Source organism: Paracholeplasma manati, assembly GCF_025742995.1.
In the GTDB taxonomy this organism is placed as follows: Bacteria; Bacillota_I; Bacilli_A; order Acholeplasmatales; family UBA5453; genus Paracholeplasma; species Paracholeplasma manati.
The window spans coordinates 1-458,111 of the sequence record NZ_JAOVQM010000002.1 but is presented as its reverse complement, the minus strand read 5'-3'; the positions used below and the strand labels follow the sequence as shown (position 1 = coordinate 458,111).

The 458,111-nt window shown below is 38.1% G+C and carries 453 protein-coding genes, 13 tRNA genes, 1 rRNA gene, 1 other RNA gene, 2 pseudogenes, 1 riboswitch and 3 other annotated features; of the genes and pseudogenes, 76 read left to right on the top strand and 394 right to left on the bottom strand.

From position 1 onward, the window contains the following. Positions 1–308: 308 nt before the first annotated feature. The 6 genes from N7548_RS04330 to N7548_RS04305 form a co-directional block, all read right to left on the bottom strand. Positions 309–1,400, bottom strand: a complete 1,092-nt coding sequence (locus tag N7548_RS04330; protein ID WP_263608214.1) for a hypothetical protein — start codon at positions 1,398–1,400, stop codon at positions 309–311. Next, complete coding sequence (locus tag N7548_RS04325) at positions 1,400–4,402, bottom strand: EAL domain-containing protein (RefSeq protein WP_263608213.1); 3,003 nt, start codon at positions 4,400–4,402, stop codon at positions 1,400–1,402. Before N7548_RS04325 ends, N7548_RS04330 begins: the two co-directional genes overlap by 1 nt. 3 nt (positions 4,403–4,405) lie before the next feature. Continuing rightward, the gene (locus N7548_RS04320; protein WP_263608212.1) at positions 4,406–5,260 is read right to left on the bottom strand and encodes a choline kinase family protein; all 855 of its coding nucleotides are present in this window, start codon (positions 5,258–5,260) and stop codon (positions 4,406–4,408) included. Between the two features lie 6 nt (positions 5,261–5,266). After that, positions 5,267–5,710 (bottom strand): metallophosphoesterase family protein, encoded by a 444-nt coding sequence (locus tag N7548_RS04315; RefSeq protein ID WP_263608211.1) that lies wholly within the window; start codon positions 5,708–5,710, stop codon positions 5,267–5,269. After that, positions 5,707–6,276, bottom strand: coding sequence for an RdgB/HAM1 family non-canonical purine NTP pyrophosphatase (gene rdgB, locus N7548_RS04310; RefSeq protein ID WP_263608210.1), 570 nt, complete (start codon positions 6,274–6,276; stop codon positions 5,707–5,709). Before rdgB ends, N7548_RS04315 begins: the two co-directional genes overlap by 4 nt. A gap of 100 nt (positions 6,277–6,376) precedes the next feature. Further along, positions 6,377–7,030, bottom strand: coding sequence for a potassium channel family protein (locus N7548_RS04305; RefSeq protein ID WP_263608209.1), 654 nt, complete (start codon positions 7,028–7,030; stop codon positions 6,377–6,379). A gap of 114 nt (positions 7,031–7,144) precedes the next feature. On the opposite strand from N7548_RS04305, the gene N7548_RS04300 reads away from it, so the two are divergent. Continuing rightward, complete coding sequence (locus tag N7548_RS04300; RefSeq protein WP_263608208.1) at positions 7,145–8,293, top strand: CPBP family intramembrane glutamic endopeptidase; 1,149 nt, start codon at positions 7,145–7,147, stop codon at positions 8,291–8,293. Here the strand turns inward: N7548_RS04300 and N7548_RS04295 are convergent. The 18 genes from N7548_RS04295 to rny all read right to left on the bottom strand — a co-directional run bounded on the left by N7548_RS04295 (position 8,268) and on the right by rny (position 27,901). Beyond that, entirely contained in the window at positions 8,268–9,218 is a 951-nt protein-coding gene (locus N7548_RS04295) for an ankyrin repeat domain-containing protein (protein WP_263608207.1), read from the bottom strand. The genes N7548_RS04300 and N7548_RS04295 overlap by 26 nt on opposite strands. Before the next feature lie 103 nt (positions 9,219–9,321). Continuing rightward, positions 9,322–9,597 carry an HU family DNA-binding protein gene (locus N7548_RS04290; protein WP_277618209.1) on the bottom strand — a complete coding sequence of 92 codons (276 nt, stop codon included), beginning with the start codon at positions 9,595–9,597 and terminating at the stop codon, positions 9,322–9,324. 126 nt (positions 9,598–9,723) lie between these two features. Beyond that, positions 9,724–10,725, bottom strand: coding sequence for an NAD(P)H-dependent glycerol-3-phosphate dehydrogenase (locus tag N7548_RS04285; RefSeq protein ID WP_263608206.1), 1,002 nt, complete (start codon positions 10,723–10,725; stop codon positions 9,724–9,726). Beyond that, positions 10,722–12,035 carry a ribosome biogenesis GTPase Der gene (gene der / locus N7548_RS04280; protein ID WP_263608205.1) on the bottom strand — a complete coding sequence of 438 codons (1,314 nt, stop codon included), beginning with the start codon at positions 12,033–12,035 and terminating at the stop codon, positions 10,722–10,724. The genes N7548_RS04285 and der overlap by 4 nt, the downstream gene beginning before the upstream one ends. A gap of 17 nt (positions 12,036–12,052) precedes the next feature. Then, positions 12,053–13,471 (bottom strand): S1 RNA-binding domain-containing protein, encoded by a 1,419-nt coding sequence (locus N7548_RS04275; protein WP_263608204.1) that lies wholly within the window; start codon positions 13,469–13,471, stop codon positions 12,053–12,055. After that, a complete protein-coding gene (cmk, locus tag N7548_RS04270) occupies positions 13,443–14,129 on the bottom strand; it encodes a (d)CMP kinase (protein WP_263608203.1) in 687 nt (228 codons plus the stop codon). The genes N7548_RS04275 and cmk overlap by 29 nt, the downstream gene beginning before the upstream one ends. 56 nt (positions 14,130–14,185) lie before the next feature. Then, positions 14,186–14,914 carry a pseudouridine synthase gene (locus tag N7548_RS04265; RefSeq protein ID WP_263608202.1) on the bottom strand — a complete coding sequence of 243 codons (729 nt, stop codon included), beginning with the start codon at positions 14,912–14,914 and terminating at the stop codon, positions 14,186–14,188. Between the two features lie 136 nt (positions 14,915–15,050). Next, positions 15,051–15,614: an elongation factor P gene (gene efp / locus N7548_RS04260; RefSeq protein ID WP_263608201.1), complete on the bottom strand. Its 564-nt coding sequence runs from the start codon at positions 15,612–15,614 to the stop codon at positions 15,051–15,053. A gap of 47 nt (positions 15,615–15,661) precedes the next feature. After that, positions 15,662–16,087 carry a type II 3-dehydroquinate dehydratase gene (locus tag N7548_RS04255; RefSeq protein WP_263608200.1) on the bottom strand — a complete coding sequence of 142 codons (426 nt, stop codon included), beginning with the start codon at positions 16,085–16,087 and terminating at the stop codon, positions 15,662–15,664. After that, a complete protein-coding gene (locus tag N7548_RS04250; protein WP_263608199.1) occupies positions 16,084–16,575 on the bottom strand; it encodes a shikimate kinase in 492 nt (163 codons plus the stop codon). Before N7548_RS04250 ends, N7548_RS04255 begins: the two co-directional genes overlap by 4 nt. Position 16,576: 1 nt before the next feature. Continuing rightward, the gene (gene miaA / locus N7548_RS04245) at positions 16,577–17,452 is read right to left on the bottom strand and encodes a tRNA (adenosine(37)-N6)-dimethylallyltransferase MiaA (RefSeq protein ID WP_263608197.1); all 876 of its coding nucleotides are present in this window, start codon (positions 17,450–17,452) and stop codon (positions 16,577–16,579) included. After that, positions 17,449–19,161, bottom strand: coding sequence for a DNA mismatch repair endonuclease MutL (mutL, locus tag N7548_RS04240; RefSeq protein WP_263608196.1), 1,713 nt, complete (start codon positions 19,159–19,161; stop codon positions 17,449–17,451). Before mutL ends, miaA begins: the two co-directional genes overlap by 4 nt. Before the next feature lie 13 nt (positions 19,162–19,174). Beyond that, complete coding sequence (mutS, locus tag N7548_RS04235; protein ID WP_263608195.1) at positions 19,175–21,700, bottom strand: DNA mismatch repair protein MutS; 2,526 nt, start codon at positions 21,698–21,700, stop codon at positions 19,175–19,177. A gap of 32 nt (positions 21,701–21,732) precedes the next feature. After that, entirely contained in the window at positions 21,733–23,535 is a 1,803-nt protein-coding gene (locus tag N7548_RS04230; RefSeq protein WP_263608194.1) for a hypothetical protein, read from the bottom strand. Positions 23,536–23,640: 105 nt separating this feature from the next. Continuing rightward, complete coding sequence (locus tag N7548_RS04225) at positions 23,641–23,994, bottom strand: YlbF family regulator (RefSeq protein WP_263608193.1); 354 nt, start codon at positions 23,992–23,994, stop codon at positions 23,641–23,643. After that, complete coding sequence (gene miaB, locus N7548_RS04220; RefSeq protein ID WP_263608192.1) at positions 23,987–25,423, bottom strand: tRNA (N6-isopentenyl adenosine(37)-C2)-methylthiotransferase MiaB; 1,437 nt, start codon at positions 25,421–25,423, stop codon at positions 23,987–23,989. Before miaB ends, N7548_RS04225 begins: the two co-directional genes overlap by 8 nt. A 120-nt stretch (positions 25,424–25,543) precedes the next feature. Beyond that, positions 25,544–26,302: a TIGR00282 family metallophosphoesterase gene (locus N7548_RS04215; RefSeq protein ID WP_263608191.1), complete on the bottom strand. Its 759-nt coding sequence runs from the start codon at positions 26,300–26,302 to the stop codon at positions 25,544–25,546. A gap of 36 nt (positions 26,303–26,338) precedes the next feature. Beyond that, positions 26,339–27,901: a ribonuclease Y gene (gene rny / locus N7548_RS04210; protein ID WP_263608190.1), complete on the bottom strand. Its 1,563-nt coding sequence runs from the start codon at positions 27,899–27,901 to the stop codon at positions 26,339–26,341. Positions 27,902–28,124: 223 nt separating this feature from the next. On the opposite strand from rny, the gene N7548_RS04205 reads away from it, so the two are divergent. Then, positions 28,125–28,712 (top strand): hypothetical protein, encoded by a 588-nt coding sequence (locus N7548_RS04205; protein ID WP_263608189.1) that lies wholly within the window; start codon positions 28,125–28,127, stop codon positions 28,710–28,712. 33 nt (positions 28,713–28,745) lie between these two features. Here the strand turns inward: N7548_RS04205 and recA are convergent, their stop codons facing one another. Both recA and pgsA read right to left on the bottom strand, forming a co-directional pair. After that, entirely contained in the window at positions 28,746–29,735 is a 990-nt protein-coding gene (gene recA / locus N7548_RS04200; RefSeq protein ID WP_263608188.1) for a recombinase RecA, read from the bottom strand. 54 nt (positions 29,736–29,789) lie between these two features. Then, positions 29,790–30,359, bottom strand: coding sequence for a CDP-diacylglycerol--glycerol-3-phosphate 3-phosphatidyltransferase (pgsA, locus tag N7548_RS04195; protein WP_263608187.1), 570 nt, complete (start codon positions 30,357–30,359; stop codon positions 29,790–29,792). A gap of 107 nt (positions 30,360–30,466) precedes the next feature. Between pgsA and rpsT the strand changes: the two genes are divergently transcribed. Further along, positions 30,467–30,730 (top strand): 30S ribosomal protein S20, encoded by a 264-nt coding sequence (gene rpsT / locus N7548_RS04190; protein ID WP_263608186.1) that lies wholly within the window; start codon positions 30,467–30,469, stop codon positions 30,728–30,730. A gap of 23 nt (positions 30,731–30,753) precedes the next feature. On the opposite strand, the gene N7548_RS04185 is transcribed toward rpsT, so the two are convergent. From N7548_RS04185 to rnr, 22 genes are all read right to left on the bottom strand, one after another. Further along, complete coding sequence (locus N7548_RS04185) at positions 30,754–31,422, bottom strand: 3'-5' exonuclease (protein ID WP_263608184.1); 669 nt, start codon at positions 31,420–31,422, stop codon at positions 30,754–30,756. A gap of 1 nt (position 31,423) precedes the next feature. After that, complete coding sequence (gene holA, locus N7548_RS04180) at positions 31,424–32,374, bottom strand: DNA polymerase III subunit delta (RefSeq protein WP_263608183.1); 951 nt, start codon at positions 32,372–32,374, stop codon at positions 31,424–31,426. Positions 32,375–32,412: 38 nt separating this feature from the next. Further along, positions 32,413–34,503, bottom strand: a complete 2,091-nt coding sequence (locus tag N7548_RS04175) for a ComEC/Rec2 family competence protein (RefSeq protein WP_263608182.1) — start codon at positions 34,501–34,503, stop codon at positions 32,413–32,415. Next, positions 34,472–34,966, bottom strand: coding sequence for a ComEA family DNA-binding protein (locus N7548_RS04170; protein ID WP_263608181.1), 495 nt, complete (start codon positions 34,964–34,966; stop codon positions 34,472–34,474). The genes N7548_RS04175 and N7548_RS04170 overlap by 32 nt, the downstream gene beginning before the upstream one ends. Before the next feature lie 55 nt (positions 34,967–35,021). Then, on the bottom strand, positions 35,022–35,666 hold the full coding sequence (locus tag N7548_RS04165; protein WP_263608180.1) for a class I SAM-dependent methyltransferase: 645 nt from the start codon (positions 35,664–35,666) through the stop codon (positions 35,022–35,024). Positions 35,667–35,668: 2 nt separating this feature from the next. Continuing rightward, positions 35,669–35,992 (bottom strand): ribosome silencing factor, encoded by a 324-nt coding sequence (gene rsfS / locus N7548_RS04160; protein WP_263608178.1) that lies wholly within the window; start codon positions 35,990–35,992, stop codon positions 35,669–35,671. Further along, entirely contained in the window at positions 35,980–36,543 is a 564-nt protein-coding gene (yqeK, locus tag N7548_RS04155) for a bis(5'-nucleosyl)-tetraphosphatase (symmetrical) YqeK (protein ID WP_263608177.1), read from the bottom strand. The genes rsfS and yqeK overlap by 13 nt, the downstream gene beginning before the upstream one ends. Next, positions 36,540–37,586 carry a GTPase gene (locus N7548_RS04150; protein ID WP_263608176.1) on the bottom strand — a complete coding sequence of 349 codons (1,047 nt, stop codon included), beginning with the start codon at positions 37,584–37,586 and terminating at the stop codon, positions 36,540–36,542. Before N7548_RS04150 ends, yqeK begins: the two co-directional genes overlap by 4 nt. Continuing rightward, a complete protein-coding gene (locus N7548_RS04145) occupies positions 37,570–38,130 on the bottom strand; it encodes a YqeG family HAD IIIA-type phosphatase (protein ID WP_263608175.1) in 561 nt (186 codons plus the stop codon). Before N7548_RS04145 ends, N7548_RS04150 begins: the two co-directional genes overlap by 17 nt. Before the next feature lies 1 nt (position 38,131). Next, positions 38,132–38,608 (bottom strand): transcription elongation factor GreA, encoded by a 477-nt coding sequence (gene greA / locus N7548_RS04140; protein ID WP_263608174.1) that lies wholly within the window; start codon positions 38,606–38,608, stop codon positions 38,132–38,134. Between the two features lie 59 nt (positions 38,609–38,667). Then, positions 38,668–39,321: a M48 family metallopeptidase gene (locus N7548_RS04135; protein WP_263608173.1), complete on the bottom strand. Its 654-nt coding sequence runs from the start codon at positions 39,319–39,321 to the stop codon at positions 38,668–38,670. Beyond that, the gene (locus N7548_RS04130) at positions 39,311–40,507 is read right to left on the bottom strand and encodes a peptidase U32 family protein (protein WP_263608172.1); all 1,197 of its coding nucleotides are present in this window, start codon (positions 40,505–40,507) and stop codon (positions 39,311–39,313) included. The genes N7548_RS04135 and N7548_RS04130 overlap by 11 nt, the downstream gene beginning before the upstream one ends. Then, positions 40,504–41,394 (bottom strand): peptidase U32 family protein, encoded by an 891-nt coding sequence (locus N7548_RS04125; protein ID WP_263608171.1) that lies wholly within the window; start codon positions 41,392–41,394, stop codon positions 40,504–40,506. Before N7548_RS04125 ends, N7548_RS04130 begins: the two co-directional genes overlap by 4 nt. Then, complete coding sequence (locus N7548_RS04120) at positions 41,391–41,993, bottom strand: O-methyltransferase (RefSeq protein WP_263608170.1); 603 nt, start codon at positions 41,991–41,993, stop codon at positions 41,391–41,393. Before N7548_RS04120 ends, N7548_RS04125 begins: the two co-directional genes overlap by 4 nt. Continuing rightward, on the bottom strand, positions 41,956–42,249 hold the full coding sequence (locus N7548_RS04115; RefSeq protein WP_263608168.1) for a DUF1292 domain-containing protein: 294 nt from the start codon (positions 42,247–42,249) through the stop codon (positions 41,956–41,958). The genes N7548_RS04120 and N7548_RS04115 overlap by 38 nt, the downstream gene beginning before the upstream one ends. 3 nt (positions 42,250–42,252) lie before the next feature. Further along, on the bottom strand, positions 42,253–42,669 hold the full coding sequence (gene ruvX, locus N7548_RS04110) for a Holliday junction resolvase RuvX (protein ID WP_263608167.1): 417 nt from the start codon (positions 42,667–42,669) through the stop codon (positions 42,253–42,255). Next, a complete protein-coding gene (alaS, locus tag N7548_RS04105; RefSeq protein ID WP_263608165.1) occupies positions 42,666–45,269 on the bottom strand; it encodes an alanine--tRNA ligase in 2,604 nt (867 codons plus the stop codon). Before alaS ends, ruvX begins: the two co-directional genes overlap by 4 nt. A 38-nt stretch (positions 45,270–45,307) precedes the next feature. After that, positions 45,308–45,489, bottom strand: a binding site (T-box leader). Positions 45,490–45,534: 45 nt separating this feature from the next. Next, positions 45,535–46,971, bottom strand: coding sequence for a CotH kinase family protein (locus tag N7548_RS04100; protein ID WP_263608163.1), 1,437 nt, complete (start codon positions 46,969–46,971; stop codon positions 45,535–45,537). Further along, positions 46,968–47,837: a phosphatase PAP2 family protein gene (locus N7548_RS04095; RefSeq protein ID WP_263608161.1), complete on the bottom strand. Its 870-nt coding sequence runs from the start codon at positions 47,835–47,837 to the stop codon at positions 46,968–46,970. The genes N7548_RS04100 and N7548_RS04095 overlap by 4 nt, the downstream gene beginning before the upstream one ends. Continuing rightward, a complete protein-coding gene (locus N7548_RS04090) occupies positions 47,838–48,827 on the bottom strand; it encodes a patatin-like phospholipase family protein (protein WP_263608160.1) in 990 nt (329 codons plus the stop codon). Beyond that, complete coding sequence (gene smpB, locus N7548_RS04085) at positions 48,817–49,287, bottom strand: SsrA-binding protein SmpB (protein WP_263608158.1); 471 nt, start codon at positions 49,285–49,287, stop codon at positions 48,817–48,819. Before smpB ends, N7548_RS04090 begins: the two co-directional genes overlap by 11 nt. Further along, the gene (rnr, locus tag N7548_RS04080; RefSeq protein WP_263608157.1) at positions 49,238–51,301 is read right to left on the bottom strand and encodes a ribonuclease R; all 2,064 of its coding nucleotides are present in this window, start codon (positions 51,299–51,301) and stop codon (positions 49,238–49,240) included. Before rnr ends, smpB begins: the two co-directional genes overlap by 50 nt. 170 nt (positions 51,302–51,471) lie before the next feature. Here rnr and N7548_RS04075 point away from each other — a divergent pair, with 170 nt between their 5' ends. Continuing rightward, positions 51,472–52,488, top strand: a complete 1,017-nt coding sequence (locus N7548_RS04075; protein ID WP_263608156.1) for a hypothetical protein — start codon at positions 51,472–51,474, stop codon at positions 52,486–52,488. A 37-nt stretch (positions 52,489–52,525) separates the two neighbouring features. On the opposite strand, the gene eno is transcribed toward N7548_RS04075, so the two are convergent. The 5 genes from eno to N7548_RS04050 form a co-directional block, all read right to left on the bottom strand. Next, positions 52,526–53,821, bottom strand: coding sequence for a phosphopyruvate hydratase (gene eno / locus N7548_RS04070; RefSeq protein ID WP_263608155.1), 1,296 nt, complete (start codon positions 53,819–53,821; stop codon positions 52,526–52,528). Between the two features lie 100 nt (positions 53,822–53,921). Then, positions 53,922–54,416: a hypothetical protein gene (locus N7548_RS04065; RefSeq protein ID WP_263608154.1), complete on the bottom strand. Its 495-nt coding sequence runs from the start codon at positions 54,414–54,416 to the stop codon at positions 53,922–53,924. Between the two features lie 23 nt (positions 54,417–54,439). After that, a complete protein-coding gene (locus tag N7548_RS04060) occupies positions 54,440–55,138 on the bottom strand; it encodes an ECF transporter S component (RefSeq protein ID WP_263608153.1) in 699 nt (232 codons plus the stop codon). Positions 55,139–55,202: 64 nt separating this feature from the next. Next, positions 55,203–55,317, bottom strand: a riboswitch (FMN riboswitch). 38 nt (positions 55,318–55,355) lie between these two features. Then, positions 55,356–56,180 (bottom strand): DUF3137 domain-containing protein, encoded by an 825-nt coding sequence (locus N7548_RS04055; protein WP_263608152.1) that lies wholly within the window; start codon positions 56,178–56,180, stop codon positions 55,356–55,358. A 12-nt stretch (positions 56,181–56,192) separates the two neighbouring features. After that, complete coding sequence (locus tag N7548_RS04050) at positions 56,193–57,020, bottom strand: DUF3137 domain-containing protein (protein ID WP_263608151.1); 828 nt, start codon at positions 57,018–57,020, stop codon at positions 56,193–56,195. A 213-nt stretch (positions 57,021–57,233) separates the two neighbouring features. Between N7548_RS04050 and gpmI the strand changes: the two genes are divergently transcribed. The 4 genes from gpmI (at position 57,234) to N7548_RS04030 (ending at position 62,497) form a co-directional block, all read left to right on the top strand. After that, positions 57,234–58,769: a 2,3-bisphosphoglycerate-independent phosphoglycerate mutase gene (gpmI, locus tag N7548_RS04045; protein WP_263608150.1), complete on the top strand. Its 1,536-nt coding sequence runs from the start codon at positions 57,234–57,236 to the stop codon at positions 58,767–58,769. A gap of 122 nt (positions 58,770–58,891) precedes the next feature. Then, positions 58,892–60,976 carry an alpha-amylase family glycosyl hydrolase gene (locus N7548_RS04040; RefSeq protein WP_263608149.1) on the top strand — a complete coding sequence of 695 codons (2,085 nt, stop codon included), beginning with the start codon at positions 58,892–58,894 and terminating at the stop codon, positions 60,974–60,976. A 148-nt stretch (positions 60,977–61,124) separates the two neighbouring features. Continuing rightward, on the top strand, positions 61,125–61,715 hold the full coding sequence (locus tag N7548_RS04035; protein ID WP_263608148.1) for a LemA family protein: 591 nt from the start codon (positions 61,125–61,127) through the stop codon (positions 61,713–61,715). A gap of 2 nt (positions 61,716–61,717) precedes the next feature. Beyond that, positions 61,718–62,497: a TPM domain-containing protein gene (locus N7548_RS04030; RefSeq protein WP_263608147.1), complete on the top strand. Its 780-nt coding sequence runs from the start codon at positions 61,718–61,720 to the stop codon at positions 62,495–62,497. A gap of 136 nt (positions 62,498–62,633) precedes the next feature. On the opposite strand, the gene N7548_RS04025 is transcribed toward N7548_RS04030, so the two are convergent. The 27 genes from N7548_RS04025 to N7548_RS03895 all read right to left on the bottom strand — a co-directional run bounded on the left by N7548_RS04025 (position 62,634) and on the right by N7548_RS03895 (position 91,643). Next, positions 62,634–63,713, bottom strand: a complete 1,080-nt coding sequence (locus N7548_RS04025) for a GNAT family N-acetyltransferase (RefSeq protein ID WP_263608146.1) — start codon at positions 63,711–63,713, stop codon at positions 62,634–62,636. Further along, entirely contained in the window at positions 63,710–64,948 is a 1,239-nt protein-coding gene (locus tag N7548_RS04020) for a Gfo/Idh/MocA family protein (RefSeq protein ID WP_263608145.1), read from the bottom strand. Before N7548_RS04020 ends, N7548_RS04025 begins: the two co-directional genes overlap by 4 nt. A gap of 29 nt (positions 64,949–64,977) precedes the next feature. Beyond that, positions 64,978–65,802 (bottom strand): prephenate dehydratase, encoded by an 825-nt coding sequence (locus N7548_RS04015; protein ID WP_263608144.1) that lies wholly within the window; start codon positions 65,800–65,802, stop codon positions 64,978–64,980. A 76-nt stretch (positions 65,803–65,878) separates the two neighbouring features. Then, positions 65,879–66,214 (bottom strand): YolD-like family protein, encoded by a 336-nt coding sequence (locus N7548_RS04010; protein WP_263608143.1) that lies wholly within the window; start codon positions 66,212–66,214, stop codon positions 65,879–65,881. Next, the gene (locus N7548_RS04005) at positions 66,207–67,478 is read right to left on the bottom strand and encodes a Y-family DNA polymerase (RefSeq protein ID WP_263608142.1); all 1,272 of its coding nucleotides are present in this window, start codon (positions 67,476–67,478) and stop codon (positions 66,207–66,209) included. Before N7548_RS04005 ends, N7548_RS04010 begins: the two co-directional genes overlap by 8 nt. 189 nt (positions 67,479–67,667) lie before the next feature. Beyond that, entirely contained in the window at positions 67,668–68,288 is a 621-nt protein-coding gene (locus N7548_RS04000; RefSeq protein WP_263608141.1) for a DNA-3-methyladenine glycosylase family protein, read from the bottom strand. After that, the gene (locus tag N7548_RS03995) at positions 68,285–68,740 is read right to left on the bottom strand and encodes a methylated-DNA--[protein]-cysteine S-methyltransferase (protein WP_263608139.1); all 456 of its coding nucleotides are present in this window, start codon (positions 68,738–68,740) and stop codon (positions 68,285–68,287) included. The genes N7548_RS04000 and N7548_RS03995 overlap by 4 nt, the downstream gene beginning before the upstream one ends. 49 nt (positions 68,741–68,789) lie before the next feature. Next, positions 68,790–69,671: a DUF4097 family beta strand repeat-containing protein gene (locus tag N7548_RS03990; RefSeq protein ID WP_263608138.1), complete on the bottom strand. Its 882-nt coding sequence runs from the start codon at positions 69,669–69,671 to the stop codon at positions 68,790–68,792. Then, a complete protein-coding gene (locus tag N7548_RS03985) occupies positions 69,668–70,210 on the bottom strand; it encodes a DUF1700 domain-containing protein (RefSeq protein WP_263608137.1) in 543 nt (180 codons plus the stop codon). The genes N7548_RS03990 and N7548_RS03985 overlap by 4 nt, the downstream gene beginning before the upstream one ends. 3 nt (positions 70,211–70,213) lie before the next feature. Next, positions 70,214–70,516 carry a PadR family transcriptional regulator gene (locus tag N7548_RS03980; protein ID WP_263608136.1) on the bottom strand — a complete coding sequence of 101 codons (303 nt, stop codon included), beginning with the start codon at positions 70,514–70,516 and terminating at the stop codon, positions 70,214–70,216. Between the two features lie 104 nt (positions 70,517–70,620). Continuing rightward, positions 70,621–78,231: a beta strand repeat-containing protein gene (locus tag N7548_RS03975; RefSeq protein ID WP_263608134.1), complete on the bottom strand. Its 7,611-nt coding sequence runs from the start codon at positions 78,229–78,231 to the stop codon at positions 70,621–70,623. A 1-nt stretch (position 78,232) separates the two neighbouring features. Then, complete coding sequence (locus tag N7548_RS03970) at positions 78,233–78,946, bottom strand: hypothetical protein (RefSeq protein ID WP_263608133.1); 714 nt, start codon at positions 78,944–78,946, stop codon at positions 78,233–78,235. A 17-nt stretch (positions 78,947–78,963) separates the two neighbouring features. Next, positions 78,964–79,533, bottom strand: a complete 570-nt coding sequence (locus tag N7548_RS03965; protein ID WP_263608132.1) for a hypothetical protein — start codon at positions 79,531–79,533, stop codon at positions 78,964–78,966. A 24-nt stretch (positions 79,534–79,557) separates the two neighbouring features. Beyond that, positions 79,558–80,139, bottom strand: coding sequence for a hypothetical protein (locus tag N7548_RS03960; protein WP_263608131.1), 582 nt, complete (start codon positions 80,137–80,139; stop codon positions 79,558–79,560). 12 nt (positions 80,140–80,151) lie between these two features. Beyond that, on the bottom strand, positions 80,152–80,796 hold the full coding sequence (locus tag N7548_RS03955; RefSeq protein ID WP_263608130.1) for a hypothetical protein: 645 nt from the start codon (positions 80,794–80,796) through the stop codon (positions 80,152–80,154). Positions 80,797–81,024: 228 nt separating this feature from the next. Beyond that, on the bottom strand, positions 81,025–81,813 hold the full coding sequence (zupT, locus tag N7548_RS03950) for a zinc transporter ZupT (RefSeq protein ID WP_263608129.1): 789 nt from the start codon (positions 81,811–81,813) through the stop codon (positions 81,025–81,027). A gap of 121 nt (positions 81,814–81,934) precedes the next feature. Beyond that, positions 81,935–82,876, bottom strand: a complete 942-nt coding sequence (locus tag N7548_RS03945; RefSeq protein WP_263608128.1) for a GGDEF domain-containing protein — start codon at positions 82,874–82,876, stop codon at positions 81,935–81,937. A gap of 17 nt (positions 82,877–82,893) precedes the next feature. Then, positions 82,894–83,451, bottom strand: coding sequence for a hypothetical protein (locus N7548_RS03940; RefSeq protein WP_263608127.1), 558 nt, complete (start codon positions 83,449–83,451; stop codon positions 82,894–82,896). Beyond that, positions 83,448–83,960, bottom strand: a complete 513-nt coding sequence (locus N7548_RS03935) for a hypothetical protein (protein ID WP_263608126.1) — start codon at positions 83,958–83,960, stop codon at positions 83,448–83,450. Before N7548_RS03935 ends, N7548_RS03940 begins: the two co-directional genes overlap by 4 nt. Before the next feature lie 133 nt (positions 83,961–84,093). Next, positions 84,094–84,858 (bottom strand): TspO-related membrane protein, encoded by a 765-nt coding sequence (locus N7548_RS03930; protein ID WP_263608125.1) that lies wholly within the window; start codon positions 84,856–84,858, stop codon positions 84,094–84,096. 102 nt (positions 84,859–84,960) lie between these two features. Then, positions 84,961–85,404, bottom strand: coding sequence for a GNAT family N-acetyltransferase (locus N7548_RS03925; protein ID WP_263608124.1), 444 nt, complete (start codon positions 85,402–85,404; stop codon positions 84,961–84,963). A 1,238-nt stretch (positions 85,405–86,642) separates the two neighbouring features. Then, positions 86,643–87,740, bottom strand: coding sequence for a hypothetical protein (locus N7548_RS03920; protein ID WP_263608123.1), 1,098 nt, complete (start codon positions 87,738–87,740; stop codon positions 86,643–86,645). A gap of 252 nt (positions 87,741–87,992) precedes the next feature. Further along, on the bottom strand, positions 87,993–88,727 hold the full coding sequence (locus N7548_RS08920; protein WP_263608122.1) for an InlB B-repeat-containing protein: 735 nt from the start codon (positions 88,725–88,727) through the stop codon (positions 87,993–87,995). A gap of 305 nt (positions 88,728–89,032) precedes the next feature. After that, positions 89,033–89,123 (bottom strand) — tRNA-Ser (locus tag N7548_RS03910). Positions 89,124–89,183: 60 nt separating this feature from the next. Next, the gene (locus tag N7548_RS03905) at positions 89,184–90,206 is read right to left on the bottom strand and encodes a PTS sugar transporter subunit IIC (protein ID WP_263608121.1); all 1,023 of its coding nucleotides are present in this window, start codon (positions 90,204–90,206) and stop codon (positions 89,184–89,186) included. A gap of 38 nt (positions 90,207–90,244) precedes the next feature. Next, entirely contained in the window at positions 90,245–91,039 is a 795-nt protein-coding gene (locus tag N7548_RS03900; RefSeq protein WP_263608120.1) for an alpha/beta fold hydrolase, read from the bottom strand. Positions 91,040–91,112: 73 nt separating this feature from the next. Continuing rightward, positions 91,113–91,643, bottom strand: a complete 531-nt coding sequence (locus N7548_RS03895) for a putative immunity protein (RefSeq protein WP_263608119.1) — start codon at positions 91,641–91,643, stop codon at positions 91,113–91,115. 51 nt (positions 91,644–91,694) lie between these two features. Between N7548_RS03895 and N7548_RS03890 the strand changes: the two genes are divergently transcribed. Then, positions 91,695–92,243 carry a YdeI/OmpD-associated family protein gene (locus tag N7548_RS03890; RefSeq protein WP_263608118.1) on the top strand — a complete coding sequence of 183 codons (549 nt, stop codon included), beginning with the start codon at positions 91,695–91,697 and terminating at the stop codon, positions 92,241–92,243. On the opposite strand, the gene N7548_RS03885 is transcribed toward N7548_RS03890, so the two are convergent. The 9 genes from N7548_RS03885 to N7548_RS03845 form a co-directional block, all read right to left on the bottom strand. Further along, positions 92,244–92,681 (bottom strand): NUDIX hydrolase, encoded by a 438-nt coding sequence (locus N7548_RS03885; RefSeq protein ID WP_263608117.1) that lies wholly within the window; start codon positions 92,679–92,681, stop codon positions 92,244–92,246. It lies immediately after the preceding gene. Next, entirely contained in the window at positions 92,678–93,184 is a 507-nt protein-coding gene (locus N7548_RS03880) for a GNAT family N-acetyltransferase (RefSeq protein ID WP_263608116.1), read from the bottom strand. Before N7548_RS03880 ends, N7548_RS03885 begins: the two co-directional genes overlap by 4 nt. A gap of 50 nt (positions 93,185–93,234) precedes the next feature. Continuing rightward, a complete protein-coding gene (locus tag N7548_RS03875; RefSeq protein ID WP_263608115.1) occupies positions 93,235–93,693 on the bottom strand; it encodes a hypothetical protein in 459 nt (152 codons plus the stop codon). Positions 93,694–93,753: 60 nt separating this feature from the next. After that, positions 93,754–94,275: an AAA family ATPase gene (locus tag N7548_RS03870; protein ID WP_263608114.1), complete on the bottom strand. Its 522-nt coding sequence runs from the start codon at positions 94,273–94,275 to the stop codon at positions 93,754–93,756. A gap of 205 nt (positions 94,276–94,480) precedes the next feature. Then, a tRNA-Leu gene (locus N7548_RS03865) sits at positions 94,481–94,565 on the bottom strand. Positions 94,566–94,577: 12 nt separating this feature from the next. After that, entirely contained in the window at positions 94,578–95,753 is a 1,176-nt protein-coding gene (gene mgs / locus N7548_RS03860) for an alpha-monoglucosyldiacylglycerol synthase (RefSeq protein WP_263608113.1), read from the bottom strand. Between the two features lie 2 nt (positions 95,754–95,755). After that, on the bottom strand, positions 95,756–96,784 hold the full coding sequence (locus N7548_RS03855) for a lysylphosphatidylglycerol synthase transmembrane domain-containing protein (RefSeq protein WP_263608112.1): 1,029 nt from the start codon (positions 96,782–96,784) through the stop codon (positions 95,756–95,758). After that, positions 96,784–98,451, bottom strand: coding sequence for an arginine--tRNA ligase (gene argS / locus N7548_RS03850; RefSeq protein WP_263608111.1), 1,668 nt, complete (start codon positions 98,449–98,451; stop codon positions 96,784–96,786). The genes N7548_RS03855 and argS overlap by 1 nt, the downstream gene beginning before the upstream one ends. Positions 98,452–98,500: 49 nt before the next feature. After that, complete coding sequence (locus N7548_RS03845) at positions 98,501–99,052, bottom strand: thioredoxin family protein (protein ID WP_263608110.1); 552 nt, start codon at positions 99,050–99,052, stop codon at positions 98,501–98,503. A 161-nt stretch (positions 99,053–99,213) separates the two neighbouring features. Between N7548_RS03845 and N7548_RS03840 the strand changes: the two genes are divergently transcribed. Beyond that, on the top strand, positions 99,214–100,638 hold the full coding sequence (locus N7548_RS03840; RefSeq protein WP_263608109.1) for a glycogen synthase: 1,425 nt from the start codon (positions 99,214–99,216) through the stop codon (positions 100,636–100,638). A gap of 12 nt (positions 100,639–100,650) precedes the next feature. Continuing rightward, entirely contained in the window at positions 100,651–101,880 is a 1,230-nt protein-coding gene (locus N7548_RS03835) for a glucose-1-phosphate adenylyltransferase (RefSeq protein WP_263608108.1), read from the top strand. 26 nt (positions 101,881–101,906) lie between these two features. Here N7548_RS03835 and N7548_RS03830 read toward each other — a convergent pair whose 3' ends face one another. The 5 genes from N7548_RS03830 to N7548_RS03810 all read right to left on the bottom strand — a co-directional run bounded on the left by N7548_RS03830 (position 101,907) and on the right by N7548_RS03810 (position 106,654). Continuing rightward, positions 101,907–102,497, bottom strand: coding sequence for an alpha/beta hydrolase (locus N7548_RS03830; RefSeq protein ID WP_263608107.1), 591 nt, complete (start codon positions 102,495–102,497; stop codon positions 101,907–101,909). A 1-nt stretch (position 102,498) separates the two neighbouring features. Beyond that, positions 102,499–103,488, bottom strand: a complete 990-nt coding sequence (locus tag N7548_RS03825; protein WP_263608106.1) for a VOC family protein — start codon at positions 103,486–103,488, stop codon at positions 102,499–102,501. Positions 103,489–103,594: 106 nt separating this feature from the next. Further along, a complete protein-coding gene (locus N7548_RS03820; protein WP_263608105.1) occupies positions 103,595–104,467 on the bottom strand; it encodes a DegV family protein in 873 nt (290 codons plus the stop codon). A gap of 55 nt (positions 104,468–104,522) precedes the next feature. Next, positions 104,523–105,410 (bottom strand): deoxyribonuclease IV, encoded by an 888-nt coding sequence (locus N7548_RS03815; protein ID WP_263608104.1) that lies wholly within the window; start codon positions 105,408–105,410, stop codon positions 104,523–104,525. Beyond that, entirely contained in the window at positions 105,410–106,654 is a 1,245-nt protein-coding gene (locus N7548_RS03810; protein WP_263608103.1) for a DEAD/DEAH box helicase, read from the bottom strand. The genes N7548_RS03815 and N7548_RS03810 overlap by 1 nt, the downstream gene beginning before the upstream one ends. A 95-nt stretch (positions 106,655–106,749) precedes the next feature. Between N7548_RS03810 and ispH the strand changes: the two genes are divergently transcribed. Further along, positions 106,750–107,682 carry a 4-hydroxy-3-methylbut-2-enyl diphosphate reductase gene (gene ispH, locus N7548_RS03805; RefSeq protein ID WP_263608102.1) on the top strand — a complete coding sequence of 311 codons (933 nt, stop codon included), beginning with the start codon at positions 106,750–106,752 and terminating at the stop codon, positions 107,680–107,682. A gap of 23 nt (positions 107,683–107,705) precedes the next feature. On the opposite strand, the gene N7548_RS03800 is transcribed toward ispH, so the two are convergent. Genes N7548_RS03800 through dinB form a run of 3 tightly spaced genes read right to left on the bottom strand, consistent with a single transcriptional unit; the run spans position 107,706 to position 113,351 of the window. Beyond that, positions 107,706–109,919, bottom strand: a complete 2,214-nt coding sequence (locus N7548_RS03800; protein WP_263608101.1) for an ABC transporter ATP-binding protein/permease — start codon at positions 109,917–109,919, stop codon at positions 107,706–107,708. Between the two features lie 8 nt (positions 109,920–109,927). Further along, positions 109,928–112,129, bottom strand: coding sequence for an ABC transporter ATP-binding protein/permease (locus tag N7548_RS03795; RefSeq protein WP_263608100.1), 2,202 nt, complete (start codon positions 112,127–112,129; stop codon positions 109,928–109,930). A gap of 43 nt (positions 112,130–112,172) precedes the next feature. Further along, positions 112,173–113,351: a DNA polymerase IV gene (gene dinB, locus N7548_RS03790; protein ID WP_263608099.1), complete on the bottom strand. Its 1,179-nt coding sequence runs from the start codon at positions 113,349–113,351 to the stop codon at positions 112,173–112,175. A gap of 70 nt (positions 113,352–113,421) precedes the next feature. Here dinB and N7548_RS03785 point away from each other — a divergent pair, with 70 nt between their 5' ends. Beyond that, positions 113,422–113,610 carry a hypothetical protein gene (locus N7548_RS03785; protein ID WP_263608098.1) on the top strand — a complete coding sequence of 63 codons (189 nt, stop codon included), beginning with the start codon at positions 113,422–113,424 and terminating at the stop codon, positions 113,608–113,610. A 20-nt stretch (positions 113,611–113,630) separates the two neighbouring features. Here the strand turns inward: N7548_RS03785 and recN are convergent, their stop codons facing one another. From recN to potA, 10 genes are all read right to left on the bottom strand, one after another. Then, the gene (gene recN / locus N7548_RS03780) at positions 113,631–115,292 is read right to left on the bottom strand and encodes a DNA repair protein RecN (RefSeq protein ID WP_263608097.1); all 1,662 of its coding nucleotides are present in this window, start codon (positions 115,290–115,292) and stop codon (positions 113,631–113,633) included. Positions 115,293–115,301: 9 nt separating this feature from the next. Beyond that, positions 115,302–115,994 (bottom strand): TlyA family RNA methyltransferase, encoded by a 693-nt coding sequence (locus N7548_RS03775; protein WP_263608096.1) that lies wholly within the window; start codon positions 115,992–115,994, stop codon positions 115,302–115,304. Next, positions 115,991–117,826 carry a 1-deoxy-D-xylulose-5-phosphate synthase gene (gene dxs / locus N7548_RS03770; protein ID WP_263608095.1) on the bottom strand — a complete coding sequence of 612 codons (1,836 nt, stop codon included), beginning with the start codon at positions 117,824–117,826 and terminating at the stop codon, positions 115,991–115,993. The genes N7548_RS03775 and dxs overlap by 4 nt, the downstream gene beginning before the upstream one ends. 9 nt (positions 117,827–117,835) lie before the next feature. Continuing rightward, positions 117,836–118,045 carry an exodeoxyribonuclease VII small subunit gene (gene xseB / locus N7548_RS03765; RefSeq protein WP_263608094.1) on the bottom strand — a complete coding sequence of 70 codons (210 nt, stop codon included), beginning with the start codon at positions 118,043–118,045 and terminating at the stop codon, positions 117,836–117,838. Next, positions 118,036–119,385, bottom strand: coding sequence for an exodeoxyribonuclease VII large subunit (gene xseA, locus N7548_RS03760; RefSeq protein WP_263608093.1), 1,350 nt, complete (start codon positions 119,383–119,385; stop codon positions 118,036–118,038). The genes xseB and xseA overlap by 10 nt, the downstream gene beginning before the upstream one ends. Before the next feature lie 4 nt (positions 119,386–119,389). Then, on the bottom strand, positions 119,390–119,758 hold the full coding sequence (nusB, locus tag N7548_RS03755; protein ID WP_263608092.1) for a transcription antitermination factor NusB: 369 nt from the start codon (positions 119,756–119,758) through the stop codon (positions 119,390–119,392). Positions 119,759–119,861: 103 nt separating this feature from the next. Then, positions 119,862–120,938: an ABC transporter substrate-binding protein gene (locus tag N7548_RS03750; protein WP_263608091.1), complete on the bottom strand. Its 1,077-nt coding sequence runs from the start codon at positions 120,936–120,938 to the stop codon at positions 119,862–119,864. A 1-nt stretch (position 120,939) separates the two neighbouring features. After that, positions 120,940–121,725 carry an ABC transporter permease gene (locus N7548_RS03745; protein WP_263608090.1) on the bottom strand — a complete coding sequence of 262 codons (786 nt, stop codon included), beginning with the start codon at positions 121,723–121,725 and terminating at the stop codon, positions 120,940–120,942. Beyond that, positions 121,722–122,543 carry an ABC transporter permease gene (locus tag N7548_RS03740; RefSeq protein ID WP_263608089.1) on the bottom strand — a complete coding sequence of 274 codons (822 nt, stop codon included), beginning with the start codon at positions 122,541–122,543 and terminating at the stop codon, positions 121,722–121,724. The genes N7548_RS03745 and N7548_RS03740 overlap by 4 nt, the downstream gene beginning before the upstream one ends. Before the next feature lie 2 nt (positions 122,544–122,545). Continuing rightward, entirely contained in the window at positions 122,546–123,604 is a 1,059-nt protein-coding gene (gene potA, locus N7548_RS03735) for a spermidine/putrescine ABC transporter ATP-binding protein (RefSeq protein ID WP_263608088.1), read from the bottom strand. A gap of 261 nt (positions 123,605–123,865) precedes the next feature. Here potA and N7548_RS03730 point away from each other — a divergent pair, with 261 nt between their 5' ends. The 3 genes from N7548_RS03730 to N7548_RS03720 all read left to right on the top strand — a co-directional run bounded on the left by N7548_RS03730 (position 123,866) and on the right by N7548_RS03720 (position 126,247). Continuing rightward, complete coding sequence (locus N7548_RS03730) at positions 123,866–124,579, top strand: DNA alkylation repair protein (protein ID WP_263608087.1); 714 nt, start codon at positions 123,866–123,868, stop codon at positions 124,577–124,579. Between the two features lie 54 nt (positions 124,580–124,633). Further along, positions 124,634–124,981, top strand: a transfer-messenger RNA (tmRNA) gene (ssrA, locus tag N7548_RS03725). Positions 124,982–125,074: 93 nt separating this feature from the next. Continuing rightward, the gene (locus N7548_RS03720; RefSeq protein ID WP_263608086.1) at positions 125,075–126,247 is read left to right on the top strand and encodes an AbiH family protein; all 1,173 of its coding nucleotides are present in this window, start codon (positions 125,075–125,077) and stop codon (positions 126,245–126,247) included. 454 nt (positions 126,248–126,701) lie between these two features. On the opposite strand, the gene N7548_RS03715 is transcribed toward N7548_RS03720, so the two are convergent. From N7548_RS03715 to N7548_RS03695, 5 genes are all read right to left on the bottom strand, one after another. Next, on the bottom strand, positions 126,702–127,796 hold the full coding sequence (locus N7548_RS03715) for a site-specific integrase (RefSeq protein WP_263608085.1): 1,095 nt from the start codon (positions 127,794–127,796) through the stop codon (positions 126,702–126,704). Between the two features lie 307 nt (positions 127,797–128,103). Beyond that, complete coding sequence (locus N7548_RS03710; protein ID WP_263608084.1) at positions 128,104–128,523, bottom strand: hypothetical protein; 420 nt, start codon at positions 128,521–128,523, stop codon at positions 128,104–128,106. Positions 128,524–129,069: 546 nt separating this feature from the next. Next, the gene (locus tag N7548_RS03705) at positions 129,070–129,729 is read right to left on the bottom strand and encodes a hypothetical protein (protein WP_263608083.1); all 660 of its coding nucleotides are present in this window, start codon (positions 129,727–129,729) and stop codon (positions 129,070–129,072) included. A gap of 67 nt (positions 129,730–129,796) precedes the next feature. Further along, positions 129,797–130,075: a hypothetical protein gene (locus N7548_RS03700; RefSeq protein WP_263608082.1), complete on the bottom strand. Its 279-nt coding sequence runs from the start codon at positions 130,073–130,075 to the stop codon at positions 129,797–129,799. Continuing rightward, positions 130,072–130,302 (bottom strand): helix-turn-helix transcriptional regulator, encoded by a 231-nt coding sequence (locus N7548_RS03695; RefSeq protein ID WP_263608081.1) that lies wholly within the window; start codon positions 130,300–130,302, stop codon positions 130,072–130,074. Before N7548_RS03695 ends, N7548_RS03700 begins: the two co-directional genes overlap by 4 nt. 178 nt (positions 130,303–130,480) lie before the next feature. Between N7548_RS03695 and N7548_RS03690 the strand changes: the two genes are divergently transcribed. Further along, positions 130,481–131,152: a helix-turn-helix domain-containing protein gene (locus tag N7548_RS03690; protein WP_263608080.1), complete on the top strand. Its 672-nt coding sequence runs from the start codon at positions 130,481–130,483 to the stop codon at positions 131,150–131,152. A 298-nt stretch (positions 131,153–131,450) separates the two neighbouring features. Here the strand turns inward: N7548_RS03690 and N7548_RS03685 are convergent, their stop codons facing one another. From N7548_RS03685 to N7548_RS03635, 12 genes and pseudogenes are all read right to left on the bottom strand, one after another. After that, positions 131,451–132,362: a hypothetical protein gene (locus N7548_RS03685; RefSeq protein WP_263608079.1), complete on the bottom strand. Its 912-nt coding sequence runs from the start codon at positions 132,360–132,362 to the stop codon at positions 131,451–131,453. 685 nt (positions 132,363–133,047) lie between these two features. Next, a complete protein-coding gene (locus N7548_RS03680) occupies positions 133,048–133,371 on the bottom strand; it encodes a hypothetical protein (RefSeq protein WP_263608078.1) in 324 nt (107 codons plus the stop codon). Continuing rightward, positions 133,372–133,479: pseudogene (locus N7548_RS08950) on the bottom strand (RHS repeat-associated core domain-containing protein); the annotation flags it as partial. 40 nt (positions 133,480–133,519) lie between these two features. Continuing rightward, a complete protein-coding gene (locus tag N7548_RS03675) occupies positions 133,520–134,002 on the bottom strand; it encodes a hypothetical protein (RefSeq protein ID WP_263608077.1) in 483 nt (160 codons plus the stop codon). Positions 134,003–134,114: 112 nt separating this feature from the next. Then, the gene (locus N7548_RS03670) at positions 134,115–134,549 is read right to left on the bottom strand and encodes a hypothetical protein (protein WP_263608076.1); all 435 of its coding nucleotides are present in this window, start codon (positions 134,547–134,549) and stop codon (positions 134,115–134,117) included. 25 nt (positions 134,550–134,574) lie between these two features. Next, entirely contained in the window at positions 134,575–134,916 is a 342-nt protein-coding gene (locus N7548_RS03665; RefSeq protein ID WP_263608075.1) for a hypothetical protein, read from the bottom strand. 71 nt (positions 134,917–134,987) lie between these two features. Next, the gene (locus tag N7548_RS03660; RefSeq protein WP_263608074.1) at positions 134,988–135,680 is read right to left on the bottom strand and encodes a hypothetical protein; all 693 of its coding nucleotides are present in this window, start codon (positions 135,678–135,680) and stop codon (positions 134,988–134,990) included. A gap of 186 nt (positions 135,681–135,866) precedes the next feature. Continuing rightward, a complete protein-coding gene (locus N7548_RS03655) occupies positions 135,867–136,331 on the bottom strand; it encodes a hypothetical protein (RefSeq protein ID WP_263608073.1) in 465 nt (154 codons plus the stop codon). Between the two features lie 90 nt (positions 136,332–136,421). After that, positions 136,422–136,670, bottom strand: coding sequence for a hypothetical protein (locus tag N7548_RS03650; protein WP_263608072.1), 249 nt, complete (start codon positions 136,668–136,670; stop codon positions 136,422–136,424). Between the two features lie 1,125 nt (positions 136,671–137,795). Then, positions 137,796–138,140 (bottom strand): PIM8 family immunity protein, encoded by a 345-nt coding sequence (locus tag N7548_RS03645; RefSeq protein ID WP_263608071.1) that lies wholly within the window; start codon positions 138,138–138,140, stop codon positions 137,796–137,798. An 88-nt stretch (positions 138,141–138,228) separates the two neighbouring features. Continuing rightward, positions 138,229–138,651 (bottom strand): hypothetical protein, encoded by a 423-nt coding sequence (locus N7548_RS03640; RefSeq protein WP_263608070.1) that lies wholly within the window; start codon positions 138,649–138,651, stop codon positions 138,229–138,231. Between the two features lie 367 nt (positions 138,652–139,018). Beyond that, entirely contained in the window at positions 139,019–140,119 is a 1,101-nt protein-coding gene (locus N7548_RS03635) for an RNA-guided endonuclease InsQ/TnpB family protein (RefSeq protein WP_263608069.1), read from the bottom strand. 275 nt (positions 140,120–140,394) lie between these two features. Here N7548_RS03635 and rsmH (N7548_RS03630) point away from each other — a divergent pair, with 275 nt between their 5' ends. The 3 genes from rsmH (N7548_RS03630) (at position 140,395) to N7548_RS03620 (ending at position 142,193) form a co-directional block, all read left to right on the top strand. Beyond that, positions 140,395–141,432 (top strand): 16S rRNA (cytosine(1402)-N(4))-methyltransferase RsmH, encoded by a 1,038-nt coding sequence (gene rsmH, locus N7548_RS03630; protein WP_263608068.1) that lies wholly within the window; start codon positions 140,395–140,397, stop codon positions 141,430–141,432. Between the two features lie 97 nt (positions 141,433–141,529). Continuing rightward, positions 141,530–141,772 (top strand): hypothetical protein, encoded by a 243-nt coding sequence (locus N7548_RS03625; RefSeq protein WP_263608067.1) that lies wholly within the window; start codon positions 141,530–141,532, stop codon positions 141,770–141,772. Then, entirely contained in the window at positions 141,765–142,193 is a 429-nt protein-coding gene (locus tag N7548_RS03620; protein ID WP_263608066.1) for a hypothetical protein, read from the top strand. Before N7548_RS03625 ends, N7548_RS03620 begins: the two co-directional genes overlap by 8 nt. Positions 142,194–142,198: 5 nt before the next feature. Here N7548_RS03620 and N7548_RS03615 read toward each other — a convergent pair whose 3' ends face one another. Both N7548_RS03615 and N7548_RS03610 read right to left on the bottom strand, forming a co-directional pair. Then, a complete protein-coding gene (locus N7548_RS03615; protein ID WP_263608065.1) occupies positions 142,199–143,368 on the bottom strand; it encodes an MFS transporter in 1,170 nt (389 codons plus the stop codon). 112 nt (positions 143,369–143,480) lie between these two features. After that, positions 143,481–144,254 (bottom strand): phosphotransferase, encoded by a 774-nt coding sequence (locus N7548_RS03610; RefSeq protein ID WP_263608064.1) that lies wholly within the window; start codon positions 144,252–144,254, stop codon positions 143,481–143,483. Positions 144,255–144,333: 79 nt separating this feature from the next. Between N7548_RS03610 and N7548_RS03605 the strand changes: the two genes are divergently transcribed. Continuing rightward, positions 144,334–145,347 carry a threonine aldolase family protein gene (locus N7548_RS03605; protein ID WP_263608063.1) on the top strand — a complete coding sequence of 338 codons (1,014 nt, stop codon included), beginning with the start codon at positions 144,334–144,336 and terminating at the stop codon, positions 145,345–145,347. A gap of 25 nt (positions 145,348–145,372) precedes the next feature. On the opposite strand, the gene N7548_RS03600 is transcribed toward N7548_RS03605, so the two are convergent. The 8 genes from N7548_RS03600 to N7548_RS03565 form a co-directional block, all read right to left on the bottom strand. After that, positions 145,373–146,512 (bottom strand): cysteine desulfurase family protein, encoded by a 1,140-nt coding sequence (locus N7548_RS03600; RefSeq protein ID WP_263608062.1) that lies wholly within the window; start codon positions 146,510–146,512, stop codon positions 145,373–145,375. Continuing rightward, a complete protein-coding gene (locus N7548_RS03595) occupies positions 146,509–146,811 on the bottom strand; it encodes a hypothetical protein (RefSeq protein ID WP_263608061.1) in 303 nt (100 codons plus the stop codon). The genes N7548_RS03600 and N7548_RS03595 overlap by 4 nt, the downstream gene beginning before the upstream one ends. 5 nt (positions 146,812–146,816) lie before the next feature. After that, positions 146,817–147,974, bottom strand: coding sequence for a cytochrome c biogenesis CcdA family protein (locus N7548_RS03590; RefSeq protein WP_263608060.1), 1,158 nt, complete (start codon positions 147,972–147,974; stop codon positions 146,817–146,819). A gap of 171 nt (positions 147,975–148,145) precedes the next feature. Continuing rightward, complete coding sequence (locus N7548_RS03585) at positions 148,146–148,976, bottom strand: aldo/keto reductase (protein ID WP_263608059.1); 831 nt, start codon at positions 148,974–148,976, stop codon at positions 148,146–148,148. Next, positions 148,973–150,445, bottom strand: a complete 1,473-nt coding sequence (locus N7548_RS03580; protein WP_263608058.1) for a glycoside-pentoside-hexuronide (GPH):cation symporter — start codon at positions 150,443–150,445, stop codon at positions 148,973–148,975. Before N7548_RS03580 ends, N7548_RS03585 begins: the two co-directional genes overlap by 4 nt. 44 nt (positions 150,446–150,489) lie before the next feature. Beyond that, the gene (locus tag N7548_RS03575; RefSeq protein WP_263608057.1) at positions 150,490–152,856 is read right to left on the bottom strand and encodes a helicase C-terminal domain-containing protein; all 2,367 of its coding nucleotides are present in this window, start codon (positions 152,854–152,856) and stop codon (positions 150,490–150,492) included. Between the two features lie 121 nt (positions 152,857–152,977). Next, the gene (locus N7548_RS03570) at positions 152,978–154,489 is read right to left on the bottom strand and encodes a VWA domain-containing protein (RefSeq protein ID WP_263608056.1); all 1,512 of its coding nucleotides are present in this window, start codon (positions 154,487–154,489) and stop codon (positions 152,978–152,980) included. A gap of 9 nt (positions 154,490–154,498) precedes the next feature. Then, positions 154,499–155,299 carry a DUF4349 domain-containing protein gene (locus N7548_RS03565; RefSeq protein ID WP_263608055.1) on the bottom strand — a complete coding sequence of 267 codons (801 nt, stop codon included), beginning with the start codon at positions 155,297–155,299 and terminating at the stop codon, positions 154,499–154,501. Positions 155,300–155,462: 163 nt separating this feature from the next. Here N7548_RS03565 and N7548_RS03560 point away from each other — a divergent pair, with 163 nt between their 5' ends. The 3 genes from N7548_RS03560 (at position 155,463) to N7548_RS03550 (ending at position 158,303) form a co-directional block, all read left to right on the top strand. Continuing rightward, positions 155,463–156,131, top strand: a complete 669-nt coding sequence (locus N7548_RS03560; protein ID WP_263608054.1) for a response regulator transcription factor — start codon at positions 155,463–155,465, stop codon at positions 156,129–156,131. 17 nt (positions 156,132–156,148) lie between these two features. After that, the gene (locus N7548_RS03555) at positions 156,149–157,552 is read left to right on the top strand and encodes a HAMP domain-containing sensor histidine kinase (protein WP_263608053.1); all 1,404 of its coding nucleotides are present in this window, start codon (positions 156,149–156,151) and stop codon (positions 157,550–157,552) included. A 61-nt stretch (positions 157,553–157,613) separates the two neighbouring features. Further along, positions 157,614–158,303 (top strand): hypothetical protein, encoded by a 690-nt coding sequence (locus tag N7548_RS03550; protein ID WP_263608052.1) that lies wholly within the window; start codon positions 157,614–157,616, stop codon positions 158,301–158,303. Between the two features lie 31 nt (positions 158,304–158,334). Here the strand turns inward: N7548_RS03550 and N7548_RS03545 are convergent, their stop codons facing one another. The 6 genes from N7548_RS03545 to N7548_RS03520 form a co-directional block, all read right to left on the bottom strand. Further along, positions 158,335–158,667, bottom strand: a complete 333-nt coding sequence (locus N7548_RS03545) for an iron chaperone (RefSeq protein ID WP_263608051.1) — start codon at positions 158,665–158,667, stop codon at positions 158,335–158,337. Then, positions 158,664–159,827: a lysophospholipid acyltransferase family protein gene (locus N7548_RS03540; protein ID WP_263608050.1), complete on the bottom strand. Its 1,164-nt coding sequence runs from the start codon at positions 159,825–159,827 to the stop codon at positions 158,664–158,666. Before N7548_RS03540 ends, N7548_RS03545 begins: the two co-directional genes overlap by 4 nt. Next, positions 159,824–161,224 carry an MFS transporter gene (locus tag N7548_RS03535; protein WP_263608049.1) on the bottom strand — a complete coding sequence of 467 codons (1,401 nt, stop codon included), beginning with the start codon at positions 161,222–161,224 and terminating at the stop codon, positions 159,824–159,826. Before N7548_RS03535 ends, N7548_RS03540 begins: the two co-directional genes overlap by 4 nt. An 87-nt stretch (positions 161,225–161,311) precedes the next feature. Then, a complete protein-coding gene (locus N7548_RS03530; protein ID WP_263608048.1) occupies positions 161,312–162,574 on the bottom strand; it encodes an HlyC/CorC family transporter in 1,263 nt (420 codons plus the stop codon). A 121-nt stretch (positions 162,575–162,695) separates the two neighbouring features. Next, positions 162,696–163,145 (bottom strand): hypothetical protein, encoded by a 450-nt coding sequence (locus N7548_RS03525; protein ID WP_263608047.1) that lies wholly within the window; start codon positions 163,143–163,145, stop codon positions 162,696–162,698. Positions 163,146–163,222: 77 nt separating this feature from the next. Beyond that, complete coding sequence (locus N7548_RS03520) at positions 163,223–163,630, bottom strand: SRPBCC domain-containing protein (RefSeq protein ID WP_263608046.1); 408 nt, start codon at positions 163,628–163,630, stop codon at positions 163,223–163,225. A gap of 150 nt (positions 163,631–163,780) precedes the next feature. Here N7548_RS03520 and N7548_RS03515 point away from each other — a divergent pair, with 150 nt between their 5' ends. Further along, complete coding sequence (locus N7548_RS03515) at positions 163,781–164,566, top strand: pseudouridine synthase (RefSeq protein WP_263608045.1); 786 nt, start codon at positions 163,781–163,783, stop codon at positions 164,564–164,566. Between the two features lie 29 nt (positions 164,567–164,595). On the opposite strand, the gene N7548_RS03510 is transcribed toward N7548_RS03515, so the two are convergent. The 5 genes from N7548_RS03510 to N7548_RS03490 all read right to left on the bottom strand — a co-directional run bounded on the left by N7548_RS03510 (position 164,596) and on the right by N7548_RS03490 (position 169,993). Beyond that, complete coding sequence (locus N7548_RS03510; RefSeq protein ID WP_263608044.1) at positions 164,596–167,031, bottom strand: InlB B-repeat-containing protein; 2,436 nt, start codon at positions 167,029–167,031, stop codon at positions 164,596–164,598. A 142-nt stretch (positions 167,032–167,173) separates the two neighbouring features. Next, complete coding sequence (locus N7548_RS03505) at positions 167,174–167,404, bottom strand: cation transporter (RefSeq protein ID WP_263608043.1); 231 nt, start codon at positions 167,402–167,404, stop codon at positions 167,174–167,176. Next, positions 167,394–168,458 (bottom strand): GGDEF domain-containing protein, encoded by a 1,065-nt coding sequence (locus N7548_RS03500; protein ID WP_263608042.1) that lies wholly within the window; start codon positions 168,456–168,458, stop codon positions 167,394–167,396. Before N7548_RS03500 ends, N7548_RS03505 begins: the two co-directional genes overlap by 11 nt. A gap of 8 nt (positions 168,459–168,466) precedes the next feature. Further along, on the bottom strand, positions 168,467–168,787 hold the full coding sequence (locus N7548_RS03495; protein ID WP_263608041.1) for a TfoX/Sxy family protein: 321 nt from the start codon (positions 168,785–168,787) through the stop codon (positions 168,467–168,469). Between the two features lie 3 nt (positions 168,788–168,790). After that, positions 168,791–169,993 (bottom strand): BaiN/RdsA family NAD(P)/FAD-dependent oxidoreductase, encoded by a 1,203-nt coding sequence (locus N7548_RS03490; RefSeq protein WP_263608040.1) that lies wholly within the window; start codon positions 169,991–169,993, stop codon positions 168,791–168,793. Positions 169,994–170,229: 236 nt separating this feature from the next. Here N7548_RS03490 and trhO point away from each other — a divergent pair, with 236 nt between their 5' ends. Further along, positions 170,230–171,123, top strand: a complete 894-nt coding sequence (trhO, locus tag N7548_RS03485) for an oxygen-dependent tRNA uridine(34) hydroxylase TrhO (RefSeq protein ID WP_263608039.1) — start codon at positions 170,230–170,232, stop codon at positions 171,121–171,123. Positions 171,124–171,127: 4 nt separating this feature from the next. Here trhO and N7548_RS03480 read toward each other — a convergent pair whose 3' ends face one another. Together N7548_RS03480 and N7548_RS03475 are read right to left on the bottom strand one after the other, a co-directional pair. Further along, positions 171,128–172,093 (bottom strand): carbohydrate kinase family protein, encoded by a 966-nt coding sequence (locus tag N7548_RS03480; RefSeq protein WP_263608038.1) that lies wholly within the window; start codon positions 172,091–172,093, stop codon positions 171,128–171,130. Between the two features lie 42 nt (positions 172,094–172,135). Continuing rightward, positions 172,136–172,378: a hypothetical protein gene (locus N7548_RS03475; protein ID WP_263608037.1), complete on the bottom strand. Its 243-nt coding sequence runs from the start codon at positions 172,376–172,378 to the stop codon at positions 172,136–172,138. A 169-nt stretch (positions 172,379–172,547) separates the two neighbouring features. On the opposite strand from N7548_RS03475, the gene N7548_RS03470 reads away from it, so the two are divergent. Genes N7548_RS03470 through N7548_RS03460 form a run of 3 tightly spaced genes read left to right on the top strand, consistent with a single transcriptional unit; the run spans position 172,548 to position 174,771 of the window. Next, positions 172,548–173,525 carry a Gfo/Idh/MocA family protein gene (locus N7548_RS03470; RefSeq protein ID WP_263608036.1) on the top strand — a complete coding sequence of 326 codons (978 nt, stop codon included), beginning with the start codon at positions 172,548–172,550 and terminating at the stop codon, positions 173,523–173,525. Continuing rightward, positions 173,522–174,019 carry a hypothetical protein gene (locus N7548_RS03465; RefSeq protein ID WP_263608035.1) on the top strand — a complete coding sequence of 166 codons (498 nt, stop codon included), beginning with the start codon at positions 173,522–173,524 and terminating at the stop codon, positions 174,017–174,019. The genes N7548_RS03470 and N7548_RS03465 overlap by 4 nt, the downstream gene beginning before the upstream one ends. A gap of 2 nt (positions 174,020–174,021) precedes the next feature. Continuing rightward, positions 174,022–174,771, top strand: coding sequence for an alpha/beta hydrolase (locus tag N7548_RS03460; RefSeq protein WP_263608034.1), 750 nt, complete (start codon positions 174,022–174,024; stop codon positions 174,769–174,771). A 12-nt stretch (positions 174,772–174,783) separates the two neighbouring features. Here N7548_RS03460 and N7548_RS03455 read toward each other — a convergent pair whose 3' ends face one another. The 7 genes from N7548_RS03455 to N7548_RS03425 form a co-directional block, all read right to left on the bottom strand. Then, a complete protein-coding gene (locus tag N7548_RS03455; RefSeq protein WP_263608033.1) occupies positions 174,784–177,375 on the bottom strand; it encodes a carbohydrate-binding domain-containing protein in 2,592 nt (863 codons plus the stop codon). A gap of 169 nt (positions 177,376–177,544) precedes the next feature. After that, positions 177,545–178,192: an HAD family hydrolase gene (locus N7548_RS03450; protein ID WP_263608032.1), complete on the bottom strand. Its 648-nt coding sequence runs from the start codon at positions 178,190–178,192 to the stop codon at positions 177,545–177,547. A 3-nt stretch (positions 178,193–178,195) separates the two neighbouring features. Continuing rightward, positions 178,196–179,398: a GTP cyclohydrolase II gene (gene ribA / locus N7548_RS03445; RefSeq protein WP_263608031.1), complete on the bottom strand. Its 1,203-nt coding sequence runs from the start codon at positions 179,396–179,398 to the stop codon at positions 178,196–178,198. Positions 179,399–179,400: 2 nt separating this feature from the next. Further along, the gene (gene ribD, locus N7548_RS03440) at positions 179,401–180,483 is read right to left on the bottom strand and encodes a bifunctional diaminohydroxyphosphoribosylaminopyrimidine deaminase/5-amino-6-(5-phosphoribosylamino)uracil reductase RibD (RefSeq protein WP_263608030.1); all 1,083 of its coding nucleotides are present in this window, start codon (positions 180,481–180,483) and stop codon (positions 179,401–179,403) included. Further along, positions 180,480–180,914: a MarR family winged helix-turn-helix transcriptional regulator gene (locus N7548_RS03435; protein ID WP_263608029.1), complete on the bottom strand. Its 435-nt coding sequence runs from the start codon at positions 180,912–180,914 to the stop codon at positions 180,480–180,482. The genes ribD and N7548_RS03435 overlap by 4 nt, the downstream gene beginning before the upstream one ends. Further along, positions 180,915–181,427, bottom strand: coding sequence for a glutathione peroxidase (locus tag N7548_RS03430; RefSeq protein WP_263608028.1), 513 nt, complete (start codon positions 181,425–181,427; stop codon positions 180,915–180,917). A gap of 98 nt (positions 181,428–181,525) precedes the next feature. After that, positions 181,526–182,080 carry a hypothetical protein gene (locus N7548_RS03425; RefSeq protein WP_263608027.1) on the bottom strand — a complete coding sequence of 185 codons (555 nt, stop codon included), beginning with the start codon at positions 182,078–182,080 and terminating at the stop codon, positions 181,526–181,528. Positions 182,081–182,388: 308 nt separating this feature from the next. On the opposite strand from N7548_RS03425, the gene N7548_RS03420 reads away from it, so the two are divergent. From N7548_RS03420 to N7548_RS03410, 3 genes are read left to right on the top strand one after another with little or no spacing between them, the layout of a single operon-like run. Beyond that, entirely contained in the window at positions 182,389–183,360 is a 972-nt protein-coding gene (locus N7548_RS03420; RefSeq protein WP_263608026.1) for a methionine ABC transporter ATP-binding protein, read from the top strand. Continuing rightward, on the top strand, positions 183,353–184,018 hold the full coding sequence (locus N7548_RS03415) for a methionine ABC transporter permease (protein ID WP_263608025.1): 666 nt from the start codon (positions 183,353–183,355) through the stop codon (positions 184,016–184,018). Before N7548_RS03420 ends, N7548_RS03415 begins: the two co-directional genes overlap by 8 nt. A 15-nt stretch (positions 184,019–184,033) precedes the next feature. After that, positions 184,034–184,846, top strand: a complete 813-nt coding sequence (locus N7548_RS03410; RefSeq protein ID WP_263608024.1) for a MetQ/NlpA family ABC transporter substrate-binding protein — start codon at positions 184,034–184,036, stop codon at positions 184,844–184,846. Positions 184,847–184,893: 47 nt separating this feature from the next. Here the strand turns inward: N7548_RS03410 and N7548_RS03405 are convergent, their stop codons facing one another. From N7548_RS03405 to N7548_RS03385, 5 genes are all read right to left on the bottom strand, one after another. Then, entirely contained in the window at positions 184,894–185,358 is a 465-nt protein-coding gene (locus N7548_RS03405; protein ID WP_263608023.1) for a hypothetical protein, read from the bottom strand. A gap of 217 nt (positions 185,359–185,575) precedes the next feature. Then, positions 185,576–186,823, bottom strand: a complete 1,248-nt coding sequence (locus N7548_RS03400) for a ClbS/DfsB family four-helix bundle protein (protein WP_263608022.1) — start codon at positions 186,821–186,823, stop codon at positions 185,576–185,578. After that, entirely contained in the window at positions 186,820–188,340 is a 1,521-nt protein-coding gene (locus N7548_RS03395) for a GGDEF domain-containing protein (protein ID WP_263608021.1), read from the bottom strand. The genes N7548_RS03400 and N7548_RS03395 overlap by 4 nt, the downstream gene beginning before the upstream one ends. 130 nt (positions 188,341–188,470) lie before the next feature. Further along, positions 188,471–189,742 (bottom strand): RNA-guided endonuclease InsQ/TnpB family protein, encoded by a 1,272-nt coding sequence (locus N7548_RS03390; RefSeq protein WP_263608020.1) that lies wholly within the window; start codon positions 189,740–189,742, stop codon positions 188,471–188,473. Positions 189,743–189,962: 220 nt separating this feature from the next. Continuing rightward, positions 189,963–190,499, bottom strand: coding sequence for an NADPH-dependent FMN reductase (locus tag N7548_RS03385; RefSeq protein WP_263608019.1), 537 nt, complete (start codon positions 190,497–190,499; stop codon positions 189,963–189,965). Between the two features lie 149 nt (positions 190,500–190,648). Between N7548_RS03385 and N7548_RS03380 the strand changes: the two genes are divergently transcribed. Continuing rightward, positions 190,649–191,692: a mechanosensitive ion channel family protein gene (locus tag N7548_RS03380; RefSeq protein WP_263608018.1), complete on the top strand. Its 1,044-nt coding sequence runs from the start codon at positions 190,649–190,651 to the stop codon at positions 191,690–191,692. A 40-nt stretch (positions 191,693–191,732) separates the two neighbouring features. On the opposite strand, the gene N7548_RS03375 is transcribed toward N7548_RS03380, so the two are convergent. Genes N7548_RS03375 through N7548_RS03365 form a run of 3 tightly spaced genes read right to left on the bottom strand, consistent with a single transcriptional unit; the run spans position 191,733 to position 194,324 of the window. After that, entirely contained in the window at positions 191,733–192,518 is a 786-nt protein-coding gene (locus N7548_RS03375) for an ABC transporter permease (protein WP_263608017.1), read from the bottom strand. Between the two features lies 1 nt (position 192,519). Then, positions 192,520–193,275, bottom strand: a complete 756-nt coding sequence (locus N7548_RS03370; protein ID WP_263608016.1) for an ABC transporter permease — start codon at positions 193,273–193,275, stop codon at positions 192,520–192,522. 50 nt (positions 193,276–193,325) lie between these two features. Continuing rightward, positions 193,326–194,324, bottom strand: coding sequence for an ABC transporter ATP-binding protein (locus N7548_RS03365; protein WP_373425172.1), 999 nt, complete (start codon positions 194,322–194,324; stop codon positions 193,326–193,328). Between the two features lie 292 nt (positions 194,325–194,616). Between N7548_RS03365 and N7548_RS03360 the strand changes: the two genes are divergently transcribed. From N7548_RS03360 to N7548_RS03310, 11 genes are all read left to right on the top strand, one after another. Next, positions 194,617–195,357 (top strand): DUF975 family protein, encoded by a 741-nt coding sequence (locus tag N7548_RS03360; protein ID WP_263608014.1) that lies wholly within the window; start codon positions 194,617–194,619, stop codon positions 195,355–195,357. 145 nt (positions 195,358–195,502) lie between these two features. After that, entirely contained in the window at positions 195,503–196,114 is a 612-nt protein-coding gene (locus tag N7548_RS03355; RefSeq protein WP_263608013.1) for a hypothetical protein, read from the top strand. 83 nt (positions 196,115–196,197) lie between these two features. After that, entirely contained in the window at positions 196,198–196,932 is a 735-nt protein-coding gene (locus N7548_RS03350) for a sugar nucleotide-binding protein (protein ID WP_263608012.1), read from the top strand. 99 nt (positions 196,933–197,031) lie between these two features. Beyond that, the gene (locus N7548_RS03345; RefSeq protein ID WP_263608011.1) at positions 197,032–197,673 is read left to right on the top strand and encodes a hypothetical protein; all 642 of its coding nucleotides are present in this window, start codon (positions 197,032–197,034) and stop codon (positions 197,671–197,673) included. Between the two features lie 160 nt (positions 197,674–197,833). After that, positions 197,834–199,540: a helix-turn-helix domain-containing protein gene (locus N7548_RS03340; RefSeq protein WP_263608010.1), complete on the top strand. Its 1,707-nt coding sequence runs from the start codon at positions 197,834–197,836 to the stop codon at positions 199,538–199,540. 145 nt (positions 199,541–199,685) lie between these two features. Beyond that, positions 199,686–200,000 (top strand): PadR family transcriptional regulator, encoded by a 315-nt coding sequence (locus tag N7548_RS03335; protein WP_263608009.1) that lies wholly within the window; start codon positions 199,686–199,688, stop codon positions 199,998–200,000. Next, a complete protein-coding gene (locus N7548_RS03330) occupies positions 199,997–200,953 on the top strand; it encodes an HAAS signaling domain-containing protein (RefSeq protein WP_263608008.1) in 957 nt (318 codons plus the stop codon). Before N7548_RS03335 ends, N7548_RS03330 begins: the two co-directional genes overlap by 4 nt. A gap of 158 nt (positions 200,954–201,111) precedes the next feature. Further along, complete coding sequence (locus tag N7548_RS03325; protein WP_263608007.1) at positions 201,112–201,750, top strand: cobalamin B12-binding domain-containing protein; 639 nt, start codon at positions 201,112–201,114, stop codon at positions 201,748–201,750. Then, complete coding sequence (locus N7548_RS03320; protein ID WP_263608006.1) at positions 201,750–202,913, top strand: ABC transporter permease; 1,164 nt, start codon at positions 201,750–201,752, stop codon at positions 202,911–202,913. The genes N7548_RS03325 and N7548_RS03320 overlap by 1 nt, the downstream gene beginning before the upstream one ends. After that, positions 202,906–203,598 (top strand): ABC transporter ATP-binding protein, encoded by a 693-nt coding sequence (locus tag N7548_RS03315; RefSeq protein WP_263608005.1) that lies wholly within the window; start codon positions 202,906–202,908, stop codon positions 203,596–203,598. The genes N7548_RS03320 and N7548_RS03315 overlap by 8 nt, the downstream gene beginning before the upstream one ends. A gap of 128 nt (positions 203,599–203,726) precedes the next feature. Beyond that, positions 203,727–204,137: an Hsp20/alpha crystallin family protein gene (locus N7548_RS03310; RefSeq protein WP_263608004.1), complete on the top strand. Its 411-nt coding sequence runs from the start codon at positions 203,727–203,729 to the stop codon at positions 204,135–204,137. Between the two features lie 38 nt (positions 204,138–204,175). Here the strand turns inward: N7548_RS03310 and N7548_RS03305 are convergent, their stop codons facing one another. The 27 genes from N7548_RS03305 to N7548_RS03175 all read right to left on the bottom strand — a co-directional run bounded on the left by N7548_RS03305 (position 204,176) and on the right by N7548_RS03175 (position 231,930). Beyond that, positions 204,176–205,369 (bottom strand): ZmpA/ZmpB/ZmpC family metallo-endopeptidase-related protein, encoded by a 1,194-nt coding sequence (locus tag N7548_RS03305; RefSeq protein ID WP_263608003.1) that lies wholly within the window; start codon positions 205,367–205,369, stop codon positions 204,176–204,178. A 143-nt stretch (positions 205,370–205,512) separates the two neighbouring features. After that, complete coding sequence (locus N7548_RS03300; RefSeq protein ID WP_263608002.1) at positions 205,513–206,931, bottom strand: DEAD/DEAH box helicase; 1,419 nt, start codon at positions 206,929–206,931, stop codon at positions 205,513–205,515. A gap of 123 nt (positions 206,932–207,054) precedes the next feature. Then, positions 207,055–207,798 carry a hypothetical protein gene (locus tag N7548_RS03295; RefSeq protein ID WP_263608001.1) on the bottom strand — a complete coding sequence of 248 codons (744 nt, stop codon included), beginning with the start codon at positions 207,796–207,798 and terminating at the stop codon, positions 207,055–207,057. Further along, on the bottom strand, positions 207,788–208,492 hold the full coding sequence (locus tag N7548_RS03290; protein ID WP_263608000.1) for an ABC transporter ATP-binding protein: 705 nt from the start codon (positions 208,490–208,492) through the stop codon (positions 207,788–207,790). The genes N7548_RS03295 and N7548_RS03290 overlap by 11 nt, the downstream gene beginning before the upstream one ends. Before the next feature lie 186 nt (positions 208,493–208,678). Beyond that, positions 208,679–209,146, bottom strand: coding sequence for an NUDIX domain-containing protein (locus tag N7548_RS03285; protein ID WP_263607999.1), 468 nt, complete (start codon positions 209,144–209,146; stop codon positions 208,679–208,681). Beyond that, positions 209,139–210,551: a glycoside hydrolase family 30 protein gene (locus N7548_RS03280; RefSeq protein ID WP_263607998.1), complete on the bottom strand. Its 1,413-nt coding sequence runs from the start codon at positions 210,549–210,551 to the stop codon at positions 209,139–209,141. Before N7548_RS03280 ends, N7548_RS03285 begins: the two co-directional genes overlap by 8 nt. Positions 210,552–210,624: 73 nt before the next feature. Further along, positions 210,625–211,152 (bottom strand): 2-oxoacid:ferredoxin oxidoreductase subunit gamma family protein, encoded by a 528-nt coding sequence (locus N7548_RS03275; RefSeq protein ID WP_263607997.1) that lies wholly within the window; start codon positions 211,150–211,152, stop codon positions 210,625–210,627. Next, on the bottom strand, positions 211,145–211,891 hold the full coding sequence (locus N7548_RS03270; protein ID WP_263607996.1) for a thiamine pyrophosphate-dependent enzyme: 747 nt from the start codon (positions 211,889–211,891) through the stop codon (positions 211,145–211,147). Before N7548_RS03270 ends, N7548_RS03275 begins: the two co-directional genes overlap by 8 nt. Next, positions 211,888–212,955, bottom strand: a complete 1,068-nt coding sequence (locus tag N7548_RS03265) for a 3-methyl-2-oxobutanoate dehydrogenase subunit VorB (protein WP_263607995.1) — start codon at positions 212,953–212,955, stop codon at positions 211,888–211,890. Before N7548_RS03265 ends, N7548_RS03270 begins: the two co-directional genes overlap by 4 nt. Further along, positions 212,948–213,178, bottom strand: a complete 231-nt coding sequence (locus tag N7548_RS03260) for a 4Fe-4S binding protein (protein ID WP_373425170.1) — start codon at positions 213,176–213,178, stop codon at positions 212,948–212,950. Before N7548_RS03260 ends, N7548_RS03265 begins: the two co-directional genes overlap by 8 nt. Positions 213,179–213,181: 3 nt before the next feature. After that, positions 213,182–214,264, bottom strand: a complete 1,083-nt coding sequence (locus tag N7548_RS03255) for a Glu/Leu/Phe/Val family dehydrogenase (protein WP_263607993.1) — start codon at positions 214,262–214,264, stop codon at positions 213,182–213,184. Between the two features lie 154 nt (positions 214,265–214,418). Then, complete coding sequence (locus N7548_RS03250; RefSeq protein ID WP_263607992.1) at positions 214,419–215,321, bottom strand: PD-(D/E)XK motif protein; 903 nt, start codon at positions 215,319–215,321, stop codon at positions 214,419–214,421. Between the two features lie 2 nt (positions 215,322–215,323). Continuing rightward, positions 215,324–216,037 (bottom strand): DUF6339 family protein, encoded by a 714-nt coding sequence (locus N7548_RS03245; RefSeq protein ID WP_263607991.1) that lies wholly within the window; start codon positions 216,035–216,037, stop codon positions 215,324–215,326. A 1-nt stretch (position 216,038) separates the two neighbouring features. Next, positions 216,039–216,965, bottom strand: coding sequence for a hypothetical protein (locus N7548_RS03240; protein ID WP_263607990.1), 927 nt, complete (start codon positions 216,963–216,965; stop codon positions 216,039–216,041). Further along, positions 216,958–218,985, bottom strand: a complete 2,028-nt coding sequence (locus tag N7548_RS03235; protein ID WP_263607989.1) for a hypothetical protein — start codon at positions 218,983–218,985, stop codon at positions 216,958–216,960. Before N7548_RS03235 ends, N7548_RS03240 begins: the two co-directional genes overlap by 8 nt. Then, positions 218,978–221,767: a Z1 domain-containing protein gene (locus N7548_RS03230; protein WP_263607988.1), complete on the bottom strand. Its 2,790-nt coding sequence runs from the start codon at positions 221,765–221,767 to the stop codon at positions 218,978–218,980. The genes N7548_RS03235 and N7548_RS03230 overlap by 8 nt, the downstream gene beginning before the upstream one ends. A gap of 20 nt (positions 221,768–221,787) precedes the next feature. Further along, on the bottom strand, positions 221,788–222,894 hold the full coding sequence (locus tag N7548_RS03225; RefSeq protein WP_263607987.1) for a DNA cytosine methyltransferase: 1,107 nt from the start codon (positions 222,892–222,894) through the stop codon (positions 221,788–221,790). Beyond that, on the bottom strand, positions 222,894–223,979 hold the full coding sequence (locus tag N7548_RS03220) for a DNA cytosine methyltransferase (protein ID WP_263607986.1): 1,086 nt from the start codon (positions 223,977–223,979) through the stop codon (positions 222,894–222,896). The genes N7548_RS03225 and N7548_RS03220 overlap by 1 nt, the downstream gene beginning before the upstream one ends. Then, entirely contained in the window at positions 223,972–224,838 is an 867-nt protein-coding gene (locus N7548_RS03215) for a hypothetical protein (protein ID WP_263607985.1), read from the bottom strand. The genes N7548_RS03220 and N7548_RS03215 overlap by 8 nt, the downstream gene beginning before the upstream one ends. Before the next feature lie 8 nt (positions 224,839–224,846). Then, positions 224,847–225,254: a hypothetical protein gene (locus N7548_RS03210; RefSeq protein WP_263607984.1), complete on the bottom strand. Its 408-nt coding sequence runs from the start codon at positions 225,252–225,254 to the stop codon at positions 224,847–224,849. Between the two features lie 60 nt (positions 225,255–225,314). Further along, entirely contained in the window at positions 225,315–225,620 is a 306-nt protein-coding gene (locus tag N7548_RS03205; protein WP_263607983.1) for a DsrE family protein, read from the bottom strand. Between the two features lie 15 nt (positions 225,621–225,635). Continuing rightward, complete coding sequence (locus tag N7548_RS03200; protein ID WP_263607982.1) at positions 225,636–226,637, bottom strand: glycoside hydrolase family 5 protein; 1,002 nt, start codon at positions 226,635–226,637, stop codon at positions 225,636–225,638. A 21-nt stretch (positions 226,638–226,658) separates the two neighbouring features. Then, positions 226,659–227,669 (bottom strand): phosphotransferase enzyme family protein, encoded by a 1,011-nt coding sequence (locus N7548_RS03195; RefSeq protein ID WP_263607981.1) that lies wholly within the window; start codon positions 227,667–227,669, stop codon positions 226,659–226,661. A gap of 42 nt (positions 227,670–227,711) precedes the next feature. Beyond that, positions 227,712–227,891, bottom strand: a complete 180-nt coding sequence (locus tag N7548_RS03190; RefSeq protein WP_263607980.1) for a hypothetical protein — start codon at positions 227,889–227,891, stop codon at positions 227,712–227,714. 7 nt (positions 227,892–227,898) lie between these two features. Continuing rightward, positions 227,899–228,330 carry a hypothetical protein gene (locus tag N7548_RS03185; protein WP_263607979.1) on the bottom strand — a complete coding sequence of 144 codons (432 nt, stop codon included), beginning with the start codon at positions 228,328–228,330 and terminating at the stop codon, positions 227,899–227,901. A 52-nt stretch (positions 228,331–228,382) separates the two neighbouring features. Then, positions 228,383–229,747 carry a GGDEF domain-containing protein gene (locus N7548_RS03180; RefSeq protein ID WP_263607978.1) on the bottom strand — a complete coding sequence of 455 codons (1,365 nt, stop codon included), beginning with the start codon at positions 229,745–229,747 and terminating at the stop codon, positions 228,383–228,385. 11 nt (positions 229,748–229,758) lie between these two features. Beyond that, on the bottom strand, positions 229,759–231,930 hold the full coding sequence (locus N7548_RS03175; RefSeq protein WP_263607977.1) for a sensor domain-containing diguanylate cyclase/phosphohydrolase: 2,172 nt from the start codon (positions 231,928–231,930) through the stop codon (positions 229,759–229,761). Between the two features lie 150 nt (positions 231,931–232,080). Between N7548_RS03175 and N7548_RS03170 the strand changes: the two genes are divergently transcribed. The 3 genes from N7548_RS03170 to N7548_RS03160 are packed head-to-tail and all read left to right on the top strand — an operon-like array spanning position 232,081 to position 233,896. Continuing rightward, positions 232,081–232,569, top strand: coding sequence for an NUDIX domain-containing protein (locus N7548_RS03170; RefSeq protein ID WP_263607976.1), 489 nt, complete (start codon positions 232,081–232,083; stop codon positions 232,567–232,569). Further along, positions 232,569–233,273: a pseudouridine synthase gene (locus N7548_RS03165; protein ID WP_373425171.1), complete on the top strand. Its 705-nt coding sequence runs from the start codon at positions 232,569–232,571 to the stop codon at positions 233,271–233,273. Before N7548_RS03170 ends, N7548_RS03165 begins: the two co-directional genes overlap by 1 nt. Before the next feature lie 59 nt (positions 233,274–233,332). Beyond that, positions 233,333–233,896, top strand: coding sequence for a DUF2179 domain-containing protein (locus N7548_RS03160; RefSeq protein WP_263607974.1), 564 nt, complete (start codon positions 233,333–233,335; stop codon positions 233,894–233,896). A 39-nt stretch (positions 233,897–233,935) separates the two neighbouring features. Here the strand turns inward: N7548_RS03160 and N7548_RS03155 are convergent, their stop codons facing one another. After that, a complete protein-coding gene (locus N7548_RS03155) occupies positions 233,936–234,895 on the bottom strand; it encodes a GNAT family N-acetyltransferase (RefSeq protein WP_263607973.1) in 960 nt (319 codons plus the stop codon). A gap of 257 nt (positions 234,896–235,152) precedes the next feature. Here N7548_RS03155 and N7548_RS03150 point away from each other — a divergent pair, with 257 nt between their 5' ends. From N7548_RS03150 to N7548_RS03140, 3 genes are all read left to right on the top strand, one after another. Beyond that, a complete protein-coding gene (locus tag N7548_RS03150) occupies positions 235,153–235,812 on the top strand; it encodes an MIP/aquaporin family protein (protein ID WP_263607972.1) in 660 nt (219 codons plus the stop codon). 77 nt (positions 235,813–235,889) lie between these two features. Continuing rightward, the gene (locus tag N7548_RS03145; RefSeq protein WP_263607971.1) at positions 235,890–236,903 is read left to right on the top strand and encodes a permease; all 1,014 of its coding nucleotides are present in this window, start codon (positions 235,890–235,892) and stop codon (positions 236,901–236,903) included. Positions 236,904–236,915: 12 nt separating this feature from the next. After that, the gene (locus tag N7548_RS03140; RefSeq protein ID WP_263607970.1) at positions 236,916–237,176 is read left to right on the top strand and encodes a thioredoxin family protein; all 261 of its coding nucleotides are present in this window, start codon (positions 236,916–236,918) and stop codon (positions 237,174–237,176) included. A 45-nt stretch (positions 237,177–237,221) separates the two neighbouring features. Here N7548_RS03140 and N7548_RS03135 read toward each other — a convergent pair whose 3' ends face one another. The 6 genes from N7548_RS03135 to N7548_RS03110 form a co-directional block, all read right to left on the bottom strand. Next, positions 237,222–240,122, bottom strand: coding sequence for a fasciclin domain-containing protein (locus N7548_RS03135; protein ID WP_263607969.1), 2,901 nt, complete (start codon positions 240,120–240,122; stop codon positions 237,222–237,224). A 177-nt stretch (positions 240,123–240,299) separates the two neighbouring features. After that, the gene (recD2, locus tag N7548_RS03130) at positions 240,300–242,501 is read right to left on the bottom strand and encodes an SF1B family DNA helicase RecD2 (RefSeq protein ID WP_263607968.1); all 2,202 of its coding nucleotides are present in this window, start codon (positions 242,499–242,501) and stop codon (positions 240,300–240,302) included. After that, on the bottom strand, positions 242,498–243,667 hold the full coding sequence (locus N7548_RS03125) for an MFS transporter (protein WP_263607967.1): 1,170 nt from the start codon (positions 243,665–243,667) through the stop codon (positions 242,498–242,500). The genes recD2 and N7548_RS03125 overlap by 4 nt, the downstream gene beginning before the upstream one ends. After that, complete coding sequence (gene mnmA, locus N7548_RS03120) at positions 243,667–244,794, bottom strand: tRNA 2-thiouridine(34) synthase MnmA (RefSeq protein WP_263607966.1); 1,128 nt, start codon at positions 244,792–244,794, stop codon at positions 243,667–243,669. Before mnmA ends, N7548_RS03125 begins: the two co-directional genes overlap by 1 nt. After that, on the bottom strand, positions 244,791–246,653 hold the full coding sequence (locus N7548_RS03115; protein WP_263607965.1) for an NAD(+) synthase: 1,863 nt from the start codon (positions 246,651–246,653) through the stop codon (positions 244,791–244,793). The genes mnmA and N7548_RS03115 overlap by 4 nt, the downstream gene beginning before the upstream one ends. A 4-nt stretch (positions 246,654–246,657) precedes the next feature. After that, a complete protein-coding gene (locus N7548_RS03110; protein ID WP_263607964.1) occupies positions 246,658–247,221 on the bottom strand; it encodes a nicotinate-nicotinamide nucleotide adenylyltransferase in 564 nt (187 codons plus the stop codon). A gap of 109 nt (positions 247,222–247,330) precedes the next feature. Between N7548_RS03110 and N7548_RS03105 the strand changes: the two genes are divergently transcribed. Both N7548_RS03105 and N7548_RS03100 read left to right on the top strand, forming a co-directional pair. After that, positions 247,331–248,104 carry a lysophospholipid acyltransferase family protein gene (locus tag N7548_RS03105; protein WP_263607963.1) on the top strand — a complete coding sequence of 258 codons (774 nt, stop codon included), beginning with the start codon at positions 247,331–247,333 and terminating at the stop codon, positions 248,102–248,104. Continuing rightward, positions 248,105–248,530, top strand: coding sequence for a Fur family transcriptional regulator (locus N7548_RS03100; protein WP_263607962.1), 426 nt, complete (start codon positions 248,105–248,107; stop codon positions 248,528–248,530). A 42-nt stretch (positions 248,531–248,572) separates the two neighbouring features. On the opposite strand, the gene N7548_RS03095 is transcribed toward N7548_RS03100, so the two are convergent. The 18 genes from N7548_RS03095 to cysK all read right to left on the bottom strand — a co-directional run bounded on the left by N7548_RS03095 (position 248,573) and on the right by cysK (position 265,385). After that, complete coding sequence (locus tag N7548_RS03095) at positions 248,573–249,688, bottom strand: ATP-binding protein (RefSeq protein WP_263607961.1); 1,116 nt, start codon at positions 249,686–249,688, stop codon at positions 248,573–248,575. Positions 249,689–249,813: 125 nt separating this feature from the next. Beyond that, the gene (locus N7548_RS03090) at positions 249,814–250,914 is read right to left on the bottom strand and encodes an RNA-guided endonuclease InsQ/TnpB family protein (protein WP_263607960.1); all 1,101 of its coding nucleotides are present in this window, start codon (positions 250,912–250,914) and stop codon (positions 249,814–249,816) included. Between the two features lie 300 nt (positions 250,915–251,214). Then, positions 251,215–252,234 carry a DUF2804 domain-containing protein gene (locus N7548_RS03085; RefSeq protein WP_263607959.1) on the bottom strand — a complete coding sequence of 340 codons (1,020 nt, stop codon included), beginning with the start codon at positions 252,232–252,234 and terminating at the stop codon, positions 251,215–251,217. Between the two features lie 65 nt (positions 252,235–252,299). Then, on the bottom strand, positions 252,300–253,379 hold the full coding sequence (locus tag N7548_RS03080; protein ID WP_263607958.1) for a phospholipase D-like domain-containing protein: 1,080 nt from the start codon (positions 253,377–253,379) through the stop codon (positions 252,300–252,302). Further along, complete coding sequence (gene rsmH / locus N7548_RS03075; RefSeq protein WP_263607957.1) at positions 253,376–254,284, bottom strand: 16S rRNA (cytosine(1402)-N(4))-methyltransferase RsmH; 909 nt, start codon at positions 254,282–254,284, stop codon at positions 253,376–253,378. The genes N7548_RS03080 and rsmH (N7548_RS03075) overlap by 4 nt, the downstream gene beginning before the upstream one ends. 1 nt (position 254,285) lies before the next feature. Next, positions 254,286–256,259, bottom strand: a complete 1,974-nt coding sequence (locus tag N7548_RS03070) for an LTA synthase family protein (protein ID WP_263607956.1) — start codon at positions 256,257–256,259, stop codon at positions 254,286–254,288. A gap of 132 nt (positions 256,260–256,391) precedes the next feature. Continuing rightward, positions 256,392–256,577 (bottom strand): 50S ribosomal protein L32, encoded by a 186-nt coding sequence (rpmF, locus tag N7548_RS03065; protein WP_263607955.1) that lies wholly within the window; start codon positions 256,575–256,577, stop codon positions 256,392–256,394. 11 nt (positions 256,578–256,588) lie between these two features. Beyond that, positions 256,589–257,038 carry a YceD family protein gene (locus N7548_RS03060; RefSeq protein ID WP_263607954.1) on the bottom strand — a complete coding sequence of 150 codons (450 nt, stop codon included), beginning with the start codon at positions 257,036–257,038 and terminating at the stop codon, positions 256,589–256,591. A 97-nt stretch (positions 257,039–257,135) separates the two neighbouring features. Then, a complete protein-coding gene (locus N7548_RS03055) occupies positions 257,136–257,723 on the bottom strand; it encodes a hypothetical protein (RefSeq protein WP_263607953.1) in 588 nt (195 codons plus the stop codon). A gap of 107 nt (positions 257,724–257,830) precedes the next feature. Then, positions 257,831–258,163, bottom strand: coding sequence for a HepT-like ribonuclease domain-containing protein (locus N7548_RS03050; RefSeq protein ID WP_263607952.1), 333 nt, complete (start codon positions 258,161–258,163; stop codon positions 257,831–257,833). After that, the gene (locus N7548_RS03045) at positions 258,141–258,623 is read right to left on the bottom strand and encodes a nucleotidyltransferase domain-containing protein (protein WP_263607951.1); all 483 of its coding nucleotides are present in this window, start codon (positions 258,621–258,623) and stop codon (positions 258,141–258,143) included. Before N7548_RS03045 ends, N7548_RS03050 begins: the two co-directional genes overlap by 23 nt. A 194-nt stretch (positions 258,624–258,817) precedes the next feature. Continuing rightward, entirely contained in the window at positions 258,818–259,042 is a 225-nt protein-coding gene (gene secG / locus N7548_RS03040) for a preprotein translocase subunit SecG (RefSeq protein ID WP_263607950.1), read from the bottom strand. 60 nt (positions 259,043–259,102) lie between these two features. Further along, positions 259,103–260,104, bottom strand: coding sequence for a siderophore ABC transporter substrate-binding protein (locus tag N7548_RS03035; RefSeq protein WP_263607949.1), 1,002 nt, complete (start codon positions 260,102–260,104; stop codon positions 259,103–259,105). Continuing rightward, positions 260,101–260,880: an iron ABC transporter ATP-binding protein gene (locus tag N7548_RS03030; protein WP_263607948.1), complete on the bottom strand. Its 780-nt coding sequence runs from the start codon at positions 260,878–260,880 to the stop codon at positions 260,101–260,103. The genes N7548_RS03035 and N7548_RS03030 overlap by 4 nt, the downstream gene beginning before the upstream one ends. After that, positions 260,877–261,854, bottom strand: coding sequence for an iron chelate uptake ABC transporter family permease subunit (locus N7548_RS03025; protein ID WP_263607947.1), 978 nt, complete (start codon positions 261,852–261,854; stop codon positions 260,877–260,879). The genes N7548_RS03030 and N7548_RS03025 overlap by 4 nt, the downstream gene beginning before the upstream one ends. Continuing rightward, on the bottom strand, positions 261,844–262,800 hold the full coding sequence (locus N7548_RS03020; RefSeq protein WP_263607946.1) for an ABC transporter permease: 957 nt from the start codon (positions 262,798–262,800) through the stop codon (positions 261,844–261,846). Before N7548_RS03020 ends, N7548_RS03025 begins: the two co-directional genes overlap by 11 nt. 1,027 nt (positions 262,801–263,827) lie before the next feature. Beyond that, positions 263,828–264,457 carry a serine O-acetyltransferase EpsC gene (gene epsC, locus N7548_RS03015; RefSeq protein ID WP_263607945.1) on the bottom strand — a complete coding sequence of 210 codons (630 nt, stop codon included), beginning with the start codon at positions 264,455–264,457 and terminating at the stop codon, positions 263,828–263,830. A gap of 1 nt (position 264,458) precedes the next feature. Next, positions 264,459–265,385 carry a cysteine synthase A gene (gene cysK, locus N7548_RS03010; protein ID WP_263607944.1) on the bottom strand — a complete coding sequence of 309 codons (927 nt, stop codon included), beginning with the start codon at positions 265,383–265,385 and terminating at the stop codon, positions 264,459–264,461. Positions 265,386–265,498: 113 nt separating this feature from the next. Between cysK and N7548_RS03005 the strand changes: the two genes are divergently transcribed. Together N7548_RS03005 and N7548_RS03000 are read left to right on the top strand one after the other, a co-directional pair. Further along, a complete protein-coding gene (locus N7548_RS03005) occupies positions 265,499–266,119 on the top strand; it encodes an MBL fold metallo-hydrolase (RefSeq protein WP_263607943.1) in 621 nt (206 codons plus the stop codon). Between the two features lie 34 nt (positions 266,120–266,153). Then, a complete protein-coding gene (locus tag N7548_RS03000) occupies positions 266,154–267,515 on the top strand; it encodes an O-antigen ligase family protein (protein ID WP_263607942.1) in 1,362 nt (453 codons plus the stop codon). A gap of 23 nt (positions 267,516–267,538) precedes the next feature. Here the strand turns inward: N7548_RS03000 and N7548_RS02995 are convergent, their stop codons facing one another. Further along, entirely contained in the window at positions 267,539–269,848 is a 2,310-nt protein-coding gene (locus tag N7548_RS02995) for an ABC transporter ATP-binding protein/permease (RefSeq protein ID WP_263607941.1), read from the bottom strand. 256 nt (positions 269,849–270,104) lie between these two features. Here N7548_RS02995 and N7548_RS02990 point away from each other — a divergent pair, with 256 nt between their 5' ends. Further along, positions 270,105–271,436 carry a WG repeat-containing protein gene (locus N7548_RS02990; RefSeq protein ID WP_263607940.1) on the top strand — a complete coding sequence of 444 codons (1,332 nt, stop codon included), beginning with the start codon at positions 270,105–270,107 and terminating at the stop codon, positions 271,434–271,436. 49 nt (positions 271,437–271,485) lie between these two features. Here the strand turns inward: N7548_RS02990 and rlmD are convergent, their stop codons facing one another. The 13 genes from rlmD to N7548_RS02925 all read right to left on the bottom strand — a co-directional run bounded on the left by rlmD (position 271,486) and on the right by N7548_RS02925 (position 289,977). Further along, positions 271,486–272,766 carry a 23S rRNA (uracil(1939)-C(5))-methyltransferase RlmD gene (rlmD, locus tag N7548_RS02985; RefSeq protein WP_263607939.1) on the bottom strand — a complete coding sequence of 427 codons (1,281 nt, stop codon included), beginning with the start codon at positions 272,764–272,766 and terminating at the stop codon, positions 271,486–271,488. Further along, positions 272,763–273,959, bottom strand: a complete 1,197-nt coding sequence (locus N7548_RS02980) for an L-serine ammonia-lyase, iron-sulfur-dependent, subunit alpha (RefSeq protein ID WP_263607938.1) — start codon at positions 273,957–273,959, stop codon at positions 272,763–272,765. The genes rlmD and N7548_RS02980 overlap by 4 nt, the downstream gene beginning before the upstream one ends. An 8-nt stretch (positions 273,960–273,967) precedes the next feature. Beyond that, positions 273,968–275,470: a carboxypeptidase M32 gene (locus tag N7548_RS02975; protein ID WP_263607937.1), complete on the bottom strand. Its 1,503-nt coding sequence runs from the start codon at positions 275,468–275,470 to the stop codon at positions 273,968–273,970. Positions 275,471–275,483: 13 nt separating this feature from the next. Then, a complete protein-coding gene (locus tag N7548_RS02970) occupies positions 275,484–276,440 on the bottom strand; it encodes a magnesium transporter (RefSeq protein WP_263607936.1) in 957 nt (318 codons plus the stop codon). Further along, the gene (gene mgtE, locus N7548_RS02965) at positions 276,437–277,765 is read right to left on the bottom strand and encodes a magnesium transporter (protein WP_263607935.1); all 1,329 of its coding nucleotides are present in this window, start codon (positions 277,763–277,765) and stop codon (positions 276,437–276,439) included. Before mgtE ends, N7548_RS02970 begins: the two co-directional genes overlap by 4 nt. Before the next feature lie 155 nt (positions 277,766–277,920). Then, positions 277,921–278,757 (bottom strand): ankyrin repeat domain-containing protein, encoded by an 837-nt coding sequence (locus tag N7548_RS02960; protein WP_263607934.1) that lies wholly within the window; start codon positions 278,755–278,757, stop codon positions 277,921–277,923. 10 nt (positions 278,758–278,767) lie between these two features. Further along, a complete protein-coding gene (locus tag N7548_RS02955) occupies positions 278,768–284,866 on the bottom strand; it encodes an RHS repeat-associated core domain-containing protein (protein WP_263607933.1) in 6,099 nt (2,032 codons plus the stop codon). Positions 284,867–285,178: 312 nt separating this feature from the next. Beyond that, positions 285,179–286,984, bottom strand: coding sequence for an ABC transporter ATP-binding protein (locus N7548_RS02950; RefSeq protein ID WP_263607932.1), 1,806 nt, complete (start codon positions 286,982–286,984; stop codon positions 285,179–285,181). 1 nt (position 286,985) lies between these two features. After that, the gene (locus N7548_RS02945; RefSeq protein ID WP_263607931.1) at positions 286,986–288,731 is read right to left on the bottom strand and encodes an ABC transporter ATP-binding protein; all 1,746 of its coding nucleotides are present in this window, start codon (positions 288,729–288,731) and stop codon (positions 286,986–286,988) included. Positions 288,732–288,753: 22 nt separating this feature from the next. Beyond that, positions 288,754–289,140 (bottom strand): SHOCT-like domain-containing protein, encoded by a 387-nt coding sequence (locus N7548_RS02940; RefSeq protein WP_263607930.1) that lies wholly within the window; start codon positions 289,138–289,140, stop codon positions 288,754–288,756. Continuing rightward, positions 289,106–289,231: a hypothetical protein gene (locus tag N7548_RS02935; RefSeq protein ID WP_263607929.1), complete on the bottom strand. Its 126-nt coding sequence runs from the start codon at positions 289,229–289,231 to the stop codon at positions 289,106–289,108. The genes N7548_RS02940 and N7548_RS02935 overlap by 35 nt, the downstream gene beginning before the upstream one ends. A gap of 11 nt (positions 289,232–289,242) precedes the next feature. Next, complete coding sequence (locus tag N7548_RS02930) at positions 289,243–289,611, bottom strand: DUF2089 domain-containing protein (RefSeq protein ID WP_263607928.1); 369 nt, start codon at positions 289,609–289,611, stop codon at positions 289,243–289,245. A gap of 12 nt (positions 289,612–289,623) precedes the next feature. Further along, a complete protein-coding gene (locus N7548_RS02925; RefSeq protein WP_263607927.1) occupies positions 289,624–289,977 on the bottom strand; it encodes a hypothetical protein in 354 nt (117 codons plus the stop codon). Positions 289,978–290,183: 206 nt separating this feature from the next. Here N7548_RS02925 and pepT point away from each other — a divergent pair, with 206 nt between their 5' ends. Then, positions 290,184–291,395, top strand: coding sequence for a peptidase T (pepT, locus tag N7548_RS02920; protein ID WP_263607926.1), 1,212 nt, complete (start codon positions 290,184–290,186; stop codon positions 291,393–291,395). Between the two features lie 76 nt (positions 291,396–291,471). Here pepT and N7548_RS02915 read toward each other — a convergent pair whose 3' ends face one another. From N7548_RS02915 to N7548_RS02875, 9 genes are all read right to left on the bottom strand, one after another. Beyond that, entirely contained in the window at positions 291,472–291,909 is a 438-nt protein-coding gene (locus N7548_RS02915; RefSeq protein WP_263607925.1) for a hypothetical protein, read from the bottom strand. 48 nt (positions 291,910–291,957) lie between these two features. Continuing rightward, positions 291,958–292,647, bottom strand: coding sequence for a hypothetical protein (locus N7548_RS02910; protein WP_263607924.1), 690 nt, complete (start codon positions 292,645–292,647; stop codon positions 291,958–291,960). 89 nt (positions 292,648–292,736) lie between these two features. After that, entirely contained in the window at positions 292,737–293,225 is a 489-nt protein-coding gene (locus tag N7548_RS02905) for a hypothetical protein (protein ID WP_263607923.1), read from the bottom strand. 322 nt (positions 293,226–293,547) lie between these two features. Next, on the bottom strand, positions 293,548–294,240 hold the full coding sequence (locus tag N7548_RS02900) for a hypothetical protein (RefSeq protein WP_263607922.1): 693 nt from the start codon (positions 294,238–294,240) through the stop codon (positions 293,548–293,550). Positions 294,241–294,323: 83 nt separating this feature from the next. Then, positions 294,324–294,818, bottom strand: a complete 495-nt coding sequence (locus tag N7548_RS02895; RefSeq protein ID WP_263607921.1) for a hypothetical protein — start codon at positions 294,816–294,818, stop codon at positions 294,324–294,326. A 38-nt stretch (positions 294,819–294,856) separates the two neighbouring features. Further along, positions 294,857–295,312: a hypothetical protein gene (locus N7548_RS02890; protein ID WP_263607920.1), complete on the bottom strand. Its 456-nt coding sequence runs from the start codon at positions 295,310–295,312 to the stop codon at positions 294,857–294,859. Positions 295,313–295,439: 127 nt separating this feature from the next. Further along, positions 295,440–296,027 (bottom strand): RHS repeat-associated core domain-containing protein, encoded by a 588-nt coding sequence (locus N7548_RS02885; RefSeq protein ID WP_263607919.1) that lies wholly within the window; start codon positions 296,025–296,027, stop codon positions 295,440–295,442. 331 nt (positions 296,028–296,358) lie between these two features. Further along, positions 296,359–296,889 (bottom strand): hypothetical protein, encoded by a 531-nt coding sequence (locus tag N7548_RS02880; RefSeq protein WP_263607918.1) that lies wholly within the window; start codon positions 296,887–296,889, stop codon positions 296,359–296,361. Positions 296,890–296,911: 22 nt separating this feature from the next. After that, positions 296,912–297,946, bottom strand: coding sequence for an RHS repeat-associated core domain-containing protein (locus N7548_RS02875; RefSeq protein WP_263607917.1), 1,035 nt, complete (start codon positions 297,944–297,946; stop codon positions 296,912–296,914). A 1,011-nt stretch (positions 297,947–298,957) separates the two neighbouring features. Here N7548_RS02875 and N7548_RS02870 point away from each other — a divergent pair. The 4 genes from N7548_RS02870 to N7548_RS02855 all read left to right on the top strand — a co-directional run bounded on the left by N7548_RS02870 (position 298,958) and on the right by N7548_RS02855 (position 301,656). Next, positions 298,958–299,500: a hypothetical protein gene (locus tag N7548_RS02870; protein WP_263607916.1), complete on the top strand. Its 543-nt coding sequence runs from the start codon at positions 298,958–298,960 to the stop codon at positions 299,498–299,500. An 18-nt stretch (positions 299,501–299,518) separates the two neighbouring features. Next, entirely contained in the window at positions 299,519–300,397 is an 879-nt protein-coding gene (locus tag N7548_RS02865) for an RHS repeat-associated core domain-containing protein (protein WP_263607915.1), read from the top strand. Between the two features lie 16 nt (positions 300,398–300,413). Further along, a complete protein-coding gene (locus N7548_RS02860) occupies positions 300,414–300,977 on the top strand; it encodes a hypothetical protein (protein WP_263607914.1) in 564 nt (187 codons plus the stop codon). A gap of 337 nt (positions 300,978–301,314) precedes the next feature. Continuing rightward, the gene (locus N7548_RS02855; protein WP_263607913.1) at positions 301,315–301,656 is read left to right on the top strand and encodes a hypothetical protein; all 342 of its coding nucleotides are present in this window, start codon (positions 301,315–301,317) and stop codon (positions 301,654–301,656) included. A 106-nt stretch (positions 301,657–301,762) separates the two neighbouring features. Here N7548_RS02855 and N7548_RS02850 read toward each other — a convergent pair whose 3' ends face one another. From N7548_RS02850 to N7548_RS02835, 4 genes are all read right to left on the bottom strand, one after another. Beyond that, positions 301,763–302,512: an alpha/beta hydrolase gene (locus tag N7548_RS02850; protein ID WP_263607912.1), complete on the bottom strand. Its 750-nt coding sequence runs from the start codon at positions 302,510–302,512 to the stop codon at positions 301,763–301,765. After that, the gene (locus N7548_RS02845) at positions 302,509–303,780 is read right to left on the bottom strand and encodes a tetratricopeptide repeat protein (protein ID WP_263607911.1); all 1,272 of its coding nucleotides are present in this window, start codon (positions 303,778–303,780) and stop codon (positions 302,509–302,511) included. Before N7548_RS02845 ends, N7548_RS02850 begins: the two co-directional genes overlap by 4 nt. A gap of 75 nt (positions 303,781–303,855) precedes the next feature. Further along, positions 303,856–304,815 (bottom strand): SGNH/GDSL hydrolase family protein, encoded by a 960-nt coding sequence (locus tag N7548_RS02840; protein WP_263607910.1) that lies wholly within the window; start codon positions 304,813–304,815, stop codon positions 303,856–303,858. After that, positions 304,808–306,283: a glycerophosphodiester phosphodiesterase family protein gene (locus N7548_RS02835; protein WP_263607909.1), complete on the bottom strand. Its 1,476-nt coding sequence runs from the start codon at positions 306,281–306,283 to the stop codon at positions 304,808–304,810. Before N7548_RS02835 ends, N7548_RS02840 begins: the two co-directional genes overlap by 8 nt. 279 nt (positions 306,284–306,562) lie before the next feature. On the opposite strand from N7548_RS02835, the gene N7548_RS02830 reads away from it, so the two are divergent. After that, entirely contained in the window at positions 306,563–307,456 is an 894-nt protein-coding gene (locus N7548_RS02830; RefSeq protein ID WP_263607908.1) for a hypothetical protein, read from the top strand. Between the two features lie 46 nt (positions 307,457–307,502). Here N7548_RS02830 and N7548_RS02825 read toward each other — a convergent pair whose 3' ends face one another. From N7548_RS02825 to N7548_RS02815, 3 genes are all read right to left on the bottom strand, one after another. Then, complete coding sequence (locus N7548_RS02825) at positions 307,503–309,014, bottom strand: HAD-IA family hydrolase (RefSeq protein WP_263607907.1); 1,512 nt, start codon at positions 309,012–309,014, stop codon at positions 307,503–307,505. 175 nt (positions 309,015–309,189) lie between these two features. Continuing rightward, on the bottom strand, positions 309,190–310,530 hold the full coding sequence (gene gdhA, locus N7548_RS02820) for an NADP-specific glutamate dehydrogenase (protein ID WP_263607906.1): 1,341 nt from the start codon (positions 310,528–310,530) through the stop codon (positions 309,190–309,192). A 144-nt stretch (positions 310,531–310,674) separates the two neighbouring features. Beyond that, positions 310,675–311,547: a glycosyl hydrolase family 17 protein gene (locus tag N7548_RS02815; RefSeq protein WP_263607905.1), complete on the bottom strand. Its 873-nt coding sequence runs from the start codon at positions 311,545–311,547 to the stop codon at positions 310,675–310,677. A gap of 104 nt (positions 311,548–311,651) precedes the next feature. Here N7548_RS02815 and ald point away from each other — a divergent pair, with 104 nt between their 5' ends. Then, a complete protein-coding gene (ald, locus tag N7548_RS02810; RefSeq protein ID WP_263607904.1) occupies positions 311,652–312,734 on the top strand; it encodes an alanine dehydrogenase in 1,083 nt (360 codons plus the stop codon). Between the two features lie 20 nt (positions 312,735–312,754). Here the strand turns inward: ald and N7548_RS02805 are convergent, their stop codons facing one another. Beyond that, the gene (locus tag N7548_RS02805) at positions 312,755–313,480 is read right to left on the bottom strand and encodes a DNA alkylation repair protein (RefSeq protein WP_263607903.1); all 726 of its coding nucleotides are present in this window, start codon (positions 313,478–313,480) and stop codon (positions 312,755–312,757) included. Between the two features lie 137 nt (positions 313,481–313,617). Here N7548_RS02805 and N7548_RS02800 point away from each other — a divergent pair, with 137 nt between their 5' ends. Continuing rightward, positions 313,618–314,124, top strand: coding sequence for a type 1 glutamine amidotransferase domain-containing protein (locus N7548_RS02800; protein WP_263607902.1), 507 nt, complete (start codon positions 313,618–313,620; stop codon positions 314,122–314,124). Positions 314,125–314,160: 36 nt separating this feature from the next. On the opposite strand, the gene gcvPB is transcribed toward N7548_RS02800, so the two are convergent. The 16 genes from gcvPB to pfkA form a co-directional block, all read right to left on the bottom strand. After that, positions 314,161–315,618, bottom strand: a complete 1,458-nt coding sequence (gene gcvPB / locus N7548_RS02795) for an aminomethyl-transferring glycine dehydrogenase subunit GcvPB (protein WP_263607901.1) — start codon at positions 315,616–315,618, stop codon at positions 314,161–314,163. Beyond that, positions 315,615–316,928: an aminomethyl-transferring glycine dehydrogenase subunit GcvPA gene (gene gcvPA / locus N7548_RS02790; protein ID WP_263607900.1), complete on the bottom strand. Its 1,314-nt coding sequence runs from the start codon at positions 316,926–316,928 to the stop codon at positions 315,615–315,617. Before gcvPA ends, gcvPB begins: the two co-directional genes overlap by 4 nt. A gap of 8 nt (positions 316,929–316,936) precedes the next feature. Beyond that, positions 316,937–317,314: a glycine cleavage system protein GcvH gene (gene gcvH, locus N7548_RS02785; RefSeq protein WP_263607899.1), complete on the bottom strand. Its 378-nt coding sequence runs from the start codon at positions 317,312–317,314 to the stop codon at positions 316,937–316,939. Between the two features lie 2 nt (positions 317,315–317,316). Next, positions 317,317–318,408 carry a glycine cleavage system aminomethyltransferase GcvT gene (gcvT, locus tag N7548_RS02780; protein WP_263607898.1) on the bottom strand — a complete coding sequence of 364 codons (1,092 nt, stop codon included), beginning with the start codon at positions 318,406–318,408 and terminating at the stop codon, positions 317,317–317,319. Continuing rightward, on the bottom strand, positions 318,405–319,376 hold the full coding sequence (gene lplA, locus N7548_RS02775) for a lipoate--protein ligase (protein WP_263607897.1): 972 nt from the start codon (positions 319,374–319,376) through the stop codon (positions 318,405–318,407). The genes gcvT and lplA overlap by 4 nt, the downstream gene beginning before the upstream one ends. 76 nt (positions 319,377–319,452) lie before the next feature. Further along, positions 319,453–320,919, bottom strand: coding sequence for a CotH kinase family protein (locus tag N7548_RS02770; RefSeq protein WP_263607896.1), 1,467 nt, complete (start codon positions 320,917–320,919; stop codon positions 319,453–319,455). A gap of 63 nt (positions 320,920–320,982) precedes the next feature. Further along, positions 320,983–321,603: a cyclase family protein gene (locus N7548_RS02765; protein WP_263607895.1), complete on the bottom strand. Its 621-nt coding sequence runs from the start codon at positions 321,601–321,603 to the stop codon at positions 320,983–320,985. Beyond that, positions 321,604–322,983, bottom strand: coding sequence for a glucose-6-phosphate dehydrogenase (zwf, locus tag N7548_RS02760; RefSeq protein ID WP_263607894.1), 1,380 nt, complete (start codon positions 322,981–322,983; stop codon positions 321,604–321,606). It abuts the gene before it with no gap. A 140-nt stretch (positions 322,984–323,123) separates the two neighbouring features. Continuing rightward, a complete protein-coding gene (locus N7548_RS02755) occupies positions 323,124–324,350 on the bottom strand; it encodes a pyridoxal phosphate-dependent aminotransferase (protein ID WP_263607893.1) in 1,227 nt (408 codons plus the stop codon). A gap of 43 nt (positions 324,351–324,393) precedes the next feature. Next, positions 324,394–325,116 (bottom strand): CpsB/CapC family capsule biosynthesis tyrosine phosphatase, encoded by a 723-nt coding sequence (locus N7548_RS02750; protein WP_263607892.1) that lies wholly within the window; start codon positions 325,114–325,116, stop codon positions 324,394–324,396. Continuing rightward, positions 325,082–325,786 (bottom strand): CpsD/CapB family tyrosine-protein kinase, encoded by a 705-nt coding sequence (locus N7548_RS02745; protein ID WP_263607891.1) that lies wholly within the window; start codon positions 325,784–325,786, stop codon positions 325,082–325,084. Before N7548_RS02745 ends, N7548_RS02750 begins: the two co-directional genes overlap by 35 nt. 2 nt (positions 325,787–325,788) lie before the next feature. Further along, positions 325,789–326,493 carry a YveK family protein gene (locus tag N7548_RS02740; protein WP_263607890.1) on the bottom strand — a complete coding sequence of 235 codons (705 nt, stop codon included), beginning with the start codon at positions 326,491–326,493 and terminating at the stop codon, positions 325,789–325,791. Between the two features lie 99 nt (positions 326,494–326,592). Next, complete coding sequence (locus tag N7548_RS02735; RefSeq protein WP_263607889.1) at positions 326,593–328,344, bottom strand: M3 family oligoendopeptidase; 1,752 nt, start codon at positions 328,342–328,344, stop codon at positions 326,593–326,595. 1 nt (position 328,345) lies between these two features. Next, positions 328,346–330,310, bottom strand: a complete 1,965-nt coding sequence (gene uvrB, locus N7548_RS02730) for an excinuclease ABC subunit UvrB (RefSeq protein ID WP_263607888.1) — start codon at positions 330,308–330,310, stop codon at positions 328,346–328,348. Between the two features lie 64 nt (positions 330,311–330,374). Then, positions 330,375–332,066 carry a Na/Pi cotransporter family protein gene (locus tag N7548_RS02725; protein WP_263607887.1) on the bottom strand — a complete coding sequence of 564 codons (1,692 nt, stop codon included), beginning with the start codon at positions 332,064–332,066 and terminating at the stop codon, positions 330,375–330,377. A gap of 142 nt (positions 332,067–332,208) precedes the next feature. Further along, the gene (gene pfkA, locus N7548_RS02720) at positions 332,209–333,162 is read right to left on the bottom strand and encodes a 6-phosphofructokinase (RefSeq protein ID WP_263607886.1); all 954 of its coding nucleotides are present in this window, start codon (positions 333,160–333,162) and stop codon (positions 332,209–332,211) included. 155 nt (positions 333,163–333,317) lie between these two features. On the opposite strand from pfkA, the gene N7548_RS02715 reads away from it, so the two are divergent. Continuing rightward, positions 333,318–334,562, top strand: coding sequence for a 6-phosphofructokinase (locus tag N7548_RS02715; RefSeq protein WP_263607885.1), 1,245 nt, complete (start codon positions 333,318–333,320; stop codon positions 334,560–334,562). A 109-nt stretch (positions 334,563–334,671) separates the two neighbouring features. Further along, entirely contained in the window at positions 334,672–335,664 is a 993-nt protein-coding gene (locus N7548_RS02710; RefSeq protein ID WP_263607884.1) for a calcium/sodium antiporter, read from the top strand. A 26-nt stretch (positions 335,665–335,690) separates the two neighbouring features. On the opposite strand, the gene N7548_RS02705 is transcribed toward N7548_RS02710, so the two are convergent. The 24 genes and pseudogenes from N7548_RS02705 to N7548_RS02595 all read right to left on the bottom strand — a co-directional run bounded on the left by N7548_RS02705 (position 335,691) and on the right by N7548_RS02595 (position 360,730). After that, entirely contained in the window at positions 335,691–336,464 is a 774-nt protein-coding gene (locus N7548_RS02705; RefSeq protein ID WP_263607883.1) for an alpha/beta hydrolase, read from the bottom strand. Continuing rightward, positions 336,451–339,414 carry a DNA polymerase III subunit alpha gene (locus tag N7548_RS02700; RefSeq protein ID WP_263607882.1) on the bottom strand — a complete coding sequence of 988 codons (2,964 nt, stop codon included), beginning with the start codon at positions 339,412–339,414 and terminating at the stop codon, positions 336,451–336,453. The genes N7548_RS02705 and N7548_RS02700 overlap by 14 nt, the downstream gene beginning before the upstream one ends. Positions 339,415–339,445: 31 nt before the next feature. Beyond that, complete coding sequence (locus tag N7548_RS02695) at positions 339,446–340,804, bottom strand: hypothetical protein (RefSeq protein WP_263607881.1); 1,359 nt, start codon at positions 340,802–340,804, stop codon at positions 339,446–339,448. Positions 340,805–340,884: 80 nt separating this feature from the next. Continuing rightward, positions 340,885–342,714 (bottom strand): ABC transporter ATP-binding protein, encoded by a 1,830-nt coding sequence (locus N7548_RS02690; protein WP_263607880.1) that lies wholly within the window; start codon positions 342,712–342,714, stop codon positions 340,885–340,887. Continuing rightward, entirely contained in the window at positions 342,711–344,522 is a 1,812-nt protein-coding gene (locus N7548_RS02685) for an ABC transporter ATP-binding protein (protein WP_263607879.1), read from the bottom strand. Before N7548_RS02685 ends, N7548_RS02690 begins: the two co-directional genes overlap by 4 nt. Positions 344,523–344,615: 93 nt before the next feature. After that, positions 344,616–345,584: a hypothetical protein gene (locus tag N7548_RS02680; RefSeq protein WP_263607878.1), complete on the bottom strand. Its 969-nt coding sequence runs from the start codon at positions 345,582–345,584 to the stop codon at positions 344,616–344,618. A 36-nt stretch (positions 345,585–345,620) separates the two neighbouring features. Further along, a pseudogene (locus N7548_RS08945) lies at positions 345,621–345,764 on the bottom strand (helix-turn-helix domain-containing protein); the annotation flags it as partial. 190 nt (positions 345,765–345,954) lie between these two features. Next, the gene (nth, locus tag N7548_RS02675; protein WP_263607877.1) at positions 345,955–346,581 is read right to left on the bottom strand and encodes an endonuclease III; all 627 of its coding nucleotides are present in this window, start codon (positions 346,579–346,581) and stop codon (positions 345,955–345,957) included. Continuing rightward, a complete protein-coding gene (locus N7548_RS02670; RefSeq protein WP_263607875.1) occupies positions 346,578–347,198 on the bottom strand; it encodes a DnaD domain protein in 621 nt (206 codons plus the stop codon). Before N7548_RS02670 ends, nth begins: the two co-directional genes overlap by 4 nt. Before the next feature lie 3 nt (positions 347,199–347,201). Next, a complete protein-coding gene (rnc, locus tag N7548_RS02665; protein WP_263607874.1) occupies positions 347,202–347,867 on the bottom strand; it encodes a ribonuclease III in 666 nt (221 codons plus the stop codon). After that, positions 347,854–348,873: a phosphate acyltransferase PlsX gene (gene plsX / locus N7548_RS02660; RefSeq protein ID WP_263607873.1), complete on the bottom strand. Its 1,020-nt coding sequence runs from the start codon at positions 348,871–348,873 to the stop codon at positions 347,854–347,856. The genes rnc and plsX overlap by 14 nt, the downstream gene beginning before the upstream one ends. Positions 348,874–348,951: 78 nt before the next feature. Continuing rightward, positions 348,952–350,898 carry an ATP-dependent DNA helicase RecG gene (locus N7548_RS02655; RefSeq protein ID WP_263607872.1) on the bottom strand — a complete coding sequence of 649 codons (1,947 nt, stop codon included), beginning with the start codon at positions 350,896–350,898 and terminating at the stop codon, positions 348,952–348,954. Between the two features lie 65 nt (positions 350,899–350,963). Further along, positions 350,964–351,950, bottom strand: coding sequence for a chorismate synthase (locus tag N7548_RS02650; protein ID WP_263607871.1), 987 nt, complete (start codon positions 351,948–351,950; stop codon positions 350,964–350,966). Then, on the bottom strand, positions 351,947–352,738 hold the full coding sequence (locus tag N7548_RS02645; RefSeq protein ID WP_263607870.1) for a shikimate dehydrogenase family protein: 792 nt from the start codon (positions 352,736–352,738) through the stop codon (positions 351,947–351,949). The genes N7548_RS02650 and N7548_RS02645 overlap by 4 nt, the downstream gene beginning before the upstream one ends. Continuing rightward, positions 352,731–353,000, bottom strand: coding sequence for a chorismate mutase (locus tag N7548_RS02640; protein WP_263607869.1), 270 nt, complete (start codon positions 352,998–353,000; stop codon positions 352,731–352,733). Before N7548_RS02640 ends, N7548_RS02645 begins: the two co-directional genes overlap by 8 nt. After that, positions 352,993–354,255 (bottom strand): 3-phosphoshikimate 1-carboxyvinyltransferase, encoded by a 1,263-nt coding sequence (gene aroA / locus N7548_RS02635; RefSeq protein WP_263607868.1) that lies wholly within the window; start codon positions 354,253–354,255, stop codon positions 352,993–352,995. The genes N7548_RS02640 and aroA overlap by 8 nt, the downstream gene beginning before the upstream one ends. Beyond that, positions 354,224–355,267, bottom strand: coding sequence for a 3-dehydroquinate synthase (gene aroB, locus N7548_RS02630; RefSeq protein ID WP_263607867.1), 1,044 nt, complete (start codon positions 355,265–355,267; stop codon positions 354,224–354,226). Before aroB ends, aroA begins: the two co-directional genes overlap by 32 nt. Beyond that, positions 355,267–356,085: a prephenate dehydrogenase gene (locus N7548_RS02625; protein WP_263607865.1), complete on the bottom strand. Its 819-nt coding sequence runs from the start codon at positions 356,083–356,085 to the stop codon at positions 355,267–355,269. The genes aroB and N7548_RS02625 overlap by 1 nt, the downstream gene beginning before the upstream one ends. Continuing rightward, positions 356,082–357,104 carry a 3-deoxy-7-phosphoheptulonate synthase gene (gene aroF, locus N7548_RS02620; RefSeq protein WP_263607864.1) on the bottom strand — a complete coding sequence of 341 codons (1,023 nt, stop codon included), beginning with the start codon at positions 357,102–357,104 and terminating at the stop codon, positions 356,082–356,084. Before aroF ends, N7548_RS02625 begins: the two co-directional genes overlap by 4 nt. Before the next feature lie 222 nt (positions 357,105–357,326). Then, on the bottom strand, positions 357,327–358,220 hold the full coding sequence (locus tag N7548_RS02615; protein WP_263607863.1) for a prenyltransferase/squalene oxidase repeat-containing protein: 894 nt from the start codon (positions 358,218–358,220) through the stop codon (positions 357,327–357,329). A 26-nt stretch (positions 358,221–358,246) separates the two neighbouring features. Then, entirely contained in the window at positions 358,247–358,714 is a 468-nt protein-coding gene (gene mscL, locus N7548_RS02610) for a large conductance mechanosensitive channel protein MscL (protein ID WP_263607862.1), read from the bottom strand. Between the two features lie 8 nt (positions 358,715–358,722). Continuing rightward, positions 358,723–359,361: an HAD family hydrolase gene (locus N7548_RS02605; RefSeq protein ID WP_263607861.1), complete on the bottom strand. Its 639-nt coding sequence runs from the start codon at positions 359,359–359,361 to the stop codon at positions 358,723–358,725. Between the two features lie 143 nt (positions 359,362–359,504). Further along, the gene (gene rlmH / locus N7548_RS02600) at positions 359,505–359,951 is read right to left on the bottom strand and encodes a 23S rRNA (pseudouridine(1915)-N(3))-methyltransferase RlmH (RefSeq protein ID WP_263607860.1); all 447 of its coding nucleotides are present in this window, start codon (positions 359,949–359,951) and stop codon (positions 359,505–359,507) included. Continuing rightward, on the bottom strand, positions 359,948–360,730 hold the full coding sequence (locus N7548_RS02595; RefSeq protein ID WP_263607859.1) for an MBL fold metallo-hydrolase: 783 nt from the start codon (positions 360,728–360,730) through the stop codon (positions 359,948–359,950). Before N7548_RS02595 ends, rlmH begins: the two co-directional genes overlap by 4 nt. A gap of 163 nt (positions 360,731–360,893) precedes the next feature. On the opposite strand from N7548_RS02595, the gene N7548_RS02590 reads away from it, so the two are divergent. Then, on the top strand, positions 360,894–363,710 hold the full coding sequence (locus tag N7548_RS02590) for a hypothetical protein (RefSeq protein ID WP_263607858.1): 2,817 nt from the start codon (positions 360,894–360,896) through the stop codon (positions 363,708–363,710). A gap of 114 nt (positions 363,711–363,824) precedes the next feature. On the opposite strand, the gene N7548_RS02585 is transcribed toward N7548_RS02590, so the two are convergent. The 6 genes from N7548_RS02585 to N7548_RS02560 all read right to left on the bottom strand — a co-directional run bounded on the left by N7548_RS02585 (position 363,825) and on the right by N7548_RS02560 (position 372,107). After that, on the bottom strand, positions 363,825–364,724 hold the full coding sequence (locus N7548_RS02585) for an HD domain-containing protein (protein ID WP_263607856.1): 900 nt from the start codon (positions 364,722–364,724) through the stop codon (positions 363,825–363,827). 1 nt (position 364,725) lies between these two features. Beyond that, positions 364,726–366,807: a type I pullulanase gene (pulA, locus tag N7548_RS02580; protein WP_263607855.1), complete on the bottom strand. Its 2,082-nt coding sequence runs from the start codon at positions 366,805–366,807 to the stop codon at positions 364,726–364,728. Further along, on the bottom strand, positions 366,797–367,957 hold the full coding sequence (locus N7548_RS02575) for a CCA tRNA nucleotidyltransferase (protein ID WP_263607853.1): 1,161 nt from the start codon (positions 367,955–367,957) through the stop codon (positions 366,797–366,799). Before N7548_RS02575 ends, pulA begins: the two co-directional genes overlap by 11 nt. Positions 367,958–368,014: 57 nt before the next feature. Further along, positions 368,015–369,391 (bottom strand): hemolysin family protein, encoded by a 1,377-nt coding sequence (locus N7548_RS02570; RefSeq protein WP_263607851.1) that lies wholly within the window; start codon positions 369,389–369,391, stop codon positions 368,015–368,017. Positions 369,392–369,496: 105 nt separating this feature from the next. Continuing rightward, positions 369,497–370,933, bottom strand: a complete 1,437-nt coding sequence (locus N7548_RS02565; protein ID WP_263607849.1) for a sodium/glutamate symporter family protein — start codon at positions 370,931–370,933, stop codon at positions 369,497–369,499. Beyond that, entirely contained in the window at positions 370,917–372,107 is a 1,191-nt protein-coding gene (locus tag N7548_RS02560) for a lysophospholipid acyltransferase family protein (protein WP_263607847.1), read from the bottom strand. Before N7548_RS02560 ends, N7548_RS02565 begins: the two co-directional genes overlap by 17 nt. A gap of 31 nt (positions 372,108–372,138) precedes the next feature. On the opposite strand from N7548_RS02560, the gene N7548_RS02555 reads away from it, so the two are divergent. Continuing rightward, positions 372,139–372,744 (top strand): IMPACT family protein, encoded by a 606-nt coding sequence (locus tag N7548_RS02555; RefSeq protein WP_263607846.1) that lies wholly within the window; start codon positions 372,139–372,141, stop codon positions 372,742–372,744. A gap of 183 nt (positions 372,745–372,927) precedes the next feature. On the opposite strand, the gene upp is transcribed toward N7548_RS02555, so the two are convergent. The 3 genes from upp to typA all read right to left on the bottom strand — a co-directional run bounded on the left by upp (position 372,928) and on the right by typA (position 375,920). After that, positions 372,928–373,554 (bottom strand): uracil phosphoribosyltransferase, encoded by a 627-nt coding sequence (upp, locus tag N7548_RS02550; RefSeq protein ID WP_263607845.1) that lies wholly within the window; start codon positions 373,552–373,554, stop codon positions 372,928–372,930. Further along, a complete protein-coding gene (rpiB, locus tag N7548_RS02545; RefSeq protein ID WP_263607844.1) occupies positions 373,551–373,994 on the bottom strand; it encodes a ribose 5-phosphate isomerase B in 444 nt (147 codons plus the stop codon). The genes upp and rpiB overlap by 4 nt, the downstream gene beginning before the upstream one ends. A 114-nt stretch (positions 373,995–374,108) precedes the next feature. Then, positions 374,109–375,920 (bottom strand): translational GTPase TypA, encoded by a 1,812-nt coding sequence (gene typA / locus N7548_RS02540; RefSeq protein WP_263607841.1) that lies wholly within the window; start codon positions 375,918–375,920, stop codon positions 374,109–374,111. Between the two features lie 272 nt (positions 375,921–376,192). On the opposite strand from typA, the gene N7548_RS02535 reads away from it, so the two are divergent. From N7548_RS02535 to N7548_RS02520, 4 genes are all read left to right on the top strand, one after another. Then, entirely contained in the window at positions 376,193–376,681 is a 489-nt protein-coding gene (locus N7548_RS02535; protein ID WP_263607839.1) for a rhodanese-like domain-containing protein, read from the top strand. 19 nt (positions 376,682–376,700) lie between these two features. Then, the gene (locus tag N7548_RS02530; RefSeq protein ID WP_263607837.1) at positions 376,701–377,303 is read left to right on the top strand and encodes a hypothetical protein; all 603 of its coding nucleotides are present in this window, start codon (positions 376,701–376,703) and stop codon (positions 377,301–377,303) included. Between the two features lie 33 nt (positions 377,304–377,336). Further along, complete coding sequence (locus tag N7548_RS02525; protein WP_263607835.1) at positions 377,337–377,729, top strand: thioredoxin domain-containing protein; 393 nt, start codon at positions 377,337–377,339, stop codon at positions 377,727–377,729. Between the two features lie 93 nt (positions 377,730–377,822). Further along, positions 377,823–378,545, top strand: a complete 723-nt coding sequence (locus N7548_RS02520; RefSeq protein ID WP_263607834.1) for a TMEM164 family acyltransferase — start codon at positions 377,823–377,825, stop codon at positions 378,543–378,545. A gap of 4 nt (positions 378,546–378,549) precedes the next feature. Here N7548_RS02520 and N7548_RS02515 read toward each other — a convergent pair whose 3' ends face one another. From N7548_RS02515 to prfA, 4 genes are all read right to left on the bottom strand, one after another. Next, positions 378,550–379,785 carry a lysophospholipid acyltransferase family protein gene (locus N7548_RS02515; protein ID WP_263607833.1) on the bottom strand — a complete coding sequence of 412 codons (1,236 nt, stop codon included), beginning with the start codon at positions 379,783–379,785 and terminating at the stop codon, positions 378,550–378,552. Between the two features lie 74 nt (positions 379,786–379,859). Continuing rightward, entirely contained in the window at positions 379,860–380,465 is a 606-nt protein-coding gene (locus N7548_RS02510) for an L-threonylcarbamoyladenylate synthase (RefSeq protein ID WP_263607830.1), read from the bottom strand. A gap of 1 nt (position 380,466) precedes the next feature. Further along, entirely contained in the window at positions 380,467–381,306 is an 840-nt protein-coding gene (gene prmC / locus N7548_RS02505) for a peptide chain release factor N(5)-glutamine methyltransferase (RefSeq protein WP_263607829.1), read from the bottom strand. Beyond that, the gene (gene prfA / locus N7548_RS02500; protein WP_263607828.1) at positions 381,303–382,370 is read right to left on the bottom strand and encodes a peptide chain release factor 1; all 1,068 of its coding nucleotides are present in this window, start codon (positions 382,368–382,370) and stop codon (positions 381,303–381,305) included. Before prfA ends, prmC begins: the two co-directional genes overlap by 4 nt. A 135-nt stretch (positions 382,371–382,505) precedes the next feature. Here prfA and N7548_RS02495 point away from each other — a divergent pair, with 135 nt between their 5' ends. Both N7548_RS02495 and N7548_RS02490 read left to right on the top strand, forming a co-directional pair. Continuing rightward, complete coding sequence (locus N7548_RS02495) at positions 382,506–382,940, top strand: Dps family protein (RefSeq protein WP_263607827.1); 435 nt, start codon at positions 382,506–382,508, stop codon at positions 382,938–382,940. Between the two features lie 62 nt (positions 382,941–383,002). Continuing rightward, the gene (locus N7548_RS02490; protein ID WP_263607826.1) at positions 383,003–383,500 is read left to right on the top strand and encodes a hypothetical protein; all 498 of its coding nucleotides are present in this window, start codon (positions 383,003–383,005) and stop codon (positions 383,498–383,500) included. A 35-nt stretch (positions 383,501–383,535) separates the two neighbouring features. Here N7548_RS02490 and dnaB read toward each other — a convergent pair whose 3' ends face one another. The 21 genes from dnaB to N7548_RS02385 all read right to left on the bottom strand — a co-directional run bounded on the left by dnaB (position 383,536) and on the right by N7548_RS02385 (position 408,398). After that, positions 383,536–384,891, bottom strand: a complete 1,356-nt coding sequence (gene dnaB / locus N7548_RS02485) for a replicative DNA helicase (RefSeq protein ID WP_263607825.1) — start codon at positions 384,889–384,891, stop codon at positions 383,536–383,538. 9 nt (positions 384,892–384,900) lie between these two features. After that, a complete protein-coding gene (rplI, locus tag N7548_RS02480) occupies positions 384,901–387,336 on the bottom strand; it encodes a 50S ribosomal protein L9 (RefSeq protein ID WP_263607824.1) in 2,436 nt (811 codons plus the stop codon). 87 nt (positions 387,337–387,423) lie between these two features. Continuing rightward, positions 387,424–387,654: a 30S ribosomal protein S18 gene (gene rpsR, locus N7548_RS02475; protein ID WP_263607823.1), complete on the bottom strand. Its 231-nt coding sequence runs from the start codon at positions 387,652–387,654 to the stop codon at positions 387,424–387,426. Between the two features lie 13 nt (positions 387,655–387,667). Further along, complete coding sequence (locus tag N7548_RS02470) at positions 387,668–388,087, bottom strand: single-stranded DNA-binding protein (protein ID WP_263607822.1); 420 nt, start codon at positions 388,085–388,087, stop codon at positions 387,668–387,670. Between the two features lie 18 nt (positions 388,088–388,105). Next, complete coding sequence (gene rpsF / locus N7548_RS02465) at positions 388,106–388,393, bottom strand: 30S ribosomal protein S6 (protein WP_263607821.1); 288 nt, start codon at positions 388,391–388,393, stop codon at positions 388,106–388,108. Between the two features lie 116 nt (positions 388,394–388,509). Continuing rightward, complete coding sequence (locus N7548_RS02460; RefSeq protein WP_263607820.1) at positions 388,510–388,983, bottom strand: CinA family protein; 474 nt, start codon at positions 388,981–388,983, stop codon at positions 388,510–388,512. Continuing rightward, positions 388,980–389,756 (bottom strand): hypothetical protein, encoded by a 777-nt coding sequence (locus N7548_RS02455; protein WP_263607819.1) that lies wholly within the window; start codon positions 389,754–389,756, stop codon positions 388,980–388,982. The genes N7548_RS02460 and N7548_RS02455 overlap by 4 nt, the downstream gene beginning before the upstream one ends. Positions 389,757–389,765: 9 nt before the next feature. Then, a complete protein-coding gene (locus N7548_RS02450) occupies positions 389,766–390,833 on the bottom strand; it encodes a S1C family serine protease (protein WP_263607818.1) in 1,068 nt (355 codons plus the stop codon). Positions 390,834–390,844: 11 nt separating this feature from the next. After that, positions 390,845–391,594, bottom strand: coding sequence for a TatD family hydrolase (locus N7548_RS02445; RefSeq protein ID WP_263607817.1), 750 nt, complete (start codon positions 391,592–391,594; stop codon positions 390,845–390,847). A gap of 135 nt (positions 391,595–391,729) precedes the next feature. After that, the gene (tuf, locus tag N7548_RS02440; protein ID WP_263607816.1) at positions 391,730–392,914 is read right to left on the bottom strand and encodes an elongation factor Tu; all 1,185 of its coding nucleotides are present in this window, start codon (positions 392,912–392,914) and stop codon (positions 391,730–391,732) included. An 85-nt stretch (positions 392,915–392,999) separates the two neighbouring features. Then, positions 393,000–395,069: an elongation factor G gene (gene fusA, locus N7548_RS02435; RefSeq protein ID WP_263607815.1), complete on the bottom strand. Its 2,070-nt coding sequence runs from the start codon at positions 395,067–395,069 to the stop codon at positions 393,000–393,002. Positions 395,070–395,087: 18 nt separating this feature from the next. After that, the gene (rpsG, locus tag N7548_RS02430) at positions 395,088–395,558 is read right to left on the bottom strand and encodes a 30S ribosomal protein S7 (protein WP_263607814.1); all 471 of its coding nucleotides are present in this window, start codon (positions 395,556–395,558) and stop codon (positions 395,088–395,090) included. A gap of 46 nt (positions 395,559–395,604) precedes the next feature. Then, positions 395,605–396,057, bottom strand: coding sequence for a 30S ribosomal protein S12 (rpsL, locus tag N7548_RS02425; RefSeq protein WP_263607813.1), 453 nt, complete (start codon positions 396,055–396,057; stop codon positions 395,605–395,607). Positions 396,058–396,274: 217 nt separating this feature from the next. After that, positions 396,275–400,393, bottom strand: coding sequence for a DNA-directed RNA polymerase subunit beta' (gene rpoC, locus N7548_RS02420; RefSeq protein ID WP_263607812.1), 4,119 nt, complete (start codon positions 400,391–400,393; stop codon positions 396,275–396,277). Positions 400,394–400,396: 3 nt separating this feature from the next. Next, entirely contained in the window at positions 400,397–404,854 is a 4,458-nt protein-coding gene (rpoB, locus tag N7548_RS02415) for a DNA-directed RNA polymerase subunit beta (protein ID WP_263607811.1), read from the bottom strand. 111 nt (positions 404,855–404,965) lie between these two features. Further along, positions 404,966–405,565: a class I SAM-dependent methyltransferase gene (locus N7548_RS02410; RefSeq protein WP_263607810.1), complete on the bottom strand. Its 600-nt coding sequence runs from the start codon at positions 405,563–405,565 to the stop codon at positions 404,966–404,968. Positions 405,566–405,628: 63 nt separating this feature from the next. Further along, positions 405,629–406,000: a 50S ribosomal protein L7/L12 gene (gene rplL / locus N7548_RS02405; protein ID WP_262095544.1), complete on the bottom strand. Its 372-nt coding sequence runs from the start codon at positions 405,998–406,000 to the stop codon at positions 405,629–405,631. A 28-nt stretch (positions 406,001–406,028) separates the two neighbouring features. Next, positions 406,029–406,529: a 50S ribosomal protein L10 gene (gene rplJ / locus N7548_RS02400; protein ID WP_263607809.1), complete on the bottom strand. Its 501-nt coding sequence runs from the start codon at positions 406,527–406,529 to the stop codon at positions 406,029–406,031. Between the two features lie 18 nt (positions 406,530–406,547). After that, positions 406,548–406,666 (bottom strand) — a sequence feature (ribosomal protein L10 leader region). 3 nt (positions 406,667–406,669) lie between these two features. Beyond that, positions 406,670–407,362: a 50S ribosomal protein L1 gene (gene rplA, locus N7548_RS02395; RefSeq protein WP_263607808.1), complete on the bottom strand. Its 693-nt coding sequence runs from the start codon at positions 407,360–407,362 to the stop codon at positions 406,670–406,672. A gap of 87 nt (positions 407,363–407,449) precedes the next feature. After that, entirely contained in the window at positions 407,450–407,875 is a 426-nt protein-coding gene (gene rplK, locus N7548_RS02390; protein WP_263607807.1) for a 50S ribosomal protein L11, read from the bottom strand. A gap of 133 nt (positions 407,876–408,008) precedes the next feature. After that, complete coding sequence (locus tag N7548_RS02385) at positions 408,009–408,398, bottom strand: hypothetical protein (RefSeq protein WP_263607805.1); 390 nt, start codon at positions 408,396–408,398, stop codon at positions 408,009–408,011. Between the two features lie 75 nt (positions 408,399–408,473). On the opposite strand from N7548_RS02385, the gene N7548_RS02380 reads away from it, so the two are divergent. After that, positions 408,474–409,316, top strand: coding sequence for a VOC family protein (locus N7548_RS02380; protein ID WP_263607804.1), 843 nt, complete (start codon positions 408,474–408,476; stop codon positions 409,314–409,316). A 10-nt stretch (positions 409,317–409,326) separates the two neighbouring features. Here the strand turns inward: N7548_RS02380 and nusG are convergent, their stop codons facing one another. The 25 genes from nusG to N7548_RS02255 all read right to left on the bottom strand — a co-directional run bounded on the left by nusG (position 409,327) and on the right by N7548_RS02255 (position 432,540). Further along, positions 409,327–409,869: a transcription termination/antitermination protein NusG gene (gene nusG, locus N7548_RS02375; protein WP_263607803.1), complete on the bottom strand. Its 543-nt coding sequence runs from the start codon at positions 409,867–409,869 to the stop codon at positions 409,327–409,329. Then, complete coding sequence (gene secE / locus N7548_RS02370; protein ID WP_263607802.1) at positions 409,869–410,279, bottom strand: preprotein translocase subunit SecE; 411 nt, start codon at positions 410,277–410,279, stop codon at positions 409,869–409,871. Before secE ends, nusG begins: the two co-directional genes overlap by 1 nt. A 12-nt stretch (positions 410,280–410,291) precedes the next feature. Then, complete coding sequence (gene rpmG, locus N7548_RS02365) at positions 410,292–410,441, bottom strand: 50S ribosomal protein L33 (protein WP_263607801.1); 150 nt, start codon at positions 410,439–410,441, stop codon at positions 410,292–410,294. A gap of 76 nt (positions 410,442–410,517) precedes the next feature. Further along, positions 410,518–411,048, bottom strand: coding sequence for a sigma-70 family RNA polymerase sigma factor (locus N7548_RS02360; RefSeq protein ID WP_263607800.1), 531 nt, complete (start codon positions 411,046–411,048; stop codon positions 410,518–410,520). A gap of 8 nt (positions 411,049–411,056) precedes the next feature. Next, positions 411,057–411,752 carry a 23S rRNA (guanosine(2251)-2'-O)-methyltransferase RlmB gene (gene rlmB / locus N7548_RS02355; protein ID WP_263607799.1) on the bottom strand — a complete coding sequence of 232 codons (696 nt, stop codon included), beginning with the start codon at positions 411,750–411,752 and terminating at the stop codon, positions 411,057–411,059. A 36-nt stretch (positions 411,753–411,788) separates the two neighbouring features. After that, positions 411,789–414,254: an HAD-IC family P-type ATPase gene (locus N7548_RS02350; protein ID WP_263607798.1), complete on the bottom strand. Its 2,466-nt coding sequence runs from the start codon at positions 414,252–414,254 to the stop codon at positions 411,789–411,791. Positions 414,255–414,259: 5 nt separating this feature from the next. Further along, the gene (locus tag N7548_RS02345) at positions 414,260–414,643 is read right to left on the bottom strand and encodes a Mini-ribonuclease 3 (protein WP_263607797.1); all 384 of its coding nucleotides are present in this window, start codon (positions 414,641–414,643) and stop codon (positions 414,260–414,262) included. Further along, complete coding sequence (gene cysS, locus N7548_RS02340; protein ID WP_263607796.1) at positions 414,643–415,956, bottom strand: cysteine--tRNA ligase; 1,314 nt, start codon at positions 415,954–415,956, stop codon at positions 414,643–414,645. The genes N7548_RS02345 and cysS overlap by 1 nt, the downstream gene beginning before the upstream one ends. A gap of 93 nt (positions 415,957–416,049) precedes the next feature. Continuing rightward, positions 416,050–417,870, bottom strand: a complete 1,821-nt coding sequence (locus tag N7548_RS02335) for a DUF2779 domain-containing protein (RefSeq protein WP_263607795.1) — start codon at positions 417,868–417,870, stop codon at positions 416,050–416,052. Between the two features lie 142 nt (positions 417,871–418,012). Continuing rightward, positions 418,013–419,665 (bottom strand): M26 family metallopeptidase, encoded by a 1,653-nt coding sequence (locus N7548_RS02330; RefSeq protein WP_263607794.1) that lies wholly within the window; start codon positions 419,663–419,665, stop codon positions 418,013–418,015. After that, a complete protein-coding gene (gene gltX / locus N7548_RS02325; RefSeq protein ID WP_263607793.1) occupies positions 419,662–421,005 on the bottom strand; it encodes a glutamate--tRNA ligase in 1,344 nt (447 codons plus the stop codon). Before gltX ends, N7548_RS02330 begins: the two co-directional genes overlap by 4 nt. Before the next feature lie 90 nt (positions 421,006–421,095). Further along, positions 421,096–421,491, bottom strand: coding sequence for a 30S ribosomal protein S9 (gene rpsI / locus N7548_RS02320; RefSeq protein WP_263607792.1), 396 nt, complete (start codon positions 421,489–421,491; stop codon positions 421,096–421,098). 2 nt (positions 421,492–421,493) lie between these two features. Continuing rightward, positions 421,494–421,928, bottom strand: a complete 435-nt coding sequence (gene rplM / locus N7548_RS02315; protein WP_303645792.1) for a 50S ribosomal protein L13 — start codon at positions 421,926–421,928, stop codon at positions 421,494–421,496. Between the two features lie 152 nt (positions 421,929–422,080). Further along, complete coding sequence (locus tag N7548_RS02310; protein WP_263607790.1) at positions 422,081–422,980, bottom strand: YitT family protein; 900 nt, start codon at positions 422,978–422,980, stop codon at positions 422,081–422,083. 2 nt (positions 422,981–422,982) lie between these two features. After that, positions 422,983–424,539 (bottom strand): methionine--tRNA ligase, encoded by a 1,557-nt coding sequence (gene metG / locus N7548_RS02305; RefSeq protein ID WP_263607789.1) that lies wholly within the window; start codon positions 424,537–424,539, stop codon positions 422,983–422,985. 45 nt (positions 424,540–424,584) lie between these two features. Continuing rightward, positions 424,585–424,786: a binding site (T-box leader), on the bottom strand. An 81-nt stretch (positions 424,787–424,867) separates the two neighbouring features. After that, entirely contained in the window at positions 424,868–425,716 is an 849-nt protein-coding gene (gene rsmI, locus N7548_RS02300) for a 16S rRNA (cytidine(1402)-2'-O)-methyltransferase (RefSeq protein WP_263607788.1), read from the bottom strand. 1 nt (position 425,717) lies between these two features. Beyond that, positions 425,718–426,128, bottom strand: a complete 411-nt coding sequence (locus N7548_RS02295) for a hypothetical protein (protein WP_263607787.1) — start codon at positions 426,126–426,128, stop codon at positions 425,718–425,720. Beyond that, complete coding sequence (locus N7548_RS02290) at positions 426,103–426,861, bottom strand: tRNA1(Val) (adenine(37)-N6)-methyltransferase (RefSeq protein ID WP_263607786.1); 759 nt, start codon at positions 426,859–426,861, stop codon at positions 426,103–426,105. Before N7548_RS02290 ends, N7548_RS02295 begins: the two co-directional genes overlap by 26 nt. After that, entirely contained in the window at positions 426,851–427,654 is an 804-nt protein-coding gene (locus tag N7548_RS02285) for a PSP1 domain-containing protein (RefSeq protein ID WP_263607785.1), read from the bottom strand. Before N7548_RS02285 ends, N7548_RS02290 begins: the two co-directional genes overlap by 11 nt. A gap of 11 nt (positions 427,655–427,665) precedes the next feature. After that, positions 427,666–428,604, bottom strand: coding sequence for a DNA polymerase III delta subunit-related protein (locus tag N7548_RS02280; RefSeq protein WP_263607784.1), 939 nt, complete (start codon positions 428,602–428,604; stop codon positions 427,666–427,668). After that, on the bottom strand, positions 428,592–429,206 hold the full coding sequence (tmk, locus tag N7548_RS02275; RefSeq protein WP_263607783.1) for a dTMP kinase: 615 nt from the start codon (positions 429,204–429,206) through the stop codon (positions 428,592–428,594). Before tmk ends, N7548_RS02280 begins: the two co-directional genes overlap by 13 nt. A 12-nt stretch (positions 429,207–429,218) precedes the next feature. Next, positions 429,219–429,941, bottom strand: a complete 723-nt coding sequence (gene truA, locus N7548_RS02270) for a tRNA pseudouridine(38-40) synthase TruA (RefSeq protein ID WP_263607782.1) — start codon at positions 429,939–429,941, stop codon at positions 429,219–429,221. Next, the gene (locus tag N7548_RS02265) at positions 429,931–430,905 is read right to left on the bottom strand and encodes an energy-coupling factor transporter transmembrane component T family protein (protein ID WP_263607781.1); all 975 of its coding nucleotides are present in this window, start codon (positions 430,903–430,905) and stop codon (positions 429,931–429,933) included. The genes truA and N7548_RS02265 overlap by 11 nt, the downstream gene beginning before the upstream one ends. Continuing rightward, complete coding sequence (locus N7548_RS02260; RefSeq protein WP_263607779.1) at positions 430,898–431,749, bottom strand: energy-coupling factor transporter ATPase; 852 nt, start codon at positions 431,747–431,749, stop codon at positions 430,898–430,900. Before N7548_RS02260 ends, N7548_RS02265 begins: the two co-directional genes overlap by 8 nt. After that, the gene (locus N7548_RS02255; RefSeq protein WP_263607778.1) at positions 431,725–432,540 is read right to left on the bottom strand and encodes an energy-coupling factor transporter ATPase; all 816 of its coding nucleotides are present in this window, start codon (positions 432,538–432,540) and stop codon (positions 431,725–431,727) included. Before N7548_RS02255 ends, N7548_RS02260 begins: the two co-directional genes overlap by 25 nt. 119 nt (positions 432,541–432,659) lie before the next feature. Between N7548_RS02255 and trxA the strand changes: the two genes are divergently transcribed. Together trxA and N7548_RS02245 are read left to right on the top strand one after the other, a co-directional pair. Beyond that, positions 432,660–432,971, top strand: a complete 312-nt coding sequence (trxA, locus tag N7548_RS02250; RefSeq protein ID WP_263607777.1) for a thioredoxin — start codon at positions 432,660–432,662, stop codon at positions 432,969–432,971. Position 432,972: 1 nt separating this feature from the next. After that, a complete protein-coding gene (locus N7548_RS02245) occupies positions 432,973–433,821 on the top strand; it encodes an NAD(P)/FAD-dependent oxidoreductase (RefSeq protein WP_263607776.1) in 849 nt (282 codons plus the stop codon). 38 nt (positions 433,822–433,859) lie between these two features. On the opposite strand, the gene N7548_RS02240 is transcribed toward N7548_RS02245, so the two are convergent. From N7548_RS02240 to rrf, 50 genes are all read right to left on the bottom strand, one after another. Next, the gene (locus N7548_RS02240) at positions 433,860–434,039 is read right to left on the bottom strand and encodes a hypothetical protein (protein ID WP_263607775.1); all 180 of its coding nucleotides are present in this window, start codon (positions 434,037–434,039) and stop codon (positions 433,860–433,862) included. 5 nt (positions 434,040–434,044) lie between these two features. Further along, a complete protein-coding gene (locus tag N7548_RS02235) occupies positions 434,045–435,871 on the bottom strand; it encodes a beta-N-acetylhexosaminidase (RefSeq protein ID WP_263607774.1) in 1,827 nt (608 codons plus the stop codon). Positions 435,872–435,961: 90 nt separating this feature from the next. Then, positions 435,962–436,399 (bottom strand): MarR family winged helix-turn-helix transcriptional regulator, encoded by a 438-nt coding sequence (locus N7548_RS02230; RefSeq protein ID WP_263607773.1) that lies wholly within the window; start codon positions 436,397–436,399, stop codon positions 435,962–435,964. A gap of 96 nt (positions 436,400–436,495) precedes the next feature. Next, positions 436,496–438,187, bottom strand: a complete 1,692-nt coding sequence (locus N7548_RS02225; RefSeq protein WP_263607772.1) for a M3 family oligoendopeptidase — start codon at positions 438,185–438,187, stop codon at positions 436,496–436,498. A 125-nt stretch (positions 438,188–438,312) separates the two neighbouring features. Next, positions 438,313–438,675 carry a 50S ribosomal protein L17 gene (rplQ, locus tag N7548_RS02220; protein ID WP_263607771.1) on the bottom strand — a complete coding sequence of 121 codons (363 nt, stop codon included), beginning with the start codon at positions 438,673–438,675 and terminating at the stop codon, positions 438,313–438,315. Positions 438,676–438,686: 11 nt separating this feature from the next. Further along, positions 438,687–439,691, bottom strand: coding sequence for a DNA-directed RNA polymerase subunit alpha (locus N7548_RS02215; RefSeq protein WP_263607770.1), 1,005 nt, complete (start codon positions 439,689–439,691; stop codon positions 438,687–438,689). A 30-nt stretch (positions 439,692–439,721) separates the two neighbouring features. Next, positions 439,722–440,108 (bottom strand): 30S ribosomal protein S11, encoded by a 387-nt coding sequence (gene rpsK / locus N7548_RS02210; protein WP_263607769.1) that lies wholly within the window; start codon positions 440,106–440,108, stop codon positions 439,722–439,724. Positions 440,109–440,119: 11 nt separating this feature from the next. Further along, complete coding sequence (rpsM, locus tag N7548_RS02205) at positions 440,120–440,485, bottom strand: 30S ribosomal protein S13 (protein ID WP_263607768.1); 366 nt, start codon at positions 440,483–440,485, stop codon at positions 440,120–440,122. A gap of 12 nt (positions 440,486–440,497) precedes the next feature. Further along, the gene (gene rpmJ, locus N7548_RS02200) at positions 440,498–440,611 is read right to left on the bottom strand and encodes a 50S ribosomal protein L36 (RefSeq protein ID WP_052591112.1); all 114 of its coding nucleotides are present in this window, start codon (positions 440,609–440,611) and stop codon (positions 440,498–440,500) included. Between the two features lie 11 nt (positions 440,612–440,622). Continuing rightward, positions 440,623–440,841 (bottom strand): translation initiation factor IF-1, encoded by a 219-nt coding sequence (infA, locus tag N7548_RS02195; protein ID WP_262095476.1) that lies wholly within the window; start codon positions 440,839–440,841, stop codon positions 440,623–440,625. A 12-nt stretch (positions 440,842–440,853) separates the two neighbouring features. Beyond that, positions 440,854–441,603, bottom strand: coding sequence for a type I methionyl aminopeptidase (gene map / locus N7548_RS02190; protein ID WP_263607767.1), 750 nt, complete (start codon positions 441,601–441,603; stop codon positions 440,854–440,856). Further along, positions 441,600–442,250, bottom strand: coding sequence for an adenylate kinase (locus N7548_RS02185; RefSeq protein WP_263607766.1), 651 nt, complete (start codon positions 442,248–442,250; stop codon positions 441,600–441,602). The genes map and N7548_RS02185 overlap by 4 nt, the downstream gene beginning before the upstream one ends. Before the next feature lie 25 nt (positions 442,251–442,275). After that, complete coding sequence (gene secY / locus N7548_RS02180; RefSeq protein ID WP_263607765.1) at positions 442,276–443,577, bottom strand: preprotein translocase subunit SecY; 1,302 nt, start codon at positions 443,575–443,577, stop codon at positions 442,276–442,278. Position 443,578: 1 nt separating this feature from the next. Beyond that, the gene (rplO, locus tag N7548_RS02175) at positions 443,579–444,016 is read right to left on the bottom strand and encodes a 50S ribosomal protein L15 (protein ID WP_263607764.1); all 438 of its coding nucleotides are present in this window, start codon (positions 444,014–444,016) and stop codon (positions 443,579–443,581) included. A 14-nt stretch (positions 444,017–444,030) separates the two neighbouring features. After that, entirely contained in the window at positions 444,031–444,210 is a 180-nt protein-coding gene (rpmD, locus tag N7548_RS02170) for a 50S ribosomal protein L30 (RefSeq protein ID WP_262095471.1), read from the bottom strand. Positions 444,211–444,214: 4 nt separating this feature from the next. Next, positions 444,215–444,715 carry a 30S ribosomal protein S5 gene (gene rpsE, locus N7548_RS02165; RefSeq protein ID WP_263607763.1) on the bottom strand — a complete coding sequence of 167 codons (501 nt, stop codon included), beginning with the start codon at positions 444,713–444,715 and terminating at the stop codon, positions 444,215–444,217. An 11-nt stretch (positions 444,716–444,726) separates the two neighbouring features. Continuing rightward, the gene (gene rplR, locus N7548_RS02160) at positions 444,727–445,080 is read right to left on the bottom strand and encodes a 50S ribosomal protein L18 (RefSeq protein ID WP_263607762.1); all 354 of its coding nucleotides are present in this window, start codon (positions 445,078–445,080) and stop codon (positions 444,727–444,729) included. A gap of 12 nt (positions 445,081–445,092) precedes the next feature. Next, the gene (rplF, locus tag N7548_RS02155; protein ID WP_263607761.1) at positions 445,093–445,635 is read right to left on the bottom strand and encodes a 50S ribosomal protein L6; all 543 of its coding nucleotides are present in this window, start codon (positions 445,633–445,635) and stop codon (positions 445,093–445,095) included. A gap of 15 nt (positions 445,636–445,650) precedes the next feature. Beyond that, on the bottom strand, positions 445,651–446,049 hold the full coding sequence (gene rpsH / locus N7548_RS02150) for a 30S ribosomal protein S8 (RefSeq protein ID WP_263607760.1): 399 nt from the start codon (positions 446,047–446,049) through the stop codon (positions 445,651–445,653). Between the two features lie 15 nt (positions 446,050–446,064). Beyond that, entirely contained in the window at positions 446,065–446,250 is a 186-nt protein-coding gene (locus N7548_RS02145; RefSeq protein ID WP_262095466.1) for a type Z 30S ribosomal protein S14, read from the bottom strand. A gap of 11 nt (positions 446,251–446,261) precedes the next feature. Beyond that, positions 446,262–446,801 carry a 50S ribosomal protein L5 gene (rplE, locus tag N7548_RS02140; RefSeq protein ID WP_263607759.1) on the bottom strand — a complete coding sequence of 180 codons (540 nt, stop codon included), beginning with the start codon at positions 446,799–446,801 and terminating at the stop codon, positions 446,262–446,264. 14 nt (positions 446,802–446,815) lie between these two features. Continuing rightward, positions 446,816–447,157, bottom strand: a complete 342-nt coding sequence (gene rplX, locus N7548_RS02135; RefSeq protein WP_263607758.1) for a 50S ribosomal protein L24 — start codon at positions 447,155–447,157, stop codon at positions 446,816–446,818. A gap of 10 nt (positions 447,158–447,167) precedes the next feature. Next, on the bottom strand, positions 447,168–447,536 hold the full coding sequence (gene rplN, locus N7548_RS02130; RefSeq protein ID WP_262095463.1) for a 50S ribosomal protein L14: 369 nt from the start codon (positions 447,534–447,536) through the stop codon (positions 447,168–447,170). A 12-nt stretch (positions 447,537–447,548) separates the two neighbouring features. Next, a complete protein-coding gene (rpsQ, locus tag N7548_RS02125) occupies positions 447,549–447,803 on the bottom strand; it encodes a 30S ribosomal protein S17 (protein WP_262095461.1) in 255 nt (84 codons plus the stop codon). An 11-nt stretch (positions 447,804–447,814) separates the two neighbouring features. After that, entirely contained in the window at positions 447,815–448,003 is a 189-nt protein-coding gene (gene rpmC, locus N7548_RS02120; RefSeq protein ID WP_263607757.1) for a 50S ribosomal protein L29, read from the bottom strand. Position 448,004: 1 nt separating this feature from the next. Beyond that, positions 448,005–448,421: a 50S ribosomal protein L16 gene (gene rplP, locus N7548_RS02115; RefSeq protein ID WP_263607756.1), complete on the bottom strand. Its 417-nt coding sequence runs from the start codon at positions 448,419–448,421 to the stop codon at positions 448,005–448,007. 2 nt (positions 448,422–448,423) lie between these two features. After that, positions 448,424–449,125 (bottom strand): 30S ribosomal protein S3, encoded by a 702-nt coding sequence (gene rpsC / locus N7548_RS02110; protein ID WP_263607755.1) that lies wholly within the window; start codon positions 449,123–449,125, stop codon positions 448,424–448,426. An 11-nt stretch (positions 449,126–449,136) separates the two neighbouring features. Beyond that, positions 449,137–449,472 (bottom strand): 50S ribosomal protein L22, encoded by a 336-nt coding sequence (rplV, locus tag N7548_RS02105; protein WP_263607754.1) that lies wholly within the window; start codon positions 449,470–449,472, stop codon positions 449,137–449,139. Between the two features lie 14 nt (positions 449,473–449,486). Continuing rightward, the gene (gene rpsS / locus N7548_RS02100; protein WP_262095457.1) at positions 449,487–449,765 is read right to left on the bottom strand and encodes a 30S ribosomal protein S19; all 279 of its coding nucleotides are present in this window, start codon (positions 449,763–449,765) and stop codon (positions 449,487–449,489) included. Between the two features lie 10 nt (positions 449,766–449,775). After that, positions 449,776–450,606, bottom strand: coding sequence for a 50S ribosomal protein L2 (gene rplB / locus N7548_RS02095; RefSeq protein ID WP_263607753.1), 831 nt, complete (start codon positions 450,604–450,606; stop codon positions 449,776–449,778). A 30-nt stretch (positions 450,607–450,636) separates the two neighbouring features. After that, a complete protein-coding gene (rplW, locus tag N7548_RS02090; protein ID WP_263607752.1) occupies positions 450,637–450,924 on the bottom strand; it encodes a 50S ribosomal protein L23 in 288 nt (95 codons plus the stop codon). Continuing rightward, positions 450,924–451,547, bottom strand: coding sequence for a 50S ribosomal protein L4 (rplD, locus tag N7548_RS02085; protein ID WP_263607751.1), 624 nt, complete (start codon positions 451,545–451,547; stop codon positions 450,924–450,926). Before rplD ends, rplW begins: the two co-directional genes overlap by 1 nt. A 12-nt stretch (positions 451,548–451,559) precedes the next feature. Next, a complete protein-coding gene (gene rplC, locus N7548_RS02080; protein ID WP_263607750.1) occupies positions 451,560–452,198 on the bottom strand; it encodes a 50S ribosomal protein L3 in 639 nt (212 codons plus the stop codon). A 38-nt stretch (positions 452,199–452,236) separates the two neighbouring features. After that, a complete protein-coding gene (gene rpsJ, locus N7548_RS02075) occupies positions 452,237–452,545 on the bottom strand; it encodes a 30S ribosomal protein S10 (RefSeq protein WP_262095451.1) in 309 nt (102 codons plus the stop codon). A gap of 205 nt (positions 452,546–452,750) precedes the next feature. After that, positions 452,751–454,253: a putative PEP-binding protein gene (locus N7548_RS02070; RefSeq protein WP_263607749.1), complete on the bottom strand. Its 1,503-nt coding sequence runs from the start codon at positions 454,251–454,253 to the stop codon at positions 452,751–452,753. Continuing rightward, positions 454,250–455,194, bottom strand: a complete 945-nt coding sequence (locus N7548_RS02065; protein ID WP_263607748.1) for an ROK family protein — start codon at positions 455,192–455,194, stop codon at positions 454,250–454,252. The genes N7548_RS02070 and N7548_RS02065 overlap by 4 nt, the downstream gene beginning before the upstream one ends. Before the next feature lie 109 nt (positions 455,195–455,303). After that, positions 455,304–455,741, bottom strand: a complete 438-nt coding sequence (locus tag N7548_RS02060; RefSeq protein ID WP_263607747.1) for a MarR family winged helix-turn-helix transcriptional regulator — start codon at positions 455,739–455,741, stop codon at positions 455,304–455,306. 4 nt (positions 455,742–455,745) lie between these two features. Beyond that, the gene (locus tag N7548_RS02055) at positions 455,746–456,594 is read right to left on the bottom strand and encodes a DegV family protein (protein WP_263607746.1); all 849 of its coding nucleotides are present in this window, start codon (positions 456,592–456,594) and stop codon (positions 455,746–455,748) included. Positions 456,595–456,864: 270 nt separating this feature from the next. Next, positions 456,865–456,940: transfer RNA gene (locus N7548_RS02050), tRNA-Phe, on the bottom strand. A gap of 11 nt (positions 456,941–456,951) precedes the next feature. Continuing rightward, a tRNA-Asp gene (locus N7548_RS02045) sits at positions 456,952–457,027 on the bottom strand. A gap of 4 nt (positions 457,028–457,031) precedes the next feature. Continuing rightward, positions 457,032–457,108 (bottom strand) — tRNA-Met (locus tag N7548_RS02040). 11 nt (positions 457,109–457,119) lie between these two features. Further along, positions 457,120–457,210, bottom strand: a tRNA-Ser gene (locus tag N7548_RS02035). 41 nt (positions 457,211–457,251) lie between these two features. Then, positions 457,252–457,328: transfer RNA gene (locus N7548_RS02030), tRNA-Ile, on the bottom strand. 4 nt (positions 457,329–457,332) lie between these two features. Further along, positions 457,333–457,410, bottom strand: a tRNA-Met gene (locus N7548_RS02025). A 77-nt stretch (positions 457,411–457,487) separates the two neighbouring features. After that, positions 457,488–457,563: transfer RNA gene (locus N7548_RS02020), tRNA-Ala, on the bottom strand. An 18-nt stretch (positions 457,564–457,581) separates the two neighbouring features. After that, positions 457,582–457,669 (bottom strand) — tRNA-Leu (locus N7548_RS02015). Positions 457,670–457,693: 24 nt separating this feature from the next. Continuing rightward, positions 457,694–457,769 (bottom strand) — tRNA-Lys (locus N7548_RS02010). Between the two features lie 11 nt (positions 457,770–457,780). Next, positions 457,781–457,856: transfer RNA gene (locus tag N7548_RS02005), tRNA-Thr, on the bottom strand. A gap of 37 nt (positions 457,857–457,893) precedes the next feature. Next, a tRNA-Val gene (locus N7548_RS02000) sits at positions 457,894–457,969 on the bottom strand. Positions 457,970–457,986: 17 nt separating this feature from the next. Further along, positions 457,987–458,094: ribosomal RNA gene (gene rrf / locus N7548_RS01995) — 5S ribosomal RNA — on the bottom strand. Between the last annotated feature and the right edge of the window lie 17 nt (positions 458,095–458,111).

Sequence of the window (458,111 nt, the reverse complement as noted above, 5' to 3'; positions counted from 1 at the left end):
TTTGGATAGAGATCATAACGCAGCGATCAATATCAACAAAGAAGGGTTTAGAAAGTATAAGTTAGCATTTCAGTTATAAACAAATAAGAACCGTAGGGACTACGGGGATAGCCTATTGAGTCACTGGTGAAGACTGGTTTGGATAGGAAGCCCCCACTTCTAGTTAAGTGGTGGGTAGTTCACTTTATAAATCAATTATACCATATTCAATCCTTTATCGAATTAATCAGTTAATTATTTCTTATATAAAAATAAAGGCCCGACATTTTTACCATGTATTTTCATGGGTTTATCGGGTCTTATAGATTTTAGTTGGATGACATGTTTTTATATTTTTCTAACGCACTACCAATCAAAAACACACGGTGTTCTGAGGTTTGACGCTCGAGCCAAGTCAAGAGTTTGCTGACGCGTAGGTTGTTTTTCGCATCTCCCAATAACTCATCGATATCGGCTTGATGGTAAGGGTGATCGTAAGTCTTTAAGTATTTCACATACTTCTCACGGTGTTCATCGTCTTTGATAAATCGAAAGAAGCTAACCAATAACTCTGGGTGAATGATTTTGACATATTGTGGTTCAATGCCTTCTAGATCAGAGGACATCTCATAGATTTTGTAGGCTTGTTCTTCTTTCATATATTGGATGAAAGCTTGTTTTTCATGATCGGTTTCACGCCATTTTTCCAAGACATTCAACAGCTCTATACGCCACAACAAACGGTTATGAGACTCTTTAGAAATGTCACGATTCATTTGAAAACTTTCCGTAATTTTGTCGAGCAAATGACGGTCAAAGGATTCGAGTTGAATGCCATCGAAAAACTGTTTCGTGAGTATAGAAAGTTCTGGTTTAAAGGTTTGTTTTTGTAGGTGTGTGCTGATTTCTTGAATGATATTTCGAGATTCTAGATGGTAGTCTTCAATCAGCTCAGAGGTTTGAATGTGGTGTTTAAATGTCTCGTGTTGTTTTTGTTTGAAAAAGTGGGTTTCATAGGTGATGACAGACATCGAGGTTTCTGGTACTGAAAACAGCGAAAAACCAACCCCTCCTGTGGAATAAGTTCGATGCGTTGGGTGTCCAACAATATCATTTCGTATGTATTTTAATTCACGTAAGTTCTTGTTTTGGTTCACGTTGACAGAATATTTATTACTCATCGTCAACTTGGTTAAATCGTATAACGCATCGATCGAAACAAATAGATTTTGAAGCAACCCAAAAATATGTAATAAGACATCGGATTTATCCATCACTTTTTCTTGTTTCAAGAAGGATTCGATGATGCCTTCCCCTTGACGTAGCACTTGAATACAGGACTTGATTTTGAAATGAACTTGATTTTGATCGCCATTCAAAACCATCGATTCGATTTTATCTAAAGTGTCTTGAACAACCATTACTTAACCCCCTCTATGAGCGCAGTGAGTTTTTCTTCGGTATAACTGAGTTTTTGTTCTTTCACATAAATCGGTGCGTAGTCTTTGAGTTTTCGTTTATCTGCATCGTCTAAATGTTCAAAAATCAATCCCATTTGGTGGTTATGAAGGAAATCCTTAAAGCTCAGAATGAAATCAAAGGTTCGTATTTGATCGAGTTTCATCGGTTCTTTTCGATGAATGAAATGTACCGATGGCGTGGTTGCGTGAACCCATTCAGATACGCCAATATGAATGCCCAAATCAGCGAGTTCTTTGGTTTTCATCAACTCTACTGGCGATAAACCAGTCGATTTGATGGCCAGTTCGATGACCGAATAAGGTAAATCGTATTGTTTAAATAACCCGATCACATAGGCATTAAAGTCTTTTAATCTAAACGTATCTTCATCAATCGCGATGGAAATACGGATATATTTATCGGTGGATTTGGATAACTGGTTCAAATACTTAAAGGCAGTCTTTAAGACATATTTATCCAAACGGTCGATTTGCAGGCGTTTTTTCGCAATCAAATAGTAGTAATTGGCATCGACCGACAGTGCATCCATGTATGGATTCACTTGGTATAAAAAGACTTTATTGGTTAAAAGGTGAATGATTGGGGTATAGGATAATTTCAGTTGTTCGTGGGTAATGGCCTCATCCATTTGTTCGATGACAGAGACTTCGAATTGTTCTTCTTGATAGTCTTGGAAATCAAAATATTGGAAAGGGGTGATAGCGAATCTTCGTTTGGCTTTTTCCAAAGCGAGATGGATGAATCTTAAGAACTTGTCGAGTTTGGTTTCAGTCGTATTGACGGGGTATCGAATGACCCCAGCGTAAGCTAAGAATGGTTGTTTTGATAATACTTTCGACGGGGTATCTTTCAACATTTTAAAATAATGATTGAGGTTTTTTTCTACCGTTCTTACGTCATTATAAGGCAACACCAACATGGTTTGTTGACGGTCAAATACATACAGGGTTGACCCCTCCAATAAGCCTTTCGTAATCTGGATAAATTCGTTGAAGAATTCATCTACTTTCGGTTTACCATACAGCGATTCAATGGCGTCAAGACCGCTCAATTGAATCAAAACAAACGTGGCTTTTTGATTGAACCACATCGCACTATCTATATGAAAGGCGTAGGCATTCAGTTCTGAGGAAAGTCCATCGATACGGGCTTGGCTTTCTAGCTCATTTTTCTCAAATACCCGATTCGTGATGTCATGGCATTCCGATAATAAGATGGCATTGCCTTTAGAATGAATCCATAGGGCGGTTTCCTCGATGATTCGATCATGATACGTATATAGGATGGTCTGAGCGTTATTCGTTTTAGACAGGTTTTGTTTGAATTGTTGATACTTGATTTGGTCTTCACCCTTCATTTGGGTTAAAAAAGCACTTAAGGTGGTATGTGTATCTAAACCAAACCATTGGGTTGCTAGAGGGTTTAATGTGATGCCTTCTTCGGTTTCTAGTTTAATCGCAAAGAGATTGCTATTGACAATGGCTTCAAACAAATCGAGCTTGGCAGCTGTTTTATCCGATTGGTTGGCTGTCAACAGTAATTTTTCTAATAGGGTAGATAGGAGTTTTAAATAATCGTCATAAAATAGCGCATTAGCATTATCGATTTGATAATAAGCAATCGCGCCACCTTCGAGAGGATAACAATACACGCGTTTAACCTGATTGGTATCGTAAGGTGCTTTGGTCAGTAAATCATGGTTCCAACGAATGATGTCGGTTTCTTCGATGATGTCTTCTTGTTTTTGATAAGCGATGTATAAGACACTCTTAAACAAATCCTCTTTTTCAATGGACTTGTCGTATAGTCGTTCTTTTTTATATTGTTTCAGTGAATCTTGATGGTAGATTAAAGCGGTTGAAAATGGTAAGTTTGATAGCCCTTCAGCCAACAAAAGACGCATTTTCTCACGGGTATCCAATTCAGGTTTTAACGATAATCCCGAAATCAACAATCGATGAATCGCTTCAAAATCTTTCGAGCGTTCAATCAAGCGCTTTTCAACCACAGGAATGACTTTCTTTTCAATGATAACTTCGGTTTGAATCGGTGTTACTGTGGCAGGTTTTGGTTCAACGACTTTGGGTGAACTGGCTTCCTGTTTTTTCAATTGTTTGAGTTTCTTCTGATAGTTATCCATCGATAACGTATCTTTTTGAATCTCATAGAGTTCGACCAATTTCAAATAAATCTTCTTTTGAACATCGATTGGTAGCGACTCAAATGTTTTTTCGTGCTCAACTTCATAGATGGATGCTTGGTGGTACTTTTTTAGTCCAATCAATGCCGATAAATGATAATATTCAAACAGTGGAGATTCCCCTGACTGTGTGATATTTAGGATCGCATCATAGTGTTTGGATTCTAACAAAATATCGAGTTCAATGAAGCGGATGGTTTGTGATACTTCTGGCGATAATAAGCGATTTCTTAATTGACGGATCGTATCCATCGCTAAATCAAACGCACCAGTTTCAACATAACGGTCTAGTTTAATCAAATGAAATTTTTGACGGATCGCCTCAGGTAGTGCATCTTCTAGTGCTTTATCGATATAATGTTCAAAGGGTTCATCTTGTGCTTTTGCCCATTCAATCAAATCTATGTAATATAAATATTGTTTCAAAATCGGTAGTGCACGTCGTTTTTGTTCGATGTGTTCTTTAGCCGATGTAAAATCATTTAAGGCGAGGTCATTGTTAATCCATAAACTGAGGGCGTCTATATACAACGGGTCATCCGTTTTGTTTTTCAATGAATCCAACATCTCAAATAAAACTTGAATTGAGGTTTCATGTTGATGGAGTTCAAACAAAATCGATGCGTAAAACAGTTTTGCGTGAGCGATTTGTTGTTCATTTGAGGTCACGCTTAAAAACGATTCAATGGCTTGAATCGTTTCGTGGGTTTTGGGTAATTTGAGCAACGCATCGAGTGTCATAAATTACACCTCTTCGTACATTTCTTTGAGGGCTTGGGCTTTATCTAAATAAGCAATCGCCACTTTATCAAACGGGATGTGGAGTTTTTCTGATAGTCCAATCTCGTGCTTAAAGGTTGCGACCTGATGCCATTGTAAGGTTAAGAACATACGGTAGAATATCATCCGTTTTTTGTCTGCTGAGGTTGCTTGGTGGTTACAATATTCATCAAGCAATGCCAAGGCATCGGTAAAGTCGATGTTTCCAAATTGTGCAATGTCATAATATGGGTCATTGTTACCTGTAAACTCAAAATCGACGACCATGGCTTTGTTGTCAGCTGTGATGACGAAATTTGATGGTTGAGCATCGCCATGACATAACACCATTGGCAATCCTTTGTATTGTTCAAACCAATTTAACCATGTTTTCTTTAAGGCTAAATAACGGTCTGAGATGGTATGATTGATGGCTTCATAATCGGTTAAACGTTGAACATGGTTATAGTCGTTTTCCGCTTTTAATCCCGATTGATGAATGACTTTAAGGGTATCTGAAACTTGTTTAAGATACGCTTTACGGTCTAAGGTCGATAAAACCTTCCCCTCAACATATTCACAAATTTTGATACCTGAGTCTAAATCGAGATATACCATATGATTGGTAATGCCGAGTGGTTCAACCAAGCGAATATTCTTTAACTCAATCTGTCTTGAGACAAAGTTTTCAGCTTTTTCACCGGGTTTTCTAAACGTGTATTTTTTGCCATTGGCTTCGATGATATAAGTATAATTGCTCATGCCGCCCATCAAACGTTCAATGACTTTCACGTTTGTTTTGAGGATGGCTTGAGCCAGTGATATGATGTCTTGTTCCATGGGTGATTATACTCCTTGATGGAAAGTAATTTTACCATCTTGATAAATAGCGTAAGACGGGGTAATACCAGAGACTGCCCCTGGGTTGATATAAGTAATCCCGTGGTATTCTAGTAATTTACGTTCATGGGTATGACCATAAATAACGTAATCCACTTGGATGTATTCAGCGAGTTTGATGAGCTTATCTAATCCGTATTTAACCTCTTGAATATGACCATGAACCAATAAGAATTTCTTATGGTCGATGATGACGATTTGTTGAAGTGGTAAGTCTAAATACAAATCTCCATTGCCTTTAACCGCAGTTAAATGAAGGGATTCTAGTTCTGCTTGTGACAATACCAAATCCCCAGCATCGAGGTGATAATCTTTATCTGGGTGTTTCAAACTGATAGCACGTAAACGATCGTATCTGCCATGGGTATCTGAGGTAATCAACACTTTCATCGGAACGCCTCCTTTAGCGCTTGTAATGCAATCGCACGATGGGATATTTGATTCTTATGGGTAGGTGATAATTCAGCTAAGGTTTGTTTTAATTCAGGTACATAGAATATTGGATCATACCCAAAACCATGATTACCTTGGGCGGTATGGGTAATCCAACCATAAATCTTACCTTGATAGGTTTGATATACATTCGTTCTAGGGTCATATAAAACGAGCACGCACGTGAAATGGGCATCTCGATTGGTTGCATGAGCCATTTCTTTTAAGACCAAGTTTAAATTATCGAGATCCGAACCGCCTGAGTACCTTGCACTATAAATACCAGGTGCACCATTTAGGTAATCAATGGACAATCCAGAGTCATCGGCTAAGGTGAGCATGTTGTGTTTCTTAGCATAATGTTTGGCTTTCAATAGGGCATTTTCGAAGAAGGTATCGCCTGTTTCATCGATTACTTCATCATCTGATAGATCAGCGAGCGAAACGACTTCGAATGTCTTTTTTAAAACGGCTTCAATTTCTTGTTTTTTATGCTTATTTTGAGTCGCAACCAACAATTTCATGGCGGTCTCCTTTTTCTTGTATTATAACATAACTACGCCCAAAGAGGGATAGGTAGGGATAGATAAATTTGAAGAACAAAAAAATCAGTCGACACTGATTTTAATGTAAAATGCTTTGGAATTTTGAAATGCGGTCGTGTTTACCTAAGACGATGACAATGTCCTTACTGCGTAGTTCGCTGTCGGCTTTTGGTAAAATGACATTTTTACCTCTTTTAATTAAGAGAATGTTGACATCAAAACGATTACGAATATCTAAATCGACAATTTTGGTTGTCTTAAAGTCTTCGCCAATGAATATTTCATAGACGCCATAATCGTCGGTAATATTGTAATAGTCGAGTACATTATCCGAGAGTAGACGTCTGGCTAGACGACGACCCGCCGATTTTTCAGAGGAAACTACTTCGGTTGCACCGACTTTTTCAGCCACTTTTGCGTGGTAATCATTATCGACTTTAACGGTAATTTTAGGGACTTTCATGTCCGATAGAATCATGGTAGTTAAAATGCTATTTTCTACGTTTCCAGGAATCGAAACGATGACATGGTCAGCGTGTTGTGCACCGATTTCTCTCAAAACGTTGATGTCGGTAGAATCACCAATGACCGCGTTTTCGACAATCCCTGTCACACGATTGATGGCTTCTTCTTTTTTATCTAAGGCGATGACATCTGCGCCTAGTTGGGTTAATTCGTCACATAATGCAATGCCAAAGGTATCCATACCAATGACCAAATATGTTTTCTTCATGTTTTATCACATCCGATAACATATTATCACATCTTATCATTTTTTTCAAAACAAACTCGCATCCTTAGTGTATAATGAATATGAATGTTATTTATCGAAAGGATTAAATATCTTATGTCACAAGAAAACTCAAATGAAATCTTAGATTTCGAAGACTTATTTGAATCAAAACCTGAAGCACCTAAACCGAGACCTTTGTTCTCACTCAATCGTGCCATTATCAGTGTGGTAGTCTATTTTGTCATTATGTTGTTGGTTGCAGGTGTCGCTGTCCTCTTTTTTTATAGTGATGACCGTTTTACCACCGATTACACCACCATTGAATCCATGTTTTATAATGTGAGTCAAGACCCGAATGGCGTTGGTTATGCTCAGATCAGTTATTATCAGGAATATTCAGCTGACTATACTAACCTTGTTGTGATTTATGAGGGTCCTCAGTATGTCGTTTTCGCAAACCGTGCTAACCCTTATTTAAAAGATAGCTATACATTAGAAATGATTCAATCTTTTTATTTGATTGAAGACATAAAATGGAGCAATGTTCGCCCTTCTGTTTATGTTGAACTCTACTTATTTGAAGACTATCAACCATTCTTAAATCAAATCGGTGTGGGTGCTTTGGTCAATACGGAACGTGTCAAAACACCTCAAGCATTTACCGAACTTACAGACAGTGCTTCTTCTATCCTCAACTTCGCAATTTATATTGTACTCGCAATTGGCGTTATCCCACTTACCTGGAGTGCACTCAAGGTCGATTTCGATTATTTCAAACAACCACTTAAAAAAATCGGTACTGAAACTGTCATCGGTTATGGTTTGATGATCATGGCAAGCATTGGTGCGCAATTCGCTACACAGATCATTGGATATATTGCAGACTATGCGCAACCTGTGTCACTCAATCAGCAAGCCATTGAAAGGTCATTGTTATCATCAAGTGGCCTTTTCATGATTTTAGTGACCATCATCTTCGCACCTGTTATTGAAGAACTCATCTTTAGAAAAGCGATGTTCCGATTCTTCAAAAACCAATGGCTCGCGATGGTGATCAGTGCGGTACTATTTGGTTTGATTCATGTATCGAGTGAAACGAGTTTTATGGCTTTCTTCACCAATCTCATCACGTATTCAGCCAGTGGATTTGCTCTTGGATATATCTATATAAGAAATAAACACAACGTGTGGTCAGTCATCCTGGTGCATGCTGTGTCCAACGCTGTGTCGATTGCGGCTATTCTTTTTCTAGCACTTCTTTAAAAGGTTTCAAGTTCTCTTTGTGTGCATAATCATAAGCACTCATCGAATACATATCTTTATGATCTTTGATGCCTTCATATTTAAATTTTAATAATAAGTCTAAATCCTCGATGAGCACCGCGTGCCTTAGGGGATTTTTTTTCAAATGTTGTTTGAATAAACTGCCACTCAAATGGGTCTCAATGATTTGTTGGATATCGAATTGGCCTTGAACGATGGCGAAATCGATTGGGGTTTCACCAAAACGATTATGGACTTCAGGATCGGCTTCATGTTCTAATAACAACTGAACAATGGCCGTTTGTCCGCTTTTGATGGCTGGGTATATAGGGGTTTCTTTGTTGTGGTTTTTCAAGTTTGGATTATGTTTATTTTGAAGTAAGTATACGACCACATCGTACGCTCCGATTTCACATGCCATGTGCAAACAGGTGTTTTTAAAGACATCCACATCTTTAAACTTTTGATTTGAGTTTTTCAGGATATACTCTAAAAATGGGATTTGACGGCTACGAATGGCGTAATGAATGACCGAATGTCCATCTCTGGTTTTTTCATTCAATGTTCCGCCCGCTTCAAGTAGCAGTTTCACCATATCATAATCCCCTTTAGCAGCAGCTAAATGGATGGCTTGTTCGCCCTTAACATTGGTTAAGTTGACATTTGCAAACTTACGAATCAACTGTTTCGCAATCGCGAGTTTGCCTTTCTTACAACAATCAAATAAGGCGGTTTCGCCATTATGGTCTTGAACGTTGACATCGATGTCATTATCGAGCAAGTACTCAATCACTTGTTTCGCCGATGTGCGTACAGCATAATGTAAAAGAGACTGCCCACGCTCATCGATTTCGGATAGATTCACTTGTGTTTGAAAAAAATAAAGGACATCGTTAGCGGCGGCCTTTAAGAACATTTCTTTCATATTCTCACCACATCCATTATAACACAGTAATCTGGGTTCGGTTGGTGAAAAAATGATAATTTTCAATAATAAAAAAGTCCATTTCACATGGACTTTTTAATCATTATTTGACTGCGTCTTTTAATACTTTACCAGCTTTGAAGGCAGGAGTTTTTTGTGCAGGAATTTGGATAGTTGCGCCAGAACGTGGGTCGCGACCTTCTCTTTTTGCACGGTTACGAACTTCAAATGTACCAAAACCAGTTAGTACCACTTTTTCGCCATGTTTGCCAAGACTTTCAGCAACACTGTCAACAAATGCGTTTAATACTTCTTCAGCAACTTTCTTAGTTACTTGGGATTTTTCTGCTACTACAGCGATTAATTCTGTTTTGTTCATAATGAACCTCCTTTTGTCTTTCTAACGCCATTATATCACTATTTATTTTGATAAGCAATCTTTTTAACATTTTTTTATAGATAAGATTGCGTGAACTAGCGATTATGGGGGTTTTAATCGACTTTTTTAGTCGATTTTTTCACTCTTTAAGGTTCTGGTTAATAGTTTTGTTACAGCGTCATTGATTGGCATACGTTCGAAAATAACTTGGTATGCAACCTCAATAATTGGTAAGGATAGTCCTTTTTTAAGGGCCAATTGATGAAGTGCTTCGATGGCTCTAACACCTTCAATGGTTTGTTTTTCTTCTTGATAGATTTGTTCCATAGACTTACCAGAACCGATTTGTTTACCAGCTCTGAAGTTTCTTGAGTTCTCTGAGGAAGCTGTTACGATTAAGTCACCAACGCCAGTGAGACCGAATGCTGTATCACGTTTACCGCCATATGCTTCAACCACTCTAACGATTTCAACAATCCCACGCGTAATGAGAGCTGCACGGGCATTTTCACCCATGTCTAAACCGGTAGCCATACCACTAACAACAGCGATGGCATTCTTGACTGCACCACCGACTTCGCATCCAATCAAATCATCGGATGTGTACACACGCATGTACGTGTCATTAGAAAATACGGTTTGTAAGGTTTGAGCCATCTCGGTATTTGAAGAGGCGATGGTTAATAATGTGAGTTTACGTCTGATCACTTCTTCTGCGTGGCTTGGTCCGGTGAGGACAGCGAAACCTGCAAGGTTTTCTTTGGATACGACTTCTTCAACAATTTCAGAGACACGCTTGGTGGTATCTGGTTCAATCCCTTTAGAGACATTGATGAAATATTTTGGTGAATTTAGGGTTTGATTGATGGTATTCAATAAACTTCTCATCACTTTGGTCGGTACTGCAAGTACCAAGTAATCGGAAAAATTCAACGCTTCCGATAACGATACTGTTGCTACTAAAGTTTCAGGTAAGGGTAAATCAAAAAACGGGTGTACGTGTTTTTGATTGATGGTTTGGACAAATTGCTCATTGATGTCGTAAATCACGACTTCATGGCCATTATCGACTAAAAGTTGTCCGAGTGTCGCTCCCCAAGCGCCACCACCGATGATCGATAGTTTCATTCTTGTTCCTTCTTTCTTAATATCAGTTTAATCGGAGACCCTGTAAAATCAAAGGCTTTTCTAAATTGGTTCTCTAAATACCTTAAATAAGAAAAGTGAACATAGCTAGGGTCATTGACAAAGATGACAAATGTCGGCGGTTTGGTCGACACTTGGGTCATATAAGAAAACTTGGCTTTACCTTGGTTGAACTGTGCAGGAGGGTTCATCGCGACACTGTCTAACAAGACATCGTTCATCACAGAGGTTGGTATTCTACAGTTATAAGATTCATAGGCTTTGTTGATGGCTGGGAACAATGTATCGATACGCTTATTTTCCTTCGCCGAGACAAAACATACTTCGGTATAAGCTAAAAACTTGAAGGTATCGTACATTTCTTGTTTCATCAAACCCATGGTTTTTTCGTCTTTCTTAACGATATCCCATTTGTTGACAACAACTACCGATGCTTTGGCATAATCTTGGATATACCCAGCAACGTGCATATCTTGGGCAATGATATCTCTGGTACCATCAACTACAATCAGTGCCACGTCACAACGTTCAATGGCTTGTAGTGCTCTTAAAACACTGTATTTCTCAGTGTTTTCATATACTTGTCCACGTTTACGAATCCCCGCGGTATCGATGATGACATATTCAACATCGTCTTTGATGAATGGGGTATCGATGGCATCACGGGTGGTGCCAGCAATTTCCGATACGATGACACGTTCTTGTCCTAAGATGGCATTGGTCAAACTGGATTTACCCACATTTGGATACCCAATAACAGCGATTTTTACTGCGTTTTCATGTTCATCATCGGCAAAATCGTCTGGCATAGATTGAATGATTTGATCCATCAATTCACCCACACCAATCCCGTGGTTGGCAGATACGGCAATCGGATCACCAAATCCAAGGGCATAAAATTCATAAATACTTTGTTTCAATTCGACGTTATCGACTTTATTCACGACGACAATGACTTTTTTATCGGTTGGATAAAGTCTTTTCGCGATGAATAAATCGTCATCGGTTAACCCGCTTCTAGAATCCACAACAAAAATAATGAGGTCGGCTTCTTGAATCGCCACATCGGCTTGTTGTTTAATTTGTTCTAAAAAAGGGGCATCGCTAATTTCGATGCCCCCGGTATCAATTACCGCGAAACTTTTGGTTAACCACTCAGTCTTAGCGTATATGCGATCTCTCGTCACGCCGGGTGCGTCATCGGTGATCGATAATCTGGATCCAATCATACGATTGAATAGGCTCGATTTACCTACATTGGGACGGCCCACGATTGCTACTTTAAATGGCATTAACCATCACCTCGTTTTTACTTTTTCTTTGAATCCTTTAATACATTTTCAAACAAGTCACCTAAGGTAGTAGCGGTTTCTTCTTGGTTCAAGTATGGTTCATACTCGCTACGGATGGTGTCTTCTTTCACTTGTCTAATCGATAATTTCAAATGCCATTCTTTAGGGTTGACTTCAGTGACTCTCGCGACCACTTCATCGCCTACAGCATATAAATCTTCAATCTTGTTGACTCTTTCAGTCGATAATTCAGATACTGGTACAAATCCAGTGACGCCTTTAGCTTCAACGTTCATACCTTTATCAGAGACGATTTCCAATACTTTAACGGTAAGGTCTTCACCCTTCTTAAAGGATACATTACGCCAAGGGTTGTCGATCATGGCTTTCTTAGAAAGGCTGATCTTCTTTTGTTTCACATCGATGGCTAAAATAGCCACTTCTACAGCATCACCAATCTTCACGAAATTAGCGAAATTATCGTTAGGATTCCATGAATACTCAGAAGCATGTAATAATCCTCTGACGCCTTCTTCAAACTCTAAGATTAGGCCAAAGGGTAATTTTTGAACGACCACACCTGAAATGGTTGATCCCTTCTTATGGGTATCAGCGAATGCTTCAAATGGGGTTGGTAACAATGCTTTATGTGATAAGTCGAGGCGCATGCCTTCTTTTTTAATGATTTTAACTTCGATTTCTTGACCGACGGTTAATGCTTCAGCAATGTTTTCAATACGGTTATGTGAAATTTGGCTGATGCGTAGTAAACCAGCAACGTGTTGGAATCTCACGGTTGCTGCATGAGGGTCTAATCGTTCAACAACACCCTTTAAAACGTCACCCGTTTTAATGGTGTCGATTTCTTCTTTGCGTTGTTGTTGTCTTAAATCAAGTTCAGCTTGACGTTTTGCTTCGAAAATTTGTTTTCTAGAAGCGATCAAACGTGGGCGGTTGCCACCTTTAACTTCAATGAGATGAACTTCAAGGGATTGTCCCTTGAGGGTATCCTTTTGTTCAACCAATTCGCGGTCAAGTAAGCCGAATGGTAAAAATATATCGAAACCAGCGAACTTTAAATGAAGACCTTTTTCGTCAACTTTCGTAATCTTGGTGACAATCGAGCGATTTTCTTTATAAGCCGCTTCAATTTCTTCGAACGCCTCTTCCTTGATTAAAGGCAGTCTATTGAGGAGGATGTAAGTAGGGTCATCGTTGATTTTACTCACGACAGCCTTGATTCTATCCCCGACTTTGACGACACCTTCAAAAGAGGTGATGTTCTTACCAAAGTATTCAACAAACATTCTGGCTTCAGCGTGGTTTTCAAGGGTTAAATAAATGCATTTTTCTTCAACCTTAAAAACTTCGCCTTCGACTTTGTCTCTTACTCTGACTGAATCTAGATTAACGTCCTTCATTTGTAGTTCTTCCATGGTATTTCTCCTTTTTCAATATCTCTTCTGTGATACGTTTCGTAGTATCCTCAATCGAATAATGCGTCGTATCAATCACTATGGCATCAGGTGGACAAACGAGTGGGGATTCTTTTCGCGTAGAATCCTTGTGGTCGCGTTCTAGAATTTCATTTTCTAGGGCGTCCAATTCTTGTTTGATTCCCAGTACTTCCTTCTCTTTTTGACGGCGTTTAGCTCGTTCTTTCACGTTGGCGGTTAAAAATATCTTTAGATCCGCGTCCGGTAATACCACTGAACCAATGTCTCTGCCATCCATGATGACATCGATATTTTGAGCAGCCTCTTGTTGTATTTGAACTAAAATACGTCTGACGTAGGGAAATGAGGATACCTTAGAGACATTTCTTGTCACAGCATCCGAACGGATTTGATCTGTCACATCCATGTCATTGACATAAATACGGTTCTTCTCATACCTTACTTTTAAATCTTGCATAAATACATAGCTCGACTCATCGTCTAAGTTGATGTGCTTTTGTAATGCTATGTAGGTAATCGCTCGGTACATCGCACCGGTATCAATATGTGTTAAATTCAATTGTTCAGCAATGCGCTTGCTGATGGTCGATTTTCCGCTTCCTGCAGGTCCATCGATCGCAACTTTAAATCCCGGCATGATTAACCTCCACACCCCTTAATTATACCACTATAACGTGATAATTTCCATATCTATTAGATTTTTTTAATGTCTCCGTACAACTTTTTAACCTCATGGATTTTGAGTGCACGGTAAGAACCACGCTCTACTCCATCCAATGTTAAGAACGAATACCCCACACGGGTTAGGTTTTTCACAGGGAATCCTACGGTTTCCATCATCTTACGAACTTGTTGGTTTTTACCTTCCGCAATGATGATTTCAACCAAGGTCGAGTTGTTTTTGGTATCATATTCTACCGCTTTAACACGGGCTGGTTTCGTGACATAATTATCGATTTTTACCCCTGCTTTCAGCGTTTTGATGGCTGCTTTGGTGAGCATGCCTTCAACCCTTGCAAGGTACGTTTTCGGTACATCATATTCAGGTCTTGTGAGGTAATAAGCCAAATCACCATCATTGGTAAACAATAATAAACCAGCTGTATCGTAATCGAGACGTCCAACTGGGAAAATGCGTTGAGATTTATCGACTTCATCAAATAAACTCATGACCGTACGACGCTTTAAATCGTCTTTAACCGTTGTCACATAACCGGTAGGCTTATTGAGTAAGTAATAGACGTGTTCTTCTTTTTCAATCAATTTATCATCGACGGTGACTTTGTCCTCTTTGGCAACGGAAAAACCTGGTTGCTTCACAACCACACCATTGACTTTGACCCTGCCAGATTCAATGATTTCTACAGCACCACGTCTAGAAGCGACACCCGCTTCTGCCAATCTTTTTTGTAATCTCATCATATTATTTACCCTCACTTCAATCTAAATTATACCAAAAACAGAACACAAGATGTGTCTTAAAAACAAAAAACCGCTTTTGAACTGTATTTATTTTTAACCAAAGAAAAAAGGGCATTCGAAAACCCCTTTTCATTGCTTATTTTTCGCGAGAAACATAAGACCCGTCAATGGTACTAACTACAATACGTTCGCCTTCTTCAATGAACATTGGTACTTTGGTTTGTAAACCAGTTTCAAGTACAGCATCTTTCATCGCAGTGGTTTTGGTATCGCCTTTAACGCCAGGTACGGTTTCTTTCACAGTTAATGCAACTTTATCAGGCAAATTGATCCCTAAGATTTCAACTTCATTGTAAGATAAGACTTCAACCGTCATACCATCGACAATGAAACGCGCTTCATTTTTGATTTGTTCATTAGGAATTTCGATTTGTTCGTAGTTATCCAAATTCATGAATACGTGCATACCATCTGAACCATATAAGTATTGCATCGAAATTTTGTCGATTTGTGCTCTTTCAAATTTTTCTTGAGCATTGAACGCCATTTCAGTGATTGCACCTGTTCTTAAATTTCTAACTTTTGTACGAACGAACGCCATTGAGTTTGCTGATTTTACGTGCATGAACTCCATGATTGAATAGATGTTACCTTTATAACCAATGGTAAGACCCGTTTTAAAATCACTTGTTGTATACATGTCTTTACCTCCTTAAAAAATCCTTTTATATTATATCATACATCGTCTTAATGTAAATGTTTTTCGATTAATTCTTTTATCGCGAGCACATAACTTTGTGCTTTCAAACCTTTCACATACACATCTGCGAGGGGTTTTAATAGATCTATATGTCGAAAAGACTCTCTTTGTTCAATGTCACTCAAATGAACGACCGCTTTTTTACAGGTAACGAGTTCAAAGGCATCTCTTAAAGAAACAGAATAATGTGATAGTCCCCCTGCATTGATGACAAGCATATTGTATTCATCGCTACCTTGAAGCAAGTCGATCAATGCACCTTCATGGTTGGATTGGTAAAACGTAAAATCCACCTCTGGATAGGTTTCAGCCAACAGTTGATTGATGTCTTGCATGGTGAAAGACCCATACACATCTGGATTTCGTTTACCCAACATATTGAGGTTAGGACCGTGTACAACGAGACATTTCATAGGTTGAATTTCTCCTTTAGCAGTTGAATCAATTTGGTGGTTGTTTGTTCGATATTACCGTCATTCGACACGATTAAATCTGCGAAAAAGACATAGTTTAACATCCGTTCTTGATAAAGCGTGTCGAGCGATTTGTTTTTTAGTAATGGTCTTGGATAGTCATGTTCGATACGGTCTTCAATCAGCGTAATGTCGGTATCAATATAGACTTTAATGCCGTTCATTAGCGCTTTATTGGTGCGGTCTTTGACAATTCCACCACCCGTAGATATGACCAAATGATCTCCTCTAATCTCCGATAAAGCTTTCTTTTCTTGTGCTCTAAATGTTGCTTCACCATATTTTTCAAACAGTTCATCGATAAACATAAGTGAATTGCGTTCAATCTCATGATCCAAATCGATGAAGGTGTAATTGAGTTGTTTTGCTAAATGTTTACCAATGGTGGTTTTCCCTGCCCCTGGCATTCCGATTAAATAAATATTCATATTACCTCTGATAAAATGCCGTTATTTTTTCAATGGATTGGCGTAAAGCAAATTCATAGTCTGCCATATCCACCAGTTCAGCATGCATTTGGTTGCTGAACCAGGTTTGTTGTCTTTTTGCCAAATGTCTGGTTTTCTTTTTGATTTCTTCGATAGCAACTTCCAAGGCATAGATACCATCTAGGTATTGTGATAATTCACGATACCCTAAAATATCCAATTCAATTCCCTCTGCTTTCAAAGCTTTGACTTCGTCTAAAAAGCCCTCTTCCATCATTAAGTCCACACGTCGGTTGATGCGTTCATAGAGCAACGAACGTTCCATAGAAGCGTATATAATAAGTGCATCATACACTGGTACATCCTTCTTTTGGAGGGTACTGCGTTTGGTTTCTTGTGCCAAAGTGAGGGCTCTTAATACCCGTCTGCGATTGTTGGGATGCAGTGTTTTCGCTGTTTCTGGGTCAATCACCATTAATTGTTTGTGGAGGGTTTCATTATCGATATCGTCTAAGGCTTTTTCAGCATCAATATCGCGTTTTGGATTGTTGAATTCATAATCAAACAACGCAGCTTTAATGTATAAACCAGTACCACCTACCACGAATGGGGTTTCGATTTGTTCAATGTGTGTTCGAACCAAGCGTTGAAAGCTTGCGACATCAAATGCTTCCGTAGGGTCTAAGATATCGATCATGTGATGTGGTATGCCCGCTTGTTCTGCAGGTGTAATTTTCGCAGACCCAATATCGAGTCTTCGAAATACTTGAACAGAATCACCTGAGATGATTTCTGCTTTAAAATGTTTGGCCAAATCGATGGATAGTTTGGTCTTACCTACGGCTGTAGGCCCACAAATCACAACGACTTTTTTCATACAATCCTCTTAAACAATTTTTCAATTTCATACTGTGTGAATGAAATGACAATGGGTCTGCCATGAGGACAATAATATGGATTTTCACAGGCATTGAGTTGTGTCATCAAGTGTTCTATTTCAATGGTGGATAGTGGTTTGTTGGCTTTGATTGCGCCTTTACAAGCGACATCTTTAGCGAGTTGATCTCTTAGTTTTTTTAAATCAATCGATTGGTATTGTCTGAGTTGTTCAATCAAACCATAAACCATATAGTCCACATCTTTGTCTTCTAACCATATCGGTAGTTCTCTTAAAATATAGCTATCTTGGAACGGTTCAAAGTCTAGCCCATATGAAGCAATCAAGGCTTTGTTTTGTTCAATGATGTCAATTTCAACTGGTCTAAATGTATATGTCATGGGCGTCAATAACTGTTTGTGCTCCGTTTTGATGGCCCCTAATCTGTCATAAATCATTTCATAACGGATACGTTCGGCAGCCGCATGTTGGTCAACCAAGTATAGCCCAGTTGGATTTTGAAACAATAAATAAGTCCCTGCGTAAACACCTACATAACTCATCAGTGGTAATTTCTTCGTTTCACTTACCGTTACGTCCGGTGTATTAAAAGTCCTTGGTTTGGTTTCTTCTACTTGGATATCCATGCCGCTTTCCCAAAGTTCGAATCCTGTATATTTAACTGGTTTAGGGGTTTCCTTTAATACATCAGGAATGGATTCGTATTGAACTGTAAACGCATCGGATACACATTTGCGAATGAGATTTGCTACGACATATTCATTGGTAAATTTAATTTCTTTCTTTTGCGGATGGACATTGACATCGATCAATGCGACATCCATTTTGATGTCGATGAAAGCGATGGGATAGCGTCCGACCATCAAGTGCGTATGATAACCTTCAACGACGCTGTTCACCAATGTATAGTTTTGAATGGTCCGACCATTTACAGCAATCACAATGTCGTTCTTTCGGGCACGGGTGATTTGTGGAGATACCAAATACGCTTTAATCTTAATATCGTTTTGTTCGGTTTGATGTTGTTTGAGTGTTTTCGCTACATCCGCCCCGTAAAGGTGATGGAATAGTTCGACATAATCGCCAGTTCCACTGGTCTTTCTCAATGTTTTTTGGTCATGGGTGACAATGAACGCAATCTTTGGATTGGATAGAATCATTTCATCGATGACTTCTAACATGTAAGCGAGTTCTGTTTGTGGCGATTTGATGTATTTTAATCGAGCAGGGACATTATAAAACAAGTCTCTGACTTTGACTTCGGTACCTTGATTTAAAGCCACGTACCCTTCTTCGATGAATGTCCCACCTTCATAGGTGACAAAATAAGGATCGGTTTGAGGTGTTTTTGAAGAAATCACCATTTTTGAAACCGATGCAATCGCTGGGACCGCTTCACCACGAAACCCTAGACTCACAATATGGGCTAGGTCAAATTCATTTTTGATTTTTGAAGTGGCGTGTCTTAAAAACGCCAAATGTAGGTCTGTTTTATCCATCCCAATGCCATTATCGAGCACTTTAATTTCTTCTAGACCATGGTTTTTAAGATGAATTTCAATTTTCGTTGATTTCGCATCAATGGCATTTTCTATCAATTCTTTGAGTGCCGATGCCGGACGGGTGACGACTTCTCCAGCAGCGATCATGTTGGATAGTCGTTCGTCTAATTTGATGATGGTTGCCATGAGAATCCCTCCTTTATTTCAATTCGTCTTGTAATTTTTTGATCAACATGAGCGCATCTAATGGGGTCAATGTGTTGATGTCTGTTTCTTTTAAAGACTCGATGACATGCTCTTCTGTTTTGGTTACAAATGTATTTTCAATCGCATCGACTTGATCAAAATTGAATAGATTTAGTAACGCTGTTTTTTTCTTATCCGCTTCTAAATGTTTTAAAATTCCGTCGGCTCGATAAATCAATGTTTTCGGGAGTTTTGCAAGTTCTGCCACATTGATTCCATAAGACTTATCGGTCGGTCCTTCTTTGATTTTATGAAGGAAGACAATCGTATGTTTCTCTTCAACCGCTGATACATGGATATTTTTTAGTCGTTTTAAGGTTTGTTCCAAAGCGGTTAGTTCGTGGTAATGGGTTGAAAATAGTGTGATGGCTTTGATTTTTTCGTGTACATATTCGATGATGGCTTGGGCGAGTGCCATCCCATCATAGGTGGCGGTACCTCGACCGATTTCGTCGAAAATCAATAAACTTTGTTTGGTAGCGTTACGTATCGCTTCATTGGCTTCAAGCATTTCCACCATGAAGGTCGATTGACCTGCACTCAAATCATCGCTCGCCCCAATTCTGGTATAAATCGCATCAAAAATCGGTAGTTTCGCTTCTTCAGCAGGTACAAATGAACCCATTTGTGCCAAAACAACGATTTGTGCAAGCATCCTCATGTAAGTGGATTTACCACTCATATTCGGTCCTGTAATCAATAAAATACCCGATTCGTTGATGTCAATGTGGTTTTCGACAAATTTACCTTCAAGGGCTTGTTCAACTACAGGATGACGGCCGTTTCGTACATGAACAACCGGTTCTTTTTGTAAAATCGGACGTACATAGCGTGATTTTTTCGCAATAAACGCCAATGTGGACATCACATCGATGAAGGCGATATGATCAGATAATCGTTGTAAATCTTTCGTATAGGTTGCAACCTCGTCGCGAAGTTGGAGAAATAATTCGTATTCTAAAGCGAGTTCTTTTTCACCAGCGGACAACAAGAAGGCTTCTTTTTCTTTGAGTTCGGGTGTGACATAACGCTCACCTGTAGATAAGGTTTGTTTTCGTTCGTATCCGAAGTCAGGTTTTACCAAATCTAGGTTTCCCTTGGATATTTCAATGTAATAACCAAACACACGGTTATATCCAACTTTAAGGTTTTTAATGCCTGTGCGCTCTTTTTCTCTAGATTCAAAATCCATCATCCAGGTTTTACCATCACTGGAAGCATTCTTGAGTTTATCGAGTTCTGGATGATACCCTAATTTGATGAGTCCACCTTCTTTTAATGTCAACGGTGGGTCTGTTTCAATGGCACGATTTAATAGTGTATATAGCGCATCAAAATCATCGACTTGCTGATTTAAGTCTAGTAACAACGTGCTTTGATATGCATCTAAAACCGATTTGATGGCTGGTACCCTGGAGAGTGTTTGACGAAGTTGAGCCAAATCTTTACCAGAAGCATTTTTGGTTGCGATACGTGATGTGATTCTTCTAAGGTCATATACCCCTTTTAAAGACTCTCTTAAGTCATTTAAATGAATGATGTTTTTGTTCAATTCATCAATTAAGTCATAACGATACAACAATGTGGATTCATCACGACTCGGTTCATCCATGAATTTTCGCATCAATCTTGAACCCAGTGCTGTGATGGTGTGGTCAATCGTGGATAATAATGTTTCCGATTGACGCTTACCATTACTGGCTGATAGTTCTAGACTGGCACGGCTTTGATAATCTATCTTTAAGAAAGACTCTGGTTCAATGACATTCAATCGGTTGAATTGTTTGATGTCACTCTTTTGAGTATCGCTTAAATAGTATAGTAAAGAAGCCACGGTTTCGCGTGGTAAATCCGTGAGTCCTTCGAGTAATTCTGACGGTAATCGGCCATCAGTATATGAAATCAACACATAAGGTTTTAAGCGTTCTGATAATCGCTTTTGATCTCGTTGTAGTACCAATTCTTTAATATTTAAGACCAATATTTGTTTAATTAAATCCGTGTCAGACAAATCTTTTAATAACGACAAATCCCCGGTAGATAAGTCAGCAAACGCCAAATGGTATTTGAGTTTATCTTGGATCAGTGCGCCAATGTAGTTATAACTAGACGCATCTAAAATACCTTCATCCATAATCATTCCAGGGGTAATCAACTTGACGACTTCACGTTTTACCAAACCATTACCTGGTTCGGTTACTTGTTCGACAATCGCAATCTTATATCCTTTTTGAATCAATCTTTGCGCATATGGAATCACTGCGTGGTAAGGTACCCCACACATCGGTACGCGTTCTTTGACCCCTGCATCACGACCCGTTAAAGCAATCTCTAATTCTTTGGATGCGAGAATGGCATCATCAAAGAACATTTCGTAGAAGTCACCTAATCTAAAAAAGACTATCGCGTCAGCGTAGTCCTTTTTAATGTCTAAATATTGTTGCATCATTGGGGTGTATGTAATGTCTTTTTTGCCCATACAATCACCTTTCTACTTTTAATTCTATGTTATTAATTAAATAAATTGTTCCACCAGTTCATAAATGCTTCCCAATTACCCATGTATTGAAGCGTTGTTTCAAACCAAGTTTTAATCAAATTAGCAAATTCGAAACCTGGATCAAAAATGATATTTAGGATACCTTTGTTTGGATTATCTGTCCATGCTGGTAATCCAAATTGGAATATACCATAAGCTCTTAAGAATCCAATCGCAGCATACACGACAGCTAATAACAATAAGATAATAACAATCCAACGAATGGTCTTTCTGACTTTACCAACTGGCTTTTTAACCTTGGCTTGTTTGCGTTGTTTTCTGGATTTCTTTGAATTATCGACATTCGCGAGGTTATCTTCTTCTTTGATTTCTTCAATCACAGAAGTCGTTGAAGCGGTGAGTTCGGTCTTGACCGTATTCATTTCTTCAATTTGTTTTGCTTCTGCCTTTTCAACTTTATCCCATTCTTTAGCAGAAAGGGTGGTTTCATAACCCATCATGAAGGTTGGGGTTAGAATTGGTCTATGTGCTTTTTCATACGCTTTATCCAACATCGCTTGGTGATATTGATTCAAATCCATACGTAAGGCACGAAGTTCAGCGATAATGCCATCCAAAGCTTCTTTCGGAATGGATTCTACAACAACCGTTTCTTTTACGGTTTCTACTCTAGGTGGTTCACCATAATAATAGGCTTGACGTGGTTCATAAGGTCTAGGTTCTGGTTGCTTTTCAACCACTTTAGGTTCCGGTTTTGGTTCTGTTTGTTTTTCTTCAATCACAGGTTCAGCGGCCACTACTGGTTCTGGTTTAGGTTCTGGTTTGAGTGCTTCAACCTCTTCATCGACTGGTAAAATCGAAACCATTGGTTCGGATTCGACTACTTTTTCAATGACCGGTTCTGGTTCTACAGCTACTTTCACTTCAGGTTCTTCATCCACATAAACACGTGCAGATGGTTTGATTTCTTCATAAACACCTGGGGTGGATGGCACGTAATATTTTTCCTTGGTTTCAGAAGCATTGGCAAGGATATACTCAATGATTTCTTCTTTTTTGAGTTCAATGGAAGCTTTGATGTTATATTCAATGGCGAAACGTTGGAGTTGAATGACTGCCAATCCGTTTACTTTGTCTTCTAATTCTTTGGTATATTTGTCTTGGTTTTTCAATTCTCTGACAATGATGTCTACAAGTTCACTCTTTTTCAAACGACGTGGGACATCTACACCAAATTTTTTACCGATTTCTCTAAGTTCAACCAAGGTCGAACTCTTGAATAATACTGGTCTAAATACTTCAGGTGTTAAGCCATCGATTTGATTGAGTTCGTCAAAAAAGATGGAATTCAATTTATCATTATAAGCGACGAAATCTTCAAGGACGGCACCTTTTTGATGTTCTTTGGCGGCTTTAACAAACCCCATCAATTCACCTTCAGGCACTTGTTTGTCGAATAGATAAGATAACAAATTGACCCACAAGGTTTCTCTGGATTTACGGTCTAATTCGGCATCTTTAAATTGTGGTACTAAGTTCACCAATTGAGATTCGCTGAAATGGTCATACCAAGAAAGACGATAATTCACTTCGTCTGACAAGGTTTGTTGGACAATTTTCTTGCTGGTAACAAATGGATCTAATTCACGTCTAAGTGAAGCCATTCTAAGCTTACGTGGTACAGTTAACCCAATCAACTCGAAAAAGCGGACAACTTTATCTGCTGGATAAAAAATCAGTGTTCCGACCAAATCTTCGATTTTGACTTTTTTGTCCCCAATTTTAACTTCGCTAAACATCGTTAGAATTGCCATAATATTCCCCCCAATTGTGTTTGCTACTAATATCATACCTCATAATTATAATTTTTACAAGTGTGACACCCAGCCAAAAAAAAGTGGGATGGTCCGTTATTACGGCTATTTCCCACTCTCAAATTGATATTTAGTTAAGGTGCTGTTTATTTCATTTTCGATGATTTCTTTAATCTCTATTAATAAATCATTTAACTCTTGTTGGAGGTCTAAATACATCTCAATCATTGGGTCATTTTCAATCGAATTTCGAATCTCATCATACTGGGTTTGAAATTGATTTAAAGCCTTCGGTTTTTGAATTGTTTTCGCATTCACCAATTGTTTTTGAATCGCCTTCATTTCTGCAAATCGACGCTTCAATTCTTTGTCATTATTGATGATGTGTTCAAACTTTTGATAACTCTTTAAGATGTCTAAAGATTGAATCATTTCAATGAGTTCGTCTTGCTTACTCACAAGCTTCACCGATTAAAAACCACGTTCTAGGTTGGGTAATTTTGACTTTGACAATCTTACCGATGAGCGATTTGTCCCCTTTAAAGTTGACCAATTTATTGTGTTCTGAATACCCCGCTAGGGTACGTTCATCTTGTTTAGAAACCCCTTCAACGAGGACTTCGACAACTTGATTCATATATTTTTGGCTCGCTCTGAGATAACCGTCATTGACCAATTTGATCAAGCGTTTTAAGCGTTCTTTCTTCTCTGATTCTGGAATATTATCCTCGAAGCTGTACGCAGGTGTACCCGCGCGCTTGGAAAATATAAATGTATAAGCCCCTTCAAAGTCGATTTCTTTTACCAAATCTAATGTCATTTGGAAATCGGCTTCTGTTTCGGTAGGGAACGCGACAATGATATCGGTTGTCAGTGCGATGTCTGGTTTCGCTTCACGTAGTTTACGAATCACATCCACATAGAGTTCTCTTGTGTAATGGCGATTCATTTTCTTGAGTACGGCATTACTACCCGATTGTACGGGAAGATGGAGATGCGGCATCACCGATGGACAACTTCTAAATGCTTCGATGGTTTTATCATCTAAATCGTGTGGATGACTTGTGGTAAAACGAATTCTTGGAATACCTATTTTATCCAAATCCATCAATAAATCGCCAAAGGTGTAATCTTGATCTTTAAAATCCTTACCATACGCATTGACATTTTGACCCAATAATGTGACTTCTTGGTAGCCCAATGCTTTGAGTTCTTTGACTTCTTCTATAATGTCTTCTTTGGACCTGGAACGTTCTTTACCACGGGTATAAGGTACAATACAATACGTACAAAATTCATCACAACCAAACATAATATTGACCCATGCTTTGTAAGGGTTTTGTCTGGCTTTTGGTAGATTTTCAACGATATTGCCCTCTTCTGAGAAAACTTCGATGACGCGTTCTTTATTAAAGTGAGCGGTTTCGATGTATTGAGGTAATAAATGGATGTTGTGTGTACCAAAGATTAAATCCACGTGTTGGTATTTTTCTAAGACGCGGTTAACGACATTCTCTTCTTGAGCCATGCACCCACAGAGACCCAACAATAAATCCGGATTTCTGCGTTTCAAAGGTTTCATTCGTCCCAGTTCGCCCCAAATTCGGTTCTCCGCATTTTCACGAATGGCGCACGTGTTGATTAAAATAATGTCGGCTTGTGCTTCATCTTCGGTCGGTTGATAACCCATGTCACGCAAAATCCCGCCCATGGTTTCCCCATCGGCTTCATTGCCTTGACAGCCATATGTTTGTATTTTGTAAAATTTTCCAACGCCAAATTTTTGTAGGCGTTCGTCCAATTGAAAATCCTTATATTCAGTATCCGCTTGGGTACGTTTACGCGCTTGTTTTAAATTAGGTTTGAAATATTTGTCGATATCTATCACTATAATCACCTAGGATTAGTATACACGTTTACCCTGTTCATTTCAATTGAAAGGGTGTTTTAGGCATCTAAATATCACACCTATTCCAGAAAAAAAATAAAAACACACCCTAAGGTGTGCTTAATCTTCAATATGAATACGTTCGATGGTTTTCTTTTTGAGGTCCATGATAACGGCGTTCAATTGATTCTTGGTATTCGCAACCACATTGGCAGGCGAATATCCATATAAAAATCGGTTGACCACGATGTCACGATCGACCCCGATGATACCATCCAGTGGTCCAGTCATACCCACGTCGGTGATGTACAAGGTACCTTTTGGCAAAACTCGATTATCGGCGGTTGGAATATGGGTGTGTGTCCCCACAACAGCGTCCACACGGCCATCTAAATAATGACCTAAAGCCACTTTTTCAGAGGTTGCTTCTGCGTGAAAATCCACAAACGTAAAATCGGCTTTTTCGCTTTCTAATACTTTGTCAATTTCGAAAAATGGGGATTCCAAGTTGGCATTCATAAATGTTCTACCCAAAGCATTGATCACCAAAACCGTTTGTTGGTTGTATTTGATGATATCATACCCTTTACCCGGTGCTTTAGGAAAATTGAGGGGGCGAACAATGTGCGAATCGTCGATGTATTCAACGAGGTCATTTTGACCCCACACGTGGTTGCCCATGGTCACACAATGGACACCTGCAGCCATCAATTCTTTGTAAAAACGCTGGGTAATGCCACGACCATTGTTCGCGCTATTTTCAGCATTGACAATAATGATGTTGGGTTTATAATCGGACTTTAATTGGTCTAAATTGTCCATTAAAATCCTTCTACCCGGTTCACCGTAAATGTCACCAATGAATAAAATTCTCATCATACACCTTCTTTAAAAGAAAAAGGGGACAAGCCCCTTTTATTTTGCAATATCTGTAGCGCGTGTTTCTCTAACAACGGTAACTTTGATGGTACCTGGATATTGAAGGTTTGCTTCAATTTGTTCTTTGATTTCACGAGCAACTTTAAATGTGGATAAATCATCCACTTCATCGGGTTTAACGATGACTCTAATTTCACGACCGGCTTGAATCGCAAACGAACGTTCAACCCCTGCAACTTTGTTAGAAATGGATTCTAATTGTTCAAGACGCTTGATGTAGTTATCAATTGATTCACTACGTGCGCCTGGTCTTGCTGCAGAAAGTGCGTCAGCGGCTGCTACCAACACTGCGATGATGGATTGTGGTTCTTTGTCGCCATGGTGTGATGCAATCGCGTCAATAACTTCTTTTGGTTCATGGTACTTGGATACGATTTGAACACCGATTTCAACGTGTGAACCTTCGACTTCGTGGTCAACGGCTTTACCGATATCATGGAGTAGACCTGCACGTTTTGCAAGCACTTCATTTTCACCGATTTCAGCGGCTAATTTACCCGCTAAAAATGCTGTTTCAATCGAGTGTTTAAGGACGTTTTGTCCATAGGATGTTCTAAAACTCATGCGGCCCAATAGTTTCACTAAGTCCGGATGGAGTTTACCAATACCTGTTTGGAATACGGCATTTTCACCCGCTTCACGGATGAACATATCGACTTCTTGTTGTGCTCTATCCACGACTTCTTCGATGCGACCCGGGTGGATACGACCATCTTCAACTAAGGCGGTTAATGCACGTTTTGCAACTTCTCTTCTGATCGGATCAAATCCGGATAATACGACTGCTTCAGGTGTGTCGTCAATGATGAGGTCAACACCGGTTAATGCCTCAATGGTGCGAATATTACGTCCTTCGCGTCCAATGATTCTACCCTTCATTTCATCGGTTGGAAGGGATACAACTGATACCGTTCTTTCGCTTGTTGTTTCACTGGCATATTTTTGAATTGCCAGAGTCAATAGATTCTTCGCTCGTTGATCTACTTCTGATTTTGCTTTTTCTTCTTCTTCTTTAATGTAATTTGAAATTTCCTCAGACATGTTTTGTCTTACACGATCCATGATGATCGCTTGTGCCTGTTCTGTGGAAATACCTGAAATCTCCATTAATTTCGCTTCTTGTTGTTTCAAAATGTCTTCCACTTTGCCATTCAATTGTTCAAGTTCTTGTTTCTTTTCGTCCAGCTTGATTTCTTTTTGTCCAAGAAATTCTTCTCTTTTGTCCAAATTGGCTGCTCTTCTGTTTAGCATTTCATCGCGTTGTGATATTTTGGTTTCCAAATCGAGAACGACTTGTTTACGTTCCTTCATATCACGTTCGAATTCACGTTTTTGATCAAAAATATTTTGACGTGCTTCTAGAATGGCTTCCTTTTTGAGTTTTTCGGCTTCTTTAGTGCCCTCTTCAACAATTTTCTTTGCTTGTTCACGGCTATTTTGTAAGCTCTTTTCGTGTTGTTTCACACGGAAAATAAAGCCTCCAACCAAGCCTAAAGCGAGTAGCAAAATGGAGACGATTGACCATACTACATGTTCCATCGTTCATTCCTCCATTTGTTTTGATTTGTTACTTTTTCATTACATGAGCGTTAAATATATTAAACAACATTATCAAAATTGATATACTTTTATTTAAGGTTTTATTCCTGCATACTACTATTTAATTATATAGGAGAAATGACTTTTAGTCAACGCATTACATTCTGACTTTTTTTTTATAATGGCGTGTAGTATAATAAGGTTACGTGAAATGAGGGATTTTATGAGAAAAGTTAAAAAAATCAGTAAATGGGCTTGGATTTATCAACACCGTTTAGCGATTTTTGCGGTTTTATTCTTTATCGTCTTACCAATGGTATTTATACCGAGTATTTATATTCAAAAGTATGTTGACAGCAAACCTGTACTATTTGAAGACAAGCAAGCTGATGTGGTTAGTTTAAATGATTTACCCGTGTTCAGCCTTGACTATAAAATTGCTCAAGTTCGTCTTCCAAACGAGGATAACCTTGGTGGTTATTACAAGATAGAATATACACTCACACGTGAAACGGGTATTAACCCAATTAACAATATTCGCATCCAATTTCAATTAGCAACCCGCTGGGCAAAATACACTGAAGTTTCGACAGAGCAATCCGTCACTTTAAGTACAGCTCGATCTGTTCAACTGAATTTTAATTATGATATGGAACAAAATGTACTGCCATTTGTTCAAGCATCGGGTCCTTATTTATATGCGAAAATCACTTATGAAGAAACCATTATGGGTGAAGCTTTCGCAAGAACCATCTATGTCCGCCTACCAATCGATTTGATTAAAGACGGCACACAAATCATTCCAGCATAAAAAAGACGCTAGCCAACGCTAGCGTCTATTTTTTTAGGTTAATTGATAAGCTTGTCTGACTTTGACTTCAATGTCTTTCGCCATATCAGCATGGGTTTCTAAATAGTCTTTGGCATTTTCTCTACCTTGTCCGATTTTTTCACCTTCATAGGCATACCATGCGCCAGATTTCTTGATGATTTCGAGTTCAACAGCTAAATCGACGAGTTCGCCCATTTTGGATACACCTTTGCCATAAACAATATCCACGCTGGCTTGTTTAAATGGTGGCGCAACCTTATTCTTAACGACTTTAATGTTGACTTTATTCCCAACCACGTCGTTTCCTGCTTTAATTTGTTCGCTTCTCCTAACTTCAAGTCTAACCGATGCATAGAATTTGAGTGCTCTACCACCGGATGTGGTTTCAGGGTTGCCGAACATAACACCGACTTTTTCACGAATTTGGTTAATGAAAATCGCGATGGTATTGGTCTTGTTGATGATCCCAGACAATTTTCTCATCGCTTGGCTCATCAAACGCGCTTGTAAGCCCACATGGGAATCCCCCATGTCGCCATTGATTTCGGCTTCAGGAACGAGTGCCGCAACCGAGTCTACAACCACGATGCCAATCGCACCACTACGAATCAATGCTTCAGCAATTTCTAACGCTTGTTCACCCGTATCTGGTTGTGAAAGAATCAAGTTATCGACATCGACACCCAACGCTTTTGCGTATTGTGGGTCTAAGGCATGTTCCGCATCGATAAACGCAGCGAAGCCACCTTGTCTTTGTACTTCTGCAATCGCTGTTAACGCGAATGTGGTCTTACCAGATGATTCTGGTCCATAAATTTCGATGATTCTACCCTTTGGGTAACCGCCAATGCCTAAAGCAACGTCTAACGCAATCGACCCCGATGGGGATGATTCGACATGACGATCGGCTTCATCGCCCAATTTCATGACAGCGCCTTTACCGTATTGTTTTTCTATTTGCTTCATCGCATTGAGCAATGCTTCTTGTTTTTTAACGTCCATTATTTGGCCTCCTATAATCTATATATACAACGGGATGGTTGCATTTTTCTTTTTTTAAATCGATTCAAATACCAAGTGGCGGTTCTTCCAAAAATAGTCCGCACCTGATAATACTGTAAATAGGAGCGCTAACCACAACAAGACGTCTCCAATCACCGTTGGTAATCCAAAATCATTGAATAATAATACCACGAGTGCTACCACAGTTGAGACCATTTTGAGTTTACCAAATGGGCTGGCTGCGATGACTTTCCCTTTTTCAACTGCCAATAAGCGTACCCCTGTTACGATGAATTCTCTCGCAACTACAATTAAAGTCATCCACCAAAGTACACGATCACCCATCGATTGAAGGTATAAAAACGCAGTTAGGACTAGTAATTTATCCGCGATTGGATCGGTAAATTTACCAAAGGTGGTCACTTGGTTATATTTTCTCGCAAGGTACCCATCGAGGAAATCTGTAAAACTGGCTAATACAAATAAAATCGCGAAGAATAACTGTGCAAAATCCAATCCGAAAAGCACATTATCCACGCTTCTAAGCGGTTCTAAAAAACTAATAATCACCATCACCGGAATCGCTACGAAACGGCTTAAAGTGAGTTTATTTGGCAATGTCATCCATCATCTCTCTCTTTCAACTTATTTTAACATATTTTTCCTTTAATAGTTGCTTTTTAAAATGCCATTTGGTATAATTTGAGTTGCTTATCACGGGAGGTGACATTATGGCTAACATCAAACAACAAATCAAACGTATCAAGACAAACGAAAAGCGCAGATTAATCAATGCATCATTCAAATCTTCTACCAAAACCGCTATCAAAGCAGTAGAGAAAGCAGTAGCTGCTGGAGATAAGGAAAAGGCATTAGTCAATCTATCTTTTGCAAATAAGAAATTGGATAAGGGACAAGCCAAAGGTATTTTCCACAAAAACTTTGTTGCCAACCACAAATCTCAACTTGCACTATTAGTTAACAAACTACAATAAGCACATCTCGGATGTGTTTTTTTTTATTTTAGCTTCTCAATCTCTAAGCGGTTCCCATATTGTGGGACCATTCGAACATTTTTATTGAGTGGATATGTCGGTGGGTATTTTGGATTGTATCCAATCACGTTGATATATTTATCCACCGTATCGCGTTCCTTGATCATCGCTGTTAATCCTTTGAGGGTTGCTTTCACATCGTCGATCGCGCGGTGGGTATTTTTATGATCAATTTGATAGGTGATTACGACATTATCCAAACGGTGTGGGAATGGATGACGATCGCGATAGATGGCCATCACGTCTAATAAGTCTTCCTCTATTTCATAGAATGAATCTACATGTTTACGATAGAGTGCTTTTAAAAACCCATAATCAAATGCGATGTTATAGGCGACTAGGAGCGTATTTGGACGAATCATTGATTTGAGTTGATTGAAAGCATCTGCTTCTTCGATGCCATCACGCAACAACATTTCATCGGTAATGTGGGTGATTTCAATGATTTTGGCTGGCAAAGGTCGATCTTGACGAATCAAAACAGATAACTCTTGTTCGGCACGGTATTGCATTAAAATGGGGTCCCGTTTTAACAAGACCGCCCCAATTTCGATGACATTATCGGTTTTCGGAGATAAACCTGTGGTTTCAAAATCGAAGACCAGGATGTGCTCATATTTTTCTACCAACATATTAAACCTCCAATAAGAATAATTCTAAGCCTAACTTTTTGTCCATGCGACCTGACTTGATGTCAAAGTCGAGGTTGGACAATTTTTCATATAATGACTCTAAATTTTGTTTTGAAATCTGCTGTGCATTCTTCACCATGTAGTAAGCTTTGCTGGATTTGACGTTGAAATAGGATGCAATCGCTTCTTGGTTGTATCCTTTTTCTAACAACTGTTTGGTTTGAATGGTTTCTTTGAGTTTAGAAGCGATGTTGAAAATGATGCGAATAGGGTCTTCGTTTTTTTCCAACAAATCATAATAAACTTCCAAAATGCGCTTTTTATTTTTCGCTAGTACTGCATTGGTTAATTCAAAGATATTTTCTTCTAAGTTTCTCGCAACCAATTGTTTGATGTCTTTTAACGTGATACGTTTATCATCAAATGCGAATAATTTGAGTTTTGCAATCTCATTATTGAGCATTGAAATATCGAAATTCGTTCTTTCTAACAGTTCATCGACCGCCAAGTCTTCAATGGTGTACTTTAACGATTCAAACGCTTTTTTAACATAAGGTTTGAAATCTTCTTTTGCCATATCTGCGACAGTTTCAATGCGCACGTATTTTTTCGCTTCTTTTGAAGCTGCTAGGCTCGCATCCATGCCCCGTTCAAGTAAAAAGATGAGGGTAGTATCTTCATTGGGGTTGTGGAAATATTTGATGAAGTCTGGTAGATAATCATCAGCACGTTCGTCATAAAATACCCACGGATTTTTCACTTTGATGATTTTTTTATCGGCGAAAAAAGAAATGGTGTTCATTTCTTGGAGTAATTCATCGAGACCATGTTCTTCTAAATCATAGGTTAAGACGTTGAATGGATCTACATTCAATTTCTTGACCAATTGTTCCACTGCATTTTCAACTAAAAATGGGTCATTACCGATAAAAAGATACATTAAATCAGGCATGAAATCTCCCTCTTTCTTAATGAATATTATACTATATTTTACCCCTTTTTGTGCACTAAAATGATATGTCGTTTATAAAACGGTAAATCGATGAAGGTGATGGTTTGAACGACATTGGTTTGATAGACATCTATACCTCGTTGTTTCAAACGGTCAACTACGGCAGGATGGGGATGACCAAAATGATTATCCACCCCCGCTGAAATAATCGCGATTTTGGGATTCACACGGGTCAAAAACGATATGTGGGAGGATGTGATTGACCCGTGGTGTCCGACTTTTAAAATATCACTACTCAATTCTTGATTTTGATTCACCAATGTTGTTTCTCCGGATACACCCAAATCACCCATAAATAAATAGGTTGTATCTCGAATTTTGGTTTGAATAACAATTGAATTTTCATTGTCATCATTGCTTTTATGAATGGGTGATAAAATGTTTAGTTCGATGTCACCACAGGGCAGTTTATCGCCTTGTTTCACGTACAAAGGATGATACTTTCGCATCGATGCTTCAAAATCGCCTTCATCGTATTTGGATAAAACCAATTGTTTGACTTGAAATGAATTCAGAATAGGTTCAGTTTCTCTATGATGATCAAAATCCCCATGTGTGATGATTAAATAGTCGATGGTTTGGATGTGCTGTAAATACAAATAATCCATCACATCACCGAACGCATCGATCACAACCGTACATTGACGGAAAGGTCTTTCAATGATGGTGGTGTCACCTTGTCCAACGGAAAGAAAGGTCACCTTTCCGATAGGATTAAGGTACTTTAACTGCGGAATCAATACCAAAAATAGAACCACATAAGTCATTCGATACGCTTTTTTAATCTTGTAGGGACCAATAGAAGCCATCCCCCATAAAATCCAATAAAAGAGGGCGAAAATCCCACTCAAAACAGGTATTGTAAAATAAAAAGCCCCTGCTTCTAAAAACCCTATGGTGTTTAAAACCAACTCAAACACAGGGTTTAGAATCATCCCTAGTTTATCCCAAAGCGCTAACCACGATAAAGGTAATAGCACATAACTAAACACTGGTATAAACCATGGCGCAACCAAAAAGGCCAAAGGATATACTTGATTGGTTATTTTGCTGGTAATCGGTAACACCAACGTTTGGGCTGAGAATGTCGATACCATCATGCCTAAGGCGTCGGTTTTAAAGTTGCTAATGATGAATAGAAAACTGACCAAAAATGTCAGTTGAAAACTGGTATTGCTTAAATAGTAAGGGTTGATGATTAGCATCAGCACCCAGGTGAACGAAAATGCATCTAACCTTGTATAACGGATTTTGTCGTGATTTAACCACTCAAATAATAGGGTTTGAATCACAGCACGTATCAATGATATGGGGAAGAGTGTCACCCATAAATAAGTGAATAACAGAACCGTTTCTAAACCCAATTTAATCTTCTTTGGCAAAAACCATAAACATCGATTTAGAATCCCCATCAATACCGTCACATGTAAACCCGATAGGACGAATAAATGTGTAATACCAATCTTTGAGATACGCGCCTTCATATCCGATTCAAAAATACCCAAAACCAAACTACTGACAAACACTTGTGTATATGTCGGTAATTGTCCAATATGTTGTTTTAAATCTTGATGGATTTGATGGGGTATCCAGATCTGATGTTGTTGGATAATTTTGGGTTGATAAATCACATGCGTAACCCATTTAGAGCGATAATAATCTTTTGGGGAAAATGCCCCTTCAAAACGATCTGTTTCAAATGTTTTAAAATCACCTTCAACGCTGATGATGGATCCAATATTGAGCACTTCAGGTGTATATAAATGATAGCGGTAAAGCCCATATTGAACGGTGTATCGATACCCTGCTTTCACATCTTCTTGTTGGACGATGATGCCCTGAGGGTTTGGGGTTGGTATCGGTTGTTCGAAAACATACCAAGTCCACCCATAAAACAAAATCATCATCACCCAAATGCTTTTTGAAATGCGTTGTTTTCTCATCCAATAAGCGTACAGTAAAAGGGGTATCCAAGCCCACCAATGCCTGTAGGCTAACCACGCCAAACCTAGCCCTATCGCGTATAAATGGATGTGACTAGATGGTAATAAACGCTTGAATATTTTCATAGGTTTGAGCCCCAATGCCTGATACCAATTGAATGTCTTCAATCCGCATAAAAGGCCCTTCTTTCGCTCTGAAATCCAGGATGCGTTGTGCGGTTACTTTACCAATCCCTGGCAGTGTTATCAGCATTTCTAGGGTAGCTTGATTGATATTGATTTTATCTGTGGTTTCTTCTGTATTGGTTGGGATAACATACTTTACACCATCCATCAAGGGTGCCGTTAAATTGATTTGACGCAGATCTGCGGATACATCCGTGCCCATCGCGAAAGCAATGAGGGTTTCTAGGGTTGTCCCTGAAACCACTTCATATACCCCAGGCATCTTCACAGCCCCACGGATTTCTACTTTAATGAGCGTGGGTTTCGTGACCGGTTCTGCTTTTTCAACGCTTTGTATTCTAGGTACAATCAACAAGCCTGCAATGATTAAAATGATCAAGACCAATGGTATGATTTTTTTCATGATTTCACCTCATATAATATATACAAAACAACCCCTGAATAAAAGAAAAAACGAGCTACAAGCTCGCTTTCAAGTAATGTTTTCGTTCATCTGGTCCCTCAGTAATGACAACCGTTAGACCCAAAGATTCTAAGACAGTTCGATAATAATCGACTGGATATACATATTGTTTAACCTCATACGTATCTTTATAGTTTGTGATTGTGTGGGTTAAACAAACCCCTTTAACGCGTGAAGTCCATCGATAGTGAATCGGGGATGTTTCCGCTTCTTCATACCAATACATAACCGATAAATAGTCTTCTTTATAAAAATCCATCAGGATGAACCCATTTGGATTGAGCGCTTTTTTAAGCGTTTTGAAGACTGTTTTTACCCCTTTAAAGTAATTGACCACGTCATTAAACAATAATATCACATCAAACGTTTGTGAGAGTGGGGTTCTCAAGTCGTGTTCATATAATTGCACAGGTAAGGCAGCTTCAAATAAAGCTTGTTGGGCATAAGACAACATCTTAGTATCGATATCGACACCAACCACATCATACCCTGCTTTTGTGAGGGGTACTAAAATTACACCGGAACCACACCCTGCATCAAGGATGCGTTGAGATGGTTTCAAATGTGGTTTAATCCACTCGATGATGGGATCATAATCGATGTCCTCAATCAATTGGACATATAAATCTTGAAATGACATGATTACGCTTTGATATCGACTAATTTAAGTCCCATTAAGCGTTTATCGAAACCATAATAGTCGCGCATTTCTTTGGAAAATAAGTGTAGTATAACCTCACCCATATCGACCAATAGCCATCCGCCTGTTTTGCCTTCAAATCCGCGGATTTGTTCGGTACCAACCGATTCTTTCAAATATTGAATCAACGCGTTGGATTGGCGTTCATTCGCGGTTGCTAAAACGACATAATCAAAGAATGGTGAACTCTTTTCCATATCGTAAACTTTAACATCTGTGACTTTAACGATGTCGATCGTTTTAATGATTTTTTCTAATAATTCCATGGTGTCTCCTTATAGTATTTTAAAACATCTAATTGTTCGTAAAACGGGGTCAATCCACCCTCGTTTAAATATTCAATGGTGTATTCTAAACTCAATATGAAGGCTTGTTGAAGGTCCTTTTTCGAGAGTTCGTACACGGTTTTAGCCCCATGAAATGTACGGTTTTTTTCACAAAAATCCGCGACACAGATGATCATGGTTTCTAGCCTCATGCCCACCTTACCCCAAATATGATAATAAATGGCTTCAAAGACGATGGGGTCATCGATGTTGAGAACATCTTTGGCATAATAAGCCGCTGCTATCGCGTGGTAGGCTACCGGTACCGATTGGTATTTGATGACTTCATTGTCATCTTTAATCCATTGGGTTTGTTCAGTGATACTATCGTACTTGAATAAATCATGTAGGATGGCTGCCGTTTCAATTGCGGCTGCGTTGCCCCCATAAATTTTTTGTAACTCAAGGGCGCGTTCTTTCACCCCTAAAATGTGATTAAACCGGTTGGGATGGTGCTTTAATTTTTCTTGAACCAAAGCGATTAAGCTCAATAGAGTGCCTCCTCTAGCGTAACCCTCATGGTTTCTGGCAGATAAACTTCAATCGTCGCCTTGCCTTTGATGTGAATCATCGCGACATCCGAGATGGCGAGTTCATAAGCCAAATTTGGTTGTAAGCGATACGTTTGTTTGATGAAGTTCACTCCTATTATAGTGTGTTTCATCGTTGTTTGTAACTGATTAAACTTTTCATACGTTGGGTCATATTTGGTACGATGGATTTGCATGGCAGGTGATGCATAACACGCGATGCCTTTGAATCCGCCGTCTAAATAAGACACCGCGAATATCCCGCCAAAAAACAAGCTTTGTTGTTCATTGAGTTGATAGATTTTTGGTTTGACACGGGTTTCAATAATCAAGTCCTTATACGAGTCATAAGGTAAAAATGAAGCGATAGACCCTGGCAAATAAATCCCCGGGGTATCGACCAATTTATTCTGATTGAATGGAATTTCAAAATCAGCGAGTGTTAAACCAGGCTTTTTACCCGATAACACGGTTGTTTCGATGTTTAAGTGACTCGCAATGCGTTTGAATAAGAGCGATTTCCCACTATTTTGAAATCCGACCAAATAGACATTGCGTTGCTTTTGGTGGTGTTCAATCGATGCCATCAAGACATCGACATATTTATCTTGTAATGCCGATACCGGCACAACATCGACAAATTTCATTTGGAGTTTATTGGCTTCTTGACGAATACGCTCAATCATGCGGTTTAGGTTCACAGAGGGTTCTAACGTATCGATGTGATTGATGACCAAAATCACTGGTGAATTGGGAAAATGACGGTCCAATCGGTATTTTAATCTTAAGTTTAAATGATTCACTGATAATACATAAACAATCAGTGCCTCTTCTTTGATTTGTGGCATGTCACCTGTATGGATGGTTACGGAATTCACTTTAGAGTAGTGTTTTAGATTGAAACAATCCAAACACAAATCATGGTTTAAATCCTTCACATACCCAGGTTTGGTTTCGTTGGCATCCTGTAAAACCACGCCACAACCACTACAACGTTTCAACATAGGGACGTAACCTGCTTTCATAGAGTGCTTTTTGGTGTTTCTTCACTTTCTTAATGAAGAATGCTTCCATCTTACGGTTGATTCTGGTAGGTAAAATATCGGATTTTCGTTCAATGGCGCTCACCAATATGGTATAGAATCCCATACGATTGCCCCCTAAAACATCGGTCATCACTTGGTCTCCCACGTGGACCACTTTTTTCGGGTCTAATTCGTTCACCAAATGCATGCCTTTTTTAAACCCTCTTTTTAACGGTTTTCGTGCATTGAAGATATAAGGGTAATCATGGTTACCCACAAAGGTTTCTACCCTTGGTTGTTTGTTGTTTGAAATTAAGACCAATTGAAAACCGATGGCTTGAATGCCATCTAAAAAGCCTTTTAAATCATCGGTTAAATGGTGTTCTTTATAAGATACCAAAGTATTATCAATATCGATGAATAAAGTGCGAAAACCAGCGTGATATAAGTGTAAAAAATCGATGTTTTTCACCGATTTTTGATATTCGCTTGGGATAAATTTCAGATATTTCCCTTGCTTCATATTATTTAACTTCAACGATTTGAATGTGGAAAGTTTTGCCGGTTTCTAAATGAACTTCGACGGTGTCGCCTTCAGTGGTACCTTGGATGGCTTTACCCACTGGTGAATCGGTAGAAATTTTATTGAGCATTGGGTTCGCTTCAATCGTACCGACCAATTGATACTCAGCAGTCTTGTTCTTTTCGACGAAATGTAATACGACGGTTTTACCTGTGGTTACTTTGTTATCGTTGGATGCTCTAATGAGCTTGAAGTTTTCAAGAATATTTTCGATTTCTTTGATGCGTGCTTCAATTCTTGCTTGTTCGTCTCTCGCTGCATCGTAATCGGCGTTTTCGGATAAGTCGCCTTGAGCACGTGCTTCTTGTAAAGCGATGACGTTTTCTGGTCTTTTGACATCTTTTAAGTAGGATAGTTCACTTCTGAGTTGGTCTACCCCTTCTTGTGTGAGTTCAAAAACCTGTTTATTTTTTGCCATAAAATCACTCCTTGTTTTTACATTCTCTAATTATACACTAATTTTTTAAAATTAGATAGTTATATATGGTGTTTTCTGAGTGCTTTTTGAATTGCACGATGCCCTGGCATCATCAAATCTAACACATCATAAAACGGTTTTTGGTGGTTGGGCACCAACAGATGGGCATATTCGTGTAACAAAACGTATTTGGTATAGATCAAATCAAGTTTGGCGAGATAAGCATTCATCGTGATTTCTTTTTTTCGGGTATGACAACTACCAAACTTGGATTTTAAATATTTAATCTTGGTCGGTAGTGGGTGTAAATGAAATGGCTTTAATGCATCTATCAACCACGGTGTTAAGCCATCAAGGGCTTTTTTTAGTTCATACCCATAAAGCGTTTGAATGGCTTTTTCAATATCCGATTCTTTCATCAAATGTAGGGTAATCGTAGTTGAAATCTCATAAGCAAAAGGTGCACCGATGATGATTTTTAGCGGGTAACTTTTACCAAATAAAGACAATTCATCATAGGTTTTGGTTTGTTTTTGGGTCAATTCATGAAACTGATCAAAGTTATCCCATAACCGTTTTTCAATCACTTGTAGGGGGATTCTTGGCCCTTTGGTCACGACAATTTGACGGTCCTTTACCCTAAAATACGCATGCTTAATGGCTTTATGAATGACGACGTATTCGAGCGTTTTACCCGATTTCTCAATTTTCATCCACTAAAACCTTTCGAAGCATGTCATACGGTTTGACTTCAAACGGGATATGTATTTTGAGGATTTGTTTCGGGTGTCTCGCTGCGTCTAGGAGATTGCCATTAGAATCCCTAATTTCACCCATAGTAAAGGTGTGTTGATAACGTGGTCCGACCATTTCAACCAGTTCACCAGGTGTGAAATGATTGCGCTGTTCAATGGTCGCGATTTGTGTTTCATGGTCATAATCGACGACCAACCCTAGGAATTCTTTGGTCGGTTCTTCGCTTCTCAAATTATAGAGTTGTTGTTCTGCTTTTGGCATCCCACCCAGGAAGCCAAAGGACGTTAGACGATTTTCAGCTTTACGAATTTCTTTTTCATAGATCGATATATCTTTGACTTTTCCAGTGGATAAGTACTCATCCATTAACAAACGGTAACTTCTCACCACGGTCGCGATGTAATGGATCGATTTCATGCGGCCTTCAATCTTCAATGACGATACATTCGCGTCGATCAATTTTGGGATAAATGCGAGGGTTTGTAAGTCTTTTGAACTCATTGAAAACGGCATTTTTTCATCTGAAATCAAGGTTTCATCTGAATACAAATCATAGTTCCAACGACAGCTGTGGGCACACCCACCACGATTCGCGTCACGGTCAGTCATATTGTTCGATAAGGTACAACGTCCTGAATAAGATGCACACATACCACCATGGATAAATACTTCAATTTCAACCCCAGCATTTGCCGTGATGTTTGAGATTTCATCGATGTTAAGTTCTCTACCAAGGACCACACGCTCTGCGCCTAAATCTTTCCAAAATCGCACTGCGTGGCCATTCACCACCGATTGTTGAGTGGAGATATGAACGGGTATGTTGGTGTGTTTCTTCGCAGTCTCGACGATGTAAGGTGAAGCTGCGATGATGGCGTCTACCCCTGCTTGTTCTAATCCTTTAAGGTATTCAATCAACGCATCCATATTGTCATTATGAGGGATGATGTTGGTGGTCACGTAGAGCTTTTTGCCATGGGCATGACAAAAGTCAGCCCCTTCTTTGATGTTATCCAAGGTGAAGTTAGAAGCTCTGGCTCTTAAGCTGAATTCCATCCCACCGATGAATACAGCATCTGCGCCATACAGGATCGCAATCTTTAATTTTTCTAAATCCCCAGCTGGGGCGAGTAATTCGGTCATAATTCCACCTTCTTCGGTTTGTAGACAGTCTTCTTGAAGAAGAATCCTTCATCCCAAACCTCATGGTAGTGTTTTTGGATATCTTGAACCGATGGATCTGATAATGCCACACCAGATTCATATATCTTTAGCACGTCTAATGCATATTGGTCATTATGAAAAATGGTATCAAATACCAAATAATCGATGGCTTGTTCGAGTGTCTTTAAATGATTTAGACTTGAAAAAACATGGTTTCTAAACACGTGTGTGCCTGCTTCATCTTCTAAAATAGGGTATTTAAATTCAGGTCTTTTTTCCTCTACTACCGATAGATTTCGTTGATCATGGTAAGGGTTATCCATGTCTTTATTTTCAAAATAGGCTTCAATCAATTGGCGTTTTGAATAAAACATATTCAAATAACCATGGCCATAAGCGAATAATGCATACGGTCTATTTTGACCAATATTAACCATATCATCGATGGTGATTTCTTTGGCCAAATAAACCCCTTGGATGCCCAATGAATGGTAGAAATGAGCGTCAAACACGTTTGTAATTAGGGTTTCAGGGTTATAAATCATTTTGTGTGAGATATTTAGTTGCTTTCCAATGGATAGTACACCGATATCTCCCACAATGTACCCTGTGATGGCGTCGCTATCAACCGATTGGATGAATGCTTCATATCGATGGTCATCTTGATCGTGTAAGATACGGTTCATGATGATGAAACACGATTTGCCGAGTGATTTCATGATACTTGAAGCTTGAATGATTTCTTCAGTCGAAAAACTGCGAGTCAATCGTGTGGATACCCCATTTTGTCCAAGGATAAAACCATTTACATGGGGTGCTAGTTTAGGTATGGATTCAATTTCAAATAATGTCACTAACTTTTTCATGGGCGGTTCCTTTTCGAAATGCTCATACCGTCACCGATATCGAACAATTCACTGTCATATTCTGGGTGTTCTTTTAAAAACTGTTTAAATGCTTCTAGGCGTTTCACGAGATTTTTCGTCCCACGGGATACCGTTTCTATGTCAACATGGTGAAAATTCAAGTTGTCGGTAATGATGATGCCCTTATCGGATAAATACGGTTCATACTTGGTAAAAAACTTCTCATATTGGGCTTTGGCAGCGTCAATGAATATCGCATCAAATCGGCTATGAGGGTTCAATTCAACCTCCAATGCATCCCCAAGGATGAGGGTGATTTGATGTTCTAATCCAAATGATGCCACGTTTTTAACGGCAAAGGCATGTAAATCCACTTCGCGTTCGATGGTGGTCACATGTGCGCCAGTATGGGTTGCCATCGCAATGGCACTATAGCCCACAGCAGACCCAATTTCTAAAACAGATTGTACATTGTATTTTTGAAGGGTTTCTACCAAAAATAAAAGCCCATCATCAGATAGGATTGGTACTTTTAACGATTGGGCTTTTAGTTTGAGTTCATTAATCTTCGTCAGATTCGTCCTCGTCGTCTTGTGCATCTTCGTCATCCTGGTCATCACCTAAGTAGTTTTGTAATAACTCATCAAGCATTTCCCATTCTTCGTCGGTTTGCACATCCTCGAAATAGCCTTCGCCATTCTCGGTCTCAACGAATACAGCCGCGCTGACTTCATCGCGGTCGGAAAATTGAAATACTACGTAATTTTTTTCTGTTTGTTCGGAGTAATGGGTAAATAAAATATCGGCCATTACTTCTTCGCCATCATATATGATGGTGAGTTTGTTATCATCCATGGGTTAATCTCCTTTTCGATTTAAATAACTTTGGAGAATGATGAGTGCTGCTAATTCATCTTTCTTTTGTCTTTGTTTGTCTTTTTTGATGCCCATTTCGGTCATCAAACTCAATGCTTCATAGGTCGATAGTCGTTCGTCCCACAAAACCACTTTGGCTTTGGTCTTCGATTCAATCATCGCCTTGAACGATTCACTCACTTGGGCACGAATGCCAATGTCATCGTTCATGTGCTTAGGATATCCTAACACAACCACATCCACCATTTCTTCTAGGATGTACTTTGAAATGTGATTTGCTGCATCCTCATAATGGTTTTCGTAAAAACGATAGGTCCCGACTGGGGTTGAAAAAATCCCTGAATCACTTCTCGCAATCCCTAAGGTTTTCTCCCCTAAATCTAGGCCAATATAAATCACTTAAACCACTCCTTGAACGATTGGACAATTTCAGATAGTTTGGATTTGTCTGCAGTACCACCTTGAGCGAAATCGGGTTTTCCACCACCAGAACCATTCGAAACTTGTGCTGCTTTTTGAATCATGGCTTTCGCATCCATGGATCTTGTTTTACATAAGAATAGGAGTTTTTCATCGGTTTCATTGATGAGGCACACCACTTCCGCTTTTATTTTATCATAGATTGCGTCGACGAGTTGCTTCTGAATGTCTTTATCCAAATTCTTTTCGATGATGACTTGGTAAGGACTGTCATTTTCAATATATTGATCGAGGTTGGTAAGGGCTTGTTTTTGTTTGAGTTGCAACAAATTCTTTTCGAGTTGTTTGTTGTGTTCTTTTAAGTTTTCAATATACTTTCTTAAAGCGATGATGTCGTTATAAGACCCAATCAAACGGCTTCTGCTCGGGGAATCGACTCTAAATCGGCTATCGATTTGCTTCATTTCAGAAACCAATCGTTCTTCTTTTTGTTTGAGGGTATCGATTTCGGCTTCAAAGGGTCTTAAAGCATACACCATATCGTGTTCTAGTGATTTACCAGTCACGGCTTCGACACGGTAAATCCCTGAACCAATCGATTCATAGGAGGTAATCGCGAAACGCTCAATATCACTGGTGCGTTTCACATGGGTGCCCCCACAAAGTTCGATCGAATAGTTTCCGATATTGACGACTCTGACGACATCGTGATATTTCTCACCAAATAGTGCCATCGCACCCATCGCTTTGGCTTCTTCTAAAGGCATTTCGATGGTATCGACTGGATAATCTCTTAAGATGGCTTCGTTGACGATGGCTTCAATTTTGAGCAATTCTTCAACAGTTAATGCTTCGTAGTTGTTAAAGTCAAAACGCATGGTTGCTTCACTGACTTGAGACCCTTGTTGGTTCGAGTGATTACCTAAAGTGACTTTTAATGCTTTGTGGAATAAGTGCGCTGCCGAGTGGTTCTTAATGATGCGTGTGCGATAGTCTTGATCGACTTCACAAACGACCATTTCGCCTTCATCAAAGGTTTCATCCATCACATGCAAGGTTTGACCATTCGGTAATTTAACCACGTCTTTGACTGGATACCCATTGATGGTACCTCTGTCAGCAACCTGTCCCCCCATGGTCGCGTAGAATGGGGTTTTGTCTAATACGATGCCTTGTTCAAAGGATTTGATGACTTCACTACGTGAGGATAATGTATCGTATCCGATGAATACGCTTGGTGTTTTAAAGGATAAGAACGCTGCTTCTTGAGATTTCATCGAATTTTCAGCGTTTCGGTTCGCTCTTGAGAGTTCTTTTTGTCTTTCCATTAACGCTTTAAAGCCTTCAAGGTCTACCGTTTTGCCCAATTCTTCGGATAATTCGAGAGTAAGTTCAATCGGGAATCCATAGGTATCATATAGTTTGAATGCGTCTTCCTTTTTGAGTTCAGAGACGCCTTCAAGCGCTTCTAACAGGTGTTTTTCACCGGAAGCGAGCGTTTCAAGGAATTTATTTTCTTCGGCTAAAATGACGCGTTTAACCATTTTTTCGTTGTCTTTAACATTTGGATAAAAGTGACCCATGATGCCGATGACATCATCGACTAAGAGGTGTAAGAAGGCTTCTTGCAAGCCAAGTTTCTTACCGTATTTGGTCGCACGTCTTAACAATCTTCTTAAAACATAGCCTCTACCTTCATTCGATAGAATCGCCCCATCGGCGATGGCCATCGACAAGGTTTTTACATGGTCAGCGATGACTTTAAAGGCCATTTGACCTGTGTAGATGACACCGGATAATTGTTCGGTATGTTTAATGATTGGCATGAATAAGTCGGTTTCAAAATTGGTCTTGGTGCCTTGAATAACACAAGCAAAACGTTCTAAACCGGCACCGGTATCGATGTTTTTATTGGGTAATTCTTTATAATCTTTTCTAGGGGTCCCCGGTTTCGCATTGTATTGCGAGAACACGATGTTCCAAATCTCAATATAACGTTCATTTTCAATGTCGTTCGCAATCAATTCGGACCCGCGTTGATCGTATTGTTCGCCTCTATCAAAATAGATTTCTGTATCTGGACCGGAAGGACCTTCACCAATTTCCCAGAAATTGGATTCGAGTGGAATGAGATGAGATGGGTCGACGCCTAAAGAAATCCATTTGTCTCTCGCAACAAAGTCATCTGGATAATAAGTCATATAGAGTTTTTCAATTGGAAATCCAAAATAACGATCGCTGGTTAAAAGTTCAAAACCAAATTCAATCGCTTCTGGTTTAAAGTAATCCCCAATCGAGAAGTTGCCAAGCATTTCAAAAAAAGTGTGGTGTCTAGCGGTTCTACCGACGTTATCAATATCGTTGGTACGAATACACTTTTGGATATTGGTTAAACGTGGGTTTGGTGGCATCGCTGACCCATCAAAGTATTTTTTCAGTGGTGCGACCCCTGCATTGATCCATAAAAGGGTTTTATCACCCATTGGAACGAGGGATGCGGATGGTTCAATTTTGTGGCCTTTCGATTCAAAAAATCGTAGCCAGGTTTGTCTAATTTCGTCTGCGGTCATGTATCTCATGTCTTATCCTCCATAAAAAAAGTCCATAGAATTTGCATTCTAAGGACGATGTTAATCGCGGTACCACCTTAGTTCTAACCCATTGGATTAGCCCTTCATTGTACTGTTAAGGCCAGTGTACCATTGCTCCCAAGTAGCTTCATTCAAACCGTGATCACTTTCACCTAACTGATCTCTCTATCTTTTGGTCTTCATTACTTGTCTTGTTCTTCGCTCTATTGCTATTTTATCATAAAATCATACTTTTACAAGTATAATCCATCGTTTATGGACGTTGATTCGGGTTGTTTTCGTAATACGACAATTGTTCTATGATATCTTCGGTTTTGCCGTCAATGTACCATTCGATGTTGCGTAAATCAAAAGCAGGGCCCCATAAAGCATTTGGTTGGTCATTCTCATACAATGTCTTTACCGAAAGGTATGCATATAAAAAGTTTTCCTGATTGAAATAATCACCTTCGACCAATGCTTTCAAATAGGATTCATATCGTAATTGATATTCAGGTATAGATAATAATTTATCTGTGAGTGGATGGGTGATTTCCCGACCATAAAGTACCGTGTTTAGGTTACCCCAAGCATAAATATCCATCCCGATGGAATAATTCGTGAACACTGGGGCACCATCCCAACCTTGACCCAAACCGTGGTCGTAGTCATAAGGGATCATGGTCCATTTACCAGTGACATCATTTTTGTATAAATAATAATTGTTACCCATCGCGCGGTAATCATCTGGATTGCCCAGCATGACACCTACAGCAAGGAGTCTTAACAAACGATCGACATCGAAGTTCGCTTCGATGTAGGTCTTGAAGTAGTTACTGTCTAAGGTATTGATCATTTGAATAAAGGTGACAATATCAGACGTATCAAACGCTTTTTTATTGGTCTTTAAATCGTAGGTTGGGAAGTAATGATTGTCTTCATCTTTGATACCAATCGCCCTTGGGTCATAGCCCAATTCAAGGCTAGCTGGTCCAAATTGTTGCCACAAGACTTTATAGAGATTGCCTTGGTCTTGATTCGGAAAACGTTTGGTCAAAAACGATTGATCGATAGACTCAATGATATTATAAATCCCTAAAAAGTGCGTTGTATTGCCCAGTTTTAGGTACATTTTCGCATGTGTTATTCGCGGTGCAAACACATCAAACGCGTTGAATAAATCGTAAGAAAACTTTTCGCTAATGTACGTCGAATCATAGTTCCGATTGAATTTAAAGTTGAGTTCTGTCATATCAAAGACACGGCGGTCTTTGATGGCTTTTTCTTCGACAGAGTCTTTTTCAGTATAGAGTGGTTTATCAAAATAGACTTTATAGGATACTGGTCTTAAATTCCCGTCGTTATCGATCATTCGGGTTCTAGAGGTATTCCCTCTGGTACGCCAAGCGACATTTTCGACTTCAAGTTCACCAAGTTCATCGCGATAGATTAAATTACCTTGAACCACCGCATCGGTTTTTAAATCACCAAATTGATTTCGATACTCAACCATATATTGGTCTAATTTATAGAATTCAGTACTGGTCACTTCTAAGGTAAAGGATTTTTCGTTGTTATCATCAAAGAGTCGTTCATAATCGGCATTTACTTCAGGTTCAGGTGTGGGTTCAGGGTTTGGATTGATGGGCGTTTCACAAGCTGTTAAAGCCATTAAACTTAATAAGATAAAGCCTAAAAATAGTTTTTTCATTTGGTTCTCTTAAACAGTTTCTTAGATACCCACATCATCCCTAAGCTTGCCCAAATACCGATGATGAAGTAACGTATGAAATCAAACACCAAATCCATGAAGGTTGGATTGATATCAACAGATGCGCTGTACGGAAATACCAGTTTTAAACCTTCTTTAAGGGCCAACGCAATCGCTAGACCCATGATGACTTTCGTGATTTGGATAAAAATGGGTGCAGCAACTTTGTATTTGACATATTTTTTTTCAATGAAATAACCAACGGCTAAACCAATATAAGCACCGCCGGCGACAAATAAAGGTTCTTGATGAAAGAAAGCCATCAGTATGATCAAGACTGGTACTGGATAAAGTGCTCTAATATGTTCACGGTCAAAATTACCGACCCCAAGTAAAAACATGAATGTCGAGCCTAGAATCAAGCCTAAAACCAAGCCTACCAGCACATCTTCTAAGTAGTGCTGACCTAAGTACATGCGTGAAAGTGGGACTAAGATGATCATCGCGATCATCAATCCACGTACCCATTTAGCATAGTAGTATTCATTCCATAAGTTGATCGCCAATGAGCCTGCAGCTTGTGCATGGCCACTTGGCATCGATGAACCATCGGTTTCTTGAAGGATTGCTCTTGCACCTTCTTGATAAGGTCTAGGTTTATTCGTTAGGGCTTTTAATCCCCCGTTGATGAAGGCAGAACCCAAATAAGCGACCATCAATTTGAAAGCGAATTTTTTATCCACAGTCCAATACAAAATAGCCCCTAAGAGGATGAAAAAGTATTGGTCACCAAATTCGGTGATGATGCGCATAACCCAGTCCAATACTGGGTTTGAAAATGATTGTAAAAAGTCTATGATTTGCATTTACTTACCTCGAGATAAAGCTTGTTCAATCTTCTCTTTGATTGATAAGCGCTTTTGGGCTTCTTTATTGGATATTCTACGTTCTTTACGTAACGTTTTGACACGTTCATAGGTTTCTTTTGGAGCTTCAATATAAGTGAATTTATCCACTTTGACAAAATTTTCATTCAACCCTAAAACACCACGTTTTAAGATGTTGGTCTCGCGCAATTTTTGCACGATTTCAGTCGCGACCAAATACCCATAGTTACGTCGTTCTTCAATCGATTCATCGGTGAATCTAATGATGTCATACGCATCGATGAGTGGTAACGCACTGAAGACATTGAAGTCTGTTAGATTGATGAATAAAATTTTATGATTAGCGTAAGCATTGTAGTTAAAACCGTGGTCTAATGGCACGCTTAAGATGACATTACATCCTTGTTCGATGAGGATGTCTAATGGGTTGTTATCCACCAGTCCGCCATCGACATAGGCTTGGTCATCGATATACGTTGTACCAAAAAACAATGGAATGGATGCTGAGGCGATAACCGCGTCAAACGGGTTTTCCATCTTATTTATGTGGAAGACTGTCTTTTCATGGTTGCCAGTGCGAATTTGGGAAGCAATCTTCTTGGTGTCAATGATTTTAGACGCCACAACAAATGTATCTATTTTTGAGTTTTTGACTTTTTTAATGTCGATATACTTGTCAAAAATCTCGCGTAATACTTCTAAACTGTATAGACCTTCTTTGTCTTGGTTGATTCTAAATAATTTTTGTTTGATTGGATTTTTGGCCTGTGCCAAATTCCAAATCTCACTCATTTTATTAGAATCATTTAAAGACATGAGTAAAAGCGCATTGATCGCACCGATTGAGGTGCCAGCGATGCAATCGATTTTGTCGATTAAATTGGCTTCTTGTAAGGCGCGGATGACACCGAGTTGATAACCACCCTTGGCACCGCCACCGCCCAACATTAATCCAACTTTAACTTTCACGTCGGAAAGCCTCCTTTAATGTTTTTCTCATATGCTGTTTCGCATCTTCTTCTTTTAAGGATTCGCGTTTATCGAATAGTTTCTTACCTTTCGCAATCGCGATTTCTACCTTGACCAAGCCTTCAACAAAATAGACTTTTAAAGGGATCACTGTATAGCCATCTTCTTTGATCTTCGCTTCAATTTTTATAATCTCTTTTTTGTGCATGAGGAGTTTTCTGGTTCTGGTTTCCTCATGGTTAAACAAGTTTCCGTTGGTATAGGGGGAAACGTGCATATTGATGATGAATATTTCTCCATGCTTGATTTGAACATACGCATCATTGACAGAAACTTTGCCTTCACGGATGGATTTGACTTCGGTTCCTTTCAGGTTGATCCCTGCTTCATACGATTGTTCGATGAAATAATCATGCCTTGCCTTTTTGTTTTGGGTGACGATGGAATTCTTTTGTGTCATTTTTCTTTTCCTCAAATACGGTAAACGTCAACTGTCTTAAGACAATGTCACAATCGATCAGTTTAACGCGGATGGGTTTGCCAATCGCGAACTCTTGTTTGTTGTTTTTGCCTTTTAGGGTGAGACGAATATCATCAAAATAATAGTAGTCCTTCATTAAGCGGATGGGTGCTAAACCTTCAATGCCGTTTTCTAGACGGACGAAAATCCCCGCTTTGGTGATGTTCGATATGATGGCATCAAAGACTTGGTTCTTCTTATTTGCCATAAATTGTGTGGTCTTTAACTTATCGGTTTCGCGTTCGAGTTCATCGGCTTTGCGTTCCATGACCGAGCACTTTTCTGCAATCGTTTCGATGACCGATTCATAGTATTTATAATTGGCCTCAAATTGATCGGTTTCAATCAAAAACGCACGAATGAGTCTGTGTAATAACAAATCCGGATAACGTCTGATGGGTGAGGTGAAGTGTGAATAGAACTTCGAAGCCAACCCATAGTGACCGATGTTTTTACCACTGTATTCCGCTTTTTGCATCGCTCTTAAAAACATCGTGTGAAAGACGATTTCAAGCGGATGACCTTCAAGTTTATCAATGATATTTTGAAGGGTTCTTGGGGTAATGTGGTGCAGTTTTGGGATTTTGATGCCCATCTCTTTGACCATATTCATCACATTGATCAATTTTTCTTCAGTTGGTTTGTCATGGACACGGTAGATACATGGTAGTTCCATCGATGATAAATGCATCGATACGGTTTCATTGGCTAGAACCATGAAGGATTCAATCAATTTTTGACCCCTACCGGTCACATACGGATGAATATCAATAATATTACCTAAATCATCTGTTTCATATTTAAATTCAAGGGATTTAAATTCTAAAGCCCCGCGTTCACGTCGTTTTTCTTCTAAAATAGACGACAATTCGGCCATTTGAATGATCATCAGTTCGATTTGTGGTGTATAAAGTGAAGTTTCACCATCGAGGAACAAGTTGACTTCATCGTAATTGAGTCGTTTATCTACTGAAATCCAGGTTTGTTCAATCTTATGGTCAATCACGTTCGCATCTAAGTCAAGCGTCATGGTGACAGATAAACATTTCTTTCGAGTCCCTGCATTTAAACTACATAAATCATTGGATAGTTTGCGTGGTAACATCGGTATCACGCGGTCAGCCAAATAAACTGAAGTGGTTCGATCTAAAGCGTCTTTGTCCAAAAACGAATTCGGTTGAACATAGGCAGAGACATCTGCGATATGCACCGATAAAACATAGTGATTATCGACTTTTTTCAAGGCGACTGCGTCATCTAAATCTTTCGCATCGGTACCATCAATGGTCACGATGAGTTCATCTTTAACTTCTCTTCTTTGGGCGATGTCCACGGATTCAATGGTTTCCGCCTCATTCAAAGCTTCCTTAGAAAACTCATAAGGCCAGTTGGCTTGATAGACCAATTCAAGGATATCCATACCTGGGTCGGTTTCAAACCCTAAGGTCTTCTTAATCGTTCCAAATACCGTTTTACCTTCGTATTTTTCCAAACCAATCAGTAAAACTTCACCACCTAAAAAAGGTTGTTTGGATTCCACTTGAATCGTCAATCTGAGTGGTTTAATTGGTAAAAACACATATTGTGTGTTCATTTTTTTTACATGGACGACGAGTTCTGTGGTGTTGTGTTCTAAGACATCAACCACCTTGTTTCTAGCACCTACATGGACCAAAACCAAATCGCCATCAAGCGCGAAACCCATGTCTTCTTCGTATATATATAAATCATCTTCCGGTTGAAGTAAAAAACCAAAACCTTGATTTTTGATATCTAATAAGCCAATGGCATAACTCGATTTTAACGTATATAGTGTATCTTTTTTGGTTACCCTCTTTTGATTCAACAATTCATCGAGTTTTCCCGATAAAGTGATGGCATCTAGATGGGTGATTTCTTGGAGCGACTCAAATGTATGCGTAGCGCCATCTTTAAACAGTGTGATTAGTTTCATGGGTTCACCAACTTCTTAAATATTATACCATAAGGTATAGAACATACATTCACAAATCCGAAAAATGCGTGTAAATATAAGTAACTAATAAAATTTCAAAAAAATAAAAAAATGAAATGACTTTTATTTAAGTAAGTGATAAAATCATTCTAATAAAGAAGGTGTTTTATATGAAAAAAGCATTCTTATTATTCCAAATAATGTTCATATTTTTATTGGCTGGTTGTCAAAAAGAGGTAACCTATACTTTAATCTCGAATTCATATGATGAAGAACCACTATATGAAGTTGTAGATGATGATATTTATACCCTAATGTTGGCTGAACAAAACAACCAAACGATTTTATTGGCATTAAAACTTAATGGTGAAATATTTGAAGTTTATCGAACTTATGCACTACCAAATTATGAAAATGAGATTAAAATTTTGCATTTTTACATGGATCCGGATCAAAATCCCCAGGTGTACTTGCGCGTTGATGGTGAAATAAGTCAATATAGCGCAACCAAGCGGGTGAGCATCACTGGACATTATTATGCTATGGACCTTTACAATGGTTTCGTTGATGGTTTCAATGTCTCTGTCCAGGATGCCTGTTTTGGTACAGGCAATCCATGCCCATTCAATTCAAGTAGAACCGGATTTAAAGAAGGACCTTATGTCGATTATGACATTATGGATATACATGCAACAACACCTCAAAAACAAACAAAAATTCGCCCAGATCTATATCAGTGGTACACCATTCATAGTGAGGATACCATATATCGTGTCACCGCCAGACATGCACAAATGTTATATCAAATCATCATTCATTTTGAAAACGGTATGGTGGTTTATACAGCCACTCAAATCGATGATGACGTTGTTTTTGCAAAAGAAATCAATGACACAAAAACCATCTTATCTTTACACAGGGATGAGACATACCAATATATTTATTGGGATTTAACGAAATCACCCAAATTTGATCTTGAAGGTGCATTCATCAAACATCATCCAAAACATCCTTACTACGTTATAGAAACTTCATCTCATTTTTATATTTTTAACGAAATGTTGATAACAAATCGTGTCGAAAAAAATTCTAATCACGTCGTATTAAGTGTTTATGTTCATGAAGATTCATTTGGTTATTATTATATAGAAGACAATCTCATCAAAAAATATTCACAAAACACCTAAAAAAAATGCTCAGCTTTCGCTGGGCATTTTTTTTAAACTATTTCTTTAAGTTGTAGAAAGACTTGATGCCATGGAATTGTGCGGTTTCACCTAATTCATCTTCGATACGAAGCAATTGGTTGTACTTAGCAATTCTGTCTGTACGGGATGCAGAACCAGTCTTAATTTGACCAGCGTTTACTGCAACCACGATGTCAGCGATGGTGGTGTCTTCTGTTTCACCAGAACGGTGAGAAACAACAGCGGTATAACCAGCTCTCTTAGCCATTTCCATAGCGTCGAAAGTTTCGGTTAATGTACCGATTTGGTTGACTTTAATCAAGATGGAGTTAGCGATACCTTTTTCGATACCCATAGCCAATCTTTCAGTGTTTGTAACGAATAAATCATCACCAACCAATTGAATCTTGTTGCCTAAAGCTTCGGTTAATAACTTCCAACCATGCCAGTCGTTTTGGTCGAAACCGTCTTCGATGGTGATGATTGGGTATTTGTTTGCTAAACCAACATAGAATTGAACCAATTCTTCTGAGCTGAATGCTTTGCCGCCTTCACCTTCAAGTACATACTTCTTGGTTTCTGCGTTGTAGAATTCAGATGCTGCAACGTCCATACCTAAGAAAATGTCTTTACCAGCTTCGAAACCAGCTTTTTTAATCGCTTCAAGAATTACTTGGATGGCTTCTTCGTTAGAACCTAGGTTTGGTGCGAATCCACCTTCGTCACCAACTGCTGTATTATAGCCCTTGGATTTTAATACGCTCTTAAGGTTATGGAATACTTCAGCACCCCATTGGATGGCTTGTTTGAATGATTTTGCACCTACTGGTAGAATCATGAATTCTTGGAAGTCGATGTTGTTGTCTGCATGCGCACCACCATTGATGATGTTCATCATTGGGACTGGTAATTGTTTCGCATTGAATCCACCTAAGTAGTTATAAAGTGACACACCTAGGAAGTCTGCAGCTGCTCTTGCTACAGCCATGGAAACGCCTAAAATTGCGTTTGCACCTAATTTAGATTTGTTAGGGGTACCGTCAAGTTCAATCATCAATCTGTCGATTGCTACTTGGTCAGTAACCGCGTAACCAATGATTTCTGGAGCGATGATGTCATTGACGTTTTCAACGGCCTTTAACACACCTTTTCCTAAAAATCTCTTTTTGTCGCCGTCTCTTAATTCAACAGCTTCGTATTCACCTGTGGAAGCTCCGGATGGCACTAAAGCTCTACCGAATGCACCACTTTCTGTGTAAACTTCTACTTCAACTGTAGGGTTTCCACGTGAGTCAAGTACTTCTCTTGCATACACATCTGAAATAAATGGCATAATTTTTTCTCCTTTATATATAGTATCTCAATATTCCGTAAGTATTATACCCTAAGGGGTAGTTAAAATAAAGTGTGAACCCAATAAAAGCGGTTTCGAATCAGCGTTTCATCCTTTGATAGATTAAGTAGCTGAAATAAATGGTAAATAGGAGTTGTAACAGATTATTAATGATGACTTCAAAATCCAATATCCAAAACCATAAAAATTGAAAGTAGAGCAGTGGATTCAGTACCAGTACTGCTGACCAAAAATCACTAAATAGGTTTAATGCATTGCCAGAAATAATTTGTTCAAACAATAAGTACGATGTTAATCCCATAATATACTCGCTAAACAATAGGAAGAACACAGCGAGAATGGAATACCAGATATGATATTGACTAAAACTGCGATACAACCGATCTGCCAAAAAATAAAATAAAATTAGGAATGCTATAATAGCGAAAATAGGGTTAAAAAAATTCGCTAAAATGAATTCAAAAGCGCCAATAAATCCACCAAAGACAATGCTTGCAAGAAATCCTTCAAACAAAAATCGTCTCATATCGGATTTAAGAAATGGCTGTTTCAATTCATATAATAAGTGCTTCATAGCTCACCTCTTTTCGACTTCTATTATAACTCAACTTTCTCCAATGTCGATTTAATTGGCAAAAATAACATACTTGTGATGAATCCTTTGGCAAGATTCAACAACGTATAATTTACCACGATATATGTAACATATAGGTTCCAACTCGATAAATCTGCACCGAATATATTTGCCATACCCGGATCATTTAACAACGTGAATGCTGTAAAATGGAATGTTTCAAACTCGAAGAATTGGAACACCGCATCATAAGTACTTAAATAGATTGGTGTTAACACGAAAATATTTAAGGTAATCATAACCACGGTTAGAGAGAATGTTAAACCACCGATGATGACTAAAATCTCTAAAGATGAAACAGCTTGTGGTTCAACAACTGCTTCAGAAATCAACGGTTTACGGTAGGTTTTAATGGCTTTGGACAACCCATAATAGGTTAACAACAATACCGTACTCGCAACCATTGCGATGGCTTCGCCAACCAATTCGGTTGGCATAAATAATTGGCCTTGGAACGCTTGTCTGAATAATCCTCTAAGGATGACCAATCCAAATGCGCCTTTGTACCCAATCACGACTGCCGCGACTAAAATCGCGATTTCGCTTACATCCAGTTTAAGCCACGGTAAACCGAGTGGAATCTCGATTAAACCGAAAACGACTGAAATGGCTGCAAGCGAAGCAATAAAAATGAGTTTTTTTAATCTGTAATTTGTTCTCATATTATCCTCCTATGAACAAAAATGCCGCCACTCCAGGGTGACGGCAAAAAACAGGCTAAAAAACCTCTTTCTTCTCCCATCCAGACTATACTGTCGGTACTGGAATTGCACCAGTTCAACCCAAAGGTTCGCGGACTTTACCGCCGATCAAGGAATTTCACCTTGCCCCGAAGTATTAACTCAGCTACATTATAGAAAATTTATAATCATTAGTCAATTACAATTCACTTGTAAGCGTTTCAATCATGATTTTGATGTCTTCAAATTCGGTTTTGATTTCGTTCAAATAACTATAATCAATCGGTTTAAACATCTTTAAATCAAAGGTGTCTACCCCGTTTTTAATCGCGACATATAATTTATTGCCAATAAAACCAAACTGAATTCCTTTATATCGATTCTTTAAAGACATCACATGTTCCATAAACCTTGGTTTGATTAAACGAAAGGTTTGTAATGCATCTTGTCCAAACACATCGAAGGCTTGGTTAAACGCGACATATTCCATTTCCATCTTTTCAAATCCGGTAAATCGAGTAAACATCCCTTGGTTGGCAACAATATAAACCGGCGTTGATAGTATTTTATCAAATTCAATTTCATAAAAACGACCTCTGAATACAGTGACCACTGTCGTAGACTTACCATTACTTCTAACATCTTGTAGATGTAAATCAGCACATCTAAAACGTCTGTTGAATAGTGTACCTTCAATCATGTCTTCACTCGCAAATCGGTCTTCTTTATTTAAAACCAAGGTATCATAGACTTCTTCTTTGGAAAATCCCTTTTGTGGATTGAATTCTGTGGTTGGATAGAGCTCTTCGATGCTTTTTTTGACATATTCATATTTAAACTGTGTCGAGAGTTTTTTAAATGCTGTACTCATAGCAACCGAAAGAATGCCACCACCGATAAACAACATAAAACCAATGACTGGTTGGGCGGTAAATAAGATGAATCCGAAAGCAACCAAAACAAAACCCAATACAGTTAGGCTTTCATAGAGGCTTTTCTTGGTTTCATATCCGTGTGCGTTCATATAATCATCCCCCTATTTCACTGAAGTCGATAAATCAATTAATGTTTGAATCTCCTGTTCGATGGTTTCTAAAAAGTGTTTGTCAATTTTTCGGTGAATATAGAATTCAAAGCTATTGCGACCTTCCATCGCTACCACCATGGTTTTATTGAAAAATGCGAAAGCCACAGATCCATATTTTTGTCGTAATTTTAAGATGCTTTCCATTGCTTTTGGTTTAAGTAATTTAAATGCAGCCTCGGTATCAGAAGCATACACATCGACTTCATTGTTAAAGTCAATGTATTCAAAATCTACCCTTGGTAAGCCCAATTTAATACCAAACTTTTCTGCCCCGTTGTTCACGATATAAACTGGTTTATTGATAATAAATGGTAACTCTATCTCATAATATTTTCCACTAAAACGGGTGATGATTTGACGACCGTTACGGCCCAAACGTTCAAATTGAATCTTCACATCAGCGGTTCTAAACCGGGTAGTTCCGATCTTGCCTTGAAGCATGTCTTCACTTTTGAAAATATCGCCACGTTCAATCAACTTAGACCCATAAACATCGATGGGCAAAAAGCCTTTATTCATATCAAATCGAACATTTGGATAACGGGATTCAATCGCTTGTTTAAGGTGATCTTTTTTAAAGGATAATGCCAATTGGGTATAGCGTTCTTGTAAATTCATGTATACACCAATACAAGCAATGATTAATACAACAATTAGGATAGAAAGCCACCAAATGCCTGCAAAAAAACCCAATGGTGATAAGACAGCGACAATCACCGCGATACGGCGAATGGTTTGGTACTTTATTTGTTTTTGGACAAACTGTTCAATGGTCATAGTTCAACATCCTTTATGATGCAAATTATAACACACTTGAATGATTACATAAATAGTTTATTCCAATTATTTTTATACCTATTCGAAGATTCATATTAGAACGCTTATATCGATGTGTTTTTCACATTTTTCTATCGGTAAACACTTTCAATTTCTATTTTGATGGCCATTGTTATATAATAACATTGGTAAAAATAGAAATGAGGCATATTCATGAGTACAAAAAAATTTGTCGGATTAATTATTTTAGATGGTCAAGGGTTAGCACCTGCGAGTGATTCGAATTCAGTGACACTTGCGAAAAAACCCACATTGGATGGTCTTTTAGCCAACTATCCAAATAGCAAACTTCAAGCTTCTGAGGAAGCCGTTGGCTTACCTGAAGGTCAAATGGGTAACAGTGAAGTTGGTCATTTGAACTTAGGGGCTGGACGTGTTGTTTATCAATCCTTAACACGTGTCAATGTCGCAATCAAAGATGGTTCCTTTTTCCAAAACCAAGCGTTTTTAGACGCGATTGCACATGTGAAAAAATTCAACTCTAAATTACATATTTTCGGATTAGCTGGTGATGGTGGTGTCCACGCATCTTCAAAACACATCATCGCTTTGATGGATCTTGCGAAAACCCATGGATTAGAACAAAAAACCTATTACCATGCGTTCTTAGATGGTAGAGATACCCCTCAAACATCCGGTTTAGGTTATGTCAAAGAATTGATTGAAGCTGGTGCACGTATCGCGACCGTTCATGGCCGTTATTACGCAATGGACCGCGACAACAACTGGGATCGTTTACAAAAATCAGTTGACGCGATGACCCTAGGTAAAGGCGAAGAAAAAGACTGCCCAATTTGTGGTATTGAAGAATCTTACGCGAATGGCGTTACTGATGAATTTGTTGTCCCATTCATCGTCAATAAAAAAGGCTTAATTGAAGACAATGACGCAATCATTTTCGCAAACTTCCGTCCAGATAGAGCGATTCGTATCGCAACCGCTTTTTCTAACCCAAGTGAAGTATCCAAATACTACGCTGAAGGTAAAGCAACCTTTGATGCATCCCATATCCCACACAACTTATTTTTTGTTTCAATGATGCATTATGCATATACTGTGAAAGGTCCAATCGCATTTGAACTCAATGACTTAAAAAATATTTATGGTCAAGTCATCGCGAATGCAGGTCTCAATCAAATCAGAGCCGCAGAAACTGAAAAGTATGCCCATGTCACCTTCTTCTTCGATGGTGGAGCGGATTATGAACTTAAAGGTGCAACCCGTATTTTAGTACCTTCTCCAAAAGTACCAACCTACGATTTAAAACCGGAAATGAGCGCTTATGAACTCACCGATAAAGTCGTTGAAGCGTTATTGACTAACAACTATGACACCATGGTGTTGAACTTCGCAAACCCAGATATGGTTGGTCATACCGGATCGATTGAAGCCACCACAAAAGCGGTTGAAGCGGTCGATGAATGCTTAGGCAAAGTCATGAAAGCCATTGAACAAATCGGTGGTACAGCCATCGTCTTAGCAGACCATGGTAACGCTGAAAAAATGCGCGATGAGTTTGGTAAACCTCATACTGCACATACCACTAACCTAGTCCCGGTGGTTGTTACTAAGAAAGGTTTAAAACTACGTGATGGTGGCGCATTGTGTGATGTCGCACCAACCATGTTAGACTTACTTGGGGTTGAACAACCAGCCGAAATGACTGGAAAATCCTTAATCATTAAATAAAGAGATGGTTCGCCATCTTTTTTGATGCTTTCTATGTGTAAACGCTTTCTTCTTTTCGCCTTAACAATGTTAAATGTAAATGAGCCATGCTATAATGAAGTATGGTAAAGTGAGGATACTATATGTCAAAACTATTAAAACTACGCGAAGCGTTAGTGGCCAATAAACCAAACTATCCACTCAATTATGCAATACCTGAAATGTTTAATTTGTTTGGTCATTCGTCATTATCGATTTTGAATAACGGGGAACACTTGGTGAACCCCTATGATTTTTTGGTGGATCTAATCGACCAAGTCTTATTAAAACACTATGAAAGCCATGAAGTAGCCTCTTTGTCTCAACTCAAAGAAGCGAAGATTGCGAAAAAGCATATGGGTGGTGACTGGATTTTAAAATCCACCGTCTATTCCATGATGATTCGTACGTCCACCACATGGGACCATGACCGTAACGGTTATGTCGATGAAAACAATATTTACCATTTAAAAGAAACCGGTACATTCATCAAGACGTTAGCCCTACTCCCATTACTCGATAAAATGGGTGTCGATGCCATCTACTTATTACCGATTTCCAAATTCTCATTGAAAAACAAAAAAGGTGAATTGGGTTCACCTTATGGTGTATCAAACTTCTTTGAATTAGACCCTAGTTTAGCCGACCCTATGGTTGGTGAAGCCTTATCACTCGATGACCAATTCCAAGCCTTGGTTGAAGCCGCTCATACATTGGGTATGCGTGTGATGATTGATATCATTCCAAGAACCAACGCCACCGAAAGTGACCTCATTATTGATCATCCAGATTGGTTCTACTGGATTAAATCCTCGGATTTAGCGGTATATAACCCACCATATGTGGATGAAATCAATGATCGAACTGTATCACCTACCATGAAATATATGCCGACGGTGTATAAGAGTAAGAAAGTCTTAGAACACATCCGTCGTTTCCAATTTGATCCAAAGACTCAAAACAAGGAACTTTGGGCTAAACTCAAGAAAGAATACGCAAGAAAAGGTGGTTCTATCCTTGAATTGGTAGACAAACACTTTGGATTGACCATCGCCCCAGCGTTCTCTGATCATATCAATGATATTCAACCACCTTGGACCGATGTGACGTTCTTTAGAATGTATCTTGACCATCCAATTGAAACCTCTAAATTCTTAGAAGATAAGAATGTCGCGCCTTACATTTTGTTTGATACCATCAAATCCAATTTATACCCTGGACATAAGCCCAACAAAGAGTTGTGGGATACCTTAGCCAACATCATCCCTCACTATCAAAAAACCTATGGTATTGATGGTGCGAGAATCGATATGGGACATGCATTACCTAAGGAATTGGTCAACCAAATCATTAAAACCGCGCGTGAAGTGGATCCTGATTTCGCATTTATTGCTGAAGAACTCAATGTCGACAACGCGAAGTTTGCGAGAGGTTTGGGTTACAACATGATCATCGGTAATGGTTTCTCGATGCAACCTCATATTTGGGAAGGTAAACTCCATCACTTCTATTATAAGAGTGTGGATTTAGATTGTGCCGTATTTGCCTGTGGTGAAACCCACGATACCCCTAGATTAGCCGCACGTGATGGGGGACAAAACCTATCCAAGTTCTTAACTGTCATGAATATGTTTATGCCAAATGGTGTACCATTCATCAACTCTGGTCAAGAAGTTTATGAACGTCAACCGATGAATACAGGGATTGACCCACGACCGAACGAACTCTATATGTTACCAGCTGATGACCCATTCTACATGAAGTTAGCGTTGTTCGATAAGTTTGCGTTACATTATTTAAATCACATGCATAACGACATTCCAGATAATCTTGCAAGAGTTAAACCGATTCGTAAGAAATACATCAATGTCATCACCGATAAGAAAAACTACATCCCGATCAGCTTCCTAGAAGGGTATAATCCAGTGGGATTTGCTTACGAAGCGAAAGATGAAGTACTCATCATCGTAGGTAATGCCAATCCATTTGATGCACAACACGTGAAGATTGATTTAAGACCGATTCGCAAGCGTTTCGATTTAAATCAGAATGAAGGTCGTATCTTGTATGCGATGCATGAATCCGGCCCTAGAATGTTCTATGAATTCGATGAAAACCAAAACCCATATTTCTTCATGGGTGCTGGTGAAGTTAAAATCTTGGTATTACAAAAAAACAAATCAAAATAGCCCCTAAAAAGGCTATTTTTTTGTTATTTAGACGCGATTTTAATATTTTTTTAATAATATTCTCAATATCTGTGACCAATCGTTTGATAAAGTGAAAAAGTCGATGTATAATGTATAAAAATTTGTTATCACGTGGGAGGGATAATCTATGGGTTCAAAAGGCATTATTTTAGGGTTGGCAGGTTTCATTAGCTTACTCATCGTTATCACAGGAATCACACTTATGGTTGGCTACAACCGTTTGGTTGATTTAGATGAATCTATCAATGGACGTATGGCACAAATCGATAATAGACTACAAGAAAGAACAGACAAGATTGATCAACTGGTCGACGTCGTCGAAGGATACACAGCGGTTGAACAATCGATTTTCACCATGATTACTGAAGCGCGTACATCCTACGCTGCTGCGAAACTCGCAGGTGATCCGGATGGCATGGCTGAAGCCGACGCTTTACAAGTTGAAGCCATCAACGCTTTATTAGCAATCGTCGAAGACAACCCGGAAATCAAATCGAATCAAGTATATATCAGTTTAATGATTGAAATCAGTTCCATGGAATCCGCATTGAGTACCGCGCGTTTAAGATACAACGAATCGGTTGAAACTTATAACCGTTCGGCCCGTCAATTCCCAAGGGTTTTATTTGTTCAAATGTTTAATTTTGATACCAGCAAAACCTATTGGAAAATCAATGATGGTGCCGGTGAAGTACCAGACATCAATTTTGGTGATTAGGGATGAAACGCCTTTGGAAATGGCTATTCATTTCCGCTTTCAGTCTTCTGCTTGTTTCCTGTAAGCAAAACAAATACCCAGATCCAACGTTTCGTTACTATGTCAATGATTACGCAGAATCACTCATGCAATACACAGAACGGCTGATTACGGCCCAAAATCGTTATCTATATGAAGAATATGGTGACATTCAAATTGTGTACGCAACTTTCTTAGTACAGGATGTGAGTGAGATTGCAGATTATGACCGTGTAGAAATATTTGAACAGTGGGCACCTGGTAATAAAGACACCGACATGGGCCTTTTGGTGCTGATATTCGTCAATGAGTACGTTGATGACGGGATCACTTATCAAGATATCCTTGAAGTTCAAATGGAACCTGGTTATGGTTTAGAAGAATATTTGACCCCGACTGAAATGAATATGATGCGTGAGAATTATTTTTACGCAGATATTCATTATGGCATCATCGATATGAAATTGATGCAATTCCAATATGAGCTACTCAATTTACTGTATGATAAAGTTTATGGTGAAGAACCACTACCTTATGATATGGATGAATTTTATGATGATATGATGGATGCACCTTATGTCCATGAAGATACTGGTTCAACCGACATCTTAGGTTTGATACTCAGTATTCTTTCCATCAATGGCTTGAACATAGGGTCAGGTTGGGGTATCGCACTCATCGTCGTTTTATTGGGATTCGGTGGTGGATTCACAGTCATCAAAATCCGTGGCGGTGGTGGTGGCAGTGGTGGTCGAGGTATATAACAATAAAGAGCTGTCGTTGACAGCCCTTTTTTTAAAAACTAAAGTATTAGAAAAATATGTATTTACATCTTGTTTTAGATGTTATTATATGTTTTTTATTCAAATATTTGAAATTTATATACATAGTATATAGTTTTTATTGATAGTTTAAATTATGAGACCACGGTAATGGGAGTGGAAAACCCATCGATTGAATCTCCTGTTTATGCCATATTTCACTACTGTTCTGACCACTAAAAATGAGTAATAACAATTCATCATCGTTCAATTGATGTCTTTTTTGTTGACCTTTCAACACATAAAAAGCACCTGAAATAGACAATTCATAGTCTGCTTTTTGTTTTGAAAAATAGTGGTTAATTTTTGACACGAAGTCAGTCCTATGGATGATTTTAATACTGGCTTCTTGAGTAATGATTTTATGAGGTTTTGTGCTAAATAACTCATTTAAAGGATCGATGGCAGATACCACCAAATGGATTTCTGTCTTTTTGAAAAAGGTTAACAACGCCTGTATGGCATTGTAAAAAGTCCTCCTATTTCCAGCAAATTCTTTAACCCACAAATCTTTCGCATCTTCATAGTGATTTAAAATAACATATCCGACAATACGTCGTTCTTTTTCTATCACGACTACAGGGTAGGTACAATAAGTATCTGCGACAGTTTGTGATTTTAATAATTGTTTGAATTCTGCTTTGGTTCGTAGATATCGATGACTTTCGTTTTGATAAAACGCGTAGATATCTTCAAAATCGCTGTCTTGATAAACTCTAATATGCATCTTCTCATCTTTTGGAAATTGTTCAATTGGTATCAAATACTCATGATTGTATCCCACATCACGTGCACCAAATCTTTCATAAATCCCACCAGAACCCGAAATGATGGTAAAATCGATGGATGATTGAATCATGGCTTGTTCTGCATTTATCAATAATTTTGAAGCGAGGTTTTGTCCACGATACGCCGTATCTGTACAAACCGACCCTATCGATGCGACATTGAATTGAATGCCATTCAGTGTAATTCGCGACGGATAATAATTGACCATCGAAACCACTTTTTGGCCGTCTAGTGCTAAAAACATGTGTTTACGATTATGATGGCTAAACAACAGGGTAAACTGTTCTCCCATATTGGCTTTGAAGGTTCTAATCGATAATTCGATAGCGCTTAAGCGTGTCTTTTTGTTGGCAGTTTGAAAAAGAATCATGGTTTGACCTTCGTAAATTCGTCGAATTTTACAACACGCCCTTCTAATCGAGCGGTTTCAGCCATAAATGCCAACAAATGGGCTTGTGTCGAAATTTCAAGGCTTGGTAAATCAAATTTCTTTTGATTTATGAGTTGAACAAACGCTGCCATAATGCCTTGGTCTCCACCGCCATGACCATATTGACTATGATTGAGATCGATGCGTTTTGGTCGTTCGTTGCCAAACGTATATACCTCTAAGGTATTTTTATCCATGTGGCCACGGATTTCCCCTTTGGTCCCCATCACTTTGATGGTTCTGGTATTTTCATGGGTAAATGCGGTCATCGTAAAACTAGCGGTTGCTTGATTTTCAAATTCAATCGATACCACTTGGTGATCGACCACATCGTTATCACAGCGGTACACACAACGGCCATAAGGACCCGTTTTGAGTGCTTCTAATATCGCTGAATCGGATATATCATCTGAAACAGGCAATTTCATCCAATCCGGTGCATTCAAATAGACCTTGGGTGCGAAATATGGACAGGTTTCCTGGTGTGGACAGCCATCCATACAACGTTTCGGTACGTCGTTCATGGTTGAAGCTTTAAAATGACTTAAACTTCCAAATGAAGCGACTTTGGTAGGTTTCGATTGAATCAACCAAGAAAGGATATCCATATCGTGACATGATTTCGCTAGAATCATAGGTGACGCTGTCTCAACATTTCGCCAATTGCCACGAACATAACTGTGTGCTTGGTGCCAATAAGATACATTTTCATTGTGTTGTATCGTGACAACTTCACCAATTTCACCAGACACAATGATTTGTTTGATTGCGTTGAAAAAGTCGGTATATCTTAACACATGACCGACCATGACATTTTTCTTGTATTTTTGTGCATGATTAAAAATCTCAATGACTTCAGTTGCGCTAACAGCCATCGGTTTTTCTAAGAATAGATCATACCCAAGTTCAATGGCTTTGAGTGCTGGTTCATAATGCATGCGATCTTGAAGACATATGAAGCAAACATCGGCCATTTTTGGTTCATTGAGTATATCTTTGTAATCTGTATATTGTCGATTTTGAGGAATGTTGTGCTTCTTAGAAAAAGAGTTTAAACGCACCACATTGGCATCTGCTACACCAACAAATTGAATCTCATCTGGATGCTGCAACGCGTACGGTCCATAGGCGTGTTCACCTCGGTTACCCGCCCCTAATAAAATCGCTGTTATCATCTTATCACCTATCCTAACATCAATCCTGTTTAAGCTGACAAGTCTGGGAATATCCCCAATAACCTGACATCCATCGCTGTTGATAATGTTTTTAAAATCGTTTTAATTTGAGAGACTTGTGACAACTTACATTCCAATTCAATGAAGAAATGATACGTCCCCATCGCTTTTTTGGTTGGTCTAGACATGATTGAAATGAGGTTGATTTCGGCTTTTGCGAACGCTTCAACGATGGATAACAATAGCCCTGGTCTGTCCACCCTTGGCGTGAAGACCATAGCCATTTTGTAATCTTCATACGTTGCGTCTAATCGTTCTTTAGATTCAATGATCCAAAACCGTGTCTGGTTATGAGACTCATCGGTGATATTTACATAGTCATATGGTGCCATTCCTTCTTCATAGATATGGTTTGGAATGATTACTGCACTACTATAATCTTTTAAATATGCCTCATATGACTGCGAGTTACTATCTGTCACGACGAGATTCACGCCATCGAGTTTTGCAATAAATTTTTGACATTGATTTTTGGTAGCGTATTGTACATATAGCGTTTCAATGGATGCTAGTGGTACATGACTAATACAAGTAAAAGCGACATCGAGTCTCAGTTCTTGAGTGATTGTATACGTGGGATACTCTAACAAATAATCCAAATGCTGTTGAACATAGCCCTCTAGTGTATTTTCAATGGGGATGATTCCAATTGTATCAGTGTTCATCGCTTCAAACACATCAGCAATACGCTTTTGATAGCTGAATGTATAGGTTGTTTTTGTATGATTTTGATAGACCTTCGCAGCCACCTCTGAATAGGTGTTTTTAGGTCCAAGCATAGCGATTTTTTTCATAAATTACCTCTAAATATTTAAGTGTAATTATACGCTTATTCGCTCAAATTGTAAACCTGAAAAAATAAATACAGGCTCATTCAGCCTGTATTTCATGGATATTTAAGATATCTTCAATCCCAAGTGTTTGTTTCGTATCCATCAAAATACGGTGATGAATGCGATCAATTTTAAGTATGGTGCCTTCCGTGTATCTCACATGCCCATCGTAGTAATATTCGATGAGCACTTGCTGGTTGTTTTCGGATGCGTTTTGGAGGGCCAAATCCAGTTCTTCCAAGCGGTCATCCAACAAAATCGGCTTATCCATGCGTGTCAAACGATTTCTGAGTTCTGTGAACATATCATTGAACCCTGCCAACCCATCAAACGGTGACCATTTGATGATACCCCGATCAACATATTTACTCATGATGACCTCCAACAAACGTATTTCGGTCACGAATTGTCGATTCTTTATTGAGTGATGAACCTCGGTTCACTGCATTTTTGCCATAGCGGTATTTGATTTCATCCACGGATGCCAATAACTGATACTCATGTTCATCGCGTTCAAGGTCTTCAAATAGACTAAACTGATGGGTTTCTGATTCGGTCAAACCGCCCAGTGAGATACCAATCGATCTTACAGGACTACCATCGTATTGCTCATTGAAAATATCGACACACGTATCGTAAATCAATTTGAAACTTGAGGTTGGTCGTTCAAGGGTCACTTGTTTGTGTAACCCACCATGGTTGTCTTTCGAATACCCAGCCCCAAAGTGAATGACACGACATTTCTTTCTGCCAATACGCAGTCGTCTGGTCACTTCATCTGCCATTTCTAAGATGATGGTATAGATTTCTGGTGCGTAATAATTTCTAAATAGAATTTGAGAGTGTCCATAACTCTTGTTTTGGGCACGCAATTTATTTTTGTCTTGAAGGATACTCATGTCAATACCATGGGTGTGGTACCACAATTCTTCACCCAAAACGCCAAATTTCCGTTTAAGTAGATTTTTATCGTACCTCGCGATGTCTCCAATGGTCTCTAAACCTAAAAGGTTTAAATGGTGTTCCATGCGGCGTCCAATCCCCCACATTTCAGAGATGGGTTTGACCGGCCATAGTTTGGTTGGAATGTCTTCGTAGGTCCATTTCGCAATCGAATCTTTGGCTTTTTTAGAGTCGATATCAAGTGCCATTTTCGCCATAATCATGTTAGGTCCTACCCCACAACTCGATGGCAAATGCAATTCCGTTTGGATTTTATCCACGATTTTCTTTGCGAGTTCAACATCCGTCATTTGATAGAAATTCAAGTAAGTGGTGACATCTAAAAAAGCTTCATCGACGGAATACACATACAAATCTTCCTCAGAGATGAATGATAGATAAATCTCGACAATTTTCATTGAATATTCCATATAGGTTTTCATTTGTGGTCTCGCAAAAATGATTTTATCTCGCAAATTTTCAGGGATGTCATAAATACGACAGCGGCTAGGGATGCCCAACTTTTTCAAAAATGGGGTGACCGCTAAGGTGATGGCGCCTTTACCTCTGGATTTGTCCGCGACCACCAATGGTGTCTTGAATGGATCAAGGCCCCTCAAACTGCACTCAACCGACGCGTAAAAACTTTTCAAGTCGATGCATAAAATCTGTTTGTGTAATCGATACTCTTCCATAGGCTCACCTCCCTTTTGTGTCACTATTATATCAATCCTTTGGATGTAAAAAAGATGAAAATACCTTGTTTAAAATGAAACTAAACAACGGTTTTTCAGTCAAATTCACCGATGTTTTAGCCAAGGGATTTTCATCCGTTTTTACGGAATTTAACGAAAAAATCACCATTTTCAGGTGATTTTTATGCATTATTTTTGATGATCGACGTGACCATAGCGTCCGCTCGAGATTTCCCATAAATATAGGGATGCGACACTGGCGTATGGACTATATCGTTTGTGGTATTTTTCGAGTAACGCATCGGTAATTTGAGGGTGGTGGTAAAGCATGCTGATGCCTCGACGAATGGCCAAGTCTTTCTTTGAAAGAATGTTCATCCGGTTGAGTGAAAAGATCAACAACATCTCTGCGGTCCACCTACCTATGCCTTTGAGTTCAATCAGGTGATTGATTAAAGCCTCATCAGTCATATGTCTTAAAACATCGATATCGGTTTGGCTGAAATACGCAGCTGCGCCTTGAATATAACCCACTTTTTTGAGGCTCATACCACAGGTTTGAATGTCTTCCGTGGTGAGATTTAATATGCCTTGGGGTGTGATATCGGTTTTTTGTTTGAGTCTGGCATATACCGTTTCAAATGCTTTACCAGATATTTGCTGAGCGACAATTGAGCTGACTAAAGATTCAAACAAATCGGGGTTGATGCCACGTTGGATTGGACCGATTTGATCGATAATCTGAGCGAGTTTTTTATCTTTCTTCTTCAAATACTCTAGGGCTTCTACATCGTATTCAAATACACTCATGATGCAATCCCCTTTTCAAGGTTCAACAAGCGTTGTTTAAGTTCTAATCCGCCATAAAAGCCAACCAAAGAACCATCTTTCCCAATCACACGATGACAGGGAATCACAATCATGATGGGGTTCTTATTGACAGCCCCACCCACAGCTCTAACTGCTTTAACATTCCCAATCGCTCTCGCAATGTCTTGATAACTCCTGGTTTCGCCATAAGGAATCTCAGTCAGCGCATGCCACACAGCGCACTGAAATGTCGTACCTATGGGATTTAATGGCAAATCAAAGTTGATGGATTCACCATCAAAATAACGACGGATTTGATTGGCTGCACGGTTTAAAACCGGACAATCCGATGATACTAGTGGTTCATTGGTTAAATCCAATCTTCGAATCGATTGATGCTCAGCTTCAATTTTCACATGTCCAAACGCTGTATTAACGACAATTTTATCCAATAGAATCACCTCATAAACCCATTATACCAAAAATAAAGACCAGCGGATGCTAGTCTTCAAAGTGGATTTGAATGTTCCCGTTAGAGGTGATGGCTTCTACATACGGTACTTTGGTTGTATGATATGTATCATTACCATAAGTACTACCATCGATTTTAACGGTACCGTTCGATGTTTTTGTTTTCACTTTATAGTCTTCAAAGATGCCTTGAATCGATAGTTCAATCGCCCCATTTGACGTACTGACCCTAAAGTCTTCTACATCAATCCTACTCGCATTGATCGGACCATTGGATGTTTCCGCGTCAATTGAATAGGCTTCAACATTGATGAGTTCGATTTCACCATTGGAGGTGTCTAAATCCACTGTTGTGGATACGACATCCTTCAAATAAAGTTTGCCATTAGACGATGACATGGTTACGGTTGGAATACTGACATTTTCAATACTCACTCTACCATTGGATGTGCGTAAAATCACACTTTCTAACGATAAATCATCGAGTGAAATCGCACCATTAGACGTTCTTACGCTTAAATGGTACAGAATGCTTGGTAGTTCGACCGTGACGGTTCGATTGACCATGATATTCCCAAAGTTAAACCAATGTAGTGGGTTTCTAAACTGATCCCACCAATCACTCGTCACCACAATCGATAGAATTTGATTGTCTTCTGTCAAAGTGATTTCTTCGTATTGATCTGTTTTAAATCGAATATGGATTTGATCATCCGTGCTTGGTTTGATGACCACTGGGTTGTTGTAAAAAGATAAATCAATTCGACTGAATAGACTACCTTCATAATCAAACGCTTGATCTGTATATTCCATTTGTTCTTCTAGATAGGGTTGTGCCATCAATCCGAATACCGTTACGGATATCGCACCGATGATGATGAAAATGATACCAACTTTTAATAAGGTTTTCATTTTTGTCTCCTTTTGATGATATGATCAATTTTAACAATGGCTTTGTCTAGCCAAATTTTTGTTTTTTTAATGAGTGTGGTAATGATGACTACACCCACCATCACCAATCCAATACCCAGAACCATCGAACTCACATAATAGATGAGTACTTCAACTCTAGATACATCCTTCGTTAGTAAAAATACGAGGTAAGTGATGAAGGATACGCCACCACTCGAAATGAATGAAATGCTGATGCTACCTAAGACGATGACACCAATGATGGTAAAGAATAATGCGATACCTTTAGATGCTTGTGAAATCACTTCACGCAGCATATAGTTCTCACGGTTTTTCACCTTCAGTTTGAAATTTGCGTCTTTTTTCAATGTACGGATGATTTGTTCGATACTGCCGAGTTTATGAATGAATTCGGATTCAACCTCGCCATTTGAAACCGCGTCATCGATCAATTCCTCATAATAGTTGAGAATTTCTGCTTGATCGCTATAAGCAGATAAACCCGTTTTTAATTGTTGTAAAAATTCAAGTTTTGTCATAGGTCACCTCAAAATATAGCGGTAAATTTTGGATATCTCACTAAAATCTGCCCGTGCTTTTTCAATCTCATGCTTACCTAAAGTGGTAATCATGTAATACTTTCTCAATCGAGATTGGTGTTGTTCTGTATAAGTCTTCACGAATGCTTGTTGTTCAAGTCGTTTCAATATGGGGTATAATGTCGATTCAGAGATATCGATGATTGAAGACACATCCTGGATGATTTTATACCCATAAGATGGTTCTTCCTTTAAGGATGCTAAAACGAGTATCTCAAGAAAGCCTTTTTTCAATTGCGGATCCATCATTAATACCTCCCCTCACACAATACTATACATTACATAGTATATCGTGTCAAGCGGTATTCAAAAAAAAGACACACTTTTTTCAAAGTATGCCTTTAAACACTTTAATTGTCCCAACTGGTGTAGTCATCGTACAAGCCCCATTGGCTACCCAATGTGGATTCTTCAATGACAATCGCGAATTCGCGGATGATTTGTCGGTTGGTACCTAATACATAGTAATATTTACCAATGATTTCACCATTGGTATCGAATTCAGGTAATTTATAATCGTCATCATTCCAAGGGTAAGTACCTGTGCCGGTCACACCCGTACGCAAGTATATATTGTAATCATAACGTAAGCCATTGACCAAGTTTCCAGTCGTAACCCCAGTATATTTAGGGCTCACAATCGAGAAGTTATAGACACCGGTCTTATTCTTACCAAAGGTATACAAGTAATCGGTGATGTTGGCTGGTAATGGATAATAAAATAGGGTGGATTGATTTCTGACCCCTGCCGTATATCCAAAGATTTCACCCTCATACGGATAAATGATTCTGCCAGTGACTGGGTCAATCGTGATGGATGGGGTAAAGGATTCATCGGTTTCATAGTTTTTAACGATGATTAAGATGACACTGCTGTTGATTGGTGAGGTTGGGTCCCCTGCCGGTACGATGGTGCCATTTTCAAAGCGGTAGAACAATGTGAAACGAATGGTTAGATTATACAAGATATCGATGACGGTTAAATCGTAATAAACGATGGTAGAATCGACAATATCGGTCAATACACCTGGGTTGTTCGCGTTGGTTTGTTCTGATAATATACGATATCTAACCACGGTATTAACATCTTCAATTTCACTTGTAAAGTTACCTGCTAAGTCATTTGACCAACTGTTTGGACCAACTTGACGTTGAATTACCGCGCCAATCGGCAATGTAAAGTCTGGATAATAACTGGATAAGTCGATATCGGAAACTTCACCATTGATTCTAAAGTACTGAACGCCATTGGTGTCCGCGTCATCGTAATCGATGCCGTCAAAGAAGACACGCGGATCATAAACGGCTGGTGTAACTGTACTGCCATCCGAATTGATTTGGTATATTTCAGGGTATTTCAAGGTAATTTCACTGTTGATTTGGAAGCGGATATCGTTGAGGTAAGCACTGACACCTAAATTCTTTCGAATCACGACACTGCCTAAATCATAAGTGACACCACCTTCACGACTCAATGTAAATGCGTAAGTCTTTTCACCTACTTCGAGTTCAAATGTGATATCCATCGCGTAAGCATCGTCAATGAAGAATTCAATTTCATCTGTCGTAGGTACGAACACACCATTCAAATCGGTAATAACGGTGGTGATATCGTGATATAACTGAACATCTAACAACCTAAAGTCAATTTGAATATTGGTCGATAATGCTTCTCTCGTCACTTCGACTGGATAAGCGAATTGTTGGTTACCATTTTTGTAAACGATGAAGTCGGCCAATTCTCTTTCAGTGACGGTATGTGTAATCACCGTGGACTGACTCAACTCATTCAAGATGGTGTAATTGAAAATATAACTCTTTCGGCCATCGCCACCATACTCGTATCTTACAGTCGCGTTCGTGATGGATGCGAAAGGTGAAATGGTTAGAATCATCAACGTATTGCCATCGAGTGATAACTCAACGGATTCTAAGGTATTGATATAGTTCAAACTAGAGCCATTGGTGACCGGCGTTACTGTCATGGTACGGTTCGAATTCAACAACACACCTTCAAGTATTTCACCAAATTCAAGGAATGTGGTGAAGTTTGTCCCTGTTGGTGTGAATGTGAGTCCGCCTAATGCATCGGCACTATATGTGCTATAGGAGACACTCGTAATCAAACGGTTGGATGACGCTTGTTTGGTGAAATCCAAATTGAACTGTGTTGAGCTATTGTAATAACTGAACACGATTCGATAGACGCCACTTTCCAATTCATCGCTTAAAGTCATTTCGAACCCAAAGATATTATTGGAAGCCTTCGGGGTCAAATTGAGTGTGTAATACGCTGAATCTACCGTATCGCCATCTTTAGTCAAACGGTGAATGGTCAAATTGTGACCTAATGGTAATTGGGTGTTGTTATCAATGAATCGAACGGTAATCGTACCACTCGGTGACAATGGGAAGGATGGTGAAACCGTATAGGTAGAACCAACCAACGAAGGTAACGGTGTGACATTCGTCGAATTCATCAGGATTTGATTTAATGTAACATTTAAGTTTTGTGCAATTCGATTGATGGTTACCGTATAATCCGTCTTATAAATCGTGACGAGATTTGGGTCATCGGCAGCGACTTCAGAGTACACAGTCATCGTGAATTGTACTTTATTGAATGCGTCAAACGTACCTGTATAACTGAACTTGTAAGCCCCATCTAGAATGTTTGAAGTTCTGGCATTATAAGCCGTTTTAAAACCCGCATGGGTCACAGATGTAATGCCAGATACCGCGATAACCGCGTTTTCCGATAGGGTTGCTTCAAGGGCTTCATAGGTGACAGTACTGCTTGGGAAAGCGGATTGCGAAACATTGAATGTGATCGTCTTCGCTGTATTATCGATGGTGCCGCCTTCAAGGGTTGGACTAATACCATTTGGGTCATATAAAACCAAATCCCCAATGGTTGGTTCATCTTGTTTTGGTAGAACCAAGGACTTATCGCTCTTACGCACTTGGAACATGGAACTATAAGATAGGTAGAGTGGGTCTGATGGTAAGTCTTGTACAGAAGGTACATTCAGATTACTGGCAGAAATGCTATCTAAATTATAGTACACTGGTGTATCTGGTTCTTTTAAACCATAGAAATTATTGATGGATAGGTTAGCAGGTAGAACAGCACCAGCTTCTCGTCCTTTAGAAGATGCGAGAACATACATACCATTTTTAAACAATGGATCTGCAGCCAATCTAAATCGATCTGCGAGGACTTCTTTGGTTACTCTGTAAATGAAGTCCGATTGAGATGGATTCATGAGTGGGAATGAAGGGTCAAAAATGTATAATTTCGACGGATCATACCCCGAATCCCCCACAGTTAGATCTTGAACTTTAGGGAAGTTATATGCACTTTGTGCACCCCCAGTACGTACCGTAATGGAGAATGGTGTATTTCTAACAATAGAGCGTGTGATATTTGTGGATGTCGTTCCAGCAAAAAGATTAATCATGTCTTGTTCTGTAAAACCAAAATCTTGATAGTTCTCTCTTAAGGTATTACTGGTTGAGGTCATGATGGTTGGAAAACTGGTTGTTGTTGTAATGTTGGTTGTTGCACCTGTCACCTTATTGGTAAACAAGTGATTGTATTGAAAATCTGTATATGAATTATTGGATAATGGTAAGTATTCACCAATTACACGTGCTGTGTCTGTGGTATAGTTACCTCTACCACTACCCGCAATTCTTACGACCAAATAAATATATTCATTTTGAGGTAGAATCAATTCACGTCTGAAATAGAAGGTCGCAGTAATGTTGGTTAAATAATTATACGTTCTTACGACTTCATTAAAACCAACAATCACGGCCGTAGAAGTATCCCCAGTTCTTGCTGAATAGAATGTATCTTCAACACCATCTTGACCAAATCGATAAAAGAAGAAACTACCAACCGATGTTTGGTCGGCACGTCCAACCATATCGATATTGGCGTCCATATTTAAAATGTTTTTGAAAGTACTGGAGGTCATGACCCCATAAGCACCACGTTGGAAACGGCCGAAAATACCGCCATAACCAGGTTTTGCACCTATGGTAATGGATGAGTATGTTCCAAATAAGAATGAAGTTCTTGCAGAACCTGTGTAATATAAAGTGGATGAGTCTCTGGTTTCAAATGTTGCGTTTGCATATTGTGTTTGAATGAAGGCTTCGACTTGACCATAGTGAACGGCTGTATCGATATCGACATAAGTAACTGGCATCGCACCATTACCATCGGCTTTACCGAAAATGTAGGTTGCCCCAATGATGCCACCGGCGACATCATTTGATGCAATCTTCCCGTGGTTTAACATACGCGTCATCTTACATAGACCATACGCGATAACCCCACCAGCGGAACCATAGATACCTAAACGTTCATTGGTGGTTGTATAGGCTGCTCTAACACCAGTAAAGGCGTAAATATCACCGAAGTTTAATCCATTCGATAGGATGGAATTTGCAACCGGGTCATCAGGACCTGTGGTATTCGTTGCGAATTTGCGGATGACACCATTGGTACTGGTTGCGTTATCTGAGCCTGCTGTGACTTCTGTTCCTAAACCAATACCTAAAACACCACCAGAACGAACATATTCAGGTGCTTTACCATATACATCACCATTGTTAGCGGAGTCAATGAGTTTCGCAATCATGCCTGTATTTTGGCCATGACCGGAAAGAATATTCGCTGCGTCATCACCGAATGCGGCGACGACACCACCTAAGACAAAGCCGGCATTATAGGCATAAACCATCCCCCCGAACAAGTCGGTGGTTCCGGCAACCAACGCAACTGCAGTTGCTGTTGATGTTGTATTGGTGAAGTTCAAAACACCTGTATTGGCTGCGTCTTGAATTAAGTTATAGTTAAATGTTGCGACACCACCAGCAAATAAATTGGCTGTCCCTGTGATGTGTTGTAATCCTGTGCTGTTAATATCGGTAGATGACAATGTACCCGAGTTAAAGACGTTGGTCATTTCCCCAGAGTTGACATTGACCAATCCTCCAACATAGACATTTCTACTGGTCATGGTGCTGCTGTAAACACCGCTAGCACTGCTACCTGTAACGGTCGTGTTACCTGTTATCAATGCTGTGATAATGGTACCTTTATTGATAGAGTTTTTCATCGTGTACTCATCATTTAAAGTTGTATTATAGGATACGCGTTTAGAAATACCAGATACCCATACTTCACTGGATTGGTTTAGTCTCAATAAACGAATATCACCGCTATTAATGACGTTGTTGTAATAAACGTTATTAGACAAGGTAATACCAGCTACTTCGAGTTCAACAGCCACATTGGATGTGGTTGCTGAAATGCTACCGACGAGGATTTCACCTTGATTTTCAACGAATAATAGATCTTTGTCTACACTATTTTTAGAAACAAAGAATGGTGCAATTCGAATGGTGGATACCGATATACCGGATGTATTGTTAAAATAACTTGGTCCGAATGTGAAATCCGCTGTATTATAGGCTCTCGATAGTTTCACACCACCTGTGGAATTATCCAATATGGTTGCGGAATAAAATATATATGTATTGTGGTTTTGATAGTTCAAATTAGGGAAATTAAACCCACCACTGTTGGTCATATAAGTAAATTCTGCTTTGGTTGTGGTCGTTGAAACAACCCCAATCCCTGCACTATTGGTGGTTGTGAATGTATTGATGTGGTTGGCTTCAATGATGCCTGTATTTTGCCAACGGCCATTTCTAAAGGTAATTGGATTTGTAGCGTTGGTGATTTGGAAAGCCAACCCTTGGACTTCACCAAAAATACCACCAATAAAGTTTTGTACCGTACCACCTGATTTTCCAGTAAAGTCATTGGCTGCAACTTTACCTTCATTGGTTACATAGTAGAATGAATGGTTGGTACCTGAAATGTTATTAACTTCACCAATGATACCTCCGACGCGATTTTGGATTGAACTGCCGGCTGCAACATTAAATTGGCTACCGCTAGCTAGACCGACTCCGCGGATTTCCCCTGTGTTTATGCTGTTGGTCAATACCAACGTGGTTGAGTTCGTGGATCCAACAATTCCACCAATTGAGAATAAACCATTGATGGTTAAATTATTGAAATCATGGGCATTGCCATTGATTGCACCTAGATTTGCCACGTATGTAACAGATCCATAGGCCATACCAGCAATCCCACCGACGTAACTTCTACCGATGGCATCTTCACCCAAATCAATGTCTGTATCACTCACAACATTGCGAATGGTACCTGTAGATAAACCGGCAATTGAACCGACATAGAAGGATTTACCGTAATTGTCTCCCGTAGAAGTTAGGATCATTTGGTTATTTAATAGGTTGATGTTCTTAACCGTACCAGAGGATGCGCTCAATAAACCCATGTAATAGTTATTACCGATGACCACTGGTTTATTGATGGTCATATTATAGATGTATTTATTGGTATTTGTACTTGAGCTTGAAAACTCACTGGTACCGCCACTAAATGTGCCTTTAAACTCTTTGGTTGGTGTGACATAGCCTTTGATATTTTTCATATCAATATCATCGACAAGTCGATAGTTATGTGAATCATAAGTAACCCCATTATAAGGGGTATTGTAGTTTATAAGCTTATTAAAAGCGATTAAATCCATTTCATTAGCAAGTTCAAATGCGCCAGAAACGTAATTGAGTTTAAACATGATTGGGAAGCCATCTTGGACATAGAAATTCCATTGTCTGGTTTCACCAAATAAGCTTTGTAAGTTGGTATTGTTGATTGAAATCGGACTGCCTGAAGCCGTACCACTTCTAAATTGTGCTTGGGTGTAATTTGGAAAGCTTTGTGGGAGTGTGGTTGAATCCACATTTGGGATAACCAATTGGTCATAAGCGACACCACTGATGGTGCCACTATTGTTATAGACAAATGGTCTAATATTGAATCTAGAACGTGAACCGTCCGACATGACTTTATCACTCACAAAGAAGGAATTATAAATCTTCCCTGTGGTTGAGTTCGTATGTGCAAATCCTGCCGCTGTAAATGTTGTACCGGATTGAACGAAAAGAACATTAAAACGGATCCCAGCAATCGATTCCCCAAGTGCGTTGGTTTTGGTATCGATGACTGAAACGTTATAAATGGTACCGTGATTGGTACCTACAAACATGGCTGCTTTGGTTAACCCTTCTGGCGCATCCAATAATTCATAGTTAGGATTTCTAACGGTAAGGTTTTTAACCACACCCGTTTCGCCAATTAAAGCGAACATCGAATAACTTTGTATCAATGAAAAAATCTGGCTATTTTGTTCAGTGCCATCGAATGAATAATCCACTGTGATGTAGCTATACCCAGAAACATATAAGTTTGAAATTCTAAATCCTTGACCATCAAAACTGCCAGTAAACGGGAAAATCGGGTCTTGGTCGCCCGGTGTATTTGGATCGTAGTCGATTGGTAAATCTAAATCGATACCGATGGGATTGAATGTTTTCGCACGCATGTCACTATAGTCAATATCAGAAACCAATGCATAATCTTGATCAAGTAAATAACTGACAGTTTTATAGTAGAAATAGTTGGCATAATTCGCTGTATTGACCCAGTTATAAGATACTGAGGTTGAGAAATTATATAAATCATCGGCGGTTTCAATCGCGATGCGTTTGGTGCCAATTAAGGTTGCGAGTGCCGCTTGCATCGAGGTATCTCTAGCATCTGGTGTTGCGAAGGTTTGATTCATATGTGTAACGATGATGGTTTGGACTTCACTAAAGGTCACCATCGGTTCTGCTTTGTTGGCCTTACTCAAGTTCGTATCGAAAAATCCGTTATTGAATACGGATGTTTGTACTTGACCATCTGTGCCTGGTGTTATAGGGACTCTTTTCGCAATCTCAAAAAAGACTGCGAGGATAAACACAGACATGATGGCAGTGATGATGATTTTTTTACTGATATTTTTAATCATATTACCACGCTCCGTCGTCCCAAGGTCTATTTGGCAAGCCCCAGTTGATGACTGGTCCTTCTATGGATTGAACTGCTTCAATGATGAATCCCAACTGTAAACTGTAGCTTGCATCATAAAGGTTGAATGGTGTACTACCAAAATCCGCTACGAATGTGATTTCTTGAGGGGTCGTATCTGGATTTCTCTTGACTGTGTTGGTGTAATAGAAAAAGCCATCGTTATCGCGATTATCATAGAAATATGGGTTAACCATATCGTTGGTATCCATATAATTGAATGGCATTTTGGTCGGTTGTGTAATCGCAACCTCATAACTCTTACCACCAGAAATATAGGAGAGGGTCAATTGTTCATAAACCCCAATTCTCATATAAGATTCGACATTGCTTAATACATCGATGTTAACTCTTAAGTTCTTGATGAATTGTGGGTCATCTGGATTCGACAAATTGACACGATAAATGCCAAACTTGGTAAATGTGCCTTGACCATCCACGGTATATTCATATTCAATATCGGTGGTTTTTGTTTGTAAAACGTCAAATTCATCGTAATATTCAAAATACGCTTCAATTTGAACACTGACTTCACCGACAGTAACCACCGGATTAGACGTATTTGTGTTTGTTAGCCATCCTGCAATCGAGACCACGGCTAACGAGGCCAACAAGACGAACGTGATGATCATTTTAGTTAAATTTTTTGTCTTCATGTTAACCTCCTTTAAGTTTATGGGATTTGATCCAAGCGGACTTCAAAATACCCAATGGTAATCGACTCGCTATGTAGGGTGTTGTTGATGGTAGGTTCAATTTGAATCGTGAAATCAAACGTCAAGGACCCTTCAAAAGGTAAAACATAATTGCTAAAGAGGATCACATCGGTTGAATTCAAGTCAAGACTTGTATTGACCGATGTCGTCGGATGCACAAAATCAATGGTCAATAAATTGAATAATGCATTATCGGTTGGTAATATGTCTTTCACCGTGAGGTCTAAATGACCATCGGCTGTACCTGTGTTATCAATAATCAATCTAAAGGTATAGACTTGGCCAGGCATTAAGTTCGTAAAATCAATCCCAGCAGCGGTAATTTCAGTATACCCACCATCCAATACACCATCGTAATTGGCGTCATTGGCTGAATATAGTGCCGCGTCCACCGTGATGGCACCACTGGTAAACACCACGGGTTCGGATTGGAATCTCGCGATGATCCAAGCGAAAATGCCAGTGGTGAGCAATGCGAGCACCATGACAAAAATCACGATACTTTCAATCAATCTTAATTTTTTCATGGTGTCACCTCCTGTTAATGGACGTTATTGTCCAGTAGAAAAGTCGTAATTGGTTGACCCTAAGGTAGCCCAATCGATGAAAGGACCTTGTTTGGCTTGAAACGTTAATGTCAATGAAACGGTTTGACCGATGTGTTCATTACGAATCACATAGCCATCGAGTTTAAGGGACAATAACACTGGAATGTTTAGAACCGATGTCGGAATCTTGTATTTGCCAGGTTCTGAAATCGAATCTGTATTGGAACCACGGTAGTAATAATAACCATCCGTTTCCAACACCCAGTCACTATTAAATTCATACACTGTAAAAATGTCTTCTAAATTCACAGTACCCAATAATGAAGTAGATGCGGTGACACTGAATCGAAGTTCTGTGTCGACCGATGAAGCATTGTTTAATGAAAATGGGGTTTCAACCAGTTCTTGTGCTGGCATCACGAAATCGGTCACAAACGCACCGTCCCAAGTGAAGGAGACTTCTCCTAAGGTTAAATCGATACTGCCGGTTTCTTTACGATCAAAATAATAGGCATATACCGTGGTTGCTAATAAAATCAATGTTAAGACCATACTGATGGTCAAACCTAAGAGTCTTTTGTTCATATGTGTTCCCTCCTAGGCATCGAATACTGCAAGCAATGAAGCGATGCGCATGATGCCTGCTTGGTATTCTTGTTTACTGGTATTTGGATCCATTTGAATGGAAAATTCTATGAAGACAATTTGACTGATTGGGATATTAACGTTGGTGATAATGGTGATATCTTGTGATGCATCAATCAAGTTATTCAAACGATAGTTGGAAAAAGTTTGTCCTTCAAATGTAAGAGGTGTGGTTGAATTGAGTGGCAGATTATTCACTGATGCGTTTACACTCACTTCTCCGTCGACGATATAAAAAACATTGCGCATGTCATAACCCGCATTGGGGTTATCACTAGTAACGTCATTGAAGTATATGCTCGCAACCACTGAGGATGTCGAAAGATTTTCGATGGTTACGATAAAATCAAATAAATCCCCTGGTAAGCTATTGTTCAAGAAGGCAGTCATTTCTGCTTCTGTGGTGATGGTTGAATATGACCCACCATTTTTACGCACTTGGAATACAATCTCAGCTTCATAATTATTCACTGGGACCACAAACTCATTGACCCTTGAAGTATCAGATAATGCGAACCATGCGAAAGAGGATGCAGAAAAAACCAGTAGCGACAAAATGAACATGATGATGGTTACACTCATGGATTTGTGGTTCATGTGGTTTCTCCTCTCTTTCACTTAACTATGTTAAGGGGCTTTTCGATGTTTAAATTATACCATCTTTCAAAAATAACCGTCAAATCGATGTTAATAATTCCTTAATAATTCATAAATTTAGTCCATAACCCCATAATCCGAATAGATAAACACACATTTACCCATAAATATGCGTCATTTTGGCATAATAAAAGGAAGTCTAATAACTTCGCCTTAAATGATAATCATTTAAACAAACAACACCAAACTGAGAGCCATGATGGCCATCCCAGTGATCAATCCATAAATGGCGATGTGGTGTTTCCCGTATTTTTCAGCGGTTGGTAATAACTCATCGAGTGATATATAAACCATGATCCCTGCCACCAAACCAAAGACGAATCCAAACATCGCATCCGTCAAGAATGCACTGAGCAGGAAATAGCCCAATAAAGCCCCTATCGGTTCGGACAACCCGGATGCGAAAGAGTATAAAAATGCTTTCTTTCGTGAACCAGTTGCTTGATAAATAGGTACGGCTACAGCGATGCCTTCAGGTACATTGTGGATGGCAATCGCTACAGCAATCCCGATCCCCAAGGTTGGGTTTTGAAGCGCAGCGATGAACGTCGCTAAGCCTTCAGGAAAATTGTGTATCGCGATGGCTAGGGCAGAAAATAATCCCATTCTTAATAATTTATGGTCTTTCGCTTTCATTTCACTCACATCTCTAATTTCATGTGGGTTTTCTTTATCAGGTACCAATTTGTCGATCAATCCAATCAAGAATACACCTGCAAAAAACGATAGCGTGGTTAAGATATAACCGTTTTTAACACCGAAATCTAAAATGAGTGCGTCTTTCGCTTTAACAAATATCTCGACAAATGAAACATAAATCATCACCCCAGCAGATAAACCCAAAGCGAAGGATAAGAATGTCTTTGAAGCAGCTCTTTTATTAAACGCTAGTAGCGATCCAATACCGGTAGATAACCCTGCAAATAGGGTTAGTAAAAATGCTTGTAATATGGTCATAGTATAAACTCCTTATTTGTAATTATTTTATATAGTAATGATAATCGATTTCTATTTCAACTTCAAAACTAATGAAAATAATTCTAAATAGTCACCATATTTATACTAAAAAAGAGGCTATTTAGGCCTCTTCATGTTGTCTAGTTTTTTCAATTTCATAAATATATTGATTCTTGCCCATACGTTTTGCTTTATACAACAACATATCGGCTTTTCGAATGACATCTTGACGCATATCCGCTTGAACGATACCCATCGATACAGTCATTCGTGTGTTTGAAATCGGCGACTGGATTTGTCGGACTTGGCTTAAAATACCTTCTGCCATTTCTCTCACATGGTCTTCTGTATCAAATAACAGTCCCACAAATTCATCGCCACCATTACGGTAGAAATGTTTATGATCGTTTGAGTAACTTTTCAGGATATTGCTGAAGGCGATGAGGCATTGATCACCAGCGACGTGTCCATCGTGATCATTGACTTCTTTGAAGTTGTCGATATCGAGATACATCACATGAAAGTTCTCATTTTTGTATCGTTTTCCATAATGAAAATCGAGGGTGTATTTATTGAATAAACCTGTTAAGGAATCACGATGCGATTTCGCATAGTTTTGTTCTTCCGCATCCATGACATCACTGACATTGGTGATGAAATAGGCTGATAGTGCCGGATTTGCATCCACCACAAATCGCGAAACCGTAATCCAAACGCGTTGTTGTTCTGCTAGAATTGGGAAAGTTACACTGGTTTGTGGTCTTATACTGAACAATTCACCATAGACATAACCATAATAATCCGTTTTTCCTGCCACATCGGCGTATGCATTGTTATATTCAAAACGTTTTAGTAAATCCGTTAGTTGGATGGATGACGCTTCTGCGAGTCCAATCAATTGTAAGGTACCCGTGATGACATATAAAATATTATCTTCAGATAAATTACTTTCCCCATACAAAATTACGCGGTCTTTGCGCACCAAAAGAATGTCTTCAACGACATCGACATTAAACTCTTCTTTTAGTGTTTTAGAAACGTGATTTAAATACGGATTGTTCATATTTCTCCCAAAAACGACTATACGTGTTGTTCATACAATTCAATAATATAATCGATAAACACTTGTTTGTCAAAGTTTTCTGAGATTTCATTCACATGTCTTATCTCACCGTAGTATCCGATGCCCTTAGCTTCAAAATAAAAATTGAGGACAAATTGAAGCGGTGCCCCAAATTTACCAGCAGGGGTTAATTGTGTTCTGATGATTAAATCCTCATGATTGATTTCTTCATCGATGTCATCACCTTTAAATAATTGTCCGCCGGAACTTCTCGATTCTTCTCTTTGTAAACTGAATGTCGTATGATACGATAAGCCACTATGTTTGATTGAATATAGATATTCATAAACAACATCATTATCCGTATGAAAACGAATGGTTGCTGGATAGTCTAATGTTTCACCTGGATGGAGTGTGAAATCCAAAATAACGATTGCTTCGTCATTCTCTAATACACTATAGAAGTCATCTAGTGAACAATAACTCTCTGAATAGGTATACGTATTCCTATAAAAACCAAAACAGCTGTTTAAACTGACCAAAACGATAAATGATAAAAAGATTAGTTTTCTCATGATGGCATCTCCCATGTTTTATTGTATAAAGCACATATGAGTGACACAATACGGTTGATTTCACTACTTGGAATTTCCTGATCATTGAGTCGACGTATGAGGATAAAACTATTACGAGTCCCTGATACATTTATGTCGAAGCCATCGGATGAAATGTTCACAAATGACATCACTTCTTGGCCCTCTTTTAACCTTAAATGGATTTCAAAATGATAATTAAGTGTGGAATCTTTACTCTGATAAATGAAGTATGGTCTACCATCCGATTCATAGGACTTTCGATTACGAATGTCGTGTTCAATGACATAACTGACATAGTAATCGTCTCCTAAATCCACTTCGGTGCTCGTAAAATAAATATTTTCTTCACCAATATAATAATCCACCCCATTGAGAAAAGCTTCATAATTATGGAACGCATCAAGATAGGGTGCTTCCATCGCTTTCGTACTTGAACTAAATGAGATTGTGATGAACAATATAACCAACAATAACCACATTTTTTTCATCAGAAGACACATCCTTTCAACGTTACTTTAACATATATCTTTGATGAATTAAATATATTTATGAAAATGTCACCACATTGTCACAAGAAAAAAACCACCCCATAGGATGGTTCGTGTCTAAAGTATAAACGAATTAATTGAGTACTCGATAGTGGTTAGTTATCCAGATAACCAACCATCCAATCATCAAAATCATCAGTAAGCTGAGATTGAAAAGGTTATAGGTTCGCGGTAAATAAGTACCCATTTGTTGAAAGTGTTTCATATAAATACCAAAATAAGCCCAAATAAATACCGCCACAAATACTAGGTTTTTGGTCATCAGCATCGTCAATAAGCCTATGATCACCCCAATAATCATCACAAGAATATACCAAGATATCTCATGATTTTGAAATATTGGCAGATCTAATTTGACCAAATAAATGGTGACATTCGCGATAAAAGCAATCGCTATCCAACCTGCATATACACTGAATGTAATATTCGTAAAATAGGGCAAATCTTTCACATAAAACACGATGAACAACAATGTAATCAAAAATACAGACATGATGAGTAAAGATAATCCAATCTTGTCATAATGCCACGCGAATAACCATGAAATGTTGAGTACACAGGTTGTCCAAAATAGCATGTGAAATAAAACAGAGTGATTTGAAAAGTATTGGTTTGGGTTAGAAGTTACCAATCGAAAGACAAATACTCCAATTAAAAGATATATGATACCCCAAATTGAAAAAGTAAACCCTGCTGGTGTGAAATAGGATGGGTAAGCATCCGATATTGCGCCAGTTGTTCGATTGTTTAAAGGTAAGATATTAGCGAGATAGTTAAAGACCAGAACGAATACATAAAACAAAACCACCAACGCTTTAAATAAATAGACTTTTGTCATTTAGATCCATCCTTTACGATTTTTTACGACGATTCATAAATTGATTTTATGTTTTGTCAAGTTAAAATTACCCTTTCTGAAAAAACTACCACTTCACATAAACTAAATATCCATTCGATAAATACTCTGCTTGGATATACCCTCATAATAAAACACGTAGCTTTTAGGTGGAAAAATTGTCTCTAAATAAACACCACCAAGTTTGTTAATTACACGCTTAGAGGCATCATTATCCTCATCACAAGAAATAATCAGATGTGTCATACCATGATACCTAGCGATAGGGTAAGTCATCATAACAGCCATTTTAGCATAACCGTTTCCACGAAAAGATTCATCAATTTCGTAACCTATATTCCCATTAATATAGGCATGTTCGTTGTGTCCAATGCGAATACTAATCTTACCAATCGTGCTGGATATCGAGTTTAGATAAATAGCATAATAATAAAATGGGATAACTTGATCATCGCCATCACAGGTTTCAATCAGTTTTAGTGTCAGTGTTTCTCCGATAATTGTTTCAAAATTACGATTGAATTCCATCTCAATACCTCAATCAATACATCTTAGACAATCAACATTTTCGTTAAGTATATTTACTTGTTTTTATTAGAAATACCTCTTCTTGAAATGAATGATTTCGCTCTTTTTCCTAATGAGCAACTAAACTTTCTTAGTCTGATTTCAGTTGTAATAATACAATCATTCGTTCCATAAGACAAGTCCAACTCATTAAGATCCATTTCATAACATCCAAAATCCTTAATTGTTGATGTAAAATCGTTAACCATTCTTAGTTTCTCATTATGAAAGAACAATAGTACGTCCTTATCAATCAATTGCGGATTTGAACAATCATAGCACTTCGTGACCAAATAGTTTTCTGGAATTTTATAATATTGAAATAGCTTAATGTTAACTGAAGAAATGAGCTCTCTCGGTATAGGTTCTAAAAACTGTCTCGGATACTTTTTTTCTAATTTGATATATGGATAGATTAGTATCAATAAAGGCATTACAAGACTGATTAATATATTCAAAATCATATTAAGCGTTTTTCCCATCATGGGTTCAATCGTTTTCTCAAGGAGAATCATACTAATAAGGCATAGAAAAAATAAAACCCAATATGAGACTCCAATAAACGAAATGAAAAGTCTATTAGATATATACCTTTGTCGAGCTGATTTATCCAACAATCCAATTCTTTTTATACGTAGTTTCTTATTAATGGACTTTGTAAACGGGTATTTGAAATGTCTCATTTGTTACTCCCCTTACTTTATAAACCGAAGTGTACTTTTTATTACCTGCAATTAAAGACAAAATCATTTTACAGTATCGTATCGAGTCCCTATTTTTTCTTTTTAGTATGCTTTCTCATTGGGAATGTGGTTCGAATAAATCCACCATTATAGAACTTGTAGTGAGTTAAGTCGTGTTTATCTTCATATTGTTGCATCTTATAACCTATAAATACAAATAACATTATCCCAGGACCAACCAAAAAGGCAATCCAGATATTTCGAAAAGAATGTGTGTCAAGATAGATCAACAAGCTTATCACAATAATCAGAAATAATGTTGTTAACCAAAAGAAAATTTTAATTCTTTTTTTTATGTACCAATAAATATCGAATACAATTTGTAGAAATGATTTGTTTTTATTAGTGTCTTTCATTATTATTGCCAACCTTTCAAATGCGTTCTATTATAACTGGTATCGAACCTTTATTTACACTATAACATCTAATTATCTTCCTTTACCCAAATCGGTTCAATTAGTGATCTCGATCAACTATGTATTGGTTTTCCTTATATATATAATACTTGATTCCAAACAGTCCATTATAATACCTCATTTCAAAGGTATCTCCAACAATGATATTAGCATATTCTTCTTCTGTTATAAATACTCTATCTCTTTCATAAAAATCATATGTGAAGTAGAAATTTTCATCTCCATCATAAATATAAGTATCTTTACCTAGAATGTCAACAATGTCAGTTGTTTGTTGACTGAAGTCAAAACTATAATTAAGTTGAAGAAAAGCAAACGATACTGCTAACCCAATGATTAAAGGGAATATTGTGATACTGACAAAATAACCTGTCGGTGTTATTAAAGCTGGTTGTTTCTTATAAAGAAAATATAAAACAATAATAGCCACAACAAGTACTACAGAACAGACAAACGCTGTTATACCAACATGATTGAACACATAATAATCATCTTGAATAATTGAAAGATAAGCAATATATCCTCCAAATATTGGAATTAATCTTGACAAGTGTTCTTTGTTATCCGATTTATAAATTTTTATATAAGTTAATATAACAAGAATTACAGAAGCCATTACCCACGACATCGCTATTCCTGAAGGTATTCTCATATTTGAAGAAAATACAACAAAAAGATAGATTGGGATACTCAGAAACACCATTATTTTCTCTTTTTTAGTAACAGATTTTGAATCAAGAATCGAAACTAAAATGCAATATAAAACGTATAAAAAAATTAGAATTATTGTTATTAATAAGGAATCAAATCTTATTGCTATTAACGAAATTATTGTGAAAACAAAACCAACCAAATACAAAACCCATTTACCCCTGTTGAGTGTTATTCTAGATTGAATTGCAGGAATGTAGTTTATACCTTTACTTTTCATATATAATGAACTCTCACCAATCATACTTTTGCGAGTTACTATCAAGTGCAATAAACTTCCAACAATTAAAATAAATCCAAAAATAGGAATAACTGAAATAAATCCACTTAGTCGAAAAACATTTACTAGAAATACCGATAGCGATATAATCAACAACCCAAATAAAAAGACAAATGCATTTATATTTCTACTCTTCCAATACCCCATAAAATTCTCCTCACTGCACGTACCATCTTATTGCTCTGCTATGATTTTCTAAGACACATAGCTACCACCCTCGATATAAAAATAGCAAGATGCAACTTTCATTTTGAAATTATGTCTAATATATAAAGGTTTGATACAATTTTAGCACCTCCACAAAATGGCTTAACAAAGTGAAATTTTCAAAATGACTGTCGTATTTGCCTTATAGGCACTTCATATAGATGAACCATTATTAGATTTGCTGTGATTACTTTACTGCCATTTTGAATAAATCTTGGTTATATTAATCAGTTTATTTTCATCATCAAATTGTTTTACTGGTATAACATCTTCATCGAAATTAAAAGGTTGATTAAAATCGGTATCTTTAAACCAGCCAACAAATTCATAACCATCTTTATATGGTGTAGGTGGTACTACATTTACTAAAGTACCCTCTGCATTGTCTACAAAATACAAAGTGTTTTCATCGATATAATATTCAATGTTTGCTGCTATAAAATTACCATATACTAGTTCACTATTAACTAAATCAAAGTAAATTGATTCTTCTAGATATACTTTCGAATTAGGAATGTTGTATGTCCATGCATACATTCTTGAATCAAAATTCAATCCACCTAGATAAACATTTACTATAATATCGTCATTATTTTGCAAGTACTCTATACTTGTCTCAACATTTATAATCGAATTTGCAAAATAAATGTTATTAGCACTCTCTATTATCAAAGGACCACTATCCTTAAGCCCAAATGTAGAGCCAATTTGAGTAACTTTAAACCCATCAAGCATAAAAGGGAAAATGAGTGTATCCTTTTGCTTTCCTTCATCACTTAATCCAATGATTGCTATTTCACCCTCAGACATACTCCATTTAGTATATATGAAATCGCCAGAAACTATAGAATCATATGGATCTCCATCTGAACAACCAACAAGAGAAAGCATTAAAACCGTAACAAATAAAATCAGTATTTTTTTCACATCATTCTCTCCTATCAGTATTATCCAAGACTTGTATAAATATTTTTTAGTATAATATTATTAAAATTATAACATAAAAAATTATCATATAAAAAGTAGTCGTGTAAATTTTTAGCACCCCACTCCAAATCGCGTAAGCAATGAAGTAGAAAATAAAATTTTACTCATTAATATTTGCAGGTCTTTATTGATATTAAAGTATATAATCACGAAAAACAGCCAAAAACGAATAAAATTTGACTATTTTTGTTAAATTCAGGTACAAAAAAAGACTTGATAGTGATATCAAGCCTATTCTAGTTAGATGGCGGAGAAATGGGGATTTGAACCCCAGCGCCGTGTTACCGACCTACGAGCTTTCCAAGCCCGCCCCTTCAACCACTTGGGTATTTCTCCAAACAGCCATTATATTATATCGTAAAATGGCAGGTTAATCAATCCTAATTGTAATTTTTTTTATAACTTCAAATCGCCTGGTTGAATTAGGTTATACTTCCTAAAAAGAACATCTGTAACATAGACCAAAACAATCGGTAATGCGATTTGTAAAACCAAAATAGCAGAGAATGCTGCAGCGTTGGTGCCCATCGCTTCAAGTGTTGCGAATTGACCTACCAATCCAGAAGTACCCATACCTGAACCCGTTGGAACGGTTTGTGTTTTAAAGATCAACGTGGATACAGGACCTAAGATGGCTGACACCAAGATGGTTGGTAACCAAATAATCGGTTTTTTGAGGATGTTTTTAAACTGTAACATCGATGTGCCTATGGCGATGGAAATCACTGTACCAATATTGTTATCTTTACGTGACATGACTGCGAATCCAAGCATTTGAACGGAACAACCGACAACCGCTGCCCCTCCCGCAATCCCGCCCAATGAAATGGCGATGGCGATGGCGGCAGATGAAATCGGTGCGGTTAGTGCCATGCCCATGATGACTGCGATGACAACGCCCATGAGGAATGGTTGTAAAGTGGTTGCTGCGTCGATGAATCTACCAATCGCTTGCATGGTTTCTTGAATCGGTGCCCCAATCAATGAAGCGACCATGTATGCGACTAGCGTACCTAAGAGTGGTACCAATAAAATATCAATCGGTGTTTTATTGGATAATACGCCTTTGAATGCTAAATAAACAGAGATGGTGACGATATAAGCGACCATTGGGTCGTTATATAGTTTGGTTGCGATCCCGCCAGATACCCCAGCCACCACCAATTTGATGCCATCCATCTTCAAAGCGATGGCCACACCAAAGCCAATACCAATGCCCATGAATGGTTTTAATATATTGGATAAGTCTAATAGCCCTTGACTCGCGAAATCAAAACCTGGTAAATACCCAAACAATTTAGAAAATTGTCCTAAAATGACCCCGATGATGAGTGTCGAGAATAACCCGATGGCCATCCCATTAAAGCTGGTAATAAAGAAATTCAATACTAATTTGCGTTTATTTTCCATATGGTTCATATACCCCCGTATATATGTGTCTATTATATTGTATCAAATCATTTCAAATGTGATTTCAAAAATGTTTGGACATGTTCAATAAATAATCTCGGTTGATCTAAAAATACAACACGTTTACTCTTATTAAAACCTTCCAATAAGGCATTTGGTACTTTTTGTTCAAATTGAATCGATGCGTCTTTGATGACTTCTTCTTCAAATTCACCACATACCACATAAATGGGATAATGCTTGGTTGGTTTGTCCCATTTGTAAAAACGATTCAATCCTTTATACGCTTTTAAACCAGAACGTTTGAATTGGGTTTGGGATGTTTTAAACTTTGTCAATCCTGTTTCTGTAATCGCTGCGATATTGGCATAATGATGAAGGTATTTTTTAAATGCAAAGAGCCATTTGAATGACAACAAAGCATTAGAGAAGACATGTTCATTGCTCACTTTTTTACAAGAATCGTGGTAGATGGAGTAACTGCCTACAGATACCAAGGCATTCACATGTTCAGGATAAATATGACCAAACCCTTGCGCAACCAAAGAACCCACATCTACGCCTAAAAAATAGGCACTCGAAATTTCTTGGTAATCCAATATACTTTTCATGATTTCAGGCATATCCTTGAAACCCACTGCACTAGAAACACCACTCTTGCCGTGACCTGGTAAATCTATCAATAGTAGTTGATAATCTTTTTTAAAGGTTACGATGATGGATTCAAACACGTTTAAACTAGACGTATACCCATGTAAAAAAACCAAGGTTGGTTTGGTCTTATTTTCATGCATCTCATAATATATTGAACAATCTTTAAATCGGATTGTATAGTCTTTCATATCATACACCTTCTTCTCATTTAGTATAACATGTAGCCTTAGGATATTTACATAGTAAATAACAAAAATGCTTTCATCCTTGAATGAACTTTGCCCAAGTACCTGTGAAGGGTTGTGCCTTAGCTTCATTCAATAGATGTAGATAAGTTCTAACTTTCTCTTCTAAAAGGCTCAGATTATTGGGTTGTTGTAAAATGAGTCCTGTCAATTCATAAATGGGTAAGCCCAAAGCATGTTTAGGGGTATGAATGACGGATAATCCTTGTGCATAGGCATGTAAATAGGCCGTAAGGATGGGGCTAGTGGTTTCTTTAGCCAATTGGTGAATGGCTAGGATATCGGGCCTCACCAACGTCATTTTGATTTCACCACGAGCCCATCTTCTACCATTTTCCAAAGCCCTTTTTAACAATCCATGATCGGTGTGAAAGTCATCTAGTACCTCTTTAAGGGACTCAACACACCTAAAAGCAAACAATACTTGTACCTTGTGTGATGCCTGTTCTAAAGCTGTTTTCAGTGGTTCTAGTAGAACATCTGTTTGTTCGACTAAAATTTTCCGTTTTTTCTGTTGTCTTTGTTCTATAATATCTATATAGTTCATCCAATCACCTAGATTTATCATATCACTAAATAGGTTTAAAGGAGGGTACATATGGATATTCTTTATTTTGAAAATACAATCGACTTTGAAGATTACTTAAATTCACATGTCAATGGTCCGAGTTTTTGGCTGAAAATCTCTAAAAAGAACGAACCCAAATTAACCGCCGACTTGGCGGTTGAAATTGCGTTATGCTATGGTTGGATTGATAGCACAAACAAGCGTTTAGACGCTGATTACTATTTAAAGTATTTCGCACAAAGACGTACCAAAAGTGTTTGGTCTACGAAGAACAAAAAGACGATTGAACGTTTAATTAGAGAAAATAAGATGAAAGCCCCCGGGTATGAAGCAGTAAAGATTGCGAAAAAAAATGGGTGCTGGGACCGTGCTGATTTACCACCAGAAGATTTTGATCTGGAGGGATTCAAGGCACGACTTACCCAAACACCCAAAGCTTATGCTAATTATGTAGCCATGTCCCCATCGATTCAAAAAACATACGCGATGAGCTACTACACACTGAAGACAGATGTCGCTCGACAAAGACGTTTTGCCGTAATTATCGCACGCTTAGAACAAAACCTAAAACCCATGTAATCAATAGTGATGAATCAGGGTTTCCCCTTGATAAACCAAATGCATTTCAAACCAAGCATCCGATGTTTGAAGTTTGTCTAAAAATAGATAGTCACCTGCCCACATGGGTAGGTTTTTTATTTGTTCGATGGGCACCCAAACGAGATTGCCTTCATCGGATGGTTGGATACTGCCTTTAAATGAATTAGATGTATACAAATACATTTTTTCAGTATAGTCTCCACTATGGAAAAAGATGTTTGCTCGGTGTTTATACGCTAAAAGCGTGAGACCTGTTTCTTCATAGGTTTCACGCAATAAGGCTTGTTCGATGGTTTCATTGGGTTCAATTTTCCCACCAATGCCTAAATACTTACCTTGATTCATATCCTTTTTTTGCTTATGAATCAAAAGATATTGTTGATTCTTTTCAATGTATACGAGAACCGTTTCAATCATAAATCTAACCTCATGAGGGTCCAATCAAGATATCGATTCTCTAATTTTATGGCTTTTAATACCTGACCATAGGATACAAAACCAAATCGTTCATAAAGTTTTATCGCGCGGATATTTTCAGATACCACTTCAAGAAAAATGGTTTCAGTAAACCCCGTACTTTTAGCATAATCAATCAAAGTTTCCATCAAAATGTGGCTAACACCTGTGCCCCAATAGGCTTTAAGCACAGAAACAGCGATTTGAAATTTATGTTGGATACGCGCTCTTGGACTACCATAGATATAACCATTCGCGATGACTTTATCCCCATCTTTGATTAAAAACATTCGACTGTAGGGTGTAGAGTTAACCGTATTCAAAAAGGCTTCTTCTTGTTCAATCGTCATCGGTACCCCTTGATGATCAAATAATAGATAGTCTGTTTCGGAACCGACTTGTTTCAAATAATCTAAGAGACCTTTCGCATCTTCTTTTTGAGCTAAAACGACTGAATATGACATAGATAAATCCTCCATACTTCTCATTATAAAAGAAAAACGCCAAAATGGCGTTATGATTCTTGATTTCTTGAACGATGTTCTTCTTTGATAAAGTTCATTTCTATCGCAACATTCTCACAATCGGCGACGCCATCGATCACATGACGTCTAGTGAATGTTCTAATGATGATTTTCCCAAAGGTATAACGAATCCCTCTGGCTTGAGCAATTCTCGGGGTGATACCCACGATCGTTGACATAGGGATGGTGACCGTTTTTGTTCGGTATATGAAATAGAAATGTTCATTGTCATATTTGACCAGTTCTCTTGGTCTACTGGCAGTCGTTACTAAATACATGAGACAAACGATCGTGAATAGTCCTGCAGTAATCAATGTTAGGTTTTGATTACCTTCCATCGTGCTGGTTAGTGCCAATACCGATAGTAAAATAAATAATGGTAAAACGATTGCTGATAATATTAAAGCAATGATGAATTCTCCATACGTTTTTTTACCAATGGTTTTCATTTAAGTTACCTAACCTTTATATGGTTTATTATACAGCATTTTTTAATACCTGACAACAGATTATTTAGTCAAATTATTTTGAATATTTTGTTCCTTCAACCATTGGTTCAATTGTTTTCTATTTTTGAATAAAAGTCTAGTGCCATGAGTCTTATGGAAGTTGACATACATGTTTTGAACACGTTTTCGCTTTCTACCTTGAACCAAAATCCAATACCTAAACTCTAAATCGAATTTTTCTATACAAGGACAATCAAAACGGTGAATCCCACGGTGTTTTCGATACCTTCGCCAGGCATTCCAGTAACAGACAAATCGGTTGTATGCTAGGAAGATGGTCAAATCACTTTCTTCAAATCGTTTTGGTGCGACACGAGAATAATTGCCATCGATGACCCAATCCGAATGTTGATGCATAAAGTCTAGCACAATAGCGTTTTGTTCCTCAAGAGTACGTTCTTGCCAATCCCCGTAAAAATGGACTGAATCTAAGTGTAGTACACTTATATTATGATGTTCTGATAATATTTTAGCTAATGTTGACTTTCCACTGCCACTAAAGCCGATGATTTGAATTTTCATGTTGTATCCTCATAGTTTATGTATTGTAAGGGGCACTAAAATATTCATGTATTATTTACAGTGCATATATTACCACAACATGCACTGTAAATCAGCATAAAAGTGTTGAATTTTATTAATCAAGCGGTACTGTTGATTTTCTAATTACCTAGCTTAGGCAATAAAAAAAGTAAAAAACGGCTCAACAGAGCCGTTATATACGAGTTGGTGCCCGAGGCCGGACTCGAACCGGCATGAGTCTCCCCACTGGATTTTGAGTCCAGCGCGTCTACCAATTTCACCACTCGGGCATTATAAAAAGCTTATTCAGCTTTTTTAATCTCAATCGCTTTTTGATAAGCTTTGAGTGCACTACTAGAATAACATTCTTGAGAATATTTTTCAATAGATTTATACGCATTTTTTGTAAGTTTATTTCTGAGCTCAGGATCTTCATAAATACGTTTCATTAAGAATGGCAATTCATTGTTTTGTCTAAAGAACAAACCATTTTCAAATTCGTTGACTACTTCTAATAAACAACTGTCGTATTTTACGATCACTGGTAAGCTTGCTGCGAGGGCTTCAATATAGGTTAAACCTTGGGTTTCTGTTACAGACGCGTTTAAGAAAGCATCCCCGACTTGATAGTATAAACCCACATCATTCCAATTGATGAAGCCTGTAAATATGACTTTATTTTGAATACCTAGTTCTTCAACCAAGGCTTTCAATTCATTCATGGCTGGACCATCACCAATGATTAAGAACTTGGCTTTGACTTCTTGATGAATTTCTGCGAACGCATTGATCAACACAGGAATGGATTTTTCTTTAGATATTCTGCCTAAAAATAAGTATACGAATTCATCTGGTTGAATCCCTAAGGATGCTTTTAAATTGGATACTTGTTCTTTGGCATAATTGGAACCAACAAATTTATCTAATTTAATACCCGTAGGAATGATTTCATAATGACCATTGATGTCATAGCTTTGCATCAAGTCTTTCACTTTTTGTGTCGGTGTGATGGTAACATCTGCTCTTAAGATGAAACGCTTCATGAGTTTCTTTAAATAATGCATGAGTGGTTTTCTTAAGAAACGTGCTAAAAACTTCGACACATAGTGCAAATATTCTTCATACATGGTATGTACGGTAAATACCATTGGTATGCCGTATTTATCTCGCATATGAACAGCCACAGAGCCAATGGAGAATTCTGTATGGACATGCATAACATCGAGTTTTAGCGCTTCAATTCGCTTGATGTGCGTTTTAGTAAATGGCACAATTCTAAAGGTTTTTAGACCCTTTTTAGGGATAGGCATCCCTTTTAATCTGATCACATATGGTTCTTCTACGACATTTTTGCCTGATGTCGTAATGATGTAGACTTCATGGCCTTCTTTACGAAGTCCTTCGGCCAACATATAAATGGATGTCGTAACACCACTGATGAGTGGTAAATAAGCATCGGTAAATAGCCCAATCCTCATGATTAAATTCCCCTTTTACGTAAAATCATATACGCGATGAATCCGATAAACATACCTAAATAATAAGTGACAAAACGCCAAATCAACATGGCGGTAACCAACAGTGCTGTCGAGCCAGATACCAACACAGTAAATATGACAGTAAATGCCCATTCTGTCCCACCAGACGCGCCTGGTGTTGGTACCCACATCATGAATGTGGTCGAGAATAAACTCATCGATATGACGAAAATTAAGTCATGCATATCGAGTGGCACACCTAATGCCAAAAAGACTACGAATGGAACTGCATGTAATAATGATAATCCTAAAACGCGCAATAAGGAAGCCCCAATCAATACGCGTTTACGTTTAAATAATAATCCAATACCAACTTGAAACTCTTTGACAAAATCAAAGGTACGGTGTTCTAGTTTGATCATCGTTTTCGATAAAAACTTGATTTTACCGATGGTTCTAAAAATCCATTCAAAGATGGTAGCTATCCCTGGAATGGTTGATATCGATATTAAGATACCTAATACAGACATGTTCGCGACATAACCAATCAATATTAAGAACATGTACTGATTCAATACGGCTTTAATTTCACCATAAAATAGGATTAAACCAATGGTTGATAATACCGTCATAATCACTTGATAGACAATGAAGTTTGACATCAAGATGGACATCGCATTATCGCCACTAACACCCTTTTTCATATAGAAGTAAGCTTGAAAAGGTTGACCTCCAGAGGAAAAAGGCGTAATCGCATTAAAGAAATATTCAGCTGATCCGATGGCCATGGTATCTAAAAATGGTAATTTGATGCCTAACCCGGTCGTGACAAAATGAAGCGCAAAGTTGGTCGTTAACATATAAAGTAGAAACACCAACGCAGCGAGAGCAATTAAACCAGCATTTGCTTGTTTAACCGCTTCTAAGATTAAACCAATGTCATTTAAACTGAATACAACTGTAAGGACTACGGCAAGCATGATGAACACGAATAATAGGTTTTTAGCTATGCTTGTCTTTTTGCCTTCCATTACATTTCATCGAGTGCAATCATGCCAAGCAATCTCATGCCTTCGTTCAAGACGATACGTACGGCTTGAATGAGGTGAAGGTTGGCTTGTTTGAGTGCTTCGTCCTCCGTAATGATTTTATACTGACCATAAAACTGGTTAAATGTTTGTGCGAGTTGTAAAAGGTAACGGCTAATGACGTGAGGGCCATTGAGTTCCGCTGCCTTTAATAAAGCATCTTCAAAACCGGATAACTGTTTGATGAGTTCAAACGGTAAATCAGAGGTATATGAATCGACTGGATAATCATTTGTTAAAGTTTGATTTTTAAGGATGGATGCGATACGAACACTGCTGTATTGTAAATACGGTCCGGTTTGTCCTTCAAAAGCCAACATGTTTTCGAGGTTAAATTCGATATCTAGATTTCTGTCATTCTTTAAATCATTAAATATGACTGCCCCAATCCCAACCGCTTTCGCAACCGCTGCTTGATTTTGAAGGTTTGGATTTTTATCGAAGATGGCTTGTGACGCACTCGAGATGGCTTCTTTAATCACATCGTATAGTTTAACTACTCGACCACCACGGGTGGACATCTTCTTACCATCTTGCATGACAAGACCGAAGTTCACGTGATGAATATCTAAATCGTATCCCATGAGCTTGGATACCGATTTTAATTGGTCAAAGTGGAGTTTTTGTTCGTTGCCAACGACATACAATACCTTATCAAAACGATATGTTTTATATCGATACAACAACGCTGCTAAATCGCGGGTAATATATAGGGTGGCACCATCACGACGTTTGATGAGCGCTGGTGGTAGTGGGTCAATTCGAACAATCATCGCCCCATCGTCTTCAACGAGGAGTCCTTTTTGTTCCAATTCATCCGCAACCGCTGCCATCTTATCGTTGTAGAAGGATTCACCATCATAAGAGTCAAAACTGACCCCCAATAAATCATACATCGACATGAATTCTTTTAAGGATTCATCTCTGAAATAACGCCAAAGTTCGAGCATTTCTGCATCCCCATCTTCTAAGGCCTTGAAGACAGCTCTGGCTTGGTCTTCTAGTGTAGGGTCATTCACGACTTCATCGTGAAATTTGACGTATAATTTTTGAAGTTCAACAATTGGGTTTTGTTCTATATCTGCACGGTTACCCCATTTTTTATAGGCAACAATCATTTTACCAAATTGCGTACCCCAGTCACCTAAATGGTTGATGCCAACCACGCGATACCCTAATTTTTGATAAATGTTTTTGAGGGCATTCCCTATCATGGTCGAGCGCAAGTGTCCAATGGAGAAACTTTTCGCAATATTTGGTGCGGAGTAATCAATACAAACTGTTTGTTCGGTTTGTTGGTTACCAAACAAGGCTTGTTCTTCAAGCACTTGGTCCACTACTGTTTTCGCAAATACCGCACGATTGATGCTGATATTTAAAAAGCCGTTGAGAAATTGAATTTCACTCACCATGTCGTAGGATTCAATGGCTTTTTTGACTTCTTCTAATACCACTGGCATGGGTTTAGAGAGTTGTTTTACCAACGCAAAAAGGGGAATGGCTAAATCGGCTGTTCCTCTTTTGGGTTCTTCCACGACGACATTGAGATTTTCTAGTTGAAAATGCGCAATGACGCGTTCTTTTAGTTGTTGTTTAATCTGTTGAATCATATGTTTACCAATCTTTCCTTAAGTAGAAAAAAAGCACGTGTGAGGTGCTTTATTCTGCTAAATCGTTTTTAACGGCTGTGAAGAAACTTCTGATTTGACCTGCCATCGGTTGTGTATCGCTATTAAAATCAGATCTTCTTGCTACGATGTCACCATCATTCAAATAATATAATTCTGGTGTACCAGTTAAAGTCATTGCGTATTTAGTTTGGAATTTTTCAACATCACTTTGACTCATATTTGTACGGTTCACATAGTAAATGACAGATAGTTCAGAAACCAACCCTGCACCTTTAAATTCAATATCATACCAGCCAATTTCACTGACACACACTGAACATGTTGTGGTTCCAAAGAATACAACCACTGGTGCACCTGAATCAATTAGGCGTCCTAATTTCGATACGCTGATGGATTCAATCACGTGATTTTGTGACAGGTTTGGTGAACCTGCACTGTTGTAAGCCTTGTAAATCTTTTCTTGATCAGATGGTTGAATGATCACGATGAGTGCTGAAAAAACAAACACGATGACAGCGATAATGATAATCACTGCAGGTTTTACTTTATACTGTGGTCTTGCATAGGGTTTTTTAGACATAATTTGAATCTCCTTTAAATGACTAGTAACATTATAACACGGGGGTTTTCTTTTATCAATTCATTTATGAATATGGTAAATTTGCGTCATGAAAGTAAAATCCATGTTGGCGTTATTGTGTAACCCGTTTCATTAGGTTATAATGTTTATGGGGTGACGCTATGCGCATTTTATTTTGTTCCAGTGAAGCTTATCCATTCTCCAAATCTGGTGGTTTGGCCGATATGGCTTCTGCTCTACCAAAAATCATGAATCAATTGGGTGAATTCACAGCCGTGATTACACCACTCTATGATTCTATTTATCCAAAACTGAATACATTCAAATACATTGGTGAACGAAACATTAAAATTGCTGATGAACACTTCAAAGCGAAATACTATGAAACTATTCATGACGGTGTAACCTATATTTTCGTTGAAAATGAATTATTTTTCAAACGCGCAAATTATTATGGATACTACGACGATGATAAGCGGTTTTTATTTTATGATTTCGCTGTTTTGGAATACATTGAACTCATTCAAAAACCGTTTGATTTGCTGCACATCAATGATTGGCAAACTGGTTTAATTCCCTATTTATTAGACGAAATATACCGTCAAAAGGAAATGTTCAAAACCGTTAAAACCTTGTTAACCATCCATAATTTAGAGTATCAAGGGTCCTTCCCTAAAGATGCTTATCGATTGATTGGCAGACCATTCAATTATGCGTACATTCACTTTGATCGATTGAACTTCTTGAAAGCTGCGATCATGCGTGCGAATCACATCAACACCGTTTCACCAACCTATATGCAAGAAGTTCAAACCGAATACTATGGGTTTACTTTAGATGGTGCACTCAAGTCGAGGTTAAACAACTTTACTGGGATATTAAATGGGATAGATTATGACATTTACAACCCTGAAACCGACACTTATTTGGAAAAAACGTTCAATGATAAGCATTTTGTTCAAGCCAAAAAGAAAAACAAATTCGCGTTACTTCAAAAACTCAACTTAGAGTTATCGACCGATACTGCATTGGTCGCTTACATCGGCCGTCTTGCAAAACAAAAAGGCATCGATTTGATGATGACCACTTTAGAAGAAGCCATCGCAGAAAGCACAGCGAAATTTGTCTTCATCGGTAGTGGTGACTTGCATTATGAAAACTTCTTACGCTACTTACAAGATAAGTATCGAAACCGTGTATACACCTTCATCGGTTTCAATAATGCCTTGGCACATCAACTGTACGCTTCCGCGGACCTGTTGTTGATGCCAAGCCAATTTGAACCGTGCGGGTTAGGTCAACTCATCGCGATGCGTTATGGGTGCTTACCATTGGTGAGAGAAACGGGTGGATTAAAAGACACTGTCATGCCATACAATAAATACACCAAAGAAGGCAATGGCTTTAGTTTCGCAAACTACAATGCCCATGAACTCAAACAAGTCTTATTGGATGCGATATTGCTATATACCAATAACCCATCGGACTGGCGATTATTGGTTCAATCTGCGATGTCTCAAAACCATTCATTAGAACACATGGGTGAAGCATATCTACAGTTGTATCATCAAATATTAAATAAATAGGGGGAATCTTTTATGGAAACTTTAGCTCTAATCTTAGCTGGCGGTAAAGGGTCAAGACTTGACCTACTCGCTGAAAAACGCAGTAAACCTGCTGTGCCATTTGCAGGTAAATTTAGAATCATTGACTTTTCTCTATCCAACTGTGCCAATTCAGGCATTTATGACATTGGTATCTTAACCCAATACTTACCATTATCCTTAAATGAACATATCGGTACCGGCAAACCTTGGGACCTAGACCGTAGAGACTCTCAGGTTACCCTCTTACAACCACACAATGAATGGTACATGGGTACCGCTGACTCTGTGTTAAAAAACATCGAGTTTGTCAGACGCAGAGAACCCAAATTCATCCTCATTCTATCCGGTGATCATATCTATAAAATGAATTACCGTAAAATGATCAATTTCCATATTGAAAAAGGCGCGACGGTCACCATCGCTACCCAACGTGTACCTTTGGCTGAAGCCCACCGTTTTGGCATCATGGAAACCAACGAAGAGATGCGCATCGTTGGTTTTGAAGAAAAACCTAAACAACCAAAATCTGATCAAGCATCCATGGGTATTTATGTCTTTTCAGCCGATATGCTTTACCGTGCTTTAGATACCATTAAAGACCCAAATTTAGACTTTGGTAAGCATATTTTACCAACCTTAATCAAGGAAGCCGAAAGTAAGATTTATGCTTATGAATTCAGTGGCTATTGGAGAGATGTAGGTACCTATGACTCCTATCTACAAACCAACATTGAATTGCTCAACATGGCTGAACCTAGACTAGACTTATATTCCGATACTTGGAAAATATATACCCGTTCCGAAGAAATGCCACCAGTGAGGGTGGGTTCGAATGCACACATCGTTAACTCATTGATTTCCAACGGTTCGGTCATTGACGGTACCGTCATCAACAGTGTTCTAAGCCCTGGTGTTCGCGTTGAAAAAGGCGCGATTGTGAGAGATTCCGTTATTTTAAATAACACCATCATTTCCGAAAACGCCATCGTTGAAAGAGCCATTTTAGATAAGAAAGTCTATATTGGTAGAAATGCCATTGTCGGTTATTCCGATGATTATACCCCAAATGAAGAAAGACCAACGGTATTGTCCTCCGGCATCAACGTCATTGAAAAACATGGCTACGTGCCTGATAACGCGAAGATTGCGAGAAACTGTCGTATTTATCGCCACGCGAAGTTTGATAATCTCTTTGTTAAATCTGGTTCAACTATACGATAATAGTAAAAAATGAGTTCATGATGAACTCATTTTTTTATGTTTTCTTTAATGATTTTGACGTCTTCTTCGGTCAATCGATGGGTGGCATCCAACTGAAATAGGGTCGTATTTGCTTGAAGGCCTTGAAATAAAGTCGTCAATCGTTGGCCATGAGCAGGCGGTACGATGGTATCGTAGTTACCTGTAATGATGATCACATCTGTTTGGTTCAACGATTTTGATAAAATCACTTCATTCGGAATCATCGGACGCAATAGGATGGCTTGTCCCACTGGATTATTGTATGTGAATAATAAGGATATCGCGATATTCGCCCCATTGGAAAAACCGATGATGGTGGATTTGTTTAAATCAAATTGGTAGGTTTGAGCAGCCTCTAATAAAAAATGATATAGATTTCGGGTTTCTTCTTTTAAGTTCTCTTGATCAAATACACCCATGGCTAAGCGTCTAAAGAATCGAGGCATGCCGTTTTCTAAAACATTCCCGCGGATGGATAGAATGCTCGATTGCGGGGATACCATTTTTGCGAGCGGGATTAAATCGTTTTCGTCCCCACCCGTACCATGCAATAAAATGAGTGTATGGGTATCGCCTTTTTGATAGATGTGTTTCATACTAGAAGGTGTACTCCTTCTTAAATCTTTTATCTGAACGTTTGGTATCGATGTGTCTGACCATCTTGGTAATGTCATTTCTCAAATGACGGTATTTCGGTGGTAGTGCGAGCAGTTCACCGAGGGTTTCATACGGTTCTTCATCATCGATGAACCCTGGACCTTCGGTCGCGAATTCAAAGAGAATACCAGGATACATGCGGGTATACAGTGATCTAAAATAGAAACGATCCACCAATCCTGAATGCATGATTTGTTGTTGATTGAGGTGTGTAATCCACGCTTGGATATCGGTGGTATCTTCTACCCCAAAAGCGACATGGTGGACCCCACCAAAACCTTGTCGGGCTTGAGGTAAGTTCGGTGTGTGTTCGACAATCACACTACCCCCATTCCCACCTAAGCCTGTTTCATACAATGTGTAACTGCCTTCGGTTTGGGTTTGTTTAAAGGTAAGACGTTCCGTGAGTACTTGGTTCATCCACGTTAAATGATTGACCCTAAAGAAAATCGGACCCAACCCATAAATGGCATATTCGTTCGGTACAGGACCCTGTTGCCATGGTATTCCGGCTTTAACCCCGGTGTTGTGTTCATCTGAAATAAGGACATAAGCTTGATCATCAAAATCCTTAAATGGCAATATCTTTTTGCCAAACAACGTTTGAATCGGTTCTGCATCCACTTGATAATGGGCAAATCGTTTTTGAAAGTACTCTAATGCATCGTCATTAGGTACACGAAAACCCGTCTTGGATATTTCGTTTGAACCGCGAATCGCTTTGGATTGACCTTTAAAATCAAAGAATGTCATGTCTGTACCAGCACTTCCGCGGTCATCCGCGAAAAAGAGATGGTACGTTTGAATGTCGTCTTGATTCACGGTTTTTTTAACCAAGCGTAATCCTAGAATAAATGTAAAAAATTCATAAATGCGTTCCGCACTGCTCGTCATCGCAGTGACATGGTGTATGCCTAATAGTGGTTTCATAAACATCCCCTCCATGTCTTCATTATATAGGGGTCTAACTGCCATTTCAAACATATTGCTTCGAATTCGAAATATTAACGGGTAAAAAGAAAACACCCGCAGGTGTTTATCTTGAAGTGGCGTAAAAGAATAGGGCAATGGTATTTGGACCGGAGTGCGCGCCAATGACAGGGCCAATGAAGTTGATGAGTTCAACATCACAGTCTAATTCGTCCAATATCATGTTTTTTAACATGTTCGCAGCATCTAAATCATCGCCATGTGAAATGAATACCGTTTTGTGTAACAATGGGTTATACGTTTCTTTCATCTTATTGAATAATGCATGTAATGCTTTCTTACGTCCAATGACTTTGGTTCTCGCAATCAATTTACCTTCATCGGATACGTGTAAAATCGGATTGATGTTGAGTAGGTTCGCAACCACAGCGGCGGTGGAACTGATTCTACCACCACGTTTGAGGTGGTTGATGTCGGATACAGTAAACCAATGGGCTACGTTCAGCTTGGTTTTTTCAACTTCATCTCTGACTTGTTCAATCGAGTACCCTTGTTTACGCATTTGTCCTGCTTTATAAACAATTAAGCCTTCACCCAAGGAAGCAGCTAAGGTATCTACCAACATGATTTTAAACGTTGGGTAGGTTTCTTGAAGTTGTTCAACGGCTAAACGTGCACTATTATAAGTGCCTGAAAGGGCACTGGAGAAAGTTAAAATCAAAATATCTTTTTGAGCCTTGATCAGTTTTTCACAAACATCTAAATACTCTTGAACATTGACTTGTGCGGTTGAAGGCATCATACCTTTACGTACGCGGCTATAAAAATCTTCTGGTGACATCGAACGATGGTCGAGATAATCTGGGTATTCTACCCCTTCAATGACGACCTTTAATGGTAACACTTCTAAATCCAGTGATTTCGCGATATCATTTGATAAATCACAGGCTGAATCGGTAACAATGATGAAATCTCTCATAATGTACTTCTCCTTTATGTTTTATAAATATTATAACGGACTATTGAAAAACCTTTCAACTATTTTTCACATCTAACTCTAAATTCGGGTTAAATGTACGGTTTTTGATCATTTGAATTTCGTGTTTATATGGAGCTTTGTCGTCAATATAAGGTGTTTCAAGGATTTTTGGGATATGATTAAAATCTGGGTGATAGATGACCTTTAACAACGCGTCAAATCCAATTTCACCAAATCCTAAGTTAGCATGCCTATCTTTCGCAGCCCCTCTTGGGTTCTTTGAATCATTGACATGAAAAACGGAGATGTATTGTTTACCAACCACTTGATCAAAGTGTTGGATGACCCCTTCGAAATCGTTTTGGATATCATAACCCGCATCCGAGGTGTGACAAGTATCAAAACAAACAGAAATGCGGTTTTTATCTTCGATTAACGTGATCATATCACGGATTTCTTCAAAGGTTTTACCCATCTCATTGCCTTTACCTGCCATCGTTTCTAAGGCGATTTTGACTGGTAATTGCTTGGTATTTTGTATGACTTGGTTAATCCCTTCTGCAATCCATTTCAACGCTTCTGCTCGGTCTTTACCCACAGCAGAACCTGGGTGTAGAACGATTTGTTTGACGTGCATGGCATGGGTTCTTTCCACTTCTTTGGTGAGAAATTCCACAGCGAAAGCGCGTTTTTCTGGATCAGGATTCGCTAAATTGATGATATAAGGTGCGTGAACAACCACATCATCAAAGGATAGCCCATGGGCTTGCATCTGCTTTTCAGCCCCCGCAATATTCAAATCTTTGATGGATTTACGGATGGTGTTTTGTGGGGCACCGGTATAGACCATGAAGGCTGTGGCGCCATAGCTGATGGCTTCTAATACGGAACCTTCATACATATCGCTGCCGGATAATCCGACGTGAGAACCAATTTTTAACATTATTTACCTCCAAATCGCACAGCGTTTCGTGCTTTTTTGACTAATTTTTTATTTTTCTTTTTATAGTTTGGGGAGACTTTGGTTGGTTTCTTAACTTTACGAATGGCTTGTAGTTCTTCTTCTGATAGATTGCTTTTGGCTTTCTTGATCACCGGTACCAACGTTTCTCCATCGATTTGGAATCGTTGGAATGTAATGCCACGTTTCACCAAGTTTTCAATCTTGCGCGAATTTTCATTGGTCACGAGTGCTAAGGAAACCCCGGTTTGATTGGCTCTACCGGTTCGACCTGAACGGTGGATATAATATTCTAAATGGTAAGGCAGTTCATAGTGAATGACATGAGATACCCCAATGATATCCAACCCTCTACTACCTAAATCCGAAGATACAATATAGGTATACTTCAATTGTTTGATGTCATCTAAAATGGTTTTACGTTCTCTAGGTGGTGTATCGCCTGAGATACGAATCGCTTTGATTCCAACATCCATCAGTTGTTGATACACATGGTCAACTTGTTCTTTTTTAGAAACGAATACCATGCATAAGAATGGGTTGATGGTTTTAACCAATCGCTTAAAGTCATGATCTCTGGTTTCAAATCGGGTATAGACCAAACCGTGGGTTATTTTTAAAACCGAAGGGTCTTTTAAATCGATTTTGAATGCTTTTCCAAAATAGGTATCGATCCATTTGGTCAATCCCTCTGGTAGGGTAGCGGAAAATAACAACATTTTCGCATCCCTAACGGCGTAAAATACACGGTCTAAGGTGGTCATGAAGTCCATATCGAGCATCATATCGGCTTCATCTAAAACGAATACCTTGGCGGTATGAATTTTCAATTTGCCTTCCTTGATGGCGTAGTCTTCCAGACGACCTGGGGTAGAAATTACGATTTGTGGTTGTTTTTTGGATAAAGCGTCAAGTTCTCTTAAACGGTCTTTAGAGGTCGTAAACGCCTTGACTGAAAACCCAATATTGACACTTTTTAACATGTTTTCGACTTGTGCGACCAACTCATTGGTTGGTACACAAATAACCGCTTGAACGGCTTCATAATTTAAATCCAATTCATTGACGATTGGGATCAAATAAGCATGGGTTTTCCCTGTGCCTGTCGGTGCCAATCCAATGATGTGTTGTTCTTTAGGGTACGCTTTAAACACCGCTTCTTGAATCGGTGTAAAGGTCTTGTATCCCAATGCATTTATTTTTTCTTGTATACTTGTTTTAAACATAAAAAATCACCGGTTCTATTATACTCTATTTTGTCCATATAACCTAATATTAGAATTTAACTGGCTTGTTTGTTATAATGAATTCAGGTGATACCATGAAAGTCATTGATTTACGCCCTAGGGGTTACTGTCACGGGGTTGCGAAAGCACTCCATATGGTTAAAAAAACCATTGAAGACGATAACTACCCCAGACCCATCCATATTTTAGGTTTAATTGTTCACAATAAAAAGATTACCGAAGCGTTTAGACATTTCGGTGTCATTTCTTTAGATAACCCACTCAAAACCAGACTCGAACTGTTGGATGACATTCACAGTGGCACAGTCATTATGACTGCCCACGGTGTATCTGATCAAGTCATCCAAAAAGCCCAACAAAAAGGACTTACGATTGTGAATGCCACCTGTAAAGATGTGAGTAAAGTCCACGACGCTGTGAAAAATCATTTAAGCTTAGGGTATGAAGTCGCTTATATCGGTCATAAAAACCACCCTGAACCCGAAGGCATCTTAGGGATTTCAAACGACATATCATTTCTAACCAGTGCGGTCGATGCACTCAACTTTATTCAAAAATATCCTGATAAACCTTTGTTTGTCACCAATCAAACCACCTTATCTCGATACGATATCGATGTGGTCTTAAACGTCTTAAAAGTGAAATACCCTGATTTGTTATTTGATGATGATATTTGTGACGCAACCACGACAAGACAACAAGCGGTGATTGAACAAGCCCCTGTTGACTTATGTATTGTGGTGGGAGACAGTTTATCCAGCAACTCCAACAAATTGGCTTTTGTTTCTCAACATGAAAGACATATTCCGAGTTATCGAGTTGAGGGCATCACGGACATTGACCCTGAATGGTTCAAAGGGATAAATAGTATTTCCGTAACCTCAGGCGCATCCACCCCGACCAAAGTTACCAATGAAGTCATCGCTTATTTAAAACAGTTTGATTATGACAAAAAAGAAACGTGGGAGCACGTTTCTTCCTTAACTTATTTAGACATACTCGCCTAAAACCAAGTCCAACTTGGTTTTTTTTATAGATCGTATGAACTCATGATTTGGGCTGGTGTTTTACTCAACAAGCCCCATACTGGAATGAGTCCAATCAATTGGCTCATGCCATAAATGAATAGCCCACCCAGTACCATGAATAATGGTGGGAATATGATCAAGTTACTGTCATACAAAGCGGTATTCATATTGGTGAAATAATACATACCAAAGATATATCCAACGATGAATGATACCGTTGTTATGACAAAAATTTCAACCATAAATGTTTTTGTAATGTCAATTCTTCTGACACCCAGCGCTCTAAATACCGCAATCTCATTGATACGTTCAGCGAGTGATGCGCGAAGTACGAAGAATAACGCAATCAGTGTGATGATCACGATGACCAGTGAGAATACCCATAAGAAGCTATACACCAATGCCATATTGGTGATATAGTTATCACGATATTCTAAATACGGGTGTGACACATCGATGTTGGCTGAAATATTACCAATGTTTTTTACACTTTGGGCTGGATTAGAAGATAACACATATATATCATCAAACACAGGATACGTCACTGTATCAAAAAATTCATCTTGAAGCACAGCCAATGTTTTGGTTCCAGGGTTTGGATTGATACTGCGATAAAAATCAATTTCTTGCATAATCACTGCGTTATATCCACGGTCAACAAAACCAACCAATACAAATTCTTTTTGATTTAAGTAGATTTTTTGATTCAATAGTTCGGTTGGTGTGGAAACCCCATACGCCCTCAGAACTTGATTGAGTTCGTTATATTCACCCTCAAACATCTTATAATCCAACAAGACTTCACCATCATTTTCGATGGAACGACCATGGATAATATCGCCGTTTTGAACCACACTTAAGAAATCCGTTTGAAGATAACTGGTTAAACTATAGGATTCTTGATAGTAAATTGGCAATTCAAATTCGACGTTATAATTTGGTCGATAGGATACATATAGGGTATGTTCATCGTTGATGATACTGTCCAGTTCATTTCGATTGGCAATATTATTCACAAGCACATAGTTTTTATCGTATGGCATGAACAAGGTTTCATCCAAAATAAGCATGCGAGAAACAAATCCGAACGCAATCAACAACAAGAACCCAGCCAAGATAAACCCTAAAAATAGGAATTTTCGTTTGGTGGTAGAATTGATGACTTTATTAAAAGCCAATCTAAAGGCGTGTTTCCACGTGATGACTGGTTGTGATTTTTCTACCTTGGATTCATCGATAATGGATCCAAATTGAAATGAATCAAGATTATCAACCATCCCTTTATCAAAGTCTTTATAGTGGTCATCGATCAATTTGACTTCGCTCTTATCGGTTAATAGGTTCACTTTTTGTGCGTGTTTTTGATCGATGTCCAAATAGAGTGTACCATTCTTTAACACCAATTTAAGTTTGATTTGATCGACTGGTTTATCCGTATATAATGAAACATCGAGTGCTTCGCTGGATAAATTCATCGCGGTCATATCTTTTAAATAAATATCGGTATCGTGTTTTAAGTCTAAACTACCAGATTCGTTACTGTTTTTGGTATCACTAACGATTTGGCCATCTTTGAGTTCAATGATACGGTCAGCGTAGAAAGTGGCGAGTTCACGTTCGTGTGTCACGAGTAAAACCAACTTTTCTTTGGAGATGGTTTTAATGATGTTCATGATTTCAACGGTATTTTTCGAATCGAGATTCCCGGTAGGTTCATCCGCGATGATGACATCTGGATTTTTAGCCAAAGCACGTGCGATGGCTACCCTTTGTTGTTGACCACCCGATAACAAACCAGCTTTACGTTTCTTATAGTTTTTTAACCCTACTTTTTCCAACAAGTACTCAACGCGTTTGTTGATTTCATCCTTATCGGTAATGCCAATCATATTGAGCGTTAACTGGATATTTTCATGAATCGAAATATTTTCCAATAACATATAGTTTTGGAAAATATAGCCGATATGACGATTACGGATTTTATCCCATTGTGCCATGGAATACCCATGCAATGACACATCATTGAATTGGATTTCACCTTTGGCGCGATCTAGACCCCCTAATACATTGAGTAGCGTGGTTTTCCCAGAACCAGAAGGTCCAAACAATACCACCAACCCATGGTCTGGTAAATCGACAGAGATTTGATTGATGACGTGGATTTCATTCCGTTTACCACGATTGAAAAATTTGTCTATTTTATTCGCTTTAATCATGGTCTCACCTACTCACTCTTCAGTGTCGTGATGACACTCTTACCAAACAATTTGTTGGCGAATTTCGCATTAATACTTAACAATACCAGTAAGAATATGAGGAAGAATACCCCATACATGAGGATTGGAATGTATCTCATAACCTTGAACTGTGGTATGTATATATTCATTAGGATGAGTGGGATAAAGGATAACACAAATCCAAAGGTATTGAATAAGGCTTGTTCAATGGATAATAGTTTTCTCAAGTCAGATTTAGACGCACCGATCGAACGGAATATCACGAAGTCTTTACGTCTAGATTGGATGATGGATTTAATGACGAGGTTGAGGATAATGTAAATGAATCCACCGACCAAGAAATAGACGAATCCAATCAAACCGCCTAACCCGATGCCATAGTCGTAACCGACATACTCAAACGGATGAACGGATACGTAATTCGAACCTAAACCATTCATCACTTGTCTCGCATCGAATGTGTCATTCGTCAATAAAGTAATTTGATATGGGCCTTCATAGAACAAGTCCATGTAGGTTTGTTTGTTGATGTAAACTTCTTGTGCCCAAACATCGCCATCTTTTTCACCAATGATTTGGATATCGACTGTTTTTAACGGTGAATACTTAATGGCTGGTTTGGTCAATTTAAAGGTTTGAGCCTGAAGGTTTGCTAAAGTGGTGTACTCAGCGATCAATATGTCATAAAATGATTTGGATAAAATCACTTGTCCATCTGGCAATGTATCATCAATGAAAATATAATTTTTCATAAGCCCCAATACTTGACTATTATCGGTCGATTTATTCACAGTAATGAGCATGTTTTGATGAATGGCGTAAGCAGGCATCAAGTTATTTTGATTGTAGGTGTTGGTGATACCTTGATTGAAGAAACTTGGGTGAACTACCCCAACGTAATTGTAATAGGACTCTTTCAATAAACCGACCACAGTCATTTCATAGGATGTCGCTGGGTTAAGATAGAACCCATCTCGATTGTTCATCGCGTAAGATAAATCAATGACATCACCAACGCGGTAAAACTCACCATAATAGTTAGGGTACAATACGATTTCATTCATCGCTTCTGGCATTCTGCCTTCTTCTAAAGGTAAAGACTGCCCAAAATAAGGTCTTAAGGTACCATAGGTGAACATCCCATTCGAACTGACTTGAAACTCTTGATCTAAAAGTATGTCGTTATGAATGATGGATTGGACTTTACTCTTATTGAGTAAGTCGTTCAGTTCGGTTTGAGTAAACGCAGATTCATCTGCTTTCGTGACGACGATTCGACCTTCAAAGTTAGAACGAAATACAGGATTATAATTATTGATACTGCCTAAATTCTTCACCCATTCATTCAAACTATAAATCGAAGCGATGGCCGTAAATGCGAACATTAACGTAATGAACACTAAAAATGTTTTCTTAGGCACACTAAAGAGCGAGACAAAGGCCAATTTCAACACATCTAAAGGACTGATGTTTTTTGAAGATATGGTTGGTTTCGCTTCGTAAGGTGTAACCGATTTAATGGGTTTATCCTCAACCACTTCACCATCAAACATACGAATTTTACGGGTGGCGTAAGGTTCGACTTGTTCATAGTTATGGGTAACGATTAGAACCAATTTGTCTTTGGATACTTCTTTTAACAATTCTAATATTTTCTTACCGGTCTCACTATCTAAGTTACCCGTCGGTTCGTCTGCAACAATGACAGGACAATCCTTCGCGAGCGCTCTCGCGATGACCGCTCTTTGTTTTTGACCGCCCGATAGTTTCGATGCACGGTGGTTTTTATGGGAAGTTAAACCCACCCGCTCAATGAGTTCTAATGCACGTGCTTTTCTTTTTTCAGGGTCATAGCCTTGAATCATCAAAGCAGCCATCACATTTTGATAAACGGTATAGGAGTCGATGATGTTGTAGTTCTGAAAAACAAATCCGATGTATTGTTTACGGTATTGTTCAAACTCTTCAACAGAGTAATAACTGGTTTCTTCACCGTTGACATACAGTTCACCTTCATCGTATTTATCTAAACCGGATATGACATTGAGTAGTGTGGATTTACCACTACCTGATTCCCCAGTAATCGCGACAAATTCGCCTAGTTTAAACTCTAAGTTGACGCGTCTTAACCCTAAGACGACATTATTATCGGTATTGTAATACTTGGATACGCCTTCTAATCGAATCATAGATTCACCCCTTTAGGTTCTATTATATACTTTTTTTATATTATCAATCGATAGAATCCTTGGTTTCTTTCGATATTTTTTCATTTACGGCTTTTAAGGCTTCTGAAATGCGGTCTTTTTTTTCTTCCATAGCTTGATATTCAAAAAGATCAAATGGCTTTTCGATGCTGTCTTTGGGTTTTAAGTTATTCAAGGATACGCCAATTAAACGCACAGGCTTTCCGGTATAAAAAGCTTCGAACAGTTCTAGAATGATGTCTAGAATGGTTTGATAATCATCGGTATAATTGGCAATGCTTCTCACTTTTTGTGTGGTTTCAAAATTGTGATAACGTAACCGAATCCCCACTGTTTTGGTTTGAAGGTGGTCATGAAGCATCCGTGGGTAAGCTTCTTTCAATTGTGAAATTAATGTATCTTTGATGACACTTTCCATATCGGTATCAAAGGATAACGTGGTTTCATTAGAGATGCTTTTAGGTAAAGCATACTTGTAGGGATCCACTTTATTCGATGATAAGCCATGAATATCTAATATATAAGCATCATAACTCTTTTGACTGATGACTTCTAAAATTTTTGAATGATGATCGGGGTTTACAAAATCAGCGATGGTATTGATCCCAATCTTTTCTAGTTTAGGGTAGGTCTTCTTGCCTAACCCATACATATCTTTGATGGGTAGCGGGTATATTTTTGATTTGACATCCCGTTTTCTTATCACGGTTATCCCCATTGGTTTTTTCATGTCTGAACCCATTTTTGCGAGAAAAAGCGTCGGTGCAATGCCAATCGATGAGGGGAGTTGGTACTTCGATACCAATTCGGATTGGATTTTTTTCGCAAGCGCTAAGGGATGAATGCCTTCAATGTCGGTGACATCCATATACGCTTCATCGACCGAAACTTGCCAGACGAGGTGGGTATAGGTTTTCAAATATTGGATGAATTTCATCGAGTACTGATGATACACACCATGGCGGTTCGGTACTACGATGAGCTTCGGATATAAATGAAGCGCGTTCGCAATCGTCATCCCACTTCGGATGCCGTATCGACGCGCTTTATAAGATGCCGTGGTTAAAATGCCACCTCGATTGAATCCAAGGCCGCCACCAACAGCGAAAACTTTATTTTTCAAGGATGGGTTTTCAATCATTTCGACGGATGCGAAAAACGCATTTAAATCGATGTGAAAAATGATTCTTACACTACTTTTCATGGAAATCACTTTCTTTTTCAGGGGTTATGTATTATAATCATAATGATGAAATCAAGTTGAGGTGATAATTATGGCTGAAAATAAAACAAATAAACCAAAAACGAAGAAACCCGAATCCAATTCAAACACTTTTGAAGTGCCAACCCTAAGAAATCCACTTAAGACTTGGTGGGGTAAAACGATTGTAGTTATTCTCGTTTTAGGGATGATCATTCTACCGTTTATTGCATTAGTAATTATGTTGATTGAAAAACAATAAGAGAAGGCGAAGGCCTTTTTTTATTTGTCTAGCAATGCTTTCGCATGTTGTATTGCATACGCATCCATGCGTTCCCCAGACAACATCTCGGCGATGATTTCAATCCGCTTTTCTGTATTCAACACATCGATTTGTGTGACGGTTCGATTGTCTTTGATTCGTTTTAATATGTGGTAATGATGGTCTGCTTTCGCAGCGACTTGAGCGAGATGGGTGATGGTCAACACTTGGGTGTGTTCACTGAGGGCGTGAATTCTCGTAGCGACTTTGGAAGCGGTCTTTCCAGAAATCCCCATATCAATCTCGTCAAATACCACCAATCCCAACGATTGGAATTTAGCGAAAATGATTTTTAGCGCCAACATAAAACGAGATAGTTCCCCACCAGACGCGGTTTTATACAAAGGTTTGAGAGGTTCTCCTTGGTTCAAACCAATGTAAAAAGTGACGATGTCTAAACCATCTTCATACAATACTGGGGTGGGTTCTTGTTTTTCAAAAACAATCTCAAAACGGACTTTTTCTAAATCCAATAATTGTAGTTCATCGATGATCTCAGTGGTTAATTTCTTGGCGAGTTTTTCTCTGGCTTGGTGGAGTTTTAACCCCGCATCCAAGGTTTGTTTGTGTTTTTGATCCAAATCGGCCTTGAGTGATTTTAAATACCCTTCATAGTCCTCAGTCATGAGGATTTTTTCTTCGATGTCTTTCAAATAAGTGATCAGTGCTTCTACGCTCATCCGATATTTCTTTTCGAGTTGGTGAATCGCGAACAAACGTTCTTGGAGTTGATCGAGTTCGAATTCAGAGCGGTACTCAAATATATCCAAGCTCTTCTTGAGATCACTTCTTAAACCTTCGAGTTCATAATACACATTTTTGAGGGATTCGCTACCTGTCGCGTACAAACCATCGTAGACTTTAATTTCCGATAAAGCATCCGCGGCTTCGTATAAATCGCCTTTTTGATACAATTCATCTAAAATCTCATACGCTCTAGATACACGGGAGACGATTTTTTCTTCATGGGATAGTTTTTCAATTTTCTCAGCCAGTTCAGCCGCTTCCGTTAGGTTTAAACCAAACTTTTTAAGTTCATCTTGTTCGTCTTTGAGTCGTTCTAACGCTTCTGTTTTGGATTGTTGTTCTTTTTTGGCTTGTTCGTATTTTTTAAGTTGTGTTAAGTAGTTTTCTTTCGTGAGCAAATATTGATTGAATAACGGTGAAATCCCATCTGGGTCCATTTGGTCAATCAAGGACAATTGGAGTTTAGGATCCAATAGTTTGGATATATCATGTTGTTCATGGATATCGCCTAAGAAAAACGCGATACGCTTGAGTTCTGATAGGGTGATGTTTTTTTGATTCACCGTAATTTGATTTTTATTGTTTCGACTGATTTCTCGTTTGATGGTTAATGTGGTTTGATCGATATCCAAGGTTTTCAAATAATCCCCTAAAGGCTTTCGAATATCGGTAAAAACACCCAAAACGGTGGCGTTGTCTGCCCCATAACGGATGAGGTCTGCATCGGCTCTCGCGCCAAACAACAACTTCAAGGAGTCGATGAGTAAACTTTTACCTGCCCCGGTTTGACCCGTTAAAGCAGTCATCGATGGGTTGAAGTCGACACTTAAATCCTCGATGATGGCGAGATTTTCGATTTTGAGGGTTTTTAACATAACATCACCTTACTTTGAAAGAAAGAGTAAAAATTCTTGGTTGCCCATTTTACCGAGTAAGTCTGAGGTTTTATGAGCAAGGATTTGAAAATTCAACTGCTTGGCATAATGTATAATACCGTCTAAAGCCTCTAATTGCTTTTTTGTGTCTTTGACGATGCCATCTTTGATGTATTCTGGTCCAACTTCAAACTGTGGTTTAACCAATACGATGAAACGGCCGTGGTTAAGTTCAAGGTGTTTTAAGATGGGTTTTACAGAGGTGAATGAGACATCGATGGTATAGATATCGATATCCGATGGCAATTCTACGTCTAAAATATTGGTTTGTTCATGTAATTCAACCTGAGGGTGTTGTCTAAGACGATCATGCATCTGCAGCGTACCCACATCGTAAGCATAAACCTTTTGAGCGCCGTGTTGTAAAGCACAATCGGTGAATCCACCGGTGGAAGAACCAATATCACAAACGACTTGATGGTTAAAGTCGATGTTAAACGCTGTAATGGCGTCTAATAATTTTAAACCACCCCTCGAGACATATAGATTGTCTTCGAGGATAGTCACTTTTTCTTGTTTTAAATCATAACCCGTTTTGGTGATGATTTGACTACCCACCATGACTTTCCCTTGACGGATGAGGTCCTGCGCTTGAGAACGGGTTTTGAGGTAGGTTTCTACCATGTAGTGATCGAGCCTCATAAGTCTTTTAAAGCCTCCATGAGGGCTGTAAGATCCATTTTCGCATCCATTTGGTTGTGGGTTCTTGACCCATGGTGGATGATGTCTTTCACGGACATGTTACGAATTTTTTGATGGTAGCCTTCTTTAGCCATATAGTCTAAGATATGATGATACAATGTGCCAGAACCGAAGGCTTCTTCGTACACAAATACGGGCACATTTAAATCTAAAGCTTCTTTTAAGGTAGTTAAATCCATCGGTCGAATGAAACGGGCGTTGATGATTCTCGCATCGATATGTAAAGTCGATTTGGCTTTTTGTAATAAATCCAAACCAGGACCATATGATATCCAGACTTGAGCAATCCCTTCGCTCAATATTGGCCAGGAAAGTGTGATCGGATCAAATGATGGTAAATGATTAGAATCAAACGGGGTTTCTAAACGAGGATAGCGAATGACAAATGGGTGAGATTGACTAAACCCATAATGTAATAGGTCAAACGCTTCTTTCGCATCATAAGGCATCGTGATGACCACGTTTGGCATCGAATAGAACATCGATACGTCGTATAAGCCTTGATGGGTAGACCCATCGTCGCCGACAAACCCAGCACGGTCGATGCCAAAGATGACTTTGGTATCGCTTCTCGCGATGTCATTCATGATTTGATCATACGCACGTTGGCTGAAGGTGGCGTACAGTGGTAAGAATACTTGAATGCCATTACGTGATAAGGCTGAAGCCATCGTCGCTGCATGTTCTTCAGCAATCCCGACATCGATCAAACGGTCCGGGAATTGTTGGTAGAATTTTTCAAACTTCGTACCAACCAACATCGCTGGCATGACGACGAATGTCTTTTGGATATGTTGATAAGCAATCATCGCAGTTGAGATCACTTCAGAGAAGGATGTCATCCCGTGATGGTTAATTTTGGTCGGATTACCTGTAGATTTGTCAAATGAACCCACCCCATGAAACTTACCATCGTTATCGGTAGCGGCAACTTCATAGCCTTTACCCTTTTCAGTCACGGCGTGGATGACGACACTTTTTTTCATTTTCTGCGCTTGTTTTAAGGTTTTAATGACGGTTTTCAAATCGTTTCCATCGATTGGACCGATATAGACATAACCCAATTCTTCAAAGACATTCCCAGATTGGAAGAACGCTTTGATCATGCGTTTGAATCGGCGATAGACACGGACCAATAGGTTGGGGGTAATTCTCGCAATCCCATTTCTGAGTTTCATCAAGAAACGATTGCCTCGAAGGAGGGTCAATACTTTAGAAAGCGCACCGACATTTTTAGAAATCGACATGTTGTTGTCGTTTAAAATGACGATGCCTTTTAAAGATGGGTCTGAACCCAACAGGTTGAGGGCTTCAAAACTCATCCCCGATGTGATGGAACCATCACCAACCAAAGCGATGGCAGTGCCCGCTTCTTGTTTCAATTGCTTGGCCTTTAAAACCCCATGTAAAGCAGATACAGCAGTTCCTGCATGTCCTGATTCCCACACATCGTGGATGGATTCTTGGTAATTGATATAACCTGAAAGACCCTGATGTTGTCTCAAGGTTTCGAATTGACTGGCTCTGCCGGTTAAAATTTTGTGGGTATAGGATTGATGTCCAACGTCAAAGATGAACTGATCCTTGGGTGACTCAAAGACATAATGTAACGCAATCGATAATTCTACCGCCCCTAAGTTTGAGGCGAGGTGACCACCGGTTTTGCTGATAGAATCCACCAAAAAATGGCGTATCTCTTGAGATAAACTTTCGAGTTCTTTGATCGATAATGTTTTGATGTCTTTTGGGTCTTTGATGTCTTTTAGCTGCATAAAAACCTCTTATTCTAGTTTAAAATCCTCACTACCATTGGGCGTGATGGTTTTAACCACCAATTTTTCGGATGCTGTTAATAATTCATAACAAATTTTAGATAGCTTGAGTCCTTCATTGTATAGACGGACAGCTTCATCTAATGCGATGTCCTTGTTCTCAAGCGCTTTAACGGTTTTTTCTAACGCTTGAATGGCTTGTTCAAATGTCATTTCCATGTGTGTGTCTCCTTGTGTTTCACCACGGAGGTGAGTTTTCCATCTTTGAGTGTGGTTTCGATGGTGTCATTGATATCAATATCATCGATCGATTCGATGCGTTTTTGATTTTTCGTTGTATAGGTATACCCTTTATCCATCAATGTGAGTGGATTTTGGTGCTTCAACGCTTGTAATAACCGTTGAAAATGATCGTCTTTTTTAGATACTATGCGTTCATAATGACTCTCTAATTGACTGACCAAGTAAGCATTTTTCTCTTTTTTGTATTGGACCAAAGCGACCACATCAAACGATGTGACGAGTTGAGCCAACATCTGTGCTTGATTTCTTTTATGCATCAGCAGTTGATTCATGGTTTTGTTGAGGTTTTCTTGCGAAACCGTGTACCGGTCTTTCAATTGCTTGATGAGCGCTTCTGGTCCGTTCACCATCAAGCGTTCATCCAAATGAATGAGGGTCGTTTTTTGTTGTTCGAGGTATTTTTGAATATAAACTTGTAAGCCGCGCTGATACCCTAAGACCGTTTCTAATAAATTGTCTTTGCTTGGGGTAGCGAGTTCACCGGCTGCGGTAGGGGTCGGTGCCCTTAAGTCGGATACAAAATCAGCCAAGGTAAAATCTGTTTCGTGCCCAACCGCTGAAATGATGGGTATCTTTGAACGATAAATCGCTTCGATGACTGGCATTTCATTGAATGCCCACAGGTCTTCAATCGACCCACCGCCACGACCCACAATGAGGACATCGACTAAGCCATCTTGGTTGGCTTGTTTGATTTGTTTTTCAATCGAATATTTCGCTTCTTCGCCTTGAACCAAGGCTGGGTATAAATAAAGTCTGGTGGTTGGATAACGTCTTTCAATGGTATGAATGATGTCTCGAATGGCTGCCCCGGTTGGTGACGTGATGACCCCGATGGCTTTTGGATAAGTTGGAATGGTTTTTTTTCTTATGGCGTCAAAATAGCCCTTGTCTTGTAGTTCTCTTTTGAGCTTTTCATAAGCGAGATACAAACTGCCAATACCATCTTGTTCCATGGTATATGCATTGATGGCGTAAGACCCACCAGCTTCATACACGCTCATCGAACCAAAGAGTCTGACTTTGTCGCCATCTTTAGGACTAAACACCAAATTCTTAACGTAGTTTGAAAACATCGTCACACGAATTTGAGCGGACTCGTCTTTGAGCGTAAAGTAAAAATGACCACGGCTATGTTTGGTCAAATTCGAGATTTCACCCTTGATATAGATTTGGCCTAAGTGCTTATCGTTTTCAAGGATTTGCTTAATGTATTTGGTTAACGCGGAAACCGTTAGGTATCTAACGTCTTGCATGGTATCACCCGAGTCGTTTGGAGATGTTGTCTAGTAAGCGGTTGGTAAAAGCGGATTGTTTTTCATCTTCTAAATTAGAGTAAGCTTTGGTGAGTTTTATGGCTTCATTGATGACGATTGGTTTCGGTGTATCGGTATACATCATTTCATATACAGCTAGTCGAATGATGGCACGGTCAACAAAGGACAATCGTTCAATGGTGTAGTTGACCAAGGTATCTTTGATTAATTGGTCAATTTCAGCTAAATGGGCTAAAACCGCGTGGTACAAATCATAGGATTCTTTAAATGGTTCAACAACAATATCCCCACGAAGGTCTTGTTGATATAAAAATGTCATGGTTTCGATTCTGATTTCGTGTCTTGTTTGCATAAGTAAACCTCAATTCTTTTCCATTTTACCATAAGAAAGGGAATTATTTAATTCTTTAATAAAAAAGGACGTCACTAAAGTGACATCCTATAGGCTTTATCTATTACAATGCACGAATTCTCGCCCAAGCATCTGAAATGAATGCTTTGGTCGTTGGTACATAACGGAACACTTCATCATTCGTGTGGATCACAACATTATATGCATTACGGTATTCGTAGAAATCTGAGCTTTCCGAAATCATCGCTTCATAAACATCTTTTCTTGGACTGGAATACATGACATATTCGGTGTTGAGAGTCGCTGATTCTGCTGTGAGGACATAATTGATGAATGCGTAAGCCAAATCGACATTTTTCGCATTCTTCGGAATGACCAACGCGTCTACCCAAACGTTTGTCCCACTGTTTGGTACGAAGAAATCGAGTTTTTCTTGTTCACTCATCAAATAGATGGCATCCCCTGAATACGTTAGGGCTAAATCGTAGGTGAGTGAAACCATGTCATCGAGGATTTCATCGGTTAAAAAGACCACATTGTTTTTATTGGCCAAATCCATCAACCAGTTTTCCGCTTCATTAAGTTCGGTTTGAGTCGATGTATTCATCGAATAACCTAAACTCTTTAACGCGACCATGAAGCCATCTCGAGCTGAATCATAAAACGCAATTTCATAGGAGGATGATTTGAATATATCCCATTCTTGGGCTTCAAGTTCACTTTGGGATACGACATCCTTGTTGTATAAAATACCGACATTCCCCCAAAAATACGGGACCCCATAATCGAGTAAATCAAAATCAAGCGCATTTAATATAGATACCAACCCTGGTGCTAAATCGGTGTTCGGATTGAAGTTTTCAATCTTTGACCAATCCAATGTTTGAATGAGGTCTTCTTGTACCATTTGTTCAATGGCATAATCGGAAGGGATCACCAAATCAAACGCTTGTGTTTTCATTTTAGTGATGGCCGATTCATTGGATGCGAAAGTAGACATCGTCACACAGACGTTGTGCTCTTCTTCAAATCCCCTTAAAATGGCTGGGTCAATGTATTCACCCCAGTTAAATAGGTTGAGTTTTTCTTTATTGATGCAGGTGATGCTTCTGACCACACCACAACCAGACAATGTCACACTCACCAACGTGAGTAATGCTAAAACCAATGTTTTTTTCATGTTATTCAATCTCCTGTTCGTTGTTTTGGTTCGATTTCAAATATCGATAAGTCACCACCACGCCAATGATGACGATGATGATGGTAGATAACGCATTGATGGTGGGTTCAACCCCACGTCTTAATGTATATAAGTAGATGCTGATGTTGGTAGCCGACCCAGCGGTAAAGTACGAGATGACGAAATCATCAAAACTCATGGTGAATGCGATGGCTGCTGCAGCGAAAATCGCGACCTTGATTTGTGGGAACACGACCAACCATAAAGCTTGAACTGGGGTTGCCCCCAAATCGTTCGCTGCTTCCGCGAGATTAGGATCCAAACTTTTAACCTTTGGATACACCGTAATCACGACATATGGGGTACAAAACGCCACATGGGCTAGCAACATGGTCGTGTAACCACGGTCAATCTGGAATGAAACAAATAGTAACAATAATCCCACGGCAGTGACAATCTCTGGGTTAACGATAGGCACGTTATTGACCCCAAGCATCACATCTTTAAATACCTTTTTCGATTTCGACAGTGAAATCGCTGCGAGGGTTCCGATGAATACTGAAATCAATGTTGCGAGGACCGCGATGACAATGGTCATAATGACCGCTGTCATGATATCGGTCGAATCAAATAATTTTTCATACCATTTGAGTGAAAATCCACCCCAATTGGTCAAACTCTTATTCTCATTAAAAGAGAAAATGATTAGTGAAAAAATTGGTGCGTAACAAAACGCGAGGATGATCCCAATATAAGATTTGGATATCCAGTTTTTAAGGGATTTCATTCTTTAGCCCCCTTATTTCGATCGAGTTTCTTGGTGAAGATGACCATCGCCATGATGACCAAAGATAGGATGATGGCGATGGCTGAACCATAACCCCAGTTACCTGCAGTGAGGAAACGGTCTTCGATGAGATTGCCTATCAAATATCGGTTTTTACCCAAATATTTAGGGATGACTAGCGTGGTTGCTGCTGGGAGTAATACCATCGTGATGCCTGATAAGACACCTGTAATCGATAATGGTAAGGTAACTTTTAAAAATGTTTGAAACTTATTCGCACCCAAATCATCGGCTGCTTCATAGAGTTTTGGATCAATCTTGGACAAAACGGTATAAATCGGTAATACCATGAATGGTAAAAATACATACACCATCCCAGTAATGATAGCGATATCTGTACCTAACAAGGATGCATTTAGCATTTCAAAGATTTGCTTCCAAGCGAGGGTCCTTAACAACATATTGACCCACATCGGTGCGGTAATCATGAGAATCAGTAATGTTTGTGTTTTCTTATTCGATTTGGTAATCAAATATGCGGTTGGATACCCAATAAATAACGTGACCAATGTGGTATAAATCGCGAGTTTAATGGAATCTAACATTGTTTTAATGAAGGCAGGTTCGTTTAAAAACTGTCTAAAATAGTTAAATGAAAAGGAAATAAATAAGTCATTAACGCGTTCTGAAAACGCGTAAAACAATATCAATATGAGCGGAATGAGGATGAGGAAGAATAAAACCACATAATAAGGGCTCCCCATCAGGTTTAAATCCCTTAAACTGAGTTTATTCTTCAGTGGTATCGCCTTTTTCATGCTTACCATTTTTCCATCACGTGGACATCTTCTTTGTCGAATACGATGGATACCTGTGACCCTTCCGCGTGGTACTTGATGGTATGAATCGTGTAAATACGTTCTGGTGTTTTCACATCAATCTCATAATGAACACCTTTGAAAATGATGGAATCTACAATGCCTTCAATGAAACCTTGGCCTGGTTCGACAATATCTAAATCCTCTGGTCTTAAGACAATGTCGACCACTTCATTCTTTTTGAATCCATAGTCAACACAAACATAATCTTTACCATCAAAGTGAACCAAATAGTCGTCTTTCATGATGCCTTCGATGATGTTCGATTCGCCAATGAAACCCGCGACAAATCGGCTACTAGGTTCATTGTAGATATCTTCTGGTGTGCCTACTTGAAGGATTTCACCCTCATTCATGACCACGATTTTGTCGCTCATAGTTAGCGCTTCTTCTTGGTCATGGGTAACAAATATAAAAGTAATACCCGCATTGCGTTGGATTTCTTTAAGCTCATATTGCATCTCCTGGCGGAGTTTTAAATCGAGTGCAGCGAGTGGTTCATCCAGTAACAATACTTGAGGTTCATTGATCAAAGCCCTCGCAATCGCGACCCTTTGTTGTTGACCCCCAGACATCTTATGGACACTTCGGTTTTCATAGCCAACCAAACCAACCATTTGAAGGTATTTAGACACCTTTTGTTCGATCAAAGCTTCACGCGCTTTAGCTGGCATCTTTTGATATTCTTTTTTCAATCTCAATCCAAAAGCAACATTTTCATACACATCTAAATGGGGAAACAATGCATAGCGTTGAAAGACCGTATTGGTTGGTCTTTTATGTGGCGGCAAATCCGCCACAGATTCGCCATTAAATAGCACTTCACCGGAGGATGGTTTTTCAAACCCACCAATGATGCGAAGTGTGGTTGTTTTTCCACAACCCGATGGACCTAAGAGGGTAACAAATTCGTTTTCATAGATGTCCAAATCGATGCCCTTTAGTACCACTTGACCACCAAACGCCTTGGTGATACCTTTCAATTCAATCAATTTTTTCATACAATACCCCCAATAAGACGTTATCCGTTTTTCATTAACAAGAATAACCATAAACCGATAGGTCAGTCATTCCGCCAATGTTTAGTATATATAAACTTCGGGTTAAGCAATAATAAACCTAAGTCAATACTATTATATAGTAATGTGTTTCATTGTCAACCCAAAAACAAAAAATTATATAGATCCCCTTACAAATCCAATCCTTCCCTGAATGATTTCGATTGTTTTTATGATATGATGTGGTTAGTTAGGAGTGATACTTTGACCGAACTAAATCGAATATATAATGACTTATTAACCTTGATAGATGAAGGCACATATAAAAGACTTTCTAAACAGCCTAAACCTTTTCAATACATCGGCGTGAAAATGGGTGACTTGAGACAATACGCATCGAAACTACCAAAAAACAACGCATTGGCTGATGCGTTGTTCGAATTGAATTACTATGAAACCATGTTATTAGCAACCATGATTGTTGATCCAAACACATTGGATTCCACCAGAGTGGTTGATTGGTGCTTAAAAGCAAACTCAAGTAACATCGTCGATCAAGGGATTGCAAACTTCTTTTTGGATTTAAACGATGCCGACTCAATACTCAAAACGCTCTCGATTGCTACTAATGAACACCTTGAATATGCCTTTTTCGCATTACTTTCGAGTTATTTCAGATCACAACCACTGGAGTTGATCGATACTGTTTACTCAAAAGCATGGCTAGATAGAATACGTGACACCATTCAAAATAAACCCTTATCCATCCAAAACGCGATGAATAATGCTGTGGTATCGGCAGGTTTACATGTGCCTTCTTTAGTGACGTTAGCCACCCTGGTCGCATCCCATATAGGCTATGTAATGCCTTTGGTTGCGAGAAACAGTTGTAATATCCAAAGTGCGAGTGATTATTTGGTTCGCTATGGTGATAACCCAAAGTATTCTAGGGTAGCTAGACTTAGACAATCTAAATAGATTGGTTATTTATTCTTGATTTACTTAACCAATTCTTATATAATGATTGCGCATGGGGATGTTCTCTGGATTCGTCAGGGTTTTAAATGTGATATAAGCATGTCTTGGTTGTGCAAGTAAAAACACCGAGGTTATTAATAACCGGAAACCAAAATTTACAATTCGCTGCTTAAGAAAAAGTGCGAGCCAACGCTAGGTTTTCTTACGACTTAGTCTAAGGCACAAAACAGTAAGATATATTGTATTGTTGCCACCTTAAGCAATTCAATGAATCAATAAGGTTAGTCTAGTGATAATATGTCAATCTATGATTGCTAGATGAAAACAACTGATTGACTAAACATGTAGAAAGTATCACAGGAAAAATCATGCACAGGGGTTCGACTCCCCTCATCTCCACCAGTAATTTCATGGCTCTATAGAGCCATTTTGTGTATATAAATGTATTGCCCTTTAAATCTGCCCTTATTCTAGAAATCGTAAGGAGAACGTGTAATGAAACTCTTAATTATTGGCAATGGATTTGATAAAAAATGCAAACTCAATTCAAGTTTTAAAGATTACTTTGAAAGTTCAATTACTAACAAAATTGATTTTGGATTTTTAACCGGCAGAATATCAGCTTCAAGTATTAGAGGTTTTATTGTTGCAAATAAAAAAAATTTGTCCAGTATGAATATAATTGACATTCTATTAATGAATGCTTATTATGATAAAGATCCGTTATGGTCAGATGTCGAAATGTACATCTTTCATCTTGTTTATCAAAAATCAGACTCTAATGGACTATTAGTTAATTCTTACTGGGAAAATCTTAGAATAATACTTAATCGTGAAATTTATAGTTACGATCACTTAATCAACAATAAAGACATTTTAACAACGGCTTTAGATAAAGATAAATTCATACTGATGACTATGATTTATTACTCATTATTGGATCAAGAAAAAACAGAAAGTCCTGATTCATGGGTGAGGTTCCTCAACAAAGAGGTACATAGGTTTGAAGACAACTTTAAAGAATATTTATATGCTCAATCTGAGAACAATGAATTATATAAGAATAATTCTATTAAATTATATGATTTCTTTTTTTCCACTATTGGCCAAGGATTGGATATCCATAGTAATTTTAGAGTCTTATCATTTAACTATACTGATGCTCCATCACCATATGATTCAGTTACAACTTATGTTCATGGCAAATTAAGTCATAATAGGATAATAATTGGTATTGATAGTTCTAAATTTGATTATAATCAGCACGGTTACTTATTTAGTAAAACATACAAAAAGGTAGAACAACTTCTGTTGCCTTCTAAAAAAAATCAATTTGACATTATGGAAAATAAGTATAGCCACATAATGTTTTTTGGGCATTCTTTAAATGAACAGGATTATTCTTACTTTCAAACTATTTTCGATAAGTTTGATTTATATAACAGTTCTATCGCATTAACTTTTTATTATTCATTTTATGAGGGTAAAGAAAAAAATGATATAGAAATGGATCAAGTGAAAGCTATAACAAAACTTATAGAGAGTTATGGAAAGACTTTGAATAATAAATATCAAGGGAAGAATTTACTTCACCGCATGATTAATCAAAATCGAATCAATATAATTTTTTTGCCTGACATTGATACACTTCAATTTATTACAAAATAGACAACCATCAAGGTTGTTTTTTTATTGCTCAAATTTCATATTTTGAATACACGAATGAATAGCAATACTTATTATAAAATAATAAGGATGCATCACAAATTGTTCACAATCCAATTACATAGGGTTTGAATCATGATAGATTAGTTAAATTATCGTTTTATTGGTTTAAATTATTCTCGTATGTTCAATAATAATGGATTAGATGCACAACATCACATTAATTTATAATCCATAACATCGTTCTTATGTATTTATGATAGAAATTCTGATGTCTTTTCTAATGGATAAATATTTCCGAAAAAATTTTTTTGTGTATAAATAATGATTATATATAATCATTTATTGACAAAGACAGTTTTTCACAAAAAAACATAAATAATTGTCATTTATTGATACTACTCGATATCACATTTAGAATCTAAGAAATAAAAAAGAGTGCTTTTACACTCTATCTTTATTCATCATCAAAAGCTGAATTGATTCTATTTTTTCTTGTATCTTTTTCTAGCTTAGTGTAAATATCTAAAGTCGTTTTAACTGATGAATGACCGACTTGATCTTTTGTTGTTAATGGATCGACATTTTTATAAAACAGCATGGTTATATATGAATGTCTAAAGTCATGAATCCGAATAGTATGTAAACATGCAGCCTTTGAATAATGTTCGTTCTTTCTTCTAATGGTTGTTTCCGATAGAGGCTTTTTATAACCGAAGACGAATAAGGATTTATTATTTCCATAAAAGTCGCTCAAAACCGATACATTCAACTCTAGTAGTGGATTAATCTCTTTCTTTGGATAGAATACTTCACGATTTGAACTTTTAGTTTTTGGTTGTACTAGTATTGGTTTTCTATCAAAGGTTTTATTGCTAATTTGTTTATTGATTACTATTGATCCTTTATCCGTATCGATGTCATTCCATTTTAATGCTCTGATTTCACCAATTCTTAAACCAGTATAGAATAGCATCGTAAACAATAACTTATATTGGTTATCATTAATTACACTTTGAAACATCTTAAATTCATCTTCAGTATATATACCAGATTCTACGCTTAATTTATCATCTCTAAAAGATGGCTCACTTTTGACTACATTATGTTGAATATCAAACTCATCCATGGCCAATGAAAACATCGATTTGAGATTAGTTAATAACTTATTCTTATACCTGGATGAAAAACCATGATTGTCTAATTCATTTCTCCACTTGTTAATGTGCGATTTAGTAATCTTTGTGAAGTCTAAATTTTTAAATGGTTCAAGTAGCCATTTATCCAATATCTTTTTAATACCATAATATGTGGTTGCTTTCCATTCTTTTTTCTTTTGATACAAATAGAAATCATAAACCGTTTTAAAACTAAGTTCATGTTTTTTTAAACTATTTGTTAATTCATACTTTGATAAGAATTCTACTTCTGCTTGTCTCGCTGCTTTTCGTGTTGTAAATCCACGTTTCTCAATCTGTCTATTTTTACCACGTTCATGATCATATACATAAACTCGATATGAATACTTATCACCACGTTTACAAACTGCCATGAAATCACCTCGTTTCTATGTTTATGAGGGCATTTTTAAGGGCAAATAATTATTGATTCAATTAAAACACGATAGCAAAGCCAATATAAGAAAAATGGCGGAGATTATTTGAACTATCATTAATTTTCAACATGTATTAATGCATGATATAACCGCCGTGTAAGATAGTGTGAAGTGTGAACACAAATATGATAAATCATATTGTGTGTACACTAACTCTATAAGATTTTTATTCTTTCTTCGATTATCAAATAATCATAGTTGATTAAACTAACAAAAGCTGATTGTTGATTACTTTCAATACATACTATTTGGACACGGACCAAATTCTATAAACAATTTTACCGAGCAAATCGTATCTTTTTGTTTTCATAGATATTGTATTATCGCTTAAGAACTGATCATAGTAATCACTAAATGAATACTGTAATCTACCTGCTACCATGCGAACTTCTCTTAAACTCACAAAACCAGTTTTTTTGTTAATCAATACTACATGATCTCCAGCTTTTAAACTCTCAGCTGTTATACTTGAATCAAATACTACAGAGTCATTTTTAAAATAGTGCATTTCACGATATGCAAGTAAATCTAAATTAATTTTGAAAGTGTGCAAAGGACGATTTTCTTCTGACCACTCATATTTATTATTCATTAGATACACGTCTCTTTTTGATAATGTGATTACTTCGATGTTGTTATTTAAAACATTAATTGCAGCTTGCATTTTTATTTCTCCTTGTATGTTGATATTTTTCTGCATTTACGAAACTTTTTTTATCCGATATCGAATATATGAAATTTGAATGATGTCTTCTTTTTAAAAATCTAACCCATTCTTTAACTTTTAAAAGATTGTCACAAAATCCAAATACGGATAATGATTGATCGTATTTTACTCGATATATGATGTATCCTGTTTTATTAACCACGATTTACCTCTTTATGTTTTGATTTTTAGATTTAAATAATTATAAATCCTTTTTTTACACGGTGATGGATTTATCCAGCACATAATATAAAAAGATGTACTAACAAAGATTCTAAAAGGCTATAAAGATATAGTGTGTAAACTTATTTCCATTTTTCTTATACAAAAGTAACATTTTATGTAAACATTTTTCCATTGTCATGTAACCTTTTTTCATATGATACCCTATCTATACCCTATCTATACCCTATCCATGGGGCATAGGAGGGCCTATGGGGAGCCTATTTACTGATGGTCTAATATGTAAACTTTATTCCAAATATTGGAAATTATTTTACATATCTATTTTGAGAATGGCAACTCTTTGAATGCTCTTTCACTAACAAAGTAATCTAAGTGTTTACAAGATACATATACTCTTCGATTATCATCTTTTGATGAACTACCATAATATATTAGTTTCTTGTTTAAAAGACTCCTTAATGTCTTATAATAGGTTTTTGTGTGTACAGTTAACCACGATCTATAATAGTTATCACTTGATTGAAAAGCATATTCATTACTTCTAGAATAACCAGATATTAAAGCAAATAAAATTAATTCGTGTGAGGAAAGATTAAATTCATTTACCATATATGGTTCTACCCAAATATATTTATCTTCGTTAAGCTGTTCTAAATCAAGGTTTGATGCAAGATGTCTGTATTGAAATGAACGTTCTATATATGCATCTGATCTTGCAAGTGCGCATAGAATACTCTTTACTCCATTGCGTTGCTTTGAAACTAACTTTTCACTGATTAATTGATTCAATATCTTATCTACTTGTTGCCTGGTAATATTCAACCAATTAGTAAAATATGAATATGTATTGTTGAATTGCTTTTCATTACTATGCAGCGTAAACTCTCTAATTATCGAGAATATTAGCAATGCATTACCAGATAAGTTTGTCTCTTCGACAACTTTCGGATAGATTTTAATATACCCAGTCTTAACCACATAATGAACCTCCTTTCATTTTGTTTTTACGAATACTATTCATACAAGTCATGAAATAAAAAGATAATCATTTCTTCACTTCCGCTAGAATTTTTTTCATTGCAGAATTTAATATTTCATTGAATGAAGATATATATCTATCAATCGTGCTTTTTTCTGAATCACTCAATACTTTAATCATTGCATATTTTTTTAAGGCATTTGCAATGTTAGAGTAGTATCCATGATAAATTTTTCTCGTATCATTCTTACGATCAACCCTTTGAACTGGCAAAGATTCAATTAGTGTATGATTACCAATTCCATCAATTTCAATTGTGAAACTATCATCAATTGTAATAATCATTTTGAACCTTCCTTATTATCAACAAATAACGATTCAACACTCACACCAAACAGTTCAGACATCATTTTAATCTCAATACTACTGAATAGTGTTTTGCCATTTAATGCTGCATTAATAGAATTTTCTGATTTGTTCAAAAACTTAGCTAATTGTTTCTGACTAATTCTACTTTGTGCTAAACATCCTCTAATGTAATCCAAATTTAAACCTGTACTTCTTTTTTTCATTTGGGTATCCTCCTTTTTTTTGTAATTACTCCAAATATTCACATATATTTTACTACATAGAAAAAAACAATTCAACAACATTTTTGGATTTTTTACAAATATATTGTGATTTCACCTAAATTTTATTAGAATTATTGTAATAACTACAAATTTTTAGTATACTTAAGTTGGTGATATTATGACCCCTGGTGAAAAGCTAAAATTGCTTAGGAAAGAGAATATGCTCACATTACATGATGTAAGCCTTGAAACATTAATAGATATTGGAACGTTGTCAAAAATAGAGTCTGGGATATTCGGACTTAATCAAACAAACTTAACCAATCTTGCCAATTTTTACGGAGTATCTGCGGATTATATATTAGGAACTGATGTTTATATTTTGGATAATTTCCAAATTGGTGACATGATTCACTTCAATGATATTAATCAGGTAGTTCATGTATACAAATCAATATCAAATGGGTATATAAGAGATCAGTATCCATCTATTAATGTTAGAAAGGATTTCAATCCTTACATCGTTTTTCAAGTCAAAGATGACACAATGTTAAACAAAAAGATAACAAGAAATGATATTGTATTTGTCGATACCACTGCAAAAATCAAAAATAATGATATTTGTCTTGTAATGTATAAATCAGAACCTTATATAAGAATTATCAACATTGACAATCAAGTTCTTAAATTTGCTAAAGATGATGATGATCCTGATAACATTACATTCGTTACACTGAATAGATTGATTGATGACAATACTGTAGTAATTGGTAAAGTTTCCATAGTTATGCACTATGAAACAATAAATCACTATCTAGATTCAAATTATGAGATAATTGTTTTAGATTGAAAAACTCACCCTTAAAACGCCCTTAAATACTCTTATTTCATATGTCTACTAAACTATGCATTTTAAACAATAAAAATATAAAACGGCTTACATAAGCCGTTTTAATTACACTAGAAAAATGTATATTTATTATTAATAACTCCCCTCATCTCCACCAACAGGCACAACATTCATATTAACTGATTATCTTATCAGGTGATATGTATTAAATACTAGGCCCCATTAGGGTCTTTTATTTTTGATCTGTTAAAATACAAATAAAAAGACTTATTGTTTGACGAATGATAGAACAATAAGTCTAAAATTTTTTATTTTTTAATATACTTACCAAACTATATACAGAAACTAGAATTTTTAAAATCCCTGAAACAATAAAAACTACAAAAAATAACATATTTAATCTTATATTAAAATACATAGTATTCATTGTAAAATAATATCCAATCATGAGTGCTGCAGATAGTATTTGGAAATGAAAGATCCACTTATTAGTTTTTTCAAATAATCTTTCAATTCCAAAAAAACCAAAGAAAAACCAAACAAGAATTTTAGATAGTTTTGTAAGGTCTATGTTTACTATTTTTTGCATTTTACTTATTATACTATTAAAAAATACATATAGAATAACAACTGAAGAAATGAAAAGATAACCTCCCTTTAATAAAATAAGCAATTGATAAATGAAGTCAAATGGTCTAGGTTCAAATAAATTTGGTGTGTTAATACTCTCGTATTTAACTCCTAAAAACCATAAAAGGTGAATAATACTCAATATGATTAAAAATAAAACATGGACAATCAAATAGTATTTTCTATCTTTGAATTTCATAATTAGGAGTATGACGGCTATGAATAATGCAATGATTATATTAAATGTTAAGGCAGTAATAATATTTTGTGAATTCATTAAAATAGGAAAAAAATAGTCACCAATACCAATATGACTAAAAGATGCAATCAAAGTATAATTAATTATTAAATTGAATAAAAGCACAGTGGAAAAAACCACTTCAAAAAAATTATTTTTATGATAGTACAGAGGGTATATAATCAGTAGATTAAATGAAATGATATAAATTATTGGATAATCTATTAAGTTATAGGTGGTAAAAGATGTTATATCAAATCCACTAGAAGCAAAAATTGCACTATATAAAATCACAAAAAAACAAATGAATAATCCAATTAAGTACACAAATTTATTCTTCATGAAATCCACCCCTAAATATTATACTTATAATAATTATATCATAGGCTTATATCTAATTTCATATCTTATTTTTCATTTGTATAACGACATGGTTTCATTTTATAATTATACAATCTATAAAAAAGAAAAGAAAGCTATACTTATTTGGTGGTTCAACTCCCTCATCTCCACCAAGACGAATGAAACGGCTTAACTAAGCCGTTTTAATGTTTTTTTAGGTTTATAATTATTATTTTAATTGACATTTTATATATTTATATTTGAATATGTTAAAGGGTTTTATAATCAAAATAGAATCCATAGTTCAATCGATTATCAAAAACCTGATCAAATGTATTACTCAAAGTAAGAAATTCTCACTTATCGTGTCCACTTTAAGGTATTAAAAGCACTTTTTAACTCGCATATTGGATAAAGAAAACAACATGTAAGACTATTGAGATTATGCTTATTATGAACACGATGATTGCAATTATGATTGTTCTTTTTTTATAGCTTATTTCACATAAGTATTTATATATAGGATTAGAAGAAACAATAATTAACGCTGAACTAATCATAAGGATTGTAAACAGAAATGGAGCATTACTCCAGCCCATTCCCATTTTATCAGTAATAATATAACCAAACACCGAAAATGACAATGCCATTATAATTAGAATTCCCTGATTTCTCTTTTCTTTAGTCATATTAATACAAATCCTCCACTGTATACCAAAACGACAATCCAATAATGTGTCTTCAACTTAAATCCACCATCCTTTATTGTGTAATAAATAGCTGCTGCAATCTGTGGTATATTCCAAACAACAGAAATAATTAAAAGTGCTATACCTATCGCAATGATAGCAGCTCCTAATGTAGATAACACACCAGTTCTTATCAGACTTAGACCCCAAAGAAGCAAATGCACCATAGCTACAGAAGAATATTGTCCAAAACACATTTTAGCTATTTGTATCCATGCGGAACCACCTATGTAAGTTTTAGCAGGTGCTAAACCGCTCATATCAATATTAGTGATTGGATTGTTTACCCTATAAGCATACATATTAGTTGTTAGAATATCGCCTTGTTGACAAAAATAACCATCACTACTTATGAATCTGCTTATTTCGGGGTTGTAATATCAACTATTTAAATATTACTTATTGATTTTAGAAACATATCAGTACTATAAATGTTAACAAGGTACAAATCGTGACCCAAAATGTAATAGCGCCTAATACTGTAAAAATACTTCTTTCCTCATAGGTTACAACATTGAAACCACATAAATTATTAGTTTCAAAGAAATATTGATCACATATGATGTTTTTCCTTACACGTTTCATTTCAATTGATAGCGTAACATCATCAGTAACGTTCAATTCAAATTCGAGCTTAGCATATTTTCCCCATCTTCTGGGTAAATATCCTGCATCAACTGTATTTATTAGTAAGTCAAACAACGTTAATAAGGCTGCAAAAAAGAAAAACTTGTTATTGTAAAAATGGAATTGTGAGATTTCAAATCTATGTAATCCATTGTCTATTGTTATGTCGTTAATATCATCAATTTTTTTATTATCAATAGATAACAATATCTCATCGTTTATTGTATTAGTGCATTTATTTCTTAACACTGTGATTTTACTCATATAAAGCCTCCTATATGGTAATCCAACCATCGAGTTTCCAGTCAGATTTTAAGCATATCATGGCAATAATTCCACCTACCGAGAAAAAAATTAGTTAATAAGACGATAATTGCTAACTTATCATCGTTTTAAATTGATTTTTTACTTCTAAAACTGGACAAATCTCAATAATTTTCTTAATAGTTTTGTCATTTGCTTCAAAGAGAAAGTCATAATTTTTATCAAACGCTATTTTATACCTTTTTATAATATATCGATAATTATACTCGATTCCATTTATTTGTGTCCAAGTAAATTCTTTTGTAGCATGAAATAAATCCGTAATATGAATATTATTTGATGTGAATATAATCTTTCTTCGACTTCCTTTTAAAATAATAATTAACACCCATATACCCCATCCTGATACTAATATTTGCAGATAAACTATAAAGTTCCACGCTTCTTGTACATTAGGTAGAAAATTAGCGATTGCTATAATTGGGGAGAATATGATTACAAACAACATTCGTATATTTGTTACACTATATTGACTGATTCTAATCATTTTAATGTCCTCCTGATAAGGAAATTTAAATATAAATTGTCTGAATAAAACTTCTAATTGAATTTATTATTCTATTTATATCTGAACGCGACGCACGATAGTTTTTCCTAATTGGTATTAAAGCTGTAACACATCCATGTAGGTGCCCTTCAGCTCCTGAAATTCCAAGACCTAAATTTAATGTTATTCCAAGTGGTCCGTTTTTATCAAACATGAGTTCAACACCACCACTAAGCCCTAAATCAATTGAACCACCAGCTACGATGCTTAATCCACTCAGATCGTAAATTGTTTTTCTCCACGAGAAAAATGGAGACCATGTGACACTTACTGATGGAGAACCTATTCCAGAACCGGCCGTAATCAATAAACCTTGATTACCTTTACTATCAATTACCCACCAAACATACCAGCCTGTAGCACTTTTAATAGAAAGAACTACTTAAATTGATAATCCTTATTACTAATGTAATACCTTAAAAGGATATCTTCTCTTTTTTTAGATAGAGTGGTAAATAGAATTCCATAATATCTCGTTGTACACTCATAAGTAGGTGGTGTAATAGAATAATTACCAACATATATCAATTTGTTAAAAAATCTACTTGATGTTTCCCAAAGATAAGAGGTATAGTCAAACTTTTTATCGTTACTGTTCCGATTAAGTCTGATATATTCACACGCTTCTATTTCATTGACATTCTTCGGAAGATTCTTATCTGGTGTGATTTTCATATGAATAATTGGAAAAACATCCTTATCCATTCCTTTATTAAAATCATGATCACCGATTTTATGAATGATAATATACCTACCATCAAGACCGTTTTCTTTAGCGAAATCTCCATTTAACTGGTATGCATATGTATCGCCCAACTTCCAAGCATTTCGGTAGTATTTGTAAGGAGATATCTTCTTCTTTTCTGGCATTGGAGAGTTCAGTTGATTCATTAATTTATCCAAGACTTCTTTTCTCTTTAATCCTAATTTAGGATTTTCTTCAGACCACATTTTTAGATGTTCGCCGTCTTGAATGTATTTCACTGCTTTTTCTTTAACTTCAGGGAGTAATCTACCTAATTTCCATTGTGTATCCGCTAAAACAAACCAAAACACAGGGCCATCATACATATCATTGATCAGCCATTGACTATCCTTGATTAGTTTTTTGGTCGCTCTTCATTTGATAATCCTACCATTAATAATTCTTTGTATAAAAATTTAACATCTTGTGCGACGTCATCTGAATATAATCCTGTACCCCATGCTCCCATATGGTCCTCTTTCTATGGATTTATCAAATTCCATATTTCATTATTACTTATCATCAATCTCTCCACACTTCACAGCTCCGATTCTCGTGTGTTCTAGATACAAAAAAGTATATTCTTGATTTAAATTAACATGATCATTAACATGGAGTTCTATTGTTTTTTTAGTTTCTCTTATATAAATCTTTGGAAAATTATTAATCTGGTCACCTGTTTCTGTTTGGTTTTTAGCAAACCCAACAACTCTTCCAACCAGTTGTTTATAATTATTTGAACGTATTTGTTTAAAGTCTTTTAATAGTTTTACGAGAAAATTTGTAAATACAACTATTACAAAGAAACATGTGAACGGAAGGAAGAAAACACGTATCATTGCTTCAATGTCATAATTTGGTACTTCAAAATCGTCGATAAGTGACCATACCATTGCCATGAATGATACAATTAAAACGAATAAATCTATGACTAATGTTGCGTAATATTCTTTTTTGATTCTATCAATTGGACTCATGCTTTCTCCTTTTCTTTAATCGAAAAACCTCATCATCCATTTAAGTATGTCTCTTCAAAATCGTTCCAAAATCCTCTTGTTATTCCACAATCATTGATTAACACCATAAAAATCAATTTTAATTATTAATCTACTGTTTTTTAAATACGAAGCTTTAACATAATCACCCACAGCTAAATCACCAACTGTCATACAATAGTATTTTTCACCATTAATCGTTATCATTTTTGCAAATACTACTCTATCTTTATGCATGTAGCGTGGTGAAAATGTAACTTTTTCAATCTCTTCGATTTCCCCATCGATTATAATTGCGCTATTTTTATTATCATTTAACATCTTCACACCATATCTTAACGATGGAGCGAATACTATAAGCAATATAATACAAATAATTACTGAAATTGAAAAGTCAAACTTAAATTTAATAGTTAAAGGTGTCTTTAAATTTAAAGAGTAAATTATCATACCTAGTATGACTACTACTGAAATTGCACACATTACCAATGGTAGGATAAATAAGTTATTAAAATATTCGTAATATGAAAACGCCATTTTTTCTCCTTCATTTCCTTTTAAAATTTTAATTAAGCAGTCCTTTTTCTAGTAAAGGATACTGAGTCATAATAAATATCTTCTCAGCACTAAATGGTACACTCACTTTAGGACTATCATAATACCCAACATTCATTTTGTTTAAAAGGTTCACTTGTTTTGTTTATTGGATGAAATGAAAATTCAAATCCTGCACCGATTACTCCTCTTTTAACAGTAGAAATAACAATGCGCTGATACGAATGTATAAATAACTCAATAGGATTTCACAAATGTTAATACCGATATTTTGTTTCTTTATTCTATCTTTTTGAATGTGACGTCTTTAGCCGAAACTGTAAACCAAAAAAACCAAAGAATGCTACTAATAATAAATGTTGATCCATTAATCAGCCATAATAAATTATAGATTTGTAACAACCAAAGTCTAATCATATTTACAACTGCAAGAACTATGGCTAACAAAATAAGCAATAAATTAAATCTTTTTTCAGAGTATTTTTCTAACTTGTATCGATTAAAATATAGAATGGTTGCAGCTGTGTAGGGTCCAACTAAAGGTATAAAAGCTATTTGTCTTATTTTTCTCATTTTACTATCCGAATTCGTCATATCATTTCTCACTCCCTGTTCAATACTCGTTATGTGAAATAGTCATTTTATTTCTTTTATTGTTAAAATTATCACGATTATTATAAGTGAACAATTGAATATGATTTGAATGATTACGTCCTTAATGAAATAATCGCTATTCATTGCGAGCAAGATCAAAGCATAAGGTAATAATAACTTTGATAACTTTTTAATTTTTTCTAGCTTCATTTTTTCCTCACTTACTTCATTTTGCTTTTAATACCTTAAAGTGTACACAATTACGTGAAATTCATTACTCTATATTCATACTGGATTTCAAGATTTGTCGAATACTTCTTCATAGGATTCACAATAAAAGCCAATCATACCATTTTCATAATCATCAACATGGAATTGATGTTCTTTTTCATAGCTATTGTGCTTTGTAATCTGAACACTAGACAAACAATTAAAACGACCGCCAATATATTTTAGATTGAAATCTGTAACATTATAAAATTTGATTCTTAAATCGCCATTACTTATTGTCTTAAAATGGATGAGTAAATTTGATTGATAATCATATGCCTCATTTAACTCGATTTTATAATCTATACCAAAAATACCAGTGATGTCATCGAGAAAAAAACCATCATTTGTTGATTTTGTTGTCATTTTCATAAACTTATTTTCTCCTATTCATCATACGATTTGATTGGTTATAAACCGTCATTTCGCATAAAAAATATGGTAACCTTAATCATTCTTCCTAGTTGGTGCTACTTCCGTCAGCTGAATATTTGATCATTATGTTATCAAATATATCGACATCTAGAGATATTCTATCTTCTCTTATGAGTTTATCATCTCCATTACGATACTCCATATGATATTTAGAGATTAGGTGGTAATCACCGTTGTGATAGATAATCTTGATGGCATATCCATCGAGCGTTCCAGGTGCCCCAAATGTAGTCTTTATATTCAATTGAAGGAAATCATCTATGAATGACGATAGATTTACTTCTTCAATCACCTTAACCGTAACACCAGTTATTGATTCATTATAAATCATCAATTCTATACGCTGTGTATCGGTTACTAAATCATCTTTTGAGAAATTAACTATCTTAGAACAGCTTGACATCATAATGGAAAATAAAAGTATAAACACTACATAATGCTTTTTCATGAATGGTCAATCCTCCAAACTTCTGTACGACATCTTATTGGTAAAATCGTCTTTACTCATTTTTCAAATCATCGGATATTTATATTCATTTTTTAGTAAGTGGAATAATCATTTTTTAGTTAATCATTGGTATATATTTTAATATTATCATATCTAACTATATAAAACCATCTAAATTTGACGTATATTACTTAAGATATTTGAAGTCAAAAATGGAATATTGACGACTAATCATTCGATGGCAAAAGTCTTTTATAACAGGTGAACTACCCACCACTTAAATAGAAGTGGGGGCTTCCTATCCATACCAGCGTACCCGCCAGTGACTCAATAGGCTATCCCCGTAGTCCCTACGGTTCTTATTCATTTATAACTGAAAAGCTAACTTATACTTTCTAAACCCTTCTTTGTTGATATTGATCGCTGCGTTATGATCTCTATCCAAATGTAACTCACAATTTGAACAATGATAGACTCTCTCAGATAACTTCAAATCTGTTTTGATGTCCCCACAACAGCTACATGTCTTTGACGATGGATACCACTCGTCCATCACCATCAAAGTCTTACCTTGTGTTTCTAACTTGTACTTCAAGAATGATATAAACCTAGTCCAACCAAACCGTGATATTTGCTTAGCGTAATATGGACTTGTTTGAGACATATCTTTAAGATTCAATCCTTCGACACTCACCAAATCATAACGCTTGGTTATCGCGTTAGATAGTTTATGTAAAAAGTCATCTCTTTTATGTCTGATTCTTTCATGTAATAAGGCGATTTCTAATACTTTCTGATGATAGTTACTAGAACCCTTGATTCTTCTAGATAAACTTCTTTGAAGGACTCTGAGTTTATTGAAGTCTGTTTGGATGTCTTTAGGATAATCCAATTTAAATCCTTCATGATCGATATAGAAATGAGTCATGGAGAAATCTAATCCAATCGATTCTTTTACATCTTTTTTCTTAATCTCTTTTTGGTATTCATATAGAATAGAGACATAATACTTACCTGTACTACTCTTAGAAACAGTTACGTTCTTTAAAGTCATATCACTAGGTATAGATCTATGTTGTTTGATCTTTACTTCACCGAGTTTAGGTAGTTTGATATAACCTTTCAATAGAACGATATTATTGTTAACAAGATTGGTCGTATAACCATAGTCTTGTTTCTTAGAATGAAATTTAGGAAAGTCTTGTTTATGATTGAAGAATTGTTTAAAAGCTTTTTCTAGATTGAGTTGCGTATTGGCTAGAGATAAAGAGTCTATGTCTTTTAGAAATGGATAAGCATCTTTATATTGTGCAGGTGTGGGATGAAGGATGTTTTTAGTGAGTTCATACTGTTTCTGTTTATCTTCTAACATCTTATTCCAGAGAAAGCGATTATGGCCTAGAGTCATATGGATTAAAGTCTTTTGAGATTCATTTGGATAGATTCGAAACTTAAAGGCTTTGTTCATCCGGTTCACCCTTTCATAGTGTTTATGTATAGAGATTATTCAACTATATTATAACATTATTTATGGGTGTTTATATACATAAATCAAAAGAAAAAATCAATTCATTCCACTGCTTAAAGAGGAAGGTGACTTCTTGATTGTGTTGTTAAACAACCATTACTCGACTTAAAGCGCAATTATGATATTTCATCATTATGTATTACAAAAAGTTATCCACTAGATGAATTGTGTATTATACGGTTTTTTGGTAATATACTTTAGTAAGGACTGATAACATGGAAGAACAAAAGCCTAAAAGACGTAAACGTTATTCAGGTAAATATCCAAAAACCTTTGAGGAAAAATACAAAGAACAACAACCCGATAAATATCAAGATGTGATTGCTCATGTTATGGAGAAAGGCAATACCCCTGCTGGCATGCACCGATCCATCATGGTAGATGAGATTTTATCGTTTTTAAATATCCAACCTGGCGAGGTTGGTTTAGACTGTACCCTTGGATTCGGTGGTCACTCTAAACATATGTTAACCGTCTTAAATCACACAGGACACCTTCACGCAACTGATTTAGACCCCATAGAATTACCTAAAACAGAACAGCGTTTGATTGATGCTGGATTCACCAAAGATGATTTTTCGTTACATAACATCAATTTCAGAGATTTGGATCAAATCCCAGTCGATGGGTTCGATTTCGTATTGGCTGATTTAGGTGTCTCTTCGATGCAAATCGATGACCCAACGAGGGGATTTACGTTTAAGTTTGATGGTCCACTGGATTTACGGATGAATCCCCATATCGGCATACCAGCCAATATTCGTCTACTTGAACTGACTGCGGATGAAATCGAAGGCATGCTCATCGAGAATGCCGACGAAGTCTATGCGAAAGAAATCGCCACTGAAATCACGAAATCAACCGCAAGAGGTGAGCTCATTGAGTCAACCAAGGACTTGCATAAAGTGATTCAAAAGGCGTTATCTAAGTTACCTAAATCCATTCAGGAAGAAGCCATCAAGAAAGCCTCTCAACGCACTTTTCAAGCCCTTAGAATTGATGTCAATCAAGAGTATGAAGCGCTTTATGATTTGATGGAGAAATTGCCACTATTATTAAAACCCGGTGGCCGTGTGGCGATATTAACCTTCCACTCTGGTGAAGACCGATTGGTCAAAAAAGCCTTCCAGTATTACCAACGTCAAGGGGTATATTCCGTGGTGACAGGCCCGGATTTACCATCCCTTCAAGAAGTGCATGACAACCCTCGAGCACGTTCAGCGAAACTCCGTTGTGCAATCAAAGCCAAATAATACAAAAATGTCTCCATGATTGGAGACATTTTAATTTAATTTGTGATGGAATTCACTTTTATGGTATGTTATACTTGATACAATGGAGGACTTAAATATGTTCAATTCAAATGGCCATATGACGGTGGGTGACTGGTTTGTCTTTCACCTATTGATGGCGATTCCACTCGTTAACATTGTAGTTTATATTGTTTTATTGTTTAGTAGTACCACCAATCCATCCTTAAAATCATACCTCATATTACCCCTCATTATGCTAGTCATTGTATTGGGTATTATTATTGGAATGATTGCGATTGGCATGTCTTTACCACAGATAGGAGCGTATATGTATGTTTAGTTTCGGTCAGTTAATTGTCGTTTTATTCAACCTAATTTTCCTTCTACTCATTCCAGTCACACTGGTTGGGGTTAAAGTGTTGATCTTAAGGTATTTTGAATTCAGTTATTCCAAAAAGACATTGCTACATTATTTTGTTATGTATCTCATTTTAACCATCATCGTATTGATAACAAGCTTTTTATTATCTGAATCCATGGGGATTCGTGGTGTGGTGTCCATCATTCATTTGCCATTATTGTTGGTCGCTATTATTTATGAATTCGTCGTGATTCACAAACTTGAATTCGAGTATGAACCCAAAGGTCCTTTCGCATTCATGATGGTTATTACCCATGTCGCGGATGGTATGGTTTTATCTGCGATGGTCGGTTTATATCTCGTACTGATTTTCCTGGTAGGATTTCTTGTTAATATTTAGAACGCTCAAATTGAGCGTTTTATTTTTTTAGGCATTTGACTTAACAAAATCGCTGAAACAACCATCAAAGCGAGGATAAAACCATAGATATAACTGGTTTCCCCCAACATATCTAAAATATAACCTGAAGCGAGTGTACCTAGAATCGCGCCTACGCCATACCCGGTAAACATCAAACCGTATTTTTTTGCGTATTGTTGAATCCCATAAAACTCTTTGATGGTTGCCGGAACAATGGCCAACCAAGCCCCTAAATTAAACCAATAGAGCCCAAACGATATGCCAAACAAAAAGAACGTAGACCCTCGATTGATTAACCCAATCACACTCGCAACCACAATCAATGAAACACTCAAAATACCAGAGAATTTAAAGCCTTGATTGTCCATGAGTTTACCAAATAGCGGTCTGGCTAACCCATTTAAAATGGCGAAAAATGACAAGGCGATCGTGACGTGGGTTTCATTCAACCCATAATAACGAACCCCTACCTGATAGGTTAACCCAATCATCATCAAACCGACCAATGTCGCGATCACAAACAAGGCATAAATGCGTTTAAAAGGTTTTAATTTTTCTTTAAACCGCTGTTCAACAGGTTCTTGTTTAAAGGTAGTACGCTCTTTTAATATGAATATATATGAGAGCGGTAATTGAAGGACTAAAAACACAACCCCCAATATAAAGAATGTTTGACGAATGCTGGTCCATTCAATCAGGGCACTCGTTAACGGCGCGGTGATGAGTGGTGACATCCCAAAACCCAAGAGGATGATACCTGTCATCAACCCACTTCTTTTCGGGTATAGTTTTTGAACCATGTAAATCGGCACGCCATACACCATCCCGACCCCTGTTCCAATCAAAACCCCATACGAGAACACCAACATCCCAATGTGTGTGGCGATACCCGATAGAAAGTAACCCAAGATGATGAGTAAGGTACCATAAAAAACAAATCCCCTCAAGCGGGTTGGTTTTAAATGTCTCCCCGTTACCATCATCGAAAAAGCATAAAAGAATAAAGACGTCATATAGGGGAACCCTGATGTTAATGTGGATATTTGATACAAGTCTTCGATATGATAACGGAATACGCTATAGGCGTAGACAGTCCCCATGAGTAACATCATGAGGATGGATGATATGATCATTAATGTATGTTTTTTTGGCATATTGGTCTTCCTTGGTTCTTTTTTTAACCATTATAACATAGGTGAAACCTCTAAACCACTATATTCATTTGAATATCAAACAAAAAGAGAACGTAAACGCTCTCACCTTGTTTTATATCAATTCATCGTATAACATGAAGTATTCAATGATGTTTGGATTGAATGTTTCATGTAAGGTTTGTTCTACCCATGAGAGATAGTTCGGGTTCTCACCATAGTTATAAACCAAACTTTTTATGAGCGCTGAAATGTCTCTTTCTTTTGGAAAGTAACCGACATAACCAAAATCAATCATCCCTGTGATTTTTGTCCCATCAAATAAGACATTTGGTAAGTAATAATCCCCATGGGACAACACCACAGGGGCATCGTATGGGTAGTGATCAACCAAATAGGTGAGCAGGGTTTCTGGGTCTTTGTATCTTTCGGATGTAAATGTGCCTTCATCGGCGTTTTCAATCAACGTTGTTCGATGATTTAAGACATTGTGTTTAATCGTCTCTAGGGCGGTTTTAGGGGTATTTAACACGGCATCATCAATGTGTATTGTCCACAATCGCTTGAGGCCTTCACACGCTTGTTCAATCGCCACGGACAGTGGCCATTGAAACAATGGCTTCCCAGAACATTTGGACATCAATAAGTAATAGAACCGTTTGGTTTCATGGGTTTCAATCACATGAGGCACCGGTAGGGATCCCTCTAGCAATTGTAGGGCTCGTGCTTCTCTTCTCGCATCCAAACTGAGTGTCGATTGTTTTAGTACCATGGTATCATATAAAATCACTTGAGAATCCGATTCCCCAATGTGGTCTCTAATCCCTTTTTCATGCTTTACACACTGATTGATTTGTTTTGGTAATCTCGCCATTGATAACACGTCCATTTCAATAAAATCACTAATTCCATTATACCCATTCTAAGGGCATTTCAGTTATAATAAAAACATAGAAACAGGTGATACCATGATCAGTTTTAAAAATGATTACAGTGAAATTGCACACCCATCCATCTTGACTTTGATGCAAAAACACAGTCAAACCCAATTCAATGGGTATGGGTTGGATGCGTTGAGTATATCGGTCAAACAGACCATTCAATCGATGTTACAAGCCAACGTCGATATTCACTTTTTGGTGGGTGGAACCATCACCAATAAAGTGTTGATCAGCCACGCTTTAAGACCGTATGAGGCGGTGATTTCCGCTGATACTGGCCATATTTTTGTACATGAAACCGGTGCGATTGAATCTACGGGACATCAAATTCTCTTAATTCCCAACGCCAACGGCAAACTCACAGTCCCTTTGATTGAAGAAACCTTAAAAGGATTTTCCGATGAACACCGTGTCTTACCAAAATTGGTGTACATTTCAAACGCGACTGAAACGGGTACCTTTTATACCAAAGCTGAACTACAAGCGTTGTACCGCTTTTGTCAATCTCGAGACTTATACCTCTTTATTGACGGGGCTAGGTTGGGGGTCGCCTTGGCAGCTTCTGGTTTAACCTTGAATGATCTATGTGAAAACTCAGATGCGTTTTATATTGGTGGTACCAAGAATGGTGCGATGTTGGGTGAGGCTTTGGTCATTAAATCCGAATCTTTAAAACCTTTTTTTAGACACGCCATCAAACAAAGCGGTGGATTGCTTGCGAAAGGGTTTGTCGCGGCGATTCAATTCGAAGGTTTATTTCAAAACAACCTGTTCTTTGATTTAGGCACCCACGCCAACGCCATGGCTGCTCAAATCACATCGGGTTTAATCCACCTAGGCATCATTCCCATATATCCAGTCAGTACCAATCAAATATTCATTACATTGAAAAAAACACAAGTTGACATACTTTCTAAAAATTATGCCTTTGAAATTTGGACTGACCACGGGTTTGAACAAACCATTCGATTGGTCACGTCGTGGTTTACGACAGAGACCATGGTTCAAACCTTGCTCAAAGACATTGAATCTATTCTTTAAGAAAAAAAGCTCAGGCAACTGAGCTTTATTCGTCGTTTAAGGCTTCATATGCTTCAACAAACGCTTCGATGAGGAAAGGGATGTCGCTCATTTTCGTATCGGTTCCGAAACTGATACGAATGACGCCTTCAGGTGAAGGGGCTTGAATGGCTTCTATCACATGGGATATACCCACCTCATGGGTATGACAGGCACTGCCTGTCGATACATATATGTGTTGTTGGTTCAGTTTAAATTGGTATTTTAAACCGGATATATTCGGTATGGATAAAGATAGCAACCCAGGAATACGGTGTTGAGTAAGATCCGGACCATTTAAATGAACGGGTATCTGTGCTTTAAGTCCTTGATAAAATGCCTTTGAAAGTTCATTTAAGTTTTTGGCTTTTGAATCATAGGATGGAAACAACAAAGACAACGCACGATCAAAACCAATGATGCCTGCGACATGTTCTGTACCTGAACGGTAATGAAACTCATGTCCACCGCCGTGAATCAATGGTTCAAGGTCGATGTTGTTTTTTTTATATAACAAGCCAATGCCTTTTGGACCATGGATCTTATGACCGGAAAATGACATCATATCGACATTTAAAATCGATAAATCAATGGGTACATGGGCGAGCATTTGAACCGCATCCACGTGTACACATACCCCGTGTTGATGTGCCAAGTTAGTGATGGCTTCGATGTTTTGTATCGTGCCAATTTCGTTGTTTCCCCAAATAAAACTGACCATGAGCGTCTGTTCATTCAGTTTGGATTTAAGGTCATTTAGATCGATGAATCCTTGGTGATCCACTTGAACATAATGCACTTGATAGCCTTGGCTTTCAAGATATAAAAGGGTGTTTTTGGTGGCTGCATGTTCAATTGGTGTGGTGATGATTTCTGTTTTATCTTTGTGTTTGGCAGCGTATCCTTTGATGGCTAAATTGGTAGCTTCAGACCCAGAGGCAGTAAAAATCAATTCATTGAAATCACACTTTAGTAAAGATGCGATGTGTTTTTTCGCTGTATTGATGTCTTTTTGGTTTTGCATACCTAGGGCGTGCATCGAGGATGGGTTCCCATAAGCATGGGTTAAATAAGGCATCATCGCTTGGAGTACATCTGGATGTAGTTGTGTGGTCGCTGCGTGGTCCAAATCGTAGAATTTCATCATTTCACTTCCAATTCGAGGGTATGGTTTCGATACTTTTCAAGTTCCATGGTGGATAGCAGTTGAATCAATGCTTCGTCAATCAAGAGTCTATTTTGGTTCAATGACAATAACTGTTGAGCCGCTTGATTGGCTAGTTGTTCTATCGCATAGGACTCATGAATGATACACGGGTTATCGTCATTAAACAACTCTATCGAGGTTTTTTTAATCGACTCTGTTTTAAATTTTAGACTGGATAGGGGTCCTTTGAATACCACTTTATCCTGTGAATCCAATATTTTGACTTTTTTAATGTTCATCATATTTACCTAATGAATACCCTGAAAATATAATAGATGGCCACGCCTAAGAATACCAAAGCATTGATCAATTTGATGATGTCTAAACGGGTTCGGATGAAATTGGATACGACATGGATATTTTGTGAACGCAATGTAATCAAACTGATAACAATCAGTGGGGATACGAATAAGAGCACATAAACAAATAATAAACCATTAAACAAGAGTACATGGGCAGTTCGATCAACCACGATGGCTGTCCAAGCGACGAACGCTTGTCCAGAACATGGAAATTCAACAATCGCGACAAACATTCCGATTAAGAAAGCCACCAAATACACGGTAATATCGCCAGATTCAATGCTTTCAGCGAAATTGTTCATCAATTTCTTCGTCACAACAAAGAATCGTCGTGGCAATTGGTTTTTAATCTCACCATACGCTTGGCGTCTGGCTGCGAAGAAATCTAAGAAGTTTAAAGCTGCGATGACTAAAGATAGGACAATGATGATGGTATAGAAAATCACCATATAAGGTACCAATAGAGCCAACGCTTTGGATAAGAAGGTCCCTAAAATGAAATAGGTGACGAATATCGCGATAATATATGATAAACAAATATAGAAAATTGGTTTTGAACGTTTCTTATCGGTTAAAAACGATAAAAACATCAATAACATGGCAATCGCACATGGGTTAAATGCATCTAAGATACCTAAGACAGCGGTTGAACCCAACAAGACCCATAAATCGCTGAAGGTGATGTCTCCATAGACAAATTCAATGGGATCCAGTGGTGCACTGCCATCCATGACGAATTGGATTTCACCCGATTGAATGCCATCAATGATGACCTCAGCCCCAGCATAATAGGTTTGTCCAACGTATAAAATCGGGACTAGGTTTTTATTTTTAGGTACATCATAGGTTCTCGCATAACGGGTGAACATCGATTCAAATAAATCATAATCGTCTTCACTCATGTATTTTTGAAGCACATAACCTTGGTCTTGGATGTCTTGTAAGACACCAGAAGATTCGACTTGTTGACAATTTAAACACGTATACGATCCAAAATAGACCGCGTCTACAGTAGAATCGGCTTGAATGCTTAAAGTTGACCCCATGAACAAGAGCCATAAAACACTAAAAACCAATATGAATTTAACACGATATGTCATAAAATTTAGCCTCGATTGTGATGGATTGAATGGATAAATATCTCAAAGAGATAGCCTTCACTGGTTATTTTAACACACATCTGGAGATACACACCACTGAAACAGCTGTTATCCAGGCAAAAATTCAAAAAAGAAAAAGTATTTTCAATGACGAAAATACTTTTATTTGAATTAACTCCAACGACGAGGGTCACCCTTGATTTCATCCAAAATGGCCATATCTTCTGGTTTAATTTCAAAGTCCACTTGGGTATTTTGGATGATACGTGCTTCGTGGGTCGATTTAGGTAGCGGTGCTGTATTCTTTTGGATACAGTAACGGATACAAATTTGCGCTGGGGATACAGCATATTTTTGTGCAACCTCATCAATGATTGGGTTAGAAAGTAAATAGCCAATACCGAGCGGTGAATAAGCTTCCACCACGATGCCTTTGGTTTCACAATATTCTAAGGTTTTCTTTTGGTCTAACCCGATGAAGTAACCAATTTGATTGACGTGAGGAATGATTTCACAATGTTTTAAAATGTTTTCAATATCGTTTGGATCAAAGTTAGATACCCCGATGGCACGGATTTTACCGGCACGATAGAGTTCTTCCATCGCTTTCCACGCTTGAACATTGCCTTCACGACAGTCCTTACCAATTTCACTCCACGGCCATGGGGCGTGAATTAAGAATAAATCGAGGTATTCAAACTCGAGTGCCTTCAATGTATTTTCAAACGCTTGTTTCGCGCCTTCATACGTCTTGATGTGTGATTCTAATTTCGAAGTCACGAAGATTTCTTCTCTTGGAATACCAGAATCTCTAACCGCTCTACCCACCGATTCTTCGTTTCGATAACCTTCAGCGGTATCGATGTGACGATACCCATGTTTCAAGGCATAACGCACTGAATTGTAAGCTTCATCGCCATCTTTGACTTGCCAGGTACCCAACCCGATTTTCGGGAGTTTTACCCCGTTTTTAAGGACGAACACTTGATCTAATACTTTCATAATTCTTCTCCTTTATTTAAGTCTTTTGTTATTTCAGATTTGATTTGTTCGAACATCGCATAATCAATCTTATAGTAAGTTCGATAAACCAAATAAGCACCTAAAATGAATACTGCAGGTAGGATGACCATCGACACCTTGAGCCAGACCAACATCGACTCTGTGACATTCGCTTCAATAAATGCTCGTGATTGTTCTGTGGTAAATGTCAAGCCCAATTCTGCGGCTTCATCGCGCAAATTGGTGAGCGGTTTGATGACTTTATCATTGAGACCGGACCACGCCAATGTCATGGTTACGACCAATATTTGAACCGAGGTTGCGAGTTTTACCACGAATGGATTGATTGCGAAAACGACCGATTCATTTCTTGTTTTGAGTTTCCACTGTCCATACTCAATCGTATCTGCCAACATCACCAGTACAGACACTTGTATGAAGCCTTCACCAAAGAAAATGAAGAAGCCAGCTAACCCAACCACCAACATCGACTTAGGCAGTAAATTCCCTGCTGTTAAGAACAATAGATAGCCCACCATAATGAGTACGATGGCCATCGTGAAAATTTGTTTGCGGGTTATTTTTTTCGCCAATACTGGGAAAAGTGATAAGGATGATAATTGACTCAAAGCCAATATCGCTGAGAATATGGTGAACTCAATACCACCATATTTATTGAAATCATAATTGAAGAAATAAATACCGAGTGTTGTGGTTATATAATACCCTGAATTGAATAAGAAAATCGCGATGATGATGACCATCAACTGGTCATTCTTCGTGATGATTTTTATCACATCTCTCAATGAAGTCTTGGGTTGTTTAACCTCAGCCAATGGGTTCTTAGGTTGTTCAACGAAAAAGAATACCAACACTTGTGAAATCACATAGATGCTCGCGATGACCAAAGCAATCCAGAAGAACGCTGCTTTCGGTCCACCTGCATAGTTTTGATAAATGATGGGGACCAACGCAATCGTTAAAAACATCCCCAGATTCGCGAATATCCTCGCTTTAGAACCAATCGATTCCCGTTCTTTGGGGTCTGTCGAAAAAGTGGGGTACATCGACCAATAGGCGATATCATTCATCGTAAATGTCATATCAGACATGACGTAAATGATGGTGAATACCAACACGAACCAACCGCTCGATAATCCAAAATCTTGGAATAACAAGAAAAACATGATGGCGGATGTCAGTGCCCCTAAAATCAACCATGGTTTAAATTTCCCATATCGACTCTTGGTGTTGTCGATGATGATGCCCATCAAAGTATCATTGATGGCATCCCAAATACGTGCAATCGCAATCACTACCCCAACCGCAACCAATGTCCAGTTGGATAGCCCTAAAGCATCCGTGAAAAATACAATTAAATAGGTACTATACAACGCATACATCATGTCTCTGCCAAGACCGGATGTGGTATAAACCCATTTTGAACGTTTCGATAACATATCTGACATATTCAATTCTCCCTATATTGTTTATTATACTTGATTCATCCGATTTATACGTCATCTTTGGTGGATGACTTCGGGTATTTAATCGCCATCTTAGTCCAAAAGTCATCCAACAAATCGGATAAATAGCGATCGGTTCTCACAACGGTTTTGGCTTGCCATTCCTTCGGCATCAAACGTTTGTATAAAGGCGTGACAAAGCGATCGTCCATCAATAATGCAATCCCGTAATCATCGTCTCTACGAATGACTCTACCGACCGCTTGAATCACTTTATTCATCCCTGGGTATGTATACGCATAATCAAATCCACGTTTGAATGTATCGTCATAATACGCCCTCAATTGTTGGTTAGGTTCATTTACCATAGGTAATCCAACCCCAACAATGATGACCCCTGATAACATGTCGCCCACATAATCAATGCCTTCTGCAAACATCCCACCCATGACAAAGAACGCAATCTGTGACCGGGTTAGGTTTTGTTTAAATCGACTCATGATGTGGTCGCGTTCAACGACGTCCATTTGTCTCGATTGAACGAGTATATCCACATCCAAGTCACTCGATAAAGCTTCTTTGACTTGGTTTAAATATTGGTAAGATGGAAAGAATGCGATATAGTTTCCAATCTTGGATGAAACCACCGTTTCGATGGCTTTCACAATCGATTCTAACGAATTCTCACGTTCTTTATACCGGGTGTTCACACGGTCGTGGATCATGATTTTTAAGTTTTCAGGGTCAAATGGGGAAGGGATTTGAATGACTTCACCCAACCCTTGAGATAGTAAGGTTTGGTAATAATCGATCGGATATAGGGTCGCAGAAAAGAATACAGCCCCATACGATTTGTCTTTTAAGGTTGATTTAATGAAAGTACTCGCATCCAAACATTGGATGGTGATGTCTAAGTCTTCATCAAGTTTGGTGATATTGAATCTAAACTGGGTATCGTAATATGACGCAATCACAGACAACGTAAGCAACTTCATATACCCATCCATCACATCCGATTTTCTAGCGTATTTCGGATTTTCTTTGATGGCATTGGTAATTTTCATCATCAGGTTGCTTACCAACTCTAAATACGTCATATCGATGGGTAAGTAGCTCTTAAACGACTGACCTTCGAGTTCTGCTTCATAATGGTCAAAGCGCTCGATCAGTTTATTGACCGAATGGCGAATGCTCGGTTTGAGCTTTGACCCAGCTTTTCGAAGCGCAATCAATTCACTTTTCAATAGGGTAGCCGAAAACATGTCCCTTGAACGTGGAATCATGTTATGGGCTTCATCGATCAATAGTTTGGGTTTATACGTATCATCATCGAAATATCGAACCAAATGGATCCGTGGGTCAAAGACATAGTTATAGTCACAAATGATCAAATCCACATAATAAGAGACAAACAACGAAAACTCAAACGGACAAATCGTGTGTTTTCTCGCATAGGATTCGATGACATCCCTTGTCATCAAAGACTCATGTGTGAAAATGTCTTGCATCGCCACGGATAAACGGTCAAAGAATCCTTTCGCAAACGGACACTTTTCCGGGTCACAATCGCGTTTTTCTAAAAAACAGATGTCATCTTTAGAAGTGATCTCAATGGTTTTGGTTTTTAACCCCTGACCGTGTAAGGTGGCCATCGATTCAATCGCAACCTTCTTACCTTGATTCTTCGCTGTACAATAAAATATCTTTTCATTGTCTGCTTTTAAGGCTTTAAAGGTGGAGAACAAAGTCGCCATGGTTTTACCAATGCCAGTGGGGGCGATGGCGAACAAGACGTCTTCTTGTTTCATCGTATGGTAGACACTTTTCATCAAATCACGTTGACCATGTCTATACTGTTCAAATGGAAACTTCATCGCTTCAAGCGTTTCTTTTTTCTCTTTTAAGTGGGCTTCTAATTGAACCAACCATTGGCCATACGCTTCAATAGAGGTTTCAAAAAACGTCTTCAATGTTGCGTAATCAAACACATAATCGATGGATTTGGTTTGATACTTCGATAGTTCGATATAGGTTAGCCTACCATGTACGGTCTCTATTTGTTCATTGTGCATAAACATAAATGCGTATATTTTGAGCTGGGCTTCGTGTTCTACATTGGGGACAAATAACAAGTCAAAAATATCTTTTCGGGTCGATTTGATCTCTTCAATCCATAGTGTATCGGATTGAAGTAAACCATCCATTCTGCCCTGTAAAAGATACGTTTCGTTTTGATAGTCAAAGGTTGTTTTGATACTCACTTCTTTTTGGTCATTTGACCCATATTTACTTTGAATGTGTTGGTGGGCTTTGATCCCTTCTAATTGGGATACATTTTGAAATGTCTCTGCGGTTAAATCCCCTGATGCATATAAAAAAGAGACCATTTCTCCAACACCAATTTTAAGTGCCATAGTATCACTTCCACCTTCAATTATAACCCATAAATACCATAATAAATCCAAAAAGCGATGTCAGGGGTGCGACATCACTTTTGGGTAGACTAAGTAGAACAGGATGAATAGATATGGAGACTTAGTCTTTATAACTTAAGTTTTTCGCAGCCATCACGAGTTCAATGAATTCGCTACGGTAGTCGTGAGGGTCAAAATCCAAAGCGAGGGTGGCCCGTTCAATGACTGCGGTATAACTTGCATTCGATTTATAAATAGAATTTCTTAAGAGTAATCCGAACTCAACCACGGCACTGGCGAAACCAAATTCTGTTGAATAGGTGTCTGTATATGTGCTGCCTAAGATGATTTTTTCAATCAACATCGACGTATCATCGGTCGGTTCTTTATAACGAATGGATAGGGTCAATAATTCATCTAAATGGTTTTCTCCTGTGTATTTTAAAACTTCTACAGGATCAAAGGTTAAACTAGGAATGGTTTCATCTGAATCTGCATGGATGATTTCATAAAACGCAATCACCACATGACCAGCACCCATGTCACCGGCATCTTTAAAATCATTTTGAAAATCGTCATAATCCAACACACGGTTTTCATATCCAATCAAACGGTACCCTTTAACTAAAACTGGGTTAAATTCGATTTGAAGTTTGACGTCTTTCGCAACCATGATCATCGATCCACCGAGTTGATGGATGAATACCTTTTCGGCTTCTTTGATGGAGTCAATGTAATAATAAACACCATTGCCGTGATCGGCTAAGGATTCCATGATGTCATCACGGATGTTGCCGGTACCAAACCCTAAGACACTGAAGAACACACCGGTGGCTTTTTTGGATTCTATGAAGTCTTCTAAATCTGAGACGGAGTTCATACCAACGTTGAAGTCACCATCGGTAGCAAGAATGATGCGGTTGTTACCACCATCGATAAAATTTCTGCTAGCGACTTCATACGCCAATGATATCCCGGAAGCCCCAGCGGTTGACCCACCAGCTTCCAGACCTTGAATCACCGACAAAATGTCAGCTTGTTCCGTGGCGTCGCCACCTTCTAATGCTATTTTTGCAGACCCTGCATACGTCACAATGGAAATACGGTCAGTGGGTCTTAAGTTTTCTACTAAAATACCTAAGGACTGTTTGAGTAACGGTAATTTGTCGCTTGAATACATACTGCCTGAGACGTCAATGAGGAAAACCAAATTCATCGGTAAGGATGTATTGTATTCGATGTCTTGGGTTTTTAAACCGACCATAAGTAGTCCATGTTCCGGTGCCCAAGGGGCGTAACTGTATTCGGAATGGATATGGATCTTCTCATTTTCGGTTGTTCCAGCGATGTCGTATTGGAAGTAATTGACCATTTCTTCAATTCGAACCGCGTCTTTTTCTGGCAAATAGCCATCTTGAATCATTCGTCTAATGTTGGAATAAGATGCCGTATCGACATCGACTGAAAAGGTCGATACTGGCATATCCATGGTACGGATAAATGGATTTTCTGTGATTTCACTATAGGTTTCACCATTTTGATAACTTGGATAATCCTCATATGGTCCATAAGCTCCACAGCCAGACAATGTAAATAACAATGCAATTAGTACACCTAACAATGCTTTTTTCATGATTTCACCTCATCGATTGCGTGCTTGTTGTCGTCTCGCCAGACGTTTTTGATAGTTGCGTTTGTTGATATAAAGTATGCCAAAGACCGAAGGTACAATGACGACTAGGAATGGTAATAAGCTTAAGAATGCGAGAAATAGTGTTTCAATGACCATTACAAAAGCATCGATACCACCGGTAAAGGCACGATTGACTTTTTGACCAAAGTTGAGAGTTTGGTATGGAGCGGTTGCGTTTAAATAGATATTAACCACACTGTATTCAATCAACCCATCGATTTCATTTGTATCGGAGGTTAAACTTCTCAACTCAGCTTCAATGATCGATAAGCGTTGATTGATGAGAATTTGTTCGGAAATACTGGCGGTTTCAAAGAGTTCAATCAATCGCGCTTGTTCTGCTTCATAAGCTTCAATATTAGCTTGATTGTTGTAATAGTTGACCGATACATCACGAGAACTTGTATTGAAGTAAGTCACTTCGTATGAACTTCTTAACCCTGAAATAAAGGCTTGTAAACGTTCGGTTTTGATTCTTAATACAAGTTGACCACTTTGGGTACCGACTTGTTGTGATTCAATCCATTCATCGGGATTCAATAGATCCATCAATTCATCGTATAAGGGTAACAATTGTTTCGCTTTGATACCAATATCGACTCGATAAATGATTTTTCTCATTGAAGCGGTTAATACTTGTGAGGATTCATTTTCTGGTGAAAGATCTTCCCCTGGTTCATACGCTTCACTACACCCAATTAGCGATAGACTCAATAAGACCAATCCCAAGAACAACATCACTTTTTTCATACAAGACCCTCTTTTCTGCTTTTCACACCTAAAGTATAGAGAAAAGTTGTGTCAAATCTTTGAATATCTTATGACAATGTTGTGACAAAGTGAATGAATGACGTTTAGAATATAAATGATTTATGTTATCATTAAAGAAAGGTTCCTAAAAGGAGACGATTCTATGCAAATACTCGTTGTTGAAGATGAAAAGCATTTGAATGATTTATTGCACGATTATTTAATCGATGCCTATCCGAATGCGAAAATCACCCAAATCTATGATGGTTTAGATGCGTTAAATAGCATTCAAAATCAAGTCTTTGATTTGGTGCTTCTCGATGTCATGTTGCCACATGTGGGTGGGTTTGAGATTGGTAAAGCCATTCGAAAACAATCCTCTGTACCGATTTTAATGTTGTCAGCGTTAAGCGATGAGGAAAACCAGCTCAAAGGCTATGCGCTTGGCATCGATGATTACATTTCAAAACCTTACAGCCCAAAGATTGTCTTAAAGAAAATCGAAGCGGTCTTAGCGCGGTATCAAAAAGAGACGCCTGAGACGTTATCGAATTATGGTATCATCCAGTACAATTTTGAACAGTATAAAATACTGGTTGATCAAGTCCCAATTGAACTCAACAAAAAAGAATGGGAATTGTTCTCACTCTTCATTCAAAATATAGGACGCGTCTACACGCGTGAAGATTTATTGAACCTCGTTTGGGGTTACGACTATTTTGGGTATGATCGCACCGTGGATACCCACATCAAACGACTCAGACAAAAACTCGGTAACGCAGCCGATTATATTAAAACCGTGTATAAATCCGGCTATAAATTCGAAAAATAAACGATAAGGAGGTCACCATGAAAATCAATCTGTTTGTTAAAACATTTCTCATGTTGTTGATCTCTTTTTCATTGGTCTTCATCGGTAGCATGTATTATAGCTACACCCGTTTTTCACCGATGTATATCGAAAAAAACATCGATGGGGTTAAACAAAACATTCTTTCTAACGCAAGTACGCTCAAACAAGGGACTTCACTCGAAGATACCAGTTTGATGGATTTATCGAGTGAAACTGCCTTTATCCGTTATCAAAACCAAACCATCACCGCTTCGATTGGACCGACATTCTTAACCAATGACAATATTCTCGATTTTGTTATTGGGATCTATGATAGTGAAGAAGCCATCCAAGAGGGTTCATTGATTTATTATGTGGATTTACAAGATGATATCTACCAAATCAATTACATCTATCAATTTGAATTTGACGACTACTTAATTGTTTCCACACGAATCCAATCCTTACAAAACGTGGATCAAGTACTGAATAACATCAACATCACTCAATCCATCATTGTCTTCATCGCGATCGTATTATTGTCCTTCATCATTTCAAAAAGTGTCGTTAAACCCATCCAACAAATTGGGGCATACGCCAAAGGGTTATCGAATTTGGATTTCAATCAAAACCTCAAACTCAAACGTCAAGATGAATTCAGAGACTTGGTGACGTCACTCAATGAATTGACCTTTCATTTGAAAAAAGCATTTTCAGAACTCCAAGAAGCCAATCAAAAGTTATCTTCCGATATCGACTATGAAAAGGCTCAAGAAGAAAAGAAAAAACAATTGATCATGACCATCAACCATGAAATCAAGACCCCACTCGCGGTCATGAAGGGCATGATTGAAGGGATGATTGATGGTGTCGGTCGATATAAAGATAAAGAGACCTATTTAAAGGAACTCTTAAAACAAATCGAATCGATTTCTACCATCACCCAAGACCTCACCTATACGTTAAGATTAGAAGATAAAAAAACCGACCACGATGTGGTCAGTAGCGCATTTATCCATACCATTTTACAACCCCTTGAAGAACTCGCAAAACAAAAGAAAATCAAGATTCAAAAAAACTTAGAACCTGCATCACTCTGGATGAGTGAAGAGTTGTTGAACATTCTCGTCACCAATTTGGTTAAAAATGCGTTATCCTATACCACAGAACCTTGGGTGAAAATCGATGGTTCTATCCAATCCAATGGGTATGTGTTGGTCATCCGAAATAAAGGATCACTCCCGGAAGCAGAGTTGACAAAATTGTTTGACTCCTTCTACCGCTTAAATACCCAACAAGAAAAAGGTTCTGGTTTAGGCTTATTCATCGTCAAACAAATTTGTGATTTGTATGGTTATCCTTACAAATTATTCAATGATGCTGGTGATGTGGTCTTTAAAGTATTGATTTCACTTAAATAAAAGCTTTGTCATAATTTTGTCATAACCATTTGGTATGATACAAACAGAGGAGGTGTGTCTCATGAAAAAATCAATCCTGATAATCGTCCTGTTGATCGGTGTCTTTTTGTTACAGGCGTGTGCCATGGCTCCAATGGATGAAGCCGTGAGTTTTGACGCACCGCTCTATTATAATGAGTTATCGATGACATTCACCAATACCTCCGAACACGATATTTTATATCAAACGGGTAACCCAGCAGACGATTTCATTTTATTGTATCGGATGCATGCAGAAAATCCGAATCCAACCGATGAAGCCATTTATTTAGCGTTCATGCAGACCCTCTACAGCATTTCGATGAGTCAGCATGTTTCGATGGCTGGGTTATTCAGATTGAGCAGTTCCGAACTCAAACAGTATTTTGATGCTGCAGGCATCGCGATGTCCATCAACGATGTGGTGACCTTCAATACCATTCAATCTGAAATCACAACGTATAAAGAAACTCAAAGCTCACCGACGGTTTCCAAACGTGCATACATCGAATACCGATTATCCATCACGTTGTCTGAAGATGATTACCAAGGGTTACGTTTCTTCCAAGACGTCTACAGTGATTTTATGTATGATCACCCAGGATTCATCATTCAAACATCGGATTTTCAAACCTTTATAGATTTACTCAATCCAAATCATTTCAATGAATCCCAATTAAATCAAATCGAAACGGCTTATAATCATATCAGAGCAATTCATGAAAAAAACTAACCCAAAACACTTGAATGTTTTGGGTTCTTTTTTAGGTGTATTGTTTTTCCAATGCTTTCGCAACCTCTACAATCAATTCATAAGGTATGGGTTGATTGATCTTAAATAGGAGATTGCCTTTTTCATTTTGATAAGGTTTGGTCTTTGCTTGTAAGGCCTCATCTGAAGTGAGCGGTGGAAACACACTCACATGGGCTTTGAATGCGCCATAATAAAAGAATGCTTTGTCATATTTGAATGCAGGTACCCCATAAGACAATGCTTCTTTGGCTTTTGGAAAAGCAGCTTTGATCAGTCGTCTGATTTCCGCCATGATGGATTGTTGTGGTTCGGGTAGATTTTCTATATATTGATCTACAGTCATACGTTACCTCCGGTATGGGTTTGGACATAGTCTTCGTGTAATACTTCGCCCAATAAGACAAATTGGGTCGGTAGATAAGGGTCACTAAAGACGAACTGGTAGAGTTCATACCCTTCATAAATTTGAATGTTGATACCGATATCGGATGGACATGTTGGGACATCTTTGACATCAAAATGATAGGTGGTTTCTTTATCTAAGACGTGTCCCACAAAATGATACCCTGATTTATTCAGTGTCAACTGACCTTCACCAATCGTTTTCACGTGTTTGTCTTGATAGCCTTCTAACCGCACTGGACTTTGAAGGGTATAATTTGGGTTTTGTTTTACTGTTTCGATGAGTCGTTGTCTTTGGGCTTCATAGAGGACATCGACACCTGTGCCATCAATTCGGCCATATCGATCATACTTAAACGACTGTTGACAATGTGGACAATTGAGTTGGTGCTGGTTTGAAATTAACCCTGTTTGATGACAATGTGGACATTCCGTTAAAACATGTTCTAACCCATGAATGTCGTTTAATTTATAGGTATATTGTTTGATCAAATTATCCTCATAAGGGCTGTGATATAATGCTTTTTGTACTGCTTCATATATCGCTTGTTCAGATAACTGTTCAATGTCTTTTGGACCAAACAACTTGACCACTTGTGTATCGATTCGACCTCTGAATGTTTTTTTCGTCCAAGGTGGGTTTACCAAATAAGGAAATTGGTGTTTGACAATAAACACATCGACTTTGGCTTTTTTAATGAGTTTCGCGACTGAGAAGGTCGGTTTCATGAACCTACCTGAAGGGGAGATTTGACCCTCGGGAAAAATCGATAAAATGCCTTTATTCTTAAGGACACGCAGTGCTTTTAAAGTCGCGACAGCGTCTGGTTGTAATAAGGCTTTAGGGATGGCCCTAGATAACCTTAAGAAGGGGCCTAATAGCGGATCAAAAAACATTTTATGTGCCGCCAAATAGTTCATTCTTTTAGGGTATAAAGCAGTGGTTGTGTAGATGAAATCGTAAAACGAGGTATGGTTAGATAACGTGATGGCAGGTCCGGTGATGGTATCTTTATGGATGATTCTTTGGCCTTTACCGAATGCGTATAGTTTCAATAATCCACCGAGCGGCCAAAATAACGCGCCATTCGGTTTTTTCATTGGATGGATGCCAATACATCGGCTTGGTTTTCAGGGTGTTCAATCGCGTGTTTTATCTCTGCTTGTTTTTTCGCATCAATCTTATACTTGAGTGAAATCAAGATCCCAATCGTCATAAAGACTAAAGGCGCTAACGCCATGATGAATTTAATCGCGTTCATCGCAGAATCGGGTTGAGATAAAATCGGGTCTGCGCCTGGCGCTCTTTCTTTAAAGCCAGCCAAACCAATCAAGGCCATGACTAGGGCTAAGCCAACGGCTTGTGCGACTTTGTTGATGAAATTGGTAAACCCACTCATTTGGCCATCCAAGCGGTCATTGAAATAGAGTTGTCCGGCATCGACAACATCCCCATACATGGTATGTGGAACTAAACCAGGACCGGAGATCCCAAAGCCCATCAACGCAGCGATGAGATACAACAATACGGGGTTAATGTTGGCTGGAATGATTAAGATGAATAACGCTGTGACAATCCATAAAACCGCACCGAAGCGATAAGCAAAGGTTTTCCCTTTACGTTCAATCATTTTAATATACACTGGTAACGCCACGATTTGCATCGAGAACATCAAGGCTGCAGAGATTAAACCCACCATGGTTGGCTCTTGGGCAGCGGTTAAATCTTTGGTGATATAGAAATCCACATAGAAGAAAAATAATCCGCTCATGATCGCCATCGACATTTGAAGGACCAAGAACATGCCTAAGTATTGTCTAAATGGTTTCAATACCAACGGTTTAACCATGTCTTTGACATTGAATTTAGACACCAAGGCTTTGGTTTGGATTTCTTCTTGGACATATAAACCCGTCAATAATACAGAGATAAAGAACAATGTTCCAAACGATAAACTCATCACTTGATATCCGATGGTTTCATCGAATAAACCGACGATGATGCCTGGTACAGCCACGCAGAGGATGGATGAAAAAATTGAAAAACCAAGACGATATGAATTATAGCTTGCACGTTGTTGATAATCGGAGGATACTTCGGATGATAATGAGTAATAAGGAATCATCACAGATGTTTGAACGGTGGTAAATAATAAATAGGAGGTCAATACCGCTGTGACTCTCAAACCAAGGTCAGAGATGTTGTATGGGAAAAATAAAAGATACATCGAAACCAAGACCAATGGGCTTGCGAAAATAAGATATATACGACGTTTGCCCCATTTAGATGAGGTTCTATCGGAAATATACCCCATCAATGGGTCCGTAACGGCGTCCCAAATTCTCGCGATGAGCATGATTAGACCAATCCAATAAGGGGAAAGACCGACGGTTAATGCGAGAAAACCTGGGTAAAGAAAATTGATGATGTTAAATGAACCACCACCGAAAATGTCCGCTGAAGCGAAAGCCAGTTTACGCTTTAATGTGTGTTGCATAGGTTAGCACCTTTCTTTCTATTACCCACATTGTAGCATGAACACGCGCATAAGTGAAAAAAAACAAGCCAAACGGCTTGTTATAAGTTACATATAGAGTTCATCAGCGGATGGGATTAAAGTAATTTTAACTTGTTCAATACGCTTTCCATTCATTTTGATGATTTCAAATTTAATATCATTGGATTGATAGACTTCTTTTTCTGTTGGTAAATGCCCGATGGTTTCGACCACCCAACCATTCACGGTTAAGACATCGAGTTCTTCATCGCGACCAATCAATTCAAAGAATTTTTCAACGTTGGCGTTCCCCATGACCAAATACTCATGGTCACTAATTTTTTCTATCTCATGTACGATGGTGTCGTGTTCGTCCCATATTTCACCAACGAGTTCTTCGAGGATATCTTCTAAGGTGACTAACCCAACCGTACCACCAAATTCATCGAGTACGATGGCGATGTGCATTTTCTTGACTTGAAGTTCTTTTAATAACGCATCGATCTTCTTGTTTTTTGTGATATATAAGGCTGGTTTGATGATGTCTTGGATATTTTTATGTGATGTGTAGACATGATTATAAAAGTCTTTATGGTTGATGATGCCAATGATGTGGTCGATATTGCCTTCATACACTGGCAATCTCGAATAACCGGTTTCGACAAACACTTTTTGAATTTCTTCGATGGTGGCGTCAATCGGTAAACATTCGATATCGATTCTTGGGGTATAAATATCGATGGCTTCTAATTCTGAGAATTCAATCGCACTACGAATGAGGGTACCTTCGGTTTCATTGATACCGCCACCTTCTTGGGCTTCATCGACGATGGTCAAGAGTTCTTCTTCGGTAATGCTTCTATCTTCATTGGGTTTGACAATTTTAGACATCAATACTTTCCATTGTTTAAAGAAAAAGTTGAATGGTAAGAACACTTTTTCTAAAACAAGCACGATGGGTGCTGAAAACATCGCGAATTTTTCTGGGTATTCTTTCGCAATCGATTTTGGTGTGACTTCACCAAAAATCAATACGACGATGGTGATCACAACGGTCGCGATGGTCGCGCCTATTTCTTGTCCCAATAAGCTGACAAATAGGATGGTTGCGAGAGACGCACTTAAAATATTGACGATGTTATTACCAATCAAAATGGTCGATAAAATCACGTCATAGCGTTCAGATAACTTCAATGCGAGCGATGCGTTTTTATGTCCTTTTTCGCTCAGATTTTTCATACGAATACGATTATACGAAGAAAAAGCGGTCTCGGTGGCTGAAAAAAATCCGGATAAAATGATGCTGATGATGATTAATATAAGATAGATACTACTACTGTCACTGTCCATATATGGGCTTGATATTCTCCTTGATGAATAATTTTATAACAATAAGCATTATATCATACTGTTTTAAAAAATGATATATCTGGACACCTACAGGCAAGAAAAAACACCTCGTTTGGAGGTGTTAGTGTTGGTGTTTACACTCACAATCGTCGTGATCGTGTCCACAATCACAGTCTTCGCCTTCTGCATGGTGGTGATGACCGCATGCACAGTCGCCATCTTCATGGTCGTGACCACAGTCACAATCGCCTTCATGTTCATGGTCGTGGTGATGTCCACAGCCACAGCCATCTTCGGTTTCTTCAAATTCTGCTTCATCTAGAAACATCAATTCGCCGTTTTCAACATAGATGGTGATGAGTTCTGTACGGGAGACGGTTTCTTCTTCCATCACGACAGGAATCTCATTGAATGTGTATACTTGGTCACCATCTTCAATGTTGCCTAATCCGAATTGTACGGTTGAGTCGCCACATGAACAATGGTAATGTAATCCTGCAATCACGCAGTTAAAGTTTTCTTTCTTTAAAATATCTTGTAATAAGACTTTTGCTTCATCGGTTATAATCATGGTTTTTATGTCCTCTCTAAAACGAATTTATTATACGGTATTTTAACCGATTTTACAATCAAAATGTGGTGAAAACTCTAAAGCGTTAAGCAGTAGCGTTTAAAGGATTCTAATATTTGTTGCCACCCTTGTTGTTGAAGTTCAGGACTGTTTTCTGTTTCAGCATCAAAAATCACTTCTACGAATACTTTTTTAGGCAGTTCAGTCATCTTAATCTCAACGATTCGATCATCCAACATGCGATATTTTATGTACTTAAGTGGTTCTATTTTTAAAAACTCACCTTCAAAATCAAACCCAAATGAGTGGTCTTTGGCTCTCATTGGGTACTTAAAAAAGCCACCCACGCGAAAGTCGCTCACCGAACCAACCGTTTCCCAGTCCTCTGTCGCGTGGTTCCAAGCGTCAACGTGTTTTGGGGTAATATAAGTTTTCCAAACCAATTCAATCGGTTTTGGGATGTGTGTATGTATCGATATTTTCATGGATATCACCTCTATGACTATTTTATTTCATTCTGTATTCTTTTGGTTTTGTTTTGCTTTGGATTTGAAGACATTGTATCTTTTATTATAAATAAGGCGTTTTTTTTCGCAAAACCCACCAATTATGTGTATAATGAATCCGGTGATACTATGGATTATGCAAAACGATTAACTCAAGTCTTCCAAACCGAAGACGTTAAAATAGAACATGTCAAAGACAAAGGCATCTCGATCAATAAATACATCGCGGATTCTGGCTTTTGTTCTAGACGAAAAGCCGATGAACTCATTCAATCTGGGGTCGTTACCTTAAATGGTGAGGTGGCGAAACTCGGTATGCGTGTAGAAAAAAAAGATGTGGTCAAAATCGATGGGGCTTTGGTTCAACCCATTGAAGATAAAGTCTACATTGTTTTAAATAAACCAGAAGGCATTGTCTGCACCACCGAAAGACATATTGAAAACAACATCGTTGACTATATGCATTTAGATGAGGTCATTTTCCCTATTGGTCGTTTAGACAAAGACTCTAAGGGATTGATTCTACTCACCAATGATGGTGATATCGTCAATAAAATATTGAGGGTAGAATACGGTCATGAAAAAGAATACCGTGTTGAGGTGGATAAACCCCTGACCAAATCATTCATCGATTACATGGAACAAGGCGTGGTTATTTTCAACTTAAAGACCAAAAAATACCAACAAACCGAACCTTGTAAACTCATTCAAGAAGACGATACGCATTTTAGAATCATCCTAAAACAAGGGATGAACCGTCAAATCAGACGCATGACCACCGCATTGGGTTATGAGGTCGTTTCGCTTGAACGTATCCGTATCATGCATATTACGAAAGATGGTTTACCGCTAGGGTATTACCGTTACTTAACCAACGATGAAATGAAACAACTCAATCAAAGCATTCAAAAATAATCAAGGGACGCCGCGGCGTCCCTTATTCATTATTTAATCTCAAACGATATGGATTTCATACCGGTAGCGGAACGATAGTATACTACATAAAAGCCGACTTGTTCAAGTCTCACTTTATGAGGTAAATACACGTATTCTCCACCATTGTACTCCATATAAATATAGGCATTGGCCATCGGGAAGTCAATTAAAACGTAGTCTTCATATACCCCATTGTTTTCGATACCAATCACTGCTGGGTATTCGCCAACGATGTTGAGGATTCGAATCATGGATGTTGTTTCGACATATGAAAAATAGTATCCAGGGGCGGAAAATGAACCGTTGCCTGTATAACTCGATTTATTCACCACACTACCATCATAATAGTGTAAGGTATAGTTTGATGTCCCGACAAAGTATTCATATGGGTATTCCATGTTGATGGTTTGTGTTTCTAAATAAATGGTTTTGGTAATTTTATAACCCAATTCACTGGCATCATAAGTCAATTCATACATGTAGTTACTGTAATGAATTTGTCCAGATAACACGACATAGCTTCTAACGTAATACATGTCATGATCATTAAAGTCCATCCCTTGAGTTGACTTAATCAAATTGGTTGAGGATTCATAATCTGCATCGACGTCATGCACACCTGGAACACCTTTCAATAATGCGAAAGTGGTTCTTGAATACAAGAAACCTGCATCACTGATTGGATAAGTATAACGGTCTTCATGTAAAAGGGTTGCTCTAAACTCAAATTTAACATTGCTAGGTGTCGCATCGATGAAACCATAAAAGGTTGTACTCACAAATGGTTTGTCGAATTTGAGTGTATAGACATGTAAATATTGCTCATTGGTACTTAAATCTGTAACGATCACTCGGTGCGTACCTTGAACCGTAATATTGTTATAGCTTTGATAATCATGATGGTTATCTTTAGCTTCATATCCATCCAAGACTTCATAGAAAAATACAGATACGTTTTGAATTTGTGGGTCACTATGATAATATTCACCACCAGAGACAACATAATTTAAACCAACTGCGTTACCACCTTCAACCACATGAATGGTTTCAAAGGATTGAACATCACTATAAAGGATGGTATCTTCAAACTTCACATATATTCTCATATAATAGGTAGTATTTTCTTTGAGTGGGTTTGTATCAAATAAATAGTCAATGAATGTAACATTACCAGAAAATGGGGTATCAGATAGTTTCATTAAACCGCGTTGTTGGTAAGTTAGCACATTGGATTCCCCATATAAAACGCCATATTCTGTCGCGTCTTCATCCACATTGTGGTCCTGTTTGAATCGATAAATCGCAGCATTCGCAGCCACTTGCATGACTTGTTCTACTTTGAATGATTCATCTAATCTTGAATGATCAATCGCACTGATGTCGGTAAAATACGTTGGGTGTTCAACTTCGGTATAGTTATATAACCAGATGGCATAGAGTGTGATGTCACTTTCCACTGGGGTATCAAAATCATATAATTCTGCACCATCAGCGGTTAGAGAATACCCTTCTAAACGATATCCGGTTCTAACAGGGGTCATACCAAAACCCTGGGCTTTTTCATGTTGAACGACCATTTCGAATATTTCACCGGTTTGTAAAGCACCATTTAAATCATAGGTTACTTTATAGGTACTCAATGAAGTATCAAACCATTTGGCGTAGAGGGTCGTATCTTGATATAGGTTAGTTGCTTCAACTAAAAATGGTGTTTCGAATGTTGGGTCAATATACCAACCTTCAAAACGGTAACCGGTCTTGGTTGGCGTAACCAAACTTGGTAAAAATGACCCGATGGATAAATGCAGTGGCGGGAAGTCTTCATTCGCGCCATTGGAAACAAAGGTCACTGTTATTTGATTTTCAATCACTTCGAAACCAGCGTATAAAACGATATCTTCATAAATCGGTTCTGCAAAATCACAGAATTGTGTGAGTGCTACATCATAGAACCAACCAGTAAACACGTAGCCGTCTTTGGTCGGTTCGGTTTCAGGTAGATTCGGTATGCCACCATGAATCACACTTTGTTCTGGGAAACTGCCTACACCACCTTGAAGGTCAAAGGTCACACTGTATTCAACTTGTTGAGGGGTGACTGCGGTGACTGTAAAGGTTTTTTGGATGGTTTCGCCTTCAACAGTTACCGTTAAATTCACGGTATAAACTTCACCAATTTCAACGGTGATTTGATTGCCTGTTAATGTCACCACTTGGTTGGATTTGTTTCTAACTTCAATGGCAAGTTCTGCCCCATGGGTCTTCACCAATTCACTCCAATTTTCAATGGAATATTCTAAGGTATAAGTCCCTGCAGGGATGTTGATTTGATTCACTGCTTCAATGTTCACATCGTCGATGTTGAACTCTGGTACTTGGTCACAAGCTGTTAGCACAAAAAAAAGGCCAACGAGCATCCATAGGACACCGGTCATTTTTTTCATTTTATTCACATTCTTTCTTTTTTATAATATTTTACACCCGTCTATTAAAAAAGACAATTATTTTTCGGACTTATTTTAATATTTTTTTAATAAAAACACGTTTTTTACATTAGAAATGATATAAAAAAGAAAAAAAAGCACTTCACAGTGCTTGGATTTCTTCAATGTCGTACCCTTTGTTTTTCGCAAATATCATGATTCTTCGAATGGTCATCGGTTTTTGAAAGTCGACCTCAAGGGTCTTTTGTTTATAGTCTGCTTTGACCGATAAAATGTCTTTATGGCTTTTAAGACCAATGAGTAACATTTGGGCACAGTGGCCACAACTACAATCTTGACACGTTAAATTGGGTACTAAAAATTTAGCTTGCATCGGTTGTTTCTCCAATAATCACACGGTTTCTGCCATCATCCTTGGCTTGATAGAGATGCTTATCTGCACATTCAATCCAACCATCTAAGGTGTTATGACACGTTTTATTTACAAATATGCCACCAATCGAGATGGTCAATTTAATCTCTTGTTTTTGATATTTAAAGGTATGGTTTTCAACTTTCTTTCTCAACCTTTCCGCAACCTGACGAACCGTATTCGCTTGAAATGCGTCGATGACATAGACAAATTCTTCACCACCATATCGGGCGATAAAATCTTGATTGCCACGTTCCTCTTTTAATTGAGTTGCGATATCTACCAACACATCGTCACCACAACCATGGCCATAGGTGTCGTTGATCTTCTTGAAGTGATCCACATCGATCATCAACAAACCAAACGTGCGTTTGTTTTTGTCGAAGAGCGCTTTTTTCTCTTGCATGAAGGTATCAAACGCCACACGGTTATTCACACCTGTCAAATAATCTGTGGATGCTAACGTTGACAAGGTCTTTTGCGCGTCGTTCGCGATTCTAATATAATAATACGCTGAATTCGCCACACCTGTGATATTTAAAACAAAGTTTAAGATGTGGAAAAAGATGAGCCAACCCATCGCTAAAGGATAGAAGGGTGGGTTGTTAATCGCGTAAATGAATGTGAGGACGAACAATACCACTTGTGTGATGACACCAACCAGTTTTAAACTAGGTCGCCATTTGGTATAGACAATCAAAACACTCATGTTGAAAAAATAGTACATAAAGCCTGAATTCAACCCAAACAAAAGCACTTGGACAACACCTAAGGCTGTGATGGTTAGAATGAATAGGAATGCTGATAAGCCATATTTCTTCTTTTTATTCAAATATACAGCCAACAATGCAATGATAAAACCGATGATGTTGCCATAGAATGAGACCATGCTTCCCGTAAAGAATATGATGGGAATGATGATTAAATCGGCAGCGAGTGTCGACATGTATACCAGGTTGGCTTGGTGAAAATATTGTCTGGTTTCAATGTCGACATAGTTTGTTTTAGCGTTCATAGGGACTCCTAAATGGATTTCTTCTTTTTGGGTTTGATGACCACATGGGGTAACAACGCATCGATGGCTTGTTTGGTGATGTAATCATCATCGATATCGAGCAAATAATGCAATTTCGCACCTTTGTATGGATACCCCGTTTCCGCATCCTTCAAAATGGGTGTGGTCGATTCGTGTATTTTGAGATACGGTTGATCATCACAGACCAAAATGATGGGTTTTAAGTCAATATAAATCATGTACTCACCGAACATCTTACGATAGGTTACATCATAAAAACGTCTGAGTTTTTCAACCACATAGGTAACATAATCTTGTGAACTGGCCATAATTTACCCCTTCGATACGATGTGTTTGGCAGCCAATCTGCCTGTGGATAAAGCGATGGTAATATTAAATCCACCAATGGGTCCTTGTAAGTCTGTAGACTCACCAATGAAATATAACCCCGGTGATTGAATGGTTTCCATGGTTTGTGGATTCAGTGCTTTCACGTCAATCCCACCTGCGTTGACAAAGGCTTTTTCTTTGACTTCAACGCCATCAATGGGTATTGGAAAAGCGGTTAAGAGTTGATTTAAACGTTCAACTTCTGTTTTTTTCATATCCGAAACCCGTTTGTTCTCAATGCCAGACACATCGAGTACTTTCTTAGCTAAACGTTTCGATGTCATGGTTTCCAAAGTGGTTAGTATGGTATCCTTGGTGGTTCTAGCTTGATGGAATACAGGGATCGGTTCAACCTCTGTGAGCGTGATGTAAAGTGTGACTTTTTCTTTTAAAAGTCTGTCGTAAATGAGTTCTGAAATGTGTAGAATGATGGGTCCAGATACCCCAAAATGGGTAAATAGGATATCCCCATCGTGTGTCTTTTTATCTTGATTGATTCGGACTTTTGTGGTGAGTGCGACACCTTGTAAGTCTAAATCTTGTTGTTTGACTTTATCTGAAAATAGATAGGTTTCAGCTGGGGTATAGGGTTTATAAGGAATATCTAAGTATTTCGCAAACACCAAAGCGTCGCCTGATGACCCCATGGTTGGGTAAGCGTTAGATCCTACTGCGATGATGACATTTTTACTTAAATACGTATCCAAATCGGTTTCAACCAAATACAAATCCCCTTGCTTACTGATTTTCTTGGCAGGTTCTTTGTAGTGAATGCGTTCGGTTTTAATGCCTTTTAGTAACGCATCCAAAACCGATTGGCTTTTACCTGTTTTGGGAAAATATTTGAAGTTTTGTTCCAGATCGAGTTCTAACCCACGAAGGTCAAAAAACTGAATGACATCTTTCGGTCCAAATTGGGTTAAGGCCGGGTATAAAAAACGTTTATGTGGCATGTGTAACGATTCGATGAAATCTCGAACGGGTAGGTTATTGGTGATATTACAACGTTTTCCACCGGTGAGCAGTAATTTTTTACCGACTTTATCGTTTTTTTCCAATAGGATGTAGTTTTTGTGCCCTTCGAGTTGGTTACAAGCCATCAAACCGGCTGGTCCTCCCCCAATGACGATACAGTCTAAGATCATAAAATCACTCCATACATCATTATAACGTATATTGGCGTAAATATTGAAAAAAAGCATGACAATGGCCATGCTTTTTATGTGGGAGATGCTGATTTTGAATCACCAGCATCTAATATACGGATGAGGTTCGGATTTTATTGGTGTTTATATTATATTTTTTCTATTTGAGGGTGTGCATATGGTTTGAATATCTATAGATATTTTCTTATAGTATAACTATCGTATCGGAGGATTTTATGAAAGATTATCGCGTTTTACTATACTATCACTATGTTCGAATTGAGGATCCACAAGTCTTGCGTGAAGAACATTTAGCTTACTGTCAAAGCATTGGCCTGTTGGGTCGTATTTATATCTCTGAAGAAGGCATCAATGGGACTGTATCCGGGACAGTATCACAAGTCCAAATCTACATCGATTGGATGGAACAACACCCGTATTTTAAAGGGGTCACCTATAAGATGGATGAAGCCGATGGACATGCTTTTAAGAAGATGCATGTTCGTGTTAAAAATGAGTTGGTCAATTTCAGTTTAGAAGACGATGTGAACCCAAAAGAATTAACTGGGCGTTATGTCGAACCCAAAGAGTTCTTTGAACGCATCCAAGACCCTGACACCATCATCATCGATGCGAGAAATGACTATGAATACGATTTGGGTCATTTTAGAGGTGCGATCAAACCTGAAATCAAGCGATTTAGAGATTTGCCAAACTGGATTAGAGAAAACAAAGCACAGTTTAAGGGTAAAAAGATTTTAACGTATTGTACCGGCGGGGTCCGTTGTGAGAAATTCTCAGGATGGCTCAAACGGGAAGGCTTTGACGATGTCGGTCAACTCCATGGTGGAATCGTCACCTATGGGAAAGACCCGGTTGCTCAAGGGGCTTATTGGGATGGACAGTGTTATGTGTTTGACAACCGAATCGCTGTGCCCATCAATCAAGTGAACCCACGGATTGTTGGTAAAGACCATTTCACTGGGGAACCTTGTGAAAGGTATATCAACTGTGCCAACCCGGATTGTAATAAACAAATCCTATGTACCGTTGAAAATGAAATCAAATACCGTGGTTCTTGTTCTGATGCGTGTCGTGTGCACCCAAGAAACCGTTATAAAGACAAATAAGACCTCATTTTTTGAGGTCTTTTTCATGGAGAAATTCATTTAATTCGACTAAATTGGGCATGGCTTCCATCGCACCCATGTGGGTGGTGGTTAACGCCGCGAATGCGTTAGAAACCTTGGCGTAATCTAAGAGTATTAGAATGTTTGTTGGCAATTCATCGTGTTTGGCACATTGTGCGAGAAAGGCCCCAATCCAAGCGTCCCCTGCGCCAGTGGTGTCAACCACGTTTACAGCGTAACTAGGGACAATCACGTCTTCTTTTTGGGTATAGATATGAACACCATCCTTACCCAAGGTGATGATTAAAATTCGCCACGGATAGGTTCTTAACCATTGGATTTGGTCTTTATAAACTTGTTTTCCTGTGATGAATTCTAACTCATCCACACCGATTTTTAAGATATCTGCATAGGATAAATAAGCTTTTATGGTTTGTTGATAGGTTACATGGTCACTCGATAATGCTAAACGGATGTTTGGGTCAAAACTGACAATGGTTTGATGTGTTTTCGCATGTTTTAACAAGCGTTGATGGGTGTTTACCATTGGATAGTCACCCAACAACGAAACACTACAAAAGTGTAGGATCTGATGATCTAAAATGGATAAGTCCTTGAGTCCTCGATACAGTTGATCGGCACTTGGGTTTCGGTAGAAGATAAAGTCCCGTTCCCCCTCATGTGTCAAGGTAACAAAAGCGAGACACGTATTGGCGACTGTACTTCTTTCCATATACTCAGTATTCACCCCATAAGTGTTTAACTCATCGATCAATAAATCACCAAACGCGTCATCACCAACCGCACCTAAAAAAACACTACTTGTGCCTAATTTGGCTGCAGCCACACACACATTCGCAGGTGCGCCACCGGCTTTCTTGGTAAACCCTGTGACGTCTTTGAGTCGTTTGCCTTTTTCATTAGGCATCATATCAATCAATAACTCACCGATACCGATCACTTTTTTCATGATGTCCCCCTTTAAAAATAAAACCCGTTGCCGGGTTTCATCTTATTTGTCTTTCTTTAAAGCGATGATACACATGACTTCAAAAATCATGAGTAACATCAAGTCTCTACCAAATGTAAGTACGGCTGCGACTTCTAGATATAAGGATTCTACCCATGCCATATTGGCTTCGAATGCTTGAACGACAGCGACTAAAGAATCGGCGTTTTCAATCAAAGGTAAAAAGTAGAATAGTCCGGTTAGGCCTAGTAAGACGAGTAAGATTAATTTAAGTAGTGCTCTCATAATATCCCCCTTATGAATGGATGCTTTTGCTATATTATAACGCCATTTTTTATAAAACACTATGTATTTCTTGATTATTTCGCATATTTTTTACAGAGTTCGCTATTTTTCAACTAAGCCATTTATTTTTTTCTATCTATGTTAGAATAAATATGATGAGGTGATAGGAATGTTACGTTTCGGATTAATCGGTGCCGGTGCGATTGCCCATGCATTTTCCAAGGCATGTCAAGGCAGTGGTATACCGCTTCAAGCAGTCGCCAGCCGTAAACTAGAAAAAGCACGTGAATATCAACAAATGTATGGTTTTGTCTCTGCTTATGGGGATTACGAATCGTTATATCAAGACCCATTGGTGGATGCGATTTATGTCGCAACCCCGCATGGGTTACATTATGAACAAATGCTGGCTATCTTAAAACACAAAAAGCACATTTTGTGTGAAAAAGCTTTTACCCTCAATGCGAAACAAGCCAGACACATTTTTGAACTGGCTAAAGCCCAAGGGGTGTTTGTCATGGAAGCGATGTGGACACGGTTTTTACCACTCACTCAAACCGTGCTTAAACGCATTCAGTCTGGCGTGATTGGCGATGTGGTTTCGATGAAGGTGGATTTCGCTTTTGGTGGTAATCCAGCCGATGAAGCCAGGTTGATGAACCCTGCCTTAGGTGGTGGTGCTTTATTGGATGTCGGTATTTATCCGATCACCTATGCCAATTTGGTGCTGGGTAAACCAGATAAAATCGATGCGAAAGCGAAACTCACCCACACAGGTGTGGATGGTACAGTGGATTTAACTTACCATTACCCCCATCAAGTAGCTCATTTACACGCGTCCGTGATTGAAGAAGGCGGTAAAGACGCTTGGATTTATGGGTCCAAAGGATCGATTAAAGTACCTTTCTTTTGGGGTGCCCATGAAGCCTTTATCTATGATTTAAATCATCAAGTCATCGAACACATCGATTTACCACATAAGGTCAATGGTTATGAATTTGAAATCCTAGGGTTCATTGAAGCGGTTGAAAATCAATCGTATCGAACCCCATGGATGAATGTTGAAAACACCTTAGAGATTCTAGCTCAAATGGATGAAATCAGACAACACATCGGTGTCATTTATCCCAATGAGGATACCCTATGAAGACCAAACATTGGATCATTATAGCGGGTTTTCTGATACTCATGGGTCTGATATCATTTAGCCTTAATCGTTTGGGTATACTCACCTTACTAGACAGTTTATCACAGTTCAACAGCTACGTATATTTGATCCCGCTTGGTGGCGCAATCATCTACTTTATTGTGGTATTATCCGGACAATGGTTGATCAAAATATTGATGACTTTATTCACACTCATCGCAGCCTATGTATTCTTCATTGTGGTTTTATTTGAATCACCCAATAAAACCGTACTTCCCGATGCAGGGATTGTGGTTGAATCACGCCAGTTCATCTTCGCTGGGGTGGATCGCTTTTATCTACGCCAAGGGTTGTTCTACCATGAAGTGTTCTCATGTGATACGGGCGAGGATGCGTATTGTAGTTATGAAATTACCAACGATTCACTCATCATCACCCACGGTTATTATGGTGGGGAAGAAAACATTAAAATCATTCCAATCAAGGAGACATAATCATGTCAAAAATTCAATTATCGTTTTTCTCACAAGCATTAGAAATGAATACATCTCTAACGGTCTTAGTACCAGATGACTTAAAAAAGAATGAACAATTACGTCCGTTTTATGTACTACATGGCTATAATGGCGACCACCAAGACTGGACCAGACTCACCGCGATTGAGCGTTACTTACGCAATCGCCGTGTCTGTGTGATCATGCCTTCTGGGTTCAATGCGTATTATACAGACCATGTGGTGGGGTTACAGTATTATACCTACTTCACCAAAGAATTGGTCCCTTTTATCGAAAACCTCTTCCCTGTTCAAAAGGAAGCCTATATCTTAGGTTTATCGATGGGTGGTTACGGCGCATTGAAGTTCGCTTTAAGCAACCCTAAAAAGTTTGTTAAAGCGGTTAGTTTATCTGGTGTCATGAACCCAGATTTCATTCGTGCGATCCCTTGGATGGCACACCGTTTACCTCAATTTGATTTGATGTTTGGCAAAAAAACAACGGGTAAAAACGATTTAAGACATTTGGTAGAAAAGAACCTAAAGTCCAACCGAATGCCAGAACTATTACTCACCTGTGGTGATAAAGATTTCTTAATCGAAGACAATCGTTCATTTGAACAGTTTTTAAAGGAAAAACAAGTCCCTCACACCTTCATTTTTGATGATGGTGAACACAATTGGGACTACTGGGATCGTGGCATCCAAAAAGCATTGCCATGGCTATTTGATGAAAATAACACTCTTGGATAGAGTGTTATTTTTTTAAGATAGAGTCCATGTTTTTACACTGGTTTCTCCACGATACAATGTATAGCTCGTGCCTTGTTTCAACTGATCAGATGTGATGAACAATCTGTTATACGTATATGTTGAGGTCGTAAATGTTAAAATGATTTGTCCATTGTTATCCTTAACCACATATGTACCAGGTGTGATACTGACGGTCATGGACCCTGTAGAACGGTTATTACCAGTTGAACTTGGGACATGTTCACTTGAACCAATACCAATAAATGTACCGCCTGAAATACTGACTGAACCATCGGTATCCAATGCACCACCCATACCACCAGAAAGTGCACTCATGGAAACCACAAATCCACCGGTTTGAACATAACTACCATTTGAATCAATCGCGTCTGTGTCCCCAGTACCGACCGAAATTTCAAGATAACCACCGGTAACTTCTACTTTTGGAGAAAGACTACCTGATGTCGCGTTGATTCCATCATCGGTAGAAAACAATTTAATGATACCATCGGTAATTTTAACGACATTGCCTTCGATACCTTCATACGAGGTGACGATTTCAATCGCACCACCAGCGATGAGCACCGATTGATCCGCATGAATGCCATCATCTTTGGTGGTAATTACAATGGTCCCGCCTTGAATGGTTACATTGCCTGTACCGTTTACCCCATTTTCTAATAAAACATCGTTATTTGCGTGAATGGCGTCATCATAGGATTGAATGTGAATAACCCCACCAGCAATGCGAATTTCATTGTCTGCTTTAATGCCTTTAGCGGAATATTCTAAACCTGATGTTGCGTATAGGCCAAAACTATAAGTGATGGATGTACCGGAAATCGAAAGTGTCGTCATATTATAATTGTCATTCCATTTTGCTTTTTCGGACTTGGACACAAACGTGGTCGTCGAATTGCTGGCAGATATATTGAATCGATAAATCGTAAAATAATCAAGGGATGCATCTAAGCTGACTTCATACAAATAATAGAATCGTCCTGATATGTTTACTTGACCGATTAAAGATGCATTGACCCACGTGCCAATACTCGATGCTGCATCTTCTTGATAAACCGCGTAACGATAGTTGGCATTATACAAATTAGACGGTACTCTGATATATAAGATATCATTGGTATTTTCAACGGGCGTGCTTACATTGGATGCGTAAGTGGTTGAGGTGTAGATATGAATTGTAGGATTGTTTTCAATCACCACATCATACGCTGCATCGATACCATCTGTGGCTGCATTTATAACAAATGTGCCCCCTGAAATGGTAATCGTTCCTCGTTGATTGCCTTTGCTAGACACGTCTGAATTCGATGTTTTTAACCCATCTCCACCTTGAGCCGTGAGGACAAATGTACCACTAGTGATGGTGATTGAATCTGAACCTTTAATGGCGTGGTTGGCAGAAACTACCGTGATTGATAACCCATCAATGATTAAATCGTCTTTGGTACCAATGCCATTATTGTAGGTTGCTTGGATAACGAGTTCACCTGAACCTGATAAATTTAAATCTTCATTGGCATATAAAGCAGCATTGGGTGTGTCGTCAGATTCACTCACTTGGATTGGTCTTAAATCATTCAATAAGACTTGTATCCCTGTAGGAATACGGATATTCACTTTATCTGCGGATAGTATTTGAATGGGTGCATTTAATGATGATGATAGTGATAAATGCCCAAAAACCAAATCGAATACTTCATCAGTCGCATTGATTATCAAAGAACCTTCAGATGATACTCCTTCAACATAATAAGACCCACCACTGGTAATGGTAACGACATTACCCTCTATAGAAACGAATCCATTATCATTGTCAACGGTGATGTTAGATTCGCTGAAATAAATCGAGGTTGGTTCAGAATCATTGTACGTCGAGTTGATGGATTTTGTTGTAATAGATATGGTGATATCACTGGTAATTTTCGTGATTCGATAGGTGTTTTCACCGAGTTCTGTCGGTAGTTTTAAATTTTTATAATTGGTTGGTGTGATGGTGATGGCTTTGATCACATATCCTTCGTCTAATACCACTTTGAAGTTGATTTGCCCTTCACCATCGATGAGGATTTCACCCGTGGTACCATCTTTCGCAACCCCGATTAGGCTTTCTTCACCTTCTGTGCTGGTTTGTGTTTCATAAATAATCACTGAAACATGATCATCCAAAATAAATGTGCCTTCAAATGCATTATCCAATTCGGTGGTTTCTGATAGTTTGCTGGTAACAGTGATTTGACTGCTTTTAACCGGTACTGTGATTGCATAATGACCCAAATCAGAATCTAAGGTCACGATGGTTAATAGCGTATCGTCCTGAACAATTTGATCGAGTTCATACCCTTCTTCAAAGATCAATTGAAAGTAAATGGTTGTTGTCTCATCGGTTTTTTCGTCTTCGGACGTTAGGAAGTGTAGTGTATGATCATTGATTACCTGATCAAACGCTTCGTCCTCATAGATCATCAATTCAATATGCTCGTCAGCAATCACCGCAATGTCGATGGATTTGCCTACGCTAGATTGACAAGCCGTTAATACCCAAAAAGCGGATATTAGTAATACAATCGTATATATTTTTTTCAAAGCGATCACTCCAATCGATTTAGATGATATCACTATAACATGAATTGTTTTTGATGATCTAGATATAGCCAAAATTCACATGATTTTTAATCATAATATGAAATCCTGTGTGAAAATAAGAAAAAGACTGTTTTTCACCAATAAAAGTGGGTTTAAAACAGTCGTAATCTTATAATAATTTTATCAATGCTTTAATTTCATCAATCTGATATGTAGACCCTATGAATTCTTCATCTTTACCGTACCCATATAAACACGCCACGGTATCAATTTGATTGGCGTGACCCGATTCCATATCGTGGATACGGTCGCCAACCATTAAAATGGGTTGTGGGAGTGTGTCTTTGAGTTTCGCAAGAATATCTTTTTTAGGGATATAACCATACATTTCTGAAGATACAAATTGATCAAAATAGCGGTCTAAACGGAATTCGTTCTTATTGATTTCCATGTAATAGTTTTTGGAGTTTGAAAGGTATACCAAGGTATAACCTTTTTCTTTTAAGTAGGCTAAGGTATCGAGTGCCCCGTCAAATAAAACCCCTTCATGGTTCAAAATCGAATCGCGCATCGCTTCGCCAATCATTTTAGAAACAATCGCGATGATCTCTTCTGGTAAAGCTGGTTTAAAGGAAGCCCACATTTCGGGTGGGTTTTGTCCTAAAAAGCGTTTGACTTCATCTTTGGTCCAATCTTTTTTGGCTTGATAGCCATGTTGGACCAAATAGTCAAAGGCTTTTAAGAACGCTTTGTAATAGATTTGGATGCTATCATGGATGGTACCATCGTAATCCAAACAAATGGTTTTGTACCCCATGATTTATTCCTTGAATTTGAGCATATGGCCCATTTTGTCTTTCTTGGTCTTCATATAAAATTCATTGCGTTCGTTGTGGTTGAGTTGGATTGGTTCTCTCGAAGCAATCTCAATGCCATAACCGGTTAAACCTGACAGTTTTAACGGGTTATTGGTCATGAGTTTGACTTTGGTTACACCTAAATCATTGAGGATTTGAGCCCCAATACCATAGTCTCTTAAGTCTTCTGCGAAACCGAGTGCGAGGTTAGCCTCAACGGTGTCCATGCCTTGATCTTGGAGGTTATATGCTTTGATTTTATTGATTAAACCAATCCCACGGCCTTCTTGACGCATATAAACCAATACCCCTTTGCCGGCTTTTTCAATCTTATCTAAAGCGGCTTGGAGTTGTTCACCACAGTCACACTTCATCGAACCGAATGCATCCCCTGTTAAGCATTCAGAGTGGACTCTTACCAAGACTTCATCGCCAGGTTTGATGTCTCCTTTGACCAACGCGACATGGTGTTCGCCACTGATGGCGTTTTCGAAACCAATCATTCTAAACTCACCATGTGAGGTTGGTAGGTTCGCTTCTGCCGCACGCTTGATGAAGTTTTCACTGCGTTTACGGAATTCAATTAAGGATGAAACTGCCGTCCATTTTAAACCGAGTTGTTGTGCTAAGTCTCTAAGTTCATATAAGCGGTAAGGTTCACCAGATTCTTTTAAGATGATCGAAGTGACCCCTGCTGGGTATAAACCAGCGAGTTTCGCGAAGTCTACCGAAGCTTCTGGGCGACCTGCACGCTTCAAGACCCCACCTTGACGGTATTGAATTGGGAAGATGACCCCTGGTTGGAAAAATGAACCTGGTTTGGTATCTGGATTCAAAATCGCTTTAATCGTTTTGAGTGCTTTTTCTGTACGGTCTCCGATACAGTTGAGTTCAACAGACATCACTTTCGCGGTTTGATATGCGGTGATGGTTTGTTCATACAAGGCTTGAATGCCTAGGGCGTGGAAACGTTCTTTTTCTGTGGTGATGTTGATGATCCCTTTCGCATACTTTTCCATCAATGCTAAGGTCTCTTGACTGATTTTTTCTGCGGCTACCACGAAATCGCCAGTATTGTCTTCATCGTAGTCATCGACTAGGATGATTGGTTTACCGGCTTTAATATCTTCTAATACTTCTTCTACTGTGTGGAATAAATTGTCCATGATTATGCTCCTTTTATGATTGTACCTTCCATCAGGATATCGTCTCCAAATGGGGTATATTTAACGTTTTTGAGTTGATAAGCATCACTCATGAGGGCGACCCCCTCACCACCCACCGGTGTGAGTGCTTTTGTACCACCGATGAGTTTCGGTGCGATGAATACATATACTTTATCGACTATACCTGATTCCAAGGCTTTCCCATGGGTATAAGAACCGCCTTCAATTAAGACAGAGTCGACTTTTTCTTCACCCAATTTGTCCATTAGCTGAACAAAATCAATCTCAGGCATTTGAATGATACGAACCCCTTGGTCCACCAAGCGTTGTTCGTATTTTTTGGTCACGATCCAAGTCGGTTGAACCGTGGCAGTTTTAATGACATAGGCATCTCTTGGAATGCTGAGTTCTGGGTCAATGATGATGCGTATTGGGTTACGGTGTGGTTTATCCAAACGCGTATTGAGTCTCGCATCATCATGGATGATGGTGTTGACACCCACCAGGATGGCCATGTGCTTATTTCTAAGCTCATGAACATAAGCTCTCGATGCTTCGTTGGTAATCCATTTGGAGTCGAGGTTTTTAGTCGCGAGTTTGCCATCGGCGGTCATCGCGTATTTGATGGAAACGAACGGTTTTTTGGTTTGAATGTATTTTAAGAAGATTTCATTTTGAAGTTCGACTTGATCGCTCATAAAACCGTATTCCACTTCAATCCCCGCATTTTTGAGGATTTCAATCCCTTTCATGTTGACCAACGGATTCGGGTCGGTTTTCGCGATGATGACTTTCTTAATCTTCTTTTCAACGATTTTTAAGGCACAAGGCGGTGTCTTACCGTAGTGTGCACATGGTTCTAAGGTCACGAACATCGTTGCCCCTTCGACATCCTCGGTGGCGTGATTAAACGCATTCACTTCGGCGTGTGGTCCACCATACTTTTCATGGTAACCTTCACCGATGATTTTGCCATCTTTTACGATGATAGAACCCACCAACGGGTTCGGATTGACGAAGCCTTCCCCTTGTTGTGCGAGGTCAATCGCTTTTTGCATATAGGCTTTTTTTTCTAATTCGGTCATGATTTGTCTCCTTCGAGGTAGTCATTGTATACCCCTTTGAGGATAAAATACAACTGCTTTGCTTTGTCAAAATCGATTTGTACACATTGTAAAAGTCGCTCAGGCACGACCTGACAAGCGACCCCTAAATCTTTCCCTGCTTTGGTTAGATTGATGTATACTTTTCGTTGGTCTTCTTGGTCTCTAACACGTGTCACACGACCATCTTTTTCGAGTTTTTTCAAAAGAGGTGTCAGTGTACCCGAATCGAGTTGTAGTTTATCGCCAAGTTCTGAGACCAATTGATGGTCTTGTTCCCATAACGCAATCATCGTGATGTATTGGGTATAGGTTAGGCCAAACGGGTCTAATATATCTTTATACGCTTTGATCACATTACGCGAACTCGCATACAGTAAGAAACACAATTGTTCATCGAGTTTCCAATTCATTTATAACAACTCCTTGATGAAAGACTCCATTTCTTCTGGGGTAAAACTTGGTCCGAATCGATACACGACGTTGCCTTGTTTGTCCACTAAGAATTTGGTGAAGTTCCATTTGATTGTATTGACACCACGGATGCGATCTAATAAAGACGATTTGGTTTTTGGATAATCGACTGCTTTTTTCGCACGTAGGTATTTAAATAAAGGATCGGCGTTTTTGCCATTCACATCGATTTTGTCGAAGGTTTCAAACTTTGTCCCAAATTTGAGTTTACAAAACGCATCGATTTCTTGACTCGATTCTGGGGCTTGGTTCATAAATTGGTTACAAGGAAAGTCCAATACTTCTAACCCTTGCTTATTGTATTTTTCATAGAGCGCTTCAATCGCGTCGTATTGTTTGGTATAGCCACACTTGGTCGCGCTATTGAAAATGAGTAATACCTTGCCTTCATACTTGCTTAATGATGTTTTTTGTTGGTTTAAACGTTTGACTTCGAATTCATAAATTGACATTGTCTTATCCTCCAATTAATTGTATTCAATTTAATTTTATCAAATATACTTTGAAATTCAAGAAACTTGCTTCTTACAAAAAAGACACAAATTGAAAATCAATCTGTGTCCTGAAATAATAGATAAAATAATCCGATGACTGGTACCCCTGCAATCCAGTATTTTTGATGTGATATCTTGGATAAATAGATAGATAAACCATACAAGAATATAAAGTCGATGGTCATAATGTGGACAAAGGAATCAGATAGAAAAGCTTGATAGTAAGCTGAGAAATCACCTAAGATGATACCGTAGCCAATCGTCATCACAGAAAGGATGAGTCCTACCAACGCGACGATATGGGTTCGTTTGGATACCTTTTTCGATTGTATTTGACCCTCTATGAAGGGTATGGTTAACATAAACCCACCCAACATGAATCCCATGGATAAAAATACCCATTGTTTTCGGTTCATTTCTAGATATTTAAGACCATATAATAAAAACGCGAGCGGGAATAACCCCAGTAAATTGAACACCATGAATAGGGTTGGATCGATGTTATTCGATACCACATCCGATAAAAATGTACCCGCTTGGAAATTGGTTATTAAGTGGAAGACTGCATATAATACCAGACCCACGTGTGCAATAAATAATCCTTTTCGCATCCTATCACCCCTAATCTTAGTATAGACATCCCCAACGCTCATTTCAAATAATTAGCCCATTTATTTTGAATCCCATGGTAAACCCATAAAAGCGATTTCATTAGGATATGGGTATACATTTTATAATGGGTGTGCTAAAATTGGATTAACTTAATATCACTATCAAGAAGACGGGAGAGATATAGCTCGAGGAACGTCTACCAACCGGAACAATCACGGTGGTAAAGCTATAAGCGATGGACGCATATAATCATAAATACATGCCTGTCGCGAAGCGATAGGCATTTTTGTTTCAAAAGGAGATTCCCATGATTGAACTTAAACACATATCTAAATCCTATCCCAATAAAAAAACAACTTTTCACGCTTTAGAGGATGTCAACCTAACCATCCAGCCTGGTGAAATTGTGGGTATTTTGGGGTATAGTGGGGCCGGAAAGAGCACATTGGTGCGCATCATCAATGGGCTCATTGAACCTAGTAAAGGTGTCGTCAGCATTGATGGTCATGACCTCGATTTGCATAAGCAACAGGCAATCGATCGAATGCGTCACACCATCGGCATGATTTTTCAACATTTCAACTTAATTCATTCGATGACCGTGTATGACAACATCAAACTCCCTTTAGATATTGCGAAATACCCTCAGGATAAAGACAAACGCATTTTAGAATTGTTGTCTTTAGTAGGTCTATCCGATAAGAAAGACATGTATCCAAAATCATTATCCGGTGGTGAACGCCAAAGGGTTGGGATTGCTAGAGCACTGGCCAACCACCCAAAAGTATTGTTGTGTGATGAAGCCACTTCCGCTTTAGACCAAAAAACAGCGACCGATATCCTCGATTTACTCAAACAAATCCATCAACAAACAGGGGTTACCATCGTTTTTATCACCCACCAAATCGAAGTGGTAAAAGCCTTATGTGACCGTGTTGTAGTGATGGATGGTGGCCGTATCGTTGAAGATACCCCCATCAAAGATTTATTTGTTCATCCACAATCTGAAGTATCCAAATCCCTTTTACAAACATTTAAATATGAGACCACTGAATCCGATATCTATGAGCTTGTATATAACCATAAGAATAGCAACGATACGATTCTATCGGATTGTATCAAGCAATTTCATATTGATGTGAATATCAAATACGCGAAAACCTTGGCTTTGAAATCAGAGACCATTGGATTTCTCTATGTTCAATTCTTTGGACAACAAACCGAAGACGCGATTGCTTATCTGAAAGCACATCAAGTGGAGGTAAACCGTTATGCTTAATGCATATGACTGGAACCAATTTATCAAGGCTTTGTATGAAACACTATTCTTAACGTTTGGTACAGGTGCATTTGTCTTGGTGATTGGCTTAATCCTTGGATTTTTAATCTATATCTTAGATAATGACGCCATCATCAAACCCAGTATTCAACGAACCATTGCTTATCGTGTATTGTCAACCATCAACGATATTGCGAGAAGCATCCCATTCATCATTTTACTCATCATGATGATACCACTAACCCGTGCCTTGGTGGGTACGATGTTAGGCGCAAGAGGTGCATTACCTGCACTCATCGTCTCAGCTTCACCGTTTTTCGCAAGGGTCGTCAATAACGCCTTAAAGTCTGTGAGTGATAACACGTTAGAGGCCTTAAAATCGATGGGTGCATCTCGATGGACCATCATTCGAATTGTCTTTAAGGAAGCCTTAAGTCCACTCGTTTCAGGGTTTACCCTCACCTTGGTAACGTTGGTTGGCTTCATGTCTGCTGCCGCAGTCATTGGGGCAGGTGGACTCGCATTTTTAGCTTATGAAAATGGTAAGTTTGGCAACAATTACACCTTGATGTATCTATCCATCTTCACCATTTTATTACTCGTATTCATCATCCAAATTACTGGAGATTATGTATCTAAAAAATTAAACCATCAATAACAGGAGAACATTCAAATGAAAAAAATCATTACTTTACTGGTTGTCTTATTCGCTAGCTTCACGTTAGCGGCTTGTAACAACAATGAAAAGACCATCAAAGTCATCGCGACATCCATTCCTCACGCAGAAATTTTAGAATTTGCTAGACCATTATTAAAAGAACGTGGCTACAACCTAGAAGTCATCATCACATCCGATTATTACTTCCCAAATCCAGCCGTCGCTGCTGGTGATGCGGATGCGAACTTCTTCCAACACGTCCCATTCTTAACCAAATACAACAATGAAAATCCAGATAAGAATTTGGTCATCGCTTCGTATGTTCATATTGAACCGATTGGTTTATATGCCAACACCATCACTTCACTGTCCAACATTCCTGATGGTGCAACCATCCTTTTATCCAATTCAACCTCAGACCATGGCCGTGCTTTAAACTTACTTGCACAAGCGGGTTTGATTGGCTTAGCTGAAAACTTTGATATCTTGGCTGCTTCAATCAACTTCAGTGAAGTCATTGTGTCGAATCCTAAGAACTTAGTCATTCGTGCCAATGTTGCGCCTGACTTTTTGATTTCGGCTTATAATGCCAAAGAAGCTAATTTATACATCATCAATTCCAACTATGCGTTAGAAGGTAACCTTAACCCATTAGAAGATTCAATCTTCATTGAATCCACTGGTAACAACCCGTATGTCAACGTACTAGCGGTCAGACCAGGCTTACTCGAATCTGAAAAGATTCAAGCCCTCGCTGAAATTCTAAACAGCCAAGCGGTGAAAGACTTCATCACAGAAACCTATGGTGGGTCTGTCATTCCAGCCTAAAAAAACAAAAAAAGGAACTGTGAAGGTTCCTTTTTTCTTGGATTAAACTATTTTAAGAATGAAAATACTTTTTCGCCTAAGAATTCTAGTACTAAGGACAATAAAGCGAATACGATTTGTAGGTAAACACCCAAGCCTAAGCTCATGGTGACTAAACCAGCACCAATCGCACCTTCAAGGGCTGCAGACTTGTCGACGAACACTTGGAAATAAACGTACAAAACAACGCCTAAACCCACAACAACTGCGGCTAAGTGGACATATCTGCTGAGTGATTCTTTATAAAAGAACACCACAACTGCAGCAACGCTCACCAATAAGGATAATACGACCAATAAAAGCGGTGAATCTGAAGTGCTACCTAGACGGGTTGCGAAATCTTGAACATTCCATAACGAGTCGCTGTAGTCAGCACCCATGGCTTTACCAACCACGAAAGGTAAAAAGTAACCTAACGCAAACAAGCCAAGTAAAACGGATTTTGAAACTTTGAGTAACAGTGATTTATTCATATCTAAAAAAGATCCCCCTTTCACGTTCACTCTCCATCCATTCGGACAGACCACGCTCATTGTAGCACATTTATTAAGAACTTCAAAGCATTTTTTGATACTTTATTTTGAATTTCGAACTATTTGATTTTCAAAGTAACATAATATCGCTTTTTTATGCGGTATTCTAAGATTGTTAATACGTTCTTACAAAAGAAAAAACCCTTTCGGGTTTGATCTATTTGGTTAGTTTTATGAGGTCTAAGGTCAATTGTTCAAGGTCTTTTAAGAAGTCACCAGAAGTGATATTATCGAATACTTTTCCGACGGTTTTTTCCAATTCCTTGGGTTGTTTAGGTAAGCTCAATGCTTTTTCTAACATCCGTTTTTCACCCGGATGATTGATTTGATTGATGGCGAACAGGGTATCAAAAAACAAACTGAAGTATTCGGTTAAGCGGTGATTCACCGCGATGATATCTTGACGCTTGACTGCTTTTACGATTTGATCGAAATAATTCGGTTGAGTGCCATATAGTAATGGGATATTTTGTCTAATCACTTGTTGATATAACGCCGCTTTATCGATAAAACGATACGTGTCTTGTAAGGACTTATAGGCACGTTTTTTATCATAGATGATTTTGGTGGTCAGTAAGTTGTCTAGGAAACATGTACTGTATCCACGGTTGACTTGTCCGTTAAACAGTCTTTCCATCATGGCTTTAAAATCATCTAAATTTCTGTAAATGAACTCAATGCCGATGCCATTATTTAGGACGCCATCATCTTCAGTCTCGAAAAATTGATGGTTATACTCCATCAAAGAAACGTGTGGACCAATGATGCGTCTTCTTTCTTCAACATCGATTGGTTTAGTGGCGTACACATAAATATCATAATCCGATAGATGATCCCCTTGTTGTTTTCCACGGGATCCACCTAAGACAATCGCTTCAACTTCTGGTAAAGATTTAAACCCTTCCAATAAAGGTCTTAAGTACGGGTCACCTAAATGAAATTCGATGGTTTGGATAGCCCATTGATAGTGACCACCCATGCATTCATGGATGAATTCACCCAAATTGGATGGCGCTGTAAATGGGTATAACCCCGCAGCATTCAACGTATGATCAAACAGCTGAGCTATCTTTGACATCCAATGGTTATGGGATTGATTGAAAAGGTGTTTGACTTCATGAAGCGTATATGATTCGGCTTCTTTCTTGATCTTGTAGTTGAGTTCAGTCAAGTTTTTCCAGGTATAACCAGGTCTGAGTTCAATCGGTGGTATAGGATTCTTTGTCATCAAATCCGACAAGATTTGATGCCAGCCATATAAGTGATACAATACATCTCTGATGTTCTCATCACGATCCATATATAAAAATGGTACGGATGCGTTTTGTTCAACCAAAACCATCAACGCATCGTGTTTTTTTCTCGCATCCTCAAGGATGCTTGTTACTGTAAATTCATGTTTCATACGCGTCGTTTCGAGTCCTTTTCTTTATACATCATCTTGTCGGCTTGGCGAACCAAATCCTCTAAATATAAACCATCTTTTGGATAAATGGAGAATCCGATGGATGCGCCAATATCGATGGGTTTATCTTCAATCGATTTAAGATTGGTGATTTCATTTCTAGCCTTGATCATATATTTGATGATTTCAGTTTCTTGGTTTAGGTTTTTTAATAGAATGATGAACTCGTCTCCGCCCAATCTTGCCACAAAATGATCTTTAAAGACCAATGACAATTTCCTAGAAATTAAAATGAGCAAGTCATCACCTATGTTGTGTCCGTAGGTATCATTAACTGCTTTAAATCGATCTAAATCGATTAAAATGACAGAAAATGGTTTGAGTTCTGTGGTATATATATCCTTCAATTCTTGGTAGTAGTGCTCCAACTCATGACGATTGAGTAGTCCCGTTAAAGCGTCATGCGTAGCGATGTATATAAGCTCACGTTTCGCACGGCCTAGCAGGGTGGTGTCAGATGCTGTGGATAATAAAAAGTCATCGCCAAACATGCGGATAACACGACAAGAATAAATGGTTTCAACTGGGTCACCATTCATCTTGAAGAAGGTCATTTCTTGGTGTTCTATTTCTTCCCTTTTCGCAATCCTTTTTAATAATTCTTCACGTCTTTGGTTGTCAGAACCCCATATTTTGATTTGAGCAGTCGTTTTACCTATGACAAAATCTCGTGACAATTCAAACGTATCTAAAAACGCTTTATTCACATCATAAATCTCTCCAGATGACAACCTTGAAATGATCATGATGACCGGTGAATTATCGAAAGCACTCTTAAATTTCGCTTCTTCGACATCGACTTCATCTAGCGCACGCTTGTTTACTAGAATAATGAAAGCGAGCGGTAAGATGATGGCGAATACTGAAACAAAAATGTTTGATAGCACATCTCTTGGGTGATTCAGGAAGATATCTTCATGGTGGGTTGGGTCAATGATGGCGTAGATGATACGAATCAAATTACCAATCATGAATAATATTAAAACGATTTCAAATTGTCGAGTTATTCGTTTAAAATAAGCAGACAAATCAAAGTGTATATAGATGAACATACTGCCAAAAGTGAACAGACCTAAAAATCCAATGAGACCATTTCTCGCATTAAGGTTAGGTTCAAGGTACGTGTAATATGTGAACAGTGCCGTATAGAACAATCCAAAGAACACGTGATAATAGAAGCGGTACTTAAGCAAGAAAAATTTAACCAACCCATAAACATTGATTTGGAAAGCAATCATGATGATGACATTCGCCAACCATATTGAAAAAAAGTCTGGAATCGACCCTCTAAACATGATGAGTAAATTGCCGATAAAGACTAGGACAATCGAGAGCAACCACTGGAATAAGCCTTTATATCGGTTTGCATTATTTTGCCATAACATCGCGATGGCGAAAATGTTGATACCATAAATGATCATATTAGCGAGAAACAATGTTCTTACATCAAAGGTCATTGGAATCCCTCCAATTCTACTTATATTATAACCTATATACCTCTCTATTAGAACAAAGAGGTGAATAAATCCCCCTTTACAGAATGATTTGATTTCCTCTTAACGATTTAACTCGTCTTATTTAAAGCGACTACATATCAAATAGGTATGTACGCTTAGGTGTGTTCACACCCTTATTCCCTATCCATAAGGCATTGGGATTACCTTTTCGAATCATATTTAATGAGGCATTTTGATCTGCGTTGATCAAGATGCCTTTTTGACTTTTATATAGACCTCTTTTAATTCTAACTCCAGAGAAATCACCTTTTACGAAATCATCTTGGTCCAGATATGAAGCTTTGGATGTGTACGCTTCATTGATCACTTTGGTTTCGATACCTATTTGTTCTGCTAGATAGATGATTCGATCTCTTAGTCTAGCGATGGGTATACTTTTAGTCCACTGATTATAGGTATCGGATAGTCTTTCATCTTTAAAGGTGTCATTATAACCTATGATAATCTCTTTGACTTGTTGTTTAACGGCGAACTCAACAATGAGTTTAGCTGCTTTATAGATCCCATAATCCATTTGATGGTTACGTTTATCCATTAGACGAATCATCTGTTTGGTTAAGACCTTTTGATTGGGTCTAATACTCGCTAGTTTCGCGATTCGCTTATGATAAAACTGGTTCATACTCTTTAATCTCTTTCCATCAATCAATAAATGCTCATTATTCGTGACTGAACAAAACGCTAAGTTGTTATACCCAAAATCAATACCCATCGTTTCTGTATAATCTTTGGTTTCTATTTTAAGGGTTTCATCTATATAGACATAAATCACTTCGATGTACTGGCCATCATAATAGGACTTGATGGTGATTTCTTTGATTGGTTTGTTTTGGATACACGTTGGTGTTGGTATGTCTAAGGATAGTGAATCGACTTCATTTAACTCAAAGGTATGTTTATGAATCTGTTTTGAATCCAGTTCTAATGCTTTCGATACTTTCTTAATGAAGTTACTTCTGGGTAAGGTATAGATTTCACTATTTGGTTTATAGACCATTCTGTCGTAGATGGGATAATAGGTATCTTTCTTTAAGTATCTAGGTAGTCTAATGGTTTGTTTAACCTTAGACTTCAAAGATCCAAAGAATCCTTTCATCGCTTCATCGACCTTACGAATGACCATTTGACCTTGAGTCGTACTTAAGTAACGATAATGTTCACTGTCTTTAAGTAATTGGTAATTATCGTTATAGGATAAGTAGCCATTGGTTTTTATAAAATGTTGTCTCACATTATAAAGGGCTTGATTATATAGACTTCTCGAAGCACGCATTAATGATAATAGAAACTGATGTTGATTTGGATTAAGATAGAGTCTTGTTTTAAGGGCTTTATAAGGCATTATTGATGTCCTCCTTTCTTACCTAAATTATACCACAAATAGTCGATAAAATATATATTTTATACGTATATTTAATTATATATAAAGTAGTGAAAGAGGGTGTTTTAAACGAAATAATCTAGAAAATTTTATAAAAGTCACAAATCAATTGTTAGAAAATAGAACAATTAAAGATGAACTTTCCTAGTAAATAGAAAAAAAACTACCTAATGGTAGTCTTTTACTTACGAATAGTCTTTAATGCAGTACCCCAAAGCACCACTTGATCTAATAACGCGTCCAAATTGGTTTGGTGTAAAGCTTGTGGTTTAAAGGTTTGTCCATCAAAATCGGTAAATAGCGATAACAAGACGTGACTTCTCACATCCGCTACCATCAATTCACCTAAAATGCCTCTTAAGTGTTCAGCGGCTCTAGCACCACCAACAGAACCGTAAGATACAATGCCTGCGGATTTGTTGTTCCATTCTTCTCTAGCCCAATCTAATGCATTCTTGAGCGCGCCTGTAATGGAGTGATTATATTCTGCAACCACAAAAATGAATCCATCCATTTGTTTTAATTTGTTTTGAAATTGGACAACCCCATCGTTGAATCCTTCACCTAAGAATGGTAATTTATAGTCTTTAATATCGATGACTTCGAAATTAGCCTGTTCTTTTTGATTTGCATAGTCTAACACCCATTGTGCCACTTGTGGTGAAACTCTACCTTCTCTGGTTGAACCAGTAATGATGCCAATGTTTAAATCTTTCATATCATAATAACCTCCGTTTGATTTGAATTGTAACACATAGTTATTTCGATTTCAAATCATTTGCTTCGAATTCGAAATATTAATTAAGGTGGTAAACGTGGTTTTGATTATACACTTATGTTATAGTATTTATAGAAAGGATGATTGTTATGTTACTACCATTTTTATCACAATCCGCGTGGGTCAATGCAGGATTCACCATTGGCATCCTCGCCATTCTAATTGTTTTTTTCATCTTTGAAAACAAGCTCATCAAAAAATACGAAGAACGGTTGAGTAAATTCACCATCATCGTCATTTACATCGCTTCATTCTTGTTAATGACCGGTGGTTTATTATTCATTTTATGGTTATGGTCATTTGACTATTCAACCCTGATTCAAGACATCCAAGATGGCACACTTGCCTATATTGAAGCGTCATTAGGACGTATGATTGCGAGCATATTGGTTTTCTTCTTATCGATGATGATCGTTAAGATTGCGAAAATCGCCTTAAAGAAGGTCGGTGTCAAAGCCACCCCTTTACAAAAGCGTAAAAAGACGATTGCGAAAGTCACTTTAAGCATCATTCGTTATACAGTAGGGATATTATCTATATTAATCATCCTAGCCATTTGGGGTGTGAACGTGGTACCTGCCTTAGCTGGTTTAGGCATCATGGGATTGGTCATTGGTCTAGGTGCTCAAAAATTCATCAATGATTTAATCGCTGGTTTCTTCATCATCTTTGAACAACATTTCGATGTGGGTGATACGGTTGAAGTGAAAGGGTTTAAAGGTCAAGTATCCGACATTGGTTTAAAAACCACAAGGATTAAAAACTGGAAGGGTGATGTGATGATACTCGCTAATGGCGAAATCACCAACATGATTAATTACTCTCGAAACCCATCCATCGCGATTGTCGACTTTGGTATTGCTTATGAAGAAAATGTACAAGCGGTGATCGAACTATTGAATAAAGAATTGATTGTATTAAAAACCTTATTCCCTCAAGTGGTTGAGGACCCAACCGTCGTCGGTGTGACCAATTTGGATGCTTCTCAAGTCACTTTAAGGGCGATTGTAAAAACAGAAAATGAACAACATTACGCAGTTGAACGTGGAATGAGAAAACTCATTAAAGAAATCCTCAATGCGAACAACATTGAAATTCCATTCCCACAAATCGTCGTTTCAAACAAAGAATAATCAAGAAAAAATGATTCCAGTTTTCGTGGAATCATTTTTTTTAGCTGCCTGTCGATTCGTAATGTTTTAAGCCTTTATGCCAAACCCATAAACCCAATCCAATCACGAATAGGGTCACCAGTACGAGGTATAGGGTGAGTTGAATCAAACTGACTTCTCCAAATAGATACATCGCTGGGTAATACGATACCAATGCATAGGGAATCACATACGTTAGAATCACTTGCATGACCTTTGGAAAAATCGTGATTGGATATTTCATGAAATCACTTAAGTTATAGGTGACTTGAATGAGTGGATAACTGTTTTTCAACCAAAATGAAGTGGATGCGGTCGCCAGTTTCAACCCGGTAAAGATGAAAATGCCGATGAACAACGTGATGAATATCACGATCAATTGCACGGGATCAAAAGGGATACTCAGGTTGGTCAATGTGGTAATGACTAAAAATGTCCCTAAAATGATTTCGCCGAACGCATCCGGTTGAAAGCGTTCAATTAAAAACACATACAACGCATTGATTGGACGCAACATATAGCGGTCCATTCCACCTTGTCTGACATACCTTGGTAAGAGCCAAATGTTGTCGAAGAACAGATGGTCTATCCCTTTTGGAATCAGCGATAGCCCATACATCAATAAAATCTGATTGAGTGAGAATCCGGCAAGTGCGGTGATGTTTTGAAAGATGATATAGAGGAATAACAAACCAGCCCCTTGGGTAAATAAGAACCCCACCATACCGATCAAAAAGTCGACACGATATTCCATCAATCCTTTTAAATATTGTTTAAAGAATATGCTATAGATTTTAAGATATTTCATATTAACCTCCAAAGACCACTATCTTCTTTAAAGATAACTTAAAGATGAGATTACTAAAGAGATTGAATATGCCAACCCAAATGGCTAAGATGAGTAACCCCTGTAGTGCATCTGTGGTGGATAATTTCCCCAACATCACGAGGGTTGGATAACTGATGTATTTAAACGGTAAATATGAAATCACAGTCAAAATGGCTTTTGGGTATAATGCCAAAGGAATCAACTGTCCAGATACGATTCGAATCACCACATTCATCAATATGGCTAATCCAAACACATTGGTGGTATGGATCGAAATCGTGCCAAAGAAATACGCAAACTCAAACATCAACATAAATATGAGTGGGACAAATAACACAGCGAGTAACACCTGTAATCCAGTCACAGCGAATGGGATGTTGAATGCCCAAAGCAATACAGCCGCTGTGATGGTCACGATTGGTAATGTCAATGAGAATATCCCAATCACGCGACCAAAGACTTCTGAATAGAGTCTCGCTTTATATGAGATGGGCTTGATTAACATCATACTGATTCTACCCTCTCTGATTTCTTCACTCATGATGTACATGGCTTCGGTATCAGAAAATACATAGAGTAAGTTGGTTACCAAATAATACAACAACATTTCATGTAAGGTAAACCCTTGAATCGATTGGTTGTACTCATACACGCTCATCCATAAAAAGACCATCATAAAGAATTGGAATACGTCTAATAAAAGCCATAAGATAATCGTACCCCGATAGATGAACATGTTCATGACACTCGTTCTAAAGAACGGTAAATACTTTTTGATTTTCGATCTCATAGACCGTTTTTATAAATCGCCTTAATGATATTTTCGAGATGGTCATCGGAAATATCGATGTCAAGTACTTCGGTTTGTTTTAATACAGGTCCAATGATGTCACCCACATTGATCTTTAATTTGTTGAATATCACTGTGAGTGCTTTGTTTTCGAGGGACACCGTTAAATCGGGATCCTTCTTCTTTAAGGTTTCAAATACACCCAAGTCTATCTCTGAATCATTCTTGAGCGTAAAACAAACGATTTTCTTTGAACCAAACTTTGCCTTAATGGTTTCTAAGCTGCCATCATAGATGATCTTACCTTGGTCAATCATCATGATACGGTCACACAACTCTTCGATATCTGCTAAGTCATGGGTCGTTAAAATGATGGTGGTTTGATACTTTTCATGGATTTCTTTTAATGTCTTACGGATGTTTTCTTTCGCAATGACATCGAGTCCAATGGTGGGTTCATCTAAGAATAATAATTTAGGGTTATGTAACAATGAAGCGACGATGTCGGCTTTCATGCGTTGACCTAAAGATAATTGACGCACCGGTTGTTTGATGAACTCATCTAACCCAAAGAGCGCGCTAAAATAAGCCAATCGTTCTTTATAATCGGCATCACTGATCTGATAGATTTCTTTTAAGACAGTAAATGATTCAATCAATGGCAAGTCCCACCACAGTTGGGTACGTTGTCCAAAAACAACCCCAATCTTTTTCGCATTCACGGTTCTTTTTTGATAAGGGATGATGCCATCGACTCTGACTTCACCGGAGGTCGGTGTTAAAATACCTGTTAGCATTTTGATGGTGGTGGATTTACCAGCCCCATTGGGTCCGATATAACCCACAATTTCCCCTTGTTGGATGGTAAATGAAACATCATCTACGGCTTTTTTGACGATTTTCTTAGCATTATAAAAGCTTTTAATGACCCCTTTCAATCCAGGTTCTTTTTCATATATGATGAACTCTTTCTTTAAATTTTCGACTTTGATAATTTTCATAATATATCACTCCTTGGTTGGATATAAATCTACACCAACAACCCCATTGTAAACCGCTTGGTTACATTTGTCACGCAACGTTTGGTTGCATGATGAAACACTTTATTTTCAGTGTGATACAGCTTCGCATCGTTTTAGTCCATATTTATTTTAGCACAACCGATTGAAATAAATATTCATTTTTTGACGATTTTAGGTTGAAATAACGCCATGAGGGCGGTATAATGACCTTGAAAAGTAAAACGTTGTTGTAAAGGCGTTTCCCTCTATGGGAGAAAGGGGATTTATGCGTTACATTCAGTACCATATCGATGCTTATAAGCTCGTATTTAAAAAGGGCTTCATGAATTTGGTGAAGCTATTGTTATTTTCAGTGATTCTATTGATTTCACTCGTCATTCCTGTCCTTACACCCATCGCATTGATCGCATCTGTTTCATTTTTTAAAGCGTTTCTTGAAAAAGGGGAAGCCGATTTGTTTGAAACGCTACGCGGTGTAGATATGACCGCTGACAGATATCTCAGATTGTTGATTGCATCGTTATTACAAATCGCGGTCATCGGTGCTGGGTATGTACTATTTGTCATTCCTGGTGTGATCTTCGCATTCGCGCTTGCACCGTTATTTTATATCATTACAATGCATCCAGACATCACCACTTCTGAAGCGTTCAAGTCTTCATTTGAGATGATGAATGGCAATAAATTAAACTTATTCATGTTGAGATTACTTGGCGCAGTCGTTCCAATGGTGCTTAGCTTGATCATCGCGATATTCGCGAGATTGGTACCATTTATCGGTATGATTTTGTCCTTAGGCTATACAATCATCCTACCGCTCATATTCGCTGAAATCATGATTGTGGATATGATGTTCTTTAAGGAAATCTCGGGATCAAAAGTATCCTTAGAACCTGAAGTGATCGTTGAAGAAAAACCGGTTAAGAAAGTCAAATTGCCAAAAGCGGTTGAAGCACCGAACAGTGAACCAGAAGCACCTGCTGAACCAGAACAACCTAAAGAATAAAGCTATGAAGGTTAATCCAAATTGAATGGGTTAACCTTTTTCTTATTGTAAAATCATAAATAATTGATTATAATAGGGCTAACAACCATCGATAAAATAAATAATTAATATTATTAGTCTTTTATGGTAAAGAAAGAGGTATACTATGCTCCAAGTGTGGCAAAAATATGGTGGATTTATTCATTTGGTTTTAAAAATCATGAGTGTGGTATTATTTTGGAATGCGATATCCAACTACACAAATGCCTATTGGACATTCATCAACATGTCACGTCACTTCTTCGGTTTCTTGGTGACACTTGGATTAGCATTGGCCCTTTTATCAGAGAGAAAATCCTATATATTAACAATGTTTATTGTCATTCAAGTATACAGTTTGTTTCTGAGTGCAACTTCCCTTTCACAACTCTTTTTCTGGAATCTAGATATATTTTGGTACCAATGGGTCTACACATTTATTCCAATCATTTTGATTCTGGTTAGTTTGGTTGGTTTGGCTCTAATTTTGAAACGCAGTGGATCTATCATCGTGATGATCTCTAGCATTTTGAGTGTCATTTATAACATGGTAGCGCTGGTTTTATTATTTAATGAGCTGCCTAAAGGTAATTATTCCTTCACACTGTACAACATCTTCATGGCTTTCATCGGACTACACTTCGCATTATTGCTCATGGTGTTTGTGTATAAACAATATTATAAGCACGACGTTTATCAACAAAAAACAAATCCATCAGACGAAATCCACTTTGAATAAAGGCTTTAATCCTAAGGCGAACGTACTGTTCGCTTTTTTCTTTTTGTTTTTTTTCGATATAATATAAACAGAGGGGTGATTGTATGAAAGTCATCATCACAGGTATGAATGGGACTGTTGCACCTTGGATTGCGAAAGTATATAAATCCAAAGGGTACGAAGTGGTTTCATTTGACCGCACAAAAACCAATATAGACAATGAAGATGCGATCTTAAAGTTCATTGAAACACAAGACCCCAGAGTCATCATTCATTGTGCACTAGGACCTGTCTCATGGGCAGAGTCTTTAGCACGCATTTCCCGAATGCTTGATATCACGTTTGTCTATACTTCTACCGTTTCTGTTTATGGTAACCAACAAAAAGGCCCATTTGTTGTCTCTGACCCTGTCATCCCCAATGACGATTATGGAACTTATAAAAAACAATGTGAGGACGCTTGTTTAGCCATCAATCCAAAATCCTATATTTTAAGGTTGGGTTGGCAAATCGGTTATGATGAACATAACAACCAAATGCTTCACTACATCCATGAAAAAATGAAGAGTGAAGGGGTCTGCAAGTTGTCATCTCGTTTTTACCCATCCGCTTCATTTTTAGAAGATACGGCTCAGTCGATTTACGCGGTTGTCCTCAATTTACCACCTGATATCTACTTACTCAACAGCAACCACAAATACAGTTTGTATGAGATTGGTCTATATTTAAAGAAACAACACCCGTTAATCAAGATTGAAGAGGATTTATCTTTTATATACGATAATCGAATGTTCGATATTCGTGTACCAATTAAAAAACTGTCGGAATTGATTGGTTAAGCTTTATTTTATTTAAATCATTTCAAAACCCATTCTAATGTCGTTGATAAAAGACCTTGAATGAACTATAATGAGAGAAACTAGAGGAGGATTTATTACATGAAATATGGTTATGGTTGGGTATTAAAATTTGTACTTGCTGCCATCCTACTTGGGGTAGGCATCTATATGGTATTTGCCAATGAGGTTGTCTATTTAATCACCGGTGTGGTCATTGTGATCTTCTCATTGTTTAGAGTGGTGCCTTTATTGAAAACCCTCAAAAAAGAAATTCTAAGAACCATCAACTTGATAGAAATCATTTTTGATACCATCATTGGTGGCGTACTCATTTATGTCGCTGCTACAGGTCAAATGGATAACAGTGAACTTTGGAAAGAAGTCTACCGTTATTCACTCGCATTCTTCTTCTATGCAAGAGCGTTGGTCTTCTTAAACTCTGTCGTGTTCTTAGGTGAAAAAACAGAAATTCCTAAATTCTGGATTCATATTCTCGCCATCACATTGGGTACCTATATCGCTGTAACACCTGATTTCTCTTATGAAACCGTTGGTATCTTCTTACTCATTGTCTCCTTAATCGGTGCAGCATACCTAGGTGTCGATGGATTTGGTGGTTATAAGAAATATCGTCAGTTCCAATTAGAGCTCAATCAAGGTAAAGAAAAACAAAAAGAAGTTCAACAGAAAAAAGAAGTTATTTTGGATGAACAAAAAGAAGATCGTCCATACGTTAATTAGTAAAAAGGCTTAAATATGCGAAAAACCACTATTTTTTAGTGGTTTTATTTTTTTCTATATTAAGGTAAAATAGGTTTGTCCACGATGCATAGATAGATTCTATTATCCGTGGGTAGTGCTTTTTTAATGATTATTATATCCTATGATTGAGGTGAGCCTAATGAATACAAAAACAACCGGGCAGTTTATTTCCAAAAAACGTAAAGAAAAGAAAATGACTCAAAGCGAACTCGCAGAAATCTTACAAGTCACAGATAAGGCGATATCGCGATGGGAGACAGGTGAAGGCTATCCAGAAGTCACCATTCTCCCCAAACTCGCATACACATTGGGTGTGTCTGTAGATGAGTTACTCAGTGGTGATCAATCCATAGAATGTGAAACAACCTCTATCAAAGTCGTTTCATTATTTGAAATGATGTCGCGTGTGTCACTCGCATTTATATTATTTGGTTTGTTGATTGGAATTGGTTTGATTTATTTGAAGGAAGATAAATTTGTTAGTTTGATTCCTTTATCGATTGGTTGGTTCATCGGATTTGTGGTCTATCAATATGGTAAATACCAATACATCCGTTCATCCGTATTTAATGATTTGGATAAGTTTACCATTTATCGACAATCTAAACTTCAAATCATCACACTGATTTCTTCTATCGCAATCTTATTACCTCAATTTGTTCTAAAATATATCGTTGAAGAAATGGGTTATGGCATGATTTATATCCTTAATGAAGACTATTTGGATTTTCTAAGTTTCCTATGGTCAAGTGCGGTGACGCTCATGTTATCGATACCGATATCGATGGTAGTTTTAAAAATCTATAAATCGGTGACTTACAAACATGAAAGCATCGTTCATAATCAGAACATTTATCGAACAATCATGGCAGGTATGTTCTTATTCATATTCATCTTCTTTGGTATTATGATTTATGATTTCGTATGGAGCACGATGGATCGATTGATGTTCTTCATACCTATTGTGATATTATTACCCAATGTGTATTTAGCTATAGTGGATAAAAAGGGTGCCATTGGTCTATTGATTTCAATGGTGTTGTCGATTGGGTTAATCCTGACCAGCGTTGCTCATGATCGAACCGTTCCATTCGATCAACCAGGACAGTTTATAGAATATTTCGATTACTCTTCTGCATTCTTCTTAATAACCTGGATAGGTTCTGCGTTCATGATGATTTATGAAGTCAAGACAGAACAAAGATACAACGAACGCTTCTTCAGTTATTTAAGAAACATCATCATCACATTGACATTCATTGTGTTATTCTTCACTTACACAGAAAGAAGCATGCATGCTTTTTCAGGATTTGTTACCATTCCAGCGATTTTGATTGGATTTGGTTTTGAAATACTTTTTAGAAAACCCAAATACTTGAAGAAGACTTTCTTCATTTTAATACCTGTTTTATTGATGGTATTATTGCTTAGTGTTACCCAACCTGTCCTCTATACCAAATACCGAATCGATGCTTACATTTGGGATGTGGTCAAAGGATTTAGTATCATCAATCCAGCTTTCAATATTCATGGTAGTTATTGGATTTTGATCCCGCCGATTGGTTTATTTGTTTTGATCCTAATGTTTGGAGCGAAACATGTCTTGATCAAAAATAAGTGGATCCATTTGGGTCTAGACAGCTTATTCTCTTTATTATTCCTTGGATTGGCCTTATTCACTTGTATCCTTTCCATCGATTATAGTAGCATGATGGTTCAAGTCATTGACTATTATCCTTCTGGCATTTCCACAGGTGCATTCATGTGGATTACTGTTGGGTTATCGATGTCCATTCTCACCTGGATCAACACGGCCATTCGTATGGTCGATCAACCAAGCTTATAACTCACACCCCCCCCGTTTAGTGTGGTTATATAACAAAGGCACAGACCTCCTGAATCTGTGTCTTTTATTTTTTTTATTTTGGGTATTGTGTTTCGCACAGTACTGTTGTATACTGGTATTGTGCAAGACACAGTAGGGGGTATGTATGAATTCTCAATTCAAAAAAGGGATCCTTGAAATGTGTATTTTGAAACTCATCAATGATAAAAAGATGTATGGGTATGAAGTGATTGATACCTTATCGAGAATTATCGATGTCTCAGAAAATACCGTTTATCCCATTTTAAGACGACTGACCACTTCTGGGTATTTCGACATTCAAATGGAAGAAACCCCATATGGTGCACCGCGTAAATATTATGTGACTACCCAAGCGGGTAAAGATGCGTTAAAACAATACCAGGATGAATGGAGTTCATTCTTGTCTGGGGTAATGAAAATCATGGAGGAACAACGATGAAAGCAGATTATCTAGTATCACTTAAAGAAGCATTAAATAAATACACCAACAATTACGCAGATATCAAAGACATTCTCAAAGATTATGAAGAAATGTATGAAGATGGGTTGGCTTCAGGTAAATCTGAAGCGGCTATTGAAGCGATGTTAGGAGACCCACATGAAGTGGTTGAAGCCTTAAAAGACACCTTAACACAAAAACAAGTCAGACGTACTCAAGGGAATAAAATCGTCGCGGTATCGCCTTTTATCGCAACCATCTGCTTTTTCATCAGTGGGTTCTATTTTGATGGTTGGCAATATGGTTGGTTGTTCTTCTTGATGATTCCGATGTTAGGCATTATATTCAACTCTCCAAGACGTGATCGTATCGTCGCATTAGCACCGTTTATATCCGTCATCGCGATGATGTTGATTGGGTTCTTAACTGGTTATTGGGAATACGCATGGTTACCATTCTTATCGATTCCGGTCTTAGGTTACTTCACCCATGGTAAAAAACTGGATGCGTGGGTATTCTTCATTTTAATTCTTTTAGGCATCGCAGGGTATGTTGTTTTCGGTCAGATGTATGGATTCAATCTCTCTTGGTTGTCCTTCACCCCAGCGATCATCTATAGTTTCTTAAGAGGGGATATCGCAATATCCTTTGGCAATCTCCAAGGTCAAGAAAGACGTAAGACATTATTCTTCCTCGGTTTTAGCATCAGTATGATCGCGTTATTCTTATTGATTGGTTATTTCTATAACGCGTGGGCATGGAGCTGGCAATTTGTGTTATTCATCCCGATGATGGCTGTATCTTTATTTGGTAGAGCGAACATCATCGCCCTCATGCCATTCATTTCTGTCATCATCTTCTATTCCTTGGGATATTTCTTGGATATGTTCCATATCTCATGGATAGCGTTCTTACTCATTCCAATCACAGCCATTCTCGCATCCAAAAATTAGAGGTGAAAACCTCTTTTTTCTTGGTTTCTATTTGATTGTGTCAAATTAAATTGTATACAATGCTTTTTAGTTGAAATTCGAAATATTTGGTGTTACACTATATCACGAAAGTTATAAAATTGTTATAATATAATAAAGTAACGCTACAGGAGGAGACTATGAATCCCTATTATCCAGCATTTTTAAAGCTCGTCAATGAAGAAAATAAAGACGAAGCGATGTTGTATGTCCAAAACTTACTTAAAGAAAAAAAGATTGAGTTATATGAACTCTACGATTTCTTTTTAAGGCCCGTATTAAATGAATTTGAGTGTACTTTTGAAGATGAAGAGATTTGTATTTGGAAGGAACATGTCAGAACATCGATTGTGAGAACCATTCTTGAATCGACATACCCTTATTTAATTGAAGCTAAAAAATCGGTTCAAAAGAACAACCAAAAAGTGGTTGTGGTATGTCCGAGTGAAGAGTTCCATGAAGTCGGTGCCATCATCGTCACCAACTACTTCTCCCTCGCTGGCTTTGATGCACAGTACATTGGTGCGAACACACCAAAGAATGACATCATCTCAGCTGTAAAAGCATTAAAACCAGATTATTTAGCTATCTCCGTAACCAATTATTACAACTTGGTAGTGACCAAACAAATCACCGAACAAGTCAAAGGTTTATACCCCAATGTGAAAATCATTGTGGGTGGTAACGCCTTTAATAAACCAGGTGCACTCGATCATTTGGTCTATGATTATCACTTAACCCATAAAGACGACATCTTTAAGTTAGGGGGCAATCACTAATGAAACTCGCTTTTCAAATCGCATCTCGATTTTTAAAATCGGGTAAATTACAAACCTTATTCATTATTTTAGGGATTGGGGTTGGGGTCTCTGTTCAAGTATTCATTGGAGCGTTGATTTCCGGTCTTCAAAAAAGTTTGGTAGACACCACCATTGGTAACAGTTCTCAAATCACCATTACCCGTGAGGATGAAGGTTACATCTCTGATTATGACGCTTTGATTGAAGATATTTTAAACAGTGATTCTCGCATTAGGGTGGCAGCTGGTAACTTCAATGTGGCTGGGTCTTTGGAACAAAACACCGAAACCTTACCGGTGCTTGTTAGAGGATTTAACTTAGAACAAGCCGATGGTATTTATAAATTATCCGATAAGTTGACTGAAGGTAGATTACCTAACGCCACCAACGAAGTCATTCTTGGACTATTTTTCCAAAGTGAATTCGATTTAAATGTGGGTGACACGATCACCATTCAAGTACCGCTTAAAGGAAACACCACCTTAACCGTGGTTGGCTTCTTCGACTTTGAAGTTAAGAGTGTCAATGAGTTGTGGGCGGTTTCGACATTAGAAACCACACAATCGTTATTCCAAGTAGGCGATGTGGTTTCATCAATTGAATCTCAAGTGCGTGAATCGGCGTATTTTGACGCCGACGCGATTTCACTTTCTGTTCAAAATGAAATTGGTTCTGAATATGTCACATCCAACTGGATTGAAAATAACGCCTCTTTACTATCTGGTTTACAAGGACAAAGCATTTCTTCTTTGATGATTCAAGTGTTCGTCTTGATTTCCGTGGTACTTGGGATCGCATCCATCCTCGCCATCATCGTTTTACAAAAGTCCAAACAAATTGGTATTTTAAAAGCGATGGGGATCAAGAACAGCGACGCTTCCCTCATCTTCTTATTCCAAGGTTTGATTTTGGGTATCTTCGGTGCTTTAACCGGGGTATTGTTGGGGATTGGACTATTGGTATCCTTCCAAACCTTCGCGATTGACGCGACGACAGGTGACCCAGTCATTCCGCTCAATATCGAATACAGTTTTATCGCGTTATCCGCTTTAATCGCGGTGGGTGTATCGACGGTTGCGGCACTGGTACCTGCACGCAAGTCTTCTAAATTATCTGTCATCGAGGTGATCCGCAATGCTTAATACTGTGATGGAACTCAAAGGCATCACCAAAGTATACGGTGAGAAAATCAAAACCCAAGTCTTGTTTGGGGTAGATTTACAATTTTACGAGGGCTCATTCAACGCCATCATTGGTCAAAGTGGTTCCGGTAAATCCACATTGATGAATATCCTAGGGACACTTGATAACCCAACCGATGGTGAAATATTCATCAATGGTCAAAATACCAAATCGATGAAAGCCAATGAGATTTCCTTCTTGAGAAATCAAAACATTGGATTCATCTTCCAATTCCACTATTTGTTACCAGAGTTTACTGCATTAGAAAACGTCTTGATGCCTTATAAAATCTCGAAACAAAAGATAACACCAGAGATTTTAGACCGTGCCAATGAACTATTAGACTTTGTTGGGTTGAAGAAAGTTAAAAACAATCTCGCCAAAAACATGTCTGGTGGTCAACAACAACGTGTCGCGATTGCGAGAAGTTTAATCAATAATCCGAAGATCATTTTAGCCGATGAACCTACCGGTAATTTGGATAGCGATTCTACAGAACAAGTATATACGCTATTAAGAGAAATCAATGCCAAATACAAAACCACTTTCATCATCATTACGCATGACAGAAAGATTGCAGAAAAAGCCGATAGAATCATCGAAATCAAAGATGGTCGAATCAATATCGATGTTTTAAACAATTAAGAGACTTTATGTCTCTTTTTTTATCACATTTTTGGCACTCAATACTTGACAGTGCCAATTTATCGTATTATAATATAAGTGAACTTAGGAGATAAGTTCAAGAACAATAGAAAAAGGAGAGATGTTTTATGTTGAGTTTACTCAAAAAAGACCGAGACTTCTTTGATAGCTTGTTCGATGAATTAAGAGTCGCACCATTTGGTAATGATGTCTCCATGAGAACAGATATCAAAGAAAATGACCATGGCTATGAACTAGCCATCGAAATGCCTGGCTTTGACAAGCAGGATGTAAAAGTGAGCCTAGAGGAAGGGTATCTATTGGTAGAAGCGGAAAGAAAGCATGAAACCAATAACGACGACCCTAAAGGCAAATTCATTCGTCGTGAACGTTATTATGGCGTGATGAGACGTAGTTTCTATGTAGGCGATGTTCACATGGATGACGTGAAAGGATCCTTCGATAAAGGGGTCTTGAAGATTCAAATCCCGAAAGAATCCAAGAAAATTGAAACCAAGAAATATTTGGAACTAGAATAATGAAAATCGGAGCCGCTGTTTGGCTCCGATTCTTTATTTTATACTTGGTTATGGATGAGTTTGGGGTATAGATTGTCGATTCGGTAAATGGTTAAGTCTAATCCTAAGGTTTGAGTCCAAAAATCGGTATCCATTTGTGAATCCTGGATTTGATTGGTTAAAGGCACTGTGAAAGATTGATTCTGATAATATAAAACATTTTCTTCAACCACATAGGTATCACTATAGATACGTCCAGTAAATAACACATCATAATCATAATCGTGGTATGTAGGGGTGATTACTGCAACGGATGTAGCACCTGTAATGTCCCCGTGGACAATCAACCCGCTCAACTCGGTATCCGATGAACTACCGACAATACCACCGACATACATTTGACAAGTGATATCCATATGGCTATATGTGTTTTGAATGACCCCATGAAATGAATGTCCTGCAATACCGCCAACATGCATGTAAGCAGTAATGCTGCCCTCCGTATAGGATTGATCGATGAGGCCTGAATTCGATCCTGTGATGCCACCAACATTACCTGATTCTGGTGCATAGATGGTTCCGCTGAATGAACTTCTACGAATGATTTTAGAACTTCTTCCCACCAAACCACCAATCGATCCATCATGTTTTATGGACCCACTCACATGAACATTTTCAATCACACCATTGTTATAGTTACTTAATCCACCAATCTCGCCATTGGTTTGTAGATCAATATCCACATCCACTAGATACAAGTTTTTAATTTCACCGGTAATGATTGTACAAAACAAAGGGGTCTTTAAATGTTGAATTTGATGATTATTGCCGTCTAAAGTGCCTTCAAAACGGCGGATTAAACAATTTTCTGCATATGGATCCATGGATTTAATTTCGATATCTTTTGTGAGTTCAAAGGTCCCACTAGGATTCCATGAAAATCTTTCTAACTGTTTTGCAGAGGAAATGGTGATGACCCCATATTCCAAATAGGATAGTGTGCTTATGGATGTCAGGGTTAACAGTATGATACTCCAAAAGGTGAGACGACTTTTTATTAACGTGTTTGGCTTCAATAATTTGGTGATTGTAATGATAAAAATCCCTACGGATTGTGAAAATATAAAGAAGGGGTTGAACAAAGGTAATCCATATATGATGATTAAACAAACGCTTAAAAAGAGTTGTAATTGAAAAAAAGCATAAGTGTATTTGATGTGTCTTCGAATGCTTGATAAATCATAATCGTTCATGTTAAACCTCATTTATCAATGTTTTTATCTAATATTTATTCTAGTGTGCATATTATACAAAAATTATACACTTATCCATACAAATGGTCAATCATGCATTCGTTCAAAAAAATAAATCGGAGCCACTTATTGGCTCCGATGCTTTATTTGACTGCTCTTCTGTTTTTGTTGTTTTGGTTACGCTTAGGTTGTTGGACCTTCATATAGTTATTGACTGGTTTGGTCGGTCCAAACTTGCTTTTAGGGGCTAAGTTTTTTAATCCGTTCATATCTTTCTTCTCCGGCTTTTGTTCAGATTGTTCTTTTTTCATTTTGGTTTTTGGTTTTGAATCATAATTTGGTTTTAATGGGTTGAATGCTTTTGTTTTTGGTTGTGGATTGGGTTTAGATGTTTTAGCCTTGGGTTGACCTGCATTATTCGACATATCTTTAGACACAGGATACACATGAACCACTTCATTAATAGTCATCTTAATGTGTTTTTCGATGTCTTTCAATAAGCTGAGTTCTTTTGGATCACACAAAGAAATGGCTTTACCATCTAATCCAGCACGACCTGTTCTACCAATACGGTGGATATACGTTTCTGGGGTTTCGGGTAAATCATAGTTGACAACAAAGCTTAGTGCTTCAATGTCAATCCCTCTGGCTGCGATGTCGGTCGCGACCAACACTTGGGTTTTGCCTTTTTTAAAGTTGAGCAATGCGCGTTCACGGGCACTTTGAGATTTATTTCCATGAATCGGTTCGGCCGATACATTCGCCTTGGTGAGTTCTGTTACCAATTTGTTCGCGGTGTGTTTGGTTCGCATGAAAACGAGGACGGACTTCATCTTGTAGGAAGTGATCAAATCCACGAGAAGCTTCGTTTTATTCCCTTTGTTGACGTGGTAAATCGATTGTTCGATGACATCAATCGTTTGATTGACTGGGACGATCGATACACGCACTGGGTCATTTAAAATGGTTTTGGATAAGGTTTCAATTTCCTTCGGCATCGTCGCTGAGAACAACATTGTTTGACGTGCTTTTGGTACGTACTCAATGATCTTGTTCACATCTTTGATGAATCCCATATCAAGCATACGGTCAGCCTCATCTAAGACCAAATACGATACGTGTTGTAAGGAGATGAACCCTTGATGCATCAAATCGAGCAGTCTGCCTGGGGTCGCGATTAAAACATCGACACCTTTAGCCAAGGCTTCTTCTTGTTTCTTTTGAGAGACACCACCATAAATCACAGTGCTTCTTTGATTGACGAATTTCGCGTATAAGGTGAAATTCTCATAGATTTGACTCGCCAGTTCTCTGGTTGGGGTCAAAATCAACGCACGGATGTGGCGATGGTTCGAATCGGGTCTTTCGATATATAAGTTTTGGAGGATGGGTATCGCAAACGCAGCGGTTTTACCGGTGCCGGTTTGCGCACTCCCTAAGATGTCTTTTTTGCTTAATAGCACAGGAATCGCATCGGTTTGAATCGGGGTAGGTTCTTTGTATCCCGCAATCGCGATCGATTTTAAAATCGGGTCAATAATGTTTAAATCTCTAAATGTCATGTCGTTTCACTTTCTTCAAAAAAAATATGAGGTGTTTGGTAACACCCCATAAAAATTGCTTTTATATTTTTGTTACAACCCAGTATACCATGATAGAACGTAAATGCATACACTTTTGTTTTTTTATTGTAATTCGAGTTTACGGTCAATGATGAAATAGGTCATGATGTAAAAGGCTACCGATAAAACAAAATAAATACCGACAAACACCCAAATAGAATTGAAATCTTCAAAGACGGCTGTTGAGAGCGACATATAAGCCCCAAGGAAAATCGATGAGACTAAGGAAGTGGCTTGACTGATTGCGAAGTATAACAAAATCCCAATCAAAATCTTCTTCTCACCTTTATAAATCATGTTAAGTAACGCGAATAAGAAGAACAACATGCCAATGACATAGATCGCATAGATGATACCAGCTGTGATGATGGTAAATGTTTCATAGGGGTATCTAGACATCAATCCAAATAATTCACCTAAAATATCGAATATGTTTTGTTGAAAAGCATTTAAGATAAATAAAGATGCTGCGAAGATACTAACCAAAATCGATACCAAGAACCACATCATATTGATGAGGACTTTGGACACCATGATTTCAATTGAAGTCGCTGGGGTTGTAAATAATAAATAACCAGGTTTACCAAACACCCTTTGACCGAGGTTAATGATGATGGTATAAAACGTAAATAACATCGTAATCCCAACCAAAGTCAATAACAAACCGGTAAATGTTAGTGTCGCTGAAATGCTTTGGATGTTATAACTGAATGACGTGATGAGTGTCATTAAAATGACCCCGGCATAAATCGGTAAGAATTTACGATAAGAAGATAAAATCTCGTGTTTCATCAATCTAGCGAGCATATCTAAATACCTCCTTAAAGATTTCTAGTAAGGACTTATTCTTTTCCATAATTAATTCATCTAGGTTTTGATGTAACATCACTTCACCTTGTTTTAAGAAAATGACTTCATCAAACAGGTCTTCGACATCGTAAATTTGATGGGTGGATAACAATATGGTTGCGTCTGAGTTTCGATAATTCATGATGGTTTCAAGAATGATTTCTCTCAACGCTGGGTCTACCCCACCAATCGGTTCATCAAAGATGTATAGTTTCGCATCTCTAGACAACACCAAGGCAAGTTGAAGCTTTTCTTGATTACCCTTGGAGAGTTTACGAATCAAATCCCGACTCGGAATTTGAAACTGATAAATCAACTCGTTGAAACGTACAGGGCTAAAGTCTTCATACATGTCCATAAAATAGTTTTTCAAATCATTGATCTTCATCCATGAATCAAAATACAATTGGTCTGGTAAATACGAAACTATGGCTTTAGTCTCAGGTCCTAATAATTTCCCATCAATGGTTACAGAGCCTTCATACTGTTGTAAAAGGCCTGTTAAGATTTTGATGAGTGTGGTTTTGCCGGACCCGTTTGGTCCGAGCAATCCAATGATCTTCCCGCTGGTTAAGTCTAAATTGACATTTTTCAGCGCTTGGGTTTGACCATAGGATTTGGTTAAATTTTTAATACTGACAATATTGTCCAAATCGATCACCTCTAGTTATGATTATAGACTTTTTCAAAAGTAATGTATATATGAAAAACATAATTTACTTTTATTCATCTAACATCCTATGCTTTCTACCTCTCATTATACAAATCATTGTGTCAAAGTTATGAACTTTTAAGACATTTCCATTAACAAAAGAAAAAAGCGTGTTTTCACACACTTTTAGTCCACTTTAATATCAAAATTGCCCTTCACCCAAGCATCAATCCAAGCGATATCGGTTGGTTTGAGAGGTTTTGGTAATTGATTTTTACCATAGAAGTCAAGTCCATGGGACTCCTCATCTTTAATCAAGATTGGTTTTTCAGATAATTTGGTATAGAGTACGATGACGACGTAATAGGTGATATCCCCATTGGGATAGATGGTTATTTGAGATTCGCCTGAATAAATGCCAAAGAGTTCTAGGTTTTTTACCTGAATGCCCGTTTCTTCAAACAATTCTCTTCTCGCAGCCTCGATCACTTTTTCATCGAGTTCGACATTCCCACCTGGGGTACCATAATCGTTAGTATCGCTACGGTGTTGTAGGAGAATTTGATTGTCATATTCAACAATGATGCCTGTGGATACACTTCTGATCGGGGTGTTTCCAACGATGGCGCGTATGTCTTTGATGTAGTTACTCATATAAAGCCGTTCCATCAAATGTGACTGTAGACATGCGTTTAATCAAGTAATTGAAGGTATGACCGTCGATATCGACTTGGATGAGCATATCGGCGTTGGTTTTATTGTGTGCAACAATCACAACCGATCCATCCGGGTTGGTAAAAGCACTGGTAATCAAGTTTGGTGAGGTGGATTTCGCATCAATTCTGCTCGCATCCTTATCCACAAACTTAGAGAAATGACCAATCATATAGTATTCTTCATTTAATGTATAGGTATCATTATCATTCACGGTGACCACACCTCTACAGTTGGTACAACCCCCATTTTGAGGGCCATCTTGTTCATCTAAAGCGAGATTCCATAACAATACAGAACGAGCCCCGTAATTTAATGAACCCATAAAGACATTTTCAAGGTTCCAACTGATGTTGGATGCGAAATTGGTTGCCCAACGGCCACCCGAACATTCGGTAAACCAAATACCACGATCAGGGTAACTGGTTTGGATGGCTTGTTGTGCAGTGTAATTACCTGCATAACAGTGGAACGCAACGCCATCCAAATACGGTTCGATGTCTTCATTATTCAATAAGGCTTGAGGATAATAGGTATTGTCCCAGTTGTGGTCATAGCCAATGATTTTGGTATCAATGTTGTTTTCTTCAAATTTTGGCCCTAAGACTTTGATGAAATTGATTTGTTGAGCCACAGTCATCATCATCGATGGGTAACCACTGGTTTCATGGAGTGGTTCATTTTGAGGGGTAACCGCGTAGATCGGTAACCCTGCAGCGTCATACGCTTCAATGAATTTGACAAAGTAATCGGCATAAACAGCGTGATAGATTGGATTGAGTGAACCCCCATTGAGTTTTTGTGGGGATTTCATCCAAGCTGGGGCACTCCACGGAGAACCCATGAGTTTCAAGTCCGGATTGAGGGCTAGGGCCTGTTGTAAGCGGGGAACAACATAGAGCAAGTCTCTTTGGATGGAGAACTGTTCTAATGTCATGTCGGTACCACTGGTGAGGTCATTATAGGTATAGTTATTCAAAGCGAAATCAGACGCACCCATCGGGATACGAACAAAATCAATACCGATACCTGTTTCGCCAAACAACGCAGTCATCACTTCGTTGCGTTTGGTTTCGGATAAACTTGATAATACATACGCAGCGGATTCAGACATCGCTGCCCCAAATCCATCGATGGTTTGATATTTTTTTTTGGTATCTACCGTGATTTTATAGATGGAAGGATTGGCTTCACCCGATGTGATGTCAATGCCTTCGGATAGTAACGATGTTTTATCACCTGTGGTGAGATACGGTTTAAATGTATACGATTTAATTTGCTTAGACTGACAACCAGCCAATAAAAACAATAACAACATCAAGGTTGTTAAAACCATTTTTTTCATGGAGCCACCTCTTAACGTAAAAACTGCACGCTTTTATCATAACATGATAGCGTGCAGTTTGTTTCCTATTTTTTTAAGCCGCTTGACCTAAATTGAATGCCTGTTTATTGACATCAATAAGGTGTTCTTTCTTTGAACCAAAGAAATATTTTAACGATTCGATGATGGTTTGTTCATCAAATAGGTTGGTTCGTTTGAGATAAGCACCTAGCAATACAAAGTTGATAGCTCTCGATTCACCAATAGAAATGGCTAAATCATTGGCTTTGACCCCTTTGGATTGGTATTTAGGTTGTTCATCTAAATGAATCAAAGATTCGTTATAAAGCATGAACCCATCGTTTTTAACGGTGTGTTTAAACTTTTGATAACTTGGTTCATTTAAAACGATGAGGTCATCCGAGTCTTTAAATACAGGTGAATAGATCGGTGTATCTGAAATGGTCACCATACAGTTGGCTGTCCCACCTCTGGTTTCAGGACCATAAGTCGGTACCCAAATGGCGTGCATCCCTTTGAGTGTAGCACTGTAGGCTAAAATTTGACCTAATAACATAACCCCTTGACCACCAAATCCAGCGATACGAATGGTTTTAGTCATGTTTGGTCACATCCTTATAAACACCTAATGGGAAGACTGGCACCATTTGTTCTTCAACCCACTTCATCGCGTTGATCGGTGTCATACCCCAGTTGACTGGGCAAGTCGATAAAACTTCGATCATCGTAAAACCTTTCTTTTCAAGTTGTAAAGTAAAGGCTTTTTTCACTGCATTTTTGACTTTTTTAACGTTTTGAGGGCTCGTTAACGCCACTCTTTCCAAATACGCTACACCATCTAGATGGGAAAGCATTTCAGTGACTTTAATCGGATAACCTTGGTTATGTGGATCTCTACCGAGTTGTGACGTAGTTGTTTTTTGACCGACCAAGCTGGTTGGAGCCATTTGACCACCCGTCATACCATAGGTAGCGTTATTCACGAAAATAACTGTAATGTTTTCACCACGGTTCGCGGCGTGAATCGTTTCTGCAATCCCAATGGATGCGAGATCGCCATCGCCTTGATAGGTAAATACCACATTGTCTGGTAAAACACGTTTGATGCCTGTCGCGGTAGCGCAAGCACGACCATGTGGTGCTTGTTGCATATCGCAATTAAAATATTCATATGAATAGACTGAACATCCAACAGAAGCGACACCAACAGTCTTGCCTAAAACGCCAAGTTCGACTAAAACTTCCGCTACAATTTTATGCAATATGCCATGTGTACACCCTGGACAATAATGCGTTTTGCGTTCTGTTAAACCCAATGATTTTTCATATCTTACAGTCATGATATCACCCATTTCTTAAAGTTGATAATGGCATCTCTGATTTCAGTTGGATCCGGAACCATCCCGCCAGTACGCCCATAAAAGGCAATCTCATGTCTTCCTTTATTCGCGATTTCAACGTCATCTAGCATTTGTCCTAAAGACATTTCAGTGACTAAAATACCTTTGCAGGACTCAGGAATTTGGTCAAATGCTTTTTTAGGAAATGGCCAAACGGTAATTGGACGAATCATTCCGACATTAATACCCACTTCCTTGAGCATTTCAATCGAGCTTCTCGCAATTCTCGCAACCGATCCATAAGCTACTATTACATAGTCAGGATTCTCCATATTAAACATTTCGACTTTCACTTCGTTTTGTCTGATGGCATCATACTTCGCTTTTAAGTTTAAATTGTGTTCTTCTAATCTTGGTGCGTCTAAATATAACGAATTGACAATGTTTCTACCTGGATGATGTTCTGTACCAATTGTTGCCCATGATTTTTCAGGGAGCTTTCTTTTGGGTACTTCTTTATCCATATCGACCGCTTCCATCATTTGACCGATGAGACCATCGATCAATATCATGACTGGGTTTCGATAAATATCGGCGATATCAAAGCCTTCTTTGATATAATCGACAGTTTCTTGAATCGATTCTGGTGCGATAACCACGGTATGATAATCCCCATTACCGCCACCACGGGTAGCTTGGTAGTAATCGGCTTGAGACGGTTGAATACCACCTAAACCAGGACCACCACGCATGACTGATACAATCAAGCACGGTAGTTCTGCACCAGCAATATAGGACATGCCTTCTTGTTTTAAAGCAATCCCAACCGATGAAGATGACGTCATGACACGTTTACCTGCGCCAGCTGCACCATAAACCATGTTGATGGCAGCAACTTCTGATTCTGCTTGAACAAAGACTTTACCATGTTCAGGCATGTATTTTGATAAATATTCAGGCACTTCGTTTTGTGGGGTAATTGGATACCCAAAATAAGCATCTACCCCTGCACTAATCGCGGATAAAGCAATCGCTTCATTACCCTTAATGAGTTTTTTAGGCATCGTGCTTTACCACCTTGATGACAGAGTCCGGACAGATGACTGCACAAAACGTGCAGCCGATGCATTTGTCGATGTCTAAGACATCCACGAGTGCGTAACCTGAGGCATTCATTCGGGTATTCGACATACCCAAGATTTTAACTGGACAGCTATTGACACATAGCTCACAGCCTTTACAAGCATCGTTGTTAAAATCCAGTTGATACTTAGCCAATAGAATCACTCCTTATCTTTTGGGTATATAGTTATCGTGTAAGTTTTTAATGGTTTCAATTCTGTTTTTCGCAAACACTTTGGCTGCCAATTGGGTATGGATGTCTTGTTGTTTAGAAATTTCAAAGATTTCCAATAGACGATCATAAATCAATTTAACATCCGCAAGTGCTTTTTCTTGAGGCCAATTCATCAATTCTACATAAACGTTGATTAAACCACCGGCATTGATCACAAAGTCAGGTGCGTATAAAATACCTCTGTCTTTGATCATTGGTCCATGGATATCTTCATCTAATAATACGTTATTGGCTGTACCTGCAATGATTTTCGCTTTGATTTGTGGGATAGTTTGATTGTTGAGTACGCCACCTAATGCACATGGAGAGAATACGTCTACATCCATGCTATAGATTTGATCTGGGTTCACGAATTCCACTTCTGGATGTTCGTTTTTCATTCTTTCAATGTACTTAGGGTTGATTTCTGAGAAATAAACTTTCTTAGCACCCAATTCTACTAAATGGTTGATGAGATAATAACCTGTTTGTCCTGCACCTTGAACTGCGAAAGTGTACTTAGAAATGTCTTCATTACCAAAACGGTATTTGAGTGAAGCCTTAATACCATATAATGCACCTAAAGCTGTGACTGGGGATGGGTTCCCTGATTTACCTTCAAGGCCAACAACATGATCGGTTTCCATATGCACATAGCTCATGTCTTTCGTGCTGGTGTTGACGTCTTCAGCGGTGATATATCGACCATTTAAGGCTTGAACATATCGACCTAAAGCTCTGAAATACGCTTCGCTCTTGACTTTGGTTGCGTCTCCAATTAATACGGTCTTACCACCGCCTAGGTTCAACCCTGCAGCTGCTGCCTTATAGGTCATCCCTCTAGCGAGTCTTAAGCAGTCCATGACTGCTGCGTCTTCTGATTCATAATTCCAGATTCTAGTGCCACCAAGGGCTGGCCCCAATGTGGTATTATGAATCACTGTAATACCCTTTAAGCCTGTAGTCCTATCATAGAAATAGACTACCTGTTCGTACTTGTGTTTTTCCATGTACTCGAATACTTTAAAATCACTCATGTAAAATTCTCCCTTCGAAATAAAAGCGTTTACATTGGTATTATAACATAGTTATATGTTTTTGATAACCACTATCTAATCAAGTGAATTTTTTTATATTTAATTGAAAAAGAAGCCTGATTGGCTTCTTTTCAGATCAAATAAAAAACATATGTTAAAAGGATTGATATTCTATGCCTGATAAATCAATAGTATAAGTGAGTTTGAGTATCCTATTTCTATGTTTGAAAGATTCAAACTCTTCAGGAAATATTTGTGGGAATGAAGTATCAATTAAATACTCTCTTTTTTCGAGTATTACATACTTATCTTTGCGTTCAATCTTGCCCTTTTGAAGGTTATTTTTTTCAAGGTAAGTATTTATTATGTCAACATCGATTCCCATTTCCTTTAATGAATCTAATGCTTCGTCTATGCAAATTCCGTTTGGATTTTTCTCTACTTTGACATAGAATAGCTTTATTGGCACATGACTATGTAGTTGGTTTTGACTGCTGATTGTTACGATTGACTCGTATTTATTTGTAGTTGTTTTAACTTCATAACTGAAACCGATAGACTCAAAATCATGGGTGCCTCTATCTAATGCAGTCCATTTTACTGTTTTGTCTATTCCATACAGGTAATCATAGATTATTAGTTCACCAAATATGTCATACGATTCTTTATTTATATATTGATTACCAAAAAATTGTTTCCAGTTATTTGACCACTCTAATGGATTATTTAGTAAACTTTGTCTTAAAATACCATTCAATCCCGGATCGCTAAAATTATTGGCAATAATTACAAATTGATCCAAATTTTTAAGTGATTTTGATTTAAGCATTAAAACTCGAGTTGTTTTATTCTCTATTAACATCTCAATAGTTTGTATGATAAATCCAGAAAATTCATCGAAATATAAAGGATAGTTTTCATCTACTGGGATAACAACAGCATAGCTTGAGCTATCCATATACAAGTATGTAATAAATGGATTAATTGACTTAAGCACTCTTACTCGATTTTTATCAAGGGAAGCATAGTAAAGTTTGATTTCGTCTAACAAATTCATTATTATAAATCCTCCGAAAAAGTTATGCCAAAACTAGCAAACAACATCCTAACATAACCATCTATACCCTCTCTATATTTATTTGGAATAATTGTATTTAACTTTGACAAATGTAATATCATTACTCTTCTAAACAATGAATAGCTCTTATTATCAATTGAATCTATGACCTTTCTATCCTTCTTATCTACGTGATAATAGTAGTACATTATCTTTCGGAATAAATCAATTGATATTCCTTTTTTCCCAGGTCTTTCAACCAAGTTTAAAATCGTATCAGTCGTATTGTCTTCAAGTGCTTTTAACGTTTCTTCTCTTGTATTTTGCCATGATAAATGAACATACCAATAAAGTGTTGGAAAATACATTCTCAAATTTTTTTTATAGTAGTACTCCTTTGTTGATTCTTTATAGGGATCATCAATAGGATGTCTAAAATCTATGACTTCAGGGGCAACATCTAAACAAATATACCTCCAATAATCATAGTTTGTTAGGTATGGTTTAAACGTTTTTATTTCATTCATAATTATATAGAAATCTACTGCAAAACGATAGTCAAACTCATAACCCTTAAGGTTTTTGTATTTTTCAAAAATTTTCATAATTTCAATTCTAATTTGCTTATATTCATCACTCAAATCACCTATATTTTTAGTTTCAAAATAATGAATATAGTGTTTTTCAGCTTCTAATTTGCTTAAAAATTTAGTCATTTTAAAATTTGAACTCCTTATCAAAATATAGTTTTATAGAATTTGATAAATTTGTAATTGAACTATAATCAAATTTATGTTTTTCTTGGAAATAATACAATATCCTCATGATCGTTCCTTCTTCACTATTAGAATCAATACTATGATCCTCACAACCTTCAATCAATGTAGAAATAATTTGAGTTATTGCAGACGATAGGACATCCTTCAAAAAACTAATGTTAAACTCTTTACTACCCTTATCTATATATTTATAATCTTTATGTTCCTTGTTTAAGTAGATACAAACGTAATCTTTGTTGAATTGGTCTTCTTCAACAGATTCTATATCAACTTTGACTTCCCATAATGGTTTTAGTGCATCCGCGATACTCATAACAGGGAAAATTGATCCAGAACCTTCAAGAATCAAGGAAAATAGTCTACTTGAGCCGATAATAATTCCCGGTTCATTAGCTAGATGCCTATGTTTATCATCTGCACTACCAGGAGTATCAATAAAAAACACAATATCAAAGTTTACATTATCTTTAAAATCCTTGTAATTAAGCATCAATTCGACTTGTTTATTGTTGTCTTTAGTATCTTTATTACATTCACCAATTACAACAAAACCTCTTTGTCTAGACTCTTGAGAATACCACTCTATACCATATCCAACTTGTGCATCAATACACGCGACTTCAGGATTTAAGAACATCCTATCACATGATAGAATTTTTGTACTAATCTTAATATATAGTCCGTTATCACGATAAACCCAGTCTTCGTTTGGATCAGTGACTTTAATTGATTTCTTATCTAATTGTTCTTGTCGTAATGGGTACTTTTTAGAATACTTATCTTCGAAATAAAAGTCATACTTAGTTTTAACAATTTCATTGACTAAAATTGAATTCAATGCAGGATATAAGGAAATATTACTCATCGCTGTTACCTCGATCAATTGTGTGGACTAAATCAATATTTATTGATTTGTCAATAACGGTCAAATATAAAGCAATTCTAATATCAATTTCGATATGCTTAATGTTATTGAATCTATATCCAATGGTACTTCCATTTTCTGATATAATCTTCTCAATAGTAAAGTCCTCAAATGCTGTAATACTTTGATTCTCGTTAAAGAAGAATGTGTTGTTCTTGATGTTTTTATTCTTATCAATTTGTAAAATAAAAACTCCGATTTTTTCTATCTTGAAAGGAGAATCAAGACCGATTTGATTCCACTCATCGATAGAAATGGCCTTAGAACCAGATAAAATCTTAAAAAAAATCTCAATTCTATTTATCGTTGATTTCCATTGAAGCCTAACTAACATTGTTACGTACTTTTCATATGAAATATCTTCTATGCTCAATTTGTGTATTCTTGATTTGCCGATAACAGTCCCACCACCTCTTCCATTTGGTGGGGTTTTTAGTGTTGGTAAATCGCCATAGTCTTCATTTGGTAATAACATATTTGCCAAGATTTTCCCTAATTCCTTCAAATTATCTTCTGAAATCGGATCATCTAGATTTTTTTGTTGAGCTTTTTGAATTTTACGTAAACGAGAAGTTATTAATTTGAATGGTTGTAAATCGACCATTTTCTTATTAGTGAAGCTACCGATATCGCCCCAATCCATATGATCTGCTTTTTCACTTGCTCTGAAGTATGCTTCCAACTCATCATTCGTTTCAAGTATGAAAATACCTATGAAATACTGATTTGGTGGTGTTGATAGTTTGGGCGAGACCCATGGAAAAGATTTTTTGTAGTCAATTATCATACCTGGTTTTCTCGTAAACATGATGATTGGCTCGTTACTGTCAATCGCATCCTCATCATCATGTACTATTCCTAAGAATTGAAATGGTGAATGTTGATTATGAGGTGGATTGATTTTTAATTGATCATCATCAAAAACTCCAAATATGAATCTTCCAACTATACCTAAGTCTTTTATTTCGATATCTTTAACTTGATAAAGTTCATGGTCGGAGAATTTATAATTATACATTAATTGTAAATGTTTAAAAACTTCGAATGTATTAAAACTATCAAATTTATTCCCATTATACGTGAGTGAAATATAAGGTTTAACCGATTTGTTGTTGAAGCGAGGAAAATACCATTTTTGGAAGGATAGTTCAAAAGCCTTCCTCAAATCTCTTTCCCAAGGAAAAATAGTATTTCTTCCGAAATTTCCTTGACAATTTGGCAGAAAAACCATTTCATCAACATACGGTATAATTAAAATTGTACCTGTTTCATTTCCTTCATATGGTTTCAAATCAAAAACACTTAAGAAACTAAGGATTTCATGATCATCTGTAACAGGTATTGTATAATCATTTTTTTGTTTTCCAAAAAAAGCTATCCCACTATACTCACTGGTCTTTATAATACTATTACTTCTAAGTTCGTTTTCAATTAATACACCGACCAGTCTTGATTGATATTCATTATTTATCTTAATTCTAGAATAATAAAAAATTATACCAATACCTAATCTATAAAACGAGGTTTTACCAATACCCCATGAACCTCCAGAGTTTGATTCACTTTTCTTGTACATGACATCATATACTAAGTTATATAGGTTTTGATCTTGTTTGTTTGCAAATTTGCTAACCACTTCAGGATCTAGGTCTCCTACAAGACCTATACAATTCTTATCGCTGAATGACAAGTATTTATCGACCAGGTCATTTCTTTTTGATATTACTTCACCAATCATCTCAAGTTTATTGCATAACGCATAAGAATCAAAAGACTTGTAATTTATATCTATATTAATCTCTGAAGACTTTTGTCTAGTATCAAATGCATCTATGCTGTTTTGAACAGCTTCTCTAACAAACAAATCTATATTTTGCATTGTTTTGTTTTGTATTGAGTCTAAGATTTTACTTCCTGACATTTGCATCTTTTTTTGTTTTAATATTTCAATATTAAGCATCTTCATCTACTCCTTCAAAATCAATGTTTGGTATTATTTTCACTCTAACGTACTGATCTTTGTTGGATGAACTTATTCTTGGTAACAACAAAAATATACCAATCACATCTACGGAAGAGTTTAGATCCAATCTTACTTGTGAATCCTTTTTAATCGCCTTGGAATCTCTATCAATTACATATATTAATAACTGTGGCATCTTTGATACACATGATTTTTCTCTGATCACCAAAGGACTAATTGAATCATCTTTAAAGACGTTGATGAGATCAGGATTTTGATCTAAATCGATATCAAGAAGTATATCCTTACTATCCCTTAAAACTCCTATTGATATTTCATCAGGATTACTATTCTTAACTTTTGAACGATTAACTTTTTTGACTTTTAACCCTGAAATGTATGTTTCTTTACCTGATTGAATACCAGAGATTGCTACATTCCAATTTTGAACTAAATCTTGTTTTTTGGCCTCTATATACCATTCTTTAATGCCTTCGTACCCTTTCATTAGTTTTATATGGTCAGGGTATTTCATATTAGAAAGGTATTCAAAAACTTTTGTATGATTTACATTTTTCCATATATATGCATCTTTTGCATGGATATTAACTGGATTATTCAAAATAGGATTTCCTAAAGTTTTTATAAAGGATTCTGTTGATTGAATGTTTTTTTCTAATGTACGTATATCCTTATAAAACACAGTAGTTTGAGCCTGATATCCTGAAAAATCTGCATCAACTTCTTCAACTCCTTGCATGCGATTTTTTGAAGTAATTTGAATAATTGCTAAATCAGGATCAAATATCACTCTCGGTGCATAGTCTAGTGGTGACAATCCCATCTTTTCCATAAATGAAAGTTCGTTTCTAAGTTTAAAATCCAAGTTTGAAAGATATTTGAATTGTATGATTGCATTATCAGTCAACCATACTCTAGGATAAAGCTCATAATTATGCCTATATCCAAACCATCTACCCATTTGCATTAGTGTGTCTGCTTGTTTGGTTGTTCTTAAAAAATAAGTGCTAACTAATCCTTCGAGTGTTAATCCACGAGATAAAGTCGAACCACCAATTACAATGAATGCTGGTGCGGTTATACTACAATTCTTGGGGTCAGGGTAAGCTAGTCTAAAATGTCTTCCATTAAAATCAACACCGTTATATTTACAGTTGTCGATGCATAAATGCATTCCAGTAGTATAAACTAACTTATCATTGTCATAATCCAACTCAATATTACATGGTTGTTGATCTATTAAAGATTTCAACTCAATTTTAAAGTCATCAAAATTAGGATAATCATTAATTTCTTTGTCTAAAACTCCATATTTTGGATATTGAAGTCGTAGATACGATTTATTAAATTGTTTAGTTTGTTGGTCCCAAACTTTCTTCATTTTAAAAATAAAATCATCAATTCTATTTGATTCTTTTTTTATCCACTCCTTAAGTCTTTGATAAATATCACTATGATCCTTTTGTTTTTGACTCGTATGAATCAACATACTTAAAGGTTTTTTATAGCCTGATAATCTCAATGCAGCAACTGAGCAATAAAACCACATAACTGACTCTTTAAATGACGGTGGTAATTCACTATCGAAATTTGGATCATCCTTTTTAATTAATTTAACGTCATTTATATCGATTTTATTAACAATTGAGAGTCCTAACAAATTCGAATCGTCGAGTCCAAAAATTTGTTGGGGTCCGAAGTACTCGTCTGATACGGCTAGAGTAGCGATAAAGCTACTTGGATACAATGATTCTGGTTTGGCTTCATTCAATATATTTGCATATGGAGTTGCCGTATAACCAATATAGTTTACTGCACCAAAGCTTTTAGGTTGCTTTTCACTTTTATAGTTACGATTTGCTACAAGGTCAATAATCAATTTATTGATTTTCGTTCTTTCATCACTATCAATATCTAATGTATTAATACCTGCCTGATCAGCTTCATCATCAATAACTAGCAATTTTATGCCTTCTTTACTTAATTGATCCTTATTTATCCATTGATTTAGGTTTTTTAAAACTGCTTGGTTTTTTAGACAAACATATAGATATCTCTTTTTTGATTTTTTTTCAAACTTTAGGTCTTGTAAACGGAAAGGCGATGCTGTCTTACTCGATAAATTTGTTAAAAGTTGAATTTGAAGATTACTATTGAGATCCAAATCCCCATACAATCTATCCTGTGTTTGCTCTCTAAGTTTATCAATCGTGCCTGATAAAACAACAAAAAAGTTAAATCCAATATCAGCTGCCATAGCGATCAATGCAGCCATGTTAGCAGTTTTACCTGATTGAACATTACCTACTACTAAACCTTTTACTGGTCTATCTTCTTCGGTTTTATCCTTTAATTGTACTAAAATACTTCTAGATGATTCTTCAATATTTCGAATTGTTCTTTCTTTAAACTTTTTTTCTCTAAGCTTGTTTGAATACAAATTCCATAGACTATTTTCATCATTTGATAAAGGTAAATCTAAGTAATTTTGCGGATCTTCTGCTACTATGGTTGGGACTCCAATGATCTCAGCTGTTAAGCTTTCCATTTCCGCAATTTTCTCGTCATTAACGATTAGATGCCATGTTTCAATATCAATGTCCCAATATTGTTCAATTTTATTAACATTTAGTTTAGATAAAAATTCTTCAATTGAAGATTGATTAAGCAATTCTATTTTATCCCAGCTTAAACCTCTTTTTCGTGATTGTTTAATCCAATCTCGAATTTTAGCATACTTTATATTGCTAATATCCATATTTTTCTCTCCCAAAAATTCTATAGAATATTTTGATTAAATAATTCTCTAACAATACCGATTAGTACATCAACCACTATCGAATTTCCCGCTTGTTTGTACATTTGAGCAACTGATACAACGACTCGAAAATCATCAGTAAAACCCATTAATCTTAGAGCTTCTCGTTCCGATAACATTCGAATTTGGCCATCGTGATCTACATAATTATCTATACCAGCTCTATGACAATTTCCCATAGTTGATAAAATTGTTCTAGCGATTTCTTTATTAATCACAGGTTTTTGATAAAAACTTTTCGTACCTGATTTTAAAACATATTTTTTTATTTTCTCCGATAAATAATAACGGGATCCTATTTCACCTGGGTTATTATGAATAACTAACTCTCCGGATTTATCATATGTAAAATTCCCGAAAGAGCAGTGATCTATTAGAAAATCTTGCATTTTATATTTCAAATCTATATTAATATTATCTAGACTGAAATCATTTTGATCCTTAATTCCTATTACAAACATTCTTGCCCTATTTTGTGGAACACCAAAATCTTTGGCATTAAGTAATTTAGAAGTTATTTTATACCCTGTGTCTTTAAATAAACCAGACATTATTTCCCATGTATTTCCGTGATCGTGGTTTTTTATACCTCTTACATTTTCATAAATAAAAATGCGAGGTTTTATCTCATTAATGAGTCTTATAAAGTCGAAAAACAGTGTCCCACGTGCATCTTCCAGTCCTTTTTTATATCCTACTGAGGAAAAACTTTGACATGGACTACCTCCAACTAGAATGTCGACCTGATCAGTAAAATCATTACCATCCAGTAAACGTATATCTTCGTAAAATTTATTTTCATCCATGGAGTAGTTAGCTAAAAACGAGTCTTTCACGAAGTTATGTCTCCTAGTATTAGATTTATATAATTCGTCTACATACTTTTTCTTTTCTAACGGATTTTTAAGTGATTTAACAATTTGTATTTCCTTATCATAATCATAATCAATGATTCTTCCACCATTATCGCAAGCAAATATGATTTCATTTGGGATTTTCAATCGTTTAAGTGCAAATTCAAATGCACCAATACCACTAAATACTGTTGCAACTTTAATCTTTTTCATTATTTCATCACTTTCATAATTTCATTAATTAATGCTTCCATTACATTGACTACAATAGAATTACCAGCTTGTCTATATGCTTGCATTTTGGGAACGACAATTTTAAAATTTGAGCTGTATCCCATAAGGTTCAAACATTCTCTATTGGTGAGTTGTCTAATGTATCCATGTTGATTATTGTAAATACCTTCATATGCTCTTCTTTTAACTTGGTCATTCGTAATTGATGCAGTAGGTACAAAAACAAAATCACCATTCCAATTAAACTGTTGATTTGCTTTTTGTGTTCTAATAGTATCACCTAGAATTTTAGCTCTATTTTTATATTTTGGATTTGTTACAAATTCAAATCCTTTTTTTCCTAAATAGAAATGGGATTCAATTTCATTGTTTTCTTCCAAAAATGTTGTTATTGGTTCAAAATTTTGTTGACCTTTCGGAAACTCGAATTCTATTGATTTATCTCTAAATCCCACAACAAATAGTCTTTTTCTCCTTTGAGGAATACCGAAATCTATCGCATCCATAACTTCAAACTTAATATTGTAGTCCAGTTGCTTAAATACTCCTTTAATTACATCCCAAGTGTTCCCATAATCATGCGTTAGCATACCTGGTACATTCTCAAAAATGAACACTTCGGGTTTGATTTCATTTACAAGACGTGCGAAATGATAGAAAAGTGTACCTCTTGTATCATCTAAACCGGCTCTTTTTCCCATAATTGAGAAACTTTGACAAGGGCTCCCACCTACAAATAAATCAACTTGATTTATGTATTTGTTACCATCAATGAATCGAATGTCATCGTACCATCTACTATCATCAATGTCATAGTTGGCAAAATATGTTTCACGTACATAATTAGGTTTTCTTTCTTTGTTATACAGGTTATTAATATGCTTTTTGACGTCTCTAATTTGATTAAGATGGATATCGTCTTTTATCTCACTTTCAGTTTGATTTAAATATCTTTCGCCTGAGTCACAAGCGAAAACAGTTTCAAATGGTATGCTTTGTTTTATTAATGCGTGTTCTACTGACCCAATTCCACTGAAAACAGTTGCTAGTTTTAGTTTATGCATTGATTTCACTCTCATATATAACTGTAATTTCGTTATTTTTAAAGTCAATACAAAAAAATATGTTATCAGGGTTGATCTGATTCATTTGTTTAATTTGATATAAGTCAAAAATATAAGCCATTTTTCCATCACCGATTATTTTAACTTGTACTTGATTTTGTTTATTGAGGTTAGTTTCTACATCAATAATCTGGTTATATGCTTTCATTTTAAATTTACGATTAAATTCATTATCATCAACATTAAGGATATTTTTAATCAAGTCGTACATTATACTTTCATCTTTAATTCCAAAATATAGACTATTATCAGATCCAACTTTTTTTAAGTTTGATTTTGATGGTTTTCTACAGATCTTTTTGTTAGCCACATCACAATAAAAAATAGTTTTAGAATTCAACATAACTTTCTTGAAGGTACGATTTTTTATCTTCAAGAAATACTTATAATTATTATATGCTGCAGAAAGTATGTGATGCCATTTTAAGTTTAGGTTTATATTCTTTTGATTACTTTCAAAATCAATGATCATGTTTGTGAACCAATTATGATCTGAAACTGTGTATAGGTTAAAAGGTATTGTAATGTTATAACTGTATTCGAGTATTTCTTTCACTTTATTTAAAGAGTCATAATACTTTTCAACACTTACTTCTTTAATTAGGCGTTCTTGCTTCAAATACAAAGAAAACTCTTTTTCATAGTCTAGATCGATAGAAACTTGATCTATCATAGTTAAATATTTCGGTAGTTTTTCATCAAAAATAAGACCCTTTAACTCGTCAACAAGGTAGTTATCCTTTTCTTTTATAGAATGTGACAGAATATCAATAATTTCCAAAATTCTTTTTTTATCCATATTTTCCTCTATTTCTTCTCAAACAAGTTAAAAACAAACTGGTTAAATGTTAATTTGTAGTGTTCATCTTCAATCGATGTTGGTAATACAACCACACACGATAAGTTTTGTTTCGATTTTGATGAAACTGTGACTTCATTGTCGAAGATACGACAATTCACAGGATATCCTACTTCGTTGGATAACCGAGTGATGAATAAGTCTTCGAGTTTTAAGATTTGTGACTCATCGGTGGTATTCTCAATGGATATTCTAAAAGTCAGATTAGAACCATTCTCATAGAAACTATCCACCAAATAAATGATGCCATCCTGTTTGATGGATAAATCATCTGAATACCTTACGATGGTACCGTTATTTTGACAACCACTCAAAGTGATGATCATTAAAAATAAAATTATATATATTTTCTTCATTCGATTAACCTCGTCATTAATTCAATTATAACATTAAGAAAAGAAAAAAACCGTATCAATTTACGGTTTTATATAAGCATAACCTTGATTTTGTAATAAGACAATCTGATAGACACCACTCTTCACGATTTCAGTACCTGGTAAAACATCGTTTGGATTGAGATTTCTCGTCTTTATAGAGTTCTCACATAAGTAGTATTTCACATTAGGTTCAAGCTTCACAGTAGATTTAATGAATAGTTCAACCGCTTCTGAATTGATGACCACAGCGATATTCATCACTGGGCTCATTTGTAATAAGTTTTTGATATTCATCGATAATAATGGCCATTTGTGTCTTTCGTCGATATGAAACAGTGCTTTCATGGGTTTCTCCTCGGTTTAATAGTTTTTAGGTAATAAATCGGCATCAATCATGCGTCTCATGTCCCAATTCAAATGGGATTCACGGTCAATTTTGTAGTTCCAAAAATAGAACCCAAAGGCTTGATTATACACATACAGTTGTAAATCCGCTAACAGTCTGACAAATAAGTCATGGGAAAATGGATCCTTAAAATCCATCTTGGATTCTCTCAAACCCAACGACCATTCGCCTACAATGACTCTGACAAACTTAGAGAGGTTTTGAATCATTTGGTGCCGTTCTTCGATCACCACTTTAAGGTGATTGAGTTCGCCACCGTTGACGATTCGTTCATCAAAACAGTGGTATAAGTGTAAGTCAAAAGCGACATTGTCCTTGTTTTTGAAGAAGGTTTTCCAAACACCTAACTTAGGTCTAAAGGCGTCATGGAAAACAATAAGCTTTTGAGTGATCTTTCGAATCTCTTGGTAACTTCTTTCATAGAAATCTAAGATGATATCAATATCGATTGAACTGTGTGGTTCATTTAAAACTTCGATCCCAACAAAGGCGTTGTTTTCATGATAAAGGCTCACCAACGATTTCAATACTTCAATCGTTTGATCGATATTTTTCTTGTCTTTTGGCCAATCGATGACACCGGTGATTCCACCGTTATCAAAGCCATTTTGACAACCAGGTGCGGTATGTAAATCGAGTAGTATTTGAATCCCATAACGATTGGCGTATTCAAACGCACGATCGATGTGTTCTTTCGAACGGTGATACAAATCGGTACCTAAAAACCACCATGGCACAGGTAGCCTTACCTGTGTGATGTTGTGTGCTTTAAGGTACTGGAAATCGGCTTCTGTGATGAAGGTTTGATAATGGTTGTCAAGTGCTTGATGGGGATCTTTATGGTTTTGCATAAAGTGGGTTTCATCCGGACCGGTTAATCCTTCGAATAACGCTGGTCTCATCCAAGATTCTAAGACGAACCAACCACCTAAATTGACGCCTCTGATGTGTTCCATAGTGTACCTCTTTCTTGATTATTATACCATCGATTCTTTTTGAACTTCTTCATAAAGCATATCGTAATCTAGGTTGAGAAACGGTTTGTGCTGTTTGAGGTCTTCTAAGTAAATGCTGTTGTATTTTTGTGTGAAAGGATCTGTTGGTTGAGTACTGCGTTTGAGTGCGAGATATAAAATGAGGGTTCTTAGCTTAAAGAATAATTCGATTCGTAAAAAATCGGATTTTTTTAAGGTGTGTTGTTTCATATAGCCTTTTAACAACGCTTTGATGAAAGGTTTAGCAACCTCATGACGGTTTGGATTGAAAAAGACGGTATAAAAGATCGCGATGGCGATATCACTTAAGAAATAAAAATAGGCACAATCATCAAAATCAAACACGGTTAGATTTTGATCTTGATCGACTAAAAAGTTACCGGCATGGATGTCGGTATGAATCAATCCGTAATTGTCTAAAGACATCGGGATTTGTTTGATCGCTTCGATGACTGAATTCAGTTCACCCAATATAAATAAATCGGTATCATCTAAATACTTTCTCGCATCCAAAATCAATGAATCGTCATACCAGGTGAATCGTCGATCGATGTTGAAACTTGGTTGATAAGTCATGGTCGAACGATGAAAAGCCCCGATGGTTTGACCATAGTTGTCGATCAATGTTGGGTTAGTCAGTAAGTCTTTGGTTCGAATACCTGCTGCTTTTTCGGTTGAAGACAACGTGAAATAACCCATATCCGCAGGGATTCTATGCGTATAGTTGCCGTGACGAGTGGTGACAGGTTTAGAAACCCGTGCCCCCTGTTGATATAAATGATTCACAAAATCAAACTCTGAATCGATTTGATCTCTGGTACGGTGCGAACTATGTGTGAACTTTAAAATATACCGTTGTTGGTTGAGCGTATATTCATACACAAAGGATTCAAATCCACCCAATAGTTTGAGTGACCCTTCATCCATTGGATACAGTGTTTTCGCAACCTCTAGCATCGATTCATTAAATAAGGCTTTTACCTGTGGTTCCATGCATTTCCTCCTAGAAAAAATATCCCAAATGGGATATTCATATTAATGGTTTGGTTCCCATTTACAACGGATTTTAGAGACAATCTTCTCATCTTTTTTAAGAGCCTTCATCGCTTTATCAACGACTTTAGGATCTAAACCCGACTGGGCTTCGATTTCTTTTTGTGAGAGTGGTACACCGGCATTTTCTAAGACTTGTAATACTATAGCTTGATCATCCATGGGTATATTATCCTTTCTTGATTTTATTGAACAGTTCCATATTGAGTAATAGTAATAGCGGAATGGCATAAACCGATACCGCGAGTACGGTTTCGAAATACGCATTTAAGGCTTCTAGTTTCGCAGGGAAATACGTGCCATCGATCCATAGATAATAAATGTCGTATCTTGGTAAAATGACGAACCCTTCGGTTTGAATATTAAAGAATACCACTGAAAACCAAATGAAGTAAAATATGGATAATAACAAAGCCATCGGGTTGGTTTTCACTTTGAATGAATATACCCCATATAAGATATTGAATAAAATCATGGTGAGTAAGAATAATACAATGCCTGAGGCATCTTCATAACGGAAAAAGCCAATTAAGAGTTGTAGATAAATTAAAGATGTGATGACATAAAGTCCAAGATAAATCCATTTTTCATATTTTTTCATGATTTCATCTCCCTTACCTTTATTATAAAACAAAACGTTTAGATTGTTAGGTCTAAACGTCGAATAAGTCATAATCTTTTTGATTTTTTTGTTTTTTGTCTAAATACATTTGGACATCCGCTTCATGAATGACTTTTTTAAGATTGCTGTCATGTGAGAGCATGGAAATACCATAGGAAATGGATACGACATAGGGTAAGGATTCCGAAGCTTTTTGGATTTCTACATTCAGTCTTTTCGCAATCTTCTCGGCGAGTTCACGTTCACAGTCTTCTAAAATGACGACAAATTCATCGCCACCAAATCTAAAGAACAAGTCATTGGCACGTAAAGATTCTTGAATGAGTTTAGAGATATTTTGTAAAACGGTATCGCCAGCTAAGTGACCATAGGTGTCATTGATGGCTTTGAGGTTATCAAAGTCAATCATGATGAGGCTGGCTACCCAGCCATCTGCATAGCGTTGTTCAAACGCCGCTGCGTAACGGTCAAAGTAACTTCTTGAAAAAGCACCAGTCAATGAGTCTATATCCGCGATTTGCGTGATTTCATCCTTTAAAAGGTTGGTTTCTTGGATGATTGAACCAGCTTTTTGATAAACGGAAGTGTTAAACACAATGAACGCTAGAAATATAACGAGCATCAAACCGAGGATGGCGTATTTAACGATTGAGTTGGTGTTACCATACAAATCGGCATTGGTCATGGAAATGACATAAAATATTTGATTCCCGTTGAACGCACCCACATAGTCGACATGTTCATCATGGACATAGATGATTTCACCATCAACCTCTAGTCTTTTCCCTTCTGCGTACACTGATTGTATAAATGAGTCATTTTTGTATAAGTTTAGGGTGATGTTATCACTGGACAACACCGCACTGGATAAATCAAAATAGATCATCAAATATCCGACATTGGTGAAATTCATGGTGACTGGATAGGTCACACGAAGCACGTAGCCAGTATCTAATGGGATGAGTTCATGATCATAAAAGTCAAAAATGATGTCTTGATAGGTGTAGGTTTCTACCGGACTACCATAAGTGGATAATGGAAAGTTATTCGTTCCGATTTCTGCGTATACCACATAATCAAATAAAGCCATGTTTGTAGGAAAGGACGCAGTAAAATAAGCAGTGATATCTGCTTGTGAGATGTTACCTTCCCAATAGCCTTTCATCATTTGTTTGGTATCGTAGTTAGATGCGATGATATTCGCATCCTGCAATGAAATGGTGATAAACGATTGAACGGAATCACGGTAGATTTCTGCTGCGGTGATGAAGTTCATACGTTTTTCTTTTTCAATGGTCTGTGAAAGCGGACTATATATACCAAAAATGGTTAAAAGCGATAGGAGGGTTATGAATGTGATTAGAAAAACTTTAATTCGTTTTAACAAACCATCCATAAGGGGTTCTCCTATTCAAACACTTTGACAAATATATCTACAATATCAGGGTCAAACTGAGTCCCTGCATGTTTTTTAATTTCTTCAATCGCCGCTTCATGTGATTTTTTAGGTCGATATGGGCGGTCTTGGGTAATGGCATCATACGCGTCAATGATCGACACAATTCGCGCTATTAGCGGAATGTCTCTACCTTTGACTTGGTTTGGATAACCTTTACCATCGTAACGTTCGTGGTGATTCAAAATCCCTTCTGCAATCGGTTTTAAATCGACCGATGATATGGCGATTTGATACCCAATGAGTGGGTGTTTTTTCATGACTTCCCACTCGTCATCGGTGAGTGGGCCTGGTTTATTAATGATATGGAATGGTACCCCAATTTTACCGATGTCGTGTAACATCGCGAGTAAATAAAGGTCATCCATCGTGGTTTGTTTTAAGCCTAATTTCACACCAACTTTAAGGGCGATTTCCCCCATGCGTTCCATGTGATCTTGAGTTTCTTGTGAGTTCGCAACCATCGTCGCTTTAATCGATGACAAAGAGTCACGATTGGAGCGGCTATGGGCAAGTAACTTACGTCTATGCATGAAGTCTTCCGCACTACGGATGATGTCTTTGATAGACGATTCATGGTCGAGCTTGGTTTCATAGCCACAAGATACGGTCATTTGATACTGTAATCCGTTGGGTCCATCATAGGTAAATGTTTTCGCTTTGTCTTGAATCTCAAGCATGATTTCATAGGTTTCAAGGCTTGGTGTGTTTTTGAGGATGATCGAAAACTCATCCCCACCAGTTCTGGCTACGATGAAGTTCTTCTTTTCATAAGCACGTAAAATACCCGCGAAATCCAAGATGACTTGGTCACCGGCAGTTCGACCAAAGTTGTCATTGATCATTTTCATGTTATCGATGTTCGCGATTAAAACACCAAATGGATAAGCTTGTTCATCGTCTAATGACGTCAATGTTTCATCAAAATAGAGACGATTTTTGAGACCCGTCAACTGGTCATGGTATATCATGTGTTCGATTTCTAAATCGCGTTCACGACGCTTATTTAAATCGATGATGATCCCCTCTAAAGCAATCACGTTTCCAGTTTCATCATAGATGGGTTTGCCTTGTTCATAAACCCATTTATTTTTGCCTTCTTTGGTAATGATCATGTATTCTTTTTCAAATATGGATTTTTGGTCAATGATTTCTTGCCAGGTATCTTGTAAAAGCTCACGATAATTGGGATGAATGATGTCGTTAAATGCGATGATATTGTTATCGATGACTTCATTGACGTCATACCCTGTGAGGGTTTTAATCCCTTCACTGATGAAAGTCATCGTCCAGTTTTCATCCATCTTACAACGATAAATCATGCCGGGTAAATGGTCTACTAGAATTTGTTTGGTATGTTCACTTTGTTGTAAGTCTCGCTTTAAACCTTGTAGCTGAGAGATGTCTTGAAACGAAATGACAAAACCAATCTCTGAATTTCTACCAGCTTTAGGTAGAATGGACAAGGAGACATCGAGCCAAGTACCATCGTTTTTACGCAGTTGTGTCACCCGATTGTATAGTGGTAAATAGGGAACAACATCTTTAAATTGCGTTCGTTTAGATGCTTGAGCATCTTGAAATAATACCTCAAAGATATCTTTACCCAATAAGGACAAATCATTGTCGTGTCCTAAGATGTGATTGGCACTCGAATTGATGTGTGTGATGAGATAGTCATTTGAAACAACGATGATCCCTTCTGCGATCGCATTTAAGATGAGGTTTTGTTCCATCTTCGCGCTTTCATACGTTTGTTTGTATGAATCGTATAAATCGATACTCGCGACAAACTCATCGTCACTGATCTTAAACGCTTTGACGAAATAAGTTTTGCGTAAGAGCGATGAGTATTGAATAAATTCGACTGTTTCATCGGTCGTAAACACTTTTTCATACGATTGAATCCAATTGCCTAAATGGGTATTGGTTTCTGAAGAGAATAGACTGACACGTTTACCAACCAGTTGTTCACGTGTCGCGTTCATTTGATCGAGATATGCTTGATTGACATTTAAGATGATAAAATCAATGGCACGGTGCTGTTCATCAAAAATCATTTTGTTATGAACAAATCCTAAACTTGACTCTTCAAAGAGTCTTTCATAAATATTTTTATACACTTAAATTTCCCCGTTTTCTAAGTCCTAACAATCATCATTATAAGGGAAATTTAATATTTTTACAATAAATTATCGGTTTTTCACCACAAGACATCTATTTTTATAAAATAGGACACAAACTTTGATACAATAGAATCGCGAGGTTAACCTATGAAATCTATTTACTGTCCACATTGTGGTCAATTACTCCATACCAAAGAAATTGGCGATGAAGGCTTAGTCCCCTTTTGTGAAGGCTGTCACAAGCCCATTTTTGAACATAGTCCTGTATGCATCCTCACCATGGTGATCAATGAATATAACGAAGTCGCTTTACTTAAACAAGACTATGTTTCAAAACAACACTTGGTTTTTGTTGCCGGTTATTATAAACCAGGTGAATCGGCAGAAAACACGGTGAAACGGGAAGTTTACGAAGAGATTGGTCAAACAGTTGATGAACTGACCTACCTAGAATCGTTTTATCATGAGCGTTTAGATACCCTCTTCTTGTGTTATATATCCAAAGTCAAGAAAGCACCCTTCAAGTTGTCATCGGAAGTCGATGATGTAAACTGGTACTTACTACCCATCGATGAATCTTTATTAAACCCATTAGGGGTAGCTTATCGAATCTACCAGAGGTACAAAACATTATGATGAGACTAGATAAATACTTAGCCCATGCAGGCTATGGTACACGCAGTGAAGTTAAAAGAATCATCTCCAAAGGGTTGGTTGAAGTCAATGGGGTGGTCATTAAAAAAGACGATCAAAAAATCGATGAAACCAATGATGAAATCATCGTCGCTGGTGCGGTTTCTAATTATACCAAACACGTCTATTTGATGTTACATAAACCAGCAGGTGTGATTTCATCGAATTACGACCCCATGCATAAAACGACTAAAGATTTAATCCATGGGTATGACCATCTTCAAACCTTCCCAGTGGGGCGATTGGATTTGGATACAGAAGGGTTACTCATCATCACCAATGATGGTTTACTAGCCCATCAATTATTATCGCCAAGATATCATGTCGATAAAACCTATTACGTTGAATTTAGTGGTGATTATAAAGCCATTTATACGTCTTTATTTGAAACGGGTGTCACTTTAGAAGATGGTTATCTTTGTATGCCAAGCCACATTGAACTGTTGTCAGAACATACCGCTTTATTGACCATCAAAGAGGGAAAATACCATCAAGTCAAACGCATGTTCATGGTATTAGATATGACTGTAACGTATTTAAAACGGGTTTCATTTGGTCCAATTAAACTGGATGAAAACCTCAAAAAAGGCACCTTTAGACCCCTGACTGAAGATGAGATTTTAGCCCTTAAAAAAGTGGTTTCATAACACACTTTTTAAGTACATTTTTAGCACAGATATGATAGAATGATTGAGGTGGTGATTGTATGTGGCAAAACATCCTTGAAATCTTAACGGTAACCCCGTTTTATGAATTATTATTTATCTTTTTAGCGAAGATTGTAGAAGTCTCGATTGGAACCATGAGAATCATTTTAATCTCGAAAGGGTATCGTAAAATCGGTACGTCTTTAGCGATTGTTGAAATCTTCCTGTGGGTCTTTATCGCAAGTTCTGTCATCAATGGCATCACAGAGTCCCCTATGAAAGGTGTGGCTTATAGTTTTGGTTTCGCAGCTGGGGTTTATGTTGGATCACTCATCGAACAAAAACTCGCGTTTGGGAAAGTCCTCATTCAAACCATTACATCGAAAGCACTCGCAACCGATATTTGTGCCCACTTACGTGAAGCTGGCTTTGGTGTGACTTCATTAGAAGCGATGGGTAAAGACGATGAAAAATCCGTACTCATGATCTATGCGAACCGTAGAGACGCTTCAAAAGTCGTTCAAGGCATTAAATTGATTCATCCGAAAGCGATGATTGTTTCTAATGAAATATCGAATGTTTCGGGTGGTTATATCAACCCCATGAAAAAACTATTTAAATAAAACAGGTAGGGCGGTTTAATTGCCTTACCTGTTTTTTCATTAAAATCGATATTGTTCGTTTTTAGAACGTTCATCCCAAGACTTATAGATTTTCATTTGAAATTGATACCTTGGGGTTTTGGATTTTGGATAAAACCCAATGGCTTTATAAAATGGTTGATCGCCACCAGTCATGCTTGAAACGTGTGGGTATTTGGCTTTGATTCGGTTACATAATTCATAAATCACCGCTTTACCAAAGCCTTTACGGCGTTCCCACCAAACCACAGCCAATGGTTCAAGTTCCGCGTATGGCATCGTTTCATCTACCCAACCGATACCAAAAGCGACAGGTCTATCTTCAGGATCTAACACCACCACTTCTAAGGATGGGTCATAATGCTTCATCGTACGTAGTTTTGAAAAAGCCGTGGACCCCTGTTCAGCGTGTGGTAAACCATACCCAAACGCGTGACGATGGGTATTGGATAAATAGAAGGCGGGTACAGGGGTTGTGTTGAAGTGATACCCTTCAGGTAGTTTCACTTCAAATGGTTGTTCTTTAATGTCGATGTGCATCGAGGTTTCTTCATAATCTTCTTTTGTAAAGCCCATGGTAAGCACCAAGTCTTTCAGTGTGGTATGCCAATTAGGTACATATAAATGAAGGGTTCTTTGAATGTCATCGGATTCGATGGCGTACAAATGGGTGATTGCGAATTTGATCATGCGTTTGAGCAGGTTAACGTCTTCACCACGTGCTTTTGAATCGAATAGAAAGAAGGCATCTCCATCGTAACAACCTTCAGAAATGACGGCTGAAATGATGTTGCCATCCTCTAAAAATACGCCCATGGATTCGGTCCACGCTTTGTGGGCATGTTTAAAATCCGGGTGTAATGCTCGACAGAATTCATGTCTGGATAATCCCCAAGCTGGTACGTCGTAGTTATAGCTATTGAGGATGAATTGTTCTAATGTGTAAAAATCGTTGTCTTCATAGAATTTAAATGTGATCATATATTGTTTTCTCCTTATCACTTTTATTTGTAAGGATAACGCAAAAAAAGAGGTTGATTGTAGCGTCTACCCTTACCTGTAACACAAAAAAAGGTGTTATACGGTAATGCATAGACTAAATCAACATCTTCTCATCTCCAAATCTATCTTTATTATAGAAAATATATTCTATTTTTACAATACCCGCCATTTGTGAAGTCACTTCACTTCACCTATGATACCTCAAGTGATACAATAATCGATGGAGGTACATCATCATGTCTATTAATTTTAAAAAAGGTTTAGCAGAATTTTTGGGTACATTCGTACTCGTGTTGTTTGGTACAGGCGTCGCAGTGATGTCTGGTGGTGATCGCTTGTTAACAGCCTTAACTTTCGGTTTAACCGTGGTTTTAATGGCGTTCGCAGTGGGTCATATGTCTGGTGGTCATTTCAATCCAGCCGTCACATTCACGATGTTCTTAAAGAAAAAATTATCCGCGCTAGAACTTGGGGTTTACGTACTCGGTCAAGTTTTAGGTGCAGTCCTCGCTTCAGGGCTATTGGTTGTATTCTTAGGTTCTAACGCTGCACTCGGCGCGAATACCGTATCGGCAGCACTACCACAAGATGGTTTCGTAGAATTGTTATTTGGTGGTTTGGTTGAACTGCTATTGACCTTCTTCTTCATGTTGGTCATCTTAGGGGTTACCAAATCCGAGAAGACACAACCATTTGCGGGATTGGTCATCGGTTTATCCTTAATCGCGATTATTTTATTTGGTTTTGACTTAACCGGTGTTGGTGTCAACCCAGCGAGAAGTTTATCCCCTGCATTATTCCAAGGTGGGGTTGCTTTAGAACAAGTATGGGTATTCATTTTGTTCCCACTCTTAGGTTCTTTCTTAGCAGCACATGTTTCAAATCAATTAGAATAAACCAAAAAGGCGTATACAAAACGCCTTTTTTTGTTATATAATGATGTATAGATGATTATCTATGTGAGGATTTTTATATGAATATATGGTCTTGGTTTTCAGACATGTTTCTGAAAATGACTTGGTTAAGTCAGTTTTTCGAATGGTTATTTCAATCACTTGGCGTAGAAGCAGATTCACCACTGTTTCATGGGTTGGTGTTCTTCTTCTATGATGTGATTAAGATTTTTATTCTATTATCGATTTTAATCTTTATATCGAGTTATATCCAGTCGTATTTCACACCTGAGAAAACACAAGCTATCTTAGGCAAATTTAAGGGTATATGGGCGAATACGATTGGTGCGTTATTAGGTACTGTTACCCCATTTTGTTCTTGTTCATCCATTCCGATTTTTATTGGGTTCACCAAAGCGGGTTTACCAATTGGGGTCACCTTTTCATTCCTAATTTCATCGCCACTGGTTGACCTCGCTTCGATTCTACTTCTCGCAACCATCTTCAATGGGTGGGTCGCTTTAGCCTATGTCGTGACTGGCTTAATCATCGCGATCATCGGTGGTACTTTGATCAGTCTCTTCAAAATGGATCAATACGTGGAAGATTTCGTTAAAGAACCCAGTCCAATGATGATGACCGATTTGGGTGAACCGATGGAAATGACGAAAAAAGACCGTGTGAACTACGGGATTGCACAAGTCAAAGAAGTGATTCATAAAGTTTGGTTATATGTTTTGATTGGCGTCGGTATCGGCGCGATCATTCACGGTTATATCCCACAAGCTTTGATTGAGATGGTGTTGGGTCAAGATAACCCATTCTCTGTGGTTCTCGCTACCCTTGTTGGGATCCCAATGTACGCCGATATCTTTGGTACACTACCAATCGCCGAGGCTTTGATCTTAAAAGGCGTTGGGTTAGGCACGGTTTTATCGTTTATGATGGCGGTCACCGCTTTATCATTACCATCCATCGTGATGTTGAAAAAAGTGGTAAAAACCAAATTACTCGTGACGTTTGTAGGGATTGTTACTGTGGGTATATTGTTGGTCGGTTATTTGTTTAACGCATTTGGCTATTTATTCATTTAGGAGGATTTAAACATGGAAATCAAGGTATTAGGTTCAGGTTGTGTAAATTGTAAGAAGCTTCACGAAAACGTCGTAAGAGCGGTTTCTGAAATGGGGTTGGATGCACAAGTGCTTTATGTTACTGACATGAAGTCTATCGCTCAATCGGGTTTACTTAGAACCCCAGGTTTAATTGTGGACAATGTCATCATTTCATATGGCCGTGTGTTAACCACTGAAGAAACCAAGCGATTGATTGAAAACTTTCAACGTTTAAAAGTTAAGAAAATATAAAGAAAAAAGTCTAAACCCAATATTTTGAGTTTAGACTTTTATTTACTATAAATCCACTAAGAATCCCGCCATGGAGTGAACCACACCATTGGTCGCGAGCATATTCGGTACGATGATGTCTTTACCATTGATGAATAAGTAACCATCGGTTTCAGAAATCGTTAGTAAGTTCCCATTCAATGTCGATATGATATTTTGGCCACTGAGTACTAAAGCCTTCAGACTATCAGCATCCCATGAACCCAAAACGATATGGGATCTTAAAAATTCCAATAGACCTGGGTCAGCCAGTAAGGTTTCTAAGGTGATTTCATCTTGAATCATTTTGACCATGAAATACCCATCGAGTGGTGCGAATACTGTGTACGGTTCAGTACCCACCAACAAGAGGTCAAGACCTGTGGTTTCAAGGGCTGCAACTAAAGTGGTAAAGACGCCACCTTCATTGAGGACATCGATGATATTGCCCATGACAGGTTCTTCTTCAGATGGTTCAGGCATCAATACAGCACCGATACCAAATACATACCCATTGTCTGCAGGACCATCGTTTGGCAACAATACGATGTCATTCACCGTGAGTTGATCATCTAAGTTTTTAGATAACAACAGGTCACGATTCATTAATAAGGTTGTAAGCAAGGTGTTGTCATTATCAAAACGGGTGTTCAAGTCAGTTCTTGTTAAAGTACCTTCAACGATATGATACTGAAGAATACCCTCTAACCCTGGTAATGCACTTAAGCCGGCCACATCGATTTGAAGTTCAGCCATTAACGCTTCAAACGCAGGGTTGGTTGGTGCGAATACCGTATAGGTGCCTTCAACCGTTGTTAAGTAACTTTGTAAACCAGCTCCCTCCATCAATTGAAGGAAGATTGAAAACTGACCTAAATCGGTTAATACCGATAATAGGGTATTGGGTTCGTCTGGTAATAAGACGGTATTCACGGTATGAATGACACCATTCAACGCTTCATAAGAGTTCACAACCATCACACCATTGGCGTATAGATTGCCTTCAGTGTCTTGTGAAATGGTAATCGAGACGTTTGGTAATAATGATGGCACATCGGTAGGACCGTTCGCACTTAAACTGGATAGTTGTGCACGGCTATTAATACCGGATGCCATGTGTGACTGAACGAATGCGTAGACTGTATCGACTGCATTCGGACTATAAATATCGATGTTGGTTTCAATCATCCAATCCAATATCGCATCATTGGTTGGTGCGAATAATGTATAATCATCGACTGGTAAGAAAATCGCATTTTGTGCAAGAATATCGAGTAATTCATCAAATCTCGATAAGTCTTCTAAGGATGTGATTAATTCGAACAAGTCTAATAATACTTCTGGTTCGAGTACGCTATCAATCGAATGAACATACCCATTAGAAGCGGATAAACTGTCTGATAAGAATGGTACACCATTGGCATAGAGTACTTTGGAGGCGTCTTGAGATATTTCGATCATTCCCCCCTCAGCCAAGGTTTCAAATAATATTGGTGATGATTTTGTCATATTGAGGAGCTGATCCACTGAGTACGACCCTGGTATCACATGTGATAATAACGTGTTGGTGATTAACTCATGGTCAGCAGTACTGTCAATCGACAATTCTCTTAACGATAACCAAGCTTCATAACTGGTTTTCGATGGCGCGATGACTGTGTAATCACCTTCTGTCAATGTCGGACTTAAATTGAGCGTGGATAAATGACTGGATAACACAGAGAATTCATCACTCGCTTCAAGTACTTCCACTAAGTTTTTATCTGTGGACCTCACTGGTCTATATAAAACGCCATCCAATTCATGGACAAATCCGTTGGTAGCCGCCATGTCAGACTCTTTAATCTCATACCCATTGATAAATACCCTCGTACCATCCGAAACCACATAGAGATTATTACCCGATAAGGATTCTAATGTATAAGGGGCCATATCTCGTAAATCAGCGAAACTGTAACTACCGAGAACGGTATGATTTTGGAGGAATTCTTCTTTATCTCTGGTTGCTTCATCTTTAGTGAAACGACCATTCTTATTGTCCAAAATGGCTTTTAACTCATCGTTAGATGGGGCGAACGTGGTATAGTTTTCGGTTCCAGCAAGGTCAGTTAACGTGGATGCACCAGTAACTAACCCATAAAAAGCAGAGGTCTTGTTTTCGACTTCAATCAACTTAGAAACACTGCACTTAGGACCTGCTTCGGGTAGTTCAATACCACTTGGCCAGAATATTTCACTTGGCACATAATAATATCCGAATTTATATTTAACGAGGTCGATAAGACTAATGGTTCTTTCAGCTCTTTCAATAAGCAGTTCCTCAAGTTCCTCGATGGTATACTTTTCATAAATATGTTCCAAATACATATCTTGAGTAAATAGACCATTTTCATCTAAAAAATCAGAAATATCTAAGTTGGCATAAATTGAGCCACTGCTAAACTTTCTATTATAATTAACCGAATATCTCGCTACAGTGAAATAATCCCCATGTAGGGTTGGAACATTCGTAATTTGAGCAGGTGTATCTACGATACCAAGATAATTCAAAGGGAAGGATTTTTGATCGATTTCAGAATCCAAAATAGTGTTTTTCATGAAAGCATCAAAATCCGCGATACAATAAAAGTCCCTTTCTTTAATACCTAGTTCTAAAAACAGGTCATTATACTGTTCATCTGTGTAAGCAAAAACGAGTCTTCTTGCTTGGTACGTTTTTGGTTCTGTTTCATTTTCTATTTGAATAGTATATGGGTGATAACTGTCCACAGTACTTAAATACCCTGATTGAATCAAAGCTTTTAAGTGAATGTTGTAATCCAATGCTTGTTCTTCAAAGGATTTTTGAATGGCTGATGGCTCAGCACAGGCAGCCAAAATCAGAACAAAGCTCAATGCGACAAACAAACCGAACACTTTTTTTATCATGTTCATTTCTCCCGTCCGGTGATATCTTTAGATATATTCACCATTACTCGAAATTATACAATGATACTTATTTTTAAAAAAATACTTTGCATCACAAACTATTAATTTTTTTGTAATACATGTGTAATGTGCATTTAAGACTAAAAAAACACCCGTTTGAATGGGTGTTTTTGCTGATTATTCTAAAAAATCATAAGGTGACAGTTCTACTTCAACCGATTCAATCGATTCATTCAAGTAATGGGCTAAACGGGTTTGTCGTTTTTCATTCAATACTTTAGACGCTTGTTCAATGAGACTTAAATCCCCTAGTAGAGATAGATGGGTTTTGGTTCTCGTGATACCGGTATAAAGCAGCTCTTTTCTTAACAGACGCATGTACGCACGTACTAGAGGCATGATCACGACTTTATATTCACTACCTTGAGATTTATGTATGGAAATCGCGTAAGCGTGATTTAGGTCTTCTAAATCCCCTTTTTGGAAAGGTATCACATGGTCATCGAATGAGATATAAATGATGTCTTCATTGTCTTTGGATTTTGAAATGTCTTTAATGATCCCAATGTCCCCATTCATGATGCCTTTTTCCGGTGAATTGGCGAGTTGAATGACTTTATCACCAATCGTGAAGACTTTTTCACCATAGGTGATGGTTTTCTTAAAATCCATGAGAGATTCTTGTAAAACTTTATTGACGGCGTCAATACCTAAAGGCCCTTTATACATCGGGATTAAGACTTGGATATCCTCGTAAAGATCATAACCCAAATCGAGTGCTGCCTTCACGGTATAGCGAATGGTATCGATGATTTTACTCGACTCTAAATTCATGAATTTGATGTCTTCTTTTGAATCAAAATCGGTATCTTCTACCCGTTGTTCATTGACCGCTTGAGCCAGTGAAATGATGTTTGAATTTTTAGCTTGACGGTGGATTTCTTTGAGTCGAATCACTGGTACTTGATTGGATGCGATAATATCGCCTAATACATAGCCAGGTCCAACCGATGGCAACTGGTCTTCATCACCAACAATGATAACTTGGGTGTGTGCTGGGATGGATTTAAATAGATTTTCAGCGAGGAAAATATCGATCATCGAGGCTTCGTCGATGACGATTAAATCTTGTGGGAGTTGGATGTTATCGTTGTAGTAAAATACGCCATCATAGTTATAACCCAATGCACGGTGAATGGTCATCGCTTTGACATTCATCACAGCTTGCATCCGCCTAGATGCACGCCCCGTTGGAGCGACCAACAAGATATCTTCACTGGCGGACTCTTTGGTCAAATCAATTTGATGGAGTCTAGAATACACATATAAAATCCCTGAAATAACGGTGGTTTTCCCTGTACCAGGACCCCCAGTAATGACAGAAATGGATGATCCTAATGCCGACAAAATCGCGGCTTTTTGTTTTTCGGTATATTCGATACCCAAATCAAATTGTGCGCGTTCAATGAGGTTATGAATTTCATTCGAACGGTCTTCTCTGTCTACCATCAATCGCTTGATGTGGTTAGAAACCGATAGTTCTGTATCAAAGATTTGTTTTAAGAAATACTTGTTTTCGTTGTGTAAAACATGATTTTGTGCGATTAATTGTTCGAGTCCCACATCGATTTTACGGTTGTCAATATCTGGTAAAAAGGTTTGGTAAATATAGTCCAATTGGTTTTCATACAAGAAGGTATCCCCTTTTGAAAAAGAGAATGTTTTAATCCCATACAGGATGGCTGCTTGAATGCGTCTAGGATCGTCTTTTTCAATGGAAAATAAGGCTGCGATGGCGTCTGCTTTTTGAAAGCCAATGCCATCGATGTCTTCAATCAACTTGTATGGGTTCTTTTGTAAAACCGATAGGGTTTCATCTTTGTATTTGTTGAATAGTTTCATCGCCATCTTTGAAGATAAGCCATAGCCATACAACTTCACTAAAGTCGATTCTATCACTTGGTTGTCATACAGCTGTTGATAAAAACGTTCGATTTGAAGACGGTTTAAACCCACTTGCATGAGAATCAATTTGTCATCTAAAATCTTTTTGATGGTTTGGTCGCCAAATAACTCGACCATTTTACGGGCTTTAACCGGACCAATCCCCGTAAATAAATCAGAGGAAAGATATGCGATTAAGCCTTCTTTGTTTTGCACATCCGCTTTATCGAATTGGATGACTTTATACTGAATGCCATATTTTGGATGGGTCGTTTCTTCACAAGTAAAACTGTAGGTCACTTCTTTGGATAATTCAGGGAAATAGCCTGTCATGATGACTTCAGATTCATCTTCTAAGATCACTTTCGCAATCGAATACCCATTATCTTGGTTTCTAAATAAATAGTGGGTGACATTACCGATTAACGTTCTCATATGTTCACCCGCTCTTTATAGATAAATAACAATACAGCACTGAGGGCTAAAATACCCGACAGGATTAAGAATAAATAGACCCCGATGTCATCATAAATGATGCCTGCAACCAACGGTCCAATGATCGCACCCAATGAAATTGCACTTTGACGTGACCCCATGAGCACCCCAGGGGATACATCGGTATACTTCGATAAATGAGACGCGATGGTCGGTTCATAGATGGCTTTACCAGCAATATAAACCATGAAGAACGTATAACCCCAAACAAGGAATAAATCTTGATTTAAGCTGAATGTGAGTGCCGTAAAGATGGCTTGTAAAATGACCACGACCAAAATGGTGTTGGTTTCTTTATAGCGTTTATTCAAATGGGGTACGACTAAGAAACTCATGATGAGGGTAACAATCCCTGTCACAAATACCAAAGTCCCATTGACGGATGGTTTATAGTGTAAATCCTTAATGTACATATCCAGATACTTTGAGAAGTTGGTTTGTGAGATGGAAACCAACGCGATGATGATGATTAAAAGGAATAACTCTTTGGATAGTTTTTTAATTTGTGCCAACTGTGCAATCGCACTTTGGCGTTTTTTAACGATTTTGATTTCCTCATCCATCTTTAAGAAAGTAATGGTTAATCCTGCGAGGATTAGGTTATAGAATCCTTGGGTATACATGAGCACGTATTCTTGACCAACAAAGAAATCACCCACAAACCCACCGATGTAATAACCGATGGTCGCACCCATGACGTTAAAGGCGACGAATAACGATATGAGTTTAGCTTTGTTATTCTCGAAATTTTTATTCACTGAGATGTGGGCTAATCCGTTTGATAAAATCGCACAGGCGAATACCCCTGCCATAAAACGAACGAGAATGACCAAATAGACATTCGTCACATACCCAAATAGAAACTGAGATATAGCATACCCAACCAATCCAATAAAAGCGACCCAAGTGCGGTTCTTTTGGTCGCCTAAATTACCCCAAAAAGGAGCGAAGATGAATTGACCTAAGTTCATGCTGGCGAACATCACACCAAACATGGCTTTATCAATGCCAATCGTATTTAAATGGGCTGGTGTGACGGGATGGGCTAAATTCATCCCTAACCCCACCAAGAGTGAAAAGGCTAAGAGCAGCCACGCTTTTCGCATCAATAGTGTCTTCTTTCTTCATTCATATAAACCGTGTCGATGAACCCACCTGCCACGCAGACATCGCCTTCATAGATGGCGCATGCTTGGCCAGGGGTCACCGCACGAACGGTGGTTGGATAAGATACTTCTAGTGTGGTATCATCAAGCCATTTTAAAAACACATCTGTATCTTTTTGACGGTATCTGAATTTAGCGGAGAACGTTCTACCTTCTAAGGCTTTGTCATAACGCCAAACTACGTCTTTGACGATACAACGGTTGGAATATAGATAAGGGTGATGAAAGCCTTGTTCGACATAAAGGATGTTGTTTGAAACATCTTTACCGACGACAAACCAAGGTTCTAAATCATAATCTTTTAAACCACCAATGCCCAAGCCTTTACGTTGACCGATGGTGTAATTCATCAACCCATCATGGGCTTTGATAAATGTCCCATCGAGTTTGGTCATTTTGCCTGGTTTTTTATAGAGATAGTTGCTTAAGAACTGGTTGAATTGACGTTCACCAATGAAACAAATCCCAGTCGAATCTTTTTTCACTGCAGTCGCGAGGTTGTGTGCTTTCGCAATCTCTCTCACTTCCGGTTTATCGATATCGCCAAGGGGGAATAAAGCCCGTTCGATTTGAGTTTCGGTAAGCTGTGATAAAAAGTAGGTTTGGTCTTTGTTATCGTCATGAGCGCGCTTTAACAATACCTTACCATCGACCACTTCGGTTTTCGCATAATGACCCATCGCGATGTAATCGGCTTTCAACCCTTTCGCATAATCCAAGAACGCTTTGAATTTGATTTCCGTGTTGCATAAGATGTCTGGATTTGGGGTTCTACCACGGTTGTATTCGCCTAAAAAATACTGAAATACTTGATTCCAATATTCTTGGGTAAAATCGACTTTATGGAGTTTAATGCCAATTTGATTGGCCACTTTTAACGCATCTTGATAATCGACTTCTTGGGCACACATATCGTCATTGACGGTGGGGTTCCCATAGACGTCTTGGTTGGCTGCAGAGTCCCAGTTTCGCATGAATACGGCTTCGACTTCATAGCCTTGTTCCAATAATTTAATGGCAGCGACACTGCTGTCGACGCCACCAGATAAACCTAAAATCACTTTCATTTAATCACCACTTTGATATCACTCGGCATTCTAAAATCCCCTCGTGGCGAGAGCGTGATGTCGAGAATTTTTGGACCGTCAGGTAAGACTTGACGTTTGAATTGTTGGTTGTAAAAACGGTTCAAGAAATACTGTGTTCTCTTGTTCGCTTCGGTATCGTCGACCTTAAAGACTTGTTTGAGTAAAAAGGCCATTTTTTCGGGTTCATCCCCACAGCGTAACAAGCGGTGAAGGAGGAAATCGTTGATCATATATTTACCCAAAATATCTTCGGTTTTTTGGTCTTTGATCAACTCTGGTGAAACTGGGGTGAAGACAATATCCATCAAGATATCCTTCAAGTTTTCATGAACATTTGAATACATTTCGACCATGAATCTAACCAAGGTTTTTGGTAAACCTGCATTGATGCCATACATGCTCATTTGGTCGCCATTATAAGTCATAAAACCAAGGGCGATTTCCGATAAATCACCGGTACCTAAAACAATACCGTTGTGTTTATTAGCGAGGTTCATCAAAGTCATGGTACGAATTCTCGCTTGGGTATTTTCATAGGTAATATCGGTTTGATTTTGGTCTTGTTTGATCATTTCAAAATGCTTGTGGGTTTCTTCTACAATGGAGATTTCTCTATGGGTAATCCCCAAAATTTCCATCAATTGAACGGCATTATTTTTAGTGCGATCAGAGGTACCTAAACCAGGCATGGTCACCCCTAAAATACCTTTAGGGTCCCACCCTAAAAACAGATAGGTTTCATGGGCGATGAGTAAAGCCAAGGTCGAGTCTAAACCGCCTGAAACACCAATCACAAGGGTTGGCATATTGACATGTAACAACCTTTTCGCAAGCGCTTGGACTTGAATGCGCTTGATGTCTTCAAAGGCTTTTTTGGCTTGTTTTGGTTTTGGTACGAACGGTAACTCATTGAGTGGTTTTGAAAAAACAAAGTTGTCGTTATCTTCGAAATGAACCGGGATTCTTGTGATGTCCATTTTGACGCGATGTAACGCATCTTTTAAATTGGTGTCGTGTCTTCTTGTAAAATGAATTTCACCAAAATCCACTTCGGTCAACAAGACTTGTGTCTTCGGGGTATTGAAGAATTTTTCATCTCGGAGTTGTCCATTGACAGCGACCATGTTGTGTCCAGAAAAGACGGTATCCGAAGAGGATTCCATCATCCCAGAAGATACATACACATAAGCCCCTGCATTACGTCGTGAATTTTCAACAACGACCATGCGTCTTGAGGCTTCTTTGTCTAGATATTCATTCGAAGCGGATAAGTTCAAAATCATATTCGCGCCATTCAAAGCGAGGGCGTTGCCTGGGGAGAAATTGGTCCACATGTCTTGACAAATTTCCACACCAAAGCGGATATTTTTATCGTTATCTTCGAAAATCAAATCGCCAAATGGCACGACTTGATTCAACAATTCAATCTCTTTGATTTGGATGTCTAATCCAGAGTTGAACCAACGTTTTTCATAGTATTCATACGTGTTTGGTAAGTACTTTTTAGGGATGATACCCAAGAGTTTAGGCCCTTGGATCACCACAGCTGTGTTATATAAAACGCCTTCGATGTCGAGGGGTAACCCAACGACCAAAACACCTTTAAAGGTGGAGGTTTCTAATAAACGTTTGAGTTGTCTTTTCGCGTTCATGATGAGAGCGTCTTGATAGAATAAATCACCACAAGCATAGCCTGTGATCGATAATTCTGGACATAACGCAACCCCAACATCCAATGTTTGAATGGTTTTGAGGATTTCAGAAACGTTATATTCGGGGTTCCCTACTTCTAGACTAGGGGTAACCAACGCAATTTTAAGGAAGCCTTGATGATACATAGAATCACACTCCGTATAGATGGTGCTTTTGGATATAATCGTATACCGGTTCGTCAATCAGGTGTTTAAAGGATTTAGGGTCTTGTCTAAACAGGGTAGATGACATCGGGATATCGAGTTCGATGGTTTCAAATTGGTGTTGATGGTCTGGATAGTGTTGTGCAATGAAGTTTCTCACAGAACCTTGACGGTCTATCGCGATGAACTGGTTTTCAGCCATCAATCTTGGGTATTCAATCCAATTGGGTAAATCGAGGACATTGTCTAAACCCAAGACAAATTTGACCTCAGTCTGATAAAGATATTTGAAGTGGTCAAGTGCACTGATGGTGCCTTTAAACGCATCCGTTTGTTCAAAGTCAGAAACGAGGACGTTTGGATGGTTAGCAGACAACAGTTCAAGCATCGCTTTCCGATGATGAAAGTCCACGAGTTGTGCCTTAGGATAGGCTTTCCCCACCGGGATGAAAATAAACAGCGACGGCTGATAGGTTTTCATCAGTGTTTCAAATATGATTTTGTGTGCTTTGGTTGGGGGATTAAACGCCCCACCATATACTAAGATCATGGCCTCACCCAATTCATTATATCACACAATATGACTATTTATAGTCACACATGAATGCATTGACCTATGATATAATAGATAAGAAGTATCACTTTTTTAAGGGGTAGTCATGGATATTAAAGAAGACTTGAAACCCAAAGACGAAAACGAGCATACGTTTAAGACGATCGAAGCGAAACCGGTAGATTTACCAGAGGATTTCGATTATTTTGGGCAAAAATGGCATACACGCATTTTATCGAAAATCTTGGTGTTTATAATCAAGATTGTTTTTGTCTATTTTTACGGATTCATCTTCTTGCGTTTTAGAATTAAAAACAAGAAAATATTCAAAGCATACCGTAAAAAAGGGGCGGTCATTGTATCCAACCACGTCCATCAATTTGATTCCTTTTTATTAGGGGCTTCCTTCTTTCCAAAACGGATCTATTACACCATGTTAAAAACCAACCTAGGCTTACCCATCGTTGGTAAGTTATTTCACATCATTGGTGGCGCACCGATTCCAGATTCTAAAGAAGGGATCATCCGTTACCAAAAGCTACTCAATGAACGTTTATCAGGCAATAATATGATCGCAGTATTCCCAGAAGCGTCCCTAAGACCGTACTGTGACCACATCCGTCCATTTAAAAAAGGAGCATTTCGTTTCGCTTTTAACGCGAATGTTGATATAATACCTATGGTATTTATATTTAAGAAGCCTAAAGGGCTTTATAAGTACTTAAAGCGCAAGCCATGCGTAGAACTGCACATATTACCGCCCTATCAATTGAAGCATTTAGAGACGAAATATGAAACATTATCTTACAATACGGATGAACTCCAAAAGATAATTACTGCATACTACACGACGCATAGTGACTACGTAGGAGGTAATTAAATGGATTCTCGTGAGACCTATTTCAATAAGTTACGCAAAAAAAATCTTCGTATCACCAATAGCCGTAAAGCGATGATTGACGTCCTTGAAAATAACCATTTAACCTTCAAGGAAATTCAAACTGCGCTTGCGAAAAAAGGGTTTACGAATATATCGACGATTTACAACAACTTGGATTTTTTAATCGAACAACGCATCGTGGTTGAACTGTTCATCAACGATACCAAGTATTATGACCTCGCGATTGATAACCCAATGCACAACGCCGATAGCCATATCCACGTAGTCGTCAAAGATACCAATAAGATTACCGAAATCAATAATACCGATGTCTTCGAATTCATCAAACAAATCCCTGAACTCAAGGATTTACAAATTGATTATGTCCGTATCACCATTGGTGCGAGAAAGAAAAAAACATACTAAATACAACACCCCATTCGATGATGAATGGGGTGTTTTTTAACGTTACTCTAATAAAAAGTCAATCATATTTTTATGGATAATACCATCTTTTGAGAAGTTGATTGTATCCATCGATAATACATATTTTGGATGATTGTCAGTAATAAGCTGGAACACATCAAATTCCCTTGATCGTGTCGAATCATTTATAAGTAAATAGGCGACTTGATAATAAGCAGTTTGACCATCTTTCTTGACAACAAAATCGATTTCTAGATCATTTACTTTACCGATATAGACTTGATATCCTCTTCTTTTTAGTTCAATCAGAACGATATTTTCAAGGATCATTTCAATCACAGTAAAATTGTTTCCTGCGATGGCTTCCCTGAATCCATGATCAGAGATATAGTACTTCTCTTCGGTTTTTAATATGACTTTACCAATCAAATCATGCCTTTTAACGCGATAGATTAAGAATGCATTCTCCAAAATCGTTAGATAAGATAAAATGGTGTCAACAGATACGGCGATTCTTTGAGATTTTAAGTAATTGACAATGGATAAAGCTGAAAATGTTTTGCCTGTATTCGTAAAAATATACTGAATGAGTCGCTCAAGAACAACGGTTTGTCTGATTTGATGTCTCGTTATAACATCTTGTAAAACCGCTGATCGAAATGAATCTCTCAGCACAGTCATAGAAGTTTCATACACTAAACCCAATGGTGATATGGATGGCATACCACCAAATCTAATAAAATCATTGAAATCAGATTTTGGATATAAACGGGTGAATTCTTTATATGACAAAGGTAAGACAGGTATTTCAACATATCTACCGGCTAAAAATGTGGATAAATCCGTTGATAACAAATAGGCGTTTGATCCGGTGATATATAAATCGAAACGATTCAATGTATGAAAACCATTGATGGCTTTTTCCCATGATTGAACACGACCGATTTCATCGATAAATACATACAGTGGGGCTGTTTTCTCTTTCGCCCAAAAGAGAACATAATCGGATAAATCACGATAATTATCTATATTGAAAAAATCTGGTAATTCTAGATTGATTTTCAGTATTTGATCTTTGGATACCCCTGTTTCAATTAATTTTTGGATATATAAATCAATCAATGTGGACTTCCCCACACGCCGCATACCCGTAATCAATTTGATGAATGGCTTATCTGTGAACTACCCACCACTTAAATAGAAGTGGGGGCTTCCTATCCAAACCAGCGTACCCGCCAGTGACTCAATAGGCTATCCCCGTAGTCCCTACGGTTCTTATTTGTTTATAACTGAAATGCTAACTTATACTTTCTAAACCCTTCTTTGTTGATATTGATCGCTGCGTTATGATCTCTATCCAAATGTAACTCACAACTTGGACAATGATAAACTCGCTCAGATAACTTCAAATCTGTTTTGATGTCCCCACAACAACTACATCTCTTTGACGATGGATACCACTCGTCCATCACCATCAAAGTCTTACCTTGTGTTTCTAACTTGTACTTCAAGAATGATATAAACCTAGTCCAACCAAACCGTGATATTTGCTTAGCGTAATATGGACTTGTTTGAGACATATCTTTAAGATTCAATCCTTCGACACTCACCAAATCATAACGCTTGGTTATCGCGTTAGATAGTTTATGTAAAAAGTCATCTCTTTTATGTCTGATTCTTTCATGTAATAAGGCGATTTCTAATACTTTCTGATGATAGTTACTAGAACCCTTGATTCTTCTAGATAAACTTCTTTGAAGGACTCTGAGTTTATTGAAGTCTGTTTGGATGTCTTTAGGATAATCCAATTTAAATCCTTCATGATCCACATAGAAATGAGTCATTGAGAAATCTAATCCAATCGATTCTTTTACATCTTTTTTCTTAATCTCTTTTTGGTATTCATATAGAATAGAAACATAATACTTACCTGTACCAGTCTTAGATACCGTTACACTTTTGAGAATCATCTCATTGGGTATGGCTCTATGTTGTTTGATCTTTACTTCACCCAGTTTAGGTAGTTTGATAAAACCTTTTAATAGAGCGATATTATTGTTAACAAGATTGGTCGTATAACCATAGTCTTGTTTCTTAGAATGAAACTTAGGGAAGTCTTGTTTATGATTGAAGAATTGTTTAAAAGCTTTTTCTTGATTGAGTTGTGTATTGGCTAAAGATAAAGAGTCTATGTCTTTTAGAAATGGATAAGCATCTTTATATTGTGCAGGTGTGGGATGAAGGATGTTTTTAGTGAGTTCATACTGTTTCTGTTTATCTTCTAACATCTTATTCCAGAGAAAGCGATTATGGCCTAGAGTCATATGGATTAAAGTCTTTTGAGATTCATTTGGATAGATTCGAAACTTAAAGGCTTTGTTCATCCAGTTCACCCTTTCATAGTGTTTATGTATTGAGATTATTCAACTATATTATAACATTATTTATGGGTGTTTGTATACATAAATCAAAAGAAAAACAATCAATTCATTCCACTACCTGAAGAGGAAGGGGACTTCTTGATTGTGTTGTTATAACGCCACAACTCATCGATATACAATTCTCGATTAATCACAGTATCACCTCTTGATTTCGATTATAGTCGAAATTATATGCGTTTTAGCTTTTAATTTCGATTGTAGTCGAAATTAAAAGACAGTCCTTTCGAGACTGTCTTTTACAATTTACCAATGATTAACCACGCGTTCCGCGAAACCCATGACGTTATGAAATTCGATTTTCTGACCATTCTTTAAGGTGAAATAGCCACTGAATTTGCCAAAGACTTGATGTTGAATGGATTTGATGACTACCACATTAGACGCGCTTTGACGGTCTAAAATCGGATGAAATGTGAGTTCAATATCACCAGATTTAGAGGTGAATGTCCAAGGACTCATGTAATCATATTGGTCATGCTTCTTTGGAATATTAAAAGTGATGTCTTCAAACTTATAGCACTGTCCATCGTAATAAAACATATTTTCACTGGCCTTTGAGGTATCCCCAAAGCCGTAACCCAAGTTAAAGCCAATGCGCTTGCCTTCGAATAAATCAGAAGCACTGGACCAATACCAGGTATTCTTATAGGTCCAAACACCTCTACCCCAGTCGAGTGTGCCAAACGCATTTACCAGTGGGAACGTGTCTTGTCCAATCGTATAACTACCGGAGACATCCATCAAATTGATTTTGTGGTTGTAATAGAAATGTCCTTTGGTTTCAAACGGCGTCGCGATCACCATGGAGCTGTTTTCTTTTTCGGTTAAAACAATATCTGCGGATAGCGTTTTATTGTCTTTAAAACGGTCCATCCTAACCTTGAGATGTCGCTTATCATTTTCGATTAAAAATTCAAACGAGAATCCCTTCTTTTGAAAGACCACGTTGCCGACCCTCGATGAACTTGGCATACCTAGTCGCTTCATTGGGAAAAAGCCCATCGGTGATTTGGTATGTTCAGTTTTATGTTCAAAATCAAAGGTGGTGATGGAAACCAGCCACATGTACGAATTATCAGCGACCGTAAAAGCGATGCCGTGTTTATGATTACCGATGTAGTAGTAATCCCATTCTTTGGTGCGCATCCCTTTGACGGTGATGTCTTTACGGTCATACGCACGAATCAAATCTTCGTGATAGCCCGCTTCGATGAGATTGCCTCGTTCATCGAGTAAAGGGCCTTTGGTCAAACGATTTTCCACAATAACACCTCTTTTATACTTTCAGTATAGCATAGGAAAAGAAAAAGCGTGAAATCATCACGCTTTTAACTGAGTAATTGTTCAAAAAAAGACTTAATTTTTGAATATTTAATGGGGTTCGTTTGAATGGTATTAGACAAAATATCTTTATGGCTTTGTAAGAAGGATTCTTTTAAAGCGGCATCCCCTTGAACCACCAGTGAACATTCACCCAATTGATCAAAGGCTGAATTATTCAAGTTTGTTGATCCGACGATGAAGGTATCATCAATCAGAATCGCTTTCGCATGTACCAAGCCTTCATATAAATAGACTTCTGCACCTGCTTGTTGGAGTTTATTCATCCAGTAAAGATTATATTCGGTTTGAAGGTTAGAGACTTTAGAGGTCACGATGGTCACTTTCACACCACGCTTTAAAGCGTTAAATAAGGCTTGCATGGCAGATTTCGCTCCGAAATAGGCCATATGCATCAAAATGCGATAATTTGCTTGATTTAATAGGTGTGTTAGGTCTTTTATGACTTGAAAATCGTTTGGTCTATTCATCACATATTCAATCGTTCGATTCGCATCATAGGCTATTTTACCTTCAAATCTCGATAGGAAATAGTTCACTTCATCGGGGTTATCGATTCTCACCATATAATCTAAATAGGTTCTACCTTGAATGTCTTTTCCATTCTCTTTGTCTTCGATATTGACCCCACCGACATAAAAGATGGTGTCATCGATGATGTAAAACTTCGTATGGTCTTTGAGGATTGAGGTTGATAGTGATAAGTTCGGATGACCAATGAATTTGTTCAAGGCTTCATTGGGCTTTTGTTGATAACCTTTGGGTTTTCTATCATCAGCGTAGCCAACATCGATGATTTTCGCTAAGATATGGATGCCTTTTTGTTTGTCTTTATGAAATAAGCTCTGTTTATTCTCTTCTGCTTTTTCAAAAATAGACCCATAAGCATCTTTTTGAATCGTGACTTGAACCCCTCGATCCAATGCACTTTGTAAGTGATTTAAGAGTTGATTACCAATCTGATCATCACGCCAAATGAACATTTGAATGAGGATACTTCGTTGGGCACGATCGATGTCTTCTAAAATGGCTTTAAATGCTTCGTTGCCATAGGTAATGAGTCTCATTCAGCCACCTCATTTTTAATCGCGACACGGAGTTTCGCACTGTTTGATCGGCTGTTTTCCGTCAGTTCTTGTTCCGAAGGTAAGATTGGTTTTTTGGTCAACAATCTGAGTGGTGGGGTGGGTAGTTTTAACATAGGAATCCCTTTAGGGACATGAACTTCGCTGTTGGTTTTGAAGAAGTGTTTGACAATTCGATCTTCTAATGAATGGAACGTGATGATGGACATCACCCCATCGGGATTTAACATCGATAGCAGTTTTGGTAACGTGCGTTCTAAAACACCCAACTCATCATTCACAGCGATTCTTAGCGCTTGAAATACTTGTTTCGCTGAATGAGATTTTGATTTGTATTTATACATATCGGTGATTTTGACCAAATCAAAGGTGGTATTGAGTGGTCTGGATTCGATGATTTTTCTCGCGATTGGTCTAGCAAAATCCTCTTCTCCATAGACTTCAAACATATAGACAAGTTCTTCATAGGACGCGTTATTCACGATGTCATACGCGGTCTTGGTTTGATGTTGATTCATGCGCATGTCGAGTTTCGCATCCTGCATATAGGAAAAACCACGGGAAGCGTCATCGATTTGAAAGGAAGACATCCCCAAATCCATGACCACCCCATCGATTTTATCGATACCTAAGGCTTTTAGTTCTTCTTGAATGAATTCAAAATTTGAAGCGACTGCTGTAAAGTTATTAAACCCTTTTAACCGCTCTTGAGCGGTTTTTAAGGCATATTGGTCTTGGTCAAAACCGTATAAATGACCGCCTTTTAACGACAACAAAATGGCTTCACTGTGTCCGCCACCCCCAAGGGTCGCGTCCACGTAAATGCCATTTTCTTTGAGTTTGAGTGCGTCAATCGACTCTTTGAGTAATACACTATAGTGTTTCATATTAAGGGTTATCGAAATAGCGATATTTTAAAATCGCGTCGTTGATCAATTTGTATTCTAAGAACCAGTCAGCGATGGTTTGTGCCTGTTCTTGATAATCCGAATTGGATACATATAACATCGGAACGATCATATGATAATCGTCAGTAAATAAATCGAGTGTCATTGGGTTATAGGTATAGGAGCGATTATTAGACGTAATATCCACACCAAAATGATAGACTTCATTGAGATTAAAGAGGTTGCTGACGGTACGTTTGATGTCTGCTTGACCACGAACCATCGATGTGTTTAAGTCGTATTGGCTTAAATCCATTCCAGGAGCGTAGATCATAAACGGTACGTTGTGTGACAATTCTTGGAATTCTTGATGGGTCAATTCAGGGTAGATTTGTTCTAAATCTGACATCGTCATATTGCCGGTATGGTCACCATACATGATAAAGACGGTATCCTCTAAAATACCCAAATTTTCAAGTTCTTGGAAGAACGCTTCAAACACGATATCAAAGCGACGATTAAAATCAAAGTAATTGCCTAAATCACGTTCGATGGTGTTTTCCCAAACATTCACACCTGTGATGCCTTCAACATCAAAATAAGGGGTATGGCTAACGGTGGAAAGGGCGAAGATGAATTGGTCTTCGTCTTTTTGTAAAACGTCTGTCACGTAATCGAAAATAACAGTATCATCGACCCAACCATTGATGACATTGATTTCTGGGTCATAATAATTTTCTGCCAATAGTCGTTCAGCTGGAACGAACTCATCGAAACCCAACAATTCATAATTGATGAATCGTTTGTAAAAGGATTCATTAGAGCCATTGACACCATAAGTGGTATAGCCTTGTTCTTTAAATAAACTTGGAATGGTTTCAAAGTTTTCCGCTAAGTAATCAAAGTATGTAACGATTTGGCCTGTCGGATATAAACCGGTCAACCCTGCAAATTCGGCGTCACTGGTCTTACCTACACCAAAGTTGGAGTAGAAATGGTCATAATAGAGTGTTTCATTGGAATTTGCGATGCTATTCATGAATGGCATGATTTCATAATCCGTACCATCGACATTAACGCTTAAGTTGATGAGGTAATTGTTCATCGCTTCTAATTGGAAAATGACGAGTTTCTTACCTTCAAAAATACCGGTTAATTCACCATTGACACAACTTGGATTAGACTCATAATTGAGTGGACAGGATTGTTTGGCGTTGTCTATATACGCATCCACTTCTGCCTTCAAGTCTGGTTTGGTCTCTAATACCGGTTCTGGTTGTGGAATCACGGTATAGTTGATCAAGTCGACCAAGTAATAATTATAAATGCCCATCGTTTGAACCCCTTTTAAGGCGTTACGATGTTCTTCATAAAATGTATTGTTGATGTGGTTATAATAGACGACCTGAGAGAACGTACTCATCATCAAACCCATGAGCAATGCGCTGAGGGCGAAACGACGTTTGCGTGCCGAATCCTGCCAATTTGGATTGTCTTTGAAAGGTTTACGGGTGAATAGTTGAACGCCAATATAAATAAAAGCGAACGCTGGAATTAAGGCGATATATTGGCCCATTCTAAAGAGATTACGCCACAAGTGGATGGTCAATTGTTGACCAAGCACAGGTGCACTATTGGAGAAGGTTCTCGCATTGAAAAATGAGAAAGCAGTCCCATAATAGAATTGATAAATCTTGAGTGAGAATACCAATACAGATAACCCAATGCCTAAGCCTAAAACGGATAGGATGAAATATTTCTTGTTTTTAAATAACAATAAAAATAGCCCTACAAGGACACTGAGTAGACCTAAGTCACCTAACCAAGCATTGATACGAATGCCAAATGGTTCATAATACAAATTCATGCCTGGATTGAAAAATTGTGCTGTGACCATGACCCGGTTTAACATCGTCAAGATGATAAAAGCAAGTATGGTTAAAAGGATAAATCCTTTGTCTTTAATTCGTTTCATGTAAAAAACCTCAATTTTAAGAATTCATGAATATCTTATAACTAAATGCTTACTTTGTAAAGTCATTTATAAATGGGGGTAAATTTTGGGTAAAGAAAAAGATGCCCATCGGCATCCTTCTTTAAATCTGATTTATTCAGATTCTTTGACGTTAACTACTTTATTGCCTCTGTATTCCCCAGTGGTTGGAGATACTCTGTGAGGTAATACTAAGTCACCAGTTTGTGGGTCTACCACTAAAGTAGGTTTGCTTAGTTTGTAGTGTGTACGACGTTTTCTTTTTGCAGTCTTAGACGTGCGGCGAAAAGGAATTGCCATCTTCACACCTCCTATTTTTTGTCAAAATGGTCTTTTAATTGAGCGAATACTTCATTCACCTTTGGTTCTTCTTCATACAAATCCCTTGGAGCATCTTCAGCGTAGACTTGCATTGGGATCATCGGTATGATGGCACCCCAAATGATGTCGCCTAGGTTGATTTTGTCTTCAACGATCATGTATTCAGCGTCACTGGTTTCAGAAACATCTTCTTCAATTTTAAAACTGAGCGGATAACTCACTGGTTTCAATGTGATGGCACAAGGGAGTGTCAAGGTGGTTTCGATGTTTAAATCAAAGTGCACATATCGGCTCTGTAAAAACTGGACTTGTCCCGTAACACGGACCAAATCAATGTCATACATCAGTGTTTGATCTTTCAATCGATGTTTGAAGTCTAATGAGAGATCGAACCCCTTATTGGCATATTCGGTTTTTAGCTTTTCAAGTGTTAAAATCATACAATCACCAGCTTGATTAATTATACATGGTTTTATATCGATTGTCAAACATTTATCTAAGATGTTATTTCAAAAGAAAAAGCCCACTAAGTGTGAGCTATAATCCACGTTTCGCACGCAAGAATTTCATGATATTGATGAGTACGGTTTGCGTATCTTCAGGGATGGATACCCCTTCTTGAAGTTCTTTACGTTCAACCACGACATCTTTGAGTCTAACCGTGATTGCGTGGTCATTGACTAGATATAGTTGTAAATCAATATAGTGGTGGTTCGTGCCTCTTTCATAGAAACGAATGGAATTGGTTTCTATGGAAACAATCGAACCATATGGGATTTCTACGGTGTAATCATCCGAAAACGCCCCGCGTTCATGGTCGATTAATGCGGTGTAGTAGTACAATTGATGTTCACCAAATAAGAGAACGGTGACCCTCGCTTGATTGAAGCGGATGTGGTCGTTTTTCTTAGACATCTTGAATAAGACACTAGATCCCTTAAAGAAGGCTTCAGGTAAAGAGACCACCAATGGATTGAGTTCATTGGTATCAGCTTCTTCTAATCCAAGCAAACCCCTAGCTCGCACCAAGGCTTGCTCGTAATCCGCTCTTGCATAAGCATCGAAATCTTGAGCACCTTTAATCTTTTTACGAAAATATTTTTTCATGAATTTGGCGCGGTCCATAGGTCCATCCCCCTTTGATGGTTATATCTAGGTTTATTGTATCAACTAAATGATTTTTAGTCAATGAATGCATCCCTTTAATGATAAGAAAAGCGCCTCAAATAACCCTAAAAATGAAATACTTCCTTCAGTTTAGGTAAATCCATTTGAATGGTTTGATAAATCACATCTAATCTAATATCCCCATAATCATGCACGATTTTATTTCGTAAACCTATCACACTAACCCATGAAATTTCAGCATGTCTGATTCTAAAATCGTCACTTAGACGTTTCATACTTTCTGAGATTTGAATGAATCTAAATAGGATAGAATCAATCAACACCTCATTGATTTCGAGTGCTTCCTTGGTCATACCTTGGGTATGTTTTATGATGAAATCAATGTCTTTAGCTATTTTTTCAACAAAATACTGGTCATTCTTTTCCTTTACCAACAATCTTAATGCCGTCCTTTAAAACTGCATAAATTAATTCTGGATTGGATGTTAAATCGGTCCACAAAATCACATCGACTTTTTTAAGCAGGTGTTGTCTTAAGGTTTCAACTAAACCATAATATTGAAGACCTGTTGCTTTTGTAGATATGATCAAGTCCACATCACTGTTGGGTGTGGCTTCATTTCTTGCGTATGAACCAAATAAATAACAAAAATCAATTTCATAGCTTTGGGTTGCTTTGAAAATACCTTGTTTGATTTGATCTAATGTCAAAACACCGTGAGATTCATCGATGTGTCCAAAATCGAGCAGTTTATCTAATATATACTTGTATTTAATCGAATTTACTCTCTTTGGATTGTTTTCATAATCTTTATAAGTTCGAAGCGGTATATTCACCATTTTAGATACTTCTGTTTGTGTTAAACCCAAATAGATTCTTTGTTCTTTCAATGTCATAGATAACACCTCTACTTATATGATAACATATATTTGCACTTTATCTTACATTATAGGTGCAATTTTTGCACTTTATCTTACATTATAGGTGCAATTTTTGCACTTTATTATTTTCTTAAGGTGCAATAAGCATGTTTACACGACAAAAAATCCCTTAATTGAATAAGGGATTTTAATTGGTTTTTTCAGTTATCTTAGTGGGTAAGGATGGATGTAATAACCATAGCCACAAATAAAAAGGACACAACAGCGGTGAATCTTACTAAGAAGAGTTCTAAGCCTCTCGCCTTTGAATTTTTAAATAACTCTGATTTTTCACCTGAAAATGCGCTTGCGACATCGTCTTGTGAAGATTGTAAAGCAACTGCTACGATTAAGAATAAACCTAGTACCATAGCGATCCAATCAGCAAAATTCATGTGGGTACCTCCTAAAATACACTTTATTGTATCAATTTATTGGTTGGTTGTCAACAGGACTTAACTAAAGAGCGCTTTTGTGTCGTTGATCATCGTGAGGGTAGATTGATATCCTCCAGATACAATGTACCAAGCGATTGAATCTAAGACGATAATGCGGTTGTTTTGTGCTGCATTTGTTGCGTTGACTAATGCATTATCAAGTACACCTGTCGATGCTTCTCCACCGATGGCAGCGGCACGGTCAACCACGAAGATGACATCTGGATTTAAGGTTTGAATATATTCGAATGAAATGATGTCACCATGGGTATTGGCATCACCATTACCGAAGTTAGCATCGGCAGCTGTAAAAGCAAGCTCATTGTGGATGAAGCTAAAACGAGAACCAACGCCATATCCTGAAATGTCATCCCCATTGGTCATGACAATTAAGGTTTTGAAATTGCTCATTTGTGCGAGTAGTTTCACTTCAGCGGTTTTGGTTTGAAGGGTGGTCTTCATGGTATCAAACGCTTCGTTTCCGCCAAAAATTGCTTTTAAGTTATCTAAGTTGTTTTCAACACTTTCTAAATACTTGGTGTTATTGACGGCGACATTGAGTACGGCAACCCCACCCAGTTCAGCTTTGAGTTTGTCATAGGTCCAAGCACTTCTTGAAGAGATGATGACTAAATCTGGGCTAAATAAATCTAAATTATCAAAATTCGGTTCAAACAATGTGCCTGCATTGGTTACGGAATCGACATTGTATTTACTTAAATAACTTGGTACATTGGATTTGACAATCGCTAATTTTTCGATACCTAAGGTTTCAATCCCTACATGGTCTAATATATCTAAAGCACCAAAATCGAATATCGCAACATTTTTAGGGTTGGTTGGGATGACTTCTTCTACCGTTTCTGTGGTTTTTTCAGTATCCGTACTGGAAGTTGCGTGTGTGACTGTTTGTGTGATGGTGACTGTTTCTGGGTATTCTTTCGTGTCATCCACGATGGTGCATGCTGCTAAAAATAGGCTCATGGACATAACCATGATTAAAAACAAGATTTTTTTCATATCTTTTCCTCTACACTTTCTTGATAGTATATACAATACTTTTTACCATTGACACCGGCGATACAAAACTCGTGGTCAAAAACATAATCTAAAATGTCTTTTTCCATGATTTGATCTGGGGTACCTTCTTTGATGATTTTGCCATCTTTCATCGCGATGATGTGATCGGAGAAAGTGGCTGCGAAATTGATGTCATGTAAAACAATCATGACGGTTTTACCAAGCTTTTTAACCAAATCTTGGAGGATGAGCATCATGTCGACAGAGTATCGCATATCGAGGTTATTGAGTGGCTCATCTAGTAAGACATATTTCGTGTCTTGTGCCACAATCATCGCGATATAGGCACGTTGTTTTTGTCCTCCTGAGAGTTGGTTGATGTTTTTATGTTGTACTTCTTTAAGTCTTAAAAACTGTATGGCTTCATCGATTTTGGCTTCATCTTCTTTCGTAAGATTGCCTTTAGAGTGCGGCCAACGACCGAAACTAACGAGTTCTCTGACCGTTAAATTGACATTGATTTGATTCGTCTGTTTAAGGATAGCTATCGCCTTGGCAAAACCATTGGGCTTGATTTTTGAAATGGATTCCCCATCCAATAAAACAGTACCTGAATCGGCTTCAATCAGTTTTGAAATCACGCCTAATAAAGTTGATTTACCTGCCCCATTGGGTCCAATGAGGGCAGTAACCGCGCCTTCTTTGATGGTCAGACTGACATCGTCTAAGACGACCAAACTACCATATTTTTTATTTAAGTGTTGGATTTCAATCATGCTTGTTTTTCTCCTTTCACCAAGATAGAAATCATATATAACCCACGGATGAGGTTGATGAGGGTAGCTAGTGAGGTATTGAGGTTCAAGGTGGTCAAAATGAATTGACCCAAGACTAGGAACACAATACCTAAGAGGCTACTCATCCATAACAGCGGTTTATGATAATCCGTCTTGAGTATTTCTCTTGAGAGATTGACTGTGATTAACCCTAAGAACATGAGTGGTCCGACTAAAGCTGTGGATACCGAAATGAGAATCGCGATATAGATCAAATGACGGTTCATCAGTTTATGATAGGATACCCCCAAGCTTTTCGCTTGGTCTTCCCCTAAATTCATGACATCAAAAGACTTCGTATCCCTAGCCATCAGTATGATTACAAGGACTAGGATTGGTAGTGCTAGATACCATAAAATATCGGTGTTCATGTTGGTTAAGGAAGCCATCGAACGTGATGTCACCACCAGAAAATCGTCCGGATCGATGATTCTGGATAGAAATGACGTGAGGCTACCCATGAGGGTTCTAAATACAAGTCCCACCAATAAGAGCAATGCGAGGTTGTTTTTCCCTTTTTTTAATACGAATCCGTATAACAGTAAGGAAGAAAACACCATTACCAATGTCGATAATATGAAATTATAGTATGGATTAGCAATCAGTACAGTGCTACTACCAAACAAAAACACAATGAGCGTTTGTGAGAGTACAAACGTTGAATCAAACCCAATCACACTGGGTGTTAAGATTCGATTTTGAGTCAGTGTTTGGAAGAATAGTCCCGTCATACCCATCGTGAAAGCGACCACAATCATCGCGACCACACGGGCACCACGTCTCGATAACCCACGTACTAATTGGCCAATGGTAATCACATCAATACCGATGAGCCAATAGGTGAGGTAAAGTATCACTGCAAGTAGTGCGATTAGCCCTACCATAATTAACGGTTTAATGAATTTATTTGGCATGATTGATCCTCCTATAAATGAGATATAAGAAAATAATCGAGCCCAAGACACCCATGGTTAGTGATACAGGTATCTCATATGGGTAAATGATGACCCTTGAAAGAATATCACCAATCAAAACAAACACAGATCCAAATAAGGCGATATCAATCGCATTCTTTTTGACATTATCGCCATAATAAATAGATACCAAGTTCGGTACAACCAATCCAATGAATGGGATAGAACCGACTACCACAAAGATGGCTGCAGTTACCATCGAAATGATGACTAACCCCATCATCATGGTTCGTTTATAATTGACCCCTAGGTTTTTAGCAAAGTCTTCCCCAATCCCGATGATGTTAAATTGAACCATATATATAAATGCGAGAATGAGTGGCGGTATAACGACATAAAGCAATTCGTAATTACCCGCGATTTTGGTTGTAAAACTGCCTACCCCAATCGTATCGATGAATTGGGTCGCATTGAATTGGAAAGCTAGAAAAGATACAATCGCAGCGATGATACTACCAAACATCATCCCAATTAAAGGGACATAGATTTCATTTTTTAATTTGATTTTGTTTAAGATTGTAATAAATACAAAGGAACCCAATACTGCAAACCCAAAAGCAAACACCAACTTAAAGGTCAAACTGAGGGTTCCAAACAATAAATAAGCCAATAAGATACCAAGCTGAGCACTGTCTGTTACACCCACCACAGAAGGTGAGATAAACTTGTTCTTACTGATGGTTTGAAGGATTAAACCCGATATCGATAAACCAACTGCAGTCAAGATGATCGCAATGGTTCTTGGTAATCTAGACGTCAGTAAAAGAAACCACGTATCCGGGTCTAGTTTAATGACATCGATGAACTTGATATTAGAGACGCCAATTGATACCGATAGGATCAATAATAGCGCAAATAGAATGACTAAATAAAGCCTTTTCTTCAAGAGAAACCCACCCTTTTGTTACAAGGCTATTATATTTTTTTGCATAAACCATTTCAAAAGATATAGTAAACATTATAAATAAAGGCACCTGAGTGCGGTATTAGCGCATTCGGTGCCTTAATAATAATCTTTGTTCAATAGGAAAAAAATGAATTTTAACCTATACTATTGAATTTCGTCTCTTTATTATACTAGCAATTATATTGATAAGTGACACTGGCAAAATGATATAAATTAGATAATTTATTTGGAAAAGCGTATATAATGTCAGGCTATGAATGGTGCCGTAAATACTCAAATACCAATAAAAACCAATATACCCAAAAAACAATACAAATACGAGAATCGAGTTATAAATGATTTCGTTCTTTCGCATGTCTAATACCTTCTTAAATGCCATTGAAAACAATACTTTTAGAATGAATATAATCCCTTTTCCAAAAAAATAGCCTTCAATGAACATTAATGGAAGAAACACTATTTTCTCAAAACTTTGATTTGTTTGAGTATGGTAGGTTATAGGTATCATCAATAATAATGTCAATCCGAAGACACTAATTTCTTTAAGGTGACTAAAGATTGTGTCCCAAAACAATGGATTATTTTTATTGAAAATTCTTGTGGATGATTTCTTATGAAATAGAAGTCCCATTATAAATATAATGATTATGCCACAAATGTAAGTATATAAGGCGATTTCTATCTCATCTACGAGTAAAAATATAATTATTGATATAACAAAAAGCCCTCTACAAAAGAATCGAAGTAAATTGGGGTGATATTTGAAAGAGTCGACTATAGTTTGAATACCCATTATGACCTTATGATTAATGCTCGATTTTTTTTCACTAGTATGATCCAATCCTTCTATTTGATTTTGTTTATTCTTATAGAACTTATTCTAAATTGATTATAAATATAATATCATAAATTTTAATAATGACATACTTTTTTATAAGTAATCATTTTAAATGAAAATAAAGGCACCTGAGTGCGGTATTAGCGCAGTCGGTGCCTTAAGTATCTTCTATGATTTGGATTCTAGTTGCTTCTGAAGTTCTTCTAAACGTTCTTTCATAGCAGCGAGTTCTTGTTTCATGATTTCACATTCACATGTGGAATCGTAGACGCGTTTGCCGTCAATCGATAGGAAACGCATTGGGTTACCCACAACGACACTTTTATCTGGTAAGTCTTGTTTCACGATTGAACTCGCTCCTATCACCGAGTCATCTCCAATTTTCACTGGACCGACTAAGGTAGCGTTCGCGTAAATCGTCACTCGATCGCCTAAGATGGGGTGGCGATTACCATTAGCGTTGGTAGAATTGGATCCTAAAGTGACACCATGGAATAAGACGCAGTCATCACCGATGATGGCGGTTTGTCCAATGACAACACCTGCCCCATGGTCGATGAATAAGCCTTTACCGATTTTCGCCCCTGGGTGAATATCGATGTTGGTGAATGTTCTTCCGATATTGGAAATGATTCTTGCAAGACCAGTCCATTTGATGTTATAAAAGAATCTCGCCACACGATAATACATCAGCGCGTGTATGCCTGGATAGGATAATAATATGGTCAGTTTAGATGGCGCGGAAGGGTCGTTCTTCTTGGCTTGGTTGATGGTCAACCGGAGTTCTTTAAAAAACATATTATTCAAATACCCCAGTGGATAGATAACGTTCCCCTGAATCTGGTAAGACTACCACGATGTTTTGATCTTTGTACTTAGGGTTTTTCGCGACTTCAACAGCAGCAACCAACGCAGCTCCTGAGGAAATGCCTACGAATACCCCTTCGGTTTTCGCAACCAATTTCGCCATTTGAATCGCATCATCGTTCGTGACACGAATGATTCTGTCAATGATTTTTACATTGAGGACATTTGGAATGAAACCAGCCCCAATCCCTTGAATGCGGTGAGACCCTGGTTTTTCACCCGATAATACAGATGAATCGTATGGTTCTACTGCCACAATTTCAACGTCCTTAATGGTTTGTTTTAAGACTTCACCAACACCTGTGATGGTACCACCAGTACCAACCCCTGCAACAAATGCAGCGACTTGATTATCGGTATCTCTTAATATTTCAACCGCTGTCGTTTTTCGGTGCATTTCAGCATTGGCTAAGTTTTTAAATTGTTGTGGCATGATGTAGTTTGGATAGTCTTTAAGCATCGATTCTGCTTTCGCAATCGCGCCTTTCATCCCTAGCGGTCCTTCGGTTAAAAGAACACAAGCACCTAAGGCTTTGATTGTCATCACACGTTCTTTGGTCACCGTTTCAGGCATAATGATGACAAGTGGTATTCCTTTGGCTGCACAGATGAATGCTAAACCAATCCCAGTGTTACCTGAGGTTGGTTCAACCAATACAGTATCTTTGGTAATCAGCCCTTTGCGTTCTAAATCTTCGACCATTGCTTTTGCTAAACGGTCCTTAACACTCGACAGTGGGTTGAAGCGTTCTATTTTAGCAATCAATCGGCCTTCTGTTTTCAATTCTTTTTCTAATTTATTGAGTCTGAGTAATGGGGTATTACCCACCAACTCAGCGTAGTTTTGATAGATATTCATCGATATAACCTCCACTCCTTATTTTATGCTTATTATCACTTTTTTACAAACGTTTTAATCCGCTTTGCTTTACCTTTCTAAAGAAAACGCTATAATGAGTATGAGGTGTTTCTATGGAAATCAAACGTTTCACACTTGGTGATATCAAAAGCAACTGCTATATCGTTGTTAAGAACCAACACGCTTTGGTCATTGACCCTGGTTATGATTCAATGGCAGTCAAACAATTTCTAAAGGATAATGATTTGGAAGTCGATGTCATCTACGCGACCCACGGCCATTTTGATCATATTGGGGGTATCAATGCTTTGAAAGCTTTATACCCGAAAGCGGAAGTCATCGCACCTAAATTAGATGCTGTATTCTTTGATCCTGCTATGGGTATATCTCGTTTAAGTTATAAAGTACATGTCGATAGTTGGTTAGACACAGATATTGAACAAGAAATCTCTTTTCAAAATCTAGTATTTAAAGTCATCCATACCCCAGGCCATTCTCAAGGGGGAACCAGTCTTTATTTAGCCAGTGAAGGTGTATTGTTTTCAGGAGATACCCTCTTTTATATGACAGTAGGTAGAACCGATTTATATCTATCCTCTTTTGAAGACTTAAAAGATAGCCTATTGAACAAACTCTATTTATTGCCCGACAACACCATTTGTTACCCTGGTCATGGACGTACAACACACATAGGTTTTGAAAAGAAATTCAATAGTGTGGTTAGAATGGCTTGATTTTGTTTTATAATAAACATACTGAGGTTTTTTCATGAAAAAGTTAGAAGCCTTCTTAAAATCCAATATCTTTCTACTACTGGTCAATGGGTTGGCTTTTTTAGGTTTTATCTCTAGAGGAGAAAACCAAATGTATAACCTCTATACCATCTTCTTTTTCATCATCCTGATATCATTAATCTTAATTTGGATAGAAAACACCATTTATACCATGCCAATTCTGATTGGTATTATGTATATGTACAATATGCAAAATCCAAACTTGAATACCATCAGTTCCTTTGGATGGATTTTCCTGATTCCGATATTCTTATTCATCAGTATCATCGTTCATTTCATCCGGTTTAAGGTTAAGTTTACCAAAGGGGTATTAACCAAGCCGTATTTATGGATTGCGATAGCGTATATCGCATCCAGTATATATGTCGATATTACGCCGACCTATCTTATACTTTCATTGATTGGTTTTATCTATTTAATTCTATATCAGTTTTTCAGACAAACCTTAAAAACCGATGAATCCTATATGATGAGAATACTCTTCTTCGCATCCCTCTTGTTACTCGCTGAGTTATCCTATAACATTGGCCTAGGATTCTTCTTAGAAAATCTCGATAAACCAATGAGAGAACGTATTTCATTAGGGATGAAATCGTCATGGTTCCATGGTGATTTTGGGTGGGCAAACATCAACGATGTGGTCATCCACATTACTTTATTGATGGGTTCACAATTTTATTTCATCATCAAACATCCGAAAAATATATTATACTGGATTACCCCGTTATTAACCGGATTCGTCGTGTTCGTATCAGCCTCAAGAGGCGGTTATTTATCGATGTTCTTGTCTTTCTTAATCTACGTCCCTTACGTCATTAAGAAAACCAATAAATGGGGCATACTCAATATGATTTACGCCTTTATTCTGATCGCGTTAGCGCTATATGAATTGAGGCTGTTGGTAGAAATCGCCTATGAAATCGCGATTCAAGGTGGGTTAGATGATTTGGATAGTTTTACATCCAATCGACTCACTTTATATAGACACGCGTTGGATATCTATAAAGAATTCCCAGTCTTTGGCGGTGGTTGGGAAGCAATGACCGATATTGGTAATCCAGATCGCATTCAAGTCTTCCATTCAACCTTATTCCATACTTTAGCGGTGATGGGTACCTTTGGATTACTGGGATTAGTCTACTACTTCTATCAAACCTTTAAATTCTTATTTAAACATAGATTCATCGTTAAGAGTTTAATCCTCATCGGTATTATAGTCTCACAAATCCATGGGTTGATTGATAATACGATGTATATGATCGTCTACACACTCGCAACCCTTTTACTATTCGCTATGCTAGAAACCATTGAAAACAAAACGGTCACCTTCAAGTAAATTTGAAAGTGACCGTTTATTTTTTAGTCGTTCGCTCTTAATGCTTCAACTGGGTTCTTCTTCGCTGCTAACGATGCAGGGAATAATCCAGCGATGAATGTCAATGAAATCGATACGGCAATCATGGAAAGCACATGCACCCACGATAGCTGCATGATGTTCGCCATTTGCGCATTGAGGTTTTCAACAATGATATTGATTGGGAAGGATAAGATGTACGTAATCACTGAACCCAAAATACCTGCTGTTAAACCGATGAGGAAGGTTTCAGAATTGAAGACGCGTTTGACGTCTTTCTTTCTCGCACCTAAGGCACGCAATACCCCAATTTCTTGGGTACGTTCAATGACCGATACATAGGTAATGATACCAATCATGATGGAGGATACCACTAACGATATACCAGCGAAAATGACCAACACAATTGAAATCATGTTCACCACACTACCTAAGGCTGAACCAATGGTTTCAGCGAGGTCTAAATAGATGATTTGATCGCCTTCTGCTGCGGCTTTATTGTAAGCATCGATGACATCAATGATGCCTTCTTTGGATTCGTAAGATACTGGATAAATGCTGATAGATACTGGTTTTTGATCCACACCTAAGAAGGACTCAATGAGCGGTCTTTCCAAATCTGCTACGAAGAAGTTCGCGCCAGCAGGTCTGGTGCTTTGACCTTGAGCTTTAAATTCAATCACATAATAATTTGAGTTTTGTTGTGCAATCCCAATATCACTGGTTAATGCATTACTCAATAAGACTTGATTAAAGTCATCTAAATGATAGACACCATCATCGATGGTAAATACATTTTCAGCTTTAGGGGCTAAAACTGCAGATACTTTAAGTACCATACCGTTGTTGAAAGCGACGGATAAATCCGGGTTTTCATCAAAGATGGTCTTTCCTGCAATGGTCGTGGAATCAGCGACATAATAATCATTATAATAAGGTGAAACCAAGGTTTTACCAATCAAATCAGTATATTCTACCGATCCATCGATTGGTAAATTGAAAGCTTCTAATACACGTTTATCGACACCATATTCATCGTTCAATAAGATGAATATTTCATAGACATTCGGGTCATTTACAGTCAATGATCCTGCCATGACATCAAAATACTCATTTAAAAATGGTTTGTTCGTTTGTCCAAAGGTAATCGCGCCTTTGTCTACGGTACGGTACAAGCCATTTTGTTCTTGTAAGAGTAACGTTTGAATGGCGTATTCATATTCAATGGTCGTATAATCCTCAGGATTCAAATTCGCTTCAAGATAGGCAATGAATTCAGGGGATAAATTATTCAAATAAGCTTGTTGAGGTACACTTGAATCATAGGGTTTAATGAAGCCATCCGATACGGGTTCAGGTGCATTAAAGTCTGGTGGTCCGAAGGTTACTGAGTATTGATTGATCATGATTGGGATGGAAACCAAAGCCCCACGTTCCAAATCAGAGACGGTTTTATTGAACCCATTACCCACCCCTAATACGAGGAGTACCCCGATGATCCCAATCGACCCAGCGAACGCTGTGATGAGGGTTCTAGCGAGTTTGGTCCTTAAGTTGTTAAAAGATAACTTGATGGCTTGTAGATAAGACATCGATGTTTTCTTTGGGGTATAGATGGTATCTTCTTTAATTTCTTTGGATTGAACTTTGGTATCAGATACGACATTACCATCGAGCAATCGAATGGTTCTGGTAGCGTAGGTATCTGCTAGGTCTTGATTGTGGGTCACCATGATGACGAGTTTTTCTTTGGAAATTGCTTGGATAAGTTCCAATATTTGAACTGAGGTGACCGAATCCAACGCCCCTGTGGGTTCATCGGCTAGGATGATTTCTGGGTCATTCGCTAACGCTCTTGCAATCGCAACCCTTTGTTTTTGTCCGCCCGATAATTGGGCAGAACGTTTGTACATTTGGTCTTTAAGACCAACACGAATCAATACTTCTTCCGCTTTTTTTCTACGTTCTTCTAGAGATTTGCCCGCCAGTGTCATCCCAAGTTCCACGTTTTCGATGATGGAGATATGGTTGATGAGGTTATAGTTTTGGAAAATAAACCCGACTTTATTGTTTCGATACGCATCCCAGTCGCGGTCATCAAACCGTTTGGTGGATTTGTTTTCAATGACTAAATCCCCTGAGGTATATTGGTCCAAACCACCAATCAGGTTTAATAATGTGGTCTTCCCACAACCCGATGGCCCCAGTATCGCAACAAATTCGCTACGATCAAATGTTAAGTTGATGTCATGAAGTGCGGTGAATGGTTTTCCCGCAATCATATAATCCTTTTTAATGTGCTGTAGTTTAAGCATAAAATAAAAACCTCATTTCTTGGATGAGGTCATTATATCACTATCGTTTCAGTTTGAATCAAAAATTACCCGTTTTTTACATTGTAAGAATTAGTTTAGTAAAATATATTAACTTTCACATTATTCGGAATCTTGTCACTACCAATTGTGAATCCCATTTTTATTAAATATTTGTTTTTTTTGTTGTATATTTGAGAAATGTGTTATAATAAGTTATCTTTATATCGTAAATAATGCTTAAGGAAAGGACTTGCAAATGAAAAAGTATATCGCTATATTTATCTTATTTTTTCTTACCAGTCTATTGTATGGATGTTCAAAAAAAGTCACAGTTACCATCCATTTTAACAATGGTGAACCTAACCAAGTCATCGACTTAGATGAGATTGGCTATTTGCCTGTGGTACAAACACCTGAAAAAGATGGTTATGAATTCCTAGGATGGTATTATCAATCTGATTATCAAACAGCATATCGAGGTGAACGTATCATCAAGAATACCCACCTCTACGCCAAGTATAGTACGTATGCTTTAGGTAATGAATCTTTCGTTCGATTTGAACAAGATGGTAAATGGGGGTTAATGATCCCACAAGGTAAGGTCATTATTGAAGCCATATACGACGACATCTCAACTTTTAATTATGGTAGAGCCATGGTAATCAAAGATCAAACATTCAACTACATTGATGAGAATGGAACAGTCCTAACCTCATGGAGACCTTATAATCCCTTTTTATATGATGGGATACCGCATTTTCTTGAAGATGGTCTATCGATCATATTTGGTGACGATTATACATCCATCGACTTCATCGACAGATTTGGTGTGATCCAAATCCAGACCAATCATATTGGTAAAGGTGATAGCTACTTCTCTAATGGTCGTGCCATCGTTTACAAACGTCATGGGAATCAAATACCAGATACGTGTTCATATATCGATTTGAATGGGCATTTGATCACCGATACTTTTTACAAATCCTGTTATCCCTATAATGAAGGTTATGCTTATATCGAAAATGATCATGGTTATCAACAACTGGGTTTGAATGGTTCTATGTCGTTAGAAACCAATTATGTTGAAATTTATCCATTATATGATGGTGTTAAACCTGTATACATACTAAACAGTTTGAGTATCGTTAAGCGATTAAATGAAAACAACCATTTGGTTTATAGCGTCGTAGATTTGGATGGGCATGTTCTTTTTACGAGTCCGACAGAACGGATCATTTCATTTTCTGAAGATCGAATCCTTACGATGGACAATGGAGAATTGATTTCCATTTACGATTGGAATGGTAACTTGGTTTCTAAAACCACTTACCAACCAGCAACTTACCCAGCTTATGGGTATTATGATGGACTCATGGTGGTTATGAATGATCAAAACCTCATGGGTGCGATTGATCAAGATGGAAACGTCATCATCCCATTTGAGTATGAAGACATCAGTCGTTTTAAAGGTGGCTTTTCTGTGGTAAAAAAACAAGGTTTATATGGTGTTATTAATACCAAAAACGAAATCATTCTAGGTATCACATATCACCATCTTAAGTATTATGATGATATCTTGATTTTCTAATCAAAAAAACCACTTCATCGCTATTAAATAGGCGTATGAAGTGGTTTTACTATTTGTTCATTTCCAATCTGACGATTGTTTCTGTTTCAACGGTATGGAAAAACATTTTAACCGGGGTCACTGAAGTAACCCTGTATATGGTTTTTAACGTGTTGATGTCTCTAACTAAAGTCTTTAAGTCACAAGACACATAAATGATTTCTGATACAGGTTTTTCCAACAACAATGCTTTGGTGGTGTCATCTAGTCCACTTCTTGGTGGGTCAAACACGATGGTATCGACTTTTGACAGATATTGTTCGATGGCTAAGGCGACATCGTTTTCAATGACTTCAACGTTGTTAATTTGATTATTTTCAATGGATATCAGCGCTGATTCAACCGCGTCATGGTTCGATTCAATCGCGTACACTTGGTCGACAGCCGATGAAATGAATTGTCCAATCGAGGCCATCCCTGCATACGCATCGATGACGCTTCTTCCTGTGATTAGCGTTTTTACTTTTTCATACATTTTGAGCGCTACTGGTGTATTGACTTGGAAGAATGCGCCTGGTTTCACAGGGAATTTTAATCCGCCAAAATGGATATCTATCGCTTCTTCTCCATACAGACGAATGGAATCTTTGCCCATGTTTTCAAAATCTGTTTCGAGTATATTTTGGTAGATGGAGGTGATAAATGGTAAGTTTAAATGCGCAAGTATGGTGTCTTTTTCAATCCACGTTTTTTGTGTGGTTGAGAAAATGATCATCACTTTTTGTTGGTGACTACGGATGGTGATGTGTTTCAATGTATCGTCTTGTAAAGCGATGATTTGAAAGATTTCGTTCAATTTATCCAGTGTTTTTTGAATCACATTTTTTGCCAATACCATCTGTTTTACAGGGTATAAACGATGGCTTTGTGGGGCGAATACCCCAATTTTCAAACGATCTGTTTTAACCACATGTAATGTGATTTTATTACGGTATCCTAAATCTCGTTTATCATAGAGGATGGGGTCGATTGACACATCCATTTTCGCAATCTTTCTGAACGTTTCTTCGGTGATTTTTTGTTGCCACTCAAGTTGAGCTGGTACGGATAAATGTAGCAGGGGCGCGTAGTGTAGGTCATCTGGGTTGGATACATCCACGCGTTGGTTGCTTCTGGTTTTTAGGTTTAAGAGTTCGCCGATAAAATACGATTTCTTATCTTTTAAAATGCGAACCAAACCGGTTTCACCTTTCAACATGCCTTTAACAAATACCACTTTATCTTGATAACGACAGACCCCTTGACCTTGGTAATCGAGGTCAAGCGCTGTTAACATGATGGGTTCGTTCATTTCTTTTGTTTGTAGAAATAGGCCATCCCAGCTTCGGCCGTTTCTTTGTATTTTGGATGCATATCTAATCCGGTTTGATACATCGTATGGACGATCATATCAAACGATATTTTTCTGGTATCACTCAAAAACCCCGATAAGCCTGAAGCGTTGATGGCACGAATGCCTGCGACCGCGTTTCTTTCGATACATGGGATTTGAACATACCCGTCAATCGGATCACAGGTTAACCCTAAGTGGTGTTCCATCGCGATTTCTGCTGCGTATTCGATTTGTTCAATTTCTAATTCAGATAAATACGCATGGGCTGCTGCGGTCATAGAACACGCTGAACCCACTTCGGCTTGACACCCACCGACCGCCCCTGAAATGGTGGCGTTGGTTTTGATGATATTACCGATGATGCCAGCTACCGCTAAGGATTCAATGATTTTTTGATCGGAAATCCCTTGGTGGTGCTTCATGTAATATAACACCGCTGGTAAGACACCGGATGCACCACAGGTTGGTGCGGTGACGATGATCCCACCAGACCCATTTTCTTCGGAAGCGGCGAAAGCATACGCAGAGACCAAACGGTTTTGTTTTTGAGCTTCCGTTTCGGTGGCTTTCGCGCGGTCCATCAAGGTTTTCGCTTTACGTTGGACTTTGAGGTCACCTGGTAAAACGCCTTCGGTTTTTAAACCTTTTTCAACGGTACTTTGAAGTTGTTGCCAGATCTCACCTAAGAAATCATCGATGGATACGCCTTCAAAAACTTTCACATATTGGTATAGATTGATGTTATTCGCTAAACAATACGCTTTAATCTCATCAAACGATTGGTGTGGATAAACCATTTCAATGTGGTTTTCTTCTTTATCAAATAAGATGTCTCCCCCACCTATAGAACGCACAGAAATGGTATCTAATAAGGTGTCATGTTCAAAGACTTCAAACACAAAATAGTTTGGATGAAATTTAACATCGACATTGAATTTAAACGTGACTGGTTTAGGTCTTAAGGTTTGTTCAATGATGGTGTCGGTTAAATGGCCCTTACCGGTTAGGGCTAAGGAGTTATATAAGGTCACGACATAATGGGTCGCGTTTTGATGCTTGTTTTTGACAAATTCCGCTGCGAATCCGGGTCCCATTGTATGAGACGATGAGGGACCATGGCCAATCTTGTATAGTTTACGTAGGGATTGCATAGGCCCTCCTAGGCTTCGATGCCCAAAATCTTCGAATATTTTTCTTTCAAATAATTCACATAATATTGTGGGTTAAATGGTTCATTGGTGGCCTGTAAGATGAGTGCTTTTGGTTCAATGGATTTACCATATTGGTGAATTTTTTCTTTTAACCACGTATTGATCTTAATGATTTCATTATCTTTGACCACTTGTTCAATGTTCAAATCCTGATTCATACGGTGATAGATTTGAGCGGAAATCGCTGAACCGAGTGCGTAGGTTGGGAAATACCCAAATGAACCAAATGCCCAGTGGATGTCTTGTAAGACACCTTCGGTATCTGTTTTCGGTGTTAACCCGAGATATTTCTTATAAAGTTTATTCCATACTTTAGGTAGGTCTTTTGCTTGGAGTTTACCATTGAATAGTTGTTTTTCAATTTCATAACGAACCATCACATGCAAGCTATAGGTGAGTTCATCGGCTTCAACTCGGATGAAGTCACGTTTGACTTGGTTGATGTATAGGATGAATGCTTGTTTACTGACCCCTTTAAGCGCTTTAGGGAAGGTTTCTACAAGTTTGTCATAATGGGTGTCCCAAAAGGCTTCACTACGGCCAATCATGTTTTCATAGAAACGGGACTGTGATTCGTGTATCCCCATCGATACGCCACCTTTGAGTTCGGTATAATCGTATTCCGGCTTCACTTGTTGTTCATAAATCGCGTGTCCCATTTCATGGATGGTAGAGAAAATCGCACTTCTCACATCGTCTTCATGGTACGCGGTGGTGATACGGGTATCGACACTCGCGACCCCAGACGTGAATGGGTGGGCACTTTGTTTCAATACCCCTTTATTTTGATCGTATTTAAATACATCGAGTAAATAGGTATTAAACGCGATTTGTTGGTCTTTAGAAAAATGTCCCTTGGTGAGTTTTTTAGATAACGATTGTTTGACTTTAGCAGCCTTCATAACAAAGGGTACCAAATCGGTTTTTAACGTGTTGAAGAAATGGTCATAATCTACCACAGTCATGCCTGGTTCGTACATATCTAAAAGCACGTCATAGCCTTTAACTGTATCGGTTGAAAGGTATTTGACTAATTTCTTTTGATAGCTGATGACTTTTTCAAGGGTTGGTAAATAAGAAGCAAAATCGTTGTTCTTTTTCGCATTGGACCAAATATGTCCAGCTTGTGATAACAAGACTTGGAAATCGATGTAATCTTGTTTTGGGATTTTTCTGAGTTGATCCAAATCCTTCTTCACACGTTTGATTTCAACTTTTAACTCCTCAGTTAAGGTTTCTGGGTTGAGAGCTAAAAAATCAATCGCTTCAATGCGTTTCGGATCCATCTCTACCTCATAAGCGAGGGTAGACAACACTTCGATTTGATCGCTTCGGTATTGCATCGCATCGTTCGGTGTCTCTGTTTCTTGGTCCCACGACAATAACCATAAGGCATATTGGTAGGCTAATTTTTGTTTTCTTGAAGCTAGGTAAACATCTAAATGATTCATCTGAAATCTCCTTTTATAATAGAATGAGGGTTGCGAGAGAAAAGTAAATCGTGAGTGAGATGACGTCATTGAGTGTGGTCATAAATGGTCCTGACGCAACCGATGGGTCAATCTTCATTTTTCTTAAAATCATTGGTACAAATGCCCCTGTGACGGCACCGACCAATAAAGCCACAAATAAAGCCAAACCTACGGTGAAACTGACTTTAATGTCTACGTTGTTTTGGAATACCCACAAGAATAGATAGCTGAACGTAAACCCAACCAACGCCAAGAACGTACTATTCATCAAACCAATGAGTAACTCTTTGATGATGAATGGCTTCATATCCGCATCCGGGTCATCGTTGATGACAAGGATGGCTTTCGCAAGCGATTGGGTGGAAATGTTACCGGCGGAATCTAAAATCATCGGTTGAAATAAAACCAAGATGATGACGGTTTGAAGGGTGGTTTCAAAGAATGATAACACCGAAGCCGTAATGAGGGATAACGCAAGCAATATCAATAACCAAGGTAATCGTTTTTTACTTCTACTCAATGGCTTTGAATGCACATCGTATTCGTTTAAGGATGCGAGTTTATGGTAGTCTTCTAAGGTTTCTTCAGCGAGTAAATCTAAAGCCATTTCCGCAGTGATGACACCCAATAATGTTTTGGTTTTGGATAAGATTGGAATCATGTTTCGGTCATACTTTTGAACGGTATCGATGGCCTTTGAAACTGGTTCATCTTCAAAGACAAAATGATAGTTTTTACGCATGATTGCCTCAATTGTGATTGGACTTCTCGCAATGATCAATTCTTTTAAGTCCACAACCCCAACCAATTGGTCTTGATCGGTGACATATAAGATATCAATCAATGTGTCATCATTGGATTGTTTGACAACCTTCTTCATCGCATCCTTCACATCCATCGTTGGACTTAAAGTAAGGATGTGGGTATTCATGACTTCTCTTAGTTTCATAATAACACCCCAATCATGAGGGTAGCGATCCCGTAATAAGTTAATATGGTTGTGATGTCAATCACGGTGGTTAATAAGGGTCCTGAAGCACTGGCTGGATCCAATCCAGTCTTGTTAATCAATACCGGGATGATCGCTGAGAAGAATGTTCCAATGATTAAAGACAACAATACACTTAAGCCCACGATGCTTGCGAAAATGATCGGGTCTTCAGATAAACTTGGGTTTAAGATAATGAATAAAATGGTGACGACAAAAGAAATGATTGAAAGCAATACCCCAGACAAAGCAGCGGATGACACTTCATAAAATATATTGCGTTTCACAACATTTGCTGGTTCTTTATCCGCAATCATGATTAAGCTAAAGGTTAAGGTCTGTGTCCCCGCATTCCCAATCATCGATAGGATGAGGGGTTGTAAAATGATGATGATGGTATAGTCTTTTAAGACCCCCTCAAATTGTAAGGCTAGATTAGCGATGGGTAAGGCCAATAATAACAATACCACCAACCAGGGCAAACGTTTCAATGCACTAAAGAATGTAGAATCGGTATGTTCTTCCCTTAATGCTGTCATTTTTTGGAAGTCTTCAATCATTTCATCTTCATAGGTATCGATCGCGTCATCGACGGTAACGATGCCTTTTAAGATGTGGTTTTCATCCAAAACTGGTAAGATGTTAATCCCTTCTTCTTGGATGAGGGTCGCGGTTTCTTCTTTGTCATCGGTATCTAGAACAAAGAGGGCTGGTTCATATAAGGATTCGATATCACAAGGCGATTTCGCTTTGATGAGTTTCTTTAAAGGCACAATACCCAAAAAGGTATCGTGTTTATCGACCACAAAAAGGGTCGAAATCGTTTCAACTTCAGGGGCTTCAGCGATGAGTTTCTTCATCGCTTCCTTGACATCCAAATCGGTCGTTAGTGTGATGAAATCGGTATTCATGATTGAACCGGTTTCAAAGTCTTCGTAAGACCTTAATGAGATGATGTCTTCTTTGAGCTCAGGTTCAAGTTTATCCATGAACTCTTGGGTGGTTTCTTCTTCGAGTTCATTGATGATGTCCATCGCGTCATCGGGATCCATCTCATTTAAGATGTCTGCCGTTTCTTCAGCATCTAAAGTTTCAACAATTTGAGCTGCGTCATCAACATCAAGATAAGACAATAAATCTGCTTTTTGGGTATCATCTAATAAGCCAAATAAGGTTTCTTGAGCATCTTCATCCAAGGATTCATAAAGTTCTTTCAGGTCATAATCATGAAGTGTTTCTAGATATAATTTTTGTTCATCGATTGACAGTGTTTTAAAATCTAACATGGTTATGCCCTCCTTTATATAGTATAACTCAAAACACGCATAATTTAGCCAAGAATGACAATTATGCGTGTCTTATTCACCAAGATTTACATTTGTTTTTTAGCCAAAAAAACAAGATGCTTTCTAATCTTCTTATAAAATTTCTAACTCTACTCTTATTCGAATCTTAATAGTTCAATCAATTCAGTATTACCTGTTTTCAATGCATAGTCATAGGCTGTCAAACCTTCTTCACTAACTAGTGTTTTATCAGCACCATAAGTTAACAAGATGTTAACCATTTCTATTGTAAGTTCATCAATATCTCTTAAAGAAAGTAACATTAGCGCTGAGTACCCTTTATAACCCACACCATTGATATCAAACATTTCATTTTCAAGCAAGTAAACCATAACTAGTTTATTCTTTTCTAATGCTGATTTCAAAAAGATGTTTCCCAATCCAGTTCTTACATATGGATCACAGCCAAGACTGATTAATCTTAAAAATAATGAGTAACTTTCTTCCATGTCTATGCCATAGTAATTAATAGACTCTTCGAGTACACTTATACTACCGTTTGAGTTTGTTGAATAATGCACATCTGCGCCGTGGTCTATTAGATAGTTCGCTATAAGGATTTGGTCTGGTTTATTAGAATATAGTGCATTCAATAAAGGCGTAAAATCAGTAGTTGGATTTATGAAATTGACATTCGCTCCAGCTTCTACTAAAGCGACTACTGCGTTATAGTTTCCAATAAAGGCTGCTTCTTCTAGAGGATTAGCATTAGAACTATCGTTAATTAATATGCGTAGACTTGGTGTTGAATCAATGTTTTTAGGGTTTTCAAGTAGTTTGTTCAATGCTTCATCATCAAAATCATGAATCGCTCTAATTAGTGCTTGTGCATATCCTTGATTATAGTCATAATGTCGGTAACCAATGATACTTAAATAAATAACAGAGGATATTAGTATTAAAGATATAACCACTTTCAGTATTTTATTCATATGTTCACCTCTATAAGTTTTTTAACCATAAGTAAAATCTATCAAAAATTGTTGATGAATCTTTCGAATTATTTCCCCAAAGTATCCACGGTAATACATCGACAAATCCGTGTCCAGCTTTATTGACACCATTCGGAATAAAATTATATGTGCCAATATCACGAGGATCATCGACTATATTACCTGCAATATCAACTATGATTTCTCTGTTTCCATCAGTTGATAACCATTTTTTATTTCCTGGACCAGAAGATTGATGAAAGTCTGCATCTTTTTGTTCAATCCATCCTTCATTAAAAGCTGCTTCTGCGTTTACAGGTAAATCAGTGTTTAAATAATTCCTATCATAATGACCTTCACGTACAAAATAGACTCCGATATCCATTACTGAATTACCAGTAGTAGAGTTAATACTTATTATAGCGCCAATAAATATCAGACAGAATCCTACGACAAAGTGCCATACTTTTGTTCCCTCAGGATCAATATTCATGACTGGATTATTCTCAGTGTATGCGTACATATTTTCACCAAGAATACCCTCATTTACTTGACCATCCGCACTAATAAATCTACCGATTTGTGGATTGTAATATCTTGATTGTAAGTAATAATACCCAGTTTCAACATCAAATCGATATCCACGATATCTATAGGGGTTGATATCAGCTAATGTTCCAGGAGATTGGTACACTATATTTCCCCATGCGTCATACTTATATTTTACAACAACATTACCACTCATGTCACGAAGTTCAATGACATCGCCTTGTAGGTTGGTAATATAAAAGTATTCTGTACCATTGTAGTTCATACTGAGTAAACTACCATCTACATCATAGGTATAGTAGATCGTAATCCCATTACTTCTGGTTTCAACCAGTACCTTATCACCATCTAAGACATAATTTGTTGTGATATTACCACCACACGAGCTTTGAATCTTTTGTGTTCTAATACCTTGATCATTGTATTTAAATGTTAATGAATTACAATACGATCCATAATTGGTTAATTGCCTGCCATCCCACTGAAACGTTTTATCATTATAATAAGTTCTTGAGTCTTGGATAAAAATGATATTACCACTATTGTCATATGTCATGGTTTCATAGTAGCTTAAGGTACCATTCGTGTAATACTCTACTCTTGTCAGTTGGTCTTTCCAAGTGTTTTGGTAGTACATCTTCTTTTCACTTAATGGCGTACCAGATATGGTTTGATAACCAAAGGTCTTAATTGAGGTAATGTTGTTTTGTGAATCATAGCTATAAACCAATGTTTTCGATAACTGTCCAACAATCTTAATATCTTCTCTAATCAGTTGGTTCAAATGATCATAATAATAATTGTATTGTTCCTGGATTGTTCCCGATTGAATAATTTCAATCTTTGTAATATTTTGTGCATTGTCATATGTATATCGATAAGTAATCACAGTATCATTATTTTTTTGATATCTCACTTCATAAATTCTATTGGTTGCGTTACCCATCGCAGAATTTACTTTTGAATCGTCATAGACAAAGATCTTTTTGAGTGTCACATTGTTAATTACCAATTCAATATTGTTTAAACGCTTTAATGAATCTGTACTATAGTTAAATTCTTTTTGTATTGTTGTATTACCGACAACATATCTTGTGTAGTCATATTGACCAGTGGTTTGATTGTAGTTATATGATACAGCTCTTGATATATTTGATACATTATAATAATATGTATCCAAATTCCCAGCTTCGTTATATGAATAAATAATCTCGTTTCCACTTTGATCTATGATACTTTCTAATCGACCAGACAAATCATAGGAATAAAAATAAATATTACCGTTATGAATGTCCTTGTATATCGCCAAATTTCCAAAAGTATCATAAGTATATTCGAATCTAATTGTACCATTAAATTTAACTGTTTTAATTTGAAATTCTTCAGTATAACTAAACTCAATAAAATCTGAGTTCCCATAGGTTTGTTTGGTTAACAAATCACTATGATAAATACCATCTTCATCTACCCAATATTCATAGGTCATCAAAGAAAGATCGGCGATTTTTACACCTGTGACCTGATTTAGTGAATTGTATATAAATTCATACACATAGTTATTTCTTTGTATTTTCCAAAGTCGTCCTAGTGTGTCATAAATATATGCTCCAGAAAGTAATGTTGTAGAACCAAATTCAATGGATGTACCAACTAAATTACCATAGGAATCATATTCGAACTTCTGAATTCTTCCTAGTTCATCAATTATTTCTGTGGTTAATCCTATCGACTCATCAACAGTTGTTGAGTTTACATTACCGAATTCATCCGTGACTGTAGCGATATATTGCCCATTGCTTGTGTAACTTGTGGAAGTCTTAAACCATTTGTCTTGAGTGGTTGAGCTTGGATCATACCCCATTTTCATTGAAATAGGTTGTTGTGTTATCAAATCATAATCATAGGTCATTCTTACATTATTCGTGCTGATTTGGCTTATTTGTCCCATAGAATTTCTATCTAGTTCGACAACTTTATTATTTTTGCTGACACTAATTAAATCCCCATTAGCGTTATATACATAATTAGTTAAAGCACCATTTGGATGAACAACTTCTAATATTTTACCAGTGTTAGTATCATAGGCATACTGAGTACTCAAATCATCTGTAAATAACTGTATGTTGTCAAAAAGAGCCATTCCAGTTCCATTAAAACTAGCTTTTATTTTTACGCTAGATACGTCTTCTGGAACTGTGAAAGTCATCATTTGATACTGCCAACCTTCTATGTTGGAATCAAAAGGAAGATATAAGAACTCTTGAGTTGTGTTGGCAAGAGTAAACTCTACTACTAATCCAAAGAAACGACCGTCTGTTACTGTTGCGCCATTATTTATATATGTCTTATTTGGTGAAGTATCCGCTTTACCCCATCCACCAATCATAAATAATTGTCCAGCATTTACGAACATACTTATATTCTGTTCAGCAACTCTATTAAGTCCAGGTACTCCATCAAAACGTAACGAGAAATTGCCTAAAACATCCTTATATATACCTGTTTCAGTTAGACTTTGTGATGATGTACCTGTCGATGTATTCCAACCATTAATTCCCGTTTCAAATGAACTATTGAAAATTGGATTATACCTAGTATCTGTTAATCCTGACACTAATTGTACGTTATCAAAATAAGCAACTGAGCTCAAGGTCTCATTTTTAAGTTTTATATTAACCATTCTGGAATAAGGTACTGAAAATGTGATTTCAAATTTTTTCCATGTGTTTGATGACTTTATTGGTCTTTGATTCGCAATAATCGTACCATTAACAATTTCTATCGATGCTCCTGTACCAGTTCCATTATGTTTAATCCAACCTTGAATTGTGTACTCTCCAGCGGTTAAAAAGATTTCCTGTGATGCATAATTACTTGAGGTTAAGGCTACAATCGCTATCGATTGAGACCCAAGTAGTTTTTCATCGGTACTATACGATGGCACGGCATTTAAAAACGTCCATCCAAAGTTTTCTTCAAATCCGTGGTTTACGATTAGATTTTGTTTTTGATTCAAAATATCTGAGCTTTCAATTAATCGATGATTATTATTATAGTTCGGTTCAGCGTTGATTGCACTAAACAAGCCACTATATTTGTAGTATGCAGTATTTCCAAAACTATCTATTATATTAACGGTATGACCATAGTAGTCAAAGGTGTAAATGACTTGTTTTCCTGATTGATTAGTATAGATTGTTCTAAAATTTTGGTACTCGATGTTATTAGTTTCAAATAACACACCACTATCAGTTACATCATAACCAGATACTTTGTTACCCGTATTGTAGGCATAATCAATTCTAAAATCATCTTTATCATTATACGCAGACACTAACCGATTGGATGTATCATATCCGTAATACAAACAATCACTAGAGTCATTTGTCCAAGCGGTTTGTGTCGTTGAATTGTAGTTATACGAATAACTAATACTGGTTAAATTATTATTTGGACTATAAGAGTAAAACCTTTTTTCTACATCATTGTAATTAACCCCGTCGTATTTGAGTTTGAGTGTGGTTTGATATAATTGATTATTTTGATATACAAATTCAATTTTGTTGTCAGCGTTATCCTTGATATAATCAATCTTTAGTGAACTGGTATCTATATAGTTAACCCATATTGAAAGTAGTTTTTTAGGATTATGTACTTTGGTCAGTCTACCAGTAATATCAAAATGATACTCAATGTCCACTTGAGTTTTAATCACATATCCATCTAGCTGACCATTGGTAGATTGTCTTACCAATTTATAACCTGAACCATTTTCTGCAGTAGAAGTACATTCTAGCATTGCTGAATTAACCGATACACATGTTTCATTCATAAAATATATTTTATTGCCATCAGGGTTAATCAAATAATAAAGATAGAATGTACTATCATATTTGACTTCCATAGAATAGTTCGTCTTCCAACCATTACCATATCCAATATTGGTGCTGGTTTGAGTTTGACTATGATAAAAGGATAATGATAGTGGCATTAATTCATTCTTAAGTGAATACTCGTTTCTAATAAAAGTTAGTTTACCAGTATAATCGCTAATGTATCCTACCCCAGCCATACCAACATTTTGTGATGTGTACGTCCAGTAATCTTTCAACCCTGAAGGTTCTTCATATCCCATCTTGATAACTGGCTTTTTGGTTGAATACGGTACGTTAATCTGATGAGCCACATTTAAACTGCCATATCCATTATGTTGAAATATTGTGAATCCATGAGTAGATTGTATACCTTGTGCCTGCCATTCTTTAACAGCTTCAGTAACATCAAAAAGTAATGGTTGTCCATTATTGATCAAGTGATAATCTATCGGATTCAGTTCAAATTGTGGGGCGTTATCCCATGTTGCACTGTAGTCATTAAAATTTTCAGTATTTTTATAAATATCTATTTGGCTACCATTCGTGTATGAATTGTCTTTTAATGAAAACGATAGATGCGTATAAGTGATTACTTTATCCATAATCGAATATGGAATCCAAAATTTGATTAGTCCTTTATATTTTTGATTTTGATTTGTGCTACTCAAATACATGTCAGGAGATTGATAATAGTTCATTTGTGGATATAATTCAGAAACATAAGTATCCGCTATTGAAAAGTAGGTACTAACACTATTCAAAGTAGGATCAATCTTTACAGGATAAACAGCACTACTCAACCAATCAAGATTTGGTAGTACTGTTACTAAGTATGTATTTTTTTTTGTCTCAATAATCTCTATGTCAACATCATTCGACACTTCATTGTTAGAATCAAACATAAACAAGTCTTCAAATTCAAAGACTTTTTTACCATTAAGATCAACAAAAAATATACCATCACTGAGTTTCACAAGTTTCAAGTTTTTCAGTGAATACTCAAATGAAATGCTGAAGTTATCAATAAAATCGTTAAGTATAATGTACTCTTTGACATCTGACCCTTGTAGGATGTATTCCAAATCTACATTGGGTCTAATGTTCGAATAGAACACAGACTGATCTATCGAGTTCAGTTCATTCTTCACATTTTGTTTTTGATTGTTCGTAACATATTCTGCACTTGATTTATCGATATCAATAACACGCCAATCGATTGAATAATCTTTAGTCTTGATTTGAATCGACTTGTTGTCACTTAAATGCTTAGGAAAGAATGTTTTAAAGGCGTTTTGTTTATTCTCAAGCTTATTACCATCATCGATGAAACGATTATCAATATCGTGCCATGTCCCATTTTCATAATAATGAACTTCATTATCATATAAAGCGACTTCATAGGTGCCATCTAATTTTCTGAAGTGCTTTTCATTGGCTGTGCGTTTAGATACATCTTCTTCGACTATAGGTACTAAGGATATGTCAACATCGCTACTTTGATAGTAGTCTTTTTCAACCGTTTCTGGTTTAGTTTCTATCTCTTGAGCAGCATAAAACTTTTGGTTTGGAAATAGACTAAATAAAATACCGGTTAAAGCTAGAATAACGAAAAAGCGTTGTGTCGTTTTATAAAACTTATAAACCATCAAAATCTGTTTTTCACTTAGTTTCCTACGTAATCTCATAATATCTCCCTTCATGAATTACATAATACTTCTTGTACACCTACACACATAATCTATTTTTAATCCTATCATATCTAAACTTTTAATACTAGATGTATTTATGTAAAAATTAACTAAAAAAATGTTTCCTCTGTAACTATCACTAAAACTGATGAAATATTCGTAAATAAATAAAAAAATCAGGCCTTGTTTTGGCCTTTATTATAAATTAGAAAAAATCCCCTTTTTATAAACTTCTACAGACATTCAATATTTGTAGTGTTTACTTTAAGGGGATATAACACTTAGATTCTTTTTATCTTACTAAAACAATTACTTCTTTTGATATTGTAGTTCGTATAAATGATAATACAAACCTTTTTGTTTTAATAAAGCTTGGTGTGTACCCGCTTCTTTGATTTCACCCTTTTGCATGACAACAATCTTATCGGCGTGTTGGATGGTGGATAATCTATGTGCAACCACCAGCATCGTGGATAACTTCATCATCTTCTCTAAAGATGTTTGAATTAAGGCTTCCGTTTCAGAGTCGATGTTCGCGGTTGCTTCATCAAGGATCATCACCGTCGGTTCATAGACCAAAGTTCTTGCGAAACTGAGGAGTTGTCTTTGACCTGTTGAGAAGTTGTTTCCGCGTTCTCTCACCATGTGATCATAGGTACCATCAAGTTTATCGATAAACGTATTCGCGCCGACATATTCAGAGGCTTCGATGACTTTTTCTTTCGAGATGGTTTCATCATTTAACGTGATGTTGCTTTGAATGGTGCCTGTGAATAGGAACACATCTTGTGGCATTTGACCAATGTGTGCTCTTAAACTAGAACGTTTGATACGTCTGATTGGGATGCCATCGATCAAGATTTCACCTTGTTGAATGTCGTAGTTTCTCACAATCAAACTCATGATGGTGGTCTTGCCTGACCCGGTTGCGCCAACAAAAGCGACGGTATCGTTTGGATTGACTTTAAAGGACACATCTTTTAAGACCCATTCATCTTCAACATACTTAAACCAAACGTTTTTAAACTCGATTTCACCTTTAAAGTTTTGAAGTTCAATCGAATCATTTTCATCTTCAATCTCTGGTTTGGTATCCAAGACGTCAAAGATTTTTTCTGAGGATGCCATGGCGCTTTGTAAGACGTTGAACTGCTCTGCGAGCTGTTGAACCGGTTCAAAGAGTTGTGACGCGTATTGATACATCATGACAAGTAAACTGACCCTTAAGATGATGCTTGCTGTGGATGCCCCAGCAAGTGTCATATCAATGATGGAAGTTGAAAAATAATATAATACCGTGATGGTAGCGGCCATTGAGAACAAGAACATCAATGGGCGATAAATCGCGAAAACCATCAGTTCATTGAAATAGGAATTTCTGAGTTTCTTGCTTTGAAGGGTAAAGGCTTGTTTCTTCTTTTCTTCTTGATTGAAAATTTGGGTGAGTCTCATACCCGAGAGGTTTTCCGATAAGAACGCATTGACGTTTGAGACATTGTTTCTTACTTTTCGATAAGCGTTTCGCGATAGTTTTCTAAAGATTACGGTGGAAACGAACACGAATGGGAAGACCAAGCACATGATGAGTGTGGCTTGAAAATCAATGACAAACATGATGATCAAGTAGGTCATCATCATCAAGATGTTTCGGATTAAATTGACAATCACAGAGGAATACATTTCTGATAAGGTATTGGTATCGTTATTCACTCTCGTAACCAATTTACCTACAGGGATTTGATTGATTTGTGCATTTGATAAGGTATGGATATGGTTGAATACATTTTTACGAATGCCGTAGACAATCTTTTGACCCGCTTCTTGTAAGAGCCAGTTTTGATAATAAATGATGAAGGAAACCCCAATCACGATGCCTAAGAATAAAATCGATATCCATAAGAAGTTGAACATCTTATCCGAAACGCTTTGATTGCTATCGATGATTTGAATGGTATACCCAATGAGAATCGGTCCAATCGAGGAGGCTGCGACATCTAAGATCATCATCAACGAAGCGATGATGAAATTCTTTTGAAATGGTTTTGCATAACTGACCAATCGTTTGACGATTTGCCAGTCGGTTTTGGTGATTGTATTTTCTTTAAAGTCTTTCATACTATCCCTCCACCATATGTTCTAATTCTTGTTTTCGAACCATCTCTTGATATAAGGCATTGCGCTTTAATAAGTCTTCATGTGACCCGACGTCTAACAGATGACCTTGGTCTAATAAAATGATCTTATCCATCTTTCTGATGGTCGATATGCGATGCGCAATGACGATGGTGGTTTTGCCTTGTCTGATTTCTTCTAAATGCTTGATGATGGATTCTTCTGTTTTGGTATCTACCGCGGACACAGAATCATCTAAAATGAGGATGGGTGCGTCTTTCGCCAGTGCTCTAGCGATCGAGATGCGTTGTTTTTGACCCCCAGATAAAGTGACCCCACGTTCACCAATTTCGGTTTGATACCCGTGGGTAAAATCGATGATGTTATCATGGACATCGGCGAGTCTTGCATAATAGCTGGCTTTTTCTTCCGGCATCGATGGTTCAGAAAAACCGATGTTATTCAATATGGTGTCCGAGAACAAAAAGTTATCTTGAGGTACATAAGCAATTTGATCTCTGACATTATGGATAGATAAAGACATGATGTCATGGTCATCCAAATAAAGCGCGTCTGACTTAACATTATATAATCTTAATAATAAATCGACGAAGGTACTCTTACCACTACCGGTACGTCCAAGGACACCGACCATTTCACCTTTTTCAATCGAAACAGAAATATCGTTTAAAATTTGTCGTTCAGGGTCATCTGGATAAGCGAAATCCAAGTGTTTGAACGTGATACGACCCGACAAGGTTTGATTCGGTTTGACGTTTTTTTCGTCTTTAACCGATACTTTCGCACCCATAAACGTTTGAATACGTTTGTAGCTCGCGACAGCTTGGCTGCGGATCGATGCGAACTGTGATAAGGCCATGACTGGCCAAATGAGGGTGGTAAACAGGGTGAAGTATTCGGTCAACATCCCTGGGGTAAAATCGGATGTGATCGCGATCCATGCCCCATAGGCGATGATCGTTAAAATCGTCAAGTTGATGAATACAGTGATGACGATGTTGATTAAAATCATCGTTTTTACAAAGTCGACGTGTTTCTTATAAAAGTCGTCGTTTTTCTCTGCGAAGAACACCGCTTCTTTCACTTCTTTGACAAAGGCACGAATGACATTGATACCTGAAAAGGATTCTTGGGTAAAATCACTCATGTGTTCGAATGAATCTTGTCTGAGCTTATATTTCATTCTCATCTTCTTGATGATGAACATCGCGACCACACCCATCAATGCGAGTGGAATGACAGCGATGAGCGTCATTTCTCTAGAGAGTTGTGTCATACGAATGATGACGATGGTACCTAAGAACAGTGAGTCAAACAACATTAAAATCCCTGGACCAAACGCTTGTCTGATGGCCTCAAGGTCATTGATGAAGTGGGTCATCAACCCACCAACTTTATGTTCTTTATAAAAATCCACACCGAGGGCTTCAGCGTGTAAAAACATGCTCATACGCAAATCATGTTCAATGAATCTCGCAGAACCAAAGACAAATACACGCCATAAAACACGGCCAACCACCATAATTAAAACAATCCAAACGAGTCTGAGAACAGACTCGTTTAAGATTGTGTTTGTTAATGTGCTTTCTCTGAGTTTATCGATGATACCCGCAAAGATTCTTGGAATTTCGACTTGCACATAATCCACATATAATAAGGCGATGACACCTAAAATCATCGGGATGGCGTACTTGAGATAGTACTTATTGATGTGTTTTCCAAAAATCATATGCTATACCTAGTTTCTTAAATTATTCGATGCAGATTTTAACCACGTCACCGTCCGCGGAAGTGATATCGACTAAGTCGCCGACAGCGCCTTCTTCGATCATTTCTAAGATGGCATCGATGTCGATGTTTTCCATCACATCAGACTTACCACTGAAATTAATTTTACCACTCTTTAAGGCAGTTTTCGCAAATTTTACTGGAATATTGATATTTACTTTATCACCATCGGATGATAAGATTCTGACTTTAAACATCAAGTTCTTTGGATCGGTCTTGTATTTAGGCACTAAAACTTCGACTTTCGCATTATCTGGTTCTTTTTCAAGTGCTTTTAATAATCTGTCTGCTTCATCGATTGAGATGATGCCTTCTTTAAGCATTTCTAATATTCTTAATTTGTCGTTCATAATTGGTCTCCTTGTTTTTAATGATGGTCACGGCTTCTTTGGGTGTAATTTCCCCTCTAATCACTAGATCGTATAATTTAACGTGTCCCATGATTTAAGCCTCTATTTGAGTTTCTTAAGTTGTGCTTCTGCCTCTTCGATGGTGAGTTCGCCTTTACGAATACGTTCGAAGATTTCGATGCGTTTTTCATCGTCTTTCGAGTCTTCTACTTTATACCCTAACGCTTGGGTGACTTCTTCTAAGCTCTTTTTAACGGTTGGGTATGAGATGCCAAGTTCTTTTTCAATTTGTTTGATGTTCCCTTGGTTTTTGATGAAGACTTCGATGAAATATTGTTGTTCTTTGGTGAGGTAATCAAACTTCGATAATTGGAACTCACCTCTGACGGTAATGTCTTTCTTTTTACTTTGAATTTCGGTGACGACTAAGTCTGCACCAATGAGTTCAAATGCTTTGGTTATGTCTCTCATGTGTATTCCTTTCTAAACGCCCCATATTTCAAATAGGAAGTTTTCTTTGGGGGATTCCACCCCAATGAGTCGATTGTTTTTACCAATCGTCTTTAATAGAGGGATGAGGTCATTGATATTGAATGACTCAAACTGTACTTGATCCCCGGTTGGAATGCGTTTGATGAATGTCCCTAAGAAACGGAATGTCCAAAACGGGATCTTCGGTGTTAGAAATAAGAGATTGCCTTTTAGAAATACCAATCTAAATCCGCGCGCTGGTTTAAATTTGTACGGTTTGCTTAACGCTTTTTCTCTGAAATCTAAGTAGGCACCTACAGAAATTTGTCCGCTTTCTACAAGTGCGAGTGCTTTTTTCTTTTTCATTTTCATCACCTACACCCATATAATACTACCCCTAATCAATGTTGTCAACACTTTTAATAAATATTTTTAATTTTGATATTGATTTTATTGATTTTAGGGTTGATTAAATTGATTTTTATGATTTTAACTTCAATATTTTTGAGTTTTGAGTGTTTGTATGTCAAAAACCCAAATTTGTATTATAATAAAACAAGGAGGTTATCAACATGAACTTATTAAATCGCTTTTTAACTTATGTCAAAATAGATACACAATCTGACCCTGAAGTAGAGTCTTGTCCTTCTACGTTAAAACAAAAGGACTTAGGACACCTATTGGTTAAAGAATTATTAGAACTGGGTGTAAATAATGCTTATATGGATCAACACGGCTATGTGTATGGTTTAATCCCATCCAATAGTCAAAGAAACATTACACCGATTGGTTTCATCGCACACATGGACACCTCACCTGACGCGCCAGGCGCACACGTGAACCCGCGTATCATTAAGAATTACGATGGCGGAGTCATTCAACTCAATGAGACCTTATCCATGGACCCACAAAAATTTACAGCTTTAAAACACGTGGTCGGCGATGACTTGGTCGTCACCGACGGTAATACTTTGCTGGGTGCTGATGATAAAGCAGGGGTTGCAGAAATCATGGCCATGGTTGAAATCATGACCTTACACCCATTTGAACATGGGGATATCTACATTGGGTTTACACCCGATGAAGAAATCGGCCGTGGGGCAGATTTATTCGACTTAAACTTCTTCAAAGCCAAATTCGCTTATACCGCAGATGGGTCTCTGATTGGTGGCATTGAATATGAAAACTTTAATGCAGCATCTGCTAGAGTTTCATTTGTCGGAAAATCCATTCACCCAGGGGCTGCGAAGCTTAAGATGATTAACGCTCAACACCTCGCATTTGAATTCCACAGTCTTTTGCCTGTATTTGATAATCCTGCTTACACTGAAGGATATGAAGGGTTCAACCACTTAAGCAATACTGAAGGGTCAGTTGAATTTGCGAAACTATCCTACATCATTCGTAACCACGATATGGTTAAATTCAACAAACAAAAAGACGACTTCAAACGCGTCGTCGCCTTTATGAATGATAAATATGGTTATGAAGCTGTTAGCTTAAAGATTACCGATAGCTATTTCAATATGTTAGAGGTATTGAAACACGATATGTCTCCAGTCGAACTCGCTAAACAAGCGATAACCAATGTCGGATTAACGCCACATTGTGAAGCGATTCGCGGCGGTACCGACGGTGCGCGATTAACATTCATGGGTCTACCTTGTCCAAACTTAGGCACCGGTGGATTTAACTTCCATGGTCGTTTTGAATTCGCTAGCATCAATCAAATGGAACAGGCCGTTGACGTGATGATCGAAATCATTAAACTCATTTCAAAATAATTAAACCTATGATAAAACCACCTCCAAATCAAAATATGATATGGAGGTGGTTTTTATTGCTAACTATTTGTATCTATCACAATTTATTGATTTGATCTAGTACATGCTGGTTTTTACATACCGACATTATATGATTTATTACGTTCACACTGTAGGTTATTTTTATGGTTTGATTATTTTGTCCTGTAAATATCAAATATTTAGCATGTCCTTTTTTAATATCGGTGATGGTATGTATTTCTGACCATTCCAAGTTCAATACCAATTTCCCATAACTTTTTACCGTGATGTTATTATGATCGATGTCAACTGTTGATAAACTTAAAGGATAAAATAAGAGGAGAATAACCAAAGGCACGGACAATAAAACCAGTGATAAACCCATCAGTAATGTTCTATCAGAATCACCTTGATAATAGAAATAAATCGTATTACAAGCGATATAAATCACAAGGATGATGTTGAGAATGAACATTTGTAACCCGTATTTATCGGTGATGAAAGATTTTTTCATTAATTATATCTCCTCTAATTTTGCAATTAACTTTTATAATGAATGCATTTACTCAAAGTCGTATCGAACTACTTTATATATATTGTGCATATGTTCATAAAATCCAGTAATGAGTTCTTCCGGTCTATTTTTCTTATTGAGAATAACAGATGTCAAGACCAAATAAATCCGATCATCTTCTTGAATGGCTTGGTTTATATCAAAGTAACTCAAAATCAAAATGAACACAGTAATCACACCATATCTACCAATAAATACTGCAGGTAGAATCCAAAATTCATTCAAGTATATACTTGGTAAAGGATTGCTAGAAAATAATATTAAGACAATTCCAACCACCAAGAAAAATGAAACAAATGTGATTCTTAGGGTAAAAAATCTAAAACTTTGTCTTAATGGGTAGGTTAATGATGAGAGTTTACTATTAGTCTCTGGAGGGATAACATAATTTCTTAATGTACTAAACCGTGTTCTATATTGATTCATACCATCGATTGATTTCGGTTTAGGTATCACAGGATCATAACGCAAGCTATGGGTGATTATCATCGCGATTCGATTGTTGTATATACTTTTAGACACATAGTTCAACCCAATCAACACAATTTGTAAGATCCAAAATAGAAGGCATAGCCATAAAATGATGTCCATTTTCACTTCGAACAATCCAAGTATCATTAGGATGTTGCTAATGATGATGAATAACTCGACATAGAATCTTTTTTTAATAATAGTCATTAGTAAACCTCCATTTTATTACTTCATCGTAAACAAAATCGCTAATAAGCCACAATAATAGATTTGATTTGCTCCAGGTGTATATTTTATTATTGAATGAGATCGCTTGTACTTTGAAATTCTACACAAATGCCTAGTTTTGTATTTGGGAGATATACACAATGATATATTTTATTTAACACTGTGTTATCAGCTTTAATTTCAACCTCAATCCAATTACTATGGATATCTTTAATTATTGGAAGATAACTATATGTCGTTGGATCACCACCATGAACTATTTTTTTGTATCTAACAACAGTACCTGTAATACTTTCAATTTTTCCTGATTTGACTAGTTTCACATCTTTTTTGAATGGTAATAAACTGATTACACCAACTACAAGAACAACAACAAATAAAGCGAAGCACAATATGACAATCATTAAACTTTCTGTTTCATTTAAAAAATGAATATAACTCACCATACACATTATAAACACTATTATCAATGTAATAAAGGCGGCGATGGCATTTTTCCAAAAAGCCTTATACAGTTTTTGATTTAATAAGCTTATCATCCCATTTTCGTCAAGCATAGATTACCTTTCCGAGTCCACTTAACCAACCTCTAACTATTGCTTTTGAAGGATTAAGTTCGAGTCCATATACGTTCATTTTTTGATCCACTTTGAAAGAAACTGTTCTAATCGCAACATCGTAAAGAAACCTTTCACCGCTAAGACTGGCGTTTCATGTTCCCCATTTTGCTAATTGGTTAAGTCCGGGTCTTGCAACAGAGTCGAAAAACCATTTAGAAATCACCCACATACCTGCATTTTGATATGTGGGTGCGTTTTTTTGTACAATCACAATTTCAAAATTGTTGAACAACAAAATTTATGATTTTAATCTTAGAATTTACTCTATTTTACGCTTCATAAAGATCGGTTTTGGCATTTTTTCCATCTCATAAATATCTTCACTGATTTTTTCATAAGTATAGAGTCGATTTGATCCAGATTTTCCACCTAAACCAAGAATTCCATACCTAGATGATATGATTTCTGCAATCAAGAAACTGACATTTGTTCGATAGCCCTTTATTATGGACTTACGATAAATCTTTTTATCATAAATAAACTCAATATTTAATTCTATAGTCTCAAAACAAGGTCTGACGTCTAAAGGTTCAAGGATTCTTCTTAACGGTAGTTTCTCTTTATTAACAATGGCAAACTGAAATTGCCTAGTAATAAATGACCTAATATACGTTTTTTGAAACATATAGCCTGACATATCCATTTTGATGTTTAAATCCTGACATTGCCATAAACCTTTAGTTAGTCTTACAAACGATATCGTGTTATGCCTTATAAGATTTAAATCTGTCTTCAAATTGAAATTGTATTCAGTTTTATCGTTTCTCGGGTAATTTTTGGTATAGTCACAAAAAAATGCATATAGTAAAATAACGGAAAGTGCTAATAAAATCGTAAACATAATGATTGACAATAGTTCTAATTGATTTAATAAAAGAATAGCCGACAAAATTAAGTTAAATATTAATAACATCACAGAAAGCATCAGTTTAAGTTTTTGTCTCAGTGTCATTTAGTACCTCTTAACTACCTTAGAAAATTCCAAGTGCTATATTGAATGATGCTTCGATACCTTGATTTAATATCTTTTAAAACTCATATCGAGTTGAAATACTTCTGCAACATTTCATCAAATTTTGGACGATCAGCAAATCTTGCGATATGTTCTATAAAATGACTATCTGAGTCAAATGTAGAAACAAAACTATATGCTGTACCATCGATTAGTGTACACGAAATCACAATCATATTGCCGTTAGTTTGATGAAGGATTAATGTATTTCCTACCGGGGAATTTGAACTCTTATTTTGAATGTGAAAAGTGATCAATGAAAGTTCTAAAATGAATGGTTCTAACAACGATGAATCGAGTGTTTCAATAACCATAGACCTATCATAATCAAAGTTTGGAAAATCAGTTTGGTCAACTACTATCATTTCAGGTGCATCATTTTGATAATACACGAGTTCAATTTTCACTGTATTACTCAACAAAATGTTCGAATCAAAATAGTAGGTATTTGGATCTGAAACACATCCAAATAAAGTAAGGGTGAATAACAAGGTTATAAAAAGTATTAATTTCTTCATAATTTTTCTCCCAAATCTTTCTGATGTTAATGAGTTTTTTAGTGTATTTCGATAATTATAGCTATCTTTGTATGCTTTAAATATATAAGACTATATGTCTTATTTAACTCAGTATCATTTACATCTAAAACGACTCTATTCTCCCCATCGAAAATAATCGGTTGTGAATATTTATATGTTACAGCAATATCACCTATAGCTTCTCTCTTGTTATAACCAACCACTTCACCAGTAATATAACTAAACTCGTTTGTCCTGACATACTGCAAATCCTGACCATAAGGGATAAATTTGTATATGAGCCACCCGTTAAAAAATAGACACACGATTAGTGAAAAATAAAAAATACCCTTTCCACTTATATTATCATTACTCATGATTTTGTTTCTAAAAATCAATAAGATGATGCATACTACAGATAAAACAATTATGCTGATTAATAAGAACCAAAAAACTTCAAAAAATCTACTCGTTAATTTAAATTCGTAATCCATTGATTGCCTCCTACTACCATATGAATATCTCTGCAAGATTTGGATACTTACCTCTTGCTATTCCTCTGCCAAATGCCTTGAATGGTGAAATAGACAGTTCTCCAAATACAGTATTTGTTTTGTATTTTCAAGGTATAAAATAGGTTAGTCCTCTTGAAGCCACATCATAACCATATTGATTCCAATTCCAAGTTTTCTGTTTTCCTAACCCCATATCAATTCCTTGTGAGAGCGCTGGCCTTACTGCAACATCACTAATGAATTTAATTCCAAATTGTAATACCTTTTGACCAAATGTAGTTGCCTTTCCTAGCTTGTCTAAGAAACCTCCTGTTAATCCACCAAGGGAAAAAGCGAGTGCATAACTTTGTAAGGACCCAATTGCGCCACCGAAAAATGCTATACTCACCATATCTGTGATGCCTTTTGAAATTAGTGATGAAACACCACTAGCAAGATAGACACCACCTAATCCAATTACTGCTCCATCGGAAGCCCCTAACAAGGCTCCTACTATAATGCCAGTAAGGATATCACTATCGTTTTGTACTGCACTGTACCAGCCTAAACCAGCTCCAATTAATGCACCAACAACTACACTTGTTATAAAAATCGATAAAGCAAAATTACCATCCGGATCAATCAGATTCACTGGATTATTCGCAGTATACGTATATAAGTTCTCACCACTAGTATTCAAAGTAAGTAATGACATACTTAGTGTGTCCACTTTATTAACATAAAAGCAATAAAATCAGGATAATTTTATAGTGCCAAAGAAAAAGGCTTGCGCTTGATTCTTTTCAATGATTTTTTCATAAACCATCAATCGCTAAACTTCTCAACATTTTACAACATTTTTCTCGACATAATTTTTATTTTCTGCACCTCTAATCGTAAAACTGACTTGATATAGAAATAACTTCAAATTGAGTTTTTAATAATAGATAACAGAAATCACGATTAACTTTTTCAATAGATTTCGTAGGCATTTGTTCAATGGATTCCGAATCTTTATATCGTATAAAATTTTGTGTGAAAAGAACTTATTTTATTGACTTTCTAATTTTTAAATCGATAAATGTGTGTTCCCAATTATAAATTAATTGATTAAATTGCTGTTTGTCTTTTTCATAAAAATCTCTATTTAACTTTATTATTATCATGCCTTCATCTACAAATACACTAAGATTTGTACATTTTCTGATGGAACTTTTCTTTCGGTTAGCTTTTATAATATTCTCAATGTAATAATCAAAAGAACAATTTATATTTTCAAAATAGATTTCAGTTTGATCTAAATGATAATCTACATAAAACATTTTATTCATCTTACTAAGTGGCTCTAATGAGGGGAAATATAAAATAATATTATCAGTCAACTTTTTATTCATATACAATTTGTAAGATTTCGGATCAAATTCATTTAAGCTTAACTTTTCTGTAGGTAGTCTAAAATAAGTAATAACTATATTTTTAGTAATGTTTAATTGGGTCAAGAAATCATATGCGAAATAAGGAATACGTTCAAAATGATCATTAAAAATGTAAGATAAGATCAAATATTGTCTTTTCATATTTATACCCCGTTTCACTTTTTTAGTTAAGGTGATTAGCAAATGAACCACCTAGAAATCCAGCTATTTGATTTTGAGCAATGAATATACCTTCCCATAAGACTTTTGAAGTAATCATATGATAGTGCAATCCGTGCTGGATACTTGCTTCAAATCTCATAAATCTTCCATACCTTATGAATGTAAAATTTCCTGACTTTGAACCGAACAGACAACTAATATTAGTGTCACCCCAGTTTGTTATTTGTCTTTGTGCTAATTTTGTTTTTCCCAGTAATCCCAATCCTCTACCAGCAGCAGCAAAAGCAGCGCCAATTATGGCACCAGATACCATACCAATCAAGGTATCTTTAACCACTTTCGTGTAACTTATGTTGGTGTATCCATCTGAGAAACCCTGTGAAATCATACTGATTCCTGCGCCGTATATTGCTCCAGAGATAGCTCCACCTAAGGCTCCGCCAGCTACTGCAGCCCAAAAACTACCGCCCAAATATATTGTAAGAGCTCCACCCCATCCTGCAGTAAGGATAGATAATCCAACTACAACCGCAACAACTAAAATGGTTCCTGTTATTTTCCCAGCAGTACTATTCCAAAAGTTGTTCCACCATTCTGGTGCATATCCGGTGCTGTCTGTATACATGACTGGATTATTCGCAGTATACGTATATAAGTTCTCACCACTATTACTCATTGGATTTAAATAGTTGATGCTATCGGGACTAATGAATCTACCTATCTGTGGATTATAATACCTTGATTGCAAATAATAGAACCCAGTCTCTAAGTCATATCGATATCCGCGATATCGATAGGGGTTGATGGTCGATAATGATATTCCAGAGGTGTCTGTTGTATTAAGGGTATTACCAAAAGCATCATAGCTATAAGTAACCAATACATTACCACTGATATCAATTATCTTTATTATATCACCTTGAAGGTTGCGGATGTAAAAATATTCATTATTGTTATATCTAAAACTGATTAAGGAACCATCTACATCGTATGTATAATAGATTCTTTGATTGTTACTTGTTCCCCAAGATTCCATAATGACCAAATTGCTACTCAATGTATATTTGGTTGTTTTATTGCCACTACATGTACCTGTTGTTTTTTAGTGCGAATGCCTTGATCATTGTATTTGTAGTAATTGCTTTCACAATACTTGGATATACTTGCGAGTTCTATTCCATCTTCATCAATAAATTTCATAATCAATTCAATCTTTAATTATATGAAATGAATGAGCTAAATAATTAAAAATCAGACTTTTATATCATCCTTCTAAATGTTATAATTTGTATGTATATGAACGATTAGAACTATCCGTTTAAAAATTAGCTAGTCCCTTAGAAAATATTGATTCAGACTAATCTCATTTCAAGCACCTTCATTAATTTTTTAGCTATTATCCTTTGACATGAGATTCTATTTACAATAACCTTGTGATGTAGCGTTTTGCGCTAACTAACTTATAATTGGTAAAAAATAGGATCTGTGGTTATAGCCTACTCTAGTAGTCTAACAACATTTTATGGACCAAATCCACAGCGCTTGATTTATTTATAACAATAGAAAGAAAGGAAAGTACACAGTATATTATTACACTACTGAGTATACAATGGTTTATGAAAATTGAGTGGGACTTAAGAAATATAGTACATGTTGTCTTGTTTATAATTTGTATATTATCATTGTTAATTAATGTACTTTTTATACGAAAACATAACAATTACAATACTAGTTTGCTATGTATTGGTGTTGCAGTTATTTTCTTTCTGCTTTCAAATACAAAATTGCATTTAAGAGGAGGACATATTGCTGTTGACATGTTTAATGTTATAGCACTTGTTAGCTTATTTATTTATAAATAAGTAATATATTAATTAACAAAAAATGAGTCCACTTTCCTATATAAAGATTGGTGGTTCTGCTAAATTTATGACAACAGGAGAGTTTCAACTTGGAGTTGGAAGCAATGGATTTGTTTTTGCCTTAGGAAATCCTGGTCCTAGTGGTGTAAGTTTTTATATTAGATTGACGTGGTAAAGGAGATCAAATGAGAAAATCTTATTATTTTCACGGAAATATAATTAAATTCCTTTTTAAAAAACACTATTGTCCATGGTGTGGTAATTTATTGTCAAAAAAACTGAATCACAAAATTTTAAACTCAAATTCAGATGAAGCGAAAAAATATGAAAGTTTATATAGCAGTACTGATGGCGGAAGTATAATAGGAAATTTTGATTCAGATATTAGACATCACTTATTTTATTGTGGCACATGTGATAAAGAAATTGAACACAAAACACTGTTTAGTTATCAAAGAACTAAGAAAAACATATCGAAATTGATTAATATAGCAAAAAACAAAAGCATTGAAATGGAAATTCGTTATTTAGATAAAGATGATAAAGAGATAAAAAAAGAGGATAGAGTTTTTTTCGACAAAGTACTAATATCTTTGGTTGTTAATGAAAAAAAGATAGAAAAGCTTTGCTACATTGCTTGTAAATATCCAACTTATGAGGAAGCCACTTATTTTAAAGCAACCGAGCACTTGAGTAGAGTAAAAGATATGTTAAAAAGAAATAGTTAACATCATAATGGTATTCTATTGGTTACTTATAGCTATGATGCTTTTGGTAATACCCTTAGTGCAACAGACACCTCAGGAATATCATTATCGATCATCAATCCTTATCGATATCGCGGATATCGATATGACTTAGAGACTGGGTTCTATTATTTGCAATCAAGGTATTACAATCCACAGATAGGTAGATTCATTAGTCCCGATAGTATCAACTACTTAAATCCAATGAGTAATAGTGGTGAGAACTTATATACGTATACTGCGAATAATCCAGTGAATCTTATTGATCCAGATGGGAATTTTGCGATTAGTGCGATAATTATAGGGCTTGGCATTGCCGCATTAATAGGGGCAGGCATAGGAGCTGTAGTTTATACGGTCAGTGAAATCGTATCATATACTTTAGCTGGTGAATGGTCATGGTCATGGGGAATGTTTACTGGTTCTATTGTCGGTGGAGCTCTAGGTGGGATTTTCTCCATTATTCCAGGAGTGGGACCTATGGGGGCTGCATTTATGACAGGTTTTTTGTCATCAGCATTTGGAATGGGATTTCAGAATTTGTTTAGAGAAACTGATTATTCATTTTCACAAATATTTTTAACTTCTTTAACAGTTGGTGTTGTTTCAGCATTAACAGCGGGAATGATGGATAAATTAGCTTATGCGATGAAAGGATCAAATACGTTTTTAGGTAATGTTTCTGGTAGGGGTAGCCTCAATCAGGTTACAAGGCAAATTATTACTAAATTTAATAGGGGCTTGATTAAAAATATTACTTGTAAAACATTTGGAAAAATGTTTGCAGCAAGCTTGTACTATAGCAGTTTAGGTTCAGTTGTTAATGGTGTATTTGATGCTTACGGACTGCATGATAGATTTGCCAACATAATCCCTTAAAAGGAGTTTATATACGATGAAAAAAACAAAAATTTTCTTCCAATTGAATATCGGTTGGCAATTATTCTCGCTTTTTTGGTTAATCTTAAGTGTTGTTGCTGGCTATTATCTAGTTTTTTCATTTTTAAATAAGACATGGTTCGTGTTTTTATTACTGATATTTCCATTTTGTTTTGTTTTATTTACATTTATTCGTTTTGAACATCATAGAATTGTGTTCTTAAATAAAAGTATTTCAATACCAGATGATTGGCTTGGAATGAGATCAAAAATACAGTTTAAAACCATAATACATTATGATGAAATTGAGGATGTTCGTATAATATGGAGTGAAGAAAACTCAATCAATGAAAGAATACCTATTCAAATGCCATCGTCAATAATCTTAAAACCTTATATAGAAATCATGTGTAAGGATGGCAAAACCAAGAGAATATTCGTAATGTACTTTACAAGAAAACAAAAAATAAAAATCATTGATGAGATAAAATCTCGAGTATATCAAAGTGGTGATACCAGAGTATTTAAGGATACGCTTGAAATAGTTGATGGCGCATACTCTGGCGGGATTATTATATAAAACGACATCAATCAGTGGTGGTTCAGCTGGTAATTTATCTGATTCAATTTCTTCAATTGGATATTATAATTATTTAGGAGTTCAAGCATCCATGTTCTTTGATTACGTTAATCAATATAGGTATTTATGAAAAGTCCGGAGGTAATCATAAATTATGTTGGTCAGTAAAAATCGAGTTGAAAAGTTTGTGATTAGTGTAATCATCTCGAACCTTTCAATGTTAATGCTACTATTTCTCAGTATAGATTTAACTTCTAGAAGTGATACTTTTATTGATGGTTTAATTGGAAATTCCATTGGAATTTTCTTCCTGATATTTCTTAATTGTATTTTTTTCATGATTAAAAAACATGTTTTCTCAAAAATCATCATCGTTGATAACGAATTGATTAAAGTCTATAGAGGTAAAATCATTAAGCAAGTCAGATTGGATAGCGAACTGTTCGCTCTTATGGATAAAGGTTATTTGTATATTACGATGGAAAAATACGAAGACTTCATAGCACAAAAGAATAAACAAGTATTTTTTTCTACTTGCATTTCGTTTCAAATGGATTTAAACAACATTCCATCCATTATTCCATATTTAAATTTGAAACAAGTATACTACATCAATGAATTCAATGACTCAATAAAAAAGGAGATGGGTAAGTTTGTCGTTCTTACTAAAATCTCATAATTCTTTTTTCTAAAAATCGGACACAATACGTACAGAATTTTCTCATTTTCAACAAAAATGTAAAAAAACACCCACATACCTTCATTTGATATGTGGGTGATTTTTTCTATTTTATCATCAAAATGATGTCTTTAATACGCTTATTCCAGTCAGATTCATGATGAATACCGCCAGGAATGATTCTATAGGTTGCTTCAATCTGTTTTTGATTTAAGGCTTCATACACACGATTATTCGCTTTAAGATAATCAAAATCATCGGATTCATTGTCGCCAGTATCCATATAGATAAAGCCTTTGTGTTTTTTCCTTAGGTTTTTGATGTAGTTTACCATCGCTTCTTCGGAAATCCAAAACGCATTCGATAAGCATAAAGCGTTCTTAAATACTTTAGGATACGTTAAGGTTGCGTATAAGGAAATGTGTCCACCCATCGATGAACCAGCGATTGTAATGTTGTTTAAGTCCACTGGGTAGTGTTCTTTTAAATAGGGTAAAACCGTATCGATGATGTCATGCAGATAGGCATCACCTTTTCCCCCGGTTAAACGTGGTGTTTCCCCAAAAGACACGGATTTAGAAGCGATGAAAGGATTATATTCATCTAATCTATTTAATCCGTTTGCACAGGATAAACCAACGATGACTGCTTTTGGCATAGCGTTTTGTTCATAGATTTCTTTGATTCCCCAGGAAACACCGAAAGATGCGTCTCTATCAAAAAATACATTTTGACCATCGTGAAAAAAGATCAAAGGGTAGGCTGTATCGATGTCTAGGTGTTCTGGTAACATCACATACAGTTTCGCATCACGATTCAATAGTGGTAGATGAAATGGTTTTACTATAACGTTCATTTTATATGCTTCCTATTAAATGCTTCGACAGATTCTAAATACATCTTCGATTGATCATGACCTAGGTTGGCTGCTTTTTTCCAATAATGAACGGCAGTGTCTTCACTCTTAACAACACCAAGGCCTTTCATGTATAACATGCCTAAGTTAAACATCGCGCCTACCACATCTTTTTCAGCGGCTTGACGGTATAAAACCGATGCTTTTTCATAATCCTGTTTAACAAAATCACCATTTTGATACATGACACCTAAATTATACTGCGCATATGGGTGTTTTTGTTCTGCTGCTTTGGTAAGCCAGTGGAAAGCTTTGTCAAAGTGCGGTTTACCTTTATATTTGAAATAGAGCACACCTAAATTGTACTGGGCATTCATATCGTTTTGATTGGCTGCTAAGGTTAAATAAGTCACCGCTTCATCGATGTCTTTTTCAACCCCTTGACCATTTTTATACATCAAACCGATGTAGTATTGGGCCAGGGCGTAGCCTAAATCCGCAGACTCTTTTAAATAAGGGTAGGCTTTATCATAATCTTTTTGACCAAATTCACCTTCATAATAAAGCATACCTAAGGTACCTAAAGCCAAATAGTGGTGTTGTTTAGACGATAATTCTAACCACTTCTTAGCTTCGTTATAATCCTTAGAAACAATGTCTGAATCGATGTATAAAAGGGCTAATGCGTATTGTGCATAGGCATGGCCTTGCATCGCAGCTAAAGAATAGTATTCAAAGATTTCTTTGTCCTTACGAACATCCTTATGCAATGCTTCATAGATTGAACCCAATAAGAACTGTGCTTCTGCATAGCCTGCTTGAGCGGATTTATCCAAATATTCAATCGCGGTCGCGATATACTTTTTAACATAGAACCCATAATAGTAGTAACAGCCCATCATGTAGTTTGAAATCGGATCGCCTTGATTCGCTTCTTCTAGGATGCCTTGATAACCTGCTTCAAAATAATCTTTAGCCAGTCTTTCATCCTTTAATACACCATACCCTGTGGTATGGAGTAACGCAAACCCATAGAAACACTTAAGGCTGCCTAAGGACATACCAGTTTCATAGAGTTCTTTCGCTTTGACCACATCCATGGTATTACCTTCACCAATCGCGAAGCTTCTACCTAAGTGGTAAAAAGCATCAGCGTATCCATTTAACGCCAACGTTTCTAAGATTTTAATGGCTTTCGCTGGGTCTTTTTCTTTTACATTGAGTCCTAAATAGGACAATGCTTCATCGTATAATGTGTTTAAACTCATATATTATCACCATATTATTTATACCACAATTGGGTATGTATTTCCCTTTTTAAGCAAAAAAAGATGTAAATTTACTTACATCTTTGTGTGTTTAAGTATTTGGTTTGCTAGTTCAATCATGCCATATTGAGAAGGGTGAATTAAGTCGGTGGATAGGTGATGGAATTCTAACATCGATTCACCCTCTAGTAGAATGAACTGAGGATAATCTTTCATGATTGATTTGAAAGCATTTCGATATAAGATGACATCCTTTTGTGTGCCTCTGTTTTGATCAAACCCTAGCTTTCGCCAATTGTCTAAAATCGTGATACCAATCACGGTTGCGTGTGGTTGTGTTTGTGCTATTTTTTGAAGTAAATAACTAAGTCTGTCTTTGAATATTGAAACATCATAGCCATCCCCCAACAAATTCACTGAGAGCTCTAATGTGATGAGGTCATACGTGTTTTCACACATGAAATCCACCAGTGCTTGTTCAATATACGCTGAACCACTCATGCCGTAATTATAACATTCATACCCCAATGCTTCAGACACGATGCCTGGGTAATTTAAATCTGGGGTGAACCCATTTCTGCCTTGTGTAATGGATGTCCCATAAGCCAAATACTTCTGTTTTGGGAACTTGGAAATATCCGGGAATACATATTCACCTTCAATGGATCTCACTGTCATATTTTCTTTGAGAATGATGCGAACTAAATTGGGTTCAAATCGATGATATTGGGATAACCGTTTCAAACCTTCTTCATCAAATTTAGGTTCGATTTGAAAGGTATATGACCCACTGAATCTGTGAAACTCCCCTTGATAATCCCCATAATAAATGAGGATTTGTGCCGTATTTGGTGTGTAGACTTCCACCGTTACTTTGCTTACAATGGTAAATCTAATCTCTGAACCAAACAATGTATACGCATTGGGTTGACCCTTCGCAGAAAGGTGTTTTATCAGTGAGGTAGGGAATTTATGTAGTGAATAACCCGCTTCTGTTTTCGAGGCGTATAGGTTATGTAAATAGACGTTATTCATGAGAACTACGCTTAACTTCAATTTGAATGAGATCAGACATCAAGGTATAGTTGACCAAGTCGGTTTTAACCATGTAAGTCACATATAAATAAGCCATACCATCTAAGGTAGCATGCGTAATTCGATTATTTTCAATCACCAAACCGAGTGGGTTTTGGAACAATACCTCAATGTTTCCTTCGATTTCAGACCCTACATCCGTGGTTGTTTGAAGGGTGAGTGTATCGCCAATGTAATAAGTATGTCTGGTTTTCACCACCAAATACTTGATGAAGTCTTTAAAACGATGAGATTCATCGGTATTGATGCCATAATATCCAGATAAGAATGCTTTTCTTAAATCGATATCGGTTTTCAATCCCCAAGGACAGTATAAAATCGCTCTCTTCTTGAGAATCTCAATTAAGTTGGATTTGGTATGACTAAAGTATGGGTGAATCATGAGGTTGTATTTATTGGATATTTTGATGATATCTGATACGCTCATGTGGTTTTGTTCAAGGTCAATTAAAAATCCCCGAGCATACCCTTTCGCGTACTTCTTGAAATTGACCAAGGCGAATGGATAAAAACTCATGAGTAACGGTGGACGGTCCATTTGCGAGAGGACTCGGTTCAAACGCTTCATGGCTGTACCGGATGATGTTTTAGCTTCAATCAATAACGATGTGTTGGTATCCTTTAAATGGCGATGAAACATCGATAAAGTAGGCAATACTTCATCTGTTTTTTCCCCTTGATAGGTCATTTTGATGGATTGTAGTGATTTGAGGGTGTCTTTACGAATGACATAGTCTTTTTCATAAGTACGACCCAAAGAATCGTCGTGATTCACTACAATGTGTTTGTCTTTGGTCATTTGGAAATCCAGTTCGACGAAATCGGATTTCATTCTGACCGCTTCTGCAGCGGCTTTTAAACTGTTTTCTTGTGCATTGGCGTGATACCCACGATGGGCAATAACAAACGGTGAAAAAGCATAATCACCTTTCACATCAATCTGTTTTTTATCGATGTTTTTACCATACAGACCATCGACACCTGCCAATACCGCTTGATAGATATCCGATTGTTTTTCAACATACGCAAAAACAACCAATCCGTACATCTTCAAATGTCGTACCATGGATGAGGATAAAGCAGTCGCTTTTAAACACACCGTATGGGCGTGATTGTTAAAGGCATCTTTGGATAAATCGACCAAACTATTGAAAGTGTCTGGCATGTAAATGAGTCTTGCATATGGGTAACTCTTGTAGAGTGTTCGTAACGCTTGTTTGGATTTGGAAAACACAAAAATATCAAATAATTGATGTTTATAGAGTAACTTACCTATGTTTTTCGCATCTTTTATTTGATTAACCTCAATCGCGTTTAAGCCGTTGAGGATATTTTCTTCGTTGATATATTCAAGCCATTTGATGTCGCTTGTAGGGGTATTTGAAATAACAATGATCTTTTTTAACACATACATCTCTCCAGTATATTAATCATATAATATTTAACCTTTTTAATCAATGATAATAGTAGGGAAAATCGCAGTTTTTTAGAGGATACATCGAAATATAAATGACATCAAAATACACAGAGAATAAAAGACATATATCCCTAATAAATGTACCCTATAAAAAAGATTGATAACCGACAAAACCCATGCTCATGTTTTCCGATAAAAACATTATGTATAAATATAATTATATTTTCAAGTATAAAATTGTATAATAATATTGAGATGAGGTAAAGACTGATGTATTTTAGAAAAATACTTATAATTGTTGCAGCTTCTGCTATTGGAATAGCACTATTCTGTGGATCAGGAAAGTTGTACTTAGATGCTCAAAACTTTAATGTTACAGGAATTCAAGAAGAAACGTTTACTTTTTATAATGATGAATACGAAAGTGGTGATACTTACATCCTTGTTTTTGAACAGGATAAGCCGCTCTATATCCCCTCATTTGTTCATCCTAATAAAACATATCTGGGCTCACTAGAAAAAAACGAACTATTAGTGATTGGATATATCGATGCTGACTCCGATGAATATGATAAGAAAGCTGTTTATGTCTATCATAACGACGTTGAGATTTTGACTTTGGAAGACTACATCAACGATCATCAAAGTAACTTGTACATGGGCTCTACCTTAACGGGAATATTTGGTATTATTTGTATTATTTTTGTCATCGTTTCTATTTTTATTAAAGATTCATCATTGACATTTAAAAGATTATTGAATCCCTATGAAGTTGAAGCGTCACTAGAAACGATATATATACCCCCTGTACCTGGTATTTCTCGTATTCATGTAGGTTTAGTGAATAATCGTAAGCAGTTTAAAAATATCCTAAATACCCTACCGGATTACAGCATCCAATTCAGTTACTTAGAAGACGATCAAAACAATGAAACGGGTATTTTGTTTTATCGTATTGGAAAAAGGCTCGTTGTAGAGTATCTTTATTATGATGATGGTCATTATGTGTTAGAACTATATAACGAAATCTTAGATTTCAGTTACCCGATTGTTATACCACTTGAACCTTATGAATTTGTCACATTTAAAAATGCGTTAGAGGTCTATTCTTCCGAAATGGATATACCAATTGTCATCGAAATTGTTAGAGATGAAGAAGAATAACAAAAGAAGCCAACTCAGTGAAAAACACTGAACGGGCTTCTTCTTTTTATAGAATGCTGACGTATGTATTGATTTCACCATCGTGATTCAATTCAATGACACGACAGCCCTTTTTAAATCCTTTTGGACCATAGTCATAATAACCGCTGACACGGCCATATGCCAACAATACTTGGTTGTGGTAGAAGGCATAATCATTGTAGTGGTCATGTCCAACAAAGATGCCTTTACAACTGTTCTTTTTACTGAGAATTTCCATCATATGGTTTGGAATCGGTGGGGTACATGGGGTTTCATGATAAGACCCAATGTAGTCCTGCTTTTGTTCTGGCGTGACCGATTTAAATTCATAAGGTGGAATATGACAAAACAAGAGTGAACTCGGTACTTTTTCAAAAGGCAAATGGTATTGATTGACCACACTGTCCATCCAAAGGAGTTGTTCATCTTTAAGTGAACCATACCCCCAGGTTGGTTTTTGATCGATGATGTAAAACGCATCGACATGGGAATCCATCATAAATAACAAACCTTTGGTCAGTTTTTTGTCTTTAACTTCAATGAAATAGTTGGAATACCCATACTTTGGATTACCCGGTTTATAGGATAAGTAATTCGCATCGTTGATTTGTTCAATGAGTGCTTCGTACGCAACACCTTCGTCGGTATCGTGGTTACCAAAGATAAAACTCCATGGGGTTTTGAATTGTCCCATATAAGCCCCTAAATCTTTATATAATTTAGGGCTATCTTTTGACATCGTTTGGTCACCAGTAAAGACGATGAAATCGGGTTTATGTTCCGCAATCATCTTTTTGATTAAACCCTTGGTTTTCAAATCCTTCATGTCATTCATCAAATGCAAATCGGTGAACTGAACGATTTTAAATGGTTTATTGGGTTTCATCTTGAGTGTCAACACAGGTTCATAATCATAGGTAAAACTACACAACTCATCAAAAGCATGGAATGTCTTGTCGAAATAGATCATCTTAGAGGCGTCTTTATGCCAATTCATGTAGATGGATAATATCCCTGCATCTTTGGCGGCTTTCGCATCCGAAATCGAATCCCCCACAAACATCATTTCTTTTTTATTGAGTTTTTTGGTGGTGATCAATTTGATGATCCCTTCTGGGTCTGGTTTAGGTCTAGATACATCTTCAAACGCGATGATGTCTTCAAAGAAATGGAAAATGCTGAGACCTGTGAGTTCCGCTATCGCGATTTTCCTGAGTTCTGAGGTGATGATGTAAAGCTTGATACCTCGGCTTTTTAAGCTTTCTAAAATGTCCAATGTGTTCGGATAGAGTTTTAAGTGATTGACCGCGAGTTCGCTGTGAATTCGGTAAATCTCTTCAATCAAATCCGGACGTTTTTTACCATAGAGCATTTCGAGTACTTCTGGGTATCCTTTCGCAAGCACATCGGCTACAGGAATACTTTTTAAACTGACTTTGGGTGGGTGAAGTTTGACTAGGCTTTGATAGATATCTAAAACGAGGTCATTAGATTCAATCAATGTGCCATCCATATCAAACAAAATGGTTTTATACATCGAAATCGCTCCTTTCATTAGAACAATTTTAACATATTCCAATCAATAATCCATGTCTGATTATATTTTTTTCAAACAGTGTTTATAAAATATATAATATGAAATTCTTGAATAACCACTCAGTGTTCATATTAACGAAAAACCGTACCTCAACAAAGGTACGGTTTTAAAAGTTCTATTGTATACCTTGATCCATCATCGCTTCATAAACACGAAGGAAAGCAGCGATGTTCGCGCCACTGATGAGGTCATAAGGGTTTTTATAACGTCGTGCAGCTGTGTAACATTTGAAGAATATTTCTTTCATGATGCCTTTGAGTTTGTCATCCACTTCATCGTATGGCCAAGGGTAATGCATCGCATTTTGGCTCATTTCAAACAGTGAAACAGCGACCCCACCGGCATTCGCGGCTTTACCAGGTGCGAATAGAATTTGATTTTCAGTGAAATACTTTTCAGCTTCTAATGTACAAGGCATGTTCGCGCCTTCCGCTACCAAGTAACAACCATTGGCTACCAACGCTTTGGCCGATTCTAAATCGAGTTCATTTTGAATGGCACACGGCATCGCGATATCACATGGTACGCGCCATAGTCCCCTCGGATCGTTTCCATATTCACAACCCGTTCTTTCATGGTATCGCTTCGAGAGTTCACCATTGCTGGCAAGTTCTGTAACAATATCCATCTTTAAACCTTCTGGATCGTGAATATAACCATTGACATCCGACATACCTACCACAATCGCGCCGAGTTCATGGGCTTTAATCGCGGCGTATAGTCCAACTTTACCAGATCCAGAGATAACGACTTTTTTATCATCCATGCGGTCGGAACGATAGGTTTTAAGCATTTCCGAAACAAAGTAACATAAGCCATACCCAGTCGCTTCTTTTCTGACCAAAGACCCACCATAAGTTAAGCCTTTACCAGTCATGACACCGACAGATTCATTACGGATTTTCTTATACATGCCATACAAATATCCAATCTCTTTGGCACCCACACCAATGTCCCCTGCGGGTACATCGGTGTCTGGACCGATATGGCGATAGAGTTCTAACATAAAGTTTTGACAGAAACGCATGATTTCACCATCAGATTTACCAATCGATGAAAAATCACTGCCGCCTTTCGCCCCACCCATCGGTAAGCCGGTTAAGGCATTTTTAAAGGTTTGTTCAAAACCCAAAAACTTCATGGTGGAGGCGTTAACGGTTGGGTGGAAACGCAACCCGCCTTTGTAAGGTCCTAAAACAGATGAAAACTGGACACGATAACCGCGATTGACACGTGTGATGCCTTGATCATCGACCCAGGTGACTCTAAAATGGATTAGACGTTCTGGTTCAACCAGACGTTCCATAATGCCATACTTTTCAATTTGCGGTGTCATCGAAATGATGTCATCCATCGATAAAAAGAACGTTTCAACCGCTTGAATGAATTCCGGTTGTCCGTTGTCCTTTTTAAGTACATCGTTAAACACTCGCTCTAAATACGCACTTTTAAACAATGCCTTGTCCCTTGCCTTCCGTCTTTCTTTTCTAAAAGAAAAAGACTATTTTTTAATATCGGTTTTGTACTCACACCTCTATTAAAACGCAGTCTTGTTGGTTTGTCAATGATTATGGGCGTTATTTTTAAAAACGCTTACAATTTACTTTTTATTTCGGTTCAAATCGTAGACACCCCAGTGTTTTTCTGGTTCATCTGGTTTATCCGAACCCTTCCATGGTTCATCGAAGGCTTCAAACATATAAAGCAACACATCGTTCTTTTTTGCCCAAGCTTCTAAGCCATCTACATAGGTACGATGAAACGCATTAGACGTGTAGTCTCCTAGACTGGATTTGGTTGGCCAACCCGCTTCGGTGATGATGATCGGTTTGTCTTTAATGTTTTCTTTGGTTGCCTCATAAGCTGCGAATGTATTTTCCAACGCTTCTTCATGTGGTTTTCTTAACCAAAATGGATAAATATGGATGGACACAAAGTCTACTTCTTTCACCAGTGGCATCGCGTGGGTGTTCCAAAAATAGACCCCTTCACAGAATGTTACAGGTTGTTTGATATTTTCTTTGAGTGTTCGAATGTATTTCGCTAAGGTGTCTACCGCAACCATCTTTGGATTCCAATCTGAAGTATTCTCATTACCTGCAGATACATAATTGATGATGTCAGGGTATTGGTTGGCTAGTTCAATCAACAGATCCAACTGCTTAAGGTTGTTCTTCTTGTTTTGGATGATGTCTTTGGTTTTGAGTGGTTCACCCCAACCAACGTTGTTGTTGATGACTTCACCATCTAAGTCCATGCCTTGCATGACTTTGATCGGCAAATTGTGTTCTTTGATCACTTCTAAAGTGAGTCTCGCGTGCATGCCTGGGTCATACATACGAATTTGTTCATACCCATCTTTGATGAGTAGTTGTAAGTCTTCGAGTATTTCTTGTTTTGAAGGGTATATTTTGGTGACTGGACTTTGGTTCAATCGATACCCTGAATAACAAATGGATTTTTTATAGTGCATTGGTCATTCCTCCCTCTATTAGTTTAGCATAAGGCTTACATTTTTCAATGAAATTTTGCATCAAGAGGCTTTGGTTATGTTAAAATAGTTGTAGAGGTGAGCCTATGATTATCGGATGTGTCAAAGAAATTAAAAAATATGAATTTAGAGTTGGTTTAACCCCAAATGCAGCGTCAGAGTATGTCAGAAGTGGACATCAAGTCCTCATTGAAAATGGGGCTGGTTTGGGTTCTGGTTTTACGGATGAACAATATGAAGCTCTAGGCTGTGAAATGGTCTCAGATGCGAAATCTGTTTGGTCTAGAAGCGATATGATTGTCAAAGTCAAAGAACCACTAGAATCAGAGTATGCCCTTTTTAAAGAAAACCTGATTTTATATACGTACTTACACTTAGCTTCTAATGAACCTTTGTATCAAGCATTGAAACAAAAGAAAGTTTTATCCGTCGCTTATGAAACCATGGAATATCAAAAAACACTCCCATGTCTCGAACCGATGAGTATGGTTGCGGGGAGGTTGTCTGTCGTTGAGGGTGCGAAATATTCTGAAGCCTTCTTTGGTGGTACTGGGGTCTTAATGTCTGGTTTACCAGGTACACCAAGAGCCAAAGTCACCATCATCGGTGCTGGTATCGTTGGTCAAAGTGCTTGCCGTATGGCGGTTGGTATGGAAGCGAACGTGACTGTACTTGATATCGATACGAAGCGTTTAGGTTACTTAGAAGATTTATACCACAATAAAGTACATACCCTTTATTCGAACCAAGAAAACCTAAAGAAATCGATCGTTGAAGCCGATGTTGTCATCGGAGCTGTGTTAATTCCAGGTGACGCCGCACCTAAACTCATCAAAGATGAATACCTAGAACTCATGAAACCGGGTGCCATCATCGTCGACGTCGCGATTGACCAAGGTGGTATTTCTAATTTTTCTAAAGTAACTTATCATGATAACCCAATATACAAAGTAGGTCATGTGTTATTCTATGGCGTCGCGAATATGCCAGGGTCTGTACCGAAAACATCTTCAATCGCGCTCAATAACGCAACCTTAAGATATGGTCTAGAAATCGCCAACAAAGGGATTGACCAAGCTTTATTAAACCCAGTCATTCACAGTGGTTTACAAACCCGTGATGGTATCGGTGTTTATCCAACCCTAATCAAATTATTTGAAAACAAATAAGAAAAAAGCCACAATCGGGATTACCGTTTGTGGTTTTTTTCTCGCTTATATATAAGCAAATCGTCTTTTTCGGCTTTGGATAATCGTAGACTTTCACGGCATTTTTGAATGCCTTTATTGACAATTTTCGGGTTTAGCTCTTTATGTTGAATGAATGATAGCGTTGGTGTTTTGTGTTGAATGATGCATTCCGATAACAACCATCCTGCCATCATGATGACATAATAGTCTTGTTCATCTTCAAGTGCCAAAAGTGCTTCATAAATGATGGGTAGAATCTCAGTGTCTTTGACCATTTGAAATAAAATCATCAAACTGAGTCGACGGATGAATGGTTGAGTCGAATGACGATAGCCATAGGAAAGATTGATGAATTTGGATTGATTCTTTGGATGAATATCGAATGACAATAGATCACAATGAGCCCAATTTTCCATCACGGTAGCGTAACGATCTAAATAACGCTTCATTATATCAAAGTCTTTGATTTTGGTAATGAGTTTGCCTTGAATGGCGATTGATTCATAGTAATCATCGATGTGCAAGTCTAAAAAGGATGGATAGTCGCCTTTGAAGATTTCTTTAGCTATCTGATCGATGGTTTTGGTTGGTATGGCTAATAACGGCATTTTTGTGTTGAGAATGCGCCTTGTCCAATCGACTTTATTCGGTTGTTCAAATGATTTCAAATAGGCTAAAAACGCCACTCGATCCGATGAACGCCATTCCGTTTTATTCAACTCCATGATTACACCACCTTTTCCCTCATTATACAATGAATCGACCGTTTTTGTCGCGCTTGATGTCAAAATGTTATGAAGCATTCGTCTAAAAAATAAATATGATTTTTGTTATAATGAGGCTAAGAAAGAGGTGTTTTATTTTGAGAAAAATTGCGATATTGATTGAAGATTTATACGATGATAAAGAACTCATTTACCCTTATTACCGTATGCAAGAAGCTGGATTTCAAGTAGATTTGATTGGTTCAGTGGCCAACAACACCTATAAAAGCAAATTTGGCATGCCACTAAAGAGTGATTATGCGAGTAAAGATGTATCCCCTTCGGATTACGAAGGCGTCATCATTCCAGGTGGATTTTCACCCGATTACATGCGTCGTTGTCAAGCAACCGTTGATTTCGTTAAAGCAATGGACGAGCAACAAAAAGTGGTCGCGTCCATCTGTCATGGCCCATGGTTGATGATATCCGCTTGTAACCTCAAAGGTAAAAAGCTGACCGGATTCCATTCGATCCGTGTGGATATTGAAAATGCTGGTGCGAAATATCTAGATGAAGCGTTGGTGGTCGACGGCCATTTGATCACCTCTAGAACACCTGCTGATTTACCTGTATTTGCGAAAGCGATCATCGACAAGTTAGTCTAAAAAAGAAACAGTTCACCGCGGTGAACTGTTTTTGTATTATTTCAATAAATCTCTGTATTTAACCCTTGGGTTACGTGCCGCCGATACTTCATCTAAACGACGAACGACGGTGGTATATGGGGCATGTTTGACTTTTTCAGGGTCATTTTTCGCTTCAAATGCGATTTGTTTCATGACACTGACGAATTGGTCTAATGTTTCTTTCGATTCATTTTCAACCGGTTCAATCATCAATGCTTGATGGAACACGAGTGGGAAATAAATCGTTGGTGGGTGCATTCCAAAGTCTAACAATCTTTTCGCAACATCCAAGGTTGTTACCCCGGTAGATTTATCGACTAAGCCATCAAAGACCACTTCGTGTTTACACAAGCCTTTGATTGGTAGGAAATAGTCTTCTTTCAAGGATTCTTTTAGGTAGTTCGCGTTCAATACCGATAGTTCACCCACTTTAGAAAGGTTTTCCTTCCCTAAAGTTAACATGAAACTATAGGCTTTAATGATTACACTGAAGTTACCTAAGAATCCGGAGACGTGACCAATGGTATGGATAGGTTGTTCTAAGATGAATTTGTTTCTTCTCTTATAGACTTGTGGGCTTGGTAAGAAATCGACTAACTTCTTACAAACACCCACTGGACCAGACCCTGGACCACCGCCACCGTGTGGGGTTGAGAAGGTCTTGTGTAAGTTGATATGGATGATGTCAAAGCCCATATCACCTGGACGTGCACGACCCAATAACGCATTTAAGTTCGCGCCATCATAATAGAGTAACCCGTCCACACTGTGAATGAGTTTGGATATCTTTAAGATGTCTTTTTCAAAGATACCCAAGGTATTTGGGTTGGTCAGCATGATGCCTGCAACCTCATCACTTAAGGCTTCTTTTAACGCTTTGATATTGACCGTGCCATCTTTATTGGATTTGACTTCAATGATTTCAAAGCCAGCAACCGTCGCGGAGGCTGGGTTGGTACCATGTGCCGAATCTGGCACGATGACTTTGGTCTTGTGAAGGTTGCCATTATGGTGATGGTAGGCTTTCATAATCATGAGGCCAGCCAGTTCACCTTGGGCACCCGCGAATGGGTTTAAGGAGAAACTAGCCATCCCTGAGAGTTCGGATAACATACGTGCGGTCTCATAATAGATTTCTAATGAGCCTTGAGCTGTATCCATAGGTTGAAGTGGGTGGATGTTTCTTAAACCAGGTAACGCAGCGATTTCTTCGTTGATTTTTGGGTTATACTTCATTGTACAAGACCCTAGAGGATAGAACCCTGTTTCGATCCCAAAGTTCTTTCTTGAAACATTGGAATAGTGTCTAACCAAGTCAAGTTCTGCAACACTTGGCAACAACGTTTCTTCACTTCTCTTGAGGTTTTGTGGGATATCTTTCGAGATGTCGTATGGTAAGTTGTTTTTCGGTAAAGAATAACCGACACGTCCAGGTTTGCTGATCTCAAAAATCAATTGGTCGTATGCTTTCATTTTGCACCTCCGACTAAGGATACCAGTAGATCCATTTCTTGTTTCGTACGCTTTTCAGTCACAGCGAATAACATGTATTTGTCTTCGATGATTAAACCCGGCAAAATGCCTTTTTGAATGCACTTTTGTTCAAACGCTTTTAAATCAAAAGATGCTTCTAATAAGAATTCTTTGATGAAAAAGCCGTTGTGAACGGGTTTAAATAAACCTGTCTTAATGAGTTGTTCTTGTAGATAATGGCTATTTTGATAGCATTGTGCAACCACTTCTTTCAGGCCTTGTTTGCCCATGGTTGACATATAAATGGTGGTCCATAATGCCATCAAGGATTGGTTTGAACAGATGTTTGAGTTGGCTTTTTCTCTTCGAATGTGTTGTTCTCTCGCCTGAAGGGTTAATACAAACGCACGCTTGCCATCGACATCGGTGGTGACCCCACAAATACGGCCAGGCATCTTGCGTAATAGTTTTTCTGTCGTACCTAAATAACCCACATATGCGCCACCATAAGATAGAGGAATACCTAAACTTTGGCATTCGCCGCATGCGATATCGGCTTTCATCTTGCGTGGTGACTCAATGGTCTCTAAGACTTGTGGGTCGGCATTGATGATCATGATACCACCTTTGGATTGAACCTTTTCAGACACATCCGTAAGGTTTTCAACCAAACCAAAATAGTTTGGTACTTGGCCAATGAATCCAGCTGCGTTTTCTAGGGCTTCATCCAATAGGGTTCTATCGACCAAACCGTTTTTCGAAGCGATAATTAAAACTTCAATACCACGGTATAAAGAATACGTTTTAACAACATCTATCACATTTGGATTGACGTTATCAGAAAGTACAATCTTGTTTTTTCTCGTTTGTGCAACCGCCATAAACATCGCCTCTGCGGTCGCAGTTGGACCATCGTACATGGATGCGTTTGACACATCCATCCCTGTGAGGTCTGTGATCATACTTTGGAACTCAAAGATGTATTGGAGTGTGCCTTGGGCAATCTCTGGTTGGTAAGGTGTATAAGCAGTTAAAAATTCTTCTCTTGAAATGATGGCTGGGATGACTGATGGTGTATAGTGGTCATAGGCACCAGCCCCTCTAAAAATGATGAGTTCTCGGTTTTTACCCGATAACCCCTTGAAATGATTTCTGAGTTCTATTTCACTTTTCGCAAGCGGTACTTGGTAATCGGGTTTGGTTTGAAGCTTTTTAGGTAAATCTAAAAAAAGCTCATCGATCGATTGAACCCCGATTTTATCAAGCATCTCTTGGATGTCTTGCTCAGTATGCGGGAAGTATTTGAACATAGGTCCTCCTAATGTAGGGTCTTTTGATACGCTTCTGGAGACAATAATTTAGATACTTCGGCTGCGTCAGAGACTTCAACTTCGATGACCCAATTGGCAAAAGCATCGTCGTTTAAAAGTTCTGGTTGTGAGAGTAAAGCTTCATTGACAGCGATGACTTTGCCGGTAATTGGCATCAATAAATCAGACGCTGCTTTAACCGATTCTACAGCACCAAATGGGTCAAACTGACCGAATGTACTGCCAACATTTGGCAAATCGACGAAGACCACTGATCCAAGGCTGTGTTGTGCATAGTCTGTGATACCAATCTTCGCTTTGTTGTTTTCAATCTTAACCCATTCATGGGTTGGGGTGTACAGTAAATCCTTTAGAATTTTTTCCATGTCTAGACCTCTTTTTTATATTTCTTTTCGTAGAATTTTCTATTTCTAATGACGGCTTTCACCATCTTGTTTCTAATTTCAACATATACTTCTGTACCAATTTTAACATTGGAGTCAATCATCGCGTTCGCAAGCGCTTTTGTTGTATTTGGAATCATATAGCCCGTGGTGATGTATCCAATCATCTTTTGATTGGCATCATAGACGATATAACCATCACGCGCAATATTTCTTTCAAGCAGTTCAAGGCCGATGATTCGTCTTTCGAGGCCTTGTTCTTTTTGTTTCAATAAGACATCTCTACCAATGAATGGTTTGTGGAGTTTAACCCCAAAAGATAATCCCGCTTCGAGTGGTGTGATGAACCCATTGATTTCATGGCCATAGAGGGGGAGTCCTGCTTCAAAACGTAAGGTATCTCTCGCACCTAATCCACACGGTTCAACTTGTAAACTCATCAGTTGGTCCCATAGTTCAACGGTCGCTTTCGGTGACCCATAGATTTCAAACCCATCTTCACCCGTATACCCACTTCTTGAAATGATGTATTCGTGGTTTTTCCATTGAAACATGTCAAAATGCATGAAGGATAGCGATTCTACTTCAGGGATGAGTCCTTTCAATACCTCTACTGCTTTTGGTCCTTGTAAAGCGAGTTGTCCAAAAAATTCGGAATCGTTGGACAATTCGATTTGATACCCGGATTGATGGCTGGTTAACCATTTAAAATCTTTCGTGGTATTCGAAGCGTTGACAACCAATAGAAAGTGTTCTTTGTTGTATTGGTAAACCATCAAATCATCGACGACCCCACCCGATGCTTCACAGAGTAAGGTGTATTGTAGTTGTTTGTCTTTTAAATCGGAAAAATCATTGGTGGTGATTTCGTTTAAGAATTTCACCGCGTCTTTGCCTTTTAAGTCAATTTCACCCATGTGGGAACAATCAAATACCCCACAGGCTTCACGTACCGCTTGGTGTTCTTGTAGGATACCTTTATAAGATACCGGCATATCAAAGCCACCGAATTCGGTCATTTTCGCACCGAGTTTGAGGTGTCTATCGTGTAGACACGTGATTTTCATATCCATCATACATCCTCCTTGAATAGACTGATGAATTCTTCATTGGTTAACCCAACAATATAATCGCCCACATGAAATTGATTGATGATTGTTTCAATGGTTTCCACATGGAAGGGTTGATTGACAAAATAACCTTTTAAATCTTCGGGTTCTTGGTCTGTGAAATAATCCCCATATACGATAAAGTCTTTGATGATTCCGCGGTTGATGTCTAATTTAACACCCACCGACCCACAGTTGAATCGCTTCATATGTTTAAAACTATAGGGCGGGTTATTGCCTTTGATATAGCTTGGTTCACTGAATCGTTTCATCCGCTCAAACACTTTTTGTTCTTGTGCTTCGGTTAATACGTATTCCCCATCGGTCAAATGATTCACCAAGAAATGGGTAAAATCTTCAATGTCTTTACCAACCACGTCTTTCATGTTGGTGACGCGTTGTCTGACCGATTCAATGCCTTTAGAGATGAGTTTCTCATTCGAAGGTGTTATCGATTTGACCAAGGTTTCAAAGTCTGTGTCATACAAAATGGTACCGTGTAAACAAGACCCGTATTGATTATGAAAATAGGCGTTTCCTGAGAATTTCTTCCCGTCAAAAAGAATGTCATTTCGACCCGATAACACCACTGGTATGTTTAAAGCGTCAAATACGGATTTGATTTTGGTTAATGATTCTTTGAAAATGACATCTTTATCAAATTTTTTGGATAAAAAACTGTACTTGATACACCCTTCATCCGAGTATACTGCCCCACCACCAGACAAACGTCTGAATACTGGGATATTGTTTTCTTTTAAAAAGGCTTCATTGACTTCGGTTTCTAATAACTGATTTTTACCAATGATGACAGCCCCATAGACATGCCAAATGAAAAATAAATCTGCCTTCAAGTCTTCGAGTAAGACGCTTTCTAACGCAAAGAAAAAAGGATCGATTTGTCTGCCGTAACGGCTTAAGTTCACGTATTTCATAATTCACATCCTTCTGTTTATATTATACTATATAAAGCGCTTTCTCTCTATCGAAAAAAATAGGCAATCGCCTATTTTATCGATACCCCTCCGTGGTCAAAGTGGTGGTTAACCACGGTTCACGTTGGATTAAATAATTTTTTAAGTATTGAATCTGTTTTGCATACGTATCCGCTTCGACCATTTGTGGTGGATTTGGCCATACATATATGCCGAGGATTTGCCACTTCTCAAAATTGATTAGCGCATCCGTGAATAATAAAGAGGACACCAAATCCAGTTCTGCAATCAATTGATCAAAATATTGATACGAGACTTCCATGAATCTCACGATGAATCTAGATTCAAATTCAGGTTTATCAATCAAGTAATTAAACCATGGGTTGTAATCGACCCAATAGCCTTCAGGACCCGAATCGTAATAGTCTCCATTCCCACTTGAAATGTCGAAATCCCATACTGGACCCATACGCATGAGTTCATTTTTATCTTTATAGATATACACAGATGAATAGCCAATATCGACTTGTTTAAAGAGTTCAGAAATGATGAAGTAATCGATGAATTGGTTCATATCCATGTAGGATTCATATGTGCCCTGTCCAATCGATTGGATAAAGGTGTTAAGGGTACTCTTGATATATTGAACTTTGCCATCGACTTGAGTCGCTGTGAGTTCATCCATATCCGGGGATTTGATGACATAATTATAGCCATCTACCTTGACCCAATTTAAATCTTCTTCCCCTTCTTGCCAGATACGGTCATTGGATTCCATTTCAATTAAGAATCCACCATCCGCATCCACCGATTCATCGATGTTTAAACGATTCTTATCGACTTCGACTTGTTCGGTTAATAAGTATAATCCGTTGTAGTTACCATTGATGTAGAGTTGTACAAAACGATTTTCCAACGTGTATTCAATATCTAATAAAGTTGCGAAATATTGTGCTAAGTAATTTCTAATCAAAGATTTATCGTTGTATTCAGCCAATAGCACATAATCTTTGGCGGGACGCATACCCAACAAACTTTGTCTTTCTGTGAATTTGATTCGATATGGTTTTTTAGGAAAATCCCAAGTGGAGTTTCCTCTACCTTTGATGCCCATCGTTAGATTCTCTTGGTCGAATGCATCGACATCAGAGTCTAGTCGAACTGAACCTTGAACATAGGTATCTTTTGAGGTGATACTTTGATTGTTTTCGGTTTGAATGTATAAATCGGTTGTGATTGAACTGAGGGCGTAGGTAACTTCTTTTTCGCCAGTGACGACTGTAAATCCTTTGGTCATCTTGACCGATAACACATCGGTGATGCCTTTGAATGAATATTTGATTGGTAAAACGAACCCAATGGGCTCATCATTTAAAAACCATTCTAGATTAAAATCTTCATATACAGTTGGTAAAGCAAAATCGGCAGTGATTTGTGTTGGTACTTCATCTAGGACCAACGCTTTGGTTTCTTCAGGGGGTGTACAACCCGCCAATCCAACCAAAAATGTGATGCCCAAAATCAAAATCCAAAATCGTTTCATATGACATACCTCAATATCATTATAACATAGCGTTTATTGATGACAAAAAGGAAACTAAATGGCTTAGTTTCCTAAAAGAATGGCTCTCACGGGTGAAGCATCTAAACCGCGTAGTTTGAGTGGTAAAGCAATCAAGGTGTAAGTCCCACTACGGATGTTTGCTAGACGAAGTCCTTCCAAAATGATGATATTTTTAGACATCAATGCTTTGTGGGTAGGATGACCTGTTTGGCTTCTTTCAATGCCTAACGCATCGATACCGACGCCTTTGATGCCAATTTCTGCTAAATAGTTCGCTGCAGATTCACCAACGAACACAAAGTTTGGATTGAATCCTTCGTCTTGTGAATTTCTGGTTTTAAAGAGCACAAAATCGTTCTTACGAATGGCTAAATTCACCAAATTTTCTTTCGTAATGGTTTCTAATACATAGGATAAATCAAACACACGTGCTTCACTGATGTAGTGATCTAGTTTGGCTTCACTGCTCGTGTCTCCACCATCGATCATGTGTAAATTGAAGTCCACATGGGTACCACTGTGGACATTCATGTTGACGTCTGTTTCGTAGTGGCTACTGTCTGTAAAGTTCGCTACATTTTTGAAGGTTGGCTTTTTGGAAGGTAAATCCTTATAAACCGGCATATCCGGATGGATTTCCATTGAAATATCGTAGATTTTCATTTAAATCGATTCTCCTGTCATTTCATATATGAGGTCATAAAGTTCTTGATGATTCTTGTATATGCGAAGTGGGATTTGTTTGTTAACGATATCCTGTTTAACCTGATCAATAAATTGCCATGAAAGCTCAATTTCATCCCAACGGGTGAAAAGGGATTTGCTGTGTTTGGTCATGTCTAAGATGAGTTTTTCATAGGCTTCTGGTAAGTTACCTACCGCGTTACATGCGACACAATAATCCAAGTCCACTTCTTCAACGGCATTTCGTAACCCTGGTACTTTAGAGTTCAAGGTCAAACTGATGCCATCTTGAGGGGCTATTTTGATATAAAGCTTATTGGTGAATAATGGTAAATCCCATTTATGTTGTTCGGATGTTTCTTCAAATTCAATGATGATGACCGATTCTTTTTGTTCTAAAGCTTTCCCAGTCAATAAGTAGAAGGGTACCCCTTTAAATCGCGGTGTATCGACGAAGGCTTTAAAGAATACAAATGTTTCTGTCTTAGAGTCTTTCGCAATATTTGGTTCATTTTGATAACCATCATACTGCCCAATCACCAACGATTTACGGTCATATCGCAACTTTCTTAAGACTTCCACTTTTTCATTCTTTAAGTCTTCACTATTATAAGAACGTGGGACCTCCATCGCGACCAAGGATAGCATCTGTAAAAGGTGACTTTGAACCATGTCTTTCAACGCACCGGAGGTATCGTAATAGCCAGCTCTTGATAAAATCGTATCGGTTTCTTTCGCATATATTTTGACGTGCTTGATGGTATTGTTATTCCACACACTTTCAAATATCTTATTCGCGAATCTCACTGTTAGGATATTTTGAATCATTTCTTTGCCTAAGTAATGGTCAATACGATAGATTTGTTTTTCATCAAAATACTGCCATAATAAAGCATTGATGGCTTTGGCTGAGGCTAAATCAGAACCGAATGGTTTTTCAAAAGTGATCGTAGCGTTTAGATCCTCTTTTTCAACCAGTTTGGATTCTCCAATGTTGGTAGCGATGCCTTTAAGCAATTCTGGACCTACGGCTAGATAAAATATCTTTCTTGTATCCGAATTGGATATCGAAGCGATGTATTGTTTTAATGATAAATAATCCTTTTGATTATCGACATCCAGTTTAAAATAAGTCACATGGGGAATCAGTGCCTTCGTGTTAAATGGGACTTTGAGTTCTTTTTCAACAAAACTCAAATAGGATTCGGTTGTGTAATCTCGTCTACCGACTGCGATCACTTTGGTACGATCATCGAGTAATTTTTCTTGCAATAATTTTTCAATCGCGGGCAATAACTTACGGATGGTCAAATCGCCTGTGGATCCAAAGATGGTGATGATGGTATTGGTAGGGTTCATGGGTTATCCTAACCTTTCGATGTATTTCAAGGTCAAAGACCTTAATCAGTTTACTTTGACATTCTAATTATAACACGAGATCATAAGATTGAATTGTATATGCTCAAAGACTCTAGAAAGAAAAAAGAGGTTTTTACCTCTTAGATTTCTTGTTTGATTTTAGCGGCTAAGCCTTTTATTTCATCCACAGAAATGGCTGCTAAAGCGACTCTAATCGCGCCAGATAGCGGCACAACGAAGATGTCTTTCGCTTTTAGACGTTCAAATACCACTTTGGGTTGTAAAACCGGAATGGTCACGAAGAACCCTGATACATACGGGTAATGTACCAACCCCACGGCTTTGGCTTCTTCAATAAACGCTTTCGCTCTTTGTTGTAAAAGGTGTCGCACTTCAGACAATTCCTTAAAAAAGGATTGTTGTAAAAGGGCGTTATCTTCCAATGTATTCATCAAGAAAATCGGTTCAGTGGGTGGGCAGCTCCAAGTCGAGCGCGCTTTATACAACGCCACACGACTGAATTCTTGGATGACCGCTTCATCTTTCGATAAAGCCACAACCCCACCACCACGATAACCATAGATACCAAAAGTTTTGGATGCACTAAAAGCGATGGTAATGAGCATCGATGATGCGATGTTAGTAAATGATAAGAAACGTTTACGGGTGTCTTCATAATGCTCATCCGCATAATCTAAGTAAGCAATGTCATAGATGAGTACGACAGGATATGATTTGCCTAATTGATCTAAGTGGGCAATCAGTTGTTCGAGTTCAACTTTTGACAGCGAATACCCTGTCGGATTTTGACAAGGATCATTGAGTAAAACAACGACTTTATTGGTTTCTTTCGCAATCAATTCGGTGGTTTTTTTAAACCCTTCGATATTAAATGCGTTGTTTTTAAACATCGGATAAGTCACATGACCCGCTTCTGTCGCGTTGATGATTGCTGCGTAATTACTCCAAAAAATATCGGGTAATATTACCATATCGCCTTTGGTAACATAGTTAGCTAAGACGTTAGATAAAGCACCAGATGCCCCTGGGGTCGCGAGTACTTCAAGCTTAAACGCTGCTTCTATCGCTGCTAAACTGTCTTGAAAAACCCATTGTTTCAAGGATTTCTTGAATGGCTTTCCGCCATCTACTGGTGGATAAGCGCGCACTTTGGTTGAATCTTGGCTCTTCAGTATTTGTTCTACCGTTGGGAATGCCAACAACACCCCTTGGTCATTGAGTAACGCCCCAATGGTTGCATCAATCGTTTTTGGATTTTGTTTTTTACGTTCTTTCGCCATCTGACCAATGCTTAAAATGTCATCGGTTAAAACAAAATCTTCTGTGAAAGCATTTGTAAATTTCATTGTTTTCTCCCTAAAAGAATATAAAAAGCCAGCGGTGGCTGGCTTATCGTTGAATTGAATCGATGATTTTCTTCGGGTTTTCGTAGAAAATCAAATCCGCGTAGGCTTTGCCATACTTTTTTAAAACAGATTTATAGGCATTTTTGAGATTGGGCTTACGGTTGGTTAAATTGTGTGCGTCGGTTGCGACCACATCGACCAATTGGTTCTTGAGTAAATACTTAATCAATCGTCTTTTTCCAAATCCTTCAAACCCTTTTATGGCACCTGCATTGACTTGAAGTAACCCACCCGTCAAACGAATTTGATGGTAGTCTTCTTTTTTCAAGTATGGGTATCTTTCAACATGGGCAACGATGGGTTTTAATTTCGATACTTTTAGATTAAAGACGATTTCATCAATATTTTGTTCCATGGTGGTTGAAAATTCAACCAGTACATATGGACTACCATCGATGGCTAGGTGTTTGGTTTGGTCAATCAAATTGTCTTTATAATAGACTTCTCGACCTAGATACAATTCGACAGGGATGCCTTTATCTTTCACCGTTTGTTTGAGGGTTTCAAAAATTTCGGTCTGTTTTAAGCGTTTATTTTCATCATACTTGCGAAAATGTGGGGTTAAAATGATGTGAGTGACGCCATCGTTAACCGATTTTTCAATCATTGCTAACGCCATGGCTTCATCTTTGGCACCATCATCCACACCAGGCAACATATGACAGTGGATATCAATCATTGCTGTAGTATTTGTAAGTGTAGCCATACTTCTTACCTTTGGTTACTTTGTCTTGTGTCATACAAAGTCCAATGATTGGCACATTGTTTCTGGTTAAACTGCTGATGGCTTCTTTGACCATACTCTTCTTACCTTGACCATGAGCGATGATGAAGATGACACCATCCGCGATACGATTGATCAGTAATGCATCGGAAACAACGATGACTGGTGGTGTATCTAACAAAATGTAGTCGTAATCATGTTTAAGGTCTTCAAATAAATCTTTGAGTTTTTGAGATTCCAAAATTTGAACAATAGAGGATGTCTTTTCACCACTGATGATGTAATCAATGTTGTCTTCAGACTTACGAATTAATGTCTTTTTGTCGATTTTGCCTAATAAATAGTCGGTTAATCCATCTTTATTGATGGCGGAATAAATGCGGTTGACTTTAGGTCTTCTTAAGTCTAAGTCCACAACCAATACTTTTTTACCTCTGGTGGCTAAAAGGTATGCAACGTTTGAAATGAGCGTTGTTTTCCCTTCACTTTGCATTGAAGAGGTGAATTGTACGACTTTATATTGACCATCGACATTGGCATATTCAAGGTTGACAATCATTTTTTGTAGCTGTTCAGTAACAAAGGAAGTTGGGGCTTCTTTAGCAACCAAGTAACTATAGTTGCTTTCAATCTTCTTAGAGAATAATTTCATGATTAGAATTCCTCCTTCACTTCGAAGCTTGGGATGACACCTAAGACTTGTAAGTCGAAGTCAGCTTCTAATTCTTCTTTGGTTCGATAGGTATTATTCGTTAATTCCATTACCAATACGATACCAACCCCAAGGATACCACCCAATAAAACACCAATGATCAATAACAATGGTTTATTTGGTGAGGTTTGGACCCCAAGTTTTGCGACGGTTGTTGGGTCAGAAATTTTGTCTTTAAATGAGGAGAATGTCTCATTTTCGTTGGCGATTTTTCTCGCTGATGCGACGATTTGATCGGCAACCAATTTTGCCATTTCTGGGTCGTCAGAAACGTAGCTCACATAGACGAAGAATGTGGTGTTGGATGACGTTACGGTCAAACCAGCACGTAATTGTGCGGTTGACATGGTGGTTTCAAGTCCAAGTGTTTGAATCACGTCATCTAAGACGATGTCTTTCTTCATGAATTCTGCAATCGACGGCACTAAGCGTAACGCTGTGGTATAGTCATAACCGAGTTCAGAAGAGGATTCTACTTGAACGATGATGTCAGATTTTGATTCATACATCGGGGTCGCGATGACAAACGCGTATACCCCTGCAATGGCCGCGACTAGTACAGTCGATAAGCCAATTAATAGCCAGTTTTTGAGTAACAGGTTGAATAATTCGATGATACTAAGGCCTTTCTCTTCTTGATTTTCCATAAAAAATCTCCTTTAAAATGTTAAAAAAATCTTAATAACTTAAAATTGCCAATTTCATTATAACATAACAGCTGTCTATTATGACAATTAAGGGTGTGTCTAAACTGTTTTTTTCATTAAATCGATCACAAGTTCGATGTCTTTGTTCACTTCATTTAACGAAGTAACCCAGAAATCTTTCTTAGTCACATCGATACCCATCGAAGCGGCGACGTCTTCAACGCTCGCTTTACCGGTTAAACCCAATAAACGATCATAGTTTTTCAAGAACGATTGTGGGTCTTGTTGATATAAACTATATAAGCCTTTACCAAACAATAAACCGAAAGCATACGGGAAGTTATAGAAGTTTAATCCTGCGGAATAGTAATGACCTTTATTTAACCACATATATGGGTGCAATAAGTCATGGTCTAACCCATCGGTGTAAGCCGCTTTTTGAGCTTCTAACATCCAAGACTTCATTTGGTCTTTAGAGATTGGTCCTTTCGCATTTTCAAATAATTTGGTTTCGAATAAGTATCTTGAAAGAATATCGATGATGACTTGTGTATCGCCTTGTAAGGAGATTTCTAAGACGGATAATTTTTCTTCGTCTTTTTCTAGTTCATTGAAGAGTTTATTCATGACGATGGTTTCACAGAAAATTGAAGCAGTTTCCGCTAGTGGCATAGGGTAATCCCAGTTGAGTGGTTGTTCATCTTGAATCACATCGCCATGATAACCATGACCAAGCTCATGAGCAAGGGTCGATACGTCAGAAAGTGACCCTGTAAAATTTAACAAGAAACGACTTTGACGAATTTGTGGTTGATTCGAACAAAAAGCCCCACCGCGTTTCCCTTTTCTTGGGAAGGCATCAATCCATTGGTTATCAAACGCTTTTTTCGCAAAATTACCCAACCTTGGAGAGAAGCCATAAAAACTGTCTAATACAATTTTTTGTGCTTCTTCAAAAGTGTAGGTTTTATCCAATTTGCCGATAGGGGCGAATAAATCATAGAATGGTAATCCTTTTTGATGGCCTAGATAAGCCGCTTTCGCTTTAAGGTATTTAGCGAAGTTTGGTCTAAAATCTTTCATCGCTTCAATCATCGCGTCTAAGGTTTCTTTGGTCATATGAGAGATTTCTAAGGTTTTTTCTAACGCACTCGAATAACCTCTCATGGCATTCAATTCGGTGACTTCACGTTTGATGTTGGATAGTGCCATCGCCACCGCATCCGCGATTGGTTCATAGGACTTAAGTTCAGCTTCATAGGCTTTTTTGCGTACGTCTTTGTTGTGGTCATAAGCGAGGTTTCTAACTTCACTCAAGGTGATTTGTTTACCTTCAAAATCCACGTTAAGGTTCGCAGTTAATAACCCTTGGAGTTGACTCCATTGGTTCGAAGCCAATTGACGCATTTTCGCATAAATCACTTCTTCAGATTCAGATAATAAATGTTTCGCACCGGTTTGGGTTAAGTTTAAACCATAGCGGTATGTTTTAACCAATTCACTTTGTTGTTCTAGACTGTCTAAATCCAATCCCGCAATAAAACGGCTCATTTGAACGTTTTCTTTGGTGACACTAGATAACAATTGTTGAAGTCTTGCCATATAACCTAAAGCCACTTGATTGGTAACATCGGTTGAGGTCGTCAGGCTTGCGAAAGCGTATAAGCTGGTAGCGAGACGTTCTAAATCTTCTTGTGATTTAAGATATCCCTCTAATAGTGCTAAATCAGATAAGCCTTTTTCATTTTTTACCAATGCTTTGTAGTCATTTAATAGTTGTTCAAGTTTCTTTAAATCGGCTTCATAGGAATCATCAAAGCCTTTGTATAAATCATTTAAATTCCAATTCATATCAGTATCCTCTTTCTGCTTTCAATTCAAAAAGCTGGTCTCTTAATTCGGTAGCCAATTCAAAGTTGAGTTCTTTGGCGGCTTGTTTCATATCACGTTCAATTCTTGCAATGGCTTTATCCAAGTCTTTCGCAGTAAATCGCTTCTTCATTGGCAATTCATCAATGTCTTCTTTCATGGAGATATCATCTCGGATGTCCTTCTTAATAGAAACAGGTTTCGTCCCATATTTTTCATTGAAGGCTAATTGGATGGAACGACGACGATTGGTTTCTTGAATCGCCTTTTCCATCGATTCACTGATGGTATCGGCGTACATGATAACCTTACCATTCAAGTTACGTGCCGCACGTCCAATGGTTTGGATCAAACTGCGTTCACTTCTTAAGAAACCTTGTTTATCTGCATCAAGTATCGCAACCAAGGATACTTCTGGTAAATCCAAGCCTTCTCTTAACAAGTTGATGCCGATCAAGACATCGTACTTACCCACACGTAAATCCCTTAAGATGACGATACGTTCAAGCGATTTGATTTCACTGTGTAAATAAGCGACTTTCATCCCAAGTTTTTTGAAATACGCGGTTAAATCCTCACTCATCTTGATGGTGAGTGTGGTCACGAGTACGCGTTCATTCAAAGCGACACGTTTAACAATTTCAGCGTATAAATCATCGATTTGTCCAAATGATTTTCTGACTTCAATTTCCGGGTCTATCAAATACGTTGGTCGTATGATTTGTTCAATGATGGGGAGGTTTCTGGATAATTCATAATCCCCTGGGGTCGCAGATAGATAAATCACGTGGTCTAGTTTGTTTTCAAATTCATCAAACTTGAGTGGTCTATTATCCAGTGCCGATGGCAATCTAAATCCATAATCTACCAATGTCATCTTTCTCGATCTATCGCCATTATACATACCTCGAACTTGAGATACAGTGACGTGTGATTCATCGATGATGAGCATGAAATCTTTATTGAAGAAATCGATTAAAGTGGATGGGGTTTCGCCGGCTTCTTTCAGTGCGATGTGCCTTGAATAGTTTTCAACACCTGGACATACGCCCATTTCTTCTAACATTTCTAGATCGTATTTGGTACGCATTTGGATGCGTTCAGCTTCTAATGGTTTGTCGTTATCTTTGAAATAAAGAATCCGTTCTTGAAGTTCATTCTTAATGCGTCGAATCGATTCTTTAAGTTTTTCTTTATTGGTCATAAAGTGGGTTGCTGGCCATATGGTCACGTAATCCAAAGATTCAATGGCGTTACCCGTTAACACATCAAAACGTTTGATTCTGTCAATTTCATCACCAAAGAACTCAATTCTTACCCCGTTTTCACGTTGGTTGGAGGGGATGATTTCAACAATGTCTCCGCGTACTCTAAACGTGCCACGGTGGAAGTCAATGTCATTTCGTTGGTAAGTCAATTCAACCAATTTACCCAAAAGGGCATTGCGTCTGATGCCTTGACCAACCCTCAGGAAGATCATGGAGTTCTTATAATCATCTGGGTCCCCAATCCCATAAATACAGGATACAGAAGCCACCACAATGACATCGTCTCGTTCAAGTAAGGATGCCGTCGCGCTATGGCGCATTTCATCGATTTCATCGTTGATCGACGCGTCTTTTTCGATGTAGGTATCTGAGGTTACGACATACGCTTCCGGTTGATAATAATCGTAATAAGAGATGAAGTATTCTACACGGTTTTCAGGAAAAAAAGCTTTAAGCTCGCTGTAAAGTTGTCCAGCGAGCGTTTTATTATGTGCCAAAACGAGGGTTTTCTTCCCCATTTTTTCGATTAAATTACTGATAGTAAAAGTCTTACCTGTACCTGTCGCACCGCGTAAGACTTGTTGTTTCATCCCGTTATTGAAGTTTTGATACAACTTTTCAATCGCTTCAATTTGGTCACCCATCGGTTTATATGGCGCAACCAGTTTAAACTTTGACATCGTATCCACTCCTTATAGAGTCTATTATACATAATAGAAAAGAAAAAAGCACTATGAATGTGCTTTATTCGAGTGGATTATCTTCAGTATCTAATCGTGGTACACGCATCGGATTGATGATGTTTTCTGCAATATTCTTTAAATGGTCACCAATGCGTTCCAAATTGGATAGAATTTCAACATAATTGGTCTTGGATGTAAAGTTGAGTTCACCTGCTTTGAGTCTTTCAACATACGATAATCTAAATTTTTCTTCGAGTTTATCGGTCAACGTTTCATACTCAATCGCGATTTTGGCTTTTTCAACATCATTAAACACAAAGGATGCGAGGGTAACATCAAACATTTCTTCCAAAATACGATAGTAATGTCTGAGGTCTTCTTCGCCACCTTTGGATAATACTTGGTTTTCGTTGTAGCGATTTTTGAAGAAACCCACCAAATTGGTTAAGTGGTCACCAATGCGTTCAAAGTCACGAATGGTATCTAAGTCTCTAGATAGACGATTAGAGTCCTTTTCGGACAATGAATTGTTACGAACCAGTTTGATCATGTAGTCATGAAGACGCTTGTCATAGTCATCCAATGTGTTTTCGATGGCTTCCGCTTTATCCACAACACCATCCTCATTGGTAAAACTATAACGCTTTGCTAATAAGAAATAGTTTTTCGCTAAGTCACCCATTTTGTTGATGCCTTTTTTGACATAATAAAGCGCTAAAGATGGGGTTTCTTGTAAGAGTGATTCCGAGAAAATGACTTCTAATTCATCATTGTATGGTTTATCTTTAATGATGACATGGGTAAACTTGATCATCAAATCGATGAACCAGAACAGGATGAGTGTGGTCACCACATTCATCATCACATGCGCCACCGCGAGGGTTGCCATGGAGTATGGTTCTAGGAAAGTGCGTTCAACCCACTCAACAATTTCGTGGTATGGCCATAATAAAATCAAGAAAATGGTGGTTCCTATGAGATTAAACATGATGTGGATAGCGGATACGCGTTTCGCTTCTAAAGTACCGTTAATTGAGGCCAATAAACCTGTAATCGTGGTTCCGATATTCGCCCCTAAAATCATCGGTAATGCACCCCATAAGGTAAATGTCTGAACTCCTGCCTCAATGTTTAAATGATAGAGTTTCTGAATAATCCCAATCGCTGCCGACGAACTTTGAACGGCTGCGGTAAACAATGTGCCGAATGTGACGCCAAAGAACCAGAAGAAACTATTCGATGTATCTGAGAATAACAAGAACAAATCATGGACATAATCGGTCATGACAATTTCTTTTAAACCACTACCCATGACATCTAATCCAAAGAAAATGAGTCCAAAACCAAGAATGGTTGTTCCGATACTTTGAACCATTTTGCGCTTGAAGAAGAATACCATGATGACGCCCACAAATACGAATAATAAGGCATAATCAGCAATTGGTAAACCGATTAAAATGGAGGTGATAGTCGTACCGATATTGGCACCAAAAACCACACCTACCGCTTGTCTGAGGGTCATGAGACCAGCCCCAACCAATCCAATCACAAGCACCGTTACACCACTAGAGGATTGTAAAAGCCCTGTAAGTAAAATACCCACCAAAATACCTTTTAAAGGTGTGTTGGTCGTTTTTTCAATAATCGTTCTTATTTTGTTCCCGGCAGAACGTTTTAAGCCGTCACCCATCAGTTCGATGCCATATAAAAATATCGCAACCCCACCGAGAATGAATAGAATGTTTTCTGTCATAGTATCTCCTTGTTTTCTAAACTAAAAATGAAAAAAAGATGCTAAAAAAGCACCTTTTTTGAGTGTCTAGTATCGTTATAGGCTATCATGTGGACCATTGGTAAGCAGGTTTGATGTATAGTCATAAATCACCTCTAGAGGATTAGCGAATTTTCGCAGCAAGTTCGTAAATGTCTTGCATCGATTCATTCGGTGTGGATAATACTTCATCGAATGTATAATGCACCATTTTGGAGTTTTGAATACCGACAGCTACCCCTGAAATGCCTTGCGATAATAAATCTACCGCGTAAGCGCCCATGCGTCCTGCCAAAATTCTATCTTCTGCACATGGCGAACCACCTCTTTGGACATAACCTAAGACAGTAGCGCGGCATGCAAATCCACTTTGTTGTGTAATTTCTTCTGCAAATTCATGAACGTTGCAGACATTTTCAGTGATGACAATAATCGCGTTACGACGTCCTTCACTCTTATGTACTTTTAAACGTTCAATGATTTCATCTTTGTTCATCGGATGTTCTGGTGTGATAATGAATTCAGCACCACAACTTAGACCAGCGGATACAGCCAAATCGCCACAATATCTGCCCATGACTTCAACGATGGAGCATCGTTGATGTGAAGAAGACGTGTCACGAATTTTGTCTATTGCATCGACAATGGTTTCTAATGCGGTATGAAAACCGATGGTATAATCGGTACAAGCCAAATCGTTGTCGATGGTGCCAGGTAGTCCGACTACAGGAAACCCCATTTCCGTTAAAGCTTTCGCCCCACGGTAAGTTCCATCGCCACCAATCGCGACCAAAGCATCGATGCCAGCTTCTTTCATATTATTAATTGCTCTTTGACGAACTTCAAGTTTATTAAACTCTTTTAATCTGGCAGTACCAATGATGGTCCCACCTTTTGCGAGAATTTCTGAAACGCTTTTTCGACTCATTTTTTCAAACGAACCGCTAACCAAACCGGCATAACCATCCATGACAGCATAAACTTCATGTCCACTATTGATGCCTGCACGGACAACCGCACGAATGGCGGGGTTCATCCCAGGGGCGTCTCCACCCGATGTGAGTACTGCTATTTTCATGTATCATCACCTCAAACCGTCATTATTATATCACTAATTTTACCTCAATTTATGTGTTTTTTACAAAAGTAACATCGAAATCGCTTTCTTCAAGTTTTTTTAAATCATATGTGATAGAATAGTATCGAAAAGTTGAACGAAAGGAACCAAAAGATATGAAAAATTTAAAAGGCGCGGCCATTCTTGGTCAATCCGGTGGTCCTACAAGCGTAATTAACGCAAGTGCTGCTGGTGTATTTATCGAAGCATTAAAACAAGAAAACATTACTGCAGTGTACGGCGCTGCACATGGCATCAAAGGAATTCTAGATGAAAACTTCTATGATATCTCCAAAGAAGACTTATACGAACTTGAATTACTTAAAAACACCCCATCCTCAGCGATTGGGTCAGTTCGTTACAAACTCAAACCATTGAAGAAAGACCCAAGTGATTATGAAAGATTACTAGAAGTCTTCAAGAAGTACAACATCCGTTACTTCTTCTATAATGGCGGTAACGACTCCATGGATACCTGCAACAAGATTTCTAAATATTTCAAGAAGTCTGGTTGGGATTGCAACGTCGTTGGTGTACCTAAAACCATCGATAACGACTTATTTGGTACTGACCACTGCCCAGGGTATGGTTCTGCTGCAAAATATGTCGCAACCACATTAATGGAACTTTATCATGACGCAACCGTATACAACACCCCAATGGTGACTGTGGTTGAAGTGATGGGTAGAAATGCCGGTTGGTTAACCGCTGCAGCTCAACTCGCTGTATCTAAAGGCCAAGGTCCAGATTTGATTTATCTACCAGAAGTGGTCTTTGATTATGACCAATTCTTCAAAGATGTTGAAGACGTTGTTAAACGTAAGACCAAAGCGATCATCGTTGTTTCCGAAGGTATCAAAGACAAAGATGGTAAATATGTCCCTGAACACTTCTCAAGCTTGTCTACAGACTCCTTTGGACATGCACAATTGGGTGGTACAGCGTCCATTCTTGCTGAACAAATCAAAGAAAAACTCAACGTTAAAGTACGTTCTATCGAATTCTCATTACTACAAAGAAGTGCTGCTCACTTAGCATCTAAAGTAGACGTGAGAGAAGCTTACATGGCTGGTGTTAAAGCCGTTAGAGCCGCTGTTAAGGGCACAACCGACAAGATGGTTGGATTCGAAAGAGTCTCTTCAAACCCTTACAAGATTAAATACAAATTAGTGCCTCTTGCAAAAGCAGCGAACACAGAAAAGAAAGTCCCTGCTGAATGGATTTTACCAAACGGTAAAGGCTTAACTCAAGATTTCGTGGATTATGCATTACCACTCATCCAAGGCGATGACAAAGCACCGCTTGTCGATGGACTACCAAGATTCGCGAACCTTAAAAAAGTATTTGTTAATAAGAAGTAATCCGTTAAAGGTTATCCAAAAATTTGGGTAACCTTTTTTTGTTTTTGAATGCCTAAAAATATCAATCTGTTGTATAATGGTTAAAGTAAGAAAAAAGGAGTTCACACTTATGACACTATTTTGGGCGTTCATGCTTTTGTTGGCCGGCTTTGTTATTTTGGTCAAAGGCGCAGATTTCTTCGTCGATGGGGCATCTTCCATTGCAAAGTTTTTTAAAATATCTTCACTCATCATCGGTTTAACGGTCGTCGCGTTTGGGACATCGTTGCCTGAAGCGGCTGTGAGTATCACATCTGCATTATCTGGTGCGGATGACGTATCATTTGGAAACATCATCGGATCGAATATTTTCAATTTAGCGCTCATCCTAGGACTAGCATCCTTGGTACTGCCTCAAGTGGTTCACGATGACTTAATTCGTAGAGATTTCCCATTCGCCCTCATCGCGGTGGTTTTATTGGTTCCGATGTACTATTTCTTCGCAGGCACATCCCCTTATTTCATTTTACGATTTGAAGCGGCCATTCTATTATTCATCCTAGCTTCGTTCATGTTCTTTATATTGAAAGACGCGAAAGCGATGAATGAACTCAACACACAAGTGGTTACACATGCGGATGAAGTTGAAAAAGTCGCTAAGTATAGCATTAAAATGGCAATTCCAATCACATTGATTGGGATGGCAGGCATCGTTGGTGGAGGGATTATGGTCACCAATGGCGCGAGAACGATTGCGTTAGAACTCGGCATGTCCGAATGGTTGGTTGGTTTAACCATCGTTTCCGTGGGTACTTCTTTACCTGAATTGGTCACATCCGTGGTTGCGGCAGCGAAGAAAGAATCCGAAATTTCCATGGGGAACATCATCGGTTCAAATATCTTTAATATCGCATTTATTTTAGGTGCGAGTGCATTCATTAACCCGATTGCACTGAACCAAACAGCGATCATTGATATCTACATCCTCATCGGTTTAACCGCTGCAGTCTTCCTATTCTCATTATCCAATCGAAAGATTAGTCGCTTAGAAGGTTTCTTCTTAGTCATGTCTTATATCAGTTATTTGACTTACATTATCCTTAGAGACAGTCCACAAGCATAAAAATAAAGCGTAGCTCGACGGCTACGCTATTTTTTTAGTCTGAAATCCAAGAAGGAAATGGCTAAGTTAAACCAAGTTTGGTTGTGTTTATGGATGGCTTCGTAAGCAGCTGGGTTAGAACGATATGCATCAGTAACCACAGTTTGGGTACCCAAGGATAATCCATGAACCCCACTGTGGTACAAATGACAGTCCACCATTACCCCATGATTTCTCAAGGCTTGCATGAAAAACAAGCTGTTTTCGACTTTAACAGATTGGTCATCCATCGTGTGAAATAAGAACGTTTCAGGTGTTAAATTGGTGACGTGATTTTCCAGTGAGAAGCGTTGTCTGTTATCCTCAGTAATCTCACCATAAAGACGTTCAATCGAATCCTCATGGGCAAATCCAACTTTTCCTGTAATTACTGGATATGCTAAAATCATGGCTTTAGGTTGAATGAGTCCAGGGTATTGATGGTGAAATACGCCTAGGCTTGCCATGTAGTGTCCCCCACTGGAGAACCCACAAAGAATGAATGCATTTAAATCAATCGGATAGGTTGAATCGGATGTAATCACTTGAACGAATGAAGCCAATTCATCGACCGTATCTGGGTATTGTAAAAGCGTTTCTCGATAATAAATGATCCCTGCGTGATAGCCTTTTTCATTAAATGCTTTCGCAATCGGTTCTGCTTCTCTTGGAGATGTCCTTTGATAACCGCCACCTGGGGCGATTAAAACAAAGGGTCTTTTTTGATCATCGATGAAATGAAACGAGATGTAATTATCGGTGTTCAGCTTAAGGTTTTGCATCAGGGATGTTCTCCGTTCGAATGAGAATGTATTTTTTACCATCGTACTGATTGGGTTCGATGGTTAAAATGAGTGGGTCTTTTTGGCTTAGCATCGATCCATACTTCGCATACACTTCAGGAAATACGGTGACATCTAAAGTGGTTTGTCCATCAGATACCTCGATGAATGCCATGTCTTTACCTTGTTTGGTTTGAATGACTTTTATACGTTTTACCAAACCAATGGTGCGAACTGTATGGTCAATATCAGAGAGCGGTTTGAGTTGATGTTGTTTCATCAAATCTTCATAGATCGAGACCGGTGTGATGGATAAATTGAAGCCCAATGCGGCTTTTTCCTTTTCGATTAAGACATCATTTGGGTATTCATCAAAGGTTTTCATCACGATATCAGAGACAAACAGCTCATAATCTTTATGAATCATTTGACGATTTTCATACAATGTATGTTTGTTTAATCCGAAGACATCGAGTGCACCGGAGAAAATCAAAGCTTCGATGATTTTATCGTTAAGGTCATTTGATAATCGTTTTTTAAAGTCATCAAAATCCTTAAATGGGCCTTGTTGTCTTTCTTCAACAATTTTAGTGACGGTTTGAGTGCCAATATTTTTTATCGCGATCAGGGGATAAATGATCCCTTGGTCGGTCAAGATAAACTCAAAAGCTGAGACTTGGATATTGGGTTTCAATACTTTTATGCCCTTTTCTTTGAGCTTTCCAATATAGTCAACCACTTGGTCTGTATTGCTCGCGATTGAAGTCAGTAAAACCGTCATAAATGCGTCAAAATGGTGTGCCTTGAGATAAGCCATTTGATAGGCTACCATCGCGTAAGCGACTGAGTGACTGCGATTAAAACCATAGAGAGCAAACTTCAAAATATAATCATAAATCTTGATAGCTAAAGCCTCTGATTTGTGATTGTTAACAGCTTTTTGAATGAATTTGACACGTTCATTTTCGAGGATGTCTTTATCTTTTTTGGAGACCCCACGTCTGAGTAGATCCGCTTCTGCGAGCGTATAATTCGCGAATTTAGACGCGATTTTCATGATTTGTTCTTGGTAAATGATGATCCCATAGGTTGGGGCTAAGATGTCTTTGAGTTCTTCATCGATGTAGTCAAATTTTTGACCCGCACGACGTTCAATGTACACATCGATGTTGTCCATCGGACCTGGTCTAAACAATGCCAATATCGCAACCAAGTCTTCAAATTGATTGGGTTTGAGTTTTGTTAAGACACGTTTCATACCTATCGATTCGAGTTGAAACACACCTACTGTATCGGCGCGTGACAATAGTTCGAAAGTCTTGGTGTCATTGAGTGGGAGATTATACAAATCGAGTTTGATGTTTTTTTGTTCAATCAAACCGAGGGTTTCTTTGATGATTTGAAGGTTTCGAATGCCTAAAAAATCGATTTTTAATAAACCCATTTTTTCCAAATCTTCTGCTTCAAGCTGAGATTGATACAACTCAGAAGAACCGCTTTGTAGTGGGATGATGCGTGATAAATCGACTGAAGATAAAATGATGCCTGCGGCGTGAGTGCCTGTATGTCTTGGGAGACCTTCAATGGCTTGTGCAAGTTTAAGGATATGTAGTGTTTTAGGGTCGGTAATTTCATAAGCTTCTGTCGCGAGTTTCACAGTACGATTGGTATCGGCTACTGAAAGACCTTGGGTTCGACAGATGTCTCTAATGGAACTTTTAACTTGAAAAGTACCAAAGGTTGTAATAGAAACCACATGGTGTTTGCCATATTTGGCTTGAACATATCGGATGACATCGTCTCGTTTGTTGTCTGGAAAGTCTAAATCGATATCTGGCATGCTGATGCGTTCTGGGTTTAAAAAGCGTTCAAATAACAAATCATATTTGATCGGGTCCACATCGGTGATACCCAAGGCAAAAGATACCAAAGACCCCGCAGCTGAACCTCTCCCTGGACCAACCATGATACCTTCTTTTTTGGCATATTTGACAAAATCCCAAACGACCAAAAAGTAGTTGTTATATCCCATTTTATCGATCACAGATAATTCATATTGAAGGCGTTCTTTATAGACTTCTGGGTGTTTTAACGGTTGTTTCTTATGTCTAATCGATAAGCCGACTTCACAAAGGTCTTGGAGATAGGCTTTCGAAGATATTCCCGGTTCGAGTGGGTTTGGTAGTTTAAATGTCACCTTTTCTGGGACGAAATCTATCTTCGAAAATACCGATTCGACGGTATTAAACACACTGGTATATTCGCTAAAACTTTGTTTGAGTTGTTCAAAACTTGGTAGACTAAAATCGCCTTCGTCGTAACGAACGCGTTCACTGTGTTCAATTTTAATCAATGCATCATACGCTTCTACTTCATCTAAATAGTTGGCTTGATGTAGCGGTAACATATCGATTTTGTATTCATTAGATAACGCCTTAATCGTAGGTGCAACCTCAATTTCCATTTTGAGGGTTTGAACCATTAAACCCAAGTAAAACTGTTTGAGTAAATAACGGTACGATTCAATTCTTCTTCTCGCATCGTTCAAATCCTTCTTTAAAATGGCTTGATCGATGTCAGATGCGTATCCAGCACTGATGAAAATAAGGTCTTCTTGGTATTTGATGAGGTCATTCATATCGACTGCTTTTTGTTTTGAGAGTTGTAATAAACTCGATAAAATGATGAGGTTTTGATGTCCTTTTTGGGTGGTAGCGTAAGCGTAAATGGTGGTGGCTTGTTCTAAATGAATAATACTAAGACGCATACCTAAGATGCGTTTAAGGTCTGTGGGTACGGAAAAAAACTTATAGCTCGCGTATAAGTTATTATCATCGGATAAAAATACCGTGTCGTAGCCACGATGTTTGAGGTCTTCAAACAAGGTTTCTAACCGAATGGTACTATTCAATAAACTGTATTCACTTTGAAGGCCAATACAACCCTTCATACCATCACATCCTATTACCTAGTATAACATACTAAGTTGTTCTTTTTTTCCAAAACCAAATGAATCCACCACCCGTTATACCCAAAAACAGTAAACCAATCACAATCGTAGTCCATAGTGTTTGTTGATTGGTTTCACCTTGGACGGTTACAGTACGGGTAAAGATGGCGTGATTCCCATAGATATCTGAACAGAGGTATACCACCTCATAGATGCCTGATTTCATCTGTACATTAGAATCATAAACCATGATGTTGACATCAAATGGATGATTAATTTGGATACCTGTCATCAAATCATACGCTTCATTCAATTCGATAACTAGGGGCTCAAAGATGAGTTCCGGTTGTTTTTTATATGTCACATACAGTGTCACTAAGTGACTGGTTTTTAATCCTGCTTCATCTGTGATTTCAAACAGCGCTTCATAAAAACCCACGGTTGTAAGATCTAAATCGGTAGTTATTTGAACATCATCGACGGTTAAATGACTGTAATTATCTTTGACTTTTAATATCAAGTCCTTTAATTCATAGGGTTCATTCCATGACAAGGTAACCTGATTCGATAACAACACCAAATCTGGTGGGGTTCGGTCTTCGATGGTAAGGGTTGTTTCAATTTGGTTCATATTTCCACTTGAATCATAAACCTCGATGGTGATTGGATAATTACCTAATCGTGTATAATCCACATATTCATCGTGAATCCATATAGAAACAAACGCGTCATAGTTATCTTTCATCAAGAAATAATCGGATAACTCAAATACGCTATTGGGGTCTAAAATGAGGGGTTTTATTTGTGTAATCATCGGTGCGTAATAGTCCCGTACTCTGACATAAGTCATGGCTTGTGTTGTATTCCCAGAGGTATCTGATAACGTAAACATGACAGGATATAAACCCACTTGATTAAGGTTGACTGCATTACTATCGATGGATAAAATGAGTTGATTGACTGGGGTGTAGTTATCTTCATAACGAACACCCAAGGTATAATTCACCGAAGTCGCGTATACCGGTATTTCAAACATAGGTAATGCGCTGAATGTAGGTGCGATTTGATCGATTACCTTAAAAGTGATGGTTTGAATCGAGGTGATTCGGTATTTGGGGGAGTAAACTTTGAAGTCGATTCGATAGGTTTTTACCACATGTGTTTGAATCACCGATTGATAGGTATAATTAACCCCATTCCGTTCATAGTAAATATTGGGGTCTTCGTTTGGGGGATTGAGGGTTGCGTAAGGCATCTGTACATAGGGTTCTAATGGGTCCCCTAGTGGGATGTTGATTTCCGTGTTATACCAGGTAAAAAAGGCCGTATTGGCCTGTAATTTGATTTGAAAAATCATCCAAACACTTAATAAAATCCAACATTTTTTCATTCAATTGATCACCATTCAATACATACCAACATCTAAGCTAAAAAAAGAAAAAGCCAAGTCTAAATGACTCGGCTTGATCGTTATAATGCTTTTTCCATCTTTTCTTGTTGTTCTGTTAAAAATTGACGTTTATACAATTCAAAATAGGCACCGCGTTTTTCAAGTAGGGTACGGTGATCCCCTTGTTCAATGATTTTTCCACCCGATAGATAAACGATGAGGTCACTCTTCACAATCGTGGACAAACGGTGTGCAACGATGAATGAGGTTCTTCCCTTCAATAGTTGATCGGTGGCTTGTTGAATGATTTGTTCGGATTCCGAGTCAATCGATGAGGTTGCTTCATCGAGGATGAGCAATCGTGGGTCTGCGAGAATGGCTCTTGCAAAACTGATCAGTTGTTTTTGACCAGTGGATAGCTTGTTACCACCTTCACCAACTTCACTGAGATAGCCTTTATCCAATTGTGAGATGAATTCATCCGCACCAATCGCTTTGGCAGCTTCAATCACTTGTTCATCTGTCGCATCTAAACGGCCATAACGGATGTTTTCCATGATGGTACCAGAGAATAAGTGAGGGGTTTGTAATACATAACCCAAGCGCTTATGGAGCCAATGCATACTGCGTTCTTTATAGTTGACACCATCGATGAGGATTTCCCCTTGTTTCGGTTCATAGAAACGCGATAACAAGTTAATGATGGTGGTTTTACCGGAACCGGTATGACCTACCAACGCTACTGATGTGCCCTTTTTAACCTTTAAATTAAAGTTTTGAAGGATGATTTCATTTTCCAAATAATGGAAGGTTACATCTTTAAACTCGACATCCCCTTCAATCGGTTCCCATTGATCGTATTTCGGGTTTAACAAATCCCCATATTTTTCAACCACTTCTGGACTATCCGTAATTTCAGGTTTTGTTTCAATCAATTGAATGACACGTTCAGCACTCGCTTGGGCTTGTTGGAACTGAGCCAAAATACGCGAGATTTGCATGATGGGTTCGAAGAATCGAACCGAATATTCGATAAATGCATACAGTGTACCGACAGAGATGGCCAATTTAAGTACTTCATTACCACCTTGTACAGACACGAACGCAATCACGATGTATGAAATCAACAACATGATTGGACTAAATATCGATTGGAAAAACACAGCTTTAACGTTCGCACGTCTCAATAAGCCTGTTTTCGCATTGAATTCATCGTAGTTTTCAGCTTCAATGGCCAAACTCTTGGTGGTTTTCGCCCCCATAAAAGATTCGTTATAAGACGCAGTCACTTGTGAGTTAATCTTTCTCGCTTCACGGTAATGAACGAGTATTCTCTTTCTAAAATACCACGCAACCAGCGCCATCACAGGAATCGCTGTGGTGACAATTAAGGCTAAGCGCCACTCTAAAACGAACATGACGATTAAAATGGTCACCATGACCACAAAACTCCACAATAAGTCCACCACACCCCAAGAGATGACGTTGGCTAGTTTGCGTGAGTCTGATGTCATACGCGCCATGATCCAACCCTGAGGGGTTTTATCAAAATACGCAAATGGCAAGCGTTGTAAGGTTTCAAACGATTGTTTTCTAAGTTCATAGTTTACCGCAACTTCGATTTTACCGGCTTGATAGATGAATCCCCAAACCGAAAGACCAAAACCTAAAGCAACCAAAAAGTTTAAGATAACAAATGGTACTAATGTACTAAATTCTTTTTCTCTAAAGAATACGTCGATGGCATAACGGTTTAACAATGGCGTTACCGCATCTAATAATGACAAGATCACAACGAACATCACCATTAAGAAGACATTCTTTTTGGATTTAAAAACCGTTTCAATGATTTTTTTCCAAGTTTTTAAATTGACCTTTTCGGTCTGGAAATCTTGTTCTTCGTAGTTCATGATTTCGCCTCCTCTATTAATTTCATAAATTCGGCTTCTAGTTCACCTTGGATTTTCCATAGTTTTTGATATAAACCTGGTTTATCTTTCAAGGATGCGTGTGTTCCAATATCAGAGACAGTACCATTTTCCAGCACAACAATCAAATCCGCTTCTTTCGCAGTGGTGATTCTGTGCGTAATGATGATGGTCGTTGAAGACGAACCTTTGTCTTTTAACGCACTTCTAATCATCATATCGGTTTCTGTATCTACCGCAGATAATGAGTCATCAAAGACCAAGATTGGTTTATCCGCAACCAAGATTCTCGCAATCGCGACACGTTGTTTTTGACCGCCTGATAACGTGGTTCCACGTTCACCCACGACGGTATCGTAACCTTTTTCAAAGGTATGAATGTCTTTTTCAATCGCCGCGATTTGGGCTGCTTTATAGACATTGCCTTTTTCGGTTCTAGGGTTGGATATCGCAATATTTTCATAGACTGTTTTAGAAAATAAGAATGGATCTTGTAAAACAATACCCATGTGTTTTCTCAAATGGTGTTTTTCGATGTCTTTAATAGAAACCCCATCGATGTAGATATCCCCATCAGTGGTTTCTAACATTCTTGATAATAGATTGATGACGGTGGTCTTACCTGAACCAGTTCTACCAATGATCGCTACAGTTTGACCTGGACGAACGTGGAAACTGACCCCATTCAATAAATTGTTTTTGCCATCTGCGAATTTAAAATGAACATCTCTAAATTCAATTTCACCCTTAATTTCAGGGGTTAATGTACCATTGATGTTGAATTCGCTCGGTTTTTCTAGAAGCTCATAAATTCTTTGGGTCGCAACCAAAGCACGCCCAAAGTCACCAATCATTCTACCAAGACCTCTAATCGGCCAAATGAGCATCCCTAAAAGCATCAGAACTGCAATGATTTGCCCACCGGTAATGACGATGTTTTCTCTAACAAAGATGACCCCAATTAAAATGGTCACCAAGTATTGTGTAACTGCGATCATATCTGAAAATCCCCAGTACCTGGACGAAATGGTTTGGAGATGTAAGAAATGATCACTATAATTTTTGTTTTCCTTTTCGAGTTTATCAATCTCGAATTTCTCGTTTGCAAAAGCTCTAACGATACGCGCACCGCTTAGGTTTTCTTGAATCACGGTCATCATTTTAGCTTCAGATTCTTCAATCACTTTGAACGATTTATCGACTTTTTTAAAGTACCAAATCGAGGTTGCAGCAGATATTGGAACCATACCTAAAGCAATCAAGACCATGGTTGGGCTGATGGCGTAGATTTGGATCGCTCCAAATGTGATGGTCGCCATCAGTCTAAAGAACTCCGGTAAGCGGTTAGCTAAGAAGTTACTCATGGCTTCAATATCTGAAGTGACTCTTTGTACGAGATCACCTGTATCTGCATTGTTGTGAAAACTGTAATCTAAAGATTGGATATGATTGTAAAGGCGGTCTCTTAATTTTTTCGAAACCCCTTCGGAAAAACGCCCTTGGGCATATTCCTCAACGAATAACATGGAAAATCTCATCGCTTGATAAAACACCATGGTAGTCGCGACAATCAAAATGATTTGAATGACGTCACTGCCTTGTTCAAAAATATCGGTGACGAATGTTGGAAAGTTTGCAGTAGAGGTGCCAACATCTAACATATCAATGATATATTGAGTGAACAACGGTACGTAGGAATAGGTAAAACGATTAAACATAACAACAAGAATGATGATGACTAAAAAGATGTATAATCCTTTAGCGGTTTTTAATAATTTGATTAATCGCATATAATGCCCTCCTTCCGTCCAATTATTAAGTATACTTAATGAATTGAACGATGTCAACGCCTCCGGGCATTTTTTTGTATAATAATGGCTAAACTAAAAGATTTCTAGGTTTTTTTGAATATTGTTAAGGTGTGCATTTGCCAACTTCATCGCGACGGTACAATCCTTGTATCTGTGCGCATCGGTTAAGAAATCAATATAATATTTTGAAGCAATCTCAATCACACTGCTGTGAAAAAACAATTTAGACTGATTGCCGATAATCCCTTTTAAATAAATGTCAGATTGTTTAGTCACATAATAAGCCTTCAAATACCCCTTATAGAATGCCTCAATCGGTGAATCATACGCATGATCTACAAGTTTTTCAACATAGGCTTTTGCTAGGTTCTCCTGTTTCATTTCATGGTGATACAGCGCGAACAATAAATCAAACCTATCAATACCTGTAAATGGTTCTAAAGATTGCTTGAGTAAACTCAGTTTTTGACAAAGGAATAACTGAAGTAATTGTGCATGTTGATGTTCGATGTGATGATCAAAACTAAGTAAATCTTTAAAAAATCTTTCATCCATAATATATGCACAATATTTTATGTATTCCATTCTTTTTTCAGTTGATTTACCATATAAATTGTATGTTAAGTACATCTTTTGTAGGTTATGAAATATTTTACTCACATAATGTTCATTTTTAGAACAAAGAGATAACTTAAACAGTTGTTCATGTAGCCATAGATTGATTTTTACATGTACGAACTCTTTTCTAATGATGATTTTAAGTAAATCCGCTGCTTTGAAATAGTCATCGGTCTGATAGTAATATTCCGACACAATTAGTAGAAATATCGCAACCTCTATGGGCTTCATGGTATCGATAGCTGTGATCAATGCAGTAATATGTTGTTCTGATTTACCATAGTATCCAAGCTTAATGTTTACTGCCAAATCTATGATTTTACTTTGGAAATCATCCCTTGTTTCGGTGATTGGTTTAAAAGATATATTTGGATCTCCCAAATCCAAAAGATAATCTAATAAATCTTCATACCACTTATTCATATCTTGAGACGTTTGAAAAATGGTTTCGTTAATGTCTAAATCATCAAGTATCCCTTTAATGTGATTAAGATTCGCCCTGATTTGATCGTTTTCAATTTTACTAATGAATGAGAGGGATACCCCTGCCTTTTCTGATACTTCACTAAGTGTCTTGTTTTGTTCCTTTCGTTTTAATTTAATGGTCGCCCCAATTTTAATATTGGGTTCTTCGTCTTTAAAAAGCTTCTTGTTGGCCTTATCGACCAGTTTTAAGTGATTAATACAAATTCATTCCTTTCCTTTTTATAAAATTTCCAGAAATAATATTATCACATGTTGAAAGAAATAAGAAATATTTTTTTGACAAAAAAAAGTAATTTCTAGAATGAAATCACTTTTGCTTATCTTTGTATTTACAATCGTCTATCAATGGACACGATTGACATTTTGGGTTCTTTGCTAAACAATGATATCTGCCAAAAAATATCATTTGGTGATGTACTTTTAACCAATGTTCTTTAGGGATTTTCCGATTGAGTTTTTTCTCAATTTCCAATACATTATCTGTAGCTTTCGCTAAACCTAGTCGAACAGAAATTCTCGCAACATGGGTATCTACTGCCAGTGCAGGAATACCAAATGCATTCGATATGACCACATTGGTCGTTTTTCGACCAACACCTGGAAGGGATTCTAATTGTTCACGTTCATGTGGTACTTCACCTTGATACTTGTCAACAAGTTCTTTACTGAGCGCGATGATATTTTTAGCTTTGTTATGATAGAGTCCTATCGTCTTAATGATATTTTCGACATCAGATAATTGTGCTTCCGACAATGCAATTGGATTGGGGTAATTTGCAAACAGTTGCTCGGTCACTTTGTTTACGGCTTTGTCTGTCGTCTGCGCTGACAACACAACCGCAATCAATAGTTCAAACGGATTAGAATAATTGAGTTCAGCTTTCGCATCTGGAAACATTTGATTGAGCGTATCGAGAAAATGGGTTATATTCACTTGATACCTCGAATTAATTTGTCGATGGCCGCTTTTTTCTTATCATCTAATTCGCTCGGTTTTAGATCATCACTACGAAGTACACGGTCTATATATGAGACAGTTTTCTTATGATGGTTTAACGTAACTTGAATGGCATTCTCGATTTGAGGCTTGGTAAAACTTTCAGTGAACCATTCCTTTACCATCTCTAAATCGAAAGCGGACAATGCTCGACCAAAAGCCTTCTCAATCGCTTGAATAATATAAACGATATCACTTTCGTTTTTTGACTCTTTTTGTTGGTTCATTTCAGCTTCAAAAATAGATTTAATCTTATCAAATAGTGGTTCTAGCGTAAATACTTCTTTTTCTTTGCCATCCGCCTTCAATTCAAGTTCAGTCGTGATGAATCCGCGTTTAATGAGGTCAGTAAACAAGTCACCTGTATTTGAAACACTATCATTGATGGTTTTGGATAAAGCAGTAATGGATACTGTGTTTTTCTTTTTTTCAATCAATGAGGATAATGCTGATAACAAAATAACCTCTTCAGATTTAAGTCCAAGACGTTGTTGTTCTTTTAATAATAGTTTGTGGATGTTGAGATAACCATCTTCGATTAATCGACGAAACATAGTTTACTCCTTTGCGAGAATGTTGAGCGCTTCTCTCGCTGCATTTTGTTCTGCTTCTTTTTTGGTTCGTCCAACACCAACCCCTAGGATGATGTCATCCATTCTGACAGAGACAGTAAAAACACGGTCATGGGATGGACCACTTTGGTTTTCCATATGGTATGCAATATTTCTTCTATCGGTTTGAACCAACTCTTGTAGTGTAGATTTATAGTCTTTAATATAAACTTCATCCAGGTATGGAATGACCACGCGATAAAATAAATCTTTAACTACTTCAAAACCTTGATCCAAAAATACCGCACCAAAAATAGCCTCAAAAGCATCTGCTATAATCGATGGATTCAAACGTCCATTGGATAATTCTCCGCCTTTACCCAAATGTAATTCTTGGGCAAGGTTGATCTTTTTTGCATAATGATTAAGGGCTTCTTCACAGACCAGTTGGGCACGTTTTTTAGACATTTCGCCTTCTGATGGGATACCTTTGTGGAAAAGGTAATCACCCATTAAAAGACCGATAACGGCATCGCCTAAAAACTCTAGGCGTTCGTTATCTGGACTATTGTGCTCGTTTGCATAAGACGCATGCGTGAGTGCTTGCGTTAATAATTGTTTGTTCGTCAGCTCAATACCGAGCTTATGTTCTAGCGTACTAATTGGAATCACTGCTTTCTTCTATAATAATGTCTTTCAGAGCTACTTCGACTTTTTCTACGACTTGATTGGATACAAATTGACGTGCTTGTCTAATGGCGTTCATAAATGCGTGTGCGTTACTTGAACCGTGTGCTTTGATGACTGGTGCTTTAATTCCAAAAATCATAGCACCACCAATTTCTGAAGCATCCATACGTTTTTGGAAACGTTTGAGATTTTTCTTCATGAATAGGTAACCAATTTTTCCCATGAAGGAAGATTTGATTTCTTCTTTCAACATGTTGCCCATGCCTTTAGCAGTACCTTCCATGGTCTTCATTAAGACGTTACCGGTATAGCCATCGGTAAGCACGATATTCGCTTCTGTCGTTAAAATTTCTTTACCTTCAATATTGCCTAAGAAGTTAATCTGTGGATTTTCTTTCAATAATTTAAAAGTTTCTTTTTCAAGGTCTCGGCCTTTACCTTCTTCAGTACCAATGTTCATTAGAGCAACCGTTGGTTTATCTACACCAAGGTATTCTCTGGAAACGACGGTAGCATATAACGCCAATTCTAACATGTGTTCTGGACGCAACTCAATGTTCGCCCCGACGTCTAAAAGGATTCTACCTTTTTGGTCAACCGACGGGATGATCGGGGCTAAAGCCACGCGATGCATCTTTTCCATACGTTTAATGACTAAGTGTGCACCCACAATGAGTGCTTGTGTTGGACCAGCAGAAACGACTGCACTGGTTTCCCCATTCTTCGCTGAATAGAGCGCTTTTACCATAGATGAATCGCGGTTATTACGAATCGCTTTAACCGGATCTTTTTCACCCATGGAGATGATTTCAGTGGTATGGACAACCGTAACTCTTTCTTGGTGTTTTAAAAGAGATTTGATGGATGGTTCATCCCCAAATAATACAAGTTCAATATCTGGATATGCTTCTAATGCAAGATCGCATCCTTTAACAATTTCAATTGGAGCATTGTCGCCGCCCATCGCGTCTATCGCAATTTTAATCATGAGTTTTCCTCCCATTTTATCTCATTATAGCATTTACCCTCTTTTTATAAAAGAGAATGTTTTTAAGTTCAAATCAATTTAATCTAGTTTGTATACTTTTCTAAAGGTTTGATTGATACGTTCATTTTTTAATATCCATAACGCAGCTTCTTTAACTTTTAGGAATAAATCAAAATCTGTCCCAATATCTGCATATTCAAATCGAATCAATCCACTTTGTCTTACACCAAGAAATTCACCTGGTCCACGTTTCGATAAATCATATTCAGATAAAAGAAAACCGTCGTTTGTTTTCGAAAAGAAGGATAATCTTTCAATATCAGATTCATCGGATATGACATAACAATGGCTTTGAAGGTCGTTTCTACCAACACGCCCCCTTAATTGGTGAAGTTGGCTTAATCCAAAATACTCTCCATCAAAAATCACCATCATGGTTGCGAGAGGCATATCGATACCGACTTCTACCACAGTTGTAGAAACTAGAATAGCTCCTTTGGATTCATAGAATTTCTGAATAACATCGTTTTTTTCTTGAGTAGATAATTTGCCGTGTAACATAAACACATCATAATTTGCAAAAGTAGCTTGAACACGTTCATACAAACCGATGACATTTTCACCACGTTCTAAAGAGTCAATTGATGGTGCAATGAAGAATGCTTGATGTCCTAAATCAAGTTCTTTTTTCACATGTTCAAACACCGCGTGTTCTTGTGATTTTTGGAAATATCTGGTTTGAATTTCTTTACGTCCTTGTGGTTTTTCTTTGATGATGGATACATCCATATCACCAAATAAGACGATTGCTAAAGTTCTAGGAATTGGCGTTGCAGTCAAATAAACCGCATCTGCAATACCTTTGTTTTTCAAAGATTCTCTGGTCTCAACACCAAAGCGATGTTGTTCGTCAATGATGACAAAACCCAAGTCATGAAATAATACATCATCTGTCACTAAAGCGTGTGTACCAATGACTAAATCAATATCACCACGGAGAATTTGTGCTTTTAATAAAGCCTTATTCTTCGTTGATCCTGTGAGTAAAGCGACGTTCAAATCTTTGAACATGGACTTAAAATATTGATAGTGTTGTTCTGCTAGTATTTCAGTTGGCGCCATGAGTGCACTTTGATAGCCTGCTGTTTTCGCACCCATAATCCCTATCGCGACCACAATGGTCTTACCAGAACCAACATCCCCTTGTATCAAACGTTTGGTTGGATATGGTTTTTTAAAGTCTCTAAATATATCGTTCACCGCATCTTTTTGATCTTGGGTTAACGCGTATGGAATTGTTTCGATGAATGCTTTGACTTTATCTAATTGATATTGCTTGATGGGTTTAGAATCATTTTCTAATAATAATCTTTGAGACATCATCTTGTATTGGAAGAGTAACGCCTCTTCATACTTCAATCGATAATAAGCTTGTTGGATGTCTTCATCCGAATTTGGAAAATGTATTTTTTGGACAAGCGATTGTCGTGAAATTAATCCTTCATCTTGAATGAGTTTGTTTGGCAAAGTTTCATATATATCGACCAAGCCTTGATCTAATATGGTTTTAATGATTTTTGAAACTACAGAATCATAGATAGGGTCTAGATTATAGATAGGCTTAAATGAACTGGTTAACGGTTTTAATAAAACTGCACTTGCGGTAATCAGTTTTTTCTTTTTCTCGAAGCGACCTTTGACCGTGATGGATAGATTTTCCGTCAATGCTTCTTTTAAATATTCTCTTCTAAAAGCAACCACTTTAATCTTTTCGTTATCGACCAATAAGTGAAAATGAATAGATTTAAGATTACCCCTATGATTCACAAGTTTGGGTAAATCGATGACTAAACCTGTCACAGTAACTTCGGTTTTGTCTACAGCCAACAACAAAGAATCCTCTTCAAAGGATTGATACTTAGCAGGGAATTTCATCAAAAGATCATAAGCGGAATAAATCCCATGTGCATGAAATTGTAGTTCAAGTGCCTTACCGACACCTTTGATATCGATGATTCTCGTCAATTGGATTCACCTAAATTCATGTGATTCTTAATAATGATACCAATATAATTATAACAAAAAAGGGATTACTCCCTTGATTTTTTTTGAAGATATAAATCAGCTAAAGCAATCGCAATCGCATTTTCAATGACGACCACAGCCCGTCTAGCAATACAAGCATCGTGACGACCTTCGATTTGAAGTGTTTGGATAGTTTTAGATTCAAAGTCAAATGTATCTTGTTTTAGGAAAATGCTGGATGCTGGTTTAACGAATACCCTAACAACCAATGTGTTCCCATTGGTGATACCACCATTGAGTCCACCATTGTGATTGGTTTTGGTTGTTCCAGATTCATCGATGATTTGATCATTGAATTGTGACCCCTTAAGTTCAATACCTTTAAAGCCTACACCAAATTCAATCCCTTTAATGGCCGGTACTGAAAATACCATATGAGCAATTTTCGACTCGACCGAATCAAAGAAAGGTTCGCCAATACCAACTTCAAGACCATTCACATTTACTTCAACGATACCACCAACGGAATCAAAACTTTCGGAGATTTCTTTTAGATACTCATCCAAACCGTTCATATCTGTTAAGTCACCGACTTGAACCAATTTAGATTCAAAGTTCGCTTTTAACAACATTTTCGCAAAAGACCCTGCAGCGACAATGCCTGTCGTTAGTCTGCCGGAGAAATGTCCACCACCACGTTGATCAGCATAGCCTTTATACTTAATAAAACTGGTAAAATCGGCGTGACCTGGACGCGGTTGTTTTAACAGGTTTTGATAGTCTTCACTTCTTGTATTCTTATTTTGAAATTGAATATGAATGGGTGCCCCTGTCGTGTAACCACGATAAACACCCGATAAAATGTTCGGTTCATCCGCCTCGATACGTTTGGTCGTTCCAACCGCACCTGCTTTTCTTCTATTCAAGTCCGATAGTAACAATGCTTCATCCACAAGAATACCAGGTGTCATGCCATCGATGACAATGCCAACGGCCTTACCATGAGATTCTCCATATATATTTACTGAAAATAGTGTACCGAAATGGTTCATGAATGCATCTCCTCTACCAACGCGTCAAACGCTTCTTTGGATTCATCAATGACACGGTCAAGCCAAATAGCTTGGGCTTTCATGGCTTGTCCAACCAACATGGTTGCACCACCGATACCGAAACTAGCGGTTTTCATAAGTGCGGTTTCTTTGGGATTATAGATTAGGTCGATAGCAACAACTGTCTTTTGTGCAATCGACTTGGATACTGGCATTTGATCCCCTCTAGGTGACGTGCCAATGGGTGTGGTGTTCACCATGATGTCTATTTGGGGTACAATATCCAACACTTCATAATTCGCTACCAATTGAAATTGGTCTTTGATGCGTTCTTTATCTCTAGAGACCACCACTGGTTTTGCACCTAAACTTTTAAGGGCATAATTCACGGCTTTAGCAGCGCCACCAGATCCTAAGATATATGACACTTTGCCTTTGGGGTTAACATGATATAAATTCAACAGTTTGATGAAACCATAGTAATCCGTATTATCACCGACTAACTCATTATCGATCATATACAAGGTATTCACAGCACCAATTTCTTTTGCTGTATCTGTAAGACGATCACAATACCTCATGACGGATTCTTTATAGGGTATGGTAACATTGAGTCCTTTGATGGAGCCTTGACGCAATTGATTCAGTCTAGCAACCACATCGAGTTCTGTTTCACAATCATAAATGTCATATACTAAACGATAACCATTCATGCGAGCGATACCTTCATGAATTTTCTTTGATAACGAATAACTGATGTTTCTACCAATGAGTCCAAATCTATTCATAATGATCCTCCTGAAACTTTCGTGATATCTCTAGAATAGAATTTAAAAACTGAACATAGTACAGTTCAAGTGCCTTGGAATCAAAACGACTGACATTTCTCTCAATCATGGATGATTCGCGTATTGTGTCTAGAACGGGTAGATGATTATCCTTCTTATAAGACAATACATCTTGAACAGCTTGCATTCTCAGCTTAAACAGTTCTGCCAATTGTCGATCAATGTCATCTATTTTAATACGTGCTTGTTCTAGTTTATTCATAAGAGATTACCCCTTTCAGTTTAACATAATCTTCGAAAAAAGTGGGATAGGATTTATTAATGGCTTCCGCCCCAGTGATACGTATAGGTCCATCTGTTTTGATGGCGGCTATGGATAAAGCCATCACGATACGATGATCATTCCATGAATATAAGTTCATATTTGATTTGAAGTTTTTAACACCCTCGATAATCATGCCATCCTTAGTCTCACTAATCTTCGCACCAAGTTTATTTAGCTCAGTTGTGATGGCTGTAATACGGTCAGATTCCTTAATTCTGAGTCTTGAAGCATTAATTATATGTGATGTGCCTTCCGATAAAGCGCATAGCACGGCCATTATCGGTCCTATATCTGGACATTGTGATAAGTCAATCACTCTACCGTAGGTTATACCTGTTATTGGCTTAATGGTGCCATTTTCATAAAATATGTCAGCGCCCATCATTTTTGCAATATTTAGAATTTTTTCGTCCGCTTGCTGGGTGTTTTGCTCAATTTTGGATAGTGTGATATTTGCACCTAAAATTCCTGCGACAATGTGGAATGCAGCTTGTGAAAAATCACCTGATACTTCAAACGTTTTTTCGCAATATTTTTGATTTCCCTTGATAAAATATCCGTTTTCAATTTCTTCAATTTTAACGCCGAACTGACTTTGGATTGATATCGTCATATCGACATAATCCTTTGATTCAAGAGGTGTCGATAAGATCAGTTTTGAGTCACTTTTTAGTAGGGGTAAAGCGTATAGTAAACCAGTCACAAATTGACTAGAAATGTTACCTGAAATTGTGTACTCACCAGGTACCATTTTGCCCTTTATTTTAATGGGTAAATTTTCACCAAATTGGGTATATTCGATGCCCATTTGATCAAATACCTTTAAATACTCAGAAATGGGTCTTTTTCGTAGCCCAGACTTGCCATCAAAGGTAACTTCAGCTTCCGACAAAAGTGCAACTGGTACTAAGAATCTTAAACTAGAACCAGACTCATTTGCGAATAAAATTTCTGTTGGTTTTTGAATACCATTGGATTCAACAACAATTCCTTCAGGTGTCTTTTCAATCTTAACACCCAACGCTCTAAGCATATTGATTGTTGCTTCTGTGTCTTCGGATTCAAGTGGTCTCTTGATGAGACTTCTTCCTTCTGCAAGCGCGGCTGCAATCAATGCGCGATGTGTAATGGATTTGCTAGGAACGACTTCAAGCGTGCCTTCACTTAGAGGCTTGTGAATGATAACATTCATATAGAGCCTCCTTTGATACTGGTTGAATGACTGGTTTTCCTATGTCAGTGATGAAGATCATTTTTAACTCACCATGTGTGTTCTTTTTATCATAGAATACATCGTCTATCAATGTTACTGGATCCGATTTCAATAGACCTAAGTCATATTTTTCAAGAATCATCCTTAAATCTTTTTGAATATGTTTAGGTGTGATACCTAGTTTTTCGCCAATATGGACTGCCATTAACATGCCTTCTGCAACTGCGAACCCATGTGCGATTTCATAATTACTTTGTTTCTCTAGGGCATGACCAAACGTATGTCCGAAATTTAGAAACATTCGCTCGTTTAAGTCGAACTCATCTTTGAGTACTACGTTTCTTTTCACTAAAATCGCTCTTTCAATCATTTCTAGCGTTTTTATTTGGCCTTTGAATAATTTCTCTTGTAAAACGACATCCCCGATATAAGCTGATTTTATCACTTCAGCCATCCCATTTTTGTATTCAAAATTTGGTAATGTTCTTAAAAAATCTGGATCGATAATGACAAGCTTTGGTTGATAAAATGTACCAATCATATTTTTTCCTTTATGGCTATTTATAGCGGTTTTCCCGCCAACCGATGAGTCTACTTGTGCTAATAATGTGGTAGGAATTTGTATGTATGGTACACCTCTATACATAGTAGAGGCTACGAAACCCACCAAATCACCAATGACACCACCACCAAATGCAATCAACAAGTCTGAACGCTTCATATCTTGTTCCATCAAAGTATCGATAACAGATTCATAAATGGCCAATGATTTTGCCTGTTCTCCTGGAGCAACCACGACAAATGAGACGTTAAACTCTGCCAATAACGACTTGAGTGTATTAGCGTAGAACTTGTATACATTTTCATCTGTTACGATAAAAACTTTTTGTCCTTTATAGATATTTTTAATTTCATATGGCAACTGTAAAATCGCTTTGTGGTCTAATAATATGTCATATGATTGTTTTTCTAAACTCATTTGTATTCTCATTAGAAACCACTCCTTTTTTTGGTAGATTGAATGAACAAGTTTGCTAGAGATACTTTGTCATTATCGTTAAGCGCTTGTTTGATTTTGTCTAGCTCACGTTCAAACTTCTCTATTTCATCAATCAATATGGTCTTATTCTCAAAAAAGAGCTCTGTCCATAAAACTTCATTGATCATAGCGATTCTGGTTAAATCACGAAATGAATCCCCAGTGAAGCTTGAAGTCTCTTCATATGCATCACTATTCACCAAAGCTACCGCCATGGCATGTGGTAACTGAGAAGTGAATCCGATGAGTTGATCGTGACGTTTAGGATCAATGATGGTTATTTTCTTAAATGCCAAATCTCTACCGAGTTGTTTTATAACTTCAATACTCTCTAAAGTTGAATGTGCAGAAGGTGTAATCAAGAAGTTTGCACCTTTGAACATATTGCAGTCCGCTCGTTCTATCCCTCTGGTTTCTCTACCAGCCATTGGGTGGTGAGATACATAGGACACACCCTTTGGTAATATAGCCTCTATCTGAGGAATCATTTCTACTTTGGTACCTGCAACGTCCGTAATGATATGACCAGGTTTCAATAAATGTTTGTGTTCATTTAAAAACGTTACATTGAGTTGTGGATAGAAACCTAAAATAACCACTTCACAAAGTGGTAGGTATTTTAGTCCTGCATCTTTAATATAGCCTCTTTCAATAGCAATCAATTCGGATTCTTTGGTTCTGTTGTACCCATATACTTCATACCCTTTTTGGGTTAACCCTTCAGCGTAACTTCCCCCAATGAGGCCTAATCCCGCAATGAAGATTTTCATTTTATTTTTTTGTCGAGGACATCAGAGAGCTTATTAAGTTCTTTCATCATGTGGTCAAACTTTTCAAGCTTAAGTGATTGTGCCCCATCGCTCATGGCGTGTTCAGGATCTGGGTGTACTTCTACAATGAGTCCATCCGCACCTACTGCGTAACTCGCCATCGATAATTTTTCAATCATGGAGTATTTACCAGCTGCGTGTGAAGGGTCAATGATGACTGGTAAATGTGATAATTCTTTAATTGCGAGTACGGCACTGATATCTAAAGTATTACGGGTATATTTTTCAAATGTGCGTATCCCACGTTCACACAAGATGACATTCTCATTGCCTGAAGCCATGATGTATTCCGCACTCATTAACCATTCTTCGATGGTTGCTGATAGACCACGTTTCAATAGAATTGGTTTTTTGGTTCTCGCACCTAGTTGTTTTAGCAGGTGGAAGTTTTGCATGTTGCGTGCACCAAGTTGGTAAATATCGACATATGGTTCAAATGCTTCAATCATATCTTCACTCATGATTTCAGAGACAACCGCTAAGTCATATTTGTCGGCTACTTCACGCATGATTTTTAAACCTTCTAGTCCCATCCCTTGGAAAGCATATGGACTGGTTCTAGGCTTGAATGCTCCACCACGCAAAATGGTGGCACCGGATGCTTTGACCGCTTTTGCAATTTCATCGGTGTTTTCAAAAGACTCTATTGAACATGGTCCTGCCATAACGACAAATTGATCACCACCAATAAATATGTTTTCTCTAACTTTGATGATGGTGTCTTCTCTCTTAAATGATCGGCTAGCCAATTTATAAGGGGTCGAAACTCGTGTGACTTGGAAGACACCTTCGAATGCTTCTAAGTCAGTTGGATTTAAACTCTTGGTATCCCCAATGATCCCAAACACTATATTCGTGTCTGAAGACGCATCCTTAATACCAAAGCCTTTGGATACTAAAAAATCAGAAATACGTTTAAACTGCTCTTTTGTTGCTTGGGGTTTCATTTGTACAATCATGGTTGTTCTCTCCTTTAAAAAATAAAAAATCCTTAGGAATGTCCTAAGGATAAGAAGTTCATCAATTAGCACATTTCCTATTATGTTCACCAATAAAAAGGAATGTGTTTGCATTCCTTTAAATATAATAATAGTAATAGGAAAATCTAATTTGAGTCGTTTGCATATAAATCAAGCCTTCTTTTTGAAAATATATTATCACAGAAATGCTTCAAATACAATCTATTTTTGAATATGTGAGATGTACGATAAGAATTTATTAATTAATATACCATGCCATTTGATGGATTGGATTTCGAAGGTATCTTCATCTTTGTACCATTGCCATGAAGGTTCCCAATAGTTGTTCTTTAGTGTTCTCTTTAAATAATCCACCGATGCTGATAGGATAGTCGGATCAATACCATAGTTGTCATCGTCTAGAGGGAAATCAAAAGGCATGGTCGCATACCCTTTCCATTGGTCAACAGGATCTATAGATTCTTGTATTTCTTTAAATAATTTCTCTTTGAATGCACCTAAGAGCTCACACTGAGGTTCTACTTCTTTGAGTGCATGGTATAGTCTAGCAAGAACAGCCAAATCATGTTTCTCATGACATGGTTCATTCAAATATCGTTTTAAATGTTGAATGGCTTGTGTCAGAGCAGTTTTATATCCATTGGTGGATTTATTTGCAAGTAATAATGTGGATCCTAAAATACTGCCAGTCGGATTAATGGTCTGTTTTTTGTTTGGGTCATGCATCCACCATATCGCACATGGGAAATCATTGTTGGATGGTACCGTGGATGGCCAATAATCATTTTCAAGTGTTTTTAACAAGTATTTAAAAGCACGATTAATGAGATCCTTGGTGTACTCATCTAGGTTATCATCTCGAAAGCCAACATCACATAAAATTTCAAGAGCAACCGATGTTTGAAATGGTGAAGAATTGGGATTGGTTGAATCCGGTTCTAGTCCGTGCCCAAAACCACCATCCTTGTTTTGGAAAATTGATAACGCATATGCAACCATTTCTCTTTCATCACCTTCAAACAAAGTGTTGAAAATAGCTACTTCAAGGTCTCTACCTTGGTCATATACTTTTTGTTTAAAAAGATTTTTATCCATATAAACTCCCTCTATGAAAAAAGCACTTACTTCGTGCTATTTTTCTTTAATAAGTCTCTGATTTCTTCTAATAATAGGATATCCTCAGGTCTTACAACCGGTTGAGGATTATCTTTTGCTTCTTTTTCTTTTCGAATACGTTCTTCTTCAGCAAGACGTTCTTTTCTAGCTTGACCTTTTACGATTTGAACGACAACAATATAAATGAATAAGGCAATCAACAAGAATTCAAATGTCACTTGAATAAAGTTACCATATTTAACTGTCGCATAAATTGGATCACCTGTAATCGCGTCGGTTCCGATTTGTCTAACACGCCAAACCAAGTCTTTAAAATCAGCTTCGCCTAATAATGCAGCAATCAACGGGAATAAAATGTCATTGATGACAGATGTGACAATCTTACCAAACGCGGTTGCCATGATGACCCCAACAGCCAAATCCAATACATTACCTCTACTGATAAACGTTTTAAAACCCTTAATGAATTTCATAGGAAAACTCACCCCTTTATAACATTAATTATATCACTAATTTCATAAATAATTCTTTCATTTACAGTTCTTAAGCGTGCTTCAGATTGATGTCCACCAGTATACAATAATACTTTTACACCCAATGCCTTCGCTACTTCGGCATCATGAATGGTATCACCTACATAAAGACAGGAGTTAGGGTCAATCCCCGTTTCTTTCATCAGTTGAATGCCACGTTCAATTTTGCCTTGACCTTTGATATTATCGGTACCAATAATATAATCAAAATACTGGAAGATATTTAAAATCTTAGTTTGTTCAATCAAGTTATCTGTTTGTGAAGCCGATAAAATAATGTTTTTTAACCCCATTTGGATGCTGGCTTGTAAGGTTTCGATGACACCTTTATGAATTTGACATTCAAAACTGGCCGGTTGATATCTTTCAATGAAAAACTGACTCATTTGATCGAAAGACCAAGAATCAAAAGTTAATCCCGCTTGAATATAGTAATCTTTGATTGGAAAACCAAATACATGCTTATAGGCAGGCACATCAAGTTTGGGTTTGTTTTGTTTTTCTAACATCACATTTAATAAATCTAGGCATAGTTCTAAGTCATCTAAGATGGTACCATTAAAATCCCAGATTAGATATTTATACATTTTTTCTCACCTTTCATTAAAATTATATAATATGCTTTTTTATTATTTTTATCCGTATTTTTATATGCATAATATATAATGATTTTTACCTTTTTACATAGTAAAGACAGTTTTCTATAAATAAAACCACTGTACTGTGGTTTCTATTTGTGATAAGGATGATTCTTCAAAATTTGAAACCCACGATAGATTTGTTCAACAAGAATGAGACGCATCAATTGGTGAGGAAATGTCATCTTTGAGAACGATAATAAGTAATTGCATCGTTGATAAACGGCTTCGCTAAATCCATATGAACCACCAATGATGAAAGTCAAATCCTTTTTATCGTAGGTCATCCATCGATCGAGCTTATCTGCGAATTGCTCGGAGGACAACATGTCACCTTTGATTGCCAGACCAATAACGAAATCATTTGGATTCACTTTAGAAAGAATTCGCTTCTCCTCAATTACCATTCCACTCGATTCTTTTTCATCCTGAACTTCAACTATTTCAAAAGGATAGGGCATTTGTTTGACATAGTCTTGAATAGCGTCTTTTAGATAGGTTTGTTTCATTTTTCCGACACAAATCAACGTTAATTTCATAATTCAATCACCTCAAGCGGTGTTTGAGATGCATAATATACCTTTAAAGTATCGAAAGACTTTTGGTTTGCTTTAAATACAGTTTGATAGGTTGATCTAATTTTGTCAATGGTATTACATTCATCTGAAATGTGTGCCATGATGACACCTTTAGTTCTTGGTCCAATCATTTTTGACAAATAGTAGGCAGAGTCTTCATTTGATAAATGACCACGTTCGGTTAAAATTCTATGGATGGTTGGATACGGACGATTAGAGTTTTTCAACATCACTGGGTCATGGTTGGCTTCAAAATAATAAAAGTCACAATTGGTTAATGGTTCAATTAAACCTTCCCTGATGTAGCCTGTGTCGGTAACATATCCTAATTTGATGTTTTTAGTTTCGAAAATAAACCCCAAAGGTTCAGCCGCATCGTGTGATAACGGAATGGGTGTAATGGTTAAACTGCCAATACTGAATGGAGAAAATGCCTCAATAATACGTACCTTATCTGCAAACTTGTCATTTTCGAGGTATTTCATCGACTTTGCTGTACCAAATGAAGTGTATATCGGTACATTTATATTATTAAATAGGGTTTCCATTCCTCTGATATGATCGATATGCTCATGCGTGACCAGTACATGGGTTAAATGTAGGGCACTTAAATTCTCACTTAACAAGGCGTTGCTTAATTTCTTAAAGCTAATGCCTGCATCGACCAATATTCTTAAATTTTCATGTTCAATATAAGTGGCATTTCCACTGGAACCACTTGCGATAGAATAGAGTCTCAAAATATCACCAAAATCATTATAACATGAAGGCTTACCTAATTACCTAATATTTCATATTAAAGGTTTTGTGTGAGATTGTGAAAACACATAAAAACGATTGCAAACCCCATATATGTGTGTTATATTAATAGTGCTTGTGATTAAAATTCAAGGAGTGAACATTGTGAATAAAACTAATCTCATTAAGAAATTAGCTGCTTTAGTCCTACTTACGACTTTTGCAGTTACGCTTGCCGCATGCGGTAGCGACTCATTATCCACCCCTTACGGTAGCCTTGGAAGCACGGTCTATCTAAGTGGAGACGGGTATAGCATCACTGAAAAACAATTGTATCAAGAAATGCGTTTAAGTAGTTCTTCAGTCTTAGTCGAAATGATTGAAAAAACCTTATATGCTGACGAATTAGCAATGATCGAAGCAAACCCTGCAACTTATGCTGAAGATTTATTAAATTTTGCTAATGAAGCAATTTTCGGTACTTCTGATATGGAAGAATTGAAGGATTTAGATTCGAAAACAATTAGCACAAAAGTGAAATCATTCGTGGATTCATTCTATCTAGCTAACGCGACTGTAACTGAAGGCGATATCGATGTTGTTGATTTCGAAAACCACAGCGCAGCTATTCTAGATTACTATAAACTTAACGTTGCTAAAAAGATTTATGCAAGAGAAATCTTATTAGAAGAAGTTGAAGATAAAGATTCTTCAAGCTACATCGACATCGACGAAGATTTAGCTACATACTTCGATAACAGCGTTAAAAACAATTACGATGTGAGTGCAATCACCATTCGTTTCGTAAACCTTAATGAAGCAAACGCGACATTACGTAGATTTAACTTAAAGGCTTACAGAAGCCAATTATATGTACTCCAAGACCCAAGAGTAAGTGTGGTAACTGGACGTGCAGCAACTGCATTATCTGACCTAGGTATCGCAAATACAGGTTCGATTAGCGAAGCAGATTATCGTAAGTTCTACGACAAATACTCCATCAATCCAGATGCAGGTTCTGATTCCGATGTAGCATTAACTCAAGATGAAACCCTTGTAAAATTCTTAGAAATTTACAACTACATTTACAGTTTCCGTGATCCAGTAAATACAAACTACACTGTTGATAGCATTCTAGCTGATTTGGACAATGTTCCATTTACAAAAGCATACGAAGACTTCACAAACACAAGCCTACGTACTTATATTTACAACACACTTGGAACTGCTGAAGGTGAAACCAGATTTACAGCAAGCCCACGTTTAAGCGGTTCTAACTATTTCTTAGTTTATAAGCTTAAAGACCATAACGAAGCCGTTCTTGAATGGATGGATGAAGATGAAGAATTCATCGTTTATAACGAAGCTGGTCAATTAACTGCTAAAGCAGAAGAAATTTATGATGAAGTGTTCGATGCAAAATTAACCACTTCTTATATTTCTACAAAAGCTACTGAAAGATTAAATGAAGCTGATGTTGTCATTTATGACGAATTGGTTCAATTATACTTAGCACAAAGCTTCAGTGAAGTTAAATTAGCTTCTAAGTCCAGTAAGACTTTAATCGCTAAAGTGAATGATACTGAAATTACTGTTGATGCATTCTATGCACAACTTGAAAAGAGACTTGGTGTTTCTGTAGCAATCGATATGGCTATTCGTCAAACACTTAAGGCTTCTGATTATGTAGATACTATTACCGATGAAAAGATGGATGAATATCGTAAGAATATTGAAACCATCATCAAGCAATTTGGTCAAGACTACTACGCATCCTCTGGTTATCCAGCATCGATGGGTAGAAAGAACTTCTTAATGTTAGCATTCCGCGCAACTTCTATCGATGAAGCCATTCAAAACGTATATGTTGCAGCTGCATTAGAAGATGCTTACCTCAAAGACCTTGAAGCACAATATGGTGACTCTATTTATCAAACATTAGCAGATTATGCGAACCGTTTAAGAGAACAATATTTCTCATTATCTTCTTCACACTTACTAGTTTATGTTGATATGGATGAAAATGACAGCCCGGATGATCCAGCTGAATACTTCGACACATTAGATGCACAAGAATTGGCTGACTTCCAAGCTCTATTGGTAGAATTCATGGTTACCATTCATGACAAAGCATTGACATACTCTTCAATCTCTACTGGTTTAAATGCCATCGTTGAAGAATACAATACTGCTGGTAGAATTGCACCACAATCTTGTACAGTTCCACCACTAGATGTTACCCCTGAATGCAAATGGTCAGAATACAAATCTGCAGGTCTAAACCTCAAGTTTGAAAACTTATCAGCAATCACAAACTCAACAAATACAATTGGTTCAACATCGAAGCTTGACGATGCATTCTATGCAGGTGCTAAAGAAATTTATGCACAAGTTAAAGCTGAATATGACGCAAACAACAGTTTCCCTAGCCAATGGTTACAATCCTCCCCTGCAGACTACACACAAGTCTTAGAAACTGCATTCGGATGGCATTTAATCTTAGCAACCGGTGGTTCAGTATCCAGCAGTGCACAATTCACAGCTGATGATGACTCCAAAGCGAACGATAGTGATGAATACATGATTTACGAACACATCGAATATACCGATGCAGCTGGTGAAAAATATTACCTAAATGCATACAGTGATTCTGATGCAATCTCTGCAAATCAAGTTCAAATTTATCTAAATGAAGTGGATTCTGAATATGGTGTTGAAAACTTACCATCCAATGTTTCTTCAGCAATCACTGCCTATTTCGCACCAGTCTATGCGAAGTATACTGGGTCACAAAACCAATTAAACCTTCTTTATAGATTGTTAGATTCAACCAACTATAACTTTGCTTCTGCAGAAAACAATGTAAAAGCTGAAAGATTAGTTGAAATCAACCAAGACCAATTCTTCTCTTATGTATTTGACAATGTCGAATTCAATGAAGTTTATGGTGACTGGTGGACAAGTTTCCCACATCAAAACTAATTACTGATGTAAAAGAGGACCTCAACAGTCCTCTTTTTTTCGATATTTAGATACTATTTATTACTATAAAAAATGAAAAAACAGCTAGTGATATTGATTCACTAACTGTTTTTACTATAGTTTGGTTTTATAAAATCGAGTCTTATCCAGTACGGCGATGCCTTGGGTGAAATCCCCTGGTTGGGTTTTTTCAAGTTCTTCGCCAAGTACTGTGAATTTAGAATCAATGGTATCGATGTACCAGATGAGCATGGCTTCTGCGGTAGCTGGTTTGCGTGCAGCGCCGAAATTAGGTAAACCATGATGAGATAACAAGATATGATTTAAAACCAATACAGCTTCTTCCTTCTCATAACCCAATGTTTTAGCGGTTTCTGCGACTTTGATAGAGGCCATCACCAAATGGCCAATCAATTGACCTTCTAAGGTGTATTCGCCGCCTTCAAACCCATTCAATTCATCCACCTTACAAATGTCATGTAAGAGGATTCCGCTATATAATAGGTCTTTGTTTAAATACGGATAGATGTCTGCGAATTGTTTCGCTGTATCCAACATCACTTTGGTATGATACGCTAACCCACCGATATAGGCGTGATGGAAACGTACCGCCGCTGGGAACATGAAAAAACTATGTTCGTATTGTTTGAAAATCGCTTTTGTGATATCGCTCAAAACTTTGTTTTCAATCGCGTTCATATAGCTATGGATACTATCGCGTAATACTTTCATGTCCACAGGTGCGTATTCATAAAAGTTACGAAGTTCTTCTTTGAGTTGAACAGGGTCTTGGATGTATTCAAAAATACCCACAAAGGATAACACTTTGAATTGTTCTTTCTCATCTTTTAAGTAAGATTCCACTTCAAAATGATAGGTTTTACCCAACTCAATTTTTCTTGCTTGTTCATCGGTTAACTTTAAATTTTTTTTATCGCCATTCACCAAGGTGACATTGATATTTTGAAAGTCCGAACCGACATTCATATTGTCTACTTTTGCATTAAATTCCATGTTAGTTCTCCTTTACGAAAATATACGCGCCTGGTTGTTTTACAACATAGGAAGTCACGACTTCATCCACCTTGTTATGACCGTTAAAAATGACTTTATAGCCTTCACCTACCGGTAATAGCTCATCGATATAGTTATTTTTGAAAAACACGCGGATGGTCTGATTAAGACCGTTCAAAGTGAATGAAACTGTGGAGGTTTGAACGCTTTGTTCAGCAATTCGAATCGATTGCTTGATGTCTGCGACTTGTCTCAATCGGAAGACTTTATAAGTCTTGCGAATCTCGATCAGATCCTTAACCGTTTGAACCAAATCTAAATGCTTTTCACGCAATGTCCAATCGACTTGATTGATAGCGTCTGGTGATTTATATGAGTTCTCTACCCCTTGTTTGGTTCTCAAGAATTCTTGTCCTGCATGGATGAATGGCACCCCTTGTGATAACAAGATAAAGCTGAGTCCTAAACGGGCATAATCTTTGATTTCTGCGTCGGTAAAGTTCGGATTCAATACTTTAGCACGATCATAGAACGTATGGTTATCATGACATTCAATATAATTGATGGATTGATTTGGATTGAAGAAACGGTATTGATCGACCGCGCTACCTGTAAACAGATAGAATAAGTCAGCATTGGATACCTTTCCACCCATCGCGAACCCGAGTGTGGATGAGAATGTACCACCCTTAATGGCTTCTCTAAATGCGTCATTGAAATGTGCAATGAATGGCATGAATTGTTGATTGCCCATGTGTGCACGTTTTTCAGGTGGTAACGTATTGGCCATGTTCCAACCTTCGCCGTAGACGAATGCCGCTGGGTCAATCGAGCGTACCAGACTATCGACCTTATTCATCGTTTCGATGTCAAGTAGTCCCATTAAGTCAAATCTAAAGCCATCGATATGGTAGGTATTCATCCACCATTTGATGGAATTTAAAATGAATTTTTGCATCATAGGGCGTTCCGATGCGATGTCATTTCCACAACCGGAAACTTCGGTGCGAATGCCTTTGTCATCAAAACGGAAAAAATAGCCTGGAACCAATTTTTCAAATGGGAAAGTCCCCATGTTAAATACGTGGTTATACACCACATCCATGTTCACACGTAGACCTTTACCATGAAGGGTATCCACAACTTCACGAAGTTCATTGATACGTTCATATGGATCATCGGGATTGGCTGAGAACCAACCTTCTGGTACATTGTATTGAGAAGGGTTATAGCCCCAGTTATAAAGTTCATTCTTCTTAATTTCGTCCGTGCCTTCGAAATCGTATACAGGCATCAATTGGACGTGGGTTATACCCAAGTCGACCATATGTTGAACACCTTCATTTGGTAGGTCTTCAATAAATCCTCGGTATAAACCCTTTTGGGTAGCCTTAGAAGAACTACCTATGGTGAAATCACGAATCGATGTTTCATATAGAACCGCATCCACTTTTCGGCCAGAAAACTCTGGTTTTGCATGTTTAAATGCATAGAATTTATCCGGATTGACCACGTAGTTATACGTGCCATTCGCTGAAGAGGCGATTGCATATGGGTCTGTGGTCGTTTTAAATATTTCATTGACTCTAACTTTGTATCTATATTTATAGCCTTCGAGATTACCGAAAATAGTCACTGACCAAATACCCAGTTCTTGATATCTCAAATCGATGAATTGTTTGATACCTTTGAGTTCAATGAGTTCGAGTTCCACTTCTTTTGCAACAGGTGTCCATAGTTTAAAAGTAGTTTGACTTTCGCTATAGGTTACCCCTAAATCATCACCATCATAATCATACATCATGTCAAATAATTCGGTACGTACGATTTGTCCTGTTCTTAAGAATGATTGGTTTCTCGATTCATCGAAAACCATATAGTTTTGATTGAGGAAAATCGTATCGTTGATGGCACAAGAATATTTGGTTTCAGCGCCGATGTTTTGCATTTTAACAATCGTTAAAGCAATCTTTTGAACGCCGCTCTCGAGGATAAATTTTTTGTGATCATTATCGATGGGTTTTGGCACCATGATGGTGACTAAGTTAAACCCGTCTAGGTAAGAAAAGAAATCACTTTTCATGCTTTACCTCTTTCTGTAAGACATACGCCTTTAGCGCTTCGTAGTCATTTTGAACACGGTTTTCAAGGACTGCGATGACCATGTCATCAATGGCTTTGGATACCCAAGCCCCTTGTTTTTTATTGGTGATACTGATGAGGTCTGAACCTCTCAGTTTTAAATCTAACGCACTCTTGATGGGCAGTTGTTGGAAACGTTCTTCAAGCGCTCGTTTTTGATTGGATGATTTGCCCAATAGGAAAGACACTTTATTCGTAAGTAAGGCGATTTCTAACCCTTGGGTGAATAAATCTACATTCGATAATGGCTGGTTTCGATTCACCAATTCAACCACTTTTTCATATTTTAATCTCGCGATATTGGAAAATTTCCAAGCCGATGGAACGGAGCCATTCAAGCTAAAACATAACCCAAAGAATGCGTCAATGAATAAAGGTTCTTTCATGTTTTCAACGACAAATCGAATGCCTTTATCGAGTCCTGGTAAGACGGTTGAAATCCCAGAGGTATCCAAGGTCTTCAGTGCGTTCAACTGATGTGGCTCTTTTAAGAGTTTAATCAGCTCGGTAAATACGCGTTCATTTGGTAAATTCAAGATTAAATCCTTGTTTTTAGCCATGCTTAAACGGGTTTCCTTTTCAATTTGGAACCCTAGTTTTGATTGGAAATAAGCTGCTCTTAATATGCGTAAACTATCTTCTTGAAAACGTTCATCGGGGTTGCCGATGGCACGTATAATTTTCAATCTTAGGTCTTCTTTTCCACCCACATAATCGAAGATTTGATAGGCGTCATTCATTGCCAAACCATTGATCGTAAAGTCACGTCTTTTCACGTCTTCTTCGATGGTTTGTACAGGTATCACTTCATCTGGATGGCGATTGTCTAAATAATTACCATCACGACGATAGGTGGTTATTTCAATTTTTAATTTGTCTTTCTGAATGCTTACGGTACCATATGGCAAGCCAGTTGGCTTCGCTTTTGTGATGTCCATTACTTTGTATGGATTCGCAGCGGTTGCGATATCAACATCATTGGTTTCACGTTTTAATAAGAAATCACGAACACAGCCGCCGACAAAAAAGGCTTCGAAATTTTGTTTTTTTAAGGCTCGTATTACATAGAGGGATTGCTTGATAGCGTCCATTATTATCACCTGTTTTATTATATCATAATAACCCTGATAAACGAGAAAAAAACAGTCTTAATTAGACTGTTCTTCGATGTTTTCTTCATTATCTTCAGTTTTCGGTATGATCGTGATGATCACTTGATCGATTCGTTTATCATCCATCTTGTCGACTTTTAGAGTCACATGGTCGATTTCAACGGTAATATTGTCCTTCACATCTGGGATATACCCAATGTGTGAAAGGATAAATCCAGCAATGGTTTCATACGAATCATCCTCAGGAATTTGCGTATTTAAGGCTTCATTCACCTCTTCAACCGATAGTAGGCCGTTTACTAAATAACGATTAGGTTCGATTTCTTTGATGTCGGATATATCTTCATCATACTCATCATAAATGTCCCCCATAACTTCTTCGATGAGGTCTTCAATGGTAACAATCCCTTGGAATCCGCCGTATTCATCGACAAGAATACCCATATAAGATTTAGCCGCTTGAAGTTCCTTAAATAAGGCATCAATTTTCTTTCTAGCTGGGACAAAATAGGGTTTATTGAGGATTTTTTTCAAATCGACGTTTTCAAAACCGACGCGACGTGCTTCTCTAAATACGTCTTTGATGTATATCACACCGATGATGTCGTCTGGTGAGTCATCATAAACAGGGATACGAGAGTAGTTTTCCTGAATCATTTCATCGATGGTGTGTTCATTGAATTCATTGATATCTATCATATAAACTTCGGTTCTTGGTGTCATGATTTCAACGGCTGTGATGTCATTAAATTCGAGTACGGAAGAGATCATTTCTTGTTCGTCTTCATTGATGGTGCCATGTTCGGTACCCGATTCAATCAACGATATGATTTCTTCTTCGGATACTTTATCAAGATCTTCATGATAGTGAATTTTGAACAGTTTCAAGATACCCTTAGAAAACAACACCACTAACCCGAATAGGGGTCTAAACAAAGCGACATTGAACTCAATAAAGCCAATAAAACGGATGCTTAAATGTTCGTTATATTTGATACCAACTTTTCTTGGTACGATATAGCCAAAAATGAGTACGACCACAATCCAAACAAAGGTCAACAATACAATAGCGAGCAGATGATAGGTTGGGGTAGCAAGAAATTGAATATTTTCAGGGAATCGTCCTTCTAAATTCATCCAATTGGATAACCCTGAAATCAAATTATCAATCCAATAAAAACCCAAAATAATCGTACCAAAAATAGCGAATACTTGATAACCGATGTGTAAAATCGATAAAGATTCGTCGTCGTCTGAGAGTTTGATGACACGTTTTGCTTTTGAAGAGCCGTCATCAGCGAGTGATTTTAATTTAGTTTTATTTACCGATTCAATGGCAATCTCAAAAAGGGAGAGCATTGAGCTCAGCATCAATAATACAACCAATAATAAAATTATCAGCGGTAGTTCCATAGTGTGTTAAATCTCCAATCTTGATAGAGATTATAGCATTTTTATCGTACTAAGTCAAAAAAATCCAACAATTATGATTTATTTATGTGCAAAAAGAAGGCAAAACTATGCCTTCTTCTTTAATGAGTGCTTTTTAAATAGGAATCCAGCGAAACCTGCGAACAGGATTGTTAAGATTACCAATGAGATGATGGCTTGTGTAATACCCTGTGGGGCATAGGACGCAAGTAACAATATTGGTAAGCCAAATAAGATGGCTGTGGTGGTACCTGTAACCAAATCGGTTGCTGCTGGGGTTCTATAATAAGGGTCAACTTCTCTTAGTAAAGCAATCCCTGTTGAAGCTGTACCCGTCAATGTACCATACATCGCTGAGAACCCTTCGAGTGGGTATTGTTTGTAAACGCGTTTGGTCAAATGGTGTAAGTAGAACATCGTGATCGCACCACCCACACTTGAAATTAATAGGAACGCAATCCAAATATTATTTTGAGATAAATCTTCCATATTGATCGCGGTGATGGATGCGACTACCATGAGGTCAAATACAACACCTGCGATGCGGTTCAACATAAAGTTGTTCGGATATTGTCTGGTCATCCAACCTACTTTTCTCAAGTAGACAAAAAACTTTTTAGCTAATAAAGCGATAACCATACCAAAGATGAAGTTAAAGCCCCAAATTAAGGAGTTTAACATGCGATAGGTGGTCTCATTGAGCGCAACCAATCTTGATAATCCAAACATCGTTAATAAGGTTAATCCGTATACTGTCACAATTAAAGCGATTTGGACGGTTAATTTATCAATCGATTCTGCCACCGGAATTTCATCGGGTGCACTGATTTCTTGAATCGATGTCATTTGTGGTGCACGTTCTTCACCAGTGACACGTTTCTTTTGAACACGGTTCAGATAGAATACCCCACCAATCGCAGCCCAAATAAAGCCCATCGATGCCATGGCTAAGCCGTAAGATTGTCCACCCACAAAGCCGTTTGGATCAAAGGCTTCATAGATGATACCAAAGTTATTTGCTTGTCCTGGGCCTTGTCCAAACCCAAATGGTAATAGAATACCCGTAGCAAGTCCTGGTCCGGACTTAAATGCTGGCATGAATGTATAGGCGAACAACAAAGTCATACCAATCCCAATCACCCCTTGTAAAAGGTAGGTGGAGACGATGACCATCCCATTATAATACGCATGGGAACGGTTGGTTTTAATCTCTAATTTTTCATTGACCTTTAAACCCATCGCGATGAAGCCAAGGGCCAAAGTATGGTATGTTACTAAGTTTAAGAATTGATTGAATTTATCGACAAAATCGACGGGTAAAGTCCCACCGTTTGACAGTGGTCTAAAGACGACTTCTTTTAAAACTAAACCCAATAAACCTGCAATTACTGCGGTTGGTAATAATGATTTTTTGAATAGCGGTATTTTACGTCTGATGACATTGCCAATCAGCAATAACACCGAGAGAATGAGGAAATAAATGATGGCCCCCCAAGTAGCGAAAGACTCATAGTTCTGAATCATAATTTAGAACCCTCCTTTGATATGTTTTCGCAAACATCACGTATTTTAATGCGTTGAATCGTTCATCACCGACAAAGAAATAGGTTTTAACCAGTTCTTTGTGGTAAACGATGAGTGTGTGTGAGTATTGTACTGCCGGCATAATATCTTGATATAACCAAGTCTGAACTTCACCGTTGATGGTGAACGTGAAACGGTCGGTATACAATACCATGTGTGTATCAGACAAGGGGATTTGTTTTCTTTTCAATAATTCATAGGCTTTCGCATCTTCTTCGAAGAGCGGTGTCTCAACCCGCTGATCAATTAAAGTTTCGACGACTTTGACCTGATGGTCATACCATAAAATGGTATTTGGATAATGCTTTGTCGGTCCAATATTCTCAATCAATCCATAGTGATTCATTCGGTAATGTAAGTCCGAACCTTTTTCGAAAATATCGTCTTTATCGGAATAAATGGTTCCAATCTTGTCTGTAACTGGGGATACGAAAAACGCCCTTTCGATGTATTCTGCGTAGTGTTTACCGCGGAATCTTCGCGGGTTAGCTGCTTGCATATCCAAGTCATTTACGGACAATTGTTCAACCACGAATTGATAGATTTCATCGTTGGTTAAATCCTTATATTCGTCATAGGTCCATGTGGTTTTAACATAACCACGCATTTTCCCACGTCGGTTGTGAACTGCCCATCTTGGACTGGTGAGGTACCCACCTTCTAAACGATAAAACAATACCGGTAGTTTTAATAGTTTGATCAATTTTGATATCGAATAAGGCATGTACATGATTCGACCGGAAAAGGTTCGATTGCCTTCAGGGAATATCCCGATAGACCCTCCTGAACGAGCCACTTTAATCATGTTTTTTACGGTTTCAGTATCGGCTTTATATTTAGCCTTAGGAATGGGTTGGACCAAATACGATAGAACCTTGGATATCACCGGAATCGAAAATAACATGTCGGATGCGACAAAGTAGATGGGTTCTCTAAAACTCATAGCCAACAATATTGGGTCCCAGTTAACCGTATGGTTCCCCAAGATTAAATAAGGTCCCTTTGCTGACCCTTTGTATTTTCTGCCGATAAATCGATACCTAAACCAAACAATAATTCTAAACACTGGTCTTAAAAGCGTGTATAATAAAACATGTCGAAATCTCTTTTTCATGGGATTACCTACCTAGATATGAGGTGAGTCAATGTATTATATTCAATCCGAAGTTAAAACAGAATTGGTGATCGATAAGTCTAGATTCATCGGTCAGCTTTATATTGTGCATTCTGTTGAAGAAGCTCAAGCCACGTTAGAGCGCGTGCGTTTGATCCAACGTGAAGCCAACCATAATTGTTATGCATACATCATTCGTGATGGTAAAGAGGTTAAATCCAGTGATGATAAAGAGCCTGCGAAAACCGCAGGTGTCCCTATCCTAGAAGTACTGAAACACCATCAACTAACCGATGTATTGTGTGTAGTTACGCGCTATTTTGGTGGTATTAAATTGGGTGCTGGTGGCTTAATTCGTGCTTACACGAACGCTGCTGCAGAAGCCGTTAAATTAACCAACCAATACAGTTTGGTCAAAAAACCCATGGTTAAGATGCATTTACCGTATGGATTATTTGACACATTTGTATACCAAACCAAAGATACTGTCACCATTGTTGATAAAACGTTTGGTGAGGACATCGAGCTCGATTTAATCCTCAATGAACTCACCGTAGATACATTGAGGTCTACCTACCACCAAACCAAAGTCATTGACCTTGGGGTAGTCGATGTACAAGTACCTAAAATAGATTAAATACGCGTTCGACCATGGATGCGAGCAGGTGTGCACCAATCAACGCGAGTATGATATAAAAAGATCGGATATGCCAAATTGAATTCGGCTTAAATGCCTTTTCAAATTGGCTTTTTTTTAACACTTCAATGATCCAAACAGAGGATACTATGAAGGTGATAAAATAAACCGCGTTGGATAGCATTATTTAGTACCAAATAAACGGTCACCACAGTCTCCTAATCCAGGGACAATATAGCCTTTTTCATTGAGACGTTCATCCATCGCTGCGAGATAAATGTCGACATCTGGATGGTCTTTTTGAAGTCGTTTAACCCCTTCTGGACAACCGACCAATCCGACAAATCGAATATCGGTTGCACCACGTCTTTTAACCATGGTGATGGCTGCTGAGGCACTACCACCGGTGGCCAACATAGGGTCAACCACCAATACGGCAGAATCTGCGATATCGAGTGGAAACTTCGCGAAATATTCATGTGGTTCTAAGGTTTCTTCGTCACGATAAACACCGACGTGTCCAATACGTGCACTAGGAATGATGTTGTGAATCCCTTCGACCATCCCTAAACCAGCCCTTAAAATAGGGACAATAACCACTGGTTTTTTAAGTACATATGCTGTGGTAGTGGTGATAGGGGTTTCAACCATTTTAGGCACGGTTTCAAAATCACGGGTAATTTCATAAGTAACCAGCATACCAATTTCGGATACGGTTTCTCTAAATTGTTTGGTCTCTGTAGCCTTATCCCTGATTTTGGCCATTTTATGGTCAATCAGTGGGTGTTTTAAAACAACGACTTTGCTCATTTGCAGTGCTCCTTTTCATATATGGATAATTTATCTAAACGTTTTTGGTGTCTAGGTTCATAGGTTTCATTTCTAAAGGTTTCTACCAATTTCACTGCTAGTTCAAATGGGTGGGTTCTACCGCCAAGTGCAATCACATTGGCATTGTTGTGTTGTTTTGCTAAACGAGCGGTGTTTTCATCATAGATGAGGGCTGCTCTAACCCCTTTTACTTTATTAGCGGATATCGAAATGCCAATACCTGTCCCGCAAATGACAATACCGAATGCGTAATTGCCTGAGACTACTGCTTCGCCTACTTTAATCCCATAATCAGGATAATCTACTGAAGCCAATCCGTCGGTCCCAAAATCTTGATAAGGGATTCCCTTTTCTTTAAAATACGCAATGAGTTGTTGTTTTAGTTCATACCCAGCGTGGTCACTGCCGATTGCAATCATAGTCACATTCTCCTATTCATTATGATTAGTATAACATTTTTTTCCTGTATCTTTAAAGATACAAAAGTCTTAATTCAAAAAAAATATCAAGACCAAAAAGGCCTTGATATCGCATTAATATTTATAGTTATCAAACTTTTTACGTTCGTTGGTTCTTAAAATACGTTTTCTCAAACGAATATTCTTAGGTGTGATTTCAACCAACTCGTCATCATTGATGAATTCCAAACAAGCTTCTAATGACATTTCTCGTGGTCTTTTTAAGACAACGGTGGTGTCTTTGGAGGAGCTTCTCATGTTCGTTAATTGTTTTTCTTGAGTGACGTTGACAGCCAAATCGAATTCTTTGTTCGCAACCCCAACAATCATCCCTTCATAAACGGATGCGCGAGGTTCGATGAACATCGTACCGCGATCTTCAAGACGACCAATGGCGTAAGCGGTAGTCATGCCTTCTAATAAGGACACCAACGCACCAGTAGAGCGATTACCGACATCGATGTGTTCCACAGGACGGTATTCAAGGTAGGAATGGTTTAGTATCCCGTAACCTTTGGTAGCGGTCATAAAATCAGTCATAAAGCCAATTAATCCACGGCTTGGCATCGTATAAGTCAAACGGGTTTGATTTTGGTGAGAAATCATGTTACCCATGACACCCTTACGAGCACCCAACATTTCAATGACCGTACCAACCACATCGTTTGGACAGTCTACTTGTACGAATTCATAAGGTTCATGTTTGACGCCTTCGATTTCTTGAATGATGACTTGTGGTCTAGACACTTGGAATTCAAAGCCTTCACGACGCATGTTTTCAATTAAAATACCTAAATGTAATTCACCACGACCAGAGACGATCCATTCTTCTTTAGTACTTAAACGTTCAACGCGTAATGAAACGTCTTTTTGGGTTTCCTTATAGAGTCTTTCTTCAATCTTAGAAGCGGTAACGAATTTGCCTTCTTTACCTGCAAACGGAGATGTATTGGTACCAAATGTCATTTGGACAGTTGGTTCATCGATGTGTAAAATCGGTAAAGCCACTTCTTTGCCTTGTTCACAAACCGTTTCACCAACGTTGATATCAATGAGCCCTGCAATTGCGACGATGTCACCAGCATAAGCCTCTTCTACTTCAATACGGTTTAATCCTAAGAATGAGAATAATTTTTGAACTCTGAATGGTTTGATGGTGCCATCTAAACGCATGCAGCTGACATTTTGATTGACTTTGATGGTGCCTTGATAAATTTTACCAATCCCAATTCTACCAACATAATCGTTATAGTCTAACAGTGCTGGTTGAAATTGTAATGGCAAGTCTTTTTCTTGTGCAGGTGCTGGTACATATTTAATGATCGTATCTAGCAAAGGAACCATGTTTTTCGCATCTTTGAACTCGTGGTCAAAAGAAGCCAAGCCTTTAATGCCTGATGCATATACGATTGGGAAGTCTAATTGGGATTCATCGGCATTGAGCTCAATGAATAAATCCAATACTTCGTTGACTGCTTCGAGTGGTCTTGCGAAAGCACGGTCAATTTTATTGATAACCACAATGGGTTTGAGTTTCGCTTCTAACGCTTTTTTTAATACGAATCTGGTTTGAGGCATCGCGCCTTCATATGCATCGACAACCAGTACAACGGCATCGACCATGTTCATGATACGTTCTACTTCACCACCAAAGTCAGCATGACCTGGGGTATCTAAAATGTTGATTCGGTAACCCTTATATTCAATCGCGGTATTTTTTGCAAGAATGGTAATCCCGCGTTCTCTTTCGATGTCATTGGAGTCCATAGCACGCTCTTGGATGAGTTCGTGTGTATTTCTACGCTCAGATTGTTTTAACAATTCATCGACGAGCGTTGTCTTACCGTGGTCGACGTGAGCGATGATTGCGACGTTTCTAATTTCCATAATTTCACTTCTTTCTTAAAGCCTTTATCATTATATCATAAAGATATATCATACGTTATTTTTTTGAATGATACATGAATAAAAACGCTTTATACAACGTTTTACTAGAAAAAACCACAGTTTCATATGAAAATATGCTGAAAAATGAAAAACCTATGTAAATGCAAATGCATTGCATATGAAAGTGCTTACTTGATGATTTTCCCTATTGTATAATACTTCAATACGCTTTATAATGGGGGTGTAAAAGACGATAAAGGAGAAAATTGAATATGAAAAAATTATTAGTCTTGATGATTGCATTTTTTGCTGTCGTAGGTCTTTCTGCATGCGAAAAGAAAGAAACTTACGAATTGCCAGAAGAAATTACTATGGCAAACATTGATGAGTATTTGGAATACCCAAATGTGGATTTTGTGGATTTAAGAAACTGGCAAGATAAGATGAATGGAGGATACATTAGAGGTTCTCACATGATTCCTTTCTTCCAATACTTAGAACAAGAACAAATTCTTGTAAGAGTGGATGGTTGGACATTTACACCAGAAGCCATTAAAGATGAAGAAGCTTTACGTAATCTTTTTGATGAAGATATGAACATCGTTTTATTTTGCGCAGGCGGAACAAGAGCGGGATTCGTTAAAGAAGCTTTAGAATATCTTGGTTATGAACATGTGTGGAATGCAGGTGCTATCGGTGATTATACTGGCCCAGCAAAAGTCTTCGGTGATGGTTCTTACACTTTCCCACCAGCAGCTTAATTGAAAAAGGATATTGATGATGAAAAAATTATTTGTTTTACTCGCGCTTTTGTTGGCATCATTCACTTTGATGGGTTGCCAAGAAAAAGCACCTGAAGAAGCTTCCAATATTTTAACTTTTGATCACTTGAATGGTCATGGTACTGTTGTAGAACGCAAAGCATATATTCTATTTGAATATGAAATGCGTGACTACGTGAAGTATCAAATCGCTTATGTCGCTTGTACATGCCGCGCACCTGAAGTAAACTATTGGAAAGTGGCTTATGTTGAAATTAAAAAGTCTGACAGTTCATTACAAATGATTTCATTTGGCGAAGATGGCACAGGTCATTATACTGCCGGTTTCTGGGGGGATAGCAATCCAGTACCTGAAACTGAAGCTACTTTAGAAGCATTTGAAACACAATTCATCCCATGGTTAATTGGTAAAACATCCTCTGACCTTGATGGCATTGAAGTGTTTACCAATGGCACTTATGCCGGTGGCATCAAGAACACAAAACCGATTGCTGAAACAGATTTAATCGACACATTTACAGGTGCAAGCGTTTCTACAAATAACATGATTCGCGTCATGAAAGTTTTATTACAATACCACGAAAACAATTATACGAAATAAGGTGCTCGCGCACCTTTTTCATTGGAGAAAGCTATGAAAAAAATATCGATTATGATTGCACTATTGTTTGTATTGACAACAAGTGCTTGTACAACAAAACCGAAAACATATGCTGAGCTTGAGTCCCTTCATCTCGAAGGCTGGTATGACGTTGACACCGTGATAACCGATGGGCTATTTTTGGTCTTTTACTATTCACCAAGATGCCCTGACTGCAAATCGATTGAAACTGATTTTGTAGAAATCATCAATAGGCGTGGAAATCGATATGAAGTTTACTTGATGATTTCAATGGATGTGGAAAAACAGGGTACACCCCCTGTGACATTGCGTGGCGTTCCAGCGTTGTTTGTTTACCAAGATAAAGTATTTATTGAGATGATACTCGGCACGGTTCAAGTGATCGATTATTTGGAATCATTATAGTTTTAATTCACTAAAATAATCCCATAATTTAATATGTGTTGCATTATTTGATAATGCCTTGTATCATATTACGTAGATAGAGGTAATCAAATTATGATATTAACACCCGAAGTATTTGGGATGAAACATTTGTCTGGTTCATTGGTAACCATTGTATTCATCGTTTTGTTTTTATGGCTCTCTTTAAGACCATCCGTCAATCGAAAAGTGATTCTTCGAATGAGTGCTTTACTCTTAATCGCACTAGAATTATTCAAATATACGTATACCATTGCAACCGATGGGAGCATTGGTGCCTATATGTATCCATTTAACTTGTGCAGTTTTTCATTGTATGTGATGCCGATTGTAGCCTTTGGTAAAGGTAAATTCGCAAGGTTTATGACACCGTTTACCTACGCTGTCGGTTTATTAGCAGGGTTGTTGGTTTTACTATACCCATCGAATGTCTTAGGTAATTCCGATCAATGGTTCCCAGTCACTGAAGTATTGCCATTCCATAGTTTCATTTATCACGGCAACATGATTTTCTTTTCCATCTATTTGGCGATGTCAAAATCCTATGTGCCTAAATTTTTGGACTTTACCAAAGCTCTACTCGTGTTGTTGTTATCTGCGGCGTTCGCGAATGTCCTAAATTTCATCCTCGATACCGATTATATGTTATTACATTACGGCAATGGCAGTCCATTCCAATTCGTGATTGAAGATGTGAGCTATGTGGCATATCTAGGTGTGATGTCGTTGGTAGGATTGGTATTGATCATATTATTGTTCTTACCCACAGCGTTTCAGTCTAAAAAAATAAAGGGCTAAAAATCTAGCCCTTTTTCTTCGCCAATTTGTAGAGTTCTTCTACCCCAAAGTGGAGCTTGGTGACAATATCTTTCTTGGTTTTTGGAAAAATCCAGAAAGAATCATCAGGGGTTGAGATATCTATCGCGTCCCCACGATTTTTATAGTTATATTCGATGTGAAGGCCATATAAAGAAAGGGGTTCACGGATGAGATCAAAGTTAGGATCAAAATAGCCTGTCACCCAGAAGCCATGGGTATCATGTACCATTTTACCATCCCCTAAAACATGAAATCCTTTCGCATTCGGTAAGGATTCAATACGCACTTCATCTTCAACACGATAAGTACCGTTTAGAATTTGTTGTCTGACTTGTTCTCTTTCAAATTCATACCAGTCAGGGATGTGTGGAAATTCAGTATCGCCTGTGGTGGCTTTCAATACACCATATTCATCTTGTTCATAGGTTTTACCACAAGCCTCGCACCAAATGCGGTTTTCAGCACTATTCATTTGATGTTCTGTTAAGCAACTTGGGCATTGATAAAGCACCTTATGGATATTTTTCATACGGTCTTTGAAATCAATTTTGATTTTGTTTTCTTTTTGCCACTTGTATTCATCGTATTCGAATGCTTTTCGGATGCGTTCATTGATGACATCGATCGATAGGTCTTTGATTTCATCTTGGAAGATGATTTGAGTCATGTCCGCCGCTAGAGGGACTTTACGCATGTCTAAATTCCATTGAGGTTGTGTCAAATAATTGCCGTGCATATTTAAAACAACCACAGGTACATTGAGCATCTTGCACAGTTTTCCTAAGGAATCCGGTAGGATTGCTGTTGTACCTATCAGCGAGTATCTCGCTTCAGGGTACAGTGCTACAACCCCTTTGAGGTCATCTAAAGTGTATTTAATATGTTTAACCAGTTTTAAATCATTGATGAACTTGCGTTTACAAATTGCCCCAACACTTCTGAGTAAATACTCACCAAACAAAAACCCATCGATCGCGACAACCCAATTGAGTCTTGTCGGAAATGTGGCCACTGTTGTAACTTTGAAATCGATGAATGCGTGGTGTGTGCAAAGCAATAAATACGGTGGTTTCAAACCTTCCATATTTTCTTTATTGATTTTGAGTTTTCTTTTCCATGTACTTGGAAAGGATAAAGCCCATGCTAGTGGCATCAAAACACGTCGTTCTCGGACGGGTTTTTTATCCATGTTGAATGGTGTTCGGTCAAGTTTTTTCATAGTGCCCCCGGTTGAATCATTAAGCATATTATAGCACAACAAAAAGAAAAAGTGAGTATCCTTTGAGGACCTCACTAAATGTGGTAATTCGTATTGTTTACAACCGTTAATATATCGGACTCTTTGATCGACCCCACACGCACGAATCGAATATCATTTTCAGTTAAATCAATGGTTGTAGAGCCAAGGTTTAAATAAAAATTGTTGTATTCTTCGTATATATAGTCGACTTTGTCTTGGAAATTCGCTTTTATTTTTACCAAATCCATGAGCATGTCTTGGTCTTCAGTAGATAACGAGGTTGTTATGAGTGGACCGTTTTTCTTAATCAAACTTAAAGCACTCGAGTGGTTTGGAATACGAACAGCGATTTTTTTCTCGCCAGTCTTCTCATAATGGGGTCTAGTGCTATTTAAAATGATCGTTAAAGGTCCCGGCCAAAATGCCATCATGAGTTTCTTGGCACGTGGATCTATCACAGCTAAATCATTGATGGAAACCAATGTGTCGCACAATACAGCGTAATTGAATTGGGTATTATTTTTGAGTTGGGTAATACGTCTTAAGGCTTCATTGTCATACAAACGACATGCAATCCCAAAGGTGGTGTCGGTTGGAAAAATGACAATCGACCCATCTGGCATAAAGCCATCTTCAAAGGTATAATCATCCGGCATCATTTTAATTCACCTCAATGAGTGTCATTCGATCTTTGCCCGATAAATCCTTCATTTGAATGATGTTCGCGGTTGGATAATAATGTTTCGCTAAATCAAACAAAGCTTGGCGTTTATCAAAGGCATGTTCAAACGCGATGAGTCCTGGTTTCTTAAGGTAGTTCTTCGCATCTTTCAATATGCGTTCATAGAAAATCATCCCCGTATCGCCACCAAATAAAGCGATATTTGGTTCATGTGTTTTCACAATTTTAGCCACATCCTCTTGATTTGGGATATAGGGTGGATTGGATACGATGATATCAAAGATTCTGCCTTTGAGGGGGGATAATAAATCACCTTCAAAGAACTGCACATTCGCCCCTAATTTTTCGTTATTCTTTCTAGCTACTTCAAGTGCTTTTGACGAAATATCAGCAGCAACCACGTTTAAATTGGGTTCTTCTTTGGCCAATGTGATGGCGATGCAACCAGAGCCAGTGCCAATATCACATATATCAATCGTTTGACCTTTAAAATGGTCATCATAGTAGTATAGTACTTGTTCAACCAATTCTTCGGTTTCTCTTCTTGGAATTAAGACATCTTCATTGACGATGAAATCATACCCATAAAAGGTTTGATAACCGATGATGTGTTGAATCGGGACATACGATAAATAGCGTTCAATGCCTGACCAAAATTCGGATTCAACGGTTGGGTCTACTTCATGATCAAAGGCGAGATAAAATGCCGATGGTGTCAGATTCGAGACGTGCATCAATAACCATTTCGCTGCTTCGGTTTCAAGATCGGTTTCTTCGATGCGTTTCTCAGCTTTTTTTAATAAGCTCTTGTAGGTCATGCTTGATCGCCAGCCAATTGTCTACGTTGGAATTCATTTAGGAGTGGTTCTAATACCAATTCAAGTCTGCCTTCCATGATGGCATCCAAACGTTGTAAAGTTAGATTGATACGGTGGTCCGTAACACGATTTTGTGGGTAGTTGTACGTGCGAATCTTTTCAGAACGATCACCACGCCCTACCAATGAACGGCGTTGTGTGGTTTCTTTTTCATTTTGTTCTTGTAAGATGGCATCGTAGATTCTGGTCTTTAATAATCTAAATGCTTTGTCTTTATTTTCGTGTTGTGATTTACCTTCTTGGCAGGCAACCACAGTGCCTGTAGGTACGTGGGTTAATCGGACAGCGGATTTGGTGGTGTTGACGGATTGTCCCCCTGGACCGGATGAGTTATAGGTATCGACACGGATATCGTTCCATGAGACATCGATTTCGACTTCTTCCGCTTCCGGCATGACCAATACGGTTGCAGTAGAGGTATGAATACGGCCTTGTGACTCGGTTTCAGGCACACGTTGAACACGGTGTACACCTGACTCATATTTGAGTGATGAGTACACGTTATCGCCGGAAATCATAAATTCGATGGAGGTAAATCCACCCATCGCGCCTTCATCGGCATTCAACATTTCAATCTTCCAGCGGTTGGCTTCAGCAAATCGAGCATACATGCGGTATAAATCTCCCGCAAAAATGTTACCCTCATCACCACCGGCCGCCCCTTTGATTTCAACAATAACGTTTTTGTCATCGTTTGGGTCTTTCGGTAATAATAAAATTTTGAGGGTTTCTTCAAGTTCAACCAAAGCATTTTCAATGTCTAGCAATTCCATGTTAGCCATTTCAGAAATTTCTGGGTCATTATCTTCTGCCATGAGCTTCAAGCCTTCAATTTGTTCTTGTTTCGATAAGTAGTTTTGATAGGTGACAACGGTCTTTTCAATCGAGCGTTGTTCCTTCAAAAGTGTCGTCATTTTTTTGATGTCCGCTGAGATTTCAGGGTCCATCAATAATTGTGTAATTTCTTGATATCTCTTTAGTATGAGGTCTAATCTTTCAAACATAGTTATTCACTCCTAAGCCTTAATAATCATATCATATTATGATATTTTTTTCTATGAAAACCGAAAAATGTAGGTTATTTCTAATGTTTGTTCGAATATGGTATAATATTAATAGATACTTAAGGAGGCAAGCATATGAATAAACTAGAGCATTTATTAAACAAAGAAGTTGCCAATTTCGCTGTTTTATACACGAAATTACACAACTTCCACTGGTACGTTAAAGGTCCACTATTCTTCCAATTGCACGCGAAATTTGAAGAATTATATGATCAAGTGACCGAAATTTATGATGAAATTGCTGAAAGAATCTTAATGATTGGTGGTAAACCTGTCGCAACCCTTAAAGGCAACCTAGAACTAGCAAGCCTACAAGAAGCTTCTGGATTAGAAACCAAGGATGAAATGATTAAGAGTGTCATCAATGACTTTAGACAAGTGGATGCTGAGCTTAAAGAAGGCATCAAATTGGCTGAGGAAGCTGAAGATGACGTAACTGTGGATTTATTAACAACCACTCGTGGTGCACTTCAAAAACACATTTGGATGTTGTCAGAATTACTTAAATAACCGCTGAAAAGCGGTTTTTATTTTTAGCATAAAGTGCTATAATGCGTGTAGGGAGTGATCATATGAAAAGACGTTTATTGGCAGCGATGCCACTCATTAGTTTGTTGTTATTCTTAACCGCATGGTTATACTTTGAAAAGTTAGAATTGGGTTTAACCTTCTTCTTATTGATACCATTATCCTGGATATTATTGACAGGAAATGTATTAAAACGCTTATCGGAAGTCATGCCATTCGTGTCCTTAATGCTATTTTTATGGCTTGGTTTTGGCCTTGGTTATTGGCATCCAGGGTGGTTGGTGTTCTTCTTAGTCCCACTCACCAACATCATTGTAGAACGTAAAATCGATGCGAGAAAAATGGTCGGTATTTTGGTTACAGCAGCCTATATCACCATCGGATTATTGTATGATAACTGGCACCCAACTTGGATTATGTTCTTGTTGATACCAATCATCAATACCTTATTCTTCCCACAAAAGAATGCTTATATGACTTTTAAGACCACAGGGTTTAGATTTGGCAAAGTGGTCGATGTAGAATCTGACGACGATAACTAGTAAAAATCGCATGGCGCGCGCCATGCGATATTTTTTTAGTTTCGTGGTTCATCATCACGTTGTGTGATTTGTAAGAACCTTGAATATTCTTTTTCAAATTTGTAGAGTAAGACGTTGCCAACGGAACCTTGACGGTTTTTCGCAAACTGTAGTTCAGTTTCGCCGTTATCCACTTGACCATGCGAATAGTACTCATCACGGTATAAGAATAAGACGATATCGGCATCTTGTTCAATCGATCCAGATTCTCTTAAGTCCGCTAAGACGGGACGTTTATCGTCACGTTTTTCAACACCACGAGATAACTGAGATAAGGCCATGACTGGGATATGTAATTCTCTGGCCATGGTTTTTAATTGACGAGAAATTTTCGCAACTTCTTCCTGTCTATTGACATTGGAAGAACCGTTTTTACCTTCATCACCCTTGATCAACTGTAAGTAGTCGATGACGACAAAGTCCAATTTACCTTCTTGACGAAGTTTACGGCATTTTGAACGGATGTCTTGAACAGAGATGGCGGATGAATCATCGAAATAGACATTGAGTCTACCTAAAGATTCCACCGCAGTATCCACGAATTGCCACTCTTTTGGTGTCAATTCACCGGTTTTGATTCTTCTATTTTCAACGCGTGATTCACTGGCTAACATACGACCAACGAGTTGTTCATTGCTCATTTCTAGGGAGAATACCGCGACTGATGCACCCCCATTGGCGTTGTGTTTGGCTACGTTCAATGCGATATTCATCGCGAACGCAGATTTACCCATGGATGGGCGAGCCGCGAGGATGATCAATTCTTCGGGTTGAAGCCCTGAGGTGATTTGGTCGAAAATGGAGAAGCCTGTGGATAACCCTGTGAGGGCGCCTTTGTTTCGTCTGCTTTCAGCTTTTTCCTTAACTTCATGTGCCACTTGATCAATGCGAATGAATTCACTGGCTTTACGACGTCTAACGAGTTCGAATATCTTCTTCTCAGCGTCATCAATGAACTCTGTAGCCTTAATTTGGTCATTGAAGCCATCGTCCATGATTTTGGTCGCAGCATCGATGACAGCGCGTTTAAGTGCGTAATCTTTAACGATATCGACATAAGCATCTAAGTTTGCTGTGGTGGGTACCAAATCGGTAATTTCTGATAAGTAACCTACACCAACCTCTTTCATCGCCCCCATTTGAGCGAGTTCAGTTGATACGGTGGTATAGTCCAATTTATCGCCACGGTTATAGAGATTTCTTAAGGCAAAAAAGATTTTTTGATTTCTGCGATCATAAAAATCTTCGTCATTCAATTTGTCCATTAAACCAACCATCACGGCTGGATTAAGGAATACCGACCCCAAAACCGATTGTTCAGCTTCAAGGCTAAATGGCATGATACGGCTCATGGATTCACCTTATTTCTCTAATACGTTGATTTCAAATTGTGCTTTAACATCCTTGTGTAAAGATACGGTTGCTGTATAGATACCTACCGAGTTAATCTCAGAGGTCAATTCCACTTTTTTCTTGTCTAAGCGGATACCGGTTTGTTCTTCAAACGACTCCACAATTTGTTTCGTAGTGACACTACCAAACAATTTTCCGTCGTTGCCAATATTGATAAAGATATTGACAGATTTGGATTCGATTTCTTGTTTCAACTTATTCATGAGGGCGAGGTGTTGTGCTTCGCGTTCTTTGAGTAATTGTTTTTCCTTTTCAATCGCTTTGATGTTGTCATCAGAAGCAAGGATGGCTTTGTTTGAAGATAGTAAGAAGGTACCATACCCATTCGCAACATCGATAATGTCGTCTTTCTTACCTCTACCTTTAACGTCTTCAGTTAATATGACTTTCATTCTTTCATCTCCCTCGTCGTGTTCTCTTAAGAGTAACGTCTTCAACGATTCAAATACTTCTGGAATCGTTTGATTTTTAATTTGTGTGGCAGCGCTGTTCAAATGGCCACCACCGCCCAATTCTTCCATGATGATTTGGACATTGATTTCATCATAACTGCGAGCTGAAATACCAATCGATTCATCATCGACTCTCGCAATGGTAAATCCGGCTTTGATGCCTTCAATTTCAAGGATTTTTTGTGATGTTTGTGCGAGCAATACGCGGTCACGAACCACATTTGATTCATCCACTACGACAGCAAACTCCTTGGTGATGACTTGAACACTGTTTAACAGTTCGTTGATGAGTAAGGTACGGTCTAAGTCTAATCTCAACCATTCTTTTACCCTAACAGAGGACGCCTCATGTTCTTTTAGATAAGCTGCCGCACCAAACGTTCTAGTACCGGTGCGGTAAGAAAATTCGTTCGTATCGACGATGATACCACCATACATGATGGTTGCTTCAATCGGCAATAAGTCGATGTCTTTTTGGTAGAATTCCATCATTTCCGCAACCAATTCTACAGAAGAGGATGCGTATGGTTCAACATACATAAAGATGGATTCAAATGTGTTTTCTCCATGTCGATGGTGGTCAATACATGCAATCTTTTTAGCTTGTTTATAGACTTCTTGATTAGCCACGATATTCGGTGATTGGGTATCGACAATAACCAATAAAGTATCATTGTTCATGAATCTTAGGATGTTTTTTGATTCATCCAATTGAGCATATAAGTGTTGTGCTTCCTCTTTGATATACGGAATAATTTTCTTCACTGTGTTGTCTACTTCAGGAAGGTCAAAGACAATCTTCACATCTTTCTTGGATGCGGTAACCATCTTATAAATCCCAATCATCGCACCTAACGCGTCGATGTCGGCGAACTTATGTCCCATGACAACGACATTTGAAGAGGCTTCAATGAGTTCTCTAAAGTTTTGTGATTGAATTCGTACATGGACCCTAGAACTCTTTTCAGATGCATTAGACTTGCCACCAAAATAGGCGATTTTTTCATTTTGAATATTGACAACCGCTTGGTCACCACCGCGCTTTTCAGCCAATTCAATGGCGTTTTGAGCGAGTGAACCCAATTCTTCAAAAGAAACTTCCCAGCTAGCAATCCCGATCGAAGCCGAGATTCTAATGCGGTGTTTCGCGGATACTTCACGAATACGGTTTAGAATTTCAAACTTATTCGCCATAACTTTTTGTAACTCTTCATAGTGCATTGCGATTGTCATACGGTCTTCTGAATACAATTTTAAATAGCCCTTATGCTCTTGAATCCAGTCTGTGATAATCCCTAAATATTCACCACGAATATTGGACTTTTCATATATATCAAATCCCGATAAGGCTTCTTCGACATTATCTAGATAGATGACACCTAAGGCTGTAGAACGTTTTAAGTATTTGTCCTTGATATCTTCACGTGAAGTGACATCAAACAAATAAACCGCTTGATTGTTTTTACTGCTGATGGCGTCATAGCGTTTATCACCAACAGCGAATGTCGTCACTGCGACTTGATCTTTAATGAGGGTACCTAAGGCTTCATGGAGTTGTCCCACTAAGGCATTTTCAATATCAAATCCGAAAATCTTATTGGCGAATGGATTGCTCCATTTTACGGTTAGATTGTCATTATCATACAAAAATATACCAATAGGTAATTCGTTAAATGCTTCATCACCGATTTGTTTCACATGGTAAGACAAACTGGACCACGCGGTTAAACGTGCATTCAATGATTTGATTTTTTGCTTTCGATTGTGGTTTAAAATGAACTCAATGGAAATGACGATTGCGCCAAAAAATGCCATGATGATGGCATAATAGAGCACGAAATCCATATTGTTAAATGCGCCGTGTTGATAAGCAATGATGCCTGCAGTAATCAATCCTGCAATCGATAATAGCAGTGCAATAATCCTTCTCATGGCCTCACCTACTTTCCTTAATTATATCGAAAAATCGCGATTTTATCAATAAAAAAAGACTTTGATAACAAAGTCTTTATAGTATTATTATTCCTTAACGTATGGAAGTAGTGCCATATGTCTTGCACGCTTGATCGCGATTGCAAGAGGACGTTGCCATTTAGCTGATGTTCCAGTCACACGACGAGGTAAAATTTTGCCTCTGTCGGAAGTGAAACGCTTTAATAGTTCAACATCTTTGAAATCGATATGATCAACTTTATTTTGTGTAAAATAGCACACTTTACGACGTCTTTTGAATCCGCCTCTTTGTTGCATACTAAGCCTCCTATTAGAATGGTAAATCTTCTTCTGTAGCTAGACTCTTACCTTTGCTGATGAATGGGTCTTCTTCTTCAGGTTCGTAACTTGGTTGTGTAGGTGCGACATCGCGCTTACTTTCAAGGATTTGAACTGAATCACAAACGACTTCAGTGACATATCGTGTATCACCATTATTGGTTTCATACGATCTTGTTTGAATACGGCCTTCTAAGCCAAGTAGAGCACCTTTTCTAACGTAATTAGACATAAACTCTGCTTGTTTTGACCATGCAACGCATTGGATAAAATCTGCTTGTTTTTCACCTTGGTCATTGGAAAACTGACGATTGACTGCCAATGTAAATGACACCACAGGTGTGTTACTTTGTGTTCTTTTTTGTTCTGGGTCTTTGGTTATACGCCCAACTAAAACAACTCGGTTAAGCATTGAATTGCGCCTCCCTTATTATTCGCCGTCTTTAACAACGATATAGCGAATAACTGTTTCTGTAATACGGATGACACGATCGAATTCAGCGATTGCTTCATTGGTTGCATTCACTAGACTCCACACATAATAACCTTTTTTCATGTGTCCGATTTCATACGCTAGCTCTTTCAATCCGATCTCTTTAAGCTCTAAAACTTCGGAACCTCTTTCTGTGAAGATGTTGCTTAAGTTAGCAACTAGGCTCTTGATTTGTTCGCTTTCAAGGTCAGGACGAATGATGTACATAACTTCGTATTTCTTCATTCTAATTTCCTCCTTCTGGTCTATTGGCCTATAGATGAACTACAGGCAAGGATGGTCGATAAAAACCATGCTTTGATATTATATCATAGATAAATCTATATGACAAACGTTTTTTGTTATTTTGTAAGCAGTTTTAATAACATTTGAAATACCACTTTTTTCGCATGTTCAATGATGGCATCACGGCCTTCATTCTTGAGTTGTAAGTGATAACTATAAGACTCTCCTTGGTAGAAGAATGCGAACCATACCTCACCTACTTGAGAGTTGGTTTGTGCGGTTGGTCCGGCATTGCCTGTAATACCCACACCCACCTCAGCTTTCGCAATAGTAGCGATGTTTTTAGCCATTTCAATGGCGACAACTTTCGAGACCACACCATGAACATCAAACAACATTTTTGGAATATTGAGCATCTGTTCTTTGGCCGATTCTGAATAGGTAACCACACTATAATCTAAAATACTAGATACACCTGGAACTTTCACCAGTTCTGACACCAACGCACCACCTGTCATCGATTCAGCGAATGCAATTTTGTATTCATAATCCATCAGAATTTGAGCTACTTTTTGAACATCGCTCATCATGTTTTATCCTTGAGTGGAATGGCGAACTTCAACGCTTTATATGCATCATATCCTAAACGGAAAACCGCGCCATTATAGAGTTTTAAGGTGACGAAGTATTGTTCATCCATGTGTGGGTCTTGATCTAAAAATGTTTCGAATATACGGGTGTATTTGGGATTGATTGGCTTCTTATTCAACGGTACTTCTCGTTTAGAACATAGGTAATGTTCAACTTCAGAAATATCGATCAATACACGGGATTGATCATTCTTTTCAGCGTCAATAACACGTAGATTCACCGGTTTATCTGCCCCGAAAATACGTGGTAGAACATACTTAGTATCCTTGAAATAATCATCGATAAATAATAGATGGTGACCGTCGGTCAATAAATATATTTTGTTCGATTTCAGTGTTCTAACATGGGGTGAACGGTGTTGTCCAATGTAGTATAAATCATAATGATCTAATCCACTAAACTTGGTTTCATAAAAGGTATCTACGGCATTTAAATATTGATGAATTCGAATGTATTTAGGAAGAAAAGCATACAAGGCCAATCCAACAAGCAACACAATCGAAAGCACGTACACCACAAGTGGTGATAACGGTTTTAACCCATCTACTGCTGCGAGTGCTAACAAAAATAGAACCACTAAAATCCATAAGGTATACAAAAAGCTGCGCGCTGATGAAGGTGCTAAATACATTTTTTTAGCCATTTTATCGAGTGCTTTATCACTCAATGGTTGACCGGTTTCGATTTTAAATAATAGACTACTAAATGTCATAAAGCCCTCCTAAACGGTGATGCTGACGGAAACGGTAATGAATTGATTATTGACATATCTTCTTACTGTCAAATTTAGTGTATCACCAAACTTCATTCCTGACAATAACAAAGACAACGATTCGAGGTTGACTAGCTCTTCACCATTCACATGGGTGATGATGTCATGAACGAATAATTTACCAACCGCTGGTCTTAACGGAACGATGGAATCGACATAAACGCCTGCTTCTTGAGTTTCCTCAATGAAAACGGGTCTGACACCCTCAAATTTTTCCGTGATTGCGTCACTAATATTCATAACGGTGATGCCAATCTTAGCGGATTCAAAAACCGATGTTTGAGTCACTCTTAGGCTGGTGATTACCGATTTTGCAACCGTCATGGATATCGCAAATCCAATACCATCTACTGCGATTTCACCATCAGATGTCACGGTTGTGGTGCGTTTCCAAGTGTTGAAACCGAGAAGATTACCAGCCAAATCGAATAAAGGTCCACCACTGTTGCCCGGATTGATTGCGGCGTCATGTTGAACAATGCGTGTATTTCGAGTTCTACCTACAATACCAATGGTAGCTGTGTTAAAGAAATCCAAGTCGAGTGGTGTACCAATCGCGATCACAAATGAACCGACCACCGGTTCAACCACTTTGTTCCCTGAAAATTGATCAACACCATAATAGGGGAGATCATCCGGTGTAGAGAAGGTAACCAAAGCCAAATCTTCTGGTTCATGAACAGCGTAAGGGGTAGCGTTATAATAGTTGATACCATTATAAATGCGTAAGTAAGCTTGCGATTCTACGACATGGTAATTTGTAATGACGTAATAAGTATAAACGCCTGCAGCTTCTGTACGGTCATAAATGAGTCCTGAACCGTGTCCAACTTTAATGGCGTAATCCGCCTCATCATAGGATACAACCGCTACCGTCATCGGTGCTACTTGATCATAAATTTCTGTGATTTGTGACTGAACATCCTCTAATGTATAAACGGTAGTTTCTCTTTCATAACATCCCGAAAGTGTAAATAAAAATAACGTTAATAAACTGAATATCATCCATTTTTTCATCATTTTACCTCCTAAATATGAAACAAACGCATCGCATTTTGAGACGTTTGATTCGATATATTCTCGATGGAATCGCCTCTTAAACGAGCGATTTCTGCCACAACTAATTTTGTATAAGCGGGTTCATTTCGTTTCCCGCGATGTGGTGTAGGTGCTAGATATGGGCTATCGGTCTCTACCAATAAACGCTCGATTGGAATACTTTTCGCAACTTCTTTAGCCGTCAAGTTATTCTTAAAAGTAACCGGTCCACCAATACCAATATAGAATCCTAGATCAATAAACTTCAACGCCCAGTCCAGGTCGGCACTGAAACAATGCATGACCCCTTTTAATCCTGGATATGATTTAACCACATCATATATCTCTTGTGCACTATCTCGCATGTGAATCACAACAGGATAGTTCAATGCCATGGCTAAATCCAATTGTTTTCTAAATACCTCAATTTGGAGTGGTAGATTGTCTTTAACCCAATATAAATCTATCCCAATTTCCCCAATAGCAACCACTTTTTCGTGCTTTAATTGAGCTTGTAACATGTCGATATCCAGACCTTCATTGACATCCGATGGGTGAATCCCAACGGTCGCGTAAAGGTTACTATATTGGGTTAATTCAATCCCACGTTGGTTGGCTTTCGCATTCATCCCGATGACGATGATCTTTTGGATATCGCTATCGGATGCTCTTTGTAGTATTTCAGGCATTTCATCCTTAAATTCATCGATATTTAAATGTGCATGTGTATCAATAATCATCGTTGTTACCTCATATAGTTCAAAATCGATCATCTTATGATGATGACTATTACCATTTTATCATAAGATAAAGGTCTTTCTCTTCAAAAAGAAAAAACCACACAATTGTGTGTGTGGTTTTAAAATTGGTTTTAATTATTCAAGAATCTTGACAACGGAACCAGCGCCTACAGTACGTCCACCTTCACGGATAGAGAACTTAGTACCTTCTTCGATAGCGATTGGGTGGATAAGTTCAACGATCATGACTGTGTTGTCCCCTGGCATAACCATTTCTGTACCTTCTTGTAAAGTGATGACACCAGTGATGTCAGTTGTACGGAAATAGAATTGTGGTCTATAGTTTGAGAAGAACGCTGTATGACGTCCACCTTCTTCTTTAGAAAGAACGTATACTTGTGCTTCAAACTTCGAGTGTGGTTTAACGGAGCCTGGTTTAGCTAATACTTGACCTCTTTGGATTTTATCACGGGTAATACCACGTAATAACGCACCAATGTTGTCACCAGCTTCTGCTCTGTCTAATAGTTTACGGAACATTTCAACACCAGTAACGACAGTCTTTAATGTGTCATGGATACCGATGATTTCAACTTCAGTGTTGACGTTGATTGTACCACGTTCAACTCTACCTGTAGCAACTGTACCACGACCTGTGATGGTGAATACGTCTTCTACTGGCATTAAGAATGGTTTGTCGATTTCGCGAACTGGGTTGTCGATATAAGTATCAACAGCGTTCATTAATTCTTCGATTTTGCCAACCCATGCAGCGTCGCCTTCAAGTGCTTTTAAAGCAGATCCGCGGATGAATGGAATGTCATCGCCTGGGAAGTCATATTCAGAAAGTAATTCACGTACTTCCATTTCAACTAAGTCGATTAATTCTTCGTCATCAACCATGTCGCATTTGTTTAAGAATACAACAAGTTTAGGCACGCCCACTTGACGAGATAGTAAGATGTGTTCGCGAGTTTGTGGCATAGGGCCGTCTGCTGCAGAAACAACTAAGATACCACCGTCCATTTGAGCGGCACCAGTGATCATGTTCTTGACATAGTCAGCATGTCCTGGGCAGTCAACGTGTGCATAGTGACGTTTTTCTGTTTGATATTCGATGTGTGCAGTATTGATAGTAATACCGCGTTCTTTTTCTTCAGGTGCACTGTCGATAGAAGCATAGTCTCTAACTTCAGCTAAACCTTTCTTGGAAAGAACTGTTGAAATAGCTGCTGTTAATGTTGTTTTGCCGTGGTCAACGTGGCCAATGGTTCCAACGTTAACGTGCGGTTTAGTACGTTCAAATTTTTGTTTTGCCATTTTTTTATTCTCCTTATAGTGTGTGTGTTTTTCTTAATTTGTACCAACTATTATTTTATATCAAATAATATGTTTTTGCAAGTACCTAGGCGTTACGCTTCTTGATGATTTCTTCAGCGACAGACTTAGGTGCTCTTTCATAATGGTCGAATTGCATCACAAAGGTTGCACGACCTTGAGAATTAGAACGTAATGCAGTAGCATAACCGAACATTTCAGATAGTGGAACGTTCGCTTTAATACCAATGGCGTTACCTCTAGATTCTTGTGCTTCTAGGCGACCTCTACGAGATGTAATGTCACCAATGACGTTACCAACATATTCATCTGGTACAACGATTTCGACTTTCATGATTGGTTCAAGAATGGTTGCGCCACATTTTTCTTTAGCACCTTTAAGTGCGATGGCAGCAGCAATCTTATAGGCCATTTCAGAGGAGTCGACATCATGGTAGGATCCATCGAATAGAGTTGCTTTGATGTCCATAACTGGGTAACCAGCTAAGATACCGTTTGGTAGTGCTTCTTCAAGACCTTTTTGGACAACGCCAATATATTCTCTAGGAACGGTACCACCCACAACTGCATCCACGAATTCGAAGCCTTTGCCAGGGTTTGGTTCAAACTTGATCCAAACGTGACCATATTGACCTCTACCACCGGATTGACGGATGAATTTACCTTCAATGTCAGCAGTACCTGTGATGGTTTCACGGTAAGAAACTTGTGGTGCACCAACGTTTGCTTCTACCTTAAATTCTCTCTTCATACGGTCAACGATGATGTCAAGGTGTAATTCACCCATACCAGCGATGATGGTTTGACTTGTTTCTTTGTCGGTAAATACGCGGAAAGTTGGATCTTCTTCAGCAAGTTTTGTTAATGCGTGAGTCATCTTGTCTTGGTCGTTCTTGGTTTTTGGTTCGATTGCGATGTTGATAACCGGTTCAGGGAACTTCATGGATTCAAGGATAATGGTATCCTTTTCGCCAGCAAGTGTATCCCCTGTGGTTGTATCTTTAAGACCGATAGCTGCAGCGATATCGCCCGCATAAGCCTCTTTGATTTCTTCTCTATGGTTCGCATGCATTTGTAGTAAGCGACCTAGACGTTCTCTCTTACCTTTGGTGGTATTCAAGATGTAAGAACCTTGTTGTACAGTACCTGCATAGATTCTAAAGAATGTGAGACGGCCAACGAATGGGTCTGTCATAACTTTAAAAGCAAGCGCTGTGAAAGGTTGGTTGTCATCGGTTGGACGGTGCATTTCTTGACCGTGTTCATCGTGACCAACGACGTCAGCGATGTCGGTTGGTGCAGGTAAATAATCTACGACTGCATCTAACATCAATTTAACGCCTTTGTTTTTGAAAGCAGATCCGCAGATGACTGGGAAGAATTCAACTGAAAGGGTACCCTTACGGATTGCACCTTTTAATACCTCAGGGGTGATTTCTTCACCTTCAAGGTATGCAACCATCATATCTTCATCAAATTCTGCAACTGCTTCAATCAATTCAATTCTCTTTTGTTTTACAACGTCCACTAACTTTTCAGGGATAGGAATTTCGGTAGAAATTTCTTCTGCGTTACCATCGAAATGGTAAGCTTTCATTGAGACGATGTCGATGATCCCTTCAAAGAAGGTTTCTGCTCCAATTGGAATTTGGATTGGGGAAGCCTTAACCCCTAAACGGTTATGGATGGTGTTGATAGAATAGAAGAAATCCGCACCAGTTTTATCCATCTTATTGACGAAAATAACACGTGGAACTTTATATTCTGTCGCTTGTCTCCAAACGGTTTCTGTTTGTGGCTCTACGCCGGCTTGTGCATCTAGAACGGTAACAGCGCCATCCAATACTCTTAGGCTGCGTTGAACTTCAACGGTGAAGTCGACGTGTCCTGGGGTATCGATAACGTTAATACGGTGACCTCTCCAATAAGCAGTCGTTGCTGCTGATGTGATCGTAATACCGCGTTCTTGTTCTTGTTCCATCCAGTCCATTTGGGATGCACCATCGTGTGTTTCACCCATCTTATGGATTTTACCTGTGTGGAACAGAATGCGTTCAGTTGTTGTTGTTTTACCCGCGTCAATATGGGCCATAATACCGATATTACGAGTCTTATTTAAAGGAAATTCACGAGGCATACTAATAACTCCTTCTGACTACCAACGGTAATGTGCGAAAGCTCTGTTAGCTTCGGCCATTCTGTGGGTATCTTCACGTTTCTTGACAGCTGCGCCTTGTCCATTTGCAGCGTCCATAATTTCTTTCGCTAATTTTTCTTCCATGGTTTTTTCATGTCTTAAGCGAGAGTAGTTGATTAACCATCTTAAACCTAAAGTTGTTTTACGCTCAGCACGCACCTCAACTGGAACTTGATAGTTTTGTCCGCCAATACGTCTTGAACGTACTTCAAGTACTGGCATGATATTTTTTAATGCTTCATTGAAAACTTCGATTGGTTCACGACCGGTTTCAGCTTTAATACGATCAAAAGCACCGTATAAAATTCCTTGAGCCGTGCCTTTTTTACCATCTAGCATGATTGTATTGATAATACGTGTTACAAGTTTAGAATTGTAAATTGGGTCAGGTAAAACATCACGTTTAGCGATATGTCCTTTTCTTGGCATATTTATATCCTCCTTTCAGATATACTGAATAATTGTAAATTAGATGTTATTTTTTCTTTGCTGGTGTAGCAGCTTTTCCTGCTGGAGCAGCTTTAGGACGCTTAGCACCGTATTTTGAACGAGCTTGTTTGCGGTTAGCAACACCAGATGTATCTAATGTGCCACGAACGATATGGTATCTAACCCCTGGTAAGTCTTTGACACGACCACCACGGATAAGGACGACGCTGTGTTCTTGTAGTGAATGTCCTTCACCTGGAATGTACGCGTTGACTTCAATACCGTTAGATAATCTAACACGCGCATACTTACGTAACGCCGAGTTAGGTTTCTTAGGTGTCATGGTAGTAACACGAACACATACCCCGCGTTTTTGTGGTGAGTTAACACTAGTTTCTTTTTTCTTAAGCGTGTTTAATCCAATCCCTAGATATGGGGCTTTCGATTTTGTTACCTTGTCTTGTCTACCGTCTCTAACGAGTTGTGCAATTGTAGGCATATTTTTCTCCTTTCTAGATTAACACATGACCGTGTGTTTCTTTTTTTTCTCAAAAAATTTATTTTGGCTTATTGAAGGGCCAAAATGAATTGGGCTGAGTCTCTTTTTTACAGCGTTTTTATTATACCTTTTATGGTTTTTAATGTCAACCGTTTTTATCAAAATATTTGTAAATAATAAGGCGCACACGTGAGTGCGCGCCTGTATCTACTGTTTTTTATGCTTGATCGAATTCTTCGTCGTCAATGACTGGTTCTTCGTAGTGGAAGAACTTGTCTTTGAGGATACCTGTACCTGCAGGAATCAATCCACCAATGATGACGTTTTCTTTTAAGCCGTGTAATTCATCGGTCTTACCGTGAATAGCGGCGTCAGTAAGAATACGTGTGGTTTCTTGGAAGGATGCTGCTGATAAGAAGGAATCGCTTTGTAGGGACGCACGGGTAATACCTAAGAGTTCTGGTTGACCAACCGCTGGACGTTGTCTAGCTGCGATGGCTTTCTTGTTTGCAGCTTTGAATTCTGCAATCGAGACTTTGGATCCTGGTAATAATTCGGTGTCGCCTTCAAATATGACGGAAATCTTTCTCAACATTTGATGCACAATGATTTCGAAGTGCTTATCGCTGATTTCTACCCCTTGAGCACGGTATACTTTTTGAGCTTCTTCAACGATGTATTTTTCAACCGCTTCCGCTGAGGATACGCGTAGTAATTCTTTCGGATGGATGGAACCCTTGTTTAGACGATCCCCAGCCTTGACGACTTGGTTCTTCTTGACTAAGAGTTGTGCACTCGAATCTAATGTGTATTTGTATTCTTTTGGTTCACCATTGAGTGTTTGATCAGAAACAACGGTTACCACAGAGCCTGCCTTAGACGTTTCAATCATCTTCACTTTACCCGCAACTTCAGAAATCACAGAGACCCCTTTAGGTTTACGTGCTTCGAACAATTCTTGAATACGTGGAAGACCGGCGGTGATGTCGGATGCTGAAGCAACCCCACCTGTGTGGAATGTACGCATGGTTAACTGAGTACCTGGTTCACCAATCGATTGTGCAGCGATGACCCCAACCGCTTCCCCAACTTCAACAGACTTGTTGGTTGCGAGGTTTCTACCATAGCATAATTTACATACGCCATTGACAGAATTACAGGTGAGCACGCTACGGATTTCAACAGACTTAACGCCTGCTTTAACAACGACTTCACCAAGTTCATTGGTAATGAGTTGGTTACGGTCGACTAGGACTTCTTTGGTGGTTGGATGGATGACTGGTGACGATGCATAACGGCCAATGATACGGTCGAATAAGGATACAGTTTCTTTGCCGTCATTGTCACGGATGGCTTCCATCACAACGCCTTTTTCAGTTTGGCAATCTTCTAGGTCAACGATCACGTCTTGTGATACGTCAGCGAGACGTCTGGTTAAGTAACCCGATTCCGCAGTCTTTAACGCGGTATCGGTAGAACCTTTACGCGCACCATGGGTGGAAATAAAGAATTCGGATACGGATAGACCTTCTCTAAAGTTCGCTTTAACTGGAATTTCAATGGTTTCCCCGGTAGGGTTGGTCATCAGACCACGCATACCAAGTAATTGCGAGAAGTGCGATTTGTTACCACGCGCACCGGAGTCAAAAATGATGAATAATTGACCGGTGGTGTCGAATTCGCTCATGACGCCCGCTTGGATATCTTCCCCAGCGACTTTCCATTCGTTGACAACGAGTTTCTTACGTTCAGATTCGGTAAGGACACCATCGTCAAAGTATTCGTCAATTTCCGCAATCTTTTCTTCGGCTTGTTTTAGACGGTCTTGTTTCTTAGTATAAACAACCATGTCGGATGCAGATACGGTAATACCTGCAACGGTAGAGTATTTAAAGCCTAAGTCTTTCAAACGGTCTAGCATCTTAGAAGTTTCATTGATTTGGAATTGTTTGAATACTTCCGCAATGATCAAGGATAGATATTTCTTATCGAATGGTTTAGGTAGAGGCATCTCTTTGATGATTTCTCTGACGTTTAACCCCTTCTTAACAAAGTATTTATCCGGTGTCTTATCGATTAAATTCGATGAAGTCGGTTCATTTAGGAATGGGAAGCTTGGTGGTAAGATTTGGTTGAATATTGCCTTACCTAAAGTGGTTACTAAATACGCATTTCTTTGCTCTTCAGTAAACGCATGTGGCAAGGTTTTTGGATCAAACACAATCAAGGTATGAAGGGTGATTTCACCGTTCTTATAAGCCATATAAGCTTCATCGTAACCGGTATAGAAATGACCTTCGTTTGGTTCATTGCGTTTGGACATGGTTAAGTAGTAGTTACCCAAGACCATATCTTGGGATGGGGTAACGACTGGTTTACCATCTTTAGGGTTCAAGATGTTATTGGAAGCCAACATCAACAATCTCGCTTCAGCTTGTGCTTCGTGAGAAAGTGGCACGTGGACTGCCATTTGGTCACCGTCGAAGTCCGCGTTGAACGCTGTGGTAACGAGTGGGTGTAGACGGATTGCTTTACCTTCAATCAACTTAGGTTCAAATGCTTGAATCCCAAGTCTGTGGAGGGTAGGCGCACGGTTTAACAACACTGGATGTTCAACCACAACGGCTTCTAATGCGCTCCATGCATCATCATCTAATGCTTCATAGGAACGTTTAGCGGCTTGGATGGTTTCTTTACGTTTGGTGAGTTCTCTTAAAACGAATGGTTTGAATAAAATGATTGCCATTTCTCTTGGGATACCACATTGGTACATTTCAAGGTCTGGTCCGACGATAATAACGGAACGACCAGAGAAGTCAACGCGCTTACCAAGTAAGTTTTGACGGAAACGACCTTGCTTACCACGAAGCATATCGGATAAGGATTTCAAGTGTCTATTTCTTTCAACAACGGCTTTCTTACCACGTTTAGCGTTATCAATCAAAGCGTCAACCGCTTCTTGCAACATACGCTTTTCATTCTTCATGATGAGGCGTGGTGCATTTTGTTCCTTTTGACGTTTGAGACGGTTGTTACGGTTTAAGATACGGCGATATAAGTCGTTTAAGTCGGTGGTTGCGAAACGACCACCATCTAATGCAACCATCGGACGAATGTCTGGTGGGATGACAGGTAGAACGTCTAAAACCATCCATTCAGGTTTGTTGTCTGAATTGTTGAAGGCTTCAACGACTTCGAGTCTCTTGATGACACGGTCACGTTTTTGTTTCGATGGGGATTTTAGTTTACGTCTTAATGACTTCACTTCTTTGTCTAAATCGATGTCTTGTAAAAGCTTTTTAACGGCTTCTGCACCAGTCATCGCTTTGAACTTATTGCCATATTGTTCGTAGTATTGGTTATATTCCATTTCGGAAAGAATTTGTTTCTTCGATAATGGAGTATCACCTGGGTCAGTAACGATGTAGCTTGCTAAATAAACAACTTCTTCTAAGTCTTTCGCTTTAATATCGAGTAATAAAGCCAATCTTGAAGGGGAGTTCTTTAAGTACCAAGTGTGTACGACTGGGGCTTCGAGTTCGATGTGTCCCATGCGTTCTCTTCTGACTTTAGATTCTGTGATTTCAACGCCGCACTTGTCGCAGATTTGACCTTTGTCAAGGTTACGTTTTTTACCACATAAGCATTGGTAATCTTTGGTTGGACCGAAGATACGTTCGCAGAATAGACCGCCTTCTTCAGGTTTTAACGTTCTATAGTTGATGGTTTCGTGTTTTAAGACTTCACCATAACTCCAAGAACGAATTTCTTCTGGAGACGCGAGACGAATCTTTAAGTGTGAATAGTCGGTAGAACCATAGGCTTTGTTTTTAGGTTTTGCTTGAGCCGCTTTGACATAAGCATCAACACTGATTGGGGTGTTGATGTTGACTTCCGCATCGACGTCTTGGACCAAGTCTTCATCGTGGTGGTGGTCATGTACCAAATCTTCTTTATCTGGTAGTAAAACACCATACATGTTGAATAGTTTTGCAAGTTCGTCGTATAGGAGTCCATCGTGATTAATGATGTCATGAAGGGCTTCTTTGGTTAATGCCAATAAGGCTTTCGTTTCAACAATACCAAGGTCATTTAAAGCATTTCCAAGTTCTTTAGAAAGTGCTAAGTTTTCAACTGCGCTCGGTAATACGTACTTCTTTAAGACAGGGACAACTTCGTTAAAAGCCGCATCTGTCTTTAAAAGTAAACGCAATTCTTTGAGTGTAAATGTATTGAAATCTTCTAAGGTATCGATCCCCGAAAGGGTTAGGTATTCTGTGGTTTCTGCAGATAATTTTAAATCTACAATGGACACTTTTTTGTTATCTTTTGCCATAAATTAGAATCCCCCTTTACGTTCGAATGGATTGGTTTGATCGACCAATGATTTGTTAACCTCATTTTCGCCCGTTTCAGCATCGATCAACTCAACATATAGACCTAAGGATTGGAGTTCTCTGGTCAATACGCGGAAGGATTCTGGAATGTGTGAATCTGGGATTGGTTTACCATCGGTAATCGCACGGTATACTTTGTTACGTCCGATGATATCATCTGACTTAACGGTAAGAATTTCTTTAAGGGTATGCGCTGCACCATAAGCGTAGAGCGCCCAAACTTCCATTTCCCCGAAACGTTGTCCCCCGTTTTGAGCTTTACCACCCATTGGTTGTTGGGTGACTAAAGTGTAAGGACCAACGGAACGCGCATGGAGCTTATCGTCAACCATGTGAGAAAGTTTGATCATATACATGACACCGACGGAGACTCTGTTTTCATAAGGTTCACCAGTACGTCCATCATAGAGTACTTGCTTACCATCAGAAGCCATGCCTGCTTCGGCCATCACTTGTTCTAAATCGAGTTGGGTTAATCCGTCAAATACTGGGGTAGCAACTTTGATACCAAGTTTCTTAGCAGCCATACCTAAATGGATTTCTAAGACTTGTCCGATGTTCATACGTGATGGTACCCCAAGTGGGTTTAACATGATGTCAACCGGTGTACCATCAGCCATGTATGGCATATCTTCTCTTGGTAGAATCTTCGAGATAACCCCTTTATTACCGTGACGTCCCGCCATCTTATCCCCTTCGGAGATTTTGCGTTTCTTCACGATATAAACACGGATCACTTCGTTGACGCCTGGCCCAAGTTCATCGCCATTGGACTTGCTGAAGTATTGGATGGAATGAACAATACCACCACCGCCATGAGGTACTTTCAAGGAAGTATCTCTGACTTCTCTTGCCTTCTCGTTAAAGATGGCTTGAAGGAGTTTTTCTTCTGGGGTTGGTTCGGTTTGTCCTTTAGGTGTAATCTTACCTACCAAGATGTCGCCTTCTTTGACTTCAGTACCTGGAATAACTACCCCACGGTCGTCTAAGAATTTAAGTGCATCTGGAGATACGTTTGGAATTTCTCTGGTAATCTCTTCTTTACCTAACTTGGTATCGCGAGATTCGACTTGATGTTCATCGATGTGAATCGAAGTGTACACGTCGTTTTTAACCAAATCTTCACTCATGATGACGGCGTCTTCATAGTTATAACCTTCCCAGGTCATGAATGCGACAACGACGTTTCTACCAAGGGCTAATTCACCTTTATTGATGGATGGACCATCGGCGATGACATCGCCTTTATCGATCTTTTCACCAATTTGAACGATTGGCTTTTGAAGGATGGAAGTATCTTGGTTAGAGCGTAAGAATTGGGTTAATGGATAGGTTTCAAAACGGAGTAAATCGGTCATCTTCGCTTGACGAATTTGATCGTATGCTTCCCAGTTGAATTCGGTATCCTTGTCATAAACAAGTTTACCTCTGGTCGTCTTAATTGAAGCTTCTGGTTTAACAGCGATGACAATCTTACGACCGTCAGCATAAGTAACAACACCATCGACATGGGCAACAATCGCACTACCGGAGTCTTTCGCAGAACGGTATTCAATACCTGTACCAACGATTGGAGAATCTGGGACAAGTAGAGGCACGGCTTGACGTTGCATGTTCGCGCCCATCAAGGCACGGGAGGCGTCATCGTGTTCTAGGAATGGAATGGATGATGTCGCAACCGAAACGATTTGTTTAGGTGAGACGTCCATATAATCGACTTTCTTCGATGGGTATGAACGGGTATCGCCCATAAAACGTCCAATGACAGTTTCTGTCTTGAAATGGCCATTTTCATCGGTTTGAGAGTCGGCGGAAGCGATGATGTGGTGTTCTTCTTCACCAGCAGTGAAGTAGACATATTCGGATGTGACAAATGGATGTTCAGGGTCTGACTTATCCACTTTTAAGTATGGGGTTTGAATGAATCCATATTGGTCGACTTTCGCATAGCTTGCTAAAGAGGAAATCAGACCAATGGATGGACCTTCTGGGGTTTCAATTGGACAAATACGGCCATAGTGAGACTCGTGAACGTCACGAACTTCAACGCCGGCACGGTCTCTCGCAAGACCACCTGTACCAAGCGCGGATACTCTACGTTTTTGAGTTAATTCAGCGAGTGGGTTGATTTGATCCATGAACTGAGACAATTGGGAACTACCGAAGAATTCTTTCAAGGAAGCAGTCAACGGTTTGATGTTGATTAGGGATTGTAACGAAGCTTCCTTCGCATCCGCAGTCGACATCTTGTCTTTGATGTTCTTTTCAAGTTTCGCTAAACCAATACGGAATTGGTTCTTGAGCAATTCACCAATCAATCTTAAACGACGGTTGGATAAGTGGTCGATATCATCGATCTTACCAACGCCATCATAAAGATTTAAGTAATATGAAATCGAAGCGATGATGTCAGATACGGTGATGTGAAGTCTGGTTTCACGAGAGTCGTGACCAATGAGTTCAATGACATCTTTATCATCTTTAGCATCTTTCGCTGCTTTGATTTGAATGACTTCAACGAAGGTAGCACGACGTTGTGATTCCTTACGGTAGAATTCACCTTTTTTACCAGCAACTAAGAAATACTTGATGACATTTTCATCCAACTTGTTACGGTTGATTTGTAATTCAAGTAAGTTTTCATCGGTAATTTCATACCCACAATACATGATTGGCTTGTGGTCTCTTTGGCTTTCAACGGATTCGTGTCTGCGATAGTCTTCGAGGATATCGATGTCTTGTTTCGCATAAACGGTTGCGTATTTTAAGTCTTCAAGCGATTTAAGGTTTTGTTTGTTTTCATAGATTTGGAAATACACTTCGTCGGTAACTTCAGTGCCTTCATAGAAGAGTACGGAGTCATCCGCAAGTAAGATGTCATGGTCAATGAATGTACGAAGGTATCTTAAAGAAGCATAGTTCAAACCTTCTCTATTTACAAGTAAAGTTTGTCTCACTTCAGGGGTCAATACACTGCCAGCTTCCACAATCACTTCACCTGTTAAGAGGTTCACGATGTTTTGTTCAACAATGATTTCTTTCGCATATTCGATTGGTGTAATGCCATCGATCTTGCCATAAAGGTCGACAAGTAGCTTCGCTTTAGAAGCGTCTTTTTCAACGACATTGTTGCCATTGACGTCTTTCTTTTGGAATACGAGGTTATTTCTGTTTTTGTAGATCAAGTTGCGAATTTCTGGGGTAATCTTGGTTCTGGCTGGAACCAATAAACCGGCTTCCTTCGCATCCGCAGGGATGTATAAGATGTCGTCTTTAGCGTATTGTTCGAATAAATCGGAGGTCTTGATACCGAAAACTTCATTTTCGGATTCGTTTTGTAGACTGGATTCTTTCGATAACACAACTTTACGTAAAGCGTCTCTGTGTTGGCTGAGTAGTTCAACGGAAGCCACATCCACGATTTGATCTTTCGCAACCAAGATTGCCTTGGTTACTGGGTCAATCACATCTTGTGCATATTTGTAAATGGCTGGTTGGTTCGGCGCAGTAATGCCTTGTGCGATGGTCATTAAGCGATTGGTAATATCCAGCTTTTGTTTGAATTTATAACGTCCAACTTCTTCTAAATCGTAACGTCTTGAATCAAATAAACGGGTACGAACGAATTCTTTCGCAGCAGACACAGGAATCTTTTCGCCTTGTCTAAGCTTAGAATATAAGTCTTCGATGGCTGTATCCGAACTTAAAATGCCTTCCTTTTCATCCTTCTTGAAGGTTTCATCTAACATCTTCTTGTAGGTTGGGAATAGCTTTTTGATTTCTTCAATACCATCAAAACCGAATGCTTGTAAGAGTGCGGTTAAGGATACTTTTTTACTTCTGTCTAGTTTGCCATAGAATATGTTCTTGGCACCCATTTCATATTCAAGCCAAGCACCTCTGGTTGGGATGACTTGGGATAGATAACGGTGAGTGTTGGTCTTTTTATCGAAATCGCTGGTGAAATATACACCGGCAGATCTAACGATTTGTGAAACTACGACACGTTCAGCGCCATTAATGATAAAAGTACCCACAGGTGTCATGTATTGGAAATCACCCATAAATAGTTGTTTCTCAATCACGGTACCTTGGATTACATTTTCAAGTCTTACTGTAACAAATAATGGTCTTGAATAACTGGTGTCACGAATTTTCGATTGTACGATGTCGTATTTCGGTTCTTCAAAACGGTGGTTAGTAAAGTACAGTTTGAAATCGCCATTATATGACTCGATCGGTGAGATGTCCTCAAATAATTTTGCTAACCCTTCATTCACAAACCAATCGAATGATTTAGTCTGTAATTCGATCAAATCTGGCAATTCAATCTCATGACGCATTTTAGAGTAGTTGCGTCTAACTGCTTTCTTACCGTACTGCACTGTACGATATCCCATATAGCCACTCTCCTATCTTTTTTGGGGTAAAACGGTTATATATTTATATATAAAGCACGTCTTTATGCATTTTACAATATTATCACATATATTTATATATGTCAATAACATTTAAACTATTTTTTTATTGCGAATGATGAAATACCCTTTATTTTTATCGACTATTTCAACCATTTGAAAGTGTTCTTTAAGAAACTTTAAACTCGACTCCGCACCTTGCTTTTTTTGGATGACAATCCATAATTCACCCAATGGATTCAGGTGTTCATAACTCTCGACGTAGAGATTAAATACAGTTTGTTTACCAGCACGGATGGGTGGATTGAGCAGAATGATATCGTATGTTTGGTTGATTTGATTAAATCCATCGCTACACATAACGGTTGCAGAAACATCATTCTTTAATAAATTTTGTTTCGCAAGTTCCACCGCTCTAGGGTTCACATCTGATAGAGAAACCTCTAAGTTGGGGTATGTTTTTTTAACGATGGTTCCTATCGGACCATATCCACAGCCCAAGTCTAAAAACGATTTTGCACCTTCAAACGGTTTGAATATCTCTACCAAAGTCTTAGATCCAAAATCGAAATAGTTACGCGAAAACACGCCACTGTCGGTCAAAAAACGGAAAGTTTTTCCGTTCATTGACAAACTGTACTCGTGGATGTCGTGTTTTAAACCTGGATTGTTTTCAAAGTATTGTCCACTCATTCAATATCCTCTTTTGTAAAGCGAAAAACCAGAGTTATCCTCTGGTTCAAAAAGTTTCGTTAATTACTTAATTTCAACTTCTGCGCCTGCTGCAACTAGTTTTTCTTTAGCTGCTTGAGCGTCTTCTTTCTTCACTTTTTCTTTAACGATGCTGTTTGGAGTTTCAGTTAAAGTCTTCGCTTCAACTAGTCCAAGACCAGTTAATTCACGAACAACTTTGATAACTTCAAGTTTCTTAGCGCCGAAAGACTTAAGAACGACGTTGAATTCTGTTTGTTCTTCAACGACTGCTGCAGCTGCTGCTGGTGCTGCTGCGGATACTGCTGATGGATCGATACCAAATTCTTCTTTTAATCCGTCAACTAATTCTTTGATTTCAAGAATTGACATTTCTTTTAATGCTTCAATAAAAGCTGCTTTTGTTAATTTTGCCATGATAATATTCTCCTTTATTAGTTTAGTGTTATTCGGTGGCTGTTTCTGGGTTTGCAATCATGTTCAAACCGATTGCTAATTCGCGTAGAGGCATTAACATACCTGCTGCGAGTTGGGTTAACAATGTTTCGTAAGATGGTAATGTAGCAAGTGCATTTAAGTCCTTTAAGGATGCAGATTTGCCTTCGATGATACCAGCCTTCATGGAAACATGTTCATTTTTCTTTGCGAAATCGAAAATAACGCGCGCTGGAGCGACAACATCATCGTTAGAGAAAGCAATTGCTTTAGCCCCTACGAAATGTTCTGCAAGTTCAGCGTGACCAGTTACTTCAACGGCACGACGAGCGATATTGTTTTTAAATACTTGCGCGTCGCAACCAGCTTTACGTAATTGGATACGTAAGTCAGTAAAGTCTTTTACAGATAGTCCGGCATAATCAAACGCAACGATCGTTTTTGCTTCTTGGATTCTGCCAACCAGTAAATCGACTTGACTCTTCTTGCGTTCTAAAATAGAACTGTTCATCTGGTTTCCTCCTTGTTTTTTTCTAAAAATAAACCCTCTTTGCCAAGACAAAAGAGGGTTAAAATACAACATTATATCCTCGGTAGGAAATTAAGCTCAGTGGCACCTACTGTCTATGGCGATATTAGATTTTTAAGTAATTATCCTCTTAATGATTCTTCATCAAGACGGATGCCAGGTCCCATTGTGGATGATACAGTGATGTTCTTCATGTATACACCTTTAACGGTTGTTGGTTTAATACGATTTAATACTTGATAAATTGTCTTTGCATTTTCTGCTAATTTTTCAGAACCGAATGATACTTTACCGATTGGCGCTTGAATGTTACCAACCTTATCAACACGGTACTCAATTTTACCATTCTTGATTTCTTTAACTGCCTTAGTTACGTCCAATGTAACTGTACCTGTCTTAGGGTTTGGCATTAGGCCTTTAGGACCTAAAACTCTACCTAATTTACCAAGTTCAGCCATCATATCTGGTGTCGCAACCATGACATCGAAATCGAACCAGCCGCCAGCTATTTTTTGAATCAATTCAGTGTCGCCTGCAAAATCTGCGCCAGCTGCAAGAGCTTCTTTAGCTTTTTCACCGCGTGCAATAACTACAACGCGTTGGGTTTTTCCGGTTCCATGAGGTAAAACGATTGCGCCACGAAGGTTTTGTTCAGCCTTACGTGGGTCAATGTTTAAGCGAAAAGCAATTTCGACAGTTGCATCAAACTTAGTAGTCGATGTTTTACCAACTAAATCGAACGCCTCAGCTGTTGCATATTTCTTAGTTTTGTCAACTAATTTTGCAGCTTCGACGTATTTTTTTCCTCTCTTCATATGGTTTCCTCCTAAAATGTGGTCTAGCGGGATATCCTCCCACAATTTAGATGATGATATCTAAATTATTTTGGTACTGCCACCGAATTAGTCTTCGATGGTAACGCCCATTTGTCTTGCAGTTCCTTCAAGAATCTTCATTGCTGCTTCAACTGTGTAGGCATTCAAATCTGGCATCTTCAATGTAGCTAATTCTTTCAACTTATCACGTTTGATCGAACCAACTTTTTGTTTTAATGCATTTTTAGAGCCGCTTTGAATATTTGCTGCTTTCTTGATTAAGTCGCTTGCTGGTGGTGTTTTTGTTACGAATGTAAATGAACGATCATCAAATACTGAAATCACTACCGGAATAACATAACCGACTTTGTCTTTTGTTGCTTCGTTGAATTGGGTGCAGAATTGAGGAATGTTAACCCCTGCTTGACCAAGTGCTGGTCCTACTGGTGGGGCTGGATTCGCCTTACCTGCTGCAATTTGCAATTTGACAACTTTGACTACTTTTTTAGCCATGTGACACAACCTCCTTTATCCTATGAGTATGTGGTCAGCGGATCTGCTTTACGCCATCCTTCCACTACGGTGTATCCATACACGCCTTGTTATTTTATCATTACATAGTAATAATGTCAATCAAAAATGAAAACTAATTTGCCAGAGACTCCAGTTTATGCATGAAGGCCTCTATGAGTGTGCTTTGATCAGGGTACTTTTTATCATTTAAATGATAGCTGAAAGCGACGTACCTATCATCTTTAAAGGTAATTTTAAGATAGCGATCTTTGAAGTTATATTTACCCATTTCGATCTCTTTAATCTCACTGAATGAAAAGGTGTATTTTTGATGTTCGTACGTCAGTTTAATGAGTCCTTCAAAGGTATAAATCGTGAATTGATCCAAATCGAATGTTAACAATGCTTCCGGAAATCCAGGAATAATCAACCCATCGTTGGGTAAAACTCCGATTCTCATCGGTTTTAAGCTCGCTAAATCTTCATGGATTTTGAGCAATTCAATCATTTGTAATGTCTTCATAACTATCTCCTTAAGCAAATCATTTTATATTTCGAATTCGAAATGTTATACTATCCATATGTGAGGTGAATCACCATGAGTATCTATCATCAACCCGATGCTGTCTATCCAGTATCGTTATCATTAAAAATTCGAAATGTGGAAAAATCTAAATATTTTTATACACATATTTTAGGCTTTTCTATCTATGAAGAAACGCCTGAACACATTTATTATACCATTAATGGTAGCGATGTGATTTTAAAGACTTTTATCGACTTAAATGCGTCACCGAGACAACCTGTTCAAGGTTTGTATCACGTCGCATACCTACTACCTACTAAAAAGGCTTTAGGACAATTGGTCTATCACATCGCGAAAAACAAATACCCCATTACAGGTGGCGCAGATCACGGCATTTCGGATGCCCTATATTTAAATGACCCCGATGGCAATGGTATTGAGCTCTATGTCGATAAAGACCCTACCTATTGGAAAGACATCGATACACACCCTGAAAAGGTTGAAAATCAACCATTTGACTATGATTATTATCTAAAAATCAATCCGAGCATATTTACAAAAATAGATTCGAATACCATTTTAGGTCATATGCACCAACATACAATCAATTTGAAAAACAGTTCCAATTTCTATCAGAAAGTTTTGGGATACAACCTGTTTTTAAATGTACACAGTGCACATTTCTTGTCTTCAAAAGCATACCATCATCATTTAGCGTTAAACACTTGGGCAAATCCAGTGAAAGCTAAAGCAGATTCGGTAGGTCTTTTGGATGTCACTTATGTTCTGAGCACAGATGAAGCATACAATCGCGCCATCCAAGCCTTAGATGATTTGAAGATGCCTTATACCATCCATCAGGGTATCATTCACACCGAAGACACCGATGGCGTAAAATTAATATTAAAAAAGTGAGTCCGCGGACTCACTTTTGATTTTCTACTTGATCAAAGGATACTTCAGTTGGGGTACCACGGCCGAAGAATTCAATCGAAATGATGGCTGTTTCTTTATCATTATCAAAGGAAATAACTTGACCAGATTGACCTGCAAATGGGCCTGAAATAATATTGACAACTGACCCAATTGGGTGTTTGAAGGTTGGTTTTTCAATGATACCAACTTTAAGAAGGATGGCATTGATTTCATCTTGTGGGAGTGGAACCGGTTTGGTTCTACCACCGGATGACCCTAAGAAGCCAGTTACTTTTGGTGTATTACGGATGACGTGCCAAGAATCATCAGTGATGATCATCTCAACAAAGACATACCCTGGGAACATCTTTCTTACTTTCTCTTTTGGATTGCCATTCTTATCTTTTTCAATATAAGTTTCTTCCGGCAAAACCACTCTAAAAATCAGGTTTTGCATCCCCATCGATTCGATACGGCGTTCAAGGTCTTCCTTGACAGACGATTCGTAACCGGAATAGGTTTGCACGATATACCAGCGACGTGGATCAATCATTAGAATAAGTTCCCTGTAACGTTAGCGATCAGTAAGTCGAATGCGAAGAATAACATTGCGAAGAAGATGACGAAAATCATCACGCGTACGCTTGCATCTAAATAAACTGCCCAGGTTGGCCAAGACATTTTCTTTAATTCTGGTAATGCTGGTACGAAGAACGGATAAATAACAAGTAACAAACCAATGATGGAAATACCCAATAAAATACCTGCAAATAGATTAGGATAGTCTGAAATTAGTGGGATTGGACCATCTTCTGTGGTTAAGATACCACTTAAAATCATGATGGATAAAGCTAGGGATAAAGACGCTAGAACACCAAGTAGTAAATTTTCCCATCTGTACTCAGTGGTTAATACTTCAACTAACTTACTCTTTTGTTCTGTAGCTTTTTGTTTGACTGCCATTTTAATAGCCTCCTATTTACTTTCTTTATGTAGGGTATGTTTGTTACACTTTACACAAAACTTCTTGATTTCAAGACGCTCTTTTTGAACGGCTTTATTCTTGGTCGTTTGGTAATTACGATTTAAACATTCCTCACAAATTAAAATCACTTTTTCTCGCATAAAAAAACCACCTCTGTGGTTAGTGCACATGTATTTTAACATGACACATCACCTTAGTCAATATATTATACACCATTTAGGGTGTTTGTGTTAGCTTTTTCTTAATCCGATAAATAGCGTTATAAACTTGCTTTGGGTCGAGTTGATACGTTCTCGCAATCGAGGGTATCTTTTGGTTTTCTTTGAAATAAGCATCGTAGATGGCTTCTTCTAATGCCGATTTGAATACCTGTTTACAATAGTGTTCACTAGGCTGTTCTTCCACACAAATGGGCATATACCTCGCTTCATTGACGAGGTTATCCATCTCTTGTTGATACCTTTTTCGTTTCTGATTTAAATTGATGAATTTACGCTCTAGAACGGTTTCAAAATACCGCATGAACGTTTTGTTGTACGTGTCTTTAAAGGACAAAATCGCCTTATGAAGGCTGATCAATCCTTCTTGATAGAAATCTTCACGCTCACTATCAAACACATAAAACTGACTGATTTTCTTGTGTATAAACTTGTCGTACTTCGTAAATAGTATGTCTAAAGCCATCATGTCCTGTTGATCTTGAACCATATAAATGAGTTCGTAATCATTGTAGGCTTTGTATGACATGAATCCTCCTAAAGATCTGCAAGTTTGTATAATATCAGTGCCGCGGCAACACTGGCATTCAATGAGTTAACTTTCCCTATCATCGGGATGGTGACCAAATAGTCACATGATTGTTTAACCAAACGAGATATACCTTCACCCTCATTGCCAATCACCACCGCTACTGAGGTAGAGGTGTCGATGTCTTTGTAGGTTTTTTCAGCGACCATATCGGTACCAACGACCCAAAAGCCATGTTGTTTGAGTTTCTCAATGGTTTGAGTGAGGTTGGTTACTTGGATGATGGTGGTATATTCTAAAGCCCCAACAGCGGTTTTCGCAACCGTGCCAGTAATATCGACGCTACGATTTTTAGGCAAAATCACAGCATCAATTTTAGTCGCTTCAACGCTTCTTAAAATAGCACCTAAGTTATGTGGGTCTTCAATTTGATCGAGGATTAAAACCTTTTTCTTTTGACCGTCAAACAAGACATTTAAGTCTGCATAGTCATAAGGTTTTACATCCGCAACAATCCCTTGATGGTTTTGATTGTCGGTTTTTTCATTCAATTGGTGTTTGGAAACCAATTGGTATTTAATGTGATGCTCATTCAAAAAAGGCACCCATTTGAAATCTGTTTTCTTTTCATCAATCCATACTTGATAGATGGGTCTTTTGGCGAGAATGGCCTCTTTAACTGTGTTTTTTCCATAGATAATCATATGATATATACCCTCTCTCCAAGAAAAATTACTTTTTTAAATGCTGGATAATTTCATCAAAACAAACTTGATGGCTTTGGAAATGTATCCTGGAATGTTCGCGATGATGCCCATCGCTGGATAAGCGGTTTGAACCAAAACAATCAATAACAATATGTGTTCAACTGGTAATCTTGGCACGAGTGCGCCTGTTGAAGATGAATAATAATCCCTAAAGAAGGAATTGAATTCAAAGAAATCAGGGGCGAAAATCGTCGCTGCGATAAACGCTGTAAACATCACGCCAAATAAAATCGTACGAACCATGTTCATCGGTTTTAAAACACGTAACAATACCATCATCGCTGTAAAGGTGGCAGAGATGACAATAAGGGTTGATGATTGGGTCTTATCGATTTGTAAGATCGGCGTTAGTGCGAAGATGATTAAAACGTTGATGACTACCACCAGTGCACCAGGTAATGCGCGCTTCAAGACGTTGAGTAAGAAACGACCTTTGACTTGGTTGGTGTTTGGTTCTAACGCTAAGAAGAACGATGGTAGACCAATAACGAGGAAGTCGATCATCGATAATTGTGATGGGGTAATCGGATAAATACCTCTCGATAGAATCGCAACCATCGATAACATGAATGAGAAAATGGTTTTGGTTAAGAACAAGATGGCAACCCTTTGAACGTTGTTGATGACCCTACGGCCTTCATTCACGACTTTAGGCATGGATGAGAAATTCGAGTCCATCAAAACCAAGTGTGATACGTTACGAGCCGCTTCAGAACCGGACGCCATCGCGATGGATGTATCGGCTTCTTTAAGGGCTAAAATATCGTTAACACCATCACCGGTCATGGCGACGGTTCGACCGCTGCGTTTTAGGGATTCGATTAATAATTTCTTTTGGGTTGGCGATACACGACCAAAGACTGTATATTTATCCGCATAACGAATGACATCTTTATCCGAAACACCCTCTAAACTGATGAACTTGTCGGCATCTTCAATACCGGCACGTTTAGAAATGTGTGCGACCGTCATTGGGTTATCCCCGGAGATGACCTTCACGTCCACATTGTGGGTTTTAAAATATTCAATGGTAACAATCGCGTCAGGGCGAATGGTATCTTCAATGACCACTAGACCAATCGCTTTGATATCTGATGGGAGTTTATCGCCATCGATGGATTGAGCCGAATGGGCAATCGCAATGACGCGATAGCCTTCTTTGGCGTTCTTTTCCACGTCAGCTGCGACATCTGCATAAGCATCCTTTTTTAAGACAAATTCAGGTGCACCTAAGGCGAATGTGCCATATTTTTCAAATTCAACTGCTGAGAGTTTACGTGCACTTGAGAATGGAATCACTGCTTTGGTTTTAATGCGTTTTGTCGTACCAAATTTTTGTTCAAGGGCTTCTGAGGTTAAGTTCTTTTCTTCCAGTGACGCCATCATGGTTGGGATTGCTTTTTTGATTGGCAACCCTGAAGGATTGACATATTCAATGACCGACTTAACCGCCATAGTGCCATCGGTGATGGTACCGGTTTTGTCTAAACAGAGGGTATCGATACGAGCGAGCATTTCAATACAATACAACTCTTGAACCAAGGTGTTGTTTTGAGCGAGTCTTAAGACCCCAACCGCTAAGGTTACGGAGGTTAATAGGAACAATCCCGAAGGAATCATACCTATGACGGCGCCCGCGACGCCTCTAACCGCGTCATTGTAGGCAGCGCCACCATGGATTTGCATGTAGAATAAGGTTCCACCGATTGGGATAATTAAGAACCCAACGGTACGAATGATATTTCTCAACGACTTCAATAGGTCGGATTTTGGTTTACGGTATTTCTTTGCTTGTTTTGCAAGATTTTCAATGTAAGACTCTTTACCGATTTTCGTTACTTGTGCGACACAGTGTCCTGAAACTACGAATGATCCTGAGAATAGCTCATCCCCAACTTTTTTAACAATTGGATCGGACTCACCAGTCAGTAAGGACTCATTGACTTCAATTTGACCTTCTCTAACCACAGAATCGGCACTGATCTGTTTACCGGTGGCTAGTTTCATTAAATCATCTATAACCAAATCAGAAATCATGATTTCTTGTTCTTCACCATCGCGGATAACCACACCGGTTGGAGCGGATAACAACGATAATTTATCGATGGTTTTCTTCGCTCTGATTTCTTGGAAAATCCCAATGCCGACGTTTAACGAAACAATCACAATGAAAAACAGGTCCTTAAAAGCACCTACAGTGATTAACCATGTAGCAATCCCAATATTCATGAGGTTGAACAACGTCATGATGTTCGAAATTACGATGGATGGTACAGTTTTGGTCGAACCTGACGAGACTTTATTGGATAAGCCTGCCAAAATGCGTTCTTCGACTTGTTGATACGTTAACCCTTGTTCAATTTCAGGGTTGATACGCTCAATCTCTACCACATTTTTCAGTTCCTTTTTAGACTTTTTAATCGGTTTAATGTCTTCCAATGGAATCACACCTTTTCTGTCAAAATTTGTATGGCTTGGTCTATCAGCGCGTCACAACGCGCAATGTCTGTTAAGTATAAATACCCCATCATGGATTCAAATCCTGTGGATTTATGGTAGGTCGCCATGTCGATGTTTTTTCGACCTGGTCCAGAGGCATTACGACCTTTTTTAAAATAGCTAATTTCGGTTTCTGTGAGTAATTCACGTTCAATGAACGCATCCATCAAGGTTGCTTGAACGGCACCTGCAGTAAATTTGATGGCTGATTTATGTAATTCGTTGACCTTGGTGATGCCAAGGGATAATAAATGTTTTCGAATGCGTAATTCGTAGTATGCATCCCCAATATACGCTAAAGCAACCCCGTTGATTAAATGAGCTTCCATTACAGCAATCCCAATTCAACGAGTTCCATACGGATTCGATCCGCGTCACTATAACGTTTTTCTGCTCGTGCTTGTTGCCACGCTTGGTAACGTTCGATTTGTTCATCCGATAGTGGCATCAAATCCAACTTGATGCCCAATACAGATAAAATCAATGAAATGGTATGGTAATATCTCGCAATTTCTTTGACTTCTTTCGAGCGGTTCATGGCTTTCAGTGATTCATAAACCACCGTCATGACATTCGATATATTGAAATCATCTTCCATCGCTTGACGGAATTTTTCTAACGCATCCAAATGAACTTCAATGGTGTTATAGCGTTGGATAGAAATATCGACAAACGCTTGTTTCATGGCACGTTTGATGCGTTGCCACTCGTTATCAAATTGTTTCATCAAGTCATCTGAATAATTGATGGGTTGACGGTAGTGATGTGATAACAACAGTAATCTAAAGGATTGGTACTCATAATTTTCTAGTAAATCCTTCACTAAAATGATGTTACCAATCGATTTACTCATCTTTTCATTGCCAAAATCGAGCCTACCGACATGCATCCAAGTATTGGCTAATTCATGGTTATCATGAGCACAACTTTGTGCCATTTCGTTTTCATGGTGTGGGAATTTTAAATCCGAGCCACCACCGTGGATGTCGATTTTATGGTTAAAAATCGAATGGTTCATCACGGCACATTCGGTATGCCAACCTGGTCTACCTTTACCCCATGGGGACTCAAAAGCTACCCCCACATTGGTTTGTTTCCATAAGGTAAAATCAAACGGGGTTTCTTTTTGACTATCGACATCGATTCTCGCACCAACGTTGAGGTTTTCTAAGATCTGTTTCGATAAAGCACCATAATTTCCGATTTTTTGAACACGGAAGTATACGGAATCACCATTATGGTAGGCATAACCTTTTTCAATCAAATCATTGATGTAAAAAATCATGTCTGTGATGTAGTTAGTAGCCTTAGGCATCAAATCTGGTAAGTCACTGCCAAGCGCAAGTGTATCTTTAATGAACGCTTCAGTGAAGGTTTGTGTTAATACTTTTTCATCGATGTTTAACTTTTGTGCCTCATCGATGATTTTGTCATCAACATCGGTAATGTTAGAAACATAGGTCACTTTATAGCCTAAGTATGTAAAATAGCGTTTAACAACATCGAAAAAGACAACAGGTCTTGCGTTGCCGATATGAATATAGTTGTATACGGTTGGACCGCACACATACATGGAAATTTGATTGGGTTTTTCGGGTGTAAAGACTTCTTCTTTACCCGAAAGCGAGTTATATATATTCAAGGTTTCACCTCATTAGATAAATTATAGTAGAAAATGTAAATAATTACAAGCATTGACCCTTACAAATCATTAGACAATCCCTTTATATAGGGATTACCTAACGGAAGCAATCGTCCGTAATTGTTGTAAGATTTCGACCATGGCCCACGTATCTTGTTTACAGTATTCGAGCATGTCTCTTCGGACCCTTTCCTTGGTTTGCGGGTCATATAAAGGTAATTGCGCATACTGAACAATCGCGTCATTACCATTCGCTACAGGCATGCCCTTGTAGGTTAAGTTTGAGAACAATGGTAGGACTTTTTTAATCGAATAAGAGCCATTTAAATCATTGTGATAGTAATTGATTTTCTTCGCTTCTTCTTCGTCATAGCCTAAGTTCTTGTATAGTTTGGTATTGCCTTTAACAATATCCATTAAATCGAATAACCGGTCAGCGATGTCAATCAAGCGATCTTTGTAAGCTGGAAAGAGCCTTGCTAGCTCATGAATGCGGGTTTTTTCAAATGCGATATTGTAGACCAGAACAGAACCACCATCGGGTTTGATGACATCGATCATCGCTTGAATCAAAGCCTCTCTTTGGTCACTGTGGTCGCTAGCTAAAAACGAATAGTTGTCTTCATTTTTATCACATACATTGGGTTCATGTTCGACGTGAATCGAGAATTGAAATAGGGATTGCATGTAAGGACCTTCCCCTTTAAATCGTGGTAATGGACAAGGGAATGATTCAAAGTCTAGATGATAAATCGGGTACCTGAGCTCTAGAATACCTTCTCTGATTTTTCTAAAATTATAATACGGCTCATGTGATTCAATGACACGTCTTTGAATGACGTTATTTTCCCGTTTTAGCCACGATTCAGGGATGTCTAAGGCATTGACTATCCCTTCATTAATCAGCTCAAAACGGTCTCTTTTTTCACCGTATTCGTCGGTAAATCCATTATGATTATTGAGGTAGGTAAGAATGCTATTCTTCTCAGGGACTTTGGACCAACATATATTGTAAAATTGACATTGTTTTCGGTCTTTACGTTGACAGTGTTTACCGATATCTACCGGGTTCGCATTCATATGGTTTAAATAGCTTATGACGGTATTCATATCCGCTTCAATGATGGGCATATAGCGTTCTGTAATGCTGGTGAAATCTACCAAAACAATGATGTCTGAGCCATACACTGGTTTGTTGTTTTCATCGTATTTACCATCGAAAATGTAGTCTTTGTTTAACACAGCTAAGTAGTACCCTTGTTTGCCTGTAGGTGCGTCTTTACTGTGTTCGATGACATATCGTTGGAACGCTAAGTCATACACATATCGACCTTCATCGGAATAACGGTCATAGAGTTTTTGAAGTTTCTTGTCGTACTTTTCATCGGTTGGAAAACCCAAGTCTTTGGTCAGCATGAGGATCCCATCGGGTGAAAAGGCGAACATCGACTCTTTATCATGGGTCATATCGATGTATTTACGCGATGTGGTCGCTTTGGTTTCGAAGATTTTGAACCCATCTTCTTGTTGTAAGAAGCCGTCTAAGAAACAGTAAAAGTGATACCCATCTTTTTCCATTTCAAATCGTTTTTGTTTGTAGGTATCGAGCATATTGAATTGAAAAGAACCGCTAAAATGAGCTCTAACCGCTTGTGCAGTTAAGCCTTCAATGGCGTTATAGAATGGCATCATCACGTTGAGTTGTGGGTCATCCTTCATGATGAGGTCTTCATCACCTTCATACATATCGTTTAATAGTTCATCTCTTTTGATTCCATTTTCAGCGGTCATCAAATCATCCATGTCTTCAGAAAATGTAACAATGGCTTCACCTTTTTTACGGTAAATTTCTTCGAGTGCGCCATAACGACTACAGCGAATGATGTTGGTAAACCCGGTCTTGGATATTCTCATGACAAATCACCTCTTGATGTCATTATAGCGGATTGTTTTTTTTATGCAAGTCATCAAATATATAAATCTATTTATATATTTTTAAAGAGGGGCTTTTTGGAAAGAAAAAATGTTACGAGTTTGGTCGTAACATTGATCTTATTTATTCACTGAAAATTAAGGTTTCTAAAATGAAGCTGCTGGTGAAATAGGTTTGTAAGCTTGCATAAGTCACGGCTTCAACAGCACTTGGTGTGCTACTTGGGGTATCGCCATAGACATTAACAACACGTCCAACAATCACATCTGAACCAATGGTTAAGACAGCGGAATCAACGGTAACCGACTTGGTAGGGTTCATGTTACCAACCACTTTAGACGCTTGTAACGTTGTATTCTCGCCTGGATAAACCATGATGGTGCCCATCAAATACGCTGCTTTTTCTAAGCGTTCGCCACCCAATTGGATGCCGGCTAATCCACCTACAAACATTCTATCGAATGATACGATGGTTACTTCGGTTGAACTACCGACAACAATGTCCACATTTGCGTAGGCATTGATGATACCTGATGTGGTGAAACCAACCAACCCACCAACCGATAACTCATCGTCATTTCGGTCATTGGTAGAGGTATTTGACGCTTTCAATAAATCGATTTGACCTTTCGCATAAACGCTATTGACGTTTGTTCCAATCGATGTGCCTAATAAACCACCAATATAAATGGCTTGTGCGGTATCGTTTGTGGTCGTCGTGGTGATGTCTACTGAGACTTCTATTTCAACATCTGCGCTGGCGTTTGTAATGGATGAACCACTCAAACCCACGTTTTCAATCTTACCGATTAAACCACCAACGTTGGTAACGTCTTGAGCGGTTACCACAATCGAACCAGTCGCGCTCACATCGGTCACTTGGGTCGCTTGTGCTCTACCGACTAAGAGACCTGCGTGTGGTTCTGTACGACCTGTGATGGCTAAGTTTAAATCGACATTTTCAATGGTGATATCGGTGAGTTTACCACCCGTTTCTGATAAACCGGTAATCCCGCCAATATAGATTTGGCCGGTTCTAGAGAACGCAGCCGCGATGCTGGAATTCTTTAAAGTAACGTTTTCAATGAGACCGGCATTTTTACCAGCGATGATCCCGATATTTTGGGTGCTGGTTTTAAAATCGACAATGACATTTTCAACGGTTAAATTCTTAATGGTGCCACGGTTATATCCAAACAAGCCGATATAGGTGGTGGTTAAATCCATTTTCAAGTTTTTAATGGTTTTATTATTACCATCAAAAGTCCCTGCGAATTGTTTTGAACCAAATGGGTTTTGGAATGCTGCGTCTTCAAAATCCAAGTCATTTTCTAAGCGATAGAACGCCGTTAAATCGTTAGGAATGTTGAGGAAATCTTGAATGGTTGAAATGAGTTTCGGTTCGGTTGCACTACCACCTTCTGTGGTTGTGGTTGCTTCACCGGAAGCCATCTTATGGGCTTTCCCACCATAGGTTGCGAACACACTGAATGTGTATTTGTAACCAACAGATAAGCCTTCAAAAATAATCGATGTCAAATCATTAGCATAGGTTGGTGCCTTACGAGTGACTTCATTACCTAAGTAATATAAGACCACAGTAATCCCATCTTCGGTGATTTCTTCTTTCGGGTCAACCACATCAAACTCCATATAAATGGTGGTTCTTGCTGGTGTGACATTTTTGATGGAAATCTTCACGTCTGATTTGGCATTACAACCGGCTAGTAAAACTAAAGTTAGAACAAATGCGATTAATGTCAGAAATTTTTTCATGCTTTATTCTCCAATTTTTCTATAGTTTTGTCGATACGGCTCAACGCGACTTCTTTACCTAAAAGGGATAAGGATTTAGGTAAATCTGGTCCATGCATCGCGCCTGTGGTCGCGATTCTACAAGGCATAAACAAGGATTTGCCTTTGACATTTAAACGTTTGCCCACATCTTTAATCGATTCTTTGATGTCATCTGCGTTGAAGCTGCTCATGGATAATTGGCGTCTGAATGCTTTGATGACTGGTAAGGTGTCTTCTGATTTTAAGAAGTCAAGCGCTTCTGTTTCATATTCAAATGAACCATGGAAAAATTCGTTATGTAATTCGACGATTTGTGCGCCGTAAGCCGTTCTTTCGTGCAATAGACTGCAAAGATCGGATACCCAAACTGGATTTGACACATCAATGCCTGCTTTTTCTAGGTGTGGTTTACACAATTCAACGAACGCTTCATGAGACATTTTCTTCACATATTCTTTGTTGATATAGGCGAGTTTTACCACATCAAACATGGCAGGTGCTTTCGATAGTCTAGAAGAATCAAAATGATGGATGATTTCTTCTTTGGATAAGATTTCTTGGTTAACTGCAGGGCTCCATCCAAGAAGTGCGATGAAGTTCATCATCGCTTCTGGTAAATAACCGAGTTCACGGTATTGAGAGATGAATTGAACAATCGATTGGTCACGTTTGGACAATTTCTTTTTCTTCTCATTCACGATGATGGTCATGTGACCAAACGTCGGAATTTCCCAACCAAATGCTTCATACACCATCATTTGTTTTGGGGTATTGGTAATGTGTTCTTCCCCTCTTAAAATGTGGGTAATCTTCATAAAGTGGTCATCGATAACCACAGCGAAATTGTAGGTAGGAATGCCGTTGTCTTTAATCATGATCCAATCTTCTACTTCTTTGGATTGGAATCTCAATGTCCCTCTGACCATGTCATTAAAGACATATTCTTTATCTGCTGGGACTTTGAAACGAATGGCGTATTTGCTAGAACCTTCTTTGTATTCTTTGTAAGCCATACCCATGTCTAATAGTTTTTCTGCGTACTCTTTATATAAATCCAAACGTTCAAGTTGTCTGTATGGACCATAAGGGCCACCTTTATCAGGAGACTCATCCCAATCTAAGCCCAACCATCTTAGGTTGTCTAGTTGTGATGCTTCACCGCCAATGACATTTCTCTTCACGTCAGTATCTTCAATTCGAATTAAAAAATCGCCCCCATGGCTTCTCGCAAACAAATAGTTAAAAATCGCTGTTCTAGCGTTACCTATATGTAGTAGCCCGGTAGGACTTGGTGCGTATCTAACACGTACTTTATTCATACAAAAACCCTCTTTCGCATATATCATTATACGATATATGGTGTTTTCTTACAAGAAAAAAAAGGGCAATCCGAAGATTGCCCATAAAAATTAACGTTTTGAGAATTGTGATGCTCTACGAGCTTTCTTAAGACCGTATTTTTTACGTTCTTTAGCACGTGGATCTCTGGTGACTAGTCCAGCAGGTTTTAAGGTTGCTCTCAAGTCAGGATTGATTTCCATCAATGCTCTGGTGATACCCAAACGGATTGCACCAGCTTGGCCGGTTAAACCGCCGCCATATACGTTAACAGAAACGTCGAAACGACCTTCTGATTCGGTAATTGCTAATGGTTGTAAAACGTCAAGACGGGTTGCTGCTGAAGGGATATATTCTTCGAATGGTCTGTCATTTACGACGAACTTACCAGTACCACTTGTTAGGATAACTCTTGCAACTGAACTCTTACGACGTCCTGTGCCTAAATATTGAACCGCTTTTGCCATGATTATAATACCTCCAACTTAACTGGTTGTTGAGCAACATGTGGATGTTCGCTACCAGCATAAACGTATAATTTCTTAAACATTTGCTTACCTAAACGGTTGTGCGGTAACATACCTTCTACTGCTTTTTCTACCATTCTGGTTGGGAACTTAGCCATAACATCTTTAGCCATGGTTGTCTTTAAGCTACCAGCATAATCACTGTGTGAATAATAGACTTTACCAGTCCATTTCTTCCCTGTTAATTGAATTTTTTCAGCATTAATAATGATAACGTTATCGCCAGTGTCTACGTGAGGAGCGTAGTATGGGTTATTCTTACCTTTTAAAATTGCTGCTACTTGAGTCGCTAAGCGACCAAGGGTTGCACCATCCGCGTCAACGACATACCATTTTCTTTGGATGTTCGCCGGGTTGGGCATTGTTGTTGTTTTCATCATTGTAATTCTCCTCCTTATTGTGGTTGTAATAAGGGCTATTTTGGGCTTTTTTAAAACGTACCGTATAAATCTTACTATAAGTAGTGGTAATTGTCAACCATAATATGTAGTAATTTCAACTGCACCGTTTTGATTCAAAATAACACCACTTATACGATGGTTTTTCTTGCAAAGTTACCTTGTATGGTTTTTACCGGTTGGGTAATCATAAAGGCTTTTGGATCAAAATCTTTCACTAATTTTCTGATTTGAGTCAACTCATAAGACGAAATCACGACGATGACCATGGTCTTTTCTTTGTGAGAATAAGCCCCTTCCACTTTCGCCAATGTAACCCCACGATAAACTTTCTCTAAGATCAATTGCGTGAGTTGTGCTGGCGATTCTGTGATGATTTCAACTTTCATAAAGTTATACGCTGTATGTAATTTATCTGTGACAATCGTCGAAACAATGATACGAATGATGGTGAATGCTGCGACACTCGCACTACCAAAGACGAATGCACCGACCAAGGCGATGCCGACATTGAGCACTAAAGATATGAATCCGACTGAAGTGCCATGACGTAACGAATAATATTGTGCAATGATATCTAGCCCACCGGTTGATGTGCCATATTTCAATGCGCCACCGACACCAACACCAATCAATAGCCCACCCATAACAGCGAGCACGAATGTATCTGAAATCCCCATATTAACCACCGGAATAAACCCTAAGATGGTCGATTGGATCACGACAGAGATGATGGAGTAAATGGTAAATCGTTTGGAAACACCAAACCAACCCAAAATCAGGATTGGGATGTTACCCAACATGATAAATATCCCTAAGAAACTATTGCCTAAATTGAGCCCGAAATGTGAATTCAACACGTTACGAGTCAACTGGCCAATCCCAGGAATACCCCCAGTATAAAGCGGTTCTGCTGCGGCTTCTAGAAACCAGCTTACCCCGATACCATAGATGATGGTAAAGAAGGTCACAGCGAACAAAGCACGTAATTCAAGAAAGAGTTTTTCGTTATTCTTAAATAGGTTGCTCATGGTTATCCTTTTAAGATTTCTTCAAGTTTCTCTTGTGGGTTATAACGTTCGAATAACACCACAGGTGGATTGAGCTTAACACCATCTTCAAAGCCACCAAATGTGGTGATGGATTCAAAGGTATGGTTGGTTGTATTAATTTGTCTTAAAATTTCATTTGCAGTATCTGGGATGAAGGCACGTAAAACCACGGCAGTGATACGAATGGTTTCCAATAATTCATACAAGACACCATCGAGTTCTGCTTGTGCGGTTTCGTCTTTAAAGAGTTTCCATGGTTCTGTTACATCGATAAACTTGTTGGCTTGTCGAAGTACTTTCATGATTTCTTCAATCGCGTCAGCGACACGGTATTCATCCATTTTAGCGCGGACTTGATCTAAGAGGTGCGCTGTCGCATCCACCAATGAAACCTCATAAGTTTTTTGCGTGTTCGCTTTCTTAATAACGCCACCACGGTATTTATTAGCCATACCAATCGTACGGTTGACTAAGTTACCAAGGGTGTTGGCTAAGTCTGTGTTGTTACGTTCAATGAGCAGTTCATAGGTTAAGTTACCATCGGCTGCGAATGGAATCTCATGTAAGACATAATATCTGAGTGTGTCTTTCTTAAAGAATTTTAAGATGTCATCGACATACAATGTGTTGCCTAAAGACTTGCTCATCTTGGATTTATCGATTAAGACCCATGGGTGACCAAAGACGGTTTTAGGGAGTTCTAGACCCAAAGCCATCAACATGATTGGCCAATAGATGGTATGGAATCTTAAAATATCTTTACCAATTAAATGTATATCGGCTGGCCAATACTTTTTAAACTTCTCGGATGGGGTTAAAGACGCGTCCAAATCCAACCCGCTGATATAGTTGGTTAAGGCATCAATCCAAACGTAAGTCACGTGTTTAGGATCGAAGGTTGGAATGCCCCATTTGAATGAGGTTCTTGAGACCGATAAATCTTGTAAAGGTTCGCTCAAGAAGTTGTTTAACATTTCATTTTTACGTGAATCAGGTGCGATAAATTCTGGGTGGTTTTGGATGTGTTCTACCAATCTTGCTTGGTATTTTTTAAGGTCGAAAAAGAACGTTTCTTCTTCAGTCCAAACCAGGGTATCCCCATTTGGACCCTTGCCATCAACGATGTCTTTTTCAGAAATAAATGACTCTTCAGAAACACTATACCAACCTGCATATTTACCTAAATAAATGTCGCCTTGATCATATAGTTTTTTGAAGATAGTTTGAACGACTTGGCGGTGGTTTTCATCGGTTGTACGAATAAAATGATCGTATTCTACACCAACAGCAGCGTAAATGCGTTTAATTTCACCAGAAATCAGGTCCGTATAGGATTGTGGATCCATACCTTTGCCTGCGGCACGAGATTCAATTTTTTGACCGTGTTCATCGGTCCCTGTTTGGAAATACACATCGTAGCCATCCAAACGTTTAAAACGTGCAATCGCGTCAGCGAGAATGGCTTCATACACGTTACCAACGTGTGGGATAGCCGACGCATAAGCAATCGCTGTTGAAATATAAAATGGTTTTTTCATCTTCTTCTACCTCCATTTTTTCGTAAAAAAATCGCCCTTAAAAACGCTAAGGACGAAAAGATCGCGGTACCACCTTAGTTCTATGGTTGCCCATAGCCCTCAAACACTTAACGCGTGCTCACGGCTCAATCTACCTATCGATTGAACGGCTCCAAAGTCATCTTCTGATTGGGTTCTGTTTGTTCGCACCAGCCACAAACTCTCTTGCTTAAAACCACAGTCATACTCTCTTTATCCAAGCCTGTAACCCTATTATATATAATAACCACTCTAAAAACAACACATTTATGCAGTGTTTTTTCAGTGATTTTTAAAACAAAATGAACGCTTATTTTTTAATCCCGCCAGCCTTAACGACTTGCTGATAGACTTCATTTTTATGAACACCTAACTCGCTTGCGACCTTTTTGATGGCCTCTTTTTCAGTGTAACCTAGAAGCACATATTCCTTCACATCGGTCAGAATATCACCTGAAGATGTGGCACTTTCTGCTTTCCCAGAAACCAGGATTACAAATTCCCCTTTTTCGTGAATATCCGAATTGAGTAAGGTTTCGATATCACCTTCATAGAATGTCTCAAACTGTTTGGTAAGTTCTTTAGCAAGGACAACCAAACGGTTACCTAAAACCAATTTCATATCACCCAGGGTTTCTTTGACGCGGTCACCGCGTTCATAAAAAACAAGGGTGTGTGGTAAACCTGAAAGTTTGTTCAATGCGAGTTGTCGCTTAGAGACGGTACGGTCTAGAAACCCAAAAAAAGTGAATGGTTGTGGTACCAGACCAGAGGCCACTAATGCGGCTAACACAGCGCTCGCGCCAGGAATCGGAACTACCGGAAAATGATCTTTAACCAATTGAACGACTTCGAAGCCTGGATCTGAAATGGCCGGGGTGCCAGCATCGGTGACCAATCCCACAGAATCGCCATTTTCGAGATGTTTTAAGATCTCTTGACCCGCACTCACTTTATTGTGTTCGTGATAGCTTTTAACGGGTTTCGATATTTCATAATGACTGAGTAACTTTAATGTATTACGGGTATCTTCAGCAAAAATCACTTGAACCGTTTTTAGCGTTTCAAGTGCTCTGAGTGTGATGTCTTTTAAATTGCCTATAGGGGTTGAAATCAAATACAAAGTGGGTTTGGTTTCAACGAAACTTTGGCGAATCATATTACTCCAAACAAACACGTTTGGCTTGTTCGTGCCAATCGCGTTCTGCGTAGATGACTCTCATCAATTCTTTTCTTTTCGCAACCCCAATTTTGAACTGTCTTCTCACATTATCGATGAAGAAATGCTCACTGGTATTGTATAAGTCGTCAAACATGGAAAGTTTCAATAGGTTGAGTAAGACGATGTGACGGGTTGCTTTAGGTTGAGAGACAAAATAGGCTACTGTTGCTTCTTTGTCGCTGGCTAATGAGAATGTATACTCTTTATAAATATCATCGCCAACTTCAGCCAACATCATGTTTAAAATACGTTTTTCATACGCATTTGGTTCTCCATCAATCGCGACCATATGAATCGCCAAATCGAGGAATTTAAGTTTTTCCTTACGGTTTAGTAGACTGAGTAACATATGAATCCCTCCCAATGTTATATATGTCCAATATGGCTTTTGTCCAATTGTCTTTGTGATAAACCACCAATGGGGTCTCGACAATTAAGCCACCTTCTAATCTGTTTTTTGAAGCTTCAATCAACACATGATTGGGTTTGGTGTTTCTTCTAGGTTGAACCAAACGCATCCGTTTTGGCTCTAAGTCATGCTTTCTTAATAAGCTTAAGATATCGGTTAAACGGTCTGGTCGATGGACCAAATAGAACGATCCACCGTTATTTAATAAAGAATGCGCTTCGATGATGAGTTCCTCTAAGGTTAACATCACTTCATGTCTCGCGATGGTCAAATAATCATTTTTGTTTAAGTGTGGTTCATTGGGTACTTTGAAGAAGGGTGGGTTCGCTGTAACGATGTCGAATGACAATTTACCAACCTCTTTAGAAATACCCTTTAAATCGCGGTGGTGTAGATGAATTTGATCTTCAAGGTGGTTGACTTGAACCCCTTTTAAAGCCATATCAAAGACCGCTTGTTGGATTTCAACCCCGTGAATCTCAGCCTTTGTTTTTACCGATAAATACAGCGGTATCGCTGCGTTACCAGTACATAAATCCATAATACGTTTCGTATTCTTTTTGATTTTGACAAAATCACCTAACAACATCGAGTCGATGGAAAATGAAAACATATCCGGGTCTTGGATGATTTTTAATCGCGGGTATCCCAATAAATCATTTTCAATTTGCATGTTTCTTTTCAATGTCCTTTAGAAGCACATAACCAAAGGAACCATCTTCATAGGCTACTTTGAGTTGTTGTCTCAAAATATTGATGGAAATCACGGTTGCGCCACCATCTTTGGTTTTGATTTTATCGCCCACATCCGGCATGTTTTGACGGAGTTCTTCATAGACGCTATTTTCAAACTTGATGCAGCATAATAACTTACCGCAGTTCCCACTGATTTTTTGTGGGTTTAAAGATAAGTTTTGATTTTTAGCCATTTTGATGGATACGTTATCGAATTCACCAATGAATGTAGTACAGCAGGTAATTAAGCCACATGGCCCGATCCCGCCAATGAATTTAGCCCCGTCTCTTGAACCCACTTGTCTAAGTTCAATACGTGTTTTAAAACTTTCAGACAAATCTTTGACCAGTTGTCTAAAATCCACACGGTTCTCAGATTCGAAGTAAACGACCAAACGATCGCGGTCTAAAGTATATTCAGCGGCTAATAGCTTCATATCGAGTTCATTGCGCTTAACCAATTCTTTAGTGACCTTAATCACTTGGAGTTCTAAACTTTTGTTATAATCATTTTCTTCGATATCGTTATCGGTGGCTAGCCGTAAAATCGGTTTGAGTTCTGTTTGTAATTCTTCTTCTTTGACTTCTACAAGCTTCCCTACTACTTTGCCCAATTCAATGCCACGAACGGTTTCGACCACAACCAATGTTTGGTCTTGAACCGGTAATGTATTGGGATTAAAATAGTATCTTTTGCCAGCTTGTCTAAATTGTACTTGTGCAACAAGCATGTATTCACCTTCTAACTCTCTAAGTCAAGCACCAACTGTGTGAGTGCCATCTCTATATTAATATTATAGTTTAATCTATACAAAAGCGTTTGTATTTGTTTTAAATGCTTTAAAATATCTTCCATGGTGAGCATACCCGCGATGGTTTCATACTCTTCGCTGAACACATCGAACGCAATGATCTCCTGATTTTTCGTTTTCAATAAGTCTAGATAATAAATCATGATCAGTTCTAAAAATTGAATAAGCACCGCTTTATCCGAACGAATGATGCTCATTTTGGTTTCAAATAATAACCACAAAGGCTCTTTCTTTAATAAGGTTTTGTGGTAATTTTTGACACAGTTTATGAGTTCAATGACATCATCTTTTTTGGCCATTTCCATAACGATGGCGCGGTCTTTATTTAAATAAGGTAGGAATTCTGCCAAATAGGGGTCAACCCCTGCTTCCTTCAATTCTAAAGTGAGTTCATGCTCACTTCTTGGTTTTAAGAAGATGATTTGACTACGTGACTGAATGGTAGGTAAGACGAGTTCTGGATTATCTGACAATAAAAACCCTACGGTTTGTTTGGATAGGGGTTCTTCTAAAAATTTTAATAGACCATTGGCCGCAGCGGTAGATAATTTATCGACTTCATCGATGATGTATACACGTGCACCTTTGGTTAAAGATGTCTTGGAAAATTCGCTTTGTAAATCAGCGATTTGTTCCTTTTTAATGTTTTGACCAGCAGGTTCGATGAACATTAAATTCACATGCCCATTGGTTTTGAGCAATTCTGCACCATCTGTCTTATTTAATAGTAATGCGTTCGCAATCTCGAATGCCAGTTCTTTCTTTCCGGAACCTTTCGGACCAGTGAATAAATATAAATGACTTAGACGGTCTTTAGCAATCGCTCTTTTAAATTGATCTAGAATGGCTTGTTGTTTTATTTTTGGCATAAAAGCACATCCTTTAAATGGGCTTTTACATCGTCGATGACTTCTTGCATGGTGCGGTCACCATTGATGACCAAATAGCGTTGTGGGTACATGTCAGCGAGTTTCAAATAACCCTCACGTACTTTTTGGTGGAATTCTAATTTTTCCAAATCCAAACGATTGTTTTCTCTGGATTTGATTCTTGATAATCCGATTTGTGGGTCAGAATTGATATACACAGTTATGTCAGGCATGTGTTCTAACGCGAATGTGTTGATTTTTAAGATGGCATCAAAGCCCAAACCGCGGGCATACCCTTGGTAGGCTAAAGAGCTATCGATATAACGATCACAAAGAACGACTTGATTCTTTTCTAATGCTGGTATCACGGTTTCTTCTAGGTGTTGAACACGTGCTGCAGCAAAAAGGAGGGCTTCCGTTCTCGCTCTCATGTGCGTATTGTCTTGATCTAAAATGATGGCTCTAATCTTTTCAGCAATGTCTGATCCGCCCGGTTCTCGGGTCGCGACACAGCCAATATTGTGTTCTTTAAGCCACTTCACTAAGGTTTGAATTAAGGTTGTTTTACCAGAACCTTCGCCACCTTCAAATGTAATAAACATGATTGCCTCCTCTTAGTACCAAACTTGTTTTAGATAGAGCCCTTCGGGCGAAGCAGTTTTACCTACTTTGGATCGATCTTGGTGTTCTAGAATGTCATCCATAATCGATAAGGGTCTTTTACCTCGACCGATATCGGTGATGGTACCTACCATACTACGAACCATATATTTCAAGAAACCATCCGCGATGAATGTGAAAATATAATGGGTATCGGTTTCTTCTAGGGTTGCTTGAAACATCGTACGAACGGTGGGTTTATGTTCTACAAATACACCAAAACCTTTAAAATCATGGGTGCCTTCGAGTTTTTGAATCGCCTGTTGCATCCAATCGACATTGAGTGGGTATTTAATATAGGCTTCGTAGTTTCGCCTGAAAATATTATAGTCTTTCGCAAGCACATACACATAGCATTTTTTAACCGCTGAAAATCTTGCATGAAATGATTCATCTACCAAAACGATGTCTAAAACAGCGATATCGTTCGGTAAATAGGTATTAAGTGCCCTTAACCAAGCAGAATCAGTCATCGGATTTTGGGTATCAAAATGACACACCTGTCCGAGTGCGTGTACCCCTTTATCGGTTCTGCCCGAAGCGACCACTTGGATGGATTCTTTCGCGATTTGACTCAAGGTTTCTTCGAGCACTTGTTGGATGCCTAAGCCGTTATTTTGGCTTTGAAATCCTTGATAGTTGGTACCGTCATAAGCGATGGTTAATTTATAGCGCATAGATGACGCCTGTATTCATTAAAATGACCACGGTAAGTAACCCCAACAAGGTGATGATGGTCAAGATATCCAAATATTGAATGCTCATGACATCAATCTTGGTGCGTTTTTCACCGATGATATACCCTCTAGATTCCATCGCATTTGCCAAATCTTCTGCGCGCTTAAACGAAATGATAAAAATTGGGATTAATAACGAAATCATCTGAGAAATTTTCTTTTTTAACGTCGATTCACTGAATTCAACCCCACGAGAGGCTTGAGCTTTCATGATTTTTTGAGTTTCTTCCAATAAGGTTGGGATAAAACGCAAGGTTAATGATAACATCATAGACAGTTCAGCAACTGGAAATTTTACCCATTCGAGTGGTTTCATGACGGCTTCTAAACCATTGTTTAAGTCGGTGGTCATGGTTGTAAAAGTCAATAGTGATGACAATAAAATGATGACCATGATTCTAAAGAGCAAGAACCCTGTCCGGAACAATCCATCGGAATAAACCATGAAATCATAAGACCAAATTTTACCATAAGGGAGTAGATATTGAACCAAAAATAAGGAAAATACCATCAATAAAAACATCGTTGAGCGGTATTTGAACTGGCGTTTGTAGACATTATATAAAACGATGATGAGGACAATCGCTGCGATTGAAACCCAACCAAGGGTCATATCGACGTCTAGCAATAAATCACCGGTTCGGATATTAAATATTTGGATAATGAACGTAAACGTAAGCAAGAACAGTAAGGCTTTCATCCCGCGAATCATTTTCATGAATGGGATTCCTGTGGTCAAAACCATGATGATGGTTAATCCCAATAAAATCGCCATCAAAGTAAATGAAGGGATGATGAACGTGATGACCATCGATAACATCAAAGCGATGATTTTAACGCGAGGGTCCATTTTATAAATCCAAGTATTACCATGAACATATTGACCAATCGTGATGTTATTCATGGTGCACCTCCTTCAAATATTGAATGAGGTCTTCTTCTGTAAAGATTTGTTTAAAAGGGTATCCTAAGGTTTTGGATAGGTATTCCATCATCCGATAGGCTTGAGGTTTGGCCAAATGAAGCTTTTCAAATTCGTCGGTCATAAACAACAATTCTCTGGTGCCATCAAACTTGATTTTACCTTTATCCATGACTAATATACGTTTCGCATAACGAGCGACAATATCCATATCATGGGTAATTAAAACGATGGTTTTCCCATGTTTTTCATGTAACTCATTGAATAGTGCCATCATTTCATCTGAACCTTTGGGGTCTAATCCACGGGTGGGTTCATCTAAAACAAGCATTTCTGGCTCCATCGCTAAAATGCCCGCGATGGCGACCCTTCTCATTTGTCCGCCACTGATTCTAAACGGAGATTTTTGGAGAATTTCTTCATCTAAACCCACCAATGCGGCAGCGTGTCTGGCTTTTTCTTCAGCATCTTTTAAGGATAATCCGAAGTTTAACGGTCCAAACATGATGTCTTTAAGAATGGTTTCTTCGAATAATTGGTATTCAGGAAATTGGAAAACAAGCCCAACTTTTTTACGGATTGGACCGATTTTGGTGTTTTTATCCGCTAATGGTAGGGTGTGTTCGTAGATTTGAACGGTTCCACGGGTGGGTTTTAATAACGCGTTCATGTGTTGAACCAATGTGGTTTTGCCACTACCGGTTTGTCCACAAATCGCGACAAATTCACCGTCGTTAATGGCTAAACTGATTTGATTGATGGCTTCGTAAGTCTCATTTTTAACGCCACGATAAAAATAACTTACTTGGTTAAACTGTATGCCCATAACGCTTTTACCAATGCTTCATCTTTCTGTAAGTGGTCGTCTTTGATTACTTGGTCATAGACGCGCATCCCGAATGGGATATTGAGGTCAGTACTTTCTAAAATGTCTTTGTGGCTGAAGACATCGTCAGGGGTACCGGATAATACAACTTTGCCTTTATTGAGTACGATGATTTGGTCTGCTCTTTTCGCAAACTCTAAATCATGGGTGATGGTGATGATGGTTTTCTTATATTCTTTGTTGAGTTTAACGATGAATTCTGTGATGTCTCTGACGCCTTCAGGGTCTAGCATCGAGGTTGCTTCATCGAATATCATGATGTCTTGATTCATCGCGAGTGCGCCAGCGATAGCGACACGTTGTTTTTGACCACCGGATAATTGGTGTGGTTCTTTGTCTAAATAATCCTTCATACCGACCAAATCGACGTATTCATCAATCAACTCTACCATTTTCGGTTGTGGAACACATTGGTTTTCAAGACCAAAAGCGATGTCATGTTTCACCGTGACACCGACAAATTGATTATCTGGATTTTGAAACACGATACCGACTTTTTTACGGATATCGCGAACGTTATTTTCATTCATTTCAAGACCATCGATCAAAATGTGCCCTGCATCTGCTTTTAAAAGACCAATCAAGAGCTTTGCGAGTGTGCTTTTGCCGGACCCATTGTGTCCGACCACACATACCCACGACCCTGCTTCAATGTCGAAGGAGAGATTTTGAATGGCTTCGTCTTTGTTATTATATGAAAATTTGAGGTTTTCAACCTTAATTTTAGACATTTAATCACCTACTAGAGTTCTTATCTATTATAACATAATAATTGTTGCAAACCACTAGATTTCTCTTCGCCAAATAGGTATAATACTAACTGTTATTTCTATATAGGAGGAATCAGAATATGGCTATAGCTATTACCAAAGAAAATTTTAAAAGCGTTGTTTTGGAATCCAGTGAACCTGTTTTAGTGGATTTCTGGGCAGCATGGTGCCGTCCTTGCCAAATGTTAGGACCCATCGTTGAATCTTTATCCGAAGAAGTTAAAGGTTTAGCAGTGGTTGGCAAAGTAAATGTCGACGAACAAGCAGAACTTGCAAACCAATTTAGAATCATGTCCATCCCAACCGTTTTGGTGTTTAAGGGTGGTAAAGTTGTAAACTCCATCATTGGCGTACGCTCAAAAGACGAACTTAGAAAAGCTCTAGGCGTTTAAGATGTTCGATACAATCATTATCGGTAAGGGTCCTTCAGGGATCTCAGCCGCGATTTACCTCAAGCGTTCTAACAAGAACGTTTTAGTCATTGGTAAAGACAATGGATCACTCTATGACGGGGTGGTTATTGACAATTACTATGGCTTTCCTGGGGGAATTACTGGCACTGAGCTCATTGAGCGCGGGGTAAAACAAGCCAATGAATTGGGCATCGACGTTTTACATGATGAAGTCATCGCTATTGACAAGTATGAACATTTTACAGTCACCACTAAAAAAGGTGTCTATGAAGGTAAAACCGTATTACTCGCTACGGGTAAACCAAGAACCACATTAAAGATTAAAGGGTTTCAAAAATATCGCGGTAAAGGCATCAGCTTTTGTGTGACCTGTGATGGGTTCTTCTTCAGAAAGAAAAAACTCGCACTCATTGGTTATAATGAGTATATGTTACATGAACTCAAAGACATGGAGTTTCTAACGGAAGACATTCAAATCTTCACCAACGGAAATGCTTTGACTGTCGACGTGGATTATCCAGTCGTTCATGAACAAATCACGGAGATCACCGGTGACGAAGATAAAGCAACCACCATCGTAACAACCAATGGTTCATATGATGTTGAAGGGATATTTATTGCGTTAGGTTCGCCTGGTGCAGTTGAATTCGCAACACGTATTGGCGCGATTGTTGAAAACACCAACATTGTTGTCGATGACAATTTCATGACCAACATCGAAGGGTTATACGCCGCAGGCGATACCGTCGGTGGGGTATTACAAGTTGCGAAAGCAGCAGCCGATGGGATGCACGCGGCCATCGCGATTAAAAAACAACTAAAAAAATAACGATAGAGATCAAACTGATTTCTATCGTTTTTTCTTAATTATTCGGATAATTTTTCTTCTAAAATAGCTTTGGTTAATTTGAATGCTTTGAGTCTTCTAGTCAGCGTGGTATGCGGTCCAGTACCAGGTACGAGATTAGGTAGTGTCTTCTCGCTTTTTTTGATCAGGGAGTCCATCGCTTGAATCCCTTCAAGTAGTTCCTCTTTGGTATATGTCATGGTTTTTACATCTTTCCAAACGATGTATAATCACCGTAATAGTTTAGGTAGCGACAACCATTATAATCATCATTAGCGATATCAATGATTCTTTCATCCAATTCTGGAATATGGCTAATGGTCGCGTTTATAAAGTCATGAAGTGTATTGGCGATATCGGTTAATCTTTGTTTTAACCCACCTAAACGATGGCTATGATGTTCAAATCCAAAGGGTTTATTTTCCAGATGCCACTGGGTATAAAACGCTTGATAAAATAGTTCGATTTTTCGAATGATGGTTGGGATTTCGTGATAGGTGATGTCGTGTAATGCAGGCATATCTTTATCATCATATGCTTTTTTAAGGCGTATACTCAAAGTGGATTTAAGAGTCAATACATCCGTTAATTTATACAAAGTATCAAACAAATAGGTGTATGGTCCTGCTACCTTTGTGTCGGTTTTTAATATCTTTTTATATCGTTGGTAATAAGCTGCATAACACGGATGTAACTTTTGATTGTAGAGTCCTAAAAATGGGTCTTCATACAATAAATATTTAGATGGATTCACTGGAATAGCCAGCGGATTCGAATAGAGTTTATTCGGTAAATCGAGGTCTAACCAGTTCTGATAAGTGAGATTACTAATCAATGATAACAGATTGTCTTTATTCAAACGATCATCTCCATTGATTTGTTCGATGATGTAACACAAACCAGGTAGTATGGAAAATTGTGACGCTTCTCCACCATTATCTCCCCAAGACGTGACGATAAAATCTTCAATCTGATACTGTTTCGCAGCTTCAATGGCGAGACGCATGGTTCGCATCGTTACATCATTATTTGGTGCGAAACCAATCCACTTCCATGCGCCACCTGCATAACCATAATTATCGGTCAATTGATTCAAGGATTTGAATTTGGCGTGGTATCTTTGAATATCAGTTTGATAATAGTCCCAATAAATCAGTTTGATATTTTTAGGTATTTTAGAAGTGATGTCTTCACTGAATTCGACTTGATCATTAAAGTAATGCCCGCCCACCAAGTGGAAAAACATGTCTGCCCACATGGCTGGTCGATACCCGTATTTCACACACAATGCATTCACTTTTTCTAAGTGTTCGAACATGATTTTTAGTCTATCTTGATACCCATACTTTTGAAGGTATTTACCTAAGCCAAGCATCCATGCTTCATCCATGCCGATATTAATTTCTTGGCTTCTAAAGACTTTTTTGGTGGTTTTTAACATATTTTCGATGAGCTCATACGTTCTTGGTTCACCGACCAATAGAATGTCATCGATGTCTTTGATTGGGCCATAAGTGTGGTGTTTAAAAATCGACGAAAGGTGTGCTAAGGTTTGAATGTATGGGACAATTTCGAAATCGAGTTTCGCAGCGTAATCGTCTAAACGTTTGAGTTCTGCTTGTGTATAACGACCACGCATATAACCAAATTGTGGTTCGTTATCCACTTCGAATACATCTTCCAAATATAAACCAAGGTAGTTATATCCAAGTAAAGACAAAATTAAAATATATTTTTCCAGAGTTTCAATTTTAGGTACGGCCATTCTCGCTACATCCAACATTAAACCCACCCGTTTAAAGGCGCGTTTTTCAATATAGATATAGTTCGTTTTAGGGTTAGATAACCATATACCCAAAGCTGTTAAAGCATCATTGATGTTGTTATATTCAATTTTGACTTTCTCATCTGTTTTATGAATTTCATAGCCAGGGGCATTTCTTTCTATGAAATTCACATGTTGAATGGATTTAAGGTCTAAGTTCAATACCATTTCAAGTTGATGGATGGCCTGTTTTAATGCGTTGTTCATAAGATCACACTCATTTCGATAACAGTATAACATATATAGAAGGATGAATTTTTCCCATCCATGAAAAAAAATAAAACAGACCGAAGTCTGTTATTTCGTGCATTTAAAGTTTTTCGCATTCAATCCCAATGTTTTTAACAATGCTTGAAGTTGATCTTGTTCTTCTTTGGATAAGACATTCAATACGGTCATCATATTTTTTTCATGCTGAGGATAAATGTCAGCCATAAATGCTACACCTTTAGGGGTGAGTTCTACCTTGAAGATGCGTTTGTCGATTGGGTCTTTGGTTCGAGTGATTAAATCGCGTTTGACAAGATTATCTAGCACATATGTCATGGATGAGTTCGCAATCAAAACTTTATCGATGATTTGTTGTACGGTCAGTGCCCCTTTATGATATAACGCTTCTAATGTCCCAAATTCAGAAGGATTTAAACCATAACTTTGGATATCTTGTTTAATTAAGTTTTCAAGGCTATTCTTTGCGCGAAATAGCACAGTGATGGTTTTTAAATCGTGTGACATAGGGGCCTCTTTCTATTGTATTTATTTTAAATTCGAAATACTATTCATAGTATAACAAAAAAACCTGGGTTTTGTCCCAGGTTTTGCATCATTATTTTAAAGTTTTGTATCATCAATGGTGTTTAAGAACGCTTCAAGTGGCTGAATGGTTCTTAAAATGGTACCATCTTCAAACGGGCTATCGAGTTTCGCATCCTTCATCAACGCGACAAACCCTTTAGAGCCGCCCAATTTACATAAATCGACATAGGAAGACCAAGCTTCTTGGTGGTCCTTATGGTCTCTGATCCAGTATTGGAATGCACAGACTTGTGCGAGGGTATAATCGATGTAATAGAATGGGGATTGGAAAATATGGCCTTGACGGAACCAGTAAGTCCCTTTTTCCATAAATTTGTCATCGTCATAATCTCTGGAAGGGATGTATTGTTTTTCTAGTCTTCTCCAAGTTGCTTTACGTTCATCTTTAGACATCGATGGGTTTTCATAGATTTCATGTTGGAATTCATCTACGAGTGCCCCATAAGGTAAGAATGAGATAGCGCCTGATAAGTGGGAGAAATAGTATTTTTGTGCATCTTCTTTGAAGAATAGTGGTACCCACGGCCACGCAAAGAATTCCATACTCATCGAGTGAATTTCACACGCTTCATACCCAGGGAATCGTTGCATCGGGTTGATGAACTCTCTGGATTGATACACTTGGAACGCATGTCCTGCTTCGTGGGTTAAAACGTCAACATCGTGAGAAGTTCCGTTAAAGTTCGCGAAAATGAACGGGGCTTTATAGCCTGGAATGAAGGTACAATAACCGCCACCTGCTTTACCTTTTTTAGAGTCTAACTCAAGTAATCCTGAGTCTTTCATGAAGGTAAAGAATTCATCGGTTTCTTTGGATAATGCTTTATACATCGTGGTTGCTTGAGCCACTTGCCAATCCAAATCACCTTTAGGTGTTGGATTACCAGATAAGAATGAAATCGTATCATAGCTCTTCAAATCTTGAATGCCCAAACGCTTCGCTTTGCGTGCGACAAGCTTTTCAACAAATGGCACCACATCGCGCTTAATTTGCTCTCTATAGGCCTTAACTTCCTTCGAACCGTAATCGGTTCTACCCAAGCGTTTGTAACCCAATTCGACGAAATTGGCGTAACCTAACGCTTGTGCAGCCTGATTTCTTACCGAGACCAATTGATCATAAATATCGTCGAGTTCCGCTTCTTTTGATTCGAAAAATTCAGATATTTTGAGTTGGGCACGGTGTCTAGTTTCACGGTCTTTACTTTGGGTAAATGGACTCATTTGAGATAAGTTATAAACCCCGCCATCGAATTCAATTTGTGCGGATGCAACCACTTTAGAGTATTTACTGTTCAGTTTGTTTTCTTCTTGTAAGAGTGGGATAATTTTTTCATCAAACGATTGAAGAGAGACTTCTAGTTGATTGAAATAGTGTTGTCCAAATACGTTGACAAGTTCAGGTTTAAATGGGGATGCGTACACCAACTTATTAAATTCATTCACGTAGTTTTGAAGTTCAGGTGAGACTTCATCCATGAAGTTCATTTCAGCTTCATAGAAATCATCCTGGGTGTTTAAAGAATAACGAATTGAAACGAGTTGATACATGGTATCGACCTCATCGATGAGACCAAATACTTGTTTAATGATCTCAGTTTGTTCGTTAGCATCTTTAGCGGCTTTAAATGCTTCAGTAAATGCGACATACTTTTGTTTAATCGCATCTACATCGGGTCTTTGATAGACGTAATCTTGAAATTTCATTTGAGATTTCCTCCTAATAATTTATGAATAGTATACCACTTTATGGTCACAATTCCTCACAATTTATATTAGAAAACGACAAAAAAACACAGAAATCGATGACTTCTGTGTATGTTTTGATTTTGTTATTCCACAAATTGGATGATAGCCATTGGGGCTGAATCACCAAGACGTGGCAACGTTTTGATCACACGGGTGTAACCACCGTTACGATCTTTAAACTTAGGGGCAATTTCACCAAACAATTTTTGAACTGCAGTTTGTCCTTCTTTGACAAGTTCGTCTCTAACGATTGTTAAAGCTTGGCGTCTTGCAGCTAATGTGCCTTTCTTACCAAGGGTGACCATCTTGTCAGCAAGTTTGCTGAGTTCTTTAGCTTTAGCTTGTGTGGTTTCAATTTGTCCATAAATAATTAAGTCTGTAACCAAGTCTCTAAGAAGTGCTCTTCTTTGTGAACTGTTACGTCTTAATCTGCTATATCCTGCCATAGTAGTTCTCCTTATTCGTTGTCATCGTCAGAAGCAACGTCTAGTTTTCTACCGTTAGCATAACCAGCAGCAAATCCTAAACCTAAATCTTCTAACTTCTCTTTTACTTCTTTTAAAGACTTACGTCCTAAGTTACGGACGCGCATCATTTCTTCTTCAGTCTTCTTTGTTAATTCTGCGAGCGTGTTGATGCCAGCTCTCTTCAAGCAGTTGAATGAACGAACGGATAAATCCAATTCTTCAATCGGTTTTTCAAGCTTGTGAGTGTTGGTTTCGCTTACTTTTTCAGACATGAAACTGATGTCATGGGTGGTTGCGTCCAAGTCAACGATGACGGATAGATAATCAATCATCATCTTAGCAGCTAATGATAAAGCTTCATGAGCTTTGATAGCGCCATTGGTTTCAACTTCCATAATCAATTTGTCATAATCAGCATCGTTGTTGACACGGGTTTTTTCAACTTCGTAAGCAACACGATTGATCGGTGTATAGATCGAGTCGATCGCGATAACGCCGACGGAATTCGAGTAAGCCTTGTTCTTCACAGAACCCACATACCCAATACCACGTCTGACGGTCATATACATCGATAATTTACCACCTTCAACCACAGTCGCGATGACTTGGTCTGGGTTAATAATCTTAATATCACTGTCATGAATAATATCTGAAGCGGTAACGACACCTGCACCGTTTTGGTGGATTTCAATTTCTTTTTCGAAATTAGGATCTGTAGAATCTACAGATAAAACCACTTTTTTAAGATTCAAAACAATACTCATTACGTCTTCCATTACACCTTCGAGTGTAGAGAATTCGTGTTCAGCTCCTTCAATCTTCACATTGACAATCGCAGCGCCTGGTAATGATGATAAAAGTACACGACGTAGTGAGTTACCAATGGTAATCCCATAGCCTCTTTCGAGTGGGCTGATGGTGCAAATTGCTTTGGTATTATCGCCTGATATAGACTCAACCTTTACTTCTGGTTTCGAAAACTTAAGATCTTGCAAAATGATTACCTCCTTTATTTGTTATAGATATTATCCACGAGGACGTTTTGGTGGGCGGCATCCGTTGTGTGGTACTGGTGTAACGTCTTTAATCGCAGTGATTTCAAGACCTGCTGCTTGGATCGAACGGATCGCAGCTTCTCTACCTGGGCCTGGGCCTTTAACGGATACTTCAACTTTGATGACACCATGTTCGATAGCGGCTTTAGCAGCTGCTTCGGCTGACATTTGTGCAGCAAATGGGGTTGATTTACGGGAACCTTTGAAACCTAATGCACCTGCACTGCTCCAAGCGATTGCGTTACCGCCTTGGTCTGTGATGGTGACGATTGTATTATTAAACGTGGTATGAATGTGAGCCATTCCAAGCGGAATATTCTTCTTTACACGACGTTTAGTTGTTTTTTTACCTGCCATGATGACCCTCCTTATTTCTTCTTATTCGCGATAGTTTTAGCTTTACCTTTACGAGTACGCGCATTTGTTCTTGTGTTTTGTCCTCTTACTGGTAAACCTTTTCTATGACGAATTCCACGATATGAACCAATTTCCATTAAACGTTTGATGTTTAATGTGATTTCTCTTCTTAAATCACCTTCGACTTGGTATTTTGCAACTTCAGTACGAATGCGGTTTAGTTCATCTTCTGTTAAGTTCTTGACTCTGGTATCTTCTGATACATGAGCGTCTTTTAAAATTTGTTCTGATAGACTTCTTCCAATCCCGTAAACGTAAGTTAAGCTAATAACTACGCGTTTTTCGCGTGGAATGTCGATACCTGCTATACGTGCCATATTATTCTCCTATTATCCTTGACGTTGTTTGTGTTTTGGATTTTCACAAATAACCATTACTCTACCCTTGCGCTTTACAACCTTGCATTTGTCGCAAATAGGTTTTACTGATGCTCTAACTTTCATTTGATTTCCTCCTACTTTCGGCGATACGTGATTCTGCCGCGTGTTAAATCATATGGTGATAACTCAACTGTAACGCTATCACCAGGTAAAATGCGAATGTTGTTCATGCGGATTTTACCGGATACGTGTGCGAGTACTACATGCCCATTTTCAAGTTCAACTTTAAATTTGGTATTTGGTAGTACTTCGACTACTTTTGCTTGTACTTCAATTAAATCTTCTCTTGCCATAAATAGCCTCCTTTAAAGTTCGGTTAATATTTGATAGCCTGTCTCTGTGATGGCGATCATATGTTCAAAATGTGCGCTTTTCGATTTGTCCATGGTCACTGTGGTCCAGTTATCTTGTAAAATCTTCACGCGTTTTGTCCCAATATTAACCATGGGTTCGACACAGAATGTCATGCCTGGTTTTAATAAGGCACCCATCCCGGGTTGACCGAAGTTTGGGATGTAAGGATCTTCGTGCAATTGTTTACCAATGCCATGGCCTGTGAATTCTTCCACAATGCCGTAACCATACGGTTTGACATAAGCTTCAATCGCAGCGGAAATATCTGATACTCGATTGCCAGGAATCGCTTGTTTGAGCCCCTCATACAAGGATGCAAGCGTAACATCTAACAATTGTTGGTCCGCTTTTGAAATGTTGCCTACTGCGTAAGTCCATGCACTATCGGCGTGGTAACCTTTGTAGTAAACCCCAATATCGAGCGTCACGATGTCGCCTTCTTTTAGAATCATCTTTTCAGATGGAATCCCATGGACAACGACTTCATTGACCGAAAGACAGACAGAACCAGGAAAGCCATGATACCCTTTGAACGACGGTTTGCCGCCTAAGGACACAATATAGTTTTCCGCGATTTCATCCAGTGCTTTTGTTGATATGCCTGGTCTGATATGTTTTTTTACTTCTTCACGAGTGAGGGCAACCATTCGGCCAGCTTCACGCATGATGTCAATTTCTCTTTGTGATTTTAATGTAATCATTTTTTACCATCTAATTCTTCAATAACACGTCTAGACACTTCTTCAATCGAACCTTTACCATCGATACAGAGGATGTTACCTTTACTGCGGTAATATTCAATGATCGGTTGGGTTTGGTCATGATAAATGACTAAACGTTCTTTGGTGATTGCGACAGTATCATCTGGACGTTGAACAAGTGGGGTTTGGTCGTTATCGCAAATCCCTTCAACCATCGGTTTGTTGTTACGCACATGGTATGTTCTACCACAGGTTGGACAAACACGGCGACCGGTAATACGGTCTAGGATGACTTCTTCAGGTGAGTCCAAATAAATGACATAATCGACAGTCCAACCATATTGCATCAAAATATGATCGAAATCTTCCGCTTGTTTTAAGTTACGTGGGTAGCCATCCATGAGGAAGCCTTCCTTAACGTCTCTGGCTTGTAAGCGGATGCGTACGATGTCGTTGGTTAACGAATCGTTGACAAACTTGCCTGCATTGATCTGATTTTGAACAAGTTTCCCAACGGGAGAACCTTTCTTGATTTCGGCGCGAAACATTTCTCCCGTTGAAATATGAGGTATATGATAATGCTTTGTGAGATCACTAGCAAGTGATCCTTTGCCAACGCCCGGTGGGCCCATAATGATTAGTCTCATGGTTCATACCTCTCTCTTGTTTGGCTTAAAATATGCCTTTGTATTCTTGATCGTTTGCTTCTGTTTCAACTTGATTGGTGGTTTCAATCGCAACCCCTACAACGATGAGTAAGGATGTACCCCCGAGGACAATGGCTTGTGATTCTGTAGAGTTGAAGCCGAAGACAATCGATGTAACGATTGGCATAGCCGCAAGAATTACTAAGTACACTGTACCCAATAAGGTAATTTTAAACATCAATCTTGCAATATAATTTTGTGTATCCAAACCTGGTCTAACCCCAGGGATGTAGGCATTGGACTTCGATAGGTTGCCTGCTACTGTTTCTGGATTCAACATCAAGAAAGAATAGAAGAATGTGAACACAACGATGAGTCCGATGTATAATACAAATCCGATTGGTTGTTGATAGTTGAAGATTTGATCCAACCATGAACCCAATGAAGAGGATGTATTTAACCCAAACATACCTGAAATAGATAGTGGAATACTTAAGATTGTGGATGCGAAGATAACCGGGATAACGCCTGCAGTATTTAACTTAATTGGTAAATCTGAGTTGGTTTTGCCTTGACCCGCTTGACGGTTTGCATATTGAATTGGAATTCTTCTTTTTGCAAGTTCAAGGAAAGTGACACCAAGAAGTACTGCTAAGTAAATTAAGATGACTGCGATGAATAGGACAATATCCCATCCACCATTACCATTGGTGATGTATTTACCCCATAATAAGGTAATCATCGAAGGTAATGAGGTGATGATACCAGCTACGATAAGTAAGCTTGTACCATTCCCAATGCCCTTTCTTGTGATTAAGTCTGCGATGTACATTGCGAATGCAGCACCTGCTGTAACCACTAAGGACATGTAAATATATAAGATTGGGGAAGGTGATAGGATGTCTGGTAAGAATTCGCTACCTGCAACCCCTAAACCAAGTAATAATACAAGTGACTGAACGAATGCCAACACTAAACCGAGGATACGGGTTAGTTTGTTGAGCTTTTGTTTACCAGTCTCGCCTTGTTCGCTCCATTCTTTAAGAATAGGCACGATATCCATTTGTAGCATTTGAACTACGATGGACGCCGTAATGTAAGGCGATATACCCATAGCCATGATGGAAAAACGTCCTAATGCATTACCTGTAAAGTTATTTAAAATGGCTAAGAAGTCATTACCGCTGATGAACTCAGAGATGCTTGACGTATCGATGAGCGGGATTGGAATCCAAGTCGTGATACGGAAGATAAATAACAATGCTAGGGTAATACCAATTCTTTTTAAAAGTTGTACGTTTGAAAATATCGCTTTGATACGGTACATGTTAGATTACCTCAGCCGTTCCGCCAGCTTGTTCAATTAAAACAAGGGCTTGTTTAGAGAAGTGGTTTGCTTTGATGGTTAATTTCTTTTCTAACGCACCGTTCGCTAACACTTTAACGCCTGATTGTAATTTACCAATGAGTTTAGTTTCTAATAATAATTCTGGTGTAACGACTGTGCCATCTTCAAACACATTGAGTTGTGTTAAGTTAACAATGGCGAAATCTTTACGGTTAACGTTGGAAAATCCACGTTTTGGAAGACGTTGGAAGAAAGGAATTTGTCCACCTTCAAACCCTAAGCGAGTACCGCCGCCGGTTCTAGCGCCTTGACCTTTTTGTCCTCTACCAGCAGTTTTACCTTGGCCGGTAGCTGTACCACGTCCGAGTCTTTTACGATTCTTACGTGCGCCTGCATTTGGTCTTAATTCATTTAACATTGATGTGTCCCTCCTTACGCGATTTCTTTAACAACCACAAGGTGAGCAATGGTTTTCACCATACCCACGATCGCGTCGTTGGATTCTTTAACTACAGTTTGGTTTAATTTCTTTAATCCCAATGCATGAGCTGTTCTCACTTGATTTGGATTGCGTCCAATTAAAGACTTCTTTAATGTAATTTCTAATGTCATAGTCTTACACCAAGCTTTCTACTGCAACGCCTCTAAGCGCAGCAACGTCTTCTTTTGTCTTCAATGATTCAAGTCCAGCAAATGCTGCTCTAACCATGTTGATTGGAGCTTTGGATCCTAAAGATTTGGATAAAATATTGTGGATACCAGCCAATTCACAAATGGTACGAATCGCACCACCGGCGATGACTCCGGTACCTTCAGCAGCAGGTCTTAAGAATACTTTCCCAGCGCCGAATTCTCCGGTCACTACGTGTGGGATTGTACTGTTGACAACTGCAACTTTAATTAAGTTCTTTTTCGCATTTTCAACCGCTTTTTTGATTGCATCTGGTACTTCTTGAGCTTTGCCTAAACCAAACCCAACAGTCCCATTATGGTCACCAATAACGACTAGTGCTGCGAATCTGAAACGTCTACCACCTTTTACTACTTTAGTTACGCGGTTGATAGCAACCACGCGGTCTTCGAATAATTCGACTTCTTTTTCTCTAACTTTACGCATGATTACCCTCCTTAGAATTTCAATCCAGCTGCTCTAGCTGCTTCGGCCAATGCCTTTACACGTCCGTGGTATAAATAACCACTTCTGTCGAATACGACCTCAGTAACGCCGCCTGCGATAGCGCGTTCTGCGATCAATTTACCAACCGCTGACGCAGTCGCGATGCTAGAACCTTTTAAGTTTAGTTCTTGGCTTCTTGCTGCGAATAAAGTGGTTTGGTTAACGTCGTCAATTAGTTGTGCATAGAAGGCTGTATTAGAGCGATATACACTTAAACGAGGTCTTGCTGCGGTACCAGAAAGAGTTTGACGAATACGTAAATGTCTCTTTTGGCGTGTTACATTGCTTGATTGTTTACTGATCATATATATGCCCTCCTACTTCTTAGCAGTCTTGCCTTCTTTGCGACGAACATTTTCACCTTTGTAACGAATACCTTTACCTTTGTAAGGTTCTGGTTTACGAATAGCGCGAATGTTTGCTGCAAATTCACCAATGACTTGCTTGTCTGCACCTGATAAAATAACTTCTGTATTTTTAGGTAAAGCGACGGTGACACCTTCAGGGATGGCTAATTCAACTAAATGTGAATAACCAGCGTTGATGACCAAAGTCTTACCTTCAATAGACGCTCTGTAACCGACACCGATGATTTCTAAGGATCTAGTAAATCCTGTTGAAACACCTGTGACCATGTTCGCAAGAACGGCTCTTGTGGTACCGTGTAATTTACGGTCGTTATTGATATCAGATTCTCTCTTAATTGTGATTTGATTATTTTCTTGTTCGATGCTTACGCGATCAGAAAATTGAAATGATAAAGTGCCTTTTGGCCCTTTGACTGTGACTAAGTTCCCTTCTCCTACAGTGACGGTAACGCCAGCAGGAACAATAATCACTTTATTACCTATACGTGACATATGTTATCCTCCCTATTACCAAACGTAGGCGAGCACTTCGCCACCGATTTGTTGTTTTCTGGCTTCTCTATCAGTAAGAATGCCTTTTGATGTCGAAATAATCGCAATACCAAGTCCGTTAAGAACTTTAGGTAATTGGCTAGCTTGTGCGTAAACACGTAAGCCCGGTTTCGATATCCTCTTTAAACCTTTAATAACGCGTTCGTTATTAGCGGCGTATTTCAATGTTACTACGAGTGTAGAACCTACTGCTTCATTTTTAGATACATAATCTACAATGAAACCTTCTTGTTTCAAGACATTTAGAATGTCTGCTTTAAGTCTGGATGCAGGGATTTCTACCGTTTCATGACGCATTGAATTCGCGTTGCGGATACGAGTTAGTAAATCCGCGATTGGATCAGTCATAACCATATTATTTCCTCCTTCTTACCAGCTAGCTTTTTTAACGCCAGGTAGTTCGCCTTTATAGGCTAATTCGCGAAAACAAATACGGCAAATTCCAAATTTTTGGTATACTGCGTGCGGACGGCCACAACGTGTGCATCTTGTGTAAGCTTGTGTTGAAAACTTAGCCACGCGTTGTTGCTTCGCAATCATAGATTTTTTAGCCATGTTTATTCTCCTTATTTCTTGAACGGTAATCCAAGGGAAGTTAGTAATGCTTTACCTTCTTCGTCAGATTGCGCCGTTGTTACGATGACAATGTCCATGCCACGTACTTTCTTCACTTTATCGAAATTGATTTCAGGGAAAATGAGTTGTTCTTTGATTCCTAGTGTGTAGTTACCACGACCGTCGAATGCATCTTTAGAGATACCGCGGAAGTCTCTTACACGTGGAAGAGAAACAGAAACTAATTTATCCAAGAAATAGTACATTCTTTCGCCACGTAATGTAACTTTGCAACCGATTGGCATACCTTCACGTAATTTGAAGTTCGCAATGGATTTTCTTGCTTTGGTTACAACTGGTTTTTGACCAGTGATTACGGTTAATTCTTCTACTGCATCGTCGAGTGCTTTAGGGTTTGCTACTGCATCGCCGATACCCATGTTAATAACGATCTTTTCGATCTTTGGTACTTGCATGACGGAAGTGTAGTTGAATGCTTTCATTAATTCGGGTTTGGTGAGGTTATCGTATTTTTCTCTTAATCTACTCATAGTCAAACTCCTTCTTATTTATCAAGGCTTGCGCCTGATTTTTTCGCATAACGGACTTTCTTACCGTCTACGATTTTGTAACCAACGCGAGTTGGAACATTCTTCTTTGGATCGAGAATCATCACGTTAGATACATGGATTGGTGCTTCAACTTCCAAGATTTGACCTTTTTCGTTTTGTTGGGTTGGTCTTTGGTGTTTTTTAACTTTATTGACGCCTTCAACGATGACACGGTCTTCGCTAGGAATTGCTTTTAATACTTTACCAGTTGTTTTGACTTTATTGCCTTTTTTGTCCTTAGAGAACTTGTCTTTACCAGCAATAACAACAACGGTATCTCCAGCTTTAATGTTCATGATGTCCTCCTTATAATACTTCTGGAGCAAGGGATACGATCTTCATGAAGTTCTTATCTCTAAGCTCTCTTGCCACAGGTCCGAAAATACGGGTTCCACGTGGGTTTAAATCTTCTTTAATAATGACAGCTGCATTGTCATCAAATTTGATGTATGAGCCATCTGCGCGTCTTAAGCCAGACACGGTTCTGACGATAACCGCTTTTGCTACGTCACCTTTTTTAACGATGCCGCCTGGCGTTGCTTTTTTAACTGCAACGACAACCACATCGCCGATGTTAGCATAACGACGGCGGGTACCACCTAAAACTTTAATGACTAAGACTTCACGTGCGCCGCTATTATCAGCGACGTTTAATCTAGTTTCTTGTTGAATCATGATAGTCCCTCCTTATTCTGCCTTCGTAACAACTTCTACTAATCTAAAACGTTTAGTAGCGGAAAGTGGTCTAGTTTCCATAATGGTTACTACATCGCCAACTTTCGCAAGATTGTTTTCGTCGTGTGCATGATATTTTTTGGAAACTTTAACACGTTTCCCGTATAAGCTGTGTTTTTTGTATGTGTCAACTACCACTGTGATCGTTTTTTGCATTTTGGTTGATACCACAGTTCCTGTGAACACTTTTCTATTGTTTCTTTCCATAGTATCCTCCTTTATTCGCTACGTTCACTAATGATTGTCTTCATTTGTGCAATTAATTTTCTAACTTGTCTTATGCGTGCGGTATTTTCTAATTGACCAACAGCTAGTTGAAAACGTAAGTTGAATAATTCAATTTTTAATTCGTTGATGCGTTTGTTTAAGTCAGCTGTGCTGATTTTACGAATTTCAGTCGCTTTCATATTATTGGTCACCTACCTTACGAATAATCTTTGTGGAAACCGGAAGTTTATGGGAAGCAAGTCTTAATGCTTCATGAGCGATTTCGTCAGAAACACCTGCAACTTCGAACATGATTTTGCCAGTCTTAACAACAGCAACCCATGAATCTGGTGCACCTTTACCGGAACCCATACGTACTTCTAGTGGTTTTTTAGTTTTTGCTAAATGAGGGAAAATGTTGATCCATACATTACCTGTACGTTTCATATGTCTTGTGATTGCAATACGGGCAGCTTCGATTTGACGGTTTGTAATCCAAGCACCTTCAGTAGCTTGTAAACCCCAGTTGCCGTGTTGTAATTCAAGATTACCTTTTGCCTTTCCTTCATAACTTACGCGATGAGGACGGCGGAATTTAGTTCTTTTTGGCATTAACATAATTACTTGCCTCCTTTACTGCGCTTGTCTCTTCTTGGTGCAGCTTCAGATCTAACTTTTTGACCAGGTAGAACTTCGCCTTTGAAAATCCATACTTTAACGCCTAACTTACCATAAGTGGTGGTCGCTTCTGCAGTTGCATAATCGATGTCAGCACGTAAAGTGTGTAGAGGCACGCGGCCTTCTGAATAGCCTTCGCTACGAGCGATTTCAGCACCGCCAAGACGTCCAGACACAAGTGTCTTAACCCCTTTAGCACCCGCTTTTAATGCTCTTTGCATAGCCATCTTTTGCACACGGCGGAAAGATGCACGGTTTTCTAATTGTTCAGCAATGCTTTGCGCAACGAGTTCTGCATTGAGTTCTGAACGTTTGACTTCAACGACGTTAAGGATGATTTCCTTTTTAGTCATGTGTTCAAGTGTTTTAACTGCTTTGTTTTTGGATTCTGCATCTCTACCGATGACAACGCCAGGTTTAGCGGTGTATAAAGTGACTTTCACTCTATCTTTAGCTTTACCTTTAAGACGTTCGATTTCGATTTGAGAAACGGAAGCCTTTTTGAAAGTGTCTTTTAAATACTTTCTGATTTCAATATCTTCTTTTAAAAGAGCCGGAACTTGATTTTTTTCTGCATACCATTTCGCATCCCAATTACGGGTAATCCCCATGCGTAAGCCGACTGGACTAACTTTTTGACCCATCGTATATCCTCCTAAACTCTTTCTGCCACAACGATTGTGATGTGGCTCGTCTTTTTAACGATAATGTTGCCTTGTCCTTTGGAATTAGGCATCATTCTCTTCATGCGTACGCCTTCATTGACGAACGCCTCTTTGATGTATAAGTTGTTTACATCCATGTTGTAGTTATGATCTGCGTTTGCGACTGCACTGTTAAGCACCTTTAAAATAATTGGAGCGGCAGCTTTAGGGGTATATTTCAAAATAGCTTGTGCTTCTTTGATTTCTAAACCCTTGATGAGATCAATCACTAGTCTTGCTTTTCTTGGTGCAATACGCACCGTATTTGCCATAGCTCTAGATTCCATATTAACCTCCGTCATTATTTCTTAGCTGCTTTCTTGTCAGCGCCGTGTCCACGGAAAGTACGTGTAGGTGAGAATTCACCTAGTTTGTGACCAACCATGTCTTCTGTGATGTATACAGGTACATGTTCTCTACCGTTATATACTGCAATCGTTAATCCTACAAAGTCAGGGAATACGGTTGAACGTCTTGACCAAGTTTGGATTACTTTGTTATCTTTTGCCTTTTTAGCTGTTCTTACCTTATTTAATAGGTAATCGTCACAAAAAGGACCTTTTTTAATTGAACGTGCCATGTTTACCCTCCTACTTTGTACGACGTCTTACGATTAAATCGTTCGATGCCTTCTTAGAATCTCTTGTCTTAATACCGCGACCAGGTTTACCCCAAGGTGTCATTGGTGATTTTCTACCGACTGGGTTCTTACCTTCACCACCACCGTGTGGGTGATCGTTCGGGTTCATAACAGCACCACGGACAGTTGGGCGGATACCCATGTGTCTAGTACGGCCTGCCTTACCAATTCTGACAAGTTCGTAAGTTTCGTTACCAACTTCACCAACGGTTGCGCGGCAAGTACCTAAAATCTTTCTCACTTCGCCAGAGCTTAAGCGAACAAGGACATAGCGTTCTTCTCTACCTAAGATTTGTGCGGAAGTACCAGCGGAACGGACCAATTGTCCACCTTTACCAGGGTGTAATTCAATGTTATGAATGACAGTACCTACTGGGATATTGAAAATAGGCAATGCGTTACCAGTCTTGATGTCTGCATGTTCACCGGATTCGATGGACATACCAACTTCTAAGCCTTTTGGCGCGATGATATAACGCTTTTCACCATCTACATAGTTGATCAAAGCGATATTTGCACTTCTGTTTGGATCGTATTCGATTGTTGCAACCTTACCTACGATACCATCTTTGTTTCTCTTGAAATCAATTACACGATATTTGCGCTTAGCGCCGCCACCTTGATGACGAACAGTAATCTTACCTGAGTTATTACGTCCACCATTTTTGTGAATTGGCTCGAGTAGTGATTTTTCAGGAGTGGATGTTGTGATTTCTTCGAACGTTAAAACGCTCATGTTGCGGCGTCCAGCGGACGTCGGCTTATAAACTTTAACCGCCATAGTTAATTCTCCTTTAACATTTCACTAATCTTAAACTGTGAATTGGTCAATCTTTTGACCTTCAGCTAGTTTTACGATTGCTTTTTTGTATGCTTGTTTGTAACCTTCGTATTTGCCCATTCTCTTGAACTTAGGTAATACGTTTACGGTGTTGACTCTGACTACTGTCACATTGAAGATAGCTTCTACAGCTTTTTTGATTTCCACTTTGTTTGCTTTACGATCGACTTCGAAAGTATAAGCGTTTTGGGATTCAATCAACTTAGAAGATTGTTCAGTGATGATTGGAGCTTTGATAATGTCGTAATATTTAGTCATTATGCAAGCACCTCCTCGAAGTATTGAACTGCATTTTGAGTTAATAATAATTGTTTGCAGTTTAATAAGTCATAAACACTCGCGTGAGAAGCTTGAACTAGCATAACATTCGGTAGGTTGCGTGCTGCTAAGAACACACTGTCTGCGAATACTGTGTCAACGATCAATACTTTTTCAGTAATGTTTAACTTGCTTAATAATGCTGCGAATTCTTTGGTCTTAGCTTGTTCAACGGCTAATGCGTCAACAACGACTAAAGAGTTATTTGCTTGATGATAAGATAATGCAGAACGCATTGCAAGTTGAGCAACTTTTCTGTTTACTTTAACATCGTAGCTTCTAGGTGTAGGACCGAATACGATACCACCATGTCTCCATTGTGGGCTTCTTGTAGACCCTTGACGAGCTCTACCAGTACCTTTTTGTTTCCAAGGTTTTTTACCACCACCGGAAACTTCAGCACGTGTTTTAGTATCGTGAGTCCCTTGACGCATTGCTGCTCTTTGAGCGTTAACAACGTCATATAATGCTTGGTTATGTGGGGCAATACCGAATACATAATCATTTAATGTAAGGTCAGTTACTTTTGAACCTTGTTGATTTAATACTTGTAATTTAGGCATCTTGGTTCCTCCTTACTTAATACTCTTGATGGCAGTTCTAACGACGACTAAACCATTGTTTGGTCCAGGTACGCTACCGCTAACAAGTAGTACTTCTCTTTCGGCGTCAAATGCTACGACAGCTAAGTTTTGAACTGTAACTTGTTCAGCACCCATATGCCCTGGTAGATTTTTACCTTTCATGTTGCCTTTGATGGCACCCATCGAACCTGGTGAACGGTGATACATCGAGCCGTGTCCCATTGGTCCTCTGCTTTGATTGTGGCGTTTGATAACACCGGCGAAACCTTTACCTTTTGAAGTACCAGTAACGTCGATCAATTCGCCTGCTTTGAAAATATTTCCAGAAACGACAGTCCCAACCGCTAAATCCGCTAATTCGTTAAGCGTTTCGTTAAAGCGAATTTCTTTAATGAAGCGCTTAGGTGCTGTGTTAGCTTTTGCGACGTGCCCTTGTTCTGGCTTGTTGCTTAATTTTTCCCTTTTGTCTTCGAAACCGATTTGGGTCGCAACGTATCCGTCAGTTTCAACAGTTTTTTGTTGAAGCACTACGTTTTGAGCAACATCGATCACAGTTACAGGGACTAGTTGACCATCTGCATTCCAGATTTGGGTCATACCTAATTTTCTACCTAAGATTCCTTTGGCCATGTTTCTTTCTCCTTTTTAGTCTTTGTTTGTTTTACTACTTACTTCTTTAACACGATATCAACACCAGAAGGTAAGTCGATATGCATTAAAGCTTCAATTGTTTGTGCATTTGGATCCAAGATTTCGATTAATCTCTTGTGAGTACGACGTTCGAATTGTTCACGTGAATCTTTGTTGACGTGTGGGGAACGTAGAATGGTGAAAATTTCTTTTTCAGTTGGTAGTGGAATTGGACCATGTACCTTTGCACCAGTCTTGGTTACGCTTTCGATAATCTTCTTCGCGGATTGATCAATTAGTCTGTGATCATATGCCTTTAAACGAATTTTGATAACTTCTTTTGCCATTTTTAAAATGTCTCCTTTCGCCTATAATCTTGTCATAGACTTGCTCCATGGAAAAACCCTTCACATAGACAACGGCTATCCGTGTGCCGACAACCTTCCATTTCACAGCCTTTTGCTTGTGCGTAAGCGTATCTATTATATGATAAACAAAAAGAATATGCAACCCTTTTTGCACATTATTTTGAAATAATCGCTATTTTGGGTGTCATATTCTGGTTTTGGATTGCTTAATAATTTGTTTCGCTTCTTTTAAAAATGGCATCGGAATACTGTAAGCGTGGATATTTTTTTCTAGCATCATCGCCAATGCCACAGGTCTACTGGCAATATCCCCACAAACGGTACATGGGATTTGATGGTGTTTTGCAAATTGATCGATTTCCTCAATGGCTTTTACCATCATTTTTGCATAGGTTAACTCGTCCATCACTGAACTGCGGTCGATTTGAAATAAACTTTTACCCAAATCGTTAGAACCGATAGACAGGAAGGCTGCTTGTGTAAAGTCGGATAAATGCATGAAAGCTTCTTCCGTTTCAATCATGACTCCCACAGGCGGTAGTGGTCTAGAAAACCCAAATTTGTGATGGAGTTTTTCTAAAAGCGACGTCACAGCTAATAAATCCGCTTTACCTTTCACCATTGGAATCATGATTTTAAGGTTATCGTATGACTCATTTAAAACGAGTAAAGCCGATAATTGTTCCACAAATGGTTTTTCATAGGTGATGAAATAATCCGATACACCACGTTGAAGTGGACCTAAGTTTAAAGGATTCTTATCATCCCCAAAATCATAAGTGCGTATGATGACTGGTTTTGGGTAAAATTGTTTCAAAAATTGGCCATAAACTTCTACTTGTTTATCTACACTCGGAAATGCATTCTTCTGAAAGTAGAGGAATTCTGATCGATATAAGCCGATCCCGTCGGATGCTTCCACATAGCGGGGATCGATGAGTGTTTCACCAGATACATTCAAGTATAAACGTTTTGGATGGTGGGTTTGCTTAAGATCATTGTTGGCATCTGCTTGTGACTTTAACCAACCTTCGACCTCTTTTTTAGATGGATTTAGTATCAATTTCGAGTGATAACCATCCATGAATATATACTGGTTAGCATCAATCGCGACATCATTCACCACCATCACGGGAATGTTACGTTCTTTTGCAAGAATAACCCCATGGGATAATCCGCTGCCCTCTTTGACTAAAATGCCGTGAATATATGGTTCATATTCAAACAAATAAGAGGGGTATAGGACCTCTACTACTAGGATGATGGGTTCTAAAATACGTTGTTTTACTTTTTGATCTAAAGCTAGATACAAGCGTTCACTCAAATCCGCGACATCGTGGATCCTTTCTTTAAGATAGGGATCCTCTACTTGTGAAAGGGTATCGATGTAATTTTGTATCGCTGATTTAAATGCTTCTTTAGCAGCCAAATGTTTTGTTCGGATTTTTTGCTTGACCTCATTTTCAAGCAGTTGATCTAACAATATAGCTTGTTGAAATCCAATGATTTCATCACTGCTTTGTTGTGTTTTGAGGCGTTCAAGTGTGTCATATACAGCCCGTTTGGTTTCGATAAAGTGCTGTATTTCGATCAACGCATCGCTGGCTTTGTTGTTATCTGTAACAGATTTTTCAATGGTAAATGCTTTGCCATAACCAATGCCAGCGGATAAAACCGAACGGATCATTTGTTTAAGCCTGCAATGATCAGATACGCGGCACCGAACATGCCTGCATCATTACCTAAAGTTGCTAATTCAAACTGCATATTACGAAGTGCCGAAAAGGCATAGTTTACATAGTGTTTTTTGATGGCGTCAATCAGGATTTGTCCCGCATTCGCAATCCCACCACCGATGAAAAAGGCTTTCGGATCTGTGGTTGCTGCTAAGGTTGCACAGGTTTGCCCTAAGTATTGACCTACTTTATCCACCACAGCCAGAGCCAAAGTATCGCCTTCTTTTGCTGCATTAAAGATACGCTTTGGAGATAAGGTCTCATCATCGACCAATGTGGTTTTGAGGTTCTTTTCTAAAATGAGTTTACGTGCTCTCGCGTTGATGCCACGGATAGCAACTTCTGTTTCTAAACACCCATAAAGCCCACAAGTACAAAGTTGTGGTTCATTGTGTTCTGCACGGATGTGGCCGATTTCACCACCAGCACCATGCGCACCATCGATGACTTTACCATGGGCGATGATACCGCCACCCACACCTGTACCTAAGGTAATAAATACGATGTCACCATCGATTTTTTGTTGCCAATATTCACCTGCAGCAGCGACGGTTGCGTCATTACCGGCTTGAACCAGCACATTTTTACCATACGCACGAATGAATGCTTCATCCACTGCGACATTTTCCCAACCAAGGTTAACACATTTGATTGCGACATTGTTGACGACAGGTCCGGGTAAACCAAAACCGAAGCCCAAAATATCGTCATCGTTTAAGGATTTGAGTTCTACAAATTTACGAATACTGTCAGCAACATCACTTAAAATATTACCGCCATGATTACGTAAATCGGTCGGAATACTCCAGGATTCTAAGAGATTACCATCTTGATTTAAAAAGCCAATTTTTACCGATGTGCCACCGACATCAACGCCAAATACATATTTCATATGATCACCTATATTTCTATGATTTTTGTTCAAATTCATTATAACATGAAGGCTTTGTAAAGTCATTAAGACGAAAAAAAGAATACCCGAGAAAGGGTATTCTTCACGATTAATATTTGGATTTAAAATAGTTGCTGATGTTTTCTAGAGATTTGACCAAAGCTTCGTCTTTTTCTAACTCTAAATCCGCCATGACCGATTCAATCATTTCATCATGGAATCCATCATGAATATGTAAAGTTTCGAGGGCTGAATCTGTAAGCTGTAATAACACTTTTCGTTTGTCATCCTTCGCACGGTTTCTCGTCACATATTTTTTTCTGACCAAAACATCGATGGACGTGGTTAAAGTACCTAGCGTAATTCTAAGTCTTTTCGCAACATCACCCATGGTTTTGGTTGGTGAATTTTTGATTGCTTCTAATACATGGACTTCACTCATGGATAGTTTTACACCACGTTCTCTGAGCGTTTGTCCTTCAATCGATAATATGTGGTTAAACACTTCGACTAACAATTCATTTATTACATCTTTTGCACGACTCATCTACTTACCTCACTATATAACCGACACCTAAAGTACCTGGGCCAGCATGGGCACCGACGACTGGTGTGAGTGGCACCAATTCGACTTTAACATCGGAACGTTGTTCTAAAATCAAGTTTTTAATGACTTCTGCATCCGATTTGTTATTGGTATAAGCGATAAAGATGTCTACTTTCTTGCCTTGGATATCTCCAACAAGAATTTCCAACAATCTTTCTCTCGCTTTGGACGTTGTACGAATCTTTTCAAGGGGTACCAAAGTACCTTCTGGAAGGACATGTAATAAAGGTTTAATCTTTAATAATGTGCCTAAGAACCCTGAAGTGGCTGACAAACGACCATTCTTAACAAGATACTTTAAAGTATCTACCAATACATAAATCTTGATGCTACTTCTTAAAACTTCTAATCTTTCTGCGATTTCTTTTGCAGATTTACCAGCGCTGATTAAATCAATCGCTTCTTGTACTAAATACACTTCACCTTGGGATACACTTCTAGAGTCAACGACATGTACGTTGATACCATCCACCATCGACGCTGCTAACACTGCACCTTGGTATGTACCTGAAAGTTTGGATGAAATCGTAATCGCGATGACATCGGTGTAGCCTTCTTCAATAAATGATTCATACACTTCTGCGATTTTTCCTGTTGGGGTTTGAGACGTAGAAATAGCGATGTCAGGGTTGTTGACAACCGTTGCATAAAAATCATCTGCTGTAATATCTACGAAATCTTCATATTCTTTACCACCTAAGTTTAATGTAGAATGGATCACTTTAACAGGGTAACTCAACTTAAGATAATCCACACCAGAGTTCCCACAAACCATAATACCAATTTTTGACATAAATTTCTCCTTATTGTTTTGATATTCAAACTACTCATGTCAATATCATAACATAACTATGGTTTATGTCAATACATATACGTTATAAATAAGAAATAAGTCTTTATTGCTAAATAATCAGTAAAAACTCTAGATATACGACCAAATTGATTATAACAAAATTACTTGAAAATGTATCTTAAAAACATCATTTTCGATAATTCTCCCCCATAAAATAAAAAAACCATCGAAATGGTATTTATGTAAACAGCTATGCTGAGGTGTGTTAAGTGGTGGCTCCGGGCGGAGTTGAACCGCCGACACACGGATTTTCAGTCCGTTGCTCTACCTACTGAGCTACAGAGCCAAGCCAAATAATGGCGGTCCGGACGGGAATTGAACCCGCGATCTCCAGTGTGACAGACTGGCATGTTAACCACTACACCACCGGACCAAATTGGTTGCGGGAGAAGGATTTGAACCAACGACCTCCGGGTTATGAGCCCGACGAGCTACCAGACTGCTCTATCCCGCGATATTTAATAATGGCGGAGAAAGAGGGATTCGAACCCCCGCGCCTTTTACAGCCTGTCGGTTTTCAAGACCGATCCCTTCAGCCGGACTTGGGTATTTCTCCTTGCCAATTATTGATTGGATTAAATTTTTTAAAACAGGGTTTGGTGGACCCGGTAGGACTCGAACCTACGACCAACCGGTTATGAGCCGGTGGCTCTAACCAACTGAGCTACGGGTCCAAATTGGTAGCGGCGGGGGGACTTGAACCCTCGACCTTACGGGTATGAGCCGTACGCTCTAAACCAGCTGAGCTACACCGCCATGTCCTGTGTTGGGTAAACCAAAGTTATGATGTTACTATATACGAAAAGTGTATTTCTACACTCTAATAATTAAAATGGTGGAGCTTAACGGGATCGAACCGTCGACCTCCTGCGTGCAAAACAGGCGCTCTCCCAGCTGAGCTAAAGCCCCACTTTAATAAAATTGAGTTGGTACCTAGAGTCGGACTTGAACCGACACGGACTCATCGTCCATGGGATTTTAAGTCCCACGTGTCTACCTATTTCACCATCCAGGCATTTGTTGTTGGTAAACTTAAGAATGGTGTCCCGTAGAAGGCTCGAACTTCTGACCCCTTGATTAAAAGTCAAGTGCTCTACCGACTGAGCTAACGGGACAACTTTGCAAATGGTGCCGAAAACAGGACTTGAACCCGCAACCCCCTGATTACAAGTCAGGTGCTCTACCAGTTGAGCTATTTCGGCTTAGATCACTTGCATAGATTTCAAGTAAGTAAGTTTATGGTGGGGGATGACGGGCTCGAACCGCCGACCCTCTGCTTGTAAGGCAGATGCTCTCCCAACTGAGCTAATCCCCCTTATGGGGTTGAGAATTGCCTGGCAACGTCCTATCTTCGCACATTGTACTATTTTCGGCGCTGAAGTGCTTAACTTCTGTGTTCGGGATGGGAACAGGTGTGTCCACTTCGCCATCGTCACCAGACATCTCTCAAAACTAGA

Coding starts and splice junctions, on each gene's coding strand:
- N7548_RS03115 (WP_263607965.1), bottom strand. CDS start 246,653: ATGTATCATCAAGGCTTCCTTAAAATTGCGTTGGTTACCCCTAGTCTA.
- N7548_RS02840 (WP_263607910.1), bottom strand. CDS start 304,815: ATGAATAACGTCTATTTACATAACCTATACGCCTCGAAAACAGAAGCG.
- infA (WP_262095476.1), bottom strand. CDS start 440,841: ATGGCAAGAGAAGATTTAATTGAAGTACAAGCAAAAGTAGTCGAAGTA.
- N7548_RS04015 (WP_263608144.1), bottom strand. CDS start 65,802: ATGAAAAAAATCGCTATGCTTGGACCTAAAAACACCTATTCAGAGGTG.
- N7548_RS03830 (WP_263608107.1), bottom strand. CDS start 102,497: ATGAAACACATCTATCAAAAAGGCGATACCCATACACTCATTTTATTG.
- N7548_RS04165 (WP_263608180.1), bottom strand. CDS start 35,666: ATGTCATTTCAAGATTTATATGTCCAATTGATTGAGGACATCGATTAT.
- typA (WP_263607841.1), bottom strand. CDS start 375,920: ATGGAAATTAGAAACGTCGCAATCATCGCTCACGTCGACCACGGTAAG.
- trxA (WP_263607777.1), top strand. CDS start 432,660: ATGGCTATAGCTATTACCAAAGAAAATTTTAAAAGCGTTGTTTTGGAA.
- gcvPB (WP_263607901.1), bottom strand. CDS start 315,618: ATGAAAGCATACGACCAATTGATTTTTGAGATCAGCAAACCTGGACGT.
- tmk (WP_263607783.1), bottom strand. CDS start 429,206: ATGTTTATTACATTTGAAGGTGGCGAAGGTTCTGGTAAAACAACCTTA.
- N7548_RS03450 (WP_263608032.1), bottom strand. CDS start 178,192: ATGGGGTACAAAACCATTTGTTTGGATTACGATGGTACCATCCATGAT.
- N7548_RS03695 (WP_263608081.1), bottom strand. CDS start 130,302: ATGAAAAAAAGAAGTACAGGTTTAAATTTGGATTACATTAGAGGATGT.
- N7548_RS02975 (WP_263607937.1), bottom strand. CDS start 275,470: ATGAATCATTTAGATGTTTACCTAGCTTCAAGAAAACAAAAATTAGCC.
- N7548_RS02455 (WP_263607819.1), bottom strand. CDS start 389,756: ATGACATTTAGTAGTCTATTATTTAAAATCGAAACCGGTCAACCATTG.
- N7548_RS03895 (WP_263608119.1), bottom strand. CDS start 91,643: ATGAACTATATAGATATTATAGAACAAAGACAACAGAAAAAACGGAAA.
- rplM (WP_303645792.1), bottom strand. CDS start 421,928: ATGAAAACAACAACAATGCCCAACCCGGCGAACATCCAAAGAAAATGG.
- N7548_RS02855 (WP_263607913.1), top strand. CDS start 301,315: ATGATTAAAAAACATGTTTTCTCAAAAATCATCATCGTTGATAACGAA.
- N7548_RS03515 (WP_263608045.1), top strand. CDS start 163,781: ATGGATTATGCAAAACGATTAACTCAAGTCTTCCAAACCGAAGACGTT.
- N7548_RS02990 (WP_263607940.1), top strand. CDS start 270,105: ATGAAAAAGTATATCGCTATATTTATCTTATTTTTTCTTACCAGTCTA.
- N7548_RS02860 (WP_263607914.1), top strand. CDS start 300,414: ATGAAAAAAACAAAAATTTTCTTCCAATTGAATATCGGTTGGCAATTA.
- N7548_RS02605 (WP_263607861.1), bottom strand. CDS start 359,361: ATGTATAAATATCTAATCTGGGATTTTAATGGTACCATCTTAGATGAC.
- nusG (WP_263607803.1), bottom strand. CDS start 409,869: ATGATTGATCCACGTCGCTGGTATATCGTGCAAACCTATTCCGGTTAC.
- gltX (WP_263607793.1), bottom strand. CDS start 421,005: ATGAATAAAGTACGTGTTAGATACGCACCAAGTCCTACCGGGCTACTA.
- N7548_RS03210 (WP_263607984.1), bottom strand. CDS start 225,254: ATGAAGAAAATATATATAATTTTATTTTTAATGATCATCACTTTGAGT.
- rnr (WP_263608157.1), bottom strand. CDS start 51,301: ATGAAACTAATCACACTGTTTAAAGATGGCGCTACGCATACATTTGAG.
- N7548_RS02285 (WP_263607785.1), bottom strand. CDS start 427,654: ATGCTTGTTGCACAAGTACAATTTAGACAAGCTGGCAAAAGATACTAT.
- mutS (WP_263608195.1), bottom strand. CDS start 21,700: ATGGGCAAAAAAGACATTACATACACCCCAATGATGCAACAATATTTA.
- rpmG (WP_263607801.1), bottom strand. CDS start 410,441: ATGCGAGAAAAAGTGATTTTAATTTGTGAGGAATGTTTAAATCGTAAT.
- N7548_RS02235 (WP_263607774.1), bottom strand. CDS start 435,871: ATGAACAACGCATTAAAACAGGCCATCCATCAACTTGAAATGGTATTG.
- mgtE (WP_263607935.1), bottom strand. CDS start 277,765: ATGTTAGATTTTAAAACACTGTCAATCGATGAACAAAAATTATATCTA.
- N7548_RS04100 (WP_263608163.1), bottom strand. CDS start 46,971: ATGAAAAAACTATTTTTAGGCTTTATCTTATTAAGTTTAATGGCTTTA.
- secG (WP_263607950.1), bottom strand. CDS start 259,042: ATGAATTTTGCTGATTGGATCGCTATGGTACTAGGTTTATTCTTAATC.
- N7548_RS03295 (WP_263608001.1), bottom strand. CDS start 207,798: ATGCTCGCTAGATTGATGAAACACGAGATTTTATCTTCTTATCGTAAA.
- N7548_RS03105 (WP_263607963.1), top strand. CDS start 247,331: ATGGATATTAAAGAAGACTTGAAACCCAAAGACGAAAACGAGCATACG.
- N7548_RS03615 (WP_263608065.1), bottom strand. CDS start 143,368: ATGCCAAAAAAACATACATTAATGATCATATCATCCATCCTCATGATG.
- N7548_RS03720 (WP_263608086.1), top strand. CDS start 125,075: ATGAAACTCTTAATTATTGGCAATGGATTTGATAAAAAATGCAAACTC.
- prfA (WP_263607828.1), bottom strand. CDS start 382,370: ATGTTTGAAAGATTAGACCTCATACTAAAGAGATATCAAGAAATTACA.
- N7548_RS03220 (WP_263607986.1), bottom strand. CDS start 223,979: ATGCATAAACTAAAACTAGCAACTGTTTTCAGTGGAATTGGGTCAGTA.
- N7548_RS03855 (WP_263608112.1), bottom strand. CDS start 96,784: ATGGAAGGCAAAAAGACAAGCATAGCTAAAAACCTATTATTCGTGTTC.
- N7548_RS03505 (WP_263608043.1), bottom strand. CDS start 167,404: ATGCAAGCTAAATTTTTAGTACCCAATTTAACGTGTCAAGATTGTAGT.
- N7548_RS04250 (WP_263608199.1), bottom strand. CDS start 16,575: ATGAATATTTATTTAATCGGAATGCCAGGGGCAGGGAAAACCACCATT.
- N7548_RS04230 (WP_263608194.1), bottom strand. CDS start 23,535: ATGGCAATTCTAACGATGTTTAGCGAAGTTAAAATTGGGGACAAAAAA.
- N7548_RS03520 (WP_263608046.1), bottom strand. CDS start 163,630: ATGAAAATATCGATACATACACACATCCCAAAACCGATTGAATTGGTT.
- N7548_RS02950 (WP_263607932.1), bottom strand. CDS start 286,984: ATGAAAGACTTTAAAGAAAATACAATCACCAAAACCGACTGGCAAATC.
- N7548_RS02680 (WP_263607878.1), bottom strand. CDS start 345,584: ATGAATAAGTGGTATGAAGATTTATTAGATTATCTTTTGGATTTGGGA.
- rpmC (WP_263607757.1), bottom strand. CDS start 448,003: ATGAAAGCGACTGAAATTCGTAAAATCAGCACAGCTGACTTAAACAAA.
- N7548_RS03795 (WP_263608100.1), bottom strand. CDS start 112,129: ATGATTCGATTAGAAGGCGTATCCAAGTATTACAATACCGATAATAAT.
- N7548_RS04130 (WP_263608172.1), bottom strand. CDS start 40,507: ATGACCGAATTACTCGCCCCAGCTGGGGATTTAGAAAAATTAAAGATT.
- N7548_RS02955 (WP_263607933.1), bottom strand. CDS start 284,866: ATGAGATTACGTAGGAAACTAAGTGAAAAACAGATTTTGATGGTTTAT.
- rpsM (WP_263607768.1), bottom strand. CDS start 440,485: ATGGCACGTATAGCAGGTATCGACATTCCACGCGAAAAACGCGTAGTT.
- N7548_RS04040 (WP_263608149.1), top strand. CDS start 58,892: ATGTCAAAACTATTAAAACTACGCGAAGCGTTAGTGGCCAATAAACCA.
- N7548_RS03960 (WP_263608131.1), bottom strand. CDS start 80,139: ATGAACAAAAGACTCTTAGGTTTGACCATCAGTATGGTCTTAACATTG.
- argS (WP_263608111.1), bottom strand. CDS start 98,451: ATGATTCAACAGATTAAACAACAACTAAAAGAACGCGTCATTGCGCAT.
- N7548_RS03745 (WP_263608090.1), bottom strand. CDS start 121,725: ATGAAATCCCTTAAAAACTGGATATCCAAATCTTATATTGGGATCATC.
- alaS (WP_263608165.1), bottom strand. CDS start 45,269: ATGAGATACATGACCGCAGACGAAATTAGACAAACCTGGCTACGATTT.
- N7548_RS03905 (WP_263608121.1), bottom strand. CDS start 90,206: ATGAACCATATGGAAAATAAACGCAAATTAGTATTGAATTTCTTTATT.
- N7548_RS03400 (WP_263608022.1), bottom strand. CDS start 186,823: ATGAAACATGAATTTACAGTAACAAGCATCCTTGAGGATGCGAGAAAA.
- N7548_RS03280 (WP_263607998.1), bottom strand. CDS start 210,551: ATGAAAAAAATGGTTTTAACAACCTTGATGTTGTTATTGTTTTTATTG.
- N7548_RS03320 (WP_263608006.1), top strand. CDS start 201,750: ATGAAACTCGCTTTTCAAATCGCATCTCGATTTTTAAAATCGGGTAAA.
- N7548_RS02740 (WP_263607890.1), bottom strand. CDS start 326,493: ATGGAAAATCAAGAAGAGAAAGGCCTTAGTATCATCGAATTATTCAAC.
- rplI (WP_263607824.1), bottom strand. CDS start 387,336: ATGAGAAGGATTATTGCACTGCTATTATCGATTGCAGGATTGATTACT.
- der (WP_263608205.1), bottom strand. CDS start 12,035: ATGCCATTTAAAGTAGCAATCGTGGGCCGTCCCAATGTAGGTAAATCG.
- N7548_RS02310 (WP_263607790.1), bottom strand. CDS start 422,980: ATGAGCAACCTATTTAAGAATAACGAAAAACTCTTTCTTGAATTACGT.
- N7548_RS04115 (WP_263608168.1), bottom strand. CDS start 42,249: ATGGATGATAACAAACTCACCATCATATATGATGGCGAAGAAGTAATG.
- rpsL (WP_263607813.1), bottom strand. CDS start 396,057: ATGCCTACAATTGCACAACTCGTTAGAGACGGTAGACAAGACAAGGTA.
- gcvPA (WP_263607900.1), bottom strand. CDS start 316,928: ATGTTCAAATACTTCCCGCATACTGAGCAAGACATCCAAGAGATGCTT.
- rplN (WP_262095463.1), bottom strand. CDS start 447,536: ATGATTCAACAAGAAACTAGATTAAACGTCGCTGATAATAGCGGCGCA.
- secE (WP_263607802.1), bottom strand. CDS start 410,279: ATGGCAGTCAAACAAAAAGCTACAGAACAAAAGAGTAAGTTAGTTGAA.
- N7548_RS02995 (WP_263607941.1), bottom strand. CDS start 269,848: ATGCTTAAACTACAGCACATTAAAAAGGATTATATGATTGCGGGAAAA.
- N7548_RS03710 (WP_263608084.1), bottom strand. CDS start 128,523: ATGCAAGCTGCAATTAATGTTTTAAATAACAACATCGAAGTAATCACA.
- N7548_RS02925 (WP_263607927.1), bottom strand. CDS start 289,977: ATGAAAAAGAAAAAAGCACTCGCACTTGTAGAAAGCGGACAAATTTCT.
- nusB (WP_263608092.1), bottom strand. CDS start 119,758: ATGCAAACAAGACACGAAATCAGAATCGAAACCATGACATTTTTATAT.
- N7548_RS03025 (WP_263607947.1), bottom strand. CDS start 261,854: ATGCCAAATAAATTCATTAAACCGTTAATTATGGTAGGGCTAATCGCA.
- N7548_RS02445 (WP_263607817.1), bottom strand. CDS start 391,594: ATGATTATTGATACACATGCACATTTAAATATCGATGAATTTAAGGAT.
- N7548_RS02695 (WP_263607881.1), bottom strand. CDS start 340,804: ATGAAAAAATGTTGGATTTTATTAAGTGTTTGGATGATTTTTCAAATC.
- rplP (WP_263607756.1), bottom strand. CDS start 448,421: ATGTTAATGCCAAAAAGAACTAAATTCCGCCGTCCTCATCGCGTAAGT.
- N7548_RS02345 (WP_263607797.1), bottom strand. CDS start 414,643: ATGGAAGCTCATTTAATCAACGGGGTTGCTTTAGCGTATATTGGGGAT.
- N7548_RS03205 (WP_263607983.1), bottom strand. CDS start 225,620: ATGAAAGCACTGTTTCATATCGACGAAAGACACAAATGGCCATTATTA.
- N7548_RS02615 (WP_263607863.1), bottom strand. CDS start 358,220: ATGGATAAAAATCTTTTTAAACAAAAAGTATATGACCAAGGTAGAGAC.
- metG (WP_263607789.1), bottom strand. CDS start 424,539: ATGAAAAAACCATTTTATATTTCAACAGCGATTGCTTATGCGTCGGCT.
- N7548_RS02530 (WP_263607837.1), top strand. CDS start 376,701: ATGAAAAAATTATTTGTTTTACTCGCGCTTTTGTTGGCATCATTCACT.
- N7548_RS02470 (WP_263607822.1), bottom strand. CDS start 388,087: ATGCTTAACCGAGTTGTTTTAGTTGGGCGTATAACCAAAGACCCAGAA.
- N7548_RS03640 (WP_263608070.1), bottom strand. CDS start 138,651: ATGAAAAAGCATTATGTAGTGTTTATACTTTTATTTTCCATTATGATG.
- N7548_RS03405 (WP_263608023.1), bottom strand. CDS start 185,358: ATGAATAAATCACTGTTACTCAAAGTTTCAAAATCCGTTTTACTTGGC.
- N7548_RS03650 (WP_263608072.1), bottom strand. CDS start 136,670: ATGTTAAATGATAATAAAAATAGCGCAATTATAATCGATGGGGAAATC.
- xseA (WP_263608093.1), bottom strand. CDS start 119,385: ATGCAAGACGTTAGATACCTAACGGTTTCCGCGTTAACCAAATACATT.
- N7548_RS02875 (WP_263607917.1), bottom strand. CDS start 297,946: ATGGAATCTTGGGGAACAAGTAACAATCAAAGAATCTATTATACATAC.
- efp (WP_263608201.1), bottom strand. CDS start 15,614: ATGTATACAACAAGTGATTTTAAAACGGGTCTTACCATTGGTTATAAA.
- N7548_RS02815 (WP_263607905.1), bottom strand. CDS start 311,547: ATGCACTATAAAAAATCCATTTGTTATTCAGGGTATCGATTGAACCAA.
- N7548_RS03250 (WP_263607992.1), bottom strand. CDS start 215,321: ATGAATTTGTTAGACGAAATCAAACTTTACTATGCTTCCCTTGATAAA.
- dxs (WP_263608095.1), bottom strand. CDS start 117,826: ATGCAGCTAAAAGACATCAAAGACCCAAAAGACATCAAAACATTATCG.
- rpoC (WP_263607812.1), bottom strand. CDS start 400,393: ATGGCAAAAGATAACAAAAAAGTGTCCATTGTAGATTTAAAATTATCT.
- N7548_RS03970 (WP_263608133.1), bottom strand. CDS start 78,946: ATGAAGACAAAAAATTTAACTAAAATGATCATCACGTTCGTCTTGTTG.
- N7548_RS03495 (WP_263608041.1), bottom strand. CDS start 168,787: ATGGCCAGTTCACAAGATTATGTTACCTATGTGGTTGAAAAACTCAGA.
- N7548_RS02520 (WP_263607834.1), top strand. CDS start 377,823: ATGATATTAACACCCGAAGTATTTGGGATGAAACATTTGTCTGGTTCA.
- N7548_RS02460 (WP_263607820.1), bottom strand. CDS start 388,983: ATGATGAGCGATGTTCAAAAAGTAGCTCAAATTCTGATGGATTATGAA.
- N7548_RS03340 (WP_263608010.1), top strand. CDS start 197,834: ATGAATACAAAAACAACCGGGCAGTTTATTTCCAAAAAACGTAAAGAA.
- rsmH (WP_263607957.1), bottom strand. CDS start 254,284: ATGAAACACTATAGTGTATTACTCAAAGAGTCGATTGACGCACTCAAA.
- N7548_RS03285 (WP_263607999.1), bottom strand. CDS start 209,146: ATGAGTAACTACATCAAAGACATACGCGCCATCGTTGGAAACACCCCG.
- N7548_RS03395 (WP_263608021.1), bottom strand. CDS start 188,340: ATGACCTTTGATGTAAGAACATTGTTTCTCGCTAATATGATCATTTAT.
- plsX (WP_263607873.1), bottom strand. CDS start 348,873: ATGATTAAAATTGCGATAGACGCGATGGGCGGCGACAATGCTCCAATT.
- N7548_RS03215 (WP_263607985.1), bottom strand. CDS start 224,838: ATGGATAAAAAAAGAATTTTGGAAATTATTGATATTCTGTCACATTCT.
- N7548_RS02145 (WP_262095466.1), bottom strand. CDS start 446,250: ATGGCTAAAAAATCTATGATTGCGAAGCAACAACGCGTGGCTAAGTTT.
- N7548_RS04215 (WP_263608191.1), bottom strand. CDS start 26,302: ATGATGAGAATTTTATTCATTGGTGACATTTACGGTGAACCGGGTAGA.
- N7548_RS03375 (WP_263608017.1), bottom strand. CDS start 192,518: ATGAAATATCTTAAAATCTATAGCATATTCTTTAAACAATATTTAAAA.
- N7548_RS03605 (WP_263608063.1), top strand. CDS start 144,334: ATGATCAGTTTTAAAAATGATTACAGTGAAATTGCACACCCATCCATC.
- N7548_RS03670 (WP_263608076.1), bottom strand. CDS start 134,549: ATGATTAGAATCAGTCAATATAGTGTAACAAATATACGAATGTTGTTT.
- N7548_RS02560 (WP_263607847.1), bottom strand. CDS start 372,107: ATGAAAAAGAGATTTCGACATGTTTTATTATACACGCTTTTAAGACCA.
- N7548_RS02700 (WP_263607882.1), bottom strand. CDS start 339,414: ATGAAGGGTTGTATTGGCCTTCAAAGTGAATACAGTTTATTGAATAGT.
- N7548_RS03415 (WP_263608025.1), top strand. CDS start 183,353: ATGCTTAATGCATATGACTGGAACCAATTTATCAAGGCTTTGTATGAA.
- cmk (WP_263608203.1), bottom strand. CDS start 14,129: ATGCCGGGATTTAAAGTTGCGATCGATGGACCTGCAGGAAGCGGAAAA.
- N7548_RS02895 (WP_263607921.1), bottom strand. CDS start 294,818: ATGAAGAAATTAATACTTTTTATAACCTTGTTATTCACCCTTACTTTA.
- mscL (WP_263607862.1), bottom strand. CDS start 358,714: ATGAAATTCATTAAGGGTTTTAAAACGTTTATCAGTAGAGGTAATGTA.
- N7548_RS03575 (WP_263608057.1), bottom strand. CDS start 152,856: ATGGCACTTAAAATTGGTGTTGGAGAAATGGTCTCTTTTTTATATGCA.
- N7548_RS03815 (WP_263608104.1), bottom strand. CDS start 105,410: ATGTTAAAAATTGGTTCTCACGTCGGATTATCCGGCAGCGATATGTAT.
- N7548_RS03000 (WP_263607942.1), top strand. CDS start 266,154: ATGAAAAAGTTAGAAGCCTTCTTAAAATCCAATATCTTTCTACTACTG.
- N7548_RS03660 (WP_263608074.1), bottom strand. CDS start 135,680: ATGTATGATGGCCCTGTGTTTTGGTTTGTTTTAGCGGATACACAATGG.
- N7548_RS03590 (WP_263608060.1), bottom strand. CDS start 147,974: ATGACATATCGTGTTAAATTCATATTGGTTTTTAGTGTTTTATGGCTC.
- N7548_RS02765 (WP_263607895.1), bottom strand. CDS start 321,603: ATGAAAATCTACGATATTTCAATGGAAATCCATCCGGATATGCCGGTT.
- N7548_RS03410 (WP_263608024.1), top strand. CDS start 184,034: ATGAAAAAAATCATTACTTTACTGGTTGTCTTATTCGCTAGCTTCACG.
- holA (WP_263608183.1), bottom strand. CDS start 32,374: ATGCCTGATTTAATGTATCTTTTTATCGGTAATGACCCATTTTTAGTT.
- N7548_RS04035 (WP_263608148.1), top strand. CDS start 61,125: ATGGGTTCAAAAGGCATTATTTTAGGGTTGGCAGGTTTCATTAGCTTA.
- N7548_RS02880 (WP_263607918.1), bottom strand. CDS start 296,889: ATGAAAAGACAATATTTGATCTTATCTTACATTTTTAATGATCATTTT.
- rpsH (WP_263607760.1), bottom strand. CDS start 446,049: ATGGTTATGACTGATCCAATCGCGGATTTACTAACTCGTATCCGCAAC.
- N7548_RS02065 (WP_263607748.1), bottom strand. CDS start 455,194: ATGAAATATGTATTTGGCGTTGATGTCGGTGGCACATCGGTAAAAATT.
- N7548_RS03045 (WP_263607951.1), bottom strand. CDS start 258,623: ATGACATTGAAAGAACAAAGAATCTATTTGGGTTTAACACAAACAGAA.
- N7548_RS02280 (WP_263607784.1), bottom strand. CDS start 428,604: ATGCCAAAAATAAAACAACAAGCCATTCTAGATCAATTTAAAAGAGCG.
- N7548_RS02885 (WP_263607919.1), bottom strand. CDS start 296,027: ATGTCATTACTTACTTTGAATACTAGTGGTGAGAACTTATATACGTAT.
- N7548_RS02060 (WP_263607747.1), bottom strand. CDS start 455,741: ATGAGTCGTGCAAAAGATGTAATAAATGAATTGTTAGTCGAAGTGTTT.
- N7548_RS03480 (WP_263608038.1), bottom strand. CDS start 172,093: ATGAAAAAAGTGATCGGTATCGGTGAGTTATTGATTGATATGATGCCT.
- N7548_RS04125 (WP_263608171.1), bottom strand. CDS start 41,394: ATGAAAAAGTTAGTGACATTATTTGAAATTGAATCCATACCTAAACTA.
- N7548_RS03150 (WP_263607972.1), top strand. CDS start 235,153: ATGTCTATTAATTTTAAAAAAGGTTTAGCAGAATTTTTGGGTACATTC.
- N7548_RS02905 (WP_263607923.1), bottom strand. CDS start 293,225: ATGCTTGACGAAAATGGGATGATAAGCTTATTAAATCAAAAACTGTAT.
- N7548_RS03305 (WP_263608003.1), bottom strand. CDS start 205,369: ATGAACGATTATGATTTATCAAGCATTCGAAGACACATCAAATACACT.
- uvrB (WP_263607888.1), bottom strand. CDS start 330,310: ATGTCAAAGTTTAAACTGGTTGCGCCATATAAACCGATGGGTGACCAA.
- rplL (WP_262095544.1), bottom strand. CDS start 406,000: ATGGCAAAATTAACAAAAGCAGCTTTTATTGAAGCATTAAAAGAAATG.
- N7548_RS02770 (WP_263607896.1), bottom strand. CDS start 320,919: ATGAAACGATTTTGGATTTTGATTTTGGGCATCACATTTTTGGTTGGA.
- N7548_RS03300 (WP_263608002.1), bottom strand. CDS start 206,931: ATGACATTTAGAGATTTAAACATTATTGACCCGATTTTAAAATCGATC.
- N7548_RS03335 (WP_263608009.1), top strand. CDS start 199,686: ATGAATTCTCAATTCAAAAAAGGGATCCTTGAAATGTGTATTTTGAAA.
- N7548_RS02335 (WP_263607795.1), bottom strand. CDS start 417,870: ATGAGAATATCCAAGACCGGGTTTACCAACATCATTCGCTGTAGTCGT.
- N7548_RS02685 (WP_263607879.1), bottom strand. CDS start 344,522: ATGCGATTAATCAAATTATTAAAAACCGCTAAAGGATTATACATCTTT.
- zwf (WP_263607894.1), bottom strand. CDS start 322,983: ATGAACCCTACCAATACCATCATCACCATCTTTGGATCCACAGGCGAT.
- rplV (WP_263607754.1), bottom strand. CDS start 449,472: ATGGAATCTAGAGCTATGGCAAATACGGTGCGTATTGCACCAAGAAAA.
- rlmB (WP_263607799.1), bottom strand. CDS start 411,752: ATGATTATCTATGGAAAAAACACAGTTAAAGAGGCCATTCTCGCCAAA.
- N7548_RS03135 (WP_263607969.1), bottom strand. CDS start 240,122: ATGATAAAAAAAGTGTTCGGTTTGTTTGTCGCATTGAGCTTTGTTCTG.
- N7548_RS03170 (WP_263607976.1), top strand. CDS start 232,081: ATGAAATCTATTTACTGTCCACATTGTGGTCAATTACTCCATACCAAA.
- recD2 (WP_263607968.1), bottom strand. CDS start 242,501: ATGAGAACGTTAATCGGTAATGTCACCCACTATTTATTTAGAAACCAA.
- N7548_RS03005 (WP_263607943.1), top strand. CDS start 265,499: ATGGAAATCAAACGTTTCACACTTGGTGATATCAAAAGCAACTGCTAT.
- ald (WP_263607904.1), top strand. CDS start 311,652: ATGATTATCGGATGTGTCAAAGAAATTAAAAAATATGAATTTAGAGTT.
- rpsR (WP_263607823.1), bottom strand. CDS start 387,654: ATGCAACAAAGAGGCGGATTCAAAAGACGTCGTAAAGTGTGCTATTTT.
- N7548_RS03930 (WP_263608125.1), bottom strand. CDS start 84,858: ATGACAAAAGTCTATTTATTTAAAGCGTTGGTGGTTTTGTTTTATGTA.
- rplC (WP_263607750.1), bottom strand. CDS start 452,198: ATGGCCAAAGGAATCTTAGGTAGAAAATTAGGTATGACCCAAATCTGG.
- greA (WP_263608174.1), bottom strand. CDS start 38,608: ATGGCAAAAAATAAACAGGTTTTTGAACTCACACAAGAAGGGGTAGAC.
- N7548_RS03110 (WP_263607964.1), bottom strand. CDS start 247,221: ATGATCTTAGTATATGGTGGGGCGTTTAATCCCCCAACCAAAGCACAC.
- N7548_RS04205 (WP_263608189.1), top strand. CDS start 28,125: ATGAGAAAAGTTAAAAAAATCAGTAAATGGGCTTGGATTTATCAACAC.
- secY (WP_263607765.1), bottom strand. CDS start 443,577: ATGTACCGTATCAAAGCGATATTTTCAAACGTACAACTTTTAAAAAGA.
- N7548_RS04075 (WP_263608156.1), top strand. CDS start 51,472: ATGAAAAAAGCATTCTTATTATTCCAAATAATGTTCATATTTTTATTG.
- N7548_RS03265 (WP_263607995.1), bottom strand. CDS start 212,955: ATGCCTAAAAAACTCATTAAGGGTAATGAAGCGATTGCTTTATCCGCG.
- N7548_RS02870 (WP_263607916.1), top strand. CDS start 298,958: ATGAGAAAATCTTATTATTTTCACGGAAATATAATTAAATTCCTTTTT.
- gpmI (WP_263608150.1), top strand. CDS start 57,234: ATGAGTACAAAAAAATTTGTCGGATTAATTATTTTAGATGGTCAAGGG.
- rsfS (WP_263608178.1), bottom strand. CDS start 35,992: ATGGAATTATTAGAAAAAATCATTAAAACGATCGACATCGTTAAAGTC.
- rpsG (WP_263607814.1), bottom strand. CDS start 395,558: ATGCCAAGAAAAGGACATATCGCTAAACGTGATGTTTTACCTGACCCA.
- pfkA (WP_263607886.1), bottom strand. CDS start 333,162: ATGAAAATAGCAGTACTCACATCGGGTGGAGACGCCCCTGGGATGAAC.
- rpmD (WP_262095471.1), bottom strand. CDS start 444,210: ATGACATTAGAAATTACATTAAAGAAGTCTTTAATTGGACGCAATCCA.
- N7548_RS03435 (WP_263608029.1), bottom strand. CDS start 180,914: ATGAATTGGAAACTCGATGAACAATTGTGTTTCTTACTGTATGCGAGT.
- N7548_RS03530 (WP_263608048.1), bottom strand. CDS start 162,574: ATGGACAGTGACAGTAGTAGTATCTATCTTATATTAATCATCATCAGC.
- rny (WP_263608190.1), bottom strand. CDS start 27,901: ATGGAACATGTAGTATGGTCAATCGTCTCCATTTTGCTACTCGCTTTA.
- truA (WP_263607782.1), bottom strand. CDS start 429,941: ATGCGCTATAAATTAACCATCGCTTATGACGGTACCAACTATCAAGGA.
- N7548_RS02575 (WP_263607853.1), bottom strand. CDS start 367,957: ATGGACGCTATCAAGCAATCCCTCTATGTAATACGAGCCTTAAAAAAA.
- N7548_RS04275 (WP_263608204.1), bottom strand. CDS start 13,471: ATGGAAGAACTACAAATGAAGGACGTTAATCTAGATTCAGTCAGAGTA.
- N7548_RS02755 (WP_263607893.1), bottom strand. CDS start 324,350: ATGAAATTTACAAATGCTTTCACAGAAGATTTTGTTTTAACCGATGAC.
- N7548_RS02265 (WP_263607781.1), bottom strand. CDS start 430,905: ATGAATAACATCACGATTGGTCAATATGTTCATGGTAATACTTGGATT.
- N7548_RS03475 (WP_263608037.1), bottom strand. CDS start 172,378: ATGAGAGCACTACTTAAATTAATCTTACTCGTCTTACTAGGCCTAACC.
- N7548_RS02495 (WP_263607827.1), top strand. CDS start 382,506: ATGAATAAACTAGAGCATTTATTAAACAAAGAAGTTGCCAATTTCGCT.
- N7548_RS03055 (WP_263607953.1), bottom strand. CDS start 257,723: ATGGACCGCGCCAAATTCATGAAAAAATATTTTCGTAAAAAGATTAAA.
- N7548_RS03645 (WP_263608071.1), bottom strand. CDS start 138,140: ATGAAAATGACAACAAAATCAACAAATGATGGTTTTTTTCTCGATGAC.
- N7548_RS04285 (WP_263608206.1), bottom strand. CDS start 10,725: ATGAAACTATCGATCATCGGTGGTGGCGCTTGGGGAGCGACACTCGGA.
- N7548_RS03900 (WP_263608120.1), bottom strand. CDS start 91,039: ATGAAAGACTATACAATCCGATTTAAAGATTGTTCAATATATTATGAG.
- N7548_RS02385 (WP_263607805.1), bottom strand. CDS start 408,398: ATGAAGACATTACAAATGATTGAATTGCTCAAAATCCATGAAGATTTA.
- N7548_RS03360 (WP_263608014.1), top strand. CDS start 194,617: ATGCGTTACATTCAGTACCATATCGATGCTTATAAGCTCGTATTTAAA.
- N7548_RS03940 (WP_263608127.1), bottom strand. CDS start 83,451: ATGAGAAAACTAATCTTTTTATCATTTATCGTTTTGGTCAGTTTAAAC.
- N7548_RS02845 (WP_263607911.1), bottom strand. CDS start 303,780: ATGAGTTTAAACACATTATACGATGAAGCATTGTCCTATTTAGGACTC.
- N7548_RS04325 (WP_263608213.1), bottom strand. CDS start 4,402: ATGACACTCGATGCGTTGCTCAAATTACCCAAAACCCACGAAACGATT.
- N7548_RS04120 (WP_263608170.1), bottom strand. CDS start 41,993: ATGCACAAGACGACGAGGACGAATCTGACGAAGATTAATGAACTCAAA.
- recA (WP_263608188.1), bottom strand. CDS start 29,735: ATGGACGTTAAAAAACAAGAAGCATTGCTCAATGCGATGAAGCAAATA.
- N7548_RS03835 (WP_263608108.1), top strand. CDS start 100,651: ATGGAAACTTTAGCTCTAATCTTAGCTGGCGGTAAAGGGTCAAGACTT.
- rplK (WP_263607807.1), bottom strand. CDS start 407,875: ATGGCTAAAAAAGTAGTCAAAGTTGTCAAATTGCAAATTGCAGCAGGT.
- N7548_RS03550 (WP_263608052.1), top strand. CDS start 157,614: ATGAAAAAATCAATCCTGATAATCGTCCTGTTGATCGGTGTCTTTTTG.
- lplA (WP_263607897.1), bottom strand. CDS start 319,376: ATGAAATACGTGAACTTAAGCCGTTACGGCAGACAAATCGATCCTTTT.
- N7548_RS03325 (WP_263608007.1), top strand. CDS start 201,112: ATGAATCCCTATTATCCAGCATTTTTAAAGCTCGTCAATGAAGAAAAT.
- N7548_RS03715 (WP_263608085.1), bottom strand. CDS start 127,796: ATGGCAGTTTGTAAACGTGGTGATAAGTATTCATATCGAGTTTATGTA.
- N7548_RS03345 (WP_263608011.1), top strand. CDS start 197,032: ATGAAATATGGTTATGGTTGGGTATTAAAATTTGTACTTGCTGCCATC.
- N7548_RS03655 (WP_263608073.1), bottom strand. CDS start 136,331: ATGAGTCCAATTGATAGAATCAAAAAAGAATATTACGCAACATTAGTC.
- N7548_RS04305 (WP_263608209.1), bottom strand. CDS start 7,030: ATGAAGAAAACATATTTGGTCATTGGTATGGATACCTTTGGCATTGCA.
- N7548_RS04055 (WP_263608152.1), bottom strand. CDS start 56,180: ATGAACGCACACGGATATGAAACCAAGAAAAGCCTCTATGAAAGCCTA.
- N7548_RS03145 (WP_263607971.1), top strand. CDS start 235,890: ATGAATATATGGTCTTGGTTTTCAGACATGTTTCTGAAAATGACTTGG.
- N7548_RS03700 (WP_263608082.1), bottom strand. CDS start 130,075: ATGATTATTACAATTGATGATAGTTTCACAATTGAAATTGATGGAATT.
- rplB (WP_263607753.1), bottom strand. CDS start 450,606: ATGGCGGTTAAAGTTTATAAGCCGACGTCCGCTGGACGCCGCAACATG.
- N7548_RS03635 (WP_263608069.1), bottom strand. CDS start 140,119: ATGAACAAAGCCTTTAAGTTTCGAATCTATCCAAATGAATCTCAAAAG.
- rlmD (WP_263607939.1), bottom strand. CDS start 272,766: ATGAACGAACCCATCATGTTAACAGCGCTTGACCTCGATTACCAAGGT.
- miaA (WP_263608197.1), bottom strand. CDS start 17,452: ATGAAAAAAGTCGTTGTGATTTGTGGGCCTACAGCCGTAGGTAAGACC.
- rpsI (WP_263607792.1), bottom strand. CDS start 421,491: ATGGCAAAAGCGGTTCAATATTTAGGCACAGGACGTCGTAAGAGTTCA.
- N7548_RS03625 (WP_263608067.1), top strand. CDS start 141,530: ATGTTCAATTCAAATGGCCATATGACGGTGGGTGACTGGTTTGTCTTT.
- N7548_RS03275 (WP_263607997.1), bottom strand. CDS start 211,152: ATGACTAAAACCATTCGTATCGCTGGATTTGGTGGTCAAGGGGTTATG.
- N7548_RS03570 (WP_263608056.1), bottom strand. CDS start 154,489: ATGAAAAAAGCATTGTTAGGTGTACTAATTGCATTGTTATTTACATTG.
- N7548_RS02525 (WP_263607835.1), top strand. CDS start 377,337: ATGAAAAAAATATCGATTATGATTGCACTATTGTTTGTATTGACAACA.
- N7548_RS02715 (WP_263607885.1), top strand. CDS start 333,318: ATGAAAAATTTAAAAGGCGCGGCCATTCTTGGTCAATCCGGTGGTCCT.
- dinB (WP_263608099.1), bottom strand. CDS start 113,351: ATGAAAAGTAGTGTAAGAATCATTTTTCACATCGATTTAAATGCGTTT.
- rpsS (WP_262095457.1), bottom strand. CDS start 449,765: ATGGCACGTTCAATTAAAAAAGGTCCTTTTTGTGACGATTACCTATTA.
- N7548_RS02970 (WP_263607936.1), bottom strand. CDS start 276,440: ATGAAACTAAGAGAAGTCATGAATACCCACATCCTTACTTTAAGTCCA.
- N7548_RS04300 (WP_263608208.1), top strand. CDS start 7,145: ATGTCACAAGAAAACTCAAATGAAATCTTAGATTTCGAAGACTTATTT.
- N7548_RS02935 (WP_263607929.1), bottom strand. CDS start 289,231: ATGGGACACGTTAAATTATACGATCTAGTGATTAGAGGGGAAATTACA.
- N7548_RS03460 (WP_263608034.1), top strand. CDS start 174,022: ATGTCAAAAATTCAATTATCGTTTTTCTCACAAGCATTAGAAATGAAT.
- N7548_RS04020 (WP_263608145.1), bottom strand. CDS start 64,948: ATGATAACAGCGATTTTATTAGGGGCGGGTAACCGAGGTGAACACGCC.
- N7548_RS02245 (WP_263607776.1), top strand. CDS start 432,973: ATGTTCGATACAATCATTATCGGTAAGGGTCCTTCAGGGATCTCAGCC.
- rplE (WP_263607759.1), bottom strand. CDS start 446,801: ATGAGTAGATTAAGAGAAAAATACGATAACCTCACCAAACCCGAATTA.
- N7548_RS04135 (WP_263608173.1), bottom strand. CDS start 39,321: ATGAAAATTGAGAAATCGGGTAAAACGCTCGAATACGTCGTCATTCAT.
- cysK (WP_263607944.1), bottom strand. CDS start 265,385: ATGAATATCTATCAAAACTACGCTGAGTTGGTGGGTAATACCCCATTA.
- rpsQ (WP_262095461.1), bottom strand. CDS start 447,803: ATGGAAAGAAACAATAGAAAAGTGTTCACAGGAACTGTGGTATCAACC.
- N7548_RS02645 (WP_263607870.1), bottom strand. CDS start 352,738: ATGAATAGATTTGGACTCATTGGTAGAAACATCAGTTATTCGTTATCA.
- N7548_RS03185 (WP_263607979.1), bottom strand. CDS start 228,330: ATGAAAAAATATGAAAAATGGATTTATCTTGGACTTTATGTCATCACA.
- mgs (WP_263608113.1), bottom strand. CDS start 95,753: ATGAGGATTGGGCTATTTACCGATGCTTATTTACCACTCATCAGTGGT.
- N7548_RS04025 (WP_263608146.1), bottom strand. CDS start 63,713: ATGATTCTTTTTCAAACTGCCAACAAAAAGACACGCTTAAGCGCTATC.
- N7548_RS03100 (WP_263607962.1), top strand. CDS start 248,105: ATGGATTCTCGTGAGACCTATTTCAATAAGTTACGCAAAAAAAATCTT.
- N7548_RS03510 (WP_263608044.1), bottom strand. CDS start 167,031: ATGAAAAAAATGACCGGTGTCCTATGGATGCTCGTTGGCCTTTTTTTT.
- N7548_RS02650 (WP_263607871.1), bottom strand. CDS start 351,950: ATGAACCATTTCGGTACACTATTTTCAGTAAATATATATGGAGAATCT.
- rplW (WP_263607752.1), bottom strand. CDS start 450,924: ATGACTAAATATTACGACATTATCAAAGCTCCAATCATCACTGAACAA.
- dnaB (WP_263607825.1), bottom strand. CDS start 384,891: ATGAGCCGTATCATGCCATTTAGCCTTGAAGCTGAACAATCGGTTTTG.
- N7548_RS03500 (WP_263608042.1), bottom strand. CDS start 168,458: ATGAACGCTAAAACAAACTATGTCGACATTGAAACCAGACAATATTTT.
- N7548_RS03560 (WP_263608054.1), top strand. CDS start 155,463: ATGCAAATACTCGTTGTTGAAGATGAAAAGCATTTGAATGATTTATTG.
- N7548_RS04295 (WP_263608207.1), bottom strand. CDS start 9,218: ATGAAAGAAATGTTCTTAAAGGCCGCCGCTAACGATGTCCTTTATTTT.
- N7548_RS02360 (WP_263607800.1), bottom strand. CDS start 411,048: ATGTCATACAAAGCCTACAATGATTACGAACTCATTTATATGGTTCAA.
- N7548_RS02055 (WP_263607746.1), bottom strand. CDS start 456,594: ATGTCAAAAATTGGTATTATGGTTTGTGGGAACTCTGGTGTGGATTAT.
- potA (WP_263608088.1), bottom strand. CDS start 123,604: ATGAAAAAATTGATTGAATTGAAAGGTATCACCAAGGCGTTTGGTGGT.
- N7548_RS02570 (WP_263607851.1), bottom strand. CDS start 369,391: ATGGAACTACCGCTGATAATTTTATTATTGGTTGTATTATTGATGCTG.
- rpmJ (WP_052591112.1), bottom strand. CDS start 440,611: ATGAAAGTTAGAGCATCAGTAAAACCTATTTGCGACAAATGCAAGGTT.
- rpiB (WP_263607844.1), bottom strand. CDS start 373,994: ATGATTGCAATCGGCAGTGACCACGCTGGGTATGAACTAAAACAACAA.
- N7548_RS03965 (WP_263608132.1), bottom strand. CDS start 79,533: ATGAAAAAATTAAGATTGATTGAAAGTATCGTGATTTTTGTCATGGTG.
- N7548_RS04265 (WP_263608202.1), bottom strand. CDS start 14,914: ATGATGAGATTACAAAAAAGATTGGCAGAAGCGGGTGTCGCTTCTAGA.
- N7548_RS03820 (WP_263608105.1), bottom strand. CDS start 104,467: ATGAGAGATTTCATCATTGTTACCGATTCAGCCTGTGATTTATCAAAT.
- N7548_RS03955 (WP_263608130.1), bottom strand. CDS start 80,796: ATGAACCACAAATCCATGAGTGTAACCATCATCATGTTCATTTTGTCG.
- N7548_RS04175 (WP_263608182.1), bottom strand. CDS start 34,503: ATGAAAATATTCAAGCGTTTATTACCATCTAGTCACATCCATTTATAC.
- N7548_RS03190 (WP_263607980.1), bottom strand. CDS start 227,891: ATGGATGATCAAGCTATAGTATTACAAGTCTTAGAAAATGCCGGTGTA.
- N7548_RS02850 (WP_263607912.1), bottom strand. CDS start 302,512: ATGAACGTTATAGTAAAACCATTTCATCTACCACTATTGAATCGTGAT.
- rsmH (WP_263608068.1), top strand. CDS start 140,395: ATGGAAGAACAAAAGCCTAAAAGACGTAAACGTTATTCAGGTAAATAT.
- N7548_RS03430 (WP_263608028.1), bottom strand. CDS start 181,427: ATGTCAATTTATGAATTCGAAGTCAAACGTTTAAACCAACAAAAAACA.
- rdgB (WP_263608210.1), bottom strand. CDS start 6,276: ATGAAATTGTTGGTTGCGACTCAAAATAAGCATAAAAAACAAGAAATT.
- mutL (WP_263608196.1), bottom strand. CDS start 19,161: ATGGCAACCATCATCAAATTAGACGAACGACTATCCAACATGATCGCT.
- N7548_RS03935 (WP_263608126.1), bottom strand. CDS start 83,960: ATGAAAAAAATGTGGTTATTGTTGGTTATATTGTTCATCACAATCTCA.
- rpoB (WP_263607811.1), bottom strand. CDS start 404,854: ATGGGATATCGTACAGTGCAGTACGGTAAGAAAGCAGTTAGACGCAAC.
- N7548_RS02555 (WP_263607846.1), top strand. CDS start 372,139: ATGTATTATATTCAATCCGAAGTTAAAACAGAATTGGTGATCGATAAG.
- N7548_RS03920 (WP_263608123.1), bottom strand. CDS start 87,740: ATGGGGTATTGGAAGAGTAGAAATATAAATGCATTTGTCTTTTTATTT.
- N7548_RS03925 (WP_263608124.1), bottom strand. CDS start 85,404: ATGGAATTCAATCGTAATTTTGAAACAATTATCGGAGAAACACTGACA.
- N7548_RS02535 (WP_263607839.1), top strand. CDS start 376,193: ATGAAAAAATTATTAGTCTTGATGATTGCATTTTTTGCTGTCGTAGGT.
- rpsJ (WP_262095451.1), bottom strand. CDS start 452,545: ATGGCAAAAGAAGTTATCAAAATTCGTTTAAAGGCATATGATCACAGA.
- N7548_RS04315 (WP_263608211.1), bottom strand. CDS start 5,710: ATGAAAGTGTTGATTACCTCAGATACCCATGGCAGATACGATCGTTTA.
- N7548_RS03330 (WP_263608008.1), top strand. CDS start 199,997: ATGAAAGCAGATTATCTAGTATCACTTAAAGAAGCATTAAATAAATAC.
- N7548_RS02410 (WP_263607810.1), bottom strand. CDS start 405,565: ATGAGTGGACAATACTTTGAAAACAATCCAGGTTTAAAACACGACATC.
- N7548_RS03385 (WP_263608019.1), bottom strand. CDS start 190,499: ATGAAAGATTTAAACATTGGCATCATTACTGGTTCAACCAGAGAAGGT.
- N7548_RS03125 (WP_263607967.1), bottom strand. CDS start 243,667: ATGCGAAAAGCGTGGCTGCTCTTAGCCTTTTCACTCTTGGTGGGGTTA.
- rplA (WP_263607808.1), bottom strand. CDS start 407,362: ATGAAGAGAGGAAAAAAATACGTCGAAGCTGCAAAATTAGTTGACAAA.
- N7548_RS03255 (WP_263607993.1), bottom strand. CDS start 214,264: ATGAGTGATTTTAAAGTATTCGAGTACATGGAAAAACACAAGTACGAA.
- N7548_RS04145 (WP_263608175.1), bottom strand. CDS start 38,130: ATGAAGCAAGGGAAATATCTGAAATTTATCCCAAGCGAATATCAAAAA.
- N7548_RS02185 (WP_263607766.1), bottom strand. CDS start 442,250: ATGAGACTAATCATTATGGGCCCACCGGGCGTTGGCAAAGGATCACTT.
- N7548_RS02330 (WP_263607794.1), bottom strand. CDS start 419,665: ATGAAAAAATTTCTGACATTAATCGCATTTGTTCTAACTTTAGTTTTA.
- N7548_RS03880 (WP_263608116.1), bottom strand. CDS start 93,184: ATGTCATATTCAGTCGTTTTAGCTCAAAAAGAAGATGCGAAAGGTCTC.
- N7548_RS03230 (WP_263607988.1), bottom strand. CDS start 221,767: ATGGATATTAGCAATATAAAGTATGCTAAAATTCGAGATTGGATTAAA.
- rsmI (WP_263607788.1), bottom strand. CDS start 425,716: ATGATTCGCCAAAGTTTCGTTGAAACCAAACCCACTTTGTATTTGATT.
- N7548_RS03245 (WP_263607991.1), bottom strand. CDS start 216,037: ATGACTAAATTTTTAAGCAAATTAGAAGCTGAAAAACACTATATTCAT.
- pulA (WP_263607855.1), bottom strand. CDS start 366,807: ATGAAAAGTGATTTCTTTTCTTACCTAGACGGGTTTAACTTAGTCACC.
- xseB (WP_263608094.1), bottom strand. CDS start 118,045: ATGGAAATGACATTTGAACAAGCCATTCAAGCGTTAGAAAAAACCGTT.
- N7548_RS04095 (WP_263608161.1), bottom strand. CDS start 47,837: ATGCAAATCATAGACTTTTTACAATCATTTTCAAACCCAGTATTGGAC.
- N7548_RS03270 (WP_263607996.1), bottom strand. CDS start 211,891: ATGACTGTAAGATATGAAAAATCATTGGGTTTAACAGAACGCAAAACG.
- N7548_RS03775 (WP_263608096.1), bottom strand. CDS start 115,994: ATGAGGCTCGATCACTACATGGTAGAAACCTACCTCAAAACCCGTTCT.
- N7548_RS04320 (WP_263608212.1), bottom strand. CDS start 5,260: ATGGAACAAGACATCATATCACTGGCTCAAGCCATCCTCAAAACAAAC.
- N7548_RS04170 (WP_263608181.1), bottom strand. CDS start 34,966: ATGAAAAAAATCATACCATTGGTCTTGATCATTTTAATCATTGCAGGC.
- N7548_RS03785 (WP_263608098.1), top strand. CDS start 113,422: ATGGCTGAAAATAAAACAAATAAACCAAAAACGAAGAAACCCGAATCC.
- N7548_RS03315 (WP_263608005.1), top strand. CDS start 202,906: ATGCTTAATACTGTGATGGAACTCAAAGGCATCACCAAAGTATACGGT.
- rpsE (WP_263607763.1), bottom strand. CDS start 444,715: ATGCGTAAAGTTAGAGAAAAAGAAGTCGAATTATTCGAAGACCGCGTG.
- N7548_RS03060 (WP_263607954.1), bottom strand. CDS start 257,038: ATGATTTTAACACTTGAAAAGCTAAAAACCGAATATGCCAATAAGGGG.
- N7548_RS02915 (WP_263607925.1), bottom strand. CDS start 291,909: ATGAAAAAATCTTTCATCACCGATAAATACGGGTTACAAATGTTCATT.
- N7548_RS02940 (WP_263607930.1), bottom strand. CDS start 289,140: ATGAACGACAAATTAAGAATATTAGAAATGCTTAAAGAAGGCATCATC.
- rpsT (WP_263608186.1), top strand. CDS start 30,467: ATGGCTAACATCAAACAACAAATCAAACGTATCAAGACAAACGAAAAG.
- N7548_RS03875 (WP_263608115.1), bottom strand. CDS start 93,693: ATGAAAACCATTGGTAAAAAAACGTATGGAGAATTCATCATTGCTTTA.
- N7548_RS03350 (WP_263608012.1), top strand. CDS start 196,198: ATGAAAGTCATCATCACAGGTATGAATGGGACTGTTGCACCTTGGATT.
- N7548_RS04290 (WP_277618209.1), bottom strand. CDS start 9,597: ATGAACAAAACAGAATTAATCGCTGTAGTAGCAGAAAAATCCCAAGTA.
- gcvH (WP_263607899.1), bottom strand. CDS start 317,314: ATGGAAAAAATTCTAAAGGATTTACTGTACACCCCAACCCATGAATGG.
- N7548_RS03985 (WP_263608137.1), bottom strand. CDS start 70,210: ATGACAAAACTTGAATTTTTACAACAATTAAAAACGGGTTTATCTGCT.
- N7548_RS02490 (WP_263607826.1), top strand. CDS start 383,003: ATGAAAAGACGTTTATTGGCAGCGATGCCACTCATTAGTTTGTTGTTA.
- N7548_RS03355 (WP_263608013.1), top strand. CDS start 195,503: ATGCTCCAAGTGTGGCAAAAATATGGTGGATTTATTCATTTGGTTTTA.
- N7548_RS02930 (WP_263607928.1), bottom strand. CDS start 289,611: ATGAGAGACATAACCAAAGCATTTGAACTCATTGGTGCAGACTTAGTC.
- N7548_RS02295 (WP_263607787.1), bottom strand. CDS start 426,128: ATGTTACTCAGTCTACTAAACCGTAAGGAAAAACTTAAATTCCTCGAT.
- N7548_RS03685 (WP_263608079.1), bottom strand. CDS start 132,362: ATGAAGAATAAATTTGTGTACTTAATTGGATTATTCATTTGTTTTTTT.
- N7548_RS04330 (WP_263608214.1), bottom strand. CDS start 1,400: ATGGTTGTTCAAGACACTTTAGATAAAATCGAATCGATGGTTTTGAAT.
- N7548_RS03525 (WP_263608047.1), bottom strand. CDS start 163,145: ATGATTATAACCGATGAAGCAAAAGTCTTATTACAAGATATTTTAAAG.
- N7548_RS02240 (WP_263607775.1), bottom strand. CDS start 434,039: ATGACATATACCAAAGAGGAACTACTTGAAGGGATTCAAGCGATGGAC.
- N7548_RS03620 (WP_263608066.1), top strand. CDS start 141,765: ATGTTTAGTTTCGGTCAGTTAATTGTCGTTTTATTCAACCTAATTTTC.
- N7548_RS03465 (WP_263608035.1), top strand. CDS start 173,522: ATGAAGACCAAACATTGGATCATTATAGCGGGTTTTCTGATACTCATG.
- N7548_RS02510 (WP_263607830.1), bottom strand. CDS start 380,465: ATGATGCCGGATGATTATACCTTTGAAGATGGCTTTATGCCAGATGGG.
- N7548_RS02805 (WP_263607903.1), bottom strand. CDS start 313,480: ATGGAGTTGAATAAAACGGAATGGCGTTCATCGGATCGAGTGGCGTTT.
- N7548_RS03240 (WP_263607990.1), bottom strand. CDS start 216,965: ATGAGTAATATTTCCTTATATCCTGCATTGAATTCAATTTTAGTCAAT.
- N7548_RS03030 (WP_263607948.1), bottom strand. CDS start 260,880: ATGATTGAAATCCAACACTTAAATAAAAAATATGGTAGTTTGGTCGTC.
- N7548_RS02290 (WP_263607786.1), bottom strand. CDS start 426,861: ATGCAAATTGAAAATGATTTATTGGGATACCCGCGATTAAAAATCATC.
- N7548_RS03225 (WP_263607987.1), bottom strand. CDS start 222,894: ATGAAAAAGATTAAAGTTGCAACAGTATTTAGTGGTATTGGTGCATTT.
- N7548_RS03140 (WP_263607970.1), top strand. CDS start 236,916: ATGGAAATCAAGGTATTAGGTTCAGGTTGTGTAAATTGTAAGAAGCTT.
- N7548_RS02910 (WP_263607924.1), bottom strand. CDS start 292,647: ATGACTATTATTAAAAAAAGATTCTATGTCGAGTTATTCATCATCATT.
- N7548_RS03235 (WP_263607989.1), bottom strand. CDS start 218,985: ATGCTTAATATTGAAATATTAAAACAAAAAAAGATGCAAATGTCAGGA.
- N7548_RS02890 (WP_263607920.1), bottom strand. CDS start 295,312: ATGGATTACGAATTTAAATTAACGAGTAGATTTTTTGAAGTTTTTTGG.
- aroB (WP_263607867.1), bottom strand. CDS start 355,267: ATGAGAATACAAATGAGTTTAGAAAAACAATCATATGACATATTATTA.
- N7548_RS02585 (WP_263607856.1), bottom strand. CDS start 364,724: ATGGAATTTAATGCAAAAGTAGACAATATGAATGTCGGTTCGGACTTT.
- N7548_RS02670 (WP_263607875.1), bottom strand. CDS start 347,198: ATGTTTCGTCGATTAATCGAAGATGGTTATCTCAACATCCACAAACTA.
- N7548_RS04050 (WP_263608151.1), bottom strand. CDS start 57,020: ATGACCATTGAACAGTTTGTCCAAAAACAAATAAAGTACCAAACCATT.
- epsC (WP_263607945.1), bottom strand. CDS start 264,457: ATGTTTTTTAAAGAACTCCGGTTGACCATCAACCAAGCCAAGAAGAAC.
- N7548_RS02900 (WP_263607922.1), bottom strand. CDS start 294,240: ATGACACTGAGACAAAAACTTAAACTGATGCTTTCTGTGATGTTATTA.
- N7548_RS03555 (WP_263608053.1), top strand. CDS start 156,149: ATGAAAATCAATCTGTTTGTTAAAACATTTCTCATGTTGTTGATCTCT.
- mnmA (WP_263607966.1), bottom strand. CDS start 244,794: ATGAAAGTGATTTTAGGTTTATCTGGTGGCGTCGACAGCAGTGTCGCT.
- N7548_RS03975 (WP_263608134.1), bottom strand. CDS start 78,231: ATGATTAAAAATATCAGTAAAAAAATCATCATCACTGCCATCATGTCT.
- N7548_RS03155 (WP_263607973.1), bottom strand. CDS start 234,895: ATGATCACATTTAAATTCTATGAAGACAACGATTTTTACACATTAGAA.
- N7548_RS02980 (WP_263607938.1), bottom strand. CDS start 273,959: ATGCAATCCCTACGTAAACTATACAAGATTGGCCATGGTCCCTCATCG.
- N7548_RS04065 (WP_263608154.1), bottom strand. CDS start 54,416: ATGAAGCACTTATTATATGAATTGAAACAGCCATTTCTTAAATCCGAT.
- N7548_RS02735 (WP_263607889.1), bottom strand. CDS start 328,344: ATGAATTGGAATTTAAATGATTTATACAAAGGCTTTGATGATTCCTAT.
- rplD (WP_263607751.1), bottom strand. CDS start 451,547: ATGCCTAAATTACAAGTATTAAATCAACAAGGTTCAAAAGTAACTGAC.
- N7548_RS02705 (WP_263607883.1), bottom strand. CDS start 336,464: ATGCAAAACCTTAAGCTGAACACCGATAATTACATCTCGTTTCATTTC.
- N7548_RS02830 (WP_263607908.1), top strand. CDS start 306,563: ATGTATTTTAGAAAAATACTTATAATTGTTGCAGCTTCTGCTATTGGA.
- pepT (WP_263607926.1), top strand. CDS start 290,184: ATGAACTTATTAAATCGCTTTTTAACTTATGTCAAAATAGATACACAA.
- N7548_RS04005 (WP_263608142.1), bottom strand. CDS start 67,478: ATGGAAGAGTATCGATTACACAAACAGATTTTATGCATCGACTTGAAA.
- N7548_RS03070 (WP_263607956.1), bottom strand. CDS start 256,259: ATGAAACGAATTAAAGACAAAGGATTTATCCTTTTAACCATACTTGCT.
- N7548_RS03810 (WP_263608103.1), bottom strand. CDS start 106,654: ATGTTTAAAACAAGTATACAAGAAAAAATAAATGCATTGGGATACAAG.
- N7548_RS03535 (WP_263608049.1), bottom strand. CDS start 161,224: ATGCAACACACATTAAAGCGTAAACTGGCTTTCGCTTCAGCGGACATT.
- N7548_RS02070 (WP_263607749.1), bottom strand. CDS start 454,253: ATGATCCGTTCGGTTTTATCCGCTGGCATTGGTTATGGCAAAGCATTT.
- rpmF (WP_263607955.1), bottom strand. CDS start 256,577: ATGGCAATTCCTTTTCGCCGCACGTCTAAGACTGCAAAAAGAAAACGT.
- N7548_RS03310 (WP_263608004.1), top strand. CDS start 203,727: ATGTTGAGTTTACTCAAAAAAGACCGAGACTTCTTTGATAGCTTGTTC.
- N7548_RS02640 (WP_263607869.1), bottom strand. CDS start 353,000: ATGAATAAACTAGAACAAGCACGTATTAAAATAGATGACATTGATCGA.
- N7548_RS02255 (WP_263607778.1), bottom strand. CDS start 432,540: ATGTCTAAAATTAAGGTTGAAAACCTCAAATTTTCATATAATAACAAA.
- N7548_RS03740 (WP_263608089.1), bottom strand. CDS start 122,543: ATGAAAAAGGCGATACCACTGAAGAATAAACTCAGTTTAAGGGATTTA.
- N7548_RS04000 (WP_263608141.1), bottom strand. CDS start 68,288: ATGAGTGTATTTGAATACGATGTAGAAGCCCTAGAGTATTTGAAGAAG.
- N7548_RS03165 (WP_373425171.1), top strand. CDS start 232,569: ATGAGACTAGATAAATACTTAGCCCATGCAGGCTATGGTACACGCAGT.
- N7548_RS03035 (WP_263607949.1), bottom strand. CDS start 260,104: ATGAAAAAAATCTTGTTTTTAATCATGGTTATGTCCATGAGCCTATTT.
- N7548_RS03580 (WP_263608058.1), bottom strand. CDS start 150,445: ATGTCAGATATGTTATCGAAACGTTCAAAATGGGTTTATACCACATCC.
- N7548_RS03870 (WP_263608114.1), bottom strand. CDS start 94,275: ATGAAAATTCAAATCATCGGCTTTAGTGGCAGTGGAAAGTCAACATTA.
- trhO (WP_263608039.1), top strand. CDS start 170,230: ATGAAAGATTATCGCGTTTTACTATACTATCACTATGTTCGAATTGAG.
- rplO (WP_263607764.1), bottom strand. CDS start 444,016: ATGTTAAATGAATTAAGACCAAATGCAGGCGCACGTAAGAATCGTAAA.
- prmC (WP_263607829.1), bottom strand. CDS start 381,306: ATGACCTACAAGAGCTTATTAAAAAAAGCTGAGAAACGCATCGAAGAA.
- N7548_RS02710 (WP_263607884.1), top strand. CDS start 334,672: ATGACACTATTTTGGGCGTTCATGCTTTTGTTGGCCGGCTTTGTTATT.
- N7548_RS02725 (WP_263607887.1), bottom strand. CDS start 332,066: ATGACAGAAAACATTCTATTCATTCTCGGTGGGGTTGCGATATTTTTA.
- rpsC (WP_263607755.1), bottom strand. CDS start 449,125: ATGGGTCAAAAAGTTAGTCCAGTCGGCTTACGCATGGGGATTACCCGT.
- N7548_RS02230 (WP_263607773.1), bottom strand. CDS start 436,399: ATGTCACACGATTTAAAAACCATCACTGTGCTATTTCGCGCAAAGAAT.
- fusA (WP_263607815.1), bottom strand. CDS start 395,069: ATGCCTCGTGAATTTCCTTTAAATAAGACTCGTAATATCGGTATTATG.
- rlmH (WP_263607860.1), bottom strand. CDS start 359,951: ATGAAATTAACGTTGATTTGTGTCGGAAAAATGAAACAAACCTATCTA.
- ribD (WP_263608030.1), bottom strand. CDS start 180,483: ATGACCGAATTAGAAAAAAAAGCCTATATGCAAAAAGCGATTGACCTC.
- N7548_RS04255 (WP_263608200.1), bottom strand. CDS start 16,087: ATGAAATGTCTCGTTGTACACGGTCCTAACCTCAATATGTTGGGTAAA.
- N7548_RS03945 (WP_263608128.1), bottom strand. CDS start 82,876: ATGAACAATCCGTATTTAAATCACGTTTCTAAAACACTAAAAGAAGAG.
- N7548_RS04060 (WP_263608153.1), bottom strand. CDS start 55,138: ATGAGAACAAATTACAGATTAAAAAAACTCATTTTTATTGCTTCGCTT.
- N7548_RS02690 (WP_263607880.1), bottom strand. CDS start 342,714: ATGAACTACGAAGAACAAGATTTCCAGACCGAAAAGGTCAATTTAAAA.
- N7548_RS02225 (WP_263607772.1), bottom strand. CDS start 438,187: ATGAAATTTCAAGATTACGTCTATCAAAGACCCGATGTAGATGCGATT.
- N7548_RS03390 (WP_263608020.1), bottom strand. CDS start 189,742: ATGCCTTATAAAGCCCTTAAAACAAGACTCTATCTTAATCCAAATCAA.
- rplQ (WP_263607771.1), bottom strand. CDS start 438,675: ATGGCAGGATATAGCAGATTAAGACGTAACAGTTCACAAAGAAGAGCA.
- N7548_RS03600 (WP_263608062.1), bottom strand. CDS start 146,512: ATGATGAAATTCTACGATTTGGACCACGCAGCGACCACACAACTACAT.
- tuf (WP_263607816.1), bottom strand. CDS start 392,914: ATGGCAAAACAAAAATTTGAACGTACTAAACCGCACGTTAACGTTGGA.
- N7548_RS03565 (WP_263608055.1), bottom strand. CDS start 155,299: ATGAAAAAAGTGATGTTGTTCTTGGGATTGGTCTTATTGAGTCTATCG.
- N7548_RS03885 (WP_263608117.1), bottom strand. CDS start 92,681: ATGATTGAAACGGTTCTCGTATACATTGAAAAGAATCAACAATATCTT.
- N7548_RS02745 (WP_263607891.1), bottom strand. CDS start 325,786: ATGAAATTATTCTCTAAGAAGATTGAAAGCAACTATAGTTACTTGGTT.
- N7548_RS03470 (WP_263608036.1), top strand. CDS start 172,548: ATGTTACGTTTCGGATTAATCGGTGCCGGTGCGATTGCCCATGCATTT.
- N7548_RS02565 (WP_263607849.1), bottom strand. CDS start 370,933: ATGATTCAGAACTATGAGTCTTTCGCTACTTGGGGGGCCATCATTTAT.
- N7548_RS03750 (WP_263608091.1), bottom strand. CDS start 120,938: ATGAAAAAAACATTGGTTTTAGCATTACTCACGTTGGTGAGTGTGACA.
- N7548_RS02380 (WP_263607804.1), top strand. CDS start 408,474: ATGAGTATCTATCATCAACCCGATGCTGTCTATCCAGTATCGTTATCA.
- N7548_RS03800 (WP_263608101.1), bottom strand. CDS start 109,919: ATGATTAAAGCGAATAAAATAGACAAATTTTTCAATCGTGGTAAACGG.
- rplF (WP_263607761.1), bottom strand. CDS start 445,635: ATGTCACGTATAGGTAATAAAGTGATTATTGTTCCTGCTGGCGTTACC.
- N7548_RS03420 (WP_263608026.1), top strand. CDS start 182,389: ATGATTGAACTTAAACACATATCTAAATCCTATCCCAATAAAAAAACA.
- rpsK (WP_263607769.1), bottom strand. CDS start 440,108: ATGGCAGGTAAAAAAACAACTAAACGTCGTGTAAAGAAGAATATTCCG.
- N7548_RS03180 (WP_263607978.1), bottom strand. CDS start 229,747: ATGGATGGTTTGTTAAAACGAATTAAAGTTTTTCTAATCACATTCATA.
- N7548_RS03845 (WP_263608110.1), bottom strand. CDS start 99,052: ATGTCTAAAAAACCCTATGCAAGACCACAGTATAAAGTAAAACCTGCA.
- N7548_RS03490 (WP_263608040.1), bottom strand. CDS start 169,993: ATGATCTTAGACTGTATCGTCATTGGGGGAGGACCAGCCGGTTTGATG.
- N7548_RS03610 (WP_263608064.1), bottom strand. CDS start 144,254: ATGGACGTGTTATCAATGGCGAGATTACCAAAACAAATCAATCAGTGT.
- N7548_RS04150 (WP_263608176.1), bottom strand. CDS start 37,586: ATGTTGAAACGTTGTAGTGGTTGTGGCGTGGTTTTACAGGATGCCAAC.
- N7548_RS02825 (WP_263607907.1), bottom strand. CDS start 309,014: ATGTATAAAACCATTTTGTTTGATATGGATGGCACATTGATTGAATCT.
- rplJ (WP_263607809.1), bottom strand. CDS start 406,529: ATGAACAGTTCTATTTTAGAACGCAAGAAGAGTCAAGTCGATTTACTG.
- N7548_RS03690 (WP_263608080.1), top strand. CDS start 130,481: ATGACCCCTGGTGAAAAGCTAAAATTGCTTAGGAAAGAGAATATGCTC.
- N7548_RS03990 (WP_263608138.1), bottom strand. CDS start 69,671: ATGAAAACCTTATTAAAAGTTGGTATCATTTTCATCATCATCGGTGCG.
- N7548_RS03980 (WP_263608136.1), bottom strand. CDS start 70,516: ATGGATCCGCAATTGAAAAAAGGCTTTCTTGAGATACTCGTTTTAGCA.
- ribA (WP_263608031.1), bottom strand. CDS start 179,398: ATGGACAATTTATTCCACACAGTAGAAGAAGTATTAGAAGATATTAAA.
- N7548_RS03840 (WP_263608109.1), top strand. CDS start 99,214: ATGCGCATTTTATTTTGTTCCAGTGAAGCTTATCCATTCTCCAAATCT.
- aroA (WP_263607868.1), bottom strand. CDS start 354,255: ATGAATGTTATCATTCACAAGCCTCTAAGTGAAGGCACGCTTGAAGTC.
- N7548_RS03540 (WP_263608050.1), bottom strand. CDS start 159,827: ATGAAAAAACCGAATGGCGCGTTATTTTGGCCGCTCGGTGGATTATTG.
- N7548_RS02945 (WP_263607931.1), bottom strand. CDS start 288,731: ATGATTTTTGGAAAACACATCAATAAGTACTATCTCAAGTACGCCATC.
- rplR (WP_263607762.1), bottom strand. CDS start 445,080: ATGATCAGTAAACAATCAAGCAATGTAACACGCCAAAAGAGACATTTA.
- N7548_RS03595 (WP_263608061.1), bottom strand. CDS start 146,811: ATGAACATTAAAAAAGTCAAAATATTGGATTCACAGGATAAAGTGGTA.
- N7548_RS03680 (WP_263608078.1), bottom strand. CDS start 133,371: ATGAGCGGTTTAGCACCTGCTAAAACTTACATAGGTGGTTCCGCATGG.
- aroF (WP_263607864.1), bottom strand. CDS start 357,104: ATGATTGTACAAATGAAACCCCAAGCAACAAAAGAGCAGTTTAAACGT.
- N7548_RS03080 (WP_263607958.1), bottom strand. CDS start 253,379: ATGAGACTCATTACCTATGGCAACGAAGCATTTAAAGCCATTTTAGAA.
- N7548_RS03890 (WP_263608118.1), top strand. CDS start 91,695: ATGGATATTCTTTATTTTGAAAATACAATCGACTTTGAAGATTACTTA.
- map (WP_263607767.1), bottom strand. CDS start 441,603: ATGATTACATTAAAATCACAAAGAGAAATTGACATCATGCGTGAAGCT.
- zupT (WP_263608129.1), bottom strand. CDS start 81,813: ATGACCATATTACAAGCATTTTTACTAACCCTATTTGCAGGGTTATCT.
- eno (WP_263608155.1), bottom strand. CDS start 53,821: ATGCCATTTATTTCAGATGTGTATGCAAGAGAAGTACTTGACTCACGT.
- N7548_RS02960 (WP_263607934.1), bottom strand. CDS start 278,757: ATGAATAAAATACTGAAAGTGGTTATATCTTTAATACTAATATCCTCT.
- N7548_RS03675 (WP_263608077.1), bottom strand. CDS start 134,002: ATGAGTAAAATCACAGTGTTAAGAAATAAATGCACTAATACAATAAAC.
- recN (WP_263608097.1), bottom strand. CDS start 115,292: ATGTTAAAAACCCTCAAAATCGAAAATCTCGCCATCATCGAGGATTTA.
- rpsF (WP_263607821.1), bottom strand. CDS start 388,393: ATGAAGAAATACGAAGTTATGTACATCATTCGTCCTGACCTTGAAAGC.
- N7548_RS03425 (WP_263608027.1), bottom strand. CDS start 182,080: ATGCGAAAAGGATTATTTATTGCACACGTGGGTCTGGTATTATATGCA.
- rplX (WP_263607758.1), bottom strand. CDS start 447,157: ATGAACATTAAAGCTGGAGATACCGTTGTTGTTATTGCTGGTAAAGAC.
- N7548_RS03200 (WP_263607982.1), bottom strand. CDS start 226,637: ATGGAACACATCAGAGGCGTCAATTTAGGTGGTTGGTTCGTCTTAGAA.
- N7548_RS03825 (WP_263608106.1), bottom strand. CDS start 103,488: ATGAAACCACTATTAGGCATACACCATGTCACTGCGATGACGAGCAGT.
- N7548_RS03160 (WP_263607974.1), top strand. CDS start 233,333: ATGTGGCAAAACATCCTTGAAATCTTAACGGTAACCCCGTTTTATGAA.
- N7548_RS02625 (WP_263607865.1), bottom strand. CDS start 356,085: ATGAAAATCTTCATTGCGGGATTAGGCCTCATTGGGGGAAGTTACGCT.
- N7548_RS04010 (WP_263608143.1), bottom strand. CDS start 66,214: ATGAGTAAATATGTTGATCGGGGTATCATCAAATGGTCACCGTTTGAT.
- N7548_RS03195 (WP_263607981.1), bottom strand. CDS start 227,669: ATGGAACCACAGGTAAAAGCCTTATTTAATGAATCGATGCTAGAGGTT.
- N7548_RS04185 (WP_263608184.1), bottom strand. CDS start 31,422: ATGTTGGTAGAAAAATATGAGCACATCCTGGTCTTCGATTTTGAAACC.
- N7548_RS02750 (WP_263607892.1), bottom strand. CDS start 325,116: ATGGCTACACTTACAAATACTACAGCAATGATTGATATCCACTGTCAT.
- N7548_RS04030 (WP_263608147.1), top strand. CDS start 61,718: ATGAAACGCCTTTGGAAATGGCTATTCATTTCCGCTTTCAGTCTTCTG.
- N7548_RS03585 (WP_263608059.1), bottom strand. CDS start 148,976: ATGAAAGTATTAGATCAAGTGTTCGTCCTTAAAAACGGGGTAAAACTC.
- smpB (WP_263608158.1), bottom strand. CDS start 49,287: ATGACACAAAAGAATTCCATCGTCACCCAAAACAAAAAGGCAAGGCAT.
- N7548_RS03370 (WP_263608016.1), bottom strand. CDS start 193,275: ATGTTCATCTATCGGGGTACGATTATCTTATGGCTTTTATTAGACGTA.
- N7548_RS03380 (WP_263608018.1), top strand. CDS start 190,649: ATGTTACTACCATTTTTATCACAATCCGCGTGGGTCAATGCAGGATTC.
- N7548_RS02450 (WP_263607818.1), bottom strand. CDS start 390,833: ATGAAAAAATGGATGATATTCAGTTTATTAACGTTATTTTTATTTACA.
- ispH (WP_263608102.1), top strand. CDS start 106,750: ATGAAAGTCATTGATTTACGCCCTAGGGGTTACTGTCACGGGGTTGCG.
- N7548_RS03090 (WP_263607960.1), bottom strand. CDS start 250,914: ATGAACAAAGCCTTTAAGTTTCGAATCTATCCAAATGAATCTCAAAAG.
- upp (WP_263607845.1), bottom strand. CDS start 373,554: ATGAGCAAAGTCGTTGTTTTAAAACACCCACTGATTGACCATAAAATG.
- gcvT (WP_263607898.1), bottom strand. CDS start 318,408: ATGATGGATATGAAAATCACGTGTCTACACGATAGACACCTCAAACTC.
- pgsA (WP_263608187.1), bottom strand. CDS start 30,359: ATGACATTGCCAAATAAACTCACTTTAAGCCGTTTCGTAGCGATTCCG.
- N7548_RS02260 (WP_263607779.1), bottom strand. CDS start 431,749: ATGGGCATACAGTTTAACCAAGTAAGTTATTTTTATCGTGGCGTTAAA.
- N7548_RS02515 (WP_263607833.1), bottom strand. CDS start 379,785: ATGAAAAAACTTGACCGAACACCATTCAACATGGATAAAAAACCCGTC.
- N7548_RS03545 (WP_263608051.1), bottom strand. CDS start 158,667: ATGACTGTAGATCAATATATAGAAAATCTACCCGAACCACAACAATCC.